Below are 448,887 nucleotides of genomic sequence, written 5' to 3'. Positions count from 1 at the left end.
GACGGCCATGTCCGCCATGAGCTATTGGCCAACGGCCGTTATGACGAGGCACGCGGCAATCGCGAAAGCGCCTACCAGGGCAACTACCGCGTCACCGGCAACCACATCGACTACGTCGACGACACCGGGTTTACCGCCGATGGCGAATTCATCAACGACGTGCTCTACCACGGCGGCATGGTACTGCGCCGCAAAAGCAACCCAATAGACGAATAACGCTATTCATCAGCCAAGGAAAAATGCCCATGAACATGCACAAGATCATCGCCGTATTGCTACTGAGCGCATCCCTCTGCCTCCCGGCCTGGGCAAGTGACAACACCGCGGCCAATCAGGCCCTGATTCAGAAAGCCTTCGATGATTGGCGCGCAGGCCAAGGCGGCATCTTCCAGTTGCTGGCCGATGATGCCGTCTGGGTCGTGGCCGGCAGCAGCCCGTACTCCGGGACTTACCCCACGCGAGAGGCGTTCATGGAAGATGCAGTCAAACCCATCACTGACAAACTGGCCACGCCCATCGTGCCCACCGTCCGCCAGATCGTGGCGCAGGGACCTTACGTGGTCGTGCACTGGGATGGCCAGGCGACCGCCAAGGACGGCAGTCGCTACGAGAACAGTTACTCCTGGCACATGCAGCTGGAGAACGGCCGGATCACCCGGGTCACGGCCTTTCTCGATACCTGGCGGCTGGTCGAGCTGATGAACTGAAGCGACCTACATCAGGAAGATCGACGCCAACCCCAGGAAGATGAAGAAACCGCCGCTGTCGGTCATGGCAGTGATCATCACGCTGGCCCCCATGGCCGGGTCGCGCCCCAGGCGTGCCAGGGTCATGGGGATCAGCACCCCCATCAGCGCCGCAAGCAGCAGGTTGAGGGTCATGGCCGCCGTCATCACCACACCCAGCGACCAGCTGTCGTACAGGTAATAGGCCACCCCACCAATCACGCCGCCCCAGAGGATGCCGTTGATCAGGGAAACCCCCAGTTCCTTGCGCACCAGCCGCGCGGTGTTACCGGTGCTGACCTGATCCAGCGCCATGGCGCGTACGATCATGGTGATAGTCTGGTTGCCGGAGTTGCCGCCGATACCGGCGACGATGGGCATCAGCGCCGCCAGCGCCACCAGCTTCTCGATCGAGCCTTCGAACAGGCCGATCACCCGCGAAGCCAGGAATGCGGTGACCAGGTTGATAGCCAGCCAGGCCCAACGGTTGCGCACCGACTTCCACACCGAGGCGAAGATGTCTTCTTCCTCGCGCAGACCGGCCATGTTCAGCACTTCGCTTTCGCTTTCCTCACGGATCAGGTCGACCATCTCGTCGATGGTCAGACGGCCGATCAGCTTGCCGTTCTTGTCCACCACCGGGGCGGAAATCAGGTCGTAACGTTCGAAGGCCTGGGCGGCGTCATAACCGTCCTCATCCGGGTGAAAACTTACCGGATCGTCGGCCATGACTTCGCCGACCTGCTTGTCCGGGTCGTTGACCAGCAGGCGCTTGATCGGCAGCACGCCCTTGAGCACGCCGTCGTAATCGACCACGAACAGCTTGTCGGTATGGCCCGGCAGCTCTTTCAGGCGGCGCAGGTAACGCAGAACCACTTCCAGGCTGACGTCTTCGCGGATGGTGACCATCTCGAAGTCCATCAGCGCGCCGACCTGATCCTCTTCATAGGACAGGGCCGAACGCACACGCTCGCGCTGCTGGGCGTCGAGCGATTCCATCAGCTCATGAACGACGTCGCGCGGCAGTTCCGGCGCCAGGTCGGCGAGTTCGTCGGCGTCCAGGTCCTTGGCCGCGGCGAGAATCTCGTGATCGTCCATGTCGGCGATCAAGGTTTCCCGTACCGCGTCAGAGACTTCCAGCAAGATGTCGCCATCGCGCTCGGACTTGACCAGCTGCCAGACGGTCAGACGTTCGTCGAGCGGCAAGGCTTCGAGGATGTGGGCAATGTCCGCAGGGTGCAGATCTTCGAGCTTGCGCTGCAGCTCGACGAGATTCTGACGATGCACCAGGTTCTCGACCCGGTCGTGATGCTGGCCTTCCTGACGATGAGTCAGGTCTTCGACCAGCTTGTGCCGATGCAGCAGTTCGATCACCTGAGCCAGGCGATCCTGCAAGCTCTCTTGCGGCTTTTTGGCTTCTACTTCAGTCATAGCGCGCTCCACCCCCAGTTGGCGGGCACGCCAGAGGGGATCAATCAGGTCTTACACGATTGTGCGAGGGGAGTATTGAGTAACTACTGGGTAAGTCCATGGTGGTATTCCACAAGCCCCGGCGGGGCTGACGCGGCGAATGATAACACCGCAAAACAGCTTTGTACGTGACAAAAGCGCGGCAAGAACAACTGCTTGCATCACAAACTTCGATCTCGCATGAAAACCTGGCTATGCGACGTCAGCGCTCCCCGCCAGGACACCCTGGCGAGCGCGAAAAAACGGTCTAACCTGAAGCAGGCAAACGTCACGGAGGACGATTCATGCGAGGACAGCACGTCGCAGCGCTACTGGCCGCTGCGCTTCTCTACCCTATTGCAGACAGCTCGGCCGCCAGCGTGTTCCGCTGCGTCGACGCTGACGGCCATATCACCTTCACCCGCCACGGCTGCACCGACGATCAGCAGCAGCATCTGCAGGATGCGCGCAACCACACGCCCAGTAGCGGCAAGCCAATCCCCCTGGCCGACCCAGGCCGACGTACGACAACTGCCTCGGCAAGCAGTGGCGAGGTGGTCATCGTCGGCCAACAGGACGATGGCTGCGGCAACCTGCTGACCAGCAGCGAAAGGCGCCAGGCAATCATCCGCAAGGAAGTGCGCCGCGGCATGAGCCGCGCCGACGTGGAAAGCAGCCTGGGCAAGCCGGACAGAGTCACGAGCAGCAATGGGCAGCAGCGCTATCACTACCGCGAAAAACGCAAAGGCGGCAGCAGCCGGCAGGTCAGTTTCGACGAAGCCGGCTGCGTGAAGAAATGATGCGCAAAGAAAAAGGGCCTGCATTGCTGCAGGCCCTTTGGGTATGGCGGACTCAGGAGGATTCGAACCTCCGACCGCTCGGTTCGTAGCCGAGTACTCTATCCAGCTGAGCTATGAGTCCACACTTTGGCGCTTTTAGACCAGATCACCGCTGGTTGAAGCATGGCGCTGCATCGCTGCATCGCCATTGAATATGGCGGACTCAGGAGGATTCGAACCTCCGACCGCTCGGTTCGTAGCCGAGTACTCTATCCAGCTGAGCTATGAGTCCACACTTTGGCGCTTTTAGACCAGATCACCACTGGTTGAAACAAAATGGCTTGCAGCGATGCAAGCCATTGAATATGGCGGACTCAGGAGGATTCGAACCTCCGACCGCTCGGTTCGTAGCCGAGTACTCTATCCAGCTGAGCTATGAGTCCGTTTGGTGCTTTTATACCAGATCACCTCTGGTTGATTCGCCAGCCCGGCTTACGCCTGACTCGCTGAATAATGGCGGAGAAGGGGGGATTCGAACCCCCGACACCCTTTTGAGGTGTACTCCCTTAGCAGGGGAGCGCCTTCGGCCACTCGGCCACCTCTCCGCAACACGGGGCGCATGATAAACATGTTTTCCCCGTTTGCAAACAAAAATTTGTAGAAAAATTAGTGGCTTGGTTCGTCACCCTTCTCTTTCTGGATGCGCTGGTAGATTTCTTCACGGTGTACGGCAACCTCTTTCGGCGCATTGACACCAATGCGCACCTGGTTACCTTTCACACCCAACACGGTGACAGTCACATCATCACCGACCATCAGGGTCTCTCCGACCCGGCGAGTCAGAATCAGCATTCCTTTCTCCTCAACGGATTACATTTCTCAGGACAACAGTCTGCAAAAAGAAAATGGTGCCGGCTTCCCGCTAAATCAAGCCTGAAAGCCTCCACCCAAGTATTGACCAGCACGCGCAGAAAGAAAGTTCCCACATGCCAGTCAAAAAGACGAAAGGCGCGGAACCAGCCGCGCCTTTCAAATCAGTTGAATCACTCGCCCTGTCGGGCCGGGGCATCCAGCTCGAAAGCGGTATGCAGAGCGCGTACCGCCAGCTCCAGATACTTCTCCTCGATCACCACGGAAACCTTGATCTCGGAGGTGGAGATCATCTGGATATTGATGGTCTCCTTGGCCAGGGCTTCGAACATACGGCTGGCAACACCGGCATGGGAGCGCATACCGACACCGACGATGGATACCTTGGCGATATTGGTGTCGCCGACCACTTCACGGGCGCCCAGCTCGTCTGCTGTCTTCTGCAGCACGCCGAGGGCGTTGTTGTAGTCGTTGCGGTGCACGGTGAAGGTGAAATCGGTGGTGTTATCGTGCGAGACGTTCTGCACGATCATGTCCACTTCGATGTTGGCGGCGCTGATCGGGCCGAGAATCTTGAAGGCGATGCCGGGGATATCCGGTACCCCACGGATGGTCAGCTTGGCTTCGTCGCGGTTGAAAGCGATGCCGGAAATGATCGGCTGTTCCATGGATTCCTCTTCATCAAGGGTAATGAGGGTGCCCGGCCCCTCCTGGAAGCTGTGCAGGACGCGCAGCGGGACGTTGTACTTGCCGGCGAACTCCACCGAACGAATCTGCAACACCTTGGAGCCGAGGCTGGCCATTTCCAGCATCTCTTCAAAGGTGATCTTTTCCAGACGCTGAGCCTTGGGCACCACACGCGGGTCGGTGGTGTAGACACCATCGACGTCGGTGTAGATCTGGCACTCGTCGGCTTTCAGCGCCGCAGCCAGAGCCACGCCGGTGGTGTCGGAACCGCCACGACCGAGGGTGGTGATATTGCCGTGCTCGTCGACACCCTGGAAGCCGGCGACGACGACGACGCGACCGGCCTTGAGATCAGTACGAATCTTCTGGTCATCGATCTGCAGAATGCGCGCCTTGTTGTGCGCGCTGTCGGTGAGGATGCGCACCTGGTTGCCGGTGTAGGACACCGCCGGCACGCCGCGCTTGATCAGCGCCATGGCCAGCAGGGCAATGGTCACCTGCTCACCGGTGGACACCATGACATCCAGCTCACGCGCAACCGGCTCGCCATCGGTGATCTGTTTGGCCAGATCGATCAGGCGGTTGGTTTCGCCGCTCATGGCGGAAACCACGACGACGATGTCGTCACCGTTCTCGCGGAACTTCTTCACCTTGTCGGCCACCTGCGCGATACGCTCGATGGTGCCGACGGAGGTGCCCCCAAACTTCTGTACGATCAAAGCCATTTCAAAAAGCCGCCTGATTCCTCGAAGGGCGCCCATTAAACCCGCATCGGGTCATACTGCCAAGGCCCGCCGGACGCACTGCGGGCCCCGCTTTCTCGCTCGTTACGAAGCCTGCTCGACCAGAGTAGCGGCCAGAGCCAGGGCTTCATCCAGCTTGCCGGCATCTACGCCGCCGCCCTGAGCCATGTCCGGGCGACCGCCACCCTTGCCGCCCACGGCTGCCGCGGCCTGACGCATCAGGTCACCGGCCTTGACCTTGGCGGTCAGATCCTGGGTCACACCAGCGACCAGCACCACCTTCTCGTCGAACACACCACCGAGCAGAATCACAGCGCTGCCCAGCTTGTTCTTCAACTGGTCGACCAGCGCCAGCAGCGCCTTACCGTCCAGACCATCGAGACGCGCAGCCAGCACCTTGGTGCCCTTGACGTCCACGGCCGAACCGGCCAGGTCGTTACCGGCGGCGCTGGCGGCCTTGGCCTTGAGCTGCTCCAGCTCCTTTTCCAGCTGACGGTTGCGCTCGATCAGGGCCGAGAGCTTGTCCAGCACGTTGTCGCGGCTGCCCTTGACCAGGGAAGCGGCTTCCTTGAGCTGCTCCTCGGCGCCATTGAGCCAGGCCAGCGCGGCTGCGCCAGTGACCGCTTCGATACGACGCACGCCAGCGGCCACGCCGCCTTCGCTGGTGATCTTGAACAGACCGATGTCGCCAGTACGCGATACGTGGGTACCGCCGCAGAGCTCGACGGAGAAGTCGCCGCCCATGCTCAGCACACGCACCTGATCACCGTACTTCTCGCCGAAAAGCGCCATGGCGCCCTTGGCCTTGGCGGTTTCGATATCGGTTTCTTCGGTCTCGACCTCGGAGTTCTTGCGAATCTCGGCGTTGACGATGTCTTCCAGCTGCTTGATCTGCTCGGGCTTGATCGCCTCGAAGTGGCTGAAGTCGAAACGCAGGCGCTGACTGTCGACCAGCGAGCCCTTCTGCTGCACGTGATCGCCCAGCACCTGACGCAGCGCGGCGTGCAGCAGGTGAGTCGCGGAGTGGTTCAGCGCGGTGGCCTGACGCACGCCGGCTTCGGCTTCAGCCTTGACGCTGGTGCCGACACTCAGGCCGCCCTTGGCCACCACACCGTGGTGCAGGAAGGCGCCGCCGGCCTTGGTAGTGTCGCGCACGTCGAAGCGTACGCCGGCACTTTCCAGGTAACCGCAGTCACCGATCTGGCCACCGGATTCGGCGTAGAACGGGGTCTGATCCAGCACCACCACGCCCTCCTCGCCTTCGGCGAGGCTGTCGACCGCAGCACCGGCCTTGAACAAAGCAATGATCTTGCCGCTGCCGCTGGTGCCTTCGTAGCCGAGGAAGCGGGTGTCGGCGTCGACCTTGACCAGGGCGTTGTAGTCCATGCCGAAGGAGCTGGCGGAACGAGCGCGCTCGCGCTGAGCCTCCATTTCACGCTCAAAGCCTTCTTCGTCCACCGACAGCTCGCGCTCGCGGGCGATGTCGGCAGTCAGGTCAACCGGGAAGCCATAGGTGTCGTACAGCTTGAACACCACGTCGCCCGGAATGACCGAGCCCTGCAGGCCGGCCAGATCCTGCTCGAGAATCTTCAGGCCCTGCTCCAGGGTCTTGGCGAACTGCTCTTCTTCAGTCTTCAGCACGCGCTCGATGTGCGCCTGCTGCTGCTTGAGCTCGGGAAAGGCTTCGCCCATCTCGGCCACCAGGGCGGCGACGATCTGGTAGAAGAAGCTGCCCTTGGCGCCCAGTTTGTTACCGTGGCGGCAAGCGCGGCGCACGATGCGGCGCAGCACGTAGCCACGGCCTTCGTTGGACGGGGTAACGCCGTCGGCGATCAGGAAGCTGCAGGAACGGATATGGTCAGCCACCACCTTCAGCGAAGCCTGGCCTTCGTTGCCGCAGCCGATGGCCTTGGCCGAGGCGGCCAGCAGGTTCTGGAACAGGTCGATCTCGTAGTTCGAGTTGACGTGCTGCAGCACGGCGCTGATGCGCTCCAGGCCCATGCCGGTGTCCACGCTCGGCGCCGGCAGCGGGTGCAGGACGCCATCTGCAGTGCGGTTGAACTGCATGAACACGTTGTTCCAGATCTCGATGTAGCGATCACCATCTTCTTCCGGGCTGCCGGGTGGGCCGCCCCAGATGTGCTCGCCGTGGTCGAAGAAGATCTCGGTGCACGGGCCGCACGGACCGGTGTCACCCATCGCCCAGAAGTTGTCGGAAGCGTATGGCGCACCCTTGTTGTCGCCGATGCGGATCATGCGCTCGGCCGGTACGCCAATTTCCTTGTTCCAGATCTCGTAGGCTTCGTCATCGGTGGCGTAGACGGTGACCCAGAGCTTTTCCTTGGGCAGGTTCAGCCACTTGTCGGAGGTCAGGAATTCCCAGGCGTAATGAATGGCGTCACGCTTGAAATAGTCGCCGAAGCTGAAGTTGCCCAGCATCTCGAAGAAGGTGTGGTGACGCGCGGTGTAGCCGACGTTTTCCAGGTCGTTGTGCTTGCCGCCGGCACGCACGCACTTCTGGCTAGTGGTGGCACGGGTATAGGCGCGCTTTTCCAGGCCCAGGAAGCAGTCCTTGAACTGGTTCATGCCCGCGTTGGTGAACAGCAGGGTCGGGTCGTTCGCCGGAATCAGCGAGCTGGAAGCGACACGGGTGTGCCCTTTTTCTTCGAAGAAGCTCAGGAAGGCTTCACGGATTTCTGCGCTTTTCATAGGGATATCCACGGAATCAGGCGGCCACGGCAAAGCCGGCAAAGGGACGCATTATATCGGCCCCATCGCCCGCGGCTAGTGCCTTGTTGATAGCGTGCGCCTATCAGCAGTGCACGCCTGACGCTTAATGCGAACGGAAAGCAGCAAATGCCCTGATCACCCGCTCGATTTGTTCGGCGCTGACGTCCAGATGAGTGACCAGACGTAGGCGTGGCGCGGCACTGACGGCGATGCCGTGTTCGGCCATGAAGGCCTTAACTTGCCCGGCGCGCTCGCCGAGTTGCACATAGACCATATTGGTCTGCACCGGCTCAACGCTGTAGCCCAGCTCGCTCAGCTCTTCGCCGAGTCGCGTCGCATTAGCATGATCCTCGGCCAGGCGCTGAACCTGATGCTGCAGCGCATACAAGCCTGCTGCCGCCAGCACGCCGGCCTGACGCATGCCACCACCGACCATCTTGCGCAAACGGCGTGCTTTGGCGATCAACGCCGTACTGCCACAGAGCACTGAACCGACCGGCGCACCGAGCCCCTTGGACAGGCACACCGAGACCGAGTCGAAGTGCTGGGTGATTTCGCGCGCCGGCACCCCGAGCTTGACCGCGGCGTTGTACAGGCGGGCGCCATCGAGGTGCAGGCTCAAACCACGGCGGCGAGTGAGTTCGCGGGCGGCTGCCAGGTAGTCGAGCGGCAGCACCTTGCCCTGCATGGTGTTTTCCAGGGCCAGCAAGCGGGTGCGGGCGAAATGGAAGTCGTCCTGCTTGATCGCCGCTTCGACCTTGGCCAGATCCAGCGAGCCGTCGGCTTCACCGTCGATCGGCTGCGGCTGGATGGAGCCAAGTACGGCGGCACCGCCGCCCTCGTACTTGTAGGTGTGGGCTTGCTGGCCGACGATGTACTCGTCACCGCGCTCGCAATGAGCCATCAGGCCCAGCAGGTTGCTCATGGTGCCGGTGGGGACGAACAGCGCCGCCGCGAAGCCCAGCTCATTGGCCAGCCAGGCCTCCAGACGGTTTACCGTGGGGTCTTCGCCATACACGTCATCACCCAGCTCGGCAGCCATCATGGCTTCACGCATGGCAACGGTGGGTTGGGTGACGGTGTCGCTACGCAGGTCGATCAGGGGCATGACAGGCTTTCCCGGCAATTGGCGAAAGGCTCATGCTAAAGAGGTCGCCCGGACGGGGAAAGATACAGTTGCGCGATAAAGCAACTTGCCGACACCGTAGCCCGGATGCAATCCGGGGAAGATGTGCCGGTCATCCCCGGATTGCATCCGGGCTACAGCAAGCCGGCACCGTCGTCGGGAACGATCAGAATGGCGGCGCGCAGGCCATTCTTGACCTTGGGATTGGGGAAGATGATTCGCGCGCCCTTCTCTTCCACTATCCAGCGGCTGTCGGCGATGTCTTCGGCGAGCAGGTAACCGGGCTCCAGTTCGGTGAAATTTTCAATGTCCTCCGGCAGGTGCAACTGGAAGCTGTCGCTGTGCTTGATCACCTCACGTGATACCGAAAACAGCTGCAAGCCATCGAGCGTCGCCTCGCCACTGATCGCTTCGCGCCCTTCGATCAGTGCGTGCAGCGCATTCTCCAGCAGGTCGAGGTTGACCAACTCGTTCTGACCGAAGGCGCGCGCCTTGCCCAACTCCAGGGTGAAAGCCTCGGCACCAAGCTGCGCATAGGTGTAGGCGCTGAAGGTGATCGAAGACTTGTTCTGCAGCAGCACCGCCTCGATGCCGGCAGCACGCAGGCGCTCCAGCTCACGCCGCGAGTGGGCGCGACCTTCCTGCCAGGGATAGAGGGCGAACTGCTCGATCTTCGAGCCGCGAATGGCGGTGTGCAGGTCGTAATGCAGACGAGTGCGGCCTGTTTGCTTGCCGAAAAAGGTGGCGGCCAGATGCTCCAGATCGCAAGCGCGAATAGCCTCGAAGCCACTGGATTGCTCGTGACGACCACTGAACAAGCGATTGAGGTCCTGCTCGATATAGCGCTCACCGCGGCGCATGGCCTCGGGATTGCCGAACAGAAAGAGAATGCGCGCCGCCGGATGCAGTTCATTGCGCGCGATGCCGCGCAGCAGACGATCGAGCAGCTCGATTGGCGCGGTTTCGTTGCCGTGGACGCCGGCCGACAGCAGCAGGTCGAGGCCATTGTCGCGCGCTGCAGGCGGTGTCACCTCCAGCGCACCTTCGTCGAGCCAGCGCAGACGCGTACCATCGGGCGTCAGTTGAATCTTCGCCGACGGCTCGTGGCCGGCCAGGGTCAGTTCAAGCAGTTTGCCGAGGGCAAGCATGGGGACTCCTTGGTTCACAGCATTTTCGCAGGGTGGGCTGAAGCGGAGCGCCGCCCGGCCCACCCTACCAGGTTCGATCAGTGGTTGCAGTCCGGGCCATGAACATGATCATCCTCGTCGGCGATCATCGGCTCCATCTCCAGCTGCAGGCTGACCAGGTTGGTAGCCTGCGGACGCAACAGCAGGTTGACGTACTCGGTATCGCCCTCTTCCACATCAACACCGATCAGCAACTGATCGCCAACGGCCTGGACCCACAGCTCCTTGCCCTGCCAGACCACGGCAAAGCGGCTGCAGGAGGTTTCCAGTTGGGTACCGTCGTTGTCTTCAAGAATCAGCTGCAGCGCGTCGCTCATAAAATCTCCGGGAATCGAGGTCAGGTTCAGGCTATCTGGAAAGGATAGACCGAGCCCAGTTTAAGGATCTGCGTCAGTTCATCCAATGCCGTGCGGCATTCGGTGAGCAATTGCGGGTCGGCCAGATCGGCTTCGCTGAGGCGGTCGCGGTAATGCTTGTCGACCCAGGCCACCAGGGTGTCATGCAGCGCGTCGCTCATCAGCACGCCCGGATTGACCGCAGCCAGCTCCTGCTCATTGAGCGCCACACGCAGGCGCAGGCAAGCAGGACCACCGCCGTTCTGCATGCTCTGCTTGAGGTCGAACACCCGCACCTCGCGGATCGGCCCGCCACTCGCGGTCAGTTGCTCCAGGTAGCGCCAGACGCTGGCGTTGCTCTTGCACTCCTCTGGCACCACCAACAGCATGCTGCCATCGGCGCGCGTCAGCAGCTGGCTGTTGAACAGGTAGGAACGCACCGCATCCTGCACGCTGACCGCAGAAGCTGGCACGCAGATGGCCTGGAAGTTACCGCCGCGCCGGGCCAGTTTTTCCCCCAGTTCGGCCAGTACCTTGTCGGTGCCCAAGAAGGCATCCTGGTGATAGAGCAGCACCTCGCCGTTGCCCACGGCGATCACGTCGTTGTGAAACACGCCCTGATCGATCACCTCCGGATTCTGCTGGGCGAACACCACACCGGCCTTGCCCAGACCATGCAAGCGAGCCACCGCGTGAGAGGCTTCCAGGGTCTGCCGCGCCGGGTAGCGCTGCGGGGCCGGATAACGGCTGTCGAAGGCGCTGCGGCCGTAGACGAAGAACTCTACCCCGGCGTCGCCATAGCCCTTGCAGAAACGCGTATGGTTGGCCGCACCTTCGTCACCGAACTGACTGACCGCCGGCAACGCCGGGTGATGAGCGAAGTGTTTCTCGCTGGCGAACATCGCCTGCAACACCCGACTGGTGGTGGGGTGCTCGATGCTGCGGTGGAACTTGCAGTTGAGGTTGGCGGCAGTGAAGTGCACGCGGCCATCTGCCGTGTCGGCGCTGGGGCTGACAGTGCAGGAATTGGCCGTCCACATGCTGGAGGCCGAACAACTCGCCACCAGCAAAGGCATGGCGCCCTTGGCGGCCTTGGCGATCACCTGCGCGTCACTGCCGGTAAAGCCCAGGCTGCGCAAAACGGCAACGTCCGGACGCTCCTGCGGGGCCAGTACGCCCTGCTTGAAGCCCATGTCCATCAGCGCCTTCATTTTCGCCAGCCCCTGCTTGGCAGCTTCCTTGGGGCTCGACACGGCCTGACAGTTGCTCTGCGACGCGACGTTACCGTAGGACAACCCACCGTAGTTGTGAGTCGGCCCGACCAGGCCGTCGACATTCATTTCAAAAGCGGACATCTCATAAGCGGTCATTACAGAGTCACTCCCGGAGTCAGGGTCGCGGGTAAAGCCAGGCTTTCGCTCTCAAGCCCGGCCACCGGGTAGGCGCAGTAATCCGCTGCATAGTAGGCACTGGCGCGATGGTTGCCCGAAGCGCCGATACCACCAAAAGGCGCAGTGCTGGCGGCGCCAGTGAGCTGTTTGTTCCAGTTGACGATACCGGCGCGGCTGTGCAGCCAGAACTGCTCGAAGCGCGCACGTGAGTCGGACAGCAGGCCGGCGGCCAAGCCATAAGCCGTGGCGTTGGCCTCGGCGATGGCAGCCTCGAAATTGTCGTAGCGGATCACCTGCAGCAGCGGACCGAAGAATTCTTCGTCAGGACGGTCGTTCACGGCCGTGACATCGAGAATGCCGGGCGTCAGCAGCGCGGCACCCTCCTGCGGCTGGGTCATCGCCAGCAACGCCGTGGCGCCGCCGGCCAGCAAGTCCTGCTGCGCCTGCATCAGCTGCGCGGCGGCCTGCAGGGAAATCACCGAGCCCATGAACGGCGCCGGCTGCTCGTCGAAGCGACCGACCTTGATCTGCCCGGCAACCTGCACCAGACGCGCCAGCAGGGCGTCGCCCCACTCCCCTTGCGGCACCAGCAGACGGCGCGCGCAGGTGCAGCGCTGGCCAGCCGAGATGAACGCGGACTGGACGATGGTGTACACCGCGGCATCGACATCCGCGACCTGATCGACGATCAGCGGGTTGTTGCCACCCATCTCCAGCGCCAGGATCTTGTCCGGGCGCCCGGCGAATTGGGTGTGCAGCAGGTTGCCGGTGCGGCTGGAGCCAGTGAAGAACAGCCCGTCGATACCAGGATGGCCGGCCAGCGCGACGCCGGTTTCGCGACCGCCCTGCAGCAGGCTGAGCACGCCCTCGGGCAGCCCGGCCTCGATCCAGCATTTGACCGTCAGCTCTGCCACCTTCGGCGTCAGCTCGCTGGGTTTGAACAGCACGCAGTTACCGGCCAGGAGCGCCGGCACGATATGGCCGTTAGGCAAGTGGCCGGGAAAGTTGTAGGGGCCAAACACCGCCACCACACCGTGCGGTTTGTGGCGCAACACCGCAGTGGCGTCGCCCAGCGGGCCGCTCTTCTCACCGGTGCGCTCGCGATAGCTCTGAATGGAAATGGCGACCTTGCCCACCATGCTGTTCACTTCGGTGGCAGCTTCCCACAATGGCTTGCCGGTCTCCTCACCAATCGCCCGGGCCACTTCGTCGGCACGCGACTTCAGGCAGGCGGCGAAGCGTTCCAGCACGGCGATGCGGCCATCCAGCGAATGCGCGGCCCACAACGAGAAAGCGCCACGCGCAGCGGCAACGGCTGCATCGACCTGCGCAGCGGTGGCGCCCTGGCCCTGCCAGAGCACGGCTTGGCTGACCGGGTCGAGCGATTGCAGCGACTCGCCCTGACCGGGCTGCCACTGACCTGCGATGTAATGAGTGTTCATCTTGTTTTACCACTCCCAGCATTTTCCGGCGGCCGGCTTGGGCCGCCACGCAAAACCAATAACTCAGCGGTGCGCCGCCAACGGCACGGCGCGTACCTGATCACCCGCCGAAAGGCGTAGGCGCTTGGCCGTCAATGGATCGACCACCAGGGTGCCGGCCGCCAGGCGCGCAGGTGCAACGGTGATACGGCAGTCCTGGCGCTTGCGGTTGTGCACCAGGAACGGCTCGGCGTCATCACCCGGCGTACCGATGGCCAGTACCAGATTCTGGCTGCCCTGCACGGCGCGAATCTTCGCGGTTTCCGCCTCGATGGCCGGGCCCGCGTCGAAGATGTCGACATAGCCCTGATAGCTGAAACCCTCGGCCTTGAGCATGGCCAGCGCCGGTTCGGTATCCGGGTGCACCCGGCCGATCACGGCACGTGCATCCTCGGACAGAAAGCAGGTATAGAGCGGAAACTTGGGCATCAACTCGGCAATGAAGGCCTTGTTGCCGACGCCGGTGAGGTAGTCCGCCTGGGAGAACTCCATTTTGAAGAAATGCCGACCGAGGCTTTCCCAGAACGGGGAGCGTCCACGCTCATCGGACATGCCGCGCATCTCGGCGATCACCTTGTCGCCGAACAGCTCGCGAAACTCGGCGATGAACAGAAAGCGCGCCTTCGACAGCAAACGGCCGTTGAGACCAGTGCGGTAATCGGCATGCAGGAACAGCGAGCACAGTTCGGAGTTGCCGGTCAGATCATTGGCCATGAACAGCGTCGGCACCTGGCGATGGATGTTCAACTCCTGAGAAGCGCTGACGGTCAGGCCGACCCGGTAGTTGTACCAGGGCTCGCGCAGGCCGACGGCGCCGGCCACCGCAGAAATGCCCACCACCTTGCCGGCATCGTCTTCGAGGACGAACAGGTAGTCGGCATCGGCACGTTCGGCCTCGCCACGAAAAGCCTTCTCCGCCCAGCCGACCCGATGTGCCAGGCGCTCCTCGTTGGCCGGCAGCGTGGTCAGGCCAGCGCCGGTGCTGCGAGCCAGGTCGATCAGGGCCGGCAAGTCGGCACTGCGCACGGGACGAACGATCATAAAGCCTCCAGATTCCTCAAGAGCGCCGCCGGCACTCTCCTCTGCCCTTGAAGGGCGCCCTCTCCAGCCGGAGAGAGCCTGTTAAACCGCTACCAACCTGACGCTGGCGCCTTCGCCGACACCCAGGGCCTCGGCCACCTGTGCGCTGAGCACCACAGGCTTGCCCGGCACCCAGTCGAGATCGGCGACGATGGCGCGGAAATCCTGTAGTTGGCCGTTGCTCACCAGATACTGGCGCCCGCCCGCCTCGGCCTCGCCGATCTTCACCGGCACCAGGCGGCTCTGCGCGATGCTGCGGATGCCCGAGGTACGCGCATGCAGGGTCGGGCCACCGTCGAAGATGTCGATGTAGTGGTCGGTCTCGAAGCCTTCGCGCATGAGGATGTCGAAAGTGATCTGCGCACGCGGATGCACCTGGCCCATGGCCTCCTGCGCCTCGTCGGAGAGCAGCGGCACATAGATGGGGTAATGCGGCATCAGCTCGGCGAGGAAGGTGCGGCTCTTCAACCCGCACAGGCGCTCGGCCTCGGCGTAGGTCATGTCGAAGAAGTTGCGCCCCAGCGCGTCCCAGAACGGCGAATCACCGTTCTCGTCGCTGTGACCGACGATCTCCACCACCACGGCATCGGCGAAACGCTCTGGGTGACCGGCCATGAACAGCAAGCGCCCGCGCGAATTGAGCTCGGCGAATACGCTGCTGACCAGCGGGCGCTCGACGTAGAAGCTGGTGAGCAGGCTGTTGCCGGTCAGGTCATGACACAGCGACAGCACGTGGATCTTGTTGTGGATCTTCAGCTCACGCGAGTTGTGCACGAAGGTTTCGTTGCGAAAGCTGTAGAAGGGCTCGGAATATCCCGCCGAGGCGACGATGGCGGAACAGCCAACCAGGCGGCCGCTCTCGGTGTCCTCGAGGACGAAGAAGTAGCTCTCCTCGCCGTTGAAACTGACCTCGGCGGCGAATGACGCATCCGAGGCGGCGATCTTGTCGCCCAGCCGGTCTGCATCGTCCGGCAATGAAGTGACACCTACCGGGCTGTCAGCAGCCAGTCGCTGCACTTCGGCCAGGTCCGCCATTTGCGCAGGGCGCATCACCAGCATGGGTCACTCCTTCTAAACAGGGTATTCATAGCCCGGGTTGGGCAAACAGCCGTGGGAGGCGCTTTCGGCTCGGGCATCCTGCTTCGCTCTACCTCCTGCAGCCATGCAGTCGCAGCGGCGATTGTCGCGGCTGAAGCGCCTCCCGCAGCAAGTCAGCAAGGACTCAGGCGGCCGTCAGTTTGCTCAGCGCACGTTCGAAACGAGCCAGGCCTTCGTCGATATCGGCATCTTCGACCACCAGGCTCGGAGCGAAACGCACCACGTCCGGGCCGGCCTGCAGAATCATCAGACCCTCGGCAGTAGCGGCATCGAGCACCTGCTTGGCCTTGCCCATCCACGCCTCGTTGAGTACGCAGCCAAGCAGCAGGCCCATGCCACGTACCTGCTCGAACAGACCGTACTGCTTGCCCAGAGCCAGCAGGCGCGTCTTGAACTGCTCGCTCTTGGTCTTCACACCGTCCAGGGTCTGGCGGGTGTTGACGATATCCAGCACCGCCTCACCGACCGCACAGGCCAGCGGGTTGCCGCCGTAGGTGGTGCCGTGGGTGCCGGGCGAGAAGTGCTTGGCCAGGTCGGTGGTGGTGAGCATCGCCGCGATGGGGAAGCCACCACCCAGGCTCTTGGCGCTGGAGAGAATGTCCGGCACCACGCCGTAATTCATATAGGCGAACAGCTCGCCGGTACGGCCCATGCCGCTTTGTACTTCATCGAACACCAGCAGCGCGCTGTGTGCGTTGCACAACTCGCGGGCGCCTTGCAGATAGGCCTTTTCGGCCGGCAGCACGCCGCCCTCGCCCTGCACGGGTTCCAGCACCACGGCGCAGGTCTTGTCGGAAATCGCGGCCTTCAGCGCCTCCAGGTCGTTGTACGGCACATGGGTGATACCCTGGATCTTCGGCCCGAAACCGTCGGAGTACTTAGGCTGGCCGCCGACGCTGACGGTGAACAGAGTGCGGCCGTGAAAGCTGTTGGTGGCGGCGATGATCTCGTGCTTTTCCGGACCGAAACGGTCATGGGCAACGCGACGCGCCAGCTTGAACGCTGCCTCGTTGGCCTCGGCGCCGGAGTTGCAGAAGAACACGCGCTCGGCGAAGGTCGCTTCGACCAGCTTCTTGCCCAGGCGCAGGGTCGGCTCGTTGGTGAATACATTGGAGATGTGCCACAGGGTATTGGCCTGCTTGGTCAGCGCCGCGACCAGTGCCGGGTGGCAGTGGCCAAGCACGTTGACGGCGATGCCGCCGGCGAAGTCGATCAGCTCTCGACCACTCTGATCCCAGACTCGCGAACCCAGGCCGCGCACGGGGACGAAGGCAGCAGGGGCGTAGTTGGGGACCATGAACTGATCGAAATCGGCGCGTTGCACCGCATCGTGCTGAACGGACATCAAAGCTCTCCTGGTGAGAAATACCGGCCGCAGAGAGGCGACGAAGCGCCCGAAACGACAGGGGATGCAAGGATTGTAGGGACTGAATCGGGGTCGGCATTGTCGCCATGCGACAACTTCTTACAGCGCCACCCCAGGTTTTCCGCGGGTTTTCGTCCAAGCGACAGAAAGCGTCGGAAAGGCGCAGTTTAATCGCAGATCGCCGCCTGGAGCACGCCGCTGGAAAAATTCTCCGCAGGCTGACTGGCCGGTATCGAAAACCCTGCTCGCGTAGCCCGGATGAAATCCGGGGCCATCATCCGATCATCCCGGATTTCATCCGGGCTACTGCAGTGTAGGAGCGAACTGGATCAGCCCCGCTCGACTGGCGTCGAGGTCAACTCGAAGGGGCTGTTGCTGCGGCGCTGGTTGCGATCGTCGCGCGGCGTGGCGCCAAAGAAGTTGCGGTAGGCGCTGGAGAAGTGCGGCCCCGAGGAGAAGCCGCAGGACAGGCCGATCTGGATGATCGACTTGCTGGTCTGCATCAGCAGTTGGCGCGCCTTGTTCAGGCGCAGCTCCAGGTAGTACTGACTGGGCACACGATTGAGGTACTGCTTGAAGATACGTTCGAGCTGACGACGCGACACGCACACGTGCTGGGCGATCTCGTCGGTGGTCAGCGGCTCCTCGATGTTGGCTTCCATCAGCAGCACGGCCTGGGTCAGCTTCGGATGGCTGGAGCCGAGGCGATTCTGCAGCGGAATGCGCTGACGCTCACCGCCCTCACGAATGCGCTCGACCACCAGCTCCTCGCTCACCGCACCGGCCAGCTCGGCGCCGTGATCGCGCGCCAGCACCGCCAGCAGCAGATCGAGCACGGCCAAGCCGCCGCAGGCAGTCAGCCGGTCGCGATCCCAATCGAACAGGTGGCTGGTGGCGATGACCTTGGGGAAACGCTCGGCGAAATCGTCCTGCCAGCGCCAGTGCACTGCCGCGCGATAACCATCGAGCAAACCGAGCTGAGCCAGCGGATAGACCCCGGCAGACAGCCCGCCAATCACACAACCACTGCGCACCTGCTGCTTGAGCGCCGCCGCCAGCCCCGCAGACACCTGCGCTGGCGGCGTATCGGCGAGCAGGAACAGCTTGTCCAACCCTTCCAGATGCCCGGCCCAGGGCTCGCCCGGCAGACGCCAGTCACCCGCAGCCAGCGGCTCGGCCTGGAGGAACACCAGCTCGTACACCACTTCCGGATGCACGCGCTGGGCGACACGCAGGGCCTCCTCCGCCAGGGACAGGGTCAGGGCCTTGGTGCCGGGCCAGTACAAAAAGCCGATTCGATGGGGAGTCATTAGTGTCTATTCAATGGGTTCAACGCACCAGTTAAGTGCGAAGTCTAGCTTCTTATTATTTGAGACTGCCGGAAAGGAACTGCTGCAGCCGCTCGGATTGCGGATTGGCCAGCACTTCCTTCGGGCAACCGCGCTCCTCGACCAATCCCTTGTGCAGGAACACCAGCTGATTCGACACCTCGCGGGCAAAACCCATTTCGTGGGTCACCACCACCATGGTGCGACCTTCGGTGGCCAGGTCCTGCATCACCTTGAGCACTTCGCCGACCAGTTCGGGGTCGAGCGCCGAAGTGGGCTCATCGAACAGCATCACCTCCGGCTCCATGGCCAGGGCGCGGGCGATGGCCACGCGCTGCTGCTCACCACCACTCATGTGCGCGGGGTAGGCGTCCTTGCGGTGCGCGACGCCGACCTTGGCCAGGTAATGTTCAGCCTTGTCGCGGGCTTCAGCCTTGCTCATGCCGAGTACATGTACCGGCGCTTCCATCACGTTCTCCAGGGCGCTCATGTGCGACCACAGATTGAAGTGCTGGAACACCATGGCCAGACGCGAGCGCATGCGCTGCAGCTGTTTGGCATCGGCGGCGCGCAGCGAACCGTCCTTGGCCGGTACCAGCTTCAGCTCTTCGTTGTTGAGCAGAATCTTGCCGGCATGCGGTTGCTCGAGCAGGTTCAGGCAGCGCAGGAAGGTGCTCTTGCCCGAGCCGCTGGAACCAATGATGCTGATCACATCGCCAGCCTTGGCCGCCATCGACACGCCCTTGATCACTTCATGGCTGCCGTAACGCTTGTGCAGGTCCTGAACTTCGAGTTTGTACATGTTCGGGTTCTCTTGAATCGTCATGGCATCAGGCCTTGCGCGGGGCCATGTAGGCCAGCCAGCGGCGCTCGGCCAGCTTGAACAGGCGCACCAGGATGAAGGTCAGCGCCAGGTAGAACAGGCCGGCGGTGATGAAGGCCTCGAAAGGCATGTAGTACTGCGAACTGACAGTGCGCGCGGCGCCGGTGATGTCGATCAGGGTCACGATTGAGGCCAGCGAGGTGGTGTGCAGCATCATGATCACTTCATTGCTGTACTGCGGCAGCGCCCGGCGCAGCGCCGAAGGCAGGAGGATGCGCCGATACAGCTTGCTGCGCGACATGCCCATGGCCTTGGCCGCCTCGATCTCGCCGGGCGGCGTGGCCTTGAGGCTGCCAGCAAGGATTTCCGCAGTGTAGGCGCTGGTGTTGATGGCAAACGCCAGGCAGGCGCAGAAGGTCGCACTAGAGAAATACGGCCACATGAAGCTGTCACGAATGAACTCGAACTGGGCCAGCCCGTAATAGATCAGAAACAGCTGCACCAGCATCGGTGTGCCGCGAATCACGTAGGTGTAGAGCCAGGCCGGGAAGTTGACCCAGGGCGATTTCGACACCCGCATCAGTGCCAATGGCAGCGCCAGGCTGAGGCCGAACGCCAGGGAGATCAGCAGGATTTTCAGGGTCACCAGCACGCCGCCCCAGTACAGCGGCAGGTTCTCCCAGATCATTTGATAGTCGAAGATCATAGGTCAGCCACCTTGGTACCCACCGAGTAGCGCTTCTCGAGGAAACGCAGCGCCAGCAAGGAAACGCTGGTCAGCACCAGATACAGCCCAGCCACCGCCAGGTAGAAGGTGAACGGCTCACGCGTCGCGTCGGCCGCGCTCTTGGCCTTGAACATCATGTCCTGCAGGCCAACCACGGAAATCAGCGCGGTGGCCTTGGTCAGCACCAGCCAGTTATTGGTGAAACCGGGAATGGCGAAACGGATCATCTGCGGCACGAGAATGCGGAAGAATACCTGCATCCCGCTCATGCCATAGGCCGCACCGGCTTCCGCCTGCCCCTTGGGGATCGCCATGAAGGCACCGCGGAAGGTCTCCGACAGATAGGCCCCGAAGATGAAGCCCATGGTGAACACGCCAGCGACGAAGGGGTTGATGTCGATGTAATCGTCATAACCGAGCATCGGCGCGATACGGTTCACCATGTCCTGGCCGCCGTAAAAGATCAGCAGGATCAGCACCAGGTCGGGAATCCCGCGAATCACCGTGGCGTAGGTATCACCCAACGCCGCCAGCCAGCGGATCGGCGACAGACGAAAGGCCGCACCCAGCAGGCCGAGGAAGATCGCCACTGCCATGGACGTCAGCGCCAGAAGCAGGGTGAGCCAGGCACCATCGAGAATGGTCGAGCCGTAGCCTTGAAGCATGCGCTAATACCTCTCAGGCACCCCAGGCGCCGCCTAGCACAAAGAAAATTCATGTCGCTCACGCGACGGGCCGCAGGTTGAATACCCGGATTGGTATTTAACGACCCCGCAGAACCAAGAAAAAAGTGGCACAACCTCAAAAGGTTAGTGCCACTTCATCTATCTGGGACGCTTACTCGCCGTAAACGTCGAAGTCGAAGTACTTGTCCTGCACTTCCTTGTATTTGCCGTTGGCGCGGATGGCCAGGATAGCGGCGCTGATCTTGTCGGCCAGCGCCTTGTCACCCTTGCGCACGGCGATGCCCTGACCTTCGCCGAAGTACTTCACGTCGGTGAAGTCCGGACCGGCGAACGCGAAGCCCTTGCCTGCGTCGGTCTTGAGGAAACCGTCATCGATGTTCACCGAATCGGCCAGGGTGGCGTCCAGGCGGCCGGACTGCATGTCCAGGAACACTTCGTTCTGCGAGCTGTAGCGCACGACTTCAGCGCCAGCCGGGGCGAAGATGTCGGTGGCGTAGCGGTCATATACGGACGAGCGCTGCACGCCGATCTTCTTGCCTTTCAGGTCGACCAGCGGGTCCTTGATCTCGGTACCGGCCTTCATCGCCAGCTTGGCCGGCGTGGCGTAGTACTTGCCAGTGAAGTCCACGGACTTCTTGCGGTCTTCGGTGATCGACATAGAAGACAGCACGGCGTCGAACTTGCGCACTTTCAGGGCCGGGATCAGGCCGTCGAATTCCTGCTCGATCCACTTGCACTCGACCTTCATCTCTTCGCACAGGGCGTTGCCGATGTCGTAGTCGAAGCCGGCAATCTGGCCATCGGGAGTCTTGAATGCGAAGGGCGGGTAAGCCGCCTCGATGCCGATGCGCAGCGGCTTCTCGGCCATGGCCAGGGGCGACATCAGGGACAGCGCCAGGGCGCCAAGCAGTGCGATCTTCTTCATTCTTTGCTCCTTCGAATTGGGTATGACATCGATGGCAGTGAGGGGCCCGGGCCTTTTATGGATTGTAGAAGGCGGTGCTGCGCTGTCGTGGTGGACGAGCGACAAAGGGGCCTTGGCTGGGTGTGCGGCATTCTAGCGGCAGGCAATGAGGCGATATTTCCTCAATGCGACAACTAATTACAGAAGCACAGGAAGCGCCGGCGGCAGATATTGACAGCCCGCAAAAGGAGTGATCAAGCAGAAAAGGGTAAACAGATATCTACAGCAATACTCAGGCCATAAACCGCATAACGCCCAAAAAATGGGCGTTGGAGCCACTTCGTAGTATTCCATGGCGCCACTGACGGCACCTTATCAGGGCAGCGACGTTCCCTAACCGCCCAATCGGGTGCGCGCTGTTACCGCGACGCCATGCAAATCGCAGGGTACGCCGCGCGCACCGCGAGAACATTCCATGCAACCGCCGTCGTTACCCCGCGAAACAAGCGCCATTACTTCATGGAGCAACCGTCATTCCCGCGCAGGCGGGAACTCAGGGGCCGCCTGGACTCCCGCCTACGCGGGAGTGACAGGAGTACTTGTCAATAAATGCACCAGATCAATCGCCCACACGCAAGCTGAGCCGCGCAGTCACGCGGTTTTCCTCGGCGCGGTCCAGCCCTGCTTCCTCGATGCTCACGCCCTGCCCCTCCAACGTCTGAATCCAGCGCAGCAACTGGGCGAATGCCACTGGCTGCAGGTTGACCTGCACCGCGCCAAAGCCCTCGGTATCCAGACGTTCGATCACCAGGCCCTGCTCGGCCGCACTTGCCGTAACCACCCCCTGCAGGCGCGCCGGGTCGAGGCTGGCGCGTGGCTGCAGGTCGCGCCCCTGCACCTGTGGCGCACGGCTCTGCATATAGGCGTACAGGGCGCGCTGCTCTTCGAACGCGGCACGCGCGGCCTGAGCCTGACGCTGCACCGGCTGCCACAACGCCAGATAGAACAGCACCAACAGCAGGAAAACGCTCAGCGCCACGAGTGCCAGACGATCACGTGCCGGCAGCGTTTGCCAGCGTTGCGCCAGCGGTGAGCGCTGCCAGTGCAGTTGCACACTTTCGCTCAAACCCGTCCTCGACATGCCCATCATCCTCCTATCACCACGCGTGCACTGACGCCCTCGGCTTCACGGCTGGCCGAGCCCATCTGCACCGACAGGCCGGATTCCTCCAGACGCTCACGCAAACGCTCCAGCTCGGCAAAACCCGGCGCCTGCAATTGCAAAGACAGATCGCCACGGGTCGCGCTGTAATCGAGCTGATTGACCTGCACCAGCGCTGCGCCATCGGCCTGCAGCGCCGCCGCTACTTCGGCCAGCAGGCCCAGCACCGGGCTATCGCCGCCCGTGGACTGCGCCAGATGTTGATCGAACTGCGCCCGCAGGTTGATCAGCTTGCTGTCCTGAGGAAACAACTCACGGTACAGCGCCTCGCTGGACGCAGCGTAAGCATCGGCTTCGCGCTGCAGGTACCAGCCCTGCGCGAAATTGAAGCCCCACTGCAACACGAGGCACAGTGCCAACACCCCCGTCAGCGGGCGCCAACGCCGCCAACTGTCGCCACTCTGGCGCAGGGCGAACTCCCCCTGAGCCAGATCGACACCGTTGCCCTGAAGCACCAGCCATTGATGCGTGTCCTCCAGCAGATGCACCTCATCCACCGGCTCGGGCAGCACCTGCCCATCTGGCGCAATGGCGATGCATGGCGATGGGCAACGGCCTGCCAGCGCTGGCCAGTCCTCAGTCTGCAAAGCCAGGCGCCAGGGCGCCTCGCCACCGAGCAACCAGCGCGACTGCAACCAGAGCAGCTGACTGCCCTGGCGTGGCAGCAGATCGGCATCGACGCGAATCGCCTGCGGCGGTTGCGCCGCGCACAGGGCCAGGCACTCGCGCAGCCAGCTGGCGCGCAGCGCATAGACGCGGTGACGGCCATCGGCCAATTGCTCACCCAGCGCCAGGTGCATCAGCTCGACCTCTTCAGCCAGCAGTTCCTCCACCGCGAACGGCAGCGCCTGGCGCATCCAGCGCGCCTTCTGCGTCGGCAGTTGCACAGCGCAGGCGGTGACCGCCTCAACCGGCAGCACCAGCTCCCAGTGTGCCGGCAAATCGGCCAATGCCTCGGCCAGGCTCAAGGCGCGACTGTCATCCGCCGTAACGCGCTGCACGGGTAGATCCGCTGAGAGCACGTGGCACGCCTCAGGCGGCAGAAAAATCCATAACGGGTTCATTCTTGTTCTTCCTCGATGGGCCGTGGCGGCATACCGCCCTGCCCCAGATCACGCGCCAGGACACTGACCTGGCCATCATTGCTGCGCTGCAGCAGGCTACGCAATACCACCCGGCGTTCACCCAGGCTCACCTCGCTGAACACCTCGAAATACTGGCTGCCGACCGCCAGCCCCTGTACCACCTGTTCGCCCAACCCGGCGAGCGCAGGCTGAGCAGCGAACGCGGCCGGGCTTAGATACCCCTCGTCACCACGCCCGGCGATCAATGCCAGGGCCGCATCCGGCGTCAATCCATCGGACAGGCTGGAGAGCACCATCGCGCTGGCGGTGTTGACGTTAAGCAACGCCTCGCTCGGCAGCGCACTGACGAAAGGCCGCAGGCGGCGATAGTCGGCCTCCTCCATCTCCAGCAGCAGGCGCAGTTCAGACACGTCGGTGATCTCGCGATTGGCCGTGCGATAAGGCGGTATCGCCAGCAGGTACTGGCCGTCCTCGGCGCCATTGCCTCCCTGCAACTCACTGTCGCTATCGAGCCAGTCCAGCAAGCGCTCGGCATAGGGTTTATCGATGCCCAGACGCAACAGCAGGCGGCGCAGGCGCAGCACCGCCAGCTCGTTGGGCCGCCCCTGGCGCACCAGGCTGTTGAGGTTGAAGCGGCCGTTGGGGTCGACGATGCGTACCCGTAGCTCGCCGCCTTCATCCAGCGGGAACGTCAGCGGCCTGGCCCAAGGTTCCAGCAGGTGATCAACCGGCTGACGTGGATCGCCACGGCGCAAGTCGCGCTCGAGCATCGCCTTAGCCAGCGTCTCGCCCCCCAGGGCGTAGTGCCAGGCCTGGGTCACGTGCAACTGGTTGGCGCTGCTGCGAATCGACAGTTGCTGACGGGCGATCAGCCCGGCGCAGACCACCGTGACCACGGCGACCACCAGCAGCACGGTGATCAACGCCACCCCATTCTGCCGCTTCATGACTGCGGCACCTCGTTAGAATCCGCTGGCGGCACGCCGGCAGCGTTCTGCGCCGGCAGATCGGGCAGGCGCAGCAGACGGCGCAGTTCGCCATAGCGGCGATGCTGCAGGCGCAGTTCCACAGCGCGCGGCAGCTCGGTGAGCAAACCGTCGCCAGAGGCATTGGCTGGTGGCCAGTCAGGCTGCCACTGCCCGTCCTTGTCCAGATAACGCAGGCTCAATGACTCGACACCATCGAGCGCCTGCTGGATCTGCGGCGTGCTGTCCTGCGCGCGATCCAGCACGCGCCAGTAACGCCGCTGCCACTGCTCGCCACTGAGCTGCCAACGCACCCGCTGTACCTCGGCACGCGGTTGGCCGAGTGGGTTGCGCCAGCCGACGCGACTCAGCTCCAGCGCCGTGGCATCAGCCAGATCGCCGTGCAACGCTGGCTGGGCATCACCGAAAGCATCGCGAATCGGCCGTACCGTCACCTGACGCAGATCACGCTCGAAGGCTGACAGGGCGCGGGTCAACTCGCGCAACTGACGCTCGTGCTCGCGGGTGACGGCATCGGCGCTGAGCACGCTGTCGAGCATGCGGTAGGTGGCCAACCCCAGCAGGGCGAAGATGGCGATGGCGATCAGCAGCTCCAGCAGAGTGAAGCCGCGCTGAGCGCTCCAACACATCATGGAGCCCCCAGAAAGCCGCTGAGGGTCACCAGTTGGTAGGGTGGGCTTTAGCCCACCAAGGCTGGCCGCTGTTGGTGGGCTGAAGCGGAGCGCCGCCCGGCCCATCCTACGGGCTGGAGCGAGCGTCGCGAGCGAAATGGCGTCGCCACGGATTCGCGAGCAGAGCTCGCTCCTACGAGGGAGGCAGGTCACTGTGGCGCCCCCAGGAAACCGCTGAGCGTGACCTGCGCCCGCTCACGCAGATCGCCCCTGGCGCCCCGCTCCTCGGCGGCAACCCACAGCGTCACGCGGCGCATGGCCGGCTCGCTGGTGGCCTGAATTTCGCTCTGCCACAACCAGCGACGGCCGGCGAACTCCACCTGGCCCTGGTCGCGGCCATCAGCCGGTGGCGTGTCGGCCAGTTGCAGCTCGGTCAGTCGGTTGTCCGCCACCCACATGGCCAGGGTCTTGTTCTCAAGCTGGCTGGCCGTGCGCACGCTGCGTGCGCTGGCAGTCAGCACGCTGGCGGCAATCAGGGCGAAGATGGCCAGGGCCACCAGCACTTCGAGCAGGGTAAAGCCGCGCGCTGATCTCATCTGGCGCGCCCCGTGCCCAGCTCCTCGACACGCGGCAGACCGAAGCCATCGCTGGACAGTTGCAGACGCAGGCCGTCACGACGGCGTTCGGCGATACGCAGGCGAAACGGCGTCAGCTCGCCACTGGAAAGGATCAGCAACTGCGGTGCATCAGCACTGGCCTCGCCCCCGAGAGTCAAGGCCTCGCCTTCCACTTCGCCCTCCACCTCAAGCGTCACTTCGGCCCACTCCGGCAGGCGATGAGCCTGACGATCCAGCGCCTGCCATTCGTCGCGCTGCGGGTCGTAGCGCAGCACCCGGTAACCCTCGCGGGTAAAGCTCAAGCCATATTCGCGATTGTCCAGCACCGCCTCGTCGACCAGCACACCGATCAACCCACCCAGGCGCTCGGCCTCGCTGCGCAATTCGCGCGCCGGTCCGGCGATACCGGTGCTGAACACCGCCAGACCGATCAGGCTGCCGAGAATGACCAGCACCACCAGCAGTTCGATCAGGGTGAAGCCGCGCTGCGCCTTCAACGTAGGAGCGAGCTCTGCTCGCGAAGTTTTTCTACGACGCATGCTTCGCTCGCGACACTCGCTCCTACAGGCGAACGACGGCATGGTCGAGTCAGAGATCCCAGTTGCCGATATCGGCGTTCAGGTCACTGCCACCCTGCTTGCCGTCGGCGCCAAGCGAATACAGATCGAATGCGCCCTTGGTGCCGGGAGCCAGGTATTGATAGGGGTTGCCCCAGGGGTCGATGGGCAGGCGCTTGAGGTAGCCGTCCTTGTTCCAGTTCTTCGCTTGTGGGTTACCGCTCGGCTTGCTCACCAGCGCCTCCAGGCCCTGCTGGGTGCTGGGGTAGTTGTGGTTGTCGAGCTTGTACATGTCCAGCGCGGCGCCGATGGCGCGAATGTCGTTTTGCGCAGCGGTGACCTTGGCCTGATCGGGCCGACTCATCACCTGCGGCACCACCAGTGCCGCCAGAATGCCCAGAATCACCACCACGACCATGATTTCGATGAGCGTGAAGCCCGCCTGAGATTTTCTCACCTGCTATCCCACCATTTGGTTCAAAGAAAGAATCGGCAGCAGGATGGCCAGTACGATCACCAGCACCACTGCCCCCATGAATACCAGCATGAACGGCTCGAACAAGCCGACCAGCAGAGCGATCTGTGCACCGAGGTCGCTCTCCTGATTCTTCGCCGTACGCGCCAGCATCTGATCCAGCTCGCCGGAGCGTTCGCCGCTGGCGATCATATGCAGCATCATCGGCGGGAACTGGCCGGTGGCCTCCAGCGAGCGGGTCAGGCTGCCACCTTCGCGCACCTTCTGCGCCGCTACCAGCACCTCGCCACGGATCACCCGGTTGCCGATCACCTCGCCAGCAATCGCCAGCGCCTCCACCAGCGGCACACCACTGCGGGTGAGGATCGCCAGGGTCGAGGCAAAACGCGCGCAATCGGTGGCACGCCCCAGCCGTCCGACCAGCGGTATGCGCAGCAGAAATCGATGCCAGCGCAACCTGAACGCCTCGTCACGCAGGGCTGCGCGCAAGGCGACGACCGCCAGGATCAGCGCCACCAGGGCAACCAGCCCCCAGGCCTTGACCCAGTCGCTCAGGGCGATCAGCCCGCGTGTCAGCGCCGGCAGGGTCTGCCCCGAGTCGACGAATACCTTGACCACGTCCGGCACCACGTAGCCGAGCAGGAAGCCGACGATCAGCAAGGACGCGCACATCAGGATCACCGGGTAGAGCAACGCCAGTTGCACCTTCTGCCGCGACTGCTGGCGCTGTTCGGTGTAGTCGGCCAATTGCTCCAGCACCGGGCCGAGGTGCCCGGCATGTTCCCCGGCCGCCACCGTGGCGCGGTACAACTCGGGGAAGGCGGCCGGAAATTCCTTCAGACTGCCGGCCAGGCTATGGCCCTCCAGCACGCGGGCGCGCACCGCCAGGAGCATGCTTTGGATACGCGAACTGGTGGATTGCGCCGCGGCGGCGCGTAGCGCTTCTTCGATGGGCAGCGCCGCCTGGATCAGCGTCGCCAGTTGGCGAGTGACCAGCGCCAGGTCGCGCGCCGACAGGCCACGTACAAAACCCAGGCGTGCCTGCCCACTGTCCTGCTCGCGGCTGCGCGTGGCCTTGACCTCCAGCGGCGCCAGTTGGCGCTCGCGCAGCAGTTGACGCACCTGGCGCGCGCTATCGGCTTCCAGCACGCCTTTCTGCTGGCGGCCGCGCCCGTCGAGGGCGATATATTCAAAGGCAGCCATCGGCAAATCGCTCCGGTTGTTCCCGTAGAGGCGGCTTCAGCCGCGATCTGCGCCAACTCGCGCCCGAAGCCGCACCCACAAGAGCCAATGCCAACATCCCACTTGCCATCATTCCTCTCGCGTCACGCGCAGCACTTCCTCGACCGTGGTCACCCCTTCCAGCACCTTGCGCCGGCCATCGTCACGGATGCTCGGGCCCAGGGTGCGGGCGTGGCGGGTCATGTCCTGCTCGGAAGCGCGGCTGTGCACCAGGGTGCGCATGGTTTCATCGAATACCACCAGTTCATAGATGCCGGTCCGCCCGCGATAGCCCTGCTGATGGCAGTGGGCACAGCCACGGGCGTGATACAGCGTCGGCGGCGCGCTGGCCGGCACACCGAGCAACGCGCATTCGGCCGCATCGGCCGGATAAGGTTCCTTGCACGCCGGACAGAGCACGCGCACCAGGCGCTGCGCCAACACGCCGAGCAGCGAGGACGAAAGCAGAAAGGGCTCCACGCCCATGTCCACCAGGCGGGTGATGGCACCGATGGCGCTGTTGGTGTGCAGGGTCGAGAGCACCAGGTGACCGGTAAGCGAAGCCTGCACGGCGATCTCGGCGGTTTCCTTGTCGCGGATCTCGCCGACCATCACCACGTCCGGGTCCTGGCGCAGGATGGCGCGCAGACCGCGGGCGAAGGTCATGTCCACCTTGGTATTGACCTGAGTCTGGCCGATGCCTTCGAGGTGGTACTCGATGGGGTCTTCGACGGTGAGGATGTTGCGCGTGTGGTCGTTGAGGCTGACCAGGCTGGCGTACAGCGTGGTGGTCTTGCCCGAGCCGGTGGGGCCGGTGACCAGCAGGATGCCGTGCGGCTTGCGCACCGTCTCTTCCATGAGCTTGCGGTCCTCGGCGCGCATGCCCAGGTGCTGCAGAGACAGGCGCCCGGCCTGTTTGTCGAGCAGACGCAGCACCACCCGCTCACCGTTGGCCGAGGGCAATGTGGACACGCGAATGTCCACCTCGCGCCCGCCGACCTTGAGCGAGATGCGCCCGTCCTGAGGCACGCGCTTTTCGGCGATGTCCAGCCGCGCCATGACCTTCACCCGCGAGACCAGCAGCGCCGCCAGCTCGCGCTTAGGCTCGAGCACCTCACGGAGGATGCCGTCGACGCGAAAGCGCACTACCAGGCGCTTCTCGAAGGTTTCAAGGTGAATGTCGGAGGCGTTTTCCTTGATCGCTTCACCCAGGATGGCGTTGATCAGGCGGATGATCGGCGCGTCGTCCTCTTGCTCCAGCAGGTCTTCGGTTTCCGGCACCTGATCGGCGAGCGAGGCCAGATCGAAACTGCCGCCGATGTCCTCGGCCAATTGCATGGAAGCGGAATCGTGTTGATAGGCCGCACCCAGCACCTGGGCGAACTCAGGCGCACTCAACACCTGCAGCGGCAGGCGGCGCCCGGCGAAGCGCTGCGCCTCGGCCAGCGCCACCGGGTCACAATCGGCGCGATGGGCCAGGCTGGCGCGCTCATCCTGCATGACGAACACCACACCGTGACGCTTGGCAAAGCTGAAGGGCAGACGGCGCAGCGGAATTTCGAGCAACGAAGTGTTCATGCGTGGCCTTAGAACAGAACCTTATTCGGGTAGCACAGCCTAATCTGGCTATTTGACCCAATGGCTACCTCTAGGACGGTCTTTTTGTGCGTTTATTCAACTATCTTTAACACATCGTCTGTAACTGTACACCCACCCTATTTGGGGGATGCCAACCTCGCGCAGGCTGCTATGATCAGCGCGCGACGCCCAGCACATAAGAAGAACTAGACTGTCGTTTGCGGAGTAATGCTTTTGCCCACCTCGGCCCTTTCCCAGCGGATAAAGGACAATGCCCCGAGCCTGATCGGTATGCTCGTGCTGATTGCCCTGAGCGTGAGTCTGGCCTGGCAGAGTGCCGAATTGCTGCGCCTGGTGCGTGGCCCCGTACAGCAACCGCTCAGTCAGACTGCGCCAAATCTGCAACAGCGCGCACAGGCGCCCATCGCCCAGTTGTTCGGCAGCCCGCGCGAGGCCGACAGCGGCCCACCACCGGCCACCAACCTGCAACTGACTCTGCTCGGCAGCTTCGTTCACAGTGACCCGCAACGCTCCAGTGCGGTGGTTCAGCGCCAGGGCCAGAGCGCCCAGCGTTATACCGTCGGCATGGAGGTGGACAGCGGCGTACGCCTGGATGCCGTCTATGCCGACCGCGTCGAACTGCTGCGCAACGGCCGCCGCGAAAGCCTGGCCTTCCCTCGTCAGCAGAGTGGCCAGTACAGCGTCTATACGCCAGCGGAAGAAACGATCAACGACCCCGTCGAACAACTCGATCAACTCGACCAGAACAACCTCGAACTACTGCGCCAGCGCATGCAAGACCTGCGCGAACAGATGGAAGCCTCTGGCACCCTGCCAGAGGAAACGCCCGCCGATCAGCTCATGGAAAGCGACTGAACCGATGCATGTTCTCCGAAGCAGACTGACCCTCGCCCTCCTCGCCGCCGGCCTGGCCGCTGCCCCTTTGCCCTTGCTCGCCCAGATCGAGCAGGTGCCGGCCAGCGCCAATCAGCAGGAAGAAAGCTGGACCATCAACCTCAAGGGCGCCGACATCCGCGAGTTCATCGATCAGGTCGCCGCCATCACCGGGCAGACCTTCGTCGTCGACCCGCGAGTGAAGGGCCAGGTCAACGTGATATCCAGCACGCCTTTGGGGCTGTCCGAGGTCTATCAACTGTTTCTCTCGGTGATGGCCACCCACGGTTTCAGCGTGCTGACCCAGGGCGATCAGGCGCGCATCGTGCCCAACGCCGAGGCCAAGGCCGAAGCTGATGCCGGCCGTCCGGCGCCGGATCGCCTGGAAACCCGCCTGATCCAGGTGCAGCACGCGCCAGTGGCCGAGCTGATCCCGCTGGTTCGTCCACTGGTGCCGCAATACGGCCATCTGGCTGCTGTCACCTCGTCCAACGCGCTGATCATCAGCGACCGCAGCGCCAACATCGAACGCATCGAAGACCTGATGCGGCAGCTCGACCGCAGCGGCGCGCAGGACTTCAGCGTGGTGACTCTGCAGCACGCCTGGGTGATGGACGCCGCCGAAGTGCTCAATACCGCCATCGCCCGCGGCCAGGCCAAGGGCACCAGCGCCACCCAGGTGGTGGCCGACGCCCGCACCAACCGCCTGATTCTGCTCGGCCCGCCGGACGCCCGCGCCAAACTGGCCGACCTTGCCCGCTCGCTGGACAGCCCCACCAGCCGCTCGGCCAATACGCGAGTGATCCGCCTGCGCCACAACGATGCCAAGTCCCTGGCCGAAACCCTCGGCGACATCTCCGAAGGCCTGAAGAACCAGGAAGGCAGCGAAACCACCGGCAGACAGTCGAATATCCTCATCCGCGCCGACGAGAGTCTCAACGCCCTGGTGCTACTGGCCGAGCCCGATCTGGTCGCCACCCTCGAAGATATCGTGCGTCAGCTCGACGTACCGCGCGCCCAGGTGATGGTCGAAGCGGCCATCGTCGAGGTTTCCGGCGACATCACCGACGCCCTCGGCGTGCAGTGGGCCGTGGATGCCCGCAGCGGCAGCGGCGGTAGGGGTGGCCTGGGCGGGGTCAACTTCGCCGGTACCGGCCTGTCGGTGGGCAGCGTGCTGCAGATCCTGCAAAGTGACGAAATACCGGAAGACCTCACGCTGCCCGACGGCGCCATCATCGGCATCGGCAGTGATCGTTTCGGCGCACTGATCACCGCACTCTCGGCCAACAGCAAGAGCAACCTGCTGTCCACGCCGAGCCTGCTGACCCTGGACAACCAGAAAGCGGAAATCCTCGTCGGGCAGAACGTGCCCTTCCAGACCGGCTCCTACACCACCGACGCCTCGGGTGCCGGCAACCCCTTCACCACCATCGAACGCCAGGACATCGGCGTGACCCTCAAGGTCACGCCAAGCATCAACGAAGGCGCCACCCTGCGCCTGGAGATCGAGCAGGAAATCTCCTCCATCGCCCCCAGCACCGGGCTCAACGCCCAGGCGGTCGACCTGGTGACCAACAAGCGCTCGATCAAGAGCACCATCCTCGCCGACGACGGTCAGGTGATCGTGCTTGGCGGGCTGATTCAGGACGACGTCACCCAGGCCATCTCCAAGGTGCCACTGCTGGGCGACATTCCTTTGCTGGGCGGGCTGTTCCGCTCCACCCGCGAATCCCATATCAAACGCAACCTGATGGTCTTCCTGCGGCCGACCATCGTCCGCGATGGCGCCGGCCTGGCTGCACTGTCGGGCAAGAAGTACAGCGATATTCGCATCATCGGCAACGGCGGCCCGGACAACGGCCGCCCCAGCATCCTGCCCAGCACCCCGAGCCAGCTGTTCGACGGCCAAGGCGCACCGGCGGTGGATTTGCGGCAGTAACAATAGGGCGTCATCTCGTGGGTGGCTGCAATCCGCCGCAATGGCGATGGCGGGTTGCACCCGCCCTACGCGCTGAATTGTGGAGCACCGCAAACCGTGGGAGGCGCTTTAGCGGCGACAGGCGCTACGGCAATCGCGGCCAAAGCCCCTCCCACTGAGCCAGCGCGACTTGCCTCCCCTCTTCAATCACAGGTGAACCATACATCGTAGGGCGGGTGAAACCCGCCGCAATGGCGATGGCGGGTTGCACCCGCCCTACGTGCTGAATTGTGGAGCGCCACAAACCGTGGGAGGCGCTTTAGCGGCGACAAGCTCTACAGCAGTCGCGGCCAAAGCCCCTCCCACTGAGCCAGCGCGGCTTGCCTCCCCTCTTCAATTCACAGGTGATCGATACATCGTAGGGCGGGTGAAACCCGCCAGAATGGCAATGGCGGGTTGCAACCCGCCCTACGCGCTGAATTGTGGAGCACCACAAACCGTGGGAGGCGCTTTAGCGGCGACAAGCTCTACAGCCGTCTCGGCTAAAGCCCCTCCCGCTAAGCCAGCGCAGCTTGCCTCCCCTCTCCCGTTTACGGGAGAGGGGCCAGGGGATAGGGCTGAATCGATGTGCCTTTGTAGGAGCGAGCTCTGCTCGCGAAAAGCAGTTCGCTCGCGCCTACACACGACACAGCACGATCAGCTGACTTCCACTCACCCCAGCGCCGGCGTACGCGGCGGGATCAGGCGTTTGCTGCCGGTCGACTCATAGGCCGCCGCCAGCTGCAGCAATGACGAATCATCATAAGCACGGCCGGCGAAAGTCAGGCCCACCGGCATGCCGATATCGGCCATCACGCCCATCGGTACGGTGACAGTCGGCACACCCAGATGACGAATCGCCAGGTTGCCATTGGCCACCCACACACCGTTGCTCCAGGCGATATCGGCAGATGCCGGGTTCACATCGGCATCGGCCGGGCCGACATCGGCCACAGTGGGGAACAGCACCGCATCCAGGCCCAGTTGATCCATCCAGTCTTCCAGATCGATCTTGCGGGTGTGCTCCAGGCCGCGCAGGCCGTCAGGCAGCGTGGCGATCTGGCCCCAGGGTTTGATCCCACGCTTGGCCATGTTGACGTACTCGTCCATGCCCGCCGCCAGATCGCCCTCACGGTTCGGCAGCGTGCCGGGGTCGTGGGGGAAGATCTGCGGGCCATCCACATCGGCCAGGCGGTTGAGTTTCGGATCACCATTGGCGCGCAGGAAATCGTCGAAGGCCCAGCCGCTCAGCTCCCACAGCTCGTCATGCAGGAACTCGGGCGTGACGATGCCACGATTGAACACGGTCGGCGCGCCTGGGCGATCACCCTCGCAGTTGGACACCAAGGGGAAGTCCACTTCCACCACCTCGGCGCCGGCCGCTTCCAGTGCCTGGCGCGCCGCTTCCCACAGGGTGATCACCGTCGGCCGGGTGTGAATGCGCTGGCCAGTCGGCCCGCCGATGCCCGGGTTCTCGCTGGTGCCAGCGGCTTCGTCCTTGTTGATGAACATCTTCGGCACGCCAAGGCGTTTGCCCTTCAGCGCATCGGCCTTGGCCGCCAGCGCCAGGTAAGACGCGGGGCGTACCTCGGAGGCTTTCGGGATCGGCACCCAGGGCTGCAAACGCCACAGGTCACCACGGCTGTCGGCATCGTCAGCCACCACCACATCGAGCACTTCCAGCAGGTCGGCCATGGTCCGGGCATAGGGCACCACCACGTCCATGGTCGGCGTCAGCGGCCAGTTACCACGCACCGAGATCACCCCGCGTGACGGCGTGTAGGCGCACAGACCGTTGTTCGAAGCCGGGCCACGCCCGCTGGACCAGGTTTCCTCGGCCAGGCCAAAGGAGGCGAAGCTGGCAGCAGTGGCGGTGCCGGCACCGTTGGACGAGCCCGAGGCGAACGGCGCCGTCAGGTAATCGGCGTTATACGGGCTTTCGGCGCGACCATAGACACCGCGCTGCATGCCGCCATTGGCCATCGGCGGCATGTTGGTCTTGCCCAGGCAGATGGCGCCGGCCGCGCGCAGGCGCTCGACGGTGAAGGCATCACGCTGCGCCACCAGGTGCTTGAACGCCGGGCTGCCGGAGGCCGCCGTCAGGCCCTTGACCAAGTAGCTGTCCTTGGCGGTGTAGGGAATGCCATCGAGCGGGCCGAGCGTCTCGCCGCGAGCGCGGCGCGCATCGGACGCCTCGGCCTCCTTCAGCGCGTCGGGGTTGCGCACCACCACCGCGTTGAGCCGGGTCGGCGTATCCGCGCCGTCGTAGGCGTCGATACGCGCCAGATAGGCCTTGACCAGTTCAACCGCCGTGGTGCGGCCGGACTCCAGCGCCGCGCGCAGCTCGGCAATGGAAACTTCGGTTACCTCGATCATCTTGTCATCACTCGCAGATGGCGGACCGCGTCTACGGCCACGGATACGAAAACAGCGCTTGCACGACCGACGCTCACGGGCAGATTCAGTCATGCAAATATGTACCCGATGATACATCCCACCAGGCCTTCGCAGCAGCCCGCGCCAATGGCCAGGATGCGCGCCAGCCATTACAGTCTCGCCACTGATTACGCAGCATTGAGCAGACGTGGCTTATGACCCGCGAAGAACGCATCCATCTGTGGTCGGCGCTGTCGGACGTATTCGTCGACACCGAAGTCGACTACGGATACATCGCCCGTCAGGTGGCAGGTTTCGACCGTGCCACAGTACAAGCCGCCTTCTACCAGGACGTCGCCCCCGCGTGCTACTCCAACCTGCTCGCGCCCATCCCACCGATCTGGACAGGCTTCGACAGCGCCTGGCTCAGCGCAACCATCGAGCAAGCCCAGGCGGCGCGACGGAGTTCCACCCTGCGCCGCCTGCGCGACCGACTCTTCATCGCCTACCTGCGGCGTGCCCTGAAACCGGAATGGGCGAAGCTTGAGCAAGAACTGGATCGCCTCTGAAACCCGGCTAGCGTCCCATCTCCCGCAGCCAGGCCAACAACTCGGCGTGCAGGTTTTCGGGCTCCGGCGCAGCGGGTGAGAACAAGCAGTAGCGCGAGCCGTCCTCGACGAAGCCAAGCGGCGCAACCAGCAAGCCACTGTCGATGTCATCGCGTACCAGATGCCAGGGTCCGATGGCCACGCCCAGACCTGCCACCGCGGCCTGCAGGCTGAAATAGAAATGCTCGAAGGTCTGCGCCGGCCCTTGCGGCAGCGCGCTGCCGGCGACATTGGCCCACTCCGTCCAGGCATTCAGCCGCGTGCGCGTATGCAATGGCAACGCATCCGGGCGCAGGCCCTGGGCATCAAACCATTGCTCGACCTTGTCTGCTCGGCAAACCGGCCCTACCCGCTCGATGAAAAGCGCTTCGGCGTGATAACCGGCAGGTCTGGGAAAGTCATCGCGACGGATGGCCAGGTCGATGCCTGCCTCGAAGGTGAAAGGCCCACCGCCCGCCAGCAGATGAATCTCCTGCCCCGGCTGGCGCACCTGAAACGTACTCCAGCGCGGGATCAACCAGCGCATCAACAGCGTCGGCTCGCAGGACACCACTAATGGCCGCGTCTGCCTGGCACTGGCCCGTAGCTCGCGCGTGGCCTGGCACATCAGCCCCAGCCCATCGCCCACCGCACGCGCCAGCTTGCGCCCGGCCTCGTTGAGATACACACGGCGGCTACGCCGCTCGAACAGCGCCACCCCCAGGTCATCCTCCAGCAGACGTACCGCACGGCTGACTGCGCCATGGGTCAGGTGCAGCTCCTGGGCAGCGCGGCTGAAGTTCTCCCAGCGCGCCGCTGCCTCGAAACAGCGCAACGCCAATAACGAAGGCAGGCGTGCATCCGCTAACTGTGAAATCAGCTCACCATCAATGTCAGAACTCATCGTTATTCATCGCCAAATGCCATCGGAATAATTGGCTCAACTCCAACCATCAGCAGAATAAGCCATGACCGAATGGATAGCTGTAATCACCATCACCCTACTTGCCGTCATCAGCCCCGGGGCGGATTTCGCCCTGGTCAGCCGCAACAGCCTGCTGCTCTCGCGCCGCGCCGGCGTGCTCACGGCGCTGGGCATCGGCTTGGGCGTACTGATCCACGTCGGCTACACCCTGCTCGGTGTCGGCCTGCTGTTGCAGCAGTCGACCGGGCTGTTCAACGCGCTCAAGATGGCGGGCGCGGCCTACCTGATCTATCTCGGCGTGAAAATGCTGCTGAGCAAACCCGACAGCGCAACGCACAGCGATGCGCAAAAGCCTGCAGCAGATGGCGCAGCCCTGCGCACCGGTCTGCTGACCAACGCGCTCAATCCCAAGACGGCGGTGTTCATCGTCAGCCTGTTCATACAGGTGGTGCAGCCGAGCACGGGCCTTGCGACGCAACTGGGCTACGGTGCCTTCATCGCCGTCGCGCATGTCGGCTGGTTCGCCGTGGTCGCGCTGTGCTTTTCCGCCGGCCCGGTGCGCGACAGGCTGCTGGCCGCCAGGCGCTGGATCGACCGCCTGTTCGGCGGTCTACTGATCGGTTTCGGCACGCTGCTGGCGCTGGCCAGTCAGCGCCCTTAACCCAGCGCGCCTTTGCTATGGTGGCAGGTACACGCCCAAACACTGGAGGACAGCAACATGGATCGACTCACCGGCGGCTGCCTCTGCGGCCAGGTGCGTTTCGAAACCAGCAGCCAGCCTTATCGGGTCGGCGTCTGCCACTGCATGGACTGCCGCAAGCACCACGGCGCCCTCTTTCACACCTCGGCAATCTTTCCGCAGGACGCGGTGAAGGTAGAGGGTGAAACCGGCCAGTACGCAGGCCGCCACTTCTGCCCGCGCTGCGGCTCGCCGGTGTTCGCGCGCTCGGGGGATGAAGTCGAGGTGAATGTGGGTTCGCTGGATGAACCGAACCAGTTCACCCCCACCTACGAACTCTGGACCATCCGCCGCGAAGCCTGGCTACCGCCCTTGCCCTTTGACCGCCACTACCCACGCGACCGCGACAGCAGCGCACGCCACGAGTAGAACCATTCAAGCATCGGCTGCGCGCCGGCTTACCCAGCCGTGCATCAGCCCGGCCTGGAAGAACTGCACCGGCGCGTCGAAACCGGCAGCCTGGATGATGCCAGCCACCTGCTGCGCCGGTAGCACCGCCACATCTCGGGCGTAGGCTGCCCGCGCGCGCTCCAGCATCTGCGCATCGACCCCGGCCGCGGCCATCAGCGTCATCCAGCCAGGCAGCAATACCTCATAGTCCGGCGACTGGATATCCGCCGCCAGGTCGACACTGGCCAGCAGCCCGCCGGGTTTCAGGCGCTGCGCAATCTGGCCGAAGAACGCGGTACGCACCGCGGGTTCGAGCAGAAACTGCGACACCAGAAAACAGGTAGCGCCGTCGTAGGCCGCCTCAGGCGCCAGCGTATCCAGATAGCCCTCGTGAAAGTCGCAGCGCTGGGCAAAGCCGCCGTGCTCCGCTCGCTGACGGCACAGCTTGAGCATCGCCCCGGACGGGTCGAGCGCGTTGAAGCGCCAGCCCGGAAAGCGCTCGGCCAGGTGCGCGATTTCCGCCCCCGTGCCGGTGCCCACGCAGAGTATCCGCGCGTCGGCCGGCAGGTCGATGAACAGCGCATCGAGCAGCAAATACAGCGCCTCACGAATCGGCGCCATTCCCGCCCATTGCTTGTCGTAGCCCGCCGCCTGCTGGTCGAACAGCGCCTTGATTTCCTCATCACGCATGGCCATGCCTCCGTCGAATGATCGTCCTCACGCCTTCCAGTATCCCAGAGCTGTCAATCCCCCAGCGCGCGACTACAAGCCCGGTCCAACTTTGTCGGCACTTTGCCAGAACATCAGGGGACTAAGTGGCATGTCCCTTCCAAGCGAACCCGATATGCAGAGCCCGACCTTCGAACAGAAAGCCTTCATCCTCCTGCTCGTACTGGTGACCATCGCCTTCTTCTGGATACTGTTGCCGTTCTATGGCGCGGTGTTCTGGGCCATGGTCTTGGCCGTGGTGTTCGCACCGCTGCAGGAGCGCCTGCTGCGACGCACTGGTGGCCGAGGCAACCTGGCCGCCCTGCTGACGCTTATCATCTGCCTGCTGGTGGCGATTCTGCCGGTGATCTTCATCACCTCCGCCGTGGTGGCCGAAGGCACCGCCCTGTACCAGAAGCTCGAATCGGGCGAGCTGGATACCGGCGCCTACGTCACCAGCTTCATCCAGATGCTGCCGCCATCGATACAGGAACAGCTCGACCGTGTCGGCATGAACAACCTCGAAGGCCTACGCGAACAGATCTCCAACGGCGCCATGGCCGGCAGCCAATACCTGGCCACCAAGGTATTCGCCATCGGCCAGGGCACCTTCGAGTTCTTCATCGGCTTTTTCGTGATGCTGTACCTGCTGTTCTTCCTGCTGCGTGACGGCAAGGATCTGGTGCATAGAATCCGCACCGCCATCCCGCTGGCCGACACCACCAAACGGCGTTTGCAGATCAAGTTCACCCGCGTGGTGCGCGCCACGGTAAAAGGCAACGTGGTAGTCGCCGCCGTACAGGGCGCACTCGGTGGCTTCATCTTCTGGGCGCTGGGCATCTACAGCCCGCTGCTGTGGGGCGTGCTGATGGCCTTTCTGTCACTGCTACCGGCCGCCGGCGCCGGCATCATCTGGGCGCCTGTGGCCATTTACCTGATGCTCAGCGGCAGCCTGGTGCAAGGCATCATCCTCACCGCCTTCGGCGTGCTGGTGATCGGCCTGGTAGACAATATCCTGCGCCCCATCCTGGTCGGCAAGGACACCCGTATGCCCGACTACCTGATCCTCATCTCCACCCTCGGCGGCCTGGCCCTGCTGGGCCTCAACGGCTTCGTGATCGGCCCGCTGGTGGCGGCGCTGTTCGTAGCCAGCTGGAATCTGTTCGGGGCGAAGAAGAAGGTCAGGTTGCCGCAGTAAGCCAAGCGAGACTCACACAGGCGCTCGAATTCACAAGGCAATGCGGCAGTTCGCCCTAACTTCCAGCCCTGGTCTGCCCACGTCTTCGCCAGCGAAGTGGATATCTGCCTGTGGCATGGCACGGCGGACAATTGGTCGCCTTTCGGTATGTCGGAGTATCTGGCCGAACGCTTCCCAAGCAACGCGCGCGTCGAGCGGATGGAGGGGCTTTCTCACTACTCCTGCCTGCATGCCGCAGCACCGATGATTTGTGCGCGGCTCGCCAGCGAGTAATGCAAGGGCTGAGCTGTATTCCACGTGAACTGGAGCTATGAAGACTGTGTCGTGATCAGACTACTTTCGGCCGATTCTGTTGAAAAAGTAGCTTCAGCGGCAGCCTGCCGATCAAGTGTGCCTGCTGTCGAAGTGGCTGCAAGCCACTTCAAGTTGTCTTCCGGCGTTTCGCTGAGCGTCCTTGCTCAGGTTTGGGGGGTAATTTGAGGGTTTCTGCTTGCAGCAGGCGTACCTATCCCGTTAATGGTGGCCCTTGAGGCAAAAGCTTGGCCATGCGTCGCAGGTTCTGCACCGTCGCCGCCAAAGTGAATTCGTCAGTGGCACCTGTCAGGCCACGCAGTCGTAAACGGTCGAGTTTCATGATCCGTTTGAGGTGGGCGAAAAGCATCTCCACCTTCTTTCGTTCGCAGCGAGAGACGAGGTACTCCGGTGTCTTGGCGATGCGTCGAGCCACGTCGCGGGCAGCCTCATGGATGCTGCGGACGATCTTCCGACTTGGCGTGTTGGGACAGCATTTCGCTTTCAACGGGCAGGTGGCGCAGTCGGTTTGGCTGGAGCGATAAATGATGGTGTTGGCCTTGGTCACCCGCGATCTTTTATGGGTGAAGGCGCGCCATTCACTGCGTAGTGGTTTACCGGCTGGGCAGCGGTATTCATTGGCTTCCTGATTCCAGTGAAAGTCGTTACTGGAGAGGCTGTCGTCCTTGCGCTCGGTCTTGTCCCACACCGGCACATGCGGCTCGATGTCCTTTTCTTCGACCATCCAGGCCAGCATCGGGGCGGTGCCATAAGCGGTATCGCCGATAAGGCGTTCCGGTGTGAGATCGAACTGCGCTTCGACACGTTCGACCATCGTCCTGGTCGAATCGACTTCGGCGGTACGGTGCGCCGGGGTAGCTTCCACGTCCATGATCACACCGTGCTCAGTGTCGATCAGGTAATTCGTGGAGTAGGCAAAAAAGGCCGGCCCACCTGGCGCTGCTGTCCAACGGGACAGAGGATCGGTGAGCGAAATTTTCTTGGGAAGAGTTTCTGCCAGCGCCTCTTCATCAAGGGCTTCGAGGTACTCGCGCACTGCGCGGCTGCTGAGCTTTGGATCGTTCCAATCGACCTCATCACCCGCCACGCCACGTTGGCGGCTAGCGTCGGCCTTGATGATGCTGGCGTCCACAGCGAAGCCTTCGCCTTTGACCAGTCCGGTCGCCATGCAGCGGCGCAGCACTTCATTGAACAACCAGCGGAACAGATCGCTGTCGCGGAAACGTCCATGGCGATTCTTTGAGAAGGTGGAGTGATTGGGTACTTCGTCTTCCAGACCCAACCGGCAGAACCAGCGATAGGCCAAGTTCAGGTGCACCTCTTCGCACAATCGCCGCTCGGAACGGATGCCATAGCAGTAGCCAACGACCAGCATGCGCACCATTAATTCCGGGTCAATCGAGGGTCGCCCGATGGGGCTATAGAAATCCGCCAGGTAGGCGCGCAGATCACTGAGATCCAGGCACTGATCGATGCTACGCAGGAGATGCTGGGCTGGGACGTGATCTTCCAGGTTGAACGAGTAGAACAGGCGATGCTGTCCTCCCGGTAACTGTCCCATCATGCTGTTTGCCCCCACGCTCGCTGACAGAGCAATTTTGCCAACGGCATGGGGTGACAGCTACTTTTTCAACAGAGTCGGCCGATAGCAGCCACTAACAAACTTGTCCTGACCTCCCCAAGCTGCACGGTCAATCCCGTGACAGGGCGTGATAAACGAGTATTCAAAGCACGGTAGCGCCATAGTCGAAAGCTGGGGTTCCCCATCCGCATCCATCAGCACCAATGTTCACCGCTTGGCGGTGAACATCAGGCCAGGCGCACGGAGTGACGGCTTTAGGCTGGAGGCCTGTATTTGAGTCGTCACTTGCTACAGAGAGGCCTTTCGTTCATATGCAGCGAGTGGTATCCCTCTGTATTTACCGTTCGGCAGTTGTGTCGCATTTCCGGCCGCGATGGTTTGCACCGGCCAATTACGCTGCGTTAGTGTCGGCCGTCCCTGGGGGCGGAGCCCTCGTTCATTTCGGCATGGAGGTGTGCATGTTCCCTATCGATACCTGGCTGGCTTATACGGGCGCCTGCATTCTGCTGGTGCTGGCTCCCGGCCCTGACAATCTGCTGGCGGTGGCGCGCGGGCTCGGCCAGGGCCGCTTGGCCGCCATCGTTTCAGGTATGGCGTCGGGCACCGGGATTCTGTTTCACGTGTTGGCGGCGTCGCTGGGGCTGACGTTGCTGATGCAGACCTCGGAGCTGGCGTTCTGGCTGATCAAGTGCATCGGCGCTGGTTATCTGCTCTGGCTGGGCATCAAGGTGCTGCGCACGCGCAATCTGATCAGCTTTCGCTCCGTCACCCGGCAGTCGCTGCCGAGCATCTTTCTCACCGGTTTTCTGTCTGCCGCACTCAACCCCAAGCCGGGCTTTTTCGTGCTGGCGTTCATCCCGCAGTTCGTCGATCCGCAGCGCGGCTCGGTGAGCACGCAGATGCTGGTTTACGGCCTGTGGTTCGCAGTGCTGACGGCAGTAGGCTTCGCGCTGATGGGCGTGTTCGCTACCTCGCTGTCGCGCTATCTGCAGGCGCGGCCGCGGGTGGTGAAGGGGTTGAACCTGGGCGCCGGGATGACCTTCGTGGCCTCCGGCGTATCGGTGGCGACGCTGAGCCAGCGTTAGGCTCAACGTCAGGGCTGTTGCCGTTCAGGCATCTGCGCTCAAGGCGGCATGGGTACGCAGTTCTTCCTCGATGAATGCGGCGATCATCGTGCGGTAAACCTGCTCCACAACCGCTGCCGAGGCGCCACGCTCATCGGCCAGTGCGCGCACCTTGGCGATGACCTGCTCGACGCGCGCAGGGGCTCGAACGTCTGCACTGTCTTTCTTGAAGCGCGCCGCCTGGGCGACGAAACCGCCGCGTTGAGCGATGAGGTCGACCATGGCGCGGTCGATCTGGTCGATGCGCTCGCGCACCTCTTCAAGGGAATTGCATTGCACGTCCATATGACGATTTCCTGTGGTGGTTCGAATGGGGCAACCACGTTAGTCAGCATGGCGCCATGCGTCCAGCGCAACTGCCCGCCGTTTTTACGCGGCCGGCGCTAGCTGTGACGCGTGTCTCTGGCAGGTGATCAAGCCTGCCCCGCCAACAATGCTCGATGCGATTGCGCCCGCTGCGCTCGGCGCGGTAAAGCCCACTATCGCTGTGCGGCAGTTCAGCTCTGAGGTGGCGTACGCCATGGTGGCGGCTGGGCTGTCACGCTGCGTGCGTGGCATGCCGGCCCGATAAAAACAGTGAATGACTGGAGGGCTCGCGGTCTAACTCGTCAGCCCCCCACGCGGCTGCTCGTCTGCCGGGCAGGCCCAACTGACAGTCGAGCACAGCCCATGAAACGCGCCCGAATCATTACCTCCGAATTACACGATCTGCATAGTGAGCAGCAGGCGGAGTTGCTGATATTCGGCACACCGAAGGAGCGGCTCGATTTCTATCGGCGGGAAATTCAGTACGAAACCAGCCTGCTGGCCGGGCGCACCAACTCGTATCTAACGGCGCAGTCGTTTCTGGTGATCGCCTATGCATCGTCCATGGCCAACCTGAATGAAAACTGGGGGGCGCTATTCACTCTGGTGGTTCCGGCGCTGTTCACGCTGCTGGGCATCATCAGTTCACTACACGCCTGGCCGGGGATCAGGGCCTCCGCGACGATCATCGAGCACTGGCACTACAAGCAGGAGCAGCTGCTGCGCAGCGATCCCGAGTTCGGCCATGCCTATGACGACTCATCACTGTTCAGCGAGAAGGAGGCCAGCCGGGAGAGCACCTATAAATCGCTGTTGTTCTTTCTGCGCTCGCCCTGGCTGTTCATCGTTTTCTGGAGTGTGCTTGGCGTGTTCTCGGTCTGGTTGCAGTTGCCCTCGGCGAATCTGTGAGCCGGCCGAGACGGGCCTGATGGCGGCCATCGCCCGCCAATCAAGTCGAACTTCTGCTTCTTGCACCTTTCAATCCTGATACATGCCGCGTTCGCCAACGCGACCATTCACTGCGCCCCGTGCGGCGCATCAGCGGAGGTATCGATCATGAGTTCGAATCTGCAAGGCAAGAAGGTGCTGTTCATCACCGCCAACACGGGCATCGAGCGCGACGAGCTGCTCAAGCCGATGCAGGCGTTGAAGGATCAGGGCGCCAGCGTCACTCACGCCAGCGTCAAGGGCGGCGAGGCCGAAACCTGGCTGAAGGACAGCAAGAAGGACGTCAGCGTGCAATCCGACACCCAGCTCAAGGGAGTGGGCGCGGCGGACTACGATCTGCTGGTGATCCCCGGCGGTACGGTGAACGCCGACAACCTGCGCCAGGATGAGGACGCGCAGCGCCTGGTGCGGGAGTTTCGTGACGCCGGCAAGACGGTCGCGGCGATCTGCCATGGCCCCTGGCTGCTGATCGATGCTGGCGTGGTGCCGGGCATGGTGCTGACGTCGTATGCCAGCGTGCGCCTGGATCTGGCCAACGCCGGTGCGAGCTGGGTAGACGCCGAGGTGCAAGTTTGCCCAGGGCAGAACTGGACGCTGATCACCTCGCGCAACCCCGACGATATTCCTGCCTTCAACGAGGCCATCAGCCAGGCGTTGCTGGCGGCCTGAGCCAGCCTGCCGTCAATGATGCTCGATGCGATTTCGTCCGCCGCGCTTGGCGCAGTACAGGGCGATATCGCTGCGCGACAGGGCCGCCTCGACGCTGGCATCGCTGGCGTTGAGCGATGAGATGCCGACGCTGACGGCGAGGAAGATCGGCTCCCCAGCATGCAGGATCGGCGCCCTGGCCAGTTCGCTCTGGATGCGCGTGGCGAAGTGCATGGCCTTGTCCAGACTCGCATCGCTGAGCACCACGGCGAACTCTTCGCCACCCAGTCGCCCGGCTGTGTCGGCCTTGCGCAGCTGGCTGCTTAGAATTCCCGCGAAATGGCGCAGCGCCTGGTCGCCGACATCGTGGCCCCAACGGTCGTTGATGGTCTTGAAGTAGTCCAGGTCGAACATCAGGATCGCCGCACTCTGTTCAGGGCTGCGTTGCAGGCGCGCCAGCTCTGCCTCGAGCTGACACATGAAGTGCCTGCGGTTGGCGAGCTGGGTGAGGAAGTCGGTTGTGGCGAAGGCCTGGAGCTCGGCCTCGATCTGCTTGCGTTCGGTCACATCAGTCATGAAGCCATGCCAGATCACGCTGCCGTCTGCTTCGCGGCGCGGGCAGGCTTCACCCTGGCACCAGGCGACTTCACGCCCCGGCACCTGCACGCGAAACTCCAGATACCAGTCCGTCAACTCCTCGGCCGATAGCTGCAGGGAATCGATGAAGACCATGCGGTCATCCGGGTGAACGATGGCGGTCAGCGCCTCAGCGTCCTGCATCAGTTGCATGGCGCTGAGGCCACAGATGGCTTGCGCGCCGGCGCTGGCGTAGGTAACGGCGTACTTGCCATCGCTCTGCCGGCGGACCTGGAAGACCATGCCGGGGATTTCATTGGTCAGGTCGGTCATCAGGGTGGCGGTCTGCTGTACCTGCTCGGACAGGCGGCGCATGGCAGTGATGTCGGTGGTGGTGCCGATCATTCGCAGCGGTTTGCCATGCTTGTCGCGCTCGACCACCTTGCCGCGGCTGCACACCCATTTGTACTGGCCGTTGCGGCAACGCAGACGGTGCTCCACCTCATAGGCATCGGTACGCTGATCCAGGTGTGCCTGGATGGTCGCGCGCACGTAGTCGAGATCGGCTGGATGTACGCGGGTATAGCTCTCTTCGATGCGATTGCCGATTTCGTGGTCGGCATAGCCGAGCAGCGCCTTCCAACTGCTGGAGTAGTAAATCTCGCCGCTGCTGATGTCACGGTCCCAGATACCGGTGCCACTACCGGCGATGGCCAGCGCCATGCGTCGTTCACTATCGCGCAGGGCGGCGATCTCATGACGCTGCAGGGCTTCGTCGGTCTCGCGTGCCAGTAGATCGAGGGCCAGGGCGGCGAAATCCAGCAGAGCTTCGCGCTGTTTGGCGTCGAGTGTATGTGGCCGGTCGAAATGCAGGTACAGCGTGCCGAGCCGGGCGCCTGTTTGCGCCTGTAGTGGCCAGACGAGCGTGGTGGGCGTGGTTTCGCTGATGCCGATGATCTTCGCCACATCGCTCAGGCCAGGGCTGGCCCAAATATGGCGCGCAAAGCCGGCACCGGAAACCAGCACGGCGGCCGAGTCGAAATACCGGCCAAGCAGGCGCACTAAGCCATCGAGCCGCTCATCATTGGCACTGCTGGGCGCATTGACCGAACACAGGGGCTGCATAGTGATTCTGTTTGGATAGAAACGCGGAAGACGCCTGATATTGATACGCCATTAGCTGGCCGGCGTCTAATCGTTCGTGCAGGTCAGGCCACTGTGCATCGGCCGTTGCGCCGACTGCTCAATCTGAGACGGCTCTAGCCAGAGCCTTTGCGGCCCCTGTGGCTTGATTTCGAACTGGTCGAGCGCACCAGAATTGTTATGATATAACGTCTGAACTGAAGATAATTCGTCCGACCGGACAACCCGCTGCCGCCAGGAGACTCGCCAGCCCGCGCAGCAAACCAGCGCAACACCCTCCCCTCACTTAGAAAACGCAACGCTAGGAATACCCATGAAAGCCACTTCGGCCTCCCTCGCCGTCATGACCGCCCTGGTCACGACTCAGATTCACGCTGCCTCATCCGGCAACTCCACCGTTTCGCTCGGCTCGGTCTACGTCACCCCCGAGGCCAGCGGCACGCTGCGCACCGATAGCATCCTGAGCTCGGTCGACATCATGGGCAGTGACAAGATCGAGGATAAGAACGTGATGAACAGCTGGGAGCTGGTAGGCCAGATGCCCGGCATCCAGCTGACCGAGACGCGCATGGGCGCCGAATCCGGCAAGGTGACCTTCCGCGCCTTCAACGGCGAGGGCTACATCAATGGCATCAAGACGCTGATCGACGGCGTGCCGAGCAACGTCAACAGCGGCAACCAACGCTTCATCGACATGATCTTCCCGCTGGACATCGACTACATCGAGGTGGTGCGCGGCACCAATGACCCGCGCTACGGCCTGCACAACATCGGCGGCAACATCAATTTCGCCACCCGTCAGGGCGGCAACTACACCGACGGCCGCCTGACCTACGGCAGCTTCAACACCCGCGAATTCCAGCTGGCCGTCGGCCACGAGGAAGGCAACTTCGCGCAGAACTACTTTCTGGCCAAGCAGGATTCCGACGGTTTCCGCGACCACAGCAACTCCAACAAATATTCCCTGGGCGGCAAATGGTTCGTCACCGATGACGAGCAGACCATGAAGCTCGGCGTGATCGCCCGCCTCTACCACCACCAGGCAGAGGAGCCGGGTTTTCTCACCGCGCAAGAGCTGGCCGCGAGCCGCTCGCAGTCGCCGGAGAAGAATGCCAACGATGGCGACGACCGCGACATGAAGCACCTCAGCGCGCATGCCGACTTCCAGCTCAGCGACGACCTGAGCCTGAGCAACAAGCTGTACTACAACAGCTACGACGATGACCGCACCGTGACTTTCACCAGCTATCCGGTCGGCAATGCCCCGCGTCAGCGCCGCCAGTGGGAAGAGCGCCAGACTGGCGTGCTGAGCAACCTGACCTGGCGCGCCCACGAGATGCTGACCCTCGACGGCGGCATCAACTACGAGCAGCAGAACAACGAATACCGCCGCTACCGCTACAACTTCGGCATTCCCACCGATTTCGACGCGCCGCCGGCCCGCACGCAAAACGACCACAGCTACACGCTGTACAACACCGGCGCCTATGCCCAGGCGATCATCCAGCCCATCGAGCAGCTCAAGATCATCCCGGCGTACCGCGTCGACAAGTTCTCCGGTAATACCGAGCTGATGAACGGCGAGAAGGCCGAGCTGCAGGACTACGGCTGGATCGAACAGCCCAAGCTCAGCGTGGTGTACAGCATCACCCCGGACATCAACGTCTACGCCAACTGGGGGCGCACCTTCCAGATCCTCACCGGGTCCACCGCACCGGCCTACATGACCGCCGGCCAGGCTTCGTACAAACCGTCGATCAACACCGGCAAGGAAGTGGGGGTGAAGTTCAAACCCTTCGCCGGCTCGGAAGCGCGCATCGCCGTGTGGCAACAGGAAGCTACCGATGAAGTGGCCAACATGCCGAGCACCGGCACCACCGTCGGCCTGGGTGAAACCAAGCGTCGCGGCATCGACATGCAGCTCACCGCACAGCTGAACGATCAGTGGACGGTGTGGGGCTCGCACGCCATCCAGGAAGCCAAGGTGGTCAGCGCGTTCACCGCTGGTGGGCAGTCGCTGGCGGGCAAGGAGGTGTTCTCCACGCCGCGCTACATCAGCAATGCCGGGGTCGATTACCAGTTCAACGACGCCTGGCGCTTCGGCCTGTCGGCCCGCGCCCAGGGCGACTACTACATCGACGAGCTGAACCAGCAAGGCAAGTACGGCGGCTTCGCGGTGCTCGATGCCAACGTGCGCTATCAGGTATCGGCCACCACCAGCCTCGACCTGCAGATGAAGAACCTGACCGACCGCGACTACGAGTACGTATGGTTCGACAACTTCTTCTGGGCCGCTGGCGACGAACAACCGATGTTCTCCCCTGCCCCAGGTCGCTCGGCCTATCTGTCGGTGAACATGAAGCTGTAACGCCGGAGCCACTCGGAAAGACTCCGCAACTCGACCTGTAGGAGCCGGCTTGCCGGCGATCGCGTCAGCCAACCATCGCCCGCAAGCGGGCTCCTACAGCGCACGACATCGTGCCAATGCCGAGCGAACGTAGGGTGCGCCGTGCGCACTGGATATTTTCGAGGTGCCAGTTGGTGCGCACGGCGCACCCTACGTCAAAGGCTCTCAGAGGTACTTCAACCAGCGAATGTCGCGGCGCCGCGCCTTGAGCAGAGCGAACCACTGCGTGGGCGCAAACAGCAGCAGCGCCAGCAGCACGGTCGCAGCCCAGATCCAGCCCATCGAGTCGAAGCCGAAGTAATGCCCCTGGTTCGCGCCCCAGATGGCGAAGGCGGCGATGTAGAGCAGCTTCAGCACGTACAGGTGCAGCAGGTAGAAGAACATCGGCGCGCTGCCGAACACAGCCAGCGTGCGCACCATGCGCCCATCGTTGCGGCGCTCGAAGTAGGCCAGCAGCAACAGGCCGACGCCCAGCGTCAGCGCCAGGAACAACAGCGACGGCGGGTATTTGGTGATGTTGAACAGGCCCATCAGCGTTTGCAGTGCGGTTTCTTCCACGGCCCAGGGTTTCTCGCCATAGCCGTTGAGCAGGCGCAGCATCACGAACAGCGCCAGCGCAGCGAAACCGGCGCGACGCAACCATTGCAGACGCTGCTCGGGCGCGCTGGACCAGCGGAACCACGGGCCGATCACATAGCCTAGGGCAATCACTCCGATCCACGGCAGCACCGGGTACGACGTGCGCAGGCGCAGCGTGTCGGAAAACCCGATCCAGCCGCGGTCATGCAGGATCGCCCAGGGAATGTGCAGCGCCGACTCCGGGCCAAAGTGCAACCCATCGAGCAGGTTGTGCCCCGCCACCAGCGCCAGGCCCAGCACGGCCAGCAGCGTTCGCGGCAGCCACAGCAGCACGGAGAGCGTCAGCATGCTCAGGCCGATGGCCCAGATCACCTGCAGGTAGATCACCGTGGGCGGGAACTGGAAGGTCCAGGCGAAGTTGACCAGGGTGAACTCCAGCACCACCAGAAACAGCCCGCGCTTGAACAGGAAGGCGCTGGTCGCCGTCCGGCTCATCTGCTTCTCGCCATAGAGAAACGCCGAAAGCCCGGTGAGCAGGATGAACACCGGCGCGCACAGGTGCGCCAGGGTACGGCTGAAGAACAGCGCAGGCTCAGTAGCGGTCACGTCCATCGGGTCGCCGACCTGCTGGTGCAGGTAGAAGGTTTCGCGAACGTGATCGAGCAACATGAAGAGGATGACCAAACCGCGCAGGGCGTCGATCGAGAGCAGACGATTGGAGGACATGGAAGGCTTCGAATGGGGCTTGAAGAGAACGTAATACTATAACCAGATTCTGCCGAGCCGATGCCATCCCCCTTCGGCGCAGAGCCTTCAGCGCGAGAAGCGTCTTCGATAATCCCGCGGCGAAATCGCTAAATGACGTTGGAATGTCGCACGCATTCGCTCTTCGTCACCGAAGCCGCATTGCCTGGCGATAACATCGATATTGCGGGTGGAGTCCTCCAGCAACCTGCGCGCGGCTTCGAGGCGGAAAATTTCCACTGCCTTGGCCGGCGTGCGCCCGGTCTTCTGTTTGTACAGGCGGGAGAAATGCCGCGGGCTCATGTGGCAGCGCTCGGCCATGGTCTCGACATTCAGCTCCGGGCTGCTCAGGTGATCGCCCAACCAGCGGTGCAGCTCATCGAAGGTCGAGGTGTCCTTGGCCTGTGCCTGCAACAGCTCGCTGAACTGCGCCTGCCCGCCAGGACGCTTGAGAAAGACCACCAGCTCACGCGCCACCTGCATGGCCACCTCTCGCCCGCAATCGGCCTCGACCAGTGCCAAGGCGAGGTCGATACCGGCACTGACACCCGCAGAGGTCCACACTGCGCCCTGCTCGATAAAGATGGCGTCGTTGTCCACTTCGATGGCCGGGAAACGCGCCTTGAGCATGTCGCACATCGCCCAATGCGTCGCCGCGCGCTTACCCTCGAGCAAACCCGCATGAGCCAGCAGAAAGGTGCCACTGCATACGGAGGCCGTGCGCCGCACTCGACGTGCGTTGCTGGCGATCCAGGCGATCAGTTCGGCCGATTCGGCCACCGCCCGCTCGATTTCCGGCGCGCCCGGCACGATCAGCGTATCGACCTGCGCCAGTTGTACCTCTGCCAGCGGCTGGGTATCCACCACCAGGCCTTCGGCAGTGCCCACCAAACCGCCCGCAAGGCTGACAGTGAGGCGCTCGTAACCCGGCAAACCGCGTTCGTGCATGGCCTTGGTGGCCGCCCAGAACACCGTCTGCGCGCCGGTAAGATCGAGCAGACCCACTTGCGGGTAGGCGAGGAAGAGAACGGTACGCGGGCGAGTTGGCATGATTTCGGGGGTATATGTCGTATCTGCCGAAATGCTCCTCTCCTAGCATGGCTCCGTCAAACGAAACGAGCCAAAGCCAGGAGTACCAGATGAAACAACGCATTCTGATTGTCGGTGGTGGTTTTGCCGGGGTATGGAGCGCCCTCAGTGCCATGCGCCTGCTCGATCAACACGGACGAACGGATATCGGCGTGACCATGCTCGCCCCCCAGCCGGAGCTGCGCATTCGACCGCGCTTCTACGAGCCGAATGTGCAAAGCATGAAAGCGCCTCTCACCGAGCTGCTGGCAGCCGTGGGTGTGGAATTCGTCCAGGGCACGGCCGAGGGTATCGATGCATCGCGTCAGCAGGTCAGCTATCGCGACGCCGCCGGAAAGCCGGGGAGCCTGAGCTACGACCGCTTGGTGCTGGCCTCGGGTAGCCGCCTGATGCGCCCAGCGCTGGAGGGCATGGAGGCGCATTTGTTCGACGTCGATGAAATCGAGCAGGCGGTGCGCCTGGAGCAGCACCTGGCGAGCCTGGCAGAGCGTCCGCCAAGCACCGCACGCAATACCGTGGTGGTCGCCGGCGGCGGCTTTACCGGCATCGAGACCGCGACGGAAATGCCGGCACGCTTGCGCGCCCTGCTCGGCGATGACGCCGCCATTCGCGTGGTAGTGGTCGATCGTGGCGAAGAGATTGCCGCCGCGCTGGGTGATGGTATTCGTCCAGCGATCAGCGAAGCGTCGCGGGAACTGGGAATCGAATGGTGCCTGGGACGCATGGTGGTGGCGGTCGATACCGATGGCGTGACCCTGGATGACGGCCAGCGTATCGCCTCCAATACCGTGATCTGGACCGTGGGTTTTCGCGCCAGCGCACTGACCGAGCAGATCAGTGCTCCACGCGATCATCAAGGCCGACTGCAGGTCGACAGCCAGCTCAAGGTCCAGGGTCAACCTGCAATCTTCGCAGCAGGCGATACCGCCCGCGCCGCAACGGACGATGTCGGCAACTTCAGCGTGATGTCCTGCCAGCACGCCATCGCCTTGGGTCGCCACGCCGGCAACAACACAGCAGCCGAATTGATCGGGGTAGCGACGACGCCCTACAGCCAGCCCAAGTACGTGACCTGCCTCGATCTCGGTGCCTGGGGTGCGGTGTACAGCGAAGGCTGGGATCGCCAGGTAAAACTGATCGGCAGTGAAGCCAAGACGCTGAAGCAGCAGATCAACAGCCTGTGGATCTACCCGCCGGTCGCTGATCGCGCCATCGCCCTGGCAGCCGCCGATCCGGCGATTCCAGTGGCCTGAGCGAACCAGCCACTTTCCTCCCAACCTGAACAAAGCGCGGCGAAGGCAGTCGGAAAAGCAGGACAATCGTCACGGAAACCCTGCCCCATGCTGCCCAACCGCGCTCTTCTCTCCGCTTTCGTCATGGCCGTGCTGAGCCCTCTTGCCAGCGCGCAGGAACCGCTGCGCATCCAGAGCCTGCAGCGCTGCGGCGACTTGCTCGCCAGTGAAAAGCAGGAATGGTGCATGCAGGTGCGTGGCCTTGGCGCGAAGTTGCCCAGGCTGCGACTCGGCGACGACACCCTGCCCGCTTCAGCGGTCAAGCGCACTGGCGATGGCCTGCGCCTACAGTTGAACAGCACCGAACACCGCAGCGCGCCGCTGTGGCTGGAGGACGGCTCGCGCGTCAGCAATCCAGTGTGGCTGTCGCTGCATCGCAGCCATGTGCTCGCTGCCGGCCCGGATGAAGTGGCGAAGAACATGGATGGCCTGACCACCTATGTCGATCTGGTCAGTCTGCTGATCGAGGAAAGCCACGACGGCCTCGACGAGGCCAGGCGCCTGGCGAAGAAGTACAACGCCAAGGTGGTCGGCGCCATCCCATCGCTGAACGTCTACCAACTGCGCCTGCCGGTGAAGAACCTGACCGAGCGCGATGCGCTGGTGCTGCGCATCGGCAACGAAACCAGCGTCGATGCCGTGGTGGTGGAAGAAAGCGCACCGGAGCGCGGCGAAGAGCGCGAAGCCTCGCGCCAGCCAGCACGCAAACCGGAAAAGAACTCCGAAGAATGGGCGGCGAACCGCTTCATGGATGCGGTGAACTATTACCAGCGACGCATCCCGGCGGGCGAGACGCCCATAGAGGCCGAACCGATCCGCGTCGGCGTGATCGAGCGCAATGTCGATTTCGATTCGCCCGACTTCGCCGATTACCTCGGCGCCTGCCCCGATGGCAAACCGCGCACCTGCGTCTATGCGCGTGATGCCGACGAGCCGGACAACCACGGCAGCACCGTGGCCGGGATTCTCGCCGCGCACTGGGACAAGGGCGGCAACACCGGTTTCCTACGCGGGTTGGACAAGGCCAGCCAGGGCTTCGAAGTCATCGTCGAGCGCAACTCGGACGCCGGCATCACCGCCAACATCGCAGCCTCGGTGAACCTGGTGGAAGACGGCGTGCGCGTACTCAACTGGAGCTGGGGCATCCACCGCGTCGGCACGCGCAACGTCGAAGGCGACGAGATCGATTCGCTGGTGCGCTCCGGCATCGCCATGAGCGGCTACGAAGAGCTGCTGGAGGAGTTCTTCCTCTGGCTGCGCGAGGAACACCCGGACGTGCTGGTGATCAACTCCGCCGGCAACGGTTCGTCCTTCTCCGGTCGGGACGAGTACCGCCTGCCCTCCTCCTTCATCACCGAGCAATTGCTGGTGGTCGGCGGGCATCAGCGCAACAAGGAAAAGGAGGTCGATATCGACGACCCGAGCTACGTGGTCAAACGCAACTCGTCGAACATCGACATGCGCGTCGACATCACCGCCGCGGCCTGTGCCCGCGCTTCAACCCGTGAGGTCGATGCGTCCGGCGACGTGCATTGCGGTACCTCCTACGCCACGCCCCTGGTCACCGGTGTGGTCGCCGCCATGCTGTCGATCAATCCGCGTCTGCAGCCGGAACAGGTGCGCATGCTGCTACGGCGCAGCGCCATGACCATCGGCGGTGATTACGACTTCGAACCGATGGACGCCGAAGACCTGACCGCGCCGATCCTGCCATCGGAGCGCAACTACAAGATGAGCGACAAGGACGTGGGTCGCTCGGCGCGGCTGGATATGCAGAAGGCGCTGGACCTGGCGGTACAGAGTCGCGATCGGGTGCGTTGAGGGCCGCTCAGGTCACTCGCCAGAAACTCGCTCGTAGAGTTCGACCGGCTCCAGCTTGCCCTGGCAGCCGCACTGGCTGTGGCCCAGGCCCAGATGGCGAAAGCCGGCCTTGAACAGCACTCGGCCAGATTGCGGATTGCGCGCCAGGTGGCTGGCGTGCAGGCGACGCAGACGCAGTTGCTGAAAGGCGAAATCCACCAGGGCATTGCAGGCTTCGCTGGCGTAGCCACGGCTCCAGTAAGGCACGCCGATCCAATAGCCAACCTCGGCCTCGCCGCGGCCGATGTCCTTGAGCGCCATGCTGCCGACCAGCTTGCCGCTGGCCGACTCGATGATGATGAAGTTGGCCGCCGTGCCACTGGCCCAATCCTGCGCGCAGCGCTCTATCCACTGCTGCGCCAGCTCGGGCGGATAAGGATGGGGAATGCTGCTGGTGACATCGGCAATACGAAAATCACCAGCCAGACGTTGCACCTCGGCAGCATCCTCCGGCTGCGGTGGGCGCAACGTCAGACGTTCGGTTTCGATGCGATGCTCATCCATCTGCGTCTCCTGTCAAACCCGCAGGGTGCGCTGCGCGCACCGGCGCTTATCCCGAATTGCCCACTCAGACCGGGGTCGGCCCGATGGGATAGAACTGCCCGGCACTCCACACCCCCAGCCAAGGCTTGCCGTCCACTTCGCGCTCCACCGCCAGTTCCACCAGTTGGTAGAACACGTTGCGATGAATCAGCGCTTCGAGGTTACGCCGCACCAGAATATAGGGCGAGGGTTCGAGTGTCGCAGGGTCGATCTCCACCCGAATCGGGTGCTCGAGGCCGGCCACGACCTCGTCCTCGACGTTGGTGGTAAAGCGCAGCACCTGCGCTTCGCCCTCACCTTCCACCTGCAGGGTCACGGCAACGAAAGGCGCGTCGTCTACCTTGATGCCCACCTTCTCCACCGGCGTGATCAGGAAATAGTCGTCACCGTCGCGGCGGATGATGGTGGAGAACAACCGCACCATGGGTTTGCGGCCGATAGGCGTGCCCAGGTAATACCAGGTGCCATCGCGGGCGATACGCATGTCGATATCGCCACAGAAATCGGGGTTCCACAGGTGCACAGGTGGCAGGCCCTTGCCTTCGCCCTTGGGGATCTGCGCCAGCAGGTCGCCGGCCTTGCCTGGATCGCTCATGCTCTCTCCTCGTCCATATTTTGCCGGGGACTGAAGAGGATACACCGTGGCACCTGTCGCGGCTAAAGCCCCTCCCACAAGAGCGGCGCGCGGATTGCCCCTAGTCTTAGCGGCCAACCCCCAGCAGGCTGCGCGCATAGTCGTGCAGCGGCGGGCCGATCAGGTCCTGCGGCTGGGCGTCGTAAAACGTCAGGAATCCGCCACGGCTGCGAATCCGCGCGGTGTCGACCAGGAAGCGAGTATTGGTTTCGATCAGCATCAGCTGGATCGATGCCCGGTCGGTGCCGAGGCGATCCACAGCCTCCTGATCCTCCCACTCCTCCAGGGTGCCGATGCGGTCATCGCTGTAGGCGAAACGCGCATACAACAGATAATGTGCGCCAGCCCCGCGCGCCTCGGCCATGGCTTCATCCAGGCCTGCCGGCTGACGTGCGCGGCGCACCAGCGGGAAATATTCGACAAAGCCCTTGAACGCCTCCTCGGCCACCACATTGGGACGCGGGTAGCCGTGGCCTGGCGGCACGAAGTGGCCCTGGGCGATGTAGATGAAGGAGTCCTGCTGCAGGCGCCGCGAGGCCATGCGCTCGGTACGGCCGTGGTCGAGAAACCCGGCATCGCCCAGGTGGTACTCGGCGCCGCTGGCCAGATCGCTGACCTTCATGCACCCGGTCAGGCCCAGCAGCGCCACCAGTAGAAGCAGGTTACGCATGAATCGATCCTCCTCGCCGGTGACGGAAATCCGGCGGATGAGGCGTAGATGCAGGTTCTGCGCCAGCCTTATTCAAGTCCACCTTGCCATTTCAATGACCTCAGGCCTGCCGAGCGGCATCGCGGTGTCTGGGCAAGGCAATGGAAATCAGCGCAGCGGCCAGTACGAACGCACTGGACACCCACAGGCAGGCCTCCAGCCCATAAGCCTGGAAGACCCAGCCCGAGAGCAAGGTGCCGATCAGCCGCCCCAGTGCGTTGGACATGTAGTAGAAGCCTACGTCCAGCGATACGCCGTCCTCCTTGGCGTAGCTGACGATCAGGTAGCTGTGCAGCGAGGAGTTCACCGCGAACAGCACGCCGAACAGCATCAGCCCGCCGAGCAAGACCACCTGCGCCGACCAGCCGGCGCCCAGGCCCAAGGCTATCAGCGCCGGCAGCCCCGCCAGCGACGCCGCCCAGAGGAATGCGGCGCGGCAGTCCGGCACATGCCCGCTTTGCTTGCCGGTGATGCGCGGGGCAAGCGATTGCACGATGCCGTAGCCGATCACCCAGCTGGCGAGAAAGCCGCCCACCAGCCAGAAATCCCAGCCGAACACGGTGCTCAAGTACACCGGCAGCGCCACCACGAACCAGACGTCACGCGCACCGAAGAGAAACAGGCGAGCAGCCGAAAGAATGTTGATCGCCCGGCTCTTGGACAGCATGTCGCGGAATTTCGGCTTGGCCTTGGCCTTGCCCAGATCCTTCTTCAGCAGCACCAGGCTGGCCAGCCAGATCAGCGCCAGCGCGGCGGCCATGGCCAGCACCGCACCGGTAAAACCAAGCACGGCGAGCAGCGCGCCACCGAGGAAAAAGCCCACGCCCTTGAGCGCATTCTTCGAGCCGGTGAGGATGGCCACCCACTTGTACAGCGTGCCCTGCTGAGTGTCCGGCACCAGGAGCTTGATCGAGCTCTTGGCGCTCATCTTGTTCAGATCCTTGGCGATGCCGGACAGCGCCTGCGCCCCCATGACCCAGGGCACAGTCAACCAGGCAGCCGGCACGGTGAGCATCAACAGCGCCAGCACCTGCATGCCCAGGCCGATGTTCATGGTGCGATTGAGCCCCAGCCGCGCGCCCAGGTAACCGCCCACCAGGTTGGTGACCACGCCGAATATCTCGTAGAACAGAAACAGCGCGGCGATCTGCAGCGGCGTGTAGCCGAGGCTGTGAAAGTGCAGCACCACCAGCATGCGCAGGGCGCCGTCGGTAAGAGTAAAGGCCCAGTAGTTACCGGTTACCAAGAGGTACTGACGGATCTCCGGAGAGAGTCGTGCGAGGGCGTGCATGGCGTAATTTCCTGATCGGGCGTTATAGCGGCCGGAGGGCTGGCCTCAAGCGTAGGGTGCGCCGCGCGCACCATGGTGCACCCTGAAGGGATGCGGGCAAGCCGATGATTCGTCCCAGGCAGCAGGAAAGACGCCCCATAAACCTGTCCTTCCCATGCGCTGCGCTGGCTGGTGCGCACGGCGCACCCTACGAATCAGCCGGCCTGGCCGACCAGGCGCGCCAGCTCCACCGCGCGGTTGGCATAGCCCCACTCGTTGTCGTACCAGGCGTAGATCTTCACCTGGGTGCCGGCCACCACCATGGTCGACAGCGCATCGACGATGGACGAGCGCGGATCGGTGCGGTAGTCGATGGACACCAGCGGGCGCTCCTCGTAACCCAGGATGTTCTTCAGCGGGCCATCGGCGGCCGCTTTAAGCAGCGCATTGACTTCCTCGGCGGTAGTGGCGCGCTCGACCTCAAACACGCAGTCGGTCAGCGAGGCGTTGGCCAGCGGCACGCGCACGGCGTGGCCGTTGAGCTTGCCGCGCAGCTCCGGGAAGATCTCGGCAATCGCCGTGGCCGAGCCGGTGGTGGTCGGAATCAGGCTCATACCCGAGGCGCGGGCGCGACGCAGATCCTTGTGCGGTTGGTCGAGGATGCTCTGGGTGTTGGTCAGGTCGTGGATGGTGGTGATCGAGCCGTGACGAATGCCCAGCGCCTCGTGGATCACCTTGACCACCGGCGCCAGGCAGTTGGTGGTGCAGGAGGCGGCGGTGACGATGCGATGCTGCGCCGGGTCGAACAGGTGCTGGTTGACGCCCATCACCACATTCAGCGCGCCCTGCTCCTTGACCGGCGCACAGACCACCACGCGCCTCACGCCCTGGTCCAGATAACCCTGCAGCACGGCGACCGTCTTCATCTTGCCGCTGGCCTCGAGCACCAGGTCGCAGCCACTCCAGTCGGTGTCGGCAATGGCCTTGTTGGCGCTCACCTTGATGCGCTTGCCATCGATCACCACACACTCGCCATCGCTGCTCGCCTCATGCTGCCAGCGGCCATGCACCGAGTCGAAGTTGAGCAGGTGCGCGTGGGTGGCGGCGTCACCTGCCGGGTCATTGATCTGCACGAACTCCAGTTCGGGCCAATTCCAGGCGGCGCGCAGGGCCAGACGGCCGATGCGGCCAAAACCGTTGATGCCTACTTTGATGGTCATGTCGATGCCTCTGTCAGTGGGTCACGTCGAACTGGTTGATCCAGTTGACGTGAGCGGGATGCTGAATGGCCTTGGGCCGCAATGCCTGCACCAGGGCGATGGCCTGACTGCGCGCGATGCCGGCTTCGATGAGGATGCGCGCGGCAATCAGGCCGGTGCGCCCGGAGCCGCCCTTGCAGTGAATAGCCAGCGCGCGGCCGCCACGCAGGTGTTCGAGAATCGCCTGGCGCGATGCCCGCCAGCCTTCGCCGAACTCTTCCAGCGGCACCTGCTCGTCGGCCACCGGCAGGTGATACCAGGCCAGGTCCAGGGCCTGGCACTGCTGGGCAATTTGCTCGGCGCCGTTGGCGGCCAGTTCGTTGTGAGGCATCAGGGTGATCACGCCCGCAGCCCCGGCCTGCTGCAGAGCCAGCAGCGCCTGTTCGAGCGTGGTTTCCCGGGTGCCCGGGCAAGGTGTGAAGATCAGCGCGCCGGCCAGGCCGGGCACCTTCAGTACGTCGTAGGGATGAGTCATGGCGGGCAATTTCCTCGCTCAGATGGCGCGCTGATTGACGCGCTTGGACAGTTCTTCGGCCGACTCCTTGCGCTCGGAATAGCGGTCGACCAGGTAGTCGGAGCGATCGCGCAGCAGCAGGGTGAACTTGACCAGTTCCTCCATCACGTCCACCAGGCGGTCGTAGAACGAGGACGGTTTCATCCGGCCCTCTGCGTCGAACTCCATGAAAGCCTTGGGCAGCGAGGACTGGTTGGGGATGGTGAACATGCGCATCCAGCGCCCCAGCACACGCAGCTGATTGACCACGTTGAACGACTGCGAACCACCGCATACCTGCATCACCGCCAGGGTCTTGCCCTGAGTCGGGCGAACCGCGCCCATGGCCAGCGGCACCCAGTCGATCTGCGCCTTGAACACGGCAGTCATCGCGCCGTGGCGCTCGGGGGAGCACCACACCTGGCCTTCCGACCACTGCATCAGCTCACGCAGCTCCTGCACCTTGGGATGACTGTCCGGGGCATCGTCCGGCAGCGGCAGACCGCGCGGGTCGAAGATGCGTGTCTCCGCGCCAAAGTGCTGCAACAGGCGCGCGGCCTCCTCGGTCAGCAGGCGGCTGAAGGAGTTCTCGCGGGTGGAGCCGTACAGCAGCAGGATGCGCGGTGCGTGGGTCGAGGCTGACTCGAGGGTGAGCTTGGCCGCAGTCGGCAGATCGAGCAGTTGCAGCTCGGCGTTGGGCAGATCGTCTTGCACGGTATCGCTCCAGGAATGGGATCAGAACAGGATCTTCACGAGGCTCGCCGCTTAGTCGCAGGCGGGCTTGCGCCCAGGGCGGTCACGCATCTGCCAGAGGCGTTGCACATCCGGGCGCAGCCACTCGGCATTGCTGTCCAGGGTGCGCTTGAGCACGTCCCTGACCCACTCGGGCAACTGCGGATGCAGGCGGTAGTACACCCACTGCCCGTTACGGCGGTCTTCCAGCAGACCGCTGCTGCGCAATAACGCCAGGTGCCGGGAAATCTTCGGCTGCGCCTCTTCCAGCGCGGCAGTCAGCTCGCAGACACACAGTTCCTGCTCAAGGGTAACCAGCATGGCGATACGCGCGCGCGTTTCATCGGCCAGGCACTTGAACAGCTCGGTGGGGGTCATGTCGTCGTTGGCAGCACTGGCTGGCTTGCTCTTGATCAGCACGAACATCTTTATCCGCTCGTGGATCTCGTGCAGGGTCTTGCGATAGGCGTCCTTCTGCGAGCTGGTCGCCGGGTCCGCGAAGTTCCAGGCGATGTACTCGCCAGTGCCGGGAAGCGCCAGGCACTCCAGCGCCGACTTGTCACACAGCGTGATCACATAGTCGAACGGCTCGCCCGCCACCTGCTCGACGGATTTGCTGAACAGCCCGGCGGTGGAAACGCCAAGGTGCTCCAGCACATCGCGGGTGCGTGGGTCTACCTCGGTGGGCGCGGTGCCCGCACTGAAGGCTTCGAAATGTTCGGAGTCGGTATGGCGCAGCAGCGCTTCGGCCATCTGCGAGCGCGACGAGTTGGCCACGCAGAGGAACAGGACACGCTTTTTCTGACTCATGTTGATTTCCGTCAAGGATGCACATGAGCGAATATATTATTTTGCAGATATACAGTAAAGCGAATATGTTTGGCCATTCGCTAATGACGAGGATAGGCAACCAAGATGACAAATGCGTGTGACACCACCCTGAAGCAATCCGCAGGCGCGCCCCTGGGGTTCTTCGAGCGTTACCTGACCCTGTGGGTGTTCCTCTGTATCGCAGCCGGCACGGCACTCGGTCTGGTCGCACCGCAGGCCGCCCAGGCGGTAGGCGCCATGGAGATTGCCCAGGTGAACATCCCGGTCGGCGTGCTGATCTGGGTAATGATCATCCCCATGCTGATGAAGATCGATTTCGGCTCGCTGCATGAAGTGCGCGGGCAAAAAGCCGGCATCGGCGTCACCCTGTTCGTCAACTGGGTGGTCAAGCCCTTCTCCATGGCCCTGATCGGCTGGCTGTTCATCAAGATCCTGTTCGCCGACTGGCTGCCGGCCGACCAGCTCGACAGCTACATGGCCGGGCTGATCCTGCTTGGTGCCGCGCCTTGCACGGCGATGGTGTTCGTCTGGAGCAATCTCTGTAATGGCAACGCCAATTTCACCATCAGCCAGGTGGCGCTCAACGATCTGGTGATGGTGTTCGCCTTCGCCCCCATCGTCGCCCTGCTGCTCGGTGTATCGTCGATCCCGGTGCCCTGGGACACCCTACTGCTCTCGGTGGTGATGTACATCGTCATCCCCCTGGCCATCGCCCAGGCCGTGCGCGCCCACCTGCTCAAGCGCGGCAAGCCCACCTTCGAAGCGGCCCTGGCGAAAATCTCTCCCTTCTCCATCATCGCTCTGTTGGCCACCCTGGTGCTGCTGTTCTCCTTTCAGGGCCAGGCCATCGTCGAACAACCACTGGTGATCGGCATTCTGGCCATGCCTATCCTGCTGCAGACGCTGCTGATCGCCGCGCTCGGCTACTGGCTCAACCGCTCGCTCAAGGTGAGCCATGACGTGGCCGGCCCCTCGACCATGATCGGCGCATCCAACTTCTTCGAGCTGGCCGTGGCCGTGGCTATCGTACTCTACGGCTTCGACTCCGGTGCGGCGCTGGCCACCGTGGTCGGCGTGCTGATCGAGGTGCCGGTGATGCTCTGGCTGGTACGCATGGTCAACAATAGTCGCAACTGGTACGAGCGAGCCCTGCACTGAGGGCTCGGCAGCTTTTACATCTGGTTACACGCATATACGGATAATGTAATAAGTAAGTCACATAGCCTGCGCTAGGGTGTGCCCACCCCAAACACCTTAGGATGCACAACGATGAAAAAGATCGCCCTGACCGCCCTGATACTCTCCAGCCTCTTCGCCGGCACCGCGCTGGCCAGCCAGTACGACAGGCCCGGCTTCGTCACCGAAATCGAGGACGGCCGTCTGTGGGTATTTCGCGAGAACTCTCAGGAACTGAAGGACTTCAAAGCCACCGGCGAGCCGGCCAAGCAATTCACCGGCATCGGCAGCGGCCCGGAGGGCATGACGGTCAAATCAGCTGATGAGCAGACCCTCAAGGATTACCTGCAGGCAGTGAAGAAGTAATCACGAGACAAGCGTCGGGCGCCTGGAAAGACGATACGCCTGACGCTCGCAGCCGCCTTCGGGCGGCTTTCTTTTGGGCTGGACCGAAAGCCTGATGAAAAGCACCCGCTTTCTTTTTCAGAGAGCAGTCGGCAGTCGCCGAGAAAGGATTGCGTAGCTAAGCCGTTCCAGAACAGCCAACCCAAGCATCAGCCGCCGATGATCTTCATCACGGTGACACCGCCGGAGAAGGCCAGGTCCTGCTTGTCGCCGAGGGCCTTGACCAGCAGCCGCTGCAGCGCCGGCAAGGCCTGGTGACGGGGTTTGTCCAGCAGGTCGCCAACGAAGTGGCGGTTGCTCGACGACAGGCAGCCGTGCAACCAGCCGGTAGACGACAGGCGCAGACGCGAGCAGGTACGGCAGAACGGCACGCTTTCGTTGGCGATCACGCCGAAATGACCGGCACCGGGAATGGCGTAGCGCATCGCCGTGGCGTCCACTGGTGCGCTGGCCTGAACGTACTGGTGGCGGCTGCCGATCAGCTCGAGCAGCTCGGGCAGACCGACGAATTGCTGGTTGAAGGCATTGGGGTCACGCGCCAGGTGGCCCATGCGCATCAGTTCGATGAAGCGCAGCTCGAAACCGCGTTCCAGGCAGTACTCCAGCAGCGGCAGTACCTGGTCGAGGTTCTGCCCGCGCAACGGCACCATGTTGACCTTGATCTTCATCCCGGCTTCGCGCGCCGCTTCCATGCCGGCCAGCACGGTGGCCAGGTCGCCGCCGCGGGCGATGCTGCGAAAGGCGTCGGCGTCGAGGGTATCGAGGGAAACGTTGAGACGGCGGATACCGCATTCGACCAGCAGCGGTAGCTTGCGCTCGAGCAACTGGCCGTTGGTGGTCAGGCTGATATCGTCGAGACCGAGTTGGCTGACCTGGCGCAGGAAAGGCTCCAGGCGCGTGCTGACCAGCGGTTCACCACCAGTGATGCGCAGGCGCTCGATGCCGGCTGCTTCGATCAGATAAGCCACGCCACGCGCCATGGCGTCGGCGGAGAGTTCGTCCTGAGCGGCGACCAGACGCTTGCCGTTCGGCACACAATAGGTGCAGGCGTAGTTGCAGGCGGCGGTCAGGCTGACGCGGAGGTTGCGAAAGCGTCTGCCCTGGCGATCGACGATCATTGAGAGCTCCAGTTCGTTAAGAACCGGAGTATATCGCTATGTCAGCCACGGCACATTACCGTGGCCGACATGCCAGGCATCAGGCGTCGCGCTTGCGCTTGTTACCCATGCGTACGCCGATGTCCATGAGGAACTGGAAGAAGCCTTCCTGATCCTCGAGCACGTTGCTCCAGAACGGCGAGTGATACAGCGCCACGGCGCCGTGCACCAGGGCCCAGGCTGCGCAATAGTGGAAGTACGGCGGCACGTCTTCCAGCTTGCCTTCGGCGATGCGGCCCTTGATCAGCTGGGTCAGACGCTCGAAGTTGGAAGCACGGATCTTGTGCAACTGCTCGACCATTTCCGGCACCTGATTGCCCTTGACCACCTTTTCTTCCAGGCGGTCGAACAGGCGATAGCGCTGCGGATCGCGCATGCGGAATTCGAAGTACGCACGCGACAGCGCTTCCTTGTCACGATCCACGTCAGCCGAATGCAGCAGCTCGTTGAGATCACGCTCGTAGTCGAGCATCAGGCGCAGGTAGATCTCCGCCTTGGACTTGAAGTGCTTGTAGATAGTGCCTTTGCCGATACCGACCGCATCAGCGATCATCTCGACAGTAACGCTGTCTTCTCCTTGTTCGAGGAAGAGTTTCAGCGCGGTATCGAGAATTTCTTGCTCGCGGCGACGGAATTCGCGGACCTTACGGGGTTCTTTCTGCATAAAGGGACTACGGGGTCAAAAATCGAAGCCGCTTATTATGCCCAAATGCGGCCAAATTGCACGGATCATCCGACCATGTACGTGTTTCATGATGAGTTCCCCCTGGAAAATGGACTGCGCTATCTGAACCATGCGGCGGTCGCCCCCTGGCCGAAACGCAGCGCTGAAGCGGTGCGGCGGTTCTCGGAAGCGAACGTGACCAGCGGCGCACGTGATTATCCCGACTGGTTGAAACTGGAGCGTAGCCTACGCGAACGCCTTGTGCGTCTGATGAACGCACCAAGCACCGGTGATATTGCGCTGGTCAAAAATACCTCCGAGGCACTGTCCTTCGTGGCATTCGGCCTGGACTGGCGAGCCGGCGATCAGGTGATCATCAGCGACGAGGAATTCCCTTCCAACCGCATCGTCTGGCTGGCGTTGGCCGCCCAGGGTGTGGAGGTGGTCGAGGTCAGCCTCAAGGGCGAAGATCCGGAAGCAGCGCTGCTCGCCGCCTTCACCCCGCGAACACGCCTGTTGTCGATCAGCGCCGTGCAGTTCGCCAGCGGCCTGCGCCTGGATCTGCCGCGCCTTGGTCGCGGCTGCCGCCAGCATGGCGTGCTGTTCTGCATCGATGCCATCCAGCAGCTGGGCGCCCTGCCCTTCGATGTCCAGGCCTACAACTGCGACTTCGCCATGGCCGACGGCCACAAATGGATGCTCGGCCCGGAGGGCCTGGGGGTGTTCTATTGCCGCAGTGCGGTACGCGACCAGCTGAAACTGAACGAGTACGGCTGGCACATGCTGGAGCACGCCGGCGATTACACCCGCCAGGACTGGCAACCGGCCCGCAGTGCGCGGCGCTTCGAATGCGGCAGCCCGAACATGCTCGGCGCCTTCGCCCTAGAGGCGAGTTTGTCGTTGCTCGAAGAAGTGGGTATGGAGCGGGTCGGCGCCTTGCTGGAGAAACGGGTGCAGCGCCTGAACGACGGTATTCGCGCATTACCCGGTGCGGTGATTCATAGCCCGCTCGACCCCGCGCGCCGTGCCGGCATCCTCAACTTCAGCCTGGCAGGCTGGAACAACCCCGCGCTTTATCAACGTCTGCGCGAGGAACAGGTGATCTGCGTGCAGCGTGGGCCGGGAGTAAGGCTTTCGCCACACTTCTACACCCAAGAGCAAGTGATCGAGGAAACGCTGGGGCTGCTAACCCAGCTGGCAAAAGGGTGAGGACTCAACAGCGTCCGCGGTATTCCAAATCCGTTTAAAAAACTCAGGCTTTGGCCTGGACGCTCGCTGATCATGGCTAATACTGGAACTTACTGGTGCGCGGCATCTCCCCCCAAGTGCCCCGCCAGCCAAGGTACCGTGGACCGCGTACCTTGATTTACTCCTAATGGTCTTAACCCGGATTCATCCCCCAGAGTCCGGGTTTTTTTTGCCTGGTCTGATGACAGAAGCGCGAACCGTAGCCCGGATGCAATCCGGGAAATATTTACCGCCCCCCCCCGGATTGCATCCGGGCTACGCCATAGTTTCAGGCCACACCAGCTAGCGGGAACAGACGCTTGAAGTTGCTCGAGGTCTGCTCGGCCAGGCTCTCGTAGCTGACGCCACGTAGTACGGCCAGGTACTCGGCCACTTCACGCACGTATTGCGGCAGGTTGGGCTTGCCACGATGCGGCACGGGCGCCAGGTAAGGCGAGTCGGTTTCCACCAGCAGACGGTCAGCCGGCACCTGGCGCGCCACATCGCGCAGCGCCTCGGCATTACGGAAGGTGACGATGCCGGACAGGGAAATATAGAACCCGATGTCCAGCGCGGCCTTGGCCATCTCCCAGTCTTCGGTGAAGCAATGCAGCACGCCAGCCTGTGGCAGCGCCGCTTCGCGTAACAACGCCAGGGTGTCGGCGCGAGCCTCGCGGGTATGCACGATTACCGGCTTACCCGTGATGCGCGCCGCCTCCAGATGCAGACGGAAGGAGGCCTGCTGCAGCGCAGCGGATTCAGATTCGTAGTGGTAATCCAGACCGGTCTCACCGATGGCTACCACCTTCGGGTGCGCCAGCTCGCCCAGTAGCCAGTCCAGCGCCGGTTCGGCGCCCGGCTCGAGATCCAGCGGATGCACGCCCACCGAGCAATCGACATCGGCATAGCGCTCGGCCAGGCCCTTGACCGTGGCGGCGTTGTCGGCGCTGACGCCAATACACAGGAAATGCCCGACGCCGGCGGCGCGCGCCGCATCCAGGGCAGCATCCAGCGAGCCACCGTGGGCAGCGAGGTCGAGACGATCAAGGTGGCAATGGGAGTCGATCAGCACAGCGGGAGAACTCGGGCAAAGGGAAAGCCCGAATTGTAATCGAAAGTGGCAGGCGCCTGGACGCTTGGGGGAGATGCTTCGGCCGCGAGGACAGTAAACTCGCGGCCAGCGGGTTACATGGTGTGAGTCGGGCGGTCGGACTTCAACGCGCCAGCGAGGTAGGTTTCGATCTTGTTGCGAGCGGTGTTATCGCCGTCGTTGAACTGTACGCCGACACCGGCGGCGCGGTTGCCCTGAGCGCCTTTAGGGGTGATCCACACCACCTTGCCAGCCACCGGAATCTTCTCCGGCTCATCCATCAGGTTGAGCAGCATGAACACTTCGTCACCGAGCTTGTAGCTCTTGTTGGTGGGAATGAAGAGACCGCCATTCTTGATGAAAGGCATGTAGGCCGCGTACAACACGGACTTGTCCTTGATGGTCAGGGACAGAATTCCGTTACGGGGACCCAGATTGGGTGGCAGGCTCATCAGCGCATTCCTAGCGTTTATTGCTTAATGGCTGATTCTAGGGCTTGTTCATGCTCATGCGCAAACAACCGGGTGGCAGGCAGCCAGCAGAATGTGACGCCCTGCCGAATCCGGCTCTCGCGCCAATCAGCCGCGATCCTGTCCTGGCAAGGCGGCCCACTGCACCAGCAGGGCTTCCAGTAGCAGCACACGATTGAGGTTGGCTTTACCCATCACCTTCTGCCTTTGCGCGAGCAGCCATTCCTGAATCGCCAATACCTTGGCCTGCGCGCTCTTGTCCGCCAGGTACTGCACCACCTTGCGCATATCGGCCTGGCCCAAGCCTTGCTCATCCTTGGTCAGTTGGTAGCGCAACACCAGTTGCGCCCAGTCGCAGAACCAGTCGAAGAGCAGATTCAGCGGCAATGAGTTCCAGCTTTCCGCCAGTTGGCTCGGGGAGATCTGCTGCTTGAGCAGTTTTTTCACTCCCTCCACGGCCTGGGCACGCTGTTCGCGCACACCTTGAGCATGCAGGCGTACGGCAGCCAGCGGCGAACCCGCCGCAAGGGTCAGCAGATCAACGCGCTCATCGTCACCCAGTTCGGGCAGTGCCTGGGCCAGCCAGGCCAGGCTCATCGCCTCGCTCGGCAATGGGCAGGCCTGCTGCACGCAGCGGCTCTTGATGGTCGGCAGCAGGCGGCTGGGCTGGTGGCTGATGAGCAGCAGCACGGTATTGCCGGAGGGTTCTTCCAGGCTCTTCAGCAGCGCGTTGGCAGCGTTGAGGTTCATCGCCTCGGCCGGCTCCAGCAGCACGACCTTGCGCCCACCGAGCTGCGCGGTCTGCACCACGAAGTCGACCAGCTCACGCACCTGGTCGACCTTGATCGGCTTGTCCGCCTCTTCGGGCTCCAGCACGTAGTTGTCCGGGTGAGTACCGGCAACCAAGAGATGACAGGATTTACAGTTGCCACAGGCATCCAGCCCATTCGGGCTCTGGCATAGCAGGCGCGCCATCAGGCGCTCGGCCAGCGCACGCTTGCCGATGCCGGCCGGACCATGCAGCAGGTAGGCATGGGCGTGCTGGCTACGCCCGGCGAGTTGCTGCCAGAGCGCTTGTTGCCAGGGATAGACATCAGCCACGGCAGGCCTCCAGCAGGCTCGGCAGCAAGGCATCGATATCGGCCTGCACCTGAGCCAGGGTCTGCCCGGCATCGAGCACGCGATAACGTTGTGGCGCCTGCTCGGCGCGCTGCAGATAGGCCTGGCGTACCGCTTCGAAGAAGCCACGGCCTTCCTGCTCGAAACGATCCAGACGACCGCGAGCCGCGGCGCGAGCCAGACCGATCTCCACCGGCAGATCGAAAATCAGCGTCAGATCAGGGCGCAGCTCGCCCTGAACGAACTGCTCCAGTTGCGCGATACGTTCGATGGAAAGACCCCGACCACCACCCTGGTAGGCGTAGGTGGCATCAGTGAAACGATCGCACAGCACCACGCTGCCCTTGGCCAAAGCCGGGCGAATGACCTGCTGCAGATGCTGGGCACGGGCGGCGAACACCAGCAGCAGCTCGGTATCGGCCGCCATCGGCTCATCGCTCGGATCGAGCAATAATTCACGAATCCGTTCGGCCAGCGGCGTGCCACCGGGTTCACGAGTCAGCACCACATCGATGCCCTGCTCGCGCAGGCGCTCGGCCAGATATTCGCGATTGGTGCTTTTGCCGGCGCCTTCCGGGCCTTCCAGGGTAATAAACAGACCGGTCACGGGTTGCCCTTATTCGGTTTCGGCCGCCGCGCGTGGCGCGGGGCTGGAGCGGTAGTCGGCGCGACGCTTGAGCTGATATTCGCGCACCGCGCGGTTGTGCTCGGCCAGGGTGTTGGAGAACACATGGCTACCGTCGCCTCGCGCGACGAAATACAGGGTGGTGCCATCAAGCGGGTTGAGCGCCGCGTGAATCGCCTCGCGGCCAACCATGGCGATCGGCGTCGGCGGCATGCCGTCGATGGTGTAAGTGTTGTAGGGCGTTGGCGTACGCAGGTCGGCGCGGGTGATGCGGCCGTTGTAGCGCTCGCCCATACCGTAGATGACGGTGGGGTCGGTCTGCAGACGCATGCCCATGCGCAGCCGGCGCACGAACACGCCGGCAATCTCGCCGCGCTCTTCGGGTACACCGGTTTCCTTCTCGATCATCGAAGCCATGATCAACGCGTCGTAAGGCTCGCGATAGGGCAAACCCTCGGCGCGCTTCTGCCACTCCTCGGCCAATACGCTCTCAAGACGGACGTTGGCCTGCTTGAGCAGGTCCTCGTCGCTCATGCCGCGCACGTAGCGATAGGTATCGGGGAAGAAACGCCCTTCCGGATTCTGCCCAGCCAGGCCAAGACGCTCCATCAGCTGGGCATCGCTGAGATCGGCCAGGCGCTGCTCCAGACGCTCCTGGCGAGCCAGAGCGGCGCGCACCTGGCGGAAGTTCCAGCCCTCGACCAGGGTCAGGCTGTACTGCACCACCTCACCGCGCTGCCACAGGCCGAGCATGTCGCGGGCGTTGTATTCGGGCAGCAAGCGGTATTCGCCGCTGTGCATGGCAGGCGCGCGCAGATTGAAGCGCCAGTACAGACGCAACCAGAAGGCGTTGTCGATCACGCCCTCCGCCTCCAGGCGATTGAGCAGGCCGCTCGGCGTGGCGCCGGAAGGCACCTCCAGGAGCATTTCTTCAGTCAGATGCAGAGGCTGCTCCAGCGCTCTCTGCTGCTGCCAGGCGGCACCCACGACTAGCAGCGCAGCCAGTAGCACGCCGCACTCAAGCAGCACCAAGATCTTGCGTAGCACCAGTTATTTACTCAGTAGGTCGCAGACGATGGCCTGCAGTTTACGGGTGAGCGGCCCGACCGACCAGTGTCGCTCTTGCAGCGCCCGTACAGGCCAGATGCCGTAAAGGCTGTTGCAGAGAAAGACTTCATCGGCATCCAGCAGTTCGTCGAAGGAAACATCGCGTAACTCGACAGACAGCCCGAGCAACTGCGCCTGCTGCAGGATCTCCGCACGCATCACCCCGGCCACACCACAACGTGACAACTGCGCACTGACCAACCCGCCGTCGACGACCAGGAACAGATTGCTGTACACGCCCTCGATGACCCGGCCACTGCTGTCGCGCATCAGGCCCTCGGCACACTCGGGGTCCTGCCATTCGGCGCGCGCCAGTACCTGTTCCAGGCGATTGAGGTGCTTGAGCCCGGCCAGCAGCGGTTGCTCGGCCAGACGCGTCTCACAGGGAAACAGACGCACGCCCTGCTCGGCATGCGCAGCGGGATACTGCGGCAGCGGCGCCGCCTGCAGGATGCGCAGCGGCTGACAGGGTTGCGGCGGCGCGTAGCCACGCTGGCCCTCACCACGGCTGACGATCAGCTTGGCCACGCCCTCGCCCAGTTGCCCGGAGAACGCCTGCAGCTCGCGCTCAATGAGAACCAGATCGAGGGGAATGGACAGGCGCCGACAACCATCGGCAAGGCGCGCCATATGCCGCGCCAGCAGCGGGATGCGCCCGCCGCGCACGGCGATGGTCTCGAACAGACCATCACCGTAAGCCAGGCCACGGTCGCGAACCGACAACTGCTCGCCGGGCGCGCCGTTGACCCAGCTCAGCATCAGCCGTGGTACCGACGGAACAGCAGAGAGCCGTTGGTGCCGCCGAAGCCGAAGGAGTTCGACAGGGCGATTTCGATCGGCATGGCCTTGGCCTGATGCGGCACGAAGTCCAGGTCGCAGCCTTCGTCCGGCTCGTCCAGGTTGATGGTCGGCGGCGCTACCTGATCACGGATCGCCAGGATGCTGAAGATCGCCTCCACCGCACCCGCGGCACCAAGCAGGTGGCCAGTCATCGACTTGGTCGAGCTGACCGCCAGCTTATAGGCATGATCACCGAACACGCTCTTCACTGCCGCGGCTTCGGCGAGGTCGCCAGCCGAGGTCGACGTGCCGTGGGCGTTGATGTACTGCACCTGGTCGGCATTGATACCGGCATCACGCAGGGCTGCTGCCATGCAGCGCGCCGCACCGGCGCCATCTTCAGGTGGCGAGGTCATGTGGAAGGCATCGCCACTCATGCCAAAGCCAATCAGCTCGGCGTAGATGGTGGCGCCACGCGCCTTGGCGTGTTCCAACTCTTCCAGCACCAGGGCGCCGGAGCCATCGGAGAGGACGAAACCGTCACGGCCCTTGTCCCACGGACGGCTGGCCTTGGTCGGCTCGTCGTTACGCGTCGACAGCGCACGCGCGGCACCGAAGCCGCCCATGCCCAGACCGCAGGCGGCCATCTCGGCGCCGCCGGCGACCATCACATCGGCTTCGCCATAGGCGATGTTGCGCGCGGCCATGCCGATGCAGTGCGTGCCGGTAGTGCACGCCGTGGCAATGGCATAGTTCGGCCCCTGCAGACCCAGGTGGATCGACAGGAAGCCGGAAATCATGTTGATGATCGAGCCAGGCACGAAGAACGGCGAAATGCGCCGCGGCCCTTGCTCGTGCAACGATTTGCAGTTGTTCTCGATATTGGTAAGGCCGCCGATGCCGGAGCCCATGACCACACCGATACGCTCACGATTGGCATCGGTGATATCCAGACCGGAATCACGCACGGCCTGGAAGCAGGCAGCGAGACCGTACTGAATGAACAGGTCGAGCTTGCGCGCCTCCTTGGCGGAGAGATATTCCTCGACATTGAAGCCCTTGAGCGACCCGCCAAAACGGGTGGAGTAGGCCGACAGGTCCATATGCTCGATCAGACCGATGCCACTGCGCCCGGCCAAAATGCCCTGCCAGCTGCTCGGCACATCGTTACCCAGCGGCGACAGCATGCCCATACCGGTAACCACGACGCGTCTACGCGACACAGCAATCTCCTCTTGTTCTACTCAGGCGCCACATGCGCCCTGCACGTAAAGAAAAACCGCACGCCTGATTAGGGCAGTGCGGCTTTTCTCGATCAGAAAGCTGACGGTGACTTATTGCGCGTGGGCAGTCACGTAGTCGATAGCTTCTTGAACGGTGGTGATTTTCTCAGCTTGCTCGTCCGGGATCTCGGTCTCGAATTCTTCCTCGAGAGCCATCACCAGCTCAACGGTGTCAAGAGAGTCGGCACCCAGGTCTTCAACGAAGGAAGCGCTGTTGGTTACTTCCTCTTCCTTGACGCCAAGTTGCTCAGCAACGATTTTCTTGACGCGTTCTTCGATGGTGCTCATACCTTGTTTTCACTCCTATTGGACAAATCCAGGCAGCTGGTAGCGGCCAAGTGTATAGAAAGGGTTTTTAGCATTTCAAGCTGAATGCCGGGGAGCCCCCAGGAACACTTCAACGATCTGTCTATAAACCTGTTGCAGCTTTATAACGGATTTTAGACAGCAACTATGACAGTTTTCTGATGGCTCGCGTCACATTCGAGAGCCTCCGGGCATTCGGAGGCGCCCTTTTTAACTCATGTACATACCGCCGTTCACCGGAATAGTAGCCCCAGTGACGTAGCCTGCGCCATCGGAAGCCAGGAAACCGACTACCTTGGCGATCTCTTCGGCCTGCCCCAAACGGCCCAGCGGAATCTGCGTCAGCAGCGCTTCGCGCTGGCCTTCCGGCAGCTCACGGGTCATATCGGTGTCGATGAAACCTGGGGCCACCGAGTTGACCGTGATACCGCGCGAACCGACTTCACGTGCCAGCGCGCGGCTGAAACCTTCCAGACCAGCCTTGGCTGCAGCGTAGTTGACCTGACCGGCATTGCCCATCGCACCGACCACGGAGCCGATGTTGATGATGCGCCCGAAACGCGCCTTGGTCATGCCACGCAGTACGGCCTTGGACAGACGGTAGAGACTGTTCAGGTTGGTGTTGATGACGTCATGCCACTCGTCGTCCTTCATGCGCAGCATCAGATTGTCACGGGTGATACCGGCGTTATTGACCAGGATCAACGGCTGACCAAGATGTTGCTGGATGTGTTCGAGGGTGGTGGCAACCGATTCGTCGTTGCTCACGTCGAGCACCAGACCGGCGCCTTCGACGCCATTGGCCTTGAGGGTTTCGGCGATACGCTCAGCACCCGAGGCACTGGTCGCGGTGCCGATGACGATGGCGCCCTGACGACCCAGTTCCAGAGCGATTGCCTGACCGATACCACGGCTGGCGCCGGTGACCAGTGCGACTTTACCTTGCAGACTCATGTTCGTTCTCCTTGCTCAAGCCAGGGCTGCGCGAGCGGCAGCAAAAGCATCCGGGGTATCCAGGTTGTGAGTATTGATGCCTTTGACGCAGCGCTTGTTCAGGCCGCTCAGCACCTTGCCAGGGCCGCATTCGATCAGATCGGTCACGCCCTGTTCGGACAGACGCACCATCGACTCGACCCAGCGTACCGGGCTGTACAGCTGCGCCAGCAGATCAGCCTTCAGGGTGGTCAGATCGGACACCACGGCGGCGCTGACGTTCTGCACCAGCGGGATTTGTGGTGCCTGCCAGCTCAGCGCCTCGACCGACTCGGCGAAACGCTCGGCGGCCGGCTTCATCAGCGCGCAATGCGACGGTACGCTGACCGGCAGCGCCATGGCGCGCTTGGCGCCACGGGCCTTGCACGCTTCGATGGCGCGCTCGACGGCAGCGGCGCTACCGGCGATCACCACCTGGCCTGGGGCGTTGAAATTCACGGCACTGACCACATCACCCTGCGCCGCTTCGGCGCAGGCGGCCAGCACGTCGGCATCTTCCAGACCGAGGATGGCGGCCATGCCACCCTGCCCGGCAGGAACGGCCTGTTGCATCAATTGACCGCGGCGCTCCACCAGCTTCACGGCATCGGCAAAACCGATGCTGCCAGCAGCGACCAGCGCGGAATATTCACCCAGGCTGTGACCAGCAACGAAAGCCGGCTTGGCACCACCCTCGGCCTGCCACAGACGCCACAGGGCGATGGAAGCAGTGAGAATGGCCGGCTGGGTCTTGTCGGTCTGGTTCAGCTGCTCTTCCGGGCCTTGCTGGGTCAGTGCCCAGAGGTCGTAGCCGAGCGCTTCGGAAGCTTCGCCGAAAGTATCGAGCACCAGCTTCTGCTGGGCACCGTGGTCGGCAAGCATGGTCAGGGCTTGCGAGCCTTGACCGGGGAAGACGAATGCGAGGGATGCAGACATGAATAAGTCCCTTGAGTCGAAAAACCAACGCCAGGCGAGCCTGGCGCAGCAAACTGACAGTTGGATGACAGGCTACGCGCGGCGGTCACATTCCGCCGCACGTCACGCCCTGAAGGGTGCCTCTAAAAACGTAGGCGAGGCAGCCAGCGCAAGGCAAAAACAGGCGAAAAAGCGCAGTTTACGCGCTGTAAATGAGCATTTTGAGCCTGTTTTTAACGCCGCGATGGCAACGCAGATAGTTTTTAGAGGCGCCCTGAAAACGTGACGAGTTTACAGCAACAAGTCCTCGAGGCGACCATGCAGTCGCTGCGGCAAATTCTCCTGCACCTCGCGCAGCGCACAGCGAATGGCGCTCTGAAAGCTTTCCTGGCCAGCCGCACCATGGCTCTTGACCACGATGCCCTGCAGCCCGAGAAAACTTGCACCATTGTGCCGCGCCGGCGCCAGATCAGCCTTCAGGCGTCGCAACAACGGCATCGCCAGGGCACCTATCGCCTGGGCAAACAGCCCATCGCTGAACAGCGTCTCGACCCGCCCGGTGATCATCTTGGCCAGGCCTTCGCTGGATTTGAGCAGGATATTGCCAACGAAACCGTCGCACACCACGACATCGGCTTCGCCGCGATACATGCCGTCGCCCTCTATGTAGCCGATGAAATTCAGCCCATGCGCCTGCTGCAGCATATTGGCCGCCAGCTTGACCTGCTGATTGCCCTTGATGTCTTCGGTACCGACATTGAGCAAGGCGACCCGTGGCCGAGACACGCCCAGCGTCTCGGCCGCCACGGCGCCCATGATCGCGAACTGATAGAGGTGCTCGGCACTGCAATCGACGTTGGCGCCCAGATCCAGCAGGTAGCAGTGACCGCGCTCGGTGGGAATCGGGCTAACCATGGCCGGCCGATCGATGCCCGGTAGCGTCTTCAGCACGTAACGCGACAGCGCCATCAACGCACCGGTATTGCCGGCACTGACGCAGGCATGCGCCTGGCGCTGGCGCACCAGCTCCAGCGCCACGCGCATCGAGGCATCGGGCTTACCGCGCAGCGCCTGAGCCGGACGCTCGTCCATGGTGATCACTTCACTGGCGTGATGAACCTGCAGGCGTGAGCGATCGACGCCGGACTGGCGAGCGAGCTGTTCTTCGATGAGGGGAGCTTGGCCGACGAGGGCCAGATGCAGCGAGGGGAATTCGGCCAGCGCGGAAATGCAGGCCGGAACAATGCAGTGGGGACCGAAGTCCCCACCCATTGCATCAATCGCGATGATCGAGGCAGACAAGGATTACTCGTCAGCGCCCTTGTCGATCACTTTGCGACCGCGGTACACGCCTTCCGGAGAAACGTGGTGGCGCAGGTGAACTTCACCGGTGCTCTTCTCTACGGACAGGGTGCTGGCCTCGAGGGCGTCGTGCGAACGACGCATGTCGCGGGCGGAACGGGATTTTTTGTTCTGCTGAACAGCCATAATTCATTAACTCCTAAACGTTTGGGTCACGCTTTAACTGCGCCAATACACTGAACGGGTTGGACCGCGATACCTCGTCCTCGCCTGGCTCGGGCTCATCGAGACCGTCCGGCTGCTGGCAATCACCTGGGGCATGAGCAGGAACGATGGGCAAGGCGAGAAGCAACTCTTCCTCGACCAGACCAAGCAGCTCCAGCGGCTCTTCGCCCACTTCCAGCACGTCGTAGCCCTTAGGCAAGGACTGAGTGTTCGCTCCAACCCGAACCACGGCGTATTCACATTCGCTGCGGATGGGTAGCGCGACCAGCTCCAGACAACGCTGGCAGACCATTTTGACCTCAACCTCGAGCTCACTGCGGATAACCACAGTTTTCTGCTCGTCACGGGCGAAATGAAACTTCGCCTGCACCGCGCCAACCGTATCGGATAGCGGGTCGCAGAGACGCGGCAGGCTGGCCAGTTCGAGCTGCCCTTCGAGGGTAGCTTCGCGGTCGGCGAGCTTGCGCGGATCAACGTGAGGTGGAATCGGCCCATTCAACATAGGCGCAGCATTCTAGGGATGCACCCTGCCGCTGTCAAAGGAAATTCGGCCTGTCTTCGAATGGTGGCGATCAGTAGAATTCCCCGCCCACCTATATAAAGGAAGAGAACATGCCCGCGCTGCTGCTCGCCTCCAGCTCACCCTACCGCCGCGAGCTGCTCGAACGCCTGCAACTGCCCTTTACCTGGCAATCGCCGAGCATCGACGAAACCCGCCTGCCCAGTGAAGCAGCCATCGACCTGGTCAAGCGCCTGGCCGAAGAAAAGGCCCGCGCCCTCGCCGTCAGCCATCCTGACCATCTGATCATCGGCTCGGACCAGGTCGCCGTACTCGGCGATGGACAAATACTCGGCAAACCCCACGATCTGCCGAGAGCCCAGCAACAGCTGCGCGCCGCCAGTGGCAGCAGCGTCACCTTCCTCACCGGTCTGGCACTCCTCAACTCGAACACCGGCAAATGCCAGGTCGAATGCGTGCCCTTCACCGTGCACTTTCGCCCACTGAGCGACGAACGGATTCTGCGCTACCTACAGCGAGAACAACCTTTCGATTGCGCCGGCAGCTTCAAATCGGAAGGACTGGGCATCAGCCTGTTCCGCAGCACCGAAGGCGAGGACGCTACAAGCCTGATCGGCCTGCCACTGATTCGCCTGGTGGACATGCTACTGAACGAAGGCGTCGAGATTCCTTGAGCCATCAACGAAGAAGGCCCGCTACGCGGGCCTTCTTCATATACATCAGCGTAGTGTCGGTCCCTGAAAGCCCATCCACAACGCGATGCGATCCGCCACACTGGTACCCAGGCGCTTGGCGAAGCGATCAAATGGCGTATCACGCAGAGTGAAGTCGACCATCTCTTTCTGGCCAATCACCTCGCGCGCCACATAGCTGGCACTGCCCAGCGCATCGACCAACCCCAACTGCAGCGCCTGCTCACCCGACCAGACCAAGCCCGAGAACAGTTCGGGATGCTCGTCCGCCTTGAGACGCTCACCGCGCCCCTGCTTCACGCTTTCGATGAACTGGCGATGCGTGGTGTCCAGCACCCCCTTCCAGAAGCGAGTTTCCTCTTCCTTCTGCGGCTGGAACGGATCGAGAAACGCCTTGTGCTCGCCCGAGGTATAAACGCGGCGCTCCACACCAAGCTTCTGCATGGTTTCAACAAAGCCGAAACTGGCCGCCGTGACACCAATGGAGCCAACCAGGCTGGCCTTGTCGGCATAGATCTCATCAGCCGCACTGGCAATGTAGTAGGCACCGGAGGCACCCAGATCACTGATCACCGCATAGACCTTGGTCTGCGGATATTCGCCGCGCAAACGACGGATCTCGTCATAGATGTAGCCGGACTGCACCGGGCTGCCGCCCGGGCTATTGATGCGCAGGATCACACCTTTGGTATTAGTGTCCTCGAAGGCGGCGCGCAGACTGCCCACCACCTTGTCGGCACTGGCTTCTTCACGATCAGCGATCATGCCGCGAATTTCGATCAGCGCGGTATGCGCCTCAGTGGTCGAGGCTTTTTTCAGGTCGAGCACCGGCAACACCAGCGCCAGCGCACCGAACAGATAGATAAAGGTCAGCAGCTTGAAAAAGATGCCCCAGCGACGCGAGCGACGCTGCTCCTGAACACTGGAAAGCAGTGCCTTCTCCAGCAACTTCCAGCTTTTGGCATCCTCGCCCGACGAAGACGATGACTTCCACTCATCCGACATGCTCACTCACCTCTGCAGGACGCTGCGCCTGACGGCCTTCCAGCCATGCACGCAGCTCATTGAATTCATTGATCGCCAAACGCGGCGAGCACTCGCGCAGCACCGACAACGGCTGCGCACCGAAACCTACCGCCACGGCATCCATCCCGGCATTGCGCGCCATCAGCAGGTCGAAGGTCGAATCCCCCACCATCAGCGCGCGCTCGGGCTGCACCCGGCAATGCGCAAGAATCTCATGCAGCATCAGCGGATCGGGCTTGCTCGCCGTCTCGTCGGCGCAACGGGTCATATCGAAGTAATCAAGCCAACCCTTGTCAGCCAGCACCCGATGCAACCCCTTGCGCCCCTTGCCAGTGGCCACGGCAAGACGATAACCCTGATCACGAAAGACCTCGAGCGACTCGCGCACGCCCTCGAACAGTGGCGACGGCTCGGTTTCCAGCGCCAGATACTGCTCGCTGTAGGCACGCCGGATGGTTTCGATTCGCAGCGGCTCATCGAGTTCCGGGTAAAGCGTGCGAATCGCCACACCCAGCTCCAGACCAATGATCCCGCGCACCGCGACATCGCTGCAGCGCGGCACACATGCCACATCGGCAGCACGGTGCATGGCCTCGACGATACGGCCGATGGAATCCACCAGCGTGCCGTCCCAATCGAAAATCAGTAGCTGATAATCAGGCACTCAGACGCTCCAGGGTCTTCGCCCACATCTCATCCACCGGAGCCTCGAGCTTCAGCACGCCACCATCGGGCAGCGGCACGTGCAACTCATAGGCATGCAGGAACAGGCGTTTACCGCCCAGCTCGCGAATCTCGCGGGAGAAGTCGTCGTCGCCGTATTTGCTGTCGCCGGCGATACCATGACCCGCATATTGGGCGTGCACACGAATCTGATGGGTACGACCAGTGATCGGCCTGGCTTCAACCAGCGTGGCGAACTCACCGAAACGGCGCAGCACGCGAAATACCGTGAGCGCCTCCTTGCCCTCGGGATTCACCTCGACCATACGCTCGCCGGAGCGCAGGTTGCTTTTCAGCAGCGGCGCGGCGATCTGCTTCTTGGCGGTCGCCCAGTGGCCACGCACCAACGCCATGTAGCGCTTGTCCACGCCATCGCCGCGCAGCGCTTCGTGCAGGTGGCGCAGCATGCTGCGCTTCTTGGCGATCATCAGCAGGCCGGAGGTATCGCGATCGAGGCGATGCACCAGCTCCAGATCCTTGGCATCGGGACGCAACTGGCGAAACGCCTCGATCACACCGTAATTCAAGCCACTGCCACCATGCACGGCGATGCCGGCCGGCTTGTTCAGCACGATCAGCGCCTTGTCCTCATAAACGATGGCGGCTTCGAGGCGCTGCAGCAGCCCCTGCGCCAGCGGCTCGGGCTCATCGCGCTCGGCCAGACGCAGCGGCGGCACGCGCACCACGTCACCAGCCTGGAGCTTGTACTCGGGCTTGATCCGCCCCTTGTTAACCCGCACTTCACCCTTGCGCAGAATGCGGTAAATCAGGGTCTTGGGCACGCCCTTGAGCTGTGTCCTGAGGAAGTTGTCGATGCGTTGGCCGGCGAGTTCCGGTGCAACCTCGATCAGCTGAACGCCGGAGGTTGGAGAGGCAGGAGTAGTCATCGCGCAATCATAACAATTTTTTATGGAATTGAAGCACTTAATCATTGCTGCTATAGTCGCGAACGCCGCCAAAAGCGGCCTGGCTTGCGGATGAATGCCAAACTTGCCATCCCCTGCCCGCGCAAACGTATTTGGACGTGAGGCCGTCCGACGGATTCTTCAGGTTAGAAAGGCCGCAAAAGGCCACGAAGACTTCGGAAATAAAGCCTTGAGTATGATGCGCGATTCGCCCACCGGGCGGTCGCGGTAACTGACAACCGCTGCGGAATCCGCGCGCGGCACCCGATTTTCAGCGATACGTGTAGGGTGGAGATGTACAACTGTCGGACTGCGTAGCATATCGCTTGATCAAAGACGCCTCATCTCGTCCGCTACCGCCAGTTGATTCCTCTTCCTGACTGAGTGCTTTCTGTCACCACAGCAAGCAGGAGACGTCCGTCGCGACCGCGGCCTGATAATGGCTGACCGTCGCTAGACAGTGGAACGATTTACGACCGTTTCTGACGCGCCTGACACCGACCCTGAGAGTCGTGTGTGCCTAACGTGGCTTCCGCTAGCCCCGGAACCCATTGGTACCACATGAAAAGAATGCTAATTAACGCGACTCAGCCTGAAGAGTTGCGTGTTGCCCTGGTAGATGGCCAAAAACTCTACGACCTGGACATCGAGTCCGGCGCCCGTGAACAAAAAAAGGCCAACATCTACAAAGGCCGCATCACCCGAGTTGAACCCAGCCTCGAAGCCGCTTTCGTCGACTTCGGCTCCGAACGCCACGGCTTCCTCCCCCTCAAAGAAATCTCCCGCGAATACTTCTCCAAAGCCCCTGAAGGCGGCCGCGTCAACATTAAGGACGTGCTCAAGGAAGGCCAGGAAGTCATCGTCCAGGTCGAGAAAGAAGAGCGCGGCAACAAGGGCGCAGCCCTGACCACCTTCATCAGCCTGGCCGGTCGTTACCTGGTGCTGATGCCGAACAACCCGCGTGCCGGCGGCATCAGCCGCCGCATCGAAGGTGAAGAGCGCAACGAACTGCGTGAAGCGCTGAATGGCCTCAACGCTCCGGCCGACATGGGCCTGATCGTGCGCACTGCCGGCCTGGGCCGCTCCAGCGAAGAAATGCAGTGGGACCTCGACTACCTGCTGCAACTGTGGAGCGCCATCAAGGAAGCCTCCACCAGCCGCCCTGCCCCGTTCCTGATCTATCAGGAATCCAATGTCATCATCCGCGCCATCCGCGACTACCTGCGCCAGGATATCGGCGAAGTGCTGGTCGACAGCGTCGAAGCCCAGGAAGAAGCCCTCTCCTTCATCCAGCAGGTGATGCCGCAGTACGCCAGCAAGATCAAGCTGTATGAAGACAGCGTGCCGCTGTTCAACCGCTTCCAGATCGAAAGCCAGATCGAAACCGCCTTCCAGCGTGAAGTGAAGCTGCCGTCCGGTGGTTCCATCGTCATCGACCCAACCGAGGCCCTGGTTTCCATCGACATCAACTCGGCGCGCGCCACCAAGGGCAGCGACATCGAGGAAACCGCGCTGCAGACCAACCTGGAAGCGGCCGAAGAAATCGCCCGCCAGCTGCGTCTGCGCGACATCGGCGGTCTGATCGTCATCGATTTCATCGACATGACCCCGGCCAAGAACCAGCGCGCCGTCGAAGAGAAGGTGCGTGAAGCCCTGGAAGCCGACCGCGCCCGCGTTCAGGTCGGCCGCATCTCGCGCTTCGGCCTGCTGGAAATGTCCCGTCAGCGCCTGCGTCCGTCCCTCGGCGAGACCAGCGGCATCGTCTGCCCACGCTGCAACGGCCAAGGCATCATCCGTGACGTCGAATCCCTGTCGCTGGCCATCCTGCGCCTGATCGAAGAAGAAGCGCTGAAGGATCGCACCGCCGAAGTCCGCGCTCAGGTACCGATCCCGGTCGCCGCCTTCCTGCTCAACGAGAAGCGCAACTCGATCACCAAGATCGAACTGCGCACCCGTGCGCGTATCGTGATCCTGCCGAACGATCACCTGGAAACCCCGCATTTCGAAGTGCAGCGTCTGCGTGACGACAGCCCGGAAGCCCTGAGCGGCCAGACCAGCTACGAAATCGCCGCCACCGCGGAAACCGAAGAAACCGCTGCCCAGCCGGCCGCCGCCACGCGCACCCTGGTTCGCCAGGAAGCCGCGATCAAGGCCGCACCGCGCAGCAGCGCCCCGGTCGCTGCCGAGCCGCAAGCACCGCTGGCTCCGACCAAGGCGCCTGAACCGAGCCTGTTCAAGGGCCTGGTGAAGTCTCTGGTCAGCCTGTTCGCCGGCAAGGAAGAAGAAGCCCAGCCCGCAGTAGTCGAGAAGAAGAGCAACGAGCGTCCGCCGCGCGAAGAGCGTCGCAACGGTCGTCAGCAGAGCCGCAACCGTGGCGGTCGCCGCGACGAGGAGCGCAAGCCTCGCGAAGAGCGCGCCCCGCGTGAAGAGCGTCAGGCCCGTGAACCGCGTGAAGAACGCCAACCTCGCGAAGAGCGTCAACCGCGTGAAGAGCGCGCCCCACGCGAGCCGCGCGAAGGTCAGGAAAATCGCCGTGAGCGCAAGCCGCGCGAAGAGCGTGCCCCGCGTGAAGAGCGCGTGCGTGAACTGCGTGAACCACTCGATGCCGATGCTGGTAACGAGCAACGCGAAGAGCGTGCCGAGCGCCAGCCGCGCGGTGAACGTCAGGAGCGTCAGCGTCAACCGCGTGAAGAGCGTCAGCCGCGTGCCGAGCAAACCGAGGCCCTGCAGGACGAAGCACTGCCGAACGAAGAGCAACTGCAGGACGACGAGCAGGACAGCAACGATGGCGAGCGCCCGCGTCGCCGTTCCCGCGGTCAGCGTCGTCGCAGCAATCGTCGCGAACGTCAGCGTGATGCCGATGGCAACCTGATCGAGAGCGCCGAGAACAGCGAAGCTGCCGGTAACGACGCCCAGGCAGTCACTCCGGTTGCTGTGGCTACTGCCGCCGCCGTGGTTGCAGAAAGCGTCGATAGCAGCGAAGCCGTTGCCAGCGAGGCTCCGGTCAGCGAAGCCCCGGTCGTCGAAGCACCGGCTGTTCAGGTTGAAGAAGCCCCTGCTGCTCAACCGGTCGAGGCGCAAGCCGAGGCTGCTGTGAGTGAAGTGGTCGAAGCCGCTCCGGTCGCAGAGAAAGCAGTTGAGGCAGAACCAGCCGCAGCCGAAGCCCCTGTCGTCGTGGAAGCTCCCGCTGCCGAACCGATCGCTCAAGCTGAGCCGACTGTCGAAGTCGCCCAGGAGCCTGCTCCGGCACCGGTCGAGCAAGCACCTGCTGCCGCAGCGGTTCCGGCCAATGCCACTGGCCGTGCGCCGAACGACCCGCGCGAAGTGCGTCGTCGTCAGCGTGAAGCTGAGCGCCTGGCGCGCGAAGCTGCACAGGCCGCCGCTGCAGCCCCGGCTGTAGAGGCTGCCCCAGCAGTCGACGCCGCTCCGGTCGCTGAAGCAAGCGTCCCGGCAGAAGCCGAAGCCGCCGTAGTCGAAACAGCTCCTGTAGTCGAGCCGGTCGCTGAAGCCGAAGCCACCTCTGTCGTCAGCGAGCAAAGCGTGAGCGAAGCGGTAGAGCAAGCGCAGCCGGAAGAAGAGACGCAAGCCGACAAGGAGGAGGTCAAGCCTCAGGCTTGATCCTCCTGCGGTAAGTAAAAAGGGGATGCCTAGGCATCCCCTTTTTCATTTCCGTTCCTGGCGCTGCAGAAGCGTAGCCCGGATGCAATCCGGGAGCGGCAGGCAGCGGATCACGCCCTGCCTACAGATCAGAGCACGTTGGGCTCGATCTCCAGCTCAACACCGAAGCGCTCGAATACATCGGCCTGGATACGCTGCGCCAGCTGCAGCAGCTGCGCGCCTGTGGCGTTGCCGTAGTTGACCAGCACCAGCGCCTGCAAACGATGCACGCCAGCATCGCCCTCACGCGCCCCCTTCCACCCTGCCCGCTCGATCAGCCAACCGGCAGCCAGCTTGGCCAGGCCAGCTCCAGCCGGATAGCTGACCAGATCGGCATGCTCGGCGCGAATGCTCTCGGCCAGTTCGAATGGCACCACCGGATTCTTGAAGAAGCTGCCGGCGTTACCCAGCTCGGCGGGATCTGGCAGCTTCTCGCTGCGAATGGCGCAGATAGCTCGACTGACATCGCTTGCAGTCGGTGCCTCGATGCCCATCTCAGCCAGGCGCTGACGTACCGGACCATAATCCAGACGCAGCGAAGCCAGGCGACTCAGACGGAAGCGCACGCGCAGGATCAACCAGCACCCGGCTTCGCGCTTGAACAGACTGTCGCGGTAGGCGAAGGCGCATTCTTCCAGCGCGAAGTCGCGCAGCTCGCCGGTGTGCCGATCCAGAGCGGTCAGGCCGGCGAACAGATCCTTGATCTCCACACCATAGGCGCCAATGTTCTGCATCGGCGCGGCACCCACGGTACCGGGAATCAGGCTGAGGTTTTCCAGGCCATTGAGGCCCTGCGCCAGGCTCCATTGCACGAACGGATGCCAGGGCTCACCGGCTTCGGCCTCCACCAGCACCTGCTCGCCGTCGTCCTCCAGAATACGAATACCACGGCTGGCCATGCGCAGCACCAGCGCCTCGACATCGCGGGTCAGCAGCAGGTTGCTGCCACCGCCGATCACCAGCAGCGGCAAGCCCTGCTGATTTGCCAGGTTCAGCGCCTCGCGCACATCGTCATCATCGCGGGCTTCAGCGAAACGCCGTGCATGCACATCGACACCAAAGCTGTTGAAGGCCTTGAGCGACACGTCGCTCTGCAGATTCAGACTCACAGGCGCCCCCTGATCTCGATCAGCAACGCGTTACTGGCCTGCTCGATCAGGTCCAGCACCTGCTCGAAGCCATCCTCGCCGCCGTAGTAGGGATCGGGCACCTCATCCAGCGCCAGCTCATATCGGCGCAGGTAAAGATCGAGATCGGCACGGGCATCGGCGGGACGCAGCGCCTTGAGATTGCGCAGGTTACTCTGGTCCATGGCCAGGATCAGGTCGAAGCGCTGGAAATCGGCAGCCTCGACCTGGCGCGCACGCTGCGCGGACAGATCATAGCCACGGCGCAGCGCAGCCTGGCGCGTGCGACTGTCCGGCGCCTTGCCGACGTGCCAGTCGCCGGTGCCGGCGGAATCCACCAACACCCGATCATCCAGACCCGCCGCACGCAGCTTGTGGCGAAGAACGCCCTCGGCCGTGGGCGAACGGCAGATGTTGCCCAGGCAGACGAACAGAACCTTCATCAGGCCCCCAACAGGTGGCGCACCCGCTCCAGGTCTTCAGCGGTATCCACACCGGCAGCCGGTGCTTCGAGAGCATCGGCGACATGGATGCGCACGCCGTTATACAACGCGCGCAACTGCTCCAGGCACTCGGTGTCTTCCAGCCAGCACGGGCCCCAGGCGACGAAGTCATGCAGGAAACCCGCGCGGTAGGCGTAGATGCCGATATGACGGCGATACGGCACGCCGGCCGGTAGCACGTCGCGGCTCTTGGCAAAGGCGTCGCGCGCCCAGGCCAGCGGCGCGCGGCTGAAGGTCAGGGCCAGGCCGTTCTTGTCGGCGACCACCTTGACCACATTGGGGTTGAACAGCGCGGTGACGTCCTCGATGGGCTCGGCCAGGGTGGCGATACCGGCTTGCGGATTGGCCGCCAGGTTGGCTGCCACCTGATCAATGATCACAGGCGGGATCAGCGGCTCGTCGCCCTGCACGTTGACCACGATGGCGTCGGCCGGCAAACCGAGCTGCGTGGCGACTTCGGCCAGGCGGTCGGTGCCGGAGTTGTGATCCTCGCGGGTCAGCAGCACCTCGGCGCCAAAGGCCTGGCAGGCTTCGACGATGCGTGAATCGTCGGTGGCGACCACCACGCGGCTGGCCGAACTCTTCTTCGCCTGCTCCCAGACGTGCTGCACCATGGGCTTGCCGGCGATGTCCTGCAGCGGCTTGCCGGGCAGGCGGGTGGAGGCATAACGAGCAGGAATGACGACGGTGAAGACTGCGCTCATTTACTTGTCCAGACGCTCGTCGGTGGTCAGGGTGCGCGCTTCGCTTTCCAGCATCACCGGAATGCCGTCGCGGATCGGGTAGGCCACGCCAGCGCCCTTGCTGATCAGTTCGGTCTTGTCTTCGGAGAGCTGCAGCGGGCCCTTGCAGATCGGGCAGGCGAGAATGTCGAGCAGTTTAAGGTCCATGGTGGAATCCTTGCTGGGGTCATCAGGACCCCGGTATGAGGCGGGCCAGCTCTCCATCCAGCCAGTCGACGAATGCCGGCGTGGGCGCGGCATCGACGGCCAGGTACCACCAGTCGGCGGCGGCGAAGGCCCGGCATTTCACCGCATCCTTTTCCGTCATCAGCAGGGGCAGCGACGGCTCGAAACTGAGCTGCGCGGCATCGTACTGGGCATGGTCGGCGAAGGGGTGCGGAACCGGCCGCCAGTTTAGCGCTTCGAGGGTATTGAAGAAACGTTGCGGATTACCGATACCGGCCACCGCATGCACCGCCTGGCCAGGCGGCAGATGATCGAGGCCGACGCGCTCACCACTGAGCAGATTGACCAACGCGGTCGGCTGCAGGCGAAAGGCATAGCCGTCGGCGCGATCGGTCTCGGCGCCGTTGAACAGCACCGCGTCCACCTCATCGAGGCGCTCGACCGGCTCACGCAGTGGTCCGGCCGGCAGGCAGCGGCGATTGCCCAGGCCGCGCGCGGCATCGATCAGCACCAGTTCCAGATCGCGCGCCAGGCGGTAGTGCTGCAGGCCATCGTCGCAGAGGATCAGGTCCAATGCTTCTTCGGCCAGCAGCGCACGCACGGCGCGACTGCGATCCGGGTCGATCATCAAGGGCACGCCCGTACGCTGGACGATCAGCAGCGGTTCGTCACCGGCCTGTGCGGCCGGTTGATCGGCTCGCACCCGCCACGGCAGGCTCGGCGGCGTGGCGCCATAGCCACGACTGACCACGCCGACCTTGAGGCCACGGGCGCGGCAGTGTTCGATGAGAAAGAGGATCAGCGGCGTCTTGCCAGTGCCGCCGACGGTGATGTTGCCCACCACCAGCACCGGCACTGGGGCGCGATAGATATCACCCTCGCCGGCCAGGAAACGCGTGCGCTTGCTCTGCACCACGCGACGGTACAGCCACTCCAGCGGGCGCAGCAGCGCCAGCGCCGGGTGACCGCGGTACCAGGCCTCGAGCAAGCGATCAGCAGCGCTCACTTCAGGGGGTTTCCTGTGCTTCCACCGTGGTGATGCGCAGGTGCGAGAAGCCCAGCTTGCCGGCCGCGTCCATGGCGGTGATCACCGCCTGGTGCGGGGTCTTGCCATCGGCGCTGATGATCAACGGCAGGCTGTTGTCGCCGTCGGACTCCTTCTGCAGCGCCGCCATGAGATTGCTCAGGTTGCTTTCCAGCAGCGCCTTGCCATTGACCGAGTAGGCGCCATCGGCGCCGATCAGCACTTCGACCTGCTTGAGCTCGGTCTGCTCGGGCGGCGTGCCACTGGCTGCCTCGGGCAGGTCGACCTTGAGCTGGGTCTCGCGGGTGAAGGTGGTGGTGACCACGAAGAACAGCAGCAGGATGAATACCACGTCGATCAACGAGGCCAGGTTGATCTCGACGTTCTCCCGCGGTTTGCGCCGGAATTTCACGCCTTGCCCTCACCCAGGTCGACGTCGCGATCACCCTGTACCATTTCCACCAGCTTGATCGCTTCCTGCTCCATGCCGACTACCAGTTCGTCGACACGACGCTGCAGATAGCGGTGGAAGAACAGTGCCGGGATCGCCACCATCAGGCCGGCTGCTGTGGTGATCAGGGCCTTGGAGATACCGCCGGCGAGCATCGGCGCATTGGCCATGCCCGAGCCCATGAAGGAGCTGAAGATCTCGATCATGCCCAGCACGGTGCCGAGCAGGCCGAGCAGCGGCGCGATGCCGGCAATGGTGCCAAGGGCATTGAGGTAGCGTTCCAGCTCGTGGATGACGCGGGCAGCGGCCTCCTCGATGCACTCCTTCATGATCTCGCGACCATGCTTGGAGTTGGCCAGGCCGGCGGCGAGAATCTGCCCCAGCGGCGAGTCCTCACGCAGCTCCTTGAGCTTCTGGTTGTTGAGTTTCTTGTCCTTGATCCAGCGCCATACCTGAGCCAGCAGATTGGCCGGAGTGACGCGGGCGGGCCGCAGGGTCCACAGGCGCTCGGCAACGATGCCGGCAGCAGCGATGGAACAGAGAATGATCGGCAGCATCATCCAGCCGCCAGCTTTGACCAGTTCCCACACGGTAGAGAATCCCCCTCGAAAAAGTCGCGCCACTCTAGCACAGGGTGTAACGCCCGCCGACCGCCGCCGTTCTCATTTTTCCCGCCAGAAACGTGGCTCGCTTCGCAACCCGCGAGGCGCGACCTGTTCGCCCAGACGTAAATGCAGAGCACCGCGCAACGCCGTGTCATGCACCTCGACGCCTGCCGCCTGATAGCGCGCCAACACCTGCGGGTGGGGATGTCCAAAGGCATTGTGGCGGCTGCGGGTGATCAGCACGTGCTGCGCCCCGACCGCATCGATAAAAGCCTGGCTGGATGAGGTGCGACTGCCGTGATGGGGCGCCAGCAGCCACCGCGAGGCCAGGGGAAAGTCGGTCTGCATCAGCGCGCGTTCGGCGCGGACATCGATATCACCGGTCAGCAACAGGCGCTCACCCGCCGCCTCAACCTGCAATACACAAGAACGTTGATTGCCGGATACGGCCTGGTCCCACTGCCACAACCTGAACGTCACGTCGTTCCATTGCCAGCTTTGCCCCGATTCGCAATCCTCAGCGCCAAGCGTCCTAGCCAGACGCTGCGGCTCGCCACTGATGACCCGGGCCACCGGCATCCCGGCCCTGATCGCCGCTGCACCGCCAGCATGATCGTTATCCGCATGGCTGAGCAGCATCAGGTCGAGCCGCCTGAGGTTCATCGCACGCAAGGAAGGCAGGACGATACGTTCACCAGTATCGAAATCGCCGAAGCGCGGCCCCGCGTCGTACAGCAGGCTGTGCTCTCGGGTACGCACCAGCACCGCCAGCCCTTGCCCCACGTCCAGCACCCAGACATCGGCACGACCATCGTCCAGGTGCTGTGTGGGCAACAGCAATGCAGGCAACAACAGCGCGAGGCCAGGCAGACGCAACGGTACGCCAGCAGGCAGCAGGAGCAACAAGGCGCCTGCCGCTGCCAGTAGCCAGGCCCAGAGCGGCAGATTGCTGGGCAGCCAGGCAGGAAGCCAAGCCGCGATCACGCTGAGCAATTCGAATAACAGATACAGCGCACCGCCGGCCAGCCACAACAGGCCCTCCCCAACCACGGGAACGGGTAGCAGCAGAGTGCCCAGCAAGGCCAGGGGTACGACCACCAGCCCCACCCAGGGCACGGCAACCAGATTAGCCAGCGGCCCGCTACTGCTGACCGGCAAACCGAGAATCAGCATCATCGGCAACAGACCAATGGCCATGGTCCACTGCGCACGCGTCAACCCGCGCCACCAACCCCAGACGCCAAGCCGGCCACCGAACACCAACGCGAGAATCGCCACGGCCGAGAACGATAGCCAGAAGCCCGGTTGCAAGGACGCCAATGGCTCGAGTAGCAGCACCACGAGCAGGGCCAGCAACAATGGCCACCAGGCGCCCAGATGACGAAAGCGCATGCGCCAGAGCAGCACCAGCGCAACCATCACGCAGGCCCTGCGCACCGGCACCTCGAAACCAGCCAACATCCCGTAGACCAGAGCCCCACTCAGGGCCAGCGCACAGGCGCAGGGCAACCAGGGCCAGCGCCTTGGCCAGGCGCCGACTCTCGCCAGCAACGCCACCAGTCCGTAAAGAAAGCCGGCCAGCAGGGCGATATGCTGGCCGGAGATGACCATCAGATGCACCGTGCCCGTGTGCTGCAGCAGGCGCCAGTCGCTCGCACTCAGACCGGAGCCATCACCCAGGACCAGAGCGGCAATGGCGCCCTCTCGCTCAAAGGCCGGCACCGCCAGCAGATGCTGACGCAGGCCGTCGCGCCAACTCCCCAAGCCCGTCGCGGCGGATAACCGCTGGCCAGACTTGATCGTGCCCGTAGCGCCAATGCGCTGGGCCAGCAGCCAGGCTTCGTAGTCGAAACTCTGCGGATTGACCAATCCGTGTGGGCGCTTCAGGTTGACCGCCACCCGCCAGCGCTCGCCGCCCTGCACCGGCGGCCCACCATACCAGGCCAGGCGTAACCTTTTCGGCAGCTCGGCACGTCGGGAGTGCGCCTCTTCGAACTGGAAGCGCACCACGCCATCGGACACCTCCGGCAGACCGACCACGCGGCCCTCCAACCACAGGGTGCGGCCATCGAGTTGCGGATCGAGGCGGTCATCCAGTGCCGATTGCGCCGAACTGCAGGCCCAGGCCAGCCCCAACAGAAAGAACCCCAACGGATAGAGGCGCGAGAACAGCAACCCCAGGCCGGCACCGACCGCCACCAGCAACAGCCAGCCCGGCGGCAAACTCGGCAGAAAGCGCAGCATCAATAGCCCCAGGGCCAGCGCCAACATCCCTGTTCGCATGGTTTCTCCTTGCTCATCGAGCTGCGGCGAGCGCGTCCAGCGCTCACCTCTGGTCACAATATGGAAACGCTGGCCAGGCTGAATCCGTGCATAATATCGGCGCTTTTGCCTGCCCAGAGACTCTTCATGCCGCGTCGTTTATTCAAGCGCTACATGCCCACCCCCGACAGCATCAAGGGTAACAAGTCCCTGCGCTTTCTCGGCAAACTCATTCATGATCCCAATCTCTGGCATCTCAATCGCCATTCGGTAGCCCGCGGCATGGCCATCGGCCTGTTCTGGGCGATGATCCCCATGCCCATGCAGATGCTGGCCGCCGCAGCCGTCGCCATCCCGTTGCGCGCCAACCTGCCGATTTCCATCGGCCTGGTGTGGCTGACCAACCCCATCACCATGCCACCGGTTTTCTACTGCACTTACAAACTGGGCGCGTGGATCATGCAGACACCGCCCGTGCGCATGCCGGAGACGCTGAGCCTGGAATGGATCACGGCCGAGGTAGCGGTGCTGTGGAAGCCACTGTACCTGGGTTCCGTCGTCGCGGGGGTCATCCTCGCGATACTGGGCTACGTGCTGACCATGCTCTACTGGCGCTGGTGGGTCCAGCGTAGCTGGCGCAAGCGTCAGGAAAAGCGCCGACTGGAACGCCGCTGAAAAGAAAAAGCCGTCGAAGTCGACGGCTTTTTCGTTCTCACTCGTAGCGTAGCGCCTCGGCCGGCTGCACCTGCGCCGCCCGCCATGACGGGTAGAGCGTGGCGAGGAAACTCAGGATCAATGCCGCCGAACAGATCAACGCCACGTCCAGCCACTGCAGGTCGGACGGCAGGCTGCTGATGAAGTACACATCGGAGCTCATCACCTGCTGCCCGGCGAACGATTCCAGCCAGGCCACCAGGGCGCTGACATTGAGCGCCGCCAGCACACCCAACACCGTACCAATCAGCGTACCGACCAGGCCGATCACCGAGCCTTGGACCATGAAAATCGCCATGATCTGCCGCGGTGTGGCGCCCAGGGTACGCAGGATGGCAATGTCGCCGCCCTTGTCGGCGACCACCATGATCAGCGTGGCGATGATGTTGAATGCTGCCACCGCGACGATCAGCAAGAGCAGCAGACCGATCATGGTCTTCTCCATCTTCATCGCGCTGAACAGACTGCCCTGGGTGTGGGTCCAGTCATCGGCGCGATAACCTGCGCCCAGTTCGGCGACCAGCGCTTTGGATACCTGCGGCGCCTGGTAGAGGTCTTTCAGCGCCAGACGAATACCTGGCACCGTACCTTCCGGCAGACGCTGCATGGCAGCGGCGTCGACGACGTTGATTAGTGCCAGTGAGCTGTCCAGCTCGGCACCGACCTTGAACACCGCCGCCACGTTCAGCCGCTGCATGCGCGGGGTGACGCCACCAGGCGCGCTGCTCAGCTCAGGGATGATCAGCGTCAGCTTGTCGCCCACCTGCAGGCCGAAACGACGCGCGGTGATATCACCGATCACCACGCCGAATTCACCGGGCTGCAGATTGTTCAGGCTGCCCTGACGGATGTGCTCAGGCAGGATCGATACCTTGCCCTCTTCTGCCGGATCGATGCCATGAATCTGGATCGGCTGCATCAGCCCGCGATGCGAAAGCATGCCCTCCAGCTCGGCATAGGGTGCCGCCGCCTGCACCTGCGGATTGGCCATGGCCTTGTCCGCCAGGGCGCGCCAGTCGGCAACCGGCTCGGTGCCGTAGAGCATGGCGTGCGGCACCATGCCGAGAATGCGCGAGCTCATTTCCTTCTGGAAACCGTTCATCACCGACAGCACCACGATCATCGCCAGCACACCGAGCGCCAGGCCGATCATCGAAGTCAGCGAAATGAAGGAGATGAAATGGTTGCGGCGCTTGGCCCGTGTGTAGCGAGCGCCGATAAAGATACTCAGCGGACGAAACATCAGAGGGTCACCAGCTTGCCGTCCTGCAGGCTGAGCACGCGATCCATCTGGCGTGCCAGCTGCATGTCGTGGGTCACCACCAGGAACGCGGTGTTGGAGTCACGGCTGAGTTCGCGCATCAGCTCCTGGATGCCTTCAGCGGTGTGCTGGTCGAGGTTGCCGGTGGGTTCATCGAGCAGCACCAGCCCCGGGCGGTTGACCAGGGCACGGGCAATGGCCACACGCTGACGTTCACCGCCGGACAGTTCTGACGGCTTGTGATTGAGGCGATGGCCAAGCCCGACTCGCTCGAGCAGCTTGGTGGCACGCTCGCGCGCCTCGCTGATCGACGTCTTGCCGATCAACAGCGGCATGCAGACGTTCTCCAGCGCAGTGAACTCGGCCAGCAGGTGGTGGAACTGGTAGACGAAGCCCAGCGCACGGTTGCGCAGCAGACCACGTGCGGTCTCGCTCAGTGCCGACAGTTGTTCGCCAGCCAGCCAGACGCTGCCTTCGCTGGGCGTATCCAGGCCGCCGAGCATGTTCAACAGGGTGCTCTTGCCGGAGCCGGAGCTGCCGACGATGGCCACGCGCTCGCCCGGGAAGAGTTCCAGCTCGAGCCCATCGAGCACCACCACCGACTCGGGGCCTTCGTCGTAACGCTTGCTCAGGTTGCGGCAGCTGAGCACGGCATTGTGCTGTTTCATGGCGTTCTGGTTCATGGACTCACTCATAGCGCAGGGCCTCGGCCGGCTGGGTACGCGCAGCGCGCCAGGCTGGATACAGGGTGGCGAAGAAGCTCAGCAGCAACGCCGCGGTGCAGACCATCACCACGTCGGCGCTCTGCAGTTGCGAAGGCAGGTAATCGATGAAATAGACATCGGCATTGAGAAACTTGATGCCCAGCAGACGTTCGATGCCGGCGATCAGGCTGCTGACGTTCAGCGCTGCGAGAATCCCCAGCACGGCGCCGATGAAGGTGCCGACCACACCGATCACCGTGCCCTGCACCATGAAGATGGCCATGATCTGCCGCGGCGTGGCGCCGAGGGTCCGCAGGATGGCGATGTCGCCCTTCTTGTCGGTCACCACCATCACCAGGGTGGAAATGATGTTGAACGCGGCCACCGCGACGATCAGCAGCAGAAGCAGGCCGATCATGGTCTTCTCCATGCGAATGGCCTGGTACAGGTTGCCGTGGGTGCGGGTCCAGTCGCGGGCGTAGAAATCACCGTCGAGGGTCTGGGCGATCTCCCAGGCGCTGCGCGGCGCCTGGAACAGATCATCGAACTTCAGGCGCAGGCCCTGTACCTGATCCGGCTTCCAGCGCTGCAGGCGCGCCAGATCGCTGATGTTGGCCAGAGCCAGTGCACCGTCGATCTCGCCGGCGCCGACGTGAAAAATGCCGGTGACGGTAAAGCGCTTCAGACGCGGGAACATGCCGGCGGGGGTCACCGTGACCTCGGGCGCGACGAAGGTGACCTTGTCACCCAACTTCAGGCCCAGCTTGGCCGCCGCCTTGTCACCGATGACCATGGCGAAATCACCTGGCTGCAGGCTGTCGAGATTACCCTGCTGGAAGAAACCGTCGATGATCGACACCTTGCGTTCCTGCTCGGGGTCGATGGCATTGATCAGCACCTTCTGCACCTTGCCGTCGTGTGTCAGCAGGCCCTGCATCTGAGTGAAGGGTGCCAGCGCCTCGACGCGCGGATGGCGCTCGACCTGCCGCGCCAATGCCGGCCAGTCGCTGACCGGGGTCGGCGATTCGACCGTGGCGTGAGGAATCATCCCCAGCACCCGAGTGCGCATTTCATGGTCGAAACCATTCATCACCGACAGCACCAGGATCATTACCATCACCCCGAGGGTGAGGCCGAGCATGGACGTCAGGGAAATGAAGGAGACGAAGTGGTTGCGACGCTTGGCCCGCGTGTAGCGCGTACCGATGAATACGAACAGAGGTCTGAACATGTCGGAGAGATTCGGGGGAAAGAAAAAACGTCCTTGTGGCAGGGCCAGGTCAGCAGCCTTACACTCAGAAGCAACTCAAAGTCTGCTGCGTATCGGGCATGCTGCGTTAAAGACACTTGGAAAGCCGCTTATGACCAGCGCGCTTCAGTGTGGCCCCGAAGGGGCGAGCGAAGCGAGCAATGCTCGTTTACCATTCGTAACCGAGGCTTGTTCGGCGACGCTTGCCTGGCACGCATCCAGTTCGCGAGACTTTCAACAGGGTCTTCGACCACCACCGCTTTCATGGGTTCGCCATGTCGACTAACGATGTAGATGATCGCCGCGAATACTATCGTATCGACGATACGATCGCACTGGAATTCAGCCTGCTGTCGGGGGCAGAAGCCCATGCCAGCGACGCGCTTCACGATCCATCGCCGCTGTTCAACCTGCTCAGCGACCTGCACCTGATGGACTTCGAATCCCAGCATCTGCTGCGCCATATCACTGAGCGCGACCGTACCCTGGCCAACTACCTGAAGGTGATCAACAAGCGCATCGACCTGCTTGGCCAGGCCGTGGCGCAGAGCCTGCTGCGCGACATCGGCGCGCCACGCCAGGTATCGCTGTCCGAGGGCGGCATCAGCTTCAATAACGCCCAGGCCGTGGCGCCGGGCAGCCATCTGGCGATCAAGATGGTGCTGATGCCCCAGGCCCTAGGCCTGCTGCTGCGTGGCCAGGTGGTGCACTGCAGCCAACGCGCGGATGGCCAATTCGAGATAGGCACCGAGTTCGAAGCGTTGACCGACGCACAGCGCCAGTTGCTGGCTCGGCATATCCTGCAAAAGCAGGCTTTGGAGCGTCGCCAAGCCCGCGAATGACAGTCGCCAAGGAACCGCCATGTATCGTCTCGCTCTGCTTTTCACCCTGCTCGCCCCTGCTGCTCTACTCGCCGATACCCTGACCATTCCCCTGGGCAGCCAGGGCGCCGATCTCGACGCCAGCAACCTGCCGCACAAAGGCCAGTCCAAGCGTTCGGTACTGGAGCGTTTCGGCCTGGCCGATGAAGAGCACAAGCCCGTCGGCCAGCCACCGATCACACGCTGGGACTACCGCGAATTCAGCGTCTATTTCGAATACGATCACGTGATCAACAGCGTGCGCCATCACCAGCCACGTCACCTCGACACCGCCAAGGAGTAACAGTGACTCTCATCTACGGCCATCGCGGCGCCAAGGGCGAAGCCCCGGAAAATACCCTGGCCAGTTTCCAGCGCTGCCTGGAACACGGCGTCGACCGCTGCGAGCTGGATCTGCATCTGTCGCGCGACGGCGAACTGATGGTGATCCACGACCCGACGCTCAAGCGCACCACCGGCCTGCGCGGCAAGGTGGTCGAGCACGACGCCGCCGAACTGGTGAAGTACGACGCGCGCAAGGGCGGCCCTGGCTGGGTGCGCCCATGCCCCATTCCGCGCCTGGAAGAGTTGTTCCAGCAGTGCAAGTTCGAGCATTGGCAGCTGGAGGTGAAAAGCGCCTCGAAAGTGCGCGCCGCGCGCACCGTGCTGGCCATTGCCGAACTCGTCGAACGCTTCGGTTTGCGTGAGCAGATCACCATCACCTCCAGCTCGCGGGAGGTACTCAAGGCCGCGCGCGAACTGACCCCGCAGTTGCAACTGGGTCTGGTTGCCGAGTACGCCTGGCTCGACCCGCTGAAAGTAGCGGCGCATTACGACTGCCACCTGCTGGCGCTGAACTGGACGCTGTGCACCCCGGAGCGCCTGCTCAAGGCGCAGAAGCAAGGGCTGCACGTGTCGGTATGGACGGTCAATGAGCCGGCGCTGATGCGCCGCCTGGCCGACTTCGGTGTCGACAGCATCATCACCGACTTCCCCGGCATCGCGGTGCAGACGCTGCGCGGCTGAGCCTTAGCGCCCTCTCCCCCGGCCCCTCTCCCGCAAGCGGGAGAGGGGAGCAAGCCAGAGCAGCCCGCGCGTAGCCCGGATGCAATCCGGGAGCTGGACAGAGAGCATTCCCGGATTGCATCCGGGCTACGAACACAACGCCCGAGAACGAAAAAAACCGGCCCAAGAGCCGGTTTTTCGTTGCTGCCGCCTGAGACGCTAGAAGCTCTCCCGATTCGGCCAGCGCCACTCGGAAGCCACTACCCAGCCTGTCTCCCCGACCGGCTCAGGCCGCCGGCCGGAGCCGCTCAAAAAAGCCGGTTGAGGCCGTCGAACGCGGCAACCCGATAGGCCTCGGCCATGGTCGGGTAGTTGAAGGTGGTGTTGATGAAGTACTTGATGCTGTTGGCTTCACCCTTCTGGTTCATGATCGCCTGGCCAATGTGGACGATCTCCGAGGCCTGATAGCCAAAGCAATGCACACCCAGCACTTCCAGGGTTTCACGATGGAAGAGAATCTTCAGCATACCCACTGGTTCCACCGAGATCTGCGCGCGGGCCATACCCTTGAAGAAGGCCTTGCCGACCTCGTAAGGCACCTTGGCCTGAGTCAGCTCACGCTCGGTCTTGCCGATCGAGCTGATCTCCGGAATGGTGTAAATACCGGTCGGCACGTCATCGACGAAGCGCCAGCTGCCGTTGTCGACGATGCTGCCGGCAGCGGAACGCCCCTGGTCGGCAGCGGCGCTGGCCAGGCTCGGCCAGCCGATCACGTCACCGGCGGCGTAGATGTTGCTGACCTCGGTGCGGTAATGCTCGTCGACCTGGATCTGACCACGACTGTTAACCGCGATGCCGATGTTTTCCAGGCCCAGCTGATCGGTATTGCCGGTGCGGCCGTTACACCACAGCAGGGCGTCGGCCTTGATCTTCTTGCCCGACGTCAGGTGCAGGACCACGCCGTTTTCCACACCCTCGATGCGCTCGTACTCTTCGTTGTGACGAATCAGCACGTTGTTGTTGCGCAGGTGGTAGCTCAAGGCGTCGGAGATTTCCGAGTCGAGGAAGCTGAGCAGTTGATCGCGGTTGTCGATCAGGTCGACCAGCACACCCAGGCCACTGAAGATCGAGGCATACTCGCAACCGATCACCCCCGCTCCGTAGATGATCAGACGACGCGGTGTGTGACCCAGGCTGAGAATGGTGTCGCTATCGTAGATACGCGGGTGGCGGAAATCGACATCGGCCGGGCGGTACGGACGCGAACCAGTGGCGATGACGATCTGTTTGGCCACCAGCTTTTCCACCACACCATTGAGGCAGACGACTTCGACCGTCTGCTCGTCAGCGAAGCTGGCGGTGCCGAAATAGGTGTCGATGCGGTTACGCGCGTAGTAACCGGTGCGCGAGGTGACCTGCTTGGCGATCACCTTCTCCGCACTTTTCAGCACGTCGGGGAAGGAGAACCAGCGTGGCTCGCCGATCTGGCGGAACATCGGGTTGGTGTTGAACTGCATGATCTGCCGCACCGAATGGCGCAGCGCCTTGGACGGAATGGTGCCCAGGTGGGTGCAATTGCCGCCGACCAGCGGACGGTTGTCCACCACGGCTACCTTGCGCCCGGCCTTGGCCGCGTTCATCGCCGCGCCCTCGCCCGCCGGGCCGGAGCCCAGCACCACCACATCGTAGTTGTAGACCGCCATGTTTACTCCTTCAGATCAGGCCGGAGCGCTTGTGGCGCACCCTCGGCGGGGCCGGCAGCGGATAATAGCCACCGGCTTTCAAAGCTACCACCCGGCTTAACGCTTGCTCGCGTCGTAAGCCAGGTCGGTATTCGGCGCTTCGCTCTGGTCGCGATTGACCTCCTCGCATTTTTCACGGCTACCGCCGCAAATCGAGCATTCCTTCTCGATACCCAGGTTGGCGATGCCACCGCAGGAACCGGCGATGGGTTTGCGCCCCATGATCACGCCAACGGCCATCATGCCGACGACCAGAATCATGGCCAGAAATACAACCAGAAAAGTCATTGCTCATCTCCTGCAGCGAATAGCTGCTCGAATGCGGTCGTGCCCTGTGTGACGAAGCCCTCGCCCTCACGCGTCACGAAAAACGCCGCGATACCGTTGCGCTCGGCGAAGGCCATGCCGGCATCCGGTCCAAGCACCATCAATAGGGTAGACAAGCCATCGGCGCGCAAGGTCGATGGATCTGCCACCGTCACCGCCGCCAGCTTGTGGTTGACCGGCTTGCCGCTCAGCGGATCGAGCGTATGCGAGTAGCGCTGGCCGTTCTCTTCGAAGTAGTTGCGGTAGTCACCTGAGGTGGAGATCCCGTAACCATCGAGCTGCAGAATGCGTTGGGCCACCCGCTGATCGTCGCGCGGGGCTTCCAGACCGATGCGCCAGTGGCTGCCATCGGGCTTGAAGCCGGCCGCCTTGAGCTCACCGGTGGCCTCGACCAGATAACTGGTGACCCCCAACTCGCCCAGACGCTCGACGATCAGATCGACGGCATAACCGGCCGCGATGCTGTTGAAGTCGACCTGAACATCGGCATCCTTGCACAGCTGCTCGCCGTCGATCTTCAGGTGCTGCTGACCGACCCGCTGACGCACTTCGGCCAGACGCTCGGCATCCGGCACCGCCTCGCCCTGCCCTTTGGGCCCGAAACCCCAGAGGTCGAGCAAGGGTTCAAGCGTCAGGTCGAAATAACCCTGACTCTCCTGGTGCAGACGATCGCCGGCACGCACCAGATCCAGCACGCCCTTGGGCATGGCCTGGCAGGTACCCGCTGGCGCACGGTTGAATTGCTCGATTAGCGAATCATCGCGATAGGTGGACATCTGCAGATCGATCTCGGCGAGGATCGCCTCGGTCGCCGCCTTGAGTTCGGCTTGCGGCGCGACACCTTCACTGCGGACGTATTTGATCGAATAGGTGCTGCCCATGGTCGGGCCACCGAACTCTTCGATCCGTTCAGAATGCAAGCAGCCCGTTAGGGCTGCCGCCAGGGCGACAGCGATAACGGGCTGGAGTACAGCAGACCTCATGCGTTAGCCGCCGAAGTCGTCGAGGAGGATGTTCTCCGGCTCGACACCCAGGTCGGTCAGCATCTTGATCACCGCGGCGTTCATCATGGGTGGGCCGCACATGTAGAACTCGCAATCTTCCGGAGCCGGGTGGTCCTTCAGGTAGTTCTCGTACAGCACGTTGTGGATGAAGCCTTTGAGGCCGTTCCAGTTGTCTTCCGGCTGTGGGTCGGACAACGCCAGGTGCCACTGGAAGTTCGGGTTTTCCGCGGCCAGCTGATCGTACTCTTCGTTGTAGAACGACTCGCGCATGGAACGCGCGCCATACCAGAAGCTGATCTTGCGCTTGGACTTCAGGCGCTTGAGCTGGTCGAAGATGTGCGAACGCATCGGCGCCATGCCGGCACCACCACCGATGAAGACCATCTCGGCGTCGGTGTCCTTGGCGAAGAACTCACCGAAGGGCCCGTACACGGTGATCTTGTCGCCCGGCTTGAGGCTGAACACGTAGGACGACATCTTGCCCGGCGGCAGATCGTCCTTGCCGGGGGGCGGCGAGGCGATACGGATGTTGAACTTCACCAGACCGCGCTCTTCCGGGTAGTTGGCCATGGAATAGGCACGGATCACGGTCTCGTCGACCTTGGACACGTACTTCCACTGGTTGAACTTGTCCCAGTCGCCGCGATACTCCTCCTGGATGTCGAAGTCCTTGTAGTACACGGTGTGTGGCGGGCATTCCAGCTGCACATAACCACCGGCGCGGAAGTCGACGTTTTCACCTTCCGGCAGCTTCAGCGTCAGCTCCTTGATGAAGGTGGCGACGTTGGGGTTGGACTCCACCGTGCATTCCCACTTCTTCACGCCGAAGACTTCTTCTGGCACTTCGATCTTCATGTCCTGCTTGACCGCGGCCTGGCAGGACAGGCGCCAGCCTTCGCGGGCCTCACGCTTGGTGAAGTGCGACTCTTCGGTGGAGAGCATCTCGCCACCGCCAGACTCGATGATGCACTTGCACTGGGCGCAGGTACCGCCGCCACCGCAAGCGGACGACAGGAAGATGCCGTTGTCGGCCAGGGTTTGCAGCAGCTTGCCGCCAGCCGGGACCACGATGGTTTTTTCGCCGTTGATTTCGATGTTCACGTCGCCGCTGGAAACCAGCTTGGCGCGAGCAGCGAGAATGATCAGCACCAACGCGAGAACGATGGCGGTGAACATGCCGATGGCGAGGAAGATTTCGTAATTCATCTGTTCATCCTTTCCTTACAGCTGCACGCCGGAGAAGGACATGAAGCCCAGCGACATCAGACCGATGGTGATGAAGGTGATGCCCAGACCCTGCAGACCAGCCGGTACATCGCTGTACTTGAGCTTCTCGCGGATACCAGCCAGCGCAGCAATCGCCAACGCCCAGGACACGCCAGCGCCGATGCCGTAGACGGTGCTTTCGGCCAGGTTGTAGTCGCGCTCGACCATGAACAGCGAGCCACCCATGATGGCGCAGTTCACGGTAATCAGCGGCAGGAACACACCGAGGGCGTTGTACAGCGACGGCACGTACTTATCCAGAGTCATCTCGAGGATCTGTACCAGTGCAGCGATCACCCCGATGAAGGTCAGCAGACCGAGGAACGACAGATCTACCTCAGGCAGGCCGGCCCAGGCCAGCGCACCATCCTTGAGGATATTGGTGTAGATCAGGTTGTTCACCGGCATGGTGATACCCAGCACCACGACCACGGCGATGCCGAGGCCGATGGCGGTTTCCACCTTCTTGGAGATGGCGATGAAGGTACACATGCCGAGGAAGAACGCCAGCGCCATGTTCTCGACGAACACCGCACGGACGAACAGGCTGATGTAATGTTCCATTAATAGGCCTCCTTGCTGGATACCTGAGGCGCCATCTTGTAAGCGTTGGCCTCGATCTGATCCTTCTTCCAGCTACGGATGGCCCAGATGAACAGACCGATCAGGAAGAATGCCGATGGCGGCAGCAGCAGCATGCCGTTGGGCTGGTACCAGCCGCCGTCATTGACCACCGAGAAGATCTCGTAACCCATCAGTTTGCCCGCGCCGAACAGCTCGCGAATGATGCCCAGGGCAACCAGCATGGCGCTGTAGCCCAGGCCGTTACCGATACCGTCGAAGAACGACAGCACCGGCGGGTTCTGCATGGCGAAGGCTTCGGCGCGACCCATCACGATGCAGTTGGTGATGATCAGACCGACGAACACCGACAGCTGTTTGGACAGACTGAAGGCGTAGGCCTTGAGCACCTGATCGACCACGATCACCAGCGAGGCGATGATCACCATCTGCACGATCATGCGGATCGAGCTGGGGATCTGGCTGCGGATCATAGAGATGAACAGGTTGGAGAAACCGGTCACCAGGGTCAGCGCGGCAGACATCACCAGTGCGGTCTGCAGGTTCGAGGTGACCGCCAGGGCCGAACAGATCCCGAGGATCTGCAGGCCAATGGGGTTGTTGTTGAAGACCGGGTTGAGCAGGACTTCTTTAATAGTCGGCTGCGACATGATCAAGCCTCCCCTGCACGCAGGTTAGCGATAAACGGACCGAAGCCGTTCTGGCCAAGCCAGAACTTCAGCAGGTTGTCCACACCGACACTGGTCAGAGTGGCGCCGGCCAGGCCATCGACCTGGTGGGTAGCGTTCGGGCTTTGCGGATCTACGCCGCCCTTGACCACCTGTACGGCCAACTTGTCGTTGTCGTCGAACAGGGTCTTGCCTGGCCACTGGCCCTTCCATTTCGGGTTGTCCACCTCGCCGCCGAGACCAGGAGTCTCGCCGTGCTGGTAGAAGCCCATGCCAACCACGGTATTGAGATCACCCTTGACCGCGATAAAGCCGTGCAGGGTCGACCACAGGCCGTAGCCGCGCACCGGCAGGATCAGGGTTTCGACTTCACCGTCCTTTTCCACCATGTAAACGGTGGTGTAACGCTCCTGGCGCTTGATACCGGCGATATCCTCACTGCCCTTGAGCGCGCTGGAGGTCTTCGGATCCTTGGCTGCCTTGAGTGGGTCGAAGGTGATGGGGTCGAAGGCATCGGAGAACTTGCCACTCTCCAGATCCACCAGCTTGGCGGTGATGGTGCTGTCGAACAGCTCCTTGACCTTGGCGCCGGACATGCCCGCCTCACCCAGGCCGGCAATGGCCAGGATGCTGCGTTGCTTGTCCAGCAGGCGGTTTTCAACCTGAGTCGGCTTCAGTGCAATGGCTGCGCCGGCGACGAACACCGAGCACACCAGACACACCAGCACGGCCACCGTCAGCGTGCGGACGGTGGATTCTTTTTGACTAGACATTGCGTGCCAGCCTCCGCTTGATATTGGCTTGAACGACGAAGTGGTCGATCAGCGGTGCAAACAGGTTGGCGAACAGAATCGCCAGCATCATGCCCTCGGGGAAGGCCGGGTTGACCACACGGATCAGCACCACCATCACACCGATCAGAGCACCAAAGATCCATTTGCCGGTGTTGGTCATCGACGCCGACACCGGGTCGGTGGCCATGAAGAACATGCCGAAGGCAAAGCCGCCCACTACCAGATGCCAGTACCAGGGCATGGCGAACATCGGGTTGGTGGTGGAACCGATCAGGTTAAGCAGCAGGCTCAGGCCGATCATGCCCAGCATCACGCCGACGACGATGCGCCAGGAGGCGATCTTGGTGATCAGCAGGACCAGGCCGCCGATGGCAATCGCCAGGGTGCTGGTCTCGCCGAGCGAGCCGTGAATGGTGCCGACGAAGGCGTCCATCCAGGTGATGCCGTTGTTGATCACGTTCTCGATGCCGCCGGAGGCTGCCAGGCTTAGCGAAGTGGCGCCGGCAAAACCATCGACCGCCGTCCAGACCGCATCACCGGACATCTGCGCCGGATAGGCGAAGAACAGGAAGGCACGGCCGGTCAGTGCCGGGTTGAGGAAGTTCTTGCCGGTACCACCGAACACTTCCTTGCCGATCACCACACCGAAGCTGATGCCCAGAGCGACCTGCCACAGCGGAATGCTCGGCGGCAGGATCAGGGCGAACAGCACGGACGTGACGAAGAAGCCTTCGTTGACTTCATGCTTGCGGATCGAAGCGAACAGCACTTCCCAGAAGCCGCCGACGATGAAGGTCACCGCGTAGACGGGCAGAAAGTAGGCGGCGCCCTGGATGAAGTTGTCCCACAGGCTGTTCGGATCGAAACCGGCCAGCGAGCCGATCAGGGCGAAACGCCAGCCTTCCTGGCTCGCCAGCAGCTCGGGGCTCTGAGCGAAGATCAGGTTGGCCTGGTAGCCGGTGTTCCACATGCCGAAGAACATCGCCGGGAAGGTGCACAGCCACACGGTGATCATCATGCGCTTGAGGTCGATGCCGTCGCGCACGTGAGCGGTGGTCTTGGTCACGCTGCCAGGACGATAGAAGAAGGTGTCGATGGCCTCGTAGAGGGCATACCACTTCTCGTACTTGCCGCCCTTTTCGAAGTTGTGCTCGATCTTGTCGAGGAATGCACGAATGCCCACGGATTAACCCTCCTTCTCGATGCGGGTGAGGTTGTCCCGCAGGATCGGGCCATATTCATACTTGCCGGCGCACACATAGGTGCACAGAGCCAGGTCTTCTTCGTCGAGTTCCAGGCAACCCAGTTTCTGAGCCATCTCGGTGTCGCCAACGATCAGATAGCGCAGCAGTTGAGTCGGCAGGATATCCAGCGGCATCACGGCTTCGTAGTTGCCCACCGGCACCATGGCGCGCGGGCTGCCGTTGGTGGTAGTGGTGAAGTTGAACAGCTTGGCACCGGCCAGCTTGGAGACGAAGATGTTCAATACCGAGTGCTTGTTAACGCCGGCACGCAGGTAATGCATCATCTCGCGGTCGTTGCCTTCCACCAGGCAAGACACCTGGTTGTGGTAACGGCCGAGGAAGGCGAAGGCACCTTGAGCGGTACGACCGCCGAACACCGAGCCGGAAATCACACGATTGAAACCTGGCTTGAGCTCACCGGCGGTGAGTTCTTCCAGGTTGGCGCCCAGACGCGTGCGCAGCAGACGCGGCTGCTCGGCGACCGGACCGCCCAGCGCAACCACACGCTCGACGAACAGCTGGCCGGTGGTGAACAGTTTGCCCACCGCGATCACGTCCTGATAACCGATTTGCCAGACACTCTTGCTGGTGCTGACCGGGTCGAGGAAATGAATGTGAGTGCCTGGCAGCCCCGCCGGGTGCGGGCCGGCAAAGGCTTCGCTTTGCACCTTGGCAACATGCTCGCCCGGCAGGCTGACACCCTCGGCCTTGCACAGGAAGATCTTGGCCAGGTTACCGAGAACCTTCAGGCCGTTTTCGAAGTCAGCGGCATGTTCACCGATGATCACCGCAGGATCGGCGGCAAGCGGGTGGGTATCGACTGCAGTCACGAAAATCGAGCTGGGTACGGCATCCAGCGCCGGCACCTTGCTGAACGGACGGGTGCGCAGCGCAGTCCAAAGACCGGACTGCTGCAGGTTCTCGCGAACCTGCTCGTCGCTCAGTGAGTCGAGTTGGTCGGCAGCATACTGGCTGAAGGTTTCCTGCTCGTCGCCTTCGATGTCGATGACAACGGACTGCAGGACACGCTTCTCACCACGATGGATGGCGCTGATCACGCCAGCCGCAGGGGCGGTATAGCGCACGCCGGGTGTCTTCTTGTCGGTAAACAGCAATTGACCGAGTTTGACCCGGTCACCGACCTGCACTTCCATCGTCGGCTTCATCCCGTGATAGTCGAAGCCGATGACGGCGACACTGCGTACGGGCCTGGCGGCCTCGATACGCTGTGCCGGCGCACCCGTTATGGGCAAATCAAGCCCATGCTTTAGTTTGATCATAGGTTTGCCTAACCACTGATTTAGAAAGCTTTTTATAGGACAGGCGGCGCTACCGAAGGTCTAATAGACCCGACCACGCCGATACGATATGGGCGTGGAGGAAGGCGCCAAACCTGGGTAAAAAATCCGCTTGATTATAAAGACGCCCCCCGGCACTGACCACCCAAGCGCTTGCTTTTTTTGGCCTTTCGGTAACAGGGCGCAACAAACTCGATGCTGCCCGAGATCAACTCGACAACCTCGCCAGGCCAGATTCCGGGCATAAAAAAACGGGAGCCGAAGCTCCCGTTTTTTTTGCAACCTTGACGCTTAACGCGGGAAGGCCGGCGGGTTGACCCCAGCCATGTCTTCCATCACGCGCACCACCTGGCAGCTGTAACCAAACTCGTTGTCGTACCAGACGTACAGCACAACGCGGTTATCGTTGGCGATGGTGGCTTCGGCATCCACCACGCCGGCATGGCGCGAACCGACGAAGTCGGTCGATACCACTTCCTGCGAGCTGACGAAGTCGATCTGCTTCTGCAGATCCGAGTGCATGGCCATCTGGCGCAGGTACTCGTTGATCTCTTCGCGAGTGGTGGCCTTCTCCAGGTTCAGATTGAGGATGGCCATGGACACGTTCGGCGTCGGCACACGAATGGCGTTGCCGGTCAGCTTGCCTTTCAGAACCGGCAGCGCCTTGGCCGCAGCGGTAGCAGCGCCGGTTTCGGTGATGACCATGTTCAGCGCGGCGCTACGACCACGACGACTGCCTTTGTGGAAGTTGTCGATCAGGTTCTGGTCGTTGGTGTACGAGTGAACGGTCTCGACGTGACCGTTGACGATGCCGTACTGATCATTGACCGCCTTGAGCACCGGCACGATGGCGTTGGTGGTGCAGGAAGCCGCGGAGATGATCTTGTCCTCAGCGGTGATTTCGCTGTGGTTGATGCCGTGCACGATGTTCTTCAGCGCGCCCTTGCCAGGTGCGGTGAGAACGACGCGATCGACGCCCGGGCAGGCCAGGTGCTGACCCAAGCCCTCGGCATCACGCCACACACCAGTGTTGTCCACCAACAGTGCGTTCTTGATGCCGTACTGGGTGTAGTCGACTTCCTTCGGGTCCTTGGCATAGATCACCTGGATCAGGTTGCCGTTGGCCGTCAGGGTGTTGTTCTCTTCATCGATGGTGATGGTGCCGTTGAACTTGCCGTGTACCGAGTCACGACGCAGCAGGCTGGCACGCTTGACCAGATCGTTGCTGGCACCCTTACGCACAACAATGGCACGCAGGCGCAGGCCGTCGCCACCACCGGTCTTCTCGATCAGGATGCGCGCCAGCAGGCGGCCGATACGACCAAAGCCGTAGAGGACCACATCGGTGCCTTCACGACCGGAACCGTTCTGCTTGCCGACCACCTCGGCCAGCTCGTCCTTGACGAACTGCTCGACGCTGCGACCAGCGCCTTCGGCCTTGAACTTGGCAACCAGCTTGCCCAGGTCCACGGAGGCGGCGCCCAGCTTGAGCTCGCTCATGGCCTTGAGCATGGGGAAGGTGTCGTGCACCGACAGTTCAGCCTCATCGGCAAGGCGATGGCGAGCGAAACGGTGAGCCTTGAGGATGTCGATGACCGAACGGTTGATCAGGCCACGGCCATAGATCGAGGTCACCACATTGTTGTTGCGATAGAGCTGACCAATCAGCGGAATCATCGCTTCCGCGAGGGCTTCACGATCGATCCATTCACCGAGACACTGGTCGGGCTTCTGAGTCACGGGCAGTACCTTCCACATGTAGGGGCTGAAAAAAGGGGCTACATTATGACGGCGCGCGCGGGCATGAGCAATGCGCGCCTGTCGCGACTGACATTGACCACCAAGCCCCGCTACAATTCCCGGCCTTTCGTCACGACCGTGAGCCGCCCGTGTCCGTACTGCGTCTTCCGTCTCTACCGGCCAGCGCCGGCAAACAACAGTGGGGTAACCTGCCCGGCGCCGCGCTGTCTCTAACTATCGCCGAAGCGGCCAGCAATGCCGGACGCTTCACGCTGGTACTCACCGAAGGCAGCCAGAGCGCCGAGCGGCTGCAGGAAGAACTGGTGTTCTTCGCCCCCGACCTGCCAGTGCTGCACTTTCCCGACTGGGAAACCCTGCCCTACGATGTCTTCTCGCCGCACCAGGACATCATCTCGCAACGCATCGCAGCACTCTATCGCCTGCCGCAGCTGAGCCGCGGCATCCTCGTAGTGCCGATCACCACCGCCCTACACCGCCTGGCGCCGAAGCGCTTTCTGCTGTGTGGCAGCCTGGTGCTGGATGTAGGCCAGAAACTCGATGTGGAGCAGATGCGCGGCCGCTTGGAGGCCGCCGGCTACCGCTGCGTCGACACCGTTTACGAACACGGCGAGTTCGCCGTGCGCGGCGCATTGATCGATCTGTTCCCGATGGGCAGTGACACGCCCTACCGCATCGACCTGTTCGACGACGAAATCGAAACCCTGCGCACCTTCGACCCCGAGACCCAGCGCTCGGTGGACAAGGTCGAGTCGATCCGTCTGTTGCCGGCGCGTGAATTTCCGTTGGAAAAGAAAGCTGTCACCGATTTCCGCGGGCGTTTCCGCGAGCGCTTCGACGTGGATTTCCGTCGCTGCCCGATCTATCAGGACCTTTCCACCGGCATCACCCCCGCCGGCATCGAGTACTACCTGCCGCTGTTCTTCGAAGAGACAGACACCCTGTTCGACTACCTGCCAGGCGACACCCAGGTATTTTCCCTGCCCGGCATCGAAAAGGCTGCCGAGCATTTCTGGACAGATGCGCGGAGCCGCTATGAGGACCGCCGAGTCGACCCGGAGCGCCCGCTACTGCCACCTGCCGACATTTTCCTGCCGGTCGAGGACTGCTTCGCCCGCCTGAAGAGCTGGCCGCGCGTAGTGGTCAATCAGGACGATATCGAGCCCGGCGTCGGCCAGACCCGTTTTGACGCACGCGCCCTGCCCGACCTGGCGATTCAGGCCAAGGCCGGCGAGCCGCTGGCGGCGTTGCGCCGCTTTATCGAAGAATATCCAGGCCGCGTGCTGTTCTGCGCCGAATCAGCCGGTCGCCGCGAAGTGCTGCTGGAACTGCTCGCCCGCCTCAAGCTCAAACCCCGGGAAGTCGAGGGCTGGCCGGCCTTCGTCGCCAGCCCTGAACGCCTCAACATCTGCATCGCACCACTGGATGAAGGCCTGCTGCTCGACGACCTGGCACTGATCGCCGAAAGCCCGCTGTTCGGCCAGCGCGTGATGCAGCGTCGCCGCCGCGAAAAAGGCCGAGAAGGCGGCGACAACGTGATCAAGAACCTCACCGAGCTGCGCGAAGGCGCGCCGGTGGTACATATCGATCACGGCGTCGGCCGCTACCTGGGCCTGGTGACCATGGAGTTCGATGGCCAGGCCGCCGAATTCCTCGCCCTGCAGTATGCCGACGAAGCCAAGCTCTACGTACCCGTGGCCAGCCTGCATCTGATCGCCCGCTACACCGGCAGTGACGATGCCCTGGCGCCGCTGCATCGCCTCGGCTCGGAGGTCTGGCAGAAGGCCAAGCGCAAGGCGGCCGAACAGGTGCGCGATGTTGCCGCCGAGTTGCTCGACATCTACGCCCGCCGCGCCGCTCGCGAAGGCTTCGCCTTCCAGGACCCGGCACTGGACTACGCCACCTTCAGCGCTGGTTTCCCCTTCGAGGAAACCCCGGACCAACAGGCCGCCATCGATGCCGTGCGCGCCGACATGCTGGCCGGCAAGCCGATGGATCGCCTGGTCTGCGGCGACGTCGGCTTCGGCAAGACCGAGGTGGCCATGCGCGCCGCCTTCATCGCCGCGCACAGCGGCAAGCAGGTCGCCGTGCTGGTGCCCACCACCCTGCTCGCCCAGCAGCACTACAACAGCTTCCGCGACCGCTTCGCCGACTGGCCGGTGAAGGTCGAGGTGATGAGCCGCTTCAAGAGCGCCAGGGAAGTCGGCGAGGCCGTGCAGCAACTGGCCGAAGGCAAGGTGGATATCGTCATCGGCACGCACAAGCTGCTGCAGGACGACGTCAAGTTCCACAACCTCGGTCTGGCCATCATCGACGAGGAACACCGCTTCGGCGTGCGCCAGAAGGAACAGCTCAAGGCCCTGCGCAGCGAGGTCGACATCCTCACCCTGACTGCCACGCCAATCCCGCGCACGCTGAACATGGCCGTGGCCGGCATGCGCGACCTGTCGATCATCGCCACGCCACCAGCGCGGCGTCTGTCGGTGCGCACCTTCGTCATGGAAAGCAACAAGCCGACCATCAAGGAAGCGCTGCTGCGCGAGCTGCTGCGCGGTGGCCAGGTCTACTACCTGCACAACGATGTAAAGACCATCGAGAAATGCGCCAGTGAGCTGGCCGAGCTGGTGCCCGAAGCGCGTATCGGCATCGGTCACGGGCAGATGCGCGAACGCGATCTCGAGCAGGTGATGAGCGACTTCTACCACAAGCGCTTCAACGTGCTGGTGGCCTCGACCATCATCGAGACCGGTATCGACGTGCCTAGCGCCAACACCATCATCATCGACCGCGCCGACAAGTTTGGCCTGGCCCAGCTGCACCAGTTGCGCGGCCGTGTCGGTCGTAGCCACCACCAGGCCTACGCCTACCTGCTGACGCCACCGCGCAAGCAGATGACCCCGGATGCGGAAAAACGCCTGGAGGCCATCGCGGGCGCTCAGGACCTCGGCGCCGGCTTCGTCCTCGCCACCCATGACCTGGAAATCCGCGGCGCTGGCGAACTGCTTGGCGACGGCCAGAGCGGGCAGATTCAAGCGGTCGGCTTCACCCTCTACATGGAAATGCTCGAACGCGCGGTCAAGGCTATCCAGAAAGGCGAGCAGCCGAACCTCGACCAGCCATTGGGCGGCGGCCCGGAGATCAACCTGCGTGTACCGGCGCTGATCCCCGAGGACTACCTGCCCGACGTGCACAGCCGCCTGATCCTCTACAAACGCATCGCCAATGCCAGCGACGAGGACGGTCTGAAGGAGCTTCAGGTAGAGATGATCGACCGTTTCGGCCTGCTGCCGGAGCCGACCAAGAACCTCATGCGCCTGACCCTGCTCAAGCTGCAGGCCGACAAGCTCGGCATCAGCAAGGTCGACGCCGGCCCGCAGGGTGGACGAATCGAGTTCGCCGCGGAAACCTGCGTCGACCCGCTGACCCTGATCAAACTGATCCAGGCTCAGCCAAAACGCTACAAGTTCGAAGGCGCCACCGTCTTCAAGATCCAGGTGCCGATGGAGCGCGCGGAAGAACGCTTCAACACCCTGGAAGCCCTGCTCGAGCGCCTCGCGCCCACCACCTGAAGGACTCACACATGCGCCCATTGCACCTGATCGCCCTGCTGCTCTGCCTGCTGGCACCGAGCGCCTTTGCCGAACGTCTTTATCAGGTCGAATTGCTGGTATTCCGCCAGGCCGGCGAACCCGTCTTCGCCCCCAAGGTGGCACCGGACGACTGGGCGGGCACAGCATTGCCGATCACTGGCAACGAACGCCCGACAACGCTAGATGGCGAGGCGGCCAAGCTCAATCCGGGCAGCGGTTATCAGGTATTGCTGCACAAGGCCTGGAGCCAGACCATCGGCAGCTCGCCGAGCCGAGTGGCCGTCAGCAGCGGTGAAGAGCGCTTCGGCCATCAAGTGGTCGAAGGCACCCTGAGCTTTACTCAGGAGCGCTTTGCCGACCTGGACCTGGAGCTGTGGATCAACCAATTCAGCGGCGACGGCCTGCTCGAGAGCAGCGAGCACATGAAAGTGGCTCAGCGCCTGAAGGACAACAGCCTGACCTACCTGGACCATGGCAGCCTGGGCGCACTGGTACGCATCAGCCCGCTCTGAGCGGAAATCTGATGCCGCCAGCCTTGCGTAGGAGCCTCGCCCCAGGGCGAAGTTTTTCAAGTGCGCTCCGCCCTGATTCGCGGCGGGGCGCCGCGCCTACGGATTCGGCGCGTCGACGCCTGACTGACGGGCATTGACCGCTGCCTTTGTAGAGAAGCTAGTTACTCAGCACGCGTGCCAACACCGCCTTGACCGTCCCCATGCTCTGCTCGATCACTCGCTCGATCTCGGCCATGGTGATCAGCGCGCTGGATTTCCCCGCCGCCGGATTCACCACCAGCGCCAGGCAGGCATAGGGCAGCGCCAATTCGCGCGCCAACACCGCTTCGGGCATGCCGGTCATGCCTACTAGGTCGCAGCCATCGCGCTCCATGCGGGCGATTTCCGCCGCCGTTTCCAGTCGCGGCCCCTGAGTGCAACCATAGATTCCGTGATCGCTGAATGCCGCGTTTTCGGCCCGCAGCGCCGCCACCAACGCCTCGCGCAGTTGCTTGTCGTACGGCAGGCTGAAATCGACGTGGGTCACGTGCTCCAGATCGCCTTCGTAAAAGGTGTGCGCACGCCCGGAGGTGTAATCGATGATCTGATGTGGCACGGAGAAATGCCCAGCGCCCATGGCAGCATGAATCCCCCCCCACCGCATTGACCGCGACAATGGCCTTGGCGCCGGCCTGCTTGAGCGCCCAGAGGTTGGCCCGGTAGTTCACCTGATGCGGAGGAATCCGGTGCGGCTGGCCATGGCGGGCGAGAAACAGCACTTCGCGCCCGGCGTAACTGCCCCGCAGGATATCGGCGGAGGGCGCCCCGTAAGGGGTATCCAGCGGCAGCGCTTCGTGAATCGTCAACCCTTCCAGCTGGGTCAGGCCGGTGCCGCCGATAATGGCGTAGACAGTCATAGGCAGATCCTCAGTCGAGCAACTGTGCAGCTCTCAGGGCCGCCACAGCGGTAAGCCAGCGTGGCACCTGGCGGTATTCGGTAGTGGCATAACCACGGCCACGCATGCGTTCGAGGCGCGCAGGCGCTGTCACTCGCAGACGCTGCAAGGCACTGAGCGCCAGTTCGGCCGAAGCGCGGTCATTGCACACCAGGCCCATATCGCACCCCGCAGCCAGTGCCGCCTCGATACGCTTGCCGGCATCGCCGACCACATGGGCACCGGCCATGGACAGGTCGTCGCTGAAAATCACACCCTCGAAGCCCAACTCGCCGCGCAAGATGTCCTGCAACCAGCGACGGGAGAAGCCAGCCGGGTGCTCGTCAACCTGAGAATAGATGACATGCGCCGGCATCACTGCATCGAGCTCGTGCACCAGACGCTTGAACGGCTGCATGTCGCAAGCGCGGATATCATCGAGACTGCGCTCGTCGAGCGGGATGGCGACATGAGAGTCCGCCTCGGCCCAGCCGTGCCCGGGGAAGTGTTTGCCGGTAGCGGCCATCCCCGCCTGATGCATGCCGCGGATGAAAGCGGCCGCCAGCGTGGTGGCCCGCTGCGGATCACCCTCGAAGGCGCGACTGCCAACCACCGCACTGCGCTGGTGGTCGAGATCCAGTACCGGCGCGAAACTCAGATCCAGGCCAACCGCCAACACCTCGGCGGCCATCAGCCAGCCGCAATGCTCGGCCAGCTCCTCGGCATTGTCGTTGTCGGCGATGGCGCGCATCGCCGGCAGACGCAGAAAGCCCTGGCGCAGACGCTGTACCCGACCACCTTCCTGATCCACCGCCAGCAGCAGATCCGGGCGCAGGGCACGGATACTCTGGCACAGCTCGCGAACCTGGCGCGGCGATTCGATATTGCGGGCAAAAATGATCAGACCGCCCACTTCGGGCTGGCGCAGCATCTGGCGATCCTCGGCGGTCAACCAGGTGCCAGCGATGTCCATCATCAAAGAGCCTTGCATGAGTGTATTTCCTTACGTGAAGTCTTGGTCTGCAGCCCACTGCGGGCAGGGCGCCTCATCGATACGTACCTTGCAGTGCGGCGGTACGCGCTCGAAAAGCGCCAGCATGTCGGCGTTACGCAAACGAATGCAGCCATGGGACAACGGGGTACCCATGGGTTCCGTATCCGGTGTGCCATGCAGATAAATGTAACGGCGAAAGGTATCGACATCGCCCAGGCGATTGCGCCCCAGCTCAAGACCGCTTAGCCAGAGAACACGGGTGAGAATCCAGTCGCGGCCAGGAAACTGCTCGTGCAGCTCAGGTGACCACACCTCCCCTGTCCAGCGACGACCGCGCAATACGGCGGCCAGAGGCAAACCTGCGCCGATCTTCGCGCGTACCTGATGCAGCCCGCGCGGCGTACAGCCTGAACCGTTAAGTTCACCCACCCCATTGAACGCCGTGGAGACAGGCAAGCTCAGCAGCAGCCGCCCAGCACGAAAGCCGTAAAGCGCCTGGTCGGCAATGGAGATATGGAGTAAATCGAGATCGGACATGGGCCGCTAGCTTAGCAGGCCGCAGGGCGAAGCCAAGCCCACCTGCCGTCAGGTCAAACCTTGGGCGCGGCGCTCGGTGTCTTGCTGCGCGGTTTGAGTTGCGCGCCAGCCAAGGCGGGGTCGGCAACCCCAGTCTCAGAACGCATGCCTGCAGCCAGGAACGGCACCATCATGCGCATCACCTGCTCGATCGAGGTGTTGACGCCAAAATCGGTCTCGGCCATCGCCCGCAGCGCCTTGATGCCGGACATGCTGAACGCCGCGGCGCCAAGCATGAAGTGCACACGCCAGAACAGCTCAAGCGGCGGAATGCGCGGCGCAGCCTCATGCACCAGCAGCATGTAACGACGAAACACCTTGCCGTAGACCTCTTCCAGGTACTTGCGCAAGTGACCCTGACTCTGGCTGAAGGCCAAACCGAGCAGGCGCATGAAGATGGACAGGTCATTGCCGCTGCGCGGCTTAACGGCCAGGGCCTGCTCGACCAGAAGCTCGAGCAGCTCCTCCAGGGAAACCTGGGTTTCAGACTTGGCCTGACGGCGATCAAGTTCCTTTTCCAGGCTGGCGCAGAAAGGCCCGAGGAAACGCGAGAAGACCGCCTGAATCAGCGCCTTCTTCGAACCGAAGTGGTAATTGACGGCAGCCAGGTTGACCCCGGCCTTGCTGGTGATAAGACGCAGCGATGTCTCGGCGAAGCCTTTTTCCGCGAACAGCTGTTCCGCAGCATCGAGAATGCGTTCAACGGTTTCCGACTGAGCCATGAGTTATCACCTGACAAACACTTGTTTGAAACATACGTTTCATCCCACTGAATTGTCAAGCCGCATGAGCCGTCTTTTGGCCGGCTGGTCACAGCTTACAACAAGCAGAGACGCAGATTACCCGGCATGGGTAACAAGCCGGACGGCAGGCATCCAAAAAATGGACATTGCCAAGACTCGCTTACTGTATATAATCCCAGTCACTGTATAAAAAGACAGAGCCCAGCCATGCTGAAACTGACGCCACGCCAAGCCGAGATTCTCGCCTTCATCAAACGCTGCCTGGAAGACAACGGCTACCCACCCACCCGCGCGGAAATCGCTCAGGAACTGGGGTTCAAATCGCCCAACGCCGCAGAAGAGCACCTCAAGGCCCTCGCCCGCAAGGGGGCTATCGAGATGACTCCAGGCGCTTCACGCGGCATTCGCATTCCCGGCTTCGAGGCAGGTGCCGCGAACGAGGATGCGGGCCTCCCGGTAATCGGCCGTGTCGCCGCCGGCGCACCGATCCTTGCACAGCAACATGTCGAGGAATCCTGCCAGATCAATCCGGCATTCTTTCAGCCCAAAGCCGACTATCTACTGCGTGTACGCGGCATGAGCATGAAAGACATCGGCATCTTCGATGGCGATCTGCTCGCCGTGCACACCACCCGTGAAGCCCGTAATGGCCAGATTGTCGTCGCCCGTATCGACGATGAAGTGACGGTCAAACGCTTCAAGCGCGAGGGCAACAAGGTCTGGCTGATTGCCGAGAATCCTGAGTTTGCCCCGATCGAAGTGGACCTGGAACACCAGGATCTGGTCATCGAAGGTTTGAGCGTCGGTGTAATCCGCCGCTGAGGAGACACCATGTACGTGCAGCAGTCGTTCGAGCGCCCACAACTTCCCCTTTTCGACGCCTTTCTTGCCGGAACGTCGAGCGAGCCACGGTTAGCGACCAATGACATCACTCGTAGCGAGGATGATCAGGCGTTCAGCGAACTGGCCCTGCGTGGCGCTGCCGGTCACTGCCTGCACTTGCTGGCCCCGATTCTACGCGAGCTGAGCGAGAACCAGGATGCGCGCTGGCTGACCCTGGTGGCACCACCAGCAAGCCTTACGCAAAGCTGGCTGCGCGAAGCTGGCCTGAACCGTGAGCGTATTCTCCTGCTGCATCCACGGCAGGGGCAGAATGCCCTGGCACTGGCGGAAGAAGCCCTGAAGCTCGGGCGCAGCCATACCGTGATCAGTTGGCTGCATCCGGTCGAGAACAGCACTCGCCAGCGCCTTGCGCAGGCCGCCAATGCCGGCGGGGCGCAAAGCCTGAATATCAGCCTGGGCTAAAGATCCACCAACGAAAACGGGGCTCCATTGGAGCCCCGTTTGCGTTAAGCCGTAGCGGCTTCAGTGCAGAACGCGCGAGCCTTCTTCTTCACTACTGAAATCGCCTTCAGCCATTCGGCCAGCCATCTGCACGCCGACATTGAGCATGGCCTTGGCCACCTCGATGTGCTGCCCCTGCAGAAAAGCCTTGGCATCAGCGGAGAAGTCCAGAGTCACCAGCGCCTCTTCATCCTCTGCGCGACGCAGGGCAATACGCCCATCGGGCAGTTCGACGATTTCCAGGAAGGATGTTGGCATGGCTCAGTCTCTGTGCAAAAACACGACATTGTAACAGTCAGCCGGGGTCATCCCCAGCCCACTGGTCCAGTTAAACCCAATCAGCACTCGCTGAGGCCTTCGCGGAAACGCAGCACCAGCGCCTTGAGTTGCTGACGCCAGGCATCGACATCATCGAGGCTCAGCTCGGCCGGCTCTTCGCCAACGCTGACAGCGGTGATCAGCGGCATGGACGGATCGACCTTGGCCTTGCGCTCCTCACGCGGCGGCTGGAACAGCGCAGCATAGGCCGCCAGCAACTCGGCCAGCCAGGTTTCGCGCTGCTGCGCCAATTCGACCAACTCGGCCAGCTCAGGGCTGGGCGAGCCCTCAAGCACCGCCTGCTGCACGAAGGCCTCGACACGCGAAGGCGTAGCGTCGTTCATGCGGTAATAACCGGCAATCTCATGACACAGCCCGAGCAGCCCACCGTACAGGTGAAACAGCGCGGCTTCTCGCTCGGCCTGCACCAGCGCCTGCACATTGAACGCGAAGGACGCTTCGGCCTTGCGCCAGTTATCCAGGGCAATACCGGCGAAGAAAATCTTCTGGTTGGTACGGGTATAGATTTCTTTGGCCATTACGGCGACCTCCACAGCAGATCGGGTCATGATACGCGCGTCTGCCCTGCCTGACGCGCATCTCGTCAGGCATTCAGGGCGCCGCTGTTACGACGCCAGGCCGACGCGCGGCAGATCGTGACCAAACGCTAGCGCTTGTCCTCGACCTTCCACTTGCCGCCATCGTAGAACGCGCGCCAGCCAGTGGGTTTGCCATCGACCTCGGACTGCACGTACTGCTCCTTGGTCTTGCGGCTGTAGCGAATCACCGCAGGGCGACCATCGGGGTCCTTCTGCGGGGCATCGCAGAGGAAGTGGTACTTGGGGTCGATCTCGTGCTTGTGCGGGACGATCTCCAGCACCAGCGGCGCACGCGTCTCGCGGTTCTTGGGGAACTGGCTGGCAGCGAGGAACAGGCCCGATGCGCCGTCGCGCAGCACGTAGGTGTCGTCCACCTTCTCGCACTTGAGCTCCGGCATATCCACCTTGTCCATCTTCGGCGGCGCCGCTTCACCGTTCTTGAGCAACTTGCGGGTGTTCTTGCAGCTGGCATTGGTGCAACCGAAGAACTTGCCGAAACGGCCGGTCTTGAGCTGCATCTGGCTACCGCACTTGTCGCACTCCAGGCTCGGGCCTTCGTAGCCCTTGATGCGGTACTGGCCCTGCTCGATCTCGTAGCCGCTACAATCGGGATTGTTGCCGCAGATGTGCAGCTTGCGGGTTTCATCCAGCAGATAAGCATCCATGGCGGTGGCGCAGATCGGGCAGCGATGCTTGCCCAGCAGCACCAGGGACTCGGACTCGCCCTCATCATCGGCTGCGATCTCATCGCCCGGCACCAGGTTGATGGTGGCCTTGCAGCGCTCCTTCGGTGGCAGCGCATAGCCCGAGCAACCGAGGAACACGCCGGTGGAGGCGGTGCGGATCATCATCGGCCGGCCGCACTCGCGGCAGGGAATATCGGTCAGCGTCGGCTGGTTGGCACGCATGCCGCCCTCACCCGCCTCGGCCACTTCGAGCTTCTTCTTGAAATCACCGTAGAACTCGTCGAGCAGGTGCTTCCACTCGCGCTCGCCCTGGGCCACATCGTCGAGATGCTCTTCCATGGTGGCGGTAAAGCTGTAATCCATCAGGTTGGCGAAGCTTTCGTCGAGACGCTCGGTGACGATGTCGCCCATCTTCTCGGCATAGAAGCGACGGTTGTGCACCGTGACGTAGCCGCGATCCTGGATGGTGGAAATGATCGCCGCGTAGGTGGACGGGCGGCCGATACCGCGCTTTTCCAGCTCTTTGACCAGGCTGGCTTCGGAGTAGCGCGCCGGCGGCTTGGTGAAGTGCTGGCTGGGGTCGAGCTGGATCAGCTTGAGGCCCTCGCCTTCCTTCATTTCCGGCAGGACGTCGTCCTCGCCCGGCTTGCTCTGCTGCGGCAGCACACGGGTGTAACCGTCGAACTTGAGGATGCGGCCCTTGGCGCGCAGCTCGAAGTCGCCAGCAGCCACGGTGACACTGGTGGACAGGTACTCGGCCGGCGGCATCTGGCAGGCGACGAACTGACGCCAGATCAGGTCATACAGGCGCTCGGCATCACGCTCCATGCCGGACAGCTGGGTCGGGCGCAGATTGACGTCGGACGGACGAATCGCTTCGTGCGCCTCCTGGGCGCCTTCCTTGCTCGAATACAGGTTGGGCTTGCCCGGCAGGTACTTGTCGCCGTACTCGCTGCCGATGAAGCCACGCACCATCTCTACCGCGTCGTTCGACAGGTTGGTCGAGTCGGTACGCATGTAGGTGATGTAGCCCGCTTCGTACAAACGCTGAGCCATCATCATGGTTTTCTTCACCCCGAAGCCCAGGCGGTTGCTCGCTGCCTGCTGCAGGGTGGAGGTAATGAAGGGCGCCGAGGGTTTGCTGCTGGTCGGGCGGTCTTCGCGCTTGACCACGCTGTAGCTGGAAGCCTTGAGCTTCTCCAGCGCGGCCATGGCCTGCGCTTCATTGACCGGCTTGAAGGCTGCGCCACTTTCGCGCACTACCTCGAAACGCACCTTGGCGTTCTTCGCGGTGCCGAGGTCAGCGTGCACTTCCCAGTATTCTTCCGGGACGAAGGCGCGAATCTCTTTCTCGCGTGCAACGACCAGCTTCACGGCCACCGACTGCACACGACCGGCAGACAGGCCACGGGCGATCTTGGCCCACAGCAGCGGCGAGACCATGTAGCCCACCACGCGGTCGAGGAAGCGCCGCGCCTGCTGGGCATTGACGCGGTTGATGTCCAGCTCGCCCGGCTTGGAGAAGGCTTCCTGAATCGCCTTCTTGGTGATCTCGTTGAACACCACGCGCTTGTAGCGGCTGTCATCACCACCGATGGATTCGCGCAGGTGCCAGGCAATGGCTTCCCCTTCGCGATCCAAGTCGGTTGCGAGATAGATGGTGTCGGCATCCTTGGCCAGGCGGCGCAGTTCTTCGATCACCTTTTCCTTGCCGGGCAGGATCTCGTACTTGGCCTTCCAGCCGTGCTCGGGGTCGACGCCCATACGGGTGAACAGCTGGCGTTTGGCCTTTTCCTTGGGCGACAGCGCAGGCGCTTCACCAGCAGCAGCCTTGCCGCGCTTGGCAGGCTCCTTGGTGGCACTTGCCGAGCCGCTGGTAGGCAGGTCACGGATGTGGCCGATGCTCGACTTCACCACGTACTGGCTGCCCAGATACTTGTTGATGGTCTTGGCCTTGGCCGGGGATTCCACGATGACCAGCGATTTGCCCATGGATCAGAAAATTCCTGAATTGCGAAATATAGAAGGCACGAAGCCGGAGGTGTTTACAAAGCAGCGAGCGAAGGTCAGGCAAGGCGAAAACAGTCGAAAAAGCGCGCTGTACGAGCTGTACATGAGCATTTTGAGGCTGGTTTCAACGCAGCATGGCCGAGAGCAGCAATTTGTAGACGCCCTCTAAGGCCCCGCTATATATAGTGGCGACCAAGCGAAGGTCAAGCGCAGGGAGCTGCGCAGTCAGACTTGCGAAGCGCCGATGGGGCTGACTTCGGCCTGAATCAAAGCAAAGCGTGGAACGCGCTCGCCGTCCACTTCGATCTCTTCACAGAACATGCTCAGCGGTCTTACCCACAAGCCAAACTCGCCGTACAGCGCCTGGTAGACGACCACCTCTTCCTCGCTCTCGGAATGGCGTGCCACACCGAATACACGGTACTGCGGGCCTTTGTAGTGACGATAAAGTCCTGGCTGCAACTGCATGAGCGGTTCCCGAAATAAAAAGCCGTAAAAAGCAAAACCGGGGCACGGGGCCCCGGTTTCTGTCCGCTAACGCTTAAACGCGCTCGAAGACGGTGGTGATGCCTTGGCCAAGGCCCACGCACATGGTGGAAACACCCAAGGTGCCGCCGTTCTGTTTCATGACGTTGAGCAGGGTACCGGAGATACGGGCACCGGAACAACCGAAGGGGTGACCCAGGGCGATCGCGCCGCCGTGCAGGTTGACCTTCTCTTCCATCTTGTCGAGCAGTTTCAGGTCCTTCAGCACAGGCAGGGCCTGGGCGGCGAAGGCTTCGTTGAGCTCGACGAAATCGATGTCAGCCATGCTCAGACCTGCACGCTTGAGCGCCTTCTGAGTGGACGGTACCGGGCCGTAACCCATGATCGCCGGATCGACACCGGCAACGGCCATGGCGCGAACCACCGCCATCGGCTGGATGCCCAGATCCTGGGCGCGCTGGGCGCTCATGACGATCATGCAGGAGGCGCCGTCGGTGATCTGCGAGGAAGTACCTGCAGTCACGGTGCCGCCTTTCGGGTTGAACGCAGGTTTCAGCGCAGCCAGGCTCTCGAGGGTGGTTTCCGGACGAATGGTTTCGTCGAAGTCGTACACCTTGAGGAAGCCGTTCTCGTCGTAGCCTTGCATCGGGATGATTTCATCCTTGAACTTGCCTTCGACGGTGGCCTTGTGCGCCAGACGGTGCGAGCGCTCACCGAAGGCGTCCTGCGCCTCACGGCTGATGCCATGCATCTTGCCCAGCATTTCTGCGGTCAGGCCCATCATGCCGGACGCCTTGGCGGCGTACAGCGACAGGTGCGGGTTCGGGTCGACACCATGCATCATGCCGACGTGGCCCATGTGTTCCACACCGCCGACGACGAACACGTCACCGTTGCCGGTCTGGATCGCCTGCACGGCAGTGTGCAGGGCGCTCATCGACGAACCGCACAGACGGCTGACGGTCTGGCCGGCACTGGTGTGCGGGATCTGGGTCATCAGCGACGCCATGCGCGCGATGTTCCAGCCCTGCTCCAGGGTCTGGTTGACGCAGCCCCAGATCACGTCCTCGACTTCAGCCGGGTCGATCTTGGCGTTGCGCTCCAGCACTTTGCTGATCAGGTGCGCGGACATGGTCTCGGCGCGGGTATTGCGGTGCATGCCGCCCTTGGAACGACCCATCGGGGTACGACCGAAGTCGACGATCACTGCATCTCTAGGATTCAGGCTCATATTTCTACTCTCGCTCTGTTCGCTGCACGATTAACCGAAGAACTTCTGGCCCTTGGCGGCCATTTCGCGAAGTTTTGCGGTCGGGTGGTACAGGGCGCCCAGCTCGGCATACTTGTCAGCCAGGGCGACGAATTCAGCAACACCGATGGAATCGATGTAGCGCAGCGCACCGCCACGGAAGGGAGGGAAGCCGATACCGTAGATCAGGCCCATGTCGGCCTCGGCTGCGGTGTCGACGATGCCGTCTTCCAGGCAACGAACGGTTTCCATGCACAGCGGGATCATCATGAAGTTGATGATGTCCTCGTCGGTGACTTCACGCTCTTCGACTACGATGGACTTGAGCAGCTCGTAAGCAGCCGGGTCGGTGACCTTCTTCGGCTTGCCGCGCTTGTCGGTCTCGTAGGCATAGAAGCCCTTGCCGTTCTTCTGACCCAGGCGATTGGCGTCGTACATCACGTCGACGGCAGTCTTGCCTTCGACAGCCATACGATCCGGGAAGCCTTCGGCCATCACGTCACGGCCGTGGTGGCCGGTGTCGATGCCGACCACGTCGGAGAGGTAAGCCGGGCCCATGGGCCAGCCGAACTTCTCCATCACCTTGTCGATACGCACGAAGTCGACGCCGAAGCCCAGGAGCTTGGAGAAGCCGCCGAAGTACGGGAACAGTACGCGGTTGACCAGGAAGCCGGGACAATCGTTGACCACGATCGGGTTCTTGCCCATCTTCTTGGCGTAGGCAACGGTGGTGGCCACGGCCACTTCGCTGGACTTCTCGCCACGGATGACTTCCACCAGCGGCATCATGTGCACCGGGTTGAAGAAGTGCATGCCGACGAAGTTTTCCGGACGCTTGAGCGCCTGGGCCAGCAGGGAGATGGAGATGGTCGAGGTGTTGGAGGCCAGGATGGCGTCTTCACGCACCGCATCTTCCACCTCGGCCAGCACGATTTGCTTGACCTTGGGGTTCTCGACCACGGCTTCGACGACGATGTCGACGTTGCCGAAATCGCCGTAGGACATGGTCGGACGGATGGCGTTGAGGGCTTCGGCCATCTTCGCCGGGGTCATGCGGCCTTTCTCGACGCGCTTGCCGAGCAGCTTGGAAGCCTCGTTCAAGCCCATCTGGATACCCTCTTCACGGATATCCTTCATCAGGATCGGGGTGCCCTTGGAGGCCGACTGATAGGCGATGCCGCCACCCATGATGCCGGCGCCGAGTACGGCGGCCAGTTTCACGTCGCGAGCGATCTCGTCGTGGTGCTTGGCTTTCTTCTTCAGTTCCTGATCGTTGAGGAACAGACCAATCAGGCTCTCGGCAACCGAGGTCTTGGCCAGCTTGACGAAGCCGGTGGCCTCGACTTCCAGCGCCTTGTCACGACCGAAGTTGGCGGCTTTCTGAATGGTCTTGATCGCCTCGACCGGAGCCGGGTAGTTCGGGCCGGCCTGGCCAGCGACGAAGCCCTTGGCGGTCTCGAAGCACATCATCTGCTCGATGGCGTTGAGCTTGAGCTTTTCCAGCTTGGGCTGACGCTTGGCCTTGTAGTCCAGCTCACCGGAGATGGCGCGCTTGACCAGATCGAGAGCGGCGGCCTGCAGCTTGTCTGCACTGACCACGGCATCGACGGCGCCCACTTTCAGGGCGTCTTCGGCACGGTTTTCCTTGCCCGAAGCGATCCACTCCACGGCGTTGTCGGTACCGATCACACGCGGCAGGCGCACGGTGCCGCCGAAGCCCGGGTAGATGCCCAGTTTGACTTCCGGCAGGCCGATCTTGGCACTGGCGCTCATCACGCGATAGTCGGCGGCCAGGCACATCTCGAAACCGCCACCCAGGGCGATGCCGTTGATGGCGACGACGGTCGGCACGGCGAGGTCTTCGAAATCACTGAAGATCTTGTTGGCTTCCAGGTTGCCAGCCACCAGCTCTGCGTCGGGCAGTTTGAAGTTGTCGACGAACTCGGTGATATCGGCGCCGACGATGAACACGTCCTTGCCACTGGTGACAATCACGCCCTTGATCGAACCGTCAGCCTTGATCGCGTCGACGGAGGCGCGCAGCTCGTTGAGGGTAAGACGGTTGAATTTGTTGACGGACTCACCCTTGAGGTCGAACTTCAATTCGACGATGCCGCTCTCAAGAGCCTTAACCGTGATGGCTTTACCTTCGTAAATCATCAACTGATCTCCACGGTATGGAAGCTGAACAGTACACATCGGAGCCAACCGGCAGGCCAGCCCGCGGCAGCGCCGCACGAGCATAGCCCCAATCGGTACGACACACCCACCGACGCGATATTCGGGCTGCATATGGCGCGCCTAACAAGGCAAACGCTCAATTCATACGCCCGTTTGATTTGGGTGTGCACACCTTCACGGAAAAGCCTGCACTTGTCAATTGGCCTCTTTTCGTCGATTTCCCGACGATTTCTGCAGGCCTGGTCATTCGTGGCTTCCAGCCGGCTCCGATAAACAGCGTCAATAACGCACCATTGCGAGGGTTTTCCTGCTTGGTATAGACACGCCGAGGCGCCTAGCCAAATCGCCCCGCTGCGGGTACAGTCGTCTCACTTTCAGCTGGCACAGCGCCACCTGAGGGCAATACAAAAACAAATCGAGCCCCACGATGGGCCACACGGAGTCGCCAATGTCGAGCCGCCGTTCGCTTGCATTTCCCCTGAGCGCCCTGCTCCTTTTCGTCTTCACGTCGCTCTCCTCCTCCTTGCTCAGCGCTGCGCCAGCCGATGATCTGCTGCGTCTGCACCAGCTGCGCCTGGCAACCCAGAAAAGTCTGGGCGACTTCTACATGTATAACGGCATGGAAGGCGATCAGCGCTACGCGCGAATGATTGGCGAGTCCCTTCAGGAAGGCCAAGCGCACCTGGACGGCCTGGGCGAAATGCCCGGCGATGCAAGCAAGGCGCTACGCGCGCAGCTGCAAACCAATTGGCAAAGTTACCGCAGCGGGCTCCAGGCACTGATGGAAGCCATGCGCAGCCAGGGTTTCACCGACCTGCAACCCGTCGCCGATCTGGCTGAGAACAACCAACGCATCATGGCCATTGGTCAGGAGCTGTATCAGAAGATTCAGCAAGAAAGCGGTTTCAGCGTACCGCAGCTGACGCAGAAGAGCCGTGAGCAGAGCCTGCTGATGCAGAACATCGCTCTGGACTACGCTTCACGCAGTGCCTCGGTCGGCGCCAGCTTCTTCGGCGGCGGCGAAGAACGCGCCATCGACGAGCTTGCTGGCGAATTCGCCAGCAAGCTGAACAACCTCAGCGCCGCCCAGCAGAACACCCCGGAGATCAATGCGGCCCTGAACTCCATCGGCACCAAATGGCGTTACATCGAGAAATCCCTGCGCAACTACAACGAAAACACCGTACCTTTCCTGATCAGCAAGTATTCCGACAGCATCATCGAAGGCCTGGAAGCCGTTGCCGCCCAGTACGCCACCAGCCAACACTGATGCTCCATGTTTCCGGCCTGCCTGGCCCAACTCTTGCCCGGTGCTAGCACCGGGCTTTTCTTTGCCTTTTTCACGACCAGTCGCCCTATCCCACACAATGGGGCCATACTTGAGACAGAGCCATTTGCCCCCCTTTAAGGAGGATTTCACCATGCCCTACCAGCACATTCTGGTCGCCGTCGACCTGACCGAGGAATGCGACCCTGTCGTGACACGTGCGCAGAAGCTGGCGAAGGCCAGTGGCGCCAAGATGTCTCTGGTGCATATCGTCGAACCCATGGCCATGGCCTTCGGTGGTGACGTGCCGATGGATCTGTCGATGCTGCAGCAACAACAGTTCGAGCAGGCACGCGAGCGCCTGGACAGCTTTACCGGCAAGTACCCGGAACTCACCGCTGATCAGCGTCACCTGGCCTACGGGCAACCGCGCCAGGAAATTCACCGACTGGCCGAAGAACAGGGTTGCGACCTGATCGTGGTCGGCAGCCATGGCCGCCACGGCCTGGCGCTGTTGCTGGGCTCGACTGCCAATGACGTACTGCACGGCGCGCCCTGCGATGTACTCGCAGTGCGCCTGAAGAAAGGCGAAAAAGGCGCTTGAGATCGCGTCGCGGCTGAAGCCCCTCCCACAGTAGCCGCGTTGGCTCTGCCCGCGGGAGGCGCTTCAGCGGCGAGCTTTTTTGGCTTCAGCCCTACTCGAACGAATCGCCCGCGCTCATGACCAGCGGGCGAATCTTCTGCAGCTGGGTCTCCAGCGACACCGTCATGCTCGATGACATCGAGAAGAAGGTGAGGAAGGCCTTGAGGTTGGAGTCGCCTTCACAGGTGTCGTGAATGCGCTGCCAGAAAGCCTGATTGACCAGCTTCAGTTGCTGGAACAGGCGCACCAGCCCTTTCAGCTCCCAATCGGCCAGACGCCCCTCGCGCATGTTGAAATACTGCCGCGTCAGGTACAGCGATACCGCGCGCAGGATGAATTCCTGATTGTTGGCAAAGGGCAGATGGTGCTGCGCCATGGGTTTCAGGCGCGCCAGCACCGGGCAGGCGCTGGTGGCCATGATCACCCCGAGCAGCGCACGCAGGCCCTCCTCCAGGCCGACCTGCTTGGTGTACTCACGCTCCGGTGTGCGCACCCAGACGCTGGCCTTCTTGAAGGCTGGCAGGCCACGAAAATCCTCGATCACCCGATGCAGATCGACCGCTGCCGGACAATGGCTGAACTGCTCGCGACTCAGCGGACAATTGCTGCATTGCTGATGTTCAAGGCGCGTCCAGGCGGGGGCCTGTTGCGCCTGGACGGGGTCATATTCGCGGTTCAGCTCGATCCGGTAGCTGAACTGATGATTGTCGTCGAGAGTAATACGGTACTCGATGGCCATTGTCCGTTCCTTCGTCAGCCTTCCAGCTCTGCCCAGCGCTCGAGCAACTCGTCCATTTCCTTCTGCAAGCCCTCGAGACGCGCCAATACTTCCGTGGTGACCTGCACCGGCTGCTGGTAGAAGGCAGGATCGGATACCTGCTCCTGTACCGCGGCCATTTCCTGCTCCAGGGCATCGATCTGCCCGGGAATCGCTTCCAGCTCGCGCTGTAGCTTGTAGCTTAGTTTCTTCTTCGCCGGCTCGACGCTCTCTTGCACGGCAGTCACTGCGGCCGCGGCCGGCGCTTCGACGATGGCCGTGGCCAGTTCGGCCTTGCCGGACTTGCTTTCACCCACACCGAGCAGGCGCGGTGAGCCGCCCTGGCGCAGCCAATCCTGGTAGCCGCCGACGTACTCGCGCACCTTGCCTTCACCCTCGAACACCAGGGTGCTGGTCACCACGTTGTCGAGGAAGGCACGGTCGTGGCTGACCATCAGCACGGTGCCAGGGAAGTTGAGCAGTACTTCTTCGAGCAGTTCCAGGGTTTCTACGTCCAGGTCGTTGGTCGGTTCGTCGAGCACCAGCAGGTTGGCCGGCTTGCTGAACAACTTGGCGAGCAACAGTCGTGCCCGTTCGCCGCCCGATAGCGCTTTGACGGGCGTACGGGCACGTTGCGGGCTGAACAGGAAGTCGCCCAGATAGCTCAGTACATGACGGTTCTGGCCGTCGATAGTGATGAAATCGCGGCCTTCGGCGACGTTGTCGATTACCGTCTTCTCCGGCTCGAGCTGGTGACGTAATTGGTCGAAATACGCCACTTCCAGTTTGGTGCCGACCTCGATCTTGCCGCTGCTCGGTTGCAGGTCGCTGAGTAACAGCTTGAGCAGAGTGGTCTTGCCGGTACCGTTGGCGCCAAGCAGGCCGATACGGTCACCGCGCTGCAGGACCATGGAGAAATCCTTGACCAGGAAGGGTCCGCCGGCATGGGCGAAACTGACGTTCTCCGCCACCATCACCTGCTTGCCGGACTTGTCCGCAGTATCGAGCTGGATATTCGCCTTGCCCTGGCGCTCGCGTCGCTCGCTGCGTTCGGCACGCATCGCCTTGAGCGCACGTACACGCCCTTCGTTACGGGTGCGACGGGCCTTGATGCCCTGACGAATCCACACCTCTTCCTGGGCCAGGCGCTTGTCGAACAGCGCATTGGCGGTTTCCTCGGCAGCCAGTTGCTGCTCTTTGTGTACCAGGAAGCTGGCGTAGTCGCCGTTCCAGTCGATCAGGCCGCCACGGTCCAGTTCGAGGATGCGCGTGGCCAGGTTCTGCAGGAAGGAGCGGTCGTGGGTAATGAAGAGTACGGCGCCGCCAAAGTCTTTCAGCGCCTCTTCCAGCCAGGCGATGGCGCCGATGTCCAGGTGGTTGGTCGGCTCATCGAGCAGCAGCAGATCCGGCTCGGACACCAGTGCCTGCGCCAGCAGTACGCGACGACGCCAGCCCCCGGAGAGCTCGGCCAGGGTCTTGTCGGCCGGCAACTGCAGGCGGCTCAGGGTGCTGTCGACCAGTTGCTGCAGGCGCCAGCCGTCTTTGGCTTCCAGCTCCTGCTGCACGTGCATCAGTTGCTCGAGGTCGTCGTCGCCGTGAATGTTCTGCGCCAGATGGTGATAACGCGCCAACAATTCGCCAACGCCGGCAAGGCCTTCGGCGACCACATCGAACACCGTGCGCTCGTCGGCGCGCGGCAGCTCCTGCGGCAGCTCGCCGATCTTCAGCCCTGGTGCACGCCAGATTTCGCCGTCGTCGGGCATCTGGTCGCCCTTGACCAGACGCAGCATGCTCGATTTGCCGGTGCCGTTGCGGCCGATGATGCACACACGCTCGCCCCGCGCGATCTGCCAGGACACTCCATCGAGCAGGGGCATGGCGCCATAGGCGAGGGATACGTCGGCAAACTTGAGCAGGGTCATGGGCATCTCCAGAAACAGGGGGCGCATTCTACCCGAGTTGCCGGCCGGCTGTTGCCGTTTCCACAGACGCAACAGATGTCACCCCTGCTCATCATCTGGCGCAGGCAAAGCGCATCTTTGCTACATGTGTCCATCTGGCCCGACGGCATTCACCGCACCCCGATGAAGCGCTAAGCTAGAGCCATGCAACGACACGGATCGTGTTGCCCCATACCTCTGCTTCTCCTGGAAATGCCATGCGCAGTCGCTTTCTCTCTGTAGTTTCCTGTCTGATTCTCACCGCCACCGGCATCGCCAGTGTCGAAGCTGCCAGCCTCACCCAGCAGCGCCAGTACTATGATGAGGCCAAGCGGGCCTTGGCCAAGGGCGACAGTGGCCCTTATCGCCAGTACGCCAGCGCGCTACGCGATTACCCTCTGACACCTTATCTGGCCTATGACGAGCTGACTAACCGACTCAAGTCGGCCAGCAATGCCGAGATCGAGAAATTTCTCGCCGAGCACGGTGACCTGCCCCAGGCCAGCTGGATGAAACTGCGCTGGTTGCGCTGGCTGGCCGAGCGTGGCGACTGGAAGCCCTTCCTCGATCACTACGATGCCAAGCTCAACTTCACCGAACTGGACTGCCTCTACGGCCAATACCAGCTCAGCCACGGCCTGACCGCCGAAGGCAACGCCACTGCCGAGAAGCTCTGGCTGGTGGGCAAATCCCAACCCAACGCCTGTGACCCACTGTTCGAGCGCTGGGCCGCCAATGGCCAGCTCACCGAGCAGCGTCGCTGGCAGCGCACCAAGCTGGCGGTGGAAAGCGGCAACTACGGCCTGGCCAACTTCCTGATCAAAGGCATGCCAACGCTCGGCGAGCGCGGCAAGCTGATGGTCGAAGTGGCGCAGAAACCGCAGCTATTGAAAAACACCGCGCGCTTCGCCCCCGCCGATGACGCCATGAGCGACGTGGTCGGCCTCGGCTTGCGTCGCCTGGCTCGGCAGAGCCCGGAAGATGCCCTGGCCCTGCTCGACGGCTACGCCCAACGCATGAAGTTCTCCGCCGACGAGCAGGTCGCCATCGCCCGGCAGATCGGCCTGCGCCTGGCACAACGCTTCGACCTGCGCGGTCTGCAGGTCATGGCCAAGTACGACCCGCAACTGCGTGACAACACCGTCAGCGAATGGCGTGCGCGTCTGCTGCTGCGTCACGGCCGCTGGGAAGAGGCCTACCAGCTGACCCAGAACATGCCGTCCGACCTGGCCAGCAGCAACCGCTGGCGCTACTGGAATGCGCGCAGCCTGCAATTGGCGCAACCCAACAGCCAGCAACCGGCGGTGCTGTTCCAGGCATTGGCGAAGGAACGCGACTTCTATGGTTTCATGGCCGCTGATCAGGTCAAGGCGCCTTACGCCCTGAATAACCAGCCGCTGGCGCTCGATCCCAAGGTGGTGCAGAAGGTACGCAATACCGCCGGTATCAAGCGCGCCATGGAGTTCCATGCTCGTGGCCAGATCGTCGACGGTCGCCGCGAGTGGTATCACGTCAGCCGCCTGTTCAGCCGTGATGAACTGGTGGCCCAGGCGCGCCTGGCCTACGAAATGGAATGGTACTTCCCGGCCATCCGCACCATCAGCCAGGCCCAGTACTGGGACGACCTGGAAGTGCGCTTCCCCATGGCGCATCGCAACGAGTTGGTACGCGAAGCCAAGCGCCGTGACCTGCATTCGAGCTGGGTGTTTGCAATTACCCGCCAGGAAAGCGCGTTCATGGCCGACGCCCGCTCCCACGCCGGCGCCATGGGCCTGATGCAACTGATGCCGGCCACTGCCAAGGAAACCGCGCGCAAGTTCGGCATTCCCCTGGCTTCACCGCAGCAGGTACTCAACCCGGATACCAATATCCAGCTGGGCGCTGCGTACCTGAGCCAGGTTTATGGCCAGTTCAACGGCAACCGCGTACTTGCGTCGGCCGCCTATAACGCCGGCCCCGGCCGCGTGCGCCAGTGGCTGCGCGGCGCCAATCACCTCAGTTATGACGTCTGGGTGGAGAACATTCCGTTCGATGAGACCCGCCAGTACGTGCAGAACGTGCTGTCCTACTCGGTGATCTACGGCCAGAAACTCAACGCGCCGCACCCGCTGGTGGCGTGGAACGAGCGTTTCTTCGACGATCAGTAAAAGAAAAGCCCCGATCAGACAGCATCTGATCGGGGCTTGCTATGACACCTGCCCAGCTATTCCAACACTTCTACCGTCATGCCCAACTGCAGTTCGCCGACACCGCGTGGCAACAGGTTCTGCCCGAAGAACACGTCACCTTCACGTTCACGATAGGTCTTGAGCGTGGCCAGCGGCTCACGCTGGGCGTTGCGCTCGCCGGTCTGCGGGTCGATGGTGGTGAGGATGCAGCGCGAGCAGCCCTTGGCCACCTCGAACTCCACCTCGCCAATACGAATACGCTTCCAGCTGTCTTCGGCATAAGGCTCACTGCCGGTGACGACCAGGTTTGGGCGAAAACGCAGCATGGACAGTGGCTGCCCGACTCGCTGGGAAAGATCGTCCAGCGATGCCTGGCCAATCAACAACAGCGGAAAGCCATCGGCGAAGGCCACGCGATCCCCCGGCTGCGCATAGGCAGTGTCGACTTGGCGGGTGCGGCCTTCCGGCACCTGCACCAGGCGGCAAGGCTTGCCCAGCAAGTCGCTGAGCCAGGCGGCCGCTGAATCGCCGGCATCCGGCACGCGCAGGCTGTCACGCCAGACGACGACGCCACGCAGATCCTGCTCGGGGTCAGGCAGCGCCACGGACAGATCCTCACGACCCGGCGCACTCAAGGTCAGGCCCCCGCGCGCATCGTACAGGGCGCTCAACTGGCTCATCTGCGGCAGCAGACGTTGGGTGATGAAGCGGCCGTTGTCGGCGTCGACCAGCATCCAGCGCCGATCACCATGCAGCCCTAGTCCGTCGACCGCACTGCGCTGCAAGGCCTCGCCGCGGCCGGACTTGAGCGGGTAACGGTACAGCCCCGAGAGACTCAGCATGGGTCAGCTTCCTGTCGGCAAAACGCCGTTATACGAGTTGACGGCGATGCTCACAAGCACCGAGACCCAGAAAACGCTGCTCGTTCGACGGCAACGCCCGGCAGGTTTCACCCGCCCTCCAGCGACTTCAGCGAGGTTCGTCCAACTCGAGACGTTGACGAATCACATCGACCAGCTTGTCCGGCTGGAACTTGGAGAGGAAATTGTCGCAGCCGACCTTCTTCACCATCGCCTCGTTGAAGCTACCCGACAGCGACGTGTGCAGCACCACGTAGAGATCCTTGAGGCGCGGGTCATTGCGAATTTCGCTGGTGAGGCGGTAGCCGTCCATTTCCGGCATCTCGGCATCGGTGAAGATCATCAGCAGCTTGTCGGTCATCACCTCACCGGTGTCAGCCCACTTCTTCAGCAGGTTGAGGGCCTTGAGGCCGTCACTGGCCATGTGCAGGCGAAGACCCAACTGCGTCAGGGTATCGCGCAGCTGGCTGAGCGCGACGCTGGAATCATCCACCAGCAGCACTTCGCGTCCGCGCGCCTTCTCCAGCAGCGGGTCGGCGAGCTTTTCCGCGGAAACCTTGGTGCTCATCGGCACGATCTCGGCGAGCACCTTCTCCACGTCGATGACCTCGACGATCTGGTCCTCGACCTTGGTGATAGCGGTCAGGTAGTGCTGACGTCCGGCGCCACCCGGGGGCGGCAGGATCGACTCCCAGTTGAGGTTGAGGATGCGGTCGACGCTGCCAACCAGGAAGGCCTGAACCGAGCGGTTGTACTCGGTGACGATGATGGTGCTGCGCTCATCCGGCACCAGCGGACGCATGCCGATGGCCTGGGACAGATCGATCACCGGCAGGGTCTGACCGCGCAGGTTGACCACGCCGCAGACGAAGCGATGGCGCTGCGGCATCAGCGTCAGCTTGGGCATCTGCAGGACTTCCTGCACCTTGAACACGTTGATGGCGAACAACTGCCGGCCAGCCAGGCGGAACATGAGAATTTCCAGACGGTTCTCGCCGACCAGTTGCGTGCGTTGATCTACTGAATCGAGGATGCCGGCCATCATGTGCTCCGAGGTATATAGGGTGATTCTAGTCTGCCGTTTCGGGTTATCGGCTGACTGCCGGCAGACTGAAGCATTGCTGGCGCGCAGCCATCATGCCTCAGCCCTGTGTACCTGACCAGCGAGCAGCGACGAATGCTTGGGCAGATGCAGACGCAGGGCGCCGGGTTCGGCACGAAAACGCAGACCTGTACTTTCCATCGGCTCGCCGTCGAGATTCAGGTCCAAGCCCTCCAGCGCTTCCACCTCCAGCCAGGGCAGCCGCGCGCTGACCGCAACGCTCTGCAGGCCAAGAATGCCCCCTGACAACAACGTGCCCAAGGTGCCGACGACATCCTGCGCCGCCGGCACGATGCAGACATCGAGCAGACCATCGTTGATGCTCGCCTCCGGACAAAGCAGATGCCCGCCACCGGCCTGTCGCCCGTTACCGATACCCAGAGCCAGAAACTCGCCCTGCCATTGGAAATCCGGCCCATGAAAACGACCGGCTGCCGCGCGCACTTCGGAAAAACGACTGAGCCCGGTGAGCAGATAGGCAGCGCCACCCAGGACTTTCTTGAGCTCTTCAGGAGTATTGGCCGTGACGTTGGAGCCGAAACCACCGGTGGCCATGTTCAGAAACGCCCGCTCGCCCGCCATGCCCACGTCTACCGCCACCGGCTCGCACTCGAGCAGGGCCAACGCCGCAGCAGGCGTCAACGGAATACCGGCTGCGTGGGCAAAATCATTGGCCGTGCCCAGCGGCAGCAGAGCCAGGCTGGCATCGCTTTGCGCCTTGACCAGCGCCTCGACCACATCGCGCAGGGTGCCATCGCCACCGCCAGCGATCAGCGTCGGGTAACCGGCGGCCAATCCTTCCCCGACCAGCCGCTCGGCGTCGCCACCTTCCCAGGTCAGGCGCACGGCCAGATCCCAGCCGCGCTCACGCAGGCCGTTCACCGCCGCCCTCACTTCTTCGTTCAGCGCCTGCTTGCCATGCAGGATCAACCAGGCTTTGCGTTCGCGCATTGCGCGTCCTCCTTGAAAGGATCAGCGAAAGCCTAGTGCCTGGCCCTCGTGAAAATTAATCAAATTAATCGATATCAATACTGTAAAAATTGCGCTTTTAAATCGATCAATCCAAATGGATCATTCACCCATCAACGCTGCACGGGACTGAACTCGTGCATGACTGGAGGATTGACCATGATCGATGTACGTCCGTTCGAACAACTCGGTGGTGCTCACCATGGCTGGCTCAACGCCCGTCACCACTTTTCCTTTGCCGAATACTACGACGCCGAGCGGATGAACTGGGGCCGCCTGCGCGTGTGGAACGACGACGAGATCGCACCGCACTCGGGCTTCCCGCCGCATCCGCACCGCGACATGGAGATCATCACCTACGTTCGCGAAGGTGCCATCAGCCATGAGGACAACCTGGGCAACAAAGGCCGTACCGAGGCCGGCGACGTGCAGGTGATGAGCGCCGGTACCGGCATCGCCCACAGCGAGTACAACCTGGAGGATGAAACCACCAAGATCTTCCAGATCTGGATCCAGCCGAACCAGGCCGGCCTGCCGCCCTCCTGGGGTGCCAAGCCGTTCCCCAAAGGGGACCGCTCCGGAGCCTTCGTCACCCTGGCCAGCGGTTACGAGGAAGATGTCGACGCCCTGCGCATCCGTACCGACGCGCGCCTGGTGGCTGCCACGGTCAAGGCCGGGCAAAGCGCCGAATACGCCCTGCAACCGGGTCGCAAGGCCTATCTGGTGGGCGCGACTGGTGCTTTCAGTGTCAATGGCGTAGCCGTCAAGGCACGTGATGGCGTGGCCATCGCCGATGAAACGCTGATCCGCATCGAGGCCCAGGAAGACAGCGAGATCGTGCTGGTGGATGTCGCCTGACACGTACCAATCGCCCTCCGACTAGGAGGGCGACTTGTTTCTGTAGGAGGGGCTTTAGCCGCGACCGAGTAACACCAAGGTCGCGGCTGAAGCCCCTCCCACAAATCCCCTTTCTAATCACCTCACGCCGGATAACCGGTGATCTTGCGAATGCGCTGGTACAGCGGTTTGAGCTGACGGTACATGCGCTGATAGACCTGCCCGTAGAGCTGCTGGTAAACGCGCTGGGCCTCCTGGTTCGGCTGGAACACCTGGCCAACCCGAGTCATCGCGGCGATGGCGCTCGGGTAATCAGGGTGCAACCCAAGGCCTACCGCACAGTTGATCGCCGCGCCCAGGCCGCTGGTCTCGTACAGGTGCGGGCGCTCGGCCGGCAAGCCGAAGATATCGGCCGTCAGTTGCATCGCCGCATCGCTCTGCGAACCGCCACCGGACACGCGCAGGCGCTCTATACGGGTGCCAGAGCGTTTTTCGATACGCTCCTTGCCCTGGCGCAGGGCGTAGGCCAACCCCTCCAGAATCGCCCGATACAGATGCGCGCGGGTGTGTACATCGCCAAAACCGATGATCGAACCCTTGGCCTCCAGCCCCGGCTCACGGATGCCAGGCGTCCAGTACGGCTGCAGCATCAGGCCCATGGAGCCGGGCGGCACGGCGTTGACCAGCTCGTCGAACAGCGCCTCGGGTGGCACACCCAGCGCCTCGGCGCGCTGCATCTCGCGCAGGCCGAACTCGCGCTTGAACCAGCTGACCATCCAGAAGCCACGGTAGATCATCACCTCGGTGTTGAAGTGATCCGGCAGCGCCGCCGGATAGGGCGGGATCAGCGGGATGGTTTCCAGGTAACGGCTGCGCGTGGTGTTGATGGTCGCGGTGGTGCCGTACGAGAGGCACGCCGTACTGGGCTCCAGCGCACCAGAACCCAGTACCTCGCAGGCCTTGTCGGCCCCAGCAGCGATCAGCGGCAGGCCTTCCGGAATACCGGTCTGGCGGCTGGCCTCGGCGCTGATCTGGCCCAGTCGCTCACCCGGCTTGAACAGCTCGGGCAGTTGCTCACGGCGTACCTTCAGCGCCTGCCATTTCCAGTCACCGGGCGCAGCCCAGCGCAGGCGCTTGTAGTCGAACGGCAGGTAGGCCACGCAGCTGCTGGTGGAATCGACGAAGCGGCCGCACAGGCGATGGGTGAGAAACCCCGACAGCAACAGCAACTTGTGCGTGCGGGCCGCAATGTCCGGCTGATGCTGGGCGACCCAGTTGACCTCGGCCTGGCCACGGAAATGATCGACCGCCTCCTCCGCGCGCACCAGCTTGAATAGCCAGCCCCACAGACCTTGGATACGCCCCGCCACATCAGCACGACGCTGGTCGAGCCAGAGAATTGCCGGGCGCAGCGGCGCGCCCTGCTCATCGACGTGAATGATGCTGCCGCGCTGGGTGGTAACAGCAACGCCGCGGATCAGACTGCGGTCGATGTCCACCTGCTGCCACAGCAGCCGGCAGGCCTCGCCGAGGCTGGCCCAGTAGTATTCCGGGTCCTGCTCGGCCCAGCCGGGCTGGCTTGAGAAATAGGGGTCTAGCTCGACCTTGCCCTTGGCGAGCAGGTTGCCGTTGGTATCGAACAGCAGCGCGCGCACGCTCTGGGTGCCGTTGTCGATGCTCAGCAGGTAGCTTGGTTCGCTCAAGGTGTGACCTCTGCTTGGAATGCACGGTATTGCTGTAGGAGCGAGCTCTGCTCGCGAACGGGGATGGCGCAAAAGCTTCGCGAGCAGAGCTCGCTCCTACGGACAGCAGGCAGCGTCATCATTCAATATCCGGCAGGCTGTAACAGCGTTGCCACAACGCCAGGTAATCCGCCACTTCCTGCTGCCAGCGCGCATCATTCCAACCCAGGCGCGGCTGGCATAGCGCGCGGATACGCGGCAGTTCAGCGCGGCCGCCGCCTGCCAGCAGCAGGCCCAGGCGCGTGCGGCGTAGCAGCAGGTCGTCCAGGTGCAACACCAGCTCGCCCTCGGCGGCCCAGGCCAGTTCGGCCCAGAAGGTGGCAGTACCCGCGACGCAATCGCTGCCCACCTCGTCGATCAGGCGCAGCACCTCGCCCAACTGGCGACCATGGCGCCCAGCCAGACGACGTTGCTGCGCCGGGCTCAACGCCGGCATCGGTGTCGGCGTATTCGAAGCGAAGACCGCGCCGCCCTGATCATCCACCGGCTTGCCGACGAATATGGCGCAGGCACGCAGCACCTCCAGCGCCAGCAGGCGGAAGGTGGTCAGCTTGCCACCGGCCAGGGTCACGCTGCCCGGCTCGACCCACAGGGCGTGCTCACGCTTTTCGTCCGAGGGTTTCAACCCGGTGCTGCCATTGCCCACCACCGGGCGCACGCCCGCCCAGGTCGACAGCACATCGGCGCGGCTCACCTGGGCGGTCGGGAACTGCTGGGCGCAGGCGGCCAGCAGGTAATCGACCTCCTCCATGCTGATGGCCGCCTCGGCATCCAGATCGCCCGCATGATCCAGATCGGTGGTGCCGATCACCGTCGCGCCCTCCCAGGGGAAGACGAATACCGGGCGCCCATCGGCCGCGTGCATAAAGCTGAAGGCATGCGCCACCGGCAGGCGCCAGCCCGGCAGCAGCAGGTGGCTGCCGCGCAGCGGGCGGATGCGACCAGTGCCCGGCTGGCGCAGGCGATCGGCCCAGGCGCCGGTTGCCTGGGCCACGGCGCGGCTACGCAGGCGGTAGCGGTCGCCCGTCTCGATATCCTCGGCCAGTACGCCGACCACCCGTCCCGCCTCGCGCAACAACTCGACCACGCGCATGCCATTGAGCGCCTCGCCGCCTTCGGCGCGCGCCTCGCCAAGCACGCGCTGCACCAGGCGCGCGTCGTCGGTCACCGCATCGAAGAAGCGCGTGCCACCGAGTAAACCGTCCTCGCGAATGCCTGGTGCCAGGTAACGCAGTTGCTGCAGTGGGTAGAACAGATGATTGCGCTTGCCGGCCAGGGCGTCGTAAAGGCTGAGCAAGCCGCCGAAGACCTTGGGCCCAGGGAAACCGCCGCGATAGTGCGGCATGACGAAGCTCAGCGGCTCCACCAGCCCCGGCGCCTCGCCGAGCAGGCGCTGGCGCTCGCGCACCGAGTCGCGGGTCAGCCCCAGCTGGCCCTTGGCGACGTAGCGCAGGCCACCGTGCACCATCTTCGACGAGCGGCTGGAGGTGCCCCAGGCGAAGTCGCGCTGCTCCAGCAACAGGCAGCGCCAGCCACGCCGCGCCGCCTCACGGAGGATGCCGGCACCGCAGATGCCGCCGCCGATCGCCAGCAGATCCCAGTCGCGCGCGGCCAACTCAGGCAGCGCGCGCGTGCGCCAGGTGGCGTTCCAGGGTTCCATGCTCAGTCCTGCAACAGCACGCCAGGCGCCAGGCGCTGGTCGGGGTCGAAATGCGTGGCCAGGCTGCGCAGCGTGGCCATGCCCAGCTCGCCCTTCTCTGCTGCCAGGTAAGGTGCGTGGTCGCGACCGACGCCGTGCTGGTGGCTGATGGTGCCGCGGTTGCCTGCAATGGTTCGACTGGCAGCCGCCTTGAGCCGCTGCCAGCGCGCCATGGCGGTGGCGTAGTCGCTGCCGGGGCGGAATACGTAGGTGGTGTAGATGCTCGAACCTTCGCCGTAAACGTGCGACAGGTGGGTGAACACGTGCACCCGCTCGCCGTCGCCGGTCAGCTCGTCACGCAGGCTGGCCTCGACCTTGTTCAGCAGATTGTCGACGTTGGACCAGTCGGTGGCGGTTTCCAGGGTGTCCACCAGGTAGCCGCGCTCCCACAGACCATGACGCAGGTAGGGGAAACGGAAGCGGTTCTGCTCCCACTTCTTGCCCAGCAGGGTGCCGGTGAATACGCCGTCAAAGCCTTTCAGCAGGCGCCGCGCCTGTTTCAGCGAGGCGGCGTTCTGCACCCGGCTGCCGGTGACGCCGAAGGTGAGCATGCACTTGCCGTCGCGGGCGCCGCGCAGGGCCAGGTATTTCTCCAGCAGCGCGATCTGCTGCGGGTGACCGGCCAGGGCCAGCTGGGTACGGGTTTCGATGGCGTTGGACAGGCGCAGCATGGACAGCGGCACGCGCGCCTGGGCCAGGCTGCGAATGGCGCTCAGCGCCTGCTGCCAGTTGGGCAGGAACACCGCGTAGAAACGCTCCTGCTCGGCCAGACGACTGATGCGCACGCGCACCTCGGAGATCACCCCGAAGCGCCCTTCCGAGCCCATTACCAGCTCGCGCAGGTCGGGCCCGGCCGCCGAAGCCGGGAAGGTGGGAATATCCAAAGTGCCGGCGAAAGTTTCCAGCTTGCCGCCGGCGAACAGTTGCTCGATGCGACCGTAGCGCAACGACTGCTGTCCGCTGGAACGGCTGGCGACCCAGCCACCGAGGGTCGACAGTTCCCAGGACTGCGGAAAGTGGCCCAGCGTGTAGCCACGGGCGCGCAGTTGGCTTTCCACCTGCGGGCCATTGGCGCCGGGGCCGAAGGTGGCGATCAGGCTGTCCTCGTCGATCTCCAGCAGGCGCGTCATGCGCTCCAGCGACAGGGTCAGCACCGGGCGCTGGCCGGCCTGCGGGTTGATGTGGCCGGCCACCGAAGTACCGCCGCCGTAAGGAATCAGGGTGACGTCATGCTGTTGCGCCCAGGCCAGCAGCTCGCGGATCTGCTCGGCGCTTTCCGGGCAGGCGACGCCATCGGGAAACAGACCGAACTCGCCGGAGCGCATCGCCAGCCAGTCCGGCAGGCTCTGGCCGCGGGCATGGCGCACGCGCACTTCGGCATCAACGCAGATCAGCGGGTTGGGGGCCAGACGCGAGGCCGGCACACGCGCCAGCACGTCCTGCAGGCTGGCGTCTGCCAGGCGCTGCCCCGGCCCGATCAGCTCGGCGAGAAAGGCCTCGCCATGGGCCGGCAGTTCCACCTCGGTCGCTTCGTCTCCCCATCCGTTCCAGCGTCGCATCGCATCCCCCATTCCGATCAGCACTTATGGCTGCCTATACTAGCCAGCCGCCGATTTCCGTCACTGTCGAATCGGGACAGGCCATATCGCCAATCAAGACAGGCCTCGCAGAACAAGAAGAATCCATGGAAAACCTCGGCTACACCTCGGTTCCCGCCCTGCTCAAGTACCTGCGCCAGGCCGAACAGCTCGGTCTGGATATCGACCGTGCGCTGGCGGCCGCCGGCGTTCAGGCGCAGGATCTGGCCGACAACGGCAAGCGGATTCCCAGCGAGGTGCATGAGCGCCTGCTGGCGCATTTGATGGAGGTGTCCGGCGACCCCTTGTTCGGTCTGCACTCGGCGCGTTTCGTCCAGCCCGGCTCGTGGAGCGTGCTCGGTTACATCGCCATGAACTGCGCCACCCTGGGCGAAGCCATGGGCCGCATCGTGCCCTACGAGAAACTGGTGGGCGACATGGGCACCAGCCGTATCGAGGCGGCCGAGGATCACGTGCGGCTGATCTGGAGCTGCCGTCATCAGGCGCCGGACGTGCGCCGCCACATGGTGGAGAACGTGCTCGCCTCCTGGCTGCTGTACGCCCGCTGGATCGCCGACTCCGAACATTCGCCACGCGAGGTCTGGTTCGAGCACGCGCAACCGGCCGCCACCGACCAGGCCGAATACCAGCAGCTGTTTGGCTGCCCGGTGCTGTTCGAACAACCCTGCAACGCCTTGCTGGTGCCGCTGGACTACCTCGGCGTGCCGCTGCGCCAGGCCGACGCCAACCTGCTGCGCACGCTGGAAGAACATGCCCTGACCCTGATGGCGGGACTGGACGAGAACGAACCGCTGCCACGCCGGGTGAAGAACGCCCTGCGCCTGCTGCTCAAGGACGGCCTGCCGCGCAAGGAACGGGTGGCGGAAAAGTTCGACATGACCGTGCGCACCCTGCAGCGCCACCTGCAGCAGGCCGGCACCAGCTATCAGCAGATACTCGACGAGCTGCGTCAGGAACTGGCCGAGCATTACCTGCTGCGCAGCGACCTGGCGATCCAGGACATCGCCTGCTACCTGGGCTTCACCGAGTCACGCTCGTTCCACCGCAGCTTCAAGAGTTGGACCGGGCAGACGCCGGGCGAGTTTCGCGAAAGCCGGCGCCGGGACAATCCGCTGGGCTAACGGGACATTCGGAAACGCCGCGCCAGCCAGTAGTCGAGACTCAACCAGCGCCCTGCCCCGCTGAAGAACAATGCCACCAGCATCACTAGGTAGGTGGCGGCGAACTCGATGCCATTGTTCAGCACCACGAACTTGCCGCTGGCGGTCAGCCAGTCGTAATTGCCGTGCTCACGCAGGATGCTGCGCGCCCGCTCGAGCTTCTCCGCCGCCGCCAGCACGCGCTCGTTGGCGAACGGCGCGGATGGGTCGGCAATCGCTTGCCAGCCATAGGGCCAGTGCACGGCGAAGATGGCCACCAGCATGGTGACGATCAGCGGGATGCTGATCCAGCGCACGGCAAATCCGAACAGCAGCAGGATGGCGCCACCGGCCTCGGTCAGCGCTGCCGCCCAGGCCAGCAGCTCGGGAAACGGCAGGCCGAGCCCCCAATCCGGATTGCCGAACCAGGCGGCAGTGGCATCGATGTCCTTGAGCTTCTGCGTGCCGGCCATCCAGAACACCGGCACCAAGTACAGGCGCAGCAACAGCGGGCCGAGAAAATCCAGGCGCCGGGAAGCCTCCAGCGCGTCCTGGAAGCGATTGAGCAAAGCGATCATGGTGGTCAGTCCTCGGGATACGGAAACCAGATGTCGCGCGCCTGCCAGTCATCCAGCAGCGCGCGGGCATTGTCGAAATAGGCGCGATCCGCGGCCAGGCCATGGGCCGTGGCCAACTCCAGCTGCGCCTGCACAGGTGGCTCGCCGGCCTGCAGCCGCAACGCCAGTTGATAGGCGAACGGCGCCAGTTGCATGAAGCGCACCTTATCCTGGCGATCACGCCAGACCAGCAGGCAGGTCGGCTCTGCTGGCGGCTGCGTGGGGCAGTGATCAGCACCGTTCCTCTGCACCGGCCAGCGATAAGCCAGCGGCCAGGCCAATGGCGACCAGCCGCGCTCGGGCAACTGCGCATCGCTGACATCCAGCGCCAGCTCGACCCATTCGTAGTGCGCCAGCTCCAGCATGAACCCAGGGTCGTCAGGCTCGGCGCGATAGCCCTGCTGCAGCCAGGCAATGAACTCCTGACTGATCTCGAGAAAGTACGGCGTGCTCGCCCGGTGCTCGGCGAAGAACGCGCGCAGCAGCCGCTGCCAGCGCTCGGCTCCGAGAACCCCGCGCAGCACCGGAAAGGCGCCGCCCACCAGGCTGGCGACGTTATTGAAAAACAGCTCCTCGTAGATCGCCATGCGCTCGCCGCTGATACCCGGTAACAGCGCCTGCGCTTCGGGCTGGCGAATACGCGCGGCGAAATCGCGCTGCAATTGCACGCCGCTCATGTGCCGTACCTGCTCTGCGGTTGCGCAGCCTGTTGCAGGCTGCGGATATGCGCCTGCTCGGCATACAGCTCGGCCAGCGGCGGGAAGTTGAAGTCGCGTTCCAGCAGCGTCGGGCGTACGCCATGCTGCGCGTAAGCGCTACTCAGCAGTGCCCACACCGGGTCGATCACCGGCGCACCGTGGGTGTCGATCTTCAGGTCTGCCGCCTGATCGTAATGACCGGCGACGTGCAAATAGGCGATGCGCTCACTCGGCATCGCGGCGATATAGGCTTCGGCATCGAAGCCGAAGTTCAGGCTGTTGACGTAGACGTTGTTGACGTCGAGCAGCAGCTGGCAGTCGGCACGCTCCAGCACGGCGCGGACGAAATCCGCCTCATCCAGCTCGCCGGGCAGGCGCGCATAGGCCGAGACGTTCTCGATGATCAGCGGGCGCTCCAGCACGTCCTGCACGATGCGCACCCGCTCGGCGATACGCGCCACCGATTCCTCGGAAAACGGCAGCGGCATCAGGTCATACAGCTGGCCATCGTCGGCACATGCCGACAGATGCTCGCTGTAGGCCAACACGCCATGCGCGTAGAGAAAGCCTTTGATGGCGTACAGCAGATCCAGGTTCAGCGGCGCGAAGCCGCCGAGGTTGAGGGACAGACCATGGCACAGCAACGGCCGGCGTTCGCTCAGGGCGCGCAACTGCTTGCCCAGCCGGCCACCAACACCGATCCAGTTCTCCGGCGCCACCTCGAGAAAGTCGGCGCCGCTGGCACCATCACCGATCAGCTCGGTGAGCAGCCCGCGACGCAGGCCGAGACCGGCGCCGGTGAGGTTTGCGAGTCGCATGATCCGTCCTCCCCTTGCTCTTACTCGCTCTTCTCGCCGCCGCATTTGCCCTCGGCGTCAGCTTTCTTCTCGGCACCACACTTGCCCTCGCCGCACTTGCCTTCCTTGTCGGCTTTCATCTCGCCACCGCATTTGCCTTCGCCACAGGAACCTTCCTGCGCCTTCTCAGCAGCGGCCAGGCTGTAGCCGCTGGCCAGCTCCTGCGCAGCGAAGGGGTTGCTGGCGGCATTGGCAGTGAATGCCATGGAAGTCAGCAGTGCGGCGCCCAGGGTGGCAGTCAGGGTATTGAGTTGTTTCATGGCATCTCTCCATCGGTTTCGAATGCGGGGCCGGATTGGCGCCCTCGCAGCAATGGACGAGGCAGGGATGCGGGCGTTACAGCGGGAGAAAAAAGTTTTCCGTAGCCCGGATGAAATCCGGGGGCGCTTTGCCCGCTACCAATCGCGGCTACGACTGCATGGATGCAGGAGGTAGAGCGAAGCAGGAAGACAGAACCGAAAGCCCCTCCCACAGACACAGGAACATCCACCGCACTGTGGGAGGTGGTTCGGCGGCGAGGCTTTCGATAGCCAGTAGCCCGAACAGCCATCGCAAGCGGTGGATGAAAAAAGCGTTATCCACACTACGCGATGCAGCTCAGCGTCGACCGTTGATTTCGATACACTCTCTCGCGTGACTTGCACCTTCCGAGTGCCTTTGTGTATACCTATCCAGTAGTAATGAAAGCGTGAAATGTGGAGGTCAAGCGAATACGCACCGGCGCATGCCTCGCTTGCCAACCCATTGAAAGATATAAACTTTTCTGATTTTTAAGCTTTCAATTTTCGGAGTTATACCACCTTCCATGCTATTGGATTAGTAAGGAAGACTATCTAATCACGTTAGGGCACAATCAAGGAAAGACTCTGTGGATGCACGATCTCAATTTGAGGCCAAGCAAGCCTTTGTACTGACAGAATCACATATTAAAAAAATCTGGAAGGTTTTCACTGCTGCAGGGCTTAATGTAAAGGCATCTGCAAAGTGCTCCGATGAAATAATAAGAAACTTTGAATCGTGCGAAAGCCTGTTGTTGTATGAGAATACAAAAAGAGCCGCATTGGTAAACCTAGATATTCAAGCAGTCGACCCAAACTCCCGTTCAATTTCGGAAGTCTCCTTCGGTGAAAAATTCTCAGCTCCGATTCGTGTTTCCATTAGCGGAGAAGAGCAATATGTAATAAACACCAGAGCAAAAATCGCCGACATCATTGACAGTTCTAAAGCATGGTACTCATGGATTGCTGTATTTGATTTATTCTATTTCTGGATGCCTCTAATAGTTCTTGGCAGCACATTATTCAATCTCACAACAAAAACATCTGGAAGCGTCGGAAACGGACTCCCGCTCAAAACCGCACTGCTTGCACTACTAGTAATCTCATCTTTAATTGGAGCATTCGCCTTTATAATTTGGCTCACATCATTTATGAGGAAGAAATTTTTCCCAATTTCGACTTTCTCATTAGGCCAGGGTAGTGAGCGAAACAAGCATTCAGAACAAATGCGCTGGGTTGTCATAGTAGGCTTCGTTATAAGCATTGTCTCTTCCACCCTAACAACTCTGATTATTGCACCCTAACAGCACTCAAACCATTCGCCTCGCTCACTAGAACGAGCCAAATCACGCCCATTCACCAAACGCCAGATAAGACAATAGGGAATTTGTGTTGGAACTAATAACCTCGATATTCACACCACAAGACTTTCAACTCACTATCTACTGCGTCATTGCAGCCGCAGTTGGCGGATTCATAAAAGCAATTGTAATCGCCTACGACTTTGAGAAAGCGCACCATCTACAAGATAAATTCATAGCAAAAGACTGGCCCGCAGCTTTTGCAAACATTTTATCCCGATGTATTCTGGCTGCGCTTACAGGCTTACTCTTTGCGCTATTAATGACAGACGCAATAAAATTTGAAAAGGGCCCAATAGCAAAACTGCTTGTATTAGCCGTATTCATAGGTTACCTGGCACCAGAAATTTGGAAGTCTCAAGAAAAGAAAATGCTTGCAGCAATCACCAAAAACCTAGAAGGCGTGATAAAAAATGCAACTTCAAAAGAACAAAATCCATAGACACAATAAATATTAAAATCTCGCACATTTATTTTTATCTAACAATGTGCACATAGCCCCCCACAAGCAGTGAGCAATTACCACAAAAAAGGGGGGCAGATTTATTTATGGTACAACGTCACTGGCCTGAAAATAAATCCACCCCCTTTTTCGCAAAAAGCCGCGCTCTGGGACGTCCACTAGCTTAATCGCTATATGCCTTTGGAGACCTTGATGACACCTGAACAAAGCTTATTAATTATGAAATGGCAATTTGCAGCAGCCTTTCTAATGGGCTTAGACTATTTCATACCCGACAGTTTCAGAGAGAAAGCTAATTCATATGTCAAAAGTTACTTCCAAGGCATGCAAGAAAGAGTTGACACCAATATTAAGCAAGCCTTTAGTGAATTTAAAGGAAAGTTATTTCGCACCTTAATCTCACTAGTTCAAATTGCAATTGGCATTGGGCTATTTGCGGTTGGTCGCCACATAGGTGAGAATTCATTATGGCTACTTATTGGAGTCTTGCTAGTCGCAGGTTTATTTATTATTGCGGGGTTTAATTTTGCTTTTACGGCTGTTTTTGATTTTCTAACCAGCCTAGGGATCGCAGCTCCATTTAGGTTTCTTACAACGTTCTTAGTTTGCTCACCCAAAGGACCAATAGCAGCAATTGGCTTTATTTGTTTAATGATCTCATTCTACTTGAGGTATTCATACAGCGACATATAAGCAAGTAGCTCCGGTAGAGCACAGCGTAATCCGGGGAGATTCGATGGGTTTCGCCTTGCTCTACTCATCCTACGGAGCAGCTCTTGCAAGCGAGGTTTCTTAGCTGCGGGGCGCTAGTAAAAAAGGGGACAGTAAAAAAGCACTAAAAAAGGGGACAGATTTATTTATGGCGCAGCACATCGACCCAAAAAATAAATCTGTCCCCTTTTCGATTGAGAACTCATCACTTCTGAGCGCATTGGAAATGTCCGACACCTGCATACTTTGCCTTGAGTCAAGTGAACCACTGACGGAAGAACACATCTTTCCGGAGGCCGCAGGTGGAAGCATTTCAAAATATTTGCTCTGCAAGACATGCAACAACAAACTGGGCCATTGGGTTGATGCGCCTTACGTCGACCAAAAGCTTATTCAACTAGCCCGCGCTGCCTACAAGGTTCAGGGGAAAACCGGAAAGATACCGCAGCCATTTTCGGATACATACACCATTGATGACTCAGAATATGAGCTGAAGATAAAACTGGATTCAAACTTTGCCCCAAGGGTAGTACCTCAAGCGCCAAGGGTATGGATTACCGAAAGCGGTGAAATTGGTCTTAGCTTGTCCCGCGACGCAAGGGACATGAAGGAAATCCCAAAAGTCATCCGAACTACTCTGTCCCGATTTTTCAAGTCAGAAGAGGGTATGCAGCTTGGGTGGTCGGAGGAAGAAAAAGAAAGAGCAATCCAAAGATCAGTTGAAGGAGCAAAAAAAGTCCGTCCTAAATCTGAGCAAATTCAGTCGTCCTTGGGAGGGAGCTGGATGATTGATCTCAAGGCACTGTTCGTTGAGCACGTTAAAGTCATCTATGAAATTTGTTGCTTTGAGTTTGGCAATGACTTTCGAGATAGCGCATCCGGGCAACGACTCCGAACATTTCTTCTGGCCCGATGCACTGATGTTCCAGAGCCGTGGGAGTGGCTTGAGGTTGCCAAGTATCTAAACGTCGCGCCGCAGTTACCACCGGGGCTTGACGGCTTCGTCAAGCATCTGACTAACAACAATCAGCAGACGTACCATGTTGCTGTAGTTACGCCTACCGGTGTGGTTTGTTCAATGCTTGGTATGGGCGCCGTTTTCCACACCAAAGACCTTGAAGGAATATCCGCGGCCTCAGATGTTGCGAAGGTCTATCTGAGCAGCATCAACGGCGGTAAATCAGGGATATTTACTCTCGGCGAGTTGCTCGGCCATGCGAATGAGTTCTAACCTTTTGCCCCAGGAGACGCTCCGCCTATCGGCGGCGCGGCGCTGAACTCCACGTTAGGTGAAAGCACTGTTTAAACAAGGAAGCAAGATTTGAACGATAAAATTAATAAATCGAGGTGCTGGGCAAATTCCTTGGGTGGCTGTGACACCATGTCCGGTGAGCATGTTGTCAGTAACGCAATATTCAAAGCTGGCTGTTCGTGCCCTATCATAATTGAAGGTGTAAAGCGTATTAGGGACGGTGCACCTACACGCGGCGCAGAAAAGTCAAATATACTTTGCAGGCATCACAACTCTATATTAAGCCCGCTGGACGAGACCATTGGCAGAATCGCCCGATTTCAAGCAGAAGCCAACGATAAAAATTTCGACGGCTCGCTTATTGTTGAGGGAGAGCTTCTCGAAAGGTGGCTTTTAAAGACTGTCATAAATTCTGCTGCCGCAGGATGGGCTGCACCAGTGAAATGGCAGCCTTCACCAAGTATCGCTAGGGCAATTTTTGGATTGGAACCAATCCCCGAGAAGCTAGGACTTTATAGTGTTGATGGAGTAGATCCGTCACACCGCCCTACCGGAGGTGTAACTTTTACACCAATTCATATGGGTACATCACTCGGCAAAATACTTGTTGGCGCATACGTTACTGTGCACGGCATGCCATTACTTGCCTCGTTAAAAACAGATCTCCCCGAAATGCTAGAAGCAGGAAATATCCCTGATTTAACGAATCGATTCTCTCCGAATGGGCTCAAACATCTTTATCACCCTGGTGCTATAGTGATGTCTAGAAAAGAAGGAGACCCTGTGTTTATTGGTCTGAGTTGGAATGGGCTTTTGCGCTATGCAGATGGTACAACAGCACCTTATCCATATGAAAAGTAATCCATCACCCAACAATAACCAGCAGTGGAAAACCACACGCCACTATTGCACAAACATGCTCTTCTCCGTTTTTCCGCTGTGGCTGGTGTTAGAAACCAAACATGGACAGGCATCAGTCCGTAAACATAAAAAATGACAATATCAATTGTCGCAGAAGATGGCGAGCCAATTGAAGTTGTATTACGCAAGCTCAAGAAAAAGGTAAAGCACGAGACAGATCGACGCTGGTACAAGCGAAGATTTGGTTATTACGAAAAACCATCCATATTGAAGCGCAAGGCCAAAAAGATGAAAGAGCTCTCAATACAGTCAGGTGGTAATTTGTGGTTGAAAATTGGCCTCAAGGAACAATTTTCCAAAAGCGGTAACTCAGCTGCAGGGCGCTAGCAAGTGGCCCGGACAGCCACCACAAACGGTAGATGAAAAAAGCGTCAGCTACGCGCCCCGATCCACCCTACGCAGTGCTCACCTGGGTGGGCGACGCCATAGCTTTCAACAAAACGCGGCCCCCGGAATAAACATCCGAAAAACCAACAACGCTCTCGCTCACCCCTGATTACGCCGATTCTGCGCCAGGCGCTCGGCCAGGGCGTCGAGTTCGGGTAACTCCTCCTCCGGCATCTGCCGGATCACCGCCTGGGTCAGCTTCATCTGCCGGATAAAACGCCGGCAGTTGCCGCACATGGCCAGGTGCGCGCGTACGGCCAGGCGCTGGCGCAGGGTCAGTTGGCCGTCGAGATAATCGCTGGAATGAGCGACCAATTCCTTGCAGGTCAGCATTGGCCTGTCTCCTCGAAATGTTCCAGGGTGGCAAAGACTTTCAGGCGTGCCCGATGCAGCAGCACACGGGCATTGGAGAGCGAGATGTCGAGAAGATTACAGATCGCCTCCAGCTCCAGGCCCTGACGCTCGCGCAGCACCAGCACGCTGGCCTGCAACTCGGACAGGCTGGCCAATGTGTGTTCCAGGCAATCGCGCAATTCGTCTTCGGTGAGCAGCGCTTCGGGGCTGTCCTGATGCCAGGCATGTGGCGCCAACAGCCAGTGGCCGTCATCGGAAAAGCGCTCGTCACCCACCGTGCCATGCGGCGCGGCCAGGTCGTCGAGCAGCACCTCGCGACGGTTGTGCTTGAGACGGGTCTTGGCGGTGTTGGCGGTGATGGTCAGCAGCCAGGTCTTGAGGCTGGAGCGCCCCTGAAAGCCTGCCAGGCCGCGCACCACGGCGAGCCAGGCATCCTGCACCACCTCATCGGCGTGACGACTGCCGACGATAGCGTAGGCCACCGCGCGCATCGCCCCCTGGTAGCGAGCTACCAGCTCGCGATAGGCCGTCTGCTCACCGGCGAGCAGACGATCCAACAGTTCGGTATCGGACATAGAACTCCCATGGGTAGGGCCTTGCGCGCACGATCACACTCTGCGTACGCGCCAGGCATTCCTACAGAGAGTTCAACGCTTGCGCAAAATTACACTGCCGATCGAATAACCGGCGCCAAAGGAGCTTAGAACACCCAGGCTGCCCGCCGGCAGATCGTCCTGATGCTTGTGCAGGGCGATCACCGAGCCGGCCGAGCTGGTGTTGGCGTAGGTGTCGAGAATCACCGGTGCCTCGTGCGGCTCTGCATCGCGGCCGAGCAGTTTGCGCGCGATCAGCAGGTTCATGTTGAGGTTGGCCTGATGCAGCCAGAAGCGCTTGACGTCGCTGACGTTGAGCTGGTTTTCCGCCAGGTGCGCGGCGATCAGCTCGGCGACCATCGGGCAGACGTCCTTGAACACCTTGCGGCCTTCCTGCACGAACAGCTTGTCGCGCGCGCCCACACCCTCTTCCGCCGCGCGGTTGAGGAAGCCGAAGTTGTTGCGGATGTTGTTGGAGAACTGGGTCAGCAGCTTGGTACTGACCACGTCGAACTGGTGCTTGGAGGTGGCCAGGTCGGCACGCTCGATGATCACCGCAGTGGCGGCGTCGCCGAAGATGAAGTGGCTGTCGCGGTCGCGGAAGTTGAGGTGGCCGGTGCAGATTTCCGGGTTGACCATGAGGATGGCGCGGGCCTGGCCGGTCTGGATCGCGGTGGTCGCGGCCTGAATGCCGAAGGTGGCCGAAGAGCAGGCTACGTTCATGTCGTAGCCCCAGCCTTGGATGCCCAGTGCTGCCTGCACTTCGATGGCCACCGCCGGATAGGCGCGCTGCAGGTTCGAGCAGGCGACGATCACCCCATCGATGTCGGCGACGGTCTTGCCGGCGCGCTGCAGCGCCTCCTTGGCGGCGCCCACGGCCATTTCGCAGAGGATGCCCCACTCCTCGTTGGAACGCTCAGGGATACGCGGCACCATGCGCAGCGGATCGAGAATGCCTTCCTTGTCGATGACGAAGCGGCTCTTGATGCCCGAAGCCTTCTCGATGAAGCCGCTGCTGGACTCGCTCAGCGCCTCCACTTCGCCGCGGGCGATGGCCTCGGCGTTATCGGCATTGAACTGCTGTACATAAGCATTGAAGGATGCCACCAGCTCGTCGTTGGAAATGCTGTTGGCCGGGGTATAGAGGCCGGTACCACTGATGACGACGTTATGCACGCTCATTCCTCTTCTCGGCCGCTGGCGGCCTCAGGCAGTAGGCCGGCGACAATGGCGCAGGCCGAAAATCGGGAGACTTGGGCCAAGCTCTTACGACGGTTGGCTCCGGGCCACCGAGTGTGCCACAGGGCGAGGGGGTTCGTCCTCAGCCCTTGAGAGTGTCTAGGTGGACAGAACATGACCCAATATAGCCGTTTGGTCTAAAGTCTTATCTTGATCCGCGCACCTGGAGCTTGCATGAACCTCTCCCTGCTCAGCCGCTACGCATTCTTCGCCTTCTGCGTGCTGTTCACCCTGGCCAGCGTGCCTTTCCTTGGCCATGAATGGCTGTGGCCGTTCACCCTGCTCAGCGGCGTGCTCAGCCTGATCGGTATCGGCGATCTGCTACAGACGCGCCATGCAGTGCGGCGCAACTACCCAATCCTCGGCAATATTCGCTATCTGGTCGAAGGCATTCGCCCGGAAATCCGTCAGTACCTGCTCGAAGGTGACGCCGAGCAGCTGCCCTTCTCCCGCGCCCAGCGCTCGCTGGTGTATTCCCGCGCCAAGAACGAAGGCGCCGACAAACCCTTCGGCACACTGAGCGATGTGTACCAGAACGGCTTCGAGTTCATCAGTCACTCGATGCGCCCGGCACCACTGACAGATCCGTGCAGCTTTCGCGTGGAGATCGGCGGGCCGCAGTGCAGCCAGCCGTACTCGGCGTCGCTGTTCAACATCTCGGCAATGAGCTTCGGCTCGCTCAGCGCCAACGCCATTCGCGCGCTCAACGAAGGGGCGAAACTCGGCGAGTTCTACCACGACACTGGTGAAGGCAGCATCAGCCCCTATCACCGCGAGCACGGCGGCGATCTGGTCTGGGAGCTGGGCAGCGGCTACTTCGGTTGCCGTGCTTCCGACGGGCGCTTCGACCCCGAGCGTTTCGCCGCCCAGGCCGCCAGCCCGCAGGTGAAGATGATCGAGATCAAGCTCAGCCAGGGCGCCAAACCGGGCCATGGCGGCATCCTGCCCAAGCACAAGGTCACCGAGGAAATCGCCAATACCCGCGGCGTACCGATGGGTGAGGACTGCATCTCGCCGTCGCGCCACAGCGCCTTCTCCACGCCGACAGAGATGCTGCAGTTCATCGCTCAGCTGCGCGAGCTGTCCGGCGGCAAGCCGGTGGGTTTCAAGTTCTGCCTGGGCCACCCCTGGGAATTCATGGGCATCGTCAAGGCCATGCTGGAGACCGGCATCCTGCCCGACTTCATCGTCGTCGACGGCAAGGAAGGCGGCACCGGTGCGGCGCCGCTGGAGTTCACCGATCACCTGGGCGTGCCGCTGCGCGAAGGGCTGCTGTTCGTGCATAACACCCTGGTCGGCAGCAACCTGCGCGACAAGATCAAGCTCGGCGCCAGCGGCAAGATCGTCAGCGCCTTCGATATCGCCCGCGTGCTGGCCATCGGCGCCGACTGGGCCAACTCAGCGCGCGGCTTCATGTTCGCCATCGGCTGCATTCAGAGCCAAAGCTGCCACACCAACAAGTGCCCTACCGGCGTGGCGACCCAGGACCCGTTGCGCCAACGCGCCCTGGTGGTCGAGGACAAGGCCCAGCGCGTCTACAACTTCCACCGCAACACGCTCAAGGCACTGGCCGAAATGCTCGCCGCCGCCGGCCTCGACCACCCGGCGCAGATCGATGCCAAGCATCTGGTGCAGCGCATGTCGGCTACCGAGATCAAGCTGTTCGCTCAGCAGCACGTGTTCCTAGCGCCGGGCGAGTTGCTCAGCGGCCAGATCGCAGGGGAGTTCTACGAGCGCATGTGGCGCATGGCGCGCGCCGACAGTTTCGAGCCGGCACCAGCCTGAGCGGCCGTCGCCCAGTCCGCTACGGCCAAGCTCGGCGCGGCATCGCTAACGTCTTGAACCGGTAACCGCATGCGCCTTTCGCTTTCCGCTCTGCTGCTTCTGCTGTGCCTCGCAGCCTCGGCCGAGGAGCAGCGCCCACTGCGCTTCTCGGTGACCGAGAGCTGGGCCATGCCGATGATAAAGATCGTCGATGGCCAGGCTACGGGCGGGATTCTCTACGATCTGCAAATGCGCCTGGCGCAGAAGGTCGGCCGCCGTGCAGAGATGCTGGTGCTACCGCGCCTGCGCGTTCAACGTTTGCTGGTCAGCGGTGGAATCGACGTGCGCTGCTACGTCAATCCAGACTGGCTCGCCGAATCCCATCATCAGTACATCTGGAGCCTGCCCTTCATGGTGCAGCGCGACCTGATCGTCGCGCGCAACGCCGACCCTGACTTCAAGCTGGAGCAGTTGCGGGATGAGCGCCTGGGTACGGTGCTGGGCTTCAGCTATCCAAACCTGGAGCCGCTGCTGGCCAGTGGTGCAGTACACCGCGAAGACGCCCGCACCCAGGAGCTGGCCCTGGAGAAACTCGAGGCCGGCCGCTACCGCTATGCCATCAGCAATCACCTGGCGCTGGCCTGGTTCAATCGCGACCGGCCAGCCGAGCAACGCCTGCATGCGCTCGGTGAAATCAGCGCCGACCTGATCGCCTGCATCGTCCGCGACGAGCCGGATGTTCCAACCCAGGCGCTGCTGCGTGCATTGGTGCAGATGAGACAGGATGGCGAATTCGACGCCATTTTCTCGCGCTATCGCTGACAGCTACCGACCCGACTTCAGCCGGCTGAACGCACGGGTCAGCGCCCGGTTGAACTCGCGACTGTTGTCATTCTTGGTGTACAGCGTGGCGCGTAGCTCGGCCGGCGGATAGGTGCCGGGGTCGGCGAGAATTGCCGGATCGACGAAGGCGTCGGCAGCCGGTACCGCATTGGCGTAGTAGATGCTGTTGCTGATGGCGCCGATCACCTCGGGCGTCATCAGGTGGTCCATCAACGCCAGCCCGGCTTCCGGGTGCGGCGCGTCACGCGGGATGACCATGGCATCGAACCACAACAGAGCCCCTTCACGCGGGATGCGATAGCTCAGCTGGAAGTCCTTGTTGGCCTGCTCGGCCTGCGCCGCGGCGATGGCGACGTTGCCATTCCAGGCCATGGCCAGGCAGGTGTTGCCGTTGGCCAGATCGCTGATGTTGCGGTCATTGTCGAAGTAGCGAATGAACGGTCGTACCTTGGCCAGATGGGCCTCGGCCTGTTTCAGGTCATCGAGGTTCTGCCGATTGATATCCAGCCCCAGGTAGCGGAACGCAGCGGCGAACACCTCGTTGGGGTCATTGAGCAAACTCACTCCGCAATCGGCAAAACGCGCCACCACCTGCGGGTCCATCAGCATTGCCCAGCTATCGGTCGGGGCATCGGCCATGCGCTGGGTAATGGCCTGCTCCTGGTAGCCGAAACCGGTGGTGCCCCAGACGTAGAGTCCGGCGTAGCGATTGCCCGGGTCGAACCTGGCCATGTGCTGAGTGAACTCGTCATCCAGCCCGGCAAAATGCGGCAGCTGCGTCTTGTCCAGCTCGCGCAATGCACCGCTGGCGATAGCCCTGCTCAGGTGCTGGCCGGCGGTCAGCACCAGGTCGTAACCACTGCCGCCGGTGAGCAGTTTGGTTTCCACGGTTTCCAGCGAATCGAAATGATCGACCACCACGCGGATACCGGTCTTCTCTTCGAACGAAGCCAGGGTGTCCGGGGCCAGATACTCGCTCCAGATATACAGGTTGACCTGCTGCTGCGCCGAACCGGCCTGCGCGTGTGCGCAGGCGGCAAGGGCCACGGCCAGCAGACTGGCGGGCAGTTTCATCCGGGCCTCCTAGGCGCGCTGGGGCGCGGCGTATTGCGGCATGGTGATGCAGGCGACGTTGCCGCCACCCAGGAGGATTTCCCGCGAGTTCTCGATGCCGAGGATGCGGTGCTGCGGGAACAGCTCGGCCAGGGTGGCCTGGGCCACACGGTCGTTGGCGTCGCCGAACAGCGGCAGGACGATGGCCGAGTTACCGGCGTAGTAGTTGATGTACGAGGCGCAGATCTGCGTGCCGGCCTGGCGGGTATGGGTGGCATCGTCATGATCCAGACCTTCGGCCTCTTCCGCGGTCCACTCCAGCACCCGCGGCTGCGGCAGCTTGTGCACCTCCAGCGCGCGGCCACGGGCATCGCGCGTGCTGCGCAGGATGTCGTAAGCCTCCTGGTAGATTTCCCATTGCGGGTCGGTGCGGTCGTCGGTCCACTGCATCACCACCACGCCAGGGCGGACGAAGCAGGCCAGGTCGTCGATATGGCCGTCGGTTTCGTCGAACTTGCAGCCGCGTGGCAGCCAGATCACCTGCTCGGCACCGAGGTAATCCGACAGCCTGCGGGTCATCTCGTCCTTGCCCAGGTGGGCGTTGCGATTGCGGTTGAGCAGGCACTGCTCGGTGGTCAGCAGGGTGCGCTGGCCGTCACTCTGGATACCGCCCATTTCGGCAATGAAAGGCGCGCGATAGCGATCAAAGCCTTCGATCTCGAGAATCTTCTGCGCGATCTGATCGTCCTTGTCCCAGGGGTAGTAAAGCCCGCCATCGAGCCCGCCATAGGCGTTGAACTCGAAGTCCACGCCGCGCACTTCGGCCGTCTCGTCATGCACCAGAAAGGCCGGGCCGCTATCGCGGAACCAGGTGTCGTTGCAGGTCATTTCCACCACCCGCACATGCGCCGGCAGCAGGCGCCGAGCGTTGCCATACTGCGCCGCCGAGGCGCAGACGGTGACCGGCTCGCTGCTGGCGATGGCCGCAACGATCTCGACCCAGACCTTCTGCGCCGGCTTGCCACCGTTGCGCCACACGTCCGGGCGCTCCGGCCAGCCGAGCCAGCAGCGGCTCTTGGTTTCGAATTCGCCGGGCAGACGAAAGCCGTCGGCCTTGGGCAGGGAGGTCAGGGTACGGGCCATCTCGCGGCTCCTCGTCAGTGGCTGGAAGTAGCCCGACAGTACGCGCGTCGATGCCAGTACGACCAATGACGATAATCGCGGAACCCTTGAATTCAATTCACAGATCGACCAACTGATCAGTGAACCATTCGATGAAATGAGCGACTGCCGGCTTGTCCAGACGTAGGCGCTCGCACACCAGCGCGTACTGCCCGAGCGACGGCACCTGGGCAGCGAAGGGGCGTACCAGGCGACCACTGGCCAGGTCTTCGGCGCTGGTCAGGTTGTCGCCGATGGCCACGCCCTGGCCACGTGCAGCGGCCTCCATGGTCAGGCCGGCATGGCCCAGATACAGATGCCGAGTCGGCTGGATATCGCCAGCATGAGTGGTCAGCCAGGCGGTCCAGGTCTTGCCGTCCTGATCGTCATGCAGCAGGCAATGACGCGCCAGGTCGCGCGGGTGCTTGAGTGGCGACTGGTTGAACAGGCCCGGGCTGCACACGGGGAAGAACTGCAGGGTCGGCAGCGGCCTTACGAAGTAGGCGCTGGCATCGTCCGGGCCGGTGCCGTAGGTGATGGCGATATCGATCTCGCTGCCCGGCAGCGTCGCCTCCAGCGCTTGCTCATGCAGATGCAGGGTGATTTGCGGGTGGCGCTCAGCGAAGTCGGCCAGGCGCCCGACCAGCCACTTCTGCGCCAACTCTGCGGTAACCGCGACGCGCAGTTGCGCCTGCGAACCGGGATCACGCAGCTCGTCGCAAGCCTCGCCAATCAGCTCGAAGGCCTGCTGCAGGCTGTGCAGCAGGCGCCTGGCCTGCGGTGTCGGGCGTACCTGACGGCCGTCGCGCTCGAACAGCGTGCTGCCGAGTTGCTCTTCGAGCTGGCGAATCTGGTGGCTGACGGCGCTGTCGGTGACGCACAGCTCAGCGGCCGCGCGGCCGAAGTGGGCATGCCGCGCGGCCGCTTCGAAAGTGCGCAGGGCGGTGAGCGAAGGCAGACGACGCATGACGATTCCGTTTCGGTCGAGAACGCGCATCCTCGCCCAGCCATGGATGGCCGACAAGTCTCGTAGCGTGTCGCAAGGCCGACCAGACGTTGCGCGCCGCTGATTGCAGTCATGGCTGGCTGAACTCCAGGCGTGTTCCACAAGCCGGTGCGCGCAGCGCACCCTACGCAACACCACCCGCGGCTATACCGGCAAGTGCTTCGCTCGTTCGAACGTAGGGTGCGCCGTGCGCACCAACTGCCTCCGACTAGGTTCCGCTCAGGCTATGCAGCACCTGCTCGATGCGCTGTTGCAGAGAGCCGGTCAGCCGTGTGAATGGCCAGCCGCGCCGCGTCAGCTTCTGCTCGTACCACTGGTTCTGCCGGCGGCGAAAGGTCTCGTCCTGACGGGTGCCGTCCTGCACGAAGGGGAAGTCATCGGCGCACAGGAACAGGTGGTGATAGTGCCGATCGGCCAACTGCTCCAACTCGGGCTCGGCCCGCCCGAACAACTCGCGGCAATAGAACAGCGTGGTTAGCGGCGTGGTGTCGCAAACCAGGTAGCGCTGGCACTGCCCGGCCAGGCTCTGCTCACGGTCGACCTGGGTTCGACCGATACGCAGCAGGTCGTCATAGGCGAGCACGCCGCCCTGCTCTTCCCAGAGTTCGCGACCGTACTCGGCGGCGTGACGCGTGCCCAGAGCCTCGGCCAGCACCAGGGCGAGGCTACTTTTGCCGGTGGACTCACCGCCGAGCAAGGCGATGCGCTCGACGAAATCGCCATACACCTGCGGCGCCAGGTAGTGATGCAGGCCATGAATATCGGCGCGCAGACGCGTACCGGACACCGGCACCTGAATGCGCGCGCGGTCGATCTCGACGTGCTCCACCGGCCGGCCGAAACACCGGCTCAAATGCGCGGCAAAACCATCGCCGTAAGCCTCGCTGGTAAAGACCGCGTCGACCGGGTGGCCGAGCACTGCCAGGCAAAAGTCGGCGACGAACTGACGCTGTACAGCATCGGAATCGGATTCGTGGGGAAGCTCTGGCAGCGCCAGGCCGCGTGCATGCTGCTGGGCAACCCACTCGGGCGTCACCACCCAGCTGCGCAGCTCGGGAAAGCGCACCTGCAGCCAGTTCGCACGGCGCTCGGGCTCGCAGCCGGCAAGCTCCGGGTAGGCCCAACTGAGCAGCACCAGTTGCTCACACCGCTCTTGCGCCTGGCGAATCAACCATTCATGCCCCAGGTGCAGCGGCGCGAACTTGCCGACCACCAGCCCACAGGCAAATCGCTTGTTCATCTCAGACCGTCTGCGCGTTCAGTTCACGGCGCCAGCGGTACAGGCCGTACCAGGCGTTGCACCAGAACAGCAGGTAGATGAACGCCGTCAGATACAACTCGCGCGAGGCGAATAACGGCACCGCCAGCGTGTTCACCAGCAGCCAGCCGTACCAGGTTTCCAACTTGCGGCGCATCAGCAGCAATTGCGCCAGCACGCTCAAGGTCAGCACCAGGGAATCGATGAAGGGCGCATAGGCGTCGGTGAAATGATGCAGCAAGGCGCCGTATGCGCCTGCCACGACCACCGCGAGCAGCAGCGCCAAGCCCACTCCGGCCGTGCTGGCACGGCTGATCGGCAGCGCCTCGCCCTGGCGACCGCGTAACCAGCTCCACCAACCCAGCAGACTGGTGGCGATGAAGAAAATCTGCAGGGTGACATCGGCATACAGCTGCACGCTGAAGAACAGCCAGCCGAACAGCACGCAGCCAACCAGGCCGACGGCCCAGGTGTGCACCGAATTGCGCGCCGCCAGCACGACCGAAACCAGATAGAAAAGGTTGGCGAAGATCTCCAGCGACGACGGCATGCACGCATCCTTATGAACATGGAATCCGCCGCGCAGCCTACCACGTGACGCAGGCCACAGCCGTGCATGCGTCACCTGACAACGGGGCCGATCCATGCTCTGATAAGCCTCCCCTCGCACTCCAAAGGACTGGATCGCCTCATGCCTCTGCTCGCCCTGCTAGTCATCGCCTGCCAAGTCACCTGCGGCCTCCACGTGGTTCGCAGTGGCCAGGAACGCTACTGGCTGTACCTGATCATCGCCCTGCCCGGCCTCGGCTGCCTGATCTACTTCCTCGGCATCATGCTGCCGGATCTGCTCGGCAGCCGACGCGGCCGGCAGACACTCAACCGCCTGCACGACAGCATCGACCCCGAGCGCCACCTGCGCGCCCTGCGCGACGAACTGGAGATTCGCGACACCCGTGATACCCGCGTCAACCTGGCCGATGAACTGCTGCGCATGGGGCAGGCCGAAGAAGCGGCCCAGCAGTATCAGACAGCCCTGCGCGGCATCCACAGCGACGCCCCGGATATCCTCCTCGGCCTGGCCAGGGCACGTTTCGCCCTGGGCGACTTCGCCGGCTGTCAGGCGAGCCTCGATCAACTGATCGCCCACAACCCCGACTTCCGTTCCTCCGACGGCCACCTGCTGTATGCCCGCGCGCTGGAAGGCCAGGGCAATGACCTCAAGGCCGAAGAGGAATACCGCGCCCTCGGCAGCTACTGCGCCAGCCCCGAGGCGAACTATCGCTATGCCCTGCTGCTGCGCCGACTGGGACGTCAGCGCGAGGCCATCGAACTGCTGCAACAGATCCAGACCCACGCCCGCCGCTCCGCCCGGCACTATCGAGTTCTGCACAAGGAGTGGCTGGACCTGAGCCAGAAGGCGCTGCTCGAGCTGCAGCACGGCTGAACCGCCACGACATTTTTTGCGTGCATGGATCACAAAAAGCAAAGCTGGCCCGCCACTGCGCAAGACTTTGCGCATAGGTCCTTGGTTAGCATCGGCGTTGATGATCGACCCTGCCGGCATATCGCCGGCTGCAGCATGGATGCACGACGATGAGCGGCTACGTCCCCAACAATCGCAACGAACGCCCCGCACCGACGCCGGCGCCCTACAACGGCGATTTCCACCGCCAGGCTCCCAGACCATTGGAAGGCGGCAGCACTCAGACCTCCAGTTGCCTGGTCGGTCTACGTTTCGTCTGGGACAACGGCGAATGCCTGGGCGCCAATCTGCCCTACAGCCTCTCTCCCGCCAGCGGCAATGCTGTACGCGGTAGCCTGGATTCTCGTGGTGGCCTGATTCAGACCATTCCCAGCGGCGAGTACCAGGCGCAGTTGCTCGCTGACGCTGATGTCGATACCGACATCAGCAATGCCCGCGCCGAGCTACAGGCCGTACTGGACGAAATTCTCGCCGCGGAACGCGCAGAAGCAGCCCAGTTGCAGGCCATTCAGGACCAGCGCAGTGCCTTCTCCAATTACCTGCATCGACAACTGGCCGTAGGCAATGGCTTCTTCCTCGGTGCCTGGGGGCTGCTCAAGACTGCCAAGGAATTCTCCGACCTGGTCAATCCTTTCACCGCCTTCTCCAATGCCCTGCGCAGCGCCTGGCAGGCGCGCGCCAGCGAGGGAGAAACCTGGCTGACCGCATACAATCGCCAGTTCAGCGCTGAACAGCATCGAGAGCTGGTGGAGGCGCTGGGCTTCGACCCGAGCAGCATCACCCGTGAGCAACTGGCCGAAGCCTACGAACTGACCTGTTTCATCTACGAAGACGGCCCCAGCAAAGCCATGCTCGGCCGCTTCGCCGTCGACTACGCCAAGGCGCAGAACGTCGAGGAAGTGGCCGAGTTCAGCGGCGGCGCACTGTTCGAAATCGTACTGGCAGCCCTGCTGATCGTCTTCACCGGCGGCATCGGCCTGGCCGCGCGTGGTGCGGCATCGGTAAGCTATCTGGACAAGCTTGCACGTCTGGGCAACGCCCTGAAGCGCCTTAGCGCGGCCTTGAAACGCGCAAGGATCAGGCGCGGTGGCAGAGCGAGAGGGAGCGGGACTGGGGCGCGGACAGTGGAAGTGACGCGCCCAAAGGAGGTAAAACCAGGAACGGTACAAACGCCTGCTGAGGAAGGGCGCAGACGGCAGACCGGTTCAGGATATTTCTCCGGCACAGCAGATGAAGCCTATGAAGCTATTCGGGCAAGTAATACCGATGTTGCCGACATATCAAAAAATACCGGGATCAAGATAGAAAATGTTCAAAAGGTGAAGGATCACTTGTTTTACGAGGAACACCTGCTTGATCGCTATGTGGAATATGGAATTCCAGCTCAACGCGCCAGATTCGACAGCGACATGGGCATCGCCAATGCTTGGAAGAGACTGGAAAATGGAACCCACACTCCTGACGACATGAAACTATTAAGGCATGAGACAGCAGAAGCATGGTACATGCGGAGAAATGACTCCGGATACACTGATGCCCATAATGCAGCAGAGCGTCGCTACCCTGCACCCAAACTGGAAAATTAAAAATGCAATTCCTTTACGATGCCCCCTATTACAAAGTCATCCGCATAACCGGCCCTCAACATAACCTGCTTGGGCTATCGCTTGGACATAGTGAATCCATAGAAATCAGCGACCTTGCTTCCAGTGAACCTCATGAAAATACGATCAAAAGCGATGATGTGCTCACCCAAGTCATCACCGGCTTAAAAGAAATAAATCATCAACTCCAATCAAACTACCAAATCAACAAGGTGCAATTCGTAGCCACTGACACGCCGGATAAAGATGTATACAGAGACCTCACCAAAGAACTCATCTTCCGCCTACACAATAATCAAGACTTCATAAGTCTCTCCAAACAACGCCCAGACATCAACAAAACCAATACATAAATTACATCCCCCAAATAACTTCAAAAACCAAATACTCACCTCAAAAGGGCGCCCCATTTCTGATTATGAACAGGACAGAAGAGGAGCTACTAGAGGAAGTCGCCAACCTCGGTGACTACGACACAGCGGCAGAAGCACTGCACCAACTGCAACACCTGAACAAAGCCGTCGCAGAGCACTTGGCAGTAGACATTCTGCGTGACAACAAGGGTGACGAATATTTCCAGGCATCGGCTTTCGGGACGCTTTACTCAGTCAATCTCCATAAAGGCATTGAGCTAATAAAAAACTCACCCATGCCCCTGAACACAGCGACACTGAGTGCCATGATCGAATGCATCACCGAAGACTCCGGCGTTGTGGTGGATCACCCTGAAATACTCGAAGCGGCAAAGGTGTTGAAAGAGACAATCAGGAATCTGAATTCACAGGACAGCCATCGAATCCAAGACACCCTCGAATGGTTTCTGGAAACCTATCCGGATATCTGATTCTTTCAGCATTATCATTACAAAAAACAGAGCACCAGCAAAACCTTAACTCCTGAAAGAACAGAAACAGTCAATGAGCGTATATGAATTTCCCGCACTAGCAATTCAAGATTGGCTACGTGTGTTCTGCTACGACAGCTATTGCGCGGATGCCATGACCAGTGGACTGACAAACAGCAAGGACACCACTCTGCATTGGCAGTTGGCGGTAGATACGCTCTATCGCCTTTTCGCTAGTAACCTCCTCCATATTCCATCCTTGAAAGCTGACGACTTTTCGACGCAGAAGTCCATTGCACTCGATTACATAAAGTCACTTGCCCGTCATGACCCTTTCCGCTCGGACATAGAGGAAACCTCACATTGGTATCTATGGGATATCAGTGCCACAGACAGATGCCATAGACTTATCGAGAAGTTTGGAATTCGTGATCTTCCTCAAGGGGAACTAAGTCAGGGGTTTGTCGCAGCGCTCCACAGCCTATTCGCTGAAAACCAGGTTGCCTGGAGTGACCAGCCCCTGATAGTCATAAACACGGATCAATGATACCTGCGCACGTTCTTCACCGCTAATTCAGCGTACCGTTGCCGGCCTGCGTCAGGAAAATCTTAGGCGAGAACAACACACATGCATAATGATCAACTATTCAGCTTTACTGATTTCAAGAAAGCCAACAACGATCCAGCTACTTCCGGCATCGACTACGTGCAAGCTGTATATGCCACTACTCCCCTGCACTTCGATTTCCTCCTCCACTACGCACAACTAATGTCTCCCGCAATAGAAATTGTCGACGACCGGGCATTTATTGGCGAGCTTTTCGATGCGAATCGTTACCTAGACCTCATAAAAACAACACAAGATATGGATCGCACTCAGTACTGGATGAATTTACTGGAAATCACAGGACTGTTTGACAACTTGACAACCGAGCAGGCTATCGCTCTAGCGCAAATAATTTCCCAATGCTGGAACAGTAATCTACTTACCAAACATGGCAATTCATGCGGAGAAGCTCGTTATATTTGCGACACCGATAGCGGTGAAGTCTTCGTCACCATAGCCAGATGGTCCCTCGCAGATACAGAAGAGCAATGAGTAAATCCATCACCAGCGAGTTACGCATCGACGCTTCATTCCTGGCGGGAAAGTGACAGGCTTCCCCAACCAAGTTGCCAGACCTTAAGGGGTAGTAATGAACGAATATTTTCCCGAGCTTGCTAAGCGCAACCTGGTTGACTGGCCGACCCTGGCGATCGGCTTGAATAACGGCTGGATAAACAAGGACGCCGTATCCGAGCATGCCTTCAAACTACTGTCTGCTGGTCAGCAGGACAGTGATATTGCCGTTCTGGCCGGCAGCGACGCCCTGAGTGATGACGAAGTAGTCGCCTTGCTGGCAACCCTGTGCAAGAAAGAGGGTATCGATCTTCAGGAAAAACGGTCGCATGCTCTGGAGAAATGGCGGCTAGCCATGCTCTCGGAACTGCAACACTCCTCGCTTGCCGATGAGGACAAGATCGAACGGTTGCAGGAACTCTATGCGGAGTTCGGCTACCCGGACGATATGGCCTCATGCAGCATCTACGCGCAAAACGATGTCGATCCGATCGATGCGCTACATCAAGTCGTCGCTGCTCTGGAACAGCGCTTTGCCAGCGACAGCGGCAGATAGGCTACTCCCACGCCTCCCGCTCGCCCTTCCAGGCATGCAGCTCGCGCTTCTGCGCCCCCGACCACAGCCAGCCGCCGCGTGCACCGACCAACGTGCTCACCGCGTGCTGGCGGCCGAAACTGTTGTGCCGAGCCAACGTCAGGGCGATATCGCGTAGCACGGCCAGGGTGTTGCTGTTGGACTGGAACAGCGGCGTCAGCAAGCGGCTGGCCTGACGGTAGTAGCGCAGGTGATCACGGCGCGTATCACCGTAGCTGGTGAAGATGGCGTTCCAATCAAGCGCTTGCTGGTGCTCGTCACCGGCATTGCCAAGCGCATCGGCCAGTGCAGCAGCATCGACCAACGCCATATTGGCACCCTGCCCCAGTTGCGGGCTCATGGCGTGGGCGCAATCACCGATGGCAAGCACGCGACCATCGTTCCAGCGTTGCATGCGCACGTCGGCATAGGCCGCCAGGGTCAGTTGTGCGGGATCATCGATCTGCTGCAGATAGGCCTCTGAAGCATCGCCAGCGAGGTTGCGCACGCGGGTTTTCCAGGCCTCCAGGCCACTCTTGCGCCACGCATCATGTTCACTAAGCGGCAGGCTCCAGAACAGGCTGGTCAGCGATTTCTCCCGGGCTTGGTGGGTGCATCCGGTCGGCATCAGCCCGAACATCTCGCGGCAGCCGCGGTACCACTGGCGCAGTTCTCCGGAATCGGTCCCCGGCGAAGTTGGCAACATGCTCCATAGAGCGCCCCAGGGATAGGGGCGCGACCACTGACGCACCTGCATCTGCGCACGCAGGGTCGAACGCGTGCCATCGGCCAGGATCAACGCGGCGAAATTGCCCAGGGGTTGCTCATTGCCACCCTCGTCCTGGCGCAGCAAGCGAACATGGCCGCTGGCTTGCTCGAAGCGGCTGACCGCCACACCGGTTTCCACCTGCACACCGACACGCTGCGCGGCATTGAGCAATGCCGTCATCAACACGCCGCGGTGAATGCCAAGGCCGAAACTGCCTCGCTGCCAGTCGTGATAACGGGTATCGAGGATCACCCGGCCCTGCCAGCTGGTGCCGTACAGACGGCTGACCGGCGCACCCAACGCGGTGCACTCGGCCAGCAGGCCCAGACGCTGCAGCACAGCCAGGCCGGAAGGCTGCAAGAGGATGCCGGCGCCCACCGGCTGCAGCTGTTCGACCCGCTCCAGCACGCGTACCGAGTAACCCTGGCGGGCGAGGAAAATTGCAGTGGCCAGGCCGGCTGTACCCGCTCCCACTATCGCTATCGGTAATCCCATTGCGGCTCATCTCCCTGTTCTGGCCCAGAGATTCTAACCGCCACAGCCGGTGCCGTCGGGAACTGCCGCTCAGGCTCTCAGAGAAACATCCCGCCTGACGCCTCGATACGCTGACCATTGATCCAGCGGCCAGCATCGCTCAGCAACAGCGCGAAAGCTGCGCCGATATCATCGGGCAAGCCGACCCGCCCCAGTGCCGTATTGCCGGCGATAAAGGCATTGACCTCAGCATTGTCGCGGACCACGCCATGGCCGAAGTCGGTCTCGATGGCGCCGGGAGCCAGTACATTCACGCTTATGCCGCGCGGACCCAGTTCCTTGGCCAGATAGCGCGTCCACACTTCGACGCCACCTTTCATCGCCGCATAGGCGCTGTAACCCGGCAAGCTGAAACGGGCCAAGCCGGTAGAGACATTGATGATCCGGCCGCCGTCGACCATCAGCGGCAGCAGGCGCTGGGTGAGAAAGAATGGGCCCTTGAGCTGGATGTTCATCAGTTCGTCGAACTGCTGCTCAGTGGTTTCGCTGAAGGCGGCATGGATGCCGATACCGGCGTTATTGATCAGGAAATCGAAACGCTCAGCCGCGAAGGTCTCACGCAAACCAACCGCCACACGTTCGGCGAATGCGGCAAAGCTGCTGCTGTCGCTGACATCCAATTGCAGCATCAGCGCTCGGCCACCCTGCGCTTCGATCTCGTGGGCCAACTGCTGCGCGTCATCCGCCTGGCTGCGATAGGTGCCTATGATATCCACGCCTTGAGCAGCCAGATGTTTAGCCGCACTGCGGCCGAGGCCACGGCTGGCGCCTGTGATGAGTGCGATTTTGCGAGTCATGGTGAATCTCCTGTGATGGGTGATGAAGTTCAATCACAGGTTATTGATCGATCAGATACTGATAAATCCAGAAAAACCGGAAATACTGATCGCCACGAGCGAACAATCTGGGCCGCCATCATGAACAAGCTGGAGCTGCTGCGTACCTTTCAACGTGTCACCGAACTGAGCAGTTTTACCCAGGCCGCCGAAAGTCTGGGCTTGCCGCGCTCGACGGTGTCTGAGCAGGTGCGTGACCTGGAACGCCTGGTCGATGCCCGTCTGTTGCACCGCACCACCCGACGGGTGCGTCCGACCCAGGACGGCCAGGCGCTGTACGAACGCGCCCGTGAAGTGCTGGCACAGATGGACGAGCTGGAGAACCTGTTCCGCCAGGATGCCGGCGCACTGAGCGGGCGCCTGCGAGTGGATATGCCAACGGAAATAGCCAGGCGTCTGGTGGCGCCACGCCTGGATGAATTTCTCGCGCAACATCCGGCATTGGAGATCGAACTAGGCTGCAGTGACCGCCGCGTAGACCCACTGCGCGAAGGTTTCGATTGCGTGCTGCGCATTGGCGCCATCGACGACGATAGCCTGGTAGCGCGACCACTGGGCCAGCTGTCCATGGTCAACTGTGCCAGCCCGGCTTATCTGGCCGAGCATGGAACGCCCGAAAACCTGGACGACCTCAGCGGGCACAGCCTGATCCACTACGTGACCGCCTTTGGCACACGCCCAGACGGTTTCGAATATCAACGTGACGGCAAGCTGCAGCAATTGCCCATGAGTGGCCGGATAACGGTGAACAATATCGACGCGTACCACGGGGCCTGCATCGGCGGTCTGGGCATCATCCAGGCGCCGCTGATCGGCATGCGCACGCATTTGCAGAGTGGGAGTCTGTGTCGCTTGCTGGACGATTGGGTCGCGCCGCCCATGCCAGTGCATCTGCTGCACCCGCACGGGCGTCATCTGCCGCGACGGGTGCGCGCCTTCATGAACTGGCTGGAAACGCTGCTGGCCGATGAGGTTGATCGCCAGTGAAGCATTTGCGCAGGGTCACCGACCCGCAACCGCTCTCACCGAATCAGGGCTTGTCCGGGCGGATATCGAAGCCACCCTTGTTCTGGCTGACGATGCGCAGGTGCTGGATCTCCCCACTTTTCACCGGCACCGCCACCTCCCGCAGCAGGCGGCCCATGCCGCACAGGGTGTCGTCCATACGATCCGGGGTGATGCCGACCACGCGCGTGCCGGGCGGCACCTGAAAGGTCGCGACCTCGCCGACGCCGATGCGTGCAGCGACCTTGCGATCCACCTCGATGGCCACGAAGCAGCCGCCTCCCATCACCCCGAAGTCGCGATTGACCACGATCTGCGCACTGTTCGTCTGCGCCTCCTGAAAGGCCAACAGGCGATCTTCCGGTACCGGTTTGATGTACTCGGGGTCGCCCCGAAACGATGAACAACCGGCCAGCAGCAACAGCGGTAGAGCGATGAGGATCGAGCGCATGAAGCCCTCCGTGGGCAGATGAATGCCGCCTGAGTATTGGCCTTGGCGAGCCTGTGGGCAAGATATCGATGACAGCGATTTTCGCTAGCACAAGCATCGATTTCTGTAATGAAGGGCGCAGTGTTTTCATCTCTCTCGAACCCAGCGCCACCTAAATCGGCGCAACTAATCGGAGACTACCCAGATGAAATTCGCAGCCCTCAACGCCACCCTCATCGCCGCTTTCGCCCCCATGGCCTTCGCCAGCGAGAAAGCACCTGCCAGCTCCAAAGTGGAAGTGCAGGAATACCAGTACGGCATGCAGCTGGACATCGACCAGGTTCTGCAGCGCACCGACAACAGCCGCAAGAGCGGTGTAGTGCCCAGCGTCATGGTCTACCGCGACAGCCAGGGCGAAGTGCACGCCGTGCGTTTCGTCGAGTGGGGCGGGCTGAGCAACCAGAACGGCTAACCCACAGGTTGCCTGATGCCCCGGCCGAGTCACTCGTCCGGGGCAATACCGCTTCAGCCCTGCAGGCGTTTGACCAGACGTGCCTGCAGCGCTTCCAGCTCGGCCGGGTCGGCCTTGGTGGCCGCGTGAATACCCAGCCCCTCGCCCTCGAAGCGCGGGATCACGTGCATGTGGATATGAAACACCGTCTGCCCGGCAGGCGCGCCGTTGAACTGTGCCACCTGCACACCAGCGGGTTGCAGTTCGTCGACGACTGCCTGAGTGACCTTCTTCACCACGGCCATGACCTTGGCCAGGCTGGCGTCGTCGATTTCCAGGATATTGCGCGCAGCAGCGCGCTTGGGAATCACCAGGCTGTGGCCCCTGGATTGCGGGAATAGATCGAGGAAGGCCAGCACATCGTCGTCCTCGTAGAGTTTGTAGCAGGGCAAGTCGCCACGAATGATAAGGGCGAAGATGTTCTGGGAATCGTAAGTACCGTGCAGGCTCATGCCGATGGGTTCCGTGCCGGGTGGATGAAAAACCCACCATACCGCCTCGCTCGCACGCAGGGAACCAGGCAGGATTGCTTGAGTCGATGACTACTAGCAGCTGGATCGATTTCCTGCGCCCCAGCCACTCGTGTTCTGATCGCCTCTTCTTCGGCCCATTCGACATGGAACCCACATGACCGACCTCAGCCCCTTCCACATCACCCGTAAATGGCCCGCCCAGCATCCCGAGCGCCTGCAGCTGTATTCGCTGCCCACGCCCAATGGGGTCAAGGCCTCGATCATGCTGGAAGAAATCGGCCTACCCTACGAACCGCACCTGGTCGACTTTGCCAGCGACGATCAATTCAGCCCCGAGTTTCTCTCGCTGGCGCCGAACAACAAGATTCCCGCCATCCTCGATCCCGATGGACCCAATGGCCATCCGCTGGCGCTGTTCGAGTCCGGGGCAATTCTGATCTACCTCGCGGAAAAGACCGGCAAGCTGCTGCCACAGGACGCCGCTGCCCGCTACGAGACGATTCAATGGCTGATGTGGCAGATGGGTGGCCTGGGACCGATGTTCGGCCAGCTCGGTTTCTTCCACAAATTTGCTGGTGCCGAGTACGAGGACAAACGCCCGCGTGACCGCTACGTGGCCGAATCCGCGCGCCTGCTTGGCGTACTCGATCAGCGTCTGCAAGGCCGCGACTGGATCATGGGCGAGTACAGCATTGCCGATATCGCCGTGCTGCCCTGGGTGCGCTGCCTGGTGGACTTCTACAAGGCCGGTGACCTGGTGCAGTTCGAACGCTTCACCAACGTGCAACGCGTGCTCGATGCCTTCCTCGCCCGCCCGGCGGTGCAGCGCGGGCTGAACATTCCCGCGCGCGGCTGATGATGTTGCGGGAGTCGGCCACCGACTCCCGCATCGCTGCAACGGCAGGGTTGCACTGAGCTAGCTGGTCACCACCAACTGCTGCTCGGCACTACGCTGATCGGCCTGCCCGCCCAGGTACCAACCGAGCAATCCCCACAGCGCCGCACAGGCAGCGCCCACCAATGCCACCAGCCAGGCGCCCTGAGCCAGCATGTCGAGCAGGCTCTTGAGCCAGCCACTCATGGCATCGCCCGCGCGATAGACCACTGTGTCGATGAAGTTCTTCGCCTTGTACTTGCTCTCGGCATCCAACGGCGCGAAGAGCATTTCCCGTCCTGGCCGCACGAAGGCGTATTCACCGATACGGCGCACGATCATCAGCGCCGCCAGCATGGCGAAGGTCGGCATCAATGCCAGACCGATGAAGCCGACACACACCAGTAGCGGCACGCAGGCCAGCAACACCCGCACCCCCATACGCCGCGCGACACGCCCAGTGATGAACAACTGGGCAATCAGCGCGCCGGCCTGCACCACGAAGTCGATCACGCCGAACACCCGCACCTGATCGGCGCGATCCGGGAACAGCTCGGCCACCAGGCGGGCCTGCTCGAAATAGAGAAAGGTGCTGGCCGTCGCCAGCAGGATGACGAAACCGGCGATGCCAAACAGGTAGGGCGAAGACAGCACACGCATCAGGCCACTGAACGGATTGCCCGGCACCGGGCGCCGCGGGCTTTCCGCCCGCACGGCACCGGCACGCCCCGCGCCACCCTCCTCGCGCCAGCGCATCAGCACCTGCTTGAGCGACAGCGCCACGGCCAGCAGCACCGCAGCCAGCAGAATCAGCCCACTCTGCCCCAGCGTGCTCACCAACAAGGCACTCAACGCCGGGCCGACCAGGCCTCCAACGCTGGCACCGGCGGCGATGAAGGCGAACAGGCGCTTGGCCTGCTCGCTGTCGAACACGTCGGCCATCAGGCTCCATGCCACCGAGACGACGAACAGGTTATAGACCGAAATCCACACATAGAAGCTGCGCGCCAGCCACACACTCTCTTCAGCACTGAAGAACAACAGGGCAAACAACGCCAGATTCAGGGTGAAGAAGCCATACACCCAGTCGATGAAGTGAATCCGCGGTACCCGTGAACTCAGCCAGGCGAACAACGGCACCGCGATCAACATCACCACGAAGGTGGCGGTGAACAGCCATTGCAGGTTCTCCACCCCCGAGACGATGCCCATCGCCTCGCGGATCGGCCGCAGCATGAAGTAGCCCGAGAACAGGCAGAAGAACAGGGTGAAACCGGCCAGCGCCGGCCACAGCTCGTTGCGCTGCGCGTTGATGGCCACGGCCACGCGCTGCGCCATCGTTGACGATGACATGCGAAATTCCTCGAAAGGGCGCGCCGGTACAGCGCGCCGGCATGACTCAGCCGTACCTGACGCCCGTCAGGCGCTCGGCCACCGACCACAGGCGCGCCGCATCATCGGCATCCGCCGCAGCCTCCGGCACCTTGGCCAGGCCCAATGGGCCGCGTTTTTCCTCTTCGCCGGTCGGCCCGTAGTAGCGCCCGCCCTCGGCCTCGGCAGCCGTCGCCGCGAACAGCGACGACAGCGCACCCTGCGCCGCCGAGTGATAGACATCGCGATCCTTCGCCCACTGCTGAGCGAACTCGCTTTCCAGTCCTGGCCCGCGCTCGACCAGTTCGGTAACGGCGACGCCAGGGTGCGCGGCGACGCTGCGCACGCCCCAGCCATTGGCCAGGCTGCGCCGCTGCAGCTCGAAGGCCATCATCAGACAGGCCAGTTTCGACTGCGCGTAGGCGGCGTAGGGGTTGTAGTTGTTCTCCGACTGCAGGTCATCGAAGTTGATACGGCCACGGTTCACGGCGATGCTCGCCAGTGTCACCACGCGCGGGTCGGGCGACTTGCGCAGTGATGGCAGGAGCAAGCCAGTGAGCGCGAAATGGCCGAGGAAGTTGGTTGCCAGCTGCATCTCGAAACCATCACGAGATACGCCGCGCTGAGGCGGCGCCATGATCGCGGCGTTGTTGATCAGCACGTCCAATACCTCGCCTTCGGCGTTCAGGCGCTGGGCCAGGCTGCGTACCGAAGCCAGGTCGGCCAGATCCAGCTGTTCGAAACGCACCCGCGCATCGGGTACCTGAGCACGAATACGTTCGATGCTCTCGGCGCCACGCTGTGCATTGCGCGCGGCGATGATCACCTGCGCCCCAGCCCCGCTCAGGGCCAGGGCGTCCTCGAAGCCCATACCACTGGTGCCGCCGGTGACCAGCATGCGCTTGCCGGTCAGCGCCGGCATGTCGCTCGCCTGCCACCCCGGTGTGGTACTGGCCCAGGCGAATGTCGGCATCCCGCCCAACACCCCGTGCAAGGCCAGGCTACCGCCCACGACACCAAACAGTTTCAGGGCATCTCGACGCGAATGGCCTCGCCCCACAGCATTCTTCTTGTCCATCGGCTGATTCCTCGTGTCCGTTGACTCGATGCGCCAGACCAGGCGCACGTACAGGACATAGGGTGCAGGCAGATGGCACGTACGATAAGCCGTCCAAAGCCGAACAGCGCATACGGTCAGGCGGACAGTTACCAGGTGTTTCGCAGACGCGAACCCGGATGCAATCCGGAATCGTTGATATACATTCCCGGATTGCATCCGGGCTACATCCCAGAAAGCGCCCTCAGGATTGGCAAAGCGGCCGCTGCGCCGCATTATCGGACCCTTCGTCATCGCCCAGTCGACGCCCATGCGCCAACCAAATCTATCCGACGTCGCTCTGTTCGCTGCCGTGGTCGAGGCCGGTGGCTTTCGCGTCGCAGCGCAACGCCGCGGCATGTCGGCCTCGTCGCTGAGCGATTGCGTGCGCCGCCTGGAAAAGGAACTGGACGTGCGCCTGCTCAACCGCACCACCCGCGGCCTGACGCCGACGGAAATCGGCGCACGCCTGCTGGAACGTCTGCGCCCCGCGCTGGACGAGATCAACACGGCGCTCAACGACCTACAGGAAGATCCACAGAACCCGGTCGGCTCACTGCGCCTGCATGTGCCCGGCGTGATCGCGCGGCACATCCTGCCGCAGCTGCTGGACGGTTTTCTCGCTCGCTACCCTGGCATCGCGCTGGAAGTGAACATGGACAACACCTTCATCGACGTCATCGGCGCCGGTTACGACGCCGGCATTCGCTACGAGGAAAGCCTGGCCAAGGACATGATCGCCATCCCTATCGGGCCGCGTCGGCAGTGTTTCATGGCAGTGGCGGCGCCCAGCTATCTGCAGCGCCATGGCACGCCGCAACACCCCAGCGAACTGAGCGAGCATCGCCTGCTCGGCTACCGCTTCGCCAGTGGCAAGCTCGGCGTGTGGGAGTTCGAACAGGAGGGACGCACCCTGCGTATCGCCCCCGAGGGCCGCCTGGTCAGCTCGTCGCAGGATCTGCTGATCGCTGCAGCCTGCGCCGGTCACGGCATTCTCTACACCTTCGAGGAGTACATCGCGGCGCCCCTGGCCAGCGGCCAGCTGCAACCCTTCATGCAGGACTGGTGGCAACACTTCGACGGGCCGTACCTGTACTACCACAGCAGGCGTCACGTACCGGCGCCGCTGCGTGCCTTCGTCGACCACGTGAAGGCCCTGAACGACTCCGGCCATCCATCTCCAAGCCCGAAATAGAGCGGTGGCCAATACCCAAGCAAGGCGCTGGGAGATTATAATTGCGCGCTTGCTTCTCGCCCCTCCAGGTCTCTCATGAACAGTTCTGCATCCGACGCCGCGACGAGTCTGTCGCCGGGCGCGATCCTTCTCATTCAACTCGCTCTGGCCCTCGGCGGCTTCGCCATCGGCACCGGCGAGTTCGCCATCATGGGCCTGATGCCCAACGTCGCCGCCGATCTTGGCGTCAGCGAGCCGCAGGTCGGCCATGTGATCAGCGCCTACGCCCTCGGCGTGGTGGTCGGTGCACCGGTGCTGGCCCTGCTCGGCGCCCGCCTGCCAAGGCGCATCCTGCTTCTGCTGCTGATGGGCTGCTTCGCCCTCGGCAACTTCGCCAGCGCTCTGGCACCGAGCTACGAGCCGCTGCTGCTCTTCCGCTTCATCGCCGGCCTGCCGCATGGCGCCTACTTCGGTATCGCCATGCTGGTGGCTGCCTCCATGGCGCCGCCGCACAAGCGCGCCAAGGCGGTGAGCCGGGTGCTGGCCGGCCTGACCGTGGCCATCCTGATCGGTAACCCGCTGGCCACCTGGCTCGGCCAGTTCATGAGCTGGCGCTACGCCTTCGCCCTGGTCGGCATCATCGCCATCATCACCATCGCCATGGTGGCGATCTTCCTCCCGGCCGACCCGCACGAGCAGCGCAGCAGCCCCTTGGGTGAACTGCGCGCCTTTAACCGCGCACCGATCTGGCTGGCACTGGGCATCGGCTCCATCGGTTTCGCCGGGATGTTCTGCGTATTCAGCTACATGGCGCCCACATTGCTCCACGTCACCCAGGTCGGCCCCGGCTGGATTCCCCTGGCCATGGGCGTGTTCGGCGCCGGCTGCATCGTCGGCAACAGTGCCGGCGGCTGGCTGTTCGACCGCCTGCGCCTGCGCGCCGTGGCCTGGATTCTGGCCTGGAGTACGCTGGTGCTGCTGGCCTTCCCCTTCGCCGCGCACAGCCTGTGGACCATCCTGCCGGCGATCTTCGCCCTCGGCACGATGATCGCCCTCGGCCCGGCCCTGCAGACCCATCTGATGGACGTCGCCACGGGCGCGCAGACACTCGCCGCCGCATCCAATCACGCCGCGTTCAACGTCGCCAACGCCCTCGGCCCCTGGCTCGGCGGCCTGGCCATCAGCGCCGGCATGGGCTGGACCGTGACCGGCTACATCGGCGCGGCCACCGCCATCGGCGGCCTGCTGCTGTTCGCCTGGGCCTGGAAGGTGCAGCACAAAGACGGGCCAATCTGACAGATGCGGGATAGTGCGCCGGCAGGTATCGTCTACCTCCCGAGCCACTATCGCGTAACCCGCCCGATGATTGCCCAGCGTTTACGATTCGCCCTGCTCGCCACCACCCTGTTCACCGCGCTGACCGCCCACGCACAAGTGGAAGTCGAAGCTAACGCCGGCCTGCTGGCGGTGAAGATTTCCGAAGAGATCGTTCCGGGCGATTACGAGAAGCTGCTGGCTGGCTTGCGCGCCAAGCCGGGCAAGCACAAGCGCAAGGTCGTGCTGCTCGACAGCATCGGCGGCAGCGCCCCGGAAGCCATCCGCATGGGCCGCTTGCTACGGGAAACCGGCTTCGAGGCGCTGGTACCTTCCGGCGGCCTGTGCCAGGGCAGTTGCATCTACCTGCTCGCTGCCGGCACCAAGCGCACCATCAACGGCCACGTTGCCCTGCGCCGTCCCCCCTTCCCCGCTGGTGACTCGGCGCTGGCACAGGCCGCCCATGGCAGCCAGCCGTTCAGCCCGGCCAGGTACTTTCGTGACATGGGTGTCGACGTAGGCCTGGCGGAAGACATCTATCAGGTCGCGCCAGGGCGCTTGCGTCTGCTGAGCCAGGATGATTTGCGAAACTATCGGCTGAAATAGCGATACCCGCTGAAGTGAAGCAAGCCCCAGCATCACGCGATGCCGGGGCTTTCTTCAGGTTCTTCGCATTCTCGCGGGGGGATACGCATGGCACCGGGCTGGCAAGTTTGTGTGCGTGCCGCTTACTGACTTAGCACTATCCATTAGTGCGTGCGCTGAACGTTTGGGTTGCGCCCCTTACGGGCGCCACACCTTGATTCGCTGCGCTCACCCTTCGGGCCAGCCTGCGGCTGTTACTGCGCTGCGCTACGTTTCTTTGCTTGCCCAAGAAAGGTGTGCCAAAGAAGGGCACCCGGCATTTTAATTCCAGTCAGTTAAGCGTCGATGCTGCGAATGGGTAGGAGTGGCGCCCCGCCGCGAACCAAGTCGATGCGCAATTGAAAAGCTTCGCCCCGAGGCGGGGCTCCTACAAAGGGCTGCTTTGGCAACCTGATCTGATCGGCATTACCCTGCCTCCGGGTTTTGCTGCGCGAAATTCCCCACGCCCCGATGCTGCTCCGGGGGCCGGGGCGCGAGCTTGCATAATCTTTGCGGAATTGAAGTTGGCGGCGTCTGGCCTTTGCCCTTGCTCTTCAACTGCGATCTCACAGACGACGCCCAAATCCCCTTCAGGAGGCCGAGTGGAATCGCCACGTAAGGGGTTGAGCGACATGGATGTCGCGAGAGCTGCGATGGGCCAGGGATGGCCCTTCGCAGCGTGCCCCTGGAGTGGTGATGGAACGAGGGAACCCCGGCGCAGCCGGGGCCGTATGTAGGGGTGTGTTTCTTTGCTTACTTTCTTTGCACAAGCAAAGAAAGTGAGTCGCCCGTAAGGGGCGAAACCCATCAGATCAGACGACACGCTAACGGATAGTGCCAAGCCATCGACAGCTAACACGTAATTGCCAGTCCGGTATCAACCCGCACTTTCCCCAAACTATGCGAAGAACCTTTTCTCATCAGAACAGGAAGGTCAGCGCCAGGTTGAACAGCATGGCGGCGACGAAACCGATGGGCGCGGCGCGTAGCAGCAGTTGCGAGAACAGGGTCGAGCGCACCTTGTCGTCCGTGCAGGAGCCCAGCAGTAGGCTGCCGCCGGAAGAGAACGGCGAGATCGAGGTGGCCTGGGCACCTACGACGATGGCGATGAAGATGATCATCGGATCGATCGACATCGACGCCGACAGCGGCAGCACCATCGGGAACAGCGCCGGCGCCACCACGCCGAGCGTACTGGCGAAAATCGACATCAATGCAGCCACCACACCGAAGGCCACCGGGATCATCAGCGGCGGGATGTTGCCACTGATCCAGGACGCCAGGGAGTCGATGGCGCCGGCCTTGATCGCGACGGTAATCAGCATGCCGACACCACAGATCATGATCAGCGTGGCCCAGGGTACGGAGGCGATAGCCTTGCGCTCGTCACCGAGCTTGAGCAGCAGTGCGATCACCGAGAACACGCTGGCAATCAGGCCGATATCCACCTTGCTGTTGATGAACCTGACCGTGGCGTTGTCCGGAAAGGCCAGCAGCGCCAGCGGTGCAGCGAGCACCAGCACCATCATCAGCACGGTCAGCAGCAGGGTCAGTTTCTGCTCACGGTTGAAGGCCTCCGGTAGATCGGCGGCGAGCACCGCATTCTTCAGGTTGCGGCCATGACCACCGAGGAAGACGAAGGCGGAAATCACCAGCACCGGAATGATCGCCGTGCTGGCGAAGATCGCCAGGGCGTTGACGAAGGCTTCGCTCTCGGGCATGCCCGCGCTGGTCATCAGACCGCGGAAGATAATGCCGCTCTGGCTGGAAACGAAGTTCGCCCCGGCCAATGCGCCGTAGTTCACCGCCATGCCGCCGAGAATCAGGCTCATGCCGGTGCGCTGGCACAGCAACAGGGTCAGCGACGCCATGAAGGCCAGTACGGTGTAGTAACCGGCGCCCATGCCGGCGATCACGCTACCGGTGACGAAGATCGCGTACGGCAGCAGGTGTGGCACGCCACGGCAGCGATACAGCAGATGCCCGGCGAGTTTTCCCAGGGTGCCGTTGACGGTGGCGAAGCTGTAGAACAGGCAGACCGAGAAGATCACGAAGAAAATCTTCAGCGGCCACATGTTGATGATGTCGCCCGGGCTCAGGCCCATGCCGAAGCAGCCCAGCAGGTAGGCGAAGGCAATGGCGAACAGGCCGATGTTGATCTTGGTGGTGTACCCCAACGCGACGGCGAGGACGATCGCGGCGACGACGAGCAGGCTCATCATGATTTGATTCCTTTTGTTGTTCTGATGTGAGCGACGGTTACGCCGAGGCGAAACCGAACAGAGTTGCGGGGTTGTCCACCAGAACGCGACGGCGCTCCTCGGGGTTGGGCAGCAGGGCCTCGAGCAGCACGAACTGCTGATCGTAACGGGTCTGCGACTCGAACTGAGTGTTGGGCCAGTCACTGCCCCAGAGGAATTGCCCTACTCCACCGCAGGCTTCACGCAGGCGCGCTTCGATGGCCTGGGCACGGGCCTGATCGGACTGGCTGCGATAGGCCGCCGACAGCTTGATCCACACCGGCGCCTGGTCGAGCAGATCGAAGAAAGCGTCATGCTTCGGATCGTCCAGCTGCACGCTCGGTGCCGGCAGGCCGAAATGATCGATCACCAGGGTGACGCCTGACTCGAGGATCGCCGGCACGATCAGCGCCAGGTCGTCGAAACCACGCTGGATCTCCACCTGCCATCCGCGTCGCGCCAGGCGGCGGAACAGGCCGTTCCAGGCCGGGCCGGTGTAGTCCTCCAGCACCTTGCCGATCAGGTTCAGGCGTATGCCCACCACACCCGCGGCGGCCAATTCGTCCAGCTCGGCATCGCTGACCTGCGCGTCGACCACCGCGACGCCACGCAAACGCTGCGGGAAACGCTGCAACGCCGCGACCATGTAGTGGTTGTCGGTGCCGAGAAAGCTCGGCTGGATCAGTACCCCGTGGGACAGCGCACAAGCGTCCAGGTGGGCCAGGTACTGCTCCACGCTGGCGTCATAGCTGGGGCTGTAGCGGCGGCCGGGAACCATGGGCAGGTCCTGGCGGAAGATGTGCGCGTGGGTGTCGATGCCGGTGATTGCGGCATAAGGCATGGGCGTCACGAAGCGATACCTCTGTCGTTTTTTGTACGAGCCGCCGGTACGAGCGACTCCTTTTTGTAGAACATATATTCATATATATGATTAGATGACTGTATCTACAGAGATCGAGTGCTGTCAATCTGCAGGCCAGTGGTAAAGTGACGGCCGGTCGACTTTTGGATGTGAGGTTTATGAGCACCACGGCTCTGGGACAGGACGAACGCCTGCCGCTGTATCAGCGGTTACGCGACGAAATGCTGGGCAAGATCGCCGCAGGCGAATGGCTGCCTGGGGAAGCCATCCCCACCGAAGCGGAGTTGACCCGCCAGTACGGCGTGGCCGTGGGAACGGTGCGCAAGGCGGTGGAAACCCTCGTCGCAGAAGGCCTGCTGCTGCGTGCCCAGGGTCGCGGCACCTTCGTGCGGCGGCCGAACTTCGACGGCTCGCTGTTTCGCTTCTTTCGTCAGGTCAGCGCCAGCGGCCAGCCTCAGGTACCGCAAAGCCGTATCCTCGACTGCCGCCAGGTGCCTGCCGACGCTACCGTCAGCCAGGCCCTGAAACTGGGCGAAGGCGAGCCCTGCGTCTTTCTCCAGCGCCTGCGCCTGATCGACGGCCGCCCGCTGTTCCATGAACGTATCTGGCTACCCGCCTCGCGCTTCAGCGCTCTGCTGGATATCGCCGCCGACCACTTCCCGCAATTGCTCTATCCCTTCTACGAGCAGCATTGCGGCCAGCGCATCGCCTCGGCCCAGGAAACCCTTACCGTCTCCGCAGCCGATGCAGAGCTCGCTGCCATTCTGGATGTGGCCGAAGCCAGCCCGAGCGTGGTCATCGAACGCACCGCATTGGGCTACGACCGCACGCCGCTGGAATATCGCCTGTCACGCGCGGCGGCGGAGAACTTCCGTTACCAGGTGGAAATCAGCTAACAATTTTCAGCACGCTGAATGCAAAACGCCCGTGCAAGCCCGGGCGTGAGATGCAGTGCTAGCAGCGCTTGTCAGAACAAACCGAGTGCCCAGGCCGCGCCGAAGAGCACCAGCGAGAAGCCCCACATCCACCACAGCGAATAGCGAATGTGCCGGCCCAGATCCAGCCCGGCCAGACCCAGTGCCAGCCACAGTGCCGGCGAGAACGGGCTGATGAAGGTGCCGATGATGTTGCCGATGGTCAGCGCATAGACCACGCTGGCCGGCTCGACGCCCTGGGCACCGACCACTTCCAGCGTTACCGGCAGCAGGCCGAAGTAGTAGGCGTCGGTGCTCAACATCAGCTCCATCGGCAGGCCGAACAGCCCCAGCAAGATATGCATCTGCCCCACCAGCGGTGCCGGCAGCACCTGCGCCAGGTCCTGGGCAATGGACGTGAGCATGCCGGTGCCGGTGAAGATGCCGAGCATCGAGCCCGCCGCCAGGATGATCATGCCCATACTCAGCGCAGCCGGAGCGTGGGCGGAGATACGCTGCATCTGCGCCTTGCCGCCGGGGTAGTTGATCAGCAGCGCCAGGCACAGACCGATCATGAAGATATAGCCAGCCGGCAGCACGCCAGAGAACAGCGATACCAGCACCGCCAGGAACAACGCGGAGTTGGCCCACAGCAGACGCGGGCGCTCCAGTGCAAGCTCCTCGGCGCTTGGCTCATGCAAATCAGTGCTGGTTTCCACCAGTACCCCTTCGTCCCCACTCTTGCCGGCGGCGATACGGCGCTGCTCACGCCAACCCAGCAGCGCCGCCAGGGCTACCAACAACACCACACCGATACCCTGGATGGCGATCAGCGGACGCCACAGCTCGGTGACCTCGATGCCGGTCACGGCCGAGGCACGGCCCAGCGGTCCGGCCCAGGGCAGCATGTTGAAGATACCGGCGCCGATCGCCAGCAACAGCAGCATCAGGTAGGGGCTCATGCGCAACTGCTTGTACAGCGGCAGCAAGGCGGGAACAGTGAGCAGGAAGGTGGTGGCGCCGGCACCGTCGAGATGCGCCAGCATGCCGATCACCGCCGTGGCCACGGTCACCGCGATCACGTTGCCGCGGGTCAGCCGGACCATGCCGCCGATCAGCGGGCGGAACAGCCCGGTGTCCTGCAGCACGCCAAAAAAGGTAATGGCAAACACGAACATGGTGGCAATCGCCGTCACGCGGCCGATGCCATCGGTGAAGAAACCGGAAATCGCCTCCGGGCCAAAGCCCGCGGCCAGAGCGCCGAGCAACGGCACCACGATCAATGGCAGAACAGGCGACATGCGCCCGATAAGCAGCAGCACAACCAGGCTGCAGATGGTCAACAGGCCAATCAGGGTCAACAAACCGCTTTCTCCTCTTTTTCTTGTAAGGCACGCGAAAGGCGCGTGCGGAGGCTAAGAGGCGAACCTTTCAAAAACCTTTAAGCGGCGGACATGCGTCACGCTAAATGTCAGTGGATATGTCGCCGAATCGGGGCGGCAGCCCTGCCACCCCGACTTCACTTATTGCAGTGTGTAGCCCTTGTCCACCACCCAATCCTGGCCGTGGACGCCGCGTGCACCATTGCTCAGCTGAAACAGCACCACCTCGGCAATCGCCTGCGGATCGAGAAACTCGCCGTCGACCAGGCGCTTGCCAACCTCGCTGGCAACGCCCGCCAAGGCATCGTCGGCCAGGCCCAGACTGTTCCAGATCGGTGTCGCCGTCGGCCCTGGTGAAACCAGATTGAGCCGCAGCCCGTCGCCGGCATGTTCCAGCGCCAGACTACGTACCAGCGCCGAGAGCGCCGCCTTGCTGGCGATGTAACCGCCGAGCCCGGCAAACCCCAGTTGCCGCAGAAAGGTACTGATGAACACCACCGACGCAGGCCGCGCCAGATGCGGCCTGAGCACTTGAAAGGTATTGATTGCACCGGCGCCGTTGACCTGCCACTGCTGCTCGAACGCCTGCATATCGCAGCCCGGCGCCAGCCGCGCGATTCCGGCGTTGGGCACCAGATAGTCGACTGCCCCGAGCCGCCCCGCCCGCTCGGCCAGCCCATGCAGCGCGTCGATATCGGTGACGTCACCCGCACACCAATGCAGCTGTTCTGGATGCAACGCCTGCAGCGCTTCCAGCGCGCCCAGACGCCGTGAAAAAGCCAGCACGCGCGCGCCGCGCTGCAGCAACAGATCACACACAGCCAGACCGATACCCGAGCTGGCCCCGGTGACGACAGCCAGACGACCCTGAAAATTCGTATTCATGAAGTTCCTCGAAGCAAAAAGAGCATGAGTGCCGCGGCTTCCACGAGCCGCGCTGAGATCGACTTACTGCGCTTGCAGACGGATGCCGTTCATCTCCACCTGCTGACCCAGCGCGAAGCGCTCCTTGGGCGAGCGCACCCACTGCTCACGACCGTCTTCGTGGCGCACCATATAGGCGGTGCCACTATTGCCAGTGGCAGCCTGCACCTGTGCGCCCGACCAGAGCCCGGCGGCGCCACCGACCAACGCACCGACAGGGCCACCCGCGGCGGCGCCCAGCATCAGGCCGGACAAACCTCCGAAACCGGCACCCACCGAGTTTTCTTCACGTTCGGCCAGCACTTCGGCAGCCTGCAGAACATTGGCGGCCGCTAGGCCGAGGGAAAGGGCAAGCAAGGCAATGGATTTCATCTGAGCTCTCCTGTGATGGGCATTGCACCCGGAGAGAGTCAGATTCTGTGCCATGTATTTTATCTATAAAAAACAGATAGATAAGAAAAAACAGGTACTAATGACAACAAGGAGATCAGGTCACAATGACAACTTTAAAGTCATTGTGACTTCAACCCTGGATCGACAAGAAGTGTTCAGCTAAACGTTTTGACCCGCTCCAGCCAGGCCAGGTCGAGCCGCGTCTGCTCGATGTCCAGCCCCTGCTGCTCCATCGCCTCACGATGGCTGTCGATCTCGCGCACCATCTGGCTCAGCTCGCTGGAGTTGCCGTCGAGCTGATGCATCTGGGTCACTCCCAGGTGGTAGAAGCGCAGCAGCTTCATCGCCGTTTCATCGCCCTGGGCCACGCCTGCCTTGACGTGATGCATGACGTTGGTCACGCGCATCAGGCTGCGCTTGAGGCGCCAACCGTAAACGGCCGGCGCCATGAACGGCCGCAACCAGAGTCGCTGGCGCACCAAGGCAATGGTCAGGCCGAGCCCCGCCAGCACACCCAGCAGGTTCCACTTGAAGTTGTCGCCACCGGGCGTGCCGAAAAGCTGCGTGCTCGCCGTGGCGCAGAGCATGGCCAGCGCCACGAAGATGACCGCGATCACCATGGTGCTGCGGCGGGTCTGCTGGCGGTAGTAGGCGGGGTCGATGGGCTGGATTTCGAACATGCGCGAAGGCTCGTGGCGGGGTCAGTCGGCGATGGTACGACAGCTTGCCGCGATGCACGAACCCGTCACGCCTCTGTACGGTACTGAAGATAAGGACCGATCGCCGCCATCGCCCCCGCCAGGTACTGCGCCTTCTCACCCACCGGCGCCACGTAGTGCAGCGCCTGGCGCGCCTCGTCGAGGCCGACCAGACGGGCGATGACCCAGGCGGCGAGATAGGTCGACGCCAGGCAGCCACCCGCCGTGGCGACATTGCCACGGGCGAACAGCGGCTGGTCGAGCACCTGCACACCCGCCTCCTGCACCCAGGGCTTGCTGGTCAGGTCGGTGCAGGCGAGCACGCCGTCGAGCAGGCCGAGCCGGGCCAGTAGCAACGTGCCGGAACACTGCGCCGCCAGCAGTTGCCGCGCCGGGTCGAGGCGCAGCTGCGCCATCAGCGCTTCATCCGCCACCACCTCACGAGTACGCATGCCACTGCCGACGATCACCGCATCGGCCGCGCAGGCCTGCTGCAGGTCGATGTGGCTATCGATCACCAACCCGTTCATGGATGTCACGCGTGCAACTGGGCTGGCGATGCTGACGCGCCAGTCGGGCCGGCGGACGCGGTTGAGAATGGCGAAGGCGATCAGCGAGTCGAGCTCGTTGAAACCCTCGAAGGTCAGAATGGCGATGTGCATGGCAGCTCCTGTGATGAAACGGGTTGCCACGCAGCTTCGGGGCAATGATCATGACAATCAAATAATTGTCATGGATACAACCCATGCCCCGCGCGCGCTACAAGCAACTGGTCGATCAGTTGGCCGCCGACATCCGCTGCGGCGCGCTCGCGCCCGGTACACGCCTGCCCACGCACCGCGAACTGGCCGCGCAGCACGGCATCGCCCTAGTCACCGCGTCACGGGTCTACGCCGAGCTGCACGCCATGGGCCTGGTCAGTGGCGAAACCGGGCGCGGCACCTTCGTGCGCGAGACCAGCCTGGCGCCTGGCCACGGTATCGACCAGCCGGCGACCGAGGGCGGCATGCTCGACCTCAACTTCAACTACCCCACGTTGCCGGGCCAGGCCGATCTGCTGCGCCAGGCCCTGCGCCAGCTGGCATTGTCTGGTGACCTGGAAGCGCTGCTGCGCTACCAGCCGCATGCCGGGCGCCCCCATGAGCGGGCATTGCTGGCCAGGCACCTGACGGATCAGGGACTCCCGGTCACGGCGCAACAGGTGCTGATCGTCAACGGCGCCCAACACGGCCTGGCGCTGACCCTGCAGACCCTGCTCAAGCCCGGTGACGTGGTCGCGGTCGATGCCCTCACCTACCCCGGTTTCAAGGCGGCTGCTGCCGCGCGCGGCGTGGAATTGCTGGCGCTGCCCTGCGACGCCAGCGGCCCCGATTTCGATGCCCTGGCAGCACTGTGCAGAACGCGCCGGGTACAGGCGATCTACAGCATGCCGACCCTGCACAACCCGCTGGGCTGGGTACTCGACCAGCGACAGCGCAAGCGCCTGATCGATATCGCCCGCGAGCACGATCTGCTGATCATCGAGGATGCCGCCTACGCCTTCCTGGCCAGCTCGGCACCAGCGCCACTGGCCGCCCTGGCGCCCGAACGCACGGTGCATGTATCTGGCTTCTCGAAGAACATCGCCACCGGCTTGCGGGTTGGCTACCTGACTGCGCCTGCCGTCTGGGTCGCCGCACTGGAGCGCAGCATCCGCGCCAGCACCTGGAACACCCCGGGCATCATGACGGCGCTGGTCTGCGCCTGGATCGAAGACGGCACACTGGCCCGCCTGCAAGCACAGAAGCGCGAGGACGCCCGCTGCCGGCAAGCACTGGCGCGGCGCGTGCTGGCCGGCCTGCAACCGATCGGCCATGAGGCCGGCTATTTCCTCTGGCTGCCGTTACCGGCCGAGGTGCGCGCCGATCAGGTCGTGGCGCGCCTGCTGCACGAGCGGGTGGCGGTCTCCACCGCTGAGCCGTTCAGCACCTCGGAGCAGGTGCCCCATGCGCTGCGCCTGGCCCTTGGCTCGGTCACCCTGGCGCAACTGGAAGACGCGCTGGACAAGGTCAGGCAAGCCATCGCCCATTTCGCCTATTGAGCGACCTGACGCAGCCACTCGCTGGGACTCGCCCCCACCTTGCGGCGAAATGCACGGGCCAGGGCCGAGGGGCTTTCATAGCCGACCTCGTCGGCGATCAGCGCCATGGGCCGGCCCTCGCGCAGACGCTTCTGCGCCAGGCTGACGCGCCAGCCCACCAGATAATCCGCCGGTGTAGCACCGACCACATCGTGAAAATGCGCAGCGAAACTGGCGCGCGACATGCCGGCCAGCGCCGCCAGCTCGGCCACCGACCAGCCGTGCTGCGGTTTCTCGTGCAGTTGATTGAGCGCCCGCGCCAGGCGTGGTTCGGCCAGCCCCGCCATCATCCCCGAGGCCAGCTCGCGGCTGTTCATCAGATGGCGCAGCAGTTGAATCACCATCAGCTCGAACAGGCGATTGAGCACCAGTTCGCGTCCGCAATCCTCCCCCGCCGCCTCGGCGAACAGCCAGTCCAGGCAACCGCTCAGGCTCGGCAACTCGCGCAGCGGTTTGACGATGGCGCCTGGCAGTGACCGCGACAGCGGATTGTCGATGCCGCCGTCGAAGGCCAGGGTCGCGCAGACCAGTTCGGCACCGTCAGCCTCACTGGCCGTCATCTGGTGCAGGCGCGGCCTGGCCACCAGCATCAGGCTCGGCTCTTCCAGACGCAGTTCGCGGCCATCGCCTTCACGAAAGCTCATGCGCCCGGCACGCAGTAGATGGATGTAACCATGCGGCTCATGCTCGCCATGGCTGCTGGTGCCGCAGAACCCACCGCGGTGGAAGGTGCTGGCGTGCAGGTTGAAGTGATGCAGCAGGCTGGAAAGGCGATCCATGGTCATCTCGCACTCTTGGACGATCTGTCGCACAACATCGACGATCTGAATCCGAAAAGCCAGATCGATTGCCTAGCATGGCTCCAGGCTTGAACGACAAGCTCCCCACCCAAGACTGGAGAAACACCATGACTCGTATCGCCGCACTGCCCTTCGAACAAACCGCTGCCAGCGCCCAGACGCAACTGGAAGGCATCCGCAAGGGCCTCGGTTTCATCCCCAATACCTTCGCCACCCTGGCCCACGCCCCGGCCGCGCTGAGCGGCTACCTGGCACTGTCCCAGGCGCTCGGCAAAGGCACACTGAACGCCAAGGCGCGCGAAGTGGTGGCGCTGGCGAGCTCGCAGGTCAACGGCTGCGAATACTGCCTGGCCGCGCACACCCTGTTCGCCGGCAAGGCCGGTCTTAGCGCAGCGGACATTCGCAGCGCCCGCGATGGCGAGTTCGATGCCGTAGCGCGCCTGACCCGGCAGATCATCGACAGCCGCGGCCGCCTCAGCGATGCGCAGCTGCAAGCCGCGCGCGATGAAGGGCTGAGCGAGGCCGCTATCGTCGAAGTGGTGGCCAACGTCGCCTTGATGACGCTGACCAATTACCTCAACAACCTGGCCGAAACCGTTGTCGATTTTCCACCAGTAGCCGTCTGATGACGCCGGAGGTACACCATGCAAGCCGTCACCCTCTACACCACCGCATACTGCCCTTACTGCATCAACGCCAAGGCGCTGCTGACACGCAAGGGCGTGACCTACGAGGAAATCGACGTGAGTCGCTCGCCCGAGCGTATGGCGGAGATGCTGCAGCGCAGCAAGCGCCGCAGCGTGCCGCAGATATTCATTGGCGAGCATCATGTCGGCGGCTTCGATGACCTCGCCGCACTGGAACGTGGCGGCGAACTGGATGCGTTGCTGCAAGCCTGAACCCTGATGGCCGACCTTGCCGGCGGCCATCACCCCTTCTGCGCCGACAGCTGTGCCGGCCTACTCCTTTTCGTCAAAGCGCTCGTCTTTGCCCTCATGCACCTGGCCATCGCTGCCGATACAAAAGCGGCAACATCGGCCCGATAGGCTGAGCGTCGCCCTGCGCCCTATCTCGAAATGGAGTCTGCCCATGCGTCTCGACGCCCTCTCTTTGAAAACCCGCCTGATCATCGCGGTGGCGATTCCCTGCATCGCCCTGCTGCTGGTGGCGCTGACCAGCCTGAGCAGCATGTCGAGCATGCATCGGGACACGCAGGTGCTCTATCTCAATACGGCTGCGCCGATGCGCGCCATGGCCGAGGTCGCCTCGCGCATCCCGCGTATGCGCGTCGGGCTCGACATGATGCTGCTGCAGGAAACTCCGCTACGCGACGAACGCGGCGTGAAATCGCGCGTGCAGGATGCCCGCAACGAAGATGTGCCCGGCATGCGCGAAGCGATGCGCCAGGCCGTGGCGGCCCAGGTCAACCCGGAGCGCAAGGTCCAGGCGCAGCAACTGCTTGATCAGTTCGAAGCCATGGTCAGCAATGAACTGAACCCGATGCTCGCCGCCTTCGACGCCGGCGACATGGCCAAGGCGCAGCAGATCTATCGCGACCAGTACGCCAAGACCTACGGCGTGATGCGCCAGGGCGCCAACGACCTGCTCGATGCCCTGCTGCAGCAGGCTGAGCAGCAGAACCAGCACAGTGCCGAGAGCTACGACCAAGGCATTACCCGTCAGATCGCCATCATCGCCATCGGCCTGCTGGTATCGATCATCATTTCCTGGCTGATCGTGGTGCAGCTACGTCGCCGTGTGGCGGTGTTGCAGAGCAGCCTGGGCCAGGCTGCCGACAACCTGGCCCTGGACACCCGTATCGACCTGCACGGCCAGGACGAGCTGAGCGAGATCGCCCGCAGCTTCAACCAGTTCATCGACAAGGTGCATGGCGCCATGCGCCAGCTCGCCGACAACTCGCGCCAACTCTCGGGCATGGCTCGCGACGTGGCCGAACGCGCGCGCCTGACCCAGAGCAACTGCACGGCGCAAAGCGACCGTACGGTGCAGGTGGCCACCGCCATCAACGAGCTGGGCTCGACCGTCAACGAGATTGCGCGCAACGCCGAGAACGCCGCAGCAGTCGCCCGCGAGGCGACCCAGCATGCCAGCGACGGCAGCGCCGTGGTCAGCCAGGCGCATCGCCAGGTCGATGCCCTCAACGGCGAACTGGAACAGGCCGCCAAGGTGATCGAGGCACTGGCCGCGCAGACCGACGCCATCAGCACCACGCTCAACACCATCCGCAGCATTTCCGAACAGACCAACCTGCTCGCGCTCAACGCCGCCATCGAAGCGGCGCGTGCTGGCGAGCAAGGCCGCGGCTTCGCCGTCGTGGCCGACGAGGTACGTACCCTGGCCAGCCGTTCCGGTGCCTCCACCGAGGAGATCCAGCAGGTCATCGACCGCCTGCAGAACGAATCACGCTCGGCCGTCGAGGCCATGGCCAAGGGGCAACGGCAGAGCGCGCTGGTGGTGGAATATGCGAGCAAGGCGTCGGCGGCGCTGGAGCAGATCAACAACCATATCGGCCAGATCAGCGACCAGAACATCCAGGTCGCTACTGCCACCGAAGAACAGTCCAGCGTGGTCGAAGACATCAACCGCAACATCGTCGACATCAACGAGCTGACCGTCGGCACCACCCATATCGCCGACCAGCTCAACCAGGCCAGCAGCGACCTGCAGGCGCTATCGACCCAGCTCGATGGCCTGGTCGGGCGTTTCCGGTTGTAACCCCTCAAACCACTCGGTGCGCACGGCGCCCCCTCCGGTCGGACGCCGTGCGCATCGAACCACCTACAAGTCTTCGTCGATGCGCTCGCGCAAATAAGCGTAGAAGGGGTTGGACGTCATACGCTGCAAACTATCGAGCCCCACCACCAGCACGCCGTGTTCACCGCGCGGTGCCAGCGTGCCAAGGGCTACGCCGTAGAACTCCTCGGAGGTCGGTTCGCTGCCATACAGCGGATCGTCCGTGGGAAACGGCAGTGCAACGTGTGACAGCGAGAACAGCTGGCTCGGGTATTCGACGTTCAATGGCGTCACCCGCGCCTCACGCTCGCCGGCGGTGATTCGCCGCGCCTCGACCTGACGACCACCGCTCTGCGCAACGCCCACTACCGTCAGGTCGTAGTCACGCTGAGCCGGTGGCAGCAAGGTCTCGAGCAAGCCGCTCATGTCCGCCCGCAGCAGCGAGCTGGCCGCCTGCGAGCGGTTGATGTCGAAAATCACCAGTTCGCTGCCATTGGCCGGTAGACGCTCGAACAAATGACGCACCACGGCCGGTGTACTCACGGTACTGTCGGCCAGCGACTGAAAGGCCAGCACCGGTGGCAATCGTGACAGACGGCCATCGGCTTCGGCGGCATCGAAGGCAGACTGCACCTCGCTGGTCAGCTCATAGGTCTGCCGCGCCGCGTGCACCGGGAAGGAGTTGTACTTGAACGGGTTGAACTCCGGCAGCACGTTCATCCAGGCCGACTTGGCGAAGGCCGGCAGCAACGCCGGCAGGGCCGCCAGCCCGGCGTAACGGGCGTAGCTGGTGACACCGATCATCGGCGAGATCAGCACCAGGCGTTGCGGCATGGCCAGGCGCTCGTCTTCCAACGCCGCCAGGCTGTAACGCAGCGCCAGCGCCCCGCCGTTGGAGTAGCCGACCATATAAAGCGGCCCGTCCGGCACCTGGCGCCGCGCCTCGCGCACGGCCAGGCGGGTAGCGGCCAGCCATTGCTCCCAGTGCGCAGCAGTGAGCGCCGCCGGCACCGTGCCATGGCCAGGCATGCGCGGCACCAGCGCTAACAGCCCCTGTTCGCTCAGGTGCTGGGCGATATGGCGCAGGCTGTATGGCGAGTCGGTCAGGCCATGCAGCAACACCACCACGCCACGCGCCGGACCTGGCGGCTGCAGAGTGAAGGAGCGATTCCAGTCGCGCAGCAGGTTGCCGGGGTAGACCGGGCTGTCGCTGGCGTAGCGGCTGTATGGCGCCGTGCCGGAGGCCGTGACCGGCTCGATCAACTCACTCTGCAGGCGCTCGAACAGGGCCGCCTCGGCGGCCAGATAGGCTTGCCAGTCGGCAGCGTCCAGCTCGCTGACCTCCAGCTCCTGCGGCACCAGGCGGTGCCAGGGTTCCAGTTCGGGCAACGACGACAGCCCGGCGATACGAATGCCGAGCAAGGCCACCACGATCAACAACAGCACTACCAGCGTCCAGGCCATCACGTTGCGCATGCGTGGTAAACGCATCAAGCGCCTCCCTCGAAAATCTCTGGCCGGGAAAATCCGTCCCGGCGACCGGCTCGGGGACTTTAGTGCAAAGCGGCGCCCGACCACCACTGGGTTGGCCTTTAAGGTCTGTATCGGTGCCATGCGATTCAGCAGGCTGCGTGATCTGGAATCAAGCCAGAAGCGCTGGATGAACTGAGCAGGCAAGCAACGGGCACCGCTGATAGGCTGCGCACATGAATCTCGCCGCTCAACTCCAGACACTCATTGCCAACGACCCACAGCGCTTGCGCATCCTGCAGCAGGTGCGCGGGCTCGACTTGCCCGATTGCTGGGTGGCCGCCGGTTTCGTGCGCAGCGCAGTCTGGGATCACTTGCATCAACGCACGCCGTCCCCGCTGCCGGAAGATATCGACGTGATCTGGTTCGACCGCAGCCAAACCGCCCCCGCTCGCGACGCTGAACTGGAGACGATCCTGCGCCACAGGGACGAATCGCTGCAGTGGTCGGTGAAGAATCAGGCACGCATGCATCTGCGCAATGACGATGCGCCTTACGCCTCGGCTACCGAAGCGATGCGGCACTGGCCAGAGACCGCGACGGCGGTGGCCATAAGGCTCGATGAACAAGACAGGCTGGAGGTCGCCGCACCGCTCGGCCTGGAGGATCTGTTCGGCCTTATCGTGCGCCCGGCCGGGCGCTTTCAGAACGAGAGGAGTCAGATCTACCAACAGCGCCTGCATGACAAGAACTGGCTGGCCACCTGGCCAAAGTTGCAGGTGATTGCGTAGGGTAGATCGGGCTTCAGTAGCGACAGACTGGAGGTGCCAGCAAAGCTTCGCCCCGGGGCTCCTACAGGCAATGAAGCGTGGCACCCGTGGGAGGCGCTTCAGCGGCGACAATCGCGACTGAAGCCCCCCACAGAACCAAGGTCAGATACCGGCGACCACCGCGCAGATACCCTGCGCACTGTCGGCAAACTGGCTGCACAGGTGATTGATGGAGGTCACCAATACCTGCTCGGGCGCGGAGATGAAATCCACCGACATCATCACGCTGAGCATGGTGATACTGATGATGGAGAAGGTGAACAGCTTGCGCGCCCACACCCGATCATCGACGGCCTTGTAGCCCGATACGCCCATCCACAACCAGTAGGCACCGCTCAGCGCGGCAACCACGAAGTAGCTGTAGCCGGCGTAACCGCTGAGCGTCAGCATCAGGGTCGCGACCACGAAGGCGGCGATGTACAGCACGATCTGCCGCTTGGCCGCCGAGATCCCCTTGATAACGGGCAGCACCGGGATGTTCGCGGCCTGGTAGTCATTGAAACGGAAGATGGCGATGGCATAGGAATGCGGCATCTGCCACAGGCTGAAGATCAACAACAGGATGGCGGCGCCAGCGTCGAACTCGTTGCTCACCGCGCAGTAGCCGACCACGGGCGGAGCCGCCCCGGACAGGCTACCGACCAGGGTGCCGTACACCGAGCCACGCTTGAGCCACAGGCTGTAGAGGCCGACATAGACCACGAAGCCCATCAGCACCAGCATCACCGCCAGGGTGTTGGTGGCGGCGTACAGCAAGGCCACCCCCGCCACCCCGAGCACGCAGGCATAGACGATGGCGTGCACAGGGGACACCAGCCCCTGCGCTAGCACCCGGTTACGGGTGCGCTCCATCTTCTGGTCGATGTCCCTGTCGATATAGTTGTTGAACACGCAGCCTGAGGCGATCACCAGCGAAACCCCCAGCGCTGTCGCGAAGTACAGCGCCAGATCGATATCGCCACGCGAAGCCAGGAAGAAACCGCCCGTCACGGAAATCAGATTGCCGAAGACGATGCCCGGCTTGGCGAGGTTGAGGTACTGCTTCAGGAGCGCCAGCATCAGTTGATCATCATGTGATAGTGCATGCTCCACATGATCCAGACCGACAGGCCGACCACGAACGCGATGATCAACACGGTGAAGATCATCGAAATCACGTTCCAGCGGCCTTCTGCGTCGGTCTTCATGTGCAGGAAGTACACGAGGTGGACGAGCACCTGCGCCAGGCCGAAGAGCACCACGGTGATCAGGGTCGCGCCACGGCTCAGGCCCAGCACTTCAGGGTGCATGACCAGCATGAAAGGGATCACGGTGAGGATCACCGACAGGATGAAACCGGTCAGGTAATCCTTGAAGCCCACGGCGTGGGCGGCGTGATTATCTTGGTGAGCCATTTACAGCACCCCCAGCAGGTAGACGACGGTAAACACGCAGATCCACACCACGTCGAGGAAGTGCCAGAACAGGCTGAGCAGCCCGACGCGGGTCTTGTTGGTGTCGGTCAGGCCACGGCTGCCAACCTGGAACATCAGCACCAGCATCCACAGCAGACCGGCACTGACGTGCAGGCCGTGGGTGCCGACCAGGGTGAAGAACGCCGACCAGTAAGCGCTGACCTGTGGCCCGGCACCTTCATGGATCAGGTGGCGGAACTCGTACAGCTCGATGCTGATGAAGGCCGCACCGAACAGGAAGGTGATGCCCAGCCAGCGCAGCACCGCGCCCTTGTCGCCACGGTAGGTGGCGAGCATGGCCATGCCGTAGGTGATACTGGAAAACAGCAGTGCGAAGGTTTCCACCAGCACCAGGTGCAAGCCGCCACCGAGCATTTCCTTCGCGGTGGGGCCACCGGCGAAGGAGTTGCTCAGCACCGCGAAGGTGGCGAACACCGTGGCGAAGATCAGCAGGTCGGTCATCAGGTAGACCCAGAAGCCGAACAGCTTGATGCCACTGGTGTCGTGGTGGTGCTCATGGCTGTGGCCATGAGCGTCATGTGGAAAATGGGGTTCGTAAGCGGTCATGGTTAGGCCTGTACGACTGCGTTGGCTTTGGTTTGGTGGTGCGCCTGCTCGATCCGCGCGATCTCTTCGGGCTGCACGTAGTAGTCGATGTCTTCGTCGTAGGAACGCACGATGAAGCTGACCACGGCGCCGACCAGACCGACGATGGCGAGCCACCAGATGTGCCAGATCATGGCGAAGCCGAAGGCGATGACGAACGCCGACACCACCAGGCCGTTGCCGGTGTTCTTCGGCATGTGGATCGGCTCGTAGTGCTCCGGCGCAGGCATCAGCTCGACACCGTTCTTCTTCGCCTCATAGAAGGCGTCGATCTTGTCCGCCGTCGGGATGACCGCGAAGTTGTAGAACGGTGGCGGCGAGGACGTCGCCCACTCCAGGGTGCGGCCATCCCAGGGGTCGCCGCTGACATCGACGTTTTCCTTGCGCTTGATGTAGCTGGTGACGAACTGCACCACGGTGAAGACGATGCCGATACCGATCAGCACCGCACCGACCACGGCTACCTGCACCCACGGCACCCAGGCCGGGTTGTCGAAGTGGTTGAGGCGCCGGGTCATGCCCATGAAGCCCAGCACGTACAGCGGCATGAAGGCGAAGTAGAAGCCGATCAGCCAGCACCAGAAGGAGTAGCGGCCGAAGCGATCGAGCAACTTGAAGCCGAAGGCTTTCGGGAACCAGTAGATGATGCCGGCCAGGTAGCCGAACACCGCACCGCCGATGATCACGTTGTGGAAGTGGGCGATCAGGAACAGGCTGTTGTGCAGCACGAAGTCCGCCGCCGGCACCGCCATCAACACACCGGTCATACCGCCGATGGAGAAGGTCACGAGGAAGCCCAGGGTCATCCAGGTCATGGCGTTCAGTTGCAGACGGCCACGGAAGATGGTGAACAGCCAGGTGAAGATCTTCACCCCGGTGGGGATGGCGATGATCGAGGTCATGATGCCGAAGAAGGCGTTGACGCTGGCCCCCGAGCCCATGGTGAAGAAGTGGTGCAGCCACACCACGAACGACAGCACGCCGATGGCCGCGGTCGCCCAGACCATCGAGGCGTAACCGAACAGAGTCTTGCGCGAGAAGGTCGCCACCACTTCGGAGAACACGCCGAACGCCGGCAGGATCAGGATGTACACCTCCGGGTGACCCCAGATCCAGAACAGGTTGGCGTACATCATCGGGTTGCCGCCCAGTTCATTGGTGAAGAAGTGGAAATCCAGGTAGCGGTCCAGCGACAGCATAGCCAGGGTCGCGGTCAGCGGAGGGAAGGCGCCGCAGATCAGCACGCAGGTCACCAGGATGGTCCAGGTGAAGATCGGCATCTTCATCAGGCTCATGCCCGGTGCACGCATCTTGAGGATGGTGGCGATGAAGTTGACCCCCGTCAGGGTCGTGCCCAAGCCCGATAGCTGCATGCTCCAGATGTAGTAATCCATCCCCACGCCTGGACTGTACTGAATCCCCGATAACGGCGGATAAGCCACCCAGCCAGTCTTGGCGAACTCGCCCAGGCCCAGCGACAGGTTGATCAGCAGCGCGCCGCCGACGAACAGCCAGAAGCTCAGCGAGTTCAGGTAGGGGAAGGCCACGTCACGCGCGCCGATCTGCAGCGGCACGACGATGTTCATCAGGCCGGTGACCAGTGGCATGGCCACGAAGATCAGCATGATGATGCCGTGCGCGGTGAAGATCTGGTCGTAGTGCTCGGGCGGCAGGTAGCCCTGGCCGTCACCGTGGGCCATCGCCAGGTGGGTACGCATCATGATCGCGTCAGCGAAGCCACGCACCAGCATGACCAGCGCGACGAGGATGTACATCACGCCGATTTTCTTGTGGTCCACCGAGGTGAGCCACTCGCTCCACAGGTAGCCCCACTTCTTGAAGTAGGTCACCGCCGCGAACAGTCCCAGACCACCCAGCGCCACGATGGCCAGGGTGATCATGATGATGGGCTCGTGGTACGGAATCGCGTCCAGAGTCAGTTTTCCAAACATATTCACTCCTGCACCTCCGCTGCTTCGTGCATGGCCGTGCTGTGGGAATCTTTCAAGGTCACGTACTGCCCGATCACCTTGTTGAACAGGTTCGGCTCGACCTGGCCGAAGTAGCGAATCGGGTAGATCGGATAGCGGTGGTTGACCATCTCGCCGGGCTCGCCTACCTCTTTGAAGGCGGCGAAGTCCATGACCTCGGGCGACTGCTTGACCTTGTCGACCCACTGCGCGAAGCCTTCATCGCTGACCGAGTGGGTGGTGAAGCGCATGGCCGAGAAGCCTTCGCCGCTGAAGTTGCCGGACTGGCCGAAGAACTCGCCCTGTTCGTTGGCGATCAGGTTGAGCTGGGTACGCTGGCCGCCCATGGCGTAGATCATCCCGCCGAGCTGCGGGATCGACAGCGCGTTCATCACCGTGTCGGAGGTGATGTGGAAGGTCACCGGGGTTTTCTCCGGAATCACCAGCTCATTGACCACGGCCACGCCCTGGTCCGGGTAGATGAACAGCCATTTCCAGTCGAGCGAGACGACTTCGATGTTCAGCGCAGGCTTGTCCGATTCGATCGGGCGATAGGGGTCGAGCGAATGCGAGGTTTCCCAGATGATGACCGCCAGTACCGCGACGATGATCAGGGGAACGCCCCAGACGACCAGTTCGATCTTGTGCGAGTGTGCCCAGTCGGGCATGTAGGTGGCCTTCTCGTTCGACTCGCGATAACGCCAGCCAAACCAGAAGGTCATGACGATCACGGGAATGACCACGATCAGCATGAGACCAATGGAGATCAGGATGAGGTTGCCCTGCTCGACACCGATCTGCCCTTTCGAGTTGAACAGTGCCCAGTCACATCCACCGAGCGCCGAGAAGGCAATCGCCATCACCAGCCAGCGCACACAACGATGGTATTTCTCTTCTTTCATGTCACGACCTTCAACTGAGTGAGCCCACAGTCGGCTTCAGTTGCCGTGCAGCCCATCGAGTAAAAGGCCGGCAGCGAGAACTCAGAGCTTGAGCATCCGTGCAAGCGAAGCGGTAAACCGTGGGAAGCGCGGATGGTGCAGGCTAAGAAGGCCTCATACAATTCATTAGCGGCCTACTTATGAGCGAACTTACAGCATCCATTCGACATGTTTCGAAACATTTACGCAAAGATTTGAAACACTTTGCAGCAAGAAGCCAGCAAAGAAGCGCAGGGGTGCGACAAATGATCACAGCCCCGTTTTAGAGCTGTTTGTCAGCAAATTGACAGGAATCATTGACACGAAAGATGCCGCCAGCTGACAGCACGGTCTGGCTTGACATTGAGGAGATTTTGAGGTTTTCGAATGCGAGCTAGAGGCGCTTGGGCCTAGCGAAAGGCTGGGTCGCAGAGCGGCAGCTAGATAGAAATCAGGGGTGGTTGGCGCTGTAGCCCGGATGCAATCCGGGGCAATTGAGCGCGGCAAAAGCATCGCGGCTGAAGCCGCTCATACCCCTATTCCGTAGGAGCGGCTTCAGCCGCGATAGCTATACCAAACCCGCATACAGATTCGATGCATGCCCCGGATTGCATCCGGGCTACGCAACCGAAAGCCCGGACATGCACGCTTCGCAGCGCACCATCCTGTAGGAGCCGCGCCCTCGCGGCGAATCGGCCACAACCCCGGCAATCCTGGCCAACGCTTCGCCCCGAGGCGGGGCTCCTACACGGAACGCTCTTCAAGACGGACAAACATCCGAGGAAGCGAGGCGCCTGTGGGCAGATCAGCCTCCCCCACTACTTCCAAGCGCAATAACACCCCACCGCCAACCCACTGGCCAGGGAAACATGGCGCCCCTGAGTCAGCGCATCGAGCACCGGCTCGACGAAGCTGTTGCTGGAGTTGCACACCAGCCCTTCGCTGTAAGGGCCGGCATAGGCCAGGTTGCCGTCACGATCCCAGATCGCCAGGGCCGGGCTGGCCGGCAGCGCTTCCATGCCCTCGATGCCAGGCAAGGGCTTCATCCGCCCGCGCAGGAACGGCGCGATCTCACCCTGGCTGCCCGGCTTCTGCACGCTGTAGAACGCTACATCGGCATTACGGTGCAGGCCGATCAGGTAGCGCAGGTGCGCGTCGGTTTCCCCGTTGCAGGGGCAATCTGGGTCCCAGAAGTGCACCACACGAATCGGGCCAGGGCCAGCCAGCTCAGGCGGCAGCTTCAACTCGCCCTGACCGAAGATCACCGTCTGCTCGGCATAGGGCCGCAAATAGGCCGCGCCGCTAAGCCACCAGATCAGTACCACGCTCCCCAGCGCCAACACGCAGAAGCCCACCACCAGATGCTTGAAGCTCAGGCGTTGCAGCAGGTTCATGGCTGATGGCCGAACTTGCGCAGGAACTGCTTCTCCATCTCCTGGCAACTTTCCTCGGTGAAGCTGCGCTCGGTGGCCTGCGCGCTCTTCCAGCAGGCCTCGATGGCCGCACGCTCGCCGGCCTCGATCTCGCTGTCCTGCGGGCGAGTCATGATGTAGATCAGCCCGGCGAAAATCAGTACGACAAAGGCCAGGCCGACCAGGAAAAGGCCCAGGCAGCCACGGCGTCCCAGCCCGACGTTTTCATCATTCACACTCATCGTTCTTCAGTTTCCGCATTCATCAGTGGATAGCTCGCCCCTGCACCGGGGCGAGCGCCGATCATCAACCTTCAACCAGCGTCCACTGCTTGCTCAGGCGCTTGTCCGATACCGCCATCTTCGTGCCCAGTTGCTGGGCGAACAGCGACACGCGGTATTCCTCCAGCATCCAGCGGTACAGCGTCAGCTCCGGATCACGCTTGCCTTCCTGGGCATGCTTGGCAGCGCGGGCCTTGTACTGCTCCCAGTAGCCGGCCAGTTCACCCGTCCACACACGGTCGCGCTGCACCTGCGCACCCACCTTGTCCAGGCGCTGCTCGATGGCCTTGAGGTAACGAGGAATCTCCTTGAGCCACTCGCCCGGCGTCTCGCGCACGAAGCCGGCATACACCAGGCCCGCGAGCTGCTGCTTGATATCGTTGAGCGCCATCGCCTGGGCCAGGTCGATCTTGCCCTTGAAGCGCTTCTGCAGGCCATGGTTGAGCTTGAGGATTTCCAGCACCTGGCGGGCGATACGTTCGGCATGCGTCGTCCAGTCGCCGCGCTTGCGCTCGGCCAGTTGCGCCAGAGCTGCCCCATCGCGCGGCAGCGTGGCTTCGCCTTCGAGGATGCAGGCATCCAGGCTGGCCAACAGAATGTCCTCGACCAGCGCCTCGACGCGGCCGATGTCGCGATAGAGCAGCCCCAGCTCGGTCAGCCCCGGCAGCTTGCCGCGCAGGAACTTGGCCTGTTCGGCCAGTTGCTGCAAGAGCAGGCGCTGCAGGGCGCGGCGGTGCTGGAAGTCGGCCTCGGCCTGAGTCGGGAAGCGCCCTTCCTTGACCACTCCGCCTTCTTCCACCAAGGCCGGGTAGACCGTCATGGAAAGCCCGGCGATCTTCTGCTGCGTCTTCTCGGCCACTTCGGCAAAGGCTTTGGCCTCCACCGCCTTCGGCTTGTCGCTCTGCTGCGGGATGGCCAAGGCCGCCTGGCTGGCCTCGGCGAAACGTGCGGTCAGCTCGGCCAGATCGCGACCTTCGCCAAGGAACTTGCCCTGAGCGTCGACCACCTCAATGTTCATCTTCAGGTGGTTTTCGATGCTTTCAGCAGCCTCCGCCCAGGCCTCGTCGGACACCCGCGCGCCAGTCATGCGCAGCAGTTCATGCCCCAGCGCCTGCGGCAACGAGCCCTGGCCAAACACCAGCTTGTCCAGCGCCGCACCAACGAAGTCCGGCACCGGCACGAAGTTCTTGCGCAGCGCCTTGGGCAGGCCGCGCACCAGGGCGATGCACTTGGCCTCCAGCAGCCCCGGCACCAGCCATTCAAGGCGCTCGGGCGGCAGTTGCGGCAGCAGCGGCGCCGGCACGCGCAGGGTCACGCCGTCACGCGGGTGGTTGGGCTCGAAGTGATAGCTCAGCGGCAATTGCAGCTCGCCAATGCGCAAGGTGTCCGGGTACTGCGCGGCGGTGACTTCCTTGGCATCGCGAGCCAGGGCGTCTTCCTCACGCATGATCAACAGCTGCGGGTCGGCGGCGCTGCCTTTCTTGTACCAGCTCTCGAAACTAGCAGCCTGGTAGATGTCCTGCGGGATACGCGCATCGTAGTAGCCGAACAGGGTTTCCTCGTCGGCGAGAATGTCGCGGCGACGCGACTTGGCCTCCAGCTCGTCGAGACGTTCGAGCAACTGGCGGTTGGCGGTCAGGCAGCGCACGCGGCTGTTGATCTCGCCGCGCACCAGCCCCTCGCGAATGAACATCTCGCGCGAAACAGGCGGGTCGATGGGGCCGTAATGCACCGGGCGGCGACCGACGATGATCATGCCGTACAGGGTGACCTGCTCGTACGCCACCACCTGGCCGCGCTTCTTCTCCCAGTGCGGTTCCAGATGGTTCTTCTTCACCAGGTGGCCGGCCAGCGGCTCGATCCAGTCCGGCTCGATCTTCGCCACCATACGGGCGAACAGCTTGGTGGTTTCCACCAGCTCAGCGGCCATGATCCAGTTGGGCTTCTTGCGCCCGATCACACTCGACGGGTGAATCCAGAAACGCCGCTGGCGCGCGCCGAGGTAGTCGCCCTCCTCGGTCTTCTGGCCGATCTGGCTGAGCAGGCCGGCGAGAATCGCCTTGTGCACGGCGGCGTAATTCTTCGCCCGCACCGCCGCCTCACTGGCTTCGGCCTGCTGGCGGGCGATGGCGTTGACACGGGTGTCCTTGGTCGGCTGCGGCGTGTTAGCCGTTTGCTCGCCCTGCGCCTCCGAGCGGCTCTGGCTGCCCTTGCCCATCAGTTGCAGATCACGGGCGATTAGCACCAGTTGCCGGTGCGCATCGCGCCATTCGCGCAGGCGCATGTAGTTGAGGAAGTTCTTCTTGCACCAGGTGCGCAGCGGGTTGCTGCCCAGCTCCTGGCGTTTTTCCTCAAAACCGCGCCACAGGTTGATCAGCGCGGCGAAGTCCGAATCGACATCCTTCCACTGCGCGTGCGCCTGGTCGGCGGCCTGCTGGCGATCCATCGGTCGCTCGCGCGGATCCTGCACCGACAGCGCGGCGGCAACGATAAGGATTTCCTCCAGGCTGCCCTGCTTGGCGCCTTCCAGCACCATGCGCCCCAGGCGCGGGTCGATGGGCAGGCGCGCCAGTTGCCGGCCGATGGGCGTGAGCTGGCTTTCGCGATTGACCGCCGACAGCTCCTGCAACAGGTTGAAGCCGTCGCTGATGGCCTTGCCATCTGGCGGCTCGATAAAGGGGAAGTCCTCGATGCTGCCCAAACGCAGGTGCAGCATCTGCAGAATCACCGCCGCCAAGTTGGTGCGCAGAATCTCCGGGTCGGTAAATTCAGGGCGCCCGAGAAAATCTTCCTCGCTGTACAAACGAATGCAGATACCCGGCTCGACCCGGCCGCAGCGGCCCTTGCGCTGGTTGGCGCTGGCCTGCGACACCGGCTCGATGGGCAGGCGCTGTACCTTGGCGCGGTAGCTATAGCGGCTGATGCGTGCGGTGCCGCTGTCGATCACGTAGCGGATACCCGGCACGGTCAGCGAGGTTTCCGCGACGTTGGTGGCCAGCACGATCTTGCGCCCGGCCATGGGCGCGAAAATCTTCTGCTGCTCGGCCGGCGTCAGCCGTGCATACAACGGCAGCACCTCAGTCAGGCGCAGGTTGGCCTTGCGCAGCACCTCCGCCGCCTCACGAATCTCGCGCTCGCCGGGCAGGAACACCAGCACGTCGCCGGGGCGCTGGCCCACGTTGCGCTCGTGCTCGGCGATCTCATCCAGCGCAGCGAGAATGCCCTGGTCGATGGACAGGTCATCGAGCAGGCGCTCGCCCTCCTCGTCCACCTCCGCCGCCAGCGGGCGATACCAGGTTTCCACCGGATAGGTGCGGCCAGATACCTCGATGATAGGCGCGTCGTTGAAGTGTTTGCTGAAACGCTCCAGATCGATGGTCGCCGAGGTGATGATCAACTTCAGATCCGGGCGACGCGGCAGCAGGGTCTTCAGATAGCCGAGCAGGAAGTCGATATTGAGGCTGCGCTCATGCGCCTCGTCGACGATGATCGTGTCGTACTTTTCCAGAAAGCGGTCGTGCTGGGTTTCGGCGAGCAGGATGCCGTCGGTCATCAGCTTGATCAGCGTGCCGTCCTTGCTCTGATCCTCGAACCGCACCTGATAACCGACCAGCTCGCCCAGCGGCGTGCCGATCTCTTCCGCTACCCGAGTCGCCACACTGCGCGCTGCCAGGCGGCGCGGTTGGGTATGGCCAATCAGCCCATGCACACCCCGACCAATCTCCAGACAGATCTTCGGCAACTGCGTGGTCTTGCCCGAACCGGTCTCACCGGCGATCACCACCACCTGGCTCTTCTCCAGCGCGGCCTTGATCTCGTCGCGCTTGGCGGCAATCGGCAGCGCATCGTCGTAGCGCATCACGGGGATGCTGCTACGCCGAGCCGCCACCTTGTCGCTGGACGCCTGAAAACGCTCCAACCACTGCGCCAGCTTGGCCTCATCTGGATGCTTCTGCAGCTCATGCAACTGCCGGCGCAAGCGATGGCGCTCGGCGATCATGACGTGGTCGAGGTTCTTCTGCAGCGTGGCGAGGTCAGTCATCTAGATCGGGGCAATCAGGGCAAAGGCGGGATTGTCGCAGATTACAGCGTGGGGCGGGCAGGCTATGCCGCAGCGGAAGAGCGTGAAGATAAGGCGTAATGGAGCGGCGGGTTTCGGCCAGAAGCGGACTGATCAGCCGCGACTTAGCTGGCCATCCTTGATGGTTTGAGGATCTATGGGAAATCGGGCCTTGTCTCAAGCGAACTCAAGGGAAACTCAGACACCATCAAGGTATTGAGTCCCAGCTCATCAAAACACCGGGCAAGCAGATCTCTCTGACCGAACCCGAAGCCTGCACAATGAAGAAGTATTCTTGTGAACTCGACGCCTCGTTACGGGCTCGGTTACCGTTACAGACTTTCAACCGCTGATACAGGATATACCTGAATGGGATCTCGTTGCGTGGGGTTTGTTGTTGCAGGTGAGGACATCATTGTCATCGATACGGAGATCCCGGACGACGCTGATGAGCCCATCACGATCGTCATGGACGCGACTTGGAACCTTGCCAAAGGTGATCGCGGTGCAGCCTATGCCACGATGTTTCAACGTTGTGGTGACTACTTGCGGGAGAACAAGATTGCCAAAGCCGTGATCAAGGCAAGTGCACTCCCACAAGCCGCTGCGAAGCTTAGCCTCCTCGAAAGCGCAGAGCTTCGAGGTGTGATCATCGCCGCCTGCGCTTCGGTATGCGAGACGAAGGTACTGAAGAAGGCCCAGATCAGTCGTACATTCGGCGATCGTAAGGTCGATGAGTACGTCAAGGACGACGGCTTTTGGGATGCCAATGTGGAGGGCGGCAAGCTAAGAAAAGGTAGCCGCGAAGCCGCGATGCAGGTGATTGCCGCGAGGAGTCGTAAGTGACTGCAATACTCCCGAAGCTCGTCATCGGCGCGAAGCTAGGCAATGGGCATTTCGGTGAAGTGTTCCAGGGTGACGACAATGTCCACGGTCGGGTGGCGGTAAAGGTCCTTTCCCGCAAGCCCACCCACACCGATGCAGATTGGCAGAAGCACAAACGCGGCTTCTTGGCCGAAGCACAGTTCCTTTCAAAAGCCACGCACCGAAATGTGGTGCAGGTGTACCACATCAGTGAGGAAGGCGATTCTATCCACTTTGTCATGGCGCACTGCGCAGGCGGATCGTTGATGAGCGCCTACGAGATAGGGCCTATGACGCTGTCCTCCGTCCGCAAAGCCGCGACCGAAGTCTTGCTTGGGCTAAGCGCTTTGCACGCTCGCGGGATGCTGCATCGCGACATCAAGCCTGGAAACATCTTGATCGACCACACCGGCGTCGCGTTGCTTGGCGACTTTGGACTTGTGACTGACGATCTCTTGCTCGGGTATGCAGATCAGGCAGGCTACCGTGATCACATCGCATTCGAGGTTTGGCATGGCTCAGGTACCAGTGCCAGAACGGACATTTGGGCGTTGGGCATGACACTCTACCGGTTACTGCATGGCAAACAATGGTATGACTCAGAAGTCGGCCGCCCCAGGGACACCGTCAGGGATGGAGCCTTTGCCGATCGGCTTAAGTGGCTCCCTCATGTACCGACGGCGTGGCGACGAACCATACGCAAGATGCTGTGCGATGAGCCAGCTGCTCGGTTCCAGACAGCCAACGAGGCCCTGGATGCAATCGGGCGATTGCCAATTACCCCAGAGTGGACGGTTACTGACGTGTCAGCGCAAGGCGTACGCTGGGAGCGGCAAGTTGGTAAGCGTCTAGTCGTCGTAAAGTGGGATCGCATCTCACCGAGACAACATGATTGGCAGGCGTGGAGCCAGCCGTTGGATGCTGGCAGGAAGAAGACCCTGGGTGGATCGGGTGGCGTCGTTGGCGGGAAACTAGCCGTGAAGGAGATGGAGACATTCTTCGCTAAGTGCAAGTGAGCCTACCTGCCTCAGCCCCCAGGCCCCAAAAGTCGAGTCCGAAGACAATGCCTATGATCAGCCCGCTCCCAAGGAGCGGGGCAGTAAGTATCCATCCATGCCATCATCAGCCGTGATGGGCATAAGCTGAAAATGCGCACGCACGATGTCGCGACGCGCCTCGGCACATTGCGGACAAAAGGCGTTGCGTGCGTTGACGCCTTCCGGTGGCGCCCAGAAGGATCCGCAATACCCGCACCGAGGCATTGCCAAGGTCAAGTTCACTCGTCGTTGGTTCATGTGCTGCCTCCGTCGCCCTAGTCCTTATCCGACCCTCTCCTGTCCCAGCCACAAGCGCCTCGCGACGATTCACTCGTCTAGCAGGTTGCCCACGGGTACCAAATAGAGCCTCGTGTGCCAGGCGTATCGCCTCCGATTGAGCACAATCCGATCATGTGCACAATGTACTCATGTGACTCGTCGCACCCAGTGCTGATACATCGCGCAGATGTGAGAGGAAACTCTTCCTACGAGCACTGTATATATGAACAGCGCAATTTTCCAGTACATCGCGTACTGATTCCTCCGACTTCAGCATGATCTTGAGCTGCCGGCTATCCTGCGCCAACTGCCGAATAGGCTGCTGCTCCGGTGTCAGTGGCTTACCGATTCCAGCCTGGCCCAGCTGCTCCGACTCGTACTGCTGGGATCCAGCGTCGAACCGCCGAGTCGACCAAATTCAGATCCCGGCAGACCTGTGAAACAGCCAGCCTCTAGTCGGTGATCATCTTCACGACTTGCAGCTTGAAGCTGGTGTCGAATGTCCTGCGTTTGTAGGGCGTGAAAAACTCCTCGATAGATGCATTTTCCACCTATCGGGGTGTCCGGGGAAAACCACCACAATGACCTCGTTTACGAGCGTAAAAGGATTGATGAGCTTGCTGAGTTCATTGAGGTAATTTGCTGGATGAGCTGGCTGACCTGGAGTATGTTGAGGATGTCTGCTCTTGAATGCCAGGGTTTGGGAATTTCCCAAGTTAGAGGTGTTCAAGGAAATGTGGTGTACCGCAGCAGCTAGGCAGGTGTGGTACAAGTACAACCACTAATCTTCAGGTATGAAAGCCGGATCAGACATCCGGCTTATTTTCAATTCGGAACAGCGACAAGGGAGAGTCAAGGTACTCACCGTCCAGCAAGATATCGGATACCTTGATTTCACCTACGGCTTTAAGCTCATCAATAACACTACGAATGTTACTTATCTTGTTTAGGATGTCGTGGAGCTTCAGCGCAACCCTCAAGCGATCCTCGCCCCAAGTATCATTTGGCAGCCTGCTTACCTTGTAAGGCTCGCTCCAGCCCTTGCGATCAATACACTTCAGCGAGAATGACTTAACAACATCGAGCGCTGAGCTATAGCGATTATCATATTCAACAAGCTGACTGATGACCTCGATTTCTTCAGGTTTCTCTAGGAGAATGTAGGCATATACCGATTTACCTATCTGATTCTCATAGTCTTTTCCGTTTTGAAGTAACCATGAGTAAAGGGATCGAACCTCTGAATCGAGCGTGTCAAGCTTATTCGTGGCCACTGAGTCCTTCGAGAATCCAGACCTGAAACGCCAAAAGCCACTCATCACATAAACAAAAATTAAATTTGTATATGAGTCTAAAACTTCAAGGCTTGCGTCATCAAGGTAAGGTTCGTTGCTTTGAGGTGAAAGAATCTGAGAACTTCGCTCACCAAAAGCAGACAAGGACTTTCTAGCGTCTGTATTTAAAAGATCCAGATCACTGCCTTGTTCTTGATAAGCAGTCAGACCAACTATAACCTCGTCATATTTTATTTTAAGCTCGCCAGTTATGTATTTGTTTTGAATGTCGATAACAGCACTTAGGTATTTCGATGTGTCCGCTTCATAGATATAATTATTGTGAATCTGAACAACTGAGGAAGGGATTGTTGGAGTATCCTGACGTTCGAGATGGCGTACAAATGAATTATTGGCGTCACGAACTATGTCCACGGTTTTAGAGGTGAAAACGCCATCTTGGACTGCAGCCCTAACGCTTTTTTCGCTAAGCAACGTGTATTTCGAAGCCATGGTCACCCCTATTTGGCGCTGTATTCACCCTCAGTTGTCCCAAGGAGAGCTTCAAAATAGCCTCTGCCAAGGTGCATGTCATCTGGTTCGTACCGACAGATGGCAGCATGCGTACTCTTCTTTAAACAGCTTTGACAGACCACTGCCGCCCCGGCTTTAGGGGACGAATTTGTTTTTCCGGAACCAAACGTCGCTACTGGTCGGTAGCTGCCTTGGGCGAAGGGCTGCTTCTGGCCGACTCTGTTGAAAAAGTAGCTGTCACCCCATGCCGTTGGCAAAATTGCTCTGTCAGCGAGCGTGGGGGCAAACAGCATGATGGGACAGTTACCGGGAGGACAGCATCGCCTGTTCTACTCGTTCAACCTGGAAGATCACGTCCCAGCCCAGCATCTCCTGCGTAGCATCGATCAGTGCCTGGATCTCAGTGATCTGCGCGCCTACCTGGCGGATTTCTATAGCCCCATCGGGCGACCCTCGATTGACCCGGAATTAATGGTGCGCATGCTGGTCGTTGGCTACTGCTATGGCATCCGTTCCGAGCGGCGATTGTGCGAAGAGGTGCACCTGAACTTGGCCTATCGCTGGTTCTGCCGGTTGGGTCTGGAAGACGAAGTACCCAATCACTCCACCTTCTCAAAGAATCGCCATGGACGTTTCCGCGACAGCGATCTGTTCCGCTGGTTGTTCAATGAAGTGCTGCGCCGCTGCATGGCGACCGGACTGGTCAAAGGCGAAGGCTTCGCTGTGGACGCCAGCATCATCAAGGCCGACGCTAGCCGCCAACGTGGCGTGGCGGGTGATGAGGTCGATTGGAACGATCCAAAGCTCAGCAGCCGCGCAGTGCGCGAGTACCTCGAAGCCCTTGATGAAGAGGCGCTGGCAGAAACTCTTCCCAAGAAAATTTCGCTCACCGATCCTCTGTCCCGTTGGACAGCAGCGCCAGGTGGGCCGGCCTTTTTTGCCTACTCCACGAATTACCTGATCGACACTGAGCACGGTGTGATCATGGACGTGGAAGCTACCCCGGCGCACCGTACCGCCGAAGTCGATTCGACCAGGACGATGGTCGAACGTGTCGAAGCGCAGTTCGATCTCACACCGGAACGCCTTATCGGCGATACCGCTTATGGCACCGCCCCGATGCTGGCCTGGATGGTCGAAGAAAAGGACATCGAGCCGCATGTGCCGGTGTGGGACAAGACCGAGCGCAAGGACGACAGCCTCTCCAGTAACGACTTTCACTGGAATCAGGAAGCCAATGAATACCGCTGCCCAGCCGGTAAACCACTACGCAGTGAATGGCGCGCCTTCACCCATAAAAGATCGCGGGTGACCAAGGCCAACACCATCATTTATCGCTCCAGCCAAACCGACTGCGCCACCTGCCCGTTGAAAGCGAAATGCTGTCCCAACACGCCAAGTCGGAAGATCGTCCGCAGCATCCATGAGGCTGCCCGCGACGTGGCTCGACGCATCGCCAAGACACCGGAGTACCTCGTCTCTCGCTGCGAACGAAAGAAGGTGGAGATGCTTTTCGCCCACCTCAAACGGATCATGAAACTCGACCGTTTACGACTGCGTGGCCTGACAGGTGCCACTGACGAATTCACTTTGGCGGCGACGGTGCAGAACCTGCGACGCATGGCCAAGCTTTTGCCTCAAGGGCCACCATTAACGGGATAGGTACGCCTGCTGCAAGCAGAAACCCTCAAATTACCCCCCAAACCTGAGCAAGGACGCTCAGCGAAACGCCGGAAGACAACTTGAAGTGGCTTGCAGCCACTTCGACAGCAGGCACACGTGATCGGCAGGCTGCCGCTGAAGCTACTTTTTCAACAGAATCGGCCGATAGCAGCCGCTCCACACGGCATCAAAAGCCACAACGCCCCGCACAGTGGACCATTGATTAAGCCTTTAATTGGATCAATACCTTGATCCTCTTAATTGTCTTAATTGGGCAGACCTTACTGATCCCCCATCCACAAAGGGTACTGCTCTATGACTCGTCTTAATTGGTTTGAGGCTTCACCCGGCGCAGCTAAAGCACTGGGAGGACTGCACCATTTCGTCACCACCGGAACGAACCTGCCGCCTCAGCTCATCCATCTCGTGTTCTTGCGGGCATCGCAAATCAATGGATGCGCGCACTGCATCGATATCCATTCGCGAGATCTGATCAAGGGAGGTATGTCAGTAGAAAAGCTCGTTCTGGTGCCAGTCTGGCATGAGGCCGCGCATCTGTTTTCCGAGCAGGAACGTTCCGCCTTGGCCTGGACGGAAGAAGTGACACTGGTCAGCGAAACGCATGTTTCCGACGAGGCTTATGTCGCGGCATCGTCTGCATTCACCCCGAAAGACCTGGTCGACCTTACGGCGGCTATCGCAGCCATGAACGCGTTCAACCGCATGGGTGTCAGCTTTCGCTTGAGCCCTGCTGCGAAGGCGTAAACCGGAGGGGGGATTTAAACCCCCGTCTCAAGTGCCTCTTCTTAAACCGTTACCGCCGCTGCACCTCTGGAGCGCCAGGCGAACCCCAGCACCATCAGCAGTCCCAGCCCCGCCATTGCCGCGCCGGCGAGGGAAATCGCCGGGTATCCCAACCCCGCCTTGATCACCGCGCCGCCCAGCGCTGCGCCGATGGCATTACCGAGGTTGAAGGCGCCGATATTCACCGCCGAGGCCAGGTTGGGCGCGTCCTTGGCGGCTTCCATCACGCGCATCTGCAGCGGCGGCACGATGGCAAAGCTGGCGATGCCCCAGATCAGGATGGCCACGGCAGCCGGTAGCGGCCAGCGCATCAGCACGGTGAAGGCCAGCAAGACCAGGATCAGCGCACTCAGTGAGACGATCAGGGTGCGGTCGACGGAGCGATCCGCCGCCTTGCCGCCCCACACGTTGCCCAGCGTCAGGCCGATGCCGTACAGCACCAGCATGGCGGTGATGAACGCGGTGGAGGCCTGGGTCTCGCTGCTGAGGATCGGCGCGATATAGGTGAACACGGTGAACATCGCGCTGGAGCCGATTACGGTCAGAGCCAGTGCTGCCAGCACCGGGCCACGGCCCAGCACGCGAATTTCCGCCAGCACGCCGTCGCTTTTCGGCAGCGGCACGTTGGGCAGCGCGAACCATAGCGAGACCATCGCCAGCACACCGAGCCCGGTGATGCCCCAGAACGCCGTGCGCCAGCCAAGCACTTCACCGAACCAGGCCGCCAGCGGCACGCCGCCGATGGTCGCCAGGGTCAGGCCCATGAACATCGCAGCCACCGCCCCGGCGCGTTTGTCTGGCGCGACCACGCTGGCGGCGACGATTGAGCCGACGCCGAAGAAGGCGCCGTGATTCAGCGAAGTCACCACGCGGGCGATCAGCAGGCTGGTGTAGTCAGTGGCCAGGGCGGACATCAGGTTGCCCAGGGTGAAGATGGCCATCAACCCGATCAGCAGGTAGCGTCGGGGAATCTTGCCGGTGGTCAGGGTCATCAGTGGCGCGCCAAGCAGAACGCCGAGGGCGTAGGCGCTGACCAGCAGGCCGGCAGCGGGAATGGATACGCCGAGATCGCTGGCGATACCCGGCAACATGCCCATGGGGGCGAACTCGGTAACGCCGATGCCGAAGGCACCGATTGCGAGTGCAACGAGTGGTGGATTGATACGCATGGAAAGGCTCCTCATCTATGCCGCGAATGCTAGGATCCAAACCTTGACGGCGGTAGATGGCATTTCTGGCAAACACCTTTGCTTACGGAGCACAAATGGACATAGGCGGCCGATCAGGTGACATGGTGGTGTTCGCCACCGTGGCGGAGGAAGGCAGCCTGTCGGCCGCTGCACGTGCACTGGGGCTGACGCCTTCGGCGGTCAGCCGGATCATCGCGCGCACCGAGCAGCGCCTCGGCACGCGCCTGCTGCTGCGCACCACCCGCGCAATCACCTTTACCGCCGAGGGCGAAGCTTACCTGCGCGGTGCCCGGCGCATCCTTGCCGATATGGCGGAGGTCGAAGAAGCCATCACCGATCAGGGCGTGCCACGGGGGCGCTTGCGCGTCAGTGCCGCGCTCGGCCATGGTCGGCTGGCCATCGTGCCGCTGGTGGCGGCGTTCAGCGCGCGCTACCCGAACATCACCGTCGACCTCAGCCTGGGCGACGAGGTGGTCGACATCCTCGGTGGCCAGGCTGACGTGGCCGTGCGTTTCGGCCACCTGCCGGACAGCCCGCTGACCGCCCGCAAGATCGGCGAAACCGGCCAGGTGGTAGTGGCCTCCCCCGATTACCTGCAACGCCACGGCACGCCGCAGCGACCGGAAGACCTGTTGCAGCACAACTGCCTACGCTTCAATTTCCGCCGCGCCGAACCCAACTGGCCGTTCATCCGCGATGGCCAGGCGTTCTCGCTCAAGGTCTGCGGCAATATCGAATGCAGCAGCGGCGAAGCGCTGGCGCAATTTGCCCGGGTCGGCGCCGGCATCGCGCGCATCGGCGAATTCAGCGTGGCCGAAGACCTGCAGCGCGGCGACCTGGTACCGCTGCTGCAAGCCTTCAACCCCGGAGATCGGGAACCGATTCATGCCGTGTTCGTGGGTGGATCGGCAATGCCGGCGCGGGTGCGGGTGTTCGTGGATTTCCTGGTGGAGCATCACCGGATGTAGACGCGTTTTCGCCTGTAGCGACCAGGGCCACCAGCGCACAGGATGAACCGAATCAGGTGATGCATGCGCGTCTGCGGCTCTGCTGGCAGCGTCGACCTTGCAGAGCCGGAGCGTCGCGCGGACACCGCAGCGGCTCGATCAGCCGCTGATAAAGGGGAACACGCCCAGCAGCAAGGCCGCCGCCAGGATGACCATGCACACCATCACCGCCCATTTGAGGGTGAAGCGTTGCAGGTCGCCAAATTCGATCTTGGCCAGGCCGATCAGCAGATAAGTCGAGGGCACTAGCGGGCTGAGCAGGTGCACCGGCTGCCCCACGATCGAGGCGCGCGCCATTTCCACGGCACTGATGCCGTAGCTGGACGCGGCCTGGTTCAGCACCGGCAGGATGCCGTAGTAAAAAGCGTCGTTGGACATGAAGAAGGTGAACGGCATGCTCACCAATGCCGTGATCACTGCCAGGTAGGGGCCGAACGCGTCAGGGATGACCGCCAGCAGGCTCTTGGACATGGCCTCGACCATGCCGGTGCCGCTGAGGATGCCGGTGAAGATACCGGCCGCGAAGATCAGCCCGACTACCGCCAGTACGTTGCCGGCATGGGCGGCGATGCGCTCCTTCTGCTGCTGCAGGCAGGGGTAGTTGATGATCATGGCGATGCTGAAGGCGATCATGAACAGCACCGGCATCGGCAGCAGACCGGCGATCAGGGTGGTCATCAGCACCACGGTGAGGATGGCGTTGATCCACAACAGTTTCGGCCGACGCGCCTCGGGAAACTGCGACACGCTGATGTCGTCTTGGGTGACGTGGTCGTCCGGCAGGTGCAGCACGCCCAGGCGTTTGCGCTCGCGCAGGCCGTAGAGATACGCGACACCAAACAGCGCTAGGGCGCCGACAATCATGCCCGGAATCATCGGCACGAAGACGTCCGATGGGTCGACGTGCAAGGCACTGGCGGCACGTGCGGTCGGGCCGCCCCAGGGGGTCATGTTCATGATGCCACCGGCCATGATGATCAGCCCGGCCATGATGGTCGGGCTCATCTTCAGGCGGCTGTAAAGCGGCAGCATGGCGCCGACGCAGATCATGTAGGTGGTCGAACCATCGCCATCGAGGGAGACGATCAGCGCCAGGGCCACGGTGCCGACCGCGACCTTCAGCGGGTCGCCCTTGACCAGTTTGAGGATCAGCCGCACGGGCGGATCGAACAGCCCGGAGTCGATCATGATGGCGAAGTAGAGGATGGCAAACATCAACATCACGCCAGTGGGCGCGAGCTTGCTGATGCCTTCGAGCATCATCGGGCCGATCTGGTTGGCGAAGCCACCAATCAGCGCGAACAGAATGGGGATGATGATCAGGGCGATCAGCGCCGACAGGCGTTTGCTCATGATCAGGTACATGAAAGTCGAGACCATGGCGAAGCCAAGGAATGTGAGCATGGAGATTCTCCGGACGGAATTCGGCTGGGGCTTGGAGACGATCAGCGAGGGTTACGCAACGAACGAACGGAGAGAAGGAACGCGAGGCCTGTCAGGGGCATGGATGTATACCGTTTTGTTCTTGTTGGTAATGGTCGGCCGCCAAGGCGGTCACGACGCTGTGGCAGGTCTGCGCCTGCCATGGGCAAGAACATAGGCGTGGAAGCTTTCTGGCAGCTTTCATCACGAAGCTGTCATATAAAAATTCATATTTGATGATTCTCATGCGTCACGTGGGCATGTGCGGAGATGACGCTCCTCTCATCCACCTAGCGACGGGAACGCGACGCGTCGTCCGCCCTACGGGTGGGAGGAGCTTCAGCCGCGAGTTTTTCAACTATGGATGGCCACGTCGCGGCTAAAGCCTCTCCCACGCACATGACGTTCCTGCCAGTCACTGCCTAAGCGCTGGCGCCATTAAGCCTGGCGCGCCAGCAACCATTCTTGAGCGTGGGAACTGCCAACAAGCCGCGATCACACCCCATCCCGTACAGCCAGCCCCGCCAACAACTTGCCATGCAATTCATGCAACGTCCGCTGCTCGGCAGCGGTCAATCCCGAGAGCACGCGCTGCAGGTTGGCCACATGGGCTTCGAGAATGCCGTCGATCAATTCGAAGCCGGCCGAGGTCAGTGCCACCAGCACGCCACGGCGGTCGCTGGGGTGTTTGCGCCGCTCGATCAGCCCGGCCTTTTCCAGGCGGTCGATGCGGCTGGTCATGCCGCCCGAGGAAATCATCGCGCTCTCGTACAACGCCGTGGGCATCAGTGCATAGGGCTCACCCGAGCGGAGCAAGGTCGCGAGCAGGTCGAACTCCCCGGCCTGCAAGCCGTGCTCGGTGAAGAACGGCAGCAGGTGATCACGCGTGATCACCTGGCTGAGCTCGCCCAGACGGCCAATCACCGCCATGGAAAAACCGTCCAGATCTGGCCGCTGTCGAAGCCACTGTTCGGCAGCCAATTGTGCGCGGTCTTGCATATCGCCCTCGATTTATCTTGATATCAAGATACTTTTCAAAAAGAATGTTTGCATCGTAACGCATCCACCCTCAGGAGACAGCTGCATGCCCGGCTCCCAATTTCGTCCCGTTCTCGCCTTGTCACTATTACTGACCATCGGCGCTCTGATGGGACTGACCAGCATCCTGGTCAAACTGGCCGGCAACGTCGGCTGGCCGGCCATGGCCTACCTGCTCTGGAGCTTGCTGGGCGGCGGTTTGCTGCTGTTGCTGTTCACTTGGATACGCGGCGAGCGCCCCGGCATCAGCCCCGGGTTGCTGGGTTATTACCTGGCCTCGGGGCTGCTCAGCATCGCGGTGCCGAATGGTTTGCTGTTCAGCTCGATTGGCCATGTCGGCGCCGGCTTCGCCTCGATGTGCCTGGCCTTCCCACCCTTGATCACCTACCTGCTGGCACTGGCCTTGCGCATGGAAGGACTGAGCCGTATTCGTCTGCTGGGCATCTGCATTGGTCTGGCGGGCAGCCTGTTGCTGGCCCTGGGCAAGCTCAACGCCGGCGACAGCCCCCTGCTGTGGGTGCTGGCGGCGCTCTGCGTGCCGGTGTTTCTGGCGTTCGGCAACATCTACCGTGCCCGCTACTGGCCGGTTGGTGCCAGCCCGCTGTCCCTGGCGCCCGGCATGCTGCTCGGCGGTGCGCTGCTGCTGGTGCCGCTTGGCCTGTTCGGTGTCGACCTCGCACCACGTCTCGAAAACAGCACGGCAGTGGGCCTGCTGGCCCTGCAGATGCTGCTGTTCGCGGCCGTTTATGCGCTGTTCTTCGTCCTGCAGAACCTGGCTGGCACGGTGTTTCTCAGCCAGATTGGCTCGGTGGCGGCGATCACCGGCGCCGCCATCGCCATCGGCCTGCTCGGCGAACAGGGCAGCCTGAGCATGCTGCTGGCAGCGCTGTGCATCGTCGGCGGCGTCCTGCTGGTGGCCTGGCGCGGTGCGAAGGAGTCACAAGCATGAAGCGCCAGATCTTGCTGCTCATCGCCATCGTCCTGCTCGGCCTGAACCTGCGTCCGGTGCTGGCTGCCATCGGACCGTTGCTCGACCATATCCAGCTCGACACCGGCCTGGATCATGTCGGTGCCAGCCTGCTGACTAGCCTGCCGGTGGTGATCATGGGCCTTGGCGCTCTGGCCGCCGGCCTGCTGCGCCAGCGCCTCGGCGAGCGCAACGGGATTCTCTTCGGCGTACTGCTGATCGCCCTCGCCTGCCTGCTGCGCGGCGTGCTGCCGGACTCCAGTACCTTGATCGCCACTGCCTTGCTGGCTGGCGCCGGGATCGCCTTCGTCCAGGCACTGCTGCCGGGCTTGATCAAGTCGCGCTTCCCCACTGACAGCGGCCGCCTGATCGGTTTCTACAGTTGCGCGATCATGGGTGGCGCGGCCTTCGGCGCGGCGCTGACGCCCTGGTTGGCGCACTCGATAGGCTGGTCGTGGGCGCTCGCGAGCTGGACACTACCTGCTCTGCTCGCTGCCGCATTCTGGTACCGCGCCGCGCCTGCGCAGGCAGTCGCAACGTCGAGCGAGCTGCCGCGCCTGGATGTCTGGCGCTCACCAAGGGCCTGGCTGTTGATGAGCTTCTTCGGCATCGGCACCGCCGGCTACACGCTGGTGCTGGCCTGGTTGCCGCCTTACTACACCTCACTGGTTTGGAGCGCGCAGGCCAGCGGCCTGCTGCTGGCTGCGCTGACGCTTTGCGAAGTGGTCGCGGGCCTGCTGGCATCGAGCCTGCTGCCACGCTACCCGGATAGACGTGTGTTACTGGCGGTGGTCTTGCTGGCGCTGCTGGCCGGGCTGCTTGGCCTGATGCTGGCACCGCTGCAACTGGTGGTGCCGATCTGCATGCTGCTGGGCGTGGGCATCGGCGCGCTGTTCCCGCTTTCGCTGGTGGTGGCCCAGGATCACCTGGATGACCCACGCCAGACTGGCGACCTGCTGGCCTTCGTGCAGGGCGGCGGCTACCTGATCGCCGCCACAGCGCCGCTGCTGGCTGGACTGCTACGCCAGTACACCGATGACCTGCGCCTGAGCTGGATGGCGATGGCCGCTGCCACGCTTGTGTTGATGCTCATGGCGTCGCGCTTTACCCCTGACAGTGGACAGTTCCGAACCCGCCCTCTTCGCGTCGCGTAGGGCGGACTCAGGAGCGAAGCGAACAGTCCGCCGAGCCATGCCACACCAGGCACCACGCCATTCCAGCGAAACTCTGGCGGCGTACTGCTTCGCGACGACTGCATGGATGCAGGAGGTAGAGCGACGCAGGAAGCCAAAGCCGAGTACGCCCTAGCGGCCCTACCATCCAGGTCGCCAGGCAATAAAAAACCCGCCGTAGCGGGTTTTCGTTTCAGCAGGCTCGAATCACTTCTTGCCCAGCTTCTTCAGCTCTTCGTCGCGCAGTTCGCGACGCAGGATCTTGCCGACATTGGTGGTCGGCAGCATGTCGCGGAACTCGACGGCCTTGGGTACCTTGTAGCCGGTGAGGTTGGCGCGCATGTGCTCCATCACCTGCTCCTTGGTCACACTCTCGCCTGGTTTGACCACGACGAACACTTTGATCGCCTCGCCGGATTTTTCGTCCGGAATACCGATGGCGGCACACTGCAGCACGCCCGGCAGGGTTGCCAGCACGTCTTCCAGTTCGTTCGGGTAGACGTTGAAGCCGGACACCAGAATCATGTCCTTCTTGCGGTCGACGATACGCAGGTAGCCGTCTTCCTGGATCAGACCGATGTCGCCGGTCTTCAGCCAGCCTTCGGCGTCGAGGATTTCGTCGGTGGCTTCCTGGCGTTGCCAGTAGCCCTTCATCACCTGCGGGCCTTTCACGCACAGCTCGCCGATCTCGCCGATCGCCAGTTCCTGACCGTCGTCGTTGACGATCTTGCACAGGGTCGAGGGCACCGGAATGCCGATGGTGCCGAGCTGGATGGCGCTGAACGGGTTGACCGTGGCCACCGGGCTGGTCTCGGTCATGCCGAAGCCTTCGCAGATGGCGCAGCCAGTGACTTCCTTCCAGCGCTCGGCGGTAGCCAGTTGCAGGGCCATGCCGCCGGAGACGGTGAGCTTGAGGCTGGAGAAGTCCAGCTTGCGGAAGTCCTCGTTGTTGCACAGGGCAACGAACAGGGTATTGAGGCCGACGAAACCGGTGAAGCGGTACTTGGCCAGGTCCTTGACCACCGCCGGCAGGTCGCGCGGGTTGGTCAGCAGGATGTTGTGGCCACCGATCAGCATCATCGCCATGCAGTGAAAGGTGAAGGCGTAGATGTGATAAAGCGGCAGCGGCGCGATCAGCACCTCGCAACCTTCATTGAGGTTGGCGCCCATCAGTGCCTTGACCTGCAGCATGTTGGCCACCAGGTTGCGATGAGTGAGCATCGCGCCCTTGGCTACGCCAGTGGTGCCGCCGGTGTACTGCAGCACGGCGATGTCATCGTTGCTCGGAGTGGCCTCGGCAAAACTCTGACCACGGCCCTTGGCCAGGGCGTCGTTGAGTTTGACCGCCTTGGGCAGGTTGTAGGCCGGCACCATCTTCTTCACGTGCTTGATCACGGCATTGACCAGCAGACGCTTGAAGGTCGGCAGCATGTCGCCAACTTCGGTGACGATCACGGTTTTGACACCGGTCTTGGGCACGACCTGTTCGGCCAGGTGGGCCATGTTGGCCAGGCAGATCAGCGCCTTGGCGCCGGAGTCGTTGAACTGGTGCTCCATTTCCCGCGCGGTGTACAGCGGGTTGGTGTTGACCACCACCAGGCCGGCGCGCATGGCACCAAATACCACGATGGGGTACTGCAGGACGTTGGGCAGTTGTACGGCGATGCGGTCGCCAGGCTTGAGATCGGTGTGCTTCTGCAGGTAGGCGGCGAAGTCACCGGAGAGCTTGTAGATCTCGCCGTAGGTGAGCGTCTTGCCCAGGTTGCTGAAAGCAGGCTTGTCGGCGAAGCGTTGGCAGGACTCTTTCAATACCGCGAGGATGTTCGGGTACTGATCGGGATTGATTTCGGCAGCAACCCCAACGGGATACTTGTCCTTCCAGAAGTTTTCGGTCATGGAAGCCCACTCCTAAGCAACAGCTGATCTTCACCGCGCGACGGCGGTTGTTTGTTGTGTGTATAGCTCGCTTTCCCGCTGGCCCAGGGCCCGGAAGCGCGCCGAGAGTAGCAGCTTTGCCAGAGGCCGACCAGCACCAAACATGGCCTTGAGAGTCGCAAAAGTGACCAAAAAAGACCGCACAGTCACAGGCCATCCTTGTCTTAGTTACCCCGCGAAAAGCCTCTAGCTCGCATATTGCAGCGCGTAGAGCCTAGCTCGTCTCTGCCGGTGATGCAGCACTGGGCTGCATGAAACACGCGAAGGTAGTTACCAAATCACAACAATTGGACTGCCCGAGGACAGTTGAGGCGGGAAAGCCCCTCCCCCTGCAGTGGGGAGGGGCTTTGGGTCAGGCGATGTCGCGCAGCTCGCGACGCAGGATCTTACCGACCGGGGTCATCGGCAGCGAGTCCTTGAACACGATGTGCTTGGGCACCTTGTAGCCGGTGAAGTTTTCCTTGCAATAGGCCTTGAGCTCCTCGACGGTGACGCCGCCATCACGCGGCACCACAAACAGCTTGACCACCTCGCCGGACTTCTCGTCCGGCACGCCGATGGCCGCGCAGCTGGCGACTTTCGGGTGGGCCATGACCACGTCCTCGATCTCGTTGGGGTACACGTTGAAGCCGGAGACGATGATCATGTCCTTCTTGCGGTCGACGATACGCACGAAGCCGTCCGGGTCGATCACCGCGATGTCGCCGGTCTTGAACCAGCCCTCGGCGTCGAGCACTTCGGCGGTCGCTTCCTCACGCTGCCAGTAGCCCTTCATCACCTGCGGCCCCTTGATGCACAGCTCGCCGCGCTCGCCCAGCGGCATCTCGTTGCCGTCGTCGTCGATCACTTTGAACGCCGTGCCCGGCACCGGAATGCCGACAGTGCCCAGGCGCGCCTTGTCGCCATAGGGGTTGGTACTGGCCACCGGCGAGGTTTCGGTCAGGCCGTAACCTTCCACCACGGTGCAGCCGGTCATCTGCTGCCAACGCTCGGCGGTGGCCTTGACCAGCGCCGTACCGCCGGAGTTGGTGACCTTGAGGTTGGAGAAGTCGAGGTTCTTGAACTCGGGGTGATCCATCAGCGCGACGAACAGGGTGTTCAGACCCAGCAGCGCAGAAAATTTCCACTTGCCCAGCTCCTTGACGAAGCCGGGGATGTCGCGCGGATTGGTGATCAACACGTTCTGGTTGCCGTTGACCATCATGCACATGCAGTTCGCGGTGAAGGCATAGATGTGGTAAAGCGGCAGCGGCGCGATCATGATCTCCTGCCCCTGCTTCATCAGCGGCGTGCCGTCATCACCGAGCTGCGCCAGGCAGGCGTCCACCTGCAGCATGTTGGCCACCAGGTTGCCGTGGGTGAGCATGGCGCCCTTGGCCACGCCGGTGGTACCGCCGGTGTATTGCAGCACGGCGATATCGTCGTGACCGACCTTGACCGGCGCCAGCGTCTGGCCGTGGCCCTGCTTGAGCACCTGCTTGAAGGCAATGGCCTGGGGCAGATGGTAGTCGGGCACCATCTTCTTGACCTTCTTCACCACGGTGTTGACCAGCCAGCCCTTGAGACTCGGCAGCATGTCGCCCATCTTGGCTTCGATCAGGTACTCGATCTCGGTATCCGGCAGCACTTCCTGCACCAGCTTGCCGAACATGTTCAGGTACACCAGCGCTCTCACCCCGGCATCCTTGAACTGGTGGCGCATCTCGCGCGCGGTGTACAGCGGGTTGGTGTTGACCACGATCAGCCCTGCGCGCATGGCGCCGAACACGGCGATGGGATACTGCAGCACGTTGGGCATCTGCACCGCGATACGATCGCCCGGCTTCAGGTCGGTGTGCTTCTGCAGGTAGGCGGCGAAGGTCGCGGAGAGACGATCCAGCTCGGCATAGGTCAGCGTCACGCCGAGATTGCTGAAGGCCGGACGGTCGGCGAAACGTTTGCATGAGCGCTCGAATACTTCGATCACCGACTTGTAGCTGGACAGGTCGATATCGTTAGGCACGCCGGGAGCGCGCTTGTCGTTCCAGAAATCAGGTTGCATTGTTCTTGTCCTCTTCCCCTGAAGTGATCTGGCCCGCAGTGCGGGACTGCCCGGAAAGTAGCAGTTCAGAGCGGCGCCGCAAATAGCTCGAAGGCGTCATTGATGGGCTGAATTTCGCAATAAATGTAGTGATTCGTAACCGATCTTTGCGGCTCGATGGAAATTCGACTGTGCTTTGCGTGATGACGGCCAAGGTGCACAATGCCGCCAACTCCCGGCACAAGGATTCGCCATGCGCCACGACGCCTTCGTTATCAACGCCAGCGATGGCACGCCATTGCAGGTCAATCACTGGTACGGCGACGAGCCGCCACGCGCGGCGGTCATGCTGGCCCATGGTATGGCCGAGCACAGCCTGCGCTACGCACGCCTGGCTGAAGCCCTGGTCGCGGCAGGCTTCGCGCTCTACGCGCTGGATCAGCGCGGCCATGGCGCTACCGCCGAACGCGGCACCCTTGGCCACTACGCCGATGAAGACGGCTGGAGCAAGGTGGTCGGCGACCTGTCCACCCTCAACCACCACATTCGCCAGCAGCACCCGCATACGCCAATCTTCCTGTTCGGCCACAGCATGGGCAGCTACATCGGTATGGCCTATCTGCTGGGCCATAGCTGCAGCCTGCAGGGCGCCGTGCTGTCGGGCTCCAATTACCAGCCCGTGGCGCTGTACAAGGCCGCCAGACTGATCGCCGGCTTCGAGCGCTGGCGCCTGGGCCCCAAAGGGCGCAGCAAGGTCATCGATTTTCTCTCCTTCGGCTCGTTCAACAAGGCTTTCAAGCCCAACCGTACGGCCTTCGACTGGCTCAGCCGCGACCCGGCGGAAGTGGACAAATACGTGACCGATCCGCTGTGCGGTTTCGTCTGCACCACGCAGTTGTGGTGCGACCTGCTCGATGGCCTGCAGCACATCACCCCGCCCAGCAACCTGGCGCAGATCGATGCCGACTTGCCGCTGCTGGTGATCGGCGGCTCGCGCGATCCGGTCAGCGACGGCAAGCGCCTGAGTGATCTGGCTGGCGCCCTGCGCGAGGCCGGCGTGCGCGACGTGCAACTGAAGATTTATCCCGAGGCCCGTCATGAGCTGCTCAACGAGAGCAATCGCGACGAGGTCACCGCCCACCTGATCGACTGGCTGCAGCAGGCGCTGAGCCATGGTCGAAGCCCAATCAAGGAGTGTCCATGACCCAGGTAACCAATATCCCCTACGAAGCCCTCGAAATTGGCCAGCAGGCGAGCTTCGAAAAGCAGGTCGAAGAACGCGACGTGCAACTGTTCGCTGCGGTATCCGGCGACAACAACCCGGTACACCTGGACGCCGCCTTCGCCGCCGAGACCATGTTCAAGGAGCGCATCGCCCATGGCATGTTCACCGGTGCGCTGATCAGTGCCGCCATTGCCTGCCGCCTGCCTGGCCCGGGCACCATCTACCTTGGCCAACAGCTCAAGTTCACCCGCCCGGTAAAACTCGGCGATACCCTTACCGTGAAGCTGGAAGTACTGGAAAAACTGCCGAAGAACCGCGTGCGTATCGCCACCCGCGTGTTCAACCAGGACGGCAAGCAAGTGGTCGATGGCGAAGCCGAAGTGCTCGCCCCGGCCAGCGAGCAGACCGTAACGATGCCACCGATGCCGCAGGTCACCGTCAACTGAATCGCCACACACTGGTGCGCGACCGCTGCGTCGCGCACCACTTTTGTTCTACACTCACAAACCTTGAGCGACCTGGCGCCGTATAAGTGCGTTTCCTTGTGCGTTTCGCACAAAACCCTTTGACTACCTTACCAAGCAGCCCGCTGCGCTGCTTTCTGGCACGCCCCCTGCTATCGCCAAGGCTTCACACCCTTACCGGAGCCAGGTCCATGAGCAACGCCACCCCCGATAGCGATTACCCCCTGAGCGAGGTGCCCAACGGCGCGCGCAAGGGGCTGTTCTCCACCGCCATCCTGTTGTTCGGTTTCACCTTCTTCACCGCCACCATGTTCGCTGGCGGCAAGATCGGTATGGCCTTCGACTTCACCACCCTGCTCTGGGCTGCAGTGATCGGTAACCTGCTACTCGGTCTGTATGCTGCCGTACTGGGTCTGATCGCCTGCCGCAGTGGGCTGAACTCGGTACTGATGGGCCGTTTCTGCTTCGGCGAGGTGGGCAGCAAGCTGTCCGACATGCTTCTTGGCTTCACCCAGATCGGCTGGTACGCCTGGGGCACGGCGACCATCGCCATCGTCCTGGTGAAGATTCTCGGCCTGCCCGAAGGCCTGACCATCCCGCTGATGGTGCTGTTCGGCTTCGGTTTCTGCCTCACCGCCTTCGTCGGCTACAAGGGCCTGGATCTGCTCTCGCGCGTCGCCGTGCCGGCCATGCTGGTGCTGCTGGTGGCTTCGCTGTGGATCGCCACCCGTGATATCGGCGGCCTCGCTGGCCTGCTCGCGGTGGAACCGTCCGAGAGCATGAGCCTGAGCGTGGCCATCACCCTGGTCTTCGGCACCTTCGTCAGCGGCGCCACCCAGGCCACCAACTGGACGCGCTTCGCCAAGAGCGGCCGCGTCGCGGTGCTGGCCAGCCTGTTCGGCTTCTTCATCGGCAATGGCCTGATGATCGTCGCCGGTGCCTATGGCGCCATCGTCTACCAGCAACCGGACGTGGTCGAAGTGCTGGTGCTGCAGGGCCTGTCCATGGCTGCCGTGATCATGCTGTTCCTCAACCTGTGGACCACCCAGGACAACACCATCTACAACTTCGCAGCAGCCGGCTGCAACCTGCTGCGCACTGGCAAGCGCAAGACCGTGACCCTGGTCGGCGCCGGCATCGGCACCCTGCTGGCCATCGGCGGCATGTACGAGATGCTGATCCCCTTCCTGATTCTGCTCGGTTCTATCATCCCGCCAATTGGCGGTGTGATCATGGCTGACTTCTTCTACGGCCACCGCGCGCGCTACCCGATACTGGCCGATGTGCGCCTGCCCGCATTCAACTGGGTCGGCCTGGGCGCCTACCTGATCGGTGCGCTGAGCGCCTACTTCTCGCCCTGGGTCGCGCCGCTGGTGGGCATCGCCGTGGCTGCCCTGGCCTACGTGGTGCTGTTCGAGGCGAACAAGGCCCTGGCCAGCCGCCAGCAGGTCGCTGGCGCGTGAGCCTGACCGTCGCTGACGTGCTCGCTCTGCCCGGTCTGGCCAGCATGCACCTGCGTGCTGGCCAGGCCGGACGCGACAATGCCGTGCGCTGGCCCTACGTGGCGGAGAACGAAGGCATCGCCGACTGGGTGATGGGTGGCGAGCTGATCTTCATCACCGGCATCAACCACCCGCGCGACGAAGCCAACCTGCTGCGCCTGGTGCGTGAGGGTCATGAGCGCGTCGTCGCCGGCATGGTCATCCTTACCGGCGCCGAGTTCATCCAGGCCATCCCGCCCAGCGTCATCGCCGAAGCCGAGCGCCTGAACCTGCCACTGATCGAGCAGCCCTACGCGCTGAAGATGGTGGTGGTCACCCAGGCCATCGGCACCGCGCTGGTGCAGGCGCAGCAGCTCGGCCGCTCGCGCCAGCATGTGCTGGAGCAGGTGCTCGACGGTGACTACCAGTCGCTCGACGTTTTGCTGCAACGCGGCGACAGCCTGGGCCTGGCGCTGCACGTACCGCGTCAAGTGGCGCTGTTGCGTCTCGACGGCAGCGAGCAACTGTTCGGCGACTTGCCTGATGAAGACGCCGAGCGCCAGTTGCAGAGCCGTCAGCAACTGCTGCAACGGCGCCTGGAACAGAGCCTCGGCGAACTCGGCAATGCCTTGCCACTGGTCAGTCAGGGCCGCCACTGGATCGCCCTGCTGCCCTGCCCTGACGGCCAGGCCGAAGCCCGTAATCGCCAGGCCATGACTGCGCTGCTCGACGAACTGCGCCCGCAGCTTGGCCCGCTACGTCTGTTCCTCGGTCTGGGCAGCGCCGGCTGCGAGGCGCAACGTTTCGCCCAGGGTCTGGGTGAGGCGCGTCAGGCCCTGGCTGTGGCGCAGCGCTTTCCCGAGCGCCTGGGTCTGTGCAGTTTCAATGAACTGGGCGTGCTGGAGCTGCTCGGTGCGATCCGCGACCGCAGCCTGCTCGATCGCTTCGTCGAACGTGTGCTCGGCGCGCTGATCGGCGACGACTCGCGCCACCAACCGGTGCTGATGCCGACGCTGGAGGCCTGGTTCGCCGAGAACGGTAACCTGGCCCTGGCCGCGCAACGCCTCAACGTCCACCGCAATACCCTGAGCTACCGTTTACAACGCATCGAAGCGCTGACCGGCTGCTCGTTCGAAGATCCGCACGACCGCCTGAACATCAGCGTTGCGCTGTTGATCCGGCGCCTGTCGTCGCCTGCCTGAGAGGAAACCTGATGATCATCCACAATGCCCGCCTGCGCGGCCGCGACGGCCTGCATCGCATCACCCTGGACGATGAGCGCATCGCCGTCATCGAGGCCCAGCACGCCCTGCACCCCATCGCCGAGGGCGACCTGGACGCAGCCGGCAATCTCGTGGTGCCACCCTTTGTCGAGCCGCACATCCACCTCGATGCCACGCTCACAGCCGGCGAGCCGGCCTGGAACATGAGCGGCACGCTGTTCGAGGGCATCGAGCGCTGGGCCGAGCGCAAGGCGCTGGTCACCCATGAAGACACCAAGACGCGCGCCAAGAAGACCATCGACATGTTGGTCGACCATGGCATCCAGCACGTGCGCACCCACGTCGACGTCACCGACCCGACCCTGGCCGCGCTCAAGGCCATGCTCGAAGTGCGCGAGGAAACCCGCCACCTGATCGACCTGCAGATCGTCGCCTTCCCGCAGGAGGGCATCGAGTCCTATGCCAATGGTCGCGCACTGATGGAGCAGGCCATCGAGCTGGGCGCCGACGTGGTCGGCGGCATCCCGCACTTCGAGAACACCCGTGACCAGGGCGTGGCGTCGATCAAGTTCCTCATGGACCTGGCCGAACGCAGCGGCTGCCTGGTGGACGTGCACTGCGACGAGACCGACGACCCGCAGTCGCGCTTTCTCGAGGTGCTGGCCGAGGAAGCTCGCGTGCGAGGCATGGGCGCGCGCGTCACCGCCAGCCACACCACCGCCATGGGCTCTTACGACAACGCCTACTGCTCCAAGCTGTTCCGCCTGCTGAAGATGAGCGGCATCAGCTTCATCTCCTGCCCCACCGAGAGCATCCACCTGCAAGGCCGCTTCGACACCTACCCGAAACGCCGCGGCCTGACCCGCGTGGCGGAGATCGACCGCGCCGGCATGAACGTCTGCTTCGGCCAGGATTCCATCGTCGATCCCTGGTACCCGCTGGGCAACGGCAACATCCTGCGCATCCTCGAAGCCGGCCTGCACATCTGCCACATGCTTGGCTACGAAGACCTCAAGCGCAGCCTGGATCTGATCACCGACAACTCGGCGCGGGCGCTGAACCTGGGTGAAGGGTATGGGTTGGAAGTGGGTCGCCCGGCCAACCTGCTGATCCTGTCGGCGCCGGACGATTACGAGATGGTGCGCAGCCAGGGCCACGCGCTGGTGTCAGTGCGCCATGGCAAGGTGCTGATGCGCCGCACGCCGGCACAGATCGAGCGCGCCTGACACAATGTGTAGGAGCCCCGCCCCGGGGCGAATAGTGGGTTCAACTCATTATCGACGTTGCCTGAGCCATTCGCCGCGAGGCGCGGCTCCTACCAGTCAGAACCGCCCTACTCCACCCTTACACTGGCAGTCATGCCAGCACTCAGCACCAAACCCTCGGGTACCTCATCCAACCTGATCCGTACCGGAATACGCTGCGCCAGGCGCACCCAGTTGAAGGTCGGCTCGACATCGGCCAGCAACTGCCCGTCCGGGCTGGCGTTGCGGTCGGTGATGCCGCGGCTGATGCTGTCCACCTCGCCGCGAATCTGCTGATCCCCGCCCATCAACCAGACCTCCACCGGCGCGCCGACCTGAATGCGCGGCAGCTTGGTCTCCTCGAAATACGCCTGTACGTAGAACGACTGGGTATCGACCAGCGCCATCACCGCCTGCCCGGCATTCACGTAGTTGCCCTGCGCCAGCACCAGGTTGGTAATCTGCCCATCGCGCGGGGCATGCACTTCGCTGCGCGCCAGATTCAGCTCGGCCACACGTAGATCGGCCTGCGCCTCGCGGTATTCGCTGCGCGCCATCTCGGCATTGATCTGCGCGTTTTCCAGCAGCTCGGCGCTGATTGCTTGGGCACCCAGGCGCGAGCGGCGCGAAGCCTCGTGCTCGCGCAGGCTCAACTGCTGGCGGCGAATGTCCACCACCGCCTTGGCCTTCTCCACCGCCGCTTGATAGCGGTCGCGGTCGATGCTCATCAGCAGATCACCTGCCTTGACCTGCTGGTTGTCGCGCACCTTGAGCTCGACCACCCAGCCGGACACGTCCGGGGCGATGGTCACTACGTCGGCGCGCACGCGGGCGTCGCGCGTCCAGGGCGAGTACATATAGTGCTGCCAGATCCAGGAGCCGGCGAAGATCGCCGCCACCACCATGGCCAGGGTGATGCCGACTCGAATGGTCGAACGCATGCTTTCTCTCCTTACCGCCCCAGCACGGCAATCACGGCCGCTAGGACACAGACATACAAGGCACAATCGAACAGGGCTTCGTGCCAGATCCAGCGCGACAACCCTATGCGCTGCAAGCCCAGGCGCAACACGCCAGTCAGCAACAGCGCCAATACCGCGTAGGCCGCCATCGGGCTCAGCAATACGCCACCCAGCGACCATTCATGTAAGCCCATGGGCCTCCCCTTTCACGTGACACCAATGACGCCAGCCGCTCTGCAGCTGCAATAGCGCCGCCTCGGCCAGGCGCTTGTCGATGCTGGGCGTGCAGGCGCGCAGGGCCTCCTGCAATTCGGCCACCGCTGCGTTCAGATCGTCTTCACGCCCTGGAGCGGGGCCACGCTCCAGCGCGTCATCGAGGTGTTCCAGGAAACGCTGCTGCGACCTTGCCAGGCCGGCATCGGCATTGGCCAGGCACTTGCGCAGGTGCAGCAACTCGTCGCCCAGATCAAGGCCAGCCACGCCATCGTCCCAGCGGCTGCGCGCCTGATCCGGCCGCGCCGGATAATGCCGCGCCAACTGCAGCAGACGATCAGCCATGCGCCCGCCGAACCAGTTTTCGGCGCGGCCCAGGTCGCGACGGGTCAGGCGCCCGAGGTCGGTCAGGATCGCCTGCATCAGGCGCCGGCCATGCCAGACCGGATTGCGCAGCACCACCAGCTTGAAAGCCATCACCGCACAACCCACGCCTATCAGCATGCCTGGCGCCTCATTGAGGAAGAACTCGACGTTGTAGCCGACACCCGGTGCCGGCAGGCAGAGCACGATGAAGTGCAGGCAAAACGAGGTCGAGGTCGCAGCCGTCGCTGGCTTGGCCATGCCCAACACACCGAAGAACAGCGGCACGCCCAGCACCATGCAGAGCATCACGAAACCGTCGATCTGCGGCATCAGAATCTGACCCACGAAGAACGCCACTGGCAGCGCATAGAAGATGCCGCGCAGAAACATCATGCCGATCTGCGGCGCCGCTTCGAGCCGGGCGAACAGGCTGCACACCACGCAGGCCAGCAGCAGCGCGCCGGTGGCGTGGGTCCAGCCAGTGGCCAGCCAGAATGCAGCCAGAACCAGGAAGGTCAGCGCGCTGCGCGAGCCATACACCAGCGCAGTCTGCCAATCGTAGTGCCAGGACAAGGCGCGCGGCGCATCGGCCGGTGCTCTGCCCTCCTCGACTGCGAGCAAGGCACGACTGGCATCCTCGACACGCAACAGCAGCACCATCAAGCGTTCCAGGCACAGCTGCTGGCCACCGCTCAATTCTTCGTCCTGCGCCGCATGGCGCAGTTGCTCGACCAATTCCAACAAGCTTTCTGGCTGCGCCTGCTGCAGGCGCTCGTCCACCACCTGCAACCAGGGCGCGACCGCCTGCGCCTCGACACCGCTCAGTTGCCGCCACTGCCGCGCCACCCCACGAGCCAGACGCAGCATGCCGAGCAGATCACGACTCAACACCCGCAACGCCACGGCACGCTGGCGACCACGGGCACCCTCAAACCAGGCGTGCTCGCGCTGGGCGTCGACGGCGACGATACGCGCCAGCACCTCCAGCAAGCCCTGTCGCGAATCAGCCTCACCCGCCAGCGCCTGGCGCGAAGCCGCAACGCCGGCCTGCCAGGCATTGCGCGCCTGCTGCGCCAGTTGCCGCTCGACGCGCTGCGGCCAGAGCAAAGCGCTGCTCAGGGTGGCGCAGATGATGCCCAGACAGATTTCCGTGCAGCGGGCGATGGCTTCATCGAATACCACATGCGGCTTGCCGATGGCCGGCAAGGCGATGATCGCCACGGTGTAGCCGGCCAGCACGAAGGAGTACGACCAGGCGCTGCGCAACATGGTCGAGGACGCTGTACACAACGCCAACCACAAGGCGAACGCCAGTATGAACAGCAGCGGCGCCTGGGCGAACAGCCCCATCATCACCACGGCCATGAAGGTGCCGACCAGCGTGCCGAGCAGCCGTGCCAGGCCCTTCTGCACGACCATGCCAGACAGCGGCTGGGCGACGATGAACGCGGTCATCAGCGCCCACTGCGGCTGCTCCAGGCCGAAACGCAGCGCGCACCACAGCGCCAGACCACCGCCGAGCAGGGTCTTGATGGCAAATTGAACGGCTTGCGAGCTTGGCGCGAGAAACGCCAGCAAGGAATCACGCACGATGGCTACCTGAAAGAATCTCAGCCCTGAACATAGCTGTAGCGATTGAGTTGCGCCTCCGTGCGAAACTCAATTATTAGCTAGCTAAGCATTTATGTCCAGAAGGTGCTGCGACCTCAGGTGGGCAACGCGCAAATAAAAAAAGGGCGACCGAAGTCGCCCGAATTGCCTTGCGTGCCCATTGAACTGGAAGGATCAGCTCTGCTTGCGCTTGTGCGCATCCTTCCAGATGAAGTAACCAACACCCCCGAAGAACGCGACCATCAGAAGTACGGTGCCGACTCCGGCGAGAACCACTGTATCGACGAACATGGCTGCCTCCTGTTGTGCCTGTCTGTCTGGGATGGCTTCACGTTATCAGCGCTGGCGGCGGGAAAATTGATCTGGGTCAATGGCCGACGAGCAGGCGCGAGCGGGCCTGCGGGAATACTGACGCAGGTCAAGAAATCGAGAGGGTACGAGGCGCGAAGCACAGCCTGGCAGCCATGCACAACGATTGAACCGCGGGAGTTTCAGCGTTTCTTGGGTTTGCTCTTGGACTTCTTCTTGGCCTTGCCGATCGGCAACACCTGCTCGAAAACCTGGCGCATCTCGTTGAGGCGCTTGTCGTTGAGATCGTGGATACGCTTGTCGCGCTCGGCGGCGAAATCGATCAGCTTGTCGTCATTGCTCATAGCGGAAACCGGATCAGGCGAAAGGTCAGGTTCAGGCGTGGCGCGCAGGCTTGGCGCGTCTTTGCCACTTGGTGCTGCCAATGATGCTGGGTCGGCCCGCGCATGACCAGTAGCGAAGCATGCTCCAGCGTCAACGAATGTTCGATGCGCGTGCTGCCAACCCGGCGCAGATCGAAACGCCGGCTGCCGCCGAGGTTGAGCGAAGCGATCAGCGGATTGCGCCCCAGTTCCGGCTCGGCATCGCTGTGCCAGCCCATGGAGTCCTGGCCGTCGCGGTAATGATTGAGCAGCACGGCATTGAGCGATTGCCCGACTTCTTTCTCGATCCGTTGGCGAATCTCGTTCAACAGCGGCGTCCAGGGCAAGGGCTCGTGGATCTTCCCGGAATAGCGGTAACGCGCCTCGGGGTCGCCATACCAGGCCGTCAGCCGTGGCGTGCGGTGGTAACGGCCGTGGATGAACAACTCCGGCTGCTGCCAGGGCGTCTGCTCGACCAGCATATGCAGCCAGTTATCGGCGAGCGCGGGGTCGACCCAGCCGGGCAGATAATCCAGCTCGGCATCGGCGAGTGCGGGCAAGGGGTCGGCGAACAGCATGACAATCTATGCGCAAGAGAATGAAAAGAGTGTCTCAGACTTCAACGTCTACCCACAGCCCCTGCCGGGGCAGATCGCCCAGCGCCTGCTCCACCTCTTCCGGCTCGGCCTCAGCCAGTTGCTCGGGGGTGTAGCCACGCCGCTGGCGGCGGCGCTGTTCTTCGCGCAGCAGCTCCTCGGTTTCCTGTGGATGGCGCTTGTCGAGGCTAAGCGCACTTTCCTTGGCGCTGCCTTCGGCCGGGGTCACCGGAGGAATCTCGGGCTTGGGCTTGATCACATCCTGCGAGGCAGTGACCGGCACCAGGCTATGGGGGATAGGCGGTAGCACGTTGCAGCACCTCCTTTGGTCAGGCTGTCGGCCCCGTGAGCCGCGACTTTAGCCGGTGCTCGCTACACTTTTGACTAAGCCGCACGGCAATAGTGCCATGACCGCTTTGGCCGTGGCGCTGCATCCGTTACCATAGCCGGCTTTTTCACGCGGGAGACAGACAGGCATGGCGCAATATCAACCGGGGCAACGCTGGATCAGTGACAGCGAAGCGGAATTGGGTCTGGGAACCATCCTCGCCGAGGACGGCCGCCTGCTCACCGTGCTCTACCCGGCCACCGGCGAAACCCGCCAGTACGCTACGCGCAATGCCCCGTTGACCCGTGTACGCTTCGCCCCGGGTGACGAGATCACCCATTTCGAGGGTTGGAAGCTCACCGTGCAGGAAGTCGAGGACGTCGACGGCCTGCTGGTCTACCACGGCCTCGATGCCCAGCATAAACCGGTGACCATGCCGGAAACTCAGCTGTCGAACTTCATCCAGTTCCGCCTGGCCAGCGACCGCCTGTTCGCCGGCCAGATCGACCCGCTGGCCTGGTTCGCCCTGCGTTACCACAGCCTCGAACACAACAGCCGCCTGCTGCAGTCGTCCCTCTGGGGCCTCGGCGGCGCCCGCGCGCAACCGATCGCTCACCAGTTGCACATCGCCCGTGAAGTGGCTGACCGCATCGCCCCGCGCGTACTGCTGGCCGACGAAGTGGGCCTGGGCAAGACCATCGAAGCCGGCCTAGTGATTCATCGCCAGCTGCTCTCCGGTCGCGCCAGCCGCGTGCTGATCCTGGTGCCGGAAAACCTGCAACACCAGTGGCTGGTGGAAATGCGCCGGCGTTTCAACCTCGACGTCGCCCTGTTCGACGCCGAGCGTTTCATGGAAAGCGACGCCAGCAACCCCTTCGAGGATTGCCAGCTGGCGCTGGTCGCCCTGGAGTGGCTGAAGGACGACGAAAAGGCCCAGGACGCGCTGTTCGCCGCCGGCTGGGACCTGCTGGTGGTCGACGAAGCCCACCACCTGGTCTGGCACCCGGAGCAGGCCAGCGCCGAATACTCGCTGGTCGAGCAACTGGCCGAGGTCATCCCCGGCGTGCTGCTGCTCACCGCCACCCCGGAACAGCTCGGCCAGGACAGCCACTTCGCCCGTCTGCGCCTGCTCGACCCCAATCGCTTCCATGATCTGCAAGCCTTCCGCGCCGAAAGCAGCCAGTACCGCCCGGTCGCCGAAGCGGTGCAGGAGCTGCTCGACCAGGGCAAGCTCAGCTCCCAGGCGCGCGACGCCATCGGCGGCTTCCTCGGTGATGAAGGTCGCGAACTGCTGGACGCCATCGACGGCGGCGACGAAGAAGCACGCGCCCGCCTGGTACGCGAGCTGTTGGATCGCCACGGTACCGGCCGCCTGCTGTTTCGCAACACCCGCGCCGCCGTACAGGGTTTCCCTGAGCGCGAGCTGCACCCCTACCCGCTGCCGAGTCCGGACGAATACCTGGAGCTGCCGGTCGGCGAGCATGCCGAGCTGTACCCGGAAGTCAGCTACCAGGCACAGGACGATATCGACGAAGAGCAACGCTGGTGGCGCATCGACCCGCGCGTCGAATGGCTGATCGACACCCTGAAGATGCTGAAGAAATTCAAGGTGCTGGTGATCTGTGCCCACGCCGAGACCGCGCTGGATCTGGAAGACGCCCTGCGCGTGCGCTCCGGCATCCCGGCCACGGTGTTCCATGAAGGCATGAGCATCCTCGAGCGCGACCGTGCCGCCGCCTACTTCGCCGACGAGGAATTCGGCGCGCAGGTGCTGATCTGCTCGGAAATCGGCTCCGAAGGCCGCAACTTCCAGTTCGCCCATCACCTGGTGCTGTTCGACCTGCCGGCACACCCGGACCTGCTGGAACAGCGCATTGGCCGTCTCGACCGTATCGGCCAGAAACATCGCATCCAGCTGCACGTGCCGTACCTGGAGAACAGCCCGCAGGAGCGTCTGTTCCAGTGGTACCACCAGGCGCTGAACGCCTTCCTCGCCACCTGCCCCACCGGCAACGCCCTGCAGCACCAGTTTGGCCCGCGCCTGCTGCCGCTGCTGGAGAACGGTGACGACGGCCAGTGGCAGCAACTGGTGGACGAAGCCACCGCCGAGCGCCTGCGCCTGGAAGGCGAGCTGCACAGCGGTCGCGACCGCCTGCTGGAGCTGAACTCAGGCGGTGCCGGTGAAGGTGAAGCGCTGGTCGAGGCCATCCACGAGCAGGACGACCAGTTCACCCTGCCGATCTACATGGAAGAGCTGTTCAACGCCTTCGGCATCGACAGCGAAGACCACTCCGACAACGCCCTGATCCTGCGCCCCAGCGAGAAGATGCTGGACGCCAGCTTCCCCCTGGGCGACGACGAGGCGGTGACCATTACCTACGACCGCGAGCAGGCCCTGGCCCGCGAGGACATGCAGTTCCTCACCTGGGAACACCCCATGGTGCAGGGCGGCATGGACCTGGTGCTGTCCGGCTCGATGGGCAACACCGCCGTCGCACTGATCAAGAACAAGGCGCTCAAGCCCGGCACCGTGCTGCTGGAGCTGCTCTACGTCAGCGAAGTGGTCGGCCCGCGCAAACTGCAACTGGGGCGCTTCCTGCCACCGGCGGCACTGCGTTGCCTGTTCGACGCCAACGGCAATGACCTGGCCGCCAAGGTCGGCTTCGAAACCCTCAACGACCAGCTGGAAAGCGTGCCACGGGCCAGCGCCAACAAGTTCGTCCAGGCCCAGCGCGACGTGCTGGCCAAGCAGATCAACGACGCTGAAGCCAAGGTCATGCCGCGCCATGTCGAGCGCGTGAGTGAGGCCAAGCGTCGCCTGATCGCTGAACTGGACGAGGAACTGGCGCGCCTGGTCGCCCTGCGCGCGGTCAACCCGAGCGTGCGTGACAGCGAGATCGACGCCCTGCGCGAGCAGCGCGAACAGAGCCTGGCGATGTTCGACAAGGCCGCCCTGCGCCTGGAAGCGATTCGCGTATTGGTGGCAGGCTAAGCACGCCCCTCTGTAGGGTGCGCCGTGCGCACCTCATGCGCGCACAATATTGCTGGTGCGCGCAGCACGCCCTACGTGCAGCCCCTGCATCCGGGCTACGGATACAGGGGCTAGGCACCCAGCTCTTCCAGTCTTTTCTGCAGAAACTGCCGATCCGGCCCCTGTTGCGCCAGCGCCAGGGCCTGGCGGTAGGCAGCGACTGCCTGCTCGCGCCGGCCAAGCCTACGCAGCAGATCGGCCCGCGCCGCATGGGCCAGGTGGTAGCCCTCCAGTTCGCCTGCAGCCAGCAATCGGTCAATCTCCACCAGCCCCGCCTGCTCGCCATCTCGCATGGCCAGTGCCACGGCGCGGTTGAGCTCGATAACAGGCGACGGATTCAGACGCAGCAGCTCGTCATACAGGCCGACGATCTGCGCCCAATCGGTTTCTTCCAGACTGGCCGCCTCGGCATGCACCGCGGCAATCGCCGCCTGCAGGCTGTAGGGGCCGAAACGCCGCGAGTGCAGCGCCTGCAGCACCAGCGCCTCGCCTTCGGCGATAAGCTCGCGACTCCATAGGCTGCGATCCTGGGCCTCCAGCAAAATCACCTCGCCATCGACGCCGCTGCGCGCAGCGCGTCGCGACTCGTGCAGCAGCATCAACGCCAGCAGCCCCTGCACTTCCGGCTCGGGCAGTAACTCCAGCAGTAGCCGTCCCAGGCGAATCGCTTCGTCGGACAGCTGGCTGCGGGTCAGCGAATCACCCGAGCTGGCGAAGTAGCCTTCGTTGAACACCAGGTAAACCACCCGCAACACCGCCTCCAACCGCTCGGGCAGCTCACTGCGCCCCGGCACTTCGTAGGGAATGCGCGCATCGCGAATCTTCGCCTTGGCCCGCACGATGCGCTGGGCCAGGGTCGCAGGACTGGAGAGGAAAGCGCGGGCGATCTCCTCGGTGGTCAGGTCGCATACCTCGCGCAGGGTTAGTGCCACCTGGGCATCGCTGGCCAGCGCCGGGTGACAGCAGGTGAAAATCAGGCGCAGGCGGTCGTCCTCTAACAGTTCGCCGCCTTCGGCGTCGCTCTCATCAGGCAATTCGATCTGCTCGTCCAACGGCTGGAAGCGACGTTGCCGACGCAGGTTGTCGATGGCCTTGAAGCGCCCGGCGGAGACCAGCCAGGCACGCGGGTTGTCCGGCACACCGCCTTGCGGCCACTGCTCGACCGCACTGCGAAACGCCTCGTGCAGCGCCTCCTCGGCCAGGTCGAAATCACCCAGCAGGCGGATCAGGGTGGCGAGCACACGGCGCGACTCATCGCGGTAAAGGCGCTCGATCAGCTCGGTGACAGGTGGCGATATCGACATGCGCTTCTCCTGAACGAACCCATACGTTGCCCAATACTGCCGGCGGCGTCGAGTAGCGGCACGATCCGCCCCTCGATTTGGCATCCCTCGCATTGGCAGCCGTTCGGTCGCTGGGCATAGTCGCGCCATTCCAAGAACGAAGGGAGTCTTGCTATGCGTTGGTTGCTGCTCGGTCTGGCGGGTGCTGCGGTATTTCTCTACGGCCGGATCACCGGCGATGCACAGCTCAGCCTGCTGACCAAGGGCATCCCGGTGATCGCCCTGCTGCTCTGGCTACGCCAGGCGCCTGCCGGCACCTACCGCCGCTGGATCGGCATCGGCCTGGTGTTCTCCCTGGCTGGCGACATCCTGCTGGACTGGCCCGGCGATCTGTTCGTGTTCGGCCTTGGCGCCTTTCTGCTCGGCCATCTGGCCTACCTGCGCGCCTACTGTTCCGACAGCCGGCAACCGGCCCTGCCCGCTTTGCTGCTGGCACTAATTGCCGGTGGCGCGATGTTCGCCATACTGGCCAGCAGCGGCCTGGGCGAACTGCTGATCCCGGTGGCCTGCTATGCCACGGCGATCAGCCTGATGCTCTGGCGCGCCCTGGCCCGCCTCGGTCATCCGCAGCTGCAGCCGCGCTCCACCTGGCTCGCAGCCGGCGGTGCGGCGCTCTTCGTGCTGTCCGACAGCCTGATCGGCATCGACCGCTTCGTCGCCAGCTTCGACGCCGCGCCTTACGCCATCATCCTCACCTACTGGCTCGGCCAGTGGGGCATCACCGCTTCGGCCTTCCAGCGCAGCAACAGCGCCTGACTGTTGCGCCACACTTGGCTAAAATGCCGGCCTTTTCCGCTACCCGTTGCGACCGCCGTGAGCCAAGAACCTGATCGTCTATTTGCCCAACCTCTGCCCGAGGTGCCCGATTTCGTCTTCAACGAGGACGTGGTGCGGGTCTTCCCCGACATGATCAAGCGCTCGGTGCCCGGCTACCCGACCATCGTCGAGAACATCGGCGTACTCGCCGGCCAGTTCGCCGAGGCGCACACTACACTGTATGACCTCGGCGCCTCGCTCGGCGCGGTGACCCAGGCACTGCGCCGCCATGTAAAAGCGGACGGCTGCCAGGTGATCGCGGTGGACAACTCGCCGGCCATGGTCGAACGCTGCCGCGAATACCTGCACGCCCAGGACGCCATGTTCCAGGAGCTGCTGCCGGTGCAGGTGATCGAAGCCGACATCCTGGCCCTCGACCTGCACCCCACCTCGCTGGTCACGCTCAACTTCACCCTGCAGTTCATCCCCCCGGAGCGCCGCCTGGAATTGCTCACGCGCATTCGCCAGGCGCTGCTGCCCGGTGGCGCGCTGATCCTCTCGGAGAAGCTGCGCTTCGAGGATGCCGCCGAGCATGAGCTGCTCACCCAGCTGCATGTCGCCTTCAAACGCGCCAATGGCTACAGCGAGCTGGAGATTGCGCAGAAGCGCAGCGCCATCGAAAAGGTGATGCTGCCCGACAGTCTCGAACAACATCGCGAGCGCCTGCTGGCCGCCGGTTTCAGCAAGGTAGTGCCCTGGTTCCAGTGCCTGAACTTCGCCTCGCTGGTGGCCCTGCCATGATGCGCGATCTGGATCTCGACGCCCTGCAGGCGCAACTGGCCGGTACTCCGTTGCAAGACTGGGCCTGCGAGTTGCCCGGTCAGCTCGACGCCAAACTGGCCATCGGTCACGGCGATCTGCCGCGCTGGTACGGTGCCGTGCAGGCGCTACCGGATCTGCCGGTGAGCGAGGTGGAACTGGTGCAGCGCTTCACCTTCGGCGGCGCCTGCGATGACAGCACGCGCGCACAATTGAAAGCCGCACTGCAGGGGCTGATTCCCTGGCGCAAGGGCCCGTTCGAGCTGTTCGGCGTGCATATCGACACCGAATGGCGTTCGGACTGGAAATGGCAGCGCGTCGCCCCGCATCTCGACCTGCATGGCAAGCGTATCCTCGACGTCGGCTGCGGCAATGGCTACTACATGTGGCGCATGCTCGGCGCCGGTGCCGACAGCGTGGTCGGCATCGACCCTAACTGGCTGTTCCTCTGCCAGTTCCTGGCGATGAAACGCTACCTGCCGGACCAACCGGTGTGGCACCTGCCACTGGCCTTCGAGGAACTGCCGGCCAAGCTGCAGGGCTTCGACACGGTGTTCTCCATGGGCGTGCTGTACCACCGCCGCTCGCCCATCGACCACCTGCTCGACCTGAAGGATGCGCTGGTCAAGGACGGTGAGCTGGTACTGGAAACCCTGGTGGTCGAAGGCGATGCCGAACAGGTGCTGGTGCCCGAAGACCGCTACGCGCAGATGCGCAATGTCTGGTTCCTGCCTTCGGTGCCGGCCCTGGAGCGCTGGCTGCGCCGCGCCGGCTTCGAGGATGTGCGCTGCGTAGACGTCAGCACTACTTCGGTGGAAGAACAACGCGCCACCGAGTGGATGCGCTTCCAGTCGCTGCCGGAATTTCTCGACCCGGCCGACCACAGTCGCACCGTCGAAGGCCTGCCGGCACCGACCCGCGCCGTGCTGATCGCACGCAAGCCCTAAGGACAGCGGTTCTCGTAGGGCGGGTGCAACCCGCCAGACTGCAATTTGCGGGTTGCACCCGCCCTACGGCCGCAGCCAACGCGCCCGCCGCTGTGCGATCAGCCGCAGCGGTTCACCGGCGCCCTGCTCCACCACGCCACGAGCACCGCCAAGGCGGATCCTTCCCTCGATGTCCTGCGCCAGCAAGCGGCGCATACGCCGACGCCAGAACCAGGCGCCAATCCAGTCGACGATGGCGTTCTGCAGATCCAGCGGCCACATGGCCGGCATATAGAACTCGGGCATGGCTGGGCGCGACTTGTCGCGATTGCTCGAACTGTTCATGACCTTTCCTCCGTTTCGCAGCCGGCTTCTTGCCGGGCTTGCGATCAGGATGAAACGCGCCTATCGTTCAAACAAACGACAAATATCAAAACCTGGATTAAGTAATATTTAACGATAATGAACGCGACAGCTCCCATCTCCCTGCCGCTTCTGGAAAACGATGTGCTGCGCACTTTCGTCGCCATCGCCGACAGCGGCAGCTTTACCCGCACCGCAGCACAGGTGTTTCGCAGCACGGCGGCCGTCAGCCTGCAGATCAAGCGGCTGGAGGAGACCCTCGGCCAGCGCCTGTTTATCCGCGAGGCACGACAGGTTCGCCTGACCGCCGAAGGCGAGGTGCTACTCGGCTATGCCAGGCGCCTGCTCAAGCTCAACGAGGAAGCGGTGGCACGCTTTCTCACCCCGACGCTGACCGGCCGCGTGCGCTTCGGTACGCCGAACGATATCGGCGACCGCGTACTACCGAGTGTCTTGACTCTGTTCGCCCGCAGCCATCCGGCCGTGGAGGTCGAGGTCAATGTCGGGCGCAGTGTGGATCTGGTGGCGAAGCTGGATGCCGGCGAGCTGGACCTGACCCTGATCAACGCCGGCAACGACGGCCTGGATGATGCGCGCGGCGAAGTGATCTATTCGGAGGAGCTGGTCTGGGCCGGGCGTGACGGTGGCCTGGCCATGCAGCGCTCGCCCTTGCCGCTGGCACTGGCCAACCCCGGCTGCGCCTGGCGCCGCACCGCGCTCGATGCGCTGGATCGGCAGGGGCTTGCCTATCGCATCGCCTACTCCTGCGAGCAGTGCGCCGGCCAGGAAGCGGCGATGACCGCCGATCTGGCCATCGCACCTTTCCCCCGCAGCCTGGTCAAGCCACCACTGCGCCGACTAGGCGCAGAACAAGGCTTGCCCGCCCTTGGCGAGTACCACATCAAGCTGATTCTCGGCCATCAACGCAACGACGCTGTCGAGGCACTCGCCAGGCAGATGGTTCAAGCTTTCAGCCAGGACTGAAGGAGCGAAGTGGGAGGCGCTTCAGCGGCGATAGACCATCGAAAGTCGCGGCTGAAGCCCCTCCCACAAAGTACGCTAGCCGCGGTAGGCAGCCGCGACGATCAGCGCTTTCATCTCGGCGACCGCCTGCTTGAAGCCGACGAACAGCGCATGGGCGACGATGGCGTGACCGATGTTCAGTTCGTTGATGCCGGGAATCGCGGCCACGGCCTCGGCGTTGTGGTAGTGCAGGCCGTGACCGGCGTTGACGATCAGACCGTGGTTGAGGCCGCAGATCACCCCGTCACGAATCCGCGCCAGCTCCTGCGCCGCCTCTTCCGCCGTGTGGGCGTCGGCGTAGCGCCCGGTGTGCAACTCGATGGCCGGCGCGCCGACGCGCATGGCCGCCTCGATCTGCCGCTCCTCGGCATCGATGAACAGCGACACTTCGCAGCCAGCCAGTGACAAGCGCTCCACCGCTGCGGCGATGCGCGCCTCCTGACCGGCCACGTCCAGGCCGCCTTCGGTGGTCAACTCCTGGCGGGTTTCCGGCACCAGGCAGACGTGCGCCGGGCGAATCTGCTCGGCGAAACCGAGCATGAAGTCGGTAACGCCCATCTCGAAGTTCATCCGCGTTTGCAACACGTCAGCCAGTACGCGCACATCGCGGTCCTGGATGTGCCGACGGTCTTCACGCAGGTGCACGGTAATGCCGTCGGCGCCGGCTTCTTCGGCGTCCAGCGCGGCCTTGACCGGGTCCGGGTAGCGCGTACCGCGAGCCTGACGCAGGGTGGCGACGTGGTCGATGTTCACGCCGAGCAGAATACGATTGGCCTCAGTCACGCTTGGACTCCTTGAGCGTCATGAAAAGTTCGCGGCTGACCAAGGGCCTGCCGCCAAGATGAGGTGCCAGCGCCTGGCGCATCAGGCGCTTGGCAGCAGCCAGTGCGCCCGGCGTCTGCCAGTCGGCCTCGACCATGGCCAGCAGCTCGCGGCCCTGAAATACACCGGGCTGCAGTTGTATCACCGGCACCAGGCCGATGTCCTGCTGCCAGCGGTACAGCGCGGCAGGGTCGATGGGCTGGTCATGCTGGTCGCGATCCAGGGCGAAACCATAGCCCAGCTCGTCCAGCAGGCGCCATTCGAATGCGCGCAGCAGCGGCTCCAGCGGCCGACCGGCCGCCAGCGCCTGAAGGGTCAGACCGTAGTGTTCGAGCATCAATGGGTGCGGATCTTCGGCCGGCAAAAGGCGAATCAGCAGTTCGTTGAGATAGAGCCCGGAAAACAGCGCCTCGCCACTCAGCAGCAGCGGGATGCCAGCGCTTTCCAGGCGGCCGACGCTCTTCAACTCACCACGCCCGCGCAGCTCCAGCTCCAGTGGGGCGAATGGCCGGGCAATGCTGCCGACCTTGCCGCGCGCGGCGCGCAGTACTGCACGCACGCGCCCCTGGGCGGTGAAGAAATCCACCAGGGCACTGCTTTCCTTGTACGGGCGGCTATGCAGAACGTAGGCGGCACGCATAGGCTTCAGGCTTCAGGCTTCAGGCTTCAGGCTGTTTTCCTGCAGCCTGTAGCCTGCGGCCTGCAGCCGCTAATCCAGGTAACCCAGCGAACGCAGGGCGCGCTCGTCGTCGGACCAGCCACCTTTGACCTTGACCCAGAGGTTGAGCATCACCTTGGAGTCGAACATGGTTTCCATGTCCTTGCGCGCGTCCGCGCCGATGCGTTTGATGCGCTCGCCCTTGTCGCCGATGATGATCTTCTTCTGCCCGTCGCGCTCCACCAGGATCAGGCCGTGGATATGCAGAATGCGGCCCTCCTGCTTGAATTCCTCGATTTCCACGGTGATCTGGTACGGCAACTCGGCGCCGAGCTGACGCATGATCTTCTCGCGGATCAGCTCGGCAGCCAGGAAGCGGCTGGAGCGGTCGGTGATCTGGTCTTCCGGGTAGAAATGTTCAGATTCCGGCAGACGCTCGCCCACCAGTTTCTCCAGGGTGTCGAGGTTCTGCCCCTGCAGCGCGGAGATCGGCACGATCTCGGCCTGCGGCAGTTGCTCGGCCAGCCAGTTCAGGTGCGGCAGCAGCTCGCTCTTGTCTTCCAGACGATCGGCCTTGTTCACCGCCAGCAGGATCGGGCATTTGACGTGCTGGACCTTTTCCAGCACCAGTTGATCCTCGTCGGTCCAGCGCATGCGGTCGACCACGAACACCACCACGTCGACGTCCTTCAGCGCAGTGGACGCACTGCGGTTCATGTAGCGGTTGAGCGCCTTGTCGTTGTGCTTGTGCAGGCCGGGCGTATCGACGTAGACGGCCTGGATGTCGCCCTCGGTCTTGATCCCAAGCATGTTGTGACGGGTGGTCTGCGGCTTGCGCGAGGTGATCGCCAGCTTTTGTCCGAGGATGTGGTTGAGCAGCGTCGACTTGCCCACGTTGGGCCGGCCGACGATGGCGACGTAGCCGCAGCGGGTAACAGGTGCATCAGTCATTGCCATTCTCCACCCCAAGGGCGATCAGCGCCGCAGCCGCAGCGACCTGCTCGGCGATACGCCGGCTGCCGCCCTGGCCCAGGGTCTTTTCATTGAGCAGGGCCACCTGGCACTCGACCATGAAGGTACGGCAGTGCGGCTCGCCCTGAACCTCCACCACCTCGTAACGAGGCAGTTCGCAGGCGCGCGATTGCAGAAACTCCTGCAGGCGCGTTTTCGGATCCTTGTTGGTATCGACCAGCGTCAGGCCGTCCAGCTCGCCGGTCAGCCAGTCCAGCACGCGCTCGCGCGCCGCCTCCATGCCGGCATCCAGATAGATGGCGCCGATCAGCGCCTCCAGCGCATCGGCGAGGATCGACTCACGGCGGAAACCGCCGCTCTTCAGCTCACCGGAGCCCAGGCGCAGATATTCGCCCAGCTCGAAACCGCGCGCCAGCACGGCCAGGGTCTCGCCCTTGACCAGGCGCGCGCGCAGGCGCGACAACTGACCTTCGCGGGCCTGCGGAAAGCGCTCGAACAGCGCCTCACCGGCTACGAAGTTGAGAATGGCATCACCGAGAAATTCCAGCCGCTCGTTGTTGCGGCCGGCGAAACTGCGATGGGTCAGAGCCAGGATCATCAGATCCTGGTCCTTGAAGCTATAGCCGAGCTTGCGCTCGAGGCGGGACAGATTGGGACTCACGGCATCCGTACACGAAATTCTTTGTCGAAATTCACCACCAGATCGAGGTTCTCGATCAGCGGCTCGCGTTTTTCATATTTGAGGTGGACCAGAAACTCGTTGTTTTCCACCTTCACCTGCATGGCGTCGCGCATGTTCAGGTCACGAATGTTGTTGACCTGCATACCCTTGCTCACGTGGTTGTAAAACTCACCGACGGTGCGAACATCCGAAGCCTTGTCGGTTTCTACCGAGGTAATGATCTTCTCCATGGACATATAGTCCAGGTAATGCGGCAGCACCTTGAACGCTGTGCTGGCGAAGAATGCCACTACGGCCAGAACCACCAGCCAACCCAGAATGGAAAGCCCCTGCTGCGAGCGCGCGAAAGTCATATATATCCCCAATAGACGGTCTTGTTGGAAAGCCTGACGGCCAGACTATTTATAGCCTGCGGCGCTGACGAAAGCAGCGCGCCAGTGCTCAATGAATCAGGCCGACACGCGAGAAGTTGGGCAGATTGCCGGTCTTTGGCTCAGGCCAGCTCATCCAGATGGCGAATGCCTTGCCGACGATATGGTCGTCAGGGACCATGCCCCACAGCTCCTGAGGGATATGACGATCACGCCAGTAACGGCTGTCGTTGGAGTTGTCACGGTTGTCGCCCATCATGAAGTAGTGCCCTTCCGGCACCACCCATTGGCCGCCGGGCTCGCGGCGCATGCGGGTCATTTCCTTGCGGATGGTGTGCTCGACCTGACCCAGACGCTCCTGATAGAGCATCGCACCGCCCAGGCTGCCAGGCTCTTCGCCGACCAACTTCTCGGCCACCGGCTCGCCGTTGATCAGCAGACGCTTGCCCTGGGTGTACTCGATGCGATCACCCGGCAGGCCCACCACGCGCTTGATGTAGTTGATGGTGGGATCGCTGGGGTAGCGGAACACCATCACATCGCCGCGTTGCGGGTTGTCCACCTCGATGATCTTCTCGTCGATTACCGGCAGGCGAATGCCGTAGGCGAACTTGTTGACCAGGATGAAATCGCCCACTTCCAGAGTCGGCTTCATCGATCCGGAAGGAATCTGGAACGGCTCGACCAGAAACGAGCGCAGCACCAGCACGATGGCCAGGACTGGGAAGAAGGATTTGCCGTACTCGACCAGCAAGGGCTCCTTGCTCAGGCGCTCCAGCACCCTGTCGTCCGGATCATCGACCCGCCCCTGGTAGGCCGCAATCGCCGCACGGCGGCGCGGAGCCAGCAGAATCAGATCGATCAGGGCCAGGAAGCCGCAAACGGCGACCGCGATAACCAACAGGAGCGGGAAATTGATCGACATAGAGCCTTAGCTATCCAACCTGAGCACAGCGAGGAAGGCTTCCTGTGGGATTTCCACGTTGCCGACCTGCTTCATGCGTTTCTTACCGGCTTTCTGCTTCTCGAGCAGCTTCTTCTTACGGCTCACGTCGCCACCGTAACACTTGGCCAGTACGTTCTTTCTGAGTGCCTTGACAGTGGTCCGCGCGATGATCTGGCCGCCAATGGCTGCCTGGATCGCCACATCGAACATCTGCCGAGGGATCAGTTCCTTCATCTTCTCGGTCAACGCACGGCCTTTGTAGGCGGCGTTGTCACGGTGCACGATCAATGCCAGGGCATCGACCTTGTCACCATTGATCAGCACGTCCAGCTTGACCAGGTTGGCAGACTGGTAGCGATCGAAATGATAGTCCAGCGAGGCATAACCACGGCTGGTCGACTTCAGACGATCGAAGAAGTCCAGCACCACCTCGTTCATCGGCAGGTCATAGCGAACCTGAACCTGGGAACCGAGGAATTGCATGTCACGCTGCACGCCACGCTTCTCGATGCACAGGGTGATGACGTTACCCAGGTGTTCCTGCGGCACCAGAATGGTCGCGGTGACGATCGGCTCGCGGAAATCGGCGACGGACGAAACGTCCGGCAGCTTGGACGGGTTGTCGACGGTGATGGTTTCACCGGTCTTGAGCTCGAGCTCGTAGATCACGCTCGGCGCGGTGGTGATCAGGTCCAGGTCGTACTCGCGCTCCAGGCGCTCCTGGATGATCTCCATGTGCAGCATGCCGAGGAAGCCGCAACGGAAGCCGAAGCCAAGGGCGTCGGAGCTTTCCGGCGCATACTGCAGCGACGAGTCGTTGAGGGTCAGCTTCTGCAGGGCGTCGCGGAAGTCCTCGAAATCGTCGGAGCTGACCGGGAACAGACCGGCGTAGACCTGCGGCTGGATCTTCTTGAAGCCCGGCAGCACTTCCACTTCGGGGGTCGAGGACAGGGTCAGGGTGTCGCCCACCGGCGCGCCGTGAATGTCCTTGATGCTGGCGATGATGAAGCCCACTTCACCGGCCTTGAGGTCGGCGGTGGCGGTATGTTTCGGGGTGAAGACACCGACGCTGTCGACCAGATGCACCTTGCCGGTGGACTTGACCAGAATCTTGTCACCTTTCTTGACGCGGCCCTGGCGTACGCGCACCAGCGAGACCACGCCCAGGTAGTTGTCGAACCAGGAGTCGATGATCAGCGCCTGCAACGGCGCATCGATCTCACCCTCGGGCGCCGGAATGGTCTGCACCAGACGCTCGAGCACTTCGTCCACACCCATGCCGCTCTTGGCGCTGCAAGCCACGGCGTCGGTGGCGTCGATGCCGATGATCTTCTCGATCTCGTCCTTGACGCGGTCCGGGTCGGCCTGGGGCAGGTCCATCTTGTTCAGCACGGGCATCACTTCCAGGCCCTGCTCGATGGCGGTGTAGCAGTTGGCAACCGACTGTGCCTCGACGCCCTGGCCCGCGTCGACCACCAGCAGCGCGCCCTCGCAGGCAGCCAGCGAGCGTGAAACTTCGTAGGTGAAGTCCACGTGACCGGGGGTGTCGATGAAGTTCAATTGGTACGTCTTGCCGTCCTTCGCCTTGTAGTGAAGGGTGACGCTGTGGGCCTTGATGGTGATGCCGCGCTCGCGCTCCAGGTCCATGGAGTCGAGAACCTGAGCCTCCATTTCACGTGCGGCGAGGCCGCCGCACATCTGGATGAAACGGTCAGCCAGGGTGGACTTGCCGTGGTCGATGTGGGCAATGATGGAAAAATTGCGGATATGACTCAGGTCACTCACGGATCAACACTCAAAGAAGGCGCAGGCAAGACGCTTGCCGAAAATAGCCGCGGATTGTACCCGATCCCTCATGACCGCGTCACGCCTGCACAGCATTGGCGCGGATACGAAGAAGGGCGCTCGAAAGCGCCCCTCTTCAGCCTTGCCCGGATTACTCAGCCAGCTTGAAGGTGATGAAGCTGGCACGCCCCTGACGCAGCACGCGCATGGATACCGAACGATTCTTCGGCAGATCCTGCGCCACCTGGGTGAAGGCGCTGATGGAGTCAATGGCCTGATTGTTCAGGTGGGTGATCACGTCACCAGGACGCAGGCCAATCATGGCCGCAGGACCATTGAGCACTTCCTTGACTACCACCCCGCCCTTGAGGTCGAGGCCTTTCTTCTGCTCGGCAGTCAGCTCCACCACCGTTACACCCAGGCGGTTGTTGCTGCGCTCGCCACCCTGCGCCGAACCGGAAGACGCCAGTTCCTGGCCTTCCTCCGGCAGCGTGCCGACGGTAACGTTGAGCTTCTTGCGCGAGCCATCACGTACGACATCCAGCTCGGCTTTCTCACCCGGCTTCAGACCACCCACGAGGTGCGGCAGGTCAGCCGACATGATGATCGGCTTGCCATTGAGGCTGAGAATCACGTCACCTACCTGCAGACCGCCCTTGTCCGCCGGCCCATCTTCAAGTACCTGCGCGACCAGCGCGCCAGCCGGCTTGTCCAGGCCGAAGGACTCGGCCAGATCCTTGTTCACTTCCTGAATCACTACGCCGAGCCAGCCGCGGGTCACCTTGCCATCAGCCTTAAGCTGGTCGGCCACCTGCATGGCCACTTCCATCGGGATGGCAAAGGACAGCCCCATGAAACCGCCGGAACGGGTGAAGATCTGCGAATTGATGCCCACCACCTCACCTTGCAGGTTGAACAGTGGGCCGCCAGAGTTGCCCGGGTTGATAGCCACATCGGTCTGGATGAACGGTACATAGCTGTCGCTCGGCAGGTTACGCCCCTTGGCGCTGACGATCCCTGCCGTCACCGAGTGATCGAAGCCGAACGGCGAACCGATGGCCAGCACCCACTCGCCGACCTTCAGGTCATCGGCCTTACCCAGGCGAACCACAGGCAGGTCCTTGCCCTCGACCTTGAGCAACGCGACGTCGCTACGCGGATCGGCACCAATCAATTTGGCTTCCAGCTCGCTGCGATCAGACAGACGCACGATGATTTCATCGGCGTCAGCGACCACATGATTGTTGGTCATGATGTAGCCGTCCGGCGAGATGATGAAACCGGAACCCAGCGACTGCGCTTCGCGCTGGCGACCACCCGGATTACGCGGAATCTGAGGGATGCTGCGCTCGAAGAACTCGCGGAACATCGGCGGCAGCCCTTCCAGATCAGGCAAGCCCGGCTGCCCGGCAACGGCGCGCTCGGGCATCTTCTGGCGGGTACTGATATTGACCACCGCAGGCGAGGCCTCTTCTACCAGATCGGTGAAATCAGGCAGGCTGGCCTGAGCCAGCAGACTTTGCCCCCAGAGCAAGGCAACCGCCAACAACGGCGCAATGGACTTGAGTTTTCTCATCGAACTACCACTCCCCATGTAAAACTCGGACACTCTCAACCGGCCGCTGGCGCAGTGGCCAGCAGCGTACGTAGGACAACGGGCTGCAATAAGGGGTTCTCGGCAACGCGAGCGGCGCGCCAGCGAACCATCAGCCAACTGGCGAACAGGCCACTCAGGCCTGCCAGGATCACCAGAGGTTCGGAAAGACCTAGACCGTCCGCCAGCAGCGCAGCGGCAAACAGACCCAGAAGCGGAAGCAGATAAACCAGCAGAGAACTGCGCACCAAAAGATCTTCACGCACACCGATGATCACGCTATCGCCAATCGCCAGTTGCATTTGACTGAGCGCGCGCACATAACCGCGCTGCCGCCCTACACCGAGACGATCCATCAAGCCCTGACCACAGGCGGCATTGGCCGAACAACTGGAGCAGGTGCTCTTGCGCAGCGTCTCGACCCAGACAGCGCCGGGCTCGAGCGCCACTACACGCCCCTGCTCCTCGATCATTGGCTCGCCTGTTCAGGCACTCCGGCGCGCATGGACAGGGCGATGCGTTCGGCAGTCCCCAAGGGAATCTCACCCACTACGGTCACCATCACGTCACCAGAGTCGGTACTCATCCGCCGCGAAACCGCGACGGTCGGGCCCAGCTGACTGCGCGCATCCTCGACGACGCGACCTTTCAGAGGTTCGAGAAAAACCGAGAATCGCGCCAGGCCATCGCCATACATGAGGTAGGTGACGGGGTCATCAGCGGAAGGCGCGCGGCGCACCTGCGCAGTAGTCAGAGTAAAGCCCGGCGGCAGCCAGTCGGATCGCCAGGTACCTTCGGCCATGCTGTCGGCAGCACGAAAACGCACCGGCCTGCAGCTCGAACTCGGCTGCATGGCATTTTCAGCGGGTACAGAGGTATCCAGCTGAGCGAACTGGAAGCGCTCCAGAAGCTGGCCACGCTCGTTCAACAGGAGGGATTTCAACGGCAGACCGGTCTCCCGGTCCAGGTGCAATTCGAAGCCGTAGCGATGCTGGTCCTTGGGCGCCAGCACCAGAACGACTGCTGGACGATTGGCGATGCGCGACTGACCCACGACACGAATGTCATACCAGTTGCTCAACTGCTCGACAGCCAACTGGCGAGCAGGCCAAGCCTGCCCTTCACTGACTTGGTCAGCCAACGCGCCAGTGACGCACTGAGCCTGACCATCGACTTTCAGCACCTCCTGGGCAGGCCCATCGAGCTGCAGAAGGCGCTCGCGAACTTCGCCCCCCTCCTCTACCCGATGCCACACGGCATGGGTGGAGAAGCTTCCATTGCGCTCATAGATGAACGTGCCCTGGAAGCTTTGCTGGCGCTCTGCCGCAGCGAGGCGCCCGAGCAAGTCTTGCACCTCGGAGGCCTGAACCGGCAACGCCAGCAGACCACCGAGAAGGTAGAGGGGAATCGCGCGCATGTGACTCCTTAGCGCTTAGCGGTTTTCCAGACTTGCAGCCCGAGCATAAGGCAGAGCGGTTTCACCGGTACCCATCACGGCTTCCTGCGCATGTTGACGCAGGTAGTTCGGCAAGCGCTGCTCATGCCAGCTGGCAGTGCCAGCTTCGGCGGCTTCGCCGGCTTCCTCGCTGCTGTTGTAACCAGCGAGCAGCGCAGGACCTTGCACCTGCGGTACCGAGAGTACCGGAGAAGCCTCCTGTTGGGCCAATTGGGCGCCGCTCAGGTCATCCTGATTGTAGAAGCGCACACCCGCCAGCACTGCAACGGTTACCGATGCTGCGACGGCTACACGCCCGACACTACGCCAGATCGGCGTCTTGCGTGCCGGAACGGCTTCGTCGGCCAGCGCCGCGGAAACCGCAGATGCGATGTCCAGATGCGGCACCACCAGCTCACGATGCATGGCTGCACGGGCGAGCTGGTAACGCGACCAGGTGCCGCGCAGCTCGCCATCATCGCTGGCTGTTAGCACACGCCGCAGTTCCAGTTCGTCCGCTTCGTTATCCATCACCGCGGACAGCGATTCCTGCAGGGTTTCACGACTCATGGTGTTCCTCTCTTGGCTGTCGCCGCTGCCTTAGGTTTCCTGCAACAGAGGCTGCAGGGACTTATCAATTGCCTCACGCGCACGGAATATCCGCGAACGCACCGTACCTACCGGACACTGCATGACGCCGGCAATGTCCTCGTAACTCAAGCCTTCGAACTCACGCAGGGTCAGGGCCGTGCGCAAATCATCCGGCAACTGGGCGATGGTTCGATGCACGGTGGCTTCGATCTCGTCGCGCAGCAATGCCCGCTCCGGTGACTCGATGTCCTTGAGGCCGTGGTCGCCGTCATAGAACTCCGCGTCATCGCTACTGACATCACTATCTGGCGGCCGCCGACCGCGTGACACCAGATAATTCTTCGCCGTGTTGATGGCGATGCGGTACAGCCATGTATAGAACGCGCTGTCACCGCGAAAGTTTCCAAGCGCTCGGTAGGCTTTTACGAAAGCCTCCTGAGCGACATCCTGAGCCTCGTGGGTGTCGTGCACGAATCGCACGATCAAACCGAGGATCTTGTGCTGATACTTCAGCACCAACAGATCGAAGGCACGCTTGTCACCACGCTGCACTCGCTCGACCAGCTGCTGATCATCTTCCTGGGTTAGCATGCACTCTCCTCATAACGCCCGGAGGAGGTCTGCGCCCGTAAGCGAATCAGCTTGCCAAGATAGACTCGGGTCTTACGCAAAAGTTCTCCCCTCCAAGCAAGCTTCCCGCAGAGTTTTCTTCCCTCTGCCTGGAATGGCGCCAGCGGAACATTTCCGCTCGCGCAAATAATCTTATCGCCGCTCATTTCCACACCCTCCGCTGACTTCAGATGCAGGCACGCGCAAGCGCTCTCCCTTATATGGGCGACCCTCTATGGAACCTTAACGACTAAGAAAGTTCCCGAGCACGGCGGTCGGTCATAAGCCACCTATTGTGCCGCTGCCCCTCTCTATATACTAGGGCTCGCTTTCACGCGGAACTCGGACATGAGCCAACACTTCCAGCACGATGTTCTGGTCATCGGCAGCGGCGCCGCAGGCCTGACGCTCGCCCTCACCCTACCTTCCCATCTGCGCATCGCGGTATTGAGCAAAGGCAAGCTGGCCAATGGCTCGACCTACTGGGCGCAAGGTGGCGTGGCAGCCGTTCTGGACGATACCGACACGGTCGAATCACACGTCGCCGACACCCTCAACGCCGGTGCCGGTCTGTGCAGCGAAGACGCCGTGCGTTTCACCGTAGAACACAGCCGCGAGGCCATCCAGTGGCTGATCGATCAGGGCGTCCCCTTCACCCGAGACGATGAAACCGCGCGCGAGGACGGCGGCTTCGAGTTCCATCTGACCCGCGAGGGCGGCCACAGCCATCGGCGCATCATCCACGCCGCCGACGCGACCGGCGCGGCAATTTTCAATACCCTGCTGGAGCAGGCCCGACAACGCCCGAACATCGAGCTGCTGGAGCAGCGCGTCGCCGTCGACCTGATTACCGAGCGCAAGCTCGGCCTGGATGGCGAGCGCTGCCTGGGCGCTTACGTACTGGATCGTGACCGCGGTGAAGTGGACACCTTCAGCGCGCGCTTCGTGATTCTCGCCACCGGCGGCGCGGCCAAGGTCTACCTCTATACCAGCAACCCCGACGGCGCCTGTGGCGATGGCATCGCCATGGCCTGGCGTGCCGGCTGTCGCGTCGGCAACCTGGAGTTCAACCAGTTCCACCCTACCTGCCTGTATCACCCGCAGGCCAAGAGCTTCCTGATCACCGAAGCCGTGCGTGGCGAAGGCGGCCTGCTCAAGCTGCCCAATGGCGAACGCTTCATGCAGCGTTTCGATGAGCGCGCCGAACTGGCACCACGCGATATCGTTGCCCGCGCCATCGACCATGAAATGAAGCGCCTGGGTGTCGACTGCGTGTACCTGGACATCAGTCACAAGCCGGCCGAATTCATCAAGAGTCATTTCCCCACCGTCTACGAACGCTGCCTGGGCTTTGGCATCGACATCACCAAGCAGCCCATCCCGGTGGTGCCGGCGGCGCATTACACCTGCGGTGGCGTGGTGGTCGACCAGCATGGCCGCACCGACGTGCCCGGCCTCTACGCCATTGGCGAAACCAGCTTCACCGGCCTGCATGGCGCCAACCGCATGGCCAGCAATTCGCTGCTCGAATGCTTCGTTTATGCGCGCTCAGCCTGCGCCGATATCGTCGAGCAGCTGGACACTATCGGCATGCCCACCAACCTCCCAGACTGGGACGCCAGCCAGGTGACCGACTCCGACGAGGACGTGATCATCGCCCACAACTGGGATGAGCTGCGGCGTTTCATGTGGGACTACGTCGGCATCGTGCGCACCAACAAGCGTCTGCAGCGCGCGCAACACCGGGTGCGCCTGCTGCTGGACGAGATCGACGAGTTCTACAGCAACTACAAGGTCAGTCGCGATTTGATCGAGCTGCGCAACCTCGCACTGGTCGCCGAGCTGATGATCCGCTCGGCCATGCAGCGTCATGAAAGCCGCGGGCTGCACTACACCCTCGACTACCCCGAGCAGTTGGCCGAAGCCCGCGACACTATTCTGACGCCGACGTACCAGGCTCAGCCCAGCGCCGTCGGCTGAACTTCAGACGCAAGCGCAGGCGCCGGTGCTGCTCGGGCGCCAGCGCATCGCGGGCGATGCACAGCCCGCGACTGAAACGCTGGCCTGGCAGGCGATAGCGCAGCACCACCACCCGCGGCAACGCCAGACTGTCCGGGCGCAGTTGCACCGCCTGCCAGCCTGCCGCAACGCTATATAGATGCCAGCCGAATCCATCACGGCGCAAACCCGTGATGGCCCGTGGCGCAGTCAGCAGGACGTGTCGCGGTAGCACCCAGGCGGCGTGTGCCAGGCACGCCACGAGTGACAGCAGCTTAGACCACATGGGAATGTCGGCCAGCCACGGCGCCAGCAGGGCCAGCGCCTGGACCGACAGGTAGAGCCTCAGCAGCCAGCGTGACGGCTGCCAACGGCACTCGAAGGCATCACTTGGGTTGGACACGGTCCAGGATCATGCGCACGATATGGCGCAGGTCGGCATCCTCGGGCTCGCCGCGCTGCATGAACCAGCCGAACATGTCCTGATCCTCGCACTCCAGCAGCTTGCGATAGCGCGCCTGGTTCTCGGCATCCAGGCTCGGGTATACCTCCTTGACGAAAGGCACCAGCAGCACGTCCAGCTCCAGCATGCCACGGCGGCTATGCCAGAACAGGCGATTCAGTTCACTTTGCTCAACCATGCAACGGACTCCTCGAACAAGGCCGGCAGTATAACGGCGAATTGCCTCGCTGTTCACCGAGACGCTGCGCAATTGCGCTGACAAGGCCCCACCCTGCCCACTATGATGACGCCCCTGACCTTTATTCAGTGATTCGATTTGCATCATGGCCGATAGCGCTTACTTCACACTCCTCGATCACGAAGGCCTGCTCGCCGTACGCGGCGCGGACGCAGCCAAGTTCCTGCAGGGCCAAGTGACCTGCAATATCAATTACCTCAGTGCCAGCCAGTCCAGCCTTGGCGCCCGCTGCACGCCCAAGGGCCGCATGCTGTCGAGCTTTCGCATCGTCCCGGTGGAAGACGGCTACCTGCTGGCCATGGCACGCGAACTGATCGAGTCGCAGCAGGCCGATCTGCAGAAATATGCGGTGTTCTCCAAATCCAAGCTCAGCGACGAAAGCGCCGCCTGGGTCCGTTTTGGCCTGGCGGGCGCCGATGCCGTGCTGAGCGAACTCGATCTGCAACTGGGCACCGCCAGTGATTCCCTGGCCAGCGCCGGCCAACTGCTCGCCGTACGCCTGAGCGATGGCCGTGCCGAGCTCTGGGCGCCAGTAGAGGAAGCGCCAAAGCTGCAAGCCCAATTGGCCGCTCAACTGCCGCAGGCGCCACTGAACGACTGGTTGCTGGCCCAGGTCCGTGCGGGCGTGGGCCAGGTGTTCGGCGCCACACGCGAGCTGTTCATCCCGCAGATGATCAACCTGCAGGCCCTCGGCGGCGTGAGCTTCAAGAAAGGCTGCTACACCGGCCAGGAAATCGTCGCGCGCATGCAGTACCTGGGCAAGCTCAAGCGCCGCCTGCAACGCCTGCGTCTGGTCGCTGCAGAGCTACCGGCCGTCGGCGTCGAATTGTTCTCACCGGTGCATGGCTCCAGCGTTGGCGAAGTGGTGCTGGCGGCCCAGGCCGGCGACGCCATCGAGCTGCTCGCCGTATTGCAGGAAGACGCCGTGAACGACGGCCGCATTCATCTCGGCAGCAGTGAAGGCCCGCCCCTGACCCTGCTCGACCTGCCTTATCAGCTGGATGCCAACCAGGAAATCCAGCGCTGACTAAACTTCCCCGGCGCCGCCTCGGATCGCCTAAGAGAGCTACTTCATGAGCAAGCTTGCCGAAAAAGTCCAACAGGAACTGATCCACGCCATCGAAAACGATGAGCTGGTACTGCCCACCCTGCCCGAGGTGGCATTGCGGGTGCGTGAAGCAGCCGAAGACCCGGATGTGGGGATTCCGCAGATCAGTAAGGTAATCGGTAACGACGCCGCCCTCACCGCGCGCATCATCAAGGTGGTCAACAGCCCGCTGCTGCGCAGCAACAAGGAAATCACCGACCTGCAGATGGCTGTCAGCCGTCTGGGCATCAACTACACCTGCAACCTGGCCACCGGCCTGGCCATGGAGCAGATGTTCCAGGCCACCAGCGACGTGGTCGACCGCAAGATGCGCGAAGTGTGGAACAAGAGCACCGAGATCGCCGGTATCTGCCACGTGCTGTGCCGTCACTACACCCGCCTGATGCCGGACCAGGCTACGCTCGCCGGCCTGGTGCACCAGATCGGCGTGCTGCCGATCCTCACCTACGCCGAAGAGCATAACGAGCTGCTGGCCGACTCCATCAGCCTCAACCATGTCATCGAGCAGATTCACCCGATCATCGGCGACAAGATCCTGCGCACTTGGGAATTTCCCGAACCCATCGCCATCGTGCCGAGCCAGTATCTGGACTTCACCCGCGACTCGGCCAAGGTCGATTATGTTGATATCGTCCAGGTCGCCACACTGCAGAGCTACCTGGGCAGCGAGCACCCCTACACCCAGCTGGATTGGAGCAAGGTGCCGGCCTTCGCCAAGCTGGGCCTTGACCCGCAGGTCGACATGCAGGCCGACGAAGACCTCTCCGCTGCCATGGAAGCAGCCATGAGCATGCTGCAATAAAAGCATCTCGCCATGGATGGCATAACGCCTCTACACTCGAACGATTCGCTTGAGGAAGTAGAGCCATGCGTTACGCATTCGTCCTGCTCGTCCTGTTGCTCGGCAGTGCCCAGGCTGCCGAGCAGGTACGTCTGACCAACGGCGAATGGCCGCCCTATCTCGGTGAAACCCTGCCCCACCATGGCGTAGCGTCACGCATCGTCGCCGAGGCGTTCGCACTTCAGGGCATCGACGTGCAGTGGGAATTTCACCCCTGGGCGCGCTCGCTGAAAATGGCCGAACAAGGCGTGCGCGACGGCAGCGCCGTCTGGTTTCACAGCCCCGAACGTGAACGGCACTTTCACATCAGCGAGCCGGTGGTCGAAAGCGGCTACTACCTGTTTTATCGCAAGCCCCACGCGTTTGACTGGAACGATGTCACGGATCTGCGCGGCCTGCGCATTGCCGGTACTCGTGGCTATGACTACGGCGAAGCCTTTCAACGCGCCGAAGCCGCCGGTGAACTCGAGGTGGTGCGCCTGACCGGTGATGAACAGGGCCTGCGCCAGTTGCTAGCCGGGCGCATCGATGTGTTTCCCATGGACAAGGTGGTGGGCTTCGACCTGCTCTATCAGAAATTCAGCGCTGCCGAACGCCAGCGCCTGAGCTTTCATCGCAAGCCGCTGCGCAGCGACAGCCTGCATCTGCTGCTATCGCGCGAGGTGCCGGGCAATGCCGAGCTGATGCAGCGCTTCAATCGTGGTCTGAATCAATTGCGCGACAGTGGCAAGGTTTCCCAGTACCTGCTGGAGATTCAGCAGCCGTTAAGCCTCAGCCACTGACAGCGGAAACTCGACACGCACCCGCAGGCCATGCGGCTGCACCTGATGCAGGCTTATTCGAGCCTGATGGGCGCGACAGATCTCGCCGACGATGGCCAAACCAAGGCCTGCACCATTACCCAGGCTGCTGCGTCGGTAGAAACGCTCGAAAACCTTCTCATGCTCGGCCTCGGGAATACCCGGGCCGTCATCTTCGACTTCAAGCACCGACGGCGCCAGTGCGCGGATGATCAGGTTGCCACCGGCTGGTGTATGCGCCAATGCGTTATCCAGCAGGTTATTCAGCAACTCGTTGAGCAACGTCGGCTCGCCATCGATCCACACCGGCTGGTCGGCCTCCAGCGCCAGCGCGACGCCACGGGCGTGAGCCAGTGGCGCCATGGCCAGAGCCAGTTCACGCGCCAGCTGGCCGAGGTCGATACGCTGCGCGCCGCCTTCGGTAATGGCTCGCGCACCACTCTCGATACGCGCCAGGGACAGCAGTTGATTAGCCAGCGAAGTCAGACGATCACCTTGCTGCGCCACCTGCTCCAGCGTGCTGCGCCACTCCTCGGGCTGTTCGGCACGCAAGCCCAGGGTGATACGCGCTTTCAGTGCCGCCAGCGGCGTGCGCAACTCGTGGGCGGCATCGGCGATGAACTGCGACTGCCGCTCGAACAGACCGCGCAAGCGCTCGTTGAACTGGTTCAATGCCTCCACCAGCGGCAGCACCTCGCGCGGCAGACCGCTATCCGGCAGCGGCTGCAGGTCGTCGCTGGCCCTCTCTGCCACCTCCCTGCGCAGCGCCTCCAGCGGCCGCAAGGCCAGATTCACGGCCAACCACACCAGCAGCAGCGCGCTGAACGAGAGCAAGCCCATACGCCACAGGGTGCCGATCAGCAGCTCACGAGCCATGCGCTCGCGCGCGCCCTGTGTCTCCGCCACACGGATTTCAGCGATGCCATTAAGCTGCGGTTCGCTGACTGGCTGCAGCAGGCTGACCACACGCACACCCTGGTTGCGGTACTCGGCGTCGTAGAAGTGCGCCAACGCCGGATAATCGTCAGTACGCGGCGTGCCCGGCGGAGCTGGCGGCAGGTCCTCATAACCGGAAACCTGATTACCCTGCAGGTCGAGCACCTGGTAGTAGATGCGTCCGGCGCTGTCGTAGGCAAAGGTATCGAGCGCGACATAGGGAATATTGGCGCGCAACCGGCCGTCCTCGGCATACAGACCATCGGCCACCGCGCGTGCCGATGCCAGCAGCGTGCGGTCATAGGCGGTATCGGCTGCACGGCGCGCACTCCAGTAGGCACTGAAACTGCTCAGCAGCAGGATCAGCGACAGTAGCAGCGCCAGGCGCCGCAGCAGACGCCCGCGCAGACTGACGCCACGACTCATGCCTCGACCGCTTCCAGCAAGTAGCCAAGACCACGGAAGGTGACGATGCGTACGGCGCTGCCCTCGAGCTTCTTGCGTAGGCGGTGAATGTAGATTTCGATGGCATCCGGGCTGGCGTCCTCGTCCAGACCGAACACCTGCGCCGCCAGTTGCTCCTTGCTCATCACCCTGCCCAGCCTGGCGATCATCGCCTCCAGCACCGCCTGCTCACGGGCAGTCAGGCTGAGCGCTTCGCCATTGAGACTGAAACGACGCGCACCAAGGTCGTAGACCAGGTCGCCGCAGCGCTGCAACTGTTCGCCGCCGAGTACGCTGCGCCGCAGCAGCGCCTTGACCCGAGCCTCCAGTTCGGTCAGTTCGAAGGGTTTTGCCAGGTAGTCATCGGCACCCAGATTGAGGCCGTGCACACGATCCTTGACCTCGCCACGCGCAGTCAGCATCAGCACCGGCAGGGTCTGACCGCGGTCACGCAGGCGCGCCAACACGGCAAAGCCGTCCAGACGAGGCAAACCGATATCGAGAATCGCCAACGCATACTCTTCGCTGCACAGCGCAAGGTCAGCAGCCACGCCATCGTGCAGCACGTCCACCGTCCAGCCTGCACCTTTGAGCGCCTGGGCCACGCTTTCCGCCAATTGCGGATGGTCTTCGACCAGCAGAATCCGCACCGCCACCTCCAGCTGCAGCATCGTTAAAGGCGCGCAGTTTAGCGCCGCCACGGCCGCTGTGAATTGCTCAAATGCCAAAGCAGCATCTGATTTGCTGCCTTGCGTCACCCGCCATGACGCAACAACACACCATCATGAAAATCTTTCGTTCATGAAAGCCTAGTGAAAGCTTGTCCTCATAGCATCGTTTCAAGGTGGCTCGATCCACCTGCTCAAGCGACCTGGCAGTGGTGCCAGGTGGCGACAAGAACAAAAACGGAGACCACATGATGCTCGCAGCCTCACGCCAGGCCCTGCCGCCTGTCCGCCTGCTCTGCCTGGCCATCGCCGCTACCGGCGCTGCCCCCCTCGCCAACGCCGCCTTCATCGAAGACAGCAGCGCCAGCCTCACCGCTACCAACATCTATTTCAATCGCGACTTCCGCGAAGATCCGGGTCAGAACAAGCGAGAGGAATGGGGTCAGGGCTTTCGCCTCGATCTGCAGTCCGGCTTCACCGAAGGCACCGTCGGTTTCGGTGTCGACGCCATGGGCCTGCTCGGCCTCAAGCTCGACTCCGGTCGCGGCCGCACCGGCACCGACCTGCTGCCCGTACATGATGATGATCGCTCCGCCGACGAATTCAGCCGCCTGGGTCTGACCGGCAAGGTCAAGGTCTCTGCCACCGAACTGCGCTACGGCTCGCACGTGCCGGAGCTGCCGGTGGTCAAGGCCAGTGACAGCCGCCTGCTGCCGCAGGTGTTCGAGGGCGGCCTGCTGACCTCCTCCGAACTGGAAGGCCTGACCTTCACCGGTGGCCGCCTGGACAAGGTCATCGACCGCGCTTCGACCAACTCCGAAGAGATGGTGCTCAACGCCAAGAACCGCCGCTTCGCCTCCGGCGTCGAAGCCGACCACCTGGACCTGGCCGGCGTCGACTACAAGTTCGCTCCCGGTTTCACCGGCCGTTACTACTTTGCCGATCTGGATGACATCTATCGCCAGCATTTCTTCGGTCTGCTGAGCAGCCACAAGATCGGTGCGGGCACCCTGAGCAGCGACGTGCGTTATATCGTCAGTCGTGACAGCGGCGCGGCCAACGCCGGTAAGGTCGACAACCAGGCCTTCAACGCCATGGTCAGCTACGGCCTGGGTAGCCACAAGTTCGGCCTGGGCTTCCAGGACATGAGCGGCGACACCGGCTTTGCCTACATCGATGGCAGCGATCCGTTTTTGGTCAACTTCGTGCAGATCAATGACTTCGCCAACGCCGACGAACGTTCCTGGCAGGCCCGCTACGATTACAACTTCGCCAGCATCGGGGTTCCCGGCCTGACCTTCATGACCCGCTACATCCGTGGCGATGACGCTCGTGTTGCCGGCTCCGACGAGCGTGGCGGCGAATGGGAACGCGACATCGAGCTCAAGTACGTGGTGCAGGCCGGCCCACTCAAGGACCTCTACGTGCGTGTGCGCAACGCCAGTTTCCGCTCCGACTTCGCCCGCGACGCGGACGAGAACCGTGTCATCGTCGGCTACACCCTGCCGATCTGGTAAACAACAACAAGACTCGCGAGGAATCACTCATGAAATCTGTCCTGACCCGCGCCGCACTGGCGACTGCCTGCCTGGCCTTTGCCAGTCAGTTGCTGGCTGCCGAACCCAAGCGCCCCGAATGCATCGCCCCGGCCAAGCCCGGTGGTGGTTTCGACCTGACCTGCAAGCTGGCCCAGAGCGGCCTCAAGGATGAAGGTCTGCTCAAGGCGCCGATGCGAGTCACCTACATGCCGGGCGGCGTCGGTGCCGTAGCCTATAACGCCGTGGTCGCCCAGCGCGCCAAGGATCCTGGCACCATCACCGCCTTCTCCAGCGGTTCCTTGCTGAACCTGGCCCAGGGCAAATTCGGTCGTTATGACGAGAACGCCGTACGCTGGCTGGCCGCAGTCGGTACCGACTACGGCGCAATCACCGTACGCGACGACTCGCCCTACAAGAACCTCGATGACCTGGTCCAGGCTCTGAAAAAGGATCCGTCCAGCATCGTCTTCGGCGCCGGCGCTACCATCGGTGGGCAGGACTGGATGCAGACCGCGCTGATCGCCCGCCTGGCCGGGATCGACCCGAAAAACCTGCGTTATGTCGCCTTCGAAGGCGGTGGTGAAACCCTCACCGCCATGCTTGGCGGCCATGTGCAGGTCACCAGCAGCGGCCTGGGCGAAGTCACTCCGCAGCTGGAAGCGAAAAAAGTGCGCATCCTCGCGGTGCTCTCCGATGAGCGTCTGCCAGGCAAGCTGGCCGAAATCCCGACCGCCAAAGAGCAGGGTTACGACATCACCTGGCCGGTGATCCGCGGCTTCTACATGGGCCCGGAAGTCAGCGACGAGCAGTTCGACTGGTGGAAACAGCAGTTCGATACCCTGCTGGCCAGCGAAGAGTTCGCCAAGCTGCGCGAACAGCGTGACCTGCTGCCGCTGTCGGTGACCGGTGATGAACTCAAGGCCCTGGTGTTCAAGCAGGTCGCTGAGTACAAGACCCTGGCCAGTGAATTCGGCCTGATGCAGGAATAAATGCATCAGCGGGTTCGGCGTCGCCCGATACCGAACCCGCCATTGAACTGCACCGCCGTTCGATCCTGTCCCTACGCAAGAGACCATTGCTATGTACGTTCGCCTGTTCGCTGCGATCTGGCTGCTGTTGTGCGCCTGTCTCGCCGTTATCGCCTGGGGCTTCCAGGCTCCCTTCGCCTATGACCCGGTTGGCCCGCGCGCCTACCCGCTGCTGCTGCTGGCGCTAATGGGTGCTGGCGCTGCCTGGCTGGTGTTCAAACCCGGTGCGGACACCGAGACGCTCAGCCGCCATGCCGTGCTGCGCAGCGGCCTGTGCATTCTCACCCTGCTGGCCTACGCCCTGCTGTTCGAGCCCCTGGGTTTCGTTCTGAGCACGGCTGTGGCGGTTTTCGTGCTGGGCCTGCTGTTTACGGGTCGTGTGCTGCCGTGCCTGATTAGCGGCGTCCTGATGGGCGTGCTGCTGTATGCCTTGTTCGATTATGCGCTAGACGTTCCGCTGCCACTGGGCGTGTTCGAAGCGTTGGTGGAGAGCTGAGATGGAAACATTACATTTTCTGATGCAGGGCTTTGACGTCGCCACCCGGCCGACCAACCTGCTGGTTGCATTGTTCGGTGCCTTCGTCGGCACCATCGTCGGCCTGTTGCCAGGCCTGGGCCCGATCAACGGCGTAGCCCTGCTGCTGCCACTGGCCTTCGCCCTTGGCCTGCCGCCGGAAACCGCACTGATTCTGCTCGCCGCCGTCTACCTGGGCTGCGAATACGGCGGACGTATCTCCGCCATTCTGCTCAACGTGCCTGGCGATGCCGCTGCCGTGATGACCACCCTCGACGGCTACCCGCTGGCACGTCAGGGCAAAGCGGGTATCGCCCTGTCGTTGTCGGCGGTCAGCTCCTTCACCGGCAGCATGATCGCCACCTGCGGCGTGGTGCTGTTCGCGCCGCTCCTGGCGAAATGGGCAGTGGCCTTCGGTCCGGCCGAGTACTTCGTGCTGATGATCTTCGCCATTGCCTGCCTCGGTGGCATGGTCGGCGACAAGCCGGTCAAGACCCTGCTCTCGGCCCTGATCGGCCTGGCCCTGGCCACGGTCGGGGTGGACTCCACTACGGGGGTATACCGCTTCACCTTCGACAGCGTCAGCCTGTCCGACGGCATCCAGTTCGTCATCGTGGTCATCGGCTTCTTCAGTGTCAGCGAAATTCTGCTGATGCTGGAAAACACCCACAACGGCCAGAAAGCCGTGAAAACCAGCGGCCGCGTGCTGTTCAACTTCAAGGAATACTGCTTCACCTTCTGGACCATGATTCGCAGCTCGCTTGCCGGTTTCGTGATTGGCGTACTGCCTGGTGCCGGTGCAACCATCGCCAGCGCCATGACCTACATGACCGAAAAACGCCTGGCCGGTGAAAGCGGCAAGTTCGGCGACGGTGACCTGCGCGGCGTTGCGGCTCCCGAGTCGGCCAACAACGCTTCGGCCTGCGGTTCGCTGATCCCGATGCTGACACTCGGTGTACCCGGCTCGGGCACCACCGCGGTGATGATCGGCGCACTGACGCTGTACAACATCACCCCTGGCCCACTGTTGTTCGAACAGCAGCCAGATGTGGTCTGGGGCCTGATCGCCTCGCTGTTCATCGGTAACGTCATCCTGCTGGTGATGAACATCCCGCTGGTCGGCCTGTTCTCACGCATGCTCAGCGTGCCGAACTGGGTGCTGGTGCCCGCCATCACCGTGATCAGCATGGTCGGCGTGTACGCAGTGCACAGCACCACCTTCGACCTGGTGCTGATGATCGGCCTCGGTGTGTTCGGCTATATCCTGCGCAAGCTGGACTTCCCGCTCTCGGCGGTGATCCTCGGCTTCGTGCTGGGCGAAATGATGGAGGACAACCTGCGTCGCGCCCTGTCGATCTCCGCTGGTGAGCTGGGCATCCTCTGGGGCAGCCCGATCACTCTGGTACTGTGGGCGCTTGTTGTACTGATGCTGGCCCTGCCGGGCATCCGCTGGATGCGTCGACGCAAGCAGATCAAGGCTGGGGCTGATGCCACTGCCGCGTGATCTTTGGGTAACGCCGCTGGCCGGAGTGGTCGGCGGTTACCTGGCCAGCCTCGCCGGCTGGCCTTTGCCGTGGATGGTCGGCTCGTTGTTGGCGGTAATCGTTGTGCGCTGCCTGGCCAATCGCGCCTTCAGTGAACTGCCGGGCGGGCGCAAGGCCGGCCAATGGTTGGTCGCCAGCGGCATCGGCCTGCACTTCACCAGCGACGTGCTGGAACAGGTGCTCAGCCACTTGCCCGTGATCGTGATGGGCGCCTTCGGCACGCTGCTGCTGAGCCTGATCGGCATTGCCATCCTGCGCCGTGCTGGCGTCGACCGCGCCACTGCCTTCTTCGCCAGCATGCCTGGCGGCGCCAGCGAGATGGTCAACCTGGCCCTGCGTCACGATGCCCAACCCGCAAGAGTGGCAGCGGCGCACAGCCTGCGTCTGCTGCTGGTGGTGCTGCTGATTCCGGCGCTGTTCACCTGGGGCCTGCCCGCCGTCAGCGCGCCGACTCGCGCGCCGGTGGACTGGACCTGGCTGATCGGCCTGCTCGCCGCTGGCGCTCTACTAGCAATGCTCTGGGGCCGACTCAAACAACCCAACCCCTGGATGCTCGGCCCACTGACTGTCTGCGCCGTTGCCAGCGCCGGCTTCGACCTGCATCTGGGCCTGCCGCCAGGCCTCGGCCAGCTCGGCCAGTGGCTGATTGGTTGCGCCCTGGGCTGTCACTTCGATCGCGCCTTCTTCCGCAGTGCACCGGGTTTTCTCGCCCGCGTGCTGGCCTTCACCTTGCTGGCGATGCTCGCCGCTGCCGTGCTCGGCGAAGCCCTTGGTTGGTTGGCCGGCGAAGACCACCTGTCGCTGATGCTGGGCATGATGCCGGGCGGCATCACCGAGCTGTGTCTGACCGCCGAAGCCTTGCAGCTGTCGGTAGCGCTGGTGACTGCATTGCAGGTGCTACGGCTGTTTCTGGTGATGTTCCTGGCAGAACCCTTATTCAAGCTCTGGTGCAAGAGCCACGCGTAGGGCGGACCGGAACGCCGGCCGCTCGCAGCGCCAGCGAACAGTCCGCCGGTTGGGCTGCGAGCTTGCGACACCCCTGCGGCGTACTGTTTCGCGAGTACGCCCTACGCGACGACGTACGACTCGCCGCTCCGTAGGGTGCGCCATGCGCACCAGCGCTACCACTGCAGCTGCAGCTGGCTATCAAACTCACGCATCTGCCCGCTGAGCGGATCGACGAAGCGCAAGCCGCGCGCCAGCAGTTTGAGCGGCTTGCTGTAGTCATCCGGCAGATTGCGCGACTCCCGCAGCAGCGGATAGAAATCGTCGCCGACGATAGGCGCGCCGAGCCCGGACAGATGCACGCGCAGCTGATGCTTGCGTCCGGTCACCGGCGACAGCCCATAGCGCCAAAGCTCACCACGGCGCTCCAGCACCTCGATGCACGTTTCGCTGTTGGTCTCGCCTGCGACTTCCTGCATGCGAAAGAACGGCTCACCGTCGACCATGCGCGAACGATGCAGGTAGGGAAACTCCAACTGCGCCAATGCCGGAGCGATAGCCTCGTAGCGTTTCTCCACCGCACGCTGGCGAAACAGCGCCTGATACTGGCCACGACTGGCCGGGTTGACCGAGAACAACACCAGGCCGGCCGTCAGTCGGTCGATGCGGTGGATCGGCACCAGGTCAGGATTGCCGGTGCGCTTGATCAGGCGTGCCAGCAGGGTCTGCTCGACGTACTCACCGGCAGGCATCACCGGCAGAAAATGCGGTTTGTCGGCGACCAGCAGGTGCTCGTCCTGCCACAGCACCTGTTCGACGAAAGGAATTGGCGTCTCATTCGGCACTTCACGGAAATAGCGCACCTTGAGACCAGCCCGATAGGGATGCGTGGCGTCGATGGGCGTGCCCGCCGCATCCAGCACCCGACCACGCGCCATACGCTGCAGCCAGGTAACGCGATCGATGGCGGGAAAGTGATCGCACAGGCAATCGAGCACCGTCGCCCAGTCGCCCTGGGGCAAATGAAGCGTGCTGGGGCGCATGGCGGGGCTGGGCATTGCAGAAGGTGCTCGACGGCTTATGGACGGGCGAATTAGGCCGTACTCGCGCGGCTCAGTCAAAGCCGGGGCATGCTGCAACAGCAGCCGAACAATGAAAGCCTGCGTGGTATGCCCCCTCATCCGGCGCTTCGCGCCACCTTCTCCCAGAGGGAGAAGGACAGCAGGGAGGGCGTCGCTGCGCGACTTTCATGCTCACGGCTTGAGCCGAGGTCGCGCTGTGGCTATGGTGGCCGCTCGTATCTGGAGAGACCCATGTCCATCACCCGCTCCCTGCTTACCAGCGTCGCCCTCCTCCCGCTCCTGGCCGCCTGCCAGGTCTACACCGGCAAGCCGGAAGGCCCACCTCCGGCCACCCGCCTGCAGGGTCAAGTCCAGGTTGAAAATGGTCAACTGGTCCTCACCCCCTGCCAGGAACAGCGCCGCTTCGTGCTGATCGATGGCGGCAGCACCAGTATCGAGCGCGAAGTCATGCAGCTCGGCAGTGATGGCCAGGCCAGCCTGTTCGCCGATCTGGCCGGTCGCCTGGGCGGCAGCCAGGGCAAAGGCAACGACGGTCGCTTCGAGGTCAGCCAGATCTATCGCCTGCAAGGTGAGGGGCATGGCTGCGACGACCTCAACTTCAAACGCCTGGCCCTGCGCGCCAGCGGCAACGAGCCGTTCTGGCAACTGGAAGTCGGCAGCAAGGGCCTGGTACTCAATCGTCCCGAGCAGGAACCACTGGCCCTGCCCTACCTGGAAGAGCAACTACCGGATGGCCGCCTGAATTTCAGCAGCGAAGCCAACGGCCAGCGTCTGGATCTGTGGGTGGCGCCGCAGCGCTGCGTCGACAGCATGAGCGGCACGGTCAATCACCTCAGCGCCGAACTGCGCCTCGACGGCCAGGTGCTACGTGGCTGCGCGCATTTCGGCGCCATGCGTAATTGACCATCAGTCATGCCGGTGACGCTGAGTGGCTGCACCGGCACGAACCGTTCAGCTAGCCCAAACTCCCGGCAAAACGCCGTGCATAGTCTTCGCGCTGGAAAGCCTCGACCACGAAGTCGATGAAGCTGCGCGTCTTGCCCGGCATCAACTGGCGACTGGGGTAATACAGCGACAACGCGCCGGCATCCGCCCACCAGCGCGGCAACACCCGCACCAGCTCCCCCGACTCCAGCTCGGGCAGTACATCGGGTACGGCAAGCATCGCCACCCCCAGGCCCAGCCGCGCGGCCTCTCGCACGGCAGTTGGATCGTTGACCACCACGGTCTCGCGCATCGTCGCGATCACTTCATCGCCCTGCGCATTGCGCATGTTCCAGGTACGGATACGACCCGACGACAGCGAACGCATGACGATGCAGTCCAGATCGATCAGACCTGATGGATCGGCTGGCAACGTGTGCCGAGCCAGGTAAGCGGGAGAGGCAAAGGCAATGACGTGCAGCGGCGCCAGTGTGCGGGCGACCACACCGCTGGCCAACTCGAAACCGCCACCGATGGCGGCATCGTAGCCTTCGGCGATCAGGTCGACCGTACGGTTCTCGAAATGCCATTCAGGGCGGACGCGGGGATAGCGCTGCAGGAACTCGGGCAACAAAGGCAGCAGGTAACCGATCCCGAAGGACGGCGCCACGCTGATCTTGAGCACACCAGCCGGCTGGCCATCATCGGCTGATACCGCTGCAATGGCGTTCTGCAATGACTCCAGATTGCCGCCAACCGCAGCCAAGAAAGACTCGCCCGCCTCGGTCAGCGTCAGCTTGCGTGTCGAACGCTGGAACAGCCGTACACCCAGGTTGCGCTCCAGCATGGCGACGTTGCGGCTGACCGCTGCCGGCGTGAGCGCAAGCCGGCGCGCTGCCGCCGAGAAGCTGCCACTCTCGGCACTGCGTACGAAGGATTCAAGATTGGTGAGCGTTTCCATGGCGCGATCTTAAATAGATACTTGAAGATAATCCAAATGATTAGCCGCTAATCAAAGAAGAATGAAAACGCGATAGTCACTCCACCGAATGTATCGGCAATCAAACGGAGTGAACCATGAGCAACGTAATTTCTTCCCACCCCCTTCCTCTGGCCGGCAAAACGGCTCTCGTAACTGGCGGATCTCGCTCTATCGGCGCAGCTATCGCCAAACGCCTGGCCGCCGACGGCGCGCAGGTTGCCTTCACCTACAACGGCTCGCCCCAACAGGCCAAAGAAGTCGCCGTCGAGATCGAATCGGCAGGCGGTCGCGTGCTGGCGATCCAGGCCAACGCAGCCGACCCCGAGGCCGTGCGCGCCGCCGTCGCGAAGACGGTAGAGGCGTTCGGGGGCCTCGACATTCTGGTGAATAACGCCGGTATCGGCGTGTTCAGCCAGTTCGAAGAAACCAGCTTCGAGGATTACCAGAAGCTGCTCGCGGTCAACGTGACCGGTGTATTCGTCGCCACCCAGGAGGCGGTAAGGCACATGCAGGCAGGCGGTCGCGTCATCCACATAGCCAGCTCGGTCACCAAGTACGCAGGTGTGCCCGGACTTGCCGCATACAGCCTGACCAAAGGCGCCGTCGCCGGCTTCAACCGCAGCCTGGCACATGATCTGGGGCCACGCGGTATCACGGTCAACAGCATCCACCCAGGCCCAGTGAACACCGACATGAACCCGGCCGATAGCGAGGTTGCCCAGCTTCTGACTCCCCGCATGGCAGTGGGTCGCTATGGAGAGCCACACGAAATTGCCAGCCTCGTGGCATTCATCGCCAGCCCGCAAGCCTCGTTCATCACTGGTGCGGACATCCTCGCTGACGGCGGGTTGACCTCCTGAGTATGCCGGGGCAGGCCAGTCAGCCTGCCCCACAGTATTCCGACACCTAAGGCCTCAAGGAATCCCAGCATGAGCAAATTGCCCTCCATCGGCATCATCGGTGCCGGCCATATCGGCGCGGCCTTCGCCCGGGCCCTGGCACGCCGCAACATCCCGGCCATCCTGTCCAACAGCCGCGGGCCAGAGAGCCTGCAAGCCTTGGTACAATCCATCGGCCCGAGCATCCGTGCCGGCACCCGTGAACAGGCGGCAGCGCAGCCCATCGTGTTGGTCGCGGTGAACTGGTCGAAGCTGCCAGCCGCGCTGTCTGGGCTTGCGGACTTCGCCGGGCGTGTCGTCATCGACAGCAATAACCCGATCGAAGCGCCGCTGTTCAACCCTATCGATCTGCATGGCCGCACCTCAAGCGAAGTGTTTGCCGACCTGGTGCCGGGCGCCCATGTAGTGAAGGCGTTCAATCACCTGAACCCCAGACTGCTCATCGCCGATCCCGCCGAGCGCGGCGGCCGGCGTGTGCTGTTCCTGGCGGGTGACGACAATCGCGCGAAAAACCAGGTCAGCGCACTGATCGATGAGCTGGGTTTCGCCGCTATCGACCTTGGCGAACTGGCCGAAGGTGGGCGCCTGACGCAATTCCCCGGTGGGCCGTTGCCCTCGCTCGAACTGGTGCAGTTCGGCTGAGCTACCGGGAGACGAAAATGAAGGATTCCATCATGTCCCATACCGATTCATCTGCTGCTGACACCAGATCCATGTCTGCTGCTTGGTGGGCCGTCATCTCTCTTGCCCTGGGCGCCTTCTGCCTGGTCACGGCGGAATTCCTGCCGATCAGCCTGCTGACGCCGATGGCCGCCGACCTGGGCGTATCCAACGGTGCGGTGGGCCAGGCCATCACCGCCACCGCCGTGGTTGCCGCATTCGCCGGGCCGCTGGTGGTGCTGTTCTCGGGCCGCCTGGATCGGCAGAAGATCGTCTGGGGGTTGATGGGCATGCTGGTGTTCTCCTGCATCCTTTCGGCCTATGCCTCAAACATCACGGTACTGCTGATCGCGCGTGGGCTGCTGGGCTTCGCCCTCGGCAGCTTCTGGGCCATGATGGCAGCGCTCGCCCTGCGCCTGGTGCCCCCGGACAAGGTGCCGCGTGCCATCTCGATCATCATGATGGGCATCTCGCTCGCAACCATCTTCGCTGCCCCGCTGGGTGCCTACCTGGGAGAACTGTGGGGCTGGCAGGCAACTTTCCTGGCCGCGTCCGGCATTGGCGTGGTGGCGCTGGCGATCCAGATGCTGACCTTGCCCAAACTGCCGGCCACGGCAGCACCGGGCCTGGCGTCCTTCAAGGCAGCGCTGACGCGGCGTGCAGTCGTCGTCGGTATCGGCACCGGGCTGCTGGTCATTTCCGGGCACTTCGCCGCTCTGACCTTCATTCGCCCCTTCCTCGAGGAGGTTCCCCGCCTGGATGTCGCGACCGTCTCGCTTGCCTTGCTGGCCTTCGGTGTCTGCGGCTTTTTCGGCAACCTTGCCGGCGGCGCCGTCGCCGCGCGCAGTCCAGCCTGGGCAGTCAGCAGTTGCTCGTTCCTGATCGCTGCCGTTGCACTCACGCTGATCCTGTTCGGCACACAGGCCGACGTTGCCTTCGTCGCGATTGCGCTATGGGGCTTCGCCTTCGGCGCCTTCCCGGTATCGATCTCGATCTGGAACGCGCGCGCCGCCGCCGATCACGCGGAAAGCGCTGGCGCCCTGCTGTCCTCGACCTTCCAGGTCGCCATTGCTGCGGGTGCGGTTCTAGGAGGACTGATCATCGACAGCCTCGACTCACAAGCCGTGATCGTCTATGCCGCGACAGCAGCCTGCGCGGGCGCTGCCTTGATGTTCATTCGGGGTCTCGCGATCGAACGTCAGCGTGGCTGATCAGCCCGTTTGTCTGCACTGGCGCAGCGCTCAAGACATCGCTCACCTACGCTCAACGGAGCAAAGCCGCCAGTAGTTCGATAATGCCGGCCTCCTCCATCCGGGCGGTGAATCCCGTACAATCGCCGCTTTTTCCACCTTGCCGGATCACCACCGGCCAACCAGGACACTGCCCATGCTTCGCCTGACCGAACTGAAACTGCCCCTCGACCACCCCGAGGACGCGCTGCGCCCGGCCATCGTCCAGCGCTTGGGCATCGCCGATAGCGAGCTGCTGGCTTTCAGCGTGTTCAAGCGCAGCTACGATGCGCGCAAGAAGTTCGGCGACATGCCGTTCATCTACACCCTCGACTGTGAGGTGAAAGATGAGGCGGCGTTGCTCGCTCGCCTGAGCGATGACAAGCATGTAGGCCCGGCACCGGACATCGCCTACAAGCCGGTCGGCAAGGCCGAAACGCCGTTGGACGAACGCCCGATCGTGGTCGGTTTCGGCCCCTGCGGCATCTTCGCGGCGCTGATCCTGGCCCAGGCAGGTCTGCGCCCCATCGTGCTGGAGCGCGGCAAGGAAGTGCGTCAGCGCACCAAGGACACCTGGGGCCTGTGGCGCAAGAACGTGCTCGACCCCACCTCCAACGTGCAGTTCGGCGAAGGCGGCGCTGGCACCTTCTCCGACGGCAAGCTGTATAGCCAGATCAAGGACCCTCACCACCACGGGCGGAAGGTACTGCAGGAGTTCGTCAAGGCCGGCGCGCCGGACGAGATCCTCTACGTCAGCAAGCCGCATATCGGCACCTTCCGCCTGACCGGCGTGGTCGCCACCATGCGCGAGGAGATCAAGGCCCTCGGCGGCGAAGTGCGCTTTCAGCAGCGCGTCAGCGATCTGCTGATCGAAGACGGCCAACTCACGGGCGTGGTGCTGGAGAGCGGCGAGCAGTTGCTCAGCCGCCATGTGGTGCTGGCCCTCGGCCATAGCTCGCGCGACACCTTCCGCATGCTGCATGCCCATGGCGTGTACCTGGAGGCCAAGCCCTTCTCGGTCGGTTTCCGTATCGAACACCCGCAGTCGCTGATCGACCGCGCGCGCTTAGGCAAGTACGCCGGCCACCCAAAACTCGGCGCTGCCGACTACAAGCTCGTGCATCACGCCAGCAACGGCCGCTCGGTCTACAGCTTCTGCATGTGCCCAGGCGGCACCGTGGTCGCCGCCACCTCCGAGCCTGAGCGCGTGGTCACCAACGGCATGAGCCAGTATTCGCGCAACGAGCGCAACGCCAACGCCGGCATCGTCGTCGGCATCACTCCCGAGCAGGACTATCCGGATGGCCCGCTGGCCGGTGTGGAACTGCAGGAACGCCTGGAATCGCACGCCTACGTGCTCGGCGGGCGCAACTACGAGGCGCCCGGACAACTGGTCGGCGACTTCATAAAAGGCAAGCCGTCCACCGCCCTCGGCGAAGTGCAACCCTCCTACAAGCCGGGCGTGAAACTGGGCGATCTGGCGCCCTCGCTGCCGGACTTCGCCATCGAAGCCATCCGCGAGGCGCTGCCGGCCTTCGGCAAGCAGATCAAGGGCTTCGACCTGGCTGATGCGGTGCTCACCGGCATCGAGACACGCACCTCCTCGCCGGTGCGCATCACCCGTGGCGATGACCTGCAGAGCCTGAATCTCAAGGGGTTGTATCCGGCCGGTGAAGGTGCCGGCTACGCCGGCGGCATTCTTTCGGCTGGCGTCGACGGCATTCGCGTGGCCGAGGCCGTGGCCAAAGACATGCTTGGGTTGAATCGCTAAGCCCCTTCGTCTCACACACCCCGTAGGGTGGGTTAGCGGCGCCAAACCTGCGAATGTCTGATCACCGCCATCGTAGTGCGCCGCGTAACCCACCAGGCGATTGTCCTGCGCTGCGCCCATGGTGGGTTACGGCGCAACGGACTTTGCGGGCTCATCAAGATAGGTGACAGACGCCTAACCCACCCTACGGATCTCGGGCAGCCTAGTAGGGTGGGTTAGCGGCGCCAAGCCTGCGAATGTCCGATCACCGCCATTGCAGTGCGCCGCGTAACCCACCAGGCGATTGTCCTGCGCTGCACCAATGGTGGGTTACGGCGCAACGAATTTTTTAGGCTCATCAGGATAGGTGACAGGCGCCTAACCCACCCTACGGATATCCGTCAGTCGTGATAGCGCCCAGCCGCAGAAGCATCAAAGATCCTCGCGGCGCTGGCAACAAAGGGTCGAACGCCGCGAACCATTCGGTCGACGCGCCGGGTCGGCATAGGTCAGCAGCTCACTGAAACCGGCCTTGCGCATCATCCCCGCCGATGCCGCGTTCTCTTCGTGACGATCGATATAGATATCGCTGACGTCCAGCCGCCACAGCTCGGTGACGGCCTCGCGCAGAAGACGCGCGCCCAATCCTCGTCCGACGCAATCGCGATGCACCACCGCTTCGCAGATATAGCCATGCACCTGCCCGGCACGCGCGGCAGGTTGATGAGCGACGAAATCCTGGGTCAGGCGATAACTGACGAACCCCAGCAGTTGCCCCTGCTCCTCGGCCAGCACGGCCAAGGTCGTATTTGCCGCAATACCCTGCAGGTGCTGACGAACCTCGGCTTCGGGCAGATGATTCCAGGGGTTGGGCCCATGCTCGAAAATCAGCGCGCAGAGCGCCTCGATATCCTCGACACAGGCCTGACGAATGACCAGCTCGCTCATCTCCTGACTCCCCTGACGCAGTACGCCGTCTGATTCAAGAGCGCAGTCTAGAGCGGGCAATTACCTGGCGACAGCTACAGCCAGGCGCGAGAAATGCCTGACAGTGGATCAGTGATCGTCGTCCCAGGGCTGGCCACGGGTGCGCTCGGTCAACTCGACCTTCTGCTGCATCGCGGCCTTGGACAGGATATGTGCACTGACCGGTGCAGTGAGGAACAGAAACAGGGTAATCAGCAGTTCGTGCAGGCTGAGGTTGCCGGTGTGGTGCGCGAAGAACAGCATCGACGCGATCAGCGTAGCGCCGACGCCCAACGTCGTGGCCTTGGTCGGCCCGTGCAGGCGCGTGAAGAAATCCGGCAGCCGATACAGCCCGATGGCACCCACCAGGGCGAACAGGCTGCCCAGGATCAGGCAGGCGCAAATCAACAGTTCCAGCCAGAATGGCATGGTCATTCCCTCTTAATCGATGATGTCGCCGTGCAGCAGGTGTTTACCCACTGCGACCGTGCCGACGAAGCCCATCACCGCGATCAGCAGCGCGGCCTCGAAGAACAGATCCGATGCCAGCCAGATGCCGAACAGCACGATCAGCGCCAACGCGTTGATGTACAGGGTATCCAGGGCCAGTACGCGATCCACCAGGCTCGGCCCTTCGACCAGACGCGCGACATTGAGCAGCATGGCCAGCGTGAGGATGCCCATGCACAGAAAGACTACGTTCTCGAGCATTCGAAAATCTCCAGCAGCGGCTTTTCGTAGCGACTCTTGACCTCGGCGATCAGCTCGTCGCGATCCGGCACGTTGAGCCCGTGCAGCAGCAGTGTCTTGTGGTCGGAGCTGAGGCCGGCAGAAACCGTGCCGGGGGTCAGCGAAATGATGCAGGCCAGGGCCGACAGCACGAACTCATCCTCGATCTCGACCGGTACCTCGACGAATGCCGGCTCGAGGCGCGATTTCGGCCCCAATACCAGTTTCACCACCTGTAGATTGGCAACCACGATGTCGTAGAACACCTTGCCGATAAACAGCAGCAACCCCAGGGGCTTGCGTACTTTCGGCACGGTCAGCAGGAAATCGCCGCACAGGTGCACGATCGACCAGCCCAGAAACAGCCCGAGCAGGATATGCCCCAGGTTGAGGGTGTTGACCAATAGCAGCCAGAGCACCGTCAATAGCAACATCATCCGCGGATGGGGGAAGAAACGCCTCATGCCGCACCTCCGGCGATGATCGACAGATAGGGTTGCAGATCGAGCAACTGCGCCGCAGCCGCCTCCAGATACGCCATTATCGGAGCAGCGGCGATCATCAGCAGCGGGCTGGCCAGCAACAGGCCAAGCGCTGCCAGGAGGCTCACCCGGTCAGCCGGTTGGGCTGTCGAGGGCTGGCCATCCGTTTGCTGGCCCAACCAGAACAGACTGGTACCAGCGCGGCTCAGCGCCACCAGCGTCAGCAGCCCGCCAATCAGCACCACCGGCCACAGGCTCCAGGCTTGCCAGCCAGGCTCCGCGGCGCGCAGTAGCAGCATCTTGCCGAGGAACCCGGAGAACGGCGGCAACCCGGCCACGGAAATCGACGCGAAGAAGAACATGCAGCCCAGCACCAGCGGCTGGCGCAGCACGCGCTCCTGCTGCAGGTCGCCGCCGGCACTGTCACGCTGGGCAACCACCAGGCCTGCCAGCAGGAACAACGCCGCACTGATCAGCGTGCTGTGCAGCATGTAGTAGAGCGCCGCGCTCAGCGCCGCCGGGCTGCCCATAGCGAAACCGGCCATCAGGGTGCCCACCGAGACCACCACCAGATAGGCCAGCAACGCCTGCAACTGTCGCGCTCCCAGAGCGCCAATCACACCGAAGGCAATGGTCGGCAGGGCCAGCCACCAGAGCAGTTCATGGCCAAGATTGGCCAGCGGCCCGGCCTCTTCGCCGAACACCAGAGTGAACACGCGAACGACGGCGTAGAAGCCCACCTTGGTCATGATTGCGAACAACGCCGCCACCGAAGCGGGCGCTGCGGCATAGGCGCGCGGCAGCCAGAAGCACAGCGGCAGCACGGCGGCCTTGAGACCGAAAACGATCAGCAGCAGGTAGGCAGCCGCCTTGATCAGCGGCGCGTCGGCAACGTCGGCGCTGGCCACCCGCGCAGCCAGATCCGGCATGTTCAGGGTGCCGGTCAGTCCATACAGCAGGCTGATGCCGATCAGGAAGAACGACGAGCCCAGCAGGTTGAGCACCACGTAGTGCACGCCGGCCTTGACCTGATTGGCACGGTTGCCATGCAGCAGCAATGCATACGACGAGATCAGCAGGATCTCGAAGAACACGAACAGGTTGAACAGGTCGGCGGTGAGGAATGCACCGTTGATGCCGAGCAACTGAAACTGGAACAGCGCATGGAAGTTCGGCCCACGCTCATCGTCGCCACGGCAGGCGTAGATCAGGGCGAAGCAGGCGAGCAGCGCGGTGAGCAACAGCAGCGCAGCGTTGAAGCGGTCGAGCAGCAGCATGATGCCGAACGGCGCAACCCAGTTACCCAGCGCATAGACCTGCAACTGCCCCTCACCGGCCAACAGCACCAGATACAGGCACACCGGCAGCAGCGCCAGGCAGCCGACCAGGGAAATGCCCCGCTTCACGTCACGCGACCAGCCGTGACCGACCAGCAACAACGCGCCGATGAACAGCGGCAACAGAATGGGGAGGATGATGGCGTGACTCATGCGCGCGGCTCCTCGCCATCGACGTGATCGGTTTTCAGTTCGCCCATGCCACGCAGGGCCAACACCACGACGAACGCGGTCATGGCGAAGCCAATGACGATGGCGGTGAGCACCAGCGCCTGCGGCAGTGGGTCACCGTACTCGGCGCTCTTGCCGATCACCGCCGGCACACCCGTGCCGAGACGGCCGGTGGAGAAGATGAACAGATTCACTGCATAAGAGATCAGGGTCAGCCCCATCACTACCGGGAAAATGCGCGCCCTTAGCAGTAGGTACACGCCGCTGGCAGTCAGCACCCCGAGGGTGATTGCGAATACTGCCTCCATATCAGATGACCTCCTTGCACGACTCGTCCTGACTGACATGGCCGATATTGGAAAGAATCAGCAGGGTGGCACCGACAACGGCCAGATATACCCCAAGATCGAAGAGGATCGCGGTAGCCAGTTCAATTTCGCCGATCAGCGGAATATGGAAATGGCCGAACGCCGAAGTCAGGAACGGCGAGCCGAAGAGCCAGCTGCCCAGACCCGTCAGTCCGGCTATCAGCACGCCCCAACCGGCGGTGGCGTGATAGCTGAATTTCAGGCGTTCCTGGGTCCAGGTCACACCATGGGAGATGTACTGCAGAATCAACGCCACCGAGGTGATCAGGCCGGCGATGAAGCCGCCGCCCGGCAGGTTGTGCCCGCGCAGGAAGATGAACGCCGAAATCAGCAGCGCCATCGGCAGCATGGCCCGCGCCAGGTTGTCGAGGATCATCGGATGCGCATCGGTCGACCATGGACGACCATTCTTGTCGTGGGTCGGATGCGGCAGGTGCAGGCCATGCAGCAGCGCGTAGATACCGATGGCAGCAATCGCCAGCACGGTGATCTCGCCCAGGGTATCGAAGCCGCGGAAGTCCACCAGGATCACGTTGACCACGTTGGTACCGCCGCCACCGGAGACGCTGTTCTCAAGAAAGAACGAGGAAATGCTCTGGTAAGGACGGGTCAGCACGGCGTAGGTCAGCATCGCCACCATGGTGCCGCTGCCCAGCGCCAGGACCAGATCACGCAGGCCGCGCAGGCTGCTCGACTCCGCCGGGGTGCGATCAGTCATGAAGTACAGGGTGAGCATCAGCAGGATGATGGTCACCACCTCGACCGACAACTGGGTCAGCGCCAGATCCGGGGCGGAGAAGCGGGCGAAGGCCAGCGCCACCATCAGACCAGCGGCGCTGAGGATCATCAGCGCCACCAGGCGGCGGCGGTGGAAAACCACGGTGAGCACCGCAGTCAGCATCAGAATCAACATACCGATGGTTGTCAGCGGATCGATCGGTGTCATCGCCACGCTACCAGTCAACTGCTCCAGCGGCGACAGCGCAATGATCACCAGGGTCAGTGCACTGCCCAGCATCCAGGCCAGGTAACGCTGCTGCGAGCCACTTTCCAGCAGCGCGGTAATGCGCACGGCCAAGCGCGTCGAGTAACGCACCACCTGGTCGAAGGCATCCTTGGCATCCAGGTTGGGCAAACCTTCATACCAGCGGAACAGCGGCTTGCGACAGGCATAGACGATGATCCCGCCGAACAGCGCAACGAAACTCATCAGGAGCGGCAGGTTGAAACCGTGCCAGATGGCCAGGCTGTACTCAGGCAGCTCGCCACCCAAGGTCGAAGCGGCGGCGGCGGCCAACAACGGCGCTACAGTGTAGGCTGGCACGATGCCGACCAGCAGGCAGAGGAACACCAGCACCTCGACCGGCACCTTCATGTAGCGCGGCGGCTCGTGCGGCGGATATTTGGGCAGGTCGATCGGCTCGCCATTGAAGAACACGTCGTGAATGAAACGCAGCGAATAGGCCACCGAGAACACCCCGGCCAGGGTCGCGGCAGCCGGAATCACCCAGTTGAAACCGCCCAGCAGGTGCTGGTGCAAGGTTTCGGTGAAGAACATCTCCTTGCTCAAAAAGCCATTGAGCAGCGGCACGCCAGCCATGGCCGAAGCCGCCACCATCGCCAGCACCGCCGTATGCGGCATGTACTTCCACAAGCCGTTTATTCGCCGCATGTCGCGGCTACCGGTTTCGTGGTCGATGATGCCGGCAGCCATGAACAGCGAAGCCTTGAAGGTCGCGTGGTTGATGATGTGGAACACCGCCGCCACAGCCGCTAGCTGGGTATCCAGGCCGAACAGCAGGGTGATCAGGCCCAGGTGGCTGATGGTCGAATACGCCAGCAGGCCCTTCAGGTCATGCTGGAATAGCGCCATGCCCGCGCCCACCAGCAAGGTGGCCAGGCCGGTCAGGCTGACGATGTAGAACCACCACTCGGAACCGGCCAGCGCTGGGTACAGACGCGCCAGCAGGAAGACCCCGGCCTTGACCATGGTCGCCGAGTGCAGATACGCCGATACCGGTGTCGGCGCCGCCATCGCGTGCGGCAGCCAGAAATGGAAAGGGAATTGCGCCGATTTGGTGAACACGCCCAGCAGCACCAGCACCAGCGCCAGCGGATACAGCTCGTGCGCGCGAATCGCGTAGCCGGCGGCCAGCACTTGAGACAGTTCGAAGCTACCGGCGATGTGGCCGATCAGCAGGATACCGGCGAGCAACGCCAGACCACCGCCACCGGTGATTGCCAGCGCCATGCGCGCGCCCTTGCGGGCATCGGAGCGCGAACCCCAGAAGCCGATCAGCAGGAACGACGACAGGCTGGTCAGCTCCCAGAACATCAGCATCAGCAGCAGGTTTTCCGACAGCACCACACCGAGCATGGCGCCCATGAACAGCAGCAGGAAGGCAAAGAAACGCCCCATGGGCTCGGTCTTGGCCAGGTAATAGCGCGCGTAGAGGATGACCAGCAGGCCGATGCCGAGAATCAGCAGGGCAAACAGAAAGCCCAGACCATCGAGGCGCAGACTGAGATTCAGCCCCAGGTGCGGCAACCACTCCAGTTTGACCCGCAGCACCTCGCCTGCGAACACCGCAGGCTGGTAGCTGAACAGCAGCACCAGCGCCACGATGGGCGCTATAGCCGCAGCCGCGGCACAGGCCGAGCGTCCAAGCCGATCGGCGAGCACCGGCAGAAACAACCCAAGAAATGGCAAGGCGACAATCAGCGCAAGCGCCATCGGAAAAACCCCTTAAGCAGGCACGTCAGGTCAACTGACCCAACGACGAGAATTGGAGTCGCAACTCCCTGACGGTGATAGTTCATGCACCGCAACGGTTCAGCTAAGTTGTTGTCGGCACAAGCATAACGGCCGATTATCCATAACTATCAAGACAACGTCATGCATTGAATTATCGTTAAACACACTTGGTAACATGCAGGCGGCTGGAGGTGCTGCTGACAGCCGACCACCACTATAGCGAGGCCACAGAAAATTGCCGGGAGCGCTTCTTTTGCGCAAGCCCGACAAGTTGTCGCCCGGGATGACAGGCAACAAAAAGCCGGAGCAACCAAAGCTGCTCCGGCTGGTTTGTAACGATCAGTGGGTAACGCGACTGGTACCGTTGACCGTCATGATGCGCACGCGCTCGCCGACGCGGAACACCTGGTTCGGCTCGACTTCCTGGACGTAGGCGCGCATGGTGCCGTCGTCCTCACGCACGGTGATCTCAACACCCTGAGTCCGGGTCAGGCCTTCTTCAGCAGCGGCGCCCAACAGACCACCGGCAACGGCACCGACCACAGCCAGGACCGCACTGCCGCGCCCACCACCGAGGCCACTGCCACCGATGCCACCAACCACAGCACCGGCACCCGCACCGATTGGTGTCTTGGTCCCTTCGATCTTCACCGGACGCAGCGATTCGATGGTGCCCATGCGTACTGTTTGCACCGCTCGGGCCTCATCGCGGCTGTAGGTATCGCCGGTCAGGCTGGACTGACAGCCCCCGAGGGCCAGCATCGCGGCCAGCGAGGTAATGAGCAGAGTGGGTTTACGCATAGCAATTCCTCCAGAGGTATCTCAATCCATTAGACGCCGGGCGAGCGTAACTGTCACGGCGGAGCCTGAACAATAGTAATTTCAGACAGACCAAGTTCAGCCAGGTTCGCTCTATCAGGAGCGAGCAAGGCGCCAGAGCCGGGCGATATCCGCGGTACGCGCCTGCAACTCAGCCGCCGCACCGGCCATCGCCTGCTCCAGGGACAACGGGCCCGGCGCCAGGCTGAATGCAGCTTCGATACCCGCCTCGTACAGCGCTTGATAGTTGTCGCCCAGGCTACCGGACAAGGCGATGACCGGCACCCCGGCCGCACGCGCCACGCGCGCTACGCCGACCGGTGTCTTGCCGTGCAGGGTCTGGGCATCCATGCGCCCTTCCCCGGTAATCACCAGATCCGCGTTCTCCACCGCCGCGGCGAGACCGGACAATTCGGCCACCAGCGCGATACCGGGGCGGAAACTGGCTTTGAGGAAGGCACGAGCAGCGAAACCGAGACCACCCGCCGCGCCCACACCGGGAAACTCGGCATGATCCTCGCCCAGCGTCGCCGCTGCGATACGGGCAAAGCGGCCGAGTGCCGTATCCAGCTCCGCGACATGCTCAGGCGTCGCGCCCTTCTGCGGACCGAACACCGCAGATGCGCCGCGTGGCCCGCACAAGGGATTGTCGACATCGGCGGCGACCTCGATCTGCACCTTGAGCAAACGTGCGTCGAGCCCGCTCAGATCAAGCTGGTCGAGACCGGCCAAAGCCGCACCGCCCGGCGCCAGCTCCCGCCCCTGGGCATCGAGAAAACGCATCCCCAGCGCCTGTAACAGGCCAACACCGGCGTCATTGGTAGCACTGCCGCCCAGCCCCAGGATGATTCGCGTAGCACCGGCATCCAGCGCCTCACGGATCAGCTCGCCAGTGCCGAAGCTGCTGGCCAGACGAGCATCGCGCTGTTCACGCGGCACCCAGTGCAGGCCGCTGGCAGCCGCCATCTCGATGACCGCCGTACCCTGCCCCAGCCAGCCCCAATGCGCCTTGACCGGCTCACCCATGGGGCCACGCACCTCACGCTCACGGCGCTCGCCACCCACGGCGGCCAGCAAAGCATCGACCGTACCCTCGCCGCCATCGGCCATTGGCCGCAGCAAACACTCGGCCTCGGGAAACACCTGCTGCCAACCGCGGGCGATGGCAGCGGCCACGTCGGGTGCGCTGAGGCTCTCCTTGAAGGAATCAGGAGCAATGACGATTTTCATGGTAGGTACCTCGAAAGGAGGCAGGCGACCATAGCCGCCTGCCGGTAAAGCAGGATTACAGCAAAACCAGGCTCAGCAGCCAGACAGCGGCCATACCGGCAATACCCTGGATCAGGGTCGCCATGGTCTGGGCACGGTAAGCGGTCGCCACTTTCATGCGGCTGAACTGGGTCACGACCCAGAAGAAGCTGTCGTTGGCGTGAGAAACGGTCATCGCACCCGCACCAATGGCCATCACGGTCAACACGCGGCCCATCTCGCTGTCGAGCCCCAGATTGCCCAGCAGCGGCGCAACCATCGCCGAGGTGGTAACCAGGGCAACAGTAGAAGAACCCTGAGCACTCTTCAGCGCAGCAGCCACCAGGAACGGCATGAACAGGCCGATACCCAGCGCCGACAGGGTGTCGCCCAGATAACCGGTCAGCGCGGTAGCCTTGAGAATGGCACCGAAGGCGCCACCGGCACCGGTGATCAACAGAATCGGCGCCGCCTCTTTCAGGCCGTGAGCCACATGATCATGGAACTGCTGACGCTTGCCTTCGCCCTTAAGCAGCGAGCAAGCCAGCACCAGGCCTACCAGCAGCGCGGCAACCGGCTGACCGAGGAAGCTGAGCACGTCGAAGAAAGCGCCAGTACCGAAGGGCTTGCTCGGGAAAGCAGCGACCGAGCCCAGGCAGATCAGGATGATGGGCACGAAGATTGGCGCGAACGCCTGCCAGGCGCTGGGCAGCTTGCCATAGCGGGCACGCAGTGCATCGAAATCGACGCTATCGGCGAGCAGTTCGCTCGGCGCCTCTTCCAGCAATTCGTGGTCGTTCTGCTTGAGGAACCGGTTGGCCCACAGCATACCGGCAACGGCGGTGACCGCTGCGACCAGCAGACCGACCAGAATAACCAGGCCCAGGGACGTTTCCAGGCCCAGGTTGCCGGCCGCAGCGATCGGACCGGGGGTTGGCGGCACGAAGGTGTGAGTGGCGTACAGGCCGGTCGCCAGAGCCACGCTCATGGCCACCACGGACACCTTCATGCGCGCGGCCAGGGCATTCTTCAGCGAGTTGAGAATGACGTAACCGGAGTCGCAGAACACCGGAATCGATACCAGATAGCCGATGATCGACATGGTCAGGGTGGGGAAACGCTGACCCAGCAGACGAATCACCGTCTCGGCCATGGTGATGGCGGCACCGCTACGCTCGAGGATCACGCCGATGATGGTGCCGAGAACGATGACGATACCGATATAACCGAGAATGCCGCCAAAGCCGGCCGTCATGGTCTTGATGATTTCGCCGCCGGGCAGCTGGTAGGCGAAGCCGGCGATCAGTGCAGCGGCCAACAACGCCAGGAAAGGGTGCAATTTCAAACGGGTAGTGGACAGCACGATGAACGCGATCAGTGCCACCAGAATCAGGACCAGGCCCATGACCAGTCTCCTCATTGTTGTTATGGCGGGCGCAGGGCCCGGATGGGAATGCCGAGAGGCGCCACATTGTGGCTCAGCCACCCCCAGCCTCGCCCTGTGCGCTGGCACTAAAACAGCCGCAGCCACGCGCAAGAGGCTGTGCAATCGCACAAAGCCATCTGCCCGTCTTTACCAGCGGGAGCGGATTACCGAGCGTTCAAAGATCCTTCGCGGCGGGTTCCAGCAAGCCCAGCCCCAAGGATAGCTGCAGGCGTTGATCCAGCCGATTGAGGTCCAGGCCACTGAGTTCGGCGATGCGCTCCAGGCGATAGCGCAACGTATTGCGATGAATGCCCAACTCCTGCGCACAGGTTTGCACCTGACCGTCATGCGCGCACCAGGCTTCCAGCGTCGCCCTCAGCGTGCCCTGTGGGTCCTGCGTCAGCACCTGACGCAACGGGGCCAGCCAGCCCTGCAGCAACCAGCTGTGGCGCTGGGCATAGAGCAGCGTCGGCAGACGCAATTCGTCCAGACGCAGCAGACGACGACCAGGAAAGCGCGCCTGGCCGTAGGCCTGAAGATCGCGCAGGACCAGGCTGGCCTGGCGCAGCTCGGTCAGATCATGCAGCGGATCGCTGAGCGCCAGCGAACTCACGCCCCACTCGCGCTCGTCAGCCTGCTGCAGCCAGGCGCGATCATCGCGCGTGGTGCTGTAAGGCCGACACCAGAGCAGCTCATGACGCCCGAGCGGCGCTACCAGATGTTCACTCTTGCCCCCCAGTGCGGCGAGCAGACGAGCCTGACGCGGCAGCGGATCGCCCTCTCCATCGAGTTGCAGCAGGCACATCTGTCGCGGCCAAGTCATTTGCAGGCCCAGGCGTTCGGCATCGACCTCGAGACTGGACAGGCGCAGCATGGGGTCGAGCAGCTGTCGCAACCAGGCCTCCTGCTGATGCCGCTGCCAATGCCGCTCAGCCTGCAACACGCGATGCTCGACCAGCATCTCCGCAGCCATACGCACCAGCTCGGCATATGGCCGCACGATCTCGGGGTCACCGGTGATACCGAGCACGCCAATCAGGCGTTCGGCATGCAGCAAAGGCAGGTTGACACCGGGTTTGACGCCCCGCAGGCAGGCCGCCGCCTGCGCATCGATCTCCACCACGCGTCGGTTGGCCAGCACCAGCTGTGCACCTTCATGACGGGTGTGCAGGCGGCTGGGGTCGCCGCTGCCGATGATCATGCCCTGGGCATCCATCACGTTGATGTTGTGCGGCAGGATGGCCATGGCGCGGTCGACTATATGCTGCGCCAGGGTGGAGTCGAGTTCGAGCATGAGAAACGGCCTCGCGAATGAGGCCGCTATTGTAGGCGTGTCAGCGGCGCCTCACGAAGTATCCCTCGCAGCGCCGACGAAACCTTCAGGTAGCCAGCATTTACTCCGCAGCAGGCGCTACGGCGCTATCGGCGGCCTTGTCGTCCGCTGGAGCTTTAGCCTTGGCCTGATTGCGCCGAGCTTCAGCACGGTGCCGCCTGGCCTGCTGCTTGGCATGCAGCGCTTGCGCCGCAGTCACCACGCCAACGGGCTGGCCTTGCAGATCCAGACGCGGTGCATTTTCCGTCATGGCAGCCCAGTAGCGACCGCCGCGGCACCAGGCGGCAATACCCGCCTTGAGCTGCTCAGCGGTGATGCCGAGCAACTGCAGATGCTGCTCGGCGTCCTTGAGAATGCCCTCTTTCAACGGCACCTTGGGCGCCGGATTGACCGGGAAGGCCAAGGGGAAGTGCTTCTGCAACCTCCAGATCGCCTCGACGGTAGGATCCTGCTCGCGCGGCTTGCCTTTGGGCGGCTGCTTGCGTTTTTGCGGCTTCGCGCTTTCGGTCTTTACCTGCTGTACCTGCTGCTTCTCGGCGCGCAGGCGGTCACGTAGCTCGGCTAATTGTTCAAAACCCATCGTTCGGTTCGCAGCGTCCTGGTTGGTTCGTGGCGCAAGGGTATCTTATGTGCTCGTTTCGTACAGCCTTATTGGCGAATGGCGTGCTCAGCGGTAGGTGGTGGGCAGGCGATAAGGGGAGACTTGTGGAGGGCGGCTTCTGGCCAAAAAAACAGTCTATGACCAGAAATCAGGCCCAGCCGCATGAATGATCTCGACAGTAAAAACAGGCGCTCAAAACTACTGTCGCGCCAGCCGTTGGCTCCATGTGCTTGAGGTCATATGTCCCACTAGCCCTTGCTTCGTCCTTATCGACGATATTTTTCGGGGCAGGGTCGATCAAACAGGTTTCTATCCAATAGACAGTCTATGAACGCACCTAACGCGGCTGGTCGGTATTGCCTGTTCGGGTAATAAAGAAACAAGCCTGGGCGCGAGATCGACCAGTCAGCGAGGACCTGAACCAGCCGCCCTTGAGCGAGGAGCTCGCCCACGCTTTCTCTTTCGAAATGGTAGGCAATGCCGAGCCCCTGCAGGGCTGCAGCGATGCCGATGTCAGGATGATTGGTAACAACGGGACCATCTACCGTCATCTCCAGCAGTTGCCCGCGCTCCTGGAACTCCCAGCGATAGGGCCTGCCATCCATCTGCAAGCGCCAGTTGATGCAGGCGTGATCCTGCAACTCGGCAGGTGACTGGGGCGTGCCTCGACGTGCGAGATAATCCGGAGACGCTACGGCGACCATGTTCAGATCTGGGGTGAGGCGAACGGCCACCATGTCTTTCTCAAGCCGGCCACCTACACGGATGCCCGCGTCAAAACGACCGAGCACGATATCGGCCAAGGCGTCGTCGACCACGATATCGAGCAGCACCTCAGGGTGGGCCTGGTGGAATCGTGCCAGCCGAGGTGCGATGAGCGTTCTGGCGGCGATCCCCGGCGTGTTGATGCGCAGCGTGCCGCTTATCTGGCCTGTCGCCTCGCTGGCTTCGGCGACTGCAACAGCCATTTCCTGAAACAAGGGGGCGATACGCTTGTAGAGCAGCTCGCCATTGGCCGATGGTGCGACGCTGCGAGTGGTGCGATTGAGCAGGCGTACGCCAAGCCGCGCTTCGAGCTGCCGGATAGTCTGGCTGAGTGCCGAGGGAGAAAGGCCCAGATGCTCCGCCGCGCGGGCGAAGCTCTGACGCTCGACAACAGCCACGAAGGCCTTTAGCTCGGCAAACTCTGACCCGCGCATTATGCATCGTTCCCTACATAGCCAATGCTGATTCTAGGTGATTCATTTAACTCTGTCCGGCACTCATCCTAGGGTTATCACTGATCCTATGGAGCCGACAGCATGTCCACCTTGACCCTTCCCGAACCTATCGCTGCTTACTTTGCCGCAGAACACAACCCCGAAGCGTTGGCGCATTGCTTCACGGCGCAAGCCGTTATGACCGACTTCGGTCATACCTACACGGGCGTCGAGGCCATCCAGGCCTTCCTGGCCGAGGCATCGGCCAAGTACAGCGCCACCAGCGTGCCCTTTGCCATCGAGCAAGAGGACGAATTCCAGCTTGTGAGCACCAAGGTCACCGGCAACTTCCCTGGCAGCCCGATCATTCTTTCGTACCGCTTCCATCTTGAACGCGGCCTGATCGCATCGTTGGAGATCACAGCATGAACTTCGACCTTCGACTCGATGGCCTGCGTGCGGTGGTGACCGGCGGCACCATGGGCCTTGGCGCTGCAGTGGTGCAGACCCTGGTGGCGGCTGGCGCCCGAGTGGCGACATCGGCGCGCGACGTGTCGGTACAACCTGTAGATGGCGTCACCTACATCGGTGCCGATCTGACGACGGCGCAAGGCGTGGCGCACCTCGCACAGACCGTTCTGGATAGCTGGGGCGGTGTGGATATCGTGATCAACTCGGTTGGTGGTTCGAGCTCGCCTCCCGGCGGCTTTGCCGCCCTCAGTGATGAGCACTGGCAGGCCGAGCTGAACTTGAACCTGATGCCGGCCGTACGCCTGGACCGCGCCCTGTTGCCGGCCATGCTGGCCCAGGGCTCGGGCGTCATCCTCCATGTGAGCTCGATCCAGCGCATGATGCCGCTGCCAGAGTCCACCACCGCTTACGCCGCCGCCAAGGCAGCGCTCACCACCTACAGCAAGTCCCTGGCACGGGAAGTGACGCCCAAGGGTGTGCGTGTGCTGAGCGTCGCGCCCGGATGGATAGAGACCGAGGCGTCCGTAAGGTTTGCCGAGCGTTTGGCTGAAGAGGCGAGCACCGACTACGAAGGCGGCAGACGAATCGTCATGGAGGCGATAGGTGGCCTCCCGCTGGGTAGGCCTGCCACGCCTCAGGAGGTGGCCGATCTGATCGTCTTCCTCGCGTCGCCGCGGGCCGCGTCGGTCTCCGGCTCCGAGCACCGTATCGACGGCGGCACCATCTCGACGCTATAACCGCCGGCAGCACAGCTCAACCACAGCGAGCCCTCAAGGCTCGTTGCTTCCCTCTTTCTCTCGGGATGTTGCGACCATAAGCCCCCTAGGGCGCCAACCGCTCACGAATCCAGGCGTCACCCTTGAAGCGGTAGTTGAGGCGGTCATGCAGGCGGCTTGGTCTGCCCTGCCAGAATTCGATGCGCTCCGGTAGCAGGCGGTAGCCGCCCCAGTGCGGTGGGCAGTGCGGGGTCTGGCCCTGGAAGCGCTTTTCGGTTTCCGCCAGCAGGCTCTCCAGCTCGGCGCGGTCGCGGATCACCTTGCTCTGTGGCGAGGCCCAGGCGCCGATACGGCTGCCCAAGGGACGCACCTGGTAATAGCCATCGGATTCGGCAGCGGTCACGCGCTCCACACGGCCTTCGATGCGTACCTGGCGTTCCAGGCTGGGCCAGAAGAAGGTCATGGCGGCGAACGGGCGTGCTGCCAGTTGCCGGCCCTTGGCGCTGTCGTAGTTGCTGAAGAAGGTGAAGCCGCGCTCGTCGAGGCCCTTGAGCAGCAGTACCCGGCAGTGCGGGCGGCCCTCTTCGTCGACGGTGGCCAGGGTCATGGCGTTGGGTTCGACCGGCAGTTGCTCGGTCTTGACCGCGTCATCGAACCACTGACGAAACAGGGCAAGGGGTTCCAGCGGGGCCTGGGCTTCGCTCAGGCCGTCGCGGGTGTAGTCGCGGCGCATATCGGCCAGGGTTTGGGTCATGGCAATTCCTCAGGGCAAGGCCAGAAGCCAATCCGTCTGGCTTCTAGTGCTTGCCCGCGCAGGGTGGAAATGCCCGCAAGCTTACTCCGACTTGCTCACTTTTCCTTGATCTGCGGCAGCTACCTTGGGTGCATCCTTGAGCTCTGCCTTGGCCGGCTGGCTGTACTTGGCGATCAGGCCCTGCATGGTGTCACGCGAAGTCAGGAGAATCTCCACGCGGCGGTTGAGTGCGCGACCGGCCGCGCTGTCGTTGGCCGCACGGGGTGCATCGGAGCCCAGGCCCATGACCTGCAGGCGGTTCTGCTTGAGGCCGCTGAGGCGGAAGATGGACGTCACGGCCCGCGCACGCTGCTGGCTCAGGTCGCGGTTCTGGGCGTCGTCACCGCTGCTGTCGGCATGGCCGAGCACGACTACGGCAACGTCTTCGTCGCTTTCCAGCAACTTGGCTACACGGGTGATGGGGCCGAGGCTCACCGGTAGCAGCATGTGCGGACGATCCGGATTGAACGAGCCCTGCACCGGGGCGGTGACCACCAGCAGATTTTCGCGGCGCTCGAACTCGAAGTGGCTGCCCTTGACCGCTTCACGCAGTTTCGGCTCGTACTCGTCGAGCCAGGCGCGGGTAACTTGAGGCGGTGGCATCACTGCCGGCTTGGCGACTTCCTTCTTTTCCGAGCCGGCGCAGCCCGCAATCAGCAGGCAGCAGGTAAAGGCAAAAATCTTGTTGGCACGCATGTAGCCCCCGGGGTCACACAAATCTAATGGTCGGTTCGTTATCAGGCTGTTGAAAAACTACCTGCGTTGCCATTGCTGCGTTAAAAACAGGCTCAAAATGCTCATTTACAGCTCGTAAACTGCGCTTTTTCGCCTGTTTTTGCCTTGCACTGGCTGCCTCGCCTACGTTTTTCAACGGCCTGCTATGGTTGGTACTGAACGGTTGGCGCAAGTTTAGCCGTTTCAATCAGATACAGTCCGCAATCTGTCGCGCAAGTTTCTGCGCGCGGGGGTCCATCAAGACGAACGGTCCTAGATTGTTGGTGACGAAACCGAATGCTAGGTCTCGCTCAGGGTCGGCAAAACCACTGGAGCCACCAGCGCCGGGATGGCCGAAGGCTTTTGCCCCCATACCATAGGTGGCGTTGGCCACATCGGCCTGATCGAGCATGCAACCCAGGCCGAAACGCGTGCGAGTCAGCAGGGTCTTGTCGTCACCGACGCTGTGCTCGCGGGTCATTTCGCCCAGCAGGTCAGCATCGAGCAGGCTGCCGTCGAGCAGACCGGCATAAAAGCCCGCCAGGCTGCGCGCGTTGCCATGACCATTGGCTGCCGGTTGCTGCATACGCCGCCATTCGGGCTTGTTGGTGCTGGTCATGATCGACGGCGGGTTGGTGAACGAGCGCGTGCTCATGGCGTTGGCGTCACTCATCATCACCTTGAGCAGGCGCTGCGCGGCGGCGTCGCCGAGGTTGCCCTTGCCGCGCGCAATATGGGCGACGCGATCGAACTCGCTGTCAGCCAGGCCGACATGGAAATCCAGCTCCAGTGGCTTGGCGATGCGTGCGGCGATGCTCTCGCCCGGGCCACGGCCTTCCACACGGCGAATCAGCTCGCCAATCAGCCAGCCATAGGTAATGGGCGCATAGCCATGACCCTCACCCAGCGGCCACCAGGGCTCTTCAGCTGCCAGCGAGCTGGTCATGGTCTGCCAGTCGTACAGCGCCTCGGCGGGCAACGCCTGACGCAACGCCGGCAAGCCGGCCTGATGACAGAGCAGATGACGCACGCTGATGCGCTGTTTGCCGGCTGCAGCGAACTCCGGCCAGTAGCGCGCCACCGGCGCATCCAGGTCGAGCTTGCCCTCGCCCACCAGTTGCAGGGCCACGACAGCAGCGAAGGGCTTGGTGCAGGAGAACAGATTGGCGATGGTGTCGCTGTGCCAGGCCTGCTGGCCGTCCTTGTCCATCACACCGGCCCACAGGTCGACCACGGTTTCCCCGCCGACTTTCACGCACAGGGCCGCGCCCCGCTCCTGCGCATCATCGAACAGTGCGGCGAATGCGTCCCTCACCGCTTCGAAGCGCAAGTCGAAATAGCCCTGAATCTGCACGCTGTTCTCCTGTTTCACTGCTTATCTCAATACTGCCAATGATGGCAGCCGCCTATCATGCAATGTTCTGAAACTTCATAAAATAGCGATCTTCGATTGGTTTTTCCTATGATGAAACAAATGCGGCCTGATATGACCAATACGCCCTGAATAGCGCAGCTACGGTGCGTACGCAGTCGTCAGGCCGCCTTGGATTCGACGCTCGGCACAGGAGAAGCGAGTGCTCTACCTACTGTCCCTGATCGCCCTGGCTGCCATCATGGCACCCGGCCTGACGCGCCTGTTGGGTGCTCGCACAGGTTGGCTGCTGATGCTGGCGCCGCTGACGGCCTTCGTCTGGTTCGTTCAACAGATTCCGCTGATCGCCGGCGGCGGCGCCGTGATGCAAAGCCTGAGCTGGATTCCGGCACTGGGTATCAACCTGAGCCTGCGCCTGGACGGTCTCTCGCTGGTTTTTGCCCTGCTGATCAGCGGCATCGGCAGCCTGATCGTGCCGTACGCCGGCAGTTATCTGTCCAGCCACGCCCACCTGGGTCGCTTTCACGCTTACTTGCTGGTGTTCATGTTGGCGATGCTCGGCCTGGTGCTGGCCGACGACCTGGTAGCGATGTTCGTGTTCTGGGAGCTGACCAGTATCGCCTCCTTCCTGCTGATCAGTTTTCAACACGACAAAGCGGTATCGCGCCGTGCGGCGTTGCAGGCGCTGCTGATCACCGGCGGCGGTGGCCTGGCGCTGCTGGCGGGACTGATCCTGCTCGGTGGCGCGACGGGCAACTGGCAGTTCTCCGATCTCAGCGCCGAGCAGATCGAAGGCCATGTGCTACTGCCGGCGATCATTGCCCTGGTGCTGCTGGGCTGCTTCACCAAATCGGCGCAGGTGCCTTTCCATCTGTGGCTGCCCAATGCGATGAACGCACCGACTCCGGTGTCGGCCTATCTGCATTCGGCGACCATGGTAAAAGCCGGCATCTACCTGCTGGCCCGTCTCAACCCGGTGCTCGGCGGCTCCGTCGGCTGGGGTACCCTGCTGATTACCTTCGGCGCAGCCACTGCGGTGCTCGGCGCATTCTTGGCCTTCCGCCAGACCGACCTCAAGCGCCTGCTGGCGTACACCACGGTGACCGTGCTGGGCCAGCTGACCATGCTGATCGGCACCAACACCAGCTATGGCCTGCAGGCGTTTGTGCTCTATCTGGTGGCGCATTCTCTCTATAAAGGTGCGCTGTTCATGGCAGTCGGCGCCATCGACCACGCCACCGGCACCCGCGAGCTGGCGCGTCTGGGGGGGTTGATTCGTTTCATGCCGTTGACTGGCGCGGCAGTAGCCCTGGCGGCATTCTCCAATGCCGGCCTGCCGCCGTTCTTCGGCTTCATCGCCAAGGAGTTCAAGTACACCGGGCTGATCGAGATGGGTCATATCGGCTGGGCGGTAACGCTGGTGATGATCCTTACCAACGCCCTGCTGTTCGCCGCTGCCGGCCTGGTCTTCCTGCAGACCTTCCTCGGCAAGCGTGGCGACTATCCGCGCACGCCGCACGAAGTCGGCTTGCCGATGTGGCTGGGGCCGATGCTGCTGGCCATCGGCGGTTTCCTCCTCGGCGCTTGGAATGCCTGGCCGGAGACCTGGCTGGTGAACAACGCGGTGCAAGCCGTGGCGCGCGGCCCGGTGGATGTGCACCTGTATCTGTGGGGCGGCATCACCCCAGCGCTTGTGGCCAGCTTGCTGACCGTATCGCTGGGCGTGCTGTTCTACGTGATGCGCGACCGCGTACGGCAGGCGCTTGATCGTGCCAACGCGGCCTGGAACGTCAGTGGCGACCTGCTCTGGGATCGTTTGCTCAAACGCGTATTCCACTTCGCCGGTCTGCTTGCCGCCCGTTTCCAGCACGGCTCCTTGCGTCAGCATCTGGTGCTGCTGGCCCTGGCGGTCGGTGGCCTCTTGGCGGTCGGCTTGTTGCCGGCGCTGCCGCAACTGCTGCAGGGCAGCTACAGCCCCATCTCGCCGCTGGGCCTGGCCGGCTGCCTGTTGGCACTGGCCGGCGGTGTGGCTGCGGCGTTCCTGCCTGGCCGCCTGACCTTGCTGGCAGCACTGGGCGCCTGCGGCCTGGGCCTGGCGCTGGTGTTCGTCTCAGTCAATGCACCGGACGTGGCGATGACTCAGCTGATGGTGGAAACCCTCAGTCTGATCTTCCTCGCCCTGGTGTTTCGCAAGATGCCCACGGTTCCTACCAGCGGCGCACGCGCGCCGTGGAAGCGACGCCTGCATGCCAGCGTGGCGATCCTCTTCGGCCTCAGCGTGACCGGCACCCTGCTGCTGGCGGTGAGCCTGCCACTGCCGGGTGAAATTGCGCAGTGGTATCAGGCCAACAGCTTGCCGGGTGGCCACGGGCACAACGTGGTCAATGTGATCCTGGTGGACTTCCGCGCCTTCGATACCCTCGGCGAGATCCTCGTGGTCGCCCTCTCCGCCCTGGCTGCAGCCAGCCTGCTGGGCACCGGCCGGCGCTTCGGTAACGAGCATAGCGGTGAAGACGCCTTCACCTCGCCCCTGCTGCGCCAAGGTCTGCGACCGCTGGCCTGGCTGATGATGGCCGCCTCGCTGCTGGTGCTGTGGCGCGGCCACAACCTGCCCGGCGGTGGTTTCATCGGCGGTTTGGTGGCGGCCTGCGGCCTGATCCTGCTGGTGCTGACCTACGGCCACGGGCAGATTCGCCGAGTGCTGCCCGTAGCGCCTGCGCAGTTGATCGGTATCGGCCTGGGTTGTGCGGCGGGCGCCGGCATTCTCGGCCTGATCGCGGGCAGCGCCTTTCTTACCGGTCTCTGGACCTTCCCCGGCGGGCTGCCGCTGGGTACGCCCTTGCTCTTCGATATCGGCGTTTTCCTCACCGTGTTCGGCTCCGCCCTGCACATGATCGACAAGCTCACGGGAGTTCGCCAGTAATGGAATGGCTAGCCGCAATCACTACCGGAGGCCTGGCGGGTCTGGGCCTGTGGATGCTCCTGGATCGCAACCTCAAGCGCGTCGTATTGGGCGTGGTGGTCCTGGGTAATGCAATCAACCTGGGGGTGCTGACCGCCGGGCGCTTCTTCGGCGAACGCCCGGCCTTTGTCGAGGCTGGCAACGCAGTCAGCACCGCCAACCCGTTGCCGCAGGCGCTGGTGCTGACCGCCATCGTCATCGGTTTCAGCCTGTTCATCTTCGCCCTGGCGCTGCTCAAGCGCACCCGCGAACTGCATGGCGACAAGACCACCGACTCGGTCAGCTCGATCACCGAGCAACCGGCACCGGACTGGCACGACAGCGAGCACGAACACGACGCCCATGGCGCGGAGGCTCGCCGATGAATCACGCGTTACTCGTTGCACCGATTCTCATCCCCCTGTGCAGCCTGCTGCTGGCGATCATCCTGCGCCGCCACCTGCTGGCCGTGCGTGTGCTCAGCCTAAGCGGCGCCGCCCTGCTGCTGGCCGTCGGCCTGGTGCTGGTCTGGCAGGCCGCGCAAGGCGTGGTGCTCAGCGGTCAGGTGGGCAATTGGGAGGCGCCGTTCGGCATCAGCCTGGTGATCGACCGATTGTCGGCGGTGATGATCGCCATCAGCGCCCTGGTGGCGCTAGTCACCCTGCTCTATGGCGTGGCCAAGGACAATGACAGCAAGATCGGTCGCGACTTTCACCTGTTCATTCAGGGGCTGCTGACCGGTATCTGCGGCGCCTTCATCACCGCCGACATCTTCAACCTGTACGTCTGGTTCGAAGTGCTGCTGATCGCCTCCTTCGCTCTGATGGCGCTTGGCGGTGGCAGCCGCCGGCTGGCCGGCAGCATGACCTACGTGGCCCTGAACCTGTTCGCCACGCTGATCTTCCTGCTCTCTGCCGGCCTGGTCTACGGCGCCAGCGGCACACTGAACATGGGCGAACTGGCGGTGATCATGCGCAGCGGTGAGGCACCGCCTGGCGTAACGCCGGCGCTGCTGCTGATGTTGCTGTCGTTCGCCATCAAGGCCGCGCTGTTCCCGGTATTCGGCTGGCTGCCGGCCACCTATCACGTCGCCCTGACGGCGGTTTCGGCGATGTTCGCAGGACTCCTGACCAAGGTCGGCGTGTACGCGCTGATTCGCCTGGTGACCCTGCTCTGGCCGGAGCATGGCCTGCCGCATCAACTGCTGCTGTGGGTCGCCTGCGCCACCATGCTGGTGGGCGTACTGGGTGCGGCGGCGCAGACCGAGGTGCGCCGTATCCTGTCGTTCCACATCGTCAGCCAGGTTGGCTACATGATCCTCGGCCTCGCCCTGGCCACCCCGCTGGCGCTGGCCGGCGCAGTGTTCTACCTGATCCACCATATCGTGGTGAAAGCCAACCTGTTCTTCATCGGCGGCCTGGCGGCGCGCATCTGTGGCTCCGAGCGGCTGGCCGACATGGGCGGGCTATATAAGCGCATGCCCTGGCTGGCACTGCTGTTCGCCATTCCGGCGCTGTCGCTCGCGGGCATTCCGCCGCTGTCCGGTTTCTGGGCCAAGTTCCTGCTGGTCAAGGCAAGCCTGGATGCCGCTGCCTGGTGGGCGGCGGGCATCGCCCTGCTGACCGGCGTGTTCACCCTGCTGTCGATGAACAAGATCTGGAACGAAGCCTTTCTCAAGCCCCATCCAGGAGGTGAAGAGGCGCTGCAAACGGTTACCGGCATACGCGCGGCCTGGCTGGGCATGAGTGCCCTGGCGCTGCTGACCGTGTTGATCGGCCTGGGCGCCGGCCCGCTGATCGACTATGCCGTGGCGGCCGCCTCGCAGCTCGCCGACCCGCAAGCCTATCTGCAACCCTTCACCGGCGCAGGAGGTATCTGATGCTGTTTGCCATCCATTTGCTGGCCAGCGCTGGCCTGTCATGGAGCCTCGGCGCCGGCCATCTGGGCGGTGGCCTGCTGGCCTTCGCCCTGTTGTACCTGATCGCTCGCCTGCTGGGGCTGGCCGTCCAGCGCCTTGGTCGTTATGCACGCAGCCTGGAACATGGCGTCAGTTTCTGCCTGTGGTTCATCGCCCAGGTATTTCTCGCGACCTACCACGTCGCCATTCTGGTGCTGGCGCGCCGGGTCGACGTGGAACCAGCAGTGCTTGCCTACCCGGTGAGCCGCCGCGAAGTGGACAAGGTCACCCTGCTCGGTACCCTGCTGACCCTGACCCCCGGCACCCTGGCCCTGGATTATGACGAGGAGCAAGGCCTGCTCTATATCCACGCACTCGATGCACGTCGCCGTGAGGACGTGACCGAAACCCTCATCGAGCTGGAGCGCCGCCTGTTGGCCTGGCTCGATGCCGGCAAAGCCGAAGGAGTAACGCCATGACCCTGCACCTGGCCGGCGCCGCCTGGGTATTGCCCTTGGCTGCAGCCATGCTCGTACTGAGCGGTTTGATCAGCCTCTATCGCCTGCTGCGCGGCCCGAGCCGCCCGGATCGTGCGGTGGCCATCGACGCCCTCACCCTGCTGGCGGTCGCCGCCATGGCACTGCTGTGTCTGATGCGCGGCGAGGCGCTGTTCATCGACGTCGCGGTGCTGCTGGCACTGGTGTCGTTTCTCGGTACGGCAGCCTTTGCCTTCCTGTTCGACGATGCCCACAGCCAGATGCCGGAAAAAAGCGAGGAACGCCCATGAACGAAGTACAAGCCTGGCTAGCCTCGCTGCTGGTGCTGAGCGGCGCGGTGATCTCTCTGCTCGGTGCGATTGGCGTGCTGCGCCTGCCCGACAGCTACAGCCGCATGCACGCCGCTAGCAAGGCCGGCGTGCTCGGCGCCGTCCTGTTACTTGGCGCAGTGGCTCTGGCCAGCAGTGGCGAGCTGGCCCTGGAGGCCTTTATCGGCCTGCTGATTCTGCTGGCCAGCGCACCGCTGGCCGCTCACGCCATTGCCCGCGCCGCGCACCGCGCCGGCATTCGACCGACGCTGGGGCGGCTGGGTGATGAGCTGGAGCAGCGCAACAGGGGTGGTTAATAACGTCAGCAGGCCGTTGAAAAACCTAGGCGACGACTGCAGGTGGAGCAGCCGAGGTAGTTTTTCAACAGCTTGTCAGAGGGTGTTTACAAGATAGGCGAACGAAGGCAAGACAAGGCGAAAACGATCGAGAAAGCGGAGTTTACGTGCTGTAAATGAGCATTTCGAGATCGTTTTCAACGCAGTATTGCCAAGTGCAGCCATTTTGTAGACACCCTCTCAGTCGATCTGCCGACGAAACGGCGGCAAGGCATTGAGAATGGCCTTGCCGTAGCGCTGGGTAACCACACGCCGATCCAGCAGGGTGATAGTGCCGCGATCAGCCTCGGTACGCAGCAGGCGACCGCAGGCCTGCACCAGACGCAGCGAGGCGTCCGGCACGGCGATTTCCATGAAGGGATTGCCGCCACGCGCCTCGATCCACTCGGCCAGCGCCGCCTCAACCGGGTCATCCGGCACGGCGAAGGGAATCTTGGCGATCACCACATGCTCGCAGTAGGCGCCAGGAAGGTCGACGCCCTCGGCGAAACTGGCCAGGCCGAACAGCACGCTTTCCTCGCCTGAATCGACACGCGCCTTGTGCTTGTTCAGGGTCTCCTGCTTGGACAGGTTGCCCTGAATGAACACGCGTTTGCGCCAGTCGCGATCCAGGCCGTCGAACACGTCCTGCATCTGCTTGCGCGAGGAGAACAACACCAGCGTCCCGCGACTGCCTGCCACCAGGCCCGGCAGCTCGCGGGTGATAGCCGCCGTATGCGCAGCAGCCTCACGCGGGTCGGCCTTGAGATCGGGCACACGCAGCAGGCCGGCATCGGCATGATGGAAGGGGCTTGGCACTATCGCCGCGACCGCCGCCTTGGGCAGGCCGGCACGCATGCGATAGCGGTCGAAGGTGCCCAGCGCGGTCAGGGTCGCAGACGTCACCAAGCAGCCATGGGCAACGTTCCACAGGTTGCGGCGCAAGGTCTCGGCGGCGAGGATCGGGCTGGCGTTGACCTCGATATCGAACAGCGCACCGCTCTCGGCCAGGGTCAGCCAGCGCGCCATGGGTGGGCTTTCCTCGGGGTCTTCAGCGGTGAAGGCCAGCCACAATTCCCAGTTGCCCTTGGCGCGCGCCATCAGGCTGCCGAACAGCGGATACCACTCCTCGGCCTGGTGGCTGGCGATGCCCACGGCGCCCTCGCCGTCCATGGCCTCCTTGAGCAGCTCGGTAACGCCGGTGAACAGGTCATTGAGCTTGGAGAAGCCCTTCTTCAGTTCCAGCCCCAACTCGGTCAGATGCTCCGGCACCACGCCGCCGACGAAGCGATGACGCGGGCGCTCGCGTCCTTCCATGTCCTCGCCGGCCTTGAAGTCGGCGATCTGCTCGCAGGCAGCGAACATGAACTGCTGCTGAGTCTTCAGCTCGCGGGCCAGCTCCGGCACCTGTTCAATCAGACGGCCGAGATCGCCCGGCAACGGGTTCTGCGCCAGCAGCTTGGTCAGATTCTTGTCGATCTGCGTAAGCCAGTCGGCAGTCGAGCGCAGGCGAGTAAAGTGGGCGAAGTGGCCGATGGCCTTGTCCGGCAGGTGGTGGCCCTCATCGAACACATAGATGGTTTCGCGCGGGTCGGGCAGTACCGCGCCGCCGCCAAGCGCCAGATCGGCCAGCACCATGTCGTGGTTGGTGACGATCACGTCGACCTTGCCCATGCCCTCGCGCGCCTTATAGAAAGCGCACTGCTGGAAATTCGGGCAATGACGGTTGGTGCACTGGCTGTGGTCGGTGGTCAGTTGCGCCCAGCGAACGTCCTCCAGCTCCTCCGGCCAGCTGTCGCGGTCGCCATCCCATTTGTTGCCGGCGAGCTTCTCGATCATCGCGGTGAACAGCTTCTGACCCTGCTCGTCGACGTCGATGCGAAAGCCTTCTTCCTCGAACAACTGCGCGGTAGCGCTCTGCGCGGCGCCGTCCTGCAGCAGGTGGTCGAGCTTGGACAGGCACAGGTAGCGGCCACGCCCCTTGGCCAGGGCGAAGCTGAAGTTCAGGCCGCTGTTGCGCAACAGATCAGGCAGATCCTTGTGCACGATCTGTTCCTGCAGGGCCACGGTGGCGGTGGCGATCACCAGGCGCTTGCCAGCGGCCTTGGCGGTGGGGATGGTGGCCAGGCTGTAGGCCACCGTCTTGCCGGTACCGGTGCCCGCCTCGACCGCCACCACGGCAGGATCACCCAGACGCTTGCCCTCGTCATCGGTCTTGATGGTGCCGAGCACCTTGGCGATCTCGGCGATCATCAAGCGCTGGCCATAGCGCGGCTTGAGCGACTTGGCCTCGAGAAAGCGCGAATAGGCGCCCTGGATCTGGGACTTGAGTTCGGTACTGAGCATGGATTCTGAAACGAAAAAGGCTGGATAAATTTTCAGTATTCGCGGAGCGGTCGCTATCATAGCGCGGCAATCGATCTGGCGCTGACTCGCGTGCCAATCGAATGAACCGACCTGCCAAACGGCCCCTCTGGAGATACCGCATGACACCTTACGCACCACTCTATGCGCTACACCTGCTGGCCGCCGTCGTATGGGTCGGCGGGATGTTCTTCGCCTGGATGATCCTGCGCCCGGCGGCGGTGGACATACTGGAGCCGCCAGCACGCCTGCGCCTGTGGCTGAGTGTGTTCAAACGCTTCTTCGTCTGGGTCTGGATAGCGGTAGCAGTCCTGCCCTTGACTGGAGTCGGCATGCTGCACATGAGCTACAGCGGTTTCGACGCCGCGCCGCGCTACGTGCACGTCATGATGGGTCTGTATCTGGTGATGCTCGCCCTGTTCCTGCGCATTCAGGCGCTGCAGCTGCCGCAGCTGCGGCGCGCCGTGGAGAGCGAGAACTGGCCTGCAGGCGGCGAGGCGCTGGGGCGGATTCGCAAAGTGGTCGGCAGCAACCTGCTGATCGGCCTGGCACTGATGACGCTGGCGGCCATGCGTCCGATGTTCTGACTGGCGCTGCTGCCTTACGAACCAAGGCAGCAGCAATTATTCAGAACCGAAACACCTGCACGGCACCACTGCGGCCCGCCGCACCTTCGCGCCCAGGCTGGCCAGGTTTGCCATCGGCCGCACCATCTACACCGTAGAGCAGGCAGCCCTTGGCAGCGCCCCCACGGCCGGGGCGCCCCGCCGAACCAGCTGCACCACCCGCGCCGCCATCGAGCAACACCTGCATGCGCTCGACCTCGACGTGGTGAGGTACCTCCAGCACCACGCTGCCGCCTGCAGCACCTTCATGCCCATCGGTGCCGTCCTGACCATCGTGGCCAGCACTGGCCTGACCCCAGGTGCAACCACCCGGCTGCCCATGCGCACCATCGAGCCCGGCATAACCCGGTCTGCCCTGACCACCGCGCACATCGAGGGTCAAGGATTCGAATGTCAGCTTGTGCAGCTTGAGCTTGATCTCCCGCCCAGGCGTGGCTGGCCGGGTGTAAGTGCCAGCGGCACCTTTGGCGCTGATCCAGGCGCCCGGGCCGATATCGGCGTCCTCTACCACCAGTCGCAGTGGCTGATCGCTGGGCGCAACGCCAATGCGCGCGTCGCGGCCCATCAGCAGCTCACCGATATGCAACTCGGTCACCGTTGCCGGAATCATCAGGGTCGCCTGATCCGCCACTTCCAGCCGTTCGAGCTGCAGGCTGCTACTGGCGACCGGCAAACGCATCAGCGTATTGGACGGCACCGTGACCTGCATAGCGGCCAACGACGGACCTGCGAACAGACAGAGCAACAGGGCGAGACTACGCATGAGCCGCCTCCTCGAGCGCAGCTGCAGCAGCGCTTTCGGCCCCTTGCTCGGCCTTCAGCGGATAGAGGTGAAAAATGCCGAACAGCAGGACCTGTACACGATCCAGCCAGGGGCTAGCGCGACCGGACAGGAGCCCCGAGAACAGCCACAGCTGTACCCCATGCAGCAGCGCAAGAAAGCCCGCGAGCAGATAGACGAGCTGTTCGAACGGCGCGCCAAAACGCTTGGCCAGCGCCGCCGCAAATACCAGCCAGAAAGCCAAGGCCAGCGCCTTGCCCATCATCAACAATGCTTTCATCCCCGCCCTCTTGCTCTGGTTTTTCTAATAGCGCAGCACGTTAACCGGTCGCGGCCCGGACCACCAGAGCGAGGGAATATTTTCCTTGACCTCAGCTATCACCAGCCGCAAAAGCGACACCCCCCAGGCCTATGATGACCTGTGGGGCGCCCCTGCGCTTCAACGGGAAACGTACAACTCTACGCGGCGGTTCTGTGCGCGGCCGGCATCACTGCCGTTGTCCGCCACCGGTTGGCTCTCACCACGGCCTTCTGTACTGAGCTTGCCGGCAGGCACACCCTGGGCGATGAGAAAGTCGGCAACACTGCGTGCGCGGCGTTCGGACAACCCCTGGTTGTAGGCATCAGAACCAACGCTATCGGTATGCCCGACGACCTTGACTGCGACCAGACTGGCACCGGTCAGACGGGTACTGACATCGGCAAGCAGGCGCCGCGCCTCAGCCGTCAGTTCGGCTGAATCGAACGCGAACAGCACATTTCCCAGGTCGCTGAGAACGATGATCTCATCCTGCGCCTGCTGCTCCATCGCCGGCTCGGTCGCAACACTGGCGGGGTATTGCGGCAAAGGGCAGCCGTTATGGCCTACCGCAGTACCGGCTGGCGTGCCGGGGCAGCGATCACGGCGGTCGAACACACCGTCGCCATCTTCGTCGCCGTCCTGCGCATAGCAGATGATGGTGCCCAGCAGAGCACCGGCTACCGCGCCGCCTGCTGCCCAGGTGGAACTTTCGATTGCGCCGAGGCCGCCACCGGCCAGGGCTCCAATCGCACTGCACAGGGGCCAGTTCCCCTGGTTGAGCGGCGCGTCTCCCGTACTGGAAGTCGTGGCACAACCCGAGAGAACACTGCTGACCAAGAGAAAGGGTAAAACCCTCGAAAGCTTGATTCTCATGGCGGTGTCTCCTGTGATACCGGCATGTTGCCGGTATCACAGGAGTAAAGACGGCGACAGGATTTCAGACAAGAAAAGGCCCGACCGATGGAAATCGGTCGGGCCTTCGCGGGTGACGCCTGACTTGGCTTACACGAAGCGCCTTACGGCTGAGCTTCGACCTCGGCTTCCACGCGACGGTTGATGGCGCGACCATCAGCAGTGGCGTTGTCGGCAACCGGGCGGCTCTCGCCATAACCCACTGCCTGCACACGGCCGGACTCGACACCGTACTGGTTGACCAGAACGTCACGCACGGCACTGGCACGGCGCTCGGACAGGCCCTGGTTGTAAGCATCGCTGCCCACCGAGTCGGTGTGACCTTCAACCACGGTGCTGGTCTGTGGGTACTGTTTCATGAAGTCGGCCAGGGCTTTGATGTCGCCATAGCTTTCCTGCTTGACCTGGGCCTTGTCGAAGTCAAACTTGACGTCCAGCTCGACACGGACGGCTTCGGCCGGCTCGGCAACGGCAACCTCCTCGACAACGACTTCTTCGACGACGGCAACCTGCTGCGCTTCGGCACCATGTACCCAGCAGTAGGCGGCAGCCATACCGGCACCCACCAGCGCACCACCACCAGCCCAGGTAGAGCTTTCGATTGCCCCTAACGCCGCACCACCAACACCGCCTACAGCTGCGCAGGTGGGCCAGTCGGTTTTCTGCAGGCCGGCGCAACCGGTCAGCAAGGTACTAGCCAGAATCAGGGGTACTGCGTTCCTTGTGATACTCATACTTTAGGTCTCCAATGTTCATCGGCCCATAACCGACTCGATAGTAGTAAAGACAGGAGTTGTACAATCCGCCAGCTATAGCAGCTTCTGCGGATAATTTTCTCTCACTCTAGGCCTGATACCGACACCACGTTAGTCTTTGCAGACTTTTCGAGGAAGTTCGATGACCGCCAGCCTTAGTACCCGTACTCCACAGCAAGCCATTGCGGCACTGCTTGCCCGCTATACCCCCGAGAAACTGCTGTTACTCGGCGCAAGCGAACTGCCCGCAGTCAGCGCCTTTCACAGCGCCCACCCGCAGTGTCAGGTCACCACCGCACCTGCTGCTCCCTTGGCGCCGGAACTGGCCGCACAGCGCTTCGACCTGGCAATTCTGGTCGACTGTCTGGAGCACTTACCCAAACGCGATGGACTGCAACTACTGGGTGGCATTCGCAACCTCAACGCCAGCCGGGTCGCCGTGTTGCTCGACCTCAAGGCAGGTGATTGGCAGGAAACCGACTTTTTCGCCCTGGCCATGCAAGCCAGTGAACAGTTCCAGCGCGAGGGACAGACCCTGCATCTGTTCACCTATGATCTACTCGATTACAAGCAAGTTCCCGACTGGTTGAACGCGAAGTTCTGGGCTAATCCACAAAACTTCGGCAAATACTGGTGGTAGAGCAATGAACCCACTCGATCCCAATTGCCCTTGTGGCAGCGGTAATTCGCTGAGCCAGTGTTGTGGTCACTATCATGCGGGCACCCACGCGCCCAGCGCGGAGCTGCTGATGCGCTCGCGCTACAGCGCCTATGTACTGGGCCTGGTGGACTATCTGGTGGCCACCACCCTGCCCGTCCAGCAGCAGGCGCTCGACCGCGACGCGATGGCTGCCTGGAGCGCCCAAAGCACCTGGCTCGGCCTGGAAGTCGAAGGCAGCGAGGTGTTCGGCGGCAAGCCAGAACACGCCCAGGTCAGCTTCGTCGCACGCTGGCACGATGACAACGGCGAACATCGTCACCGCGAATGCTCCGCTTTCGTTCAGGTGGACGGACGCTGGTTCTTCCTCGACCCGACGGTGCCACTGAAGGCCGGACGCAATGATCCTTGCCCCTGCCAGGGCGGGCAGAAGTTCAAGAAATGCTGTGCGCCCTACCTGAATGCCTGATTGGCGTTAATCCTGCTTTCTGCTTGAGTTGATACGTCCTGCGAGGACATTCAACAAGGAGAAAGCCATGCACAAGAAAAGTGGTATCGCTCTTATCCTGGCCGGCCTGCTAGCAGGCTGCGCCAACCAGCCCGGCGGGCTGCAAGGGGAAACGCTGGATCTGGGTGACAGCCAGCGCGTCAGCCGCCTGTTCGCCTACCCGAACAATTGCAGTGTGATCTGCTACCGCGACTGGACGCTGGAACAGACGGTCGAACACTACCTGCAACAGAGCCTGACGCGCGATGGTTACCCCCAGGCCAACGTGCGCGTAACACGCAATGGGGAACATATTCACGCCAATTTCGATGGCACGCCAACGGATTACGGCAAGTCCCTGCTGCAATTGCTCGATGCCGGTGATCTGGCCTATCAGGGCGCCAGCCAGCTCAATAGTGACGGTAAATGGCAGTACAACTGGTACTTCTTCCTGCCTCTGGGCATGGCCCTGGAGAACCGCAAGAGCGTCGAGCTGCTGCACTTCCCACCGGACTACTCACTGACTCAGGCTCAGGATTATCTGCGTTCGAGCACCACGGATCGCTGGGCCTCGCTGCTCAGTTTCAATGGCGTACAGCCGGAACACACCCCCGCTTACCAGACCATCATCGACATCGCTCCCATCGCCGCCCCAGCCAGTGCCGGCAGTGCCCTGGAAGGCGTTTATGGCTATTTCACCAGCTATCAGCGGCGCATGGTCAGCGAGCTCAGCGTCGGCTCTGGCGATACCAGCCTGCCGATGGTCGCCTTTGGTGCGCCGGTGCGCAGTTGGATCACGCAGCAATACGGGGTGAATCTGCCGGTGCTGGGCCTCGGCCAGATCGATGCAGCACCTGGGCAGCAGGTCTCAGTGCTCGGCGCCAACCATCCCAGCTACATCTGGTATGCGGCCGACCCGGCCAACAACAAGGGCAGCGAGGCCGCCGCCAACGCAGCAGGGATCAAGGTCATGGGGCAGGACCTGAGCGCCGCCTGCTGGCAAGCCGGTATGGGCCAGCAACCGACAGCTGATCCGCAGCAGACGCTGAACACCTGCACCGAGAAATGGCAGGTGACGGAGAAACTGCAAACCTGCGAACTGTTCTTCACCAGCGTGCGCAACCTCAAACCCGAGGAGGCCGCTGCCAAATGCAAGGCGGGTTAGTGGCCTGAACGCAAAAACGCCGTGGCTGCGTGTGCAGCTCACGGCGTTTCAGTCAGGCTAGTGAATTCTCAATCCTGCAGCTTCAGATGCGAGGTGTCCGGTGCAGCCGCTGGAGTCGCAGGTTTGGCTTGCCCCATATCGCTACCAACGGGCGCCAGACTGAACTGCGACAGGTCGACCTGTGGCGCGGCGGCGTCGGGCCTGGCGTCCTGCAGATCGCTGCCTACCGGTGCGATATCGAAATCCGGAGCATCCACATCACTGAACGCGGCCATGTACTCATCTCGTGGTGCGACCTGCAGGCGCCCCGGCCTGGCCGCGGGCAGTGCGGCTGCCGGAGAAGTTGCCGGCTCTACGGGCGGTGGCGGGGCCAGCTCGACTTCCTCGATCAACGCATCCATGTCGACGACCTCGACCCGCGCACCGGCACGTTCCAGAGTCACGCGGTACTTCTCCGCCCCGGCGGCGTCGAGATTGTTCTTGATCACGATGCGGCGCCCGGAGAACAACTGAGCGATGCGCTGAGCATCGGCCTGGAACAGCTTGGCCATGTTGGCCTTGACCAACTCCGGCTGGGCGCCCGGCACCAGTTGCCCGGAGAAGGCGATCTCGTAGCGACTCATGGTCACACTCCTGTCCTATTCGCCGCTCAGTATGGCGCAGGTTCCTTTGCCCTGACACTTCAGGCGTCTCATTCATGCTCTCCCGATTACCAACAACCCGAAACCTCCACAATATCTCGTTGAAAATAATGAGTGCTTCCCCGTTGCAGCCAAGCGCTTGCTTGTTACACTGGGACGCAATGGGGGTATGAAATGTTTTCTCAGGCGCAAATGATAAGAATTATCAGCCTATTGATGTTTTTTGGCCTGCTTTCAGGCCTGCCAGGATGCTCCACCTGGATGACAGGTGGTTTCAAGGACCCGGACGTCCAACTCATCAAAGTTGATGTGGTCAAGGCCAGGCTGCTCGAACAGGAGTTCCGCCTGCGTTTTCGAATCGACAATCCCAACGGCGTCAGCCTGCCGGTGCGCGGGCTGGACTACAACGTCCATCTCAATGGTATCCAGTTGGCCGAGGGCTACTCCAACGAGTGGTTCACCGTGCCCGCCCACGGCCACCACACCTTCGAAGTACCGGTGCGCACCAACCTCTGGCGCCATGTGCGGCAGATCGTCAAGGCACTGGAAAAACCGGACGTACCGATTCGCTATAGCCTCAAGGGTGAGGTAAAAACCGGCATGTTGTTCGGCCGAAGCGTGCACATGTCGCGTAATGGCGAGATAATTCCCGGCGATTTCATCCCCGAATAACCTGCACGAGTAACACCATGAGCAACCAACCCCACGTCCACGGCCCTGACTGCAACCATGACCACGATCATCACGATCACGGCCATGTGCACGGCCCGCACTGCAACCATGGCCATCAGGAGCCGGTGCGCAACGCGCTGAAGGATGTCGGCCGTAACGATCCTTGCCCATGCGGCAGCGAGAAGAAGTACAAGAAGTGCCACGGCGCCTGAACCGCGCATGAGTGCCTTGAACCTCACCCTGCTGCTGAGCGGCCTGCTGCTGATCGCAGCGCTGGCCGCTTATGCCTGGCATCTGTGGCTCCGCGTCTGGGCGAACCAGCGCGCCCGTGACGAAGCGCAGCAAGAACGCCAGCAACGCATCGGCGGTGATCTGAACATCCTCGCCAGCAGTCTTCTCGACGAGCAGTTGCCACTGATCGAAGGCGCCATCCGCATCAAGGTGCTGCTTGACAACTATGACAGCGCCCTGAGCAATGACAGCCGCTGCCAGGTGTTCCATCTGCTCTTCGAAGCCACCGCCGAGGTGCCCACGCATGCGGGCTGGAAAGCGCTGGACAAGGCTGAACGGCGGCGCTTCGAAAAACGCTTCAACGAGCTGGAACTGCAGCACAAGGCCGCTGCCCGCATCGCTGCACGCTGGTTACTGGACGAAGGACTGAAAGGGTCTCGAGCAAACGCCTGAGCCCCTCTTGCCAGGCTGCGACAGCCTTATTACCTTGGCGCCTTTGTGGCCGGTCATTGCGCGACCGGCCTCGACCGTCCGCACACCAAGGAACTTCGCCATGCGCGCGCTGGCCCGCCTGACTCTTGCCGCCTCACTGATTAGCCTCGCCGGCTGCCAGTCCCTGCTCAACAGCCGTTATGCCGACAGCGTGCCGCCTACCCGTGGCGTTGAGCGCATCCAGGGCGTGGCCGAGAGTGCGTCGGTGCGGCGTAACGCACTCGGCATGCCGCTGATCGAATCGAGCAATTTTCACGACGCGCTGTTTACCCTGGGCTACGTGCATGCCGGTGACCGTCTCAGCCAGATGGTCGGCATGCGCCTGCTGGCTCAAGGCCGCCTGGCCGAGATGGCGGGGCCCGGCGTGCTGGAAATGGACCGCTTCATGCGCGCGGTCAACCTGAAAAAGAATGCAGAAATTCTCTACGCCGACGCCTCGCCACGCCTGAAGCGCTTCTTCGAGGTCTATTCGCGTGGCGTCAACGCCTATATGTTCCGCTACCGCGATCGTATGCCGATGGATCTGGCCGAGTCCGGCTACCGTCCCGAGTACTGGAAGCCCGAGGACTCGGTGCTGTTGTTCTGTCTGCTCAACTTCGGCCTGGCGGTGAACCTGCAGGAGGAGATCGCCGCGCTGACCATGGCCCAGCAGGTGGGTGCCGACAAGCTGCCCTGGCTGCTGCCGATCTACCCGGACGAACCGCTGCCCTTCGCCGAGGCGGAAAAACTCGCCGGCCTCGACCTCAAGGGGCAGTTGCCGGGCCTGCAGGCGATTTCCCGCACAACCGCGCAAATCGCCGAACAACACATGCTCGGCGTCGCCGCCTCGAACAACTGGGCCATCGCCCCGCAACGCAGCCGTGGCGGCAAGAGCCTGCTGGCCAATGACACGCACCTGCCACTGAGCATGCCCTCGCTGTGGAGCTTCGTGCAGATCCGCTCGCCCAAGTATCAGGCCGCTGGCGTCTCCCTGGCCGGCGTACCGGCGGTGGTGGCCGGCTACAACGGCAAGCTGGCCTGGGGCATGACCATGGTCATGGGCGACAATCAGGACATCTACCTGGAGCGCATAAAACGCGAAGGCAGCCGCCTGATGTACCAGGCCGACGGCAAGTGGCTACCGGTGATGGAGCGCCAGGAAACCTTCTTCATCAAGGGCCAGCGCCCGATTCGCGAAACCCTCTATGAAACCCGCAACGGCCCGCTGCTCAACTCGGTACTGGGCGAACGCAAACATATGCTGCAGCCCCTGGCGCTGCAGAGCGGTTACGGCCTGGCGCTGAAAACCACCCAGTTCGAGCGTGACCAGAGCCTCGACGCCTTCTTCGACCTGTCGCGAGCACAATCGGTGGACCAGGCTTTCGAGGCGACGCGGGAGATCCGCGCCATGCCGCTGAACATCGTCTTCGCCGACGCCCAGCACATCGGCTGGCAGGTCACCGGGCGCTATCCGAATCGCCGCGAAGGTCGTGGCCTGCTGCCCTCCCCTGGCTGGGACGAGCGCTACGCCTGGGACGGCTTCGCCGACCCGATGCTGCACCCTTACGATCAGGACCCGCCGCAAGGCTGGCTGGGCACCGCCAACGAACGCAGCGTGCCGCCCGGTTACGGCATGCAGCTGTCCAGCTCCTGGTACTACCCGGAACGCGCCGAACGCATCGCCGAGCTGGCCGGCAATGGCCGTCACGATGGCCGCAGCATGATCGCCATGCAGTACGACCAGACCTCGCCCTTCGTCGCCAAACTGCAGGCCATGTTCAATGACCCTGCCATGCACGACTCGCTGCGCCAGGCCATCGCTGCCCTGCCGGCTGGCCAGCGCGCACGTGCCGATGAAGCGCTGAAGCGCCTGCTGGCGTTCGACGGCAAGCTTGCCGCCAGTTCGGCCGATGCCGCCATCTACGGCGCCTTCCTGCATGAAAGCGCACGGCAGATCTTCCTCGACGAGCTGGGCCCGGACAACAGTCCAGCCTGGAAGGCACTGGTGCAAACCGCCAACACCTCCTATTCGGCGCAGGCCGATCATCTGCTTGGGCGTGCCGACAGCCCGTTCTGGAACGACATCCGCACGCCAGAGCAGGAAGACAAGCCGACCATCCTCGCGCGCAGCCTGGCCGCCAGCATCGAGCTGTTGGAAAATCGATTGGGCGCCGAGCGTCGCAACTGGCAATGGGGCAAGCTGCACACCTATGAGTGGGTAACGGACACCACGCGCATGGCGCCTTACATGAGCGCCAGCCAGCGCACCAGCATCAACGCCCTGAAAGGTTACCTGGATCGCGGCCCCTATCCGGCCGGAGGCGACCACAGCACGCTGAACGTCTCCGCCTACGCCTGGGGCCAGGATTTCAACACCTTCTTGATCCCGGCCATGCGCATCGTGGTGGATTTCGCCGCGGACGAACCCTTGGTCGGCGTCAACAGCTCGGGCCAGTCCGGCAACCCGGCCAGCCCACACTATGCCGACGGCATCGAGTCATGGCTCAAGGGCGGCTACATGAGCTTCCCGTTCAAGGCACAGAACCTGGACAAGGTCTACGGCAACCAACGCCTGTTGCTGATGCCGGCCAAGTAATGACCGTTCGTCGGGCGACGCTGAACCTTTCCCTCAGCGCCCCACTCTGAATAATCGACTTACTCCATAGATCATCGTTTTAAGGCGCCCCTGGCGCCTTTTCTTTTGCCTGAAGAAAAAAGATGGCTTTTTTCCATCACCGAATGGAACTTCCCGGACGAAGCAGGCTCAGAGACATGCATCGATTGAAATGCTCCCCTGGCGCCTCTGGCGCCTATTTTTTTGCCTGCGATTCAGGGAGCGCCTGCGAACAGGCCGTTGAAAAACCTAGGCGAGGCAGCCAGAGCAATACCTGTGGCGGCCCCGCAAAAACAGGCGAAAAACGATCGGAGTCGCGGTCGACTTTACGAGCTGTAAATGAGCATTTTGACTGGGCTCGCACGCGAGCCTGTTTTTAACGCAGCAAGGCAACGTAGGTAGTTCTTCAACGGCCTGCTAAGCCAGCAGGCTGCGGTCGAAGATAAAGGCCTCAGACTCTTGCGGACGATGCTCCAGCAGGTTCTGTGGCCGCCCCATCTTCGGATAATTCTTCTCGCCGGTATCACTGATCCAACCCTGCGCCTTCATCCGTTCCAGCCTCCCGCGCAAGGTGGTGTGCTGCACCGGCTCGCCCAGACAAGCCTGGAACGCCGTCAGCGCTTCGGTCACGGTAAATCGCGGCGCCAGCAGGTACAGCGGCAGCGAGCTGTACACCGACTTGCCGCGCAGCCGCTCGGCTGCCAGGCGCACCAGTTGCGTATGGTCGAATGGCAACGCCTGCTGCCCTGCAGTGACGCGCGACAGATCGACGAAGCGCAAACTTTCATCCTGCGGCTCGGCGTCGGGTGCCAGCAGCGCCAGATAGCAGGTGCTCAGCGACCAGCCACGTGGATCTCGCAGACCATTACCCACCGTCGCCACCTGCTCCAGATACTGCGGTTGCAGGCGTGCCTTGTCCGCCAGCGCACGGGCTGCGGCGGCGTCCAGGCTGGCATCGGCGCAACGACCGTTGACCAGCACGCCCGGTAGCGCCCATTGCCCGGCGTAGGGTTCGCGCTGGCGACGCAGCAGCAGCACCTGCAACACCCCCTCCTCGCTCAGGCGCAGGGCAACGATATCCACCCCGGCCAGCACTTCCACTGCACTCATCCCGTCCCTTGCTCCTTCATCTACTTATTTCATCTTGACCAATAACTCATATTTTTTCACGCAGGATTTGGTGAAAACGCTTGACTACATATTTCATCAGATGAAATATGTAGTCACTCACCCACGAGAAGGAGGCGCACCATGAAGATCGCCAGCTTCGACGTCGACGCCCAGAAAGGCTTCACCCCGCTATGCCCCAGCGAGCTCCCCGTACCCGAGGGCGATGCCATCGTCCCGGCGCTGAACCAACTGGCCGCACGCGCCCAGCTGCGCATCGGCAGCAAGGATGCCCATAGCCCGCAGGCGGCCTGGGTCGTCGACACACACGATGAGATGCTGCGCCCCCTGCCGCTGGCCAATGCCGACCTGACCTGGGTCAGCCACTGCGTACCTGGTACACCCGGCTTCGAATTGCTCGATGGCCTGCCAGCGCCGCTGGATTACGACTACTTCGTGTGGAAAGGTGTTGAGCCGGACCTGCACCCTTACGGCGCCTGCTATCACGACCTGGCCGAGAAGCGCAGCACGGGCGTGATCGAATTTCTTCGGCAAAATGGCGTCGACCTTGTACTGATGGGCGGCCTGGCCCTGGACTACTGCGTCAAGACCACCGCCCTGCAACTGCGTCGCGCCGGCTTCGAAGTGATCGTGTATCTGCCGGCCTGCCGAGCCATCGCCAGCGAAACGGCTGAAACCGCCTGCCTCGCCATGCGCGAACAGGGCATCACACTGGCTGCCAGCCTGGAACAGCTGGATGGCACCCTCGCCAAGGAGAACCTGCGATGAGCGAGAGCATCTTCGCCGACCGCACCGTACAGAATCTGCTGGACACCGATTTCTACAAGCTGACCATGATGCAGGCGGTGCTGCACAACTACCCCAATGCCGAGGTGGAATGGGAATTCCGCTGCCGCAGCAGCGAGGATCTGACGCCCTACCTGGCCGAGATCCGCTATCAGATCGAACGCCTCAGTGAGCTGAGCCTGAGCGTCGACCAGTTGGCCTTCCTCGAACGCATCCCGTTCATCAAACCGGACTTCATTCGCTTTCTAAGCCTGTTCCGCTTCAACCTGCGCTACGTGCACACCAGCATCGAAGACGGCCAGTTGAGCATCCGTCTGCGCGGCCCCTGGTTGCACGTGATCCTCTTCGAGGTGCCGCTGCTGGCCATCGTCAGCGAGGTACGCAACCGCTATCGCTACCGTGAAGTGCTGCTGGAGCAGGCTGCCGAGCGCCTGTACGAGAAGCTCGATTGGCTCAAGGCCGAAGCCTCGCCGAGCGAACTGGCCGGCTTCCAGCTGGCTGATTTCGGCACCCGCAGGCGCTTCTCCTACCGCGTGCAGGAGCAGGCGGTACACATCCTCAAGCGCGATTTCCCCGGTCGCTTCGTCGGCACCAGCAATGTGCACCTGGCCCGCGAGTTCGACCTCAAGCCCATTGGCACCATGGCCCACGAATGGCTGATGGCGCACCAGCAGCTCGGCCCACGCCTGATCGACAGCCAGATTGCCGCGCTCGACTGCTGGGTGCGCGAATACCGCGGTTTGCTAGGCATCGCCCTGACCGACTGCATCACCATGGATGCCTTCCTCGCCGATTTCGACCTGTACTTCGCCAAGCTCTTCGACGGCCTGCGCCATGACTCCGGCGACCCACTGGTGTGGGCGGAAAAAGCCATCGCCCACTACGAGAAACTCGGCATCGATCCGATGAGCAAGACCCTGGTGTTCTCCGACGGGCTCGACCTGCCCAAGTCGCTGCGGCTCTACCGTGCACTTTCCGGGCGAATCCACGTAAGCTTCGGGGTCGGAACCAACCTGACCTGCGACATCCCCGGCGTCGAGCCGATGAACATCGTGATCAAGATGATCGCCTGCAACGGTCAACCGGTAGCGAAGATTTCCGATACGCCCGGCAAGACCCAATGCCGCGACGAGAACTTCGTCCATTACCTGAAACACGTCTTTCGCGTGACCCACTGAGGAGCCAGACATGAGCAACCGCCAAGCCGAAATCGCCGCCGCCCTCGACGTGGTGCCGCCGTTCGCCGACGACGCTGCGCTGAGTGCAGAAATCGAGCGGCGCAAGACCTTCATCAAGAACACCCTGAAGAATTCCGGCCTCAAGGTGCTGGTCCTGGGCATCAGCGGCGGCGTCGACTCGCTGACCGCCGGGCGCCTGGCCCAAATTTCGGTCGAGGAGCTGCGTGCCGAAACAGGCGATACTGCGTACCGCTTCATCGCCGTGCGCCTGCCGCACAACGCTCAGCACGACGAGCATGACGCCCAGGATTCGCTGAAATTCATCTGCGCCGATGAACAAGACACAGTAAACATCGCCGACAGCGTCTCCGGCCTCGGCGAGCAGGTCACCCATTTACAGAAACTCAGCGACGCCCGCCGCGATTTCGTCGTCGGCAACATCAAGGCACGCATCCGCATGGTTGCCCAGTTCGCCATCGCCAACGCCAACAATGGCCTGGTGATCGGCACCGATCACGCCGCCGAGGCGGTGATGGGTTTTTTCACAAAGTTCGGTGACGGCGCCTGCGACCTCGCCCCGCTGTCCGGCCTGGTGAAGAATCAGGTACGTGCCATTGCCAAGCACCTGGGTGCTCCGCAGCACCTGGTGATGAAAACGCCGACCGCTGACCTGGAAGAGCTGCGCCCAGGCAAACCAGACGAGGAGGCGCATGGCGTCACCTACGCCGAAATCGACGCCTTCCTGCATGGCGAGAAAGTCAGTGACGAGGCCTATGCCACCATCGTTCGCACCTACGACAACACACGCCACAAACGCGAACTGCCACTGGTGCCCTGAGCGCCGCAGGGCGGAAAGAAAAAGCCGGGCATCGCCCGGCTTTTTCGTCTGCACTGCAAATCAATGCCACTCCCCGGCAATGCGCTCTGCTGGCGCGGCGAGGCGCTCGAAAACCTCACGTGGCCGACACTGCGCCACCGGCGCCGGCGGCGGTTGATCGGGCAATGTCGGCTCACCCTGCTCCTGCGGCGGCACGGGTCTTCCTGGCTGATCAGGGATATCGGGCTCGGGCTGGCCGGGAATGCCTCCCGCATTGAGATCGAGCAAAGACATGAGTCGTTCTCCTGAACGTGGACTGTTACAGGTGGAGCCCCACATGAGCAGTAAATTCAGGCTATCCGACCAAACGCTAGCGCGCACAAAAAAGCCGGGCTAAGCCCGGCTTTCTGGCAACGCTTCTGCGATCAGGCCTTGGGCAGGGTTACCCCGGTCTGACCCTGGTACTTGCCACCACGATCACGGTAGGAAACCTCACAGGCCTCATCGGACTGCAGGAACAGCATCTGCGCCACACCTTCGTTGGCGTAGATCTTCGCCGGCAGGTTGGTGGTGTTGGAGAATTCCAGGGTCACGTGACCTTCCCACTCCGGCTCCAGCGGCGTGACGTTGACGATGATGCCACAACGCGCATAGGTGCTCTTGCCCAGGCAGATGGTCAGCACATCACGCGGAATGCGGAAGTATTCGACCGTGCGGGCCAGGGCGAAGGAGTTAGGCGGAATGATGCAAACGTCACTCTTGATGTCGACGAAGCTCTTTTCATCGAAATTCTTCGGGTCGACGATGGCCGAGTGGATATTGGTGAACACCTTGAATTCATCGGCGCAACGTACGTCGTAGCCGTAGCTGGAAACACCGTAGGAGATGACGCGACTGTCGTCGGCACCGCGCACCTGGCGCTCGACGTAAGGCTCGATCATGCCGTGTTCCTGGGCCATGCGGCGAATCCACTTGTCCGATTTGATGCTCATGGCGAGGTGTCCTGAGTGGGCGGTTACGAAAAAAGTGAGCGCATCTTACCGAGGCAGGCGCCACGCTTCAAAGAGTGCCGGCGCGCCCATCAGTCATTATTTGCAAAAAAGCTGCATCGAGCATTCGCACTTGGCGATAAAACCACGTATGGTGTCCCCACTGTGCTGCATGTGTCACCGCGAATCGCTACTTGATGCCTAGATCTCGATCCAAACATCGTCCGACTCCTAGTACTCGTTGCACTCAGTCCCGGCCTGGGCTTTTCCAGGGCTGTTATTACTTTTGTTAGGAGACATCACATGTCCAATCGTCAGACTGGCACCGTTAAGTGGTTCAACGATGAGAAAGGCTACGGCTTCATCACCCCGCAATCCGGTGACGACCTCTTCGTACACTTCAAAGCCATTCAGAGCGATGGCTTCAAGAGCCTGAAAGAAGGCCAGCAAGTGACTTTCGTGGCCACCCGTGGTCAGAAAGGCATGCAGGCTGAGGAAGTTCAGGTTGTCTAACCTGAGCTGACCTGCTTGAAAAGAGCCCCGCCTAGTGCGGGGCTTTTTTGTGGGCGTTTATATGCCCGCAGGAGCGGATTTATCCGCGAAATTCGCGGCTGAAGCCGCTCCTACAAAAGCAGGAAAGGCTGCCAAAGCAGCTTTTCGTAGGAGCCCCGCCCCGGGGCGAAGCTTTTCAAATGTGCGCCGCTCTGATTCGCGACAGGGCGCCGCTCCTACAAATTCGATACTCCGACGCTTGAACTAAGTCGGGTGGTAGAGCTGCGCAGGATGCCCACGTCGCAGGGCAATTGGAAAGCCAAGCCAGAACCGAGTCGCCTGCATGGCCCTCTCCCGCACTTCGGGCACCCTCTCCCGCAAGCGGAAGAGGGTCATCAGATGCCGCTAAGCGGCTGCTGTTAGTCCTCACTGATCTCGATGCTGGGCATGGCCGGCTTGCCAGCCAGGGCGATACGCGCACCGACCTTGCGCGCCAGGTCCTGGTAGATCATGGCGATCTGGCTTTCCGGATCGGCAATGGTGGTTGGCTTGCCATCATCGGCCTGCATGCGAATGGCCATCGACAGCGGCAACGAGGCCAGCAACTCGACACCATACTGTGCGGCCAGCTTCTCGCCACCGCCCTCACCGAACAGGTGCTCGGCATGGCCGCAGTTGGAGCAGATGTGCACGGCCATGTTCTCCACCACACCCAGCACCGGAATGTGCACCTTGCGGAACATCTCCACGCCCTTCTTGGCATCGAGCAAGGCAAGGTCCTGCGGGGTGGTGACGATCACGCTGCCTGCCACCGGCACCTTCTGCGCCAGGGTCAGCTGGATGTCGCCGGTACCCGGCGGCATGTCCACCACCAGGTAATCGAGATCGTTCCAGGCGGTCTGGGTGATCAATTGCAGCAAGGCGCCGCTGACCATCGGCCCACGCCAGACCATCGGCGTATTGTCGTCGGTGAGAAAGGCCATGGACATCACCTGCACGCCATGGGCTTCGAGCGGCACGAACCATTTCTGATCCTTCACCTGCGGCCGCGTGCCCTCGGCGATGCCGAACATGATGCCCTGGCTGGGGCCATAGATATCGGCATCAAGAATACCAACGCGCGCGCCTTCACGCGCCAGCGCCAGTGCCAGGTTGGCTGCGGTGGTGGACTTACCCACCCCGCCCTTGCCCGAGGCCACGGCGATAACGTTTTTCACCCCAGCCAGGGCCGGCACCTGCGCCTGCCCCTGGTGCGAGTCGATCACGCAATCGACCTGCACCCGCGCACCGTCGACACCATCGAGGTTCTCCAGCGCCATCTGCAGCATCTGCGCCCAACCGTTCTTGAACAAACCGGCGGCGTAGCCCAGCTCCAGGCGCACGGATACGCGTGCGCCCTGAATATCGACTTCACGCAGACAACCGGCGCTGACCGGGTCCTGATCGAGATGTGGGTCGGTGAACTGACGCAGACAGGCTTCGACCGCTTCGCGGGTGACGGCACTCATGCATGGACTCCAGAAGGCAGCAGAAAAACAGGCCGGCATAATAGCAGCAGCACCGAGCCATGCGCGGTACATCGACCACGCTTACCCGGTGCAGGTGGCTTGCAGCCTGCCGCTGCTTTATAGTTGCCGACTTCCCTCGTTTTACCAGTGCAGCCGATCACCATGACCGAAGCCCGCAAGATTCTCGTTACCAGCGCCCTCCCCTACGCCAACGGCTCCATCCACCTCGGCCATATGCTCGAGTACGTGCAGACCGACATGTGGGTGCGCTACCAGAAGCTGCGCGGCAATCAGGCGATCTACGTCTGCGCCGACGATGCGCACGGCTCGGCCATCATGCTGCGCGCCGAGAAAGAAGGCATCACCCCCGAGCAGCTCATTGCTAACGTACAGGCCGAGCACACCGCCGACTTCGCCGACTTCCTGGTGGACTTCGACAACTACCACTCCACCCACTCGCAGGAAAACCGCGAGCTGTCGGCGGCCATCTACCTGGCGCTGCGCGACAAGGGGCATATCGCCACCCGCGCCGTGACCCAGTACTTCGACCCCGAGAAAGGCATGTTCCTCGCCGACCGCTTCATCAAGGGCACCTGCCCGAAATGTGGCACCGAGGATCAGTACGGCGACAACTGCGAGAAATGCGGCGCGACCTACTCGCCGACCGAACTGAAAAACCCGCGCTCCGCCATTTCCGGTGCGGTGCCGGTGCTCAAGGAGTCGCAGCACTTCTTCTTCAAGCTGCCGGACTTCGAGGCCATGCTCAAGCAGTGGACGCGCTCCGGCGCGCTGCAGGAGGCGGTGGCCAACAAGATCGCCGAATGGCTCGATGGCGGCCTGCAGGAGTGGGACATCAGCCGTGATGCGCCCTACTTCGGCTTCGAGATTCCCGGCGAGCCGGGCAAGTACTTCTACGTCTGGCTGGACGCGCCGATCGGCTACATGGCCAGCTTCAAGAACCTGTGCAGCAAACGCCCGGAGCTGGACTTCGACGCGTTCTGGGGCAAGGACTCGACCGCCGAGCTGTATCACTTCATCGGCAAGGACATCGTCAACTTCCACGCCCTGTTCTGGCCGGCCATGCTCGAAGGCGCGGGCTACCGCAAGCCCACCGCGGTCAATGTGCACGGCTACCTGACGGTGAACGGGCAGAAGATGTCCAAATCGCGCGGCACCTTCATCAAGGCGCGCACCTACCTGGACCACCTGAACCCGGAATACCTGCGCTACTACTACGCCTCCAAGCTGGGCCGCGGCGTGGATGATCTGGACCTGAACCTCGATGACTTCGTGCAGAAGGTCAACTCGGACCTGGTCGGCAAGGTGGTCAACATCGCCAGCCGCTGTGCCGGCTTCATCCACAAGGGCAACGATGGCCTGCTGGTCGCCGCCAACCCGGAGCCGGAGCTGTGGGACGCCTTCCAGGCTGCCGCGCCGAGCATCGCCGAGGCTTACGAGGCGCGCGACTTCTCCCGCGCCATGCGCGAGATCATGGCGCTGGCCGACCGCGCCAACGCCTGGATCGCCGACAAGGCGCCCTGGGCCCTGAACAAGGTCGAAGGCAAGCAGGCCGAGGTGCAGGAAATCTGCGCGCTGGGCATCAACCTGTTCCGCCAGCTGGTGATCATGTTGAAACCCGTGCTGCCGAAGCTGGCCGCCGATGCCGAAGCCTTCCTCAATGTGAAGCCGCAAACCTGGGCCGATCTCTCGCTGCCGCTGGCCAACCACCAGCTCAACCCGTTCAACCCGCTGCTCACCCGCATCGAGCCCGCGAAGATCGACGCCATGGTCGAAGCCTCCAAGGAAGACCTGGCCGCCGAAGCGTCCAAGCCACAGGGCAATGGCGAACTGGCCAAGGACCCGCTGGCCGCTGAGATCAACTTCGACGCCTTCGCCGCCGTCGACCTGCGTATCGCCCTGATCGAGAAGTGCGAGTTCGTCGAAGGCGCCGACAAGCTGCTGCGCCTGTCGCTGGATATCGGTGACGAGAAGCGCAACGTATTCTCCGGCATCAAGTCCGCTTACCCCGACCCGAGCAAGCTGGAAGGCCGCCTGACCCTGTACGTCGCCAACCTGGCGCCGCGCAAGATGAAGTTCGGCATCAGCGAAGGCATGGTGCTGGCCGCCGGCCCCGGTGGTGAGGAAATCTACCTGCTCAGCCCGGATAGCGGCGCCAAGCCAGGCCAGCGCGTCAAGTAAGCACCAGCTAGGCTTATAGGCGTCGAACAAGCCGGCCAATGCCGGCTTGTTTGCATCTACGCGCTTCCCGATAATAGGCGCCCTTTTCCTATGGCCTTTGCGCACTCGACGGCAACCCGATGACCGAACTCGTCCTGATCATGGTCAGCGCCATCCTGGTCAACAATTTCGTGCTGGTGCAGTTTCTCGGCCTGTGCCCGTTCATGGGCGTGTCGAAGAAGATCGAGACGGCCATCGGCCTGTCCCTGGCCACCACCTTCGTGCTGACTCTGGCCGCCATGTGCAGCTACCTGGTGCAGCAGTACGTGCTCAAACCGCTGGATCTGGAATTCCTGCGCACCATCAGTTTCATTCTGGTGATCGCGGTGACCGTGCAGTTCACCGAGATGGTGGTGAACAAGACCAGCCCACTGCTGTATCGCGTGCTGGGTATTTTCCTGCCGCTGATCACCACCAACTGCATCGTCCTCGGCGTCGCCCTGCTCAACGCCAACAAGGCCGAGTTCACCTTCATCACTGCCACCGCCAACGGCTTCGCCGCAGGTCTGGGCTTCTCCCTGGTGCTGGTACTGTTCGCCGCCATGCGCGAACGCATCGCCATCGCCGACGTGCCCAAGTCCTTTCAGGGCGCGGCCATCGGCATGATCACCGCCGGCCTGATGTCGCTGGCCTTCATGGGCTTTGCCGGGCTGATCAAACTATGAGCCTGGTTCTCGTCGCCGTCCTCGCCCTGCTCGGCCTGTGCCTGATCGCCGGCGCCATCCTCGGTTTCGCCGCGGTGCGCTTCAAGGTCGAGGGCGACCCCATCGCCGAACAGATCAACGCCCTGCTGCCACAGACCCAGTGCGGTCAGTGCGGCTACCCGGGCTGCAAGCCCTACGCCGAGGCGATCGCCGGCGGCGACAAGATCAACAAGTGCCCGCCCGGGGGCGAGGCGACCATCCAGGCCTTGGCCGACCTGCTGGACGTCGAGCCCGAGCCGCTGGATGCGGTGGAAGGCGAGAAGCCGCAGATGGTCGCCTACATCCGTGAGGCGGAATGTATCGGCTGCACCAAGTGCATCCAGGCCTGCCCGGTGGACGCCATCGTCGGTGCGGCGCGGCAGATGCACACGGTGATCGTCAGCGAGTGCACAGGCTGCGACCTGTGCGTCGAGCCCTGCCCGGTGGACTGCATCGACATGATCGAAGTCGGTAGCACCGTACAGAGCTGGAAGTGGGACAAGCCGCTGGCCCCCGGCCAGTTGATCGCCAGCGACCGGGAGCAGGCGGCATGAGCGCACAAGAGCGTATCTGGGATATCCCCGGCGGCATCCATCCGGCCGAGCGCAAGGAGCTGTCAAACCGCACCCCGATCCAGCAGGCGCCGCTGCCGGCCCGCCTGACCTTGCCGCTGGGCCAGCATATCGGCGCCGTCGCCGAGCCTTGCGTGGTGGTCGGCCAGCGGGTGCGCAAGGGACAGAAGATCGCCGAGGCCACCGGTTTCGTCAGCGCGCCGCTGCATGCGCCGACCTCCGGCACGGTCAGCTTTATCGGCCCGCAGCCCTACCCGCATGTCTCCGGCATGCTGGCGCCGGCCATCGTCATCGACAGCGACGGCCTGGACGAGTGGATCGACCTGACCCCGCATCCCGACTACCGGCATATGGACTCCGCCGAACTGCTGGCGCTGATCCGCGACGCCGGCATCAGTGGCCTGGGCGGCGCGGGCTTCCCCACCGCGGTGAAGCTCACCGCGCGGCCGACGCAGAAGATCCACACGCTGATCATCAACGGCACCGAGTGCGAGCCCTATATCACCGCCGACGACCTGCTGATGCGCGAACGCGCAGCTGAGCTGGTTTCCGGCATCGATATCCTGGTGCAGCTGATCCAGCCCGAGCAGGTGCTGATCGGCATCGAGGACAACAAGCCCGAGGCCATCGCCGCGGTGCGCGGCGCCTGCAGCGAGCGCAGCTACCAGGTGCGGGTGTTCCCCACCAAGTACCCCTCCGGCGGCGAGAAGCAGCTGATCCAGATCCTCACCGGTGTCGAGGTGCCATCGGGCGGCCTGCCGGCCGATATCGGCATCCTCTGCCAGAACGTCGGCACCTGCGTGGCCGTGCACGAGGCCGTAGTGCACGGCAAGCCGCTGATCTCGCGCATCACCACCCTCACCGGCGAGGCCCTGGCGCGCCCGGGCAACGTCGAGTCGCTGTTCGGCACGCCAGTGGGCGAGCTGCTGCAGTTCGCCGGGCTGGACACCAGCAAACTCAATCGCCTGATCATGGGCGGACCGATGATGGGCTTTACCCTGCCCAGCCTCGAGGTGCCGCTGATCAAGACCAGCAACTGCCTGCTGGCCAGCACCGCCGTCGAACTGCCGCCACCACCGCCGGCTATGCCCTGCATCCGCTGCGGCGAATGCGCCGAGGCCTGCCCGGCCAGCCTGCTGCCGCAACAACTGCACTTCTTCGCCTTGGGCCAGGAGCACGAACAGCTCAAGGCGCACAACCTGTTCGACTGCATCGAATGCGGCGCCTGCGCCTACGTCTGCCCATCGAGTATTCCGCTGGTGCAGTACTACCGCGCGGCCAAGGCGGAAATCCGCGATCTGGAACAGAAGCAGCTCAAGGCCGAACACTCCAAGCAGCGCTTCGAACAGCGCCAGGAACGCCTGCGCCGCGCCGAGGAGCAGAAGGAGGCCGAGCGCAAGGCCCGCGCAGAGAAGGCCGCCCGCGCCAAGGCGGCGCAGGCCGAAGCGCCCCCTGCTGCGGCAGCGGCGCCGGCCGATGAGGCGCTTAAGAAACTCAAGATCGAAGCCAGCATGGCCCAGGTCGCGCTGAAGAAGGCGGAAAAACAGCTGGCCGCCCACGACACGCCCGAACTGCAGACTCAGGTCAGCGAGCTGCGTGCTGCTGCCGAAGCCGCACAGAAGGCCCTGGCCGACGCGCAGGCGGCTGCACCTGCCCCGACGCCCAAGCCGGCCGGTGACGAAGCGCTGAAGAAAGCCAAGATCGAAGCCGCCATGCTCAAGGCCCAGCTGCGCAAGCTGGAAAAGATCGAGAACCCGGACGACGATCAGCAGGCCGAACTCGCCCGCCTGCGTCAGCAACTGGAAGCAGCCGAAAAGACCCTGGCCAGCCTGGAAAGCCAAGCGCCCGCACCCGCCGCCAAACCGGCCGGCGACGAAGCGCTGAAGAAAGCCAAGATCGACGCTGCCATGCTCAAGGCACAGCTGCGCAAGCTGGAAAAGATCGAGCCCCCGGACGACGACCAGCAGGCCGAAATCGCTCGCATTCGCCAGCAACTGGAAGCAGCCGATAAGGCCCTGGCAGACCTGGAAAAGCAGGCGCCCGCCCCCGCTGCCAAGCCGGCCGGTGACGACGTCCTGAAAAAGGCCAAGGTCGAGCTGGCGATGAAACGCGCCGAGCTGAAGAAGGCCGAGAAGGCCGGCGCTGACGAAGCCACTCTGCAGCCGCTGCGTGATGCCCTGGCCGCTGCCGAAAAGGCCCTGCACGCCGCCGAGGCGGCCTCGGGCAAGCCTGCCCCGGAACTGGTACGCACCGAACGGCCTGGTGTGGATGCCGAGCTGAAAGCCTTGAAAACCGAAGTGGCCTTTGCTCGCGCCGACCTGCGCAAGCTGGAACGGGACGACAACGCCGCCGCCGATGCACTGGAGCAGGCACGCACTCGTCTGAGCGAAGCCGAACGCAAGCTGGCCGACTATCAGCCGTAACGATCATCCCGGATGCAATCCGGGGAATGAACACCACTGCGATCAGTACGAACGCAGTAACAGAACCACCGGAGCGCCGATGACCCTGCCCCGCATCACATCGCCCCACGCCAAGGGCAGCAACCGCACCCAGCAGGTCATGCTGCAGGTGCTGCTGGCCACTGTGCCGGGCATCCTCGCCCTGACCTGGCTGTTCGGCGCCGGCACCCTGTTCAACCTGGTCTGGGCCAGCCTCTGCGCGCTGGGCTTCGAGGCCGCCTTGCTGGCCGCACGCCAACGCCCGCTGGCCTTCTTCCTCAAGGACTACAGCGCCCTGGTCACCGCCGTGCTACTGGCCCTGGCCCTGCCGCCCTACTCGCCCTGGTGGCTGACCCTGATCGCCTGCGGCTTCGCCATCGGCTTCGGCAAGCAGCTATATGGCGGCCTCGGGCAGAACCCCTTCAACCCGGCCATGGTCGGCTACGTGGTGGTGCTGATCTCCTTCCCGGTGGAAATGACCAGTTGGCCTGCGCCACACGGCGTCGCCGCGCTGGACGGTCTCAAGCACATCCTCGGCATTGCCAACCTGCCCGACGGCTGGGCCCAGGCCACCGCGCTGGACGCATTGAAGGTCAACAAGAGCCTGACCATCGACGAGCTACGCGCTAGCAATGTGGCCTTCGGCCACTTCGGCGGTGCCGGCAGCGAGGCGGTCAACCTGGCGTTTCTCGCTGGTGGCCTGTATCTGCTGCACAAGCGCCTGATCACCTGGCATGCGCCAGTGGGCATGCTCGCCGCGCTGTTCGTCATGAGCCTGCTGTTCTGGAACGGCAGCGGCTCGGATTCCAACGGCTCGCCGCTGTTTCACCTGCTTACCGGGGCGACCATGCTCGGCGCCTTCTTCATCGTCACCGACCCAGTTTCCGGCGCGACCAGCAATCGCGGGCGCCTGGTGTTCGGCATCGGCGTCGGCGTACTGGTCTACGTGATCCGCGCCTGGGGCGGCTACCCGGACGCGGTAGCCTTCGCCGTGCTGCTGATGAACCTGGCAGCGCCGACCATCGACTATTACACCCGGCCGCGTAGCTATGGCCATCGCAAGCCCAACAGCGGCTTCAAGCTGGGAGAATGAGCATGCTGCCGGAAATCAGCCGCTCCATGCTGAAGAATGCCCTGGTGCTCGGGCTGTTCGCCATTGGCACCGTCGGCAGCGTCGCCCTGCTGCAACAGGGCACCGCCACGCGTATCGCCGCCGCCGAGCGCGAAGCGCAGGTGCGCGCCCTGGCCGAGATCCTGCCGGCCGGCAGCTATGACAACCACCTGCTGGACAACCGCATCGAGCTCAACGCCCCCGAGCTGGGCCAACGCAGCCCGCAGTCGGCCTACCTGGCCTTGAAGGGCGACCAACCCAGCGCGCTGATCCTGCCGGTGACCGCACCGGATGGCTACAGCGGCGCCATCCACCTGCTGGTGGGCATCTTCGCTGATGGTCGCCTGGCTGGCGTGCGTGTGCTCAGCCACCGAGAAACCCCGGGGCTGGGTGACAAGATCGAGCTGGCCAAGAGCGACTGGGTGCGCAGCTTCGAGGGCAAGTCCCTGAGCAACCCCGGCGAAGACGGCTGGGCAGTGAAGAAGGATCGCGGCGAGTTCGACCAGTTCGCCGGCGCCACCATCACCCCGCGCGCCGTGGTCAAGGCCGTGCACGGCGCCCTGCGCTACTTCGACAAGCACCGCGCCCAATTGCTGGGCCTGGCGGAGGACGAGCAATGACCAGTTACCGCGAAATCAGCTTCAACGGCCTGTGGAAGAACAACCCGGCGCTGGTGCAGCTGCTCGGCCTGTGCCCGCTGCTGGGGGTGAGCAACTCCACGGTCAACGCCCTCGGCCTGGCCCTGGCCAGTGCGGTGGTGCTGGTGTGCTCCAATACCGCCGTGTCGCTGGTCCGCGGCGTGGTCAATACAGCCGTGCGTCTACCTGCCTTCGTCATGATCATTGCCGCGCTGACCACCTGCATCGAACTGCTGATGCAGGCCTACACCTATGAGCTGTACCAGATTCTCGGCATCTTCATCCCGTTGATCACCACCAACTGCGTGATTCTCGGCCGCGCCGACGGCTTCGCCGCCAAGCATGATCCGGCCCGCGCCGCCTATGACGGCCTGATGATGGGCCTGGGCTTCGGCGTGGTGCTGGTGCTGATCGGCGCCATCCGCGAGCTGCTCGGCACCGGCGCGCTGCTGGCCAACATGCACCTGCTGTTCGGCCCGATTGCCGCCGAGTGGAAGCTCACCCTGGTGCAGGACTACAAGGGCTTTCTGCTGGCCATTCTGCCGCCGGGCGCCTTCATCGTGCTGGGCCTGCTGATCGCCGGTAAGAACCGCATCGATCAGATTGCAGCCGAGCGGGCCAAGGCCGCCGCGCCCGAGCTACCCGCCCAAAGCCGCCGCGTTCGCGTTACCGGAGTCATCGAATGAATGCTGCCAAGCGCCAGGAAATCTTCCGCCGCCTGCACGAAGACAACCCCGAGCCGAAGACCGAGCTGGCCTACAGCACCCCCTTCGAGCTGCTGGTGGCCGTGACGCTCTCGGCCCAGGCCACCGACGTCAGCGTCAACAAGGCCACGGCCAAGCTGTTCCCGGTGGCCAATACGCCGGAGGCCATCTACGCCCTCGGCGTCGAGGGTTTGTCCGAATACATCAAGACCATCGGCCTGTACAACAGCAAGGCGAAGAACGTCATCGAGGCCTGCCGCATCCTCATAGAGAAGCACGGCAGTCAGGTGCCGGACAACCGCGAGGACCTCGAAGCCCTGCCCGGTGTCGGCCGCAAGACGGCCAACGTGGTGCTCAATACCGCGTTTCGCCAACTGGCCATGGCCGTGGACACGCACATCTTCCGCGTCAGCAACCGCACCGGCATTGCCCCCGGCAAGAACGTGGTCGAGGTGGAGAAGAAGCTGCTCAAGTTCGTGCCCAAGGATTATCTGCTCGACGCCCATCACTGGCTGATCCTGCACGGGCGCTATGTTTGCACCGCGCGCAAACCGCGTTGTGGCGCCTGCCGCATCGAAGATCTGTGCGAGTACAAGGCCAAGACATCCGACGATTGATCGACCATAGAATCTGGCGATCTCCTGATTGAAAAAATCTTTTTTACCCGCTCTATTTTTGCCGCTATAAGGTGCGCAAACGGCCCCAGTAACTGGCCTGGAGTGGAATAGATGAGCACTGACAAAGAAGATCTCGAGCTGGACGAAGACTTTGTCGCGGAAGAATCGGACGATGCCGAGCCTGCGGTAGAAGTCGCCAAGACCAACCTGACCAAGCGCCGCATCATCGACAACTTCCTCGAAGAACGTCGCCTGCACAAACAGCTGGCCGAATACGACTTCGATATCTGATCGCGCCGCGCAAGAAGCCCCGCCAACCGCGGGGCTTTTTCGTTTCAGCTCACCGCGCGCAAGGCGCGCCGCGCGCACTTGTTGGCGTACATCGCCGCATCGGCTTGCCCCAACAGACTATCGAGTCCCTCGTCGGGATTCAGCGACGATTCGCTGATCCCCATGCTCATTGATAGTCTCTGACCGGCTCCGCCCTCTCTGCCACGCAATGCCTGCTCAAGACGCCGCAGCACCTCTTCGCTATCGCTGTAGTCGCTGGCCAGCACGACGAACTCATCGCCGCCCAGGCGAGCGATCACGTCGGTGGTACGGAACTGGGTCTTGAGCACTTCGGCCGCCGCCCTGAGCAAACGATCCCCGGCACCATGGCCGAAGCGATCATTGACCGGTTTGAGATCATCGAGATCGGCGTACAGCAACAGGCAACGGCCCTTGCGCCGCTGCGCCGCACGCAGTTCGCGTTCGGCCAGCAGGCGAAAACCGCGACGGTTGTACAGCCCGGTCAACTCATCGGTCAGCGACAGCTGGCGCACCGCCTGCTCGGCCAGCTGGCGTTCACGCACCTCGTCCTGCAAGCGCCGATTGGCCTCGGCCAGTTGCGCCGTGCGCTCTTCTACACGCTGCTCCAGCTCGGCATAGACCTGGACATTCTCCAGGGCCACCGAGGTGGAGTCGGCCAAGGCCTGCAGCAGCTGAATCTGCTCGTCGGAGGCCTGATAAGACTCCGCCCAATAGGTGCCAATGGCGCCGATCGGCTCCAGGGTGCGGATGGGCACCATGACCAGACTCTTGACGAAGGTAGGCCGATACACCTCATGGGGAATGCGTGAGTCGACATAGATATCGGGGATCACGGCGGCGCGGCGGTTGAGCATGGCCCAACCGCTGATACACGCACTGAGGGGGAAACGCTGGCCCTTCCACAAGGGTGAGATGGCGTCCTCATCGCGATAGAAACATTGCTGCCCATCGCGCAGAACGAAGGTGGCGCCGTCGGCCCCGGTCAGCTCGCGGGCCGCGCTGCGAACAATCTCCGCCACACGGTCCACGTCCTTCGCCATCGACAGCTCCTGAACCACGCGAATAAGGCGCAAGGCCTTGGGATCAGCCATCATGGGGCACCTCGCCGATCAGCGAATAGCCACTATCCTTGTAAGCATTTACTTACAAAGATTTCCAACTGTCAATCGCTTCGCTTGGGCGACAGCAGCTCGACCTTGTAACCGTCCGGATCCTCGACGAAGGCCAGGATGCTGCTGCCATGCTTCATCGGCCCCGGCTCGCGGGTGATCTTGCCGCCCCGACTGCGAATGTCCTCGCAGGCCTTGTAGACATCCTCGACTTCCAGGGCGATATGACCGTAGCCGGTGCCCAGTTCGTAGCTGTCCACACCCCAGTTGTGGGTCAGCTCGATCACACTGTTGTGTGCCTCGTCGCCATAGCCAACGAAGGCCAGGGTGAACTGTCCGTCCGGGTAATCCTTGCGGCGCAGCAAGGTCATGCCCAGCACTTCGGTGTAGAAGGCGATGGATTGGTCCAGGTCGCCGACACGTAGCATGGTATGCAGCAGTCTCATCAGGTTTTCCTCTTCTGGAAAGCAGAACCCCGGCACTTGGCCGGGGTCCTTGTAGCGCAGGTGAATCAGCTTAGACCAGCTTGCGGCCCTTGCCGGCGGCGATGCGCATGCGCAGGGCGTTGAGCTTGATGAAGCCAGCCGCGTCCTGCTGGTTGTAGGCGCCGCCATCTTCCTCGAAGGTCGCGATGTTGGCATCGAACAGCGAGTCGTCGGACTTGCGGCCAGTGACGATGACGTTGCCTTTGTACAGCTTCAGGCGTACCACGCCGTTCACGTTGGCCTGGGAGGCGTCGATCATCTGTTGCAGCATCAGACGCTCCGGGCTCCACCAGAAACCGTTGTAGATCAGGCTGGCGTACTTCGGCATCAGCTCGTCTTTCAGGTGCGCCACTTCGCGGTCGAGGGTGATCGACTCGATGGCGCGGTGAGCCTTGAGCATGATGGTGCCGCCGGGGGTCTCGTAGCAGCCACGGGACTTCATGCCGACGAAACGGTTCTCGACGATGTCCAGACGGCCAATGCCATTCTCGCCACCGATGCGGTTCAGCTCGGCCAGTACCTGTGCCGGGCTCATGGCCTTGCCGTCGATGGCGACGATGTCGCCGGCGCGGTAGGTCAGCTCGATATAAGTCGGTGCGTCCGGCGCTGCCTCAGGGGAGACAGTCCATTTCCACATGTCTTCTTCGTGCTCGGTCCAGGTGTCTTCCAGCACGCCACCTTCATAGGAGATGTGCAGCAGGTTGGCATCCATGGAGTACGGCGACTTCTTCTTGCCGTGGCGCTCGATCGGGATGGCGTGCTTCTCGGCGTAGTCCATCAGCTTCTCACGCGACAGCAGGTCCCACTCGCGCCACGGGGCGATGACTTTCACCCCCGGCTTCAGCGCATAGGCGCCCAGCTCGAAACGCACCTGGTCGTTGCCCTTGCCGGTAGCACCGTGGGAGATGGCGTCGGCGCCAGTCTCGTTGGCGATTTCGATCAGACGCTTGGCGATCAGCGGGCGGGCGATGGAAGTACCCAGCAGATACTCGCCTTCGTAGACGGTGTTGGCGCGGAACATCGGATAGACGAAATCGCGGACGAATTCTTCGCGCAGGTCGTCGATGTAGATTTCCTTGACGCCCATCGCCTGAGCCTTGGCGCGGGCCGGCTCGACCTCTTCGCCCTGACCGAGGTCAGCGGTGAAGGTCACCACTTCACAGTTATAGGTATCTTGCAGCCACTTGAGGATCACCGAGGTGTCCAGGCCACCGGAATAGGCCAGAACTACCTTTTTGACGTCCGCCATGCCATCACTCCACGGGTTGTACGGTAAAACCGGTGATTCTACTGGCCCTGCGGGCCAATTTACAGGGGCGCGACAGCTTGTGACGACGAAGCGACGGCGGGAGTCAGCGTTTTTTGCTCAGGAGGGGGTGCTTCCGACCGGATCGACCGGGGTGGTCGGTGGAGCGGTCTGCGGTTCGCTCTGTACCGGGACTTCCGGCGCGGGTACGCGATCCAGGCGCAGGGTCGCGCGGCGGTTCTTGGCGCGATTGGCTTCGTTGTTATTTGGCACCAGCGGGTAACGCTCGCCATGAAAGCGCATGGTGATCTGCTCGACCGGTACGCCACCGGCCACCAGATATTCCTGCACGGCCAGCGCACGGCGGCGTGAGAGGTCGCGATTGGTCAGACGATTGCCGCTGTTGTCGGCGTGACCATCGATCTGGAAGCTGTTGATGCTCGGGTCAGCCTTGACGAAGTCGAGGATGATGTCGAGCTTGGCCTTGGCCATCGGATCGAGATCGATGCCGCCACCGGGAAAACCGATCTGCGCCTGGCGAATCTGATCGAAATTGACCGGTAGCAGCTTGGCGGTGCACGCCTGGTAATCGTCATAGGCCTTGTGAAACTTGACCGGCAGCAAACGTACTTCCAGATTGTCGCCGCCATTGAGGGTGCGATGGCGCACCACCGGGCTACGCCCTTCCAGCAGACCGGTGAGCAGCCGCGCCCCCTGCTCCTGCGAGCTGTTGAACGGCACCTCGCCATTACCGACGCTGACCACACCGAGATTGATATCGCCGCGCCCCGGCTGCCAGGGCGCCGCCGCCGCCAGCAAAGTCGCCGAACCCGCGCCCATCCAGCGTTCACGGGCCTTGAGGCGGAAGGTGACCTGCTCGCCGGCACGACGCACGAACTCACCACTGCCGAAATTGCTGATGGTCTGGCTCAGGCGACATTCGAACTGATCGCCCTCGACCGTCCACTCCACCTTCTCCAGCCGCGTCTGGAAGCTGATGGCGTGCGCTGGCAGGCACAAGGGCATGCCAGCCAGCAGGCTGATCAGAAGGAAATTGGGCGCACGCACGGTCGACTCCACGGCGGTTCACGGCATTCCCAAGGGGTATCGGTCAGGCGCACGGAAACTTGACCCCCGACGTGCGATTGTCGCGTCGGCGCGAGCGCGAACAGGCGCTTTTCAGTTAACATGCGGCCACGTTTTACCCGCCTGGAAGCCTCCATGTCCGACCGCCTGACTCTCCTGCGTCCCGATGACTGGCACATTCACCTGCGCGATGGCGCGGTGCTGCCACACACCGTCGGCGATGCCGCGCGCACCTTCGGCCGCGCCATCATCATGCCCAACCTGGTTCCGCCGGTACGCAACGCCGCCGAAGCCGACGCCTATCGCCAGCGCATTCTCGCGGCCCGCCCGGCAGGCAGCCGCTTCGAGCCGCTGATGGTGCTGTACCTCACCGACAACACCAGCCCCGAGGATGTGCGCGCGGCCAAGGCCAGTGGCTTCGTGCATGCCGCCAAGCTCTACCCGGCCGGCGCCACCACCAACTCCGACTCGGGCGTGACCAGCATCGACAAGATCTTCCCGGCGCTGGAAGCCATGGCCGAGGTCGGCATGCTGCTGCTGGTGCATGGCGAAGTGACCCGCGCCGAGATCGACGTGTTCGACCGTGAGAAAGCCTTCATCGACGAGCACCTGACCCGCGTGGTCGAACGCTTCCCCACACTGAAAGTGGTGTTCGAGCACATCACCACCCGCGACGCGGTGCAGTTCGTCGAGGCCGCCTCGGCCAACGTCGGCGCCACCATCACCGCGCACCACCTGCTCTACAACCGCAACCACATGCTGGTTGGCGGCATTCGCCCGCACTTCTATTGCCTGCCGATCCTCAAGCGCAACGTGCACCAGGAAGCCCTGCTCGACGCCGCCACCAGCGGCAACGTCAAGTTCTTCCTCGGCACCGACTCGGCACCGCACGTCAAGCACGCCAAGGAAGCCGCCTGCGGCTGCGCCGGCTGTTACACCGCCTATGCGGCCATCGAGTTGTACGCCGAGGCCTTCGAGCAGCGCGGTGCGCTGGACAAGCTGGAAGCCTTCGCCAGCTTCCACGGCCCGGATTTCTACGGCATGCCACGTAACAGCGACAGCATCACCCTGGTGCGTGAGGAGTGGACCGTGCCGGCCACCCTGCCGCTGGGCGACAACAGCGTGGTACCGCTGCGCGCCGGCGAAACCCTGCGCTGGAAATTGCTGGAGGCTCAGGCGTGAGCGAAGACAACTACGACGACGAACTCGAACCCAGCCTGCCGTCCGGCCCGCGCACGCCCATGGCGGCGCGCTTTCGCGGTTATCTGCCGGTTGTGGTGGATGTGGAGACCGGCGGCTTCAACTGCGCCACCGATGCCCTGCTGGAAATCGCCGCGACCACCATCGCCATGGACGAGAGCGGCTTTCTGTATCCGGATCACACCCACTTCTTCCGCATCGAACCCTTCGCAGGCGCCAACATCGAACAAGCCGCGCTGGAATTCACCGGCATCAAGCTCGACCACCCGCTGCGCATGGCAGTGAGCGAAGAACATGCCCTGGGCGAAATCTTCAAGGGCCTGCGCAAGTCGATCAAATCAGCTGGCTGCAAGCGCGCGATCCTGGTCGGTCATAACAGTAGTTTCGACCTGGGCTTCCTCAATGCGGCGGTGGCCCGTTGCGGCATCAAGCGCAACCCCTTCCACCCTTTCTCCAGCTTCGACACCGCTACCCTCGCCGGCCTCGCCTACGGCCAGACCGTACTGGCCAAGGCCTGCCAGACTGCCGGTATCGAGTTCGACGGCAAGGAAGCACACTCGGCACGCTACGACACCGAGAAGACCGCCGAACTGTTCTGCGGCATCGTCAATCGCTGGAAGGAAATGGGTGGTTGGGACGAGTTCGATCAGTGAGCCTCTGCGCGGCGATCGAACCCCATGAAAAAACCGGCGTCCGCCGGTTTTTTAGGCTCTTCGCATAATTTTGGGACAAGTACAGATTGGCACCGGACTGGCAAGTTTGTGTGTTCTGCGTGCAGCGCTATTTATCTCTGGGCCAAGATCATTAGCGTGTCGATCTTTCGTCTTGGTTTCGCCCCTCACGGGCGAGTCACTTTCTCTTGCTTGCCCAAGAGAAAGTAACCAAAGAGAAGGGCACCCCACCATCCGGGCTAGGCGCCCCGCCCTGCTGCGCCGGGGTTCCCTCGCTCCATCACCACTCCCGGGGCCCGCCACGAAGGGCCATTCCCTGGCCCATCGTGGCTCTTGCGACATCCATGTCGCTCAACCCCTTACGTGGCGATTCCACTCGGCCTCCTGAAGGGGATTTGAGCGTCGTCTGTGAGATCGCAGTTGAAGAGCAAAGGCAAAGGCCAGACACCGCCAATTTCAATTCCGCAAAGATTATGCAAGCTCGCGCCCCGGCCCCCGGAGCAGCATCGGGGCGTGGGGAGTTTCGCGCAGCAAAACCCGGAGGCAGGGTAATGCCGATCAGATCAGGTTGCCAAAGCAGCCCTTTGTAGGAGCCCCGCCTCGGGGCGAAGCTTTTCAATTGCGCATCGACTTAGTTCGCGGCGGGGCGCCACTCCTACCCATTCGCAGCATCGACGCTTAACTGACTGGAATTAAAATGCCGGGTGCCCTTCTTTGGCACACCTTTCTTGGGCAAGCAAAGAGACGCAGCGCAGCGGAGTAACAGCCGCAGGCTGGCCCGAAGGGCGAGCGCAGCGAATCAAGGTGTGGCGCCCGTAAGGGGCGCAACCCAAACGCTCAGTGGACTCGGTAATGGATAGTGCTAAGCCCGTGAGCAATACGCACACAAACTTGCCAGTCCGGTGTCAAACGTATCCTCCCCGCGAAAACGCAAAGACCTTTTCTAACCGCCCCCGCCGAAAGCTGAACCGTTCGTCAGACACTGCGAGCATTCGCAATCGATCTTTGACAAGCATTCTCATTAACATTAGTATCCGATCCATCGAACAGAACCACCAAGACGAGCCTTGCTTATGTACGTCTGCCTCTGTGAAGGTGTCACCGATACTCAAATCCGCGATGCGGTCTACGAGGGCTGCTGCAGCTACCGTGAAGTGCGCGGCACGCTCGGCATCGCCAGCCAGTGCGGCAAGTGCGCTTGCCTGGCCAAGCAGGTCGTGCGCGAAACCATCGCCGAAGTGCAGAGCAGCCAAGCCTCGCTGGCCTACCCTGCAGGTTTCGTCGCGGCCTGACACACAACCGAGAATGAAAAACCGGATCCTGGAATCCGGTTTTTTTTCGTCCTCGAACAGCCAGGGGTCACGTCAGACCGTCGCGCTCCAGGTGATCGAGGTCCACCGCTTCACCCGGCTTGGCGTGCAGCCTGGCGCGAATGTCCTCGAAGATCGCATCGTATTCGGCATGCGCCCGCATGATCGGGCTATGGTTGGGCGGCAGGCCATGCTTGGCCAACAGGCGGGAGATCACGCTGGCGAAATTGAACGCAGTATCACGATGCATCTCGAAGGCTTCCTCGAAGGCCTTGCCGTCGATCTCGCCCACCAGACGCCCATGCAGCATGGGCCCTTCTTGCGAATCCTCGCGCACCTCATAGTAGAAATCGATGCTGTAACCGGGTTGCCCGCCCAGGCCAGGCGGATTGCTGCGATGCAGGTGACCAGGTTCGAACATGGGGCTCACTCCTTTACCGTGGCGCTGCGAGAACCTCCCTGACGGGAGCGTGCGAAGAGTCTAGCTCGCTGCTCACAGCCCTGCAGCGCGCCATTTCAGTGCAGGGTCGAATCCCCTGCCCTTTCCTGTACCAGCACCCAGGGGGCGACCACGACTGCCCACAACTGCGGGTCACGCGAGAGCAAATCTTCGGCACGTGAATCTTCGAGCTTGCACAGCAGGCCTTGGTTCATCCATTGCGCGACTCGAGCCTGATCGTTCTCGGCCACAGCCTGCGCGACCGCCACCAGATCCTGACTACCCTCGACCCAGAGTAGCGCACCGCGAGCGAAGAACGGCTGCAGTTCCTGCCAACGAATCGGCGCTGTCTCACCGAGCAGCTTGGCATAGAGGGTGCTAGATTGATCCGTCATGGTGTGTCCCGTGTCGATGGCTTTGAATGCAGGCGCGCAATGATAGCGTCGGCAACTGCCCTGGCAACCGCGCGACGCTCGCCAGCCGACCCAGGCCACGCCGTTTTTCTATACATTCCTTGCAATTTAGCGACAACCCCACGTTTCGCCTCCAGCTGCCGGCTTTTCAAGGCGCAAATCCGCGCTCTACACTGTTCCGGTACAGTTGCCGGAGGCATTACCGGGGTAACAGACCCGGTTCTGCAGCTTCGGCCGCAAGAACTACAACAACGAAAAACACAAGAGTGGAGCACTCATGAACAAGGCTACTAAGCAGATTTCCAAGCTGTTCGCGGCAATGGCACTGGCGGGGGCGGCCAGCTATTCGATGGCGGCCGACAACATCAAGATCGGTCTGGCCGGTCCGGTGACCGGTGCCGTTGCTCAGTACGGCGAGATGCAATTCATCGGCGCCAAAATGGCCATCGAACAGATCAACAAGGCCGGCGGCGTCAACGGCGCCCAGCTCGAAGGCGTGGTCTACGACGACGCGTGCGATCCGAAACAAGCCGTTGCCGTTGCCAACAAGATCGTCAACGACGGCGTCAAGTTCGTGGTTGGCCACCTGTGCTCCAGCTCCACTCAGCCGGCTTCCGACATCTACGAAGACGAAGGCATCCTGATGATCACCGCGGCTTCCACCAGCCCGGACATCACTGCTCGTGGCTATGAGCTGGTCTTCCGCACCATCGGTCTGGACAGCCTGCAAGGCCCGACCGCCGGTAACTTCATCGCCGACCACATCAAGCCGAAGAACGTTGCTGTCATCCACGACAAGCAGCAGTACGGCGAAGGTATCGCCACCGCGGTCAAGCAGACCCTGGAAGGCAAAGGCGTCAAGGTTTCCCTGTTCGAAGGCATCAACGCCGGCGACAAGGACTTCTCCGCGCTGATCGCCAAGCTCAACCAGGCTGGCGTCGACTTCGTCTACTACGGCGGCTACCACCCGGAGCTGGGCCTGCTGCTGCGCCAGACCAAAGAGCGTGGCCTGAACGTCAAGTTCATGGGCCCGGAAGGCGTGGGTAACAAGGAAATCTCGGCCATCGCCGGCCCGGCTTCCGAAGGCCTGCTGGTCACCCTGCCGAAGTCCTTCGACCAGGATCCGAAGAACCAGGCGCTGGTCGAGGCCTTCAAGGCCAAGAACGAAGACCCGAGCGGTCCGTTCGTGTTCCCGGCCTACGCTGCCGTTCAGGTCATCGCCGAAGGCATCGAGAAAGCCGGCGATACCGATACCGCCAAGGTAGCGGCTGCCCTGCGCGCCAACAGCTTCGACACCCCCACCGGCACCCTGGGCTTCGATGAGAAGGGTGACCTGAAGGACTTCAGCTTCGTGGTGTACGAGTGGCACCAGGACGGCACCAAGTCCGAAGCCAAGTAAGCTTCCTGTCTGAGCCAAAGCCCACTGCGCGAGCAGTGGGCTTTGTTTATTAGAAGAATTCCGGCCTCGCGCTGCGCCACAAGCGCCGCTTTACGCAAGCGCCCAGGAGTTAGGCAATGCCTGATCTTTATCACTACCTACAACAGCTGATCAATGGCCTGACCATTGGCAGTACCTATGCCCTGATCGCCATCGGCTACACCATGGTCTACGGCATCATCGGCATGATCAACTTCGCCCATGGCGAGGTTTACATGATTGGCTCGTACGTAGCCTTCACCGTTATCGCCGGCCTCGCCATGTTCGGCCTGGAAGCCGTGCCCTTCGTGATGATCGCGGCCTTCGCGGCCACCATGATCGTCACCAGCGCCTACGGCTACAGCATCGAACGGGTGGCCTACCGCCCCCTGCGCGGCGGCAACCGTCTGATCCCGCTGATCTCCGCGATCGGTATGTCGATCTTCTTGCAGAACGCGGTGTTGCTCTCACAGGACTCCAAGGACAAGGCCATTCCCAGCCTGCTGCCCGGCAATTTCGTCTTCGGTGAAAGCGCCGCCAACGGCGTGGTGGTGTCCTACATGCAGGTGCTGATCTTTATCGTCACCTTCGTCACCATGATCGGCCTGACCCTGTTCATCTCCCGTTCGCGCCTGGGCCGTGCCTGCCGCGCCTGCGCCGAAGACCTGAAGATGGCCAACCTGCTCGGTATCAACACCAACAACATCATCGCCCTGACCTTCGTCATCGGTGCTGCGCTGGCCGCCATCGCCTCGGTACTGCTGGGCATGAACTACGGCGTGATCAACCCGCACCTGGGCTTCCTCGCCGGCATCAAGGCCTTCACCGCTGCGGTACTGGGCGGCATCGGCAGCATCCCTGGCGCGGTACTCGGCGGCCTGCTGCTGGGCGTTGCCGAAGCCTTCGGCGCCGATATCTTCGGTGATCAATACAAGGACGTGGTGGCGTTCAGCCTGCTGGTACTGGTGCTGCTGTTCCGTCCAACCGGCATCCTTGGCCGCCCGGAGGTGGAAAAGGTATGAGCCGGAACATCAAATCCGCGATTTTCAGCGCCCTGCTGGTGCTGATCATCTCCTACCCGGTACTGGGCCTGAAACTCTCCACCGTCGGCATCAGCCTGCGTGTGGAAGGCGCAACTGCGTTCGAACTCTGGTGCATCGGCGGCGCCGCTACGCTGATCTTCCTCTGGCAATTGCTGCGTGACCGGCTGACTCCGACCTGGGCCAAACTGCCCAAGCTGCCCAGCGGCTCCGGTCAGATTGGCAACTTCCTCACCCTACCCTCCACCCAGCGCTGGATCATTCTGGCGATGGTCATGGTGGCGCTGGTGTGGCCGTTCTTCGCCAGCCGCGGTTCGGTGGATATCGCCACGCTGATCCTGATCTACGTGATGCTCGGCCTCGGCCTGAACATCGTCGTGGGTCTGGCCGGTCTGCTCGACCTGGGTTACGTCGGCTTCTACGCAGTCGGCGCCTACAGCTATGCGATCCTCTCGCACTACTTCGGCCTGAGTTTCTGGATGTGCCTGCCGATCGCCGGGATGATGGCGGCGCTGTTCGGCTTCCTGCTGGGTTTCCCGGTGCTGCGCCTGCGCGGTGACTACCTGGCCATCGTGACCCTGGGCTTCGGCGAGATCATCCGCATTCTGCTGCGTAACCTCACCGAACTGACCGGTGGCCCGAACGGCCTGAGTATCGCCAACGAGAACAAGCCGACCCTGTTCGGTCTGTCCTTCGAGCGCCGCGTGCCGGCCGACATGCCGACCTTCCACGGCTACTTCGAAATCGCCTACAACTCGCAGTACAAGGTGATCTTCCTCTACCTGATCGCTTTACTGCTGGTGCTGCTGACCCTGTTCCTGGTCAACCGCCTGCTGCGCATGCCGATTGGCCGTGCCTGGGAAGCGCTGCGTGAAGACGAGATCGCCTGCCGTGCGCTGGGCCTGAACCCGACCGTGATCAAGCTCTCGGCCTTCACCATCGGTGCCAGCCTGGCCGGTTTCGCCGGCAGCTTCTTCGCTGCTCGTCAGGGTCTGGTGACGCCGGAGTCGTTCACCTTCATCGAGTCAGCGATGATCCTCGCCATCGTCGTACTCGGCGGCATGGGCTCGCAACTGGGCGTTATCCTCGCCGCCATCGTCATGGTGATGCTGCAGGAGATGCGTGAGCTGAGCGAGTACCGCATGCTGATCTTCGGCCTGGTCATGATCTTCATGATGATCTGGCGCCCGCAAGGGTTGCTGCCGATGCAACGTCCCCACCTGGAGCTGAAGCGATGAGCCGCACGATTCTCGAAGTAAGCGGCCTGTCCATGCGTTTCGGCGGCCTGCTGGCCGTCAACGGGGTGGGCCTGAACGTCAAGGAAAAGCAGGTGGTCTCGATGATCGGCCCGAACGGCGCCGGCAAGACCACCGTCTTCAACTGCCTGACCGGTTTCTATCAGCCGAGCTCCGGCAGCATCCGCCTGAACGGCGAGGCGATCGAAGGCCTGCCAGGCCACAAGATCGCCCGCAAGGGCGTGGTACGCACCTTCCAGAACGTGCGTCTGTTCAAGGACATGACGGCGGTGGAAAACCTGCTGATCGCCCAGCATCGCCATCTCAACACCAGCTACCTGGCGGGTCTGTTCAAGACCTCGGCGTTCCGCCGCAGCGAGCGCGAGGCCATGGACTACGCCGCCCACTGGCTGGAACAGGTCGACCTGGTGGACTTCGCCAACCGTAGCGCCGGTACCCTGGCCTATGGTCAGCAGCGTCGCCTGGAAATCGCCCGCTGCATGATGACGCGCCCGAGCATCCTTATGCTCGACGAGCCGGCCGCCGGTCTCAACCCGCGTGAAACCGAAGACCTGAAAGCCCTGATCAGCGTGCTGCGTGACGAACACAATGTCACCGTGCTGCTGATCGAGCACGACATGAAGCTGGTGATGAGCATTTCCGACCACATCTACGTGATCAACCAGGGCACTCCCCTGGCCGACGGCACGCCGGACGACATCCGCAACAACCCGGACGTGATCAAAGCCTATCTGGGGGAGGCGTAATCCATGCTGAGCTTCAACAACGTCTCAACCTTCTACGGCAAGATCCAGGCCCTGCACGACGTCAGCATCGAAGTGCAGAAAGGCGAGATCGTCACCCTGATCGGCGCCAACGGTGCCGGCAAGTCGACCCTGCTCATGACCCTGTGCGGCAACCCGCGCGCCACCAGCGGCAGCATCCGCTACTTGGGTGAAGAGCTGGTGGGCATGGATACCCCGGAGATCATGCGCAAGAGCATCGCCATCGTGCCGGAAGGCCGTCGCGTGTTCGCCCGCCTGACCGTCGAGGAAAACCTGGCCATGGGCGGCTTCTTCGGGGGCAAGGCGGACAATCAGGAGCAACTGGACAAGGTCCTGCACCTGTTCCCGCGCCTGAGGGAGCGCTTCGCCCAGCGTGCCGGCACCATGAGCGGCGGCGAGCAGCAGATGCTCGCCATCGGTCGTGCCTTGATGAGCAAGCCCAACCTGCTGCTGCTCGACGAGCCGTCGCTGGGTCTGGCGCCGATCATCATCCAGCAGATCTTCGACATCATCGAGCAACTGCGCAAAGACGGCGTGACCGTGTTCCTGGTCGAGCAGAACGCCAACCAGGCGCTGAAGCTGGCTGATCGCGGCTACGTGCTGGAGAACGGCCACATTGTCATGCGCGGCAGCGGTGAAGAGCTGCTCAACGACCCCAAGGTACGCGACGCCTACCTCGGCGGCTAAGCGCAACCTGCGACATGGAAACCGCCCTTCGGGGCGGTTTTTTATTGGTTATTCCTATTTGGATGCGTTTGACACTGGACTAGTGAGTTTGTGTGCGTATTGCTTACTGACTTGGCACTATCCATTACCGAGTCCACTGAGCGTTTAGGTTGCGCCCCTTACGGGCGCCACACCTTTCTTGCTTGCCCAAGAAAGGTGTGCCAAAGAAGGGCACCCCGACATCCGGGTTTCGCTACGCGAAACTTCCCTCGCTCCGGCGTTGCTCCGGGGCCGGCTTACAAGGGCCATCCCTGGCCCTTTAAGCCTCTCGCCGCATCCATGCGGCTCGCTCCCCTACGCAACACCTCCACTCGGCCTCCTGAAGGGGACCAGCGAAGTCATAAGCGAATATTTCCGCCCTCTTGCGTCAGCCTCGACGAGTATTAGTCTCAACAACTCTGCCCTCACGAGCCCCGATCATGCGCAAGCCTTTGCTCCTGCTACTGGCCATCACCCTGCTGCTGGGCGCCTGCAGCCGTGTCGGCCTGGCCTATCGCAACCTCGACTGGCTTATCCCGTGGAAGCTGGGCGACTACGTGGCGCTGACCAGCGAGCAGAGCGCCTGGCTCAAACCTCAGCTGCAGGAGCACCTGGCCTGGCATTGCAGCGTCGAGCTGCCGCGTTATCTCGACTGGCTGCAACGCAGTCAGCAGGCGCTGAGCAGCCGTGACAGCGAGCTGATGGCCAGCCAATTGGCCGACTTCGAACAGGCCATGCAGCGCATCGCCGTGGAAATAACCCCCAGCACCATCGAGCTGCTGCGTGGCCTCAGTCCGCGTCAGGTCGATCAGCTATTGGCGGCAATGGACGAGCAGAACGCCAAGCTGCGTGAAGAGTTTCTCGAGCCGCCGGTGCAGGAGCAGGTCAGCCGGCGTGCCGAGCGCATGGAGGAGCGCCTGCAACCCTGGTTCGGCACCCTGAACGCCGAGCAGCGCGAGCGGGTGCAGAGCTGGGCACAGGGCCTGGGCGAACAAAACCAGGTCTGGCTGGAAAACCGCATGGCCTGGCAGCAGGCCCTGCGTGAGGCGTTGGAAGTACGCCGTGGCGACGATTTCGCTGCGCGCATGACTGCCCTGCTGCAACAACGCGAGCGCTTCTACACCAGCGCCTACCGGATCAGCTACCAGAAGAATCGCCAGGCCATGGCCGAGATGATCGTCGACCTGGTTGCCCAGGCTGACTCAAAACAGATGGAACGAGCCGACAAACGCTTGCAAAGCCTGCATGCCGACCTGGCCGCGCAGCAGTGCACGGCTGATCAGGCAGTTGCACGGCGCTAAGCAGGCCTCGGAAGCGGGCTTAGAGCGCCGGTAAGCGCCAGTCGATGGGCGTCATGCCGTTCTGGCTGAGGAACTGGTTGCAGCGACTGAAATGGCCATTGCCGATGAAACCGCGATGCGCCGACAGCGGCGATGGATGCGGTGAACGCAGCACCAGGTGCTTGGTCGGGTCGATCAGGCGCTGTTTGCTCTGCGCGTGGCTGCCCCAGAGCAGGAACACCAGTTTGGGCTGATGCTCGCTGACCACTTCGATCACCCGATCGGTAAACAACTGCCAGCCCTTGCCCGCGTGCGAGCCGGCGTTGGCGCGCTCTACCGTCAGCGAGGTGTTGAGCAGCAGCACGCCCTGATCGGCCCAGCTCTGCAGGTAGCCGTGCGCGGGGATGTCGATATTGAGGTCGCGCTTGAGCTCTTTGTAGATATTCACCAGCGACGGCGGCGTCTGCACGCCCGGCTGCACCGAGAAGCACAGGCCGTGTGCCTGACCGGGGCCGTGGTACGGGTCCTGGCCGATGATCACTACCTTGACCTGATCCAGCGGCGTGGAGTTGAGCGCATTGAAGATCAGTGGGCCCGGCGGATAGATTTCCTTGCCGGCCGCCTTCTCCGCCTGCAGGAACGCACGCAGCTCGCTCATGTAAGGCTTGTCGAACTCCTCACGCAGCGCGTGTTTCCAGCTGGCTTCGAGCTTGATGCGATCGTCGGTCATGCGGTTTTCCTGCGGGTACAAAACGAGTGGAGGCACGCTAGAGAAGGCCGCAAGGCAAGTCAAGGAAGAGCTTGCCGGCGCCATGCAGGATGCTTTGCTAGCCTTTCTGGCATCGCCTCAACCGATGAATCCAAGCCGATGCCCACTTCTACCGATACCCTGCGCATGGCGTTGCTCAACCGTTTCCTGAAGGGCGAAGCCAGGATTCCGCAGATGCCTGAAGCCGCCGTCCGCATCAGAAAGCTGTTGGACGACCCACGCACCTCGCTGGAACAGCTGACCCGCGTGATAACTGGCGACCCGCCGCTGGCCGCGTACCTGATGCAGTTCTCCAATACCCCTCTGCTGCGCGGGGAGCGCTCCTGTAGTTCGCTGCGTGAACTGCTGAGCCGCCTTGGTACCCGCCAACTGGCGGACCTGGTGTTGGGCTTCAGCCTGCAAAACCTGTTCACCAGTTCCGAACCTGCGCTGCAGCAGGCATTTCGCACTCGTTGGCGCAGTGCCAGGGAGCGCGCCGCCCACTGCGCGGTACTGGCCCAGCGCACGGGCATGTCACTGGACGACGCCATGCTCGGCGGCTTGCTACAGGACATTGGCAGCCTGCCACTACTTTCCGAGCTGGAGCAGTGGCCGAACGTACCGCGCGAGAGCGATACGCTGCACGAGCTATGCGATCAGCTGTCCGGTGATCTCGGCGCCCTGATCCTGACGCGCTGGCAGCTGCCCTCGGCAGTGATCGAATCCACGCGCCTTTTTGGTCAATGGCAACGCGAGCATGACGGCGCTGCCGACCTGGCGGATCTGGTTCTGCTCGCCAGTGCCCTGCAGACGAGCCAGACGCTGCAGGGACCGCTACCGGCGCAGGCAAAACTGGGGCTGGAGCAGCCGCTTGACGAACTGAGGCAGGAGCTGGCGGGCGAACTGCAATTGTGGAAGCGTCTGCTCGCCTGAAGCGCCTGCTATGCAGCCCCATCAGGCATATGGATGCAGCTTGTCCGCCCTCTGGAGCAGGTTGAGACTCTTCTGCACCGCACCATGCAGGAGGTCATATGAGCGACTCGAACGGTATCAGCCGTGAACGCCTGGAACAGGCGCTCGCCCACTCCACCTTCGCCCAGCTGCTCGGCGCCGAACTGCTCGACTTCGCGCCGGGCCGGGTCAGCCTGCAGGTGCGCAGTCGTCCCGACCTGTGCCAGCACCATGGCTACATGCATGGCGCGGTGGTCGGCTTCATGGTCGACAGCGGCTGCGCCTGGGCAGCAGCGTCGATGGTCGGCGACGTGGTCACCAGCGAATACAAGCTCAACCTGCTCGCACCGGCGCTTGGCGAACGCCTGCTGTGCCGCGCCGAAGTGCTCAAGGCCGGGCAGCGCCAGGCCGTCTGCCGAGCCGATGTGTTCGCAGTAAAGGACAGCCAAGAAAAGCTCGTCGCCACCGGCCTGGCCACCATTGCTCGGGTGTAGGGCGGATTCAGGAGCGAAGCGAACAATCCGCCGACCGCCCCGGATTGCATGCGGGCTACCTCCGCGCCGGACATGCTACGTGCCCTCACCTATCTAGCCCTGATGCAGCGCCCGGTAATGACTGGGCGCCATGCCCACTACCTTGCGAAACAGCCGTGAGAAGTAATAGGGATCGTCGTAGCCAAGCTGCTCGGCGACCTGACGCACTTCGGCATCACCGCGGTCGAGCAGGCGGCAGGCCAGGGCCATCTTCAACTGGATGAAATCCTGGATCGGCGCATGGCCGGTCAGCGCGCGGTATGTCTTGGCGAAGTGAAAGCGTGACAGCCTGAACTGTGCGGCCAGCTCATCGAGGTTGAGGCTGCCGTGCAGGTGCGCACGCATCACCGCCTGCACCGCCTCGATATCCAGCACGCGGCCGGACTTGAGGTTGACCCGCGCCGGCAGCACCGCCAGGGAGCTGAGCATCGCCTGCAAACGGTGCGCGGCATGGATGAAGGGCAAGACGTTGAGGCCCTGACGCTGCAAACCCAGCAACGCCTCGAAATCGCCGATCAACCTGGGCTGCACGCCGATACGCCGCAGCGTCTGCGCGCCCAGCAGACGCAGAAAGTCCTCGCTGAGACTACCGTCGAAGTGCACCCAGTAAATCGTCCAGGGCTTTTGTCCATCGGCGCCATAGGCATGCGGCGCGTCCTTGGGCAGCAGCAGCAGATCGCCAGCAGCAACCTCGAATCGTCCATCCGCTACTTCCAGCCAACCACTTCCTGAGCGGCAATAGATCAGCAGATGATCGTCCGGGTGCAGGCGTCGCATCTGGTGCCCGGCCGCTTCCGGGTAGAAGCCGATGGCCAAGGGATAGCACCCAGTGCTCAAAGGATGGCGTGCCAACAAGCGGCGCAGGCGCGGCGGAGTGATGAAGCGTTGCCCACCGACGGGCAACGGCCAATTGGAGGTTTCCACCCGCATCCCCACTGCATCACTCCTTTGCATCCCGATCGAATGACAAGATCGTCCATCCCAAGACCAAGATCGTCAATCCACAAGCGGGCATCGAATGGCTATAAAGAGCCCATACAAGAACAACAGGAGGCGACCATGCCCCGCACGCTACCGCAACTGATCGACGGCCAATGGCAAACCAGCCAGGCTCGTGAGCTGATCGAAGTCACCGACCCAGCCACCCAGGAAGTGATCGCCCTAGCCCCCAAAGCCACTGCCGAGGAAATCGAGGCCGCAGTGGCCAGTGCGCAGAAAGCCTTCCTCGCCTGGCGCGAGGTGCCGGTATCGGAGCGTGCCCGCCTGATGCTGCGCTACCAGCACCTGCTCAAGGAACACCACGACGAGCTGGCGGAGATTCTCGCGGCGGAAACCGGCAAGACCTTCGCCGATGCCAAGGGCGACGTCTGGCGCGGCATCGAAGTGGCCGAACACGCCGCCAATATCGCCAGCCTGATGATGGGCGAGACGGTGGAAAACGTCGCCCGCGAGATCGACACCGCCAGCTGGATCCAGCCACTGGGCGTGTGCGTCGGCATCACCCCGTTCAACTTCCCGGCGATGATTCCGTTGTGGATGTTTCCGCTGGCCATCGCCTGCGGCAATACCTTCATTCTCAAACCCTCGGAACAGGACCCGATGACGCCCAATCGTCTGGCTGAACTGTTCCTCGAGGCCGGCGCACCAGCCGGCGTACTGCAGGTGCTGCATGGCGGCCGCGAGCAGGTCGATGCGCTGCTGGTGCACCCGGCGGTGCGCGCGGTGTCCTTCGTCGGTTCGGTGACGGTGGGCCAGCACGTCTATCGCACCGGTACCCAGCATTTGAAACGCGTGCAGGTCTTCGCCGGGGCCAAGAACCATATGGTGATCATGCCTGACGCACCGAAGGATCAGGTGCTCAGCAACCTGCTCGGCGCCAGCTGTGGCGCGGCCGGGCAGCGCTGCATGGCGATCAGCGTGGCAGTGTTCGTCGGCGAATCGAAACAGTGGATCGATGAGCTGGCAACGCAGATGGCCGCGCTGCGTCCTGGCCACTGGCAGGACAGCGGCGCCGCCTACGGCCCGCTGATCAGCCCGCAGGCACGCCAGCGCGTGCTGCGCCTGATCGAACAGGGCAAGGCAGAAGGCGCCGAGTGCCTGCTCGACGGTTCGCAGTGCACGGTGGAGGGGTATCCGAATGGCAACTGGGTCGGGCCGACGCTGTTCCGTGGCGTGACGACGAAGATGGGCCTGTACCGCGAGGAGATCTTCGGCCCGGTGCTGGTGTGCATGCAGGTCGACACCCTGGAAGAGGCCATCGCACTGGTCAACGCCAGCCCTTACGGCAACGGCACCAGCCTGTTCACCCGCTCCGGCGGCGCTGCGCGGCATTTCCAGCATGCGATTGAAGTCGGCCAGGTGGGCATCAACGTACCGATTCCGGTGCCGCTGCCGTTCTTTTCCTTCACCGGCTGGAAGGGCTCGTTCTACGGCGACCTGCACGCCTATGGCAAGCAGGCGGTGCGTTTCTATACCGAGACCAAGACGGTGACCAGCCGCTGGTTCGACGACACGCCGCTCGGCGATGGCCCGAACATGACTATTCAGCTGAAATGAGAACTGGGTGAGCGTTTCTTAGACTAATAGACGATCACTCGAACTGGACGAGCGGCGTAAAACAGTTCTCTGCAGAACAAAAACAAGGAGAACTGCAATGCGCCAACTGTCCGCCACGCTGGCCCTGTGGGCCGCACTTACCGCCTGTGCGCAGGCTGCCGAGCCGATCACCCTCGGCCTCAACTATCCGCGCACCGGACCATACAAGGAGGAGGGATTGGCGCAGATGCGTGGAGCCCTGCTGGCCATCGATGAAATCAACGCCGCTGGCGGTGTGCTGGGACGGCCCTTGCGCCTGTCCAGCAAGGACACTGCCTCGCGTCCGGCCAAGGCCGAGAAGAACGTCGACAAGCTGGCCGCCGAGGGCGCGGCGATGCTCTTCGGCGGCTCCTCCAGCGCGGTCGCCATCGCCGCCGGCAAGCGTGCCAGGCAGCATGGTCTGCTGTACTTCGGCACCCTCACCTACTCCAACGACACCACCGGCAAGGATGGCCATCGCTACATGTTTCGCGAGTGCAACAACGCCTGGATGAGCGCCAAGGTACTCGGCCAATACCTGAGCAAGACCCTGCCGAACAAGCGCTACTTCTATGTCACCGCCGACTACACCTGGGGCCACACCAGCGAGGCGTCGCTGCGCCAGGCCACCGCCACCGACAATGCCGCCCAGCACGCCAGCGTACGCATCCCCTTCCCGGGTGCGCGCCTGGCCGACTATCAGGACGCGCTGACCCAGGCCGCTGCCAGCAACGCCGAGATCCTCGCCCTGGTGCTGTTCGGCGAGGATCTGGTGCGTGCCATGCGCGTCGCCAAGGATCTTGGCCTGACCGAGCGCATGCAGATCGTCGCGCCGAACCTGACCCAGAGCATGGTCGAACAGGCCGGTCCCAACCTGATGGCAGGCGTGATCGGCACCGAGCCCTGGACCTGGCGCGTGCCTGCGCTGGAAAAATCCGCGCGTGGCCAAGCCTTCGTCGAAGCCTTCAAGACCCGCTACGAGATGTACCCATCCAGCTCCGCCGCCTCGGCCTACAGCATCGTTCAACAGTGGGCCGACGCCGCTACGCGAGCCAAGAGCCTCGACAGCGAAGCGCTGATCAAGGCGCTGGAAGGCCACCGCTACACCTTGCTCAAAGACGAACAGCAATGGCGTGCCTTCGACCACCAGAACCTGCAGACGGTCTACGCGGTAAAGGTCAAGCCGCGCGACGAGGTACTCAAGGACCCGCTCAAGCAGGACTACTTCGAAATCGTCGACCGCCTCGATGCCAGCAGCGCGCTGCCCAGCCTCGCCGAGTGGCAGGCCGAGCGCCGCGCTGGCGGCCAACCCCTGACCTTACAATGAGATGCCATGGACTTCGAACTCAGTGATGAACAACGCCTTCTGACCGACAGCGCCCGCGCCTTCGCCGCGCGGGAGCTGACGCCCCACGCCGCCGAGTGGGATCGCGAGCAGCACTTCCCCGTCGAGGTGATTCGCCGCGCTGCCGAACAGGGCTACCTGGCCCTGTATCTACGCGAAGAGGATGGCGGCCTGGGCCTGTCCAGGCTGTCCAGCTCACTGATTTTCGAACAACTGGCGGCTGGCTGCGTGGCCACCACCGCCTACCTGACCATCCACAACATGGCCACCTGGATGCTCGCCAGCTTCGCCGACCAGGCGCTGAAGGATGCCTGGTTGCCGGGGCTGATCAACGGCCAGTCGCTGGCCTCCTACTGCCTCACCGAACCGGACGCCGGCTCCGATGCCGCCCACTTGCGCACCCGTGCCCGGCGCGACGGCAACGACTACGTGATCGATGGCAGCAAGTGCTTTATCTCCGGTGCGGGAAGCACGCAGGTACTGATCGTCATGGCGCGCACCGGCGAGGATGGTGCCAAGGGTATTTCCTGCTTCCTGGTACCTGCCGATGCGCCCGGCGTACGTTACGGACGCAACGAGGACAAGATGGGCTGGAAGGCGCAGCCGACCCGCACCATCACCTTCGAAGGTGTGCGCATCCCTGCCAGCCATCGCATTGGCCCGGAAGGCGAAGGCTTCGTCTACGCCATGAAGGGCCTCGATGGTGGGCGTCTGAATATCGCCAGCTGCTCGCTCGGCGCGGCCCAGGCAGCGCTGCAGCAAAGCCTGCGCTACGTAGAAGAACGCAAGCAGTTCGGCAAGGCGCTCAGCGAGTTCCAGGCTTTGCAATTCAAGCTGGCCGACATGCTCACCGCCCTCACCGCCAGCCGGCAGATGGTGCGCCTGGCCGCGCACAAGCTCGACCATGGCCACGGCGAGGCCAGCCTCTACTGCGCCATGGCCAAGCGCTTCGCCACCGACCACTGCTTCGACGTGTGCAACGAGGCCCTGCAACTGCATGGTGGCTACGGCTATCTGAATGACTATCCGCTGGAACGCTGGGTACGCGACGCCCGCGTGCACCAGATACTGGAAGGCACCAACGAGATCATGCGGGTGATCGTCGCCCGCCGCCTGCTCCTGCAGGGCGGCATGCTCGATCGCCTGTTGTAGCCGTTTTCCCCTCTCCCACCTCTCCTATTAATGGGGAGGGGCGAACATTGACGAGGAATGCTATGAGCACTGCAATCGAAACCTATAAATCCGGCATCTTCGACCTGACCCACAAGCTCACCGTCGAGAAGCACGGCCACACCGCGCTGATCACCATCAATCATCCACCGGCCAACACCTGGGACCGCGACTCACTGATCGGTCTCAAGCAGGTGGTCGAGCACCTCAATCGTGACGACGAGGTGTACGCCCTGGTGGTGACCGGCCAGGGGCCGAAGTTCTTTTCCGCCGGTGCCGACCTGAACATGTTCGCCGATGGCGACAAGGCCCGTGCCCGCGAGATGGCCCGACGCTTCGGCGAGGCCTTCGAGACCCTGCGCGATTTCCGCGGCGTGTCCATCGCCGCGATCAACGGCTACGCCATGGGCGGCGGCCTGGAGTGCGCGCTGGCCTGCGATATCCGTATCGCCGAACGCCAGGCACAGATGGCCCTGCCGGAAGCCTCCGTGGGTCTGTTGCCCTGCGCCGGTGGCACCCAGGCCCTGCCCTGGCTGGTCGGCGAAGGCTGGGCCAAGCGCATGATCCTCTGCGGTGAACGCATCGACGCCGAAACCGCCCTGCGCATCGGTCTGATCGAGCAGGTGGTGGACACCGGCGAAGCCCGTGGCACTGCACTGCTGCTGGCATCCAAGGTGGCGCGGCAAAGCCCGGTAGCGGTACGTACCATCAAACCACTGATCCAGGGTGCCCGTGAGCGTGGCGCCAACACCTGGCTGCCGGAGGAACGCGAGCGCTTCGTCGATCTGTTCGATGCCGACGACACCCGCGAGGGCGTCAACGCCTTTCTGGAAAAACGCGACCCGCAGTGGCGCAACAAATAAATCCTGGGAGCTAGCTCCGCTCGCGAATCAGGCGACGTCATCTTTTCGCGAGCAGAGCTCGCTCCTACCGTCTCGTAGGGTGGTCGTCGCCTTTTACGTCCACCACAAACCCGTAAGGTGGATGGATAAACCGTCATCCACCCTACGCAGGAAGCCCCTATGAACCTGCAATTCGAAGAACGCCCCAGCCTGCATGGCTACCGCATCGGCATCGCCAGCCTGGACGCCGAGAAGAGCCTCAACGCCCTCTCCCTGCCGATGATCGAAGCACTCGACGAACGCCTGAGGGCCTGGGCAGAAGATCCGACCATCGCCTGCGTGATGCTGCGCGGCAACGGCCCCAAGGCCTTCTGCGCCGGCGGCGATGTCGTGCGACTGGTCAATCAGTGTCGCGAACAGCCAGGCGAAATACCGGCCCTGGCACGACGTTTCTTCGCCGACGAATATCGCCTCGACCATCGCATCCACACCTACCCCAAACCCTTCATCTGCTGGGCCCACGGCTATGTGCTGGGCGGCGGCATGGGCCTGATGCAGGGCGCCGGTATCCGTATCGTCACCCCGAGCAGCCGCCTGGGCATGCCGGAAATCAACATCGGCCTGTACCCGGATGTCGGCGGCAGCTGGTTCCTCGCTCGCCTGCCGGGGCGCTTGGGCCTGTTCCTTGGCCTCACCGCCGCCAGCATCAATGCCCGCGATGCGCTGGACCTGAACCTGGCCGACCGCTGCCTGCGCGACGACCAGCAGGACGCCCTGCTCGAAGGCCTGGTGCAACTGAACTGGCGCGAACAACCCGCGGCGCAGCTGCACAGCCTGCTGCGCGCGCTGGAGAACGAAGCGCGCAGCGAGCTGCCGGCGGCCCAATGGTTGCCGCGCCGCGAGCGTATCGACGAGTTGCTCGACGTCGCCGACCTGCCCGCCGCCGTTCATGCCATCAGCGCCCTGCAGGCGGATGACGACGCCCTGCTCGCCCGCGCCGCCAAGACCCTGGCCCATGGCTGCCCGCTGACAGCGCACCTGGTCTGGGAGCAGATCCGCCGCGCCCGCCATCTGTCGCTGGCCGAGGTATTCCGCATGGAATACGCCATGAGCCTGAACTGCTGCCGCCACCCGGAATTCCCCGAAGGCGTGCGCGCCCGCCTGATCGACAAGGACCAGACGCCGCATTGGCACTGGCCGGACGTGGCCACAATCCCCACCGCCGTGGTCGAAGCGCACTTCGCACCGGCCTGGGACGGCGAACATCCGTTGGCGGACCTGTAGCGTACGGATCGGTGCGCACGGCGCACCCTACATGTAGCCCGGATGCGCTCCGGGAGAGCTCACAAGCAATCCTCGAACAATGACAATCGATGCGCGAAGCGCCCAATAGAAAGGAAAGCTGCCATGACCCAAACCGCCTTTATCGGCCTCGGCCACATGGGCCTGCCCATGGCCCGTAACCTGCTCCGGGCGGGCTATCCGCTGAAAGTCTTCGACCTGGTGCGCAGCGCCGTCGACACGCTGGCCGGCGAAGGTGCCGTGGCGGCCGATAGCGCCGCCGACGCCATCGATCAGGCAAAGGTGGTGATCAGCATGCTGCCGGCCAGCCGTCATGTGGAGGGCCTGTACCTGGGCGACGACGGCCTGCTTGCGCGGCTGCCCGCCGGCACACTGGTGATCGAGTGCTCGACCATCGCCCCGGAGTCCGCGCGCAAGGTGCACGCCGCCGCCCGCGAGCGCGGTATCGCTCTGCTCGATGCACCGGTATCCGGCGGTACCGGCGGCGCGGCAGCCGGCACCCTGACCTTCATGGTCGGTGGTGAGGCGCAGACACTGGAAAGAGCCCGGCCAATGCTCGCCGCCATGGGCAAGAACATCTTCCACGCCGGCCCGGAGGGCGCCGGCCAGGTGGCCAAGGTATGCAACAACCAGGTGCTCGCCGTGCAGATGATCGCTACTGCCGAAGCCATGGCCATGGGCGTGGCCAACGGCCTGGAGCCGGCCGTACTGGCGGAGATCATGCGGCAGAGCTCCGGCGGTAACTGGACGCTGGAGAAATACAACCCCTGGCCCGGAGTAATGGAAAACGCCCCTGCCTCGAAGGGCTACAGCGGCGGTTTCATGGCCGAGCTGATGGCCAAGGACCTCGGCCTGGCCCAGGAAACCGCCAGCCACAGCGGCAACAGCACACCGATGGGTGCCCTGGCACTACAGCTCTACCGCCTGCTGCTCAAACAGGGCAAGGGCAAGCAGGACTTCTCGGTGGTGCAGCAGTTATTCGTGGAATAGAGTCCTGTAGGAGCCAGCTTGCTGGCGGTGTCTCGAACGGATCGCCGGCAAGCCGGCTCCTACAGGAATTGCGACACCCCAGCTGCTCGGCCTCACAGTTCAACGCAAGTGTTGTAGATGGAGCATGCCGAACAGCAGTACCTGCAGGCGTTGCCACCATTGCGCGGGCAACCCCTGCAGACGCGCGCGAAACAGCAACAGCTCACCGACGTGCGCCAGCAATAGCAGCAGCGCAGCCCAGTTGACCCAACCGCCAAGCGGGGTGGCGAAGGGGTAGAACAGATTGAGCAGCGCCACCAGCCAGAACATGGCCAGGGCGCCTTTGGCGAAAGACAGCAGGTTCATCGGGAGCCTCCGAATGGATGAACCTGAAGTGTGACCGGGCGGTTGGCAGGAGACCGCCCTTCTTTCGATGGGAACGCCCCGTAGGAACCTCGACTCACGGCGAATGGCAAGCACGACGTCAATCTTGCCGTACAGCCGCAATCGTTTCGCGCCGGGGCGACGCTCCTACAGGGCGGATTGCGAGGTCGTGCCCCTACCCTGTAGGAGCCGCGCCCCGCGGCGAATGGCAAACACAACGCCGATCTTGCCGCTTCGCACCGAGGGCTAACGCAGGGTCAGTCCGAATGCCTCGTCGCTGAAGTCGAAGCAATTGAGGAAGCGACGAATCTCCAGCAGGTTGCCGTCGACCTTCACATCGCCGAGCAGCGCGCCCTTGACCAGGCCACCCTCACCGGTCAGCAGGGTTTCCATGAAGCGCTTGTCCATGCTCAGGCGCAGAGCAGTGCCCTCGGGAATACCCTTGTGCAGTTGCGCGACACCGCGCCGGACCTCCAGCGTCCATTGCTCATCGACGTCGGGAAAGCTGAAACCCAGGGTCAGCTCGACATCACCGGCCTTCTCCGGGTCGACACGGGTCACCCAGTTCTGCAGGAAACTCTGCGGGGTGAAGCTGCGCACCATGTCCGGCGAGAGGAACACCTTGCGCATCTCCACCGAGCGCTGGCGGATGACATCGCCGTTAAGCTTGCCCTCCAACTCCATGGCGCTCATCAGGTACCAGTTGCGCCAGTTGATGTTCATGCTGGCGTAGCCCAGCTTACGAAAGCTGCGCGCCTTGATCTCGCGCGCCAGCGTGTCTTCGTGGTCGACACGAATGGCATAGCCGGCCAGCTCGGCGGCCCATTGGTAGTCGCCCTTGAGGTAGGCATTGCCAGCTTCCAGCAGCAGTTTCTCGCGGCCACCAGCCAGGGCAATCAGGCGTTCGGCGTACTGCCTCGGCGGGGTCGGGTCGAGTGCCACCGGGTCACCCTGGAACCAGCCCAGATAGCCGTTGTAGATCTGCCGCACGCTGTGTTTCACCGTGCCGTAATACTCACGCAGGTAGGGCGTGTAACCGGCCAGGTGCGGCGGCAGTTTGACCTTCTCTACCAGTTCGTCGGGCGTCAGGCCCTTGTTCATCCAGCGCACGGTCTGGTCGTGGATATAGGCGATGCCATCGCGGGTCATGCGCAGCACTTCCTCGACCTTGTCCTGGCCGCTTACCGGCCGACCATGCAGCGGCACCATGTACTCAGCCTGGTAGGCACGCAGCTTGTCCAGGCTCTCGACCCATTGCACCGGGTCACGGAACTTGGTGCCGCGCAGCGTGTGGATGTTCGGCAGCGTCGGGCCCTGATCGACCTCGGCGCTGATCAGCACGCGGTTGGCCGGTAGATACAGGGTGATCTCGTCCGGCGCCTCGCTCGGCACATGTAAAAACTGCACGTCGAGGCCGGCGATAGTGGTATCCAGGCGCTCGCCGAAGGTCACGGTCGGCGCGATGAAGGACGACGGCTCCGGCTTGGCCAACGGACCGATACCACCGTTCATGCCCTCCTGATCGCTGGCCGGCAGGAAGGAACCGAAGCTGTATGCCGAACGTACGCCGAGAATCGGCCCGACCAGCGCGCCCTGCGCCACCACGTTCTGCAGCAGGGTCTCGTGGGCGTAGATCTGTACCTCGCCGCGCTCCACCTGCTCGCGGCTGACGAACGCCTGCACGCCGTTGATGTGATCCGGGTGGAAGTGGGTGTAGACCACTGCTCTGACCGGCTTATCTGTGAGCTTGCGAAACTCGGCCATGATCTTGCGCGACTCGCTGACCGACTCGCCGGTGTCGACGATGATCAGCCCCTGCGGCGCCTCGATCATCACCACGTTGCCCAGTTGCCAGCCGACTGCCGAATAGACGTTGTCGGCGACACGATAGACCTGCTGGGCGAACACCTTGGTGTGGGCAGCCAGTTCGGCGTTGATGCTGGGTTCGATACGCTCGGCCGGCAGCTCGGCATAGGCGCTCAATGGCAGGGCGGCAGCCAGCAGCAGGCCGCTGAAGCGAGAGAATGGGCTCATGGCATTGGAAGGTCTTGTTGTTGGAATGCTGGCAGGTTGGCAAAGGCCGTCCGATAATTCCAATGCATTCGAATAGACCAGTTAATGCAGGAAGCGCATGAACGATCTACGCCAGCTCCGTCACTTCGTCGCCCTCGCCGAACACGCGCATTTCGCCCGCGCCGCAGCGGCTGTGCACCTCAGCCAGCCGGCGCTGAGCCGCAGCATCCAGGCGCTGGAGAGCCAGCTGGACTGCACCCTGGTGGATCGCCACAGCCGCGGCGTCAGCCTCACCGCCCATGGCCACCTGGTACTGGAACATGCGCGCCGCCTGCTGGCCGGCAGCCTGGCGCTGAGCAACGCGGTCAATCAGCTAGGCAACCTGGAGGCCGGCGAACTTCGCCTCGGCGCCGGCCCCTACCCGGCCGCGCGCCTGATACCGCAGGCGCTGGGGCAGTTGCTGCAACGCTACCCGCGGGTGCAGGTGAAACTGGACATCGCCAACTGGCTGGAGCTGCGCGACAGCCTGCTGGACTCGACCATCGAGCTGTTCGTCGCCGATATCCGTGAATTGCAGGACGACGCTCAGTTGCACATCGAACCGCTGCGCGTGCATCAGGGCGTACTGTTCTGCCGCCCGGCTCATCCGCTGCTGCAGCGGCGCAACCTGCAACTGCGCGACCTGCTCGACTTCCCGCTCGCCGGAACACAGCTGCCACAGGTGGTCGAACGCAGCCTGGGGCAGGCCAGCGGGCGAGCGCAGCCGTTGAGCGTGCAATGCGACAACTTCCTGGTACTCAAGCGCCTGGTGGCCGACAGCAATGTGCTGAGCATGGCGCCCTGGGACGTGATCGCCGACGAAGTCGATAGCGGTCAGCTAGCCCTGCTGCCGCTGTTGCCTCAGGGTCTGCATCAGCATTCGGCCTATGGCCTGGTCAGCCGCGCCGGCCACAGCCTGTCGCCAGCGGCGCAGGCCATGGTTACAGCGATTCGCCAGGTGGATGAACAGACGCCGCGCGCCGGGCACGCGGCGGATTGAGGGGAGACTTACCAGCGGCGCTCGCCGCTACGGCGTTGTTCGTTATTGCTGCGCCCGTTGGAGAAACGATGCTGCGTGTTGCTGCCTGCCTCCCAGCCGCGCTGAATCTGCCCGCTGCGATGCTCCTGACGACGCTGGTCGCGGCGATAGTCATGTCGCGGCTGCTGGTGCTTGTAGCCGTCGCGATACCGGTGATCGTGGCCGTAGTGATGACGCGGCGGCGGCGCCGGAACGTAGCGCGGGGGCGCCGGGTAGTAGGTATGCCGACGCTCCTCGTAGTAGTAGCGTGGCGGCGGGTTGTAATCGCGCCGATAGCCGTCGTAGTACCGGTAGCCATGGCCGTGGTGATAACCACGGTCGTAGCCTTCGCCATAAACGGCGCAACCGGAAAGCAGCAAGAGCAACGCGGAAAACAGCATCTTGTAGGGCATGGCGGCCTCCTGTGACCGCTGGGTCGACGCCGACCGATGTCGGCCTCCGGGACGGTGATCCCTGACGCATCAGACAGCGCGCCCGCAACAGGTGCGATTCACTTCGTCGGCTGTGACCGACGGCGCAAAACCACAAGAGCACAGGACAATTGTCCTGTCGCTGGCATGGCATTCGCTTGCTCAGCGCCGCGGAAAGCCGATCCATGCACAGGATCGTCAGTGGTAGCGAATCGTAATGGCCGACTAGGGTTCCGGCTCGTCAAACGGCGAGTGGCTGGTCCGAGAGTGGGCGACCTCATGCAGCGGCGGGATGCCGCGGGGTTACACGGCGGGACAAAAGCCCGGGAGAACGCGCAGCCAGGCTGCCGGCTTTCCCGCTTTCGGCCATGACCCGAGGTTTCCATGTCCATTCGCTCCCTGCTCACCGTCCTGCTCTGTGCCTGCCTGCTTGGCGCTCCGACAGCCCAGGCCGCGCCTAAAACCTTCAAGCTGTGCTGGTCGATATTCGCCGGCTGGATGCCCTGGGGCTACGCCGCCGAACAGGGCATCGTGAAGAAGTGGGCGGACAAGTACGGCATTGACATTCAGGTGCAGGAAGTGCCGGATTATGTCGCCTCCATCGAGCGCTACAGCGCCGGCCAGTTCGACGCCTGCAGCATGACCAACATGGACGCCCTGACCATTCCCGCTGCTGCCGGCAAGGACAGCACCGCGCTGATCATCGGCGACTTCTCCAATGGCGCCGACGCCCTGCTGCTGCGTGGCAGCGGCAAGAGAATCCAGGACCTGAAAGGCAAGAGCGTGCTGCTGGTGGAGAACTCGGTTTCGCACTACCTGCTCAGCCGCGCACTGGAGTGGGCCCTGCTCGATGAAAGCGACGTGACCATCATCAACGTCTCCGATACCGAAATCGCTGATGCCTTCCTCGCCGGCAAGGGCGACGCGGTGATCACCTGGAACCCGATCCTCTCCGAGATTCGGCGCAAGGCTGAGGTCAGCCAGGTGTTCAGTTCCAATCTGATTCCCGGTGAAATCCTCGACCTCACCGTGGTCAGCAGCCAGACCCTTGCCCAGCACCCAGAATTCGGCCGCGCGCTGACCGGCGCCTGGTTTGAGACCCAGCGACTGCTCGGCCTGCCCACCCCGGCCGGTCGTGAAGCCCGGGCCAGAATGGCAGCCGCCGCCGACACCACCGCGGAAGACTTCGACGCCCAGTTGGGCACCCTGCGCTCGTTCTATTCGCCGCGCAGCGCGCTGAACTTCGCGCGCACCGGCAAGCTGCCGGACCTCATGCAACGGGTCGCGCACTTTGCCGATGCTCACGGCCTGCTGGGCAAGAGCGGCATGGGCCTGACCAATCTGGGTATCGAATTCAGTGGCGAGAAGACGCTGGGCAACCCGCAGCGCATTCTGCTGCGCTTCAACCATCGCTATATGGAACTGGCCGCCGATGGGGCGCTGTAACGCCCCATCGCACAGCAGGCGCACCACGATCCGCACCAATAACGCGCACTCACAGCAATGAGCGACGACGAAACCCGCCAGCTAGGCGCCTCGGCTAGCTGGCACGATGTTCGCTACGGACCCTGCGTGCAGGAACAACCCGGCTCGCCGGGATCGCGGCACCACAATTTGCCAATAGCCGGCTAGGGTTCCGGCTCGCCACAGGCGAGCGACTGGTCCGAGAGCTAGCGACCTCCAGCGAGGTTACACGGCGGGACAAAAGCCCGGGAGAACGCGCCCCATCCGTGGGGAACCGCCGCGAACTCCTGCCCGCCCCTGTCAAACTGGAGGTTCATCATGGGTACGCCCCACTCGCATCAGCGGCAACCAGCCGTCCCCCCCAAAGGCCCGAAACCAGCGCGCTCTTGCGCTTGCTAGCTGCGCACGCATTTCGTTCCAGGCCCGACGAGGACTATCCATGCGCCTGATCAACCGCCACCCGGATCGCAGCAGCCGCCTGCTGCTGATCCTGCTGCCCTTCGCCCTGCTGCTGTTCGTCTATTTCAGCGCCTCGACCAGCCGCCTGGCTGAGAACCCCAACGACAAGCTGCTGCCCAGCGCCAGCCAGATGGCCGATGCCATCGACCGCCTGGCCTTCACCGAAGACAAACGCAGCGGCCAGTACCTGTTCTGGCAGGACACCGCCTCCAGCCTGCAACGCCTGGGTCTGGGCCTGGGCATCGCCGCGCTGCTGGGCCTGGTGCTGGGCATCGCCGCCGGTAGCGTGCCGCTGTTCGGCGCGCCGCTGTCGCCGCTGCTCACGGTGCTATCGATGATTCCGCCGCTGGCGATCCTGCCGATTCTGTTCATCGTCTTCGGCCTCGGCGAGCTGTCCAAGGTGATGCTGATCGTCATCGGCATCACCCCCTGCATCGCTCGTGACATCGAACAGCGTGCACGCGAGATTCCCGGCGAGCTGCTGATCAAGGCGCAGACCCTCGGTGCCAACTCCTGGACGCTGATCCTGCGCCTGGTGCTGCCGCAACTGATGCCACGCCTGCTGATCTCGCTGCGTCTGATGCTCGGCTCGGCCTGGCTGTTTCTGATCGCCGCCGAGGCCATCGCCTCGACTGACGGCCTCGGTTACCGCATTTTCCTGGTGCGTCGCTACATGGCCATGGACGTGATCCTGCCCTACGTCGTGTGGATCACCCTGCTGGCCTGGCTGATGGATCTGGGCCTGCGCCAGGTGCTGCGCCTGTGCTTCCCCTGGCATAAAGGAGGCAAGGCATGACCCTGTTCAGTCAACATATCGTCCCGCTAAGTGAACCTGCCATGAGCGACTCCCGTACGGCCCCTGCAAGCACAGGGAAAACCGCCTTTATCGAAGCGCGCAACCTGTGGCAGGAATACGGCGACCTGGTGGTGCTCGAACGCCTCAACATCAAGGTCGACGAGGGTGAGTTCTGCACCCTGGTCGGCGCCTCCGGCTGTGGCAAATCCACCTTTCTGCGCATGCTGCTCGGCCAGGAACGTCCGAGCCGTGGCGAACTGCTGCTGGGCGGCCAGGCGCTGCCCAACGAGCCCGATCCGAGCCGTGGCGTGGTGTTCCAGCGCTATTCGGTATTCCCGCATCTGAGCGTGCTGGACAACGTCGCGCTGGGCCTTGAGCTGCCGAAGTCGAAGCTGCTGGGCAGACTGTTCGGCGCAGCCAAACGCGAAGCTCGCGAACGCGCTGCCGAAATCCTCACCAAGGTCGGCCTTGGCCATGCCCTGAACAAGTACCCCAGCGCGCTCTCTGGTGGCATGCAGCAACGCCTGGCCATCGCCCAGGCGCTGGTGATGCAACCACGCATGCTGCTGCTCGACGAACCCTTCGGCGCCCTCGACCCCGGCATCCGCAAGGACATGCACGCGCTGCTGCTGGAGCTGTGGCAGGAAACCCGCCTGACCGTGTTCATGGTCACCCACGACCTCTCCGAAGGCTTCAGCCTCGGCACCCGCCTGCTGGTATTCGACAAGGTGCGCCACGACCCGCAGGCGCCCAACGCCTACGGCGCGCGGATCACCTACGACATCCCGCTGAACGCCGCGCGCCGGGCGCAGACACAATTGCCCAGCGAACTGGCCGAGCGTATTGCCACCCGCTGATTAAGCGGCAATTTCGGTGCGCACGGCGCACCCTACGCAGCGCAAGTGGCGTGGTAACCCGTAGGGTGCGCCATGCGCACCGACTGCGCCTCCGGTCACAGAGGCGCAGCTGTAGCTTGGCTGAAATCCGGGGATCATCGGGGCCGTTTTCCCGGATTGCAGCCGAGCTACGGAGCCGTCGTTTCGATCCAACCAAAGCGTCGCGGCTGAAGCCCCTCCCACAAATCGAGTGGTTCCGAATCCCTGTGGGAGGCGCTTCAGCGGCGAGCTTTTCAGCGGAGCATCACGCAAGCACCGATAGCTAGCTCAACACCTCGAGATACCGCGACAGCGTTTCGCTCTCCGCGGCAAACCAGCGCTGCGCCTCGCCAGTAGTCGGCGTGGCGAGATCCGCACACCAATCCGGCTCCAGCGTATCGATGATGAACGTCCGCACCACCGCCCGGCCGTCCGGGCGTTGCAGGTGCTGACAGACGCGCCCTGCTCCCGGTAGCTCGAAGCCCTCCAGCGAAACCATCTGCCCCACCCGCGCCGGCATGGTAGACAACGCCACTTGTAAACGCCCCTGCTGATCGGCGTAAGCCAGCGAAGTCTCGCAGTCGAACAACGCGGCCAAAGCCTCACCATCACCCTGCGCCCGTTCGACGCGCTCACGCAGTTGCAACGCTGACTCGCCAGGCTCTGCTCCCCGGCCATGCACCCAGCCAAGCTGCTCGCCACAGAGAATCAGGCCACCGCCGCGTTGCAGCACCTCGCCGGTTTCAGCGTCGCATTCCTCCAGCAAACGCAGACCGATCAGCGGCCCGCTGCTGGCCTGCAAACGCCAGTCCTCGACATAGGCGCCCGTGGTGCCGAACTCGATCATGCAATTGCCGATGCGATGCAACTGCGCCGGCTCCGGCCAGCGGTTGTGCAGTTGCAGGGACACGCCACCATGCCAGCTCAGATAACCGTTCTCCCAAACGCTATCGGCCACCCAGCCTTCATGGTTGGCAAGCTGGCGCAGCTCGGCGGCGCCGTAGTCCTGCCAGGCCCTTACCGGCAACGCGGGCGCATCCGGCAGGCGCAGGTCGATGGTGAAGGTGCGACTTTGCAGCCAATGCACCTGGGTACGCTCGTCGCTGCGGCCATCGGCAAAGCTGATGGTGCGGCGGCGAAAGTGCCCGAGCATCCAGTCTGGCACGCCGCCCTCGGCGCGTTGTGGGTAACGTGCAGCCAGCTCCAGCAGGTTCATACCGTCACCTCCTGGCGGGTCTGGCCGAAGCTGGACAAACCCGCGGCACCATCGGGCAGTTGCAGCGAACCATCCTCCAGCCGCTCGCGCAGATAGCGGAAGGTCTGCGCGGTCTGGGCGAACAGGTGGTCGCCACAATTCACAGGCGTGTACACACGCTCACCGCGCGCCGGCAAGCCGGTAATCGGCGCGATGCGCGTCGGGTAGTCGCAGGCGCAGAACAGCGGAAAGGCGAAACGCTCCTCGCTAACCTTGCGCACGCGGTGCGAGGTGGCGACGAAGTTACCGTTGCTGAGCACTTCGAGCATGTCGCCGATATTGATCACGAAGGCGTCCTCCACCAGCGGCACATCGATCCACTGCCCGTCGCCGTTAAGCACCTGCAAGCCTTCAGCGGTAGGCAAGAGGATGGTGAAGCACTCGTAGTCGGTGTGCGCGCCGATACCGGGACGGTCGGCCACCGGATCGGGATCGAGCGGGTAATGGATCATGCGCAACTGGCTGGTGGGCTGCCGGGTGATGCCAGCGAAGGTGTCCTCGGGCAACCCCAGCGCCAGGGCGAAGCCACGAAACAGCGTGTCGCCCAGCGCCAGCGCCGCGCGGTAGTAAGCGCCGACCTCGCGCTTGAAGTCTGCCGAGTCCGGCCACTGGGTCGGACCCAACAGCGGATAGACCTGCGCCGCCTCGGTGTAGTCGTAATTGACGTCGTAGGCCTCTTTCAGATCCTTGCTGCCGCCGACAAACTGCTCCTCGCCCTCCGGCACGTAACCGCTGTGGTTGCTCGACTGACCGATGTAAAAACGCATCTTCTCCTCCAGCGGGCGGGCGAAGAAGCGGCGCGCTTGGTCGACCAAACCGTCGCGCAGCTCACGCGAAATGCCGTGCCCGGTAATCTGCAGGAAGCCGACCTCGCGCGCGGCACGGCCCAGCTCATCGGCTACGCGCTGGCGCTCGGCAAAATGCTCGCTATACAAGCCCGAGACGTCGATCAGGGGAATCGAGGTGAAATGGGTATGCGCCATGGCAATCTCCCTTGAACAAGTGAGTTACCTGGTCGTCCAGACGAGCAGCGGGTCGGGTCGTCCCGAGAGCGGCAGCAAGGCCGCCCCTGCAACAGGGTCGATAGCGATTTCCATGCCACCGCCCTGACGCCGCCAGGGCGCGATGCCACGAGCCGAATTGCCCCCGAACGGTGCAATGAACGCCACTCAAGCCCCATCAGGCAGCACGCAAACCGCAAGCAGCCTTGCCAGAGTGCCCAGTCACGGGCATCGGCGAGCTGGCACGCTATTCGCTAAAGCTTGGGTGTGCAGGTTCTAACCGGGGTTTCCCGGAATCGCGGCACCACAATTTGCGAAATGGATGACTAGGGTTCCGACTTGCCTGGCAAGTGCTGGTCCGAGAGTCATCGACCTCCAGTGAGGTTACACGGCGGGATAAAAGCCCGGGAGAACGCGCCTTTCGAACGATTCGAAACGTGCCGCGACTCCTGCCCGTACTCACCAACACTGGAGGTTCCAAATGCGCAAGTACCGTCTGCTCTCCTTCGCCGCTGCCGGTCTGGCCGCGGTGCTCAGCTTCAGCGCTCATGCCGAGAAGAAAGACAGCTTCAGCGTCTGCTGGACGCTCTACGCCGGCTGGATGCCCTGGGGCCACGCCAGTACCTCCGGCATCATCGACAAATGGGCGAAGAAATACGGCATCGACATCGATGTCGTGCAGCTCAACGACTACGTCGAATCCATCAACCAGTACAGCGTCGGTCAGTTCGACGGCTGCACCATGACCAACATGGATGCCCTGACCATCCCCGCCGCCGGTGGTGTGGACAGCACCGCGCTGATCGTCGGTGATTACTCCAACGGCAACGACGGCCTGCTGATCAAGGGCGAGGGCAAGACCCTGGCCGACATCAAAGGCATGCAGGTCAACCTGGTGGAGCTGTCGGTCTCCCACTACTTCCTCGCCCGTGCGCTGGAGTCGGCAGGCATGAGCGAGCGTGACGTGACGGTGGTGAACACCTCCGACGCCGACATCATCGCCGCCTATACCACCCCCAGCGTGCAGGCCGCCGCCACCTGGAACCCGATGCTCGCCGAAATCATCGCCCAGCCCGGCAGCACCCAGGTGTTCGACTCCTCGAAGATCCCCGGTGAAATCCTCGACATGATGGTGGTCAATACCCAGACCCTGAAGGACAACCCAGACTTCGGCAAAGCCCTGGTCGGCGCCTGGTTCGAGATTCTCGAACTGATGCAATCCGGCACGCCCGAAGCCACCGAAGCCCTGACCGAAATGGCCAAGGCCTCCGGCACCGACCTGGCCGGCTACCAGGCGCAACTGGCGACCACCAAGCTGTTCTACACGCCGCAGGAAACCCTGGACTTCGTCACCAGCCCGGCCCTGCCGGAGACCATGACCAAGGTCGCCAACTTCAGCTTCGAGCACGGCATCCTTGGTGAAGGCGCGCGCAGCGCTGACGCCATCGGCATGACCTTCGCGGGCGACGTGACTACCGGCGACAGTGCCAACATCAAGCTGCGTTTCGACCCGAGCTACGTACAGATGGCCGTCGACGGCAAGCTCTGACCGACACTCCCCATCCCATCGCAACGATGATCAGGCGCCCCTGCCGGCGCCTGACGACCAGGCTTTGATCTCGAGGTACCCATGACTACTGCCCTCACCCTGCGCCCCACTCTCTATGAGGAAACCGTCCCCGGCGGCGGCCACACCTCATTCATCCTCAAGCGCGGCCAACTGCTGCGCATTACCGATATCGAGGGTGGCGCCAACGTCAGCCTGCTGCTGTTCAACGCCGCCGAGAAAAGCGAGCGCCTGAACCTGCCCGACACCCTCAAGGGCCAGCACACCGCCAAGCTCACCGCCGGCCACTGCTTGTACTCGGACATGGGCAAGGTGCTGGCGGCCATCACCGCTGACACCTGCGGCTGGCACGACAGCTTCGGCGGCGTGTTGAACGCCGACGAAGTGCTGGAGAAGTACGGCCAGGGCCGCTACCAGGAACTGCGCAACGGCTTCTTCCGCAACGGCATGGACAACCTGCTGGTGGAGATGGGCAAGTGGGATCTCAACCTGCTCGACCTGCTGATGAACCTCAACCTGTTCAGCCGCGTGGACGTCGACGCCGATGGCGCCTTCCACTTCCAGCCCGACAACAGCCAGGCCGGCGACTACATCGAGTTGTACGCGCCGATGGACACCCTGGTGGTGCTCACCGCCCTGCAACACCCGATGGACCCCAACCCGCAGTACGCACCCAAGCCGGTGCAACTGACCTGGAGCAAGGTCGACAGCGACGGCATCACCGTGCTCTGCCGCACCTCGCGCCCGGAGAACGGCCGCGGCTTCCACAACACCGAACGCCAGTACATCTGAGGGCTGCCGAAATGACCCTTACCGCCAGCAACCTGCATCCCGAAACCGCCGTGTTCCGCCACACCATCCCGGCGGGCGAACCCTACCTGTTCGAGGTCAAGGCTGGGCAGACCCTGCGCCTGCACGACCTCGAAGGCAACCAGGCGATCGACACCCTGTTCTTCGCCGCACGCAACCCACGTGAACGCTTCGACCCGCAGCGCACCCTGCGCAAGCAGAACAACGTCTACCTGACCACCGGCACGGTGCTCTACTCCAACCTCGGCAAGCCGCTGCTGACCATCGTCGCCGACACCTGTGGTCGCCACGACACCCTCGGCGGCGCCTGCGCGCAGGAGAGCAACACCGTTCGCTATGCGCTGGACAAGCGCTATATGCACAGCTGCCGCGACAACTTCCTGCGCGCCAGCCTGCACGACGGCCGCCTGAGCAAGCGCGACATCGGCGCCAACATCAACTTCTTCATGAACGTACCGGTAACCCCCGAAGGCGGCCTGACCTTCGAGGACGGCATCTCCGCGCCCGGCAAGTACGTGGAGCTGCGTGCCGAGACCGACGTGATCGTGCTGATCTCCAACTGCCCGCAACTGAACAACCCGTGCAATGGCTGGAACCCGACGCCAGCCGAAGTGCTGGTGTGGAACTGACGTAGGGCGGGTGAAACCCGCCAGGGCTCCAGCCGAAGTGCTGGCGTGGGATTGATGTATGGCGGGTGAAACCCGCCAAGGCCCGGCGGGTTTCACCCGCCCTACAAAATTTGTCCCCCAGCACGCGCGGCACGCATCACACGACTGTTTCGACCACGGACGACCGTGGCACATAACGAATGACGGCGGGACGGCCCGCCATGACCTTCGAGGGTCACCCTGATGTTCGACAAACTCCTGATCGCCAACCGTGGCGCCATCGCCTGCCGCATTTTGCGCACCCTGCGTGAGCTGAACGTCGGCGGCGTCGCCGTCTACTCCGAAGCCGACGCTGCCAGCCTGCATATCCAGCAGGCCAACGAGGCGTTTTCTCTCGGCGACGGCCCGGCCGCGCAGACCTACCTGGTGGTCGACAAGATTCTCGCCGCTGCCAAGGCCTGCGGCGCCAAAGCCATTCACCCCGGCTACGGCTTTCTCTCCGAAAACGCCGCCTTCGCCGAAGCCTGCGAAGCCGCCGGCATCGCCTTCGTAGGCCCGACGCCCGAGCAATTGCGCGTGTTCGGTCTCAAGCACACCGCCCGCGCCCTGGCCAAACAGCACGGAGTGCCCATGCTCGAAGGCACCGAACTGCTGGAAAACCTCGACGCCGCGCTGGTCGCAGGCGAAGCCGTCGGCTACCCGGTGATGCTGAAAAGCACCGCTGGCGGTGGCGGCATCGGTATGCGCGTCTGCCGCTCGGCCGAGGAACTGAGTGACGCCTTCGAGGCGGTCAAACGCCTGGGGCAGAACAACTTCAGCGACAGCGGCGTCTTCATCGAGAAATACATCCAGCGCGCCCGCCATCTGGAAGTGCAGGTGTTCGGCGATGGCCAGGGCGACGTGCTCGCCCTCGGCGTGCGCGATTGCTCGGTGCAGCGTCGCAACCAGAAGGTGCTGGAAGAAACCCCGGCGCCGAACCTGCCCGCTGGCATGGCCGACGAACTCTGCGCGGCGGCGATCAAGCTGGCCAAGGCGGTGAATTACCGCAGCGCCGGCACCGTCGAATTCGTCTACGACAGCGAGGCCGAGCGCTTCTACTTCCTCGAAGTGAACACCCGCCTGCAGGTCGAGCACGGCGTCACCGAACAGGTGTGGGGCGTCGATTTGGTGCGCTGGATGATCGAACTGGCGGCCGGCGATCTGCCGCCACTCGGCGATCTGGCCAAGAGCCTGAAGCCCTGCGGCCATGCCATCCAGGCGCGCCTGTACGCCGAAGACCCGGGCCGTGACTTCCAGCCCAGCCCCGGCCTGCTCACCGCCGTGCAATTTCCCGAAGCCGACGGTAAGGCGCTGCGTATCGACACCTGGGTCGAAGCCGGTTGCGAGATTCCGCCCTACTTCGACCCGATGATCGCCAAGCTGATCACCTGGCAGCCAACCCGCGAACAAGCCAGCGCCGCTCTGGACAAAGCCCTTGGCGATTCCGTGCTGTACGGCGTGGAATGCAACCGCGACTACCTGCGCCAGATCCTGGCTGACGCGCCCTTCGCCAGCGGCTCGCCCTGGACGCGCTGCCTGGAGAATCTGGTCTACCAGGCCAGCACCTTCGAAGTGCTGAGCGCCGGCACCCAGACCAGCGTGCAGGACTTCCCCGGCCGCCTCGGCTACTGGGCCGTTGGTGTGCCGCCGTCCGGGCCGATGGACAGCCGCGCCCTGCGCCTGGGCAACTGTCTGCTCGGCAACGACGAAGGCGCCGCTGCGCTGGAAATCACCATGAGCGGCCCGCTGCTGCGCTTCAATACCGACGCGGTGGTCGCCATCACCGGCGCCGAGATCCCGCTGGCCGTCGATGGCGTGGAACAGCCGATGAACACCGCCCTGCTGATCCAGGCCGGCAGCACCCTGGCCCTCGGCACCATTGCCGGGTCCGGCGCACGTAGCTACCTGAGCATTCGCGGCGGCATTCAGGTGCCGGACTACCTGGGCAGCAAGAGCACCTTCACCCTCGGCCAGTTCGGCGGCCACGGCGGACGTGCCCTACGTGCCGGCGACGTGCTGCACCTGCTGCCGCTCGCCGATACCAGCAGCGGCGCGCAGTTGCCTGTCGAACTCTGCCCTGCCCTGCCAGCCGTGCGCGAGCTGCGCGTGATCTACGGCCCCCACGGCGCGCCGGAATATTTCACACCCGGTTATGTCGACAGCTTCCTCGCCACCGACTGGGAAGTTCATTTCAACTCCAGCCGCACCGGCGTACGCCTGATCGGCCCGAAACCGGAATGGGTGCGCGACAGCGGCGGCGAAGCCGGCCTGCACCCCTCGAACATCCACGACAACCCCTACGCCATCGGCGCGGTGGATTTTACCGGCGATATGCCGGTGATTCTGGGGCCCGATGGCCCCAGCCTGGGCGGCTTCGTCTGCCTGGTGACCATCATCGAGGCCGACCTGTGGCAGCTCGGCCAGCTCAAGGCCGGCGACAAGGTGCGCTTCGTGCCGGTGGATATCGCCATGGCAAGGGCGTTGGCCAAAGCCAGTGCCAGCGAATGCACCAGCCTTTGTGGGAGCGGCCGGGCGGCGCTCCGCTTCAGCCGCGATGCAGGCGGCACCGAAATCACGGATAAATCCGCTCCTACAGACGCGACCGTAGCCCGGATGCAATCCGGGGAAATCGCAGCACCTGAGTCCCGGATTGCATCCGGGCTACAAAGTCCAATCCTCCTCGACCTGGGCCACGCCGACACCCGCCTGGTCGCGCGCCTTTCCGGTGACACCCACCTGCTGCTGGAAATCGGCCAGCCGGAACTCGACCTGGTGCTGCGTTTCCGTGGCCATGCGTTGATGCAGGCGCTGGAGGCCAAGCAGCTCGACGGCGTAATCGACCTGACGCCAGGCATCCGCTCGCTACAGGTGCACTACCAACCGGAAACCCTGCCGTTGCAGACGCTGCTCGATATCGTTGCCGGCGAGTGGGACGCGGTATGCGCCGCGCGCGACCTCAAGGTGCCGTCGCGTATCGTCCATCTGCCGCTGTCCTGGGACGACCCGGCCTGCCAGCTGGCCATCGACAAGTACATGACCACCGTACGCAAGGACGCCCCCTGGTGCCCGAGCAACCTGGAGTTCATCCGCCGCATCAACGACCTGCCGAACCTCGACGAGGTGTACCGCACGGTATTCGACGCCAGCTACCTGGTCATGGGCCTGGGTGACGTCTACCTCGGCGCACCGGTGGCCACCCCGCTCGACCCGCGCCATCGCCTGGTCACCACCAAGTACAACCCGGCGCGCACCTGGACGGCGGAAAACTCGGTCGGCATCGGCGGCGCCTACATGTGCGTGTACGGCATGGAAGGCCCCGGCGGCTACCAGTTCGTCGGCCGCACCCTGCAGATGTGGAACCGCTACCGCGCAGTCGAAGCCTTCGACGGCAAGCCCTGGCTGCTGCGTTTCTTCGACCAGATCCGCTTCTACCCGGTATCGGCTGACGAACTGCTTCGTATCCGCCGCGACTTCCCGCTCGGTCGCTACCCGCTGCACATCGAACACAGCGAACTGGCCCTGGCCGACTACCAGCAGTTTCTCGATGCCGAGGCAGAGGGCATCGACGCCTTCCGCCAGCAACAGCGCGCCGCCTTCGATGCCGAACGCCAGCGCTGGATCGACAGCGGCCAGGCGCATTTCGAAGTCGAGGAAGTGGCCGCCGAACTCGGCGATGACGCCCCGCTGGCAGCCGGCCAACACGGCATCGAAAGCCATATCGCCGGCAACCTCTGGCAGGTGCAGGTGGAAGCCGGCGCGCAGGTGCAGGCTGGCGACGTACTGGTGATCCTCGAGTCGATGAAGATGGAAATCCCGCTCACCGCACCGATGGCCGGCACCGTGCGCGAAGTACGCGTACAGCCGGGCTCGCCCGTGCGCGCCGGGCAGCGTGTGGTGGTGTTGGAAGAGGCCTGAAAAGCTAGCCGCTGAAGCGCCTCCCACAGGGCCTTACCAGCCCTTGTAGGAGGCGTCCCAGCCACGACCGCGAAGGAGCAGCTTCAGCCGCGATCCACACAAACGCCGATTCCCTGCCGGAGAAGCGTTGGCCGCATTTTCACAACACTCCCCAAATCCACCGATTCCCTGTGGGAGGGGCTTTAGCCGCGACCGCCTCATGACCCACCGCAATACCCGCAAACCAATCGCGGATAAATCCGCTCCTACAGTCCGTAGCCCGGATGCAATCCGGGAAAACCAGCCACCCGGTCAAATGTCGATACACCCAACCTGTAGGAGCGGCGCCCCGCCGCGAACCTGGCTAACGACGTCTCGCAAAGCTTCGCCCCAGGGTGGGCCTCCTACGCAAGGCTGCCTTGCTCGCCTTGCCGGATTGGCATAACCCCAACTTTCATCCGCCCCACATACAGCACCGATCATGATCACAACTGGCGCTATCCCCTTCCGGCAAGCTAGCATCACGCCATTAGCCCGCTCCCGGATTCACCCATGTCCCTGCGCCCCAAACGGCACACGCAAACCTCGTTGGTGTTACTGCTCCTGTTCCTGCTCGGTAGCGGCTTTCTCACCACCTCGCTGCTGAGCTATTACGCCTCGCGCGACTCGATTCGCGACAGCATCATCAACACCGAACTGCCACTGACCTCCGACACCGTCTATTCGGAAATCCAGAAGGACCTGGTGCGCCCTATCCTCATCTCCTCGATGATGGCCCGTGACACCTTCCTGCGTGACTGGGTGCTGGCCGGCGAACAGGACACCGGACAGATGACTCGCTACCTGCGTGAAGTGCAGGAGCACTACGGCGCCTTTACCAGCTTCTTCGTCTCCGACAGGACCAGCACCTACTACCAGGCCAAGGGCGTGCTCAAGCAGGTCAAGCCGGAAGAGCCGCGTGACGTCTGGTACTACCGCGTACGCGGCCTCAAGGAGCCCTACGAGATCAACGTCGACGTCGACATGGCCAACGCCGACCGTCTGACCATCTTCATCAACTACAAGGTGCTCGACTACGACGGCAGCTTCATTGGCGCCACCGGCGTCGGCCTGGCCGTCGATGCCGTGGTCAAGCTGATCGACGAATATCAGGCGCGCTATGAGCGCAGCGTCTACTTCGTCGACACCACCGGGCGCATCACCCTCACTGGCGCCCAAGGCGGACCAATGGGCGCCCAGGTCGGCGATTCACTGGCCGACGTGCCCGGCCTCGACGGCCTAATGGAAAAACTGCCCACGCCGCAAAGCGGTCAGTTCGAGTACCAGGAGCAGGGCCGCGAGCACTTCCTCAACGTGCGCTACATCCCCGAGCTGGAGTGGTATCTGTTCGTCGACAAGCAGGACAAGGCCCTGGCCGGCATCCGCCAGGGGCTCTACATCAACCTGCTGTTGTGCCTGCTGGTCACCGTCATCGTGCTGACCCTGGTGAGCCTGGCGATTCGTCGCTACCAGCGTCGCATCGCCGCCCTGGCCACCACCGACAGCCTCACCGACCTGCCCAACCGCCGTGGCTTCGACATTCTCGCCGAACAGGCGCTGCAGGAAGCGCAGCGCGACAGCAGCCCGCTGTGCGCCGTACTGCTGGACCTCGACAACTTCAAGCTGATCAACGACCAGCACGGCCACCTTGCCGGCGACCAGGTGTTGCACGATTTCGCCCAGCAACTACGCGGCACGCTGCGCCAGTCCGACATTCTCTGCCGCTGGGGTGGCGAGGAGTTCATCCTGCTGCTGAAGAACACCGACCGCCAGGCTGCCCATGACCTGGCCGAGAAACTGCGCCAGCAATGCGCCGAACAGCGCCATGAAGTCGAAGGCCAGAGCCTGCAGGTCACCGTCAGCCTTGGCCTCAGCCAGTGGCATGCCGGCGAGAGCCTGCACACCCTGCTCGGTCGCACCGACCGCGCGCTGTACCGTGCCAAGCAAGCTGGGCGCGACCGCGTCTGCCTCGATCTCTGATGGACACTCAACACTGCCCGCTATGCGGCAAGAGCAACCAGTGCAGCGTCGCCGCCGGGCGTGACGAGCCCTGCTGGTGCTTCGACGCGCAAATCGACCCTGCCGCGCTGCAGCGCCTGACGCCCGAGCAATGCAACCAGGCCTGCCTGTGCCCCGCCTGCGCTGGTGCACTGAAGGCCACTGAACCCCGCGAGCGCGATTGAGCCATGCGCCTGGATCGCTTCCTCAGCAACTTCCCGCGCTTCAGCCGCCAGGACAGCCGCCTGCTGATCAGCGCCGGCCGCCTGCGTGTGGACGGCGCCGTGGTACACGACCCGCGACATGAGGTGCGCGACTTCCAGCGCGTCGAGCTGGATGACGAACTGCTGCAAGCCGGGCGTAGCGCGCGCTACTGGATGCTGCACAAACCGGTCGGTGTGGTCAGCGCCACCGAGCACGACGAACACCGTACCGTCCTCGACCTGCTCGCCGAGCCGGACAAGCACGACCTGCACCTGGCCGGTCGCCTCGACCTGAACACCAGCGGCCTGCTGCTGATCACCAACGACGGGCGCTGGTCGCGGCGCATCACCCAGCCGCAGCAGCGCAAGCCCAAGGTCTACCACGTCACCACCGAACAGCCGATCACCGCCGAATACGCCGAGGTCTTCGCCCAAGGTTTGTACTTCGCCTTCGAAGACCTCACCACCCTGCCCGCCCAGCTCGACGTACTGAGCAGCCACCAAGCACGGCTGACCCTGTTCGAAGGCCGTTACCACCAGGTCAAGCGTATGTTCGGTTACTTCCGCAATCGCGTCGTCGCCCTGCACCGCGAAAGCATGGGCGAAATCGTCCTCGACCCACAGCTCGCCCCCGGCCAATACCGCGCACTGACGGATGCGGAAATCGCCAGCGTTTGATCGTCGCCCTACGCCTGAATCTGACTACCCGACCAACGGCATCACCAATCGGCTACAAAGATGTGACTCACCCTTGCGTGGCTGCAAGGTAACTGCTTGAATCGAACCATAAGTCTTCAGGTGACCAGCCGGTCACAGAAAGACAGTAAAGTATTTTTTCGGTTGATGGCGCTCTGCGCCGACTGGATTCCTGCCTGGTAACACCGCCCTCTCCAAGGCCCTGAAAAAGCCTGGAGCGCTCGCCTGTTTCGATCCTAACTGATTGAAATTCCTATACTTATAAAAATCTCCAGCCTGACATCATGCTGTCACGCTCAGGCGCTTTTCTAACTGCTCATTCCAGCGCGAACGGTCGCCCGCTCGCCTTGCTCACTTGCGCCAGGAGGAAACGACATGAGGCCAGAAACCGCAGTCGTCGAGATCAACAGGAAGCACAACGTACACACGGAGTTCTACGGCAATCCGGCAGCAAGCAAGACCATCATCCTGGTCAACGGCTCTCTGGCGACCACCGCCTCGTTCGCGCAAACGATCAAGTACCTGCAGCCGCAGTTCAACGTAGTGGCCTTCGACCTGCCCTATGCCGGCCAGTCGAAGCCCTACAACAGCGACTTCACGCCCATCAGCAAGGAAGACGAAGCGGCGATCCTGCTGCACCTGATCGACCTCTACGGCGCCAACTACCTGATGTCCTTCTCCTGGGGCGGTGTCGCCTCCATGCTAGCCCTGGCCCAACGCCCGGCGACGCTGGAGAAGGCCGCCATCTGCTCCTTCTCGCCGATCCTCAACGTGCCGATGCTCGACTACCTGCACAAGGGCCTGCGCTTCTTGAACGCGGTGGATCGCGACAACGTCGCCCTGCTGGTCAACAGCACCATCGGCAAGCACCTGCCGTCGCTGTTCAAGCGCTTCAACCACAAGCACATCAGCACCCTGGATGAGCACGAATACCGGCAGATGTACGCGCACATCAAGCAGGTGCTGAGCATGGAAGCGAACTGCGGCAAGGAATGCCTGCAGGCCATCGACATCCCGCTACTATTCGTCAACGGCGACCGTGACGAATACACCTCGGTGGAGGACGCCTGCCTGTTCGCCCAGCACATCGACCACGCCCAGTTCGCCGTGATCGACGATGCCGGCCACTTCCTCGACATGGAACACAAGGCCGCCTGGCTGCAGAGCCAACGCGTGCTGCTGGACTTTTTCAACGCCCCCAGCAAACGCCTGCAACTGCCAGTCAAAGGCGACCTGCGCGACCTCCAGGCAATGGCGGTATGAGGGGCACCGAGCGCGGAGCGGATGCGTCTACTGCCCTGCTCCGCGCTTTATTCTCAGGTCGAGTTCCGGTATAAAGGCACCCGCTGCGGGTGTCGTATAATGGTAATACCCTAGCTTCCCAAGCTAGAGCCGTGGGTTCGATTCCCATCACCCGCTCCAAAATCGCAGCTTTAAGGCCCTGTTTTTACAGGGCTTTTTCGTTTCCGGGTTTTGGAAGTGTCGATAAAGTGTCGACGATGGGATTCAGCCGTAGCGCGTCCTGCAGGTGATCGGGCGACAAGTGTGCATAGCGCATGGTCATCGTCACCGAGGAGTGTCCAAGGACCTTCTGCAAGGTCAGGATATTGCCACCGGCCATGACGAAGTGACTGGCGAAGGTGTGCCGTAGAACATGCGTGGCTTGTCCGGCCGGTAGCGTGATCGACGTCGATTGCAGCACGCGACTGAAATGCCGGATGCAGTTCGGGAACGCCCCATACTCCTTGAAGTAGTCCAACAGCATTCGCTCCAGGGCAGGCGCGATCGGCACGGTTCGCGTGCGTCTCGACTTGGTATTGGCGAAAGTCACGGCGCCGTTCTTCACCCTGGATGGCACCAGCCCCTGAGCCTCACCCCAACGTGCCCCGGTGGCCAGACAGACGCGAGCGATCAGCGCCATATGCGTGCAGTTCGGGTAGTTGTCGAAGGCCTCCAGCAGCTCGGTTATCTGTTCCTGGGTCAGATACGACAGCGGGCGTTCCTGCAGGCGTAACGGACGCACCTTGGCCAACGGGTTCGGGTAGTCGATATCGCCGAGGCGATGCAGCTCGTTGAATACCGACTTCACGTAGCCCAGGCGGTTGTTCAGCGTCTTGCCGTTGATGCCTTCAACCAGCAGCTTGCCGCGCAGGGTGCAGAACTGGTCAGCGGTGAACTTGGCTGCTATCGGGTCGCCCAGGTCATGAGCGATGTTCGCCAGTACCTGCTTCAAGCGCTTGGAGTCGGCCAGGGTGTGGCCGTGCAGATCGTAATAGCGGGTGAACACCTCAGAGAGCTTGCGGCGGTCCTTTGGCTTGGGTGCCCAATCGGGCGTTTCCATCACCTTGGCCCGGCAGGACGTTTCGAACCGCTGCGCCTCAGCCTTGGTCTTGAAGGTCTTGCGGAAGCGCCGCCCCTTGATGGGTTCTACATCGACCTTCCAGCGCCCGTCAGGCTGTTGGATGATCGCCATCAGATCGCCCTACCCCACCTGACGTGTCGTTCCTCCAGGATGTTCTTGAGGTGCTTGTACAGCCCATCCTCATCCATGCCCTTGGCGGCGTAGTGGTCACGAATCACCGGCCAGCATTCCCAATCCTTGAGCCGGTAAAAACCCTTTCTAGCGCCCACTCGCTCCCGTGCCAGCAGGCTTACGAAGTTTCCCAGGAACAGTTCCACGTTCTTGCCGGAGAAGCCTCGAGACGTCTTGTAGTTGCGCTTGTACTCCGTGTCATCCAGCAGTGAATCGACCGGCAGATCAACGCGGGCGTCTTCACGTAGCAGGGTCCAGATCGGCTCGTAGTAACCAGGGCGAGCCAGCAACTTGAATTGCTGCATGCCGTAGCGCCACAGGCCATCCAAGTGCGGTGTGAAGGCCGCGTAGCTGTTGGTATCGATGGCGTTGCCGGTGTGCAGATCGACGGAGCCAGAGGCAAACTGTTGGATCACCGAATGGTGGTAACGCAGCTCTACGCGCCAGACGGTCTGGTCTTGGTTGTAGTTGTCCGGATCGCCTTCGTCGAAGCTGTCACGACGCCGCCAGACGCCTTCCCAGTAGTCGAGCTTGTCGGTGGCCTTGGCCTGCTCGGTTTTGTTGTAGATGGCCAGTTGCACGCCACCGGCAGAGCCGAACATGTAGGTCTCGCCGCGGCCGTAGACGCTGCTTTTCGTGTCCCAGGTGATTTCCTTGATGCCGGAGATATCGCGGGCGGATCGGGCGCGGCAGTGCATGCGGGCGACCAGATCAGCGGGCGGTTGCCAGCCTTGAACATCCAGGGCCAGATGCACCGCGCATTGGTTGCGTTCAATGTGGGTGAGGATCTGCTCGGCATAGAAATCCATGCGGGCTTGCAGGCGCTCTGGCGATAGGGCGTCGATGGCATGGGGTGACACTTCGATTTTCAGGTGTGGGCCGATGTTCTCGACCTTGGCGTTGTAGTTCTTGAGCAGCAGCACGAAACCCAGGTCAGCATTCTGGAGCTTGTACTGGTAGCCAGAATCCTTGCTGACACGGCCTGCATGCCAGCGCTCTCCCGCGAAGTCGACAATGGTGCCCGGCTTATCGAACAGGCACAGCAGCTCCGGCCGGAGCAGACCACGGTAGAGTTGGCGGACAGTATCGACGCCGCAGTGCAGCAGGCGGACTTTCGACAGGTCGACAATGCGGGCGTTGCCCGGGTCTACGAACAGCCGGCCAGTTGCATCTTCACGTGCCAGCATGTCGAGTCTCAGGAAGTCTTTTGGCTTTTTCACTTGGTCACCTATTGCTGATTACTGCGGAAGTTTTCGTCTTACTTTCTGACGTGTTACAGGGGCGTCAGGCGGCGGGCGCGCCGCTGTGGCACCAGCGCCCGTTGCGCTACGCTGACTCGGCGCTGGTATCAGCTAGCGGCGTGCTGCGCCCCCGACGCAGCCGAACCCGTCTCGGCTGCGCCGAGACACACACGGCTACGTCAGGGGCTTGCACCGCTCTTGCTTCATCCATCGTTCAAGCTCCTTGAATGGGTCTGGTTCTGTCAGGCAGTTCTGTTCCTGGATGTAGGAAGGCACCTGGGGACGATCAGAGGGCGGGAGGCTGGCGTACCAGAGGAAGGCGCTCAGCAGCGCCAGGAATACGAGGTGCAGGCAGTCAGCGAAGTGCAGCGGGCGGGGCTGGATCAACACCAAGGGCTTTGCCCTTGTCATCCCACTCTTGCCGCCGAGGGCTCGGGAGCGCGGGGCGGTGAAGCTGCCCCACTCTCCCGTGGTCAGGCTTGTTTTCATGGCGTGGGGTCAAGGGTGCGCTGCGCCCGTGCTTCCGTTCGCCGGAACGGTGGAGCTGTTCCGACGAGCCGGGAGCGCGGCCCCTGACCCGGAACCATCGGCGGAATGGGTCAGGGTCATGCGGTCCAGTACGTTGCCGGAACCATGCCGGTCGCGGTGCCGCATCGCCCTGATAGAGCAGATATCGTCGAAGTAGAACTCGTTTGGGTTGCGCGTGCTGGAGCTGAGTTCGACACCCAGGAAGCACGGGGCGCCCTGCATATCCGGCGTCGGGATCAGCACGCCGACAATCTGGATGCATTGCCAGAAGGATTCCGGCTCAGCATCCCAGGCGGTTTCGACCAGCGCAGTTTTGCCGACGTAGCTAAGAGCCGTGGCCGTGTCGAGCTGGATACGTGGCTTACGCATGGCGGCGTTCTCCTTCCTTGGCTTGACCCTGGAACAGGTGCGGCAGCGGTAGGCGATCCAGCACCTTGGCGGGAGCGTGACGATCACGGATAGCCCGAATGGTGTGGATGCTGTCGAAGTAGATCTCATCCGGAAAATCAGCGCTGCCAATAACAGGGAGGGTCAAGAAGTAACCCACTTCGTTGACGCCCTGGACTGGCACTACCACCCCAACGATATGTTTGAAACGCCAGATAGGTTCCGGGTCTCCCTCCCATACCAGTTCGACAAGAACGGTCTGGCCGATGTAGCCGATAGCGGTGATAGGGTCGAAGGTCAGAGTCGGGCTAGACATGGGCGTAGTCCCCTTCCTTGAACTCGGTTTTACCCTTCTCCAGATCGGCGCGCAGGCGGGCAAGATTGACCATGCGGAAGTCGGCCAGCTTCATGCTCGGGATGGTCTTGCTGTCCACCCAGTTGATGGCCTCTTCGACCGACACGCCGCTCAGCTCGGCGAAGGTCTTCACGCTGCACAGGTCGAGGCTTTCGTCAGGCTTGCTCATGGGTGCCCTCCTTGGCGGCTTTGTCCTGGGCGTAGCTCGCTTCCAGGCGAATGACGACTTCCGAGTTCATCGAACGGCGCGAGGCGAAGGCGGACTGTTCGATCTTGGCGCGCAGCTCGGGCGGTACGCGCAGCTTGAATTGCGGGTCTGTTCGGCTCACAGCGTCCACTCCTGTTCCAGAAGCTGCTGATGCAGCAAGGCCACGTTGACCATGGTGCGCTTGCCGACCTTCTGTGAAGGCAGGTAGTTACGCTCCACCCAGGTGCGGACAACGACGGGTTCGTCGCCCATGCCGATCCATTCAGCGAACTTCTGCCACGGCATCAAGGGCGGTGCGCCGTGCAGCTTTTGGGGGTCAAGACCTTCAGGTGGTAGCATCAGCTTGCTCCGCTATATTCCGCTTTATCTTGCACTAGATGCCTTACACATATTGCAAGGCGCGGACAAAATATAAGCCAAGCCCCCACACATAAACCACCACTATGTGCAAGCTTTTTAGATGCTTTCGGAATGATAAGAGAAAGATTGATATCCGTATGGGATAAGGAAAAGCTTTCGGCCCCTAAGCTTGAGAAGCTGACAGGCATAGACCGCAGCAGCTGGTATCACCTGAGAAACGGAAAGCGGCGCGCCAATGAGCAGGACATTGAGGCCATCGTGCAGATGTTCCCTCAATACGCCTTCTGGATCGCTAGCGGGCAAATAGCGCCCGAGATTGGCCAGACCAGCCCAGACTACGACGAAGCCAACCGAAACTTGAGCCAACCCAACGCGGGATAGCGATCACCCAGGAAGCAGCTAGGCGCTGGTATGCCCGAAAGGAGCTCGGAAATCCATGAAGAAACTGATATGCGCCATCCTATGCCTGATCGCGTTCACGCAGGCCAAGGCAGCCGAGGAAGTAGCGTTCTACGTCGGACAAGCCCATGACGAATGGGCTTTCAAAGTAACAGGGAAAGGCCGAGCGCTAGCAGGAAAGAGCCTTATCTATACAAGGCTCGACGAGCTGCAGATCGTAAACAATCCAAAACACTCAAAAACCAGATACATAGAGAGTGTTGAAGTCGCCTACGCCTACATCAACAAAGACGGAGTATGGGACTTCAAATCGGTTAATAGCTTTCACCCCGTCAATAAGAACATACGCCCTGGGGAAAAACTGACGATCAAAGCCCTTGAAGCCACACTGGACTTAGATAGCAAAAGAGCCAGTGACTACTGGGTACTTGTAACGCTCTGGCTAAGCAAAAGAGAAACAGTGCACGCACACTCGAGAAGAGACATATTCCAATAATGCCAAACTAAGCGGAGCGCGTTAGCACGTCCTTGCTTGAGCGCCTTGTTAAGCATCATTGTTCGGCAGGTGCAAGATTTCACCTATGAGTAAATACGTGTTTAAAAATAAGGCTCTCGCTTCTTCCACAGTAACTTCCTTGTGAACACCGGTAGAGACGCGGTCATAGAGGTTAGCTAAGTTCTGGCGAAATCTCTTTTTCCTAGTGTCGCTATCTATACGCTGATGAATATAAGCATTAATTCTATTCTGATGACGATTAGCGGCTAATGAAAGTTGATTCCCACCAATTTCTATCGTTTCCTCTGATGGAGGAAAAATGTTATCTGCAAAAGAGTCTATGACTCTGCGACAAGTGTTAAGTGACTGACTTATTGCTTCTTGATCACCCTCAGCTAGACGACTCATTACAGATGGAATTTGTTCGAGAACTTGCCCGCACGAGTCACCGATCAAGCTATCGACATCACTCTTATATCTCTCAAAAATCGACTCAGATAGACTATCGAATTGCTTTTCATAATATATTTCACTTACAAACTCATGAAGCTTGGCAAGTACTCGGCTTTTTATTCCGCTTAGCTTAGAGATATACGAAGCCGAGGAAGTCATTTCGTCAGTGACCTTCTTTGTTGCAACGAAGGCCATATCCCCTGCGGTATCAGGTATTCGCATTGCGTTCAACTTTGCTTGCTCAGCAATTATTGCAGCTTCTTGTTGTGCTAAGGGCCCCCAATAACCTCGTTGCTTTTCGCGATCCACCCAACGCCCTGTGACCCCCATATATCTTAGGGATACCTCACTTGAGGAGTTGTACCCTTGCATTTCAAGCTTTAGCCAATATCGGATTTCCTCAGAGCCAACCCACCGCGCCAGCCTCGATGCCTTTAAAATTAAGCTTTCAGCACTTGCTCGGCTTAACTCAATATCATCTAGAAGCTCTTTTGCTAATTCTAGAATATGTTCTGACCTGCTCTGATCAACCATGCTTACTCCTTAACTTGAAAAGTAGCGGATCAAGACAACATACCGAGCAGGCTCATTCGCAGTAAGAGCATCTACCTACGCACGCCAACTTTCTTTTATTCTCGATATCAAAAACATAGCCTTTCCCCTCTGTATCCAGAGCAACATGCCGAAAAACCCCCATATACTCTCCATTAACAAAGTGCTCTATATCGTTTGGAATTGACGACTGCACCAATTCATAAACCAAGACATTCTTGTAAGCCAAGACTGGCTCAGCATTTATACGGCAGTAAAAATCACGCTGATCGTGAGACTGGATGCTTGCAAACATTTGCCTTGCTCCTAAAAAAATAAATAAGCCACCTATCCGTGATACCTTGGCTGCACTACAGCTTCGCAAGCTCATCAATCAAATGGGGGTTCTTTGCCATATAAGCAACATAAGAGCTACCAAAGGTTGTCAATCTGTAGCTACCTTCCTCTTCATACATCAAACCTTTACTAACGGGAAACGCTATAAATTTTATCAAATCCCATTCAGACAGTGCCCCAGACACAACTTCTTTCACAGCTTCAAAGTTCCGAAAGGCATCCTCCTTACTAATACACCCATTATTGCTTGCCATTATAGAAAACAAATTAAACTGCGAACGAAAGAGAACTTTACTCACATCAGCATAGTGCGCAAAAGCTTGAAGAAGTGCAACTTCGCGAGCCAACAGCTCAACCTTCTCATCATCAGCAACACCCAAGACACTTAAATGCGCCACAATAGCTTCATGCAGATACTCGGTAAACTCAGAACCGTACTGCTGATGCCTCTCTCTTATAGCAGCAGCACTCATATTCCTTGGAAGGCTCATAGCACTTGAACCACCGGACTCGAATACCTCAGAGGTCTGTTTCTCAGCCGCAACAAATTTCGCTGAAAAACCTGACGTAGAAGCAATAACTTCCGAAACAGTATTCCTCGTAAAGAAAGAGCGAAAAATCTCAAATATACGATTACGAAGTCCTATGCCAAGTATCAGAACCACAAGTGGCCAAGCGACATTTTTAACAAGATCAACAATCAGCGTCGGCGTCCAATTACACAAGAGCTCTTCCATTTTTAATTCCTAGTCAAAATCCAATTTTTAGAGAAACACCGAATCGACACCTAGTAGCAGAAAGCTACTGCTCGACTATTAGGGTTGTCTAGCGCGGATGTCGAAAAAGTGTCGAAATCACTGCAAGAGATAGCGGAAAAATGCCGTAGTGGCTGGGCTACAAGGCCAGAAAAGCCGGGCTTTGCGGATCACAGCAAGGGGCCGGAAAGGGTTCGATTACCGCCAGCCATCACAGTATCCTCGCGCCAGTTTCTTCACGCCGCGAAAAGGAATTCCTCAATGAACAACCACAAGTTCTTCACAAAACGCAGCATCCAGCTGTGCCGACTGATCCTGCTGGCAGCCACTCTCTACAGCGGCTGCCTATTCGCGCTTTATCTGTGGAGTGGCGAGTTTTCGGAAGCACTGAGCCATCTCGCCACCACAATGCTGCTCCTGTTTTTCTGGTCGTTGGAGCCTCTGGCGAAGCTCGTACAAAAATCCAGCGCTTCGATAAAACAGCAGTGAGCTTTCGATGCCTTCGCTCGCTCCCCCTCTTCGTGTAATCCCACTACCTGAATGAGCGCTGCACTCAGCAGCGCGCCATCCATTTCCCCGGAACTTCTGCTCCCCAACGCCACCAGAACCCTATATGTCTTTTTTCTGGAGGCCCCTGGCGATGGAACAATGGAATATCTGGCTTGAACGCGATGTCTGGCTCAATGTGGCGATTGTCCTGGTCGCCACGGCGCTGATCTACAGCGTGCTGCGTACCCTGGTGAACACCCTGCACAAGCGCCTGAAGGCTGGGTCGGCTGATCAGGAGAGCAGTTGGTCACACTTCATCGCCATGGTCATCGGCCGCACCAGCCGCGTGCTGTTGTTGGCGTTTTCCCTGCTGTTGGCGTTGCGTCTGGCGGACTTGCCGCTCGCCTGGCAAAGCGCGCTGAGCCATACCTGGTTCGTCGCCCTGGCCCTGCAGGTGGCGTTGTGGGTCGATACCGGCGTGCGCCTGTGGTCGCGCAGCCTGGTGATAGGCAAGAGCGGCGGTAGTTACAACCCGGTGATGACCACCATCATCAGCATCATGATTCTGATCGTGGTGTGGTCGGTGATGCTGCTGTCGATCCTGGCCAACCTGGGGGTGGATATCACCGCGCTGGTGGCCAGCCTGGGTGTCGGTGGTATCGCCGTGGCGCTGGCGGTGCAGACGGTACTCAGCGATGTGTTCGCTTCGCTATCGATTGGCGTCGACAAGCCGTTCGAGATCGGTGACTTCGTGGTGTTCGGCGAAGTCGCCGGCTCCATCGAGCATATCGGTCTGAAGACCACGCGTATTCGCAGCCTCAGCGGTGAGCAAGTGGTGTGCGCCAACGCCGATCTGCTGCGCCAGATCGTGCACAACTACAAACGCATGAATACCCGCCGCATCGTCTTCAAGTTCGGCATCAACTACGACACGCCCAGCGCCAAGGTGCGCCAAGTGTCGGAAAAGGTCGGCGATATCATCCGCGCCACGCCCCAGGCCCGCTTCGACCGCGCGCATTTTCTCGGCTTCGATGAAAGCCAGCTGACCTTCGAGGTGATGTATATCGTGCTGACCTCGGACTACAACCAGTACATGGACATTCAGCAGGAGATCAACCTGCAACTGCTCGATGCCCTGCGCGAGCTGGACGTGCGCTTCGCCCTGCCCCGCCGCGATCTGCGCCTGGTGGGTGAGAAGATGCCGGTGCTCAAGGTCGCCGGTTTGCCGCAGCAGGCCGAGGGTACCGAGAGCGCCAGCGATGGGCGCCTGCCACGCTTCAGCTAGCCCAGCCTCGCAACATCAAAATGGTGAGGCGGGCGAGCGCTGGTCAGCGCCCTTCGCCCGCCTCACCCGCAACGCCTGACGCTGTTGCGGCGAATATCGGTGCTGACGACAAAGCACATTCGTAAAATATCCACAACAGCCATCCGCAAAAAATTCCAAACAGCCTGATTTGACCGCATCCCCAGCCCAGCTGGCCTATCGTTTATCGTTTTTTCCGCTGAACAAGCCTTTATCTGTTTGACATATTTTACGGCTTTGGCAGACTGCTCGCCCGTTGCGGCAGGTGGCCGCGAACCCGGCACGGCGAGCGCCTGAGGGGGATCGCGCGCCAGCTGGGACGCGCCATGAAAACAATAATGCTGTCTGTCCAGGCGGCCTAGCGGGCACTGCCCACGCCGGACGACGGGCGAGCCACTGGTATTCATCCAATGCTGATCTGGTTTGTTGCGATCTACCTGCTGTTCACCGTCGGTGTCGGCGTCTATGCATCCACTCGCGTCAAAAACTCCAAGGATTTCGCCGCCGGCGGCAGGAGCATGTCCTTCCCCCTGGTTGCAGCCATGGTGTTCGCCACCTGGTTCGGCTCAGAAGCGGTGCTGGGTATCCCGGCCACCTTCATCGAGGAAGGCTTCGCCGGCATCATCGAGGACCCGTTCGGCTCCTTCGGTTGTCTGATGTTGGTGGGCCTGATTTTCGCCCGCCCGCTGTACCGCATGAACCTGCTGACCATCGGTGACTTCTTCCGCAAGCGCTACGGCCCGCAGGTGGAGATACTCACCAGCCTTGTAATCATCGGCTCCTACCTGGGCTGGGTGGCCGCGCAGCTGACAGCGCTGGGCGTGGTGTTCAACGTGCTCTCGGATGGCTCGATCACCACCACCCAGGGCATGCTGATCGGCACTGCCATCGTGCTGCTGTATACCCTGTTCGGTGGCATGTGGTCGGTAGCGCTGACCGACTTCATGCAGATGATCATCATCGTCGCTGGCCTGTGCTATCTGACCTGGCTGATTGGTGACATGGCCGGCGGCGCCGACGTGGTGATCAGCCACGCAGCGGCCGAGGGCAAGTTCACCTTCATGCATGCCTTCGAGCCACGGGATATCGTCGCCTTCATCGCGGCGGCGGTGACACTGATGCTCGGTTCCATTCCGCAGCAGGACGTGTACGCCCGCGTGATGTCGGCCAAGACCGAGAACATCGCCGCGCGCGCCTCGATGGCAGGCGCGGTGTTTTACCTGTCGTTTTGCATGCTGCCGATCTTCCTCACCTACGCGGCCTCGCTGATCGACCCGGCGATGGTGCAGAAGTGGCTGGCCGAGGACGCGCAGATGATCCTGCCGCACCTGATCATGGAGCGCACGCCGCTGTTCGCCCAGGTGATGTTCTTCGGTGCGCTGCTGTCGGCGATCATGTCCACTGCCTCTGGCACCCTGCTGGCACCGTCGGTGACCTTCACCGAGAACATCCTGAAGAACTTCGTGCCAGTGATGAGTGACCGCCAGTTCCTCCTGGCCATGCGCGTGAGCGTGGTGGCGATGACAATCGCCACGTCGATCTTCGCCCTGAACTCGACGGCGAGCATCTACGAGATGGTCGGCAACGCCTACAAGGTGACCCTGGTAGCCGCCGTGGTGCCTCTGTTCGCCGGCCTGTTCTGGAAACGTGCGACCACACAAGGTGCGCTGCTGGCCATCATCCTTGGCCTGTCGAGTTGGGTTGCCCTGGAGCTGACCTACCAGGAAAGCGACTTCTGGCCGCCGCAACTGGCTGGCCTGCTGATCAGCCTGGCGGGTATGCTGATCGGCTCATTGCTGCCACAGTTCAGCCGTCACCGTGGCGAAAGCGTGCAAGCCATCACCGCCTCGGCCAACGCCTGAGCAAAGGCGCTCTTCTCTTTCGAGAAGGGCGCTTTGCCATCATATAACCCTTTGAAAAACCTTAATTTTCCTGCTTCACAAGCGTGGTGGTGGCAGCTACTCTGCCGCCCCATGATTCGACGTCTACTGTCCCTGCTCTGCTGTTTAACAGCCCTCTCCCTGCACGCCGCACCCGCCACTTTCGCCGAGGCCAAACGCCTGGCCTGGCCGCTGTATGAGCAGCAATCCACCGAGTTCTATTGCGGCTGCAAGTACAGCGGCAATCGGGTCGATCTGCGCTCCTGTGGTTACACGCCACGCAAAAACGCCAATCGCGCCCAGCGCATCGAGTGGGAACATATTGTCCCGGCCTGGGTGATCGGCCATCAGCGCCAGTGCTGGCAGAAAGGCGGTCGCAAGAACTGCGCAGCCAACGATATGCAGTTCCGCAAAGCCGAGGCCGACCTGCACAACCTGGTGCCGAGCATCGGCGAGGTGAATGGTGATCGCAGCAACTACAGCTTCGCCTGGCTGCCGCAGAAGCCGCATCAATATGGCCGTTGCGAGACGGTGGTGGACTTCAAGGCGCGCAAGGTGATGCCGCGCCCGGCCATCCGCGGGATGATCGCGCGCACCTATTTCTACATGTCCGACCGCTACAAGCTGCGCCTGTCGAAACAGGACCGGCAGCTCTACGAAGCCTGGAGCAAGGCCTACCCGCCCAAGGTCTGGGAGCAGCAGCGCAACCAGCAGGTGGCCTGTGTGATGGGCTGGGGCAACCCCTATGTGGGCAAGGTGGATATGAGCCGCTGTGCGCGTAAGCGGGCGTAGGACGGCTTCACGTAGGGTGTCGCGGGGCCGCCTAGGCCGTGCGCACCAACGGCAGTAAGGCTGGTGCGCGCAGCGCACCCTAAGGGTCGCGGCTAAAGCCCCTCCCACAGATGCGGGAGACTTGTGGGAGGGGCTTTAGCCGCGACAGCTTTGGCATGTTTCAAACAGTCCCCGGATTGAATCCGGCCTACGAAAAGCGCTGCAACTCGCGCCGCACCATGTTGGCGAATTCCGGCGGGCTGAGCTGGTACAGCTCCTGCGCCACCCAGGGCAGCCAGCGCCCCTGCAGCTCGGCCTTGCGCGCCAACAGGCGCTGGGCCTCGGCTTCGGCGCGGGCCTGGTGCTCGCGGTGGTAGTCGGCGCGGCTCGGTTTTTCTGTGCTCACGGTGTTGCCCTTTTCCTCATATCGAGCAGAGCAGGCATAATCGCCGCCTGTTCGCCCATTTCGACCGTCATCAATGCGCATCCACGTCAGCTTCATCGACCGCGTCGGCATCACCCAGGAAGTCCTGGCGCTGCTTGGCGGGCGTAATCTGAACCTCGATGCGGTGGAGATGGTACCGCCAAACGTTTATATCGACGCACCGACCTTGAGCGCCGCCGTACTCGAGGAGCTGCGCGGCGCGTTGCTGCAGGTGCACGGTGTGCAGAGCGTCGAGGTGGTGGACATTCTGCCCGGCCAGCGCCGCCGCCTGCAGCTCGATGCGCTGCTCGCGGCCATGCCCGACCCGGTGCTGGCGGTGGACGACCGCGCCACCGTGCTGCTGGCCAACCCGGCGCTGGTGGACATGTGCAACCGCCCGCCCGAAGGGCTGAGCATCGCCGCGCTGTTCGCCGATGACGCGTTGCAGCAATCGCTACTCGCCGCCGGTTTTCATCAGCCACTGCGCGAGGTGCATTTCGCCGGTCAGCCGCTGCTGCTCGATGCCCAACCGATCACCGAAGACGGTCGCCTGACCGGTGGCCTGCTCACCCTCTACGCCCCGAGTCGCATGGGCCAGCGCCTGGCCGCGCTGCATCACGACCATGCCGAAGGCTTCGACTCGCTGCTCGGCGAATCGGCACCGATTCGCGCGCTCAAGGCCCGCGCCCTGCGCGTGGCATCGCTCGATGCACCGCTGCTGATCCACGGCGAAACCGGCACCGGTAAGGAGCTGGTGGCACGCGCCTGCCACACCGTCAGCGTGCGTCGCACTGCACCATTCCTGGCATTGAACTGCGCCGCCCTGCCTGAGAACCTGGCCGAGAGCGAGCTGTTCGGCTACGCCCCCGGCGCCTTCACCGGCGCCCAGCGCGGCGGTAAGCCGGGGCTGCTGGAGCTGGCCAACCAGGGCACGGTGTTTCTAGACGAAATTGGCGAGATGTCGCCCTATCTGCAAGCCAAGCTGCTGCGTTTCTTGAGCGATGGCAGCTTCCGCCGCGTCGGTGGCGACCGCGAAGTGAAGGTGGACGTGCGCATCCTCAGCGCCACTCACCGCGACCTGGAAAAGATGGTCGCCGAAGGCAGCTTCCGCGAAGACCTGTTCTACCGCCTCAACGTACTCAACCTGGAAGTGCCGCCGCTGCGCGAGCGCGGCCAGGACATCCTGTTGCTTGCCCAGCATTTCATGGCCCAGGCCTGCGCGCAGATCCAGCGCCTCCCCTGCCGCCTGGCGCCGGCAACCTTCCCTGCGCTGCTGGCCGGGCGCTGGCCGGGCAACGTGCGTCAATTGCAGAACGTGATCTTCCGCGCCGCCGCGATCTGCGACAGCAACTGGGTAGAGATGGACGACCTGGATATCGCCGGCACCGAAGTGGCGCCGAAGGTGGAAGGGGAAGTCGCCAGCCTGGAACAGGCCATGGACGAGTACGAGAAGGCGCTGCTGGAAAAGCTCTACGACAGCCACCCTTCCAGCCGCCAGTTGGCCGCGCGCCTGGGCACATCGCATACCGCCATCGCCAAACGCCTGCGCAAGTACGGGATACCGGGCAAGCACTGACGCACTCGCTCCGTAGGGTGGGTTAGGTGCCTGTTTTGAGCCTTGATAACACCGCAGATTCCGATGCGCCGTAACCCACCATCGGCGCAATGCGGAAGATCGCCCGGTGGGTTACGCGGCGCACCACGACCGCAGTGTCTGAGAGCTCACCTATTGGCGCCGCTAACCCACCCTACGGTTCTCGGCGTTGAGTCAGATCGGCGTGGTGCTGGTCGGTACCTTGATCACCCCGCAGGCCACACGCGCCCCGCCACCGCCCAGCGGCTGCGGATGATCGGCGTGATTGTCGCCGCCGGCGTGAATCATCAGCGAGCGGTTATGCAGGTCTTCCAGACGCTTGAGTCGCGGTGCCAGCACCGGCTGGCTGGCACTGCCATCCTCGGTGACGAGCAACGCCGGCAGGTCGCCGAGATGGGCGTCGTCTTCCCAGGGGAAACCGTGACGGCCGGCGTTCTGCGGGTCCCAATGGCCGCCTGCTGCGCCGGCCGGTGTCAGCTTGCCGTCCACTTCGGCTGCATTGCAGTTGGCCTCGGTGTGTACGTGAAAGCCATGCGCGCCCGGCTCCAGGCCCTGAAGATCGGGAGTAAACACCAGCCCATAGGGCGACTGGCTGATGGTCACGGTGCCGACAGGCGCGCCTGTGCCGTTTTCGGTGGCCTGTTCGAGGGTCACGGTGACCGTCTCGCTAGCCTGCAGGCTGGTGGCGCCGAGCAGTGCGAATGCCAGGGGGATCAGGGGTCTCATGGTCGGTCTATCTCCTTGTTTATAAGCCTCCCAGTTACCGACCCCAATGCCCTTGAGCGGTTCCAGCCAGATGACGTATCGATATCATTACACCGTAACGATTAAGCAACAATCGGGCGAAAGCCGCGCCGTGTCTGGTGCGACTTCGACTTTTCCATTTGCGACGCCAGGATTCGTAGCGATATCGTTCCAGAGGACTGTATACAACCACCATAAATATAGTTAAGTAACTGATTTTATTGACTATTTATACATTGGCACCGGCATTGCAAATGCTCCCGTAACCTGCCCGCCACCTAGAAGCGGACACCATTACCCCTGAGGATTTGACATGAGCGAGTTGCGTTTCACCGCCGATCACGAATGGCTGCGTCTGGACAACGATGGTCTGGTTACCGTCGGCATCACCCATTACGCCCAGGACGCGCTCGGCGACGTGGTGTATGTGCAACTGCCGGAAGCCAAGTCCTACGCCCAGGGCGAGGAAGTGGCCGTACTGGAGTCGGTGAAGGCCGCCAGCAACATCGTAATGCCGCTGGACGGCGAGATCGTAGAAATCAACGCCGACCTGGAAGGCAGCCCGGAACTGGTCAACGAGTCGCCGCTGGACAAGGCCTGGTTCTTCCGTATGCGCCTGGCCGACAACGCCGTGCTGGCCGACCTGCTGGACAAGGCCGGCTATGATCGTCTGTTGAACGCCAACGCCGACGCCTGAGTGACCGCCATGACCAAGCTCGATACCCAGAACGAATTCATCGCCCGCCACATCGGCCCTCGCGATGCCGACACCGCCGCCATGCTCGAACTGCTCGGCTACGATTCGGTCGATGCGCTGACCGGTGCCGTGATCCCCGAGAGCATCAAGGGCACCAGCATCCTCGGCGAGCAACCGGGCCTGTCGGAAGCCGACGCCCTGGCCAAGATCAAGGCCATCGCCGCCAAGAACCTGCAGTTCAAGAACTTCATCGGCCAGGGTTACTACGGCACCCACACGCCGAGCCCGATCCTGCGCAACCTGCTGGAAAACCCGGCCTGGTACACCGCCTACACCCCGTACCAGCCGGAGATTTCCCAGGGCCGCCTGGAGTCGCTGCTGAACTTCCAGACCCTGGTCAGCGACCTCACCGGCATGCAGATCGCCAACGCATCGCTGCTGGATGAAGCCACCGCTGCTGCCGAAGCCATGACCTTCTGCAAGCGTCTGTCGAAGAACAAGGCTGCCAACACCTTCTTCGTGTCCCAGCACTGCCACCCGCAGACCCTCGACGTACTGCGCACCCGTGCCGAGCCGCTGGGCATCGACATCGAAGTCGGCGACGAAGCCGCCATCACCGACGCCAGCGCCTACTTCGGTGCGCTGCTGCAATACCCGGCGAGCAACGGTGACATCTTCGATTACCGCGCTCTGGTCGAGCGTTTCCATGCCGCCAACGCCCTGGTTGCCGTTGCTGCCGACCTGCTGGCCCTGACCCTGCTCACCCCGCCGGGCGAGTTCGGCGCCGACGTCGCCCTGGGCAGCGCCCAGCGCTTCGGTGTGCCGCTGGGCTTCGGTGGCCCGCACGCTGCCTATTTCGCCACCCGCGACGCGTTCAAGCGCGACATGCCAGGCCGCCTGGTCGGCATGTCGGTAGACCGTTTCGGCAAGCCGGCCCTGCGCCTGGCCATGCAGACCCGAGAGCAGCACATCCGCCGCGAGAAGGCCACCAGTAACATCTGTACCGCCCAGGTGCTGCTGGCCAACATCGCCAGCATGTACGCCGTGTATCACGGCCCGCAGGGCCTGATCGAGATCGCTCAGCGCGTACACAGCTTCACCGCCATCCTCGCCCTGGGCCTGACCAAGCTGGGCCACAGCGTCGAGCAGCAGCACTTCTTCGACACCCTGAGCATCAAGACCGGCGCCAAGACCGCCGAGCTGCATGCCAAGGCCCGTGCTGCCGGTATCAACCTGCGCGAGATCGACGCCGAGCGCCTGGGTCTGTCGCTGGACGAAACCACTGACCAGGCCGCCGTCGAGGCGCTGCTGAACCTGTTCGCTGCTGACCAGGCCGCCCCTGCCGTCAGCGATCTGGCCGCCCAAGTCGCCAGCCGCCTGCCGCAAGGCCTGCTGCGCCAATCGGCGATCCTGCAGCATGAAGTGTTCAACCGCTACCACAGTGAAACCGAGCTGATGCGCTACCTGCGCAAGCTGGCCGACAAGGATCTGGCTCTGGATCGCAGCATGATCCCGCTGGGCTCCTGCACCATGAAGCTCAACGCCGCCAGCGAGATGATCCCGGTGACCTGGCCGGAGTTCGGCAATCTGCACCCCTTCGCTCCGGTCGAACAGGCTGCCGGTTACACCCAGCTGACCACTGAGCTGGAAGCCATGCTCTGCGCCGCCACCGGCTACGACGCCGTGTCGCTGCAGCCTAACGCCGGTTCCCAGGGCGAGTACGCCGGCCTGCTGGCCATCCGCGCCTATCACCTGAGCCGTGGCGACGATCAGCGCGACATCTGCCTGATCCCGCAATCGGCCCACGGCACCAACCCGGCAACCGCCTCCATGGCCGGTATGCGCGTGGTGGTGACCGCCTGTGATGCACGCGGCAACGTCGACATCGCCGACCTGAAGGCCAAGGCCGAAGAGCACAAGGATCGCCTGGCTGCGATCATGATCACCTACCCGTCCACCCACGGTGTGTTCGAGGAAGGCATCCGCGAGATCTGCCAGATCATCCACGACAACGGCGGTCAGGTTTACATCGACGGCGCGAACATGAACGCCATGGTCGGCCTCTGCGCCCCAGGCCAGTTCGGCGGCGACGTCTCGCACCTGAACCTGCACAAGACCTTCTGCATCCCGCACGGCGGCGGCGGCCCGGGCGTCGGCCCGATTGGCGTCAAGTCGCACCTGGCACCGTTCCTGCCGGGCCATGCGCACATGGCACGCAAGGAAGGTGCAGTCAGCGCCGCGCCGTTCGGCAGCGCCAGCATCCTGCCGATCACCTGGATGTACATCACCATGATGGGCGGCAACGGCCTCAAGCGTGCGTCGCAGATGGCGATCCTCAACGCCAACTACATCGCCCGTCGTCTGGAAGAGCACTACCCGGTGCTGTACTCCGGTGAAGGCGGCCTGGTGGCGCACGAGTGCATCCTCGACATCCGTCCGCTCAAGGACAGCAGCGGCATCAGCGTCGACGACGTGGCCAAGCGCCTGATCGACTTCGGCTTCCACGCCCCGACCATGTCCTTCCCGGTAGCCGGCACGCTGATGATCGAGCCGACCGAGAGCGAGTCCAAGGAAGAACTGGATCGCTTCTGCGACGCCATGATCGCCATCCGCGAGGAAATTCGCGCGGTCGAGCAGGGCCGTCTGGACAAGGACGACAACCCACTGAAGAACGCCCCGCACACTGCCCTGGAGCTGGTTGGCGAATGGCACCACGCCTATAGCCGCGAGCAGGCCGTGTACCCGCTGGCGACCCTGATCGAGGCCAAGTACTGGCCGCCGGTCGGCCGCGTGGACAACGTCTACGGCGACCGCAACCTGGTCTGCGCCTGCCCGTCCATCGAGGCGTATCAGGACGCGTAAGCGCCAACCCGTAGCCCGGATGCAATCCGGGAGCTTTCAACAGCTTCCCCGGATTGCATCCGGGCTACATCCACCCCGATTCCTTTCGGCTCCCCTTACCGGGGCGGGCTGACTTCATCCCGAGAAAAACGATAAAGAGGGCCTCACCATGTTCAGCAAGCACGACCAACTGCAAGGCTATGACGACGCCCTGCTCGCGGCGATCCAGGCCGAAGAACAGCGCCAGGAAGACCATATCGAGCTGATCGCCTCGGAGAACTACTGCAGCCAGCGCGTCATGCAGGCGCAAGGTAGCGGCCTGACCAACAAGTACGCCGAAGGCTATCCGGGCAAGCGCTACTACGGTGGTTGCGAGCATGTGGACAAGGTCGAGGCGCTGGCCATCGAGCGCGCCAAGCAGCTGTTCGGCGCCGACTACGCCAACGTCCAGCCGCACTCCGGCTCTTCGGCCAACAGCGCCGTGTACCTCGCGCTGCTCAATGCTGGCGACACCATTCTCGGCATGAGCCTGGCCCACGGCGGCCACCTGACTCACGGCGCCAAGGTGTCGTCCTCGGGCAAGCTGTACAACGCCGTGCAGTACGGCATCGACGAGAACGGCCTGATCGACTACGACGAGGTCGAGCGTCTGGCAGTCGAGCACAAGCCGAAGATGATCGTCGCCGGCTTCTCAGCCTACTCGCGCGTGCTGGACTTCCCGCGTTTCCGCGCCATCGCTGACAAAATCGGCGCACTGCTGTTCGTCGATATGGCTCACGTTGCGGGCCTGGTCGCCGCCGGTCTGTACCCCAACCCGGTACCGTTCGCCGACGTGGTCACCACTACCACGCACAAGACCCTGCGTGGCCCACGTGGCGGCCTGATCCTGGCGCGCAAGAACGAGGAGATCGAGAAGAAGCTCAACTCCGCCGTCTTCCCCGGTGCCCAGGGCGGCCCGCTGATGCACGTGATTGCGGCCAAGGCGGTGTGCTTCAAGGAAGCACTGGAGCCGGGCTTCAAGACCTACCAGCAGCAAGTGATCGACAACGCCCGCGCCATGGCGGCGGTGTTCGTCGAGCGCGGCTATGACGTGGTCTCCGGTGGTACCGACAACCACCTGATGCTGATCAGCCTGGTCAAGCAGGGCCTGACTGGCAAAGCGGCCGACACGGCGCTGGGCGATGCCCACATCACCGTGAACAAGAACGCCGTGCCGAACGACCCACAGTCGCCGTTCGTCACCTCCGGCATCCGTATCGGTACCCCGGCGGTGACCACTCGCGGTTTCAAGGAAGGCGAATGCCGCACCCTCGCCGGCTGGATCTGCGACATCCTCGACGACCTGGAAAACCCGGCCGTGATCGAGCGCGTGCGCGGCCAGGTCGCCGACCTGTGCGCCACCTACCCGGTCTACGCTGACTGATACCCGACTGACCACGGGCCGCACGGCGGCCCCAACCCGGTGCGCGCGACGCACCCAACAGGAAATCGACATGACCACTGAAACTCTCGCCAAGACTCCGCTGCACGCCCTGCACCTCGAACTCGGCGCGCGCATGGTGCCTTTCGCCGGCTATGACATGCCCGTGCAGTACCCGCTGGGCGTGATGAAGGAGCACCTGCACACCCGCGACGCCGCCGGCCTGTTCGACGTCTCGCACATGGGCCAGATCCTGTTGCGTGGCGAGAACGCCGCGCGCGCTCTGGAAACCCTGGTGCCGGTGGACATCATCGACCTGCCGGTGGGCATGCAGCGCTACGCCATGTTCACCGATGCCCAGGGCGGCATCCTCGACGACCTGATGGTCGCCAACCTGGGTGACGACACGCTGTACGTGGTGGTCAACGCCGCCTGCAAGGACCAGGACCTGGCGCATCTGAAGAAGCACATCGGCGAGCAGTGCCAGATCGAGTGCCTGTTCGAAGAGCGCGCCCTGCTCGCCCTGCAAGGCCCGAAAGCGGTCGACGTACTGGCCCGCCTGGCGCCTGAAGTGAGCAAGATGACCTTCATGCAGGTTGCCCGCGTGCGCCTGCTGGGCAGCGAGTGCATCGTCAGCCGCAGTGGCTACACCGGCGAAGACGGCTTCGAGATTTCCGTCGCCGTCGACCAGGCCGAAGCCCTGGCGCGCAGCCTGCTGGCCGAAGTGGAAGTCGAGGCCATCGGTCTGGGTGCGCGCGACTCGCTGCGCCTGGAAGCCGGCCTGTGCCTGTACGGCCACGACATGAGCAGCGCCACCACGCCGATCGAAGCCAGCCTGTTGTGGGCCATCTCCAAGGTGCGTCGTGCCGATGGCGAGCGCGCCGGCAACTTCCCGGGCGCCGAGCGCGTATTCGAGCAGCAGCAGAAAGGCGTGGCGCGCAAGCGCGTCGGCCTGCTGCCGCAGGAGCGCGTACCGGTGCGTGAAGGCGCGGAAATCGTCGATGCCGACGGCACCGTGATCGGCCAGGTATGCAGCGGCGGCTTCGGCCCGACCCTCGGCGCGCCGGTGGCCATGGGTTACGTCAACGCCAGCCAAACCGCCATCGACAGCGACGTCTGGGCCGTGGTGCGCGGCAAGCGCGTGGCGATGAAAGTCGCCAAGACCCCGTTCGTGCCGCAGCGCTACTACCGCGGCTGATCAGCAACGTAGCCCTGCTCTGTAGGAGCCGCGCCTCGCGGCGAATGCGCCGAAAGACGCAAAAGCTTCGCCTCGGGGCGAGGCTCCTACACTGTTCGTAGGGCGGGTGAAACCCGCCACATAGCCCTGGCGGGTTTCACCCGCCCTACAGATGACTACTCCTTAGCCCGGATGTAATCCGCGGATGCCCTGAAAAGCTCCCGGATTGCATCCGGGCTATGTCGTTTCTAACCCCTGATCCGCTCGTAAGGCACCCGTTCGCGCCCGGCGCGCAGCGTCTGTGCCCACCAGTTCAACTGCACCAGCGTATGCGCCAACGCCGAGTTGGCGTGCCGTGGTTCGCTCAACTGGCCCTGCTCATCGAACTGTTCCCAGGCATTGGTGAAGCACACAGAGCTACGCACCGTCATCGCATGCAACTCCGCCAGCACCTGACGCAGTTGCTCCACCGCGCGCAGCCCGCCGGACACCCCACCATAGCTGACGAACCCCACCGGCCGTGCGTCCCAGGATGCCGGCACCTCGTCGATGAACTGCTTGAGCGCCGCCGGATAGCCGTGGTTGTACTCCGGGGTGACGATCAGAAATGCGTCGGCGCGCAGCAACTGCTGCAGCGATTGATGCCGGCGCTCGGCGAGCTCCTGCGCCTCGCCGGGCTGGCGAAAAATCACGGCCGGATCGACCAGGCTCAGCTCGAATTCGCTGCGCTGCTCGATCTGCTCACGCGCCCAGGCCACCACCTGGTCGCAGAAGCGCTCTTCTCGCACGCTGCCGTAAATCAGTACCAATCGGATGCGGTCCTGCATGGAAATACCCTCGGTGTTGTCGATCAAGGCCTGCGAGGGTAAAACCTCAACTTAACTTTAGGTCAACAGGAATTTTCCATGGACACGCACCGCTCCTTCCACGAACGCCCGCTGAGTGTCGGCCAGGTAGCCGAGCGCAGTGGCGTGGCGGTTTCCACGCTGCATTTCTACGAGACCAAGGGGCTGATCCACAGCCAGCGCAATGCCGGCAATCAGCGGCGTTATCGGCGTGATGTGCTGCGCCGCGTGGCGATCATCAAGGTGGCACAGCGCCTGGGTATTCCTCTGGCCGATATCGGTGTGGCACTGAGCACACTGCCCTGCGATCACATGCCGACGGCAGCGGACTGGCAACAACTGTCGGCGCAATGGCAGCGCGATCTGGATGCGCGCATCGAGCAGCTGACGCGGCTACGCGACCAGCTCACCGGCTGCATCGGTTGCGGTTGCCTGTCGATGCAGGACTGCCCACTGCGCAACCCCAGGGACGAACTCGGCGAACAGGGCGCCGGGGCGCGTTTGCTGGAGATGGATTAATCGTCCAGGCAGTTGCGTCTGTTGCTGAACACCTCGCGGCGGATGTCGCGCACGTCCAGAGAGATCGCCGGCACCTGCGGCAGACGCTCGACCAGTGCACGCACGACACCGCGCGACAGCGCCCGCTTGTCGTCATCGCTGCGCCCGGCCAGCACGTAGAAGATCAGGTGCACGAACACCCCCGGCTCGCCACCCACGCAGTGGTGCTCGTACAGGCTCAGGCGCACCTTGACCTCGCCGGGCTGGAACAGTCCCGTGTCAGCCGCCTGGTCATGCACCAGTTGCACCAACTCCTGCGGCGCGATCAGCTCACTCAGCTCGCGAGCGGCTTCGATCAGGCAATGCGGCATGGGTAAACCCTTGATGTAAGTGAATTTGTCATACGTTATCACACAACAAGTTCGATACCAGCTGGTTTACCCGCTCTGCGCAGAACCGCCCCGCAAGCCCGCCACATCGCCAATAGCGCCGCTAAATGGGGAAAACCTACTCAGACTTTCGTCTAGCAATGCGTTGACAAGCGATAAAAAGGCTGTCGATAATCCGACAAGTTGTATGACGACATATGACAACGATAACAACAAGAATCAGGGCCATGACATGACTATCCTTGCCTCTCCCTCAGAGCAGCAGCCCCTCGCCTGCTCGGCATCCATCGCCGCCACACGCCATAGAACCGGATTCGCCGGAGGCTGACGTCAGCCACCAGCAATGACCGGCCGCGTTCGGCCGGGCTATCGCCCTCTACGGGGCAAACACAACATTCCCATCATGCAGGTCCTGATGCAGACCAGCAGGGGATGGTTCGTTCAAAAACTGGGAGCACAACAACAATGACCGCACGCAACATCATTCCATTGGCCCTGCTCGGCAGCACGGCTCTGGCCCTGGTTATGCCGACCACCACGCACGCTGCCGGCTTCGTCGAAGACGCCAAGGTCACCCTCGGCCTGCGCAACTATTACTTCAACCGCAACTACCTGAACGGCACCGACCCCGTGATCCGTGGCGAGCGCCAGGGCCAGGCCGAAGGCTGGACGCAGAACTTCATTCTCGATGCGCGCTCCGGTTTCACCGAAGGCACCGTCGGCTTTGGCCTGGACGTGCTCGGTCTGTACAGCATCAAGCTGGACGGCAATCGCGGCGCTGCCAACACCCAACTGATGCCGATCCACGACGACGGCCAGGCCGCCGACCAGTTCGGCCGTACTGCCGTAGCTGCCAAGGCCAAGATTTCCAAGACCGAACTGAAGGTCGGCGAGTGGTTCGCCGTGCTGCCGATCCTGCGCGCTGACGACGGTCGTTCGCTGCCGCAAACCTTTCAGGGTGCCCAGCTGACTTCCAGCGAGATCGATGGCCTGACCCTGTACGGCGGCCAGTTCTGGAAGAACAGCCAGCGTCACGATGCCAGCCGTGAAGACATGACGTTCAACGGTGTAGAAGGCGATGACTTCAACTTCGGCGGTGGTGAGTACCGTTTCAACGGCAACAACACCATGGTCGGCGTCTGGCACGCACGCCTGGAAGACGTCTATCAGCAGAGCTACGTGCAACTGACCCACAGCCAACCGGTCGGTGACTGGGTTCTGGGTGCCAACCTTGGCTACTTCAACGGCAAGGACGAAGGCGCGGCCAAGGCCGGCGACCTGGACAACAAGGTCTATCAGGGTGCGCTGTCGGCCAAGAGGGGCAACAACACCTTCCAGGTCACCTACCAGCGACTGAGCGGTGATACCAAATTCCTGCGTATCGACGGCGCCAGTGGCGGCACCCTGGTCAACGACGGTTTCCTGTCTGCTTTCGACAGCCCCGAGGAACGTTCCTGGCAGCTGCGTCATGACTACAACTTCGCCGGCCTCGGCATCCCGGGCCTGACCCTGATGAACCGCTACACCAGCGGCTCCAATATCCACACCGGCGGCCGTACCGATGCCGAAGAGTGGAGTCGTGAAACCGAACTGGCCTACACCATTCAGGAAGGCACCCTGAAGAACCTGAACATTCGCTGGCGTAACTCCGACGTCCGCCGTGACGTTGGCCAGGATCTGCACGAGAACCGTCTGATCATCAACTACCCGCTGTCGATTCTGTAATACCGGACGCATCACTGCGTCCTATTGACTCCTGTGTGTTAACGGCACTTTATGCCCGTCCTCGTGACGGGCTTTTTTTGCCTGCCAACTTTGACGCACCCTGCGCGACGTTAACCCGTAGGGTGCGCCGTGCGCACCGGCTTAGACGCCATCAGCCGGCACGCCCAGTTTCAGCGCAAGCGCCCGACCATCTGCGCCAGCACGGTCAACACATCCTGCCCCAGCCTCTGCGAGCGTGCGCCATTCCAGCCGGTGCGCGGCTGCGGGTTGTCGTCGTGGTCCTTGAACGGCATCTCGATGGTGAACGACAGGCAGTCGAAGGCCTGGCCGACGGCATTGCAGGCCAGGGTCAGGTTGGCCTGGCCGGGTTCGTCGCGCGGGTAGCCGAAACGGGTCTGGAACTCGGCGCCGATGCCCACCAGACGGCTGCGGAAGTCTTCTTCCAGCGCAGCCAGACGCGGGGTGTAGCCCGGATTGCCCTCACAGCCTGCGGTGAATACGTGAGGGATTTCCTCGTCGCCGTGAATATCGAGGAACAGGTCGACGCCGATACGCTGCATATGCTGCAACACGAACAGCACCTCGGGGCTGCGCTCGGAACTGGCCGACTGCCAGGCGCGATTGAGATCCTGCCCGGCATGGTTGGTGCGCAGATGACCGCGATAGGCACCGTCCGGGTTCATGTTCGGCACCAGATAGAACTCTGCCTCGGCCAACAGCGCGGCGATCTCGGCATCCTGCGGATTCTGCAAACGCTCGATCAGCCCCTCCATGAACCACTCGGCCATGTGCTCGCCCGGATGCTGCTGGGCGATGATCCACAGCTTGCGCGGCGCGGCAGCCTGACCGCCAATGCGCAGTAGCTGGATATCGCGACCTTCCAGGCTTCTACCGCTGGCCACCAGTTCAGCGCCGCGCTCCAGCGCGTTGGCGATCAGGCGTTCATGCCGCGCCCGCGGGTAAGGCTCGAAATAAGCGAACCAGACGCGCTCGTGCTCGGCCTGCAAGTCGAAGTGCAGTTGCCCGTCCTCATAACGGGTGGGCACGCGAAACCAGTCCTGCTGATCGTAGCTGGCCACGGCCTGGTAACCGTCCCAGGCGCGGTTGTAGGCCGACTGCCCGGCATTGGTCAGGCAGAAGCCATAACCCTGGCCAGGTTGCAGACCATCGGCCTGAAAGTGAAACCACTGGAAATGGTGGCTGTTGAGGTCCGGCCGCATGGCCAGCATTACGCGCTGCGGGTCGCTGGCGTCGACGACCTGGATGTTGCCACTGTCGAAATCCGCACTGATCTTCATGACTGCCTCGTAAGCGAAATCAGCGCTCAGGATTGCAGTTCATGACGCGAGTGTGAAGTCGCACCGCGACAGACTGATCAACGACGGCGAACTATGGTGTCCAGGGTCAGCCTAATAGCGACTTGCCCTGTTTCCCGCCTACGGAGTTTCTGCCATGCCCAGCCCGATCAACCTGCGTCACGCTACCACTGCCCTGCTCGCCCTCGCGTTGCTGGTGGGCTGCGCCGGGCGTGAACCTGACTCCAGCGCGCCGGAAAAACAGCCGCAGGTGGAACAGCCCATCACCCAGACCGAACAGGACCAACTGCGCCAGCAGGCCCAGCGTGGTGATCTGGAAAGCCAGTTCCAGCTCGGCAGCAGCTACTTCGTCGGCCAGCCGGAGAAGAACCTCAAGCAGGCCGAGTACTGGTGGAAGCAGGCCGCCGACAAGGGTCATGCCATGGCTGCAGTGAGCCTGGCCTACCTCTACACCGGCCGCGACGCCCCTGAGTTCGCCAACCAGCGCGACATGCTCAAGTACCTCAACCAGTCAGCCGCTGCGGGCAACCCGATGGCGCAACATGTACTGGGCAACCTCTACCGTCGCGGTGAAGGCGGCGTACCACGCGACCCTGACCAGGCCCAGCGCCTGTACCAGAGCGCCTGCCAGCAGCGCTACGAGCCTTCCTGCGCGGCGCTGGGCCAGCAGTGACGAAGGTTCAGACGTAACAGGCCACCTCGACGTTGTAGCCATCGGGGTCAAGCACGAAGGCGGCGTAGTAGCCATATTCTTCGCGCAGGCCGGGCCGGCCATTGTCTTCGCCACCGGCCTGCAGCGCCGCGGCATGAAAGGCCTGCACTGTCGCCTGGCTGTCGACACGCAGGCAAAAATGCGCCAGCGGCTCGCACTGACCACGCCCGGGGACGGCACTGAGCAGGTAAAGCACGGCCTGCTCCTCGGCCTGCGGACCGAAGCCGGCGGCCAACCCCGCGCCATGCTCGCCGTCGTATTTCAGCTCGTAGCCCAAAGGCGCCAGGGCCGCCTGATACCAGGCGCGACTGCGGCGAAAGTTGGCCACGGTGATACAAAGATGGTCGATCATCGAAACCTCACCATAGGTTTTCAGGCTGCGCACAACCCTTCGCGCAGTTGTTGGAAGCCCACATGGCCGAGGAAGCCGCCAGCGCCCTCAACCGTCATGCCCTGCTCGATCGCATGAGCGAAACGCGCCGCTGGATCGTTGGCGAGCCGCGCCAGGTGGCGGGCCAGATGCGGGTAGTCGTGTCGCAGATCGAACAACTGGTGGTAGTCGACCCAGCGGCCGACACCGCTCAGGTAGGCGTCCGCCAGACTGCGTCGCTGACCCAGCAGCCAGTCACGCTCGCTGAGCAACCGATCGAGATAACGACAGCCCGCCTTCACCTGTTCTGCGCCGAGGCTGCGCAACAGCTCGCGCTGCGGCTCGTCCAGCTCAGCCTTTTCATAAGCCAGCCACAGCGGGTTGAAGGCGGAGAAAAAGTCGCTCACCAGGTAGGACAGCATCTGGCTGAGTGCATCGAATTCGTCGCTGCCCTGGCGTGGTCCCAGCGGCGTCTCCACCGACCGCGCCGCCAGGTTCAGGAGAATGGCCAGGCTCTCGCTCAGGAACTCGCCGTTCTCCAGCAGCAGCGTGGGCGTCTGATAGAGCGGGTTGATCCGCTCGAAAAGCGGGTCCCAGGGTTGCTCGAGCATCTCGACCCGGCACAGGCGATAAGGTTGGCCGAGCCACTCGAGGGCTACGATCGAGCCGAACGAACAGCCTTGCGGAACGCCGTAGAACAGTATCGGTTGCATAAGGGGTGCTCCTTGTCTGCTGGTGGCCGACACGCCTTTAGCGTCGACCTACCTCCAGACTAAGAGCCAATTAGGCTATATTCCGCCCTAATAAAATCGCCTACCGCTGTTTTTGTTGAGTGCGCGCGCAGCAAGACAGTTAGCGGTTTGACCGGTGCGCACAGCGCCGCACTACGGAGCCTGCGATTCCCATGAACAGCCCCACCACCCGCGTGCTCGCCCTGTTGGAGCTGCTGCAAAGTCATGGCCAGCTCAGCGGCCGCGAACTGGCCGAGCGCCTCGAGGTGGACGGCCGCACCCTGCGCCGTTACATCCGCCACCTGGAGGACCTGGGAATTCCGGTGACCAGCGAGCGCGGCCGGCACGGTGGTTACCGCCTGGTGGCCGGTTTCAAGCTGCCGCCCTTGATGTTCACGGCTGAGGAAGCTCAGGCGGTGGCGCTGGGCCTGCTGGCGACGGCCAATCTGGGCCTGGCAGAAACCGCCGTGGCGGTGGCCAGTGCCCGCGCCAAGCTGGAGCGGGTAATGCCCAAGGGGCTGCAGCAGCGGGTGCGCGCCCTGAGCCAGAGCGCCATTCTGGATCTGCCGCGCAGCCGCGCCAATGGCGACCAGCAACTGCTAGCCGAACTCGCCGCCGCCGCCGAGGCGCGCCGTCAGGTGCGGGTGAGCTATTGCAGCGATCAGGGCCAATGCAGCGAGCGCGAGGTCGATCCCTACGGTTTGGTGTTCCGCCAGGGCTTCTGGTACATGAGCGGCTACTGCCACCTACGCCAGGCGGTGCGTTCCTTCCGTCTGGATCGGCTGCGCGAAGTACGCGCCCTGGAGAGCCACTTCGAGCGGCCGGAAGCCTTCGATGCCGCCGCCCACCTCAATACCAGCATCGCCACCCTGCCACGAGCCTACCCGGTGAGTATCCAGCTGCACACCGACCTCGCCGGTGCCATCGCCGAACTCGGGCACAACGCCGGTCTGCTGATGCCCGAAGGCAATAGCGTGCGCCTGACCACCAGCACCGACAGCCCGACCTGGTTCGCTCGCCTACTGCTACGCCTGTCCTTCGACTTCACCATCGAACAGCCGGTCGAGTTGCGTGAGGCCGTACGCCAGCAAGCGCAACGCATGCTGGAACTGGTCGCGCGCTAAGGATGGTCTGGTACGCACCAGACCATCGCGCAGTCCCCGCTCGCTAGCAGGCCGTTGAAAAACGTAGGCGAGGCAAGCCAGTGCAATACCGATGGCGGCCCCACAAAAACAGGCGAAAAACGGCCGGGGTCGCGCTCGACTTTACGTGTTGTAAATGAGTATTTCGACCGGGCTGGCGCTCCAGTCTGTTTTTAACGCAGCAATGGCAACGCAGGTAGTTTTTCAACAGCCTGCTAGGGCTGCAGATCGAACAGCGCCTTGCCGCTTTCCATGTCACTCGGCGCAGAGAAATGCTCGTGGAAGATCAGCCAGCGGCCGCCCTGGCGGCGCAGGCACTGGGTCACGCGCATCCAGCAGGTCTCCAGCTCGCCCTTTTCATTGCTGCCGCCGCAATGCAGCAGGTAATGGGTCACGCCCAGATCGCCGCTGGCGGTGAAGGTCGGCTCGTGCGGTTCGAACATCCCCGGGCCACTGCACATCTCCATACAGGCCTGCCAATGCGCCTGGTACGCCGGGCGCCCCTGAAAACGCAACGGGCCGATGGCATCGTAGGACACCACGTCCTCGACGTAGTGACTCATGATGCGCGCCACGTCCTTGCTGCGGCAGGCTTCGGTCCAGTCGTTAAGGGCATCTTGCAGTTCGTGCTGACTCATGTCGTTCTCCTTCACCGAGGTTCAGGCCTTGTGGCCGCAGCAGTCGTGGGTGGGCGCGGTCTGTTCGTACTCGTCGTGCAGGCGCGTCCAGTTGAGCCCCTTGCCGTCCAGATCGGGCATACCATCCCAACCCTCGCCGCGGCCAAAAGGCGTGAAGTCGAGGAAATGGAAACTGCTCATCAGCATTTCCAGCCCTCGGCCATAACAGGAATAGGTGTGGTAGATCCGCCCGCCGTCACGCAGGAACACGCTGACACCGGGCTGCTCGCCCTGGATGTGATAGGTCAGGCCCAGGCGCTGCAGTTCGTCCTTGTCGCGGTAGTTGTATTCGACCGGCGCGACCTGCTCGTCGGTGGTGGCGTGGTAGTCGTAGTTGAAGCGGCTGCCGTAGGAGCTGTACCAGGGCAGGGTCCAACCCATGCGCCGCTTGAAGGCCTCGAGATCGGCCAAGGGCGCGCGCGAGACCAGCACCAGATTGGTGTCGCGAGCATGCAGGTGGGACTGGTGGCCGATGTTGTCCACCAGACAGGAACAGCCGTCGCAGCCCTCGCCGCGATCCATGTGGTACATGAAGTGGTAGACGATCAGCTGGCTGCGCTCGTGGAACAGCGCCTCCAGACCGACTTCGCCCTGCGGGCCGTCGAAGCGGTAATCCTCTTCCACCAGCACCATGGGCAGGGCACGGCGGGCGCGGTTGAGCGCGTCACGTTGACGGGTCAGCGCCTTTTCCTGCTCGAGCAGCGCCTTGCGCGCTGCCAGCCATTGCTCACGCGTGGCGACTTCGGGGATATAGCGGCGATCCATAGCGGTTCTCCCGGTTGATCGAGCCTTGCCGGCTCAGTGCTGGCCGGCCTGCAGCTGCGCCGGCTGGATATCCAGCTCACGCACCGGACGCACCTCCACGCAGCCGACACGGGCAGCGGGAATGTGTCCGGCGAGCTGGATCGCCTCGTTGAGGTCGCGCGCCTCCACCAGATAGAAGCCGGCCAGTTGCTCCTTGGTTTCGGCGAAGGGGCCGTCGGTGATCGCCAGCTTGCCGCCGCGCATGCGCACGGTGGTGGCGGTCTGCACCGACTGCAGCGCCTCGGCAGCGAGCATGCGCCCGCTCTCCTGTACTGCATTGGCGTAGGCGAAGCACTCGCTGTCATGCGGGCTGTCGGGGGAGCTGTGCAGCTCCTGTTCGTTGGCGTAGACGAGGCAGAGGTATTTCATGACGCACTCCAGTTCCTTGGCGGGTGGGTACTGGATAGTCGAACGCGGCGAGCACATTTCGACATTGGCCGCAAAAACATCACAGAAGCCGACGAACGGCAGGGTGCGCCGTGCGCATCGCCTCTCCGTAGTCCTTGCGCACTGGCGATTCACAGTCTGCCGGCGACCTCAGTGCGCGCAGCGCACCCTACTCGGGGACTTCGACGCTGACGTGAATGGCGTCGTGGCGCCAGAACTCCAGGTCGCAGTCGATGATGCGCCCGTGCTGATCGCGGTTGACCCGGGTGATGCGCAGCGCCGGGCTGCCCGGTGCCACCTTGAGGCTGGCCGCGGCTTCGGCGTGCAGCGCGGTGGGTACCATGTCGAAGCGCACGCGACCGTAGTGGATGCCGTACTCGCTGGCATACAGGTCGGTCAGCGAGCGAGTCAGGTCGAACTCGAGAATGCCGGGGAAGTAGGCCGGATTCAGGTAGTGCTCGACATATAGCACCAGGCGCCCGTCGATGCGCCGCGCGCGGCACACCTGATAGACGCTCGACAGCGCCGGCAGCTCCAGCACCTGACAGATCTGCGCGGAGGCCGGCATCAAGCGCGCACTCAGGACCTCGGTAGCCGGTACCCGCCCCTGCTCGGCGACCATGGCGTGGAAGTGGGTACGTACCAGAGGGTTGTAGGCCACCCGTTGCGGCGAAACGAACCAGCCACGACGCTCCTCGCGATAGACCAGCCCCTGCGCCTCCAACTGGCCGAGCGCCTCACGCAGGGTGATGCGCGTGGTATCGAACAACTCACTGAGCTTGCGCTCGGCCGGCAACTTGCTGCCGGAGGGCAACAGGCCCCGGTCGATCTGCTCCTGCAACGCGCGGCAGATGATGGTGACGGCCCGTGGCGCTTCTTCGCGCATCAAAATTTCCCCTTTTGGACTAGTCCAGCCCCATGACAGGGCAAAAGTCACTTGCTCAGACGGGTTACAAGCCTAGGCAGTCTAGATGACTGATAGATGACAGCCATGCTGCAAGCACGCCGCATGCCACCGCCATGCTTACTCACAGCCCAGCAAATCAGCCACTTATCCATGGTCTACGCTTGTGAAGCGCACCGGCCCGCTGCACCTAGACATCTGCCAGCCGTGGCCGGACATAAAACTGTCATCGAAGGCGCTTAGATTGGCTCGGGTATTGCTGATCTAGACCAACACTCTCACTGCAAAGGAGTTTCCAATGAAACAACTGCTGCTGGCTTCACTGATGGGTTCGGCCATCGCCCTGGCGACCTCCGCCATGGCCGAAGGCACCGACTTGCAGGCACTGGAACAGGCTGCACGCGCCGAGGGCGCGGTGAATAGCGTGGGTATGCCCGACAGCTGGGCCAACTGGAAAGACACCTGGGCGGACCTGGCGCGCCTCTACGGTCTCAAGCATCAGGACACCGACATGAGCTCGGCGCAGGAAATCGCCAAGTTCGCCGCCGAAAAGGAAAACGCCACCGCCGATATCGGTGACGTCGGCGCCGCCTTCGGCCCCATCGCCGTACAGCAAGGCGTGACCCAGCCGTACAAACCGAGCACCTGGGCGCAGATTCCGGATTGGGCCAAGGACCAGGACGGTCACTGGATGCTGGCCTACACCGGCTCCATCGCCTTCATCGTCAACAAGCAACTGGTCAAGGACATTCCGCGCTCCTGGGCCGACCTCAAGACCGGCACCTACAAGGTCTCTGCCGGTGACGTGAGCACCGCTGCGCAAGCCGTGAACGGCGTACTGGCCGCTGCCATCGCCATGGGCGGCAACGAGAGCAACGTGCAACCGGCGCTGGATTTCTATGGCGAACTGGCCAAGCAGCGTCGCCTGTCGCTGGCCAACCCGACCATCCAGACCCTGGAGAAGGGCGAAGTGGAAGTCGGCATCGTCTGGGACTTCAACGGCCTGTCCTACCGCGACCAGATCGACCCCGAGCGCTTCGAGGTGCTGATCCCGTCCGACGGTTCGGTGATCTCCGGCTACAGCACCATCATCAACAAATGGGCGAAGAACCCCAACGCCGCCAAGCTGACCCGCGAATACATCTTGAGCGACGCCGGGCAGATCAACCTGGCCAAGGGCAACGCCCGCCCGATCCGCGCCGAGCACATCGAGCTGCCGGCCGAGGTGCAGGCCAAGCTGCTGCCGCAAGAGCAGTACGCCAAGGTCCAGCCGATCAAGGATGCCGCTGCCTGGGAGGCCACCTCCAAGGCCCTGCCGCGCCTGTGGCAGGAGCACGTGATCATCAATATGAATTGATGCGGCCGCGACACCATTGATCCGTAGCCCGGATGAAATCCGGGGCAATCGCCAAGTACGCCCCCGGATTGCATCCGGGCTACGACCGAACGAGAGAAATCCATGAAGCACAACGTCATCCTGGTGGTACTGGATGGCCTGAGCTATCAGGTGGCCCAGCATGCGCTGGGCCACCTGTTGGCTTACTGCCAGGCCGGGCGCGCCGCGCTGTACAAGCTCGATTGCGCACTGCCGGCACTGTCCCGCCCGCTCTACGAATGCATCCTCACCGGCGTGGCGCCCATCGACAGCGGCATCGTCAATAACGATGTGGTGCGCCTGTCGAATCAGCGCAGCATCTTCCACTACGCCCGTGACGCCGGCCTGAGCACCGCCGCCGCGGCCTATCACTGGGTCAGCGAGCTGTATAACCGCGCCCCCTTCCAGGCTTCCCGCGACCGTCACACCTTTGAACCGTCGCTACCGATCCAGCACGGCCACTTCTATTACGCCGACCACTACCCGGATTCGCACCTGTTCGCCGATGCCGACAGCCTGCGCCAGCGTCACAGCCCCAACCTGCTGCTGGTGCACCCGATGAACATCGACGACGCCGGCCATAAGCACGGTCTCGACAGTTCGCAGTACCGCAACGCCGCGCGCATGGCCGACGTGCTGCTGGCCGAATACATCCAGACCTGGCTCGACGCCGGTTACCAGATCCTGGTGACCGCCGACCACGGCATGAACAACGACCGCAGCCATAACGGCGTGCTGCCGGAAGAGCGCGAAGTGCCGCTGATCGTTCTCGGCAGCGCGTTCAGCCTCGATCCTGCAGCCCGCCCACAACAGACCGAGCTGTGCGGCACCATCTGCCAGCTACTCGGCGCGGCCCACGACAAACCCTGGTGCAGGGAGCTGCTTGCATGAAGTCCACCATTTCCAGCAAGGGCTGGGCACTGCTGTGCCTGGTACCCTTCGCCCTGTTCTTCTTCGCCTTCCAGATCGCACCGTTGGCCTGGGTGGCGAGCAACAGCCTGAACACCGCCGAAGGCTGGGGCCTGGGCAACTTCCAGCAGGCCTTCTCCTCGGCGTTCTACCGCCAGGCCATGCGCCACAGCCTGGAGGTGGCCTTCTGGTCGAGCCTGTTCGGCATCGTCATCGCCATCATCGGCAGCTATTCGCTGCGCCAGGTCAGCAGCCGCCTGCGCGATTTCGTCATGGCCTTCTCCAACATGACCAGCAATTTCTCCGGGGTGCCGCTGGCCTTTGCCTTCATCATCCTGCTCGGCTTCAACGGCGCGCTGACCATCCTGCTCAAGCAGATGGGGGTGATCGAGGACTTCAACCTCTACTCCAAGACCGGCCTGATCGTCCTTTACACCTACTTCCAGATTCCCCTCGGCGTATTGCTGCTCTATCCGGCCTTCGACGCCCTACGCGAAGACTGGCGCGAGTCGGCCGAACTGCTCGGCGCCAGCACCTGGCAGTTCTGGCGGTATATCGGCCTGCCGGTGCTGACCCCGGCGCTGCTCGGTACCTTCGTCATCCTCCTGGCCAACGCCCTGGGCGCCTATGCCACGGTGTATGCGCTGACCACTGGCAACTTCAACATCCTGCCGATCCGTATCGCGGCGATGGTTTCCGGCGACATCTTCCTCGACCCGAACATGGCCAGCGCGCTGGCCATGGTGCTGGTCGGCCTGATGACCCTGATCACCATCGTCCACCAATGGCTGCTGCGCCGGAGCTACCATGTCACCCGCTGAAAAACGCTCGCCGCTGTTCCACCAACTGGTGGTCTACCTGCTGTTTCTGATCCTGCTGCTGCCGCTGCTCGGCACCCTGGTCTATTCGCTGTCCACCAGTTGGTCGGCGACCATCCTGCCCAGCGGTTTCACCTTCAAGTGGTACGTGGCGCTGTGGAGCGATGCACGCTTTCTCGCCGCCTTCGGCCGCTCGCTGCTGGTCTGCTTCGGCGCCCTGGCGCTGGCACTGCTGCTGATCCTGCCGCTGCTGTTCGTGGTCAACTACCACTTCCCCAAGCTCGACGGCGTGATGAACGTGCTGATCCTGCTGCCGTTCGCCATTCCGCCGGTGGTGTCCTCGGTGGGCCTGATGCAGCTGTTCGCATCCGGCCCGCTGCCGATCCTCGGTACGCCATGGATACTGATCGGCTGCTACTTCACCATCGCCCTGCCCTTCATGTACCGGGCCATCACCAACAATTTGCAGGCGATCAACCTGCGCGACCTGATGGACGCCGCCCACCTGCTCGGCGCCAGCACCTGGCGCGCGGCCTTCATGGTGGTGCTGCCGAATCTGCGCAAGGGTTTGATGGTTTCGGTGTTCCTGTCCTTCAGCTTCCTGTTCGGCGAATTCGTCTTCGCCAACCTGCTGGTGGGCAGCCGCTACGAGACGCTGCAGGTGTACCTGTACAACATGCGTAACGACAGCGGCCACTTCACCAGCGCCCTGGTGATCTCCTATTTCATGTTCGTGCTGCTGATGACCTGGGCAGCCAACCGTCTGAACAAGGACAAATCATGAGTTACCTGAATATCCGCGGCCTGCATAAAAGCTACGGCGCAACGCCCATCTTCACCGACATCAATATCGAGATCGGCCAGGGTCAGTTCATCACCCTGCTCGGCCCGTCCGGCTGCGGCAAGTCCACCCTGCTGCGCTGCATCGCCGGCCTGACCGCAGTCGACGGCGGGCAGATCCTGCTGGGCGGCGAGGACCTGGTACCCGTTGCGCCGCAAAAGCGCGGCATCGGCATGGTGTTCCAGAGCTATGCGCTGTTCCCCAATATGACCGTGCAACAGAACGTCGCCTTCGGCCTGCGCATGCAGAAAGTCCCAGCCGCCGAGGCCAGCAAGCGCGTCGCCGAGGTGCTGGAACTGGTGGAGCTCAGCGACTACGCCGACCGCTACCCGCAGCAGCTCTCCGGCGGCCAGTGCCAGCGCGTGGCCCTGGCCCGCTCGCTGGTCACCCGCCCGCGCCTGCTGCTGCTCGATGAGCCGCTGTCGGCGCTGGATGCGCGCATCCGCAAACACCTGCGCGAGCAGATCCGCGCTATCCAGCGCGAGCTGGGCCTGACCACCATCTTCGTCACCCACGACCAGGAAGAGGCGCTGGTCTTGTCCGACCGCATCGTGCTGATGAACGGCGGGCAGATCGTCCAGAGCGGCGACGCCGAAACCCTCTACACCGCACCGGCCGATGCCTTCGCCGCCGGTTTTATCGGCAACTACAATCTGCTCGATGCCGAGGCTGCCAGCCGCCTGCTCGGCCAACAGATCGGCAGCCGCGTGGCGATTCGCCCGGAGGCCATTCACTTCACCGACGGCGGCATCGAGGCGCAGATTCGCAGCCATAGCCTGCTCGGCAACGTGATCCGCTACCGCGTCGAAGCGCGCGGCGTGGAGCTGCTGGTGGATGTGCTCAACCGCTCCGCCGCCGACCTGCACCACGACGGCCAAAGCGTCAGCCTGGCCATTGGCGCCGATGCAATCCGGGAGGTGGCGTGATGGCCCTGGCGATTTTCGATCTCGACGAAACCCTGATCCACGGCGACTGCGCCAGCCTGTGGACACAGGAAATGGTGAAGATCGGCTGGGCCGACGGCGACTCCTTCCTCGCCCACGAGCAGGAGCTGATGCGTCAGTACGCCGCCGGTACCCTGGCCATGGAGGACTACATGGCCTTCACCCTGTCGCCGCTGGTTGGCCGCACGCCCGAGGAGGTCGCCCATGTGGTCGAGCCCTTCGTCGAGGACGTGATCGAACCGATCTTCTACAGCGACGCCAGCCGCACCCTGGCCGCGCACCGCGCCGCTGGCGACCGCCTGCTGGTGATCTCCGCCTCGGCGCATTTCCTGGTCAGCGCCATCGCCGAGCGCTTCGGTATCGACGAGGTCTTGGCCATCGATCTGGAGCTGCAGCACGGCTTCTACAGCGGGCGCACCCAGGGCGTGCTGACCTACCGCGAGGGCAAAGTGATTCGCCTCGAGAGCTGGTTGATCGAACAGGACGAAAGCCTGGCCGGCGCCAGCTTCTATTCCGACTCGCGCAACGATCTGCCGCTGCTGCAACTGGTGGACAAGCCGTTCACCGTCAACCCCGACCCGACCCTGCGCGCCCACGCCGAACAAGCCGGCTGGCCGATCCTCAGCTGGAGCTAAGCGCAGGGCTCATGATGCCTTCGCAAGCCTCGATCAGCGCTGCCGCCAATTCGCGCGCGTAACCGGGCAGCTGGTTGCGCGCATGCAGCGCCACCTCGACCGGCGCTACCGGTGCGAAGCCTTCGGCCTCGCCCAGCTCGCGATGCTCGCTGGTGATCAACCGGCGCGGCAGCAGAGTCAGGCCCAGGCCGCCCTCGGCTGCGGCGCTGACGCCGGGCAGGCTGCTGCTGACATAAGCGATGCGCCAGGGTTTGCCCATGGCATCCAGCGCATGGGTCATCTCCAGGCGATACAGGCCGTTGGGCGGAAACACCGCCAGCGGCACCGGATTGCGCGCCAGCACCGGTCGCGCACGACTGTCGAGCCAGGCCAGCGGCTCGGCCCAGCTGGCCAGGCCCTTGGCGCTGCCGGCGCGTTGCTTGATCAACGCCAGATCCAGCTCGCCGGCATTGAACGCGCGCCACACGTCATGACTCAGACCACTGGTGATCTCCAGGCGAATGCCCGGATGCGCGTCGGCAAAATCGGCCAGATAAGGCGTCAGGCTGTTGGCGGCGAAATCGTCCGGCACGCCGAGGCGCACCTCGCCCTCCACCGCACTTTGCCCCAGCGCCAGCATGGCTTCGTCCATCAGTGCGACGATGCGGTTGGCGTAACCGAGCAGGCGTTCGCCCTCGGTGGTGGTCACCACGTAGCGGCCACTACGGTCGAGCAGCTCGGCACCGAGCTGCTCCTCCAGGCGCCGCACCTGCTGGCTGACGGTGGACTGGGTCAGGTGCAGGCTGGCAGCCGCGCGGGTGAAACCACCGGTCTGCACCACGGCGAGAAAACTGCGTAACAGCACCGGATCGAGCATGTCGCCACCCATCATGAAAGCCACTGACAGGCATTCTACTATTTAATTTCCGAATCCAGCCGCGAATTCCTATAGTGCATGGGAGCCAAGTTTCCGCTCGGGGATCGAACCCCGTGCCATTCACCCGCCGAGGCAACCTCTCGATGAGCAAATCGCCCTACTACTACGCACCGCATGGCGGTCACCCAGGTCAGGATCAACTGCTGACCGACCGCGCCATGTTCACCGAAGCCTATGCCGTGATCCCCAAAGGCGTGATGCGTGACATCGTCACCAGCCACCTGCCGTTCTGGGACAACATGCGCATGTGGGTCATCGCCCGCCCGCTGACCGGCTTCGCCGAAACCTTCTCGCAGTACATCGTCGAAGTCGGCCCGAACGGCGGCAGCAACAAGCCTGAGCTCGACGCCACCGCCGAAGGCGTGATCTTCGTCGTCGAAGGCGAATTCAGCCTGACCCTCAACGGCACCCAGCACGCCATGCGTCCGGGCAGCTACGCCTTCATCCCGCCGCAGAGCGATTGGTCGCTGCGCAACAACGGCAGCCAGGCCGTGCGCTTCCACTGGCTGCGCAAGGCCTACCAGCCGGTCGAAGGCGTGCCCTACCCGGAAGCCTTCGTCACCAACGAGCAGGACATCGAGCCGATCGTCATGCCGGGTACCGAAGGCCGCTGGAGCACCACGCGCTTCGTCGAGATCAGCGACATGCGCCATGACATGCACGTCAACATCGTCAACTTCGAGCCGGGCGGCGTGATCCCCTTCGCCGAAACCCACGTCATGGAACACGGCCTGTACGTACTCGAAGGCAAGGCGGTGTACCGCCTGAACCAGGACTGGGTCGAAGTGGAAGCCGGCGACTTCATGTGGCTGCGCGCCTTCTGCCCGCAGGCCTGCTACGCCGGCGGCCCGAGCCGCTTCCGCTACCTGCTGTACAAGGATGTGAACCGCCAGATGCCGCTGACCCTGGGCGGTCTGAAGCGCTAAGCGCGTCGCCCCAGGGATGGGGCGTAACTGTGGGAGCGAGCTCTGCTCGCGAATCGCTTGGATTGCGATGTTCGCGAGCAGAGCTCGCTCCTACGGATTCCTTTAAACGAAAAGGCCACCCCAAGGGGTGGCCTTTGCGTTGGTGCAACAACCGATCAGCTATGGCGGATCAGGTGGTCGAAGGCGGACAGCGATGCCTTCGAGCCTTCGCCCATGGCGATAACAATCTGCTTGTACGGCACAGTGGTCACGTCACCAGCCGCGAATACGCCAGGGATATTGGTCGCACCCTTGGCATCGACGATGATCTCGCCGAAGCGGTTGAGCTCCACGCTGCCCTTGAGCCAGTCGCTGTTGGGCAGCAGGCCGATCTGCACGAAGATGCCTTCCAGCTCGACGCTGTGCAGTTCCTCGGTGATGCGATCCTTGTACACCAGGCCGTTGACCTTCTGACCGTCGCCCTTGACCTCGGTGGTCTGCGCGCTCTTGATCACGGTCACGTTGGGCAGACTGCCCAGCTTCTTCTGCAGTACGGCATCGGCACGCAGGGTGTCGGCGAACTCCAGCAGGGTCACGTGGGCGACGATGCCAGCCAGGTCGATGGCTGCCTCGACGCCGGAGTTACCGCCGCCGATCACCGCCACACGCTTGCCCTTGAACAGCGGGCCGTCGCAGTGCGGGCAGAAGCACACGCCCTTGGCCTTGTATTCCTGCTCGCCGGGCACACCCATCTCGCGCCAGCGTGCGCCGGTGGAGAGGATCACGGTCTTGGCCTTGAGCGACGCGCCGTTCTCGAACTTCACTTCGTGCAGGCCGCCTTCGCTGCTGGCCGGTACCAGAGCCGAAGCACGCTGCAGGTTCATCACGTCGACTTCGTATTCCTTGACGTGTTCTTCCAGCGCGCGCACCAGTTTCGGGCCTTCGGTTTCCTTGACGGAGATGAAGTTCTCGATGGCCATGGTATCGAGCACCTGACCACCGAAGCGCTCGGCGGCAATCGCGGTACGGATACCTTTACGCGCGGCGTAGATGGCAGCCGAAGCACCGGCCGGGCCACTACCGACTACCAGTACGTCGAAGGCGTCCTTGGCACTCATCTTCTCGGCGTCGCGGTTGGCAGAGCCGGTGTCGATCTTGGCAAGGATTTCCTTCACTTCCATGCGACCGGAAGCGAACACCTCACCGTTCAGGTAGATGCTCGGCACAGCCATGATCTGGCGACGCTCGACTTCTTCCTGGAACAGCGCACCGTCGATGGAGACGTTGCGGATATTGGGGTTGAGCACAGCCATCAGGTTCAGCGCCTGGACCACGTCCGGGCAGTTCTGGCAGGACAGCGAGAAATAGGTCTCGAACTCGAACTTGCCTTCGATGCTCTTGATCTGCGCGATGGTGTCGGAATCCAGCTTCGATGGATGACCGCCCACTTGCAGCAGCGCCAGCACCAGCGAGGTGAACTCGTGGCCCATGGGGATACCGGCGAAGGCAACGCCGGTGTCTTCGCCCGGACGATTCAGGGCGAAAGACGGACGGCGGGCATCGCTGCCGTCAGTCTTCAGGGTGATCTTGTCGGTCAGGCCGACGATGTCCTGGAGCAGGCCCAGCAGCTCCTGAGATTTCGCGCCGTCATCGAGGGACGCGACGATCTCGAACGGCAGGGTGACCTTCTCCAGGTAGGCCTTCAACTGGGCTTTAAGATTGGCGTCCAACATGGCGGAAATTCCTCAAATACGAAAATTCGGGCAATAAAATGCCCGGACGGATCGCGCCCGGGCATCGGGCACCACAAGGGCCGGTAATGGCCCAAACAGCGCAGGTAGCAATTGCAAAACGGATTTCAGAGCGTCGCGAGCGACGGCTAGGCAAGGCGAAACGACCAACGGGAGTAACAGCCAAAGGCTGGCCCGAAGGGCGAGCGCCAGCGAGTAAATCTGGCGAGGGCGCGAAGTGTACTGAAGTACATGACAAGCCCGAGCCTGATTACAACGCTGCCTAGCCGAGCGCAGCAGCTCTGAAGCCGTTTTTAGATCTTGCCAACCAGGTCCAGCGAAGGAGCCAGAGTGGCTTCGCCTTCTTTCCACTTGGCCGGGCAAACCTGACCCGGGTTGGCGGCGGTGTACTGAGCAGCCTTCAGCTTGCGCAGAGTCTCGGAAACGTCGCGAGCGATTTCGTTGGAGTGGATCTCAACGGTCTTGATCACGCCTTCCGGGTTGATCACGAAGGTGCCACGCAGAGCCAGACCTTCTTCAGCGATGTGTACGCCGAAAGCGTTGGTCAGCTGGTGAGTCGGGTCGCCGATCAGCGGGAACTGAGCCTTGCCAACGGCCGGCGAAGTTTCGTGCCATACCTTGTGCGAGAAGTGGGTGTCGGTGGTCACGATGTAGACCTCGGCACCGGCCTTCTGGAACTCGGCGTAGTTGTTGGCAGCGTCTTCGATTTCGGTCGGGCAGTTGAAGGTGAAGGCAGCCGGCATGAAGATCAGCACGGACCACTTGCCCTGCAGGCTCTGCTCGGTAACTTCGACGAACTCGCCAGCGTGGAAAGCGTTGGCCTTGAACGGTTGTACCTGAGTGTTGATGAGGGACATCTCTGACTCCTTCTGAGGTTTCTGTGAGGGTTTGAAATTTACAGGACGTATCTTAGCGACCTAACGAAAAAAAGCTTATTGATTACGGCCATGATATTGATTGAATGAGCCAATCGTTGGCCAAGCCCGCGCCAGGCGCGGGCTAGAGCTCTTGCTCAGACAATATTGGGATCGATAAGCAGCGCGATTTTACCCGCAACCTGATTACCGGCGAGTGTCTCGAATGCCACTTCACTGTCTTTGAGGGCAAAACTGCGCTCGAGTTGCGGCTTTAACCGCCCCTCGGCAAACAGCGGCCAGACCTGCTGCTGCAGATCGCGCAACAGGTCGGCCTTGAACGAGTCGTCGCGATTGCGCAGGGTCGAGCCGATCAGTTGAACGCGCTTGCCCAGCACCTGAGCCAGGTCCAGGGTGGCCTCGCGTCCGCCCATCAAACCAATATTGATCCAACGACCATCACGGGCCAGCAATTCCAGGTTGAGCGCCGCGTACTGCCCGCCAACCGGATCGAGGATCACATCGAACGGTCCGAAATCACGCAGCGCTTGCAGGTCTTCGCCGCGCAAGGCACCGCCCTGGGCACCGAGCGCTTCGCAGTAGGCCAAGCGTTCTGGTGAGCCGACGCTGACCCAGCAAGGGCTGCCGAATGCCTTGCACAGCTGGATGGCGGCCGAGCCGACACCGCTGGCGCCGGCATGCAGCAGGACTTTCTCACCGGGACGCAGGGCCCCGAGCTGGAACAGATTGAGCCAGGCGGTGGCATATACCTCGGGCACCACAGCGGCCTCGACCAGGCTCAAGCCTTCTGGCACCGGCATGGCGTGGCGAGCATCGAGCACCACCTCTTCTGCCATGCCACCGCCCGCGAGCAGACAGCAGACGCGATCCCCCACCTGCCAGGCGCTGCCGGCGCCGACTTCGACAACGACCCCGGCGCACTCCAGGCCCAGCGCCTGGCTCGCACCGGGCGGCGGCGGATAAAGCCCGGCGCGCTGCAACAGGTCAGCCCGGTTGAGCCCAGCGGCAGCCACCTTGACCCGAATCTGCCCCGCGTCACAGGTCTGCGCCGGTTGTTCCAGCCACTCTGCACGCCCTTCGACGCCTTGCAATGCCTTCATGCTGCCTCCATAGTGCAAGTGTACCGAGCCCAGCGCATACCGCCGGGCTTTCGCCTAGCGCCAACGGAACCTGGCGCCCTCAAATACGGCCTAATATGCGTTATCAACTGCCACTACGTCGAATCAGCATGAAGCGATCTCTTGCAAGCACCGCCCTCGCCCTCGTACTCGGCTTCAGTGCCCTGCCGCTGGCGGCCAAGACCACCACAGCGACCAGTTGGGACTATCTGCAGCCGGATCGCGAGCAGGTGATCGCCAGCCTCAACGTAGTGGAGCTGCTGCGCCGCCATCACTACAACAAGCCGCCGCTGAACGACGAACGCTCGATTCAGATCTATGACAACTACCTGAAGTTGCTCGATCCATCTCGCAGCTATTTCACTGCCGCTGACATCGCCGAATTCAATCAGTGGCGCAGCAGATTCGATGATCTGTTGAAAAGTGGCGACCTCGAGCCGGGCTTCACCATCTACCGCCGCCACCTGACCCGCATGGAAGAGCGCCTGAACTACGCGCTGGCGGAACTGGGCAAGGGCGTCGACAAGATCGACTTCACCGTCGACGAGCAGTTGCAGGTCGATCGCGAGAAAGCGCCCTGGGCCAAAGACCGCGCTGAACTCGATGAACTGTGGCGCAAGCGTGTCAAAGACGAAGTGCTGCGCCTGAAGATCGCCGGCAAGGAAACCAAGGACATCCAGGAGCTGCTGACCAAGCGCTACAAGAACCAGCTGGCACGCCTCAAGCAGACCCGTGGCGAGGACGTGTTCCAGGCCTACATTAATGCCTTCGCCACCACCTACGACCCGCACACCACCTATCTGTCGCCGGATAACGCGGAAAACTTCGACATCAACATGAGCCTGTCGCTCGAAGGCATCGGCGCCGTCCTGCAAAGCGACAACGAGCACGTCAAGGTGGTGCGCCTTGTGCCTGCCGGCCCGGCCGAAAAGAGCAAGCAGATCGCACCGGCAGACAAGATCGTCGGCGTCGCCCAGGGCAATGATGAAATGGTCGACGTGATCGGCTGGCGCCTGGACGAAGTGGTCAAGCTGATTCGCGGCCCGAAAGGTTCCACCGTACGCCTGGAAGTGATCCCGGCCAGCAATCCGCCCAGCGACCAGACCAGCAAGGTGGTCACCATCACCCGCGAAGCGGTCAAGCTGGAAGAGCAAGCTGCCAAGAAGAAGGTCTTGGACCTCAAGCACGATGGTCGTGACTACAAGCTCGGCGTCATCGAGCTGCCGGCCTTCTACCTCGATTTCAAGGCCTTCCGCGCTGGCGACCCGAACTACAAGAGCACCACCCGTGACGTCAAACGCCTGCTCGACGAGCTGCAGGCCGAGAAGGTCGACGGTGTGGTCATCGACCTGCGCAACAACGGCGGTGGCTCGCTGCAGGAAGCCACCGAACTGACCAGCCTGTTCATCGAACAGGGCCCCACCGTGCTGGTACGCAACGCCGACGGCCGTGTCGACGTGCTCGCCGACGAGAACAAGGGCGTCTACTACACCGGCCCGCTGGCCGTATTGGTCAACCGTCTGTCCGCATCGGCCTCGGAAATTTTCGCCGGCGCCATGCAGGATTATCACCGCGCGCTGATTCTCGGCGGCCAGACCTTCGGCAAGGGCACGGTGCAAACCATTCAGCCGCTCAACCATGGCGAACTGAAACTGACCCTGGCCAAGTTCTATCGCGTTTCCGGCCAGAGCACCCAGCACCAGGGCGTGATTCCCGACATCACCTACCCGGACGTGATGGACACCAAGGACATCGGCGAAAGCGCGCTGCCTGCGGCCCTGCCCTGGGACAGCATTCGCCCGGCGATCACTCCAGAACTGGACCCGATCAAGCCTTTCCTGACCGAGCTGAAAGCTCGTCACGATCAGCGCACGGCCAAAGACCCGGACTTCGTCTTCACTCGCGACCGCCTTACCCTGGCCAAGAAGCTGATGGCAGAAACCACCGTCAGCCTCAACGAGCAAGCCCGCCGTGCGCGCCAGGCCGAAGTCGAAGCCAAGCAACTGGCACTGGAAAACAACCGCCGCCTGGCCAAGGGCGAAGAGCCGCTCAAGGAACTGGAGAAGGAAGACGAGGACGCACTGCCAGTCGCCGATGAAAAGAGCACACCGGAAGACGATGCCTACCTGGCAGAGAGCGGACGCATCCTGCTCGACTACCTGGGCCTGAACCCCTCGCTGGCGCTGCATTGAGGCGACTCATCGAGCGTCATCAAATCGTCATCGAACTGTCGTGAAATAAAGGGCCGGTTAAACACCGGCCCTTTCGTTTCCGGCAGATCGAGAACACCATGACCGTCACCGAGCAGTTGAGCGCGCTGGGCAACATCCTCGCTCACGGCGACCTCAGTAGCCTGTTCCAACCTATCGTCTCGCTGTCCGAACAGCGCATTCTCGGCTATGAGGCCCTGACCCGTGGCCCCTCCAACAGCCCACTGCATTCGCCACTGACGTTGTTCGCCGTCGCCCGTCATGCAGGGCGCCTGAGCGAGCTGGAAATGGCTTGCCGCAAGAGCGCCTGCAGAGGCTTCAGCGCCCTGGGCCTGGACGGCAAGCTGTTTCTCAACGTCTCGCCGGAGTCGCTGCTCGACCCCAGCCATCAACCAGGGCGTACACTGAAATTGCTGCAGGCTTTCGGTATTCCACCGAGCCAGGTGGTGATCGAACTCACCGAGCAGTCTCCCACCGAAGACTTCGCTCTGCTCGACAACGCCCTGCACCACTACCGCGCCATGGGTTTTTCCATCGCCCTGGATGACCTCGGCGCGGGCTACTCCAGCTTGCGCCTGTGGTCGGAGCTGCGCCCGGACTACGTGAAGATCGACCGCCACTTCATCGATGGCATTCATCAAGATGCAGTGAAGCGTGAGTTCGTCGGCTCGATCCTGAAGATGGCCGAAGCCTCGCGCGCTCAAGTGATCGCCGAGGGTATCGAACTGCCAGAAGAGCTGGCCGTACTGGCAGAGATGGGTGTCGATCTGGTGCAGGGCTATCTGCTCAGCAGGCCGCAGGAAAAGCCGCCACGCGATGCCCGGCAGCTGCTGCCCCAGGTCCTGAGCAATCAGGTCAGCCTCAGTGAGGACAGCCATGACCTCAGCGCCCTGCTCAACGACCAACCCGCGGTCGACCAGCACACGGCCATCGCTGAAGTGCTGGACGTATTTCGCGCCCAGGCCAACCTGAACTCCCTGGCCGTACTGGACACGCAGCGCCAACCGGTCGGGATCGTCCACCGTCACTCGCTGTCCGAAGCGCTGCTCAAGCCCTTCGCCACCGATCTGTTCGCGCGCAAACCTATAAGTCGCCTGATGAGCCAGGACTTTCTCGCCGTGGAACTGACACAGTCCCTGCAGAAGGTCAGTCGCCTGCTCACCAGTCGCGCGCGCCAGCGCATCGAGGAAGACTTCATCATCATCCAGAACGGTCGCTACCTGGGCCTGGGCCGGGTCATCGACGTGCTCAAGCTGATCACCGAACAGAAGCTGCAGCAGGCCCGACACGCCAATCCGCTTACGCTGCTGCCGGGTAACGTACCTATCCAGCAGTGCCTTGGCCGCCTGCTGCAGCAGCAACGCGAAGCTGCGGTGTGCTACGTGGATCTCGACAGCTTCAAACCCTTCAACGACCTCTATGGCTATGCCAAGGGTGACGAGGTGCTGCTGTGCCTGGCGCAATGCCTGAACGAGCGGGTCGATCCGGCCCGCGACTTCGTCGGGCATATCGGCGGTGACGACTTCATGCTGGTGCTCGGCTCACCAGACTGGCGTGAAAAGCTCGGCAAGCTGATCGAGGATTTCCAGAATCAGTGCCGACGCTTTTACCGCGATGAGCATCTTCAGGCCGGCTGCTTCATTGCCCACAACCGCCACGGCCAGCGCCAGGAATATGCGCTGCTGTCACTGTCTATCGGCGTGGTGCACGTAAAAGAGGAAGATTGCGCCCAGCTCGATGCCTCGCGCCTGGCCGAACTGGCCTCCGAGGCCAAGCGTCAGGCCAAGGCCGTGCCTGGCTACAGCCTGCATATTCTGCAAGGCTCAACGGCCTGAGCGCGTAGCCTCGTCCGCCATGGCGGCATAGCGCTCGGCGACTTGCAGGTCTGCGTCCAGCCCGGGAGCACCGTCGCGATAGAGCTGGCTCAGACGACTGGCAGCCAGAGGATGGCCGGCAGCCAACGCCATTTCCCACCAACCTACTGCTTGCGAGGCATCCGGCGCCTGCCGGGTATCGCCCTGCAGGGCCTGCACGCCTAACTGATAGGCGGCCTTGCCGTCACCGCCATTGGCGGCCAGGCGCAACAACCTCAGCCCTTCCTCACGCGCACCCAGGCCCTGCCCCCTGAACAGCAGGATATGGCCGTAAAAGCTCTGTGCCGTGTGATCGCCGAGATTGGCCATGCGCCCGTACTGACCCTGCATCCATTGCCACACACGTGGCTGACGCAGCGCCGCCGGCCAGTGAAACAGACGCCGGGCCAGCCAGTAGCCAAGGCGTGCGCGTACCTGCCAGAGCAACCTAGACATCGGCGGGGTAGTCGAACTCGAACACCCTGACCACCTCGGCAGCGTGCCAGGATGCAGCTGCCACACCATCGGAAGCGCCACTGAAGCGTCCCAGGCTCGTCACGCAGTCGAAGAATCCGGTACGTGGCAGGCGACTGGCGCCCTGGCTGATCACCAGAGCGCTGCGCAGCGGTCGTTCGGCGCGCGCATCCAGCGCCGCCAGATGCTCCAATGCAGCGGTCAGCGTCTGCATGGCCGGCGTGGGCAGATCGAGACGTTCGATCAGCGCGCGGTAGGTCAATAGATGACGCTGACGGCGAGCCTCGTCCAGCTCCGCCAGTAGTGCCTGCCAGTGTTGGCGACTGATACGCACGCTCAAGACCAGCCCTCCAGCCCCAGTTCCCAGGCCAGCGAACGCAGAATGGCAGCGTCGGGTTGACGTTCGCCACTTTCGATCATGGCTAGATAATGAGGGCTGATGCCGACGCTGCGAGCCAGCGCTTCCGGGCTCAGGCCCTTGGCTTCGCGTACCGTTTGCAATTGCGCGAGAGGCGCGCGATTGGCTGTAGGCGTTGGCGAAGGCGCAATGGCCGCGGCAACGTCCTGGCGACCCGCGGCTTGCAACAAGGCCTGATAATCGGCCCAGGGCAGCACCGCGTATTCCGGCTCGCCGTCACGGGCAATGATTTGCACACTCATGAGTCTCTCCGTTGGAAAGCAGGGCCGACAGCCTCGACCCCTTCCTTGCGTGCGGCCATCTTAACAGGCGTCTGCTGCCTGGGGCGTGATCCATGCTGCCAAGGTAGCAAGATGCGGTGCTCGCCCTGGCCCAACAAATCATCAGGAATGCAACGGATCGACCCGCTCCGCTGCCGGCAGGTGCTCGATGAGTGCCAAACGTTCCGGGCTTTGTTTGTCGCGCCAAGCCCTGAAGACTTCGAGCTCGCCATGCCAGGTGCGCATTATCCAGGCCAGCACGGCCAGGTCATCGACGAAGCCAACGCCGACCAGCCAGTCGGGAATGGCATCGAAGGGGGTAATGAAGTACAGCAGCGCAGCCACCACCATCAACAGCGCCTGACTGCTGATCTGCCTGTACTCTCCCTTGAACCAGGCCAGACTGAGTGCACGCAGCAGTTGCAGGTCCTCTTTGAGAGCGGCGAAGCGTTGGCCTTGTGGCGTGCGCTTGTCAGCCAGCGCGCGGAGCAACTCCGGCAACCGGCCTTCACGCAGGAAGCGGGCAGCCAGCGGCAGGTAACGCGTCAGTTTCCACGGTGTTTTCATGCGGCCTCCTCGGCAAGCCAGGCAGTATCTGGGCTTGCCTCGCTTATCCACCGAAGCTGTGGATAAATCTGTGCAAAGTCTTTCGACAAGCTTATCAAAGCCCCGTGGCATGGGGCCTGGGCTTAGATCGGATATTTTTTATACAGCATATAAAATCCATGAAAATCAACAAGTTGCTGATTGACACGAGCGCGACTCAGTTGTAGCTCAGACTTGTTAGGAATGTTTCCCATGATGTGCATAAGCGTAACACCCTGACCTCCACATCCTTGCTTACACCCCCCAGAAACGACAACGCCCCGTCAAGACGGGGCGTTGTAAACAGGTACCGAGTGTTACTGCTCGGTCGGCTCGGCTGCCTGATCCTTGATGCCGATCAGTTCCAGATCGAACACCAGTACCGAATTGGCCGGAATGGCTGGGGATGGGCTCTGCTCGCCGTAAGCCAGCTCGCTGGGGATGTACAGCTTGTACTTCTCACCGACGTGCATCAGTTGCAGGCCTTCGACCCAACCCGGGATCACGCCGCCAACCGGCAGATCGATGGGGCTACCGCGAGCGACGGAGCTGTCGAATACGCTGCCATCGGTCAGTTTGCCTTCGTAGTGAACGGTCACTACGTCGCTTTCCTTCGGCTGTTCGCCGTCGGTTTTCTTGATCACTTCGTACTGCAGGCCAGAAGCGGTGGTGACCACGCCTTCGCGCTTGCCGTTCTCTTCAAGGAATTTCTTGCCGGCTTCAGCGGCTTCCTTGTTCAGCGCAGTCATGCGCTCTTCAGCACGGTTCTGCAGGAAGGAGAAAGCCTCGATCATGTCTTCGTCCTTGATGCGCGGCTCCTTCTTCGCCAGCGCGTCCTCGATACCCTGAGCGACGGCCTTGGAATCCAGGTCATCCATGCCTTCCTCGGACAGACTACGACCCATGTTCAGGCCAATGCCGTAGGAGGCTTTCTGCGCCGGGCTCTTGAGTTCGACTTCGCTGGTTTGCGAATCGCAACCGGCAAGCACCAGGCCCACCAGGGCAACCGCTGCCGCCAAACGATGCTGTTTCATGCTTGTTCCTTGTAGATGCGCCCGAAGGCCGTCGAGTGAAAGCGCGAGCTTAGCAGTACGCCGCAATCACTGGCTACGGCATAGGAGCCGAGCAATGCGCATAAGTTCAAGCGGACAAAGGATTTTTTCGAAGATTTCAGCGTATGCCGAAGAGTTGTCACAGGAGGGGATGAAGCGAGGAGAAGAATGGCGCAGCGGACGGGACTCGAACCCGCGACCCCCGGCGTGACAGGCCGGTATTCTAACCGACTGAACTACCGCTGCGCGTAACTGCGAGATTGGTGGGTGATGACGGGATCGAACCGCCGACCCTCTGCTTGTAAGGCAGATGCTCTCCCGGCTGAGCTAATCACCCTTCACTCTCGAAGTGGGGCGCATTCTAGAGAGCGATCCTGACCTTGGCAAGCCCTCTTCGCAAAAAATTTTATCGCCGCAGCAAGAACTTAGGCGATGCCAGCGAATTTCCTCAGCGACTCGTTGTCAGGGTTGGCCTGAGCACGCCAGCGGAGAATAATGCGCGCTCTGTGCCGGCGGAGCGATCATGATCCTGTTGATGGCCCGCCACCTTCATCCGTCGCTGCGCGCCGGCTTTCCCGAATGGGAGAGCCCAAGGACGGCGCCAACCTGCGACCTCATCATCAATGGAGAATCACCCGCTCATGTGGTTTCGTAACCTGCTGGTCTACCGCCTCACCCAGGACATCCCTTTCGACGCCGAAGCACTGGAGACCGCACTGGCCAGCAAGCCGGCACGTCCCTGCGCCAGCCAGGAGCTGACCACCTACGGTTTCACCGCCCCCTTCGGCAAAGGCGCCGATGCTCCGCTGGTGCATGTCAGCGGTGATTTCCTGCTGATCGGCGCACGCAAGGAAGAGCGCATCCTGCCGGGTTCGGTGGTGCGCGACGCACTGAAAGAGAAGGTCGACGAAATCGAAAACACGCAGATGCGCAAGGTGTACAAGAAAGAGCGCGACCAGATCAAAGATGAGATCGTCCAGGCGTTCCTGCCACGCGCCTTCATCCGCAAATCCGGCACCTTCGCCGCCATCGCGCCGAAACACGGCCTGATCCTGGTCGACAGCGCCAGCGCCAAGAAGGCCGAAGACCTGCTCTCAACCCTGCGTGAAGCCATCGGCTCGCTGCCGGTGCGCCCGCTGTCGGTGAAGATCGCGCCGACCGCCACCCTCACCGACTGGTTGAAGAACCAGAGCGCTGCCGAAGGCTTCTTCGTCCTCGACGAGTGCGAGCTGCGTGACACCCACGAGGATGGCGGCGTGGTGCGCTGCAAGCGTCAGGATCTGACCAGCGAGGAAATCCAGCTGCACCTGTCCACCGGTAAGCAGGTCACCCAACTGTCGCTGGCCTGGCAGGACAAGCTGTCGTTCGTGCTGGATGACAAGCTGACCATCAAGCGCCTGCGCTTCGAAGACGTGCTGCAGGAGCAGGCCGAACAGGACGGTGGTGACGACGCCCTGGCCCAGCAGGACGCCAGCTTCATCCTGATGATGATGACCCTGGTGGAGTTTCTGCCGGAACTGTTCACCGCACTTGGCGGCGAGGAGATTCCGCAGGGCATCTGAAACGGTCAAAAGCAGGACTTAGGTCTGTAGGAGCGGCGCCCCGCCGCGAATCTGGGTGGGGCGCCTGAAAAGCTTCGCCCCGAGGCGGGGCTCCTACGAAAAGCGACCTTGCAGACATTGCCGGACAGGTATCTTGGTAGGCGGGGCAACCCGCCTAATCCAATGCATCAAGCCTGATCGGCGCCTGGAGAGTAGCCTGGATGCAATCCGGGACCATTGCGCCAGCGATTCCCGGATTTCATCCGGGCCACCTGTGTCAACCTCAGACCAGCGACTCGAGACTCTCGGTAAAGGCACTGGCGCCCTGCTCGGCCGAACTAAAGTTGTGGCGCATGAAGGCGAACAGCTCGCGCCCACAACCAATTGCCTGCGCAGGCCGCGCGACCGGCTCGCGCGCTGCGAATTCGGCCTCGTCGATCTGCAGCAGCAATTCCCCCGTCGTACCATCGAGACGTATCAGATCGCCGTCACGCACCCGCGCCAGCGGCCCGCCATCGAAAGCCTCCGGGCACACATGAATGGCTGCCGGGATCTTGCCCGAGGCACCGGACATGCGCCCGTCGGTGACCAGTGCCACCTTGAAACCGCGATCCTGCAGCACGCCCAGGTAAGGCGTCATCTTGTGCAGCTCCGGCATGCCATTGCAGCGCGGCCCCTGGAAACGCACCACAGCGACGAAATCGCGCTCCAGCTTGCCGGCCTTGAAGGCTTCGACCAGATCCAGCTGATCCTCGAACACCAGCGCCGGCGCTTCCACCACCTGATGCTCGGGCGCCACCGCAGACACCTTCATCACCCCACGGCCGAGATTGCCCTGCATCAGGCGCAGGCCGCCTTCTGCCGAGAACGGCCGCGCCACGGGGCGCAGCACGCTTTCCTCGAGACTTTCGGTCGGACCGTCGCGCCAGACCAGCTTGCCGTCCTCGAGGAAGGGCTCACGGGTGTAGCGCGACAGGCCGCGGCCGGCCACGGTGTTGACCTCTTCATGTAGCAACCCGGCGTCGAGCAGCTCGCGAATCAGGAAGGCCATGCCGCCTGCGGCCTGGAAGTGATTGATGTCAGCCTTGCCGTTGGGGTAGACGTGCGCCAGGGTCGGCACCACTTCGGACAGGTCGGCCATGTCCTGCCAGGTCAGCAAAATGCCGGCGGCGCGAGCGATGGCCGGCATGTGCAGGGTGTGGTTGGTGGAGCCACCGGTGGCGTGCAGAGCGACGATGGAGTTGACCAGACAACGCTCGTCGACGATCTCGCCGATAGGCATGAACTGGCCACTCTGCCTGGTCAGGCGCGTGACCTGCTGCGCGGCCTCACGGGTCAGCGCATCACGCAGCGGCGTGCCCGGATTGATGAAGGAAGCGCCCGGCAGGTGCAGGCCCATCACCTCCATCAGCAACTGGTTGGTATTGGCGGTGCCATAGAAGGTGCAGGTACCTGGCCCGTGGTAAGCAGCCATTTCCGCAGCCAGCAGCTCGTCTCGGGTCGCCTTGCCCTCGGCATAACGCTGGCGCACATCGGCTTTCTCCTTGTTGGACAGCCCCGAGGTCATTGGCCCTGCCGGCACGAACATGGATGGCAGATGACCAAAACGCAGCGCGCCCATCACCAGCCCCGGCACGATCTTGTCGCACACTCCCAGATAAAGAGCGGCGTCGAACATGTTGTGCGACAGCGCCACGGCGGTGGACATCGCGATCACCTCACGACTGGCAATGCCCAGCTCCATGCCCGGCTCACCCTGCGTGACGCCATCGCACATGGCCGGCACGCCACCGGCGAACTGCCCCACCGAGCCCAACTCGCGAAGGGCCTGCTTGATCTGTTCGGGAAAGGTTTCGTAGGGCTGATGGGCCGACAACATGTCGTTGTAGGCAGACACGATGGCCACGTTGGCCGCCTCCATCAGGCGCAGGGTCTGCTTGTCATGACCGCTGCAACCGGCGACGCCGTGAGCGAAGTTGGCACACTGCAGCTTGCCACGTTGCGGCCCCTCACTGGCGGCCGCACGGATCATCTCAAGGTAGCGCTGGCGCGTGGCGCGGCTGCGCTCGACAAGACGTTCGGTAACTTCAACAACGCGGGGATGCATGGGAAATCTCCAGGCTAGCTTCTAGCGTCTGTTCGTATTTACAACAAAATACTGCCACTCAACGGGCTTGATTTCTAGAGCAATGGGAATAATCTTGTAATTACAACAACAAATTGACGAGACCCTCACCATGACACTACGCATCGCCATCAATGGCTTCGGCCGTATCGGTCGCAACGTGCTACGCGCACTCTATACCCAGAATTATCGCCAGCACCTGCAGGTCGTGGCGATCAACGATCTGGGCGACAGCGCGATCAATGCCCACCTGCTGCAATATGACAGCGTCCACGGCCATTTCCCTGAAGAAGTTAAAGTGGACGGCGAAAGCCTGTGGATCAAGGGTGACCGCATCGCCGTCAGCGCCATTCGCAATCCGGCCGAGCTGCCCTGGAAAACTCATCAGGTCGATGTGGTGCTGGAATGCACCGGGCTGTTCACCGAACGTGACAAGGCCGCCGCGCACCTCGCGGCCGGCGCACGCAAGGTGCTGATCTCCGCACCTGCCAAGGGTGCCGACGCCACCGTGGTGTATGGCGTCAACGAGCAGGTGCTGACACCTGACATGCAGATCATTTCCAACGCCTCCTGCACCACCAACTGCCTGGCACCGGTGGCGCAGGTGCTGCATCGCGAACTGGGCATCGAACAGGGCCTGATGACCACCATTCACGCCTATACCAACGACCAGAACCTGTCCGACGTTTACCACAGCGATTTGTACCGTGCGCGTTCGGCGACCCAGTCGATGATCCCGACCAAGACCGGTGCCGCCGAAGCGGTCGGCCTGGTACTGCCGGAACTGGCCGGCAAGCTCACCGGCATGGCCGTGCGGGTGCCGGTGATCAATGTGTCGCTGGTCGACCTGACTCTGCAGGTGAAGCGCGAGACCACTGCCGAGGAAGTCAACGCCCTGTTCAAGGCCGCCAGCGAGAAATCCCCGGTGCTGGGCTACAACGCGCTGCCGCTGGTGTCCTGCGACTTCAACCACAACCCGTTGTCATCGATCTTCGATGCCAACCACACCAAGGTCAGCGGCAAGCTGCTCAAGGTCATGGCCTGGTATGACAACGAGTGGGGCTTCTCCAACCGCATGCTGGACAACTGCCTGGTCCTGGCCCGCCTGCACTGAACGAGGAGGCTTGATGAGCCGTATCAGCTTCACCCATGCCCAATTGCCGGCGCGCAAGCGCATCGCCCTGGTGGCGCACGACCACTGCAAAGGCTTCCTGCTGGACTGGTGCGAGCGTCAGCGCGACAAGCTGGCTCGCCATGAACTGGTGGCCACTGGCACCACCGGCCTGCTTCTGAGCAAGCGTCTGGATTTGCCGGTGGAAAGCATGATCAGCGGCCCGCTGGGCGGCGACCAGCAGATCGGCGCGCGCATCGCCGAACAGCGCGTGGACATGCTGGTGTTCTTCTGGGACCCCTTCGAGCCACAGCCACACGACCCGGACATCAAGGCCCTGCTGCGTGTGGCGGCGGTGTGGAACATCCCGGTAGCCTGTAACGAGAGCAGCGCCGACTACATGCTCAGCAGCAGCCTGCTGGAGCAGCAGCACGAATACCGTATTCCTGACTATCAGGCGTACCTGGCGGCACGCGGCTAGCAGGCCATTGAAAAACTACCTGCGTTGGCAATACTGCGTTAAAAACGGCCTCAAAATGCTCATTTACAACTCGTAAACCCGAGTGCGGGCCCAGTGCCTTTTTCGGCCGTTTTTGCGGGGCCGCCATCGGTATTGTCTTGCCTGCCTCGCCGACGTTTTTCAACGGCCTGCTAGAAATCCACCTTGCCCCGCCCCGCCTTGATCACCCCTCGCTTGTTCTTGCCGTCCAGACGGCGCTTTTTCGAGCCGAGGGTCGGTTTGGTCGGACGGCGTTTCTTTTCCACCTTGCCGGCGCTGCGGATCAACTCGGCAAGACGCTCGAGGGCGTCGGCGCGATTCTGCTCCTGAGTGCGGTACTGCTGCGCCTTGATGATCACCACCCCGTCGGCGGTGATACGGCTGTCGGCAAGCGTCAGCAGGCGCTCCTTGTAAAAGGGCGGCAACGACGAAGCCTGGCTGTCGAAACGCAGGTGCACGGCGCTGGACACCTTGTTGACGTTCTGCCCACCGGCGCCCTGGGCGCGGATGGCGGTCAGTTCGATTTCATCATCGGGAAGGTGAACACTGTTGGAGACGATCAGCATGGCCATGATTTCTTGAAAGGCATGGGCATCAGAATACCCGCCGCAGCTGTAATCTTTGCTTGAAATTTCCCCACGGCATTCGCTCAGCACCTCGGCTAACGTAGCGGCCTGTCTTTTTTCGGAAGCACTCGATGGACTCCATAACCCAGGCGGTACTCGGCGCCAGCATCCAGGGCGCATTGCTCGGTCGCTGGCAAGGGCGCAAGGCGCTGCTCTACGGCGCGATGCTCGCCACCGTTCCCGATCTGGACGTGGTCATGGAATACGGCGATGCCGTGGCCAACATGACCTACCATCGCGGTTTCAGCCACTCGCTGTTCGTCCTCAGCGGCTTTGCCCTGCTGCTGACCTGGCTGGCCAGGCGCTTTCGCCCTCACCCCGGTTACTCGGCCAATCGCCTGCTGCTGACGCTGTGGCTGGTGCTGATCACCCATCCCTTGCTGGATGCCTTCACCAGCTACGGTACCCAGCTGTTCTGGCCGCTGATGCCGACACCCACGGCCTGGTCCAGCCTGTTCATCATCGACCCGATGTATACCGTGCCGCTGATCGCAGCGGTGGTGATCAGCCTGTTCACCGGCCTGCGCGAGCAGAGTTGGCGCGTACCGGCCGTGGCGCTGGCCGTATCGACGCTGTACATCGGTTTCAGCCTGGCCGGCAAATTCATGGCCGAGCAGCGCGTGGAACGCGAGCTGGCGCGCCAGGGCATCCAGGCCGAACAGCTGTTCACTACGCCGACGCCACTCAACACCCTGCTGTGGCGCGTCATCGTGCTCGATGGCGAGGACTACCACGAAGCCCTGGTCGGCTGGTTCGATGATAAGCCGCCGCAACTGCAACGCCTGCCGCGCGGCACGCACCTGCGCGAGCAACTGACGGACTCGCCCATGCACCAGCGGCTGGAGTGGTTCACCGGCGGCGTGCTGCGCTACGACCAGGTGGGTGAGCGTTTGATCGTCACCGATCTGCGTCTGGGCATGACCGGTTTTCATCCCTTCCGCTTCGACTTCGCCCACCTGCAGGACGGCCAATGGCAGGTGCACGAGCGCATCGACCGCCTGCCCTTCGACCGCGGCGAAGCCGAACATCTGGCCCTGCTGTTCAAGCGCATCTGGCAACCGCAGCTGGAGATTCCACTGCTGGCCTGGGCCGGCGAGTTGCAGAAACCGCTTTTAACTGAGACTCGCTCGCACTGACAGCGTTACTATCGGCGTCCACTCCTATTGAGGCAGGACGCCTGCAATGCTGTTTCGCCGCTTCGAATCCCTGATCGACGTCTTCAAACCAAGCCCCGACGTCGCCCCGCCAACCGGTATGCTGTGCTTCTACGGCCACTACCTGAAACAGGTGTGGCCGCTGATGCTGGCGGTGCTGATCATCGGCTTCTTCGCCGCCCTGATCGAGGTCGCGCTGTTCAGCTTCCTCGGCCAGTTGATCGACATGGCCCAGGCCAGCACGGATGCCAGCAGTTTCTTCAGCGAGCACCAGAACGAGCTGCTGTGGATGCTGCTGGTGGCGCTGATCATCCGCCCCGTGGTGTTCGGCCTGCACAACCTGCTCACGCACCAGGCAGTCAATCCGGGCCTGACCAACCTGATTCGCTGGCAGAACCACCGCTACGTACTCAAGCAAAGCCTGAGCTTCTTCCAGAACGACTTCGCCGGGCGCATCGCCCAGCGCGTGATGCAGACCGGCCCCTCGCTGCGTGACTCGGCTATGCAGGTGATCGACGCGCTGTGGCATGTGGTGGTCTATGCCGGCAGCGCGCTGTACCTGTTCGCCGCCGCCGATCTGCGCCTGGTGGTACCGCTGTCGTTGTGGATAGTCGGCTACAGCGCGGCGCTCTGGTACTTCGTGCCGCGCATCAAGGCGCGCTCGGCCGCCGCGTCCTCGGCGCGCTCGAAGGTCATGGGGCGCGTGGTCGATGGTTACAGCAACATCGCCACGCTCAAGCTGTTCGCCCACTCGCAGGAAGAGGAAAGCTACGCCCGCGAAGCCATGCAGGATCTGCTCGACAAGTTCCGCCTGCAGTCACGCACCATCACTGCGCTGGATTTTCTCATCACCTGCCTGAACGGCGTACTGATCGTCGGCACCGGTGCCCTGGCCCTGTGGCTGTGGAGCCAGTCGCTGATCACTACCGGCGCCATCGCCCTGGCGCTGGGCTTGGTGATCCGCATCAACAACATGGCCGAATGGATCATGTGGGTGGTCAACGGCATCTTCGAGAACGTCGGCACCGTGCAGGACGGTATGCAGAGCATCGTTCAACCACGCCTGGTGCTCGACCACGCAGATGCCAAACCGCTGCAGGTGACGCAGGGCGGCGTGCGTTTCGAGGACATCCACTTCCACTACGGCAAGAAGGGCGGCGTGATCAGCGGCCTGGACATCGCCATTGCACCCGGCGAGAAAATCGGCCTGGTCGGCCCCTCCGGCGCCGGCAAGTCGACCCTGGTCAACCTGCTGCTGCGCCTGTACGACCTGGAAAGCGGACGCATCCTGATCGACGATCAGGACATCGCCACGGTGACTCAGGAAAGCCTGCGCGCCAACATCGGCGTGGTGACCCAGGACACCGCCCTGCTGCACCGTTCGATCCGTGAAAACCTGCGCTACGGCAAACCCGATGCCAGCGACGACGAGCTCTGGCAAGCAGTACGCAAGGCCCGCGCCGATGCCTTCATCCCCACCCTCGATGACAGCCAGGGCGGACGCGGCATGGATGCTCAGGTCGGTGAACGCGGCGTGAAGCTGTCCGGTGGTCAGCGTCAGCGCATTGCCATCGCCCGCGTGCTGCTCAAGGACGCGCCGATTCTGGTGCTGGACGAAGCCACCTCGGCACTGGACTCGGAAGTGGAGGCGGCCATTCAGGAAAGCCTGGACAGCCTGATGGAAGGCAAGACGGTGATCGCCATCGCCCACCGCCTGTCGACCATCGCACGGATGGATCGGCTGGTGGTGATAGACCAGGGGCAGGTCATCGAAACCGGCACCCACGCCGAGCTGATCGCCCACGGCGGTCTGTATGCACGCCTGTGGCAGCACCAGACCGGCGGTTTTGTCGGGGTGGAGTGAAACTGTGGGAGGGGCTTCAGCCGCGACTCGCCGCTAAAGCGCCTCCCACAACAGCCTACTTACTCAGCAGCCGGCTTCTTGCGCTTGAGCGGCGCGCTGCCATCGGCGCTGACCAGCACAGAAGGTTTGCCAGCCGGACGCGGGCCGGTCTTGCGCTTGGAGGCGGTGGCTTTCTTCGGGTCTTTCTTCTCGGTCTTTTTCTTCTTGCTACCAGCTGCCTTGCCGGACGCCTTGAGGTTCTTCGGCCCCTGGTAGATGCCTTTCAGCTCCTTGATGGTGCGACGCTCGAAACGCTGCTTGAGGTAGCGCTCGATGCTCGACATCAGGTTCCAATCGGTGTGGCAGATCAGCGATACCGCCAGGCCTTCGCCGCCGGCACGGCCGGTACGACCGATGCGGTGCACGTACTCGTCGCCGGAACGCGGCATGTCGAAGTTGATCACCAGATCCAGGCCCTCGACATCCAGACCGCGCGCGGCCACGTCGGTGGCCACCAGGACCTTGACTGCTCCCTGGCGCAAACGGTCGATGGCCAGCTTGCGATCCTTCTGGTCTTTCTCGCCATGTAGCACGAAAGCCTTGATCCCGGCGGTCACCAGCTTGCCGTAGAGACGATCGGCCTGCACACGGGTGTTGGTGAAGACGATGGCCTTGTCATAGGCCTCGTTGGTCAGCAACCAGTCGACCAGTTGCTCCTTGTGGTAGTTATGGTCGGCCGTGATGATCTGCTGGCGAGTACCCTCATTGAGCTGGCTGACGCTGTTGAGCATCAGGTGCTGCGGGTCCTTGAGCACCTTGGCGACCATCTCGCGCAGGCCATTGCCGCCAGTGGTAGCGGAGAACAGCAAGGTCTGGTGCGGGCCGCAGGCCTCGGCCAGGCGCTGGGCGTCCTCGGCGAAGCCCATGTCGAGCATGCGGTCGGCCTCGTCGAACACCAGCACCTCGACCTCGTTCAGCGGCAGGTTGCCGGCGTTGGCGTGCTCGATCAGACGGCCCGGCGTGCCGATCAGAATATCGATCTTGCGCATCATCGCGGCTTGCACCTTGAAGTCCTCGCCACCGGTCACCAGGCCGGCCTTGAGGAAGGTGAACTGAGCGAAGCGTTCGACTTCCTTCAGCGTCTGCTGCGCCAACTCGCGGGTCGGTAGCAGGATCAGTGCACGAATGCTCACGCGCTGCTGCGAGTTGCCATCACCGAGCAGGCGATTGAGCAACGGCAGGACGAAAGCGGCGGTCTTGCCACTGCCGGTCTGGGCGATCACCCGCAGGTCCTTGCCCTCCAGCGCAGGCGGAATCGCTGCCGCCTGCACCGGAGTAGGCTCGACGAAATTAAGCTCGGCCACGGCTTTCAGCAGGCGTTCATGCAGGGCGAATTGGGCAAACACGGGGGCACTACCTCAAAGAAATCGACAAAACGATGCATAGCCTAACGGTTTCCGCCGTCGGGGCCGAATTTCTTTGCATAAAACTCGCATTCAGGCGACGACGGACGGCTGTCTGGAGTCGCTATGCGGCAGGAGCGGGCCGGAACCGGGAACGCTCGCCGGATATCAAATCTGTATCACTAGCCGAAGAGCGCTGCCCCATGCCCATCAAACCCCAGACCACTCTCAGTATCGGCCTGTGCGTCCTGTTGGCCGCATCGCCAGTGCTTGCCAACCCGCCTCCTGGCAAAGGCAAACCGGGCCAGCATGATGGCGTCCAGATCGATCTGCGCGGCCCGACCGTGGATGTTGGAAGGGTGCGCATCATCCTCGGCGACAATCGCCAATTGATCGGCCCGACCTCCTCTCTGCCACCGGGCATTGCCAAGAACCTGGCCCGCGGCAAGCCGCTGCCACCGGGTATCGCCAAGAACTTCGACAGCCGCCTGATCTCGCGCCTGCCCTATTACGAGGGCTACGAATGGAAGCAGATCGGCCGTGACGTGGTGCTGGTCGCCATCGCGACCGGGATCGTCTACGAAATTCTGCGTAACGTTCTCGACTGAGAGACTATCGCGCAGCCATCCGACAAGCGGTACGGCGCACGACGAACTTGTCTCGGCGGCGCCACTCTAATTTTCAGATGGCCTGCCCGAGGTGCAATGATGAACCCGTCACTGATCTATCACGTCACTTCGAGCCTCGATGGCTATATCGCTCGCCCCGATGGTCGCATCGACTGGTTCGACTCGCTACGCCAGGCCGATGAAGAATATGCCTTTCAGTACTTCTACTCCGGCATCAACGCACTGTTGATGGGCCGAGGCACTTACGAGGCCCTCCTCAAGCGCGGCGGCCCATGGCCCTACCCCGGCAAACCCTGCGTGGTGCTGACTCGCCTCGCCCTGCCGCGCGCCGCAGACGAAATCCAGCTAACCCACTGTACGCCTGCTCAAGCCGTGGCGGCATTGAACGAAGCCGGCTTCCAGCGTATCTGGCTGGTCGGTGGCAGCCTGCTGGCGGGTAACTGCTACACCGCCGGGCTGATCGACGAGGTGGTGATCAACCTGGTGCCGCACCTGCTCGGCGCCGGTATCCCACTGCTGGCCACGGGCATGGAACGCAGCCTGACCCTGAGCGACCAACGCCGCTTCAACAGTGGCACCCTGCAGGTACATTATCGGGTGCAGAAGCAGGCCAATGTGCGGACGCAGATCCCCGCGCCGCGTATCAACGTGGCCTGATGCTCTCGCGCTGCTGCTTGCGCAGCAGCCGAGCGCTGTCCCAGCCGACCAGCAGCACAGCTCCCCAGATCGGTAGATAGGTCAGCCATTGCCCGCTGTCGAAGCGCTCGCCCAGCACCAGCAGCGCCACGACGAACAACAGAACCGGCTCGACGTAACTGAGAATGCCGAACAGCCCCAAGGGCAACAACCGGCTCGATGCCATGTAAGCGGCGAACGCCAGGGTGCCGATCAACGCCATCACCGGTACCAGCAGCCACAGCAGGGGACGATCGCTGAACGCCCCCACCGGCCCGTACGCGATGATCAGCCAGATCGCCAACGGTGCCAGCACCAGCATCTCCAGCACGAAACCGGACAACGCATCCAGGCGCATCCAGCGGCGCAGCATGAAATAAGGCGGGTAACCCAGCGCGGTGATCAGCGTCAGCCAGGAAAACGCCTGGGTACGCCACAACTCGTGCAGCACGCCGAGCATGGCGCAGGTCACCGCCAACTGCTGCAGCGGGCGCAGGCGCTCGCCGTAGAACAGTCGGCCGGTCAGCACCATGGCCAACGGCAGCAGGAAGTAGCCCATGGACACTTCCAGCATGTGCCCGGCCAATGGAGCCCAGAGAAACAGCCCCCACTGCACGCCGATCAGCGCCGCTGCCAGCGGGCAGGCGGCCAGCAACAGCGGCTCGCGACGCAGACGCACGAAGGTCTCGCGCAGCAAGCTGGTCTGCCGCGCCAGCAGCACCAGCAGCAAGACCAGGGGAATAGACCAGAGCACGCGCTGAGCGAATATCTGCACGCCATCGAGCGGCGTCAGCCACTGCACGTAGCCAGGCAACACGGCAAACAGCATCGACGCGCCAACCGATAAGGCCACACCCCGCCCGGACAGTTGCATCAGTGCACCTCGGCAGGCGTACGACGCGTGCGCCCCAGATTGACCAGCGGTAGCGAAGCGGCAATCACCACACCGCCCAGGGCCAGGCGCAACAGGTCAGCGTCGTGATTCCAGAACAGCAGATTGACCAGCAAGCCGGCAGGCACCAGTGCATTGTTCATCACCGCCAGGGTGCCACCATCGACCAGGCTGGCGCCTTTATTCCACCAGTACAGCCCCAATCCGGACGCCAGCACACCAAGCCACACCAGCACGCTCCACTGCAATGCGGTGTTCGGCAGTCGCTCGCCGTTGCCCAGCAGCAGGAAGGCCGGCAGCGCGATCAGCAGCGCGCCCAGGTAGAAAAAACCAAAACGCTTGTATTGCGGCTCGGTGGAGGGGTGTTTGAGCAGCAGATGCTTGTACAGCACCTGCCCGGCGGCGAAGGTGAAGTTGGCCACCTGCAACAACAGGAAACCGAGCAAAAAACCGCTGCTGATACCGTCGTAGCGGATGATCCCGGCGCCCAGCACCGCCACCAGCGCAGCCAGTAGTGCCCAGGGGTTGAATCGGCGATTGAGGGCATCCTCGATCAGCGTCACATGCAGCGGCGTGAGGATGGTGAACAGCAGCACCTCCGGCACCGTGAGCACCGAGAAGCTCAGGTACAGGCACACGTAGGTGATGCCGAACTGCAGGGCGCCGATCAGCAGCATGCCGCGCACGAACGCCGGAGCATGACCGCGCCAGCGGGTCAGCGGCACGAACAGCAAGCCGGCAATGACGATGCGCGTCAGCACCGCAAAATAGCTGTCGACCCGACCGGCCAGGTACTCACCGATCAGGCTGAAGGAAAACGCCCACAGCAGGGTCACTATCAGCAGATATCGCACAGCCACCTCCCAAGGAAGGCGGCGACCTTAGCGCGTTCGCCTGCGCCGGACAATCCATGCGCCGGGCCCCGCTGTCCAGCCAGATAAAAAAACCGGCCACTTCATCATGAAGCGACCGGCATAGCACGCCCACTAGCGGGCGCTCAGGAGAGTCGGATCGGCATCAGGCCACTTCAGCCAGCTTGGCCTTGGCCTTGGCCAGGCCTTTTTCGCTGAACTCGGCGCCCAGGTTCAGGCCTTCGGCATGGATGAACTGCACGTCATGGATACCGATGAAGGCCAGTGCCTGGCGCAGGTAGGGCTCCTGATGATCCAGCGCGCTACCGGCGTAGATACCACCACGTGCGGTGAGCACGAAGGCACGCTTGCCGGTCAGCAGGCCCTGAGGGCCGGTTTCGGTGTACTTGAAGGTGACGCCGGCGCGCAGCACGTGATCCAGCCAGGCCTTGAGGGTACTGGGGATGGCAAAGTTGTACATCGGCGCAGCCAGCACCAGCACATCGGCAGCCAGCAACTCATCGGTGAGTTGATTGGAGCGGGCCAGGGCAGCCTTCTCGGCATCGTTCTGCTGCTCGCTCGGAGTCATCCAGCCACCCAGCAGCGTGGCGTCGAGATGCGGTACCGGCTCGGCCGCCAGATCACGCACTTGGACCTGATCAGCCGGGTGCGCAGCCTGCCAGTTGGCGATGAATTGCTGGGCCAGTTCGCGGGAGACCGAACCTTGCTGGCGGGCGCTGCTTTCGATTACGAGAATACGGGACATGTCTGAGGCTCCATCGAGGTGGTTACGAGTCGATGGAACACAGAGTAGAGATACGACTTTCGATTAAAAAGCGCAAATATCCGCTTACATATATCGACTAAATTGATTTATCGAGCCATCGCATCTAGGCTTTCATCACTTCAGGTTGCAGGTCAGGTTGATCCGCAGGCGAATCACGCTACGGGTGAACTTGACCGTCATGTTGTTGCTGGCGCCAGGCGCCAACACGGTACGCCGGGTACGTGGCGCTTCGGGGCCATTGCGGAACACCGCACTGCACTCAGCCTCGCTCTGGCCATAGTTGTAGAGCATCAGCGCCGCCATGTTGTGGTCGATTTCCTGAGTGGTCGCGGAGACCTCGGCGCCGTTGAACTGTTTTTCCACCTCGATGGGATAGGCATGGGCGGCCAGCGGTAGAAAGGCGAACAGCAAGCAGATTATTTTTTTCATCGGTGCTCTCCAACATGGGATCGCCAGTGTAGGTGGAGATCGTCGGCGATAACAGCCGACTCAAGCAGGATGATGTGATGAAAGCTCCTCGTGTAACCCTGGATCAATGGCGCACGCTGCAGGCCGTGGTGGATCAGGGCGGTTTCGCCCAGGCTGCCGACGTACTGCACCGCTCGCAATCCTCGGTCAGCTATACCGTGGCGCGCATGCAGGAACAGCTCGGCGTACCGCTGCTGCGCATCGACGGGCGCAAAGCCGTGCTCACCGAGGCAGGCGACGTGCTGCTGCGCCGCTCGCGGCAACTGGTCAAGCAGGCCAGCCAGCTGGAAGATCTGGCTCACCACATGGAACAGGGCTGGGAAGCCGAGGTGCGCCTGGTGGTGGATGCCGCCTACCCCACCGCCAACCTCGTCCGCGCCCTGACCGCCTTCATGCCGCAGAGCCGCGGCTGCCGTGTGCGCCTGCGTGAGGAGGTGCTGTCCGGGGTCGAGGAAGTGCTGCTCGAAGGCACCGCCGACTTGGCCATCAGCGCGCTGAACATCACTGGCCACCTCGGCATCGAACTGGGTGAAGTGGAATTCGTCGCCGTCGCCAACCCGGAACACCCACTGCACCGCCTGCAACGTGAGCTGAGCTTCCAGGATCTGGAAGGCCAGATGCAGGTGGTCACCCGCGACAGTGGCCGACTGCAGCCGCGCGACGCCGGCTGGCTCGGCGCGGAGCAGCGCTGGACGGTAGGTAGCCTGCCGACCGCACGCACCTTCGTCAGCAGCGGCCTGGGCTTCGCCTGGCTGCCGCGCCATCTGATCGTCCGTGAACTGCAGGATGGTCTGCTGAAACCTCTGCCCCTGACTCAGGGTGCTATCCGCAAACCGCGCTTCTTTCTCTACAGCAACAAGGAACGCGTGCTCGGCCCGGCCACGCAGATTCTCATTGAGCTGATCAAGAACTTCGATGCCGCCCCTCTGGACGCGCCCTTCGCCGCACCACAGTCGACCAACTGAGAGCCCCGCCATGCCCTACTTCGACAACGACGGCTGCCAGCTGCATTACGAGGACTATGGCCACGGCGCGCCGCTGCTGCTGGTGCATGGCCTGGGTTCGAGCACGCGCGACTGGGAATACCAGATTCCCGTGCTCGCCCAGCATTACCGGGTTCTGGCACTGGACGTGCGCGGCCATGGCCGCTCGGACAAACCACGCGAGGCTTATCGCATCGCCGACTTCGCCGAGGATGTCGCCGCCCTGATCGAACACCTGCAACTGCCCCCGGTGCATCTGGTGGGCATCTCCATGGGCGGCATGATCGGCTTCCAGCTTGGCGTCGACCGCCCCGAGCTGTTGCGCAGCCTGACCATCGTCAACAGCGGCCCGGAGGTGAAGGCCAAGAGTGCGCGGGACTGGCTGGAAATTGGCAAGCGCTGGACGCTGTCGCGCCTGCTCAGCCTGGATACCATCGCCAAGGCGCTGGGCAAGTTGCTGTTCCCCAAGCCCGAGCAGGCCGAATTGCGGCGCAAGATCGAAGAACGCTGGCCGCAGAACGACAAGCGTGCCTACCTCGCCAGCCTCGACGCGATCATCGGCTGGGGCGTGCGGGAACGCCTCGATCGCATCACCTGTCCTACCCTGGTGATCAGCGCCGACCACGACTACACGCCTGTTGAACGCAAGCGCGAGTACGTGGCAGAAATGCCCAACGCGCGCCTGCTGGTGATCGAAAATTCGCGCCATGCCACACCACTGGATCAACCGGAACGCTTTAATAACGCCCTGCTCGCCTTTCTCGGCGAGACTGCCAACAAGGAAAACTGACCATCATGCTCAAGCAACTCGTTCTCGCCACCGGCGCCCTGCTGCTGTCGACCAGTCTGCTCGCCGCGGAAAACCCCAAGGTGTTGCTGACCACCAGCCTCGGCGAAGTGGAAATCGAACTGGCCGCCGACAAGGCGCCGATCAGCACGCAGAACTTCCTCAAGTACGTCGACAGTGGCTTCTATGCCGGTACCCAGTTCCATCGGGTAATTCCAGGTTTCATGGTCCAGGGCGGCGGTTTCGATGCCGACATGCGCCAGAAGGACACCGACGCACCGATCAAGAACGAGGCCGACAATGGCCTGCACAACGTCCGTGGCACCCTGGCCATGGCTCGCACGCAGGTACGCGATTCGGCCACCAGCCAGTTCTTCATCAACCACAAGGACAACGCCTTCCTCGACCACGGCTCGCGCGACTTCGGTTACGCAGTGTTCGGCAAGGTGACCCGTGGCATGGACGTGGTGGACAAGATCGCCCAGGTCCCCACCGGCAACCGCGGCATGCACCAGAACGTACCGCGCGAGCCAGTGCTGATCATCGACGCCAAGCGTCTTTAAGACACCGATGTAACCCGTAGCCCGGATGCAATCAGGGAGATTGCTATACGCCCTCCCCGGATTGCATCCGGGCTACGAGCCCCACGAACGACAAAGCCGCCCAATTGGGCGGCTTTTCATTCGATCTCGCGAGCTAGAGTCATGCAATACCGATGGCGGCCCCACAAAAACAGGCGAGAAAGCGGAGTGTGCTGTAGCACATGAGCATGACTCGCTTCGCTCGCCCCTACGGGGCCGCACTAAAGTGCGTTGGCCGCAAGCGGCCTGCCGAGCCTGTTTTTAACGCAGCAGGGCCGACGCGCAGCAGATCGACGGCTTACTTCTCGACGAAGGCACGCTCGATCAGGTAATCCCCCGGCTCACGCATGCGCGGGGAGATCTTAAGACCGAAGCTGTCGAGCACTTCGCTGGTTTCGTCGAGCATGCTCGGGCTGCCACAGATCATGGCGCGGTCGTCCTGCGGGTTGATCGGCGGCAGGCCGATATCGGCGAACAGTTTGCCGCTGCGCATCAGGTCGGTCAGACGGCCCTGGTTCTCGAATGGCTCGCGGGTCACGGTCGGGTAGTAGATCAGCTTGTCCTTCAGGGCATCACCGAAGAATTCGTTCTGCGGCAGGTGCTCAGTGATGAACTCGCGGTAGGCCACTTCGTTCACGTAGCGCACGCCGTGAACCAGGATCACCTTCTCGAAGCGCTCGTAGGTTTCCGGGTCCTGGATCACGCTCATGAACGGTGCCAGACCGGTGCCGGTGCTGAGCAGATAGAGGTGCTTGCCGGGGTTGAGATCATCGAGCACCAGCGTGCCGGTGGGCTTCTTGCTGATGATGATCTCGTCGCCTTCCTTCAGGTGCTGCAGCTGCGAGGTCAGCGGACCGTCCGGCACCTTGATGCTGAAGAATTCCAGATGCTCTTCCCAGTTCGGGCTGGCGATGGAGTAGGCGCGCATCAGCGGGCGGCCATTGTCCTGCTGCAGACCGATCATCACGAACTGACCATTCTCGAAGCGCAGGCCCGGATCACGGGTGCACTTGAAGCTGAACAGCGTATCGTTCCAGTGGTGGACGCTGAGCACGCGCTCGACGTTCATATTGCTCATGATGATTTCCTCGAAGAACTTCAGCGCCAAAGGCGCGATTGCGCGGCATTCTATTCGCGGCAACAATATCTGTTAAGTGGATTATCAAGATATAGGTTATCGGTTATATCGATATGCGATTTACTCTCAGACAACTTCAGGTATTCGTCGCCGTGGCGCAGCATGAAAGCGTCTCGCGCGCCGCGCAATCGCTCGCATTGTCGCAGTCTGCGACCAGCACTTCGCTGACCGAACTGGAACGCCAATCCGACTGCCAGCTGTTCGATCGCGCCGGCAAGCGTCTGGCGCTCAATGCCCTGGGCCGACAGCTACTGCCCGAGGCCGTGGCCCTGATCGACCAGGCGCGCGAAATCGAACGCCTGCTGGGTGGCAAGAGCGGTTATGGCTCACTGCACGTCGGTGCCACCCTGACCGTGGGCAACTATCTGGCCACCCTGCTGATTGGCAGTTTCATGCAGCACCACCCCGAATGCCGGGTGAAGCTACAGGTGCATAACACCGCTCATGTGGTGCAACAGATAGCTCACTACGAGCTGGACCTGGGCTTGATCGAAGGCGACTGCCAGCACCCGGATATCGAGGTGCAGCCCTGGGTCGAGGACGAACTGGTGGTGTTCTGCGCGCCACAACACCCACTGGCCCAGCGCGGCAGTGCCAGCCTGGAAGAGCTGACGCATGAAGCCTGGATTCTGCGTGAACAGGGCTCGGGCACGCGGCTGACCTTCGACCAAGCCATGCGTCATCACCCGCGCAACCTGAATATCCGCCTGGAGCTGGAACACACCGAGGCGATCAAGCGCGCCGTGGAATCCGGCCTGGGCATCGGCTGCATCTCACGCCTGGCGCTGCGCGATGCCTTTCGTCGCGGCAGCCTGATGCCGGTGGAAACTCCGGAACTGGACCTGCGCCGGCAGTTCTACTTCATCTGGCACAAGCAGAAGTACCAGACAGCAGCGATGCGCGAGTTTCTCGAACAGTGTCGCGCACTGACGGCCGGAGTCAGTCGCAGCGATCAGATCGTCCTACCACCGATCATCTGAGCGTCAGTTCAAGAGGATGATTGCCCACACCGAGGCGATCATGCCCAACGCGACGAACTGCGCGGCGCTGCCCATGTCCTTGGCGTTCTTCGACAGCGGGTGGCGCTCCAGGGAAATGCGATCGATGGCTGCCTCGATGGCCGAATTGAGCAGCTCGACGATCAGTGCCAGCAGACACACGGCCACCATCAACGCGCGCTCGCCACGACTGACGTCGAGCAGGAAAGCCGATGGAATCAGCACCAGATTGAGCAACACCAGCTGGCGAAAGGCTGCCTCGCCGAAGAACGCAGCGCGCAGGCCATCGAGCGAATAGCTGGCGGCATTGAGGATACGTTTCAGGCCGGTTTGGCCCTTGAATGGCGACATGCGCCTCACCCCTACTGGAAGAGGCGCGCAGCTTACTGCATCCGCTGCGCGAGAACCTATCTACGAGATCGCGAGCTAGAGGGATACAAGGCGAGAGCAAGTGAGGCTGCGCAGTTTACTGGCTGCAAATGAGCAAGCCGAGCTTGCTTTCAACGCAGCGCAGCTCACTGCGCGGGGATCGATTCCATCTGCTGCAACAGCAACGCCGCCTGGGTGCGGGTGCGCACGCCCAGCTTGCGGAAAATCGCCGTCACATGCGCCTTGACCGTCGCCTCGGAGACGCTCAACTCGTAGGCAATCTGCTTGTTCAACAGCCCTTCGCAGACCATGGTCAACACACGAAACTGCTGCGGTGTCAGGCTGGCCAGGCCGGCACTGGCCGCCTTGGCCTCGGCGGAAACCGGCGCCCCCTCCTCGGCCAACGGTGGCCACCAGGTGTCACCATCGAGTACATGTCGCACCGCTTGCTGCAAGGTTTCCAGCGGGCTGGATTTGGGGATGAAGCCACTGGCGCCGAACTCACGGGAGCGGTTGACCACGGACGCCTCTTCCTGAGCGGAGATCATCACCACAGGAATCTGCGGGTACTGCCCGCGCAGCAGCACGAGGCCGGAGAAACCATAGGCACCGGGCATGTTGAGATCGAGCAGGACCAGGTCCCAATCACTCTTGGCGGCCAGGTGGCCTTCAAGCTCGGCGATGCTGGCAGCTTCTACCAGACGCACTTCAGGTCCCAAGCCCAGGGTCAATGCTTGTTGTAGCGCGCTGCGAAACAGCGGATGGTCGTCGGCAATCAGGATTTCGTAGGCGGCCATTGGCAGATCCTGTTCTTGTTATAAGTGGCACTGAGGTGAGTATGGCAGTGCTTTTCGCCTGACGACCCGCTCAAGCCTGCTCATTGAGCATCACAGACTCCCCACTCGGACCGACGGCGGGGCTCAGCATGCCGAGCTGTGACGGGGTGGTCAAGCTTCGCGCTTTGCGGCAGCATGCGCTGCTTTTCCCGCCGAGATACTTCCATGCGAAGCCAAGCCCTGCGCGCCGACCTGTTGATGCTGATTACCGCGATGATCTGGGGCAGCGCCTTCGTCGCCCAGCGCCTGGGCATGGACAGCATTGGCCCCTTCCTTTACACCGGCCTGCGCTTCGCCCTCGCCTGCCTGGCGCTGCTGCCGGTGCTGGCTTTACTGCAACGTCGCCAGCAGCGTGCTGCCGCACCGTTGAACCGCAACCTGCTGGCCGGCGGCGTGGTCATGGGTCTGGCACTGTCTCTGGGGATCAACCTGCAGCAGGTCGGCCTGCTGTTCACCACGGTGACCAACTCCGGCTTCATCACCGGGCTGTACGTGATCGTGGTGCCGATTCTTGGCCTGCTGATCGGCCAGCGCAGCAGCGCCGGCATCTGGCTGGGCGCCAGCCTGGCGGTGATCGGCATGTTCCTGCTCAGCGTCGGCGAAGGCTTTACCGTGGCCTCGGGCGACTGGCTGCAACTGGCCGGCGCCTTCGTCTGGGGTATTCACGTGTTGCTGGTGGGGTTCTTCGCCAGCCGCCACGACCCGCTGCGCCTGGCCTTCATCCAGTTCGCCACCTGCGCGGTGATCAGCCTGCTGCTGGCAGGCATTTTCGAAACCGCGACGCTGAACGGCATTTTCCAGGCCGCACCGGCCATTCTCTACGGCGGCCTGTTCGGCGTAGCGGTCGGCTTCACCCTGCAGGTGGTGGCGCAGCAGCACGCCATCGCCTCGCACGCGGCGATCATCCTCTCGCTGGAGGCGGTGTTCGCCGCCATCGCTGGCGCCCTGCTGCTGGGCGAAGTGCTGGCGCTGCGCGGTTACCTGGGCTGCGCGCTGATGTTCGGCGGCATGCTGCTGGCTCAGTTGTGGCCCAAGCCCTTGCCAGGCCAGCTCAGCGGTACGATTGCAAACGCTGATGCAGGGCGTCGTTGAGATCCAGCGGCAGACGCCGCTTGGCAGCCAGGTAGTGCTGGCTGAACGCGTCGAGATAATCGTCCAGCGCCTCACCGGCGCGCAGGTCGCCCGCCAGTTCCAGGCACATGGCAGCCACTTCGGCGGTGCACAGGTGCTCGCCACGGGTGGAGCGACGCAGGCGATAGCGTGACAGCTGCGCAGGCGTCAGGCTGAGCACCGGCAGCGCATCCAGATAGGGGCTCTTGCGAAACATCTTGCGCGCCTCGGTCCAGGTGGCATCGAGCAGCACGAACAGCGGCCGCTTGCCGGGCGCGAGCCGCACCTCCTCCACCACGCGCTGCGGCGCCACATATTCGCCGGGAAAGACCAGATAAGGCTGCCATTGCGGATCGGCCAGCAGCGCCAGCAGCGCCGGCTCGACCGCAGTGCGTGTCCAGCCGAAGGCGTGGGTTTCAGGCACCACGTCGGCGATCAGCCAGCCGGTGTTGCTCGGCTTCAACGCCTCGATGTCATGCATCACCAGGCACATGCCGGCATTCGCCTCCACGCGCGGGCGCCAGGCGCACAGGCAATGCGTCGGCTGCACGCGGCAGTGAGGGCAGCGCTCGGCGCGTGAGCCACGGGCGATGAAGGGTTTGACGCTGCGCGCCAGGCGCTCTGCGCGCAAACGGGCAACGGCATGGGGGGCGGGATGGGTCATGGCGGGAGCAGCAGCGAACGGGGGCGGGATTCTACCACCCCCGTTCGTCGCTCAGATGGATCAGAAGGTATGGTTCAACGCCAGGCCGATGAAGTGGATGTGGGTGTTGTACTCACCGGTGTAATTGCCGCCGTTGCCGGTGCAGCGCACGCCGCTGTCCTGATACAGACCGCCGTCACCTGGCACCCAGCCGGCCGGCGAGCAGCCGTCCTGGTAGTCCATCTTGCTGCTGGAGAACTGCACGTAGCTGTAGGCGAAGTCCAGCGAGGTATCACGGGTCACCTTGTAGTTGGCACCGAAGGACAGCCAGTAGCGATCGGCATCGGGAAACGCCGGATGACGCAACTGGGTCGAATTGACGGGTGACTTGTCGTACGCCACCCCGGTGCGCAACAAGAGGTCGTCGCTGTATTGGTAGTTCATGCCCAGGGAAATCTTGTAGGTGTCCTTCCAGTCCTGCTTGACGCTGAGATCGCCCTCGGTCACGCCGTTGAAGTAGGGATAACCGGCAACCTGATCGATGCCGATACGTACCTCGTCAAGCCGAGAGTGGCGGGTGAAGGTAAGGTCCGCCATCAATGCCACCTTGTCGTTGAGCTGATGGAAGGCGTTGAATGAGAGCATCTCCGGGGTATCGATTGCTGTCTTGGCCTTGGAGTTGGGGTGTAGGCGGGTGGCAGCGAAATCGCCCGGATTGACCCAGTTACCTTGATCGAACAGTTCCTGCAGGGCGTCGGTCGGAGGGACATAGATCTTGAAGATGGGGATCGTGGATCCACCTGCCAGCGACGTATCCGGGGAGGGAACGCCCCCTTGCACATCGGCAAAACTCCATTTGCTCTCACCTTCCAGGGTGTGCTTGATGTTGGAGCGATAGGACACCCCGAAGCGCGTCGACTCGGTGGGTTCCCACATGTAGCCGATATTCCAGCCAAAACCCCAGTCATCGCCCTTGACCCGGAAGTAGCCGTCACCCTGAACGTTGTCGGCGAAGTTGCTCGCGACGCAGTCGACGAAGCCGTCTCTATCCGCGACGCCGCCGCAAGAAGTGATTTCCTCCGGTACCGGCACCCCGGCGATGCCCCCCACGATAGGCCCTAGAATGGGGTCCGCTGCATTGCGGGTGCTGTCGTAGTTCGCATCGACAAACTGCCCAGCCAACTGCTGCGACGCGCCTTTGACATCCGCCGCCCCGCGCTGCACCGATTTGATGTACTGCGCCGAAACGCCGAAGCCGATGCTGTGGTGTTCGTTGAAGCGAAAGGCAATGCTCGGGTTGAAGGTCACCGTCTCCAGGCTGGCTGACTGGATGCCATAGCGCCCGGCCCAGTCCTCCTTGTAATCGAGCTTGGCACCGAACGGGGTGAAGATGCCCAGGCCGATCGTCACCTGATCGTTGATCTGGCGGGAGAAGTAGAAATTGGGTGCCGCGGCAGCATCGGGCAGGAACTCGCCGGCATCACCCGATACAGGATTGCCGAATACATCGCGGCTTCCCTTGTCCTCATAGTCGCCGTCCGGCAGCAAGATGGTCAGACCCGAGGTCACCTGGGTGCCCTTGAGCCGCGCCAACCCAGCCGGGTTGTAGAAAATGGTCGAAGGATCGGCCGCCTCGGCACCGTTTGCATGCGCCGTACCCTGCGCCGCCACCGATTGCGAACCAAAGTGATAACCGGATGCCTGCACCTGCGCGACGGGCAAAACCAGTAAACTGCCGACCACCACCTGCGATGGCCAGCGTCGAAAGAGCATTGTCATTGTTATTCTCCTGCACGCTGCTTGAACACCGCGCAGTCTTCTCAACACCCGCGACAGACTTCAGGCAGGTCTGTGCTGGCAACGTCCGACTGCAGCGGCTCAAACTGTACGTGCAGGTTTGTTCAACGATCCCCGGCCTTTGGTCGTGGTGACGGATGGCAGCCAACGGCCAGCATGTCTCTATCGGTAACACTTTGTTTCACGCAGGCAAAAGGCCATTGCTGCGAACATTATCCCCAGGGTCCTGTCCAACCCTCGTCCACGCTTTCAGGAGTTACACCCCATGCTGCGTTACATTCTCCCCGCTCTTGCACTCAGCCTGACATTTACCACTGCTCAGGCAGCATCGCTGAAGGAGATGGAACTGACTCGTACCCTGGAGCAGGTCGCCCGGCAAAGCAGTGAAGGCACGCCGCGAGCGATCAACGAGGACATTCTCGATCAGGGCTACACCGTGGAAGGCCACACGCTGATCAACCATCTCAGCGTGCGTGAAGCGCATGCCGCGAAGATGCGCGGCAACCCGGACACCGTACGCACGCAACTGGCGGCAAGCGTCTGCCGCAACCCCGGCTATCGCAGCCTGCTGGCGCAGGGCGCCCAGCTGCGTTATCAGTTCAGCGAGTACCGCAGCAACCGCCCTGTGACCGTCGAGGTGTTCGACAAGAGCGACTGCGGTCTCTGAAACAGGCGAAAACTCAGCCTCTTCCGGCTCGCCGCTGCGCCTCATCGGCGCGCAGCTCGGCGAGCAGTGCCTCCATGTAGCGTGAGCGCCGCGCGCCGCCCTCCAGGCGGCGCAGGCACTCGTCCTCGATGCTCATGTGATTGGTACGCGCAGCCTGTTGCAGCATGCGGTACAGCTCCGTGTTTATCTCCAGCGTCAATCTGGGCATACCTGCCCCTCCCTTCCCGTTGCTCCACTTCGTGGGCTCAACGCAGACAGCGAGGGTCCCCCCTGCCTGCCAGAGCCGCGCGTTCCTCAGCGCTCAACCAGCCATCGGGCGATACGCCCAGCACCTCGGCCACACCTTGCAGCACATGCGCCCAACTGCAGCCATTGGCGAACAGCATGCCGGCCTCGTCGAAGGTGCCGCCGCGGTTGCGGTAGCCCAACGCCCGACAGCTGGCGGCGTCGCCCAGCAGCGGCCAAAGATGGCCCGCGGCCACCTCCGGGCGCATGTGCGTCAGCAGCACGCGCCGGCAGCACGCCGCCGGAAACAGCGCTTCACGCTGCTCGGCGCTGATCACGCTGGCGGCCTCCCAGGCATCGCGCGGCGCCCGAAAACGCCCCGGTTCCTGCAAGTAAATCAGACGCCAGGCCACACCCTTCTCGCTCAGACGAACGGCGGCGCGGCGCATCTCGCTCAACTGATAGCTGCCACTGGCGATCAGCAGCACAGGCTCGCCGTCGCCACCTTCATCGACCTGCAGGGCACCGTCGCGCGCCAGCTGCTGTGCCTGTTCGACCGTGAAGAAACAGGGTCGTTCACGCTTGGCCGCCACCAGGCAGGCCAGTCGGCCACGCGCCTGGTAGATCTCCGGCAGCAGGGCCAGCAGCGAGTTGTGATCGGCCGGCAACAGCACGCGCATGACATCGTGCATCTCGCCCAGCAGCGCCTCGCAGAAGGTGGTGTCCTGATGCGATTGCTGGTTCTTGCCGTTCTCCCAGGTGTGCGAGGTGGCCACCAGCGGCCAGCCCAGCCAGCCGGCCGGCCGCCCTGCCTCCTTCTGCTGGCGGGCGAAGATCAGACTCTGACGAAAGGCGCCGAGCATCTTCACGCAGAAGGCTTCGTAGCTGGCCACCAGATTGAGCCCGCCCTGGTTGGCCAGGCAGACGGATACCACGGCCTCCTCGTTGAGCGCGGTGATCACCGCGCCGTGCACCGACTCCAGCTCGCTCTCCGGCTGGCTGACACGATGCCTGAGCGCCGCCAGTACGCCTGCCAGGCGGTTGCTGGCCAGTTCGTCCGGGTTGCCGACACGCGGCCGCAACTGCGGGTTGGCGCGCACCAGATCGACGAAATAACGATCCAGCGCGCTCATCGGCGAGCAGGCATGATCGTGAAAATGCAGCGGCGGCTGCACGGGCTGAGGCGGCTGACACAAGGCCAGCGGATTGTCCCGCTCCAGCACACGGCCCTTGCGGCTGGCGAACAGATTGCAGGCATCGGACAACGTCTGCGGTTCTACCCACAAGGCCGCAGCATGCTGGTTGAACAGCTCGCGCGCCTGCGCGTCGAGAGCCGGGCTGGCCGGTAGCGGCAGATTATGAGCGGCGTTGCTGCCAGCGCCAAAGAAGCCATAGCCCTTGGTGGTTTCGGCAATGCCGTAGGGCATCGGCAAGGGATAACCGATCAGCTCGCGATTGAGTTCATCCACTCGATGCGCCAGGCGCTGCTCCATCTCCCACAGCGCACAGACGAAGGCTGCCGGATCACGCCCATCGAAGCTCAGCGGATCGAAACCACAGCCGCGCAGGTGCCGACGAAACCCTTCCAGGCCCTCCAACGTGCCCAGCTCGGTACGCTGCTCGATACGCCGGCCGTTGGCGATCATCACCGGTAGCGCCACGCCACAATCCTCGGCACGCCACCAGCGCGGCATCCAGTCGCTACCGCGCTGCTCCTCGGCGGCGCCGTCGGACAGGAACGCCACCAGCTTCTCCCCCGGCAATGGCAGATGCGCGTACTGCAGCTCAGCAAAACCCAGGTATCCGCCTTCAGCGATACCGCCAGCGGTATGCGGATTGACGTGACTGCCCAACGGCACGCCAGAGCTGCCATCCGCCGCCTGGGCGTAACCGTAGAAGTCCGCCGCCAGGCGACTCATGCCAGCTTCATCACAAGCGTAGCGCGCGGCCTGCTCTGGATGCTGGTTGCCGGTCAGCAGGTTCAGCGCCTCGATTGCTGCCACGCAATGGCCCTGCCCCATCAACCAGCCACGTGTCTCACCGGTCAGGGCGTTAAGCGCCAGGTAACCGGCATAGGCCGGCACCATGTTCAGCGCGCCACCGGTATGACCTTCCGGCACCGGCTTGAAGTCGGCGGCCTGCAGCGGCTGGCCATCGAGCCGAACGCGCTGCGCGTAGGTCATGTGCACCACCAGCCAGAGGCCGGCTGCGGTCAGCGAATCCAGGGCGCGAAACAGGCGGTAGACGCTCGGCAAGTCGGGCTGCAAGCCGCTCTGCACCAGCTGATGGGCCAGACGAAAGACGGCGGCGCTGGTCTGCAGGCTATGCTGAATAGGTCCGTGACCGGCTTGCCAGCGGGCGAAGTCGGGATATTGCTGAGCGTGCTGGTGCAAGGCGGCGGCGTCGGGCAATAGCTGGGTCATGGCTGCTCTCCTGAATGTTTGCCTGCAGTCTAGGCAGCGGGAAAAAGGCCCCGGCTGACCTGCATCAACAAGCGCTGCGATGCGAACCGGCAGACTCGCCTCATCATCACAACAAGGATAGAACCATGGCCCTGCTCACTTTTCTCGGTGCGATTCAACAGGTCACCGGCTCCTGTTATCTGGTAGAAAGCCGCGATGGCGCCAAGGTGCTGCTCGAATGCGGCATGCATCAGGGACGCCGCCAGGAAGAGGACCTGAACCGCAGCGCCTTCCCCTTCGATCCGAGCAGCCTGGATGCGGTGGTGATCTCCCACGCCCACCTCGATCACAGCGGGCTGCTGCCGCGCCTGGTCGCCGAGGGTTATCGCGGCCCGATCCACGCCACCGAGGCCAGCTGCGAACTGCTCGAGCTGATGCTGCTGGATTCGGCCTTCCTCCAGGAGAAGGACGCCGAATGGGAAAACCGCTGGCGCGCACGCCAGGGCAAGCCGGCGGTCAAGCCGCTATACACCATCGCCAATGCCGAGCAGGCGCTCAGCCAGCGCCGCGCGCATGCCTACGGCACAGCGGTCGAGGTTGCCAAGGGCGTGCAGGTGACCTTCCACAATGCAGGCCACATCCTCGGCTCGGCGATCGTCGAGATGCAGGTAGAGGATCACCACCTGCACCGTCATCTGGTGTTCTCCGGCGACCTGGGCAATACCTGCTCGCCACTGATGCAGGCGCCGACACAACTGAATCAGGCGGACGTGTTGCTGATGGAGTCGACCTACGGCGACCGTGACCATCGCCCCAGCGATGAAACCCTGGAAGAGCTGGCCGACATCCTGCAACAAGCCCATAGCGAGGGCGGCAACGTGCTGATCCCCTCCTTCGCCGTCGGCCGCACCCAGGATCTGATCTATTACCTTGGTCGCTTCTATCAGGAAGGCCGTCTGCCACAGCAGGCCGTGTTCCTCGACAGTCCCATGGCGATCCGCGCCAACGCCATCTACAGCCGCTTTCACGATCAGTTCGCAGCCGAGGACCGCGCCGCACTGGCCGCCAAGGGGGCCAAACGGGTCGAGGACTGGCTGCCAGTGTTGCGCTGCACACCGACAGCCGAAGAATCGATGGCGATCAACCGGATCAAGAGCGGCGCGATCATCATCGCCGGTGCCGGCATGTGTAATGGCGGGCGCATCGTCCATCACTTCAAGCACAACCTCTGGCGCGAGAACTGCCATCTGGTGTTCCCCGGCTTCCAGGCCAAGGGTACGCTTGGTCGTTTAATCGTCGATGGTGCGGAAACGGTCAAGGTGCTGCACCAGCGCATCGCGGTGAAGGCCAAGGTGCATACCCTGGGCGGTTTCTCCGCGCACGCCGGGCAAGCGCAACTGCTCGACTGGGCGAGCCGGTTCGAGCACCAGCCCGAGCTGTACCTGGTGCACGGCGAGCTGGAGAAGATGCAGACCCTGCAAGCCGCCCTGCGCGAACGCCTGAACTGGATCGCCAACATTCCCGAGCCGGCTGAGCAGATCGCCCTGTAATCGGCGCTTACGAATAGGTGGCAACGAAACGGCAGACTGCCTGTGGCAAGCTGCTCAACACTCCATAATCAAGGAACCGGCCACCGCGAGAGGTTACTCGCCTCTCACAGGCCAAGAAGAGGAGAGTTTCCATGCCCTTTGAACCGGACGACTATCTGTCGCGCCACGTGCAAACCAGCGAGGTCGACCTGAGCAGCAAGGTGGAGGAGCTGGTCGCTCTGGCAACCCCGAGCAACAGCCCCAACCTGGCGTTGTACCGCGAAATGCTCACCACGGTGATCCATATGGCCCAGGCGGATCGTAACCGCTGGGACGCCAAGATCATGATGCAGACCCTGCGTGAGATGGAGCATGCCTTCGGCGTGCTGGAACAACTGAAACGGCGGCGCAAGGTCACGGTGTTCGGCTCGGCACGAACGCCACCCGATCATCCCCTGTACAGGCAGGCTCGCGAACTCGGCGCATTACTGGCCCACCGCGATCTGATGGTGGTCACGGGTGCCGGTGGCGGCATCATGGCGGCAGCCCATGAAGGCGCCGGTGCGGAAAGCAGCCTGGGGTTCAATATCACCCTGCCCTTCGAACAAACCGCCAACGCGACCATGCGCGGCAGCCATCACCTGCTGTCGTTCCACTTCTTCTTTCTGCGCAAGCTGTTCTTCGTCAAGGAGGCCGACGGCCTGGTGCTGTGCCCCGGCGGTTTCGGCACCCTCGACGAAGCGCTGGAAGTGCTGACCCTGATCCAGACCGGCAAGAGCCCGCTGGTGCCCGTGGTACTGCTCGACCAACCGGGCGGTAGCTACTGGGAAGATGCGTTGGGCTTCATCCGTCGTCAGCTTGGCGATAACGGCTATATCCTGCCTACCGATCTCAACCTGATGCACCTGGTCTATAGCGCCGAAGAGGCGGTGGATGAAATCGCCCGCTTCTACCGCAACTTCCACTCCAGCCGCTGGCTCAAGGATCGCTTCGTGATTCGCCTCAATCATCCGCTCAACGAGGCGGCTCTGGCCAAGCTGGACAGCGACTTCGCCAGCCTGTGCAAGGAAGGTGGCTTTACCCAGCAACCCTACTGCGAGCAGGAGCGCGACGAACCGGAACTGTGTCACCTGACCCGTCTGGCCTTCGCCTTCAACGGTCGTGACTATGGCCGCTTGCGCGCGCTGCTCAATTTGGTCAACGAACCGGAGAATTGGGCAAGCTGAGCTGACGAGTTGCCGTAGCCCGGATGCAATCCGGGGGTATTGGCCTCTCACCATTCCCGGATTGCATCCGGGCTACGTAAAGCAAGAAGCCCAGCATTGGCTGGGCTTCTTTTTACTGCATGCCTATCAGGCGTTACCGGCGACCTTCATCCGCGCCGCCTGGGTGAAATCGAGCATGCGCTTGAGCGGCTTGATAGCCTTGGGAATCAGCGCCGGGTCGACATGAATCTCGCCGGAGCCCTGACGCAAGCCGGTCAGCACGCGCTCCAGGGTGTTCATCGCCATCCACGGGCAGTGCGCGCAGCTGCGGCATGCCGCGCCGTTGCCGGCTGTGGGCGCCTCGATGAAGGTCTTGTCCGGGCACAGCTGCTGCATCTTGTAGAAGATGCCGCGGTCGGTGGCGACGATGAAGGTGGAATTCGGCAGGGTCTGCGCCGCCTTGATCAGCTGGCTGGTGGAGCCCACGGCGTCAGCCAGCTCGACCACGTTCTGCGGCGATTCCGGGTGCACCAGAATGGCAGCGTCTGGGTAAAGCGCCTTCATGTCCAGCAGTTGCTTGGACTTGAACTCCTCGTGCACGATGCAGGCGCCGTCCCACAGCAGCATGTCGGCGCCGGTCTCGCGCTGGATGTAGTTGCCCAGATGCTTGTCCGGCGCCCAGATGATGGTCTCGCCGTTGTCCATCAGGCTCTCGACGATCTCCAGCGCGCAGCTGGAGGTCACCACCCAGTCGGCACGCGCCTTCACCGCCGCCGAGGTGTTGGCATACACCACCACGGTGCGCTCGGGATGCTGATCGCAGAAAGCCGAGAACTCATCCACCGGGCAGCCCAGATCCAGCGAACAGGTCGCCTCCAGCGTTGGCATCAGCACGCGCTTTTCCGGATTGAGGATCTTCGCCGTCTCGCCCATGAACTTGACCCCAGCCACCACCACGGTCTGCGCCGGGTGTTGATTGCCGAAGCGGGCCATTTCCAGGGAGTCGGAAACGCAACCGCCGGTTTCCTCGGCCAGCGCCTGGATCACCGGATCGCAGTAGTAGTGCGCCACCAGCACCGCGTTCTGCTTCTTCAGCTCAGCGGCGATTTCGCGGCGATAGAAGGCCTCCTCCTCGGCGGTCAGCGGCTTGGGCTGCTTGGCATCGAGGTGGGCTTGAACCAGAAGGCGTTCGGAAATCTGCGTCATATCATCGAACCTGCGGCGCTCTTGAGCGAGCTGCGAGTATACCCCCTGGCTGCCCATCGCCACAGGCAGGGCAGCATCGGGCCAGAGGGCTTTTCCGAGAGCAAAAAAAAGCCAGTCTCACGACTGGCTTTTGCGATCTGGTGGGTCGTGTAGGATTCGAACCTACGACCAATTGGTTAAAAGCCAACTGCTCTACCAACTGAGCTAACGACCCAACGCGAGGCGCATGATACTGATTTAATTCAGGAAATCAACACTTCGCGAAAACTTTTTCAGAAGTAGCGGGTAGCATCGGGTACGCCAGCGGCGACGAAACCGGCGGCGCGCAGACGGCAGCTGTCGCACTTGCCACAGGCGCGGCCGTCATCATCGGCCTGGTAGCAGGAGACGGTTAGCGCATAGTCCACGCCCAGTCGCATACCGGCCTGAATGATTTCGCCCTTGCTCATCTGCTGCAGCGGTGCGCGGATGACAAAGCCCTGCCTCTCCACACCCGCCTTGGTCGCCAGGTTGGCCATGCGCTCGAAAGCCTCGACGAATTCCGGGCGGCAATCCGGGTAGCCCGAGTAGTCCACCGCGTTGACGCCAATGAAGATATCGCGTGCCCCCAGCACCTCGGCCCAGCCCAACGCCAGCGCCAGAAACACCGTATTACGCGCTGGCACGTAGGTCGCGGGAATACCTTCAGTGGGCGATTCGGGCACGGCGATGCTGCTGTCGGTCAACGCCGAACCGCCGATGCCGTTGAGGTTCAGGCCGATCACCTTGTGCTCGACCACGCCCAGTTGCCGGGCGACGCGCTCGGCCGCCTGCAGCTCGGCGCGATGACGCTGGCCATAATCGAAACTCATGCTGTAGCAGGCGTAGCCCTCTGCCTTGGCCATGGCGACCACAGTGGCCGAGTCCAGGCCACCGGAAAGGAGGATGACCGCTTTCTTGTCGTTCATATTCAGTGTCCCGGCTCGTCGTTCCAGAGAATCTTGTGCAGCTGCAATTGCAGGCGTACGGGCAGGTTGTCGGCCACGATCCAGTCGGCCAGGGCACGTGCATCGACCTGTTTGTGGCTGGGCGAGAACAGCACCTCACCGGCACGAGCAGCCAGGTCATATTCGATCAATTTGGATACTGCCCAGTCGTAGTCTTCACGCGAGCAGATGACGAACTTGACCTGATCGTTGCGTGTCAGCCACTGGACATTCTCGTAACGATTGCGCTGCACTTCGGCAGATCCAGGCGTCTTCAGATCGAGCACCTTGCTAACCCGTGCATCGACCGCTGAGACGTCGAGCGCACCACTGGTTTCCAGCGACACCTCATAACCGGCATCACACAGACGCGCAAGCAGAGGGATGCAGTTGGGTTGAGCCAGCGGCTCGCCGCCGGTGACGCAGACGTAGCGCGGCCGATAGGCGGCCACCTGGTCGAGGATACTGTCCAACGTGACGATCTCGCCGCCACTGAAGGCATAGGCGGTGTCACAGTACTGACAGCGCAGGGGGCAGCCGGTAAGGCGCACGAATACCGTCGGCAAGCCGGCGGTACGCGTCTCCCCCTGCAACGAGTAGAAAATCTCGGTGATACGCAGAGTTTCTTGCATGGTAGCCACGAGCGTGATGACGAAACAGGCCATCCGCTTCCGTTGCGTGAAAAGACAGGAACGCCGGCAGTGGCCGACATTCGACAAGGCATGGCGACAAGGACATCAGCCGAGCTGAAACCCCGCCTCGCATGCGAGCGCGCATTCTAATGGATCACGCGAGGCCAGATAAGAAAAACCCGCGACGAGCGCGGGTTTTTCGTCAATTGCTGGCTTACAGCCGCTGCAGATCGCGCTGGGCCAGTTGGGCGGCCGAGCTACCCGGGTACTGCGCGATGACTTGCTGAAGGATGCCACGGGCCTTGTCGTTGTGACCCAGGCGACGTTCGACATCGGCCAGCTTGAACAGCGAATCCGGCACCTTGGGGTGGCTCGGATAGGCCTGGCTGACCTTGGCAAAGGCTTGACCGGCTGCTTGCAGATCACCCTTGGCCAGATTCACTTCGCCCAGCCAATACTGCGCGTTACCCGCGTACTGGCTGTTGGGATAACGATTGAGAAAGGCGCTGAACGCCTGCGACGCCTTGTCGAAGTCCTTGGCCTTGATCAGGTCGAAGGCAGCGTCGTAATAGAGTTTTTCCTTGGCCGGATCACCCGGCTCGGCGCTGGCCTGCTGCTGTGCGGCAGGTGGCGTCGGGGTCCCATTGGCGTTTACCGCGCCATCGGCTGAATTCTGTGCGGGAGCTCCACCGGCAGCGGCGCCAGAGGAAATGCGTTGGTCCAGATCCTGGTAACGCTCCAGGCCTTCCTGCTTGAGGCGCTGGATTTCATTCTGCTGCTCTTCGACCATGCCACGCAGTTGCGCAATTTCCTGCTGCATCTGCTCGAGCTGATTGAACAGCATACCCTGCGCAGAAGCGGGTGCTTGCGCACCCGCTCCGGCGTAGGTGCCGGCCGTACCATAACCCGCCGGTGGATAGCTGCTGCCCTGTTGCATGGAGCTGCTTTCCAGTACGGGAACCTCCGCCATCGCCGCAAGCGGCAAGGCGAGTGCCAGAAGGGTCAGGATACGGCGGCAATCTCGCATGGCAGCTTACTTACGCAGCTCTACGCGACGGTTCTGAGCCCAGGACTGCTCGTCGTTGCCAGTGGCAACCGGACGCTCTTCGCCGTAGGAAACCAGTTCCAGCTGAGCCGGGGAAACGCCCTGCAGAACCAGGTAGCGTTGAACGGCCTTGGCACGACGCTCGCCCAGAGCCATGTTGTACTCACGGGTACCGCGCTCGTCAGCGTGGCCTTCCAGAACGACGCGAGCGCCGTTGCCTTTCAGGTCCTTGGCGTGTACGTCCAGAGCGCGCATAGCTTCGGCCTTCAGGTCGGAGCTGTCGTACTCGAAGTAGAAGGTGGTGATAGCGCGCAGAGCAGCTTCTTCGCTCAGGCTGCCATCAACAGCGCCAGTGTTGGCACCGTAGCCAGCGTTCGGGTCAACTGCGCCTTCACCAGCAGCGTCGCCGCCTTTGGAGGAGCAACCTACAGCAACGGCGAGAGCCAGGGACAGTGCAGCGAACTTACCGAATTTCAGCATTTCCATCATGTAACTCCTAATGAACCCCAGTTGTGTTAAGCAAAAAGGTGTAGCACCGCATCAGTTCAGGTAAGGGGACCAAGAAGGCTCTCGAACTTCGCCTTGAGCGGTAGGAAGAGGGAGCCTCACGCGTCCATTGGTGGACGCCAACATCAAGACTCCCCGGCCCTGCTGGCGGGTGGCGTAGATTAGCATGGTGCCATTGGGCGCAACAGTGGGCGACTCATCCAAACTTGTGTCTGAAAGTATGCGCAAACGGTTGGTTTCCAGATCCTGTGCAGCCACCTTGAACACGGTGAAGCCATCCTGACGATGAATCATCACCAGGGTCTTCTCATCAGCCGACAATTTCGGGTTGGCGTTGTAGTTACCGACGAAGGTCACTCGCTCCACAGCCCCGCTATTGATGTTGGTCTTATAGATCTGCGGACGACCCGCACGATCCGAGGTGAAGTAAAGGGTCTGACCATCCTTACCCCAGAAGGGTTCGGTATCGATGGCGTAATGGTTGGTAATGCGCCGCATCTGCCGGCTGCCCATATCCATCACGTAGATTTCCGGGTTGCCATCGCGCGACAGCACGAAGGCCAGGCGATTGCCATCCGGCGACCAGGCCGGCGCGCCATTGAGGCCTTCGAAGTTGGTGATCTGCTCACGACGCCCGGTGTCGATGTGCTGTACGAAAATGCGCGGGCGACGCTGCTCGAACGACACGTAAGCGATACGGCGGCCATCCGGCGCGAAAGACGGCGAGAGGATCGGCTCGCGTGATTGCAGCAGGGTCACCGCACGGGCACCGTCGTAGTCGGAGCGCTGCAGGGTGTAACGGGTGTTGTTGGTGCCCATGCGCTCGGCAGTGACGTACAGCAGGCGCGTGGAGAATGCCCCCTTGACGCCGGTGAGCTTCTCGAACGACTGGTCGGCGATATGGTGAGCCATATCGCGCAACTGATCGGTGCCACCACCGACATTGCCGGTCATGACCTGCTGCTCGGTACTGACGTTGAACAGCGCATACTGAATCTGCAAGCGGCCACCATTGGGCACGATATTGCCGACCAGCACGTATTGGGCGCCGAGCGCTTTCCAGTCGCGGTAGATGACTTCGCTGGCCTGGGTCGGCAGGCTGATCATGTTCTGCCGCGGGATCGGTTCGAAGTAGCCGGAGTTGCGCAGGTCGTTGCCGATGATCTGCGACATGTCTTCAGGCAGCACCGAACCACCCTGCCAGCCGAACGGCACGACAGCAATGGGTGTGGCGCGGTCAGCGCCCTGGGAGATCACCAGCGGGTCGGCCGCCTGGACGCTACCGACCAGCATGACCAGCCCCAACAGGGCGATACGAATCAGGTTGTTCACAGAGCTCAATCCTCCGGTTTGAAAATAACGCGTCGCTGCCTGTACATACGGTCGAAGGTAGCGCGATCCAATTGTTGCATCTCGGGAATACGCCCGACGTTGCGTACAGCAGCCACGGCCGAGTTGTCGAACGGCGCATCGCCACTGGAGCGCGATACGCTGGCATTGGTCACGGTGCCATCGGGCAACATCTGAATCAGCAGCTCGACGCTCATGCCGCGGCGCGCCGACATCGGTCGCTGCCAGTTCTCGGTGATCAGCTTGATGATCAGATCATCAAGGTTGCCGGCCACCTTGTCGCCATGGGTTTCCGCCAGCGCCTGCTGGTTCTGCACG

The 448,887-nt window shown here is 62.6% G+C and carries 443 protein-coding genes, 8 tRNA genes, 4 pseudogenes and 3 riboswitches (2 of these 458 cut by a window edge); of the genes and pseudogenes, 191 read left to right on the top strand and 264 right to left on the bottom strand.

Going from position 1 to position 448,887, the window contains the following annotated elements; genetic code table 11:
• Positions 1–216 carry the 3' portion of an Atu4866 domain-containing protein gene (locus BLT86_RS02850; RefSeq protein ID WP_092374503.1) on the top strand. 114 nt of this gene lie to the left of the window's left edge, so only the last 216 of its 330 coding nucleotides appear in the window; its start codon lies off the left edge, out of view; the stop codon is at positions 214–216.
• A gap of 29 nt (positions 217–245) precedes the next feature.
• The gene (locus BLT86_RS02845) at positions 246–707 is read left to right on the top strand and encodes a nuclear transport factor 2 family protein (RefSeq protein WP_017677538.1); all 462 of its coding nucleotides are present in this window, start codon (positions 246–248) and stop codon (positions 705–707) included.
• A gap of 6 nt (positions 708–713) precedes the next feature.
• On the opposite strand, the gene mgtE is transcribed toward BLT86_RS02845, so the two are convergent.
• Positions 714–2,156 carry a magnesium transporter gene (gene mgtE / locus BLT86_RS02840; RefSeq protein WP_017677539.1) on the bottom strand — a complete coding sequence of 481 codons (1,443 nt, stop codon included), beginning with the start codon at positions 2,154–2,156 and terminating at the stop codon, positions 714–716.
• 323 nt (positions 2,157–2,479) lie between these two features.
• On the opposite strand from mgtE, the gene BLT86_RS02835 reads away from it, so the two are divergent.
• Positions 2,480–2,974, top strand: a complete 495-nt coding sequence (locus BLT86_RS02835) for a DUF4124 domain-containing protein (RefSeq protein ID WP_017677540.1) — start codon at positions 2,480–2,482, stop codon at positions 2,972–2,974.
• A gap of 44 nt (positions 2,975–3,018) precedes the next feature.
• On the opposite strand, the gene BLT86_RS02830 is transcribed toward BLT86_RS02835, so the two are convergent.
• The 29 genes from BLT86_RS02830 to gspE form a co-directional block, all read right to left on the bottom strand.
• Positions 3,019–3,095, bottom strand: a tRNA-Arg gene (locus BLT86_RS02830).
• A gap of 73 nt (positions 3,096–3,168) precedes the next feature.
• Positions 3,169–3,245 (bottom strand) — tRNA-Arg (locus BLT86_RS02825).
• 74 nt (positions 3,246–3,319) lie between these two features.
• A tRNA-Arg gene (locus tag BLT86_RS02820) sits at positions 3,320–3,396 on the bottom strand.
• 71 nt (positions 3,397–3,467) lie between these two features.
• Positions 3,468–3,558, bottom strand: a tRNA-Ser gene (locus BLT86_RS02815).
• Positions 3,559–3,619: 61 nt separating this feature from the next.
• Positions 3,620–3,805: a carbon storage regulator CsrA gene (gene csrA / locus BLT86_RS02810; protein WP_003244478.1), complete on the bottom strand. Its 186-nt coding sequence runs from the start codon at positions 3,803–3,805 to the stop codon at positions 3,620–3,622.
• Positions 3,806–3,996: 191 nt separating this feature from the next.
• Positions 3,997–5,235 carry an aspartate kinase gene (locus tag BLT86_RS02805; protein WP_017677541.1) on the bottom strand — a complete coding sequence of 413 codons (1,239 nt, stop codon included), beginning with the start codon at positions 5,233–5,235 and terminating at the stop codon, positions 3,997–3,999.
• 102 nt (positions 5,236–5,337) lie between these two features.
• A complete protein-coding gene (alaS, locus tag BLT86_RS02800) occupies positions 5,338–7,962 on the bottom strand; it encodes an alanine--tRNA ligase (protein WP_092374501.1) in 2,625 nt (874 codons plus the stop codon).
• A 124-nt stretch (positions 7,963–8,086) separates the two neighbouring features.
• Entirely contained in the window at positions 8,087–9,091 is a 1,005-nt protein-coding gene (gene ltaE, locus BLT86_RS02795) for a low-specificity L-threonine aldolase (protein ID WP_092374498.1), read from the bottom strand.
• A gap of 152 nt (positions 9,092–9,243) precedes the next feature.
• Positions 9,244–10,257: a succinylglutamate desuccinylase gene (astE, locus tag BLT86_RS02790; protein WP_092374495.1), complete on the bottom strand. Its 1,014-nt coding sequence runs from the start codon at positions 10,255–10,257 to the stop codon at positions 9,244–9,246.
• A 77-nt stretch (positions 10,258–10,334) separates the two neighbouring features.
• Positions 10,335–10,613: a hypothetical protein gene (locus tag BLT86_RS02785; RefSeq protein ID WP_003461883.1), complete on the bottom strand. Its 279-nt coding sequence runs from the start codon at positions 10,611–10,613 to the stop codon at positions 10,335–10,337.
• Positions 10,614–10,639: 26 nt separating this feature from the next.
• On the bottom strand, positions 10,640–11,986 hold the full coding sequence (gene astB, locus BLT86_RS02780; RefSeq protein WP_092380303.1) for an N-succinylarginine dihydrolase: 1,347 nt from the start codon (positions 11,984–11,986) through the stop codon (positions 10,640–10,642).
• A gap of 14 nt (positions 11,987–12,000) precedes the next feature.
• The gene (gene astD, locus BLT86_RS02775; RefSeq protein WP_021488630.1) at positions 12,001–13,464 is read right to left on the bottom strand and encodes a succinylglutamate-semialdehyde dehydrogenase; all 1,464 of its coding nucleotides are present in this window, start codon (positions 13,462–13,464) and stop codon (positions 12,001–12,003) included.
• 63 nt (positions 13,465–13,527) lie between these two features.
• Positions 13,528–14,544, bottom strand: a complete 1,017-nt coding sequence (gene astA, locus BLT86_RS02770) for an arginine N-succinyltransferase (RefSeq protein WP_021488629.1) — start codon at positions 14,542–14,544, stop codon at positions 13,528–13,530.
• Between the two features lie 81 nt (positions 14,545–14,625).
• Positions 14,626–15,642, bottom strand: a complete 1,017-nt coding sequence (gene aruF, locus BLT86_RS02765; RefSeq protein ID WP_017677548.1) for an arginine/ornithine succinyltransferase subunit alpha — start codon at positions 15,640–15,642, stop codon at positions 14,626–14,628.
• A gap of 163 nt (positions 15,643–15,805) precedes the next feature.
• Positions 15,806–17,026: an aspartate aminotransferase family protein gene (locus BLT86_RS02760; protein ID WP_092374492.1), complete on the bottom strand. Its 1,221-nt coding sequence runs from the start codon at positions 17,024–17,026 to the stop codon at positions 15,806–15,808.
• A 350-nt stretch (positions 17,027–17,376) separates the two neighbouring features.
• Positions 17,377–18,357 carry a transcriptional regulator ArgR gene (argR, locus tag BLT86_RS02755; protein ID WP_045736566.1) on the bottom strand — a complete coding sequence of 327 codons (981 nt, stop codon included), beginning with the start codon at positions 18,355–18,357 and terminating at the stop codon, positions 17,377–17,379.
• A 55-nt stretch (positions 18,358–18,412) separates the two neighbouring features.
• Entirely contained in the window at positions 18,413–19,177 is a 765-nt protein-coding gene (locus BLT86_RS02750) for an ABC transporter ATP-binding protein (protein ID WP_017677551.1), read from the bottom strand.
• Between the two features lie 28 nt (positions 19,178–19,205).
• Positions 19,206–19,904 (bottom strand): ABC transporter permease, encoded by a 699-nt coding sequence (locus tag BLT86_RS02745; RefSeq protein ID WP_059391570.1) that lies wholly within the window; start codon positions 19,902–19,904, stop codon positions 19,206–19,208.
• Positions 19,901–20,590: an ABC transporter permease gene (locus BLT86_RS02740; RefSeq protein WP_017677553.1), complete on the bottom strand. Its 690-nt coding sequence runs from the start codon at positions 20,588–20,590 to the stop codon at positions 19,901–19,903. Before BLT86_RS02740 ends, BLT86_RS02745 begins: the two co-directional genes overlap by 4 nt.
• Positions 20,591–20,762: 172 nt before the next feature.
• Positions 20,763–21,536, bottom strand: coding sequence for an ABC transporter substrate-binding protein (locus BLT86_RS02735; protein WP_017677554.1), 774 nt, complete (start codon positions 21,534–21,536; stop codon positions 20,763–20,765).
• A gap of 598 nt (positions 21,537–22,134) precedes the next feature.
• The gene (locus BLT86_RS02730; protein ID WP_092380301.1) at positions 22,135–22,656 is read right to left on the bottom strand and encodes a type II secretion system protein M; all 522 of its coding nucleotides are present in this window, start codon (positions 22,654–22,656) and stop codon (positions 22,135–22,137) included.
• 5 nt (positions 22,657–22,661) lie between these two features.
• Entirely contained in the window at positions 22,662–23,801 is a 1,140-nt protein-coding gene (gspL, locus tag BLT86_RS02725; RefSeq protein ID WP_092374489.1) for a type II secretion system protein GspL, read from the bottom strand.
• Positions 23,798–24,769, bottom strand: a complete 972-nt coding sequence (gene gspK, locus BLT86_RS02720) for a type II secretion system minor pseudopilin GspK (protein ID WP_017677557.1) — start codon at positions 24,767–24,769, stop codon at positions 23,798–23,800. The genes gspL and gspK overlap by 4 nt, the downstream gene beginning before the upstream one ends.
• Complete coding sequence (gene gspJ, locus BLT86_RS02715) at positions 24,766–25,440, bottom strand: type II secretion system minor pseudopilin GspJ (RefSeq protein WP_026088625.1); 675 nt, start codon at positions 25,438–25,440, stop codon at positions 24,766–24,768. The genes gspK and gspJ overlap by 4 nt, the downstream gene beginning before the upstream one ends.
• A gap of 188 nt (positions 25,441–25,628) precedes the next feature.
• The gene (gene gspI, locus BLT86_RS02710; RefSeq protein ID WP_017677559.1) at positions 25,629–26,015 is read right to left on the bottom strand and encodes a type II secretion system minor pseudopilin GspI; all 387 of its coding nucleotides are present in this window, start codon (positions 26,013–26,015) and stop codon (positions 25,629–25,631) included.
• Positions 26,012–26,533 carry a type II secretion system minor pseudopilin GspH gene (gene gspH / locus BLT86_RS02705; protein ID WP_017677560.1) on the bottom strand — a complete coding sequence of 174 codons (522 nt, stop codon included), beginning with the start codon at positions 26,531–26,533 and terminating at the stop codon, positions 26,012–26,014. Before gspH ends, gspI begins: the two co-directional genes overlap by 4 nt.
• A 91-nt stretch (positions 26,534–26,624) precedes the next feature.
• The gene (gene gspG, locus BLT86_RS02700) at positions 26,625–27,050 is read right to left on the bottom strand and encodes a type II secretion system major pseudopilin GspG (protein WP_026088626.1); all 426 of its coding nucleotides are present in this window, start codon (positions 27,048–27,050) and stop codon (positions 26,625–26,627) included.
• A gap of 3 nt (positions 27,051–27,053) precedes the next feature.
• A complete protein-coding gene (gene xcpS / locus BLT86_RS02695; protein WP_017677562.1) occupies positions 27,054–28,271 on the bottom strand; it encodes a GspF family T2SS innner membrane protein variant XcpS in 1,218 nt (405 codons plus the stop codon).
• Positions 28,272–28,379: 108 nt separating this feature from the next.
• Positions 28,380–29,867, bottom strand: a complete 1,488-nt coding sequence (gspE, locus tag BLT86_RS02690; protein WP_092374486.1) for a type II secretion system ATPase GspE — start codon at positions 29,865–29,867, stop codon at positions 28,380–28,382.
• 291 nt (positions 29,868–30,158) lie between these two features.
• Here gspE and BLT86_RS02685 point away from each other — a divergent pair, with 291 nt between their 5' ends.
• The gene (locus BLT86_RS02685) at positions 30,159–30,743 is read left to right on the top strand and encodes a type II secretion system protein N (protein WP_231976575.1); all 585 of its coding nucleotides are present in this window, start codon (positions 30,159–30,161) and stop codon (positions 30,741–30,743) included.
• 4 nt (positions 30,744–30,747) lie between these two features.
• A complete protein-coding gene (gspD, locus tag BLT86_RS02680; protein WP_092374483.1) occupies positions 30,748–32,700 on the top strand; it encodes a type II secretion system secretin GspD in 1,953 nt (650 codons plus the stop codon).
• Between the two features lie 690 nt (positions 32,701–33,390).
• Here gspD and BLT86_RS02675 read toward each other — a convergent pair.
• Positions 33,391–35,094 carry an amidase gene (locus BLT86_RS02675; protein ID WP_092374480.1) on the bottom strand — a complete coding sequence of 568 codons (1,704 nt, stop codon included), beginning with the start codon at positions 35,092–35,094 and terminating at the stop codon, positions 33,391–33,393.
• Positions 35,095–35,309: 215 nt separating this feature from the next.
• Between BLT86_RS02675 and BLT86_RS02670 the strand changes: the two genes are divergently transcribed.
• A complete protein-coding gene (locus tag BLT86_RS02670; RefSeq protein ID WP_092374477.1) occupies positions 35,310–35,663 on the top strand; it encodes a DUF7079 family protein in 354 nt (117 codons plus the stop codon).
• 7 nt (positions 35,664–35,670) lie between these two features.
• Here BLT86_RS02670 and BLT86_RS02665 read toward each other — a convergent pair whose 3' ends face one another.
• Positions 35,671–36,585, bottom strand: coding sequence for a LysR family transcriptional regulator (locus tag BLT86_RS02665; RefSeq protein ID WP_092374474.1), 915 nt, complete (start codon positions 36,583–36,585; stop codon positions 35,671–35,673).
• Between the two features lie 64 nt (positions 36,586–36,649).
• Between BLT86_RS02665 and BLT86_RS02660 the strand changes: the two genes are divergently transcribed.
• Together BLT86_RS02660 and BLT86_RS02655 are read left to right on the top strand one after the other, a co-directional pair.
• Complete coding sequence (locus tag BLT86_RS02660; protein ID WP_092374471.1) at positions 36,650–37,267, top strand: LysE family translocator; 618 nt, start codon at positions 36,650–36,652, stop codon at positions 37,265–37,267.
• A gap of 57 nt (positions 37,268–37,324) precedes the next feature.
• A complete protein-coding gene (locus tag BLT86_RS02655; protein WP_092374469.1) occupies positions 37,325–37,714 on the top strand; it encodes a GFA family protein in 390 nt (129 codons plus the stop codon).
• Between the two features lie 6 nt (positions 37,715–37,720).
• Here BLT86_RS02655 and BLT86_RS02650 read toward each other — a convergent pair whose 3' ends face one another.
• Positions 37,721–38,425, bottom strand: coding sequence for a class I SAM-dependent methyltransferase (locus BLT86_RS02650; RefSeq protein WP_092374466.1), 705 nt, complete (start codon positions 38,423–38,425; stop codon positions 37,721–37,723).
• A 154-nt stretch (positions 38,426–38,579) separates the two neighbouring features.
• Here BLT86_RS02650 and BLT86_RS02645 point away from each other — a divergent pair, with 154 nt between their 5' ends.
• Positions 38,580–39,641: an AI-2E family transporter gene (locus BLT86_RS02645; RefSeq protein WP_092374463.1), complete on the top strand. Its 1,062-nt coding sequence runs from the start codon at positions 38,580–38,582 to the stop codon at positions 39,639–39,641.
• A gap of 505 nt (positions 39,642–40,146) precedes the next feature.
• Here the strand turns inward: BLT86_RS02645 and BLT86_RS02640 are convergent.
• Positions 40,147–41,517 (bottom strand): transposase, encoded by a 1,371-nt coding sequence (locus tag BLT86_RS02640; RefSeq protein ID WP_092374357.1) that lies wholly within the window; start codon positions 41,515–41,517, stop codon positions 40,147–40,149.
• A gap of 476 nt (positions 41,518–41,993) precedes the next feature.
• On the opposite strand from BLT86_RS02640, the gene BLT86_RS02635 reads away from it, so the two are divergent.
• Complete coding sequence (locus BLT86_RS02635) at positions 41,994–42,620, top strand: LysE family translocator (RefSeq protein ID WP_074675198.1); 627 nt, start codon at positions 41,994–41,996, stop codon at positions 42,618–42,620.
• 24 nt (positions 42,621–42,644) lie between these two features.
• Here the strand turns inward: BLT86_RS02635 and BLT86_RS02630 are convergent, their stop codons facing one another.
• Positions 42,645–42,944 carry a chorismate mutase gene (locus tag BLT86_RS02630; protein ID WP_092374459.1) on the bottom strand — a complete coding sequence of 100 codons (300 nt, stop codon included), beginning with the start codon at positions 42,942–42,944 and terminating at the stop codon, positions 42,645–42,647.
• Between the two features lie 384 nt (positions 42,945–43,328).
• Between BLT86_RS02630 and BLT86_RS02625 the strand changes: the two genes are divergently transcribed.
• Together BLT86_RS02625 and BLT86_RS02620 are read left to right on the top strand one after the other, a co-directional pair.
• Complete coding sequence (locus tag BLT86_RS02625; protein ID WP_092374456.1) at positions 43,329–43,874, top strand: hypothetical protein; 546 nt, start codon at positions 43,329–43,331, stop codon at positions 43,872–43,874.
• A gap of 147 nt (positions 43,875–44,021) precedes the next feature.
• Positions 44,022–44,582, top strand: coding sequence for a type 1 glutamine amidotransferase domain-containing protein (locus BLT86_RS02620; protein WP_092374453.1), 561 nt, complete (start codon positions 44,022–44,024; stop codon positions 44,580–44,582).
• Between the two features lie 12 nt (positions 44,583–44,594).
• Here the strand turns inward: BLT86_RS02620 and BLT86_RS02615 are convergent, their stop codons facing one another.
• The gene (locus BLT86_RS02615; RefSeq protein ID WP_092374450.1) at positions 44,595–46,262 is read right to left on the bottom strand and encodes a sensor domain-containing diguanylate cyclase; all 1,668 of its coding nucleotides are present in this window, start codon (positions 46,260–46,262) and stop codon (positions 44,595–44,597) included.
• A 331-nt stretch (positions 46,263–46,593) separates the two neighbouring features.
• Between BLT86_RS02615 and BLT86_RS02610 the strand changes: the two genes are divergently transcribed.
• Positions 46,594–48,648: a TonB-dependent receptor gene (locus BLT86_RS02610; protein ID WP_017677583.1), complete on the top strand. Its 2,055-nt coding sequence runs from the start codon at positions 46,594–46,596 to the stop codon at positions 48,646–48,648.
• Between the two features lie 204 nt (positions 48,649–48,852).
• Here BLT86_RS02610 and BLT86_RS02605 read toward each other — a convergent pair whose 3' ends face one another.
• Positions 48,853–49,992 carry a DUF1624 domain-containing protein gene (locus BLT86_RS02605; RefSeq protein WP_017677584.1) on the bottom strand — a complete coding sequence of 380 codons (1,140 nt, stop codon included), beginning with the start codon at positions 49,990–49,992 and terminating at the stop codon, positions 48,853–48,855.
• Positions 49,993–50,079: 87 nt separating this feature from the next.
• Positions 50,080–51,060 carry a GlxA family transcriptional regulator gene (locus BLT86_RS02600; protein ID WP_017677585.1) on the bottom strand — a complete coding sequence of 327 codons (981 nt, stop codon included), beginning with the start codon at positions 51,058–51,060 and terminating at the stop codon, positions 50,080–50,082.
• Between the two features lie 89 nt (positions 51,061–51,149).
• Here BLT86_RS02600 and BLT86_RS02595 point away from each other — a divergent pair, with 89 nt between their 5' ends.
• Together BLT86_RS02595 and BLT86_RS02590 are read left to right on the top strand one after the other, a co-directional pair.
• Complete coding sequence (locus tag BLT86_RS02595) at positions 51,150–52,352, top strand: NAD(P)/FAD-dependent oxidoreductase (protein WP_017677586.1); 1,203 nt, start codon at positions 51,150–51,152, stop codon at positions 52,350–52,352.
• 123 nt (positions 52,353–52,475) lie between these two features.
• Positions 52,476–54,212 carry a S8/S53 family peptidase gene (locus BLT86_RS02590; RefSeq protein ID WP_408003027.1) on the top strand — a complete coding sequence of 579 codons (1,737 nt, stop codon included), beginning with the start codon at positions 52,476–52,478 and terminating at the stop codon, positions 54,210–54,212.
• A gap of 12 nt (positions 54,213–54,224) precedes the next feature.
• On the opposite strand, the gene BLT86_RS02585 is transcribed toward BLT86_RS02590, so the two are convergent.
• The 8 genes from BLT86_RS02585 to BLT86_RS26190 form a co-directional block, all read right to left on the bottom strand.
• Positions 54,225–54,755 (bottom strand): GNAT family N-acetyltransferase, encoded by a 531-nt coding sequence (locus BLT86_RS02585; RefSeq protein WP_021488599.1) that lies wholly within the window; start codon positions 54,753–54,755, stop codon positions 54,225–54,227.
• 64 nt (positions 54,756–54,819) lie between these two features.
• Complete coding sequence (locus tag BLT86_RS02580; RefSeq protein ID WP_092374447.1) at positions 54,820–55,389, bottom strand: DUF1285 domain-containing protein; 570 nt, start codon at positions 55,387–55,389, stop codon at positions 54,820–54,822.
• Between the two features lie 106 nt (positions 55,390–55,495).
• Complete coding sequence (locus BLT86_RS02575; RefSeq protein WP_021488598.1) at positions 55,496–56,098, bottom strand: DUF4823 domain-containing protein; 603 nt, start codon at positions 56,096–56,098, stop codon at positions 55,496–55,498.
• A 100-nt stretch (positions 56,099–56,198) separates the two neighbouring features.
• Complete coding sequence (gene arsJ / locus BLT86_RS02570; protein ID WP_092374444.1) at positions 56,199–57,428, bottom strand: organoarsenical effux MFS transporter ArsJ; 1,230 nt, start codon at positions 57,426–57,428, stop codon at positions 56,199–56,201.
• Positions 57,429–57,622: 194 nt separating this feature from the next.
• The gene (locus tag BLT86_RS02565; protein WP_092374441.1) at positions 57,623–58,627 is read right to left on the bottom strand and encodes an ArsJ-associated glyceraldehyde-3-phosphate dehydrogenase; all 1,005 of its coding nucleotides are present in this window, start codon (positions 58,625–58,627) and stop codon (positions 57,623–57,625) included.
• Between the two features lie 13 nt (positions 58,628–58,640).
• Positions 58,641–59,141, bottom strand: a complete 501-nt coding sequence (locus BLT86_RS02560; RefSeq protein WP_092374438.1) for a cyclin-dependent kinase inhibitor 3 family protein — start codon at positions 59,139–59,141, stop codon at positions 58,641–58,643.
• A gap of 18 nt (positions 59,142–59,159) precedes the next feature.
• Positions 59,160–59,873, bottom strand: coding sequence for an arsenical resistance protein ArsH (gene arsH / locus BLT86_RS02555; RefSeq protein WP_092374435.1), 714 nt, complete (start codon positions 59,871–59,873; stop codon positions 59,160–59,162).
• Positions 59,874–59,924: 51 nt separating this feature from the next.
• Positions 59,925–60,701 carry a metalloregulator ArsR/SmtB family transcription factor gene (locus BLT86_RS26190; protein WP_092374432.1) on the bottom strand — a complete coding sequence of 259 codons (777 nt, stop codon included), beginning with the start codon at positions 60,699–60,701 and terminating at the stop codon, positions 59,925–59,927.
• A 105-nt stretch (positions 60,702–60,806) separates the two neighbouring features.
• Here BLT86_RS26190 and arsB point away from each other — a divergent pair, with 105 nt between their 5' ends.
• Complete coding sequence (arsB, locus tag BLT86_RS02545; RefSeq protein ID WP_092374429.1) at positions 60,807–61,880, top strand: ACR3 family arsenite efflux transporter; 1,074 nt, start codon at positions 60,807–60,809, stop codon at positions 61,878–61,880.
• 111 nt (positions 61,881–61,991) lie between these two features.
• Positions 61,992–62,264, top strand: a complete 273-nt coding sequence (locus tag BLT86_RS02540) for a hypothetical protein (protein ID WP_017677597.1) — start codon at positions 61,992–61,994, stop codon at positions 62,262–62,264.
• A gap of 188 nt (positions 62,265–62,452) precedes the next feature.
• Here the strand turns inward: BLT86_RS02540 and BLT86_RS02535 are convergent, their stop codons facing one another.
• Both BLT86_RS02535 and BLT86_RS02530 read right to left on the bottom strand, forming a co-directional pair.
• Positions 62,453–63,421, bottom strand: coding sequence for a GTP 3',8-cyclase MoaA (locus BLT86_RS02535; RefSeq protein WP_017677598.1), 969 nt, complete (start codon positions 63,419–63,421; stop codon positions 62,453–62,455).
• 79 nt (positions 63,422–63,500) lie between these two features.
• Positions 63,501–64,124, bottom strand: a complete 624-nt coding sequence (locus BLT86_RS02530) for a TetR/AcrR family transcriptional regulator (RefSeq protein WP_003461933.1) — start codon at positions 64,122–64,124, stop codon at positions 63,501–63,503.
• Positions 64,125–64,199: 75 nt separating this feature from the next.
• On the opposite strand from BLT86_RS02530, the gene BLT86_RS02525 reads away from it, so the two are divergent.
• Positions 64,200–65,333 carry an aminotransferase class V-fold PLP-dependent enzyme gene (locus BLT86_RS02525; protein ID WP_017677599.1) on the top strand — a complete coding sequence of 378 codons (1,134 nt, stop codon included), beginning with the start codon at positions 64,200–64,202 and terminating at the stop codon, positions 65,331–65,333.
• A 307-nt stretch (positions 65,334–65,640) separates the two neighbouring features.
• On the opposite strand, the gene BLT86_RS02520 is transcribed toward BLT86_RS02525, so the two are convergent.
• The 10 genes from BLT86_RS02520 to fabD form a co-directional block, all read right to left on the bottom strand.
• Positions 65,641–66,423 carry a TatD family hydrolase gene (locus BLT86_RS02520; protein ID WP_017677600.1) on the bottom strand — a complete coding sequence of 261 codons (783 nt, stop codon included), beginning with the start codon at positions 66,421–66,423 and terminating at the stop codon, positions 65,641–65,643.
• 113 nt (positions 66,424–66,536) lie between these two features.
• Positions 66,537–66,893, bottom strand: coding sequence for a PilZ domain-containing protein (locus BLT86_RS02515; RefSeq protein WP_003245164.1), 357 nt, complete (start codon positions 66,891–66,893; stop codon positions 66,537–66,539).
• A gap of 126 nt (positions 66,894–67,019) precedes the next feature.
• Positions 67,020–68,012 (bottom strand): DNA polymerase III subunit delta', encoded by a 993-nt coding sequence (locus BLT86_RS02510; protein WP_017677601.1) that lies wholly within the window; start codon positions 68,010–68,012, stop codon positions 67,020–67,022.
• Positions 68,005–68,637, bottom strand: coding sequence for a dTMP kinase (gene tmk, locus BLT86_RS02505; RefSeq protein ID WP_092374426.1), 633 nt, complete (start codon positions 68,635–68,637; stop codon positions 68,005–68,007). Before tmk ends, BLT86_RS02510 begins: the two co-directional genes overlap by 8 nt.
• 9 nt (positions 68,638–68,646) lie before the next feature.
• Positions 68,647–69,702, bottom strand: a complete 1,056-nt coding sequence (mltG, locus tag BLT86_RS02500; protein ID WP_017677603.1) for an endolytic transglycosylase MltG — start codon at positions 69,700–69,702, stop codon at positions 68,647–68,649.
• A gap of 3 nt (positions 69,703–69,705) precedes the next feature.
• Positions 69,706–70,521: an aminodeoxychorismate lyase gene (gene pabC, locus BLT86_RS02495; RefSeq protein ID WP_092374423.1), complete on the bottom strand. Its 816-nt coding sequence runs from the start codon at positions 70,519–70,521 to the stop codon at positions 69,706–69,708.
• A complete protein-coding gene (gene fabF / locus BLT86_RS02490) occupies positions 70,521–71,765 on the bottom strand; it encodes a beta-ketoacyl-ACP synthase II (protein ID WP_092374420.1) in 1,245 nt (414 codons plus the stop codon). Before fabF ends, pabC begins: the two co-directional genes overlap by 1 nt.
• A gap of 111 nt (positions 71,766–71,876) precedes the next feature.
• On the bottom strand, positions 71,877–72,113 hold the full coding sequence (acpP, locus tag BLT86_RS02485) for an acyl carrier protein (RefSeq protein ID WP_003245177.1): 237 nt from the start codon (positions 72,111–72,113) through the stop codon (positions 71,877–71,879).
• 228 nt (positions 72,114–72,341) lie between these two features.
• Positions 72,342–73,085: a 3-oxoacyl-ACP reductase FabG gene (gene fabG / locus BLT86_RS02480; protein WP_092374417.1), complete on the bottom strand. Its 744-nt coding sequence runs from the start codon at positions 73,083–73,085 to the stop codon at positions 72,342–72,344.
• A 15-nt stretch (positions 73,086–73,100) separates the two neighbouring features.
• Positions 73,101–74,039 carry an ACP S-malonyltransferase gene (gene fabD / locus BLT86_RS02475; RefSeq protein WP_017677607.1) on the bottom strand — a complete coding sequence of 313 codons (939 nt, stop codon included), beginning with the start codon at positions 74,037–74,039 and terminating at the stop codon, positions 73,101–73,103.
• Here fabD and BLT86_RS02470 point away from each other — a divergent pair.
• Positions 74,038–74,304 carry a hypothetical protein gene (locus BLT86_RS02470; RefSeq protein WP_059391797.1) on the top strand — a complete coding sequence of 89 codons (267 nt, stop codon included), beginning with the start codon at positions 74,038–74,040 and terminating at the stop codon, positions 74,302–74,304. The genes fabD and BLT86_RS02470 overlap by 2 nt on opposite strands.
• 5 nt (positions 74,305–74,309) lie before the next feature.
• On the opposite strand, the gene plsX is transcribed toward BLT86_RS02470, so the two are convergent.
• Genes plsX through BLT86_RS02455 form a run of 3 tightly spaced genes read right to left on the bottom strand, consistent with a single transcriptional unit; the run spans position 74,310 to position 76,047 of the window.
• Positions 74,310–75,320, bottom strand: a complete 1,011-nt coding sequence (gene plsX / locus BLT86_RS02465) for a phosphate acyltransferase PlsX (RefSeq protein ID WP_021488578.1) — start codon at positions 75,318–75,320, stop codon at positions 74,310–74,312.
• 3 nt (positions 75,321–75,323) lie between these two features.
• Positions 75,324–75,506 carry a 50S ribosomal protein L32 gene (gene rpmF, locus BLT86_RS02460; RefSeq protein WP_003245185.1) on the bottom strand — a complete coding sequence of 61 codons (183 nt, stop codon included), beginning with the start codon at positions 75,504–75,506 and terminating at the stop codon, positions 75,324–75,326.
• Positions 75,507–75,519: 13 nt separating this feature from the next.
• A complete protein-coding gene (locus BLT86_RS02455) occupies positions 75,520–76,047 on the bottom strand; it encodes a YceD family protein (RefSeq protein WP_017677609.1) in 528 nt (175 codons plus the stop codon).
• A gap of 110 nt (positions 76,048–76,157) precedes the next feature.
• Here BLT86_RS02455 and BLT86_RS02450 point away from each other — a divergent pair, with 110 nt between their 5' ends.
• A complete protein-coding gene (locus BLT86_RS02450; RefSeq protein WP_059391798.1) occupies positions 76,158–76,739 on the top strand; it encodes a Maf family protein in 582 nt (193 codons plus the stop codon).
• 45 nt (positions 76,740–76,784) lie between these two features.
• Here BLT86_RS02450 and sppA read toward each other — a convergent pair whose 3' ends face one another.
• Genes sppA through rluC form a run of 3 tightly spaced genes read right to left on the bottom strand, consistent with a single transcriptional unit; the run spans position 76,785 to position 79,393 of the window.
• Complete coding sequence (gene sppA, locus BLT86_RS02445) at positions 76,785–77,762, bottom strand: signal peptide peptidase SppA (RefSeq protein WP_092374414.1); 978 nt, start codon at positions 77,760–77,762, stop codon at positions 76,785–76,787.
• Positions 77,752–78,447 (bottom strand): HAD-IA family hydrolase, encoded by a 696-nt coding sequence (locus BLT86_RS02440; protein ID WP_059391799.1) that lies wholly within the window; start codon positions 78,445–78,447, stop codon positions 77,752–77,754. The genes sppA and BLT86_RS02440 overlap by 11 nt, the downstream gene beginning before the upstream one ends.
• Complete coding sequence (gene rluC / locus BLT86_RS02435; protein WP_017677613.1) at positions 78,440–79,393, bottom strand: 23S rRNA pseudouridine(955/2504/2580) synthase RluC; 954 nt, start codon at positions 79,391–79,393, stop codon at positions 78,440–78,442. Before rluC ends, BLT86_RS02440 begins: the two co-directional genes overlap by 8 nt.
• A 579-nt stretch (positions 79,394–79,972) precedes the next feature.
• On the opposite strand from rluC, the gene rne reads away from it, so the two are divergent.
• Positions 79,973–83,029: a ribonuclease E gene (gene rne, locus BLT86_RS02430; protein WP_059391800.1), complete on the top strand. Its 3,057-nt coding sequence runs from the start codon at positions 79,973–79,975 to the stop codon at positions 83,027–83,029.
• Positions 83,030–83,157: 128 nt separating this feature from the next.
• Here the strand turns inward: rne and murB are convergent, their stop codons facing one another.
• The 8 genes from murB to BLT86_RS02390 form a co-directional block, all read right to left on the bottom strand.
• Complete coding sequence (gene murB, locus BLT86_RS02425; protein ID WP_092374411.1) at positions 83,158–84,177, bottom strand: UDP-N-acetylmuramate dehydrogenase; 1,020 nt, start codon at positions 84,175–84,177, stop codon at positions 83,158–83,160.
• Positions 84,174–84,638 carry a low molecular weight protein-tyrosine-phosphatase gene (locus BLT86_RS02420; protein WP_017677616.1) on the bottom strand — a complete coding sequence of 155 codons (465 nt, stop codon included), beginning with the start codon at positions 84,636–84,638 and terminating at the stop codon, positions 84,174–84,176. Before BLT86_RS02420 ends, murB begins: the two co-directional genes overlap by 4 nt.
• On the bottom strand, positions 84,638–85,402 hold the full coding sequence (kdsB, locus tag BLT86_RS02415) for a 3-deoxy-manno-octulosonate cytidylyltransferase (RefSeq protein ID WP_017677617.1): 765 nt from the start codon (positions 85,400–85,402) through the stop codon (positions 84,638–84,640). Before kdsB ends, BLT86_RS02420 begins: the two co-directional genes overlap by 1 nt.
• On the bottom strand, positions 85,403–85,588 hold the full coding sequence (locus BLT86_RS02410; protein ID WP_003245207.1) for a Trm112 family protein: 186 nt from the start codon (positions 85,586–85,588) through the stop codon (positions 85,403–85,405). It lies immediately after the preceding gene.
• 22 nt (positions 85,589–85,610) lie between these two features.
• On the bottom strand, positions 85,611–86,612 hold the full coding sequence (lpxK, locus tag BLT86_RS02405; RefSeq protein WP_059391802.1) for a tetraacyldisaccharide 4'-kinase: 1,002 nt from the start codon (positions 86,610–86,612) through the stop codon (positions 85,611–85,613).
• 1 nt (position 86,613) lies between these two features.
• A complete protein-coding gene (locus BLT86_RS02400) occupies positions 86,614–87,042 on the bottom strand; it encodes an ExbD/TolR family protein (protein ID WP_059391803.1) in 429 nt (142 codons plus the stop codon).
• Positions 87,039–87,671 (bottom strand): MotA/TolQ/ExbB proton channel family protein, encoded by a 633-nt coding sequence (locus tag BLT86_RS02395; RefSeq protein WP_017677620.1) that lies wholly within the window; start codon positions 87,669–87,671, stop codon positions 87,039–87,041. The genes BLT86_RS02400 and BLT86_RS02395 overlap by 4 nt, the downstream gene beginning before the upstream one ends.
• Before the next feature lie 72 nt (positions 87,672–87,743).
• Positions 87,744–89,969, bottom strand: coding sequence for a DNA internalization-related competence protein ComEC/Rec2 (locus BLT86_RS02390; protein ID WP_231976574.1), 2,226 nt, complete (start codon positions 89,967–89,969; stop codon positions 87,744–87,746).
• Positions 89,970–90,095: 126 nt separating this feature from the next.
• Between BLT86_RS02390 and BLT86_RS02385 the strand changes: the two genes are divergently transcribed.
• A complete protein-coding gene (locus tag BLT86_RS02385) occupies positions 90,096–90,623 on the top strand; it encodes a DUF2062 domain-containing protein (RefSeq protein WP_059391805.1) in 528 nt (175 codons plus the stop codon).
• A 37-nt stretch (positions 90,624–90,660) separates the two neighbouring features.
• On the opposite strand, the gene BLT86_RS02380 is transcribed toward BLT86_RS02385, so the two are convergent.
• From BLT86_RS02380 to BLT86_RS02370, 3 genes are read right to left on the bottom strand one after another with little or no spacing between them, the layout of a single operon-like run.
• Positions 90,661–91,905: a lipoprotein-releasing ABC transporter permease subunit gene (locus BLT86_RS02380; protein WP_059391806.1), complete on the bottom strand. Its 1,245-nt coding sequence runs from the start codon at positions 91,903–91,905 to the stop codon at positions 90,661–90,663.
• A complete protein-coding gene (gene lolD, locus BLT86_RS02375) occupies positions 91,905–92,591 on the bottom strand; it encodes a lipoprotein-releasing ABC transporter ATP-binding protein LolD (RefSeq protein ID WP_370604933.1) in 687 nt (228 codons plus the stop codon). Before lolD ends, BLT86_RS02380 begins: the two co-directional genes overlap by 1 nt.
• 19 nt (positions 92,592–92,610) lie before the next feature.
• Entirely contained in the window at positions 92,611–93,858 is a 1,248-nt protein-coding gene (locus BLT86_RS02370) for a lipoprotein-releasing ABC transporter permease subunit (protein WP_017677625.1), read from the bottom strand.
• 293 nt (positions 93,859–94,151) lie between these two features.
• Between BLT86_RS02370 and BLT86_RS02365 the strand changes: the two genes are divergently transcribed.
• The 3 genes from BLT86_RS02365 to BLT86_RS02355 are packed head-to-tail and all read left to right on the top strand — an operon-like array spanning position 94,152 to position 95,762.
• Complete coding sequence (locus BLT86_RS02365) at positions 94,152–94,718, top strand: PilZ domain-containing protein (RefSeq protein ID WP_021488566.1); 567 nt, start codon at positions 94,152–94,154, stop codon at positions 94,716–94,718.
• Between the two features lie 19 nt (positions 94,719–94,737).
• Positions 94,738–95,040 (top strand): hypothetical protein, encoded by a 303-nt coding sequence (locus BLT86_RS02360; protein ID WP_059391807.1) that lies wholly within the window; start codon positions 94,738–94,740, stop codon positions 95,038–95,040.
• A 2-nt stretch (positions 95,041–95,042) separates the two neighbouring features.
• Positions 95,043–95,762, top strand: coding sequence for a glycerophosphodiester phosphodiesterase (locus BLT86_RS02355; protein WP_021488564.1), 720 nt, complete (start codon positions 95,043–95,045; stop codon positions 95,760–95,762).
• A 287-nt stretch (positions 95,763–96,049) separates the two neighbouring features.
• On the opposite strand, the gene sthA is transcribed toward BLT86_RS02355, so the two are convergent.
• The 10 genes from sthA to BLT86_RS02305 form a co-directional block, all read right to left on the bottom strand.
• Positions 96,050–97,444 carry a Si-specific NAD(P)(+) transhydrogenase gene (gene sthA, locus BLT86_RS02350; RefSeq protein ID WP_092374408.1) on the bottom strand — a complete coding sequence of 465 codons (1,395 nt, stop codon included), beginning with the start codon at positions 97,442–97,444 and terminating at the stop codon, positions 96,050–96,052.
• Positions 97,445–97,540: 96 nt separating this feature from the next.
• Entirely contained in the window at positions 97,541–97,771 is a 231-nt protein-coding gene (gene nqrM, locus BLT86_RS02345) for a (Na+)-NQR maturation NqrM (protein WP_021488563.1), read from the bottom strand.
• Positions 97,768–98,691, bottom strand: a complete 924-nt coding sequence (locus tag BLT86_RS02340) for an FAD:protein FMN transferase (RefSeq protein WP_090337337.1) — start codon at positions 98,689–98,691, stop codon at positions 97,768–97,770. The genes nqrM and BLT86_RS02340 overlap by 4 nt, the downstream gene beginning before the upstream one ends.
• Positions 98,692–98,796: 105 nt before the next feature.
• Entirely contained in the window at positions 98,797–100,020 is a 1,224-nt protein-coding gene (gene nqrF / locus BLT86_RS02335; RefSeq protein ID WP_064495905.1) for an NADH:ubiquinone reductase (Na(+)-transporting) subunit F, read from the bottom strand.
• 15 nt (positions 100,021–100,035) lie between these two features.
• Positions 100,036–100,644, bottom strand: a complete 609-nt coding sequence (gene nqrE / locus BLT86_RS02330; RefSeq protein ID WP_017677633.1) for an NADH:ubiquinone reductase (Na(+)-transporting) subunit E — start codon at positions 100,642–100,644, stop codon at positions 100,036–100,038.
• Positions 100,644–101,318: an NADH:ubiquinone reductase (Na(+)-transporting) subunit D gene (locus BLT86_RS02325; protein ID WP_169886855.1), complete on the bottom strand. Its 675-nt coding sequence runs from the start codon at positions 101,316–101,318 to the stop codon at positions 100,644–100,646. Before BLT86_RS02325 ends, nqrE begins: the two co-directional genes overlap by 1 nt.
• The gene (locus tag BLT86_RS02320) at positions 101,315–102,103 is read right to left on the bottom strand and encodes a Na(+)-translocating NADH-quinone reductase subunit C (protein WP_026088633.1); all 789 of its coding nucleotides are present in this window, start codon (positions 102,101–102,103) and stop codon (positions 101,315–101,317) included. The genes BLT86_RS02325 and BLT86_RS02320 overlap by 4 nt, the downstream gene beginning before the upstream one ends.
• On the bottom strand, positions 102,096–103,307 hold the full coding sequence (locus BLT86_RS02315) for an NADH:ubiquinone reductase (Na(+)-transporting) subunit B (protein WP_059391810.1): 1,212 nt from the start codon (positions 103,305–103,307) through the stop codon (positions 102,096–102,098). Before BLT86_RS02315 ends, BLT86_RS02320 begins: the two co-directional genes overlap by 8 nt.
• 3 nt (positions 103,308–103,310) lie before the next feature.
• On the bottom strand, positions 103,311–104,648 hold the full coding sequence (locus tag BLT86_RS02310) for a Na(+)-translocating NADH-quinone reductase subunit A (protein ID WP_026088634.1): 1,338 nt from the start codon (positions 104,646–104,648) through the stop codon (positions 103,311–103,313).
• Positions 104,649–104,957: 309 nt separating this feature from the next.
• Positions 104,958–106,424 carry a glyceraldehyde-3-phosphate dehydrogenase gene (locus BLT86_RS02305; RefSeq protein WP_017677638.1) on the bottom strand — a complete coding sequence of 489 codons (1,467 nt, stop codon included), beginning with the start codon at positions 106,422–106,424 and terminating at the stop codon, positions 104,958–104,960.
• Between the two features lie 131 nt (positions 106,425–106,555).
• Here BLT86_RS02305 and mfd point away from each other — a divergent pair, with 131 nt between their 5' ends.
• Positions 106,556–109,993: a transcription-repair coupling factor gene (mfd, locus tag BLT86_RS02300; protein ID WP_090337341.1), complete on the top strand. Its 3,438-nt coding sequence runs from the start codon at positions 106,556–106,558 to the stop codon at positions 109,991–109,993.
• An 11-nt stretch (positions 109,994–110,004) separates the two neighbouring features.
• Positions 110,005–110,526, top strand: coding sequence for a CsiV family protein (locus BLT86_RS02295; protein ID WP_090337343.1), 522 nt, complete (start codon positions 110,005–110,007; stop codon positions 110,524–110,526).
• 157 nt (positions 110,527–110,683) lie between these two features.
• Here the strand turns inward: BLT86_RS02295 and BLT86_RS02290 are convergent.
• The 4 genes and pseudogenes from BLT86_RS02290 to BLT86_RS02275 form a co-directional block, all read right to left on the bottom strand.
• Positions 110,684–111,422 (bottom strand): annotated as a pseudogene (locus BLT86_RS02290) (S-methyl-5'-thioinosine phosphorylase).
• A 10-nt stretch (positions 111,423–111,432) separates the two neighbouring features.
• Positions 111,433–112,431 carry a beta-N-acetylhexosaminidase gene (gene nagZ / locus BLT86_RS02285; RefSeq protein WP_090337347.1) on the bottom strand — a complete coding sequence of 333 codons (999 nt, stop codon included), beginning with the start codon at positions 112,429–112,431 and terminating at the stop codon, positions 111,433–111,435.
• Positions 112,432–112,443: 12 nt separating this feature from the next.
• Positions 112,444–112,971 (bottom strand): L,D-transpeptidase, encoded by a 528-nt coding sequence (locus BLT86_RS02280; RefSeq protein WP_045734555.1) that lies wholly within the window; start codon positions 112,969–112,971, stop codon positions 112,444–112,446.
• Positions 112,972–113,024: 53 nt separating this feature from the next.
• On the bottom strand, positions 113,025–113,732 hold the full coding sequence (locus BLT86_RS02275) for a TetR/AcrR family transcriptional regulator (RefSeq protein WP_003462062.1): 708 nt from the start codon (positions 113,730–113,732) through the stop codon (positions 113,025–113,027).
• A 228-nt stretch (positions 113,733–113,960) separates the two neighbouring features.
• On the opposite strand from BLT86_RS02275, the gene lexA reads away from it, so the two are divergent.
• Together lexA and sulA are read left to right on the top strand one after the other, a co-directional pair.
• The gene (gene lexA, locus BLT86_RS02270) at positions 113,961–114,575 is read left to right on the top strand and encodes a transcriptional repressor LexA (protein ID WP_021488554.1); all 615 of its coding nucleotides are present in this window, start codon (positions 113,961–113,963) and stop codon (positions 114,573–114,575) included.
• Between the two features lie 9 nt (positions 114,576–114,584).
• On the top strand, positions 114,585–115,058 hold the full coding sequence (gene sulA / locus BLT86_RS02265; RefSeq protein WP_017677645.1) for an SOS-induced cell division inhibitor SulA: 474 nt from the start codon (positions 114,585–114,587) through the stop codon (positions 115,056–115,058).
• Between the two features lie 60 nt (positions 115,059–115,118).
• Here the strand turns inward: sulA and BLT86_RS02260 are convergent, their stop codons facing one another.
• The 3 genes from BLT86_RS02260 to topA form a co-directional block, all read right to left on the bottom strand.
• Complete coding sequence (locus BLT86_RS02260) at positions 115,119–115,355, bottom strand: hypothetical protein (protein ID WP_017677646.1); 237 nt, start codon at positions 115,353–115,355, stop codon at positions 115,119–115,121.
• A gap of 80 nt (positions 115,356–115,435) precedes the next feature.
• Positions 115,436–115,954: a DUF6586 family protein gene (locus BLT86_RS02255; protein WP_090337349.1), complete on the bottom strand. Its 519-nt coding sequence runs from the start codon at positions 115,952–115,954 to the stop codon at positions 115,436–115,438.
• Between the two features lie 128 nt (positions 115,955–116,082).
• Positions 116,083–118,692 (bottom strand): type I DNA topoisomerase, encoded by a 2,610-nt coding sequence (gene topA, locus BLT86_RS02250; RefSeq protein WP_017677648.1) that lies wholly within the window; start codon positions 118,690–118,692, stop codon positions 116,083–116,085.
• On the opposite strand from topA, the gene BLT86_RS02245 reads away from it, so the two are divergent.
• Positions 118,691–118,879 (top strand): hypothetical protein, encoded by a 189-nt coding sequence (locus tag BLT86_RS02245; RefSeq protein ID WP_064495897.1) that lies wholly within the window; start codon positions 118,691–118,693, stop codon positions 118,877–118,879. The genes topA and BLT86_RS02245 overlap by 2 nt on opposite strands.
• Before the next feature lie 56 nt (positions 118,880–118,935).
• Here the strand turns inward: BLT86_RS02245 and BLT86_RS02240 are convergent, their stop codons facing one another.
• The 3 genes from BLT86_RS02240 to fadB all read right to left on the bottom strand — a co-directional run bounded on the left by BLT86_RS02240 (position 118,936) and on the right by fadB (position 122,605).
• Positions 118,936–119,178 (bottom strand): DUF1653 domain-containing protein, encoded by a 243-nt coding sequence (locus tag BLT86_RS02240; RefSeq protein ID WP_017677650.1) that lies wholly within the window; start codon positions 119,176–119,178, stop codon positions 118,936–118,938.
• A 73-nt stretch (positions 119,179–119,251) separates the two neighbouring features.
• The gene (gene fadA, locus BLT86_RS02235) at positions 119,252–120,427 is read right to left on the bottom strand and encodes an acetyl-CoA C-acyltransferase FadA (protein ID WP_045734553.1); all 1,176 of its coding nucleotides are present in this window, start codon (positions 120,425–120,427) and stop codon (positions 119,252–119,254) included.
• Between the two features lie 30 nt (positions 120,428–120,457).
• A complete protein-coding gene (fadB, locus tag BLT86_RS02230) occupies positions 120,458–122,605 on the bottom strand; it encodes a fatty acid oxidation complex subunit alpha FadB (RefSeq protein ID WP_017677652.1) in 2,148 nt (715 codons plus the stop codon).
• 469 nt (positions 122,606–123,074) lie between these two features.
• Between fadB and BLT86_RS02225 the strand changes: the two genes are divergently transcribed.
• Together BLT86_RS02225 and BLT86_RS02220 are read left to right on the top strand one after the other, a co-directional pair.
• The gene (locus BLT86_RS02225; RefSeq protein WP_090337351.1) at positions 123,075–123,896 is read left to right on the top strand and encodes a hypothetical protein; all 822 of its coding nucleotides are present in this window, start codon (positions 123,075–123,077) and stop codon (positions 123,894–123,896) included.
• A gap of 151 nt (positions 123,897–124,047) precedes the next feature.
• Positions 124,048–124,497, top strand: a complete 450-nt coding sequence (locus BLT86_RS02220) for a universal stress protein (RefSeq protein ID WP_017677654.1) — start codon at positions 124,048–124,050, stop codon at positions 124,495–124,497.
• A gap of 91 nt (positions 124,498–124,588) precedes the next feature.
• Here BLT86_RS02220 and BLT86_RS02215 read toward each other — a convergent pair whose 3' ends face one another.
• Complete coding sequence (locus BLT86_RS02215) at positions 124,589–125,275, bottom strand: DUF6901 family protein (RefSeq protein ID WP_003462081.1); 687 nt, start codon at positions 125,273–125,275, stop codon at positions 124,589–124,591.
• A gap of 14 nt (positions 125,276–125,289) precedes the next feature.
• Positions 125,290–127,215: an ATP-binding cassette domain-containing protein gene (locus BLT86_RS02210; protein WP_090337353.1), complete on the bottom strand. Its 1,926-nt coding sequence runs from the start codon at positions 127,213–127,215 to the stop codon at positions 125,290–125,292.
• 236 nt (positions 127,216–127,451) lie between these two features.
• Here BLT86_RS02210 and BLT86_RS02205 point away from each other — a divergent pair, with 236 nt between their 5' ends.
• Positions 127,452–129,380: a transglycosylase SLT domain-containing protein gene (locus tag BLT86_RS02205; protein ID WP_075746474.1), complete on the top strand. Its 1,929-nt coding sequence runs from the start codon at positions 127,452–127,454 to the stop codon at positions 129,378–129,380.
• Positions 129,381–129,436: 56 nt separating this feature from the next.
• Here the strand turns inward: BLT86_RS02205 and BLT86_RS02200 are convergent, their stop codons facing one another.
• The 3 genes from BLT86_RS02200 to yegS all read right to left on the bottom strand — a co-directional run bounded on the left by BLT86_RS02200 (position 129,437) and on the right by yegS (position 132,314).
• Entirely contained in the window at positions 129,437–130,243 is an 807-nt protein-coding gene (locus BLT86_RS02200) for an MOSC domain-containing protein (protein WP_045734547.1), read from the bottom strand.
• A gap of 127 nt (positions 130,244–130,370) precedes the next feature.
• Entirely contained in the window at positions 130,371–131,303 is a 933-nt protein-coding gene (locus tag BLT86_RS02195; protein WP_017677658.1) for a chemotaxis protein CheV, read from the bottom strand.
• A 93-nt stretch (positions 131,304–131,396) separates the two neighbouring features.
• A complete protein-coding gene (gene yegS / locus BLT86_RS02190; RefSeq protein WP_092374405.1) occupies positions 131,397–132,314 on the bottom strand; it encodes a lipid kinase YegS in 918 nt (305 codons plus the stop codon).
• A 177-nt stretch (positions 132,315–132,491) separates the two neighbouring features.
• Here yegS and BLT86_RS02185 point away from each other — a divergent pair, with 177 nt between their 5' ends.
• Positions 132,492–133,190, top strand: a complete 699-nt coding sequence (locus BLT86_RS02185) for a pirin family protein (RefSeq protein WP_017677660.1) — start codon at positions 132,492–132,494, stop codon at positions 133,188–133,190.
• A gap of 122 nt (positions 133,191–133,312) precedes the next feature.
• On the opposite strand, the gene BLT86_RS02180 is transcribed toward BLT86_RS02185, so the two are convergent.
• The 3 genes from BLT86_RS02180 to BLT86_RS02170 form a co-directional block, all read right to left on the bottom strand.
• Positions 133,313–134,872, bottom strand: a complete 1,560-nt coding sequence (locus tag BLT86_RS02180) for an FGGY-family carbohydrate kinase (RefSeq protein ID WP_017677661.1) — start codon at positions 134,870–134,872, stop codon at positions 133,313–133,315.
• Between the two features lie 118 nt (positions 134,873–134,990).
• The gene (locus tag BLT86_RS02175; protein ID WP_092374402.1) at positions 134,991–136,571 is read right to left on the bottom strand and encodes a glycerol-3-phosphate dehydrogenase/oxidase; all 1,581 of its coding nucleotides are present in this window, start codon (positions 136,569–136,571) and stop codon (positions 134,991–134,993) included.
• A gap of 2 nt (positions 136,572–136,573) precedes the next feature.
• On the bottom strand, positions 136,574–138,169 hold the full coding sequence (locus BLT86_RS02170; RefSeq protein ID WP_026088637.1) for an FAD-binding oxidoreductase: 1,596 nt from the start codon (positions 138,167–138,169) through the stop codon (positions 136,574–136,576).
• 125 nt (positions 138,170–138,294) lie between these two features.
• Here BLT86_RS02170 and gliR point away from each other — a divergent pair, with 125 nt between their 5' ends.
• The gene (gliR, locus tag BLT86_RS02165; protein WP_017677664.1) at positions 138,295–139,329 is read left to right on the top strand and encodes an AraC family transcriptional regulator GliR; all 1,035 of its coding nucleotides are present in this window, start codon (positions 138,295–138,297) and stop codon (positions 139,327–139,329) included.
• Here the strand turns inward: gliR and BLT86_RS02160 are convergent.
• From BLT86_RS02160 to BLT86_RS02145, 4 genes are read right to left on the bottom strand one after another with little or no spacing between them, the layout of a single operon-like run.
• Entirely contained in the window at positions 139,326–139,925 is a 600-nt protein-coding gene (locus BLT86_RS02160) for an HvfX family Cu-binding RiPP maturation protein (protein WP_092374399.1), read from the bottom strand. The genes gliR and BLT86_RS02160 overlap by 4 nt on opposite strands.
• A 5-nt stretch (positions 139,926–139,930) precedes the next feature.
• Entirely contained in the window at positions 139,931–140,641 is a 711-nt protein-coding gene (locus BLT86_RS02155) for an HvfC family RiPP maturation protein (RefSeq protein ID WP_092374396.1), read from the bottom strand.
• On the bottom strand, positions 140,638–141,480 hold the full coding sequence (locus BLT86_RS02150; RefSeq protein ID WP_092374393.1) for an HvfB family MNIO-type RiPP peptide maturase: 843 nt from the start codon (positions 141,478–141,480) through the stop codon (positions 140,638–140,640). The genes BLT86_RS02155 and BLT86_RS02150 overlap by 4 nt, the downstream gene beginning before the upstream one ends.
• 20 nt (positions 141,481–141,500) lie before the next feature.
• Positions 141,501–141,779: an HvfA family oxazolone/thioamide-modified RiPP metallophore gene (locus tag BLT86_RS02145; RefSeq protein ID WP_092374390.1), complete on the bottom strand. Its 279-nt coding sequence runs from the start codon at positions 141,777–141,779 to the stop codon at positions 141,501–141,503.
• Positions 141,780–142,387: 608 nt separating this feature from the next.
• Here BLT86_RS02145 and BLT86_RS25650 point away from each other — a divergent pair.
• From BLT86_RS25650 to rpsU, 6 genes are all read left to right on the top strand, one after another.
• Positions 142,388–143,101: a hypothetical protein gene (locus BLT86_RS25650; protein ID WP_157719652.1), complete on the top strand. Its 714-nt coding sequence runs from the start codon at positions 142,388–142,390 to the stop codon at positions 143,099–143,101.
• Between the two features lie 88 nt (positions 143,102–143,189).
• Positions 143,190–143,600 (top strand): hypothetical protein, encoded by a 411-nt coding sequence (locus BLT86_RS25645; RefSeq protein ID WP_157719651.1) that lies wholly within the window; start codon positions 143,190–143,192, stop codon positions 143,598–143,600.
• 213 nt (positions 143,601–143,813) lie between these two features.
• Positions 143,814–144,314 (top strand): hypothetical protein, encoded by a 501-nt coding sequence (locus BLT86_RS25640; RefSeq protein WP_157719650.1) that lies wholly within the window; start codon positions 143,814–143,816, stop codon positions 144,312–144,314.
• Between the two features lie 166 nt (positions 144,315–144,480).
• Entirely contained in the window at positions 144,481–145,563 is a 1,083-nt protein-coding gene (locus BLT86_RS02140; RefSeq protein ID WP_092374387.1) for an HNH endonuclease, read from the top strand.
• Positions 145,564–145,653: 90 nt separating this feature from the next.
• The gene (locus tag BLT86_RS25635; protein ID WP_157719649.1) at positions 145,654–146,445 is read left to right on the top strand and encodes a hypothetical protein; all 792 of its coding nucleotides are present in this window, start codon (positions 145,654–145,656) and stop codon (positions 146,443–146,445) included.
• 132 nt (positions 146,446–146,577) lie between these two features.
• On the top strand, positions 146,578–146,832 hold the full coding sequence (rpsU, locus tag BLT86_RS02135) for a 30S ribosomal protein S21 (protein ID WP_092374384.1): 255 nt from the start codon (positions 146,578–146,580) through the stop codon (positions 146,830–146,832).
• 159 nt (positions 146,833–146,991) lie between these two features.
• Here the strand turns inward: rpsU and BLT86_RS02130 are convergent, their stop codons facing one another.
• The 3 genes from BLT86_RS02130 to BLT86_RS02120 form a co-directional block, all read right to left on the bottom strand.
• Positions 146,992–147,225: an anti-sigma factor family protein gene (locus tag BLT86_RS02130; protein WP_075746451.1), complete on the bottom strand. Its 234-nt coding sequence runs from the start codon at positions 147,223–147,225 to the stop codon at positions 146,992–146,994.
• Entirely contained in the window at positions 147,219–147,821 is a 603-nt protein-coding gene (locus tag BLT86_RS02125) for an RNA polymerase sigma factor (protein WP_075746449.1), read from the bottom strand. The genes BLT86_RS02130 and BLT86_RS02125 overlap by 7 nt, the downstream gene beginning before the upstream one ends.
• Before the next feature lie 72 nt (positions 147,822–147,893).
• Positions 147,894–149,015, bottom strand: a complete 1,122-nt coding sequence (locus BLT86_RS02120) for a beta-ketoacyl-ACP synthase III (protein WP_092380294.1) — start codon at positions 149,013–149,015, stop codon at positions 147,894–147,896.
• Positions 149,016–149,252: 237 nt separating this feature from the next.
• On the opposite strand from BLT86_RS02120, the gene BLT86_RS02115 reads away from it, so the two are divergent.
• Both BLT86_RS02115 and BLT86_RS02110 read left to right on the top strand, forming a co-directional pair.
• Positions 149,253–150,863 (top strand): FMN-binding glutamate synthase family protein, encoded by a 1,611-nt coding sequence (locus BLT86_RS02115; protein WP_075746447.1) that lies wholly within the window; start codon positions 149,253–149,255, stop codon positions 150,861–150,863.
• Between the two features lie 69 nt (positions 150,864–150,932).
• Complete coding sequence (locus tag BLT86_RS02110) at positions 150,933–151,664, top strand: substrate-binding periplasmic protein (protein ID WP_092374381.1); 732 nt, start codon at positions 150,933–150,935, stop codon at positions 151,662–151,664.
• A gap of 3 nt (positions 151,665–151,667) precedes the next feature.
• Here the strand turns inward: BLT86_RS02110 and BLT86_RS02105 are convergent, their stop codons facing one another.
• The 5 genes from BLT86_RS02105 to pnuC all read right to left on the bottom strand — a co-directional run bounded on the left by BLT86_RS02105 (position 151,668) and on the right by pnuC (position 156,713).
• On the bottom strand, positions 151,668–152,759 hold the full coding sequence (locus BLT86_RS02105; protein ID WP_092374378.1) for an extracellular solute-binding protein: 1,092 nt from the start codon (positions 152,757–152,759) through the stop codon (positions 151,668–151,670).
• A 9-nt stretch (positions 152,760–152,768) separates the two neighbouring features.
• The gene (aguA, locus tag BLT86_RS02100) at positions 152,769–153,881 is read right to left on the bottom strand and encodes an agmatine deiminase (RefSeq protein ID WP_092374375.1); all 1,113 of its coding nucleotides are present in this window, start codon (positions 153,879–153,881) and stop codon (positions 152,769–152,771) included.
• Positions 153,882–153,978: 97 nt separating this feature from the next.
• The gene (locus tag BLT86_RS02095; protein WP_075751114.1) at positions 153,979–154,866 is read right to left on the bottom strand and encodes a LysR substrate-binding domain-containing protein; all 888 of its coding nucleotides are present in this window, start codon (positions 154,864–154,866) and stop codon (positions 153,979–153,981) included.
• A 247-nt stretch (positions 154,867–155,113) separates the two neighbouring features.
• The gene (locus BLT86_RS02090; protein ID WP_017677681.1) at positions 155,114–156,145 is read right to left on the bottom strand and encodes an AAA family ATPase; all 1,032 of its coding nucleotides are present in this window, start codon (positions 156,143–156,145) and stop codon (positions 155,114–155,116) included.
• A gap of 1 nt (position 156,146) precedes the next feature.
• The gene (gene pnuC, locus BLT86_RS02085) at positions 156,147–156,713 is read right to left on the bottom strand and encodes a nicotinamide riboside transporter PnuC (RefSeq protein ID WP_017677682.1); all 567 of its coding nucleotides are present in this window, start codon (positions 156,711–156,713) and stop codon (positions 156,147–156,149) included.
• A 141-nt stretch (positions 156,714–156,854) separates the two neighbouring features.
• Here pnuC and BLT86_RS02080 point away from each other — a divergent pair, with 141 nt between their 5' ends.
• The 7 genes from BLT86_RS02080 to BLT86_RS02050 all read left to right on the top strand — a co-directional run bounded on the left by BLT86_RS02080 (position 156,855) and on the right by BLT86_RS02050 (position 161,770).
• Positions 156,855–157,607: a tetratricopeptide repeat protein gene (locus BLT86_RS02080; RefSeq protein WP_017677683.1), complete on the top strand. Its 753-nt coding sequence runs from the start codon at positions 156,855–156,857 to the stop codon at positions 157,605–157,607.
• Between the two features lie 149 nt (positions 157,608–157,756).
• Positions 157,757–159,232 carry a hypothetical protein gene (locus BLT86_RS02075; protein ID WP_017677684.1) on the top strand — a complete coding sequence of 492 codons (1,476 nt, stop codon included), beginning with the start codon at positions 157,757–157,759 and terminating at the stop codon, positions 159,230–159,232.
• Positions 159,233–159,234: 2 nt separating this feature from the next.
• Positions 159,235–159,603, top strand: a complete 369-nt coding sequence (locus tag BLT86_RS02070; protein ID WP_017677685.1) for a hypothetical protein — start codon at positions 159,235–159,237, stop codon at positions 159,601–159,603.
• A 65-nt stretch (positions 159,604–159,668) separates the two neighbouring features.
• A complete protein-coding gene (locus tag BLT86_RS02065) occupies positions 159,669–160,094 on the top strand; it encodes a hypothetical protein (RefSeq protein ID WP_017677686.1) in 426 nt (141 codons plus the stop codon).
• Between the two features lie 73 nt (positions 160,095–160,167).
• The gene (locus BLT86_RS02060) at positions 160,168–160,641 is read left to right on the top strand and encodes a hypothetical protein (protein ID WP_017677687.1); all 474 of its coding nucleotides are present in this window, start codon (positions 160,168–160,170) and stop codon (positions 160,639–160,641) included.
• An 81-nt stretch (positions 160,642–160,722) separates the two neighbouring features.
• Entirely contained in the window at positions 160,723–161,193 is a 471-nt protein-coding gene (locus BLT86_RS02055) for a hypothetical protein (RefSeq protein WP_017677688.1), read from the top strand.
• A gap of 97 nt (positions 161,194–161,290) precedes the next feature.
• Entirely contained in the window at positions 161,291–161,770 is a 480-nt protein-coding gene (locus BLT86_RS02050) for a DUF2247 family protein (RefSeq protein ID WP_017677689.1), read from the top strand.
• A 1-nt stretch (position 161,771) separates the two neighbouring features.
• Here the strand turns inward: BLT86_RS02050 and BLT86_RS02045 are convergent, their stop codons facing one another.
• Both BLT86_RS02045 and BLT86_RS02040 read right to left on the bottom strand, forming a co-directional pair.
• The gene (locus BLT86_RS02045; protein ID WP_033377550.1) at positions 161,772–163,052 is read right to left on the bottom strand and encodes an FAD-dependent oxidoreductase; all 1,281 of its coding nucleotides are present in this window, start codon (positions 163,050–163,052) and stop codon (positions 161,772–161,774) included.
• 77 nt (positions 163,053–163,129) lie between these two features.
• Positions 163,130–163,888: an SDR family NAD(P)-dependent oxidoreductase gene (locus BLT86_RS02040; protein ID WP_017677691.1), complete on the bottom strand. Its 759-nt coding sequence runs from the start codon at positions 163,886–163,888 to the stop codon at positions 163,130–163,132.
• Between the two features lie 120 nt (positions 163,889–164,008).
• On the opposite strand from BLT86_RS02040, the gene BLT86_RS02035 reads away from it, so the two are divergent.
• The gene (locus BLT86_RS02035; protein ID WP_017677692.1) at positions 164,009–164,914 is read left to right on the top strand and encodes a LysR family transcriptional regulator; all 906 of its coding nucleotides are present in this window, start codon (positions 164,009–164,011) and stop codon (positions 164,912–164,914) included.
• A 43-nt stretch (positions 164,915–164,957) separates the two neighbouring features.
• Here BLT86_RS02035 and BLT86_RS02030 read toward each other — a convergent pair whose 3' ends face one another.
• The gene (locus tag BLT86_RS02030) at positions 164,958–165,383 is read right to left on the bottom strand and encodes a 3-isopropylmalate dehydratase large subunit (RefSeq protein ID WP_017677693.1); all 426 of its coding nucleotides are present in this window, start codon (positions 165,381–165,383) and stop codon (positions 164,958–164,960) included.
• Positions 165,384–165,567: 184 nt separating this feature from the next.
• Here BLT86_RS02030 and BLT86_RS02025 point away from each other — a divergent pair, with 184 nt between their 5' ends.
• A complete protein-coding gene (locus tag BLT86_RS02025) occupies positions 165,568–165,834 on the top strand; it encodes a DUF2790 domain-containing protein (RefSeq protein ID WP_017677694.1) in 267 nt (88 codons plus the stop codon).
• 53 nt (positions 165,835–165,887) lie between these two features.
• On the opposite strand, the gene BLT86_RS02020 is transcribed toward BLT86_RS02025, so the two are convergent.
• Complete coding sequence (locus BLT86_RS02020) at positions 165,888–166,325, bottom strand: HIT family protein (RefSeq protein WP_017677695.1); 438 nt, start codon at positions 166,323–166,325, stop codon at positions 165,888–165,890.
• A 175-nt stretch (positions 166,326–166,500) separates the two neighbouring features.
• Here BLT86_RS02020 and BLT86_RS02015 point away from each other — a divergent pair, with 175 nt between their 5' ends.
• A complete protein-coding gene (locus tag BLT86_RS02015) occupies positions 166,501–167,202 on the top strand; it encodes a glutathione S-transferase N-terminal domain-containing protein (RefSeq protein ID WP_017677696.1) in 702 nt (233 codons plus the stop codon).
• Between the two features lie 60 nt (positions 167,203–167,262).
• Here BLT86_RS02015 and BLT86_RS02010 read toward each other — a convergent pair whose 3' ends face one another.
• Positions 167,263–168,573, bottom strand: a complete 1,311-nt coding sequence (locus tag BLT86_RS02010; RefSeq protein WP_026088640.1) for an NTP/NDP exchange transporter — start codon at positions 168,571–168,573, stop codon at positions 167,263–167,265.
• 46 nt (positions 168,574–168,619) lie between these two features.
• Complete coding sequence (locus BLT86_RS02005) at positions 168,620–169,669, bottom strand: SDR family oxidoreductase (protein WP_017677698.1); 1,050 nt, start codon at positions 169,667–169,669, stop codon at positions 168,620–168,622.
• Between the two features lie 289 nt (positions 169,670–169,958).
• Between BLT86_RS02005 and BLT86_RS02000 the strand changes: the two genes are divergently transcribed.
• The 3 genes from BLT86_RS02000 to BLT86_RS01990 all read left to right on the top strand — a co-directional run bounded on the left by BLT86_RS02000 (position 169,959) and on the right by BLT86_RS01990 (position 172,781).
• Entirely contained in the window at positions 169,959–170,882 is a 924-nt protein-coding gene (locus BLT86_RS02000) for a LysR family transcriptional regulator (RefSeq protein WP_026088641.1), read from the top strand.
• A 75-nt stretch (positions 170,883–170,957) separates the two neighbouring features.
• The gene (locus BLT86_RS01995; protein ID WP_017677700.1) at positions 170,958–172,157 is read left to right on the top strand and encodes an MFS transporter; all 1,200 of its coding nucleotides are present in this window, start codon (positions 170,958–170,960) and stop codon (positions 172,155–172,157) included.
• Between the two features lie 66 nt (positions 172,158–172,223).
• Entirely contained in the window at positions 172,224–172,781 is a 558-nt protein-coding gene (locus BLT86_RS01990) for a COG3904 family protein (RefSeq protein WP_026088642.1), read from the top strand.
• Positions 172,782–173,719: 938 nt separating this feature from the next.
• On the opposite strand, the gene BLT86_RS01980 is transcribed toward BLT86_RS01990, so the two are convergent.
• Both BLT86_RS01980 and BLT86_RS01975 read right to left on the bottom strand, forming a co-directional pair.
• Positions 173,720–175,021, bottom strand: a complete 1,302-nt coding sequence (locus tag BLT86_RS01980) for an SLC13 family permease (RefSeq protein WP_092374372.1) — start codon at positions 175,019–175,021, stop codon at positions 173,720–173,722.
• Positions 175,022–175,058: 37 nt separating this feature from the next.
• Positions 175,059–175,889: an amidohydrolase family protein gene (locus tag BLT86_RS01975; RefSeq protein WP_092374369.1), complete on the bottom strand. Its 831-nt coding sequence runs from the start codon at positions 175,887–175,889 to the stop codon at positions 175,059–175,061.
• Between the two features lie 170 nt (positions 175,890–176,059).
• On the opposite strand from BLT86_RS01975, the gene BLT86_RS01970 reads away from it, so the two are divergent.
• Complete coding sequence (locus BLT86_RS01970; RefSeq protein ID WP_017677704.1) at positions 176,060–176,797, top strand: GntR family transcriptional regulator; 738 nt, start codon at positions 176,060–176,062, stop codon at positions 176,795–176,797.
• 71 nt (positions 176,798–176,868) lie between these two features.
• On the opposite strand, the gene BLT86_RS01965 is transcribed toward BLT86_RS01970, so the two are convergent.
• From BLT86_RS01965 to BLT86_RS01945, 5 genes are all read right to left on the bottom strand, one after another.
• Positions 176,869–178,179 carry a CitMHS family transporter gene (locus tag BLT86_RS01965; protein ID WP_017677705.1) on the bottom strand — a complete coding sequence of 437 codons (1,311 nt, stop codon included), beginning with the start codon at positions 178,177–178,179 and terminating at the stop codon, positions 176,869–176,871.
• A gap of 159 nt (positions 178,180–178,338) precedes the next feature.
• Positions 178,339–179,082 carry an SDR family NAD(P)-dependent oxidoreductase gene (locus BLT86_RS01960; protein ID WP_017677706.1) on the bottom strand — a complete coding sequence of 248 codons (744 nt, stop codon included), beginning with the start codon at positions 179,080–179,082 and terminating at the stop codon, positions 178,339–178,341.
• A gap of 63 nt (positions 179,083–179,145) precedes the next feature.
• Complete coding sequence (locus tag BLT86_RS01955) at positions 179,146–179,493, bottom strand: hypothetical protein (RefSeq protein ID WP_017677707.1); 348 nt, start codon at positions 179,491–179,493, stop codon at positions 179,146–179,148.
• Positions 179,494–179,669: 176 nt separating this feature from the next.
• Entirely contained in the window at positions 179,670–180,194 is a 525-nt protein-coding gene (locus tag BLT86_RS01950) for a DUF3087 domain-containing protein (RefSeq protein ID WP_017677708.1), read from the bottom strand.
• Between the two features lie 65 nt (positions 180,195–180,259).
• Complete coding sequence (locus tag BLT86_RS01945) at positions 180,260–180,874, bottom strand: DJ-1/PfpI family protein (protein ID WP_017677709.1); 615 nt, start codon at positions 180,872–180,874, stop codon at positions 180,260–180,262.
• An 83-nt stretch (positions 180,875–180,957) separates the two neighbouring features.
• On the opposite strand from BLT86_RS01945, the gene BLT86_RS01940 reads away from it, so the two are divergent.
• Positions 180,958–182,292 carry an aminotransferase-like domain-containing protein gene (locus BLT86_RS01940; protein WP_017677710.1) on the top strand — a complete coding sequence of 445 codons (1,335 nt, stop codon included), beginning with the start codon at positions 180,958–180,960 and terminating at the stop codon, positions 182,290–182,292.
• Here the strand turns inward: BLT86_RS01940 and BLT86_RS01935 are convergent.
• Positions 182,286–183,116, bottom strand: a complete 831-nt coding sequence (locus BLT86_RS01935) for an AraC family transcriptional regulator (RefSeq protein ID WP_017677711.1) — start codon at positions 183,114–183,116, stop codon at positions 182,286–182,288. The genes BLT86_RS01940 and BLT86_RS01935 overlap by 7 nt on opposite strands.
• Before the next feature lie 122 nt (positions 183,117–183,238).
• Between BLT86_RS01935 and BLT86_RS01930 the strand changes: the two genes are divergently transcribed.
• The 4 genes and pseudogenes from BLT86_RS01930 to BLT86_RS26315 all read left to right on the top strand — a co-directional run bounded on the left by BLT86_RS01930 (position 183,239) and on the right by BLT86_RS26315 (position 185,867).
• The gene (locus BLT86_RS01930; RefSeq protein ID WP_017677712.1) at positions 183,239–183,757 is read left to right on the top strand and encodes a carboxymuconolactone decarboxylase family protein; all 519 of its coding nucleotides are present in this window, start codon (positions 183,239–183,241) and stop codon (positions 183,755–183,757) included.
• A gap of 18 nt (positions 183,758–183,775) precedes the next feature.
• Positions 183,776–184,030: a glutaredoxin 3 gene (gene grxC, locus BLT86_RS01925; RefSeq protein ID WP_017677713.1), complete on the top strand. Its 255-nt coding sequence runs from the start codon at positions 183,776–183,778 to the stop codon at positions 184,028–184,030.
• A 190-nt stretch (positions 184,031–184,220) separates the two neighbouring features.
• Positions 184,221–185,009 (top strand): annotated as a pseudogene (locus tag BLT86_RS26320) (MCP four helix bundle domain-containing protein); the annotation flags it as partial.
• 18 nt (positions 185,010–185,027) lie between these two features.
• The gene (locus BLT86_RS26315) at positions 185,028–185,867 is read left to right on the top strand and encodes a methyl-accepting chemotaxis protein (protein WP_370730851.1); all 840 of its coding nucleotides are present in this window, start codon (positions 185,028–185,030) and stop codon (positions 185,865–185,867) included.
• A 63-nt stretch (positions 185,868–185,930) separates the two neighbouring features.
• Here the strand turns inward: BLT86_RS26315 and BLT86_RS01915 are convergent, their stop codons facing one another.
• Positions 185,931–187,376, bottom strand: a complete 1,446-nt coding sequence (locus BLT86_RS01915) for an alpha/beta hydrolase (protein ID WP_092374366.1) — start codon at positions 187,374–187,376, stop codon at positions 185,931–185,933.
• 215 nt (positions 187,377–187,591) lie between these two features.
• On the opposite strand from BLT86_RS01915, the gene BLT86_RS01910 reads away from it, so the two are divergent.
• Positions 187,592–188,146 carry a nucleotidyltransferase family protein gene (locus BLT86_RS01910; protein WP_017677718.1) on the top strand — a complete coding sequence of 185 codons (555 nt, stop codon included), beginning with the start codon at positions 187,592–187,594 and terminating at the stop codon, positions 188,144–188,146.
• 141 nt (positions 188,147–188,287) lie between these two features.
• On the opposite strand, the gene cyoE is transcribed toward BLT86_RS01910, so the two are convergent.
• The 8 genes from cyoE to hrpA all read right to left on the bottom strand — a co-directional run bounded on the left by cyoE (position 188,288) and on the right by hrpA (position 198,870).
• Positions 188,288–189,244, bottom strand: coding sequence for a heme o synthase (gene cyoE, locus BLT86_RS01905; RefSeq protein WP_017677719.1), 957 nt, complete (start codon positions 189,242–189,244; stop codon positions 188,288–188,290).
• Positions 189,244–189,579 (bottom strand): cytochrome o ubiquinol oxidase subunit IV, encoded by a 336-nt coding sequence (cyoD, locus tag BLT86_RS01900; RefSeq protein WP_017677720.1) that lies wholly within the window; start codon positions 189,577–189,579, stop codon positions 189,244–189,246. The genes cyoE and cyoD overlap by 1 nt, the downstream gene beginning before the upstream one ends.
• Positions 189,580–190,206 (bottom strand): cytochrome o ubiquinol oxidase subunit III, encoded by a 627-nt coding sequence (gene cyoC / locus BLT86_RS01895; protein ID WP_092374363.1) that lies wholly within the window; start codon positions 190,204–190,206, stop codon positions 189,580–189,582.
• Between the two features lie 2 nt (positions 190,207–190,208).
• A complete protein-coding gene (gene cyoB / locus BLT86_RS01890) occupies positions 190,209–192,197 on the bottom strand; it encodes a cytochrome o ubiquinol oxidase subunit I (RefSeq protein WP_072426020.1) in 1,989 nt (662 codons plus the stop codon).
• Between the two features lie 2 nt (positions 192,198–192,199).
• A complete protein-coding gene (gene cyoA / locus BLT86_RS01885; protein WP_017677723.1) occupies positions 192,200–193,117 on the bottom strand; it encodes a ubiquinol oxidase subunit II in 918 nt (305 codons plus the stop codon).
• 836 nt (positions 193,118–193,953) lie between these two features.
• The gene (locus tag BLT86_RS01880) at positions 193,954–194,529 is read right to left on the bottom strand and encodes a DUF6436 domain-containing protein (protein ID WP_017677724.1); all 576 of its coding nucleotides are present in this window, start codon (positions 194,527–194,529) and stop codon (positions 193,954–193,956) included.
• Positions 194,526–194,789, bottom strand: a complete 264-nt coding sequence (locus tag BLT86_RS01875) for a hypothetical protein (RefSeq protein WP_017677725.1) — start codon at positions 194,787–194,789, stop codon at positions 194,526–194,528. The genes BLT86_RS01880 and BLT86_RS01875 overlap by 4 nt, the downstream gene beginning before the upstream one ends.
• A gap of 64 nt (positions 194,790–194,853) precedes the next feature.
• Positions 194,854–198,870 (bottom strand): ATP-dependent RNA helicase HrpA, encoded by a 4,017-nt coding sequence (gene hrpA / locus BLT86_RS01870; RefSeq protein ID WP_017677726.1) that lies wholly within the window; start codon positions 198,868–198,870, stop codon positions 194,854–194,856.
• A gap of 387 nt (positions 198,871–199,257) precedes the next feature.
• Between hrpA and BLT86_RS01865 the strand changes: the two genes are divergently transcribed.
• Together BLT86_RS01865 and BLT86_RS01860 are read left to right on the top strand one after the other, a co-directional pair.
• Positions 199,258–199,734, top strand: a complete 477-nt coding sequence (locus tag BLT86_RS01865) for a hypothetical protein (protein WP_017677727.1) — start codon at positions 199,258–199,260, stop codon at positions 199,732–199,734.
• Complete coding sequence (locus BLT86_RS01860; protein ID WP_017677728.1) at positions 199,731–200,768, top strand: serine/threonine-protein kinase; 1,038 nt, start codon at positions 199,731–199,733, stop codon at positions 200,766–200,768. Before BLT86_RS01865 ends, BLT86_RS01860 begins: the two co-directional genes overlap by 4 nt.
• Before the next feature lie 1,106 nt (positions 200,769–201,874).
• On the opposite strand, the gene BLT86_RS25630 is transcribed toward BLT86_RS01860, so the two are convergent.
• Positions 201,875–202,855 carry a hypothetical protein gene (locus BLT86_RS25630; protein WP_139204190.1) on the bottom strand — a complete coding sequence of 327 codons (981 nt, stop codon included), beginning with the start codon at positions 202,853–202,855 and terminating at the stop codon, positions 201,875–201,877.
• Positions 202,856–203,167: 312 nt separating this feature from the next.
• On the opposite strand from BLT86_RS25630, the gene BLT86_RS01845 reads away from it, so the two are divergent.
• Positions 203,168–204,538, top strand: coding sequence for a transposase (locus BLT86_RS01845; RefSeq protein WP_092374357.1), 1,371 nt, complete (start codon positions 203,168–203,170; stop codon positions 204,536–204,538).
• 315 nt (positions 204,539–204,853) lie between these two features.
• Positions 204,854–205,303: a carboxymuconolactone decarboxylase family protein gene (locus tag BLT86_RS01840; RefSeq protein WP_026088645.1), complete on the top strand. Its 450-nt coding sequence runs from the start codon at positions 204,854–204,856 to the stop codon at positions 205,301–205,303.
• Between the two features lie 41 nt (positions 205,304–205,344).
• On the opposite strand, the gene BLT86_RS01835 is transcribed toward BLT86_RS01840, so the two are convergent.
• A complete protein-coding gene (locus BLT86_RS01835) occupies positions 205,345–206,511 on the bottom strand; it encodes an MFS transporter (RefSeq protein ID WP_017677732.1) in 1,167 nt (388 codons plus the stop codon).
• 95 nt (positions 206,512–206,606) lie between these two features.
• Between BLT86_RS01835 and BLT86_RS01830 the strand changes: the two genes are divergently transcribed.
• Complete coding sequence (locus tag BLT86_RS01830) at positions 206,607–207,500, top strand: LysR family transcriptional regulator (RefSeq protein ID WP_021488488.1); 894 nt, start codon at positions 206,607–206,609, stop codon at positions 207,498–207,500.
• Positions 207,501–207,638: 138 nt separating this feature from the next.
• Here the strand turns inward: BLT86_RS01830 and BLT86_RS01825 are convergent, their stop codons facing one another.
• Positions 207,639–208,943: a CitMHS family transporter gene (locus tag BLT86_RS01825; RefSeq protein ID WP_017677734.1), complete on the bottom strand. Its 1,305-nt coding sequence runs from the start codon at positions 208,941–208,943 to the stop codon at positions 207,639–207,641.
• A gap of 513 nt (positions 208,944–209,456) precedes the next feature.
• Complete coding sequence (locus BLT86_RS01815; RefSeq protein ID WP_017677736.1) at positions 209,457–209,960, bottom strand: MarR family winged helix-turn-helix transcriptional regulator; 504 nt, start codon at positions 209,958–209,960, stop codon at positions 209,457–209,459.
• Between the two features lie 85 nt (positions 209,961–210,045).
• Here BLT86_RS01815 and BLT86_RS01810 point away from each other — a divergent pair, with 85 nt between their 5' ends.
• Both BLT86_RS01810 and BLT86_RS01805 read left to right on the top strand, forming a co-directional pair.
• Complete coding sequence (locus tag BLT86_RS01810; protein WP_017677737.1) at positions 210,046–210,948, top strand: DMT family transporter; 903 nt, start codon at positions 210,046–210,048, stop codon at positions 210,946–210,948.
• A complete protein-coding gene (locus tag BLT86_RS01805) occupies positions 210,945–212,120 on the top strand; it encodes a cyanate transporter (protein WP_092374354.1) in 1,176 nt (391 codons plus the stop codon). The genes BLT86_RS01810 and BLT86_RS01805 overlap by 4 nt, the downstream gene beginning before the upstream one ends.
• A gap of 225 nt (positions 212,121–212,345) precedes the next feature.
• Here the strand turns inward: BLT86_RS01805 and fadD1 are convergent, their stop codons facing one another.
• Entirely contained in the window at positions 212,346–214,034 is a 1,689-nt protein-coding gene (gene fadD1 / locus BLT86_RS01800) for a long-chain-fatty-acid--CoA ligase FadD1 (RefSeq protein ID WP_017677739.1), read from the bottom strand.
• 391 nt (positions 214,035–214,425) lie between these two features.
• The gene (gene fadD2, locus BLT86_RS01795) at positions 214,426–216,114 is read right to left on the bottom strand and encodes a long-chain-fatty-acid--CoA ligase FadD2 (RefSeq protein ID WP_017677740.1); all 1,689 of its coding nucleotides are present in this window, start codon (positions 216,112–216,114) and stop codon (positions 214,426–214,428) included.
• A gap of 232 nt (positions 216,115–216,346) precedes the next feature.
• On the opposite strand from fadD2, the gene BLT86_RS01790 reads away from it, so the two are divergent.
• The 5 genes from BLT86_RS01790 to codA all read left to right on the top strand — a co-directional run bounded on the left by BLT86_RS01790 (position 216,347) and on the right by codA (position 221,712).
• The gene (locus BLT86_RS01790) at positions 216,347–217,297 is read left to right on the top strand and encodes an alpha/beta hydrolase (RefSeq protein WP_017677741.1); all 951 of its coding nucleotides are present in this window, start codon (positions 216,347–216,349) and stop codon (positions 217,295–217,297) included.
• Complete coding sequence (locus tag BLT86_RS01785; RefSeq protein WP_017677742.1) at positions 217,294–217,764, top strand: MaoC family dehydratase; 471 nt, start codon at positions 217,294–217,296, stop codon at positions 217,762–217,764. Before BLT86_RS01790 ends, BLT86_RS01785 begins: the two co-directional genes overlap by 4 nt.
• Before the next feature lie 209 nt (positions 217,765–217,973).
• Positions 217,974–219,245, top strand: a complete 1,272-nt coding sequence (gene codB, locus BLT86_RS01780; RefSeq protein ID WP_017677743.1) for a cytosine permease — start codon at positions 217,974–217,976, stop codon at positions 219,243–219,245.
• The gene (locus tag BLT86_RS01775; RefSeq protein ID WP_017677744.1) at positions 219,242–220,465 is read left to right on the top strand and encodes a PucR family transcriptional regulator; all 1,224 of its coding nucleotides are present in this window, start codon (positions 219,242–219,244) and stop codon (positions 220,463–220,465) included. The genes codB and BLT86_RS01775 overlap by 4 nt, the downstream gene beginning before the upstream one ends.
• Positions 220,466–220,476: 11 nt before the next feature.
• The gene (gene codA, locus BLT86_RS01770) at positions 220,477–221,712 is read left to right on the top strand and encodes a cytosine deaminase (RefSeq protein WP_017677745.1); all 1,236 of its coding nucleotides are present in this window, start codon (positions 220,477–220,479) and stop codon (positions 221,710–221,712) included.
• Between the two features lie 107 nt (positions 221,713–221,819).
• On the opposite strand, the gene BLT86_RS01765 is transcribed toward codA, so the two are convergent.
• The 7 genes from BLT86_RS01765 to BLT86_RS01740 form a co-directional block, all read right to left on the bottom strand.
• Entirely contained in the window at positions 221,820–222,671 is an 852-nt protein-coding gene (locus tag BLT86_RS01765; protein WP_017677746.1) for an efflux RND transporter periplasmic adaptor subunit, read from the bottom strand.
• A gap of 11 nt (positions 222,672–222,682) precedes the next feature.
• Positions 222,683–222,886 (bottom strand): DUF1656 domain-containing protein, encoded by a 204-nt coding sequence (locus BLT86_RS01760; protein WP_017361610.1) that lies wholly within the window; start codon positions 222,884–222,886, stop codon positions 222,683–222,685.
• Entirely contained in the window at positions 222,873–224,861 is a 1,989-nt protein-coding gene (locus tag BLT86_RS01755) for an FUSC family protein (RefSeq protein ID WP_017677747.1), read from the bottom strand. The genes BLT86_RS01760 and BLT86_RS01755 overlap by 14 nt, the downstream gene beginning before the upstream one ends.
• 195 nt (positions 224,862–225,056) lie before the next feature.
• Complete coding sequence (gene ccoM, locus BLT86_RS26280; RefSeq protein ID WP_017361612.1) at positions 225,057–225,173, bottom strand: cytochrome c oxidase subunit CcoM; 117 nt, start codon at positions 225,171–225,173, stop codon at positions 225,057–225,059.
• Between the two features lie 200 nt (positions 225,174–225,373).
• The gene (locus tag BLT86_RS25890; RefSeq protein ID WP_017361613.1) at positions 225,374–225,535 is read right to left on the bottom strand and encodes a hypothetical protein; all 162 of its coding nucleotides are present in this window, start codon (positions 225,533–225,535) and stop codon (positions 225,374–225,376) included.
• Positions 225,532–226,131, bottom strand: coding sequence for an alpha-ketoglutarate-dependent dioxygenase AlkB family protein (locus tag BLT86_RS01745; RefSeq protein ID WP_017677748.1), 600 nt, complete (start codon positions 226,129–226,131; stop codon positions 225,532–225,534). Before BLT86_RS01745 ends, BLT86_RS25890 begins: the two co-directional genes overlap by 4 nt.
• 34 nt (positions 226,132–226,165) lie before the next feature.
• Entirely contained in the window at positions 226,166–226,459 is a 294-nt protein-coding gene (locus BLT86_RS01740; RefSeq protein WP_017677749.1) for a hypothetical protein, read from the bottom strand.
• A 166-nt stretch (positions 226,460–226,625) separates the two neighbouring features.
• Between BLT86_RS01740 and rapA the strand changes: the two genes are divergently transcribed.
• The gene (gene rapA, locus BLT86_RS01735) at positions 226,626–229,469 is read left to right on the top strand and encodes an RNA polymerase-associated protein RapA (RefSeq protein ID WP_092374351.1); all 2,844 of its coding nucleotides are present in this window, start codon (positions 226,626–226,628) and stop codon (positions 229,467–229,469) included.
• A gap of 110 nt (positions 229,470–229,579) precedes the next feature.
• On the opposite strand, the gene BLT86_RS01730 is transcribed toward rapA, so the two are convergent.
• Complete coding sequence (locus BLT86_RS01730) at positions 229,580–230,812, bottom strand: RNA polymerase sigma factor (RefSeq protein WP_092374348.1); 1,233 nt, start codon at positions 230,810–230,812, stop codon at positions 229,580–229,582.
• Positions 230,813–230,965: 153 nt separating this feature from the next.
• Here BLT86_RS01730 and BLT86_RS01725 point away from each other — a divergent pair, with 153 nt between their 5' ends.
• Genes BLT86_RS01725 through cmoB form a run of 3 tightly spaced genes read left to right on the top strand, consistent with a single transcriptional unit; the run spans position 230,966 to position 233,373 of the window.
• A complete protein-coding gene (locus BLT86_RS01725; protein WP_017677752.1) occupies positions 230,966–231,607 on the top strand; it encodes a lysoplasmalogenase in 642 nt (213 codons plus the stop codon).
• Positions 231,608–231,664: 57 nt separating this feature from the next.
• Entirely contained in the window at positions 231,665–232,408 is a 744-nt protein-coding gene (cmoA, locus tag BLT86_RS01720; protein WP_092374345.1) for a carboxy-S-adenosyl-L-methionine synthase CmoA, read from the top strand.
• Complete coding sequence (cmoB, locus tag BLT86_RS01715) at positions 232,405–233,373, top strand: tRNA 5-methoxyuridine(34)/uridine 5-oxyacetic acid(34) synthase CmoB (protein ID WP_092374342.1); 969 nt, start codon at positions 232,405–232,407, stop codon at positions 233,371–233,373. The genes cmoA and cmoB overlap by 4 nt, the downstream gene beginning before the upstream one ends.
• Positions 233,374–233,436: 63 nt before the next feature.
• Here the strand turns inward: cmoB and BLT86_RS01710 are convergent, their stop codons facing one another.
• Positions 233,437–233,697 carry a hypothetical protein gene (locus tag BLT86_RS01710; protein ID WP_017677755.1) on the bottom strand — a complete coding sequence of 87 codons (261 nt, stop codon included), beginning with the start codon at positions 233,695–233,697 and terminating at the stop codon, positions 233,437–233,439.
• A 117-nt stretch (positions 233,698–233,814) separates the two neighbouring features.
• Between BLT86_RS01710 and BLT86_RS01705 the strand changes: the two genes are divergently transcribed.
• Complete coding sequence (locus tag BLT86_RS01705) at positions 233,815–234,699, top strand: LysR substrate-binding domain-containing protein (RefSeq protein WP_017677756.1); 885 nt, start codon at positions 233,815–233,817, stop codon at positions 234,697–234,699.
• Between the two features lie 75 nt (positions 234,700–234,774).
• Here the strand turns inward: BLT86_RS01705 and pdxJ are convergent, their stop codons facing one another.
• The 12 genes from pdxJ to rpoE all read right to left on the bottom strand — a co-directional run bounded on the left by pdxJ (position 234,775) and on the right by rpoE (position 245,185).
• Positions 234,775–235,521 carry a pyridoxine 5'-phosphate synthase gene (gene pdxJ, locus BLT86_RS01700; protein ID WP_092374339.1) on the bottom strand — a complete coding sequence of 249 codons (747 nt, stop codon included), beginning with the start codon at positions 235,519–235,521 and terminating at the stop codon, positions 234,775–234,777.
• Positions 235,514–236,200, bottom strand: coding sequence for a DNA repair protein RecO (gene recO / locus BLT86_RS01695; protein ID WP_092374336.1), 687 nt, complete (start codon positions 236,198–236,200; stop codon positions 235,514–235,516). Before recO ends, pdxJ begins: the two co-directional genes overlap by 8 nt.
• Before the next feature lie 69 nt (positions 236,201–236,269).
• Positions 236,270–237,175, bottom strand: coding sequence for a GTPase Era (gene era / locus BLT86_RS01690; RefSeq protein WP_178101852.1), 906 nt, complete (start codon positions 237,173–237,175; stop codon positions 236,270–236,272).
• Positions 237,162–237,851 carry a ribonuclease III gene (gene rnc, locus BLT86_RS01685; RefSeq protein ID WP_092374330.1) on the bottom strand — a complete coding sequence of 230 codons (690 nt, stop codon included), beginning with the start codon at positions 237,849–237,851 and terminating at the stop codon, positions 237,162–237,164. The genes era and rnc overlap by 14 nt, the downstream gene beginning before the upstream one ends.
• On the bottom strand, positions 237,848–238,225 hold the full coding sequence (locus tag BLT86_RS01680; protein ID WP_024307441.1) for a DUF4845 domain-containing protein: 378 nt from the start codon (positions 238,223–238,225) through the stop codon (positions 237,848–237,850). Before BLT86_RS01680 ends, rnc begins: the two co-directional genes overlap by 4 nt.
• An 88-nt stretch (positions 238,226–238,313) precedes the next feature.
• A complete protein-coding gene (gene lepB, locus BLT86_RS01675) occupies positions 238,314–239,168 on the bottom strand; it encodes a signal peptidase I (RefSeq protein WP_024307440.1) in 855 nt (284 codons plus the stop codon).
• Between the two features lie 6 nt (positions 239,169–239,174).
• Positions 239,175–240,974 (bottom strand): translation elongation factor 4, encoded by a 1,800-nt coding sequence (gene lepA, locus BLT86_RS01670; RefSeq protein WP_024307439.1) that lies wholly within the window; start codon positions 240,972–240,974, stop codon positions 239,175–239,177.
• Positions 240,975–241,125: 151 nt separating this feature from the next.
• Positions 241,126–242,550, bottom strand: a complete 1,425-nt coding sequence (locus BLT86_RS01665) for a DegQ family serine endoprotease (RefSeq protein WP_017677764.1) — start codon at positions 242,548–242,550, stop codon at positions 241,126–241,128.
• A 35-nt stretch (positions 242,551–242,585) separates the two neighbouring features.
• Positions 242,586–243,041: a SoxR reducing system RseC family protein gene (locus tag BLT86_RS01660; protein WP_017677765.1), complete on the bottom strand. Its 456-nt coding sequence runs from the start codon at positions 243,039–243,041 to the stop codon at positions 242,586–242,588.
• Entirely contained in the window at positions 243,038–243,985 is a 948-nt protein-coding gene (locus BLT86_RS01655) for a MucB/RseB C-terminal domain-containing protein (protein ID WP_017677766.1), read from the bottom strand. The genes BLT86_RS01660 and BLT86_RS01655 overlap by 4 nt, the downstream gene beginning before the upstream one ends.
• 15 nt (positions 243,986–244,000) lie before the next feature.
• Entirely contained in the window at positions 244,001–244,573 is a 573-nt protein-coding gene (locus BLT86_RS01650) for a sigma-E factor negative regulatory protein (RefSeq protein WP_017677767.1), read from the bottom strand.
• A 30-nt stretch (positions 244,574–244,603) separates the two neighbouring features.
• Entirely contained in the window at positions 244,604–245,185 is a 582-nt protein-coding gene (gene rpoE / locus BLT86_RS01645) for an RNA polymerase sigma factor RpoE (protein WP_017677768.1), read from the bottom strand.
• Positions 245,186–245,551: 366 nt separating this feature from the next.
• Between rpoE and nadB the strand changes: the two genes are divergently transcribed.
• Positions 245,552–247,183 (top strand): L-aspartate oxidase, encoded by a 1,632-nt coding sequence (nadB, locus tag BLT86_RS01640; RefSeq protein WP_017677769.1) that lies wholly within the window; start codon positions 245,552–245,554, stop codon positions 247,181–247,183.
• Here nadB and BLT86_RS01635 read toward each other — a convergent pair.
• Positions 247,137–247,604 carry a protein YgfX gene (locus BLT86_RS01635; RefSeq protein ID WP_017677770.1) on the bottom strand — a complete coding sequence of 156 codons (468 nt, stop codon included), beginning with the start codon at positions 247,602–247,604 and terminating at the stop codon, positions 247,137–247,139. The two genes, nadB and BLT86_RS01635, sit on opposite strands and share 47 nt — an antisense overlap.
• A complete protein-coding gene (locus BLT86_RS01630) occupies positions 247,588–247,842 on the bottom strand; it encodes an FAD assembly factor SdhE (protein WP_017677771.1) in 255 nt (84 codons plus the stop codon). The genes BLT86_RS01635 and BLT86_RS01630 overlap by 17 nt, the downstream gene beginning before the upstream one ends.
• Before the next feature lie 145 nt (positions 247,843–247,987).
• Between BLT86_RS01630 and ygfZ the strand changes: the two genes are divergently transcribed.
• From ygfZ to BLT86_RS01615, 3 genes are all read left to right on the top strand, one after another.
• Positions 247,988–248,929, top strand: coding sequence for a CAF17-like 4Fe-4S cluster assembly/insertion protein YgfZ (gene ygfZ / locus BLT86_RS01625; protein ID WP_017677772.1), 942 nt, complete (start codon positions 247,988–247,990; stop codon positions 248,927–248,929).
• Positions 248,930–248,975: 46 nt separating this feature from the next.
• Complete coding sequence (locus tag BLT86_RS01620; protein WP_017677773.1) at positions 248,976–249,812, top strand: HDOD domain-containing protein; 837 nt, start codon at positions 248,976–248,978, stop codon at positions 249,810–249,812.
• Between the two features lie 65 nt (positions 249,813–249,877).
• Complete coding sequence (locus tag BLT86_RS01615; RefSeq protein ID WP_055987478.1) at positions 249,878–250,633, top strand: substrate-binding periplasmic protein; 756 nt, start codon at positions 249,878–249,880, stop codon at positions 250,631–250,633.
• Here the strand turns inward: BLT86_RS01615 and BLT86_RS01610 are convergent.
• Complete coding sequence (locus tag BLT86_RS01610; RefSeq protein WP_021488459.1) at positions 250,616–252,013, bottom strand: sensor histidine kinase; 1,398 nt, start codon at positions 252,011–252,013, stop codon at positions 250,616–250,618. The two genes, BLT86_RS01615 and BLT86_RS01610, sit on opposite strands and share 18 nt — an antisense overlap.
• Positions 252,010–252,681 (bottom strand): response regulator, encoded by a 672-nt coding sequence (locus tag BLT86_RS01605; RefSeq protein WP_026088647.1) that lies wholly within the window; start codon positions 252,679–252,681, stop codon positions 252,010–252,012. Before BLT86_RS01605 ends, BLT86_RS01610 begins: the two co-directional genes overlap by 4 nt.
• 269 nt (positions 252,682–252,950) lie before the next feature.
• Between BLT86_RS01605 and BLT86_RS01600 the strand changes: the two genes are divergently transcribed.
• The 5 genes from BLT86_RS01600 to BLT86_RS01580 all read left to right on the top strand — a co-directional run bounded on the left by BLT86_RS01600 (position 252,951) and on the right by BLT86_RS01580 (position 258,289).
• Positions 252,951–254,216 carry an OprD family porin gene (locus BLT86_RS01600; RefSeq protein ID WP_055987538.1) on the top strand — a complete coding sequence of 422 codons (1,266 nt, stop codon included), beginning with the start codon at positions 252,951–252,953 and terminating at the stop codon, positions 254,214–254,216.
• Positions 254,217–254,245: 29 nt separating this feature from the next.
• Entirely contained in the window at positions 254,246–255,226 is a 981-nt protein-coding gene (locus tag BLT86_RS01595) for a Bug family tripartite tricarboxylate transporter substrate binding protein (RefSeq protein ID WP_017677778.1), read from the top strand.
• A gap of 91 nt (positions 255,227–255,317) precedes the next feature.
• Positions 255,318–255,761, top strand: coding sequence for a tripartite tricarboxylate transporter TctB family protein (locus BLT86_RS01590; protein ID WP_017677779.1), 444 nt, complete (start codon positions 255,318–255,320; stop codon positions 255,759–255,761).
• Position 255,762: 1 nt separating this feature from the next.
• A complete protein-coding gene (locus BLT86_RS01585) occupies positions 255,763–257,283 on the top strand; it encodes a tripartite tricarboxylate transporter permease (protein WP_092374327.1) in 1,521 nt (506 codons plus the stop codon).
• Positions 257,267–258,289: an AbrB family transcriptional regulator gene (locus BLT86_RS01580; RefSeq protein ID WP_017677781.1), complete on the top strand. Its 1,023-nt coding sequence runs from the start codon at positions 257,267–257,269 to the stop codon at positions 258,287–258,289. The genes BLT86_RS01585 and BLT86_RS01580 overlap by 17 nt, the downstream gene beginning before the upstream one ends.
• A 155-nt stretch (positions 258,290–258,444) precedes the next feature.
• On the opposite strand, the gene BLT86_RS01575 is transcribed toward BLT86_RS01580, so the two are convergent.
• On the bottom strand, positions 258,445–259,326 hold the full coding sequence (locus BLT86_RS01575) for a pseudouridine synthase (RefSeq protein ID WP_017677782.1): 882 nt from the start codon (positions 259,324–259,326) through the stop codon (positions 258,445–258,447).
• Positions 259,327–259,581: 255 nt separating this feature from the next.
• Here BLT86_RS01575 and BLT86_RS01570 point away from each other — a divergent pair, with 255 nt between their 5' ends.
• Positions 259,582–260,253 (top strand): COG3650 family protein, encoded by a 672-nt coding sequence (locus BLT86_RS01570; RefSeq protein WP_017677783.1) that lies wholly within the window; start codon positions 259,582–259,584, stop codon positions 260,251–260,253.
• A gap of 52 nt (positions 260,254–260,305) precedes the next feature.
• Here the strand turns inward: BLT86_RS01570 and BLT86_RS01565 are convergent, their stop codons facing one another.
• On the bottom strand, positions 260,306–261,235 hold the full coding sequence (locus BLT86_RS01565; protein ID WP_017677784.1) for a LysR family transcriptional regulator: 930 nt from the start codon (positions 261,233–261,235) through the stop codon (positions 260,306–260,308).
• Between the two features lie 116 nt (positions 261,236–261,351).
• Between BLT86_RS01565 and BLT86_RS01560 the strand changes: the two genes are divergently transcribed.
• The 4 genes from BLT86_RS01560 to BLT86_RS01545 all read left to right on the top strand — a co-directional run bounded on the left by BLT86_RS01560 (position 261,352) and on the right by BLT86_RS01545 (position 265,815).
• A complete protein-coding gene (locus BLT86_RS01560) occupies positions 261,352–262,116 on the top strand; it encodes a 3-oxoacyl-ACP reductase family protein (RefSeq protein ID WP_017677785.1) in 765 nt (254 codons plus the stop codon).
• Positions 262,117–262,194: 78 nt separating this feature from the next.
• Positions 262,195–262,797: an NADPH-dependent F420 reductase gene (locus BLT86_RS01555; protein WP_026088650.1), complete on the top strand. Its 603-nt coding sequence runs from the start codon at positions 262,195–262,197 to the stop codon at positions 262,795–262,797.
• 32 nt (positions 262,798–262,829) lie between these two features.
• Positions 262,830–264,026 carry an MFS transporter gene (locus tag BLT86_RS01550; RefSeq protein ID WP_231976573.1) on the top strand — a complete coding sequence of 399 codons (1,197 nt, stop codon included), beginning with the start codon at positions 262,830–262,832 and terminating at the stop codon, positions 264,024–264,026.
• A 175-nt stretch (positions 264,027–264,201) separates the two neighbouring features.
• Complete coding sequence (locus BLT86_RS01545) at positions 264,202–265,815, top strand: NAD(P)/FAD-dependent oxidoreductase (protein ID WP_017677788.1); 1,614 nt, start codon at positions 264,202–264,204, stop codon at positions 265,813–265,815.
• A gap of 411 nt (positions 265,816–266,226) precedes the next feature.
• Here BLT86_RS01545 and BLT86_RS01540 read toward each other — a convergent pair whose 3' ends face one another.
• The 13 genes from BLT86_RS01540 to BLT86_RS01480 all read right to left on the bottom strand — a co-directional run bounded on the left by BLT86_RS01540 (position 266,227) and on the right by BLT86_RS01480 (position 279,228).
• Positions 266,227–266,742: a GNAT family N-acetyltransferase gene (locus tag BLT86_RS01540; RefSeq protein ID WP_017677789.1), complete on the bottom strand. Its 516-nt coding sequence runs from the start codon at positions 266,740–266,742 to the stop codon at positions 266,227–266,229.
• A gap of 108 nt (positions 266,743–266,850) precedes the next feature.
• Positions 266,851–267,189, bottom strand: coding sequence for a Na+/H+ antiporter subunit G (locus BLT86_RS01535; RefSeq protein WP_026088651.1), 339 nt, complete (start codon positions 267,187–267,189; stop codon positions 266,851–266,853).
• A gap of 12 nt (positions 267,190–267,201) precedes the next feature.
• On the bottom strand, positions 267,202–267,471 hold the full coding sequence (locus BLT86_RS01530; protein WP_017677791.1) for a K+/H+ antiporter subunit F: 270 nt from the start codon (positions 267,469–267,471) through the stop codon (positions 267,202–267,204).
• On the bottom strand, positions 267,456–267,953 hold the full coding sequence (locus tag BLT86_RS01525; RefSeq protein WP_021488452.1) for a Na+/H+ antiporter subunit E: 498 nt from the start codon (positions 267,951–267,953) through the stop codon (positions 267,456–267,458). The genes BLT86_RS01530 and BLT86_RS01525 overlap by 16 nt, the downstream gene beginning before the upstream one ends.
• Complete coding sequence (locus BLT86_RS01520) at positions 267,950–269,461, bottom strand: monovalent cation/H+ antiporter subunit D (protein WP_017677793.1); 1,512 nt, start codon at positions 269,459–269,461, stop codon at positions 267,950–267,952. Before BLT86_RS01520 ends, BLT86_RS01525 begins: the two co-directional genes overlap by 4 nt.
• Entirely contained in the window at positions 269,458–269,787 is a 330-nt protein-coding gene (locus BLT86_RS01515) for a Na+/H+ antiporter subunit C (protein WP_017677794.1), read from the bottom strand. The genes BLT86_RS01520 and BLT86_RS01515 overlap by 4 nt, the downstream gene beginning before the upstream one ends.
• A 1-nt stretch (position 269,788) precedes the next feature.
• Entirely contained in the window at positions 269,789–272,581 is a 2,793-nt protein-coding gene (locus tag BLT86_RS01510; RefSeq protein WP_017677795.1) for a monovalent cation/H+ antiporter subunit A, read from the bottom strand.
• 360 nt (positions 272,582–272,941) lie between these two features.
• The gene (locus BLT86_RS01505) at positions 272,942–273,403 is read right to left on the bottom strand and encodes an outer membrane lipoprotein (protein WP_017677796.1); all 462 of its coding nucleotides are present in this window, start codon (positions 273,401–273,403) and stop codon (positions 272,942–272,944) included.
• Positions 273,404–273,517: 114 nt separating this feature from the next.
• Positions 273,518–274,651: a glycerate kinase gene (locus BLT86_RS01500; RefSeq protein ID WP_017677797.1), complete on the bottom strand. Its 1,134-nt coding sequence runs from the start codon at positions 274,649–274,651 to the stop codon at positions 273,518–273,520.
• A 55-nt stretch (positions 274,652–274,706) separates the two neighbouring features.
• On the bottom strand, positions 274,707–276,074 hold the full coding sequence (locus tag BLT86_RS01495) for a GntP family permease (RefSeq protein WP_017677798.1): 1,368 nt from the start codon (positions 276,072–276,074) through the stop codon (positions 274,707–274,709).
• 196 nt (positions 276,075–276,270) lie between these two features.
• Positions 276,271–277,389, bottom strand: a complete 1,119-nt coding sequence (locus BLT86_RS01490; RefSeq protein WP_017677799.1) for a sugar diacid recognition domain-containing protein — start codon at positions 277,387–277,389, stop codon at positions 276,271–276,273.
• Positions 277,390–277,489: 100 nt separating this feature from the next.
• The gene (locus BLT86_RS01485; protein WP_017677800.1) at positions 277,490–278,008 is read right to left on the bottom strand and encodes a ProQ/FinO family protein; all 519 of its coding nucleotides are present in this window, start codon (positions 278,006–278,008) and stop codon (positions 277,490–277,492) included.
• Positions 278,009–278,295: 287 nt separating this feature from the next.
• Positions 278,296–279,228: a LysR family transcriptional regulator gene (locus BLT86_RS01480; protein ID WP_017677801.1), complete on the bottom strand. Its 933-nt coding sequence runs from the start codon at positions 279,226–279,228 to the stop codon at positions 278,296–278,298.
• Between the two features lie 102 nt (positions 279,229–279,330).
• On the opposite strand from BLT86_RS01480, the gene BLT86_RS01475 reads away from it, so the two are divergent.
• Positions 279,331–279,657: a nuclear transport factor 2 family protein gene (locus BLT86_RS01475; protein ID WP_017677802.1), complete on the top strand. Its 327-nt coding sequence runs from the start codon at positions 279,331–279,333 to the stop codon at positions 279,655–279,657.
• Positions 279,654–280,436 carry an SDR family oxidoreductase gene (locus BLT86_RS01470; RefSeq protein ID WP_017677803.1) on the top strand — a complete coding sequence of 261 codons (783 nt, stop codon included), beginning with the start codon at positions 279,654–279,656 and terminating at the stop codon, positions 280,434–280,436. The genes BLT86_RS01475 and BLT86_RS01470 overlap by 4 nt, the downstream gene beginning before the upstream one ends.
• 85 nt (positions 280,437–280,521) lie before the next feature.
• On the opposite strand, the gene pdxH is transcribed toward BLT86_RS01470, so the two are convergent.
• From pdxH to BLT86_RS01455, 3 genes are all read right to left on the bottom strand, one after another.
• Positions 280,522–281,169 (bottom strand): pyridoxamine 5'-phosphate oxidase, encoded by a 648-nt coding sequence (gene pdxH, locus BLT86_RS01465; protein WP_017677804.1) that lies wholly within the window; start codon positions 281,167–281,169, stop codon positions 280,522–280,524.
• 81 nt (positions 281,170–281,250) lie between these two features.
• Complete coding sequence (locus BLT86_RS01460) at positions 281,251–281,904, bottom strand: OmpA family protein (RefSeq protein WP_004423819.1); 654 nt, start codon at positions 281,902–281,904, stop codon at positions 281,251–281,253.
• Positions 281,905–282,130: 226 nt separating this feature from the next.
• Positions 282,131–283,276, bottom strand: coding sequence for an EstA family serine hydrolase (locus BLT86_RS01455; RefSeq protein WP_026088652.1), 1,146 nt, complete (start codon positions 283,274–283,276; stop codon positions 282,131–282,133).
• A gap of 220 nt (positions 283,277–283,496) precedes the next feature.
• On the opposite strand from BLT86_RS01455, the gene mbhE reads away from it, so the two are divergent.
• Genes mbhE through mnhG form a run of 6 tightly spaced genes read left to right on the top strand, consistent with a single transcriptional unit; the run spans position 283,497 to position 289,254 of the window.
• Complete coding sequence (gene mbhE / locus BLT86_RS01450; protein ID WP_017677806.1) at positions 283,497–286,217, top strand: hydrogen gas-evolving membrane-bound hydrogenase subunit E; 2,721 nt, start codon at positions 283,497–283,499, stop codon at positions 286,215–286,217.
• Entirely contained in the window at positions 286,217–286,621 is a 405-nt protein-coding gene (locus tag BLT86_RS01445; RefSeq protein ID WP_017677807.1) for a Na+/H+ antiporter subunit C, read from the top strand. The genes mbhE and BLT86_RS01445 overlap by 1 nt, the downstream gene beginning before the upstream one ends.
• Positions 286,618–288,114 (top strand): proton-conducting transporter transmembrane domain-containing protein, encoded by a 1,497-nt coding sequence (locus BLT86_RS01440; RefSeq protein WP_017677808.1) that lies wholly within the window; start codon positions 286,618–286,620, stop codon positions 288,112–288,114. The genes BLT86_RS01445 and BLT86_RS01440 overlap by 4 nt, the downstream gene beginning before the upstream one ends.
• Entirely contained in the window at positions 288,114–288,611 is a 498-nt protein-coding gene (locus tag BLT86_RS01435; RefSeq protein WP_017677809.1) for a Na+/H+ antiporter subunit E, read from the top strand. The genes BLT86_RS01440 and BLT86_RS01435 overlap by 1 nt, the downstream gene beginning before the upstream one ends.
• The gene (locus BLT86_RS01430) at positions 288,608–288,919 is read left to right on the top strand and encodes a monovalent cation/H+ antiporter complex subunit F (RefSeq protein ID WP_017677810.1); all 312 of its coding nucleotides are present in this window, start codon (positions 288,608–288,610) and stop codon (positions 288,917–288,919) included. Before BLT86_RS01435 ends, BLT86_RS01430 begins: the two co-directional genes overlap by 4 nt.
• Complete coding sequence (gene mnhG / locus BLT86_RS01425) at positions 288,916–289,254, top strand: monovalent cation/H(+) antiporter subunit G (protein ID WP_017677811.1); 339 nt, start codon at positions 288,916–288,918, stop codon at positions 289,252–289,254. Before BLT86_RS01430 ends, mnhG begins: the two co-directional genes overlap by 4 nt.
• 219 nt (positions 289,255–289,473) lie before the next feature.
• Here the strand turns inward: mnhG and dinG are convergent, their stop codons facing one another.
• Positions 289,474–291,618 (bottom strand): ATP-dependent DNA helicase DinG, encoded by a 2,145-nt coding sequence (gene dinG / locus BLT86_RS01420; RefSeq protein WP_017677812.1) that lies wholly within the window; start codon positions 291,616–291,618, stop codon positions 289,474–289,476.
• A gap of 140 nt (positions 291,619–291,758) precedes the next feature.
• Between dinG and BLT86_RS01415 the strand changes: the two genes are divergently transcribed.
• Positions 291,759–292,223 (top strand): CopD family protein, encoded by a 465-nt coding sequence (locus BLT86_RS01415; RefSeq protein ID WP_017677813.1) that lies wholly within the window; start codon positions 291,759–291,761, stop codon positions 292,221–292,223.
• A gap of 40 nt (positions 292,224–292,263) precedes the next feature.
• Here BLT86_RS01415 and BLT86_RS01410 read toward each other — a convergent pair whose 3' ends face one another.
• From BLT86_RS01410 to BLT86_RS26030, 4 genes and pseudogenes are all read right to left on the bottom strand, one after another.
• Entirely contained in the window at positions 292,264–293,025 is a 762-nt protein-coding gene (locus tag BLT86_RS01410) for a hypothetical protein (RefSeq protein WP_017677814.1), read from the bottom strand.
• Complete coding sequence (locus BLT86_RS01405) at positions 293,018–293,308, bottom strand: DUF1145 domain-containing protein (RefSeq protein ID WP_231976632.1); 291 nt, start codon at positions 293,306–293,308, stop codon at positions 293,018–293,020. The genes BLT86_RS01410 and BLT86_RS01405 overlap by 8 nt, the downstream gene beginning before the upstream one ends.
• A gap of 174 nt (positions 293,309–293,482) precedes the next feature.
• Positions 293,483–294,217, bottom strand: coding sequence for an OmpA family protein (locus BLT86_RS01400; RefSeq protein ID WP_026088653.1), 735 nt, complete (start codon positions 294,215–294,217; stop codon positions 293,483–293,485).
• A 143-nt stretch (positions 294,218–294,360) separates the two neighbouring features.
• Positions 294,361–294,714, bottom strand: a pseudogene (locus tag BLT86_RS26030) (OmpA family protein); the annotation flags it as partial.
• 439 nt (positions 294,715–295,153) lie between these two features.
• Here BLT86_RS26030 and BLT86_RS01390 point away from each other — a divergent pair.
• The 3 genes from BLT86_RS01390 to BLT86_RS01380 all read left to right on the top strand — a co-directional run bounded on the left by BLT86_RS01390 (position 295,154) and on the right by BLT86_RS01380 (position 297,321).
• Entirely contained in the window at positions 295,154–295,651 is a 498-nt protein-coding gene (locus BLT86_RS01390; protein WP_004423805.1) for a DUF6231 family protein, read from the top strand.
• Between the two features lie 4 nt (positions 295,652–295,655).
• Positions 295,656–296,138, top strand: coding sequence for a YchJ family protein (locus BLT86_RS01385; RefSeq protein WP_026088654.1), 483 nt, complete (start codon positions 295,656–295,658; stop codon positions 296,136–296,138).
• A 67-nt stretch (positions 296,139–296,205) separates the two neighbouring features.
• Positions 296,206–297,321, top strand: coding sequence for a hypothetical protein (locus BLT86_RS01380; protein ID WP_017677819.1), 1,116 nt, complete (start codon positions 296,206–296,208; stop codon positions 297,319–297,321).
• Between the two features lie 68 nt (positions 297,322–297,389).
• Here the strand turns inward: BLT86_RS01380 and BLT86_RS01375 are convergent, their stop codons facing one another.
• A complete protein-coding gene (locus tag BLT86_RS01375) occupies positions 297,390–297,944 on the bottom strand; it encodes a hypothetical protein (RefSeq protein ID WP_017677820.1) in 555 nt (184 codons plus the stop codon).
• 192 nt (positions 297,945–298,136) lie between these two features.
• Here BLT86_RS01375 and BLT86_RS01370 point away from each other — a divergent pair, with 192 nt between their 5' ends.
• From BLT86_RS01370 to BLT86_RS01355, 4 genes are all read left to right on the top strand, one after another.
• Positions 298,137–298,634 (top strand): LEA type 2 family protein, encoded by a 498-nt coding sequence (locus tag BLT86_RS01370; RefSeq protein ID WP_026088655.1) that lies wholly within the window; start codon positions 298,137–298,139, stop codon positions 298,632–298,634.
• Between the two features lie 17 nt (positions 298,635–298,651).
• Entirely contained in the window at positions 298,652–298,846 is a 195-nt protein-coding gene (locus BLT86_RS01365) for an SEC-C metal-binding domain-containing protein (protein WP_017677822.1), read from the top strand.
• Between the two features lie 7 nt (positions 298,847–298,853).
• Positions 298,854–299,318: a DUF2489 domain-containing protein gene (locus BLT86_RS01360; RefSeq protein ID WP_017677823.1), complete on the top strand. Its 465-nt coding sequence runs from the start codon at positions 298,854–298,856 to the stop codon at positions 299,316–299,318.
• A gap of 100 nt (positions 299,319–299,418) precedes the next feature.
• Entirely contained in the window at positions 299,419–301,932 is a 2,514-nt protein-coding gene (locus BLT86_RS01355) for a penicillin acylase family protein (protein ID WP_017677824.1), read from the top strand.
• Positions 301,933–302,367: 435 nt separating this feature from the next.
• On the opposite strand, the gene BLT86_RS01350 is transcribed toward BLT86_RS01355, so the two are convergent.
• The gene (locus BLT86_RS01350) at positions 302,368–303,060 is read right to left on the bottom strand and encodes an NUDIX domain-containing protein (protein WP_092374324.1); all 693 of its coding nucleotides are present in this window, start codon (positions 303,058–303,060) and stop codon (positions 302,368–302,370) included.
• A gap of 141 nt (positions 303,061–303,201) precedes the next feature.
• On the opposite strand from BLT86_RS01350, the gene BLT86_RS01345 reads away from it, so the two are divergent.
• From BLT86_RS01345 to nadE, 3 genes are read left to right on the top strand one after another with little or no spacing between them, the layout of a single operon-like run.
• A complete protein-coding gene (locus BLT86_RS01345; RefSeq protein ID WP_079784265.1) occupies positions 303,202–303,846 on the top strand; it encodes a nicotinamidase in 645 nt (214 codons plus the stop codon).
• Positions 303,843–305,042, top strand: coding sequence for a nicotinate phosphoribosyltransferase (pncB, locus tag BLT86_RS01340; RefSeq protein ID WP_017677827.1), 1,200 nt, complete (start codon positions 303,843–303,845; stop codon positions 305,040–305,042). The genes BLT86_RS01345 and pncB overlap by 4 nt, the downstream gene beginning before the upstream one ends.
• A gap of 10 nt (positions 305,043–305,052) precedes the next feature.
• Complete coding sequence (nadE, locus tag BLT86_RS01335; protein ID WP_017677828.1) at positions 305,053–305,880, top strand: ammonia-dependent NAD(+) synthetase; 828 nt, start codon at positions 305,053–305,055, stop codon at positions 305,878–305,880.
• A gap of 132 nt (positions 305,881–306,012) precedes the next feature.
• On the opposite strand, the pseudogene BLT86_RS01330 reads toward nadE, so the two are convergent.
• A pseudogene (locus BLT86_RS01330) lies at positions 306,013–306,198 on the bottom strand (hypothetical protein); the annotation flags it as partial.
• Between the two features lie 86 nt (positions 306,199–306,284).
• Positions 306,285–306,851, bottom strand: a complete 567-nt coding sequence (gene dcd, locus BLT86_RS01325; protein ID WP_004423764.1) for a dCTP deaminase — start codon at positions 306,849–306,851, stop codon at positions 306,285–306,287.
• A 300-nt stretch (positions 306,852–307,151) separates the two neighbouring features.
• Here dcd and BLT86_RS01320 point away from each other — a divergent pair, with 300 nt between their 5' ends.
• Positions 307,152–307,361, top strand: a complete 210-nt coding sequence (locus BLT86_RS01320; RefSeq protein WP_004423761.1) for a cold-shock protein — start codon at positions 307,152–307,154, stop codon at positions 307,359–307,361.
• A 398-nt stretch (positions 307,362–307,759) separates the two neighbouring features.
• Here BLT86_RS01320 and apbC read toward each other — a convergent pair whose 3' ends face one another.
• A complete protein-coding gene (apbC, locus tag BLT86_RS01315; RefSeq protein ID WP_045734447.1) occupies positions 307,760–308,848 on the bottom strand; it encodes an iron-sulfur cluster carrier protein ApbC in 1,089 nt (362 codons plus the stop codon).
• Between the two features lie 162 nt (positions 308,849–309,010).
• On the opposite strand from apbC, the gene metG reads away from it, so the two are divergent.
• The 9 genes from metG (at position 309,011) to BLT86_RS01270 (ending at position 318,143) form a co-directional block, all read left to right on the top strand.
• On the top strand, positions 309,011–311,047 hold the full coding sequence (gene metG / locus BLT86_RS01310; protein WP_055987474.1) for a methionine--tRNA ligase: 2,037 nt from the start codon (positions 309,011–309,013) through the stop codon (positions 311,045–311,047).
• A gap of 119 nt (positions 311,048–311,166) precedes the next feature.
• Positions 311,167–311,751 (top strand): electron transport complex subunit RsxA, encoded by a 585-nt coding sequence (gene rsxA, locus BLT86_RS01305; protein ID WP_021488430.1) that lies wholly within the window; start codon positions 311,167–311,169, stop codon positions 311,749–311,751.
• Entirely contained in the window at positions 311,748–312,323 is a 576-nt protein-coding gene (gene rsxB / locus BLT86_RS01300) for an electron transport complex subunit RsxB (RefSeq protein WP_092374321.1), read from the top strand. Before rsxA ends, rsxB begins: the two co-directional genes overlap by 4 nt.
• Positions 312,320–314,764, top strand: coding sequence for an electron transport complex subunit RsxC (gene rsxC, locus BLT86_RS01295; protein WP_092374318.1), 2,445 nt, complete (start codon positions 312,320–312,322; stop codon positions 314,762–314,764). The genes rsxB and rsxC overlap by 4 nt, the downstream gene beginning before the upstream one ends.
• Before the next feature lie 79 nt (positions 314,765–314,843).
• A complete protein-coding gene (locus BLT86_RS01290; protein ID WP_092374315.1) occupies positions 314,844–315,875 on the top strand; it encodes an RnfABCDGE type electron transport complex subunit D in 1,032 nt (343 codons plus the stop codon).
• A gap of 2 nt (positions 315,876–315,877) precedes the next feature.
• A complete protein-coding gene (gene rsxG / locus BLT86_RS01285; RefSeq protein WP_092374312.1) occupies positions 315,878–316,513 on the top strand; it encodes an electron transport complex subunit RsxG in 636 nt (211 codons plus the stop codon).
• On the top strand, positions 316,510–317,217 hold the full coding sequence (locus BLT86_RS01280; protein WP_092374309.1) for an electron transport complex subunit E: 708 nt from the start codon (positions 316,510–316,512) through the stop codon (positions 317,215–317,217). Before rsxG ends, BLT86_RS01280 begins: the two co-directional genes overlap by 4 nt.
• Positions 317,214–317,852, top strand: coding sequence for an endonuclease III (nth, locus tag BLT86_RS01275; RefSeq protein ID WP_004423733.1), 639 nt, complete (start codon positions 317,214–317,216; stop codon positions 317,850–317,852). The genes BLT86_RS01280 and nth overlap by 4 nt, the downstream gene beginning before the upstream one ends.
• A 111-nt stretch (positions 317,853–317,963) precedes the next feature.
• Positions 317,964–318,143: a PA3496 family putative envelope integrity protein gene (locus BLT86_RS01270; RefSeq protein WP_017677837.1), complete on the top strand. Its 180-nt coding sequence runs from the start codon at positions 317,964–317,966 to the stop codon at positions 318,141–318,143.
• A gap of 44 nt (positions 318,144–318,187) precedes the next feature.
• Here BLT86_RS01270 and BLT86_RS01265 read toward each other — a convergent pair whose 3' ends face one another.
• The 4 genes from BLT86_RS01265 to BLT86_RS01250 all read right to left on the bottom strand — a co-directional run bounded on the left by BLT86_RS01265 (position 318,188) and on the right by BLT86_RS01250 (position 322,072).
• Positions 318,188–319,255, bottom strand: coding sequence for a GGDEF domain-containing protein (locus tag BLT86_RS01265; protein ID WP_231976572.1), 1,068 nt, complete (start codon positions 319,253–319,255; stop codon positions 318,188–318,190).
• Between the two features lie 71 nt (positions 319,256–319,326).
• Positions 319,327–319,719, bottom strand: a complete 393-nt coding sequence (gene gloA, locus BLT86_RS01260; protein ID WP_072422679.1) for a lactoylglutathione lyase — start codon at positions 319,717–319,719, stop codon at positions 319,327–319,329.
• Between the two features lie 70 nt (positions 319,720–319,789).
• On the bottom strand, positions 319,790–321,007 hold the full coding sequence (locus BLT86_RS01255; protein WP_074913101.1) for an argininosuccinate synthase: 1,218 nt from the start codon (positions 321,005–321,007) through the stop codon (positions 319,790–319,792).
• Positions 321,008–321,124: 117 nt separating this feature from the next.
• Entirely contained in the window at positions 321,125–322,072 is a 948-nt protein-coding gene (locus BLT86_RS01250; RefSeq protein WP_092374303.1) for a flagellar protein MotY, read from the bottom strand.
• A 153-nt stretch (positions 322,073–322,225) separates the two neighbouring features.
• On the opposite strand from BLT86_RS01250, the gene pyrC reads away from it, so the two are divergent.
• The 3 genes from pyrC (at position 322,226) to BLT86_RS01235 (ending at position 325,253) form a co-directional block, all read left to right on the top strand.
• A complete protein-coding gene (gene pyrC / locus BLT86_RS01245) occupies positions 322,226–323,272 on the top strand; it encodes a dihydroorotase (protein ID WP_072422682.1) in 1,047 nt (348 codons plus the stop codon).
• Complete coding sequence (gene rnt, locus BLT86_RS01240) at positions 323,269–323,943, top strand: ribonuclease T (RefSeq protein WP_004423716.1); 675 nt, start codon at positions 323,269–323,271, stop codon at positions 323,941–323,943. Before pyrC ends, rnt begins: the two co-directional genes overlap by 4 nt.
• A 1,091-nt stretch (positions 323,944–325,034) precedes the next feature.
• Positions 325,035–325,253 carry a bacterioferritin-associated ferredoxin gene (locus BLT86_RS01235; RefSeq protein ID WP_004423711.1) on the top strand — a complete coding sequence of 73 codons (219 nt, stop codon included), beginning with the start codon at positions 325,035–325,037 and terminating at the stop codon, positions 325,251–325,253.
• Positions 325,254–325,320: 67 nt separating this feature from the next.
• Here BLT86_RS01235 and BLT86_RS01230 read toward each other — a convergent pair whose 3' ends face one another.
• Positions 325,321–325,692, bottom strand: a complete 372-nt coding sequence (locus BLT86_RS01230; protein WP_092374300.1) for a DUF5064 family protein — start codon at positions 325,690–325,692, stop codon at positions 325,321–325,323.
• 95 nt (positions 325,693–325,787) lie between these two features.
• Complete coding sequence (locus tag BLT86_RS01225) at positions 325,788–326,105, bottom strand: DUF2288 domain-containing protein (RefSeq protein ID WP_045734437.1); 318 nt, start codon at positions 326,103–326,105, stop codon at positions 325,788–325,790.
• A 295-nt stretch (positions 326,106–326,400) separates the two neighbouring features.
• Between BLT86_RS01225 and BLT86_RS01220 the strand changes: the two genes are divergently transcribed.
• The 6 genes from BLT86_RS01220 (at position 326,401) to BLT86_RS01195 (ending at position 332,606) form a co-directional block, all read left to right on the top strand.
• Positions 326,401–327,522 carry a branched-chain amino acid ABC transporter substrate-binding protein gene (locus tag BLT86_RS01220; protein WP_045734436.1) on the top strand — a complete coding sequence of 374 codons (1,122 nt, stop codon included), beginning with the start codon at positions 326,401–326,403 and terminating at the stop codon, positions 327,520–327,522.
• Between the two features lie 116 nt (positions 327,523–327,638).
• Positions 327,639–328,562: a high-affinity branched-chain amino acid ABC transporter permease LivH gene (gene livH / locus BLT86_RS01215; protein ID WP_004423699.1), complete on the top strand. Its 924-nt coding sequence runs from the start codon at positions 327,639–327,641 to the stop codon at positions 328,560–328,562.
• Positions 328,559–329,818: a high-affinity branched-chain amino acid ABC transporter permease LivM gene (locus BLT86_RS01210; RefSeq protein WP_021488421.1), complete on the top strand. Its 1,260-nt coding sequence runs from the start codon at positions 328,559–328,561 to the stop codon at positions 329,816–329,818. Before livH ends, BLT86_RS01210 begins: the two co-directional genes overlap by 4 nt.
• On the top strand, positions 329,815–330,582 hold the full coding sequence (gene livG, locus BLT86_RS01205) for a high-affinity branched-chain amino acid ABC transporter ATP-binding protein LivG (protein WP_017677847.1): 768 nt from the start codon (positions 329,815–329,817) through the stop codon (positions 330,580–330,582). The genes BLT86_RS01210 and livG overlap by 4 nt, the downstream gene beginning before the upstream one ends.
• Positions 330,583–330,585: 3 nt before the next feature.
• Positions 330,586–331,287 carry an ABC transporter ATP-binding protein gene (locus BLT86_RS01200; RefSeq protein WP_092374297.1) on the top strand — a complete coding sequence of 234 codons (702 nt, stop codon included), beginning with the start codon at positions 330,586–330,588 and terminating at the stop codon, positions 331,285–331,287.
• A gap of 458 nt (positions 331,288–331,745) precedes the next feature.
• Positions 331,746–332,606: a DUF6279 family lipoprotein gene (locus BLT86_RS01195; RefSeq protein WP_092374294.1), complete on the top strand. Its 861-nt coding sequence runs from the start codon at positions 331,746–331,748 to the stop codon at positions 332,604–332,606.
• 19 nt (positions 332,607–332,625) lie between these two features.
• Here BLT86_RS01195 and ung read toward each other — a convergent pair whose 3' ends face one another.
• Complete coding sequence (gene ung / locus BLT86_RS01190) at positions 332,626–333,315, bottom strand: uracil-DNA glycosylase (RefSeq protein ID WP_059391926.1); 690 nt, start codon at positions 333,313–333,315, stop codon at positions 332,626–332,628.
• 138 nt (positions 333,316–333,453) lie between these two features.
• Between ung and BLT86_RS01185 the strand changes: the two genes are divergently transcribed.
• Together BLT86_RS01185 and BLT86_RS01180 are read left to right on the top strand one after the other, a co-directional pair.
• Positions 333,454–334,266, top strand: a complete 813-nt coding sequence (locus BLT86_RS01185; RefSeq protein ID WP_064494291.1) for an HDOD domain-containing protein — start codon at positions 333,454–333,456, stop codon at positions 334,264–334,266.
• A gap of 98 nt (positions 334,267–334,364) precedes the next feature.
• Positions 334,365–334,778 (top strand): PaaI family thioesterase, encoded by a 414-nt coding sequence (locus BLT86_RS01180; RefSeq protein ID WP_092374291.1) that lies wholly within the window; start codon positions 334,365–334,367, stop codon positions 334,776–334,778.
• A 93-nt stretch (positions 334,779–334,871) separates the two neighbouring features.
• Here the strand turns inward: BLT86_RS01180 and BLT86_RS01175 are convergent, their stop codons facing one another.
• Positions 334,872–335,747, bottom strand: coding sequence for an AraC family transcriptional regulator (locus BLT86_RS01175; protein ID WP_064494289.1), 876 nt, complete (start codon positions 335,745–335,747; stop codon positions 334,872–334,874).
• 129 nt (positions 335,748–335,876) lie between these two features.
• On the opposite strand from BLT86_RS01175, the gene BLT86_RS01170 reads away from it, so the two are divergent.
• The 6 genes from BLT86_RS01170 to mmsB all read left to right on the top strand — a co-directional run bounded on the left by BLT86_RS01170 (position 335,877) and on the right by mmsB (position 343,040).
• Positions 335,877–337,373 (top strand): CoA-acylating methylmalonate-semialdehyde dehydrogenase, encoded by a 1,497-nt coding sequence (locus tag BLT86_RS01170; protein WP_021488416.1) that lies wholly within the window; start codon positions 335,877–335,879, stop codon positions 337,371–337,373.
• Positions 337,374–337,470: 97 nt separating this feature from the next.
• Complete coding sequence (locus BLT86_RS01165; RefSeq protein ID WP_017677855.1) at positions 337,471–338,718, top strand: ABC transporter substrate-binding protein; 1,248 nt, start codon at positions 337,471–337,473, stop codon at positions 338,716–338,718.
• Between the two features lie 6 nt (positions 338,719–338,724).
• Entirely contained in the window at positions 338,725–339,888 is a 1,164-nt protein-coding gene (locus BLT86_RS01160; protein WP_092374288.1) for an acyl-CoA dehydrogenase family protein, read from the top strand.
• A 62-nt stretch (positions 339,889–339,950) separates the two neighbouring features.
• Complete coding sequence (locus BLT86_RS01155; RefSeq protein WP_017677857.1) at positions 339,951–340,769, top strand: enoyl-CoA hydratase; 819 nt, start codon at positions 339,951–339,953, stop codon at positions 340,767–340,769.
• Positions 340,770–340,928: 159 nt separating this feature from the next.
• Positions 340,929–342,032, top strand: a complete 1,104-nt coding sequence (locus BLT86_RS01150; RefSeq protein WP_092374285.1) for an enoyl-CoA hydratase/isomerase family protein — start codon at positions 340,929–340,931, stop codon at positions 342,030–342,032.
• A gap of 123 nt (positions 342,033–342,155) precedes the next feature.
• Entirely contained in the window at positions 342,156–343,040 is an 885-nt protein-coding gene (gene mmsB, locus BLT86_RS01145) for a 3-hydroxyisobutyrate dehydrogenase (RefSeq protein WP_092374282.1), read from the top strand.
• A 99-nt stretch (positions 343,041–343,139) separates the two neighbouring features.
• Here the strand turns inward: mmsB and BLT86_RS01140 are convergent, their stop codons facing one another.
• Together BLT86_RS01140 and BLT86_RS01135 are read right to left on the bottom strand one after the other, a co-directional pair.
• Entirely contained in the window at positions 343,140–343,385 is a 246-nt protein-coding gene (locus BLT86_RS01140; protein WP_017677860.1) for a DUF1145 domain-containing protein, read from the bottom strand.
• A gap of 264 nt (positions 343,386–343,649) precedes the next feature.
• A complete protein-coding gene (locus tag BLT86_RS01135; protein ID WP_092374279.1) occupies positions 343,650–345,437 on the bottom strand; it encodes an alkyl/aryl-sulfatase in 1,788 nt (595 codons plus the stop codon).
• Positions 345,438–345,534: 97 nt separating this feature from the next.
• Between BLT86_RS01135 and BLT86_RS01130 the strand changes: the two genes are divergently transcribed.
• Positions 345,535–346,455: a LysR family transcriptional regulator gene (locus BLT86_RS01130; RefSeq protein ID WP_092374276.1), complete on the top strand. Its 921-nt coding sequence runs from the start codon at positions 345,535–345,537 to the stop codon at positions 346,453–346,455.
• 8 nt (positions 346,456–346,463) lie between these two features.
• Here BLT86_RS01130 and BLT86_RS01125 read toward each other — a convergent pair whose 3' ends face one another.
• Positions 346,464–346,886, bottom strand: coding sequence for a hypothetical protein (locus BLT86_RS01125; RefSeq protein ID WP_074859390.1), 423 nt, complete (start codon positions 346,884–346,886; stop codon positions 346,464–346,466).
• Positions 346,887–347,118: 232 nt separating this feature from the next.
• A riboswitch (guanidine-I (ykkC/yxkD leader) is annotated at positions 347,119–347,236 on the top strand.
• 52 nt (positions 347,237–347,288) lie between these two features.
• On the opposite strand from BLT86_RS01125, the gene BLT86_RS01120 reads away from it, so the two are divergent.
• From BLT86_RS01120 to BLT86_RS01110, 3 genes are all read left to right on the top strand, one after another.
• Positions 347,289–348,350, top strand: coding sequence for a putative urea ABC transporter substrate-binding protein (locus tag BLT86_RS01120; protein ID WP_021488410.1), 1,062 nt, complete (start codon positions 347,289–347,291; stop codon positions 348,348–348,350).
• A gap of 171 nt (positions 348,351–348,521) precedes the next feature.
• Positions 348,522–348,622, top strand: a riboswitch (guanidine-I (ykkC/yxkD leader).
• A gap of 185 nt (positions 348,623–348,807) precedes the next feature.
• A complete protein-coding gene (locus tag BLT86_RS01115; RefSeq protein ID WP_092374273.1) occupies positions 348,808–349,623 on the top strand; it encodes an ABC transporter permease in 816 nt (271 codons plus the stop codon).
• Positions 349,624–349,664: 41 nt separating this feature from the next.
• Complete coding sequence (locus tag BLT86_RS01110; RefSeq protein ID WP_051037325.1) at positions 349,665–350,480, top strand: ABC transporter ATP-binding protein; 816 nt, start codon at positions 349,665–349,667, stop codon at positions 350,478–350,480.
• Positions 350,481–350,781: 301 nt separating this feature from the next.
• On the opposite strand, the gene BLT86_RS01105 is transcribed toward BLT86_RS01110, so the two are convergent.
• Both BLT86_RS01105 and BLT86_RS01100 read right to left on the bottom strand, forming a co-directional pair.
• The gene (locus BLT86_RS01105) at positions 350,782–351,714 is read right to left on the bottom strand and encodes a hypothetical protein (RefSeq protein ID WP_017677867.1); all 933 of its coding nucleotides are present in this window, start codon (positions 351,712–351,714) and stop codon (positions 350,782–350,784) included.
• On the bottom strand, positions 351,711–352,736 hold the full coding sequence (locus tag BLT86_RS01100) for an isopenicillin N synthase family dioxygenase (protein WP_092374270.1): 1,026 nt from the start codon (positions 352,734–352,736) through the stop codon (positions 351,711–351,713). The genes BLT86_RS01105 and BLT86_RS01100 overlap by 4 nt, the downstream gene beginning before the upstream one ends.
• A gap of 333 nt (positions 352,737–353,069) precedes the next feature.
• Positions 353,070–353,167: riboswitch (guanidine-I (ykkC/yxkD leader) on the top strand.
• Between the two features lie 68 nt (positions 353,168–353,235).
• Between BLT86_RS01100 and BLT86_RS01095 the strand changes: the two genes are divergently transcribed.
• The 9 genes from BLT86_RS01095 (at position 353,236) to BLT86_RS01055 (ending at position 364,030) form a co-directional block, all read left to right on the top strand.
• Positions 353,236–354,303: a putative urea ABC transporter substrate-binding protein gene (locus BLT86_RS01095; protein WP_064494282.1), complete on the top strand. Its 1,068-nt coding sequence runs from the start codon at positions 353,236–353,238 to the stop codon at positions 354,301–354,303.
• Between the two features lie 81 nt (positions 354,304–354,384).
• The gene (locus BLT86_RS01090) at positions 354,385–355,113 is read left to right on the top strand and encodes an urea amidolyase associated protein UAAP1 (RefSeq protein WP_017677870.1); all 729 of its coding nucleotides are present in this window, start codon (positions 354,385–354,387) and stop codon (positions 355,111–355,113) included.
• 11 nt (positions 355,114–355,124) lie between these two features.
• Positions 355,125–355,760, top strand: coding sequence for an urea amidolyase associated protein UAAP2 (locus BLT86_RS01085; RefSeq protein ID WP_092374267.1), 636 nt, complete (start codon positions 355,125–355,127; stop codon positions 355,758–355,760).
• 222 nt (positions 355,761–355,982) lie between these two features.
• Positions 355,983–359,693: an urea carboxylase gene (gene uca, locus BLT86_RS01080; RefSeq protein WP_092374264.1), complete on the top strand. Its 3,711-nt coding sequence runs from the start codon at positions 355,983–355,985 to the stop codon at positions 359,691–359,693.
• A gap of 531 nt (positions 359,694–360,224) precedes the next feature.
• On the top strand, positions 360,225–361,691 hold the full coding sequence (locus BLT86_RS01075; RefSeq protein WP_017677873.1) for a sensor domain-containing diguanylate cyclase: 1,467 nt from the start codon (positions 360,225–360,227) through the stop codon (positions 361,689–361,691).
• Entirely contained in the window at positions 361,691–361,894 is a 204-nt protein-coding gene (locus BLT86_RS01070) for a cysteine-rich CWC family protein (RefSeq protein ID WP_017677874.1), read from the top strand. Before BLT86_RS01075 ends, BLT86_RS01070 begins: the two co-directional genes overlap by 1 nt.
• A 3-nt stretch (positions 361,895–361,897) precedes the next feature.
• Positions 361,898–362,590, top strand: coding sequence for a pseudouridine synthase (locus BLT86_RS01065; RefSeq protein WP_017677875.1), 693 nt, complete (start codon positions 361,898–361,900; stop codon positions 362,588–362,590).
• Between the two features lie 393 nt (positions 362,591–362,983).
• A complete protein-coding gene (locus BLT86_RS01060; protein WP_017677876.1) occupies positions 362,984–363,871 on the top strand; it encodes an alpha/beta fold hydrolase in 888 nt (295 codons plus the stop codon).
• 85 nt (positions 363,872–363,956) lie between these two features.
• Positions 363,957–364,030, top strand: a tRNA-Gly gene (locus BLT86_RS01055).
• 25 nt (positions 364,031–364,055) lie between these two features.
• Here the strand turns inward: BLT86_RS01055 and BLT86_RS01050 are convergent.
• The 7 genes from BLT86_RS01050 to BLT86_RS01015 form a co-directional block, all read right to left on the bottom strand.
• A complete protein-coding gene (locus BLT86_RS01050) occupies positions 364,056–365,081 on the bottom strand; it encodes a phage integrase (RefSeq protein ID WP_074676750.1) in 1,026 nt (341 codons plus the stop codon).
• Positions 365,081–366,328, bottom strand: coding sequence for a hypothetical protein (locus BLT86_RS01045; RefSeq protein WP_092374261.1), 1,248 nt, complete (start codon positions 366,326–366,328; stop codon positions 365,081–365,083). Before BLT86_RS01045 ends, BLT86_RS01050 begins: the two co-directional genes overlap by 1 nt.
• Positions 366,329–366,880: 552 nt before the next feature.
• Positions 366,881–367,279, bottom strand: a complete 399-nt coding sequence (locus BLT86_RS01035) for a hypothetical protein (RefSeq protein ID WP_092374258.1) — start codon at positions 367,277–367,279, stop codon at positions 366,881–366,883.
• The gene (locus BLT86_RS01030; RefSeq protein WP_092374255.1) at positions 367,272–367,613 is read right to left on the bottom strand and encodes a hypothetical protein; all 342 of its coding nucleotides are present in this window, start codon (positions 367,611–367,613) and stop codon (positions 367,272–367,274) included. The genes BLT86_RS01035 and BLT86_RS01030 overlap by 8 nt, the downstream gene beginning before the upstream one ends.
• Positions 367,606–367,821 (bottom strand): hypothetical protein, encoded by a 216-nt coding sequence (locus tag BLT86_RS01025; RefSeq protein ID WP_092374252.1) that lies wholly within the window; start codon positions 367,819–367,821, stop codon positions 367,606–367,608. Before BLT86_RS01025 ends, BLT86_RS01030 begins: the two co-directional genes overlap by 8 nt.
• The gene (locus BLT86_RS01020; protein WP_092374249.1) at positions 367,808–367,981 is read right to left on the bottom strand and encodes an Arc family DNA-binding protein; all 174 of its coding nucleotides are present in this window, start codon (positions 367,979–367,981) and stop codon (positions 367,808–367,810) included. Before BLT86_RS01020 ends, BLT86_RS01025 begins: the two co-directional genes overlap by 14 nt.
• Positions 367,978–368,199, bottom strand: coding sequence for a hypothetical protein (locus BLT86_RS01015; protein WP_092374246.1), 222 nt, complete (start codon positions 368,197–368,199; stop codon positions 367,978–367,980). Before BLT86_RS01015 ends, BLT86_RS01020 begins: the two co-directional genes overlap by 4 nt.
• Positions 368,200–368,656: 457 nt before the next feature.
• Here BLT86_RS01015 and BLT86_RS01005 point away from each other — a divergent pair, with 457 nt between their 5' ends.
• Complete coding sequence (locus tag BLT86_RS01005; RefSeq protein WP_059390726.1) at positions 368,657–369,115, top strand: hypothetical protein; 459 nt, start codon at positions 368,657–368,659, stop codon at positions 369,113–369,115.
• Between the two features lie 48 nt (positions 369,116–369,163).
• Here the strand turns inward: BLT86_RS01005 and BLT86_RS01000 are convergent, their stop codons facing one another.
• The 3 genes from BLT86_RS01000 to BLT86_RS25620 are packed head-to-tail and all read right to left on the bottom strand — an operon-like array spanning position 369,164 to position 371,193.
• Positions 369,164–370,102 (bottom strand): AbiTii domain-containing protein, encoded by a 939-nt coding sequence (locus tag BLT86_RS01000; protein WP_082107401.1) that lies wholly within the window; start codon positions 370,100–370,102, stop codon positions 369,164–369,166.
• Positions 370,103–370,154: 52 nt separating this feature from the next.
• Positions 370,155–370,415: a hypothetical protein gene (locus tag BLT86_RS25625; RefSeq protein ID WP_157719648.1), complete on the bottom strand. Its 261-nt coding sequence runs from the start codon at positions 370,413–370,415 to the stop codon at positions 370,155–370,157.
• 55 nt (positions 370,416–370,470) lie between these two features.
• Entirely contained in the window at positions 370,471–371,193 is a 723-nt protein-coding gene (locus BLT86_RS25620) for a hypothetical protein (RefSeq protein WP_157719647.1), read from the bottom strand.
• A 279-nt stretch (positions 371,194–371,472) separates the two neighbouring features.
• Here BLT86_RS25620 and BLT86_RS00990 point away from each other — a divergent pair, with 279 nt between their 5' ends.
• The 4 genes from BLT86_RS00990 to BLT86_RS00975 all read left to right on the top strand — a co-directional run bounded on the left by BLT86_RS00990 (position 371,473) and on the right by BLT86_RS00975 (position 375,675).
• A complete protein-coding gene (locus tag BLT86_RS00990) occupies positions 371,473–371,700 on the top strand; it encodes a hypothetical protein (RefSeq protein ID WP_017677881.1) in 228 nt (75 codons plus the stop codon).
• Between the two features lie 151 nt (positions 371,701–371,851).
• Entirely contained in the window at positions 371,852–372,985 is a 1,134-nt protein-coding gene (locus BLT86_RS00985) for a mechanosensitive ion channel family protein (RefSeq protein ID WP_092374240.1), read from the top strand.
• 428 nt (positions 372,986–373,413) lie between these two features.
• A complete protein-coding gene (locus BLT86_RS00980) occupies positions 373,414–374,865 on the top strand; it encodes a sodium:solute symporter family protein (RefSeq protein ID WP_092374237.1) in 1,452 nt (483 codons plus the stop codon).
• Positions 374,866–374,976: 111 nt separating this feature from the next.
• Positions 374,977–375,675 (top strand): endonuclease, encoded by a 699-nt coding sequence (locus tag BLT86_RS00975; protein ID WP_092374234.1) that lies wholly within the window; start codon positions 374,977–374,979, stop codon positions 375,673–375,675.
• 187 nt (positions 375,676–375,862) lie between these two features.
• Here the strand turns inward: BLT86_RS00975 and BLT86_RS00970 are convergent, their stop codons facing one another.
• On the bottom strand, positions 375,863–376,060 hold the full coding sequence (locus tag BLT86_RS00970; protein WP_021488394.1) for a hypothetical protein: 198 nt from the start codon (positions 376,058–376,060) through the stop codon (positions 375,863–375,865).
• A gap of 73 nt (positions 376,061–376,133) precedes the next feature.
• Here BLT86_RS00970 and BLT86_RS00965 point away from each other — a divergent pair, with 73 nt between their 5' ends.
• Positions 376,134–377,654: a sigma-54-dependent transcriptional regulator gene (locus BLT86_RS00965; RefSeq protein WP_074913160.1), complete on the top strand. Its 1,521-nt coding sequence runs from the start codon at positions 376,134–376,136 to the stop codon at positions 377,652–377,654.
• Between the two features lie 192 nt (positions 377,655–377,846).
• Here the strand turns inward: BLT86_RS00965 and sodC are convergent, their stop codons facing one another.
• Positions 377,847–378,398 (bottom strand): superoxide dismutase family protein, encoded by a 552-nt coding sequence (sodC, locus tag BLT86_RS00960; RefSeq protein WP_004423621.1) that lies wholly within the window; start codon positions 378,396–378,398, stop codon positions 377,847–377,849.
• Between the two features lie 331 nt (positions 378,399–378,729).
• Here sodC and gcvH point away from each other — a divergent pair, with 331 nt between their 5' ends.
• The 4 genes from gcvH to gcvT all read left to right on the top strand — a co-directional run bounded on the left by gcvH (position 378,730) and on the right by gcvT (position 384,572).
• Positions 378,730–379,113, top strand: coding sequence for a glycine cleavage system protein GcvH (gene gcvH, locus BLT86_RS00955; RefSeq protein ID WP_017361715.1), 384 nt, complete (start codon positions 378,730–378,732; stop codon positions 379,111–379,113).
• A 9-nt stretch (positions 379,114–379,122) separates the two neighbouring features.
• A complete protein-coding gene (gene gcvP, locus BLT86_RS00950) occupies positions 379,123–381,975 on the top strand; it encodes an aminomethyl-transferring glycine dehydrogenase (protein ID WP_092374231.1) in 2,853 nt (950 codons plus the stop codon).
• A 148-nt stretch (positions 381,976–382,123) separates the two neighbouring features.
• A complete protein-coding gene (glyA, locus tag BLT86_RS00945; RefSeq protein ID WP_021488392.1) occupies positions 382,124–383,377 on the top strand; it encodes a serine hydroxymethyltransferase in 1,254 nt (417 codons plus the stop codon).
• A gap of 70 nt (positions 383,378–383,447) precedes the next feature.
• The gene (gene gcvT, locus BLT86_RS00940) at positions 383,448–384,572 is read left to right on the top strand and encodes a glycine cleavage system aminomethyltransferase GcvT (protein ID WP_092374228.1); all 1,125 of its coding nucleotides are present in this window, start codon (positions 383,448–383,450) and stop codon (positions 384,570–384,572) included.
• 227 nt (positions 384,573–384,799) lie between these two features.
• On the opposite strand, the gene BLT86_RS00935 is transcribed toward gcvT, so the two are convergent.
• Complete coding sequence (locus tag BLT86_RS00935; RefSeq protein ID WP_092380290.1) at positions 384,800–385,378, bottom strand: NADPH-dependent FMN reductase; 579 nt, start codon at positions 385,376–385,378, stop codon at positions 384,800–384,802.
• A 78-nt stretch (positions 385,379–385,456) separates the two neighbouring features.
• On the opposite strand from BLT86_RS00935, the gene soxR reads away from it, so the two are divergent.
• Positions 385,457–385,915 carry a redox-sensitive transcriptional activator SoxR gene (soxR, locus tag BLT86_RS00930; RefSeq protein WP_092374225.1) on the top strand — a complete coding sequence of 153 codons (459 nt, stop codon included), beginning with the start codon at positions 385,457–385,459 and terminating at the stop codon, positions 385,913–385,915.
• On the opposite strand, the gene BLT86_RS00925 is transcribed toward soxR, so the two are convergent.
• Positions 385,912–386,265, bottom strand: coding sequence for a 5-carboxymethyl-2-hydroxymuconate Delta-isomerase (locus tag BLT86_RS00925; RefSeq protein ID WP_092374222.1), 354 nt, complete (start codon positions 386,263–386,265; stop codon positions 385,912–385,914). The genes soxR and BLT86_RS00925 overlap by 4 nt on opposite strands.
• Before the next feature lie 483 nt (positions 386,266–386,748).
• Between BLT86_RS00925 and BLT86_RS00920 the strand changes: the two genes are divergently transcribed.
• Positions 386,749–388,008, top strand: coding sequence for an OprD family porin (locus tag BLT86_RS00920; protein ID WP_092374219.1), 1,260 nt, complete (start codon positions 386,749–386,751; stop codon positions 388,006–388,008).
• 170 nt (positions 388,009–388,178) lie between these two features.
• Here the strand turns inward: BLT86_RS00920 and BLT86_RS00915 are convergent, their stop codons facing one another.
• Positions 388,179–389,306 carry a M14 family metallopeptidase gene (locus BLT86_RS00915; protein WP_092374216.1) on the bottom strand — a complete coding sequence of 376 codons (1,128 nt, stop codon included), beginning with the start codon at positions 389,304–389,306 and terminating at the stop codon, positions 388,179–388,181.
• Between the two features lie 154 nt (positions 389,307–389,460).
• On the opposite strand from BLT86_RS00915, the gene BLT86_RS00910 reads away from it, so the two are divergent.
• On the top strand, positions 389,461–389,997 hold the full coding sequence (locus tag BLT86_RS00910; protein WP_059390714.1) for a tetratricopeptide repeat protein: 537 nt from the start codon (positions 389,461–389,463) through the stop codon (positions 389,995–389,997).
• 7 nt (positions 389,998–390,004) lie between these two features.
• Here the strand turns inward: BLT86_RS00910 and BLT86_RS00905 are convergent, their stop codons facing one another.
• Positions 390,005–390,388 carry a VOC family protein gene (locus BLT86_RS00905; RefSeq protein ID WP_064494457.1) on the bottom strand — a complete coding sequence of 128 codons (384 nt, stop codon included), beginning with the start codon at positions 390,386–390,388 and terminating at the stop codon, positions 390,005–390,007.
• Between the two features lie 20 nt (positions 390,389–390,408).
• The gene (locus BLT86_RS00900; RefSeq protein ID WP_092374213.1) at positions 390,409–391,119 is read right to left on the bottom strand and encodes a glutathione S-transferase family protein; all 711 of its coding nucleotides are present in this window, start codon (positions 391,117–391,119) and stop codon (positions 390,409–390,411) included.
• A 191-nt stretch (positions 391,120–391,310) separates the two neighbouring features.
• Between BLT86_RS00900 and BLT86_RS00895 the strand changes: the two genes are divergently transcribed.
• Positions 391,311–392,261 (top strand): helix-turn-helix transcriptional regulator, encoded by a 951-nt coding sequence (locus BLT86_RS00895; protein WP_021488384.1) that lies wholly within the window; start codon positions 391,311–391,313, stop codon positions 392,259–392,261.
• Positions 392,262–392,494: 233 nt separating this feature from the next.
• On the opposite strand, the gene BLT86_RS00890 is transcribed toward BLT86_RS00895, so the two are convergent.
• From BLT86_RS00890 to BLT86_RS00875, 4 genes are all read right to left on the bottom strand, one after another.
• The gene (locus BLT86_RS00890) at positions 392,495–392,917 is read right to left on the bottom strand and encodes a YybH family protein (RefSeq protein ID WP_021488383.1); all 423 of its coding nucleotides are present in this window, start codon (positions 392,915–392,917) and stop codon (positions 392,495–392,497) included.
• 21 nt (positions 392,918–392,938) lie between these two features.
• Positions 392,939–393,721, bottom strand: a complete 783-nt coding sequence (locus tag BLT86_RS00885) for a DUF899 domain-containing protein (RefSeq protein WP_021488382.1) — start codon at positions 393,719–393,721, stop codon at positions 392,939–392,941.
• 33 nt (positions 393,722–393,754) lie between these two features.
• Positions 393,755–394,129 carry a YciI family protein gene (locus BLT86_RS00880; RefSeq protein ID WP_012017940.1) on the bottom strand — a complete coding sequence of 125 codons (375 nt, stop codon included), beginning with the start codon at positions 394,127–394,129 and terminating at the stop codon, positions 393,755–393,757.
• A gap of 187 nt (positions 394,130–394,316) precedes the next feature.
• Positions 394,317–395,033, bottom strand: a complete 717-nt coding sequence (locus BLT86_RS00875) for a UTRA domain-containing protein (protein ID WP_017677902.1) — start codon at positions 395,031–395,033, stop codon at positions 394,317–394,319.
• Between the two features lie 316 nt (positions 395,034–395,349).
• Between BLT86_RS00875 and BLT86_RS00870 the strand changes: the two genes are divergently transcribed.
• The 6 genes from BLT86_RS00870 to BLT86_RS00845 all read left to right on the top strand — a co-directional run bounded on the left by BLT86_RS00870 (position 395,350) and on the right by BLT86_RS00845 (position 400,573).
• Positions 395,350–396,408: an ABC transporter substrate-binding protein gene (locus BLT86_RS00870; RefSeq protein WP_017677903.1), complete on the top strand. Its 1,059-nt coding sequence runs from the start codon at positions 395,350–395,352 to the stop codon at positions 396,406–396,408.
• Between the two features lie 102 nt (positions 396,409–396,510).
• Positions 396,511–397,317: an alkaline phosphatase family protein gene (locus tag BLT86_RS00865; RefSeq protein ID WP_021488381.1), complete on the top strand. Its 807-nt coding sequence runs from the start codon at positions 396,511–396,513 to the stop codon at positions 397,315–397,317.
• The gene (locus BLT86_RS00860; protein WP_017677905.1) at positions 397,314–398,156 is read left to right on the top strand and encodes an ABC transporter permease; all 843 of its coding nucleotides are present in this window, start codon (positions 397,314–397,316) and stop codon (positions 398,154–398,156) included. Before BLT86_RS00865 ends, BLT86_RS00860 begins: the two co-directional genes overlap by 4 nt.
• Positions 398,143–398,937, top strand: coding sequence for an ABC transporter permease (locus tag BLT86_RS00855; protein ID WP_017677906.1), 795 nt, complete (start codon positions 398,143–398,145; stop codon positions 398,935–398,937). The genes BLT86_RS00860 and BLT86_RS00855 overlap by 14 nt, the downstream gene beginning before the upstream one ends.
• Entirely contained in the window at positions 398,934–399,920 is a 987-nt protein-coding gene (locus BLT86_RS00850; RefSeq protein WP_017677907.1) for an ABC transporter ATP-binding protein, read from the top strand. The genes BLT86_RS00855 and BLT86_RS00850 overlap by 4 nt, the downstream gene beginning before the upstream one ends.
• Positions 399,920–400,573, top strand: coding sequence for an HAD family hydrolase (locus BLT86_RS00845; protein WP_092374210.1), 654 nt, complete (start codon positions 399,920–399,922; stop codon positions 400,571–400,573). Before BLT86_RS00850 ends, BLT86_RS00845 begins: the two co-directional genes overlap by 1 nt.
• Here BLT86_RS00845 and BLT86_RS00840 read toward each other — a convergent pair.
• Complete coding sequence (locus tag BLT86_RS00840) at positions 400,560–401,429, bottom strand: LysR substrate-binding domain-containing protein (protein ID WP_092380288.1); 870 nt, start codon at positions 401,427–401,429, stop codon at positions 400,560–400,562. The genes BLT86_RS00845 and BLT86_RS00840 overlap by 14 nt on opposite strands.
• 143 nt (positions 401,430–401,572) lie before the next feature.
• Here BLT86_RS00840 and BLT86_RS00835 point away from each other — a divergent pair, with 143 nt between their 5' ends.
• Complete coding sequence (locus tag BLT86_RS00835; protein ID WP_017677910.1) at positions 401,573–402,415, top strand: bifunctional allantoicase/(S)-ureidoglycine aminohydrolase; 843 nt, start codon at positions 401,573–401,575, stop codon at positions 402,413–402,415.
• 155 nt (positions 402,416–402,570) lie between these two features.
• Here BLT86_RS00835 and ahpF read toward each other — a convergent pair whose 3' ends face one another.
• The 3 genes from ahpF to BLT86_RS00820 form a co-directional block, all read right to left on the bottom strand.
• Entirely contained in the window at positions 402,571–404,127 is a 1,557-nt protein-coding gene (gene ahpF / locus BLT86_RS00830; protein WP_092374207.1) for an alkyl hydroperoxide reductase subunit F, read from the bottom strand.
• A 311-nt stretch (positions 404,128–404,438) separates the two neighbouring features.
• The gene (gene ahpC / locus BLT86_RS00825; RefSeq protein WP_017677912.1) at positions 404,439–405,002 is read right to left on the bottom strand and encodes an alkyl hydroperoxide reductase subunit C; all 564 of its coding nucleotides are present in this window, start codon (positions 405,000–405,002) and stop codon (positions 404,439–404,441) included.
• A 155-nt stretch (positions 405,003–405,157) separates the two neighbouring features.
• Positions 405,158–406,120, bottom strand: coding sequence for a zinc-binding dehydrogenase (locus tag BLT86_RS00820; protein ID WP_092374204.1), 963 nt, complete (start codon positions 406,118–406,120; stop codon positions 405,158–405,160).
• A gap of 128 nt (positions 406,121–406,248) precedes the next feature.
• Here BLT86_RS00820 and BLT86_RS00815 point away from each other — a divergent pair, with 128 nt between their 5' ends.
• On the top strand, positions 406,249–408,330 hold the full coding sequence (locus BLT86_RS00815; RefSeq protein ID WP_064494248.1) for a carboxy terminal-processing peptidase: 2,082 nt from the start codon (positions 406,249–406,251) through the stop codon (positions 408,328–408,330).
• A gap of 98 nt (positions 408,331–408,428) precedes the next feature.
• A complete protein-coding gene (locus tag BLT86_RS00810) occupies positions 408,429–410,183 on the top strand; it encodes a bifunctional diguanylate cyclase/phosphodiesterase (protein ID WP_017677915.1) in 1,755 nt (584 codons plus the stop codon).
• Here BLT86_RS00810 and BLT86_RS00805 read toward each other — a convergent pair.
• The 7 genes from BLT86_RS00805 to BLT86_RS00775 form a co-directional block, all read right to left on the bottom strand.
• The gene (locus BLT86_RS00805) at positions 410,172–410,657 is read right to left on the bottom strand and encodes an SEL1-like repeat protein (RefSeq protein WP_026088663.1); all 486 of its coding nucleotides are present in this window, start codon (positions 410,655–410,657) and stop codon (positions 410,172–410,174) included. The two genes, BLT86_RS00810 and BLT86_RS00805, sit on opposite strands and share 12 nt — an antisense overlap.
• The gene (locus BLT86_RS00800) at positions 410,650–411,015 is read right to left on the bottom strand and encodes a hypothetical protein (protein WP_017677917.1); all 366 of its coding nucleotides are present in this window, start codon (positions 411,013–411,015) and stop codon (positions 410,650–410,652) included. The genes BLT86_RS00805 and BLT86_RS00800 overlap by 8 nt, the downstream gene beginning before the upstream one ends.
• Entirely contained in the window at positions 411,012–411,335 is a 324-nt protein-coding gene (locus BLT86_RS00795; protein ID WP_017677918.1) for a helix-turn-helix domain-containing protein, read from the bottom strand. The genes BLT86_RS00800 and BLT86_RS00795 overlap by 4 nt, the downstream gene beginning before the upstream one ends.
• 141 nt (positions 411,336–411,476) lie before the next feature.
• Positions 411,477–411,920, bottom strand: a complete 444-nt coding sequence (locus tag BLT86_RS00790) for a YkvA family protein (protein ID WP_017677919.1) — start codon at positions 411,918–411,920, stop codon at positions 411,477–411,479.
• 335 nt (positions 411,921–412,255) lie between these two features.
• Positions 412,256–412,972, bottom strand: coding sequence for an FKBP-type peptidyl-prolyl cis-trans isomerase (locus BLT86_RS00785; RefSeq protein ID WP_017677920.1), 717 nt, complete (start codon positions 412,970–412,972; stop codon positions 412,256–412,258).
• Positions 412,973–413,159: 187 nt separating this feature from the next.
• Positions 413,160–413,236 (bottom strand) — tRNA-Asp (locus tag BLT86_RS00780).
• Between the two features lie 15 nt (positions 413,237–413,251).
• Positions 413,252–413,327: transfer RNA gene (locus BLT86_RS00775), tRNA-Val, on the bottom strand.
• A 304-nt stretch (positions 413,328–413,631) separates the two neighbouring features.
• On the opposite strand from BLT86_RS00775, the gene rdgC reads away from it, so the two are divergent.
• Complete coding sequence (rdgC, locus tag BLT86_RS00770; protein WP_017677921.1) at positions 413,632–414,552, top strand: recombination-associated protein RdgC; 921 nt, start codon at positions 413,632–413,634, stop codon at positions 414,550–414,552.
• Between the two features lie 262 nt (positions 414,553–414,814).
• Here the strand turns inward: rdgC and edd are convergent, their stop codons facing one another.
• Positions 414,815–416,638, bottom strand: a complete 1,824-nt coding sequence (edd, locus tag BLT86_RS00765) for a phosphogluconate dehydratase (RefSeq protein ID WP_017677922.1) — start codon at positions 416,636–416,638, stop codon at positions 414,815–414,817.
• A gap of 130 nt (positions 416,639–416,768) precedes the next feature.
• On the opposite strand from edd, the gene gap reads away from it, so the two are divergent.
• Together gap and BLT86_RS00755 are read left to right on the top strand one after the other, a co-directional pair.
• Positions 416,769–417,770 (top strand): type I glyceraldehyde-3-phosphate dehydrogenase, encoded by a 1,002-nt coding sequence (gap, locus tag BLT86_RS00760; RefSeq protein ID WP_017677923.1) that lies wholly within the window; start codon positions 416,769–416,771, stop codon positions 417,768–417,770.
• Between the two features lie 13 nt (positions 417,771–417,783).
• On the top strand, positions 417,784–418,248 hold the full coding sequence (locus BLT86_RS00755) for a methylglyoxal synthase (RefSeq protein ID WP_017677924.1): 465 nt from the start codon (positions 417,784–417,786) through the stop codon (positions 418,246–418,248).
• A gap of 170 nt (positions 418,249–418,418) precedes the next feature.
• Here BLT86_RS00755 and arfB read toward each other — a convergent pair whose 3' ends face one another.
• Positions 418,419–418,832, bottom strand: coding sequence for an alternative ribosome rescue aminoacyl-tRNA hydrolase ArfB (arfB, locus tag BLT86_RS00750; protein ID WP_017677925.1), 414 nt, complete (start codon positions 418,830–418,832; stop codon positions 418,419–418,421).
• 131 nt (positions 418,833–418,963) lie between these two features.
• Here arfB and BLT86_RS00745 point away from each other — a divergent pair, with 131 nt between their 5' ends.
• A complete protein-coding gene (locus BLT86_RS00745) occupies positions 418,964–420,028 on the top strand; it encodes a metal-dependent hydrolase (protein ID WP_017677926.1) in 1,065 nt (354 codons plus the stop codon).
• 46 nt (positions 420,029–420,074) lie between these two features.
• Positions 420,075–421,910 (top strand): ABC transporter ATP-binding protein, encoded by a 1,836-nt coding sequence (locus BLT86_RS00740; RefSeq protein ID WP_017677927.1) that lies wholly within the window; start codon positions 420,075–420,077, stop codon positions 421,908–421,910.
• Positions 421,911–421,969: 59 nt separating this feature from the next.
• Here BLT86_RS00740 and BLT86_RS00735 read toward each other — a convergent pair whose 3' ends face one another.
• The gene (locus tag BLT86_RS00735) at positions 421,970–423,295 is read right to left on the bottom strand and encodes a DEAD/DEAH box helicase (protein ID WP_017677928.1); all 1,326 of its coding nucleotides are present in this window, start codon (positions 423,293–423,295) and stop codon (positions 421,970–421,972) included.
• Positions 423,296–423,495: 200 nt separating this feature from the next.
• On the opposite strand from BLT86_RS00735, the gene BLT86_RS00730 reads away from it, so the two are divergent.
• Both BLT86_RS00730 and BLT86_RS00725 read left to right on the top strand, forming a co-directional pair.
• On the top strand, positions 423,496–423,900 hold the full coding sequence (locus tag BLT86_RS00730) for an anti-virulence regulator CigR family protein (protein WP_017677929.1): 405 nt from the start codon (positions 423,496–423,498) through the stop codon (positions 423,898–423,900).
• A gap of 99 nt (positions 423,901–423,999) precedes the next feature.
• Positions 424,000–424,578, top strand: a complete 579-nt coding sequence (locus BLT86_RS00725) for a dihydrofolate reductase family protein (RefSeq protein ID WP_004423532.1) — start codon at positions 424,000–424,002, stop codon at positions 424,576–424,578.
• On the opposite strand, the gene rarD is transcribed toward BLT86_RS00725, so the two are convergent.
• The 4 genes from rarD to BLT86_RS00705 all read right to left on the bottom strand — a co-directional run bounded on the left by rarD (position 424,565) and on the right by BLT86_RS00705 (position 427,555).
• On the bottom strand, positions 424,565–425,470 hold the full coding sequence (gene rarD / locus BLT86_RS00720; protein ID WP_092374201.1) for an EamA family transporter RarD: 906 nt from the start codon (positions 425,468–425,470) through the stop codon (positions 424,565–424,567). The two genes, BLT86_RS00725 and rarD, sit on opposite strands and share 14 nt — an antisense overlap.
• Positions 425,470–426,342, bottom strand: a complete 873-nt coding sequence (locus tag BLT86_RS00715; RefSeq protein WP_092374198.1) for a carboxylate/amino acid/amine transporter — start codon at positions 426,340–426,342, stop codon at positions 425,470–425,472. Before BLT86_RS00715 ends, rarD begins: the two co-directional genes overlap by 1 nt.
• Positions 426,343–426,505: 163 nt before the next feature.
• Positions 426,506–427,105 (bottom strand): FMN-dependent NADH-azoreductase, encoded by a 600-nt coding sequence (locus tag BLT86_RS00710; RefSeq protein WP_092374195.1) that lies wholly within the window; start codon positions 427,103–427,105, stop codon positions 426,506–426,508.
• A 135-nt stretch (positions 427,106–427,240) separates the two neighbouring features.
• Entirely contained in the window at positions 427,241–427,555 is a 315-nt protein-coding gene (locus BLT86_RS00705; RefSeq protein ID WP_021488364.1) for a hypothetical protein, read from the bottom strand.
• Between the two features lie 77 nt (positions 427,556–427,632).
• Between BLT86_RS00705 and BLT86_RS00700 the strand changes: the two genes are divergently transcribed.
• The 3 genes from BLT86_RS00700 to BLT86_RS00690 are packed head-to-tail and all read left to right on the top strand — an operon-like array spanning position 427,633 to position 429,927.
• Complete coding sequence (locus BLT86_RS00700) at positions 427,633–428,559, top strand: LysR family transcriptional regulator (RefSeq protein WP_017677935.1); 927 nt, start codon at positions 427,633–427,635, stop codon at positions 428,557–428,559.
• A 10-nt stretch (positions 428,560–428,569) separates the two neighbouring features.
• Positions 428,570–429,367 (top strand): alpha/beta fold hydrolase, encoded by a 798-nt coding sequence (locus BLT86_RS00695; protein ID WP_017677936.1) that lies wholly within the window; start codon positions 428,570–428,572, stop codon positions 429,365–429,367.
• Positions 429,368–429,372: 5 nt separating this feature from the next.
• Positions 429,373–429,927, top strand: coding sequence for a peptidylprolyl isomerase A (locus BLT86_RS00690; protein ID WP_017677937.1), 555 nt, complete (start codon positions 429,373–429,375; stop codon positions 429,925–429,927).
• 316 nt (positions 429,928–430,243) lie between these two features.
• Here the strand turns inward: BLT86_RS00690 and fpr are convergent, their stop codons facing one another.
• Positions 430,244–431,023, bottom strand: coding sequence for a ferredoxin-NADP reductase (gene fpr / locus BLT86_RS00685; protein ID WP_026041990.1), 780 nt, complete (start codon positions 431,021–431,023; stop codon positions 430,244–430,246).
• 113 nt (positions 431,024–431,136) lie between these two features.
• On the opposite strand from fpr, the gene BLT86_RS00680 reads away from it, so the two are divergent.
• Positions 431,137–432,063 carry a LysR family transcriptional regulator gene (locus BLT86_RS00680; protein WP_026088664.1) on the top strand — a complete coding sequence of 309 codons (927 nt, stop codon included), beginning with the start codon at positions 431,137–431,139 and terminating at the stop codon, positions 432,061–432,063.
• Positions 432,064–432,066: 3 nt separating this feature from the next.
• Here BLT86_RS00680 and BLT86_RS00675 read toward each other — a convergent pair whose 3' ends face one another.
• Both BLT86_RS00675 and erdR read right to left on the bottom strand, forming a co-directional pair.
• Positions 432,067–432,432, bottom strand: coding sequence for a diacylglycerol kinase (locus tag BLT86_RS00675; protein ID WP_017677939.1), 366 nt, complete (start codon positions 432,430–432,432; stop codon positions 432,067–432,069).
• A 164-nt stretch (positions 432,433–432,596) separates the two neighbouring features.
• Positions 432,597–433,247, bottom strand: a complete 651-nt coding sequence (gene erdR, locus BLT86_RS00670; RefSeq protein ID WP_017677940.1) for a response regulator transcription factor ErdR — start codon at positions 433,245–433,247, stop codon at positions 432,597–432,599.
• Between the two features lie 204 nt (positions 433,248–433,451).
• Between erdR and BLT86_RS00665 the strand changes: the two genes are divergently transcribed.
• Positions 433,452–434,378, top strand: coding sequence for a DMT family transporter (locus BLT86_RS00665; RefSeq protein WP_092374192.1), 927 nt, complete (start codon positions 433,452–433,454; stop codon positions 434,376–434,378).
• Here BLT86_RS00665 and BLT86_RS00660 read toward each other — a convergent pair.
• A complete protein-coding gene (locus tag BLT86_RS00660; protein WP_092374188.1) occupies positions 434,338–435,060 on the bottom strand; it encodes a tRNA-uridine aminocarboxypropyltransferase in 723 nt (240 codons plus the stop codon). The two genes, BLT86_RS00665 and BLT86_RS00660, sit on opposite strands and share 41 nt — an antisense overlap.
• Positions 435,061–435,120: 60 nt before the next feature.
• On the bottom strand, positions 435,121–436,818 hold the full coding sequence (locus BLT86_RS00655) for an OmpP1/FadL family transporter (protein WP_092374184.1): 1,698 nt from the start codon (positions 436,816–436,818) through the stop codon (positions 435,121–435,123).
• Between the two features lie 283 nt (positions 436,819–437,101).
• Between BLT86_RS00655 and BLT86_RS00650 the strand changes: the two genes are divergently transcribed.
• Positions 437,102–437,503 (top strand): quorum-sensing-regulated virulence factor family protein, encoded by a 402-nt coding sequence (locus BLT86_RS00650; protein WP_092374181.1) that lies wholly within the window; start codon positions 437,102–437,104, stop codon positions 437,501–437,503.
• Between the two features lie 13 nt (positions 437,504–437,516).
• Here the strand turns inward: BLT86_RS00650 and BLT86_RS00645 are convergent, their stop codons facing one another.
• Both BLT86_RS00645 and BLT86_RS00640 read right to left on the bottom strand, forming a co-directional pair.
• Positions 437,517–437,711 carry a hypothetical protein gene (locus BLT86_RS00645; protein WP_003241703.1) on the bottom strand — a complete coding sequence of 65 codons (195 nt, stop codon included), beginning with the start codon at positions 437,709–437,711 and terminating at the stop codon, positions 437,517–437,519.
• A gap of 37 nt (positions 437,712–437,748) precedes the next feature.
• Positions 437,749–440,151 (bottom strand): phosphoketolase family protein, encoded by a 2,403-nt coding sequence (locus tag BLT86_RS00640; RefSeq protein WP_092374178.1) that lies wholly within the window; start codon positions 440,149–440,151, stop codon positions 437,749–437,751.
• A gap of 125 nt (positions 440,152–440,276) precedes the next feature.
• Between BLT86_RS00640 and BLT86_RS00635 the strand changes: the two genes are divergently transcribed.
• On the top strand, positions 440,277–441,680 hold the full coding sequence (locus tag BLT86_RS00635; protein WP_092374175.1) for an MBL fold metallo-hydrolase RNA specificity domain-containing protein: 1,404 nt from the start codon (positions 440,277–440,279) through the stop codon (positions 441,678–441,680).
• 131 nt (positions 441,681–441,811) lie between these two features.
• On the top strand, positions 441,812–442,885 hold the full coding sequence (locus tag BLT86_RS00630; protein WP_092374172.1) for an LOG family protein: 1,074 nt from the start codon (positions 441,812–441,814) through the stop codon (positions 442,883–442,885).
• Between the two features lie 126 nt (positions 442,886–443,011).
• On the opposite strand, the gene nadA is transcribed toward BLT86_RS00630, so the two are convergent.
• The 8 genes from nadA to tolA form a co-directional block, all read right to left on the bottom strand.
• Entirely contained in the window at positions 443,012–444,070 is a 1,059-nt protein-coding gene (nadA, locus tag BLT86_RS00625; RefSeq protein WP_003241694.1) for a quinolinate synthase NadA, read from the bottom strand.
• 138 nt (positions 444,071–444,208) lie between these two features.
• Positions 444,209–444,284: transfer RNA gene (locus BLT86_RS00620), tRNA-Lys, on the bottom strand.
• Between the two features lie 58 nt (positions 444,285–444,342).
• A complete protein-coding gene (gene queC, locus BLT86_RS00615) occupies positions 444,343–445,017 on the bottom strand; it encodes a 7-cyano-7-deazaguanine synthase QueC (RefSeq protein WP_092374169.1) in 675 nt (224 codons plus the stop codon).
• Between the two features lie 2 nt (positions 445,018–445,019).
• Positions 445,020–445,667, bottom strand: a complete 648-nt coding sequence (gene queE / locus BLT86_RS00610; protein ID WP_031306453.1) for a 7-carboxy-7-deazaguanine synthase QueE — start codon at positions 445,665–445,667, stop codon at positions 445,020–445,022.
• 214 nt (positions 445,668–445,881) lie between these two features.
• Positions 445,882–446,694 carry a tol-pal system protein YbgF gene (gene ybgF / locus BLT86_RS00605; RefSeq protein ID WP_031306452.1) on the bottom strand — a complete coding sequence of 271 codons (813 nt, stop codon included), beginning with the start codon at positions 446,692–446,694 and terminating at the stop codon, positions 445,882–445,884.
• 6 nt (positions 446,695–446,700) lie between these two features.
• The gene (pal, locus tag BLT86_RS00600) at positions 446,701–447,198 is read right to left on the bottom strand and encodes a peptidoglycan-associated lipoprotein Pal (protein ID WP_003241687.1); all 498 of its coding nucleotides are present in this window, start codon (positions 447,196–447,198) and stop codon (positions 446,701–446,703) included.
• A 54-nt stretch (positions 447,199–447,252) separates the two neighbouring features.
• The gene (gene tolB, locus BLT86_RS00595; RefSeq protein ID WP_021488350.1) at positions 447,253–448,551 is read right to left on the bottom strand and encodes a Tol-Pal system beta propeller repeat protein TolB; all 1,299 of its coding nucleotides are present in this window, start codon (positions 448,549–448,551) and stop codon (positions 447,253–447,255) included.
• Positions 448,552–448,556: 5 nt separating this feature from the next.
• Positions 448,557–448,887, bottom strand: partial view of a cell envelope integrity protein TolA gene (gene tolA, locus BLT86_RS00590; RefSeq protein ID WP_092374166.1) — the 3' portion only. The gene runs 653 nt beyond the window's last position; only the last 331 of its 984 coding nucleotides appear in the window; its start codon lies off the right edge, out of view; its stop codon occupies positions 448,557–448,559.

The sequence above is a fragment of the Pseudomonas sihuiensis genome, assembly GCF_900106015.1.
Lineage (GTDB): Bacteria > Pseudomonadota > Gammaproteobacteria > Pseudomonadales > Pseudomonadaceae > Aquipseudomonas > Aquipseudomonas sihuiensis.
This window is presented reverse-complemented; position numbering and strand designations above follow the sequence as displayed.

Excerpts from the sequence above, each read along its gene's own strand:
- BLT86_RS02845 (WP_017677538.1), top strand. The coding sequence starts at position 246 with ATGAACATGCACAAGATCATCGCCGTATTGCTACTGAGCGCATCCCTC.
- mgtE (WP_017677539.1), bottom strand. The coding sequence starts at position 2,156 with ATGACTGAAGTAGAAGCCAAAAAGCCGCAAGAGAGCTTGCAGGATCGC.
- BLT86_RS02835 (WP_017677540.1), top strand. The coding sequence starts at position 2,480 with ATGCGAGGACAGCACGTCGCAGCGCTACTGGCCGCTGCGCTTCTCTAC.
- csrA (WP_003244478.1), bottom strand. The coding sequence starts at position 3,805 with ATGCTGATTCTGACTCGCCGGGTCGGAGAGACCCTGATGGTCGGTGAT.
- BLT86_RS02805 (WP_017677541.1), bottom strand. The coding sequence starts at position 5,235 with ATGGCTTTGATCGTACAGAAGTTTGGGGGCACCTCCGTCGGCACCATC.
- alaS (WP_092374501.1), bottom strand. The coding sequence starts at position 7,962 with ATGAAAAGCGCAGAAATCCGTGAAGCCTTCCTGAGCTTCTTCGAAGAA.
- ltaE (WP_092374498.1), bottom strand. The coding sequence starts at position 9,091 with ATGCCCCTGATCGACCTGCGTAGCGACACCGTCACCCAACCCACCGTT.
- astE (WP_092374495.1), bottom strand. The coding sequence starts at position 10,257 with ATGCTTGCCCTCGGCAAACTGCTTGAACTGACCCTGGCCGGCCACGAG.
- BLT86_RS02785 (WP_003461883.1), bottom strand. The coding sequence starts at position 10,613 with ATGAGCGACGCGCTGCAGCTGATTCTTGAAGACAACGACGGTACCCAA.
- astB (WP_092380303.1), bottom strand. The coding sequence starts at position 11,986 with ATGTCCGCTTTTGAAATGAATGTCGACGGCCTGGTCGGGCCGACTCAC.
- astD (WP_021488630.1), bottom strand. The coding sequence starts at position 13,464 with ATGAACACTCATTACATCGCAGGTCAGTGGCAGCCCGGTCAGGGCGAG.
- astA (WP_021488629.1), bottom strand. The coding sequence starts at position 14,544 with ATGATCGTTCGTCCCGTGCGCAGTGCCGACTTGCCGGCCCTGATCGAC.
- aruF (WP_017677548.1), bottom strand. The coding sequence starts at position 15,642 with ATGCTGGTGATGCGCCCTGCGCAAATGGCGGACCTGGCCGAAGTGCAG.
- BLT86_RS02760 (WP_092374492.1), bottom strand. The coding sequence starts at position 17,026 with ATGTCCGTTCAGCACGATGCGGTGCAACGCGCCGATTTCGATCAGTTC.
- argR (WP_045736566.1), bottom strand. The coding sequence starts at position 18,357 with ATGACTCCCCATCGAATCGGCTTTTTGTACTGGCCCGGCACCAAGGCC.
- BLT86_RS02750 (WP_017677551.1), bottom strand. The coding sequence starts at position 19,177 with ATGTACAAACTCGAAGTTCAGGACCTGCACAAGCGTTACGGCAGCCAT.
- BLT86_RS02745 (WP_059391570.1), bottom strand. The coding sequence starts at position 19,904 with ATGATCTTCGACTATCAAATGATCTGGGAGAACCTGCCGCTGTACTGG.
- BLT86_RS02740 (WP_017677553.1), bottom strand. The coding sequence starts at position 20,590 with ATGCTTCAAGGCTACGGCTCGACCATTCTCGATGGTGCCTGGCTCACC.
- BLT86_RS02735 (WP_017677554.1), bottom strand. The coding sequence starts at position 21,536 with ATGAAGAAGATCGCACTGCTTGGCGCCCTGGCGCTGTCCCTGATGTCG.
- BLT86_RS02730 (WP_092380301.1), bottom strand. The coding sequence starts at position 22,656 with ATGTCGAGGACGGGTTTGAGCGAAAGTGTGCAACTGCACTGGCAGCGC.
- gspL (WP_092374489.1), bottom strand. The coding sequence starts at position 23,801 with ATGAACCCGTTATGGATTTTTCTGCCGCCTGAGGCGTGCCACGTGCTC.
- gspK (WP_017677557.1), bottom strand. The coding sequence starts at position 24,769 with ATGAAGCGGCAGAATGGGGTGGCGTTGATCACCGTGCTGCTGGTGGTC.
- gspJ (WP_026088625.1), bottom strand. The coding sequence starts at position 25,440 with ATGATGTGTTGGAGCGCTCAGCGCGGCTTCACTCTGCTGGAGCTGCTG.
- gspI (WP_017677559.1), bottom strand. The coding sequence starts at position 26,015 with ATGAGATCAGCGCGCGGCTTTACCCTGCTCGAAGTGCTGGTGGCCCTG.
- xcpS (WP_017677562.1), bottom strand. The coding sequence starts at position 28,271 with ATGGCTGCCTTTGAATATATCGCCCTCGACGGGCGCGGCCGCCAGCAG.
- gspE (WP_092374486.1), bottom strand. The coding sequence starts at position 29,867 with ATGAACACTTCGTTGCTCGAAATTCCGCTGCGCCGTCTGCCCTTCAGC.
- BLT86_RS02685 (WP_231976575.1), top strand. The coding sequence starts at position 30,159 with ATGCTCGTGCTGATTGCCCTGAGCGTGAGTCTGGCCTGGCAGAGTGCC.
- gspD (WP_092374483.1), top strand. The coding sequence starts at position 30,748 with ATGCATGTTCTCCGAAGCAGACTGACCCTCGCCCTCCTCGCCGCCGGC.
- BLT86_RS02675 (WP_092374480.1), bottom strand. The coding sequence starts at position 35,094 with ATGATCGAGGTAACCGAAGTTTCCATTGCCGAGCTGCGCGCGGCGCTG.
- BLT86_RS02670 (WP_092374477.1), top strand. The coding sequence starts at position 35,310 with ATGACCCGCGAAGAACGCATCCATCTGTGGTCGGCGCTGTCGGACGTA.
- BLT86_RS02665 (WP_092374474.1), bottom strand. The coding sequence starts at position 36,585 with ATGAGTTCTGACATTGATGGTGAGCTGATTTCACAGTTAGCGGATGCA.
- BLT86_RS02660 (WP_092374471.1), top strand. The coding sequence starts at position 36,650 with ATGACCGAATGGATAGCTGTAATCACCATCACCCTACTTGCCGTCATC.
- BLT86_RS02655 (WP_092374469.1), top strand. The coding sequence starts at position 37,325 with ATGGATCGACTCACCGGCGGCTGCCTCTGCGGCCAGGTGCGTTTCGAA.
- BLT86_RS02650 (WP_092374466.1), bottom strand. The coding sequence starts at position 38,425 with ATGCGTGATGAGGAAATCAAGGCGCTGTTCGACCAGCAGGCGGCGGGC.
- BLT86_RS02645 (WP_092374463.1), top strand. The coding sequence starts at position 38,580 with ATGCAGAGCCCGACCTTCGAACAGAAAGCCTTCATCCTCCTGCTCGTA.
- BLT86_RS02640 (WP_092374357.1), bottom strand. The coding sequence starts at position 41,517 with ATGATGGGACAGTTACCGGGAGGACAGCATCGCCTGTTCTACTCGTTC.
- BLT86_RS02635 (WP_074675198.1), top strand. The coding sequence starts at position 41,994 with ATGTTCCCTATCGATACCTGGCTGGCTTATACGGGCGCCTGCATTCTG.
- BLT86_RS02630 (WP_092374459.1), bottom strand. The coding sequence starts at position 42,944 with ATGGACGTGCAATGCAATTCCCTTGAAGAGGTGCGCGAGCGCATCGAC.
- BLT86_RS02625 (WP_092374456.1), top strand. The coding sequence starts at position 43,329 with ATGAAACGCGCCCGAATCATTACCTCCGAATTACACGATCTGCATAGT.
- BLT86_RS02620 (WP_092374453.1), top strand. The coding sequence starts at position 44,022 with ATGAGTTCGAATCTGCAAGGCAAGAAGGTGCTGTTCATCACCGCCAAC.
- BLT86_RS02615 (WP_092374450.1), bottom strand. The coding sequence starts at position 46,262 with ATGCAGCCCCTGTGTTCGGTCAATGCGCCCAGCAGTGCCAATGATGAG.
- BLT86_RS02610 (WP_017677583.1), top strand. The coding sequence starts at position 46,594 with ATGAAAGCCACTTCGGCCTCCCTCGCCGTCATGACCGCCCTGGTCACG.
- BLT86_RS02605 (WP_017677584.1), bottom strand. The coding sequence starts at position 49,992 with ATGTCCTCCAATCGTCTGCTCTCGATCGACGCCCTGCGCGGTTTGGTC.
- BLT86_RS02600 (WP_017677585.1), bottom strand. The coding sequence starts at position 51,060 with ATGCCAACTCGCCCGCGTACCGTTCTCTTCCTCGCCTACCCGCAAGTG.
- BLT86_RS02595 (WP_017677586.1), top strand. The coding sequence starts at position 51,150 with ATGAAACAACGCATTCTGATTGTCGGTGGTGGTTTTGCCGGGGTATGG.
- BLT86_RS02590 (WP_408003027.1), top strand. The coding sequence starts at position 52,476 with ATGGCCGTGCTGAGCCCTCTTGCCAGCGCGCAGGAACCGCTGCGCATC.
- BLT86_RS02585 (WP_021488599.1), bottom strand. The coding sequence starts at position 54,755 with ATGGATGAGCATCGCATCGAAACCGAACGTCTGACGTTGCGCCCACCG.
- BLT86_RS02580 (WP_092374447.1), bottom strand. The coding sequence starts at position 55,389 with ATGAGCGATCCAGGCAAGGCCGGCGACCTGCTGGCGCAGATCCCCAAG.
- BLT86_RS02575 (WP_021488598.1), bottom strand. The coding sequence starts at position 56,098 with ATGCGTAACCTGCTTCTACTGGTGGCGCTGCTGGGCCTGACCGGGTGC.
- arsJ (WP_092374444.1), bottom strand. The coding sequence starts at position 57,428 with ATGCACGCCCTCGCACGACTCTCTCCGGAGATCCGTCAGTACCTCTTG.
- BLT86_RS02565 (WP_092374441.1), bottom strand. The coding sequence starts at position 58,627 with ATGACCATCAAAGTAGGCATCAACGGTTTTGGCCGCATCGGCCGTCTG.
- BLT86_RS02560 (WP_092374438.1), bottom strand. The coding sequence starts at position 59,141 with ATGACTCATCCCTACGACGTACTGAAGGTGCCCGGCCTGGCCGGCGCG.
- BLT86_RS26190 (WP_092374432.1), bottom strand. The coding sequence starts at position 60,701 with ATGAGTCAGAAAAAGCGTGTCCTGTTCCTCTGCGTGGCCAACTCGTCG.
- arsB (WP_092374429.1), top strand. The coding sequence starts at position 60,807 with ATGACAAATGCGTGTGACACCACCCTGAAGCAATCCGCAGGCGCGCCC.
- BLT86_RS02540 (WP_017677597.1), top strand. The coding sequence starts at position 61,992 with ATGAAAAAGATCGCCCTGACCGCCCTGATACTCTCCAGCCTCTTCGCC.
- BLT86_RS02535 (WP_017677598.1), bottom strand. The coding sequence starts at position 63,421 with ATGATCGTCGATCGCCAGGGCAGACGCTTTCGCAACCTCCGCGTCAGC.
- BLT86_RS02530 (WP_003461933.1), bottom strand. The coding sequence starts at position 64,124 with ATGCAGAAAGAACCCCGTAAGGTCCGCGAATTCCGTCGCCGCGAGCAA.
- BLT86_RS02525 (WP_017677599.1), top strand. The coding sequence starts at position 64,200 with ATGTACGTGTTTCATGATGAGTTCCCCCTGGAAAATGGACTGCGCTAT.
- BLT86_RS02515 (WP_003245164.1), bottom strand. The coding sequence starts at position 66,893 with ATGAGCCTGCCACCCAATCTGGGTCCCCGTAACGGAATTCTGTCCCTG.
- pabC (WP_092374423.1), bottom strand. The coding sequence starts at position 70,521 with ATGCTGAGCTGGGTCAACGGCGCGCCCGGCGAGCAGTTGTCGGTTCGC.
- acpP (WP_003245177.1), bottom strand. The coding sequence starts at position 72,113 with ATGAGCACCATCGAAGAACGCGTCAAGAAAATCGTTGCTGAGCAACTT.
- fabG (WP_092374417.1), bottom strand. The coding sequence starts at position 73,085 with ATGAGTCTGCAAGGTAAAGTCGCACTGGTCACCGGCGCCAGCCGTGGT.
- BLT86_RS02470 (WP_059391797.1), top strand. The coding sequence starts at position 74,038 with ATGAATAAGTCCCTTGAGTCGAAAAACCAACGCCAGGCGAGCCTGGCG.
- fabD (WP_017677607.1), bottom strand. The coding sequence starts at position 74,039 with ATGTCTGCATCCCTCGCATTCGTCTTCCCCGGTCAAGGCTCGCAAGCC.
- rpmF (WP_003245185.1), bottom strand. The coding sequence starts at position 75,506 with ATGGCTGTTCAGCAGAACAAAAAATCCCGTTCCGCCCGCGACATGCGT.
- BLT86_RS02455 (WP_017677609.1), bottom strand. The coding sequence starts at position 76,047 with ATGTTGAATGGGCCGATTCCACCTCACGTTGATCCGCGCAAGCTCGCC.
- BLT86_RS02450 (WP_059391798.1), top strand. The coding sequence starts at position 76,158 with ATGCCCGCGCTGCTGCTCGCCTCCAGCTCACCCTACCGCCGCGAGCTG.
- sppA (WP_092374414.1), bottom strand. The coding sequence starts at position 77,762 with ATGTCGGATGAGTGGAAGTCATCGTCTTCGTCGGGCGAGGATGCCAAA.
- rluC (WP_017677613.1), bottom strand. The coding sequence starts at position 79,393 with ATGACTACTCCTGCCTCTCCAACCTCCGGCGTTCAGCTGATCGAGGTT.
- rne (WP_059391800.1), top strand. The coding sequence starts at position 79,973 with ATGAAAAGAATGCTAATTAACGCGACTCAGCCTGAAGAGTTGCGTGTT.
- BLT86_RS02420 (WP_017677616.1), bottom strand. The coding sequence starts at position 84,638 with ATGAAGGTTCTGTTCGTCTGCCTGGGCAACATCTGCCGTTCGCCCACG.
- kdsB (WP_017677617.1), bottom strand. The coding sequence starts at position 85,402 with ATGAGCGCAGTCTTCACCGTCGTCATTCCTGCTCGTTATGCCTCCACC.
- BLT86_RS02410 (WP_003245207.1), bottom strand. The coding sequence starts at position 85,588 with ATGGACCTTAAACTGCTCGACATTCTCGCCTGCCCGATCTGCAAGGGC.
- BLT86_RS02390 (WP_231976574.1), bottom strand. The coding sequence starts at position 89,969 with ATGCGAACAGGGATGTTGGCGCTGGCCCTGGGGCTATTGATGCTGCGC.
- BLT86_RS02385 (WP_059391805.1), top strand. The coding sequence starts at position 90,096 with ATGCCGCGTCGTTTATTCAAGCGCTACATGCCCACCCCCGACAGCATC.
- BLT86_RS02380 (WP_059391806.1), bottom strand. The coding sequence starts at position 91,905 with ATGTTTCGTCCGCTGAGTATCTTTATCGGCGCTCGCTACACACGGGCC.
- lolD (WP_370604933.1), bottom strand. The coding sequence starts at position 92,591 with ATGAAACAGCACAATGCCGTGCTCAGCTGCCGCAACCTGAGCAAGCGT.
- BLT86_RS02370 (WP_017677625.1), bottom strand. The coding sequence starts at position 93,858 with ATGTTCAGACCTCTGTTCGTATTCATCGGTACGCGCTACACGCGGGCC.
- BLT86_RS02365 (WP_021488566.1), top strand. The coding sequence starts at position 94,152 with ATGTCGACTAACGATGTAGATGATCGCCGCGAATACTATCGTATCGAC.
- BLT86_RS02360 (WP_059391807.1), top strand. The coding sequence starts at position 94,738 with ATGTATCGTCTCGCTCTGCTTTTCACCCTGCTCGCCCCTGCTGCTCTA.
- sthA (WP_092374408.1), bottom strand. The coding sequence starts at position 97,444 with ATGGCGGTCTACAACTACGATGTGGTGGTGCTGGGCTCCGGCCCGGCG.
- nqrM (WP_021488563.1), bottom strand. The coding sequence starts at position 97,771 with ATGACTTTTCTGGTTGTATTTCTGGCCATGATTCTGGTCGTCGGCATG.
- BLT86_RS02340 (WP_090337337.1), bottom strand. The coding sequence starts at position 98,691 with ATGGGCAGCACCTATTCGATCAAATACGTCCGCAGTGAAGGTGTCGCG.
- nqrF (WP_064495905.1), bottom strand. The coding sequence starts at position 100,020 with ATGAATTACGAAATCTTCCTCGCCATCGGCATGTTCACCGCCATCGTT.
- nqrE (WP_017677633.1), bottom strand. The coding sequence starts at position 100,644 with ATGGAACATTACATCAGCCTGTTCGTCCGTGCGGTGTTCGTCGAGAAC.
- BLT86_RS02320 (WP_026088633.1), bottom strand. The coding sequence starts at position 102,103 with ATGTCTAGTCAAAAAGAATCCACCGTCCGCACGCTGACGGTGGCCGTG.
- BLT86_RS02310 (WP_026088634.1), bottom strand. The coding sequence starts at position 104,648 with ATGATCAAACTAAAGCATGGGCTTGATTTGCCCATAACGGGTGCGCCG.
- BLT86_RS02305 (WP_017677638.1), bottom strand. The coding sequence starts at position 106,424 with ATGTGGAAGGTACTGCCCGTGACTCAGAAGCCCGACCAGTGTCTCGGT.
- BLT86_RS02295 (WP_090337343.1), top strand. The coding sequence starts at position 110,005 with ATGCGCCCATTGCACCTGATCGCCCTGCTGCTCTGCCTGCTGGCACCG.
- nagZ (WP_090337347.1), bottom strand. The coding sequence starts at position 112,431 with ATGCAAGGCTCTTTGATGATGGACATCGCTGGCACCTGGTTGACCGCC.
- BLT86_RS02280 (WP_045734555.1), bottom strand. The coding sequence starts at position 112,971 with ATGTCCGATCTCGATTTACTCCATATCTCCATTGCCGACCAGGCGCTT.
- BLT86_RS02275 (WP_003462062.1), bottom strand. The coding sequence starts at position 113,732 with ATGGCTCAGTCGGAAACCGTTGAACGCATTCTCGATGCTGCGGAACAG.
- lexA (WP_021488554.1), top strand. The coding sequence starts at position 113,961 with ATGCTGAAACTGACGCCACGCCAAGCCGAGATTCTCGCCTTCATCAAA.
- sulA (WP_017677645.1), top strand. The coding sequence starts at position 114,585 with ATGTACGTGCAGCAGTCGTTCGAGCGCCCACAACTTCCCCTTTTCGAC.
- BLT86_RS02260 (WP_017677646.1), bottom strand. The coding sequence starts at position 115,355 with ATGCCAACATCCTTCCTGGAAATCGTCGAACTGCCCGATGGGCGTATT.
- BLT86_RS02255 (WP_090337349.1), bottom strand. The coding sequence starts at position 115,954 with ATGGCCAAAGAAATCTATACCCGTACCAACCAGAAGATTTTCTTCGCC.
- BLT86_RS02245 (WP_064495897.1), top strand. The coding sequence starts at position 118,691 with ATGGATCAGAAAATTCCTGAATTGCGAAATATAGAAGGCACGAAGCCG.
- topA (WP_017677648.1), bottom strand. The coding sequence starts at position 118,692 with ATGGGCAAATCGCTGGTCATCGTGGAATCCCCGGCCAAGGCCAAGACC.
- BLT86_RS02240 (WP_017677650.1), bottom strand. The coding sequence starts at position 119,178 with ATGCAGTTGCAGCCAGGACTTTATCGTCACTACAAAGGCCCGCAGTAC.
- fadA (WP_045734553.1), bottom strand. The coding sequence starts at position 120,427 with ATGAGCCTGAATCCTAGAGATGCAGTGATCGTCGACTTCGGTCGTACC.
- fadB (WP_017677652.1), bottom strand. The coding sequence starts at position 122,605 with ATGATTTACGAAGGTAAAGCCATCACGGTTAAGGCTCTTGAGAGCGGC.
- BLT86_RS02225 (WP_090337351.1), top strand. The coding sequence starts at position 123,075 with ATGTCGAGCCGCCGTTCGCTTGCATTTCCCCTGAGCGCCCTGCTCCTT.
- BLT86_RS02220 (WP_017677654.1), top strand. The coding sequence starts at position 124,048 with ATGCCCTACCAGCACATTCTGGTCGCCGTCGACCTGACCGAGGAATGC.
- BLT86_RS02215 (WP_003462081.1), bottom strand. The coding sequence starts at position 125,275 with ATGGCCATCGAGTACCGTATTACTCTCGACGACAATCATCAGTTCAGC.
- BLT86_RS02210 (WP_090337353.1), bottom strand. The coding sequence starts at position 127,215 with ATGACCCTGCTCAAGTTTGCCGACGTATCCCTCGCCTATGGCGCCATG.
- BLT86_RS02205 (WP_075746474.1), top strand. The coding sequence starts at position 127,452 with ATGCGCAGTCGCTTTCTCTCTGTAGTTTCCTGTCTGATTCTCACCGCC.
- BLT86_RS02200 (WP_045734547.1), bottom strand. The coding sequence starts at position 130,243 with ATGCTGAGTCTCTCGGGGCTGTACCGTTACCCGCTCAAGTCCGGCCGC.
- BLT86_RS02195 (WP_017677658.1), bottom strand. The coding sequence starts at position 131,303 with ATGGCCGGCATCCTCGATTCAGTAGATCAACGCACGCAACTGGTCGGC.
- yegS (WP_092374405.1), bottom strand. The coding sequence starts at position 132,314 with ATGCGCGAACGCAAAGCCTGGTTGATCCTGCATGGCAAGCAGGCGCTG.
- BLT86_RS02185 (WP_017677660.1), top strand. The coding sequence starts at position 132,492 with ATGATCGATGTACGTCCGTTCGAACAACTCGGTGGTGCTCACCATGGC.
- BLT86_RS02175 (WP_092374402.1), bottom strand. The coding sequence starts at position 136,571 with ATGGAACCCTGGAACGCCACCTGGCGCACGCGCGCGCTGCCTGAGTTG.
- BLT86_RS02170 (WP_026088637.1), bottom strand. The coding sequence starts at position 138,169 with ATGCGACGCTGGAACGGATGGGGAGACGAAGCGACCGAGGTGGAACTG.
- gliR (WP_017677664.1), top strand. The coding sequence starts at position 138,295 with ATGGAAAACCTCGGCTACACCTCGGTTCCCGCCCTGCTCAAGTACCTG.
- BLT86_RS02160 (WP_092374399.1), bottom strand. The coding sequence starts at position 139,925 with ATGATCGCTTTGCTCAATCGCTTCCAGGACGCGCTGGAGGCTTCCCGG.
- BLT86_RS02155 (WP_092374396.1), bottom strand. The coding sequence starts at position 140,641 with ATGAGCGGCGTGCAATTGCAGCGCGATTTCGCCGCGCGTATTCGCCAG.
- BLT86_RS02150 (WP_092374393.1), bottom strand. The coding sequence starts at position 141,480 with ATGCGACTCGCAAACCTCACCGGCGCCGGTCTCGGCCTGCGTCGCGGG.
- BLT86_RS02145 (WP_092374390.1), bottom strand. The coding sequence starts at position 141,779 with ATGAAACAACTCAATACCCTGACTGCCACCCTGGGCGCCGCACTGCTG.
- BLT86_RS25640 (WP_157719650.1), top strand. The coding sequence starts at position 143,814 with ATGACACCTGAACAAAGCTTATTAATTATGAAATGGCAATTTGCAGCA.
- BLT86_RS02140 (WP_092374387.1), top strand. The coding sequence starts at position 144,481 with ATGGCGCAGCACATCGACCCAAAAAATAAATCTGTCCCCTTTTCGATT.
- rpsU (WP_092374384.1), top strand. The coding sequence starts at position 146,578 with ATGACAATATCAATTGTCGCAGAAGATGGCGAGCCAATTGAAGTTGTA.
- BLT86_RS02130 (WP_075746451.1), bottom strand. The coding sequence starts at position 147,225 with ATGCTGACCTGCAAGGAATTGGTCGCTCATTCCAGCGATTATCTCGAC.
- BLT86_RS02125 (WP_075746449.1), bottom strand. The coding sequence starts at position 147,821 with ATGTCCGATACCGAACTGTTGGATCGTCTGCTCGCCGGTGAGCAGACG.
- BLT86_RS02115 (WP_075746447.1), top strand. The coding sequence starts at position 149,253 with ATGAACCTCTCCCTGCTCAGCCGCTACGCATTCTTCGCCTTCTGCGTG.
- BLT86_RS02110 (WP_092374381.1), top strand. The coding sequence starts at position 150,933 with ATGCGCCTTTCGCTTTCCGCTCTGCTGCTTCTGCTGTGCCTCGCAGCC.
- BLT86_RS02105 (WP_092374378.1), bottom strand. The coding sequence starts at position 152,759 with ATGAAACTGCCCGCCAGTCTGCTGGCCGTGGCCCTTGCCGCCTGCGCA.
- aguA (WP_092374375.1), bottom strand. The coding sequence starts at position 153,881 with ATGGCCCGTACCCTGACCTCCCTGCCCAAGGCCGACGGCTTTCGTCTG.
- BLT86_RS02095 (WP_075751114.1), bottom strand. The coding sequence starts at position 154,866 with ATGCGTCGTCTGCCTTCGCTCACCGCCCTGCGCACTTTCGAAGCGGCC.
- BLT86_RS02090 (WP_017677681.1), bottom strand. The coding sequence starts at position 156,145 with ATGAACAAGCGATTTGCCTGTGGGCTGGTGGTCGGCAAGTTCGCGCCG.
- pnuC (WP_017677682.1), bottom strand. The coding sequence starts at position 156,713 with ATGCCGTCGTCGCTGGAGATCTTCGCCAACCTTTTCTATCTGGTTTCG.
- BLT86_RS02080 (WP_017677683.1), top strand. The coding sequence starts at position 156,855 with ATGCCTCTGCTCGCCCTGCTAGTCATCGCCTGCCAAGTCACCTGCGGC.
- BLT86_RS02075 (WP_017677684.1), top strand. The coding sequence starts at position 157,757 with ATGAGCGGCTACGTCCCCAACAATCGCAACGAACGCCCCGCACCGACG.
- BLT86_RS02070 (WP_017677685.1), top strand. The coding sequence starts at position 159,235 with ATGCAATTCCTTTACGATGCCCCCTATTACAAAGTCATCCGCATAACC.
- BLT86_RS02065 (WP_017677686.1), top strand. The coding sequence starts at position 159,669 with ATGAACAGGACAGAAGAGGAGCTACTAGAGGAAGTCGCCAACCTCGGT.
- BLT86_RS02060 (WP_017677687.1), top strand. The coding sequence starts at position 160,168 with ATGAGCGTATATGAATTTCCCGCACTAGCAATTCAAGATTGGCTACGT.
- BLT86_RS02055 (WP_017677688.1), top strand. The coding sequence starts at position 160,723 with ATGCATAATGATCAACTATTCAGCTTTACTGATTTCAAGAAAGCCAAC.
- BLT86_RS02050 (WP_017677689.1), top strand. The coding sequence starts at position 161,291 with ATGAACGAATATTTTCCCGAGCTTGCTAAGCGCAACCTGGTTGACTGG.
- BLT86_RS02045 (WP_033377550.1), bottom strand. The coding sequence starts at position 163,052 with ATGGGATTACCGATAGCGATAGTGGGAGCGGGTACAGCCGGCCTGGCC.
- BLT86_RS02040 (WP_017677691.1), bottom strand. The coding sequence starts at position 163,888 with ATGACTCGCAAAATCGCACTCATCACAGGCGCCAGCCGTGGCCTCGGC.
- BLT86_RS02035 (WP_017677692.1), top strand. The coding sequence starts at position 164,009 with ATGAACAAGCTGGAGCTGCTGCGTACCTTTCAACGTGTCACCGAACTG.
- BLT86_RS02030 (WP_017677693.1), bottom strand. The coding sequence starts at position 165,383 with ATGCGCTCGATCCTCATCGCTCTACCGCTGTTGCTGCTGGCCGGTTGT.
- BLT86_RS02025 (WP_017677694.1), top strand. The coding sequence starts at position 165,568 with ATGAAATTCGCAGCCCTCAACGCCACCCTCATCGCCGCTTTCGCCCCC.
- BLT86_RS02020 (WP_017677695.1), bottom strand. The coding sequence starts at position 166,325 with ATGAGCCTGCACGGTACTTACGATTCCCAGAACATCTTCGCCCTTATC.
- BLT86_RS02015 (WP_017677696.1), top strand. The coding sequence starts at position 166,501 with ATGACCGACCTCAGCCCCTTCCACATCACCCGTAAATGGCCCGCCCAG.
- BLT86_RS02010 (WP_026088640.1), bottom strand. The coding sequence starts at position 168,573 with ATGTCATCGTCAACGATGGCGCAGCGCGTGGCCGTGGCCATCAACGCG.
- BLT86_RS02005 (WP_017677698.1), bottom strand. The coding sequence starts at position 169,669 with ATGGACAAGAAGAATGCTGTGGGGCGAGGCCATTCGCGTCGAGATGCC.
- BLT86_RS02000 (WP_026088641.1), top strand. The coding sequence starts at position 169,959 with ATGCGCCAACCAAATCTATCCGACGTCGCTCTGTTCGCTGCCGTGGTC.
- BLT86_RS01995 (WP_017677700.1), top strand. The coding sequence starts at position 170,958 with ATGAACAGTTCTGCATCCGACGCCGCGACGAGTCTGTCGCCGGGCGCG.
- BLT86_RS01990 (WP_026088642.1), top strand. The coding sequence starts at position 172,224 with ATGATTGCCCAGCGTTTACGATTCGCCCTGCTCGCCACCACCCTGTTC.
- BLT86_RS01980 (WP_092374372.1), bottom strand. The coding sequence starts at position 175,021 with ATGATGAGCCTGCTCGTCGTCGCCGCGATCGTCCTCGCCGTCGCGTTG.
- BLT86_RS01970 (WP_017677704.1), top strand. The coding sequence starts at position 176,060 with ATGAGCACCACGGCTCTGGGACAGGACGAACGCCTGCCGCTGTATCAG.
- BLT86_RS01960 (WP_017677706.1), bottom strand. The coding sequence starts at position 179,082 with ATGAATACGAATTTTCAGGGTCGTCTGGCTGTCGTCACCGGGGCCAGC.
- BLT86_RS01955 (WP_017677707.1), bottom strand. The coding sequence starts at position 179,493 with ATGAAATCCATTGCCTTGCTTGCCCTTTCCCTCGGCCTAGCGGCCGCC.
- BLT86_RS01950 (WP_017677708.1), bottom strand. The coding sequence starts at position 180,194 with ATGTTCGAAATCCAGCCCATCGACCCCGCCTACTACCGCCAGCAGACC.
- BLT86_RS01945 (WP_017677709.1), bottom strand. The coding sequence starts at position 180,874 with ATGCACATCGCCATTCTGACCTTCGAGGGTTTCAACGAGCTCGACTCG.
- BLT86_RS01940 (WP_017677710.1), top strand. The coding sequence starts at position 180,958 with ATGCCCCGCGCGCGCTACAAGCAACTGGTCGATCAGTTGGCCGCCGAC.
- BLT86_RS01935 (WP_017677711.1), bottom strand. The coding sequence starts at position 183,116 with ATGACCATGGATCGCCTTTCCAGCCTGCTGCATCACTTCAACCTGCAC.
- BLT86_RS01930 (WP_017677712.1), top strand. The coding sequence starts at position 183,239 with ATGACTCGTATCGCCGCACTGCCCTTCGAACAAACCGCTGCCAGCGCC.
- grxC (WP_017677713.1), top strand. The coding sequence starts at position 183,776 with ATGCAAGCCGTCACCCTCTACACCACCGCATACTGCCCTTACTGCATC.
- BLT86_RS26315 (WP_370730851.1), top strand. The coding sequence starts at position 185,028 with ATGCGCCAGCTCGCCGACAACTCGCGCCAACTCTCGGGCATGGCTCGC.
- BLT86_RS01915 (WP_092374366.1), bottom strand. The coding sequence starts at position 187,376 with ATGCGTTTACCACGCATGCGCAACGTGATGGCCTGGACGCTGGTAGTG.
- BLT86_RS01910 (WP_017677718.1), top strand. The coding sequence starts at position 187,592 with ATGAATCTCGCCGCTCAACTCCAGACACTCATTGCCAACGACCCACAG.
- cyoE (WP_017677719.1), bottom strand. The coding sequence starts at position 189,244 with ATGCTGGCGCTCCTGAAGCAGTACCTCAACCTCGCCAAGCCGGGCATC.
- cyoD (WP_017677720.1), bottom strand. The coding sequence starts at position 189,579 with ATGGCTCACCAAGATAATCACGCCGCCCACGCCGTGGGCTTCAAGGAT.
- cyoC (WP_092374363.1), bottom strand. The coding sequence starts at position 190,206 with ATGACCGCTTACGAACCCCATTTTCCACATGACGCTCATGGCCACAGC.
- cyoB (WP_072426020.1), bottom strand. The coding sequence starts at position 192,197 with ATGTTTGGAAAACTGACTCTGGACGCGATTCCGTACCACGAGCCCATC.
- cyoA (WP_017677723.1), bottom strand. The coding sequence starts at position 193,117 with ATGAAAGAAGAGAAATACCATCGTTGTGTGCGCTGGCTGGTGATGGCG.
- BLT86_RS01880 (WP_017677724.1), bottom strand. The coding sequence starts at position 194,529 with ATGAACCTGCTGCAACGCCTGAGCTTCAAGCATCTGGTGGTGGGCTTC.
- BLT86_RS01875 (WP_017677725.1), bottom strand. The coding sequence starts at position 194,789 with ATGAGTGTGAATGATGAAAACGTCGGGCTGGGACGCCGTGGCTGCCTG.
- hrpA (WP_017677726.1), bottom strand. The coding sequence starts at position 198,870 with ATGACTGACCTCGCCACGCTGCAGAAGAACCTCGACCACGTCATGATC.
- BLT86_RS01865 (WP_017677727.1), top strand. The coding sequence starts at position 199,258 with ATGGGATCTCGTTGCGTGGGGTTTGTTGTTGCAGGTGAGGACATCATT.
- BLT86_RS25630 (WP_139204190.1), bottom strand. The coding sequence starts at position 202,855 with ATGGCTTCGAAATACACGTTGCTTAGCGAAAAAAGCGTTAGGGCTGCA.
- BLT86_RS01845 (WP_092374357.1), top strand. The coding sequence starts at position 203,168 with ATGATGGGACAGTTACCGGGAGGACAGCATCGCCTGTTCTACTCGTTC.
- BLT86_RS01840 (WP_026088645.1), top strand. The coding sequence starts at position 204,854 with ATGACTCGTCTTAATTGGTTTGAGGCTTCACCCGGCGCAGCTAAAGCA.
- BLT86_RS01835 (WP_017677732.1), bottom strand. The coding sequence starts at position 206,511 with ATGCGTATCAATCCACCACTCGTTGCACTCGCAATCGGTGCCTTCGGC.
- BLT86_RS01830 (WP_021488488.1), top strand. The coding sequence starts at position 206,607 with ATGGACATAGGCGGCCGATCAGGTGACATGGTGGTGTTCGCCACCGTG.
- BLT86_RS01825 (WP_017677734.1), bottom strand. The coding sequence starts at position 208,943 with ATGCTCACATTCCTTGGCTTCGCCATGGTCTCGACTTTCATGTACCTG.
- BLT86_RS01815 (WP_017677736.1), bottom strand. The coding sequence starts at position 209,960 with ATGCAAGACCGCGCACAATTGGCTGCCGAACAGTGGCTTCGACAGCGG.
- BLT86_RS01810 (WP_017677737.1), top strand. The coding sequence starts at position 210,046 with ATGCCCGGCTCCCAATTTCGTCCCGTTCTCGCCTTGTCACTATTACTG.
- BLT86_RS01805 (WP_092374354.1), top strand. The coding sequence starts at position 210,945 with ATGAAGCGCCAGATCTTGCTGCTCATCGCCATCGTCCTGCTCGGCCTG.
- fadD1 (WP_017677739.1), bottom strand. The coding sequence starts at position 214,034 with ATGACCGAAAACTTCTGGAAGGACAAGTATCCCGTTGGGGTTGCTGCC.
- fadD2 (WP_017677740.1), bottom strand. The coding sequence starts at position 216,114 with ATGCAACCTGATTTCTGGAACGACAAGCGCGCTCCCGGCGTGCCTAAC.
- BLT86_RS01790 (WP_017677741.1), top strand. The coding sequence starts at position 216,347 with ATGCGCCACGACGCCTTCGTTATCAACGCCAGCGATGGCACGCCATTG.
- BLT86_RS01785 (WP_017677742.1), top strand. The coding sequence starts at position 217,294 with ATGACCCAGGTAACCAATATCCCCTACGAAGCCCTCGAAATTGGCCAG.
- codB (WP_017677743.1), top strand. The coding sequence starts at position 217,974 with ATGAGCAACGCCACCCCCGATAGCGATTACCCCCTGAGCGAGGTGCCC.
- codA (WP_017677745.1), top strand. The coding sequence starts at position 220,477 with ATGATCATCCACAATGCCCGCCTGCGCGGCCGCGACGGCCTGCATCGC.
- BLT86_RS01765 (WP_017677746.1), bottom strand. The coding sequence starts at position 222,671 with ATGCGTTCGACCATTCGAGTCGGCATCACCCTGGCCATGGTGGTGGCG.
- BLT86_RS01760 (WP_017361610.1), bottom strand. The coding sequence starts at position 222,886 with ATGGGCTTACATGAATGGTCGCTGGGTGGCGTATTGCTGAGCCCGATG.
- ccoM (WP_017361612.1), bottom strand. The coding sequence starts at position 225,173 with ATGTTCGTCGATACAGTGGTTCTCGCCGGAGTCGGCACCGTACTTCTG.
- BLT86_RS25890 (WP_017361613.1), bottom strand. The coding sequence starts at position 225,535 with ATGAGCAATGACGACAAGCTGATCGATTTCGCCGCCGAGCGCGACAAG.
- BLT86_RS01745 (WP_017677748.1), bottom strand. The coding sequence starts at position 226,131 with ATGCTGTTCGCCGACCCCTTGCCCGCACTCGCCGATGCCGAGCTGGAT.
- rapA (WP_092374351.1), top strand. The coding sequence starts at position 226,626 with ATGGCGCAATATCAACCGGGGCAACGCTGGATCAGTGACAGCGAAGCG.
- BLT86_RS01730 (WP_092374348.1), bottom strand. The coding sequence starts at position 230,812 with ATGTCGATATCGCCACCTGTCACCGAGCTGATCGAGCGCCTTTACCGC.
- BLT86_RS01725 (WP_017677752.1), top strand. The coding sequence starts at position 230,966 with ATGCGTTGGTTGCTGCTCGGTCTGGCGGGTGCTGCGGTATTTCTCTAC.
- cmoB (WP_092374342.1), top strand. The coding sequence starts at position 232,405 with ATGATGCGCGATCTGGATCTCGACGCCCTGCAGGCGCAACTGGCCGGT.
- BLT86_RS01710 (WP_017677755.1), bottom strand. The coding sequence starts at position 233,697 with ATGAACAGTTCGAGCAATCGCGACAAGTCGCGCCCAGCCATGCCCGAG.
- BLT86_RS01705 (WP_017677756.1), top strand. The coding sequence starts at position 233,815 with ATGAACGCGACAGCTCCCATCTCCCTGCCGCTTCTGGAAAACGATGTG.
- recO (WP_092374336.1), bottom strand. The coding sequence starts at position 236,200 with ATGCGTGCCGCCTACGTTCTGCATAGCCGCCCGTACAAGGAAAGCAGT.
- era (WP_178101852.1), bottom strand. The coding sequence starts at position 237,175 with ATGGCAATGACTGATGCACCTGTTACCCGCTGCGGCTACGTCGCCATC.
- BLT86_RS01680 (WP_024307441.1), bottom strand. The coding sequence starts at position 238,225 with ATGACTTTCGCGCGCTCGCAGCAGGGGCTTTCCATTCTGGGTTGGCTG.
- lepB (WP_024307440.1), bottom strand. The coding sequence starts at position 239,168 with ATGTCGATCAATTTCCCGCTCCTGTTGGTTATCGCGGTCGCCGTTTGC.
- BLT86_RS01665 (WP_017677764.1), bottom strand. The coding sequence starts at position 242,550 with ATGAGAAAACTCAAGTCCATTGCGCCGTTGTTGGCGGTTGCCTTGCTC.
- BLT86_RS01660 (WP_017677765.1), bottom strand. The coding sequence starts at position 243,041 with ATGATCGAGGAGCAGGGGCGTGTAGTGGCGCTCGAGCCCGGCGCTGTC.
- BLT86_RS01655 (WP_017677766.1), bottom strand. The coding sequence starts at position 243,985 with ATGCGCGCGATTCCCCTCTACCTTCTCGGTGGTCTGCTGGCGTTGCCG.
- BLT86_RS01650 (WP_017677767.1), bottom strand. The coding sequence starts at position 244,573 with ATGAGTCGTGAAACCCTGCAGGAATCGCTGTCCGCGGTGATGGATAAC.
- rpoE (WP_017677768.1), bottom strand. The coding sequence starts at position 245,185 with ATGCTAACCCAGGAAGATGATCAGCAGCTGGTCGAGCGAGTGCAGCGT.
- nadB (WP_017677769.1), top strand. The coding sequence starts at position 245,552 with ATGAGCCAACACTTCCAGCACGATGTTCTGGTCATCGGCAGCGGCGCC.
- BLT86_RS01630 (WP_017677771.1), bottom strand. The coding sequence starts at position 247,842 with ATGGTTGAGCAAAGTGAACTGAATCGCCTGTTCTGGCATAGCCGCCGT.
- ygfZ (WP_017677772.1), top strand. The coding sequence starts at position 247,988 with ATGGCCGATAGCGCTTACTTCACACTCCTCGATCACGAAGGCCTGCTC.
- BLT86_RS01620 (WP_017677773.1), top strand. The coding sequence starts at position 248,976 with ATGAGCAAGCTTGCCGAAAAAGTCCAACAGGAACTGATCCACGCCATC.
- BLT86_RS01615 (WP_055987478.1), top strand. The coding sequence starts at position 249,878 with ATGCGTTACGCATTCGTCCTGCTCGTCCTGTTGCTCGGCAGTGCCCAG.
- BLT86_RS01610 (WP_021488459.1), bottom strand. The coding sequence starts at position 252,013 with ATGAGTCGTGGCGTCAGTCTGCGCGGGCGTCTGCTGCGGCGCCTGGCG.
- BLT86_RS01600 (WP_055987538.1), top strand. The coding sequence starts at position 252,951 with ATGCTCGCAGCCTCACGCCAGGCCCTGCCGCCTGTCCGCCTGCTCTGC.
- BLT86_RS01595 (WP_017677778.1), top strand. The coding sequence starts at position 254,246 with ATGAAATCTGTCCTGACCCGCGCCGCACTGGCGACTGCCTGCCTGGCC.
- BLT86_RS01590 (WP_017677779.1), top strand. The coding sequence starts at position 255,318 with ATGTACGTTCGCCTGTTCGCTGCGATCTGGCTGCTGTTGTGCGCCTGT.
- BLT86_RS01585 (WP_092374327.1), top strand. The coding sequence starts at position 255,763 with ATGGAAACATTACATTTTCTGATGCAGGGCTTTGACGTCGCCACCCGG.
- BLT86_RS01580 (WP_017677781.1), top strand. The coding sequence starts at position 257,267 with ATGCCACTGCCGCGTGATCTTTGGGTAACGCCGCTGGCCGGAGTGGTC.
- BLT86_RS01575 (WP_017677782.1), bottom strand. The coding sequence starts at position 259,326 with ATGCCCAGCCCCGCCATGCGCCCCAGCACGCTTCATTTGCCCCAGGGC.
- BLT86_RS01570 (WP_017677783.1), top strand. The coding sequence starts at position 259,582 with ATGTCCATCACCCGCTCCCTGCTTACCAGCGTCGCCCTCCTCCCGCTC.
- BLT86_RS01565 (WP_017677784.1), bottom strand. The coding sequence starts at position 261,235 with ATGGAAACGCTCACCAATCTTGAATCCTTCGTACGCAGTGCCGAGAGT.
- BLT86_RS01560 (WP_017677785.1), top strand. The coding sequence starts at position 261,352 with ATGAGCAACGTAATTTCTTCCCACCCCCTTCCTCTGGCCGGCAAAACG.
- BLT86_RS01550 (WP_231976573.1), top strand. The coding sequence starts at position 262,830 with ATGTCCCATACCGATTCATCTGCTGCTGACACCAGATCCATGTCTGCT.
- BLT86_RS01545 (WP_017677788.1), top strand. The coding sequence starts at position 264,202 with ATGCTTCGCCTGACCGAACTGAAACTGCCCCTCGACCACCCCGAGGAC.
- BLT86_RS01540 (WP_017677789.1), bottom strand. The coding sequence starts at position 266,742 with ATGAGCGAGCTGGTCATTCGTCAGGCCTGTGTCGAGGATATCGAGGCG.
- BLT86_RS01535 (WP_026088651.1), bottom strand. The coding sequence starts at position 267,189 with ATGCCATTCTGGCTGGAACTGTTGATTTGCGCCTGCCTGATCCTGGGC.
- BLT86_RS01530 (WP_017677791.1), bottom strand. The coding sequence starts at position 267,471 with ATGCTCGAGAACGTAGTCTTTCTGTGCATGGGCATCCTCACGCTGGCC.
- BLT86_RS01525 (WP_021488452.1), bottom strand. The coding sequence starts at position 267,953 with ATGAGGCGTTTCTTCCCCCATCCGCGGATGATGTTGCTATTGACGGTG.
- BLT86_RS01520 (WP_017677793.1), bottom strand. The coding sequence starts at position 269,461 with ATGAGTCACGCCATCATCCTCCCCATTCTGTTGCCGCTGTTCATCGGC.
- BLT86_RS01515 (WP_017677794.1), bottom strand. The coding sequence starts at position 269,787 with ATGGAGGCAGTATTCGCAATCACCCTCGGGGTGCTGACTGCCAGCGGC.
- BLT86_RS01510 (WP_017677795.1), bottom strand. The coding sequence starts at position 272,581 with ATGGCGCTTGCGCTGATTGTCGCCTTGCCATTTCTTGGGTTGTTTCTG.
- BLT86_RS01505 (WP_017677796.1), bottom strand. The coding sequence starts at position 273,403 with ATGCGTAAACCCACTCTGCTCATTACCTCGCTGGCCGCGATGCTGGCC.
- BLT86_RS01500 (WP_017677797.1), bottom strand. The coding sequence starts at position 274,651 with ATGAAAATCGTCATTGCTCCTGATTCCTTCAAGGAGAGCCTCAGCGCA.
- BLT86_RS01495 (WP_017677798.1), bottom strand. The coding sequence starts at position 276,074 with ATGGGCCTGGTCCTGATTCTGGTGGCACTGATCGCGTTCATCGTGCTG.
- BLT86_RS01490 (WP_017677799.1), bottom strand. The coding sequence starts at position 277,389 with ATGCTCGAACTCGACTCCACCCTGGCGCAGCATATAGTCGACCGCGCC.
- BLT86_RS01485 (WP_017677800.1), bottom strand. The coding sequence starts at position 278,008 with ATGGGTTTTGAACAATTAGCCGAGCTACGTGACCGCCTGCGCGCCGAG.
- BLT86_RS01480 (WP_017677801.1), bottom strand. The coding sequence starts at position 279,228 with ATGCGCGGGTCAGAGTTTGCCGAGCTAAAGGCCTTCGTGGCTGTTGTC.
- BLT86_RS01475 (WP_017677802.1), top strand. The coding sequence starts at position 279,331 with ATGTCCACCTTGACCCTTCCCGAACCTATCGCTGCTTACTTTGCCGCA.
- BLT86_RS01470 (WP_017677803.1), top strand. The coding sequence starts at position 279,654 with ATGAACTTCGACCTTCGACTCGATGGCCTGCGTGCGGTGGTGACCGGC.
- pdxH (WP_017677804.1), bottom strand. The coding sequence starts at position 281,169 with ATGACCCAAACCCTGGCCGATATGCGCCGCGACTACACCCGCGACGGC.
- BLT86_RS01460 (WP_004423819.1), bottom strand. The coding sequence starts at position 281,904 with ATGCGTGCCAACAAGATTTTTGCCTTTACCTGCTGCCTGCTGATTGCG.
- BLT86_RS01445 (WP_017677807.1), top strand. The coding sequence starts at position 286,217 with ATGGAATGGCTAGCCGCAATCACTACCGGAGGCCTGGCGGGTCTGGGC.
- BLT86_RS01440 (WP_017677808.1), top strand. The coding sequence starts at position 286,618 with ATGAATCACGCGTTACTCGTTGCACCGATTCTCATCCCCCTGTGCAGC.
- BLT86_RS01435 (WP_017677809.1), top strand. The coding sequence starts at position 288,114 with ATGCTGTTTGCCATCCATTTGCTGGCCAGCGCTGGCCTGTCATGGAGC.
- BLT86_RS01430 (WP_017677810.1), top strand. The coding sequence starts at position 288,608 with ATGACCCTGCACCTGGCCGGCGCCGCCTGGGTATTGCCCTTGGCTGCA.
- mnhG (WP_017677811.1), top strand. The coding sequence starts at position 288,916 with ATGAACGAAGTACAAGCCTGGCTAGCCTCGCTGCTGGTGCTGAGCGGC.
- dinG (WP_017677812.1), bottom strand. The coding sequence starts at position 291,618 with ATGCTCAGTACCGAACTCAAGTCCCAGATCCAGGGCGCCTATTCGCGC.
- BLT86_RS01415 (WP_017677813.1), top strand. The coding sequence starts at position 291,759 with ATGACACCTTACGCACCACTCTATGCGCTACACCTGCTGGCCGCCGTC.
- BLT86_RS01410 (WP_017677814.1), bottom strand. The coding sequence starts at position 293,025 with ATGCGTAGTCTCGCCCTGTTGCTCTGTCTGTTCGCAGGTCCGTCGTTG.
- BLT86_RS01405 (WP_231976632.1), bottom strand. The coding sequence starts at position 293,308 with ATGATGGGCAAGGCGCTGGCCTTGGCTTTCTGGCTGGTATTTGCGGCG.
- BLT86_RS01400 (WP_026088653.1), bottom strand. The coding sequence starts at position 294,217 with ATGAGAATCAAGCTTTCGAGGGTTTTACCCTTTCTCTTGGTCAGCAGT.
- BLT86_RS01390 (WP_004423805.1), top strand. The coding sequence starts at position 295,154 with ATGACCGCCAGCCTTAGTACCCGTACTCCACAGCAAGCCATTGCGGCA.
- BLT86_RS01385 (WP_026088654.1), top strand. The coding sequence starts at position 295,656 with ATGAACCCACTCGATCCCAATTGCCCTTGTGGCAGCGGTAATTCGCTG.
- BLT86_RS01380 (WP_017677819.1), top strand. The coding sequence starts at position 296,206 with ATGCACAAGAAAAGTGGTATCGCTCTTATCCTGGCCGGCCTGCTAGCA.
- BLT86_RS01375 (WP_017677820.1), bottom strand. The coding sequence starts at position 297,944 with ATGAGTCGCTACGAGATCGCCTTCTCCGGGCAACTGGTGCCGGGCGCC.
- BLT86_RS01370 (WP_026088655.1), top strand. The coding sequence starts at position 298,137 with ATGTTTTCTCAGGCGCAAATGATAAGAATTATCAGCCTATTGATGTTT.
- BLT86_RS01365 (WP_017677822.1), top strand. The coding sequence starts at position 298,652 with ATGAGCAACCAACCCCACGTCCACGGCCCTGACTGCAACCATGACCAC.
- BLT86_RS01360 (WP_017677823.1), top strand. The coding sequence starts at position 298,854 with ATGAGTGCCTTGAACCTCACCCTGCTGCTGAGCGGCCTGCTGCTGATC.
- BLT86_RS01355 (WP_017677824.1), top strand. The coding sequence starts at position 299,419 with ATGCGCGCGCTGGCCCGCCTGACTCTTGCCGCCTCACTGATTAGCCTC.
- BLT86_RS01350 (WP_092374324.1), bottom strand. The coding sequence starts at position 303,060 with ATGAGTGCAGTGGAAGTGCTGGCCGGGGTGGATATCGTTGCCCTGCGC.
- BLT86_RS01345 (WP_079784265.1), top strand. The coding sequence starts at position 303,202 with ATGAAGATCGCCAGCTTCGACGTCGACGCCCAGAAAGGCTTCACCCCG.
- pncB (WP_017677827.1), top strand. The coding sequence starts at position 303,843 with ATGAGCGAGAGCATCTTCGCCGACCGCACCGTACAGAATCTGCTGGAC.
- nadE (WP_017677828.1), top strand. The coding sequence starts at position 305,053 with ATGAGCAACCGCCAAGCCGAAATCGCCGCCGCCCTCGACGTGGTGCCG.
- dcd (WP_004423764.1), bottom strand. The coding sequence starts at position 306,851 with ATGAGCATCAAATCGGACAAGTGGATTCGCCGCATGGCCCAGGAACAC.
- BLT86_RS01320 (WP_004423761.1), top strand. The coding sequence starts at position 307,152 with ATGTCCAATCGTCAGACTGGCACCGTTAAGTGGTTCAACGATGAGAAA.
- apbC (WP_045734447.1), bottom strand. The coding sequence starts at position 308,848 with ATGAGTGCCGTCACCCGCGAAGCGGTCGAAGCCTGTCTGCGTCAGTTC.
- metG (WP_055987474.1), top strand. The coding sequence starts at position 309,011 with ATGACCGAAGCCCGCAAGATTCTCGTTACCAGCGCCCTCCCCTACGCC.
- rsxA (WP_021488430.1), top strand. The coding sequence starts at position 311,167 with ATGACCGAACTCGTCCTGATCATGGTCAGCGCCATCCTGGTCAACAAT.
- rsxB (WP_092374321.1), top strand. The coding sequence starts at position 311,748 with ATGAGCCTGGTTCTCGTCGCCGTCCTCGCCCTGCTCGGCCTGTGCCTG.
- rsxC (WP_092374318.1), top strand. The coding sequence starts at position 312,320 with ATGAGCGCACAAGAGCGTATCTGGGATATCCCCGGCGGCATCCATCCG.
- BLT86_RS01290 (WP_092374315.1), top strand. The coding sequence starts at position 314,844 with ATGACCCTGCCCCGCATCACATCGCCCCACGCCAAGGGCAGCAACCGC.
- rsxG (WP_092374312.1), top strand. The coding sequence starts at position 315,878 with ATGCTGCCGGAAATCAGCCGCTCCATGCTGAAGAATGCCCTGGTGCTC.
- BLT86_RS01280 (WP_092374309.1), top strand. The coding sequence starts at position 316,510 with ATGACCAGTTACCGCGAAATCAGCTTCAACGGCCTGTGGAAGAACAAC.
- nth (WP_004423733.1), top strand. The coding sequence starts at position 317,214 with ATGAATGCTGCCAAGCGCCAGGAAATCTTCCGCCGCCTGCACGAAGAC.
- BLT86_RS01270 (WP_017677837.1), top strand. The coding sequence starts at position 317,964 with ATGAGCACTGACAAAGAAGATCTCGAGCTGGACGAAGACTTTGTCGCG.
- BLT86_RS01265 (WP_231976572.1), bottom strand. The coding sequence starts at position 319,255 with ATGGCTGATCCCAAGGCCTTGCGCCTTATTCGCGTGGTTCAGGAGCTG.
- gloA (WP_072422679.1), bottom strand. The coding sequence starts at position 319,719 with ATGAGACTGCTGCATACCATGCTACGTGTCGGCGACCTGGACCAATCC.
- BLT86_RS01255 (WP_074913101.1), bottom strand. The coding sequence starts at position 321,007 with ATGGCGGACGTCAAAAAGGTAGTTCTGGCCTATTCCGGTGGCCTGGAC.
- pyrC (WP_072422682.1), top strand. The coding sequence starts at position 322,226 with ATGTCCGACCGCCTGACTCTCCTGCGTCCCGATGACTGGCACATTCAC.
- BLT86_RS01235 (WP_004423711.1), top strand. The coding sequence starts at position 325,035 with ATGTACGTCTGCCTCTGTGAAGGTGTCACCGATACTCAAATCCGCGAT.
- BLT86_RS01230 (WP_092374300.1), bottom strand. The coding sequence starts at position 325,692 with ATGTTCGAACCTGGTCACCTGCATCGCAGCAATCCGCCTGGCCTGGGC.
- BLT86_RS01225 (WP_045734437.1), bottom strand. The coding sequence starts at position 326,105 with ATGACGGATCAATCTAGCACCCTCTATGCCAAGCTGCTCGGTGAGACA.
- BLT86_RS01220 (WP_045734436.1), top strand. The coding sequence starts at position 326,401 with ATGAACAAGGCTACTAAGCAGATTTCCAAGCTGTTCGCGGCAATGGCA.
- livH (WP_004423699.1), top strand. The coding sequence starts at position 327,639 with ATGCCTGATCTTTATCACTACCTACAACAGCTGATCAATGGCCTGACC.
- BLT86_RS01210 (WP_021488421.1), top strand. The coding sequence starts at position 328,559 with ATGAGCCGGAACATCAAATCCGCGATTTTCAGCGCCCTGCTGGTGCTG.
- livG (WP_017677847.1), top strand. The coding sequence starts at position 329,815 with ATGAGCCGCACGATTCTCGAAGTAAGCGGCCTGTCCATGCGTTTCGGC.
- BLT86_RS01200 (WP_092374297.1), top strand. The coding sequence starts at position 330,586 with ATGCTGAGCTTCAACAACGTCTCAACCTTCTACGGCAAGATCCAGGCC.
- BLT86_RS01195 (WP_092374294.1), top strand. The coding sequence starts at position 331,746 with ATGCGCAAGCCTTTGCTCCTGCTACTGGCCATCACCCTGCTGCTGGGC.
- ung (WP_059391926.1), bottom strand. The coding sequence starts at position 333,315 with ATGACCGACGATCGCATCAAGCTCGAAGCCAGCTGGAAACACGCGCTG.
- BLT86_RS01185 (WP_064494291.1), top strand. The coding sequence starts at position 333,454 with ATGCCCACTTCTACCGATACCCTGCGCATGGCGTTGCTCAACCGTTTC.
- BLT86_RS01180 (WP_092374291.1), top strand. The coding sequence starts at position 334,365 with ATGAGCGACTCGAACGGTATCAGCCGTGAACGCCTGGAACAGGCGCTC.
- BLT86_RS01175 (WP_064494289.1), bottom strand. The coding sequence starts at position 335,747 with ATGCGGGTGGAAACCTCCAATTGGCCGTTGCCCGTCGGTGGGCAACGC.
- BLT86_RS01170 (WP_021488416.1), top strand. The coding sequence starts at position 335,877 with ATGCCCCGCACGCTACCGCAACTGATCGACGGCCAATGGCAAACCAGC.
- BLT86_RS01165 (WP_017677855.1), top strand. The coding sequence starts at position 337,471 with ATGCGCCAACTGTCCGCCACGCTGGCCCTGTGGGCCGCACTTACCGCC.
- BLT86_RS01160 (WP_092374288.1), top strand. The coding sequence starts at position 338,725 with ATGGACTTCGAACTCAGTGATGAACAACGCCTTCTGACCGACAGCGCC.
- BLT86_RS01155 (WP_017677857.1), top strand. The coding sequence starts at position 339,951 with ATGAGCACTGCAATCGAAACCTATAAATCCGGCATCTTCGACCTGACC.
- BLT86_RS01150 (WP_092374285.1), top strand. The coding sequence starts at position 340,929 with ATGAACCTGCAATTCGAAGAACGCCCCAGCCTGCATGGCTACCGCATC.
- mmsB (WP_092374282.1), top strand. The coding sequence starts at position 342,156 with ATGACCCAAACCGCCTTTATCGGCCTCGGCCACATGGGCCTGCCCATG.
- BLT86_RS01140 (WP_017677860.1), bottom strand. The coding sequence starts at position 343,385 with ATGAACCTGCTGTCTTTCGCCAAAGGCGCCCTGGCCATGTTCTGGCTG.
- BLT86_RS01135 (WP_092374279.1), bottom strand. The coding sequence starts at position 345,437 with ATGAGCCCATTCTCTCGCTTCAGCGGCCTGCTGCTGGCTGCCGCCCTG.
- BLT86_RS01130 (WP_092374276.1), top strand. The coding sequence starts at position 345,535 with ATGAACGATCTACGCCAGCTCCGTCACTTCGTCGCCCTCGCCGAACAC.
- BLT86_RS01125 (WP_074859390.1), bottom strand. The coding sequence starts at position 346,886 with ATGCCCTACAAGATGCTGTTTTCCGCGTTGCTCTTGCTGCTTTCCGGT.
- BLT86_RS01120 (WP_021488410.1), top strand. The coding sequence starts at position 347,289 with ATGTCCATTCGCTCCCTGCTCACCGTCCTGCTCTGTGCCTGCCTGCTT.
- BLT86_RS01115 (WP_092374273.1), top strand. The coding sequence starts at position 348,808 with ATGCGCCTGATCAACCGCCACCCGGATCGCAGCAGCCGCCTGCTGCTG.
- BLT86_RS01110 (WP_051037325.1), top strand. The coding sequence starts at position 349,665 with ATGAGCGACTCCCGTACGGCCCCTGCAAGCACAGGGAAAACCGCCTTT.
- BLT86_RS01105 (WP_017677867.1), bottom strand. The coding sequence starts at position 351,714 with ATGAACCTGCTGGAGCTGGCTGCACGTTACCCACAACGCGCCGAGGGC.
- BLT86_RS01100 (WP_092374270.1), bottom strand. The coding sequence starts at position 352,736 with ATGGCGCATACCCATTTCACCTCGATTCCCCTGATCGACGTCTCGGGC.
- BLT86_RS01095 (WP_064494282.1), top strand. The coding sequence starts at position 353,236 with ATGCGCAAGTACCGTCTGCTCTCCTTCGCCGCTGCCGGTCTGGCCGCG.
- BLT86_RS01090 (WP_017677870.1), top strand. The coding sequence starts at position 354,385 with ATGACTACTGCCCTCACCCTGCGCCCCACTCTCTATGAGGAAACCGTC.
- BLT86_RS01085 (WP_092374267.1), top strand. The coding sequence starts at position 355,125 with ATGACCCTTACCGCCAGCAACCTGCATCCCGAAACCGCCGTGTTCCGC.
- uca (WP_092374264.1), top strand. The coding sequence starts at position 355,983 with ATGTTCGACAAACTCCTGATCGCCAACCGTGGCGCCATCGCCTGCCGC.
- BLT86_RS01075 (WP_017677873.1), top strand. The coding sequence starts at position 360,225 with ATGTCCCTGCGCCCCAAACGGCACACGCAAACCTCGTTGGTGTTACTG.
- BLT86_RS01070 (WP_017677874.1), top strand. The coding sequence starts at position 361,691 with ATGGACACTCAACACTGCCCGCTATGCGGCAAGAGCAACCAGTGCAGC.
- BLT86_RS01065 (WP_017677875.1), top strand. The coding sequence starts at position 361,898 with ATGCGCCTGGATCGCTTCCTCAGCAACTTCCCGCGCTTCAGCCGCCAG.
- BLT86_RS01060 (WP_017677876.1), top strand. The coding sequence starts at position 362,984 with ATGAGGCCAGAAACCGCAGTCGTCGAGATCAACAGGAAGCACAACGTA.
- BLT86_RS01050 (WP_074676750.1), bottom strand. The coding sequence starts at position 365,081 with ATGGCGATCATCCAACAGCCTGACGGGCGCTGGAAGGTCGATGTAGAA.
- BLT86_RS01045 (WP_092374261.1), bottom strand. The coding sequence starts at position 366,328 with ATGCTGGCACGTGAAGATGCAACTGGCCGGCTGTTCGTAGACCCGGGC.
- BLT86_RS01035 (WP_092374258.1), bottom strand. The coding sequence starts at position 367,279 with ATGCGTAAGCCACGTATCCAGCTCGACACGGCCACGGCTCTTAGCTAC.
- BLT86_RS01030 (WP_092374255.1), bottom strand. The coding sequence starts at position 367,613 with ATGTCTAGCCCGACTCTGACCTTCGACCCTATCACCGCTATCGGCTAC.
- BLT86_RS01025 (WP_092374252.1), bottom strand. The coding sequence starts at position 367,821 with ATGAGCAAGCCTGACGAAAGCCTCGACCTGTGCAGCGTGAAGACCTTC.
- BLT86_RS01015 (WP_092374246.1), bottom strand. The coding sequence starts at position 368,199 with ATGCTACCACCTGAAGGTCTTGACCCCCAAAAGCTGCACGGCGCACCG.
- BLT86_RS01005 (WP_059390726.1), top strand. The coding sequence starts at position 368,657 with ATGAAGAAACTGATATGCGCCATCCTATGCCTGATCGCGTTCACGCAG.
- BLT86_RS01000 (WP_082107401.1), bottom strand. The coding sequence starts at position 370,102 with ATGGTTGATCAGAGCAGGTCAGAACATATTCTAGAATTAGCAAAAGAG.
- BLT86_RS25625 (WP_157719648.1), bottom strand. The coding sequence starts at position 370,415 with ATGTTTGCAAGCATCCAGTCTCACGATCAGCGTGATTTTTACTGCCGT.
- BLT86_RS25620 (WP_157719647.1), bottom strand. The coding sequence starts at position 371,193 with ATGGAAGAGCTCTTGTGTAATTGGACGCCGACGCTGATTGTTGATCTT.
- BLT86_RS00990 (WP_017677881.1), top strand. The coding sequence starts at position 371,473 with ATGAACAACCACAAGTTCTTCACAAAACGCAGCATCCAGCTGTGCCGA.
- BLT86_RS00985 (WP_092374240.1), top strand. The coding sequence starts at position 371,852 with ATGGAACAATGGAATATCTGGCTTGAACGCGATGTCTGGCTCAATGTG.
- BLT86_RS00980 (WP_092374237.1), top strand. The coding sequence starts at position 373,414 with ATGCTGATCTGGTTTGTTGCGATCTACCTGCTGTTCACCGTCGGTGTC.
- BLT86_RS00975 (WP_092374234.1), top strand. The coding sequence starts at position 374,977 with ATGATTCGACGTCTACTGTCCCTGCTCTGCTGTTTAACAGCCCTCTCC.
- BLT86_RS00965 (WP_074913160.1), top strand. The coding sequence starts at position 376,134 with ATGCGCATCCACGTCAGCTTCATCGACCGCGTCGGCATCACCCAGGAA.
- sodC (WP_004423621.1), bottom strand. The coding sequence starts at position 378,398 with ATGAGACCCCTGATCCCCCTGGCATTCGCACTGCTCGGCGCCACCAGC.
- gcvH (WP_017361715.1), top strand. The coding sequence starts at position 378,730 with ATGAGCGAGTTGCGTTTCACCGCCGATCACGAATGGCTGCGTCTGGAC.
- gcvP (WP_092374231.1), top strand. The coding sequence starts at position 379,123 with ATGACCAAGCTCGATACCCAGAACGAATTCATCGCCCGCCACATCGGC.
- glyA (WP_021488392.1), top strand. The coding sequence starts at position 382,124 with ATGTTCAGCAAGCACGACCAACTGCAAGGCTATGACGACGCCCTGCTC.
- gcvT (WP_092374228.1), top strand. The coding sequence starts at position 383,448 with ATGACCACTGAAACTCTCGCCAAGACTCCGCTGCACGCCCTGCACCTC.
- BLT86_RS00935 (WP_092380290.1), bottom strand. The coding sequence starts at position 385,378 with ATGCAGGACCGCATCCGATTGGTACTGATTTACGGCAGCGTGCGAGAA.
- soxR (WP_092374225.1), top strand. The coding sequence starts at position 385,457 with ATGGACACGCACCGCTCCTTCCACGAACGCCCGCTGAGTGTCGGCCAG.
- BLT86_RS00925 (WP_092374222.1), bottom strand. The coding sequence starts at position 386,265 with ATGCCGCATTGCCTGATCGAAGCCGCTCGCGAGCTGAGTGAGCTGATC.
- BLT86_RS00920 (WP_092374219.1), top strand. The coding sequence starts at position 386,749 with ATGACCGCACGCAACATCATTCCATTGGCCCTGCTCGGCAGCACGGCT.
- BLT86_RS00915 (WP_092374216.1), bottom strand. The coding sequence starts at position 389,306 with ATGAAGATCAGTGCGGATTTCGACAGTGGCAACATCCAGGTCGTCGAC.
- BLT86_RS00910 (WP_059390714.1), top strand. The coding sequence starts at position 389,461 with ATGCCCAGCCCGATCAACCTGCGTCACGCTACCACTGCCCTGCTCGCC.
- BLT86_RS00905 (WP_064494457.1), bottom strand. The coding sequence starts at position 390,388 with ATGATCGACCATCTTTGTATCACCGTGGCCAACTTTCGCCGCAGTCGC.
- BLT86_RS00900 (WP_092374213.1), bottom strand. The coding sequence starts at position 391,119 with ATGCAACCGATACTGTTCTACGGCGTTCCGCAAGGCTGTTCGTTCGGC.
- BLT86_RS00895 (WP_021488384.1), top strand. The coding sequence starts at position 391,311 with ATGAACAGCCCCACCACCCGCGTGCTCGCCCTGTTGGAGCTGCTGCAA.
- BLT86_RS00890 (WP_021488383.1), bottom strand. The coding sequence starts at position 392,917 with ATGAGTCAGCACGAACTGCAAGATGCCCTTAACGACTGGACCGAAGCC.
- BLT86_RS00885 (WP_021488382.1), bottom strand. The coding sequence starts at position 393,721 with ATGGATCGCCGCTATATCCCCGAAGTCGCCACGCGTGAGCAATGGCTG.
- BLT86_RS00880 (WP_012017940.1), bottom strand. The coding sequence starts at position 394,129 with ATGAAATACCTCTGCCTCGTCTACGCCAACGAACAGGAGCTGCACAGC.
- BLT86_RS00875 (WP_017677902.1), bottom strand. The coding sequence starts at position 395,033 with ATGCGCGAAGAAGCGCCACGGGCCGTCACCATCATCTGCCGCGCGTTG.
- BLT86_RS00870 (WP_017677903.1), top strand. The coding sequence starts at position 395,350 with ATGAAACAACTGCTGCTGGCTTCACTGATGGGTTCGGCCATCGCCCTG.
- BLT86_RS00865 (WP_021488381.1), top strand. The coding sequence starts at position 396,511 with ATGAAGCACAACGTCATCCTGGTGGTACTGGATGGCCTGAGCTATCAG.
- BLT86_RS00860 (WP_017677905.1), top strand. The coding sequence starts at position 397,314 with ATGAAGTCCACCATTTCCAGCAAGGGCTGGGCACTGCTGTGCCTGGTA.
- BLT86_RS00855 (WP_017677906.1), top strand. The coding sequence starts at position 398,143 with ATGTCACCCGCTGAAAAACGCTCGCCGCTGTTCCACCAACTGGTGGTC.
- BLT86_RS00850 (WP_017677907.1), top strand. The coding sequence starts at position 398,934 with ATGAGTTACCTGAATATCCGCGGCCTGCATAAAAGCTACGGCGCAACG.
- BLT86_RS00845 (WP_092374210.1), top strand. The coding sequence starts at position 399,920 with ATGGCCCTGGCGATTTTCGATCTCGACGAAACCCTGATCCACGGCGAC.
- BLT86_RS00840 (WP_092380288.1), bottom strand. The coding sequence starts at position 401,429 with ATGCTCGATCCGGTGCTGTTACGCAGTTTTCTCGCCGTGGTGCAGACC.
- BLT86_RS00835 (WP_017677910.1), top strand. The coding sequence starts at position 401,573 with ATGAGCAAATCGCCCTACTACTACGCACCGCATGGCGGTCACCCAGGT.
- ahpF (WP_092374207.1), bottom strand. The coding sequence starts at position 404,127 with ATGTTGGACGCCAATCTTAAAGCCCAGTTGAAGGCCTACCTGGAGAAG.
- ahpC (WP_017677912.1), bottom strand. The coding sequence starts at position 405,002 with ATGTCCCTCATCAACACTCAGGTACAACCGTTCAAGGCCAACGCTTTC.
- BLT86_RS00820 (WP_092374204.1), bottom strand. The coding sequence starts at position 406,120 with ATGAAGGCATTGCAAGGCGTCGAAGGGCGTGCAGAGTGGCTGGAACAA.
- BLT86_RS00815 (WP_064494248.1), top strand. The coding sequence starts at position 406,249 with ATGAAGCGATCTCTTGCAAGCACCGCCCTCGCCCTCGTACTCGGCTTC.
- BLT86_RS00810 (WP_017677915.1), top strand. The coding sequence starts at position 408,429 with ATGACCGTCACCGAGCAGTTGAGCGCGCTGGGCAACATCCTCGCTCAC.
- BLT86_RS00805 (WP_026088663.1), bottom strand. The coding sequence starts at position 410,657 with ATGTCTAGGTTGCTCTGGCAGGTACGCGCACGCCTTGGCTACTGGCTG.
- BLT86_RS00795 (WP_017677918.1), bottom strand. The coding sequence starts at position 411,335 with ATGAGTGTGCAAATCATTGCCCGTGACGGCGAGCCGGAATACGCGGTG.
- BLT86_RS00790 (WP_017677919.1), bottom strand. The coding sequence starts at position 411,920 with ATGAAAACACCGTGGAAACTGACGCGTTACCTGCCGCTGGCTGCCCGC.
- BLT86_RS00785 (WP_017677920.1), bottom strand. The coding sequence starts at position 412,972 with ATGAAACAGCATCGTTTGGCGGCAGCGGTTGCCCTGGTGGGCCTGGTG.
- rdgC (WP_017677921.1), top strand. The coding sequence starts at position 413,632 with ATGTGGTTTCGTAACCTGCTGGTCTACCGCCTCACCCAGGACATCCCT.
- edd (WP_017677922.1), bottom strand. The coding sequence starts at position 416,638 with ATGCATCCCCGCGTTGTTGAAGTTACCGAACGTCTTGTCGAGCGCAGC.
- gap (WP_017677923.1), top strand. The coding sequence starts at position 416,769 with ATGACACTACGCATCGCCATCAATGGCTTCGGCCGTATCGGTCGCAAC.
- BLT86_RS00755 (WP_017677924.1), top strand. The coding sequence starts at position 417,784 with ATGAGCCGTATCAGCTTCACCCATGCCCAATTGCCGGCGCGCAAGCGC.
- arfB (WP_017677925.1), bottom strand. The coding sequence starts at position 418,832 with ATGCTGATCGTCTCCAACAGTGTTCACCTTCCCGATGATGAAATCGAA.
- BLT86_RS00745 (WP_017677926.1), top strand. The coding sequence starts at position 418,964 with ATGGACTCCATAACCCAGGCGGTACTCGGCGCCAGCATCCAGGGCGCA.
- BLT86_RS00740 (WP_017677927.1), top strand. The coding sequence starts at position 420,075 with ATGCTGTTTCGCCGCTTCGAATCCCTGATCGACGTCTTCAAACCAAGC.
- BLT86_RS00730 (WP_017677929.1), top strand. The coding sequence starts at position 423,496 with ATGCCCATCAAACCCCAGACCACTCTCAGTATCGGCCTGTGCGTCCTG.
- BLT86_RS00725 (WP_004423532.1), top strand. The coding sequence starts at position 424,000 with ATGAACCCGTCACTGATCTATCACGTCACTTCGAGCCTCGATGGCTAT.
- rarD (WP_092374201.1), bottom strand. The coding sequence starts at position 425,470 with ATGCAACTGTCCGGGCGGGGTGTGGCCTTATCGGTTGGCGCGTCGATG.
- BLT86_RS00710 (WP_092374195.1), bottom strand. The coding sequence starts at position 427,105 with ATGTCCCGTATTCTCGTAATCGAAAGCAGCGCCCGCCAGCAAGGTTCG.
- BLT86_RS00705 (WP_021488364.1), bottom strand. The coding sequence starts at position 427,555 with ATGAAAAAAATAATCTGCTTGCTGTTCGCCTTTCTACCGCTGGCCGCC.
- BLT86_RS00700 (WP_017677935.1), top strand. The coding sequence starts at position 427,633 with ATGAAAGCTCCTCGTGTAACCCTGGATCAATGGCGCACGCTGCAGGCC.
- BLT86_RS00695 (WP_017677936.1), top strand. The coding sequence starts at position 428,570 with ATGCCCTACTTCGACAACGACGGCTGCCAGCTGCATTACGAGGACTAT.
- BLT86_RS00690 (WP_017677937.1), top strand. The coding sequence starts at position 429,373 with ATGCTCAAGCAACTCGTTCTCGCCACCGGCGCCCTGCTGCTGTCGACC.
- fpr (WP_026041990.1), bottom strand. The coding sequence starts at position 431,023 with ATGAGCAATATGAACGTCGAGCGCGTGCTCAGCGTCCACCACTGGAAC.
- BLT86_RS00680 (WP_026088664.1), top strand. The coding sequence starts at position 431,137 with ATGCGATTTACTCTCAGACAACTTCAGGTATTCGTCGCCGTGGCGCAG.
- BLT86_RS00675 (WP_017677939.1), bottom strand. The coding sequence starts at position 432,432 with ATGTCGCCATTCAAGGGCCAAACCGGCCTGAAACGTATCCTCAATGCC.
- erdR (WP_017677940.1), bottom strand. The coding sequence starts at position 433,247 with ATGGCCGCCTACGAAATCCTGATTGCCGACGACCATCCGCTGTTTCGC.
- BLT86_RS00665 (WP_092374192.1), top strand. The coding sequence starts at position 433,452 with ATGCGAAGCCAAGCCCTGCGCGCCGACCTGTTGATGCTGATTACCGCG.
- BLT86_RS00660 (WP_092374188.1), bottom strand. The coding sequence starts at position 435,060 with ATGACCCATCCCGCCCCCCATGCCGTTGCCCGTTTGCGCGCAGAGCGC.
- BLT86_RS00655 (WP_092374184.1), bottom strand. The coding sequence starts at position 436,818 with ATGACAATGCTCTTTCGACGCTGGCCATCGCAGGTGGTGGTCGGCAGT.
- BLT86_RS00650 (WP_092374181.1), top strand. The coding sequence starts at position 437,102 with ATGCTGCGTTACATTCTCCCCGCTCTTGCACTCAGCCTGACATTTACC.
- BLT86_RS00645 (WP_003241703.1), bottom strand. The coding sequence starts at position 437,711 with ATGCCCAGATTGACGCTGGAGATAAACACGGAGCTGTACCGCATGCTG.
- BLT86_RS00640 (WP_092374178.1), bottom strand. The coding sequence starts at position 440,151 with ATGACCCAGCTATTGCCCGACGCCGCCGCCTTGCACCAGCACGCTCAG.
- BLT86_RS00635 (WP_092374175.1), top strand. The coding sequence starts at position 440,277 with ATGGCCCTGCTCACTTTTCTCGGTGCGATTCAACAGGTCACCGGCTCC.
- BLT86_RS00630 (WP_092374172.1), top strand. The coding sequence starts at position 441,812 with ATGCCCTTTGAACCGGACGACTATCTGTCGCGCCACGTGCAAACCAGC.
- nadA (WP_003241694.1), bottom strand. The coding sequence starts at position 444,070 with ATGACGCAGATTTCCGAACGCCTTCTGGTTCAAGCCCACCTCGATGCC.
- queC (WP_092374169.1), bottom strand. The coding sequence starts at position 445,017 with ATGAACGACAAGAAAGCGGTCATCCTCCTTTCCGGTGGCCTGGACTCG.
- queE (WP_031306453.1), bottom strand. The coding sequence starts at position 445,667 with ATGCAAGAAACTCTGCGTATCACCGAGATTTTCTACTCGTTGCAGGGG.
- ybgF (WP_031306452.1), bottom strand. The coding sequence starts at position 446,694 with ATGCGAGATTGCCGCCGTATCCTGACCCTTCTGGCACTCGCCTTGCCG.
- pal (WP_003241687.1), bottom strand. The coding sequence starts at position 447,198 with ATGGAAATGCTGAAATTCGGTAAGTTCGCTGCACTGTCCCTGGCTCTC.